Genomic DNA, 461,373 nt, shown 5'->3' on the forward strand with positions numbered 1-461,373 from the left:
TATAACAAGACCCATAACGATGCGTTATCTACATAAAAAATCAATACAAAAATACACTACTTCAGAAATGAACGACAAGGGGTCAATTTGAATAGGAACTAGGGGACTAGTTTGATGGGAATTTGCAATCAATACGTATATTGTCGTAAATCTTTCGTGTTAGCGATTTCTCAACTTTGGCCTTTCAGCGTTTTTCGTCAAAATTCATACTAATATTTTGTTTAAATTCTATTCGGTCAATAATGAGACTTGCTACATATCTCTAACGATAATACCATCCTTAAAAACTTCGTAGCCCAATATCCAATCTTTTTCAAAAATGGCACATCTACATCCTAATGGGCACCATTTTTTTAACGACAGTAGCATAAGGCTACATTTTAAGATATTCAACTAAATACTTTGCTTGTGGACAGTTCTCTTCAATAATAATTGTTATCATAAACCTGAAGAAAAAGAAGAGGTAGAATCTGAGGAAGAGACTATGGCTATTGAATTACCTAATATTAAAGGTTTAAAGGTTTGTTTAGGTTATTCTTCTAAAGAATTTGCATTTTTAACAGAAGCAAGAGAAAGAGGTTCTAGAGGATTTAGGAGTATAAAAAAAATAACTCTTAAAATTCAAGATTTAAAAACAAACACTCATGATACGAGTAACGATTTACTCGAGAAAATATCTAATTCTCTTTTTTTAATATTGATTTAGCTTTTGAGGTGCCAATTAAACTTCAAAATCAATATAAAAGTTTTACAGAAAGAAGAAAGAAACAACAAAGGAAACGAATGTTTGTAGACAAGTCTGCAACTATAACTGAACCACAATATGAATACGCCTCTGCCCCTATATCATTATATTGGTATGCAAAAGAATCCATTAATATGCCTATTTTTCAATATCTAGCATTTTATCAAACATTAGAATTTTATTTTCCTATATACTCTAGCTATGAGGCAAAACAAAAGATTCAGAATATAATAAAAGATCCTAGATTCAACCCTAATAATGATGTAGATATTTCAAAAATTATTTCGACAATTAAAAATACGTCAGTTGGAAAATCGTTCGGTAGTGAACGTGATCAGATCAAAGCTACAATAAAAGTATGCATTGATAATTTAGAATTAATGTCTTTCTTTAGAGCAGAAGAAAACCGTTTCAATTTCTTCGCTGAAAATAAAGGAAAAAGCATTGCGAACCAGAAGATATCAGTAAAAAACACTTCTTCAGATCTCATATCAGAAGTAGCAGAACGTATATATGAGATTAGGTGTAGAATTGTACATTCAAAATCAAATGATGATAACTTTGAAGTTTTACTACCTTATTCAACCGAAGTACAAAAATTAAATTATGCCCTAAAGTTAATTGAATATATTTCGCGTAAAGTATTAATAACAAGTAGTCGCCCTTTAAATATATAGACTCTAAGTGTATATATACAATAAAAGGGGTGTAGAGATATCGTCTCTACACCCCTTTATGTAAATCTTATAACTACATGATTATCAACAACACCTTCATAGCAAAACAAAGCAAATATGATTGTTTTGTTCCAATTTAGTTCCGTTTGATTTTTCTCTATGGCATAAAAAAAGAAATAAGTCACTAATTATTAGTGACTTATTAACTCATTCTTAATTCTTGGCGGAGAGAGAGGTCGATGAACCAACACCTCCACCCTATTGTAGTTCAATATTTTATTTCTATTTTAAGGTCTATGGGGTACGATTAGGAGCGCTCAAAAAAGTGTTGCTCCTGACTTCTCTTAGTCTGCTGTTGTCGCCATAAAACTCAGGTTCAAATTTACAATATATTTTTCAATATGCAACTATACTGGAATACAATCTTTTAATGTTAGTGCAAGGTGCAAGATTATCTATATATAGAAACTTGCACCTTGCACTAAACCTAACAATATTACACCTTTATAAAATCAGCCTTGATGCTGTCAATCAGTTTTTCATCAAGATCCAGTTCCTTCGCATAAACCTCGAAATGAGTAACTGCATTAGCGACCTTGTTAATAAGTGTTTTATAATCCTGTATATCATTCTTTAATCCGATTGTTTCTAAATCTTCACGAGTAATATCCTCATCCTTGCCATTTACTGTTAATGAGTGCCTGTTGGAATATACCGGGGCAGTTAAGTCAACACTATACGTTAAATCATAGGCCGGTGACAGTCGCCAAGCCCCATCCCGATTCATGCAAAAGGAGAAATTCTTGGAATGGTCATCTACATTACGGGCTATTACATTAAATGCCATTCGCAGATATTGTTGCCTGCTATCTTCATAGGGAAGGTTAAGCCGTCGGATTACGGCGAAGATCTCTTCATAACTATTACTCAGCGGCGACATGGCAGCCAATGTTTGCGTATGGATCTTATCGTTTCCGTTGCGATCAAAACGCTGTGTAAGAAAATGCGTTACGCCTCCGTATGTTTTTAGTTTAGATGGCATCATTCTGATTCCGGCATCTAACGCCATTTGATAATAGACATATTCCAGTTTGGCAAAAGGATAAGCTGAATGATCATCATACTTGAGAATATAATATTGAAATCCTTCGGGTATTATTCCTTGCCCTGAAATAACATCTCCTGTAATTTCATTCAAGGCAACAATTGCTTTCGGGCGTTTTCCACCCGGCGATGAGCTTATCTTTACCAGATCCTGCCATAGAATAGAGTTTTCTTGATTTAGCACAGTGGCTTCTCGCTCATTCAATACCTGTTTAGCAAAATCATATAATCTTTGCACATCGACAGAAAAAGCAGAATGGCCACCCAGTTTTTGTGCCGGCTCATACTCCAATGCACCCATTGCCCGACTACCGATAAATGAGAGATGATCAACAGGTGTTGCTTTCTTTGTAGAAATATGATTATCCCGCAACCAAGCCTTAAAAAGAGAATTACCCCATTTGTCAGGTAAAGAATCAGCAATCATAGGCGGTAGCCCCTGATAGAGTTTATCTGTATCCCCCGTCCAAGGTATTTGTTTTCGGCTGCGTGGAGAATGTATGGACATAGTTAAGGGTGCGATATCCAATCCCTGCTCAAGAAATAAAGGCTCGTATTCAAAAACAGCTAATCGTGCCGCACTATCCCAAGAAAGATAACCCACATCCATTCCCCATAGTTTTACTTTTACCACATTGGTTTCCATAGGCTATTTTTTACTTCGTTTCTTAAATAATGCTCGTGGGCTTACGGGTAACTCAGGTAATAATTTTTCTATTTCATCCAAACTATCAATGGCCCGAAGTAATTTGATCAATGAAGCTAACGTTATTCCAGTAGAAGCTCCATTTTCAAAGGAACTAATCGTAAATATACTTAAACCGGATTTTTCGGCCACTTCTTTTTGAGTATATCCCATTCGCTTTCGGTAGTCACTATACCGTTTTCCTAACTCTCGGATGATTTCACTTCCGGGTTTCTCATATAGCTCACTATACATAACATCAATCTATTAAATACACAAATATAGATATAACTATAATAATATGCAATTAAAATAATAAATTATAGTTATATCAATATTATATTATACTGAATAAGCATTTTTAATTTGCAGTACAAATGCTGCCTTATAAAAACAAGTAGGTCTGGTAATCGGACGATCATCAGACCTTATTTTGTTGTGTGTTAAAAGTTTGCATATTATCTCTAGATGATAAATAAGGACGAACAGTTGAGCAAGCAATTGAAAAGGATTGGTGGTGATACGTGCAGCAAATAGGATATTATGTATCGGAATCTTTGTATATCAATAGTATTTGAATTATTTTTAAATTCCATTCTATCTCTATAGTTGAAAAATATTCGCATTCAATGTTTTTCTCAAACAAAATCGCTATTTTTATTGATTAAACATCATTTCTTGACAATTCCATCAAGTATAACCGATAAAAGGAAATAAATCGAATCAAAGCTGTTTTTAGCGGAACAAGACAAAACAAATAGCAGGCTAGCAGAACAACTGAAAAAGAATGAAACAATTGTTTCAAGATGATGATTCAATAAGTCGTAGCTACGACATACTTCGGAAGAGTGTTATCGTATCCTCGAACGGAGCCGTTTTCGAGCATTAATGGTTTCTTATTCTTTTGATTTTAAGCTGATATTTATCCATAGTGAGCAAGAGAGCTGTGCTAAGAAACACTTCGCCGCCATTTAAACTGGTATAAAATTAGAATTAGCAGATACATTTGATACATTGCAGGGGAAAATCACCTCTTAACTGAGGTTTATATACAGACATAAGAAAGACTTTGTATGTCTATTACATAACGTCTAACATTAAATAATTATGTCTATGAAAGATTTAAAAAACAAGAAGTTTTTCAGACTATTGTCTGAACCTTCGCAAGTGTCTATGCAAGAGCTTCAAGCTGCTTATGAAGCTTTTGTTGAACAAATTACAGAAATAAGCAGTATTGACTCAGATTACTCGAAAGTGTTTCGGCTATTGAATCACTCTCGCACAGAGATTAACTCAATTGCTGTATCCCCACTTTTCGAGTTGGGGGGGGGATATAGTTAAGACATTCTACATGCAGAAAGCTGTAGAATTCTTAAAATTTGAATTAGAATTGTTAAATCTAAAAATACAATTCCCCAATTCATTCTCAGTAACAGACAACATACCTTTTAAGCCAGAACTTTATATAACTCCCAAGTCAAAAGGATTGGGAGTTATTGGCATAGCCGAAATAATTATCAGCATTTTCCTGTCCAAAGAAATAAAAGACAGGAATGGAAAACCTGCTTCGCTCATACAACTAGCAAAGGCTTTTGAATATGTTTTCAATTTCAACTTTGGAAGTATATATGACAAACAGGCAGAAATATATAATCGTAAAGCCTGCAATCTAACAAAGGCTTTAGATTTTCTTAGGAACACACTTGAGCAAATCCGAAAAAGTGCCCTTCAAGATAAAAATAGAAAATAATGCTTTTTCAATCATCTGTTTACTAGCAATATACAATTGAATCATCAGGGAGTAGTTAACTACTCCCTCTGTTTTTGCAAGCTCTTTTCATAGACCTTTGTAGCGTATCAATAAGTTACAAATATGGAAGTCATAACAATCGACAGTCAAGCATATAAAGAATTGGTTACAAAAATCAATGCGATAGCCAAGTTCGTTATAGACCATCTGAATGATGACACTTCCAAGCTTGACGACATGTGGGTGGATAGTTACGAAGTATGCACCTTTCTCAAAATCAGTGAACGTACTCTTCAACGCTTACGCAGCAAACGGTTGATTTCCTACTCAATTATTTCCGGAAAATCCTATTATACCATTGCAGAAATTAAAAGGATGCTCACAGAGAAGAAAATTCGCAGTAGCGATGAATGTATGAATGACCTTATTAAAAACCATCAACTCCATGCTCAACAAAGACGAACTATTAAAACGAACAAATAGTGGTCTGGGTGTATTTAAACACTACATACCAGTACAATGGAAAATCGGGCGTAATTTTCTGAATCCATTGTATGAAGACCGTAAGGCTTCGTGTAATGTGTATTTTGACCGTCGTAACAATATCTATCGCATAAAAGATTTCGGCAATGATAATTACAGCGGAGATTGCTTCTTTTTCGTTGGGCAGTTGAAAGGTTTGGATTGCAACAATGGTGCTGACTTCGTTGAAATACTGAAAACCATAAACAGGGATATGTCTTTAGGATTGGATAGTTCGGACTATGCAACTCATATTCCGCAGTCAGTTCCACAAAAGAATAATTCGACGATCCCGGAACTACCCAAAATCAAACCCTATAATATCACACAACAGAAGTTTACTCAAAAGGAACTAGATTTTTGGTTAAGGTCAGGTATCACTCCCGAAATACTGAAACTATACAGAGCCGTATCCCTAAAAGAGTTTAGAAGCGAAAATAAGGACGGAAAATCGTTCTCTTACACTTCATCGGAGAATGAGCCGCTATTTGGGTACATAGGTAAACGACATATAAAAATCTACCGACCATTTTCGGAAGTACGTTTCTTGTATGGCGGGAATATCGGAGATAGTTATTGTTTCGGACTGGAACAGTTACCTGCCAAAGGAGATACGTTGTTCATTACAGGCGGAGAAAAAGATGTGATGACACTTGCTACACATGGATTTCATGCTATATGTTTCAATAGCGAAACATCTACCATTCCGACAGGAATAATCTATAAACTTACTTTCCGATTTAAGCATATCGTGTTGTTGTACGACGCAGATAAAACAGGAATAGATGCAGCAATAAAGCATGAAAAAGCATTGGTGGAGTATGGAGTCAAACGACTTGTATTGCCACTTTCTGGACATAAAAAAGACAAAGATATAACCGACTATTTCAGCAAAGGAAATAGCCGTAAAGATTTCCGGCAACTATTTCTCGACTTTCTTGATAACCTATATAATGAAACAATGACCATGCTTAAATCCTGTGAAATTGATTTCAACAATCCTCCGGCAAAAGCTGAAGAAGTTATATCTGCCGGCGAAGTACCTCTGGGAACACAGGGAAACATCCTTTGCATTACGGGCGGGGAAGGTACGGGGAAAAGCAACTATGTTGCCGCCCTGATTGCAGGTTCAATCATAAAAGATAACCGCACTATTGATACGTTAGGTGTAAATGTCCGTGATAATTCAGATAATAAAGCGGTTTTGCTTTACGATACCGAACAATCCGAAGTACAGCTTTTCAAAAACGTTTCCAACCTTTTGAAACGAGCCAAACTGAACGAAAAACCGGAAGAACTGCGGGCTTTCTCCCTTACGGGAATGTCCCGAAAAGAACGATTGCAAGCCATAGTTCAGAGTATGGATAAATATCATTACGAATACGAAGGCATCCGCTTGGTTGTTATTGACGGCATTGCCGATTTAGTATCATCGGCCAATGATGAAGTAGAAAGCATCCGCATTATGGACGAACTATACCGTTTGGCGGGAATATACCGCACTTGTATTGTTTGTGTGCTTCATTATGTACCGAATGGATTGAAATTAAGAGGGCATCTCGGTTCGGAATTACAGCGTAAAGCGGCTGCTATACTAAGTATAGAACTTGATACAGAGCCGTCCATATCTGTTGTTAAGGCTCTCAAAGTAAGGGACGGAAGCCCTCTCGATGTTCCCTTAATGCAGTTCTCATGGGACAAGGAATTAGGAATGCACATTTACATAGGGGAAAAGACCAGGGAGGAAAAAGAAAAACGTAAAGAAAAGGAACTGGCGAATGTTGCCCGTGAGATTTTCAACATTCAAAAGCACCTGACCTATATCGACTTGTGCGACAGGATTCAGCAAATAATGGACGTAAAGGAACGTACAGCCAAAAGCTATATCAAGTATATGCGGGAAAAAGAAATAATCATAAAAGATCCGTCCAATCAGAATTACTTTATGATAGGGCATATCATCTAAAAACAGAATAGCCATGTATATAGATAAAGAAAACTTTGAAGCGTGGATGGAACGAATCATGGATCGCTTCGACAAACAGGATAAAACCCTAAATAAAATGAGTAAACACAGGAATATGTTAGATGGAGAGCTGTTGCTCGACAATCAGGATTTATGTATGCTGCTGAATGTCAGCAAACGGACTTTGCAACGCTACCGCAGTTCAGGCGAGTTACCATTTCAGACGCTTTATCAAAAGACTTTCTATAAAGAAAGCGATGTGCATAAGTTTATTAGAGAGAATTTCAATAAGAAAGAAAATGACGATAATCAGGAAAACCCGTGAGGGCTATTTTTAATTTGATATTTTTCATTATTATTATTTTTATGTTTGAACAAAGAAGCCCGTACCGTCGTGATGACAGGCACGGGTTTTGTTTCTCAAATTATCGACACTATTTTTGCGTTAGTGTCGATAATTTGATTATATTTGTGATATGAAAATTTAGAAAGATGCGTATAATAAACGATATAAATTCAATTAAGGAGCATTTTGCTGATCATGAAACGTTTAGCACGAATGATATTTTCCAATTTTACAAAATCAAAGAACCACAAATTCCACGAGCTACTGTAAATTGGAGAATTTATAATCTTGTTCACAGCGGTCAACTACAACGTGTTGGTCGGGGCATATATAAAATTGGCAAATCGACTACATTTAAGCCGATGTTATCTAATAAGACGAAGAAGGTTGCAAACCAAGTAAAGAAGAATTTTCCGTATATCAACTTCTGTGTATGGGAACTTTCCGTAGTAAATCAGTTTAGCCAACATCTCATAAACTATAACGTGCATTTTGTAGATGTGGAACGAGATGTAGTTGATTCAGTATATTATAATTTAAGAGAAACCAATTCAAAGGTAATGCACATTAAAAACCTCTATGACGGCTTGTCTGACTGGTCTGATTATATTATTGTCCGCTCTTTGGTTTCCCATGCTCCTTTACAGGAAATGCACAAAATACCGGTTGCCACTTTGGAGAAAATTCTTGTCGATTTATTTTCTGACAAAGAGTTTATATCATTTCAAGGCAGCGAAATATATACAATCTTTGAAAATGCCCTTGACGCATATACCGTTAATGAAAGCGCAATGCTTCGCTATGCGGACAGGAAGAAAAAGAAAGAGAAAATACAAAGTTTATTAAAAACTATAAATGCATAACCTTAGCATATCAAGAGAAGTAATATTGTTGATATATATATATATATACTTTTTATCCGACAAACATTCCTCTCATAGAAAGGGCTAATAAGTCAACACTTTTGAGGAGAATATAACCCAAAGCGTATAGAGGTGTGGAGGTTGGCAGTTTTATATAAAATCTATTTTAGAATAAGACATAGATTTATCTTCCTCTCATCATCTCCTTAAAAAAAAATCGTGATAAGAATTACCAATCACAATCTTATATTTCTTTAATAAACAAATCATTATTACCAAAAGAGTAAATCTGATGCTTATTTATAATGTAAGAGTAATTTACACGCAGGAACGTTTTTAAGGGAGTAGCTAAATAATTTTTCATATCCAAGTTTGCAATAACCTCTGCTGATGAACTCTCTTCTGCCTTGATTATTTTCTACAGTTTCATCATGACTCACTAATATATTAATTTCATTCACCTCTTCTTTTATATAGAAAGTGTTTCCACGTCTCTTCTTTATCTCCTGAGTCAAATAGATCATATCTGGCCATCGTGAACAACAAATCAGACAAACGATTGATAAACTTTAAAATAATCTCAGGGAGCGGATCTGATTTGTGTAAAGTCCATAGTCGGCGTTCACTTCGTCGTGCTATTGTCCGTACCAAATGTAGATGTGCTGAAATAACACTACCTCCAGGCAAAATAAAATATTCACTTTTCCCCATTTGCGCGGTCAATCGATCTATCCATCCTTCACAGAACTGGATAATATTATCGTCTACTTTATTGGGATTATCTTCTCTGATTGCATTGGGTGTGGCAACTTGCGACATGATCATCATCATTTGATATTGTATGTGATACAGTGGCTCATGCCAATCATGATTTGTAGGTAAAAAAGAACGAACTACACCTATCCCGCTATTCAGTTCGTCTAAACATCCATTTGCTTCGATACGAATATCGTCCTTATCGACCCGTTGCCCACCACGAATACCTGTTTTCCCTTTATCTCCGCCCTTTGTATATATTTTCATAGCTCCTTATTTGAATAAATCCAGTATGTTTTTATTTTCAGCCCAGTAAATGTGTGTATAGCCTGCAATAACATTCTTGTATCTCAGTAGTTTAGTATTAACTTCTGCATTTTTAGCATTCATCATTGACACTATACTCTTAGCTTCGCTTCTTATATCAGAATAATGAAATTCGTGTCCTTTGAATTTTATACCATTATAGCAAAATTGTCTATAGCCAAGTTTCAGCTTCATTTGTTCCATCGAAGCTATTTGCTTAAGAACGTTTACCATAGGATATTCAGTTCCGTCATCACTGATAATAGAAGATGATAAATACATCATTCCACCACATTCGGCAAGAATCTTACCTCCCGATTCAGCATATTGCTTTAGGCTGTTTATCATTCCTGTATTTTCACTAAGTTGTTTTACGTATAATTCAGGATATCCTCCAGGTAGGTAAATAAAGTCTGCATCAGGCGATTTATTGTCTCGTAACGGACTAAAGAAAGACACTAAGCCTAATTCTTTCAGACTCTCAATATTCTCGTGATAGACAAAATTAAAGGCTTCGTCTTTTGCTACTGCTATTTTTAGTAAATTGTCAGATATTATTTTGGTTGTTGTATACTGAGGGAGTGAAGCTTCAGTTTTTGTTATTTCCAGTAATCTGTCGATGTCGATATGTTGCTCTATAGTCGTAGCAACTTTGTTGGCAAAATCGTCAAAGTCATATTTTCCATCCAATGTTAATCCAAGATGACGTGAAGGAATTTCTATATCCGATTTTTTCGGTAAATACCCCAAAGGTTCAACATCAATATCTTCGCAAGCTTCTTTCAAAAAATTATAATGACTCTCCGAGCTGACAAAATTGAAAATGACTCCTACTAAATTGATGTTTTTACAATAGTTTTTGAATCCATAAATCAAAGGTGCAACAGAATATGCTACTGATTTAGCATTGACAACTAATACTACCGGAATTTTTAACATTTCCGCTATTTCAGCACTGCTACCCTTCATTTTATCATAGCCATCGAATAGACCCATTACTCCTTCTATGATGCCAACATCGGACTTCTGAATATATTTGTTATACAAACTTTCAACGTGTTGCTTCGATGATAAAAAAAGATCTAAATTTATTGAATTATTCCCTGATGCCATCGTATGAAACTTTGTATCAATATAATCCGGCCCACATTTAAACGGCTGTACATTCATTCCTCTGTTTTTCAAAGCCCTTAGTAAGCCTAAAGTTAGAGTCGTTTTCCCTGTACCTGATGATGGAGCTGCTATTATAAAATTGGAAATCGTTGGCATAGTATATATATTTTGAGAACAAATATATGAAAGATATTTAGTAGTGAATCTTTAAATGAAATTTTCGTACTTCAAATAATCTTATTAATTTTTGAGCTAATATTATTAATTAGTATTAACTTTGCGCCGCTTAGGTGATGTATATCAACATTCGTTGGATACATAAAAGGGAATTCGGTTAAAATCCGAGACAGTGCCCGCTACTGTAAGCTCAATAGATATCTGAAAACTACTATCGCCACTGTTCAATGAAGAATGGGAAGGCATTTCAGATAGAGCAAGTCAGGAAACCTGCCTAGTAATAATTAATACACTCCCGGGGTCAGGAAGTGATTTATTAACTTTTGTCTTTTTCATCTAATGAAATTTTATTTTAGGACATCGCTGCCTTGTGTAGCAGTCAGATTAACTGATGTATGCTTTATTGATTGTTGTTTAGAAACACCTTGTGAAGAACCACTCAATACTTTAAAGCTATGATAAGACGTTTATTTTATTCGCTCCATCGTTTTTTCGGATTTATTATTTGCTTGCTGTTATCTATGTGGTTTATTACAGGACTAGTGATTATTTATCATCCTTTTCCAAACGTAATTAATGAGCAAAAGTATGCAAATCTAGAAACTATTCATCTAAAAGATCAGTCGGTTAATATTATTGATAGTATATCAATAATTACTGCAAACGAGAAGATTAAAAAAATAACATTAGAGCAATTCCAAGGTCAAGCTAGATACAATATAAAAACAGATAAAAAACTATATCAGCTATCGCCTGATGTAACTAGCTCAAATGAGTGTGTTGATATACAGAGTATTCAAAATATAGCTAGCAAATGGAGTCAAGGCTCGATATCTAAAATAGACACTTTAATTGAAAGAGATATCTGGATTATGTATAACAGATATATGAAAGAGTTGCCTATCTATAAGGTACATTTTGATGATGATGAAAAACACCAACTCTATATATCATCTAGAACTGGAGAAGTACAGCAATTCACTTCTTTTTCTCAAAGGGCATGGGCTTATATGGGAGCTATACCTCATAAATTTTATATTCCAGCTCTTAGAAAAAACACTCGTGTATGGGCTGATACTGTAACTGTTCTATCTCTAATAAGCTTATTTGTGGGGCTAACCGGACTTTTTGTCGGAATAGATGCGTATGTACGGAGATATAGGAATAATAAAAGAATTCAATCTCCGTATAAAAGAAAAGCATATCGATGGCATCATGTACTAGGAATCATCTTTAGCTTTTTTATCATAACATGGTCAATAAGTGGTGCACTATCTTTAAGGAAAGTACCACAATGGATGGCAAAAACACATAACCCTATCCCTATGGGTATAAAAGGCAAAGCAATAAGTTTTGACAGATATATACTTGATCACAAGGATATACTAAAACAATATGATGAAGTAAAACAAATTGAATGGTCTTATTTCCAAGGCAGGCCTGTTTATAATGTTGTCATAGGGAATCAACAGATGTCATTTGATGCTTCAACCTCTGTAGTACAAGAATTAAATCTGACAGAAGCTGATATTAAAAAAGTCATTTATAACAATCATGGAGAAGTTGACTTCGTTATAGAGACCATTTCGGATTACGAAAATTATTATATGCCATGGACAAGAAGTTTAGCTCTGCCAGTCTATAAAGTGACCGTTGCAGATCCTGATAATAGTATTTATTACATCAATCCAAAGAATGGCGATTATAAATATATAAATGATAATCGTAAAGTGAGAAAATGGCTATTCTATGGCCTTCATTATTTCCATATCAAATGGTTAATTGATCGACCTGTACTTTGGACAATTGTAGTATGGACACTGGCTTTAGGATGTACATGTGTGTCATTGACCGGAGTTTGGCTTGGAATTCGATATTATAAGCGAAAACTTAGAAAAATAAAAAGATTAATTTGTTCTTCAAATAAAAACAGAAAATGTCAAAAGGTAAAATAATAGTAGCGGGCATAGGCCCTGGATCGGGTGATGATATAACCCCTGCTGTACTTAATGCAATAAAAATTGCTGATGTAATAGTTGGATATAAATATTATTTCCAATTTATAGAATCGGAAGTAAGGTCAGATGCTCAATGTGTTGATACTGGAATGAAAAAAGAGCGGGAACGAGCAGAGGAAGCTTTCAATTTTGCAGAAAAAGAGAAGACAGTTTGCGTTATCAGTTCGGGCGACTCGGGCATTTATGGTATGGCTCCTTTGATCTACGAAATGAAAAAAGAAAGGGGCAGTGATATTGAAGTTGAGGTGCTTCCGGGTATCAGTGCTTTCCAGAAAGCAGCCGCATTGTTGGGAGCTCCTATCGGACACGATTTTTGTATTATTTCTCTTTCCGATTTAATGACTCCTTGGGATAAAATTGAGAAGCGAATTATTGCTGCGGCATCCGCCGATTTCGTGACAGCTATTTATAATCCCAAAAGCAACGGACGCTATTGGCAATTATATCGTTTGATTGAATTGTTTTTAGAAGAACGTTCTCCAGATACTCCCGTGGGTTATATTCGTCAGGCAGGGCGTGAGGAGCAAAAAATAAAAGTGACCACATTGGCCGAATTCAATCCCGAAGAAATAGATATGTTTACTATTGTTCTGATTGGTAACTCTCAATCTTATATCTACGATGATATGCACATTGTAACTCCTCGCGGATATTATCGTGAAATACGGGATGAGGAGATCAAGATCGGTCAGGATATAATGATCCGAAGTTTCAGAACAATAGAAAATGAATTGAAAAACAAATATATTCCTCTCGATAAAAAATGGGCGTTGTTGCATGCCATACATACAACAGCCGATTTTGATATGGAAGATATTCTATATACGGATGATAAGGCTGTTGAAAATATTTATAAAGAGTTTACTAAAGGGAGAGTAAGAACAATAATTACGGATGTAACAATGGCTGCTTCTGGTATTCGTAAAGGAGCATTAGAGCGCTTGGGTATTGAGGTTAAGTGTTATTTACACGACGAACGTGTTACTGACTTGGCAAAGACTAAAGACATCACTCGTACTCAGGCAGGAATTCGCCTTGCTGTAGAAGAATCCCCCAATGCTTTATACGTTTTCGGCAATGCACCAACGGCATTGATCGAATTATGTGGATTGATCCGCAAAGGAAAAGCACAACCAATAGGTATTGTTGCAGCACCTGTCGGATTTGTCAATGTAAGAGAATCAAAACATATGACCAAGCCATTCAAAAGTATTCCGAAATTAATAGTAGAGGGAAGAAAAGGAGGAAGTAATCTGGCTGCAACGTTGGTAAATTCTATTCTGACATATGATGATGCTATGCAATTAAAACCAGGTAGAGATCTTTAAAATGACAAAAAGGAAATTAAAACCTATTATGTTTGCCGGTACGGGAAGCGATGTCGGAAAAAGTGTCATTGCTGCTGCATTTTGTCGCATATTCTTACAAGATGGCTATACTCCAGCACCTTTCAAAGCACAAAATATGTCGCTCAACTCCTATGCTACTCCCGAAGGTTTTGAAATAGGGAGGGCGCAAGCCGTTCAAGCGGAAGCTGCAGGAATTGCATGTCATACCGATATGAACCCTTTGTTATTAAAACCATCGGGCGAAAAGATTTGTCAGGTAGTGCTGAATGGGAAGCCGTCAGGAAATCAGAGTGCTTATGAGTATTTTCGTAAAGAAGGTAGAGATGAACTACGAAAAGCTGTGAATGATGCTTTCGACAGATTAGATAAACAATATAACCCCATTATTTTAGAAGGAGCTGGCAGTATCTCAGAAATTAATTTACGGGATGTTGACTTAGTTAATATTCCGATGGCTATACATGCGAATGCCAATGTGATTCTTGTGGCTGATATAGATCGTGGAGGTGTCTTTGCATCTGTCTATGGTTCAATAATGCTTCTTCCTCCCGAAGAAAGGAAATACATAAAAGGCATTTTAATTAACAAATTCAGAGGTGATATACGATTATTCGAATCGGGTATAAAAATATTAGAAGACCTATGCCATATCCCGGTGATTGGCGTTGTTCCATACTATAAGGACATTCATATCGAAGAAGAAGATTCGGTTGCTCTGCAATCTAAAAACATACAAGCCTCTCAAGGCAAAGTAAATATTGCAGTTGTATTACTTCGACATATGTCCAATTTTACGGACTTCAATATTCTCGAACGTGATCCTCGAGTTCATCTTTATTATACGAACAATATAGAAGAAATTGAGCGAGCTGATATTGTACTTATACCGGGAAGTAAAAGTACGATCTCTGATTTATATGAATTACGACGCAATGGAGTAGCGCAGAGCATTATCAAGGCTCACAAAGAAGGAGCTACCGTAGTTGGTATATGTGGTGGTTATCAGATAATGGGAGAAGAAGTTTGCGACCCGATGCAGATTGAAGGGGATATTGAACGACTGCCAGGCTTAGGTTTATTGCCAACAACAACCAACATCGAGGGAGAAAAAAGAACCTGCCAAGTACAATTTTCATTTCTCAAATCAGATATTGTATGTACAGGATATGAAATTCATATGGGAGTGACTGTACCCGTAAAAGGAGCAAAAGATTCTCCAGTTAATCTTCTGGAAGATGGCAGGCTAGATGGATACTTTGCAAACAATAAATGTTTTGGGACATACATTCATGGGGTATTGGATAATCAAACTGTGATAGATTATTTGTTGGCTCCTTATTCGGATAAACTTCAGAATAAATCATTTGATTATAAAGCTTTCAAAGAAGAACAGTATGATACGCTTGCTGATCATGTTAGAAAGCATGTAGATATGGATTTGATATACAAGATAATGAGCAGCAATGATTAACGGACACGGAGACGATATTTATAAATATAAGGATCAGATTGCGATCAATTTCAGTTCGAATATCTATGCAAAACAGGATATGTTAGCCCTGCATACTTTTCTGTGTTTACAACTCCGCAAAGTACACTCTTATCCCGAGCCAGACGCATCTTCTCTGAATGCTTTACTTGCAGAGAAACATCAGATAAAAGTTGAAAATATTCAGGTTACGAACGGTGCGACCGAAGCAATCTATTTATTGGCTCAAACTTATCAAAATAGCCGTTCCGCTATTATCATTCCGACATTTAGCGAATACGAAGATGCTTGCAGAATCAATAGACATCAGCTAAGATATTACAAAGACCTGAATCAAATTGAAGATAATATAGACATCGTTTGGCTTTGCAATCCCAATAATCCAGATGGTAGAATCTATGATGTCGATTATTTGATACAAGTGATCGAAGACCATCCTAATATTTTATTTGTGATTGACCAATCCTATGCTTCTTTTTCGAATTTGCCAGTATTAAGTGTTCAAAAAACAATCGCTTATAAAAATGTAATTCTACTACACTCAATGACAAAGCAGTATGCAATTCCAGGCTTGCGTTTGGGATACATTACGGCTCATAGTTCAGTTATTGAAAAAGTAAACATATACCGTATGCCTTGGTCGGTAAACACTTTGGCCATCGAGGGCGGAAAATATCTGATTGATAATGATTCGGAACAGATCAATATTGAAGAATATTTATCTGAATCGAAAAGATTGCAGTGTAAGTTAGCGAATATCCAAGGTTTAGAAGTAGTGCCTAGTCCGACACACTATTTCTTATGCAGACTTAAAGACAAAAAGGCTTCTGATTTGAAGCAATGGTTGATTGAAAAATACGGTATATTAATTCGTGATGCTTCTAATTTCAGAGGACTCAATGAGCATTATTTCCGTATTGCTACACAATCGCCAGACGAGAATGAACAACTAATTAAAGCCCTCAAAGGATGGATATAACTGTATTATACGTACTTGTTCCATTGATTTTGGGCTGGGTTGCCGATCTGATTTTGGGTGATCCGGCATCTTTACCTCATCCGATCGTTGGTTTTGGAAAAATAATATCATGGGGTGAAAAGATATTAAACAAAGGTAAATATAGGTTACTGAAAGGAGCATTGTTTGCTGTAATACTCATTATTTGCAGCTTTTCAATTATCTATTTTCTATTACAATGGACATCCTGGATTCATCCTTACATAACGATTGTCTTATCTGCAATTATTGTATTCTATTGTTTAGCCGGCAAAACTTTAATAAACGAGGTGCGACAGGTTTTTGTAGCTTTAGATTCTTCGGTAGAGGAAGGAAGAGAACAGGTTGGGCGTATAGTTGGGCGTAATACAACTGAATTATCTCCACAACAGATTCGTACAGCCGCACTCGAAACTCTTTCAGAGAATTTGAGCGATGGAGTCATTGCTCCATTGTTTTGGTTTATGATATTGGGCGCTCCTGGAATGTTTGCCTATAAAATGATTAATACACTTGATTCGATGATCGGCTACAGGAGCGAACGATACAAATATTTTGGTTGTTGGGCTGCTCGGATTGATGATGTGGCAAATTATATTCCGGCGCGATTAACGGCCTTTTTAATGATCTTAGTCAGTGGTCAGATCCATCTTTTAACCTTTGTGAAAAAATATGCGACTCAACATTTAAGCCCCAATTCGGGCTATCCCGAAGCAGCATTAGCCGGAATACTGAATTGTCGATTTGGCGGTACTCATACTTATTTGGATAAAATCGTAGTGAAGCCATATATTGGAGAGCAAGACAAGATACTTGACTCAAGCGATATGGAAACTGCTATTATGATAAATAAAAGAACCGAATTACTTATGTTTTTGGTTGTGGTATGTTATTGTTTAACCTTAAATATAATTATCAAATGAAGTTTTATGTAATAGGGATAGATGATAATAAGGAACAATATTTTACAGAAAAGATTAATGAAGTTATATCGACACATCATATTTTTTCGGGAGGGGCACGCCATCATGAAATTGTAAAAGATCTGCTTCCTGAAGATTATAGATGGATTGAAATAAAAGTACCGCTTGATGAGGTTTTCGTATTATACAAAGAGTATGATGAGGTAGTTGTATTTGCATCGGGCGATCCTTTATTTTTTGGATTTGCAAATACTATACAACGCAAAATGCCGAAAGCTGAATTAATAGTTTATCCGTATTTCAATTCCCTGCAACTACTTGCTCATCGTTTAGTATTACCCTATCAGGACATGCACATCGTATCGCTTACGGGACGTCCTTGGCATAAATTCGACGAAGCTCTTATTCTAGGTTATAACATGATTGGTGTATTGACTGACAATAAACTACATATACCATCTTTGATAGCACAACGCATGCTCGATTATGGTTATGATAATTATACGATGTCGGTAGGAGAACTGCTGGGGAATAATGAAGAGGAAAAGGTGTCAACCTTAAAGCTTGCTGATGTTGTAAATCGAGAGTTTGCTTTCCCTAATAATATTATTCTATGTAAGACTTACAGTCGAAAACGTCCTTTTGGCATTCCGGAATCTGAGTTCAATTTACTGAATGGCAGAGCAAAGATGATCACCAAGATGCCCATAAGATTGCTATCATTGAGCATGCTCGATCTTAGAGAGAAGCATACACTGTGGGATATTGGATTTTGCACCGGCTCGGTATCAATCGAAGCGAAATTACAATTTCCGCATCTCAATATTATTGCTTTCGAGATAAGGGAAGAAGGTAAAGAGCTGATAGAAATAAATTCTCGAAAAATCGGAACACCAGGAATAGATTTTCATATAGGAGACTTCACTACTGCAGATATTTCATCTTATCCTCAACCAGATGCCATTTTTATTGGCGGTCATGGAGGAAAGATGAAAGAGATAATAAAGAAAGTTGAGGATATTTTGTTACCCAATGGAATAATTGTTTTCAATTCCGTCTCGGATGAAAGTTTTGAGCTTTTCCATTCATCTATTGAGAAAAGCTGTATGACTTTGAATGAAATAACATCTATTAAAATAAATGATCACAATACAATTAAGATAATGAAAGCCATAAAATAGATATGAAAGAAATAGCAATAATATTAACATCGGAGTTAGGTATTAACATAGCCAGTATTATTAAACGCGAGTTTGTTGGAACTGACATTTATTCCCGAATTGACAGTCCCGAGGTTATACGTATAACATCAATTAGAGAGTGCGTGAAGGATATTTTCAGTCAGTATCAATCCATTGTGTTTATTGGTGCTATGGGTATTTGTGTCCGTTCGATAGCATCCCTTATCAAAGATAAATATACTGATCCAGCTGTAATAAATATTGATACGACGGGGCAATATGTTATTTCGGTACTATCAGGGCATGTTGGTGGAGCAAATGAATTGACTGAAAAAATTGCACGTACAATTGGTGCAGAAGCTGTTATTACTACTCAGAGCGACAATACAAATTTGTGGGCATTGGATACATTAGGTCAAAAGTTTAATTGGCATACGGAGACAAATGCCGAGCTCTTTAATAAACCGCTCATTGCTTTCGTTAATTGTGTGCCAACGGCATTACTTTTAGATATAAAAGATCAAGGAACAGCTTATTTAGAAAGAACTAAGCCTGAACATGTGGATGTATTTTACAAATTCAAAGATATAGATCAGAGTAAATATGAATTACTGATTGCTGTAACACCTAATATCTATATTGAAAACAAGTTAGAAGCTATTTACTATCGTCCCAAAGTTTTACATTTAGGAATCGGATGCCGGAAAGACTGTAATCCGTCAGATATCAGCGATTATATAAAAACAGAGTTGAAAAAGAATAATATTGATTGGCATTCAATCAAGGATGTATCAACCATTGATCTCAAGAAAGATGAAGATTTGTTGATTGATATTCAGGCGAGTTTTGGAGATATTCCAGCCAATATCTATATAGCAGATGATCTGAAAAATATCGAGATACCTAACCCTTCTGAGAAAGTAGAATCAGTAACATCTGTCGGAGGTATTTCTGAGTCCTCGGCAATAAGAAGTGCAAATTATGGGAGTCTAATTATCGAAAAGCAAAAAGGCAAACTGAGTGAAGGTAATGATTTCACTTTTGCTGTAGCTATCAATCGAGATTATATCAGACAAGGGCATATCGAAATTGTTGGAGCCGGACCCGGCGATCCGGATCTTGTCTCAGTCAGAGGACGAAATTTCCTTGAAGCTGCCGATTTGATCTTATATGCAGGAAGTTTAGTGCCAATAGAGCTGACTTATTGCGCTAAACAAGGAGCTGTTGTGCGCAGTTCAGCCTCTATGAATTTGGAAGAGCAGTTCGAAATAATGAAAGAGTTCTATGATCAAGGCAAGTTAGTTGTACGTCTTCACACAGGCGATCCTTGTATCTATGGTGCTATACAAGAACAAATGTCCTTTTTCGATCAATACAATATGTCATATCATATAACTCCCGGTATCTCATCGTTTCAAGCAGCAGCAGCAGCATTACGCTCTCAATTTACGATACCCGAAAAAGTACAGACGATAATTCTTACACGGGGTGAAGGACGTACAGCAATGCCCGAAAAAGAAAAGTTACATCTTTTAGCTAGATCACAGAGTACGATGTGTATTTTTCTGAGTGCATCAATAGTTGATGATGTACAAAGGGATCTGTTGGAGCATTATCCTCCCGAAACACCTGTAGCTGCATGCTATAAGTTGACTTGGAAAGACGAGCGAATTTTTCGTGGAGAATTGAAAGATTTAGCCAAGATAGTTAAAGAGAATAAGCTAACTTTGACAACCATGATAGTGGTAGGAGATGCTATTGACAATCGTCACGGCTTATCGCGATTATATGCACATGAATTTAAACATCTGTTTCGTAAATGAATAAAATTATATTAATCACAGGAGGCCAACGTTCTGGGAAAAGCCGATTTGCCGAACAAATGGCTTTGTCATTGGATTCCAATCCTGTTTATTTGGCTACTTCCCGAGTATGGGATGAGGAACATCGGAAACGTATTGAGAAACATAAAGTCAACAGAGGATCAGAATGGATAAATATTGAAGAAGATAAACATATTAGCAAGTATAATCTTGAAGAGAAAATAATTCTTATTGATTGTATAACCCTTTGGGCTACGAATTTCTTTTTCGACCTTAATTCTAATGTCGAGGAAGCTCTATCTGAGTTAAAAAAGGAGTTTGACGCATTCACATCACAGAATTCACATTTCATTTTTGTCACGAATGAGATTGGTATGGGAGAAATGTCTCAGAACGAACTTCAACGTAAATTTGCCGATTTGCAAGGATGGTTTAACCAATACGTGGCATCTCGTGCCGATGAAGTATATCTGATGGTTTCGGGAATCGCAATGAAAATAAAATAACAAATAATGATACACTTTAATATAGAAAGACCTAACGACGAAATACGTCAGTACTTACAAGAAAAAATAGATAATCTTACTAAACCTAAAGGCTCACTGGGAATGTTAGAAGATTTAGCCTTACAAATTGGCTGGATACAACAAACACTAAGCCCCCAATTGACTAATCCTTGCCATATTGTATTTGCAGGAGATCATGGCATTGCAGCCGAAGGAGTAAGTCCATCTCCACAAGAAGTTACATATCAAATGATTGCTAATTTTTGGAATGGTGGAGCAGGCATCAATTTTTTAGCTCGTCAACATAAATTTGACCTTAAAATTGTAGATTCGGGGGTAAATTTTGATTTCAAGCCTGAAGATCCTATTATCCACATGAAGATAAACAAAAGCACACGTAACTATCTGTATGAAGCCGCTATGACAGAAGAAGAAATGAATCTTGCCATAGAGCGTGGAGCAGAATGTGTACAACGTTGTTTTGACGAAGGCTGCAATGTTATTGGTTTCGGAGAGATGGGTATTACTAATACATCTTCGTCTTCTCTATGGATGACTTATTTAACAGATATTCTTTTAGATAAGTGTATAGGTGCTGGGTGTGACCATACAGGAAGTATTATCAACCATAAATATAATGTTTTGAAAGCTTGTATAGAAAACTATAAAGGAGATTCATCTGTTGTTGATATAATGCGTTATTTTGGTGGTTATGAAATGGTAATGGCTGTCGGCGGAATGTTGAAGGCTGCTGAATTGAAGATGATTATTCTGGTAGATGGATTTATTATGACAAACTGCATGTTAGTTGCATCGAGATTGAATAAGGCAGTGTTAAATTACGCTATCTTTGGACATCAAGGTGATGAAGCAGGACACAAATTATTACTCGATTATCTGAATGCTAAACCAATTTTAAATCTAGGGTTGAGATTAGGTGAGGGAACAGGTGCATTGTGTGCTTATCCAATAATTAAGTCTGCTATTCACATGATCAATGAAATGAATACATTCAAAGAAATAGAGGTTACAAAATATTTCTAGTCGATGAAGAATATTGCAGCAGCTTTGGTATTTTTCACCCGTTTACCCTTTTGGCGACTAAAAGCTTTTCAAGTAGCTCCCGAATATTTTAGTCAAGTGATTAATTATTGGGCAGTAGTAGGATGGCTGACAGGGGGAGTGATGGCAACAAGTTTATGGCTAGCTTCTCAGGTTTTCCCTTATTTTGTCGCTATAATTATTGCTTTGTTGAGTAGATTACTAATTACAGGGGCACTCCATGAAGATGGCTTAGCTGATTTTTTCGATGGCTTTGGCGGTGGAAATACAAAAGAACGAATATTGGCTATCATGAAAGACTCGCATATTGGCACATATGGAGTTATCAGCCTTATTTTTTATTTTCTTTTGTTTTATTCATTATTGCTACAACTTCCTTTGCATTGGGCTTGTTTATCAATACTAATAGCAGACCCATTTTGTAAATATATAAGTTCGCAGATGACGCGTTTTCTCTCTTATGCACGTACTGCTGAAACAAGTAAGTCGAAAACGGTATATCAGAAAATGTCTTTAAAGGCATTATTTGTGTCTTCGATCTTTGGTCTTGTACCTTTATTCCTTGTACCGGATATGAAGTGGATGTTGGCAATCATATTTCCGATTCTTACATTCATTGGATTAATCATACTAATGAAAAAGAAAATACAAGGATATACGGGTGATTGTTGCGGAGCTATGTTTTTATTATGTGAGCTGTCGTTATATCTTGGAATTGTTATCGTTTATCAAAATCTAGTTATATGAAAATATATTTAGTTCGCCATACCGCTGTCGATGTGCCTCAAGGTATGTGTTATGGACAGACAGATGTTCCTTTAAAAGCCAACTTCGAAGATGAAGCAAGGATTGTGAAAGCAAATATAGGAAGCATAGAAACAGATGTTTCATTTAGCAGTCCTCTTTCTCGTTGTCGAGAATTAGCTCATTTTTGTAATTTTAAAGATGCCGTATTGGATGACAGGTTGAAAGAACTGCATTTCGGTGATTGGGAAACCCGAATGTGGGATCATATAGATATGTCTATCTGGGACGAAGATTGGATAAATCCGCCTGCACCAAACGGAGAGTCGTTTATGCAGATGTATAATCGGGTATCTAAGTTTTTTGATGAGTTAAAATCAAAGCAATATAAGTCGGTCTTAGTTTTTACGCACGGAGGTGTTATCAGTTGTGCCCGTGTATATTTCAATCAGGCTGATATAAAAAAGACTTTTGATCTGATGCCTCGTTATGGCGAAATGGTTCAGTTTGAATTTTAAATAGTTGTTCTAAATTGGTGAAAATAGTTGAAACTGCGGCTGATAAAATATTTTTTACTTCTGATATCCACTTCGGTCATAAATGGCTTCTTGATTTCAATAAGCGTCCATTCAATAGTGTTGAAGAGATGGATAATATTATAATCAAAAATTGGAATGATACTGTTCCAATAGATGCATTAATATTTGTATTAGGAGATATTGGAGAAACTGATGACAAACGTATTCTTAAAATATTTAGCCAGCTAAATGGAACAAAAATTTTGATAAGAGGTAATCATGATACGATTTTTAAGCACGGAACTTTACAAGATATATTTACGGAAATACATGATCTGCTTGAAATAGAAATTTTTGATGCAATAGAATACCAATATCAAAAGATTGTTTTGTGTCATTACCCCATGTTTGACTGGAATAATTTCCACGAAGGATCCTGGCAATTATTTGGACATATCCACACCCGGGAACTTCCAGAATTTAAAACTTTGAATACAAAATTATTTGCACAGCAGTATGATGTAGGCGTTGATGGTAATAACTTCCGTCCAATATCTTATTATGAAGTAAAAAACATCATCAATAAGCAGATGCAGCAAAATTGTTTCAAACAGACTAACTATTATTGAATAATATTCCCTTTTTCATCAATCAATAATATTTCCAATTCTCCTTTTGTAAATAGAGGAGAACAAACTGCATGACACTTTTTCAAAATTAAAGAGAAATATCGGCGTTCTCTTTGAGGGATAATATCCCAAAGTTGACGTGCCATGGTAATACCGTCAATAGCATTGATTGTTGAGGCATTGCAATTTGCTTCTTGAGCTATAGTTTTTAAGAAATCTTTATTCATTACGACTTTCTTACTATGAGTATCCAGTGATCCTTCCGCCAATTTTACTGCTTTGCCAAGCATAATACCCATCGTAAGCTTTTTTATACCCAATTCGGATGCTATTTTGATCGTCTCGCCGATAAAATTACCATAATGAATAAAAGCCTGAGTTGATAGATTGGGGTATAGTTGTTTAACAAAGCGTTCACTTTTAGCACCCGAATTGATAACTATATGTTCACAGTGTAAAGCTTTAGCTACCTGCATTTCCCTTCGGATTGATGCAATGAAAGCATCCGACGAGAAAGGCTTGACAATTCCCGAAGTTCCTATAATAGATATTCCGTCAACAATACCAAGCTTTGGATTAAAGGTTTTAAGAGCGAGTTTATTGCCATCAGGGACAGATATTGTCACATCAATTCCCGTCTTAAAGCCCAAAGGTAGTTTGTTCTGATAGTGACGCATCACTTTGTATAGTTCACGCTTCATCATCATTCTGGGGGTTCTATTGATTGCTGGATCTCCTATGGGAAGCCCTAATCCGGGTAAGGTTACTTTGCCAACTCCTTCGCCTTGTAAAAAACGTATTCCTTTATGATCAAGATTTAATGTTACGGTAGATACTATTTCATGTCCGTTCGTTATATCAGGGTCGTCTCCCGATACTTTTATAACCGAGCATGTTACCCTTTCATTCTCTTTAGTAGTTTTATGAATTGGTAACTTTACCATTTCACCGTTTGGTAAAGTAATGTTTATGTAAGATTGTACTTCACCTGTTAATAAAGTTGTAAAAGCAGCCTTTGTTGCAGAAGTAGCACATGTTCCTGTTGTATATCCCGTTTTTAGATCAAAGAAATCAGGTACTAAATTTTCGATAGATTTTCGAAGTCCATTTTCGCCATAAACAGAAATAAATTGAGAAGATAAAATCGGTCGTTTAACTACTAGAACCGGAATATTCAATTGCTGAGCCGCTTTGACTTTAGCATCGAATCCTCCGGATTCTCCACTTTCTTTTGTAATTATAGCTTGTGGATTTAAGCATTCGAACAAAGCCTTTTCGTTTTCTTCGTCCTTATAGAATAATAACTTCTTATAGGGAAAACCTTCCTGCTTAGCTATAGCTCTTGATTCCTCTCTATCTAAGATTCGAAACCAGCAATTGTGCTCTTTCCAATAAGGCCTCAGTTTAGCTATCGTATTTACTCCGGTGAGTGCCAGCAGGTTATTTATCTTTTGATCTACTAAATAATCAATAGCTTCCTGATAAGTGTCGAACCAAAGTGATTTTTTGTCATGAACAGGATAGTTACGTTCTAATCGGACAACAGGAATATTTAATACTTCAGAGGCAAAAGCAATATTATGATGAAGATTTTCAGCAAAAGGATGAGCTGCATCTATAATTAGGCGGATATTTTTTTCCTCACAGAAAGATGTTATTTTATCCTGATCCATCGCTCCTGTTATGCGTATACCATGAGCTGTTTCAACCATCTGTAAATAGCCTTTAGTTGAATAGTAAAATGGTTTTGCTGCTTCTTCGCACACAGCCAAAGCTCTTTTCCCTTCGGTTGTTCCTCCAAATATTAGTATCATAGTTCAATTTGCCTTAATAACTCTTCAATGGTATCTAATACCTTAACCTGCCCATTAGAATAATGAAGGTTGATTCGCTGCTCTTTTATCTCAATGTACGGATCTGATTCAACTTCGCGTGAAACCATTATCCCTTCTCTCAGCAGAGCCTTTCTTACCATTGCATATATTTGCCCGTGCCCCTTCATTCGAATTGTTTTTTCACATTCGTTCGAGACACGGAATAATCCGGTATCAGTGTCGAAAATAATCCCTTTCCTTGCGAAAAAATGACTTAGACTACCATCTATAGATAAATCTTCGGGAGTGCCAATTTTTATTCCGTTATCTTTATCCATCAACCATATTCTATCTGCTATTTGTAATGCCAATTCCAGGTCATGAGTTGAAAGAAAAATTGTTTTGTTTGTTGTTCGCGATAATTGATGGAGCAATTGCATCATCTCAACTTTACTCGGAAAATCAAGAAACGCCGTAGGTTCATCTAATAAAATAATTGGAGTCTCTTGTGCTAAGGCTTTTGCAATCATCACTTTTTGACGTTCACCATCGCTCAGAGTATGAATCATTCGTGAAGCTAGATTGTCAATCTTGACTAAGGAAATAGCTTTATCGACAATTTTATGATCATTATCCGAAAGTTTTCCCCAGAACCCGGTATATGGACTACGCCCTAAGCCAATCAATTCCCGAGCTGTCATATTTTTTATATCGAATTTTTCAGTCAAAACGACACTTACCAAAGTTGCAAGTTCCTTTTCAGCATAATCTTCTATCTCTTTTCCCAAGATATAGATTTTACCTCCTAGTTTTGGCTGAAATGCTGTTATAGTTCTCATCAGTGTAGACTTTCCGATACCATTAGCTCCAAGTAGACAAGTCAGTTCACCACTATATATTGTCGAACTGATTTTTTCTGCAACAGTTTTTTTGTTCTTCTTATCTATATAGCCTATTGAAAGGTCTTTAATTTCTATCGTTTTTTGCCTTTCAATCATTACATCAACTCATTTTTGCGTTTACCAAACAATACTGAAATTACAATTGGTGCACCAATCAATGCTGTCACAGAATTTATTGGTAGAGCTCCTTCGAAACCAGGCATACGCGCTATAAGGTTACAGAATAAAGCCAACGATGCACCCGTAAGTGTTACTGCCGGCATAAGTATTCGATGATCAGAAGTTACGAATACCATTCGACATAGATGGGGAACTGCCAAACCGAGAAAGACTATTGGTCCACAATAAGCTGTAATTATAGCAGTTATAACACAAGAACTAGCTATAACAGCTAAACGTGATCGTCTAATATTCAAGCCTAAATTACGAGCATATCTTTCGCCCAGAAGCATTAAGTTCAGAGTCTTTATCAATAGAAAAGATAGAGGAATCAGTACCGCCATTATACAAGCAAATGTATAAACCTGATTGCCGGACACTTTGGCAAAGCTCCCTAATCCCCAAATGACATAAGCACGGACATCTTCGTCATTGCTAAAAAACTTCAGAACACCTATTATTGCTGTAGCAATATACCCGATCATTACACCCATAATTAGTAGTATGACGTTTCCTTGTATTCGTTGCGAAATAGCCATAATAATTGTCATAACAAACATTGCTCCAACAATTGCAGCAACAGATACAGCAATTTCCCCGAAAAAGCCAAGACTACTCAGTGCCGTACCTCCAAAACTACCTGATAGTAAAATGACCAATGCTACGCCTAGACTAGCTCCTGAACTAATTCCCAGTTCGGATGGCCCTGCCAAAGGATTTCTAAAAACAGTCTGCATCTGCAATCCGCTGATTGCTAAGCCAGATCCGGCTACTAATGCTGTCAGTGTTTGAGGAAATCTGGATTTCCAGATTATATTTTCCCAAATAACAGGTTCATTCCCTATGCCGAATAATATATTCCAGGTTGAAATAAATGGTACAGCTACTGTTCCTAAAACCAAGTTCAGAATGAAGAGACAGAATATAGATCCGAGTATGATCAAAAATGCAATATCGTGACGTTTCATTTATTTCAATAATTCATAGTAAACTGAGGTGTGATCCGATAATAAGTTGGGATGGAAAATCTTTATAAGATCGGCCAAGACTACTTCTGGTTCTACGGGAGTATTTTCATAAAAGGGTTTTTCACGTAGATTACAGTAGATTACTTTCTTTTCTTTGTAAGCTTTGAAATCTGTATAGCGAGCATCAGTCTGTTTAAGTACATCATAGTTATATTCACCATTATAGCTATTTACAATTCGCCAATAATTGGCGTCGGCTCCTTGTGAGTAAACAGTTTCGTAGTCTACATAAAATCCGCCTGACTCATTATCATTCTGCATAAAATAGTTAGCTCCTGCATCTTTAAAAAGCTGGGCTAAATAGCTTTTTCCTCCTACTACATACCAATTCCCCGAATGTAATTCGCCACTCAGTACAGTAGGCTTGTTTGCTATATCTTTTGTTAATGCTTGTAATTCAATGTATCTTTTTTCTATTTCTTCGAATTGTTTTTCAGCTTGCTTTTCCATTCCAAGGAGCATTGCTGTAAACTTTATCCATTCGGCTTGCCCTAATGGCGTCGTTTCTTTGTAACCAAGAAAGCTAACTAGAGGAATATCCAAGTTCCGAATAGCATCATATCCTCCTTTTTTGAAAGGCGAAACAAGAATCAGATCAGGATTAAGAGCCATGACTATTTCGCTATCAAACTCACCCTCGATACCAATCTTTCGAGTCTTGCCATCTTTGATCTGTTGATTGATTTGTTTGTTCGACAGAAAACGTGTACTTGTTATACCAACAACTTTATCCAATGCATTTAATTTAATAAAATTAGATAATTGTAGGTTTGTCATACAGATAACACTTTTTACAGGAGCTTCTATGATTGTATAATCCGACGGTATACCTTCTTTCGAACTACCTCTTTTTAATAAGGCGTATTTGTACGTAATATCACTTTCTTTGCTCGGATCGGTTATGTCGATCAATCTAAAATTACCGTGATCGGATACTTGAAATCCTTTGGCATATTTAACTTCAAACAGATTTCCATTATTTTCTATTTTTTCTCCAGTTCCTTTTTTGTTTGGATTACATGAAATTAATAGAGTAATACCTAAGAATAGAATAATATAGTATTTCATATAGAAAATTTATTTTGAATGATTAGTAACGAGAAATAAGGAAACTTCTTACTTATAATTGTTTTTTTATCAGTTGTGTAGTACTCTTTTCCTATAATACCAACATTCTCAAAATAGTGATGGTCAATATTGTTTTTCGAATAGATGAGCTCTTTAATTACACTTTCGCTTAATGAAGGTTTCATTATAATAATGGATTTACCGGAATTCAAATAGGAGATTAATTCATTTGAATCTGTTTTTCCTGGAATAACAACCAGTTGTTCTTCTTGTTTTGCTATATGGATATTTGCAAGAGCAGCACAAGATATAAACGCAGGAATACCTCCAATCCGTTGTGTAGGAATACCAATTTTCATCAATTCCTCATTGATATACTGACTTGATGAATAGAATCCAGAATCGCCTTCAGCTACAATAGCGACTTTTAAACCTTCTGAATAATATTTTGCAGCTAGTATAGCTACTGCTTCATAGTATCTTAATGCATTTGTTCGATCTTTACTCATCGGAACATGAAAAAGCTCTATTTTATTTTCATCAATATGTAATTCAGTTAAAATACTCTTCGAGCGAGATACTACTTCATTTCCAATTCTATTCGTAGAAGGAGTTAAGATTACATCTGCATCTTGCAATTTTTTTAGTCCTTTTAAAGTTATTAATTCAGGATCTCCAGATCCCAAGGACACGAACGATATTCTGTTTATATTCATCTTATAATCAATCGCAGAACATCATATTTAAGCTAAACAATATGGTGTCCTGCGATTCTGTTATTTGGGTATTATTTAGTTTTCTATCATAACCAATCGTTGGAAATAGAATCCATCTTGGATTGTTAGACCTTTTTTCAGATTCCCTGTTTTTATGTCATATATATATATAGCTTGCTTCTCTTTTTCAGGATTAACTCCAATATATACTTTATCCTTGAGTACGATTGTCCGCTGAGAAATTGTTCCTTCACTGTAAGGTAAATCTAGCTCAGTCAGATTATCAGTTTTCAAATCTAGCACAGCATAGTAACAATTATAATTCGCTCCCCATCCAGGTGCACCTGTGTGTGTTGGGTCTTGAATATAGAGGAGAACTTTGTCAGAAGAAAGGTTGTCAATCGTAATTATTTTTCCACGAGAATAATCCTTCCCTTGAAACCCTAAATACGATTTGTCAAAATCTTTACTGCCTCGGTTAATACGAAGAATAGAGCCATACTGTTGAGTGCTATATTCATTATCACTACCCTTTAATCTGCTTGCACATACCAAATAATAGTTGCCATTAGAATCGAAAAAAGATTTTGACATAGCCATTTCTCCATATGCAGTAGCCCCCATTTGTTCGGCACGATCCTCTGTTATCACTGTTTCTACTGACATATCATCAGCGTTAACAAATGCTGCATAAAAATGAGTTTTATCGTTGTTATTACAGTAAGTATAAATGATCTTATTATCTTCTTTACGATAAGCAGCGATTCCAGATGTACTAAATTTTCCACCTTCAGCTAAAGCCGGCAAATTAAGTTCACCTTCACTTAGAATGACCATCCTTTCAGTATCTACTTTAATCCAAATAACTTTACTAGCATCCCCGTTAGCTGCCATTAGAGCCAATACTTTATCATTTATCCATGCATGGGCAAACCTTCTGTCCTTTAAAGTGTTTTTTTCAAAAGGAATTTCGGCTATCACTTCTATTCCCTTAGCTGTGATTTTATATTTACCAAAACGATCTTTTTCTTGTGGAACTTGATAATAATATTGTCCCTTAATAATATTTTCCATAAATAGTTTAGCCGTAACATCAACGCCTTCTCCTTTAAAAGATATTTCGTCTTCGTTCTCTATAGATTCTACACTTTGTACAACTCGAGCTACATGACCTCCTCCTCCATATGAGTCGGTTGTCATCCAAATATCGAAATGAGTTGTTGCTACAGGGGTTATTGGATCAATAGGATCAGTATCATCATCAGAACATGATATAAAAAAAGAACTGATGAATAGTAACACTAGAAAAGGAAAATAGAATTTCATTGTTTTCATTGATTATTTGTATATTTAATTAAAAAAGAATCTCATTTTACAAAAGAATGCTCTTCCAGGCTTTTGGAGTTTCAGATTATCATAGGTCAGCCGATCGAAAATATTAGTACATTCTAGAGATATATTATATTTTTCATTTTTTAATGAATATGTTAATGATAAATCACTTATGTTTTGTGTCGGTATTCTTGATTTAGCATCTCCTCCTCCAGCACTTTTCCAAGTATAATAATACCAATGAACGTATTGGAAATAGTAGGCTAACTTGATCTGGTTATCTTTTGCCCCAAATAAGTTTTGTTTTTTCACATTTAACTCTACATTGCTATACAACCAAGGAGTATTAGGAATCTGATCGTTATAAGTAGCTGAAGGTTTACCATTTTCTAAGTACTTATTCTTATTTTTCTCCTCCAAGTATGTACAATTTACTATTGCTTGAAATAAACTGCTATAACTGTATCTTAGTTCTCCTTCTATTCCTTTAACTGTAGCATTATTTAGATTTTCATACTGTCCAAGCCTGTCTTCTACTGGGCTAGGTTTGTAGCGTATGTAATCCTTAACTGTTCGCATAAAACTTCCTACTTCATAATATAAATGATGTTTATTATTACAGTCAATTTCGCCAAACATGCCTATATTTACATTATTACTACTTTCAGGTTTCAATGTAAGGTTAGGGTATACTGTTGTTCCATTTCCAAGAAGTTCTCTTGCTATTGGTAAACGAATCGCATGTTCATAAGATGCTTTTATGGCAAAATTGCTATTGAAACGATATCGTGATGCTATTCCATAACCAATGTTGTAATTAGTTGATGAGTTAGGTATATCTTTCGATCCTGTTATATGAGATAAATCTTGTTGTCCTATTCTCAAATTATTAATATAATCTTTTAAGAATAAAATATTTGTTAGCTTGTTGTCAAATAGATTAAGAGAGTATGATAAACCAAAAACATGCTTTGTTACAACATCATTAGATGGTTTAAAATCCATATCTATTTCATCATAACGTTTATTCCCTGTACGATCTAATGTGTAATTCAGATTAAAAGATTGATTGTTAGATAGTCTGTAGTTTATGCTTGCACGTCCAATTGTTGTAGGGCGTTTATAATGCTTTTTAGATTTTCCGCTCCTCATTATTTCATTCATCTTAGAATCTATTCTATTATCAAAGGAACCATCCCACCAATATTTCTGATATGCAGTATCAATAACAATAGAGTGATCCCAAGTGTGAGAAACAAAAATATTAGTTGATAAATTCTTGATGAGTAAATCATTTTTTATGTAGTTCGCAGAAATACCAAACGATCTATTTTCTTTTTCAGCTTTACCATATACAATGTTTTGAATTGCTCCTGTTTGCAATTCCTTGTTTATAGCAGAATATGAAGTCGAAAAGAAAAATGAATCTGCCCACTTCTTATTTATAACACCTACTTCTAAATGTCCAATTAAAGAAAGGTAATCATCGTGAAAGCGTTTAGCGTCTGTTGTTTTAAATCTACTTCGCTCAATTCCATCCTCATCAATAAATTTTTCTTTCACTTGTATATCCTTCATTTTATAATTATTCTTTGAATAATTGATCCCAAAAGAAGGACGTATTACTATTCCAGTTTTTCTTTCAGTATATTGAGCTCTAAAATCAGCTTTATGAGTGCTAAATGAACCAATGCCATAAGAAGTGTCTATGTAGTCTTTTATATTTATATTTGTTATTATATTTATAGCACCTCCTAATGCATCGGCTCCTAATTCAGATGGAACAAATCCCTTATATATTTCGATCCGATCAACAAGATTAATAGGCAGGTTGGATAAATTAACCTCAGAGCCCAAATATGCTAATGGAATTCCATTAACAAAGTACCTAATGGCATTTCCAGATAATCCATTGATAGATAGTTCAAAATCTGAACCAACTCCTCCTTTTTCTCTAACTCTTATACCTGAACTTCTTCCTACCATCGTATTCAAGTTATTAAGGTCATTAGTTCTCGACTTCACGGACAAGGCGTTGACCGAATAAGCACTTTCACGGAGTTGTTGATGTTTAGATTTACCCTTGACCTCTACGGTTGATAACTCATGTGTCTTTGGAGTTAATTCGAAGTTGCATTCCTTGTTGTTACTTATCTCAATATCAACTACTTTTGTTTCATAACCAAAACAAACAATTGTGACTGTATAAGATCCAGAGGCAATCTTACCATTAAAAGAGCCTTTATCATCAGTAACAGATAGTAAGTATTCGTCAACTATTATACTCGCCCCTGAAATAGGTTTGTTATTGATGTCAGAAACTTTGCCATGCAATACAATATTCCTATTCTGGGCATAGAATGATACATTTACTAATAAGTAAAATAAAATAATAAAGATTTTTTTCACCATTGTTTTATTTAAAATACGACTTGAAATCTTTTAAATAAAACTAACGTGTATTCGAAATAACCTTGGTTAAATACTTAGTGGCTGAATTGCATCAATAATATTGATTTCGCAAGAAATGGATTGAATCCTAAAGTCTTGTTGTCAGCTCTATTCCACGAAAGCTTTATAACTAATATTCTGGCAGGTCTTCTGACTTACTCTATCTTTGAACGCCCTTCCCATTCACAAGTGAACAGTGGTTTTGAGTATTGTTCAAAGACTTTGGCGGAGCTTACAGCAGCGGGTCTGTTCAGGACTTTCACCTGATTCCCTTTTCATCACAATCTGTGAATACAGAATGTGACACCAAAATCATATGCAAAGATAATCGTTTAGTCGATATAAACTAAAAATTGATCAAAAGTAATTGATATAATATTGAGTTTATTTTTACTCTGGCACATAAATAATTTCACCATTTTCCAGTTCATAAGCGATACCTACCTTGCGACCCTTTTGTTGAGATTTAGACTGATCCTGAGATGGGGTATATTTATTGATTTGTTTCCCTTCTTTTTGTATAATCTCCATATTATCTTTACCTGGATTTTTGACAATCGTAAAATCTTCTTCAGTGAATACCTCAGCCATATTCATGTGCATAACCATAGATACCATTAGTGCTACAGCAAATACCATTGCAACATCAAACAAGTTAACAACAACCGATAAGGGGTCGTGATCTTCTTCTTTTGCAAACTTGTTAACTCTTTTAGTTTTTTTTCTGAGTGGCATAATCAATTTTGCTTTTCGGTTAAGAGATTAGCCACAAAGTCTAGATTATTCACATCTCTGGCATACCACCTTTGCTTGAATTGCTGTGTCAACAAACCAACAGCACTCACCACAAGACCGATAACCGTAGCTGCAAATACAACTTGCATATTATGAGCCATTCCGGCAATATCACCCGTAGACAGACCTACAAGCGCAGGACTCATGGCTATCAATGTCCCAATCAAACCAAGTACAGGTCCCATCTTAGCTAATATTTTAGACAAGGATAGGTCTTTATCAGCTTCGTTCTCGAAGTTGGAAATCAGGAAATCGGCATAAGCCTCACTGGGTTTGGTATTGAGTAATTCTCGCAAGTATTTTATATATAAAGAGTTATCTTTTTCGGGTAATAGCTGATTGAGTTCACTTACTGATGTTGCAGTTGATTCTTTAATCTTATTATTCAGTATCTTGTCATTTTTTCGCTTTGTCATAAACTGATTATAGAAGCTACCCAATAGGATTAATGATCTGAAAAACAAACACAATAAAATAATGACATCGGGTATCAAGAGACTATTTGCAACCCAGAATAATGCTTTAAAAATTAATTCCATTTTATACGTTTAATTATTTATTTGAATATTTTATCTCTAAATAGATTATTTATTTCTTTTTCTAAAAGTCCACTTCAGCTTATACCAGACATAGCCTATCAAAAATAGACCGATAAACAGACCTGAAGCAAAAGCAAAAGCTTTCCAGTTCATAGGTTCATCAGTTGCTGCATAAGTTACTTTGCCATCGGCCGTACATATCAGACCAATTACACAGATAAAGAGTGATACTAAAAAGTGGACTTCAAGTCTAAAATCTTTTTTCGGAAATAAATACTTTATTCCATACGACAACAGAGGTAATGACACAAGAATACCTACCGCCATTACATAGGAAATCAGATTAAAATCCATTCCGGGCGATGAGAATACAACCTGTGTTTGTAGGTAAAATAGTGCCGGAAAAACAAGAAGTCCAGGATAGTAAAAGAAAAAGACTCCCCAGGATTTTACCTTCTTACCGAAAATCACTTTCAGAGCTATGAAACAATATCCTATACAGAGAGCTGACTCTAAAGTAACCAATACAGCAAGGTCTTGCATTACCTGATTGCTGCCCATCAATTCTACTAATTGAGTTTTAGACTGACTAGCCGTATATGGGCATATCCAAACTGTAAAAGCAGCACAGATGGCGGCAAATATAATAGTTTGCCACCAGCGCCAAAAGCTCAATTTTAGGAGTGTATTTATAAAGATGAAAAGGAGTAGAACCTGAATTATAAGTATCATAACTAACTATTTATCGCCTTTCCATTTTTTCTTCAAAACAATTATTAGAACTACAAATACAAGTAAGATTGCTCCAACTACAAACAGTCCATTCAAACCGTTGGATTCACTCACTTCCTTATCTACAGATGTAGTCTTTTTCAAAACCATACCATTGGCTTCTGATTTTGATGCCTCTAAAGCAGCACTCATACCTTTCATATACTCTACAGCTTGTTCTGAGGACAATTGATTCGTTACAAAACTCTGCAACTTAGGGTTATCACAAATAACCTCCGTACAGCCTGCACCATTCTTCTCTATACTTTCCACGTGGATAGATACAACCCTTTGCAATTGTTCTTTGGTTGGCTGCCAATAACCCTTACGGGCACTTTCGAGCATAACTGAAGTCATCGTTTGAAAAGCAGCTGAATTTACATTATCAAAATAATCATGTATCCCCAACTGATGTTCATCTTGTATATACATCTTGTATAAGTCATTATAGAGTTCTTTATCCATAGATGAAGGCCGCATTACCTGCCAACCATAAATATTCCGGAATATTTTACCAAACATCTCTGCTGTAGTAGCATCGCCTTTCATTCGTTCTTCAACGAAGGTCGGATTTAGAATCGTTGCCCGAGTTTCTACTGCTATAGCTTCCTTTAGATTCTGTATTCGTTTATTATTCCTGTTTCGATAATCAGCCATCAAGGCATCAGGTTCTTTCCCTGTAATGTTTTTTACAGCCATGGACATGGCTCCTGTAAATTCGAATACATGGTCTAAAGATATTGGCCCCCACGTATTACTCTGTCGTGGTTGTATAATAATATCCGTTTCGGTTAAAGCTGAGGCAAATAAATCTTTATGAAATGTGCCCCAATTATCATCATCACCGTAAATTGCTCCCATATTGTTCAAATAGCCATTTACCAGCTCATTCTGATCATCCCAACTTCCGCTATTGTCAGTATATGCTATCATACCTGTGCTATAACCGCTATTAAGTGGTCCAAATACTCGCATTGTGGACATCTCGCGTGCCCTAACGGGAGGCATTCCTTTGTCGATCATTATTTTCTCCTGAAGAATGGTTCCCGATGATACGTAATTGGGATATTGTTCTTTGGTAGCTGCAGAGGCCAGTCGTACTGCATTTGTAATAAGTTTCAGTCTGGAACCCGCAATGTCACGTAATTGGCCTGAAACTTGGATGAGTACATTGATTCTTGGACGTCCCAATTCTTGGGAAGGTATTAGCTTCAAGTCTACGATTCGTCCTTGATTGTCACGAACAGGCTCAACTCCAAGCATCCAAAGAGCTTGGGCTACGGTTGCCCCTTCTGAATTGATAAACTCACCGGCCCAAAATGTATAACTGACTTTACGAGGATATTCACCATGTTTTTCTTTGTACGTATCTAACGTAATTTCAGCCAAGCGTTTGCCTTCTTCCCATGATTTTTTTGTAGGAGTGGTTTCTACATTTATACTATACATATTACGTCCTGTAGGGAGTACATTCGGATTTAGGATAGGGTCTCCTCCCGGTGCCGGGAATATACTCCCTCCGTTTAGACCTCGTGTCATTGACCTGAATTCATTTTCAGTCGATTGGGCCAATAATTCTCGATATCTAATCGCATCCTTTAAATCTGGAGATATGGAATTTGTATCATTCGGAGTATTTCGTAATATATTCGTTATTTGTTTTTTTGCGGTAGATAGATAGCGATGATTTACAAATCCTAAATTCTGGAGTTGCTCAGTCGTTATTTTACCGGCATCTCTATCCCGCTTTGCCAGTTCATATGCAAGAGGGTCTGCACTCACGGCAAGAGTTGTAGTCAACAAATCTCTCGGAGAATAAGGTTCTCCCATAGTATAGAATGCTCCTAGTGTCTTTTCATTTGCAATTTCTTCTATGAACATGTCCAACTTTTCGAGTTCTTGCTCAGTAAACGGTTCGTTGGATAATGAGTCTAATTCTAAATCACGATGTAATCCTAATTTTATTATTTCTTGTTTTGTTTGCAATGCCAAATGTTTATTCTTTTCGTTTCCTTCATGCAGTAGATGGTGAATATTATCCAAAATAGTACTATATCGTTGACGCATACCACTTTCTACATATGGAGGCGTAAGATGGGTTACAAGTACGGCATGAGTACGTCTCTTTGCAATAATTCCTTCACCGACATTACCTGTAGTATAAAAATAAAAATGAGGTAAATCTCCGACAAGGACATCCGCCCAATCATTTTTGGAAAGGGCTATATTTTTCCCGGGAGTAAATTCCAGACTACCATGTGTTCCGAAGTGGATTAATGCATCTGCTTCAAAACCTTTCTGCATATAAAGGTAAGGAGCTAGATAACTATGAGGAGGAGCTACGGGCATTCCATGTACCAATTTAAAATCATCTTCTCCAAGAGCTGGACGAGGTTGAGGAAAAAGAATAACATTCCCGAATTGTAAACAAGCTATGGCTATTTCTTTATTGCCATTATCGTCATCTTTAACTAACAATTCCCCTGGAGCTTCTCCGTATCGGGCTACCACTTCTCTATATTTTTCAGGGTTCAATACTTCCTGTACCCATTTCTCATATTCATTTTTAGTAAGCCAGACAGGTTTTGCATTCTTCAAGAAATTATCCTGGGCTCCTTTAGCATACGAGCCAAGAACCAAGCCATCAGTATTGATCCGCCTTTTAAACTCATCTAAAGATGTAGGCAATCCTTTTAAATCATAGCCTTCGGAACGAAGATGCTTCAAAAAATTATACAGAGATGGTATTACTTCCATTCCGCTGGCCAGCAAAGCATCCTTCCCATGTGAACGAAAATAACATATCGCTACTTTTTTATCTTTGTTTGGCAGGTTGGCTAGTCCTAAATATTTTTTCAGATGTTGAATAAAATTATTCATCCGCTCTTCTTCCACTGTATAGAAGTAATAACCATTCTCATGAGTATTCTGAGTAGCTATAGCTAAGGGCATCATTGCCCCATCTATCTCGGGAATTAGTACACGTCCATTCAATACACCTCCACTAACAGGAATCATAGGATTGAGCCATTCTTCTGTAGATTGGATTAATGGATAAGGACAGAAAAGAGGAATATTCTCAGTATTCAACCAATCAATAAAATCATCATCGCCAAGACGCCCCATAGGGTAATAGATGACGGCATCCGGATGTAGATCTTTTATCATTTCAGATCTATGTTGAGGACTTGCAATCGGGAATACATTAAAACCCTCACGAGTCAGGCGTAATATTAGTGTATCGACATGTGCTCGATTGCCTTCCATTGGGAATCTGGCACCTGCAATAAAAGCTATATTTTTACCTTTATCATTATATATTCCTTTATGCTTCAGATAGTCTATTAAACCTTCCTTAGTATTGAAGTATTCTCCATATTCTCGATGATAAAAATGATTGTCGGGCAATATTATAGGCTCATCATAGCTTTCTTGAAAAAAACGCTTCGGATTTGCAACCTGACGTATATAACATAATCCGTTCCGATAATTCTTCAGATTAGGATTATTGAAATAGCTTAATAGTCTACTTTGTTGTTTTCTTGTAAGGTTATAATTTAATCCAGAGAAAGCTGCATTCGAAGATATTGTTAGTATTGGAATTCCATCCTCTGCTACCTTTTCCAGTGCGGCAATATGTTCTTCAGACAAATGTAAGCCTCTTCCAAACAGAATAACTGCATCATATCCTTCAAAACGAGCAACTTCTTCCGTTGACATACATGTAATCTTTATATAACGACTATCGTTATTGAGGGTAATATCAGCCGCCTGAGCTTCAGGAATGTTTACAAAAAGAATTTGGGTCGGAGCAAACCAGTATTTATAACTAAAGAAAAAAATTGTTAGGAGGATAATTCCTCCTAACAAAGATTTAATAAAAATGAATCGTTTCATTATCAATAAGTCTTAATGAGCAGCAGCACCTGCTGCATAATTTTTCTTTTTGTCAACTATATCTATCATCTTATGATGTATAAGGAAGCGAATTTTATCAACAAACATATCTTGGATATTTGTATTTTCACCCAAGCCTTTCATATCTACATCGGTTTTGAAGTCTTCTATCTCCAATGAGTCTTTCCATTCGCCTGCAATATCGTTATTGGCATGATCTCCAGCTACAAACATAAAAGGAACAAGAGTTACTTGTTTTGCTTTATTGACTTTCAATTGTTTTACGACCTCACAAAACGAAGGGTATCCCTCTACTGTGCCTACATGAAAATTATTAGCTCCTTTATCTTTAAACATATAATCAAGCATAGCATAACTAGCTGTACTTGGAGTATATGTGCCATGACCAACCAATACTATCTCTCCTTTAGATGGACATTCTTTTTTCAGTATATCCACAACCTTTTCAAAATCTGAAACATGATATAGTAATGGTGTACCGATTCGGACTTCTTTGAAAAACGGTTCGACTGAAGCTACATCTTTACGTAGTGCTTCCATCTCCACACCATCAATAATATTCGAACTTTGAATCAGGATATGAGTATAACCTTCTGCTTTTAGTTTTAAAAGTGCATCTATGGGATTGTGTTTTTCAATACCACGTTCTTTAAGTCTACGAATAACGATTCTTGCAGTGTACGCCTCTCTTACCTCTAATTCAGTAAATGTTTTTTTTACTTTATCATTAATTACATCAATTGTTAGAGCACGAGTGTCATCATAAGTCGTCCCAAAATGGACCATTAGTATAGCTGCTTTATCGCCATCTTTCATATTTTCCAGTATGTTGGAGGCTATAAAGTTTCCACCTTCGTGTGCTTGACATGTAATGGACATGATAGTCATAATTATAAATAATAACTTTTTCATACAACTATTTATTTGAATTGAAGATTTAAACTAACAAAGACTGTCCTACCAGGCGATAATAATCCATAATTTACTCCGTAAGGGCGAGAGTCTACTTTATCAAGAATATTATTAATACCAATGCCAGGCTCTAGTATAAAATGTTTAAAATGAGAGAAAGTATGCTTACTATATATATTCCATACTCCGTATCCGGGAGCATCTCCATAAGTGTCATTCGGATGAAGTCTCTTGCTTTGTAATCTTGTGTTCAAATTCACATTTAAACGATATTTTCCCCACTCATTGAGATAATTTGTAGCTATAGTTGCTGTATGTCTGACAGATCTTTCAATAGCACCCCATTCTCCATCTTTATCTTTACCTTGGGCTGAAGCATATGCATAATTTGCATCAATCCTGAAACCATATCCTAAATATGCGGAAGATCTTATATTAAATCCTTTAACTTGTCCTTTCTGAAGGTTCTGATATTCTTTGTAATTAGCCAATTTACTTACCTGCTGAGGTGTCATATTAAAATCTTTTTGAACCTTATCTTTTATTGCCTGTGCTTGATCTACTGGCATATCCGAAAATTTGGTTGTTTTGGATGAAATCATATCATCTACATAGTTTAGATATCCTGTTATAGAAAATGAAAATCTACTTGTGCTATATTCTGCATTTAAAGAATAGTAATTACTTTTTTCCGGTTTTAGATTTTCATCTCCAATAGTAATCGTTGATCCCATAGAACTTCTCCATAAATAATAGTACAATTCGTCTAATCCAGGTGCTCTATAACCTGCCGAATAAGTTCCTCTGAAATTGAAATTATTGACAGAGTACATCAGAGCTATTTTTGGAGTTATTCGCCCCTTTGCCGTTTCATGATAATCGTAGCGCAAGCCTGCAATACCCGTGAAATGATTCCACAATTTTATTTCATGCTGTCCATATATTGATGTCGTATATACAGATTTGTCAACATTTGCACTTGGGCGATCTAGACTTTCAGATCGATAATCTACACCAAATACAGAGGTACTGTTTTCTGTAAACTTGAATATACTTTTCAGTTCTGCATTATAGAACTTTTGTTTTTTAGTCTTATCGTAATCTCCGACCTTGAAATCTTTATCATCCCTGATATATTTATAATTCTGATTGTAATTATCATTAATCAAGTCTAATGTAATTGTAGCTTTTTTATTAGGCTTAAACCGTCCACCTAATCCGTATTTGAAAGATTCATAATGAATATCGTAGGTAAATCCACCATCAATATCATCTTGTACACCTGGACGATCTGTCAGCTTCCAATAATACCCGCCATCAGCATAAAAAGATAACTTATCTGACGGGGTATATGTGAATCTTTGATTAATTATATTGGAATGAAATCCGTTTGAAGATTGACTAAGAGTTGGTATTGTAGTCAATGTACCATCTTTTGCCTTTTTATAACTATCTTTACTTTGTTGCCAACCACTTGACTGGTCGTGCTTAAATGAAGTGTAAGATCCAATTTTACTGTTCGATAAGTCAAGGTTCACTGATTGTGTGAACATTCCGTATTCTTCATACTTAGTATTGCTTGATGCTTGTATTATATTTTTAGGCTCATCTGTAATAATATTAATGACTCCCGCAATAGCATCAGAACCATATAAGGAAGAAGCTGCACCATCAAGTATCTCAATTCGTTTTACACGATTTAAATCGATTCTGGATAAATCAATATTATTGGTTATATCTCCCGTAAGTTTTCTCCCATTAATCAAGATAAGTACATATTTATTTGATAAACCATTCATCATCAAATATGTTCCCATTGCACCTCCTCCTGAGAAGGACAGTGATGGAACTAGTACAGTCATAGCTTGTTGAAAATCTGTTATGCCAGTTTTTTTAATGTCAAATCCAGTGATAACTTCTACGGGTGCAGGAGTATTTTTTAGTCTCTGGTGAGTACCCGTACCCGTTACAACAACTTGATCTAAATTTACCGATTTTTCATTTTCAGAATTATTTGCATGTTGAGCAAAAGAATTAAGGGTCATACAACTACCCAATAGAAAAGCGAAAACAAATTTCTTTTTCATTTTAATTTGTTAGAATTTAATAAATTACACTCTGTCCCCGGAGTGTTTCGATTTATTTTAATATGGCAGGTTTCCTGGCTTACTCTATTCTAGAATACCTTCCCATTCCCAAAAGAACAGTGGTGATTATTATCTAGAACTTTTTAGAGTCTACAGTAGCGGGCACTGCTTCGGACTTAGACCGAATTCCCTTTTATGGAATTAAGCGAAGGCTTATCCATCACCAATATTTTATTTTACTAACATATTTCCCCTCGATAAAATACGATCAAGGAGTAGCAAAGCTCTTAATGAACTTCGTAACTAAAGATTAAATATGAAACAGATAATTTGATTCCTGAAACAGGAAATGAATGATTTGTTTTGACATATCAACTTTTACGCGAAGTATTGTCATCCATATACAGGCAGGTTTCCTGGCTTACACCATTTTCTATTTCCCTTCCCATTCTTTCGAGTTAGAACAGTGGTAATAAATAGAAAACTTCGCGGTGATTACAGTTGCGCGACAGCTCACGATTTAGACGTGATTCCCTATTATCTCTTAATTAGAGCACCTTAACGGCTTGAAAAAATATAAAGAACTTTTACAGGCACAAAGATATCTAAAAAATTAATATAACATAGAATATATTTATTTGGGTTTAGTTTTTTTTGTGAATGATACCAAATTAGAAATTGCTAAAAAGAGATAAAATTTCTTTTGAGGATCTTCTTTTTTTAGTAACCAGAAGGGTATATTTGCCGAAATATTTCGACCTCTTTCATCCAGCAATGTTGAACACTTTTCGACATCGAGCAATAAAGCTACAGCCCACAAAATTTCTTTACTTTGTGTCCGTTAAGACTCTTAAAAGCAGAAAGTTTAAACAATTCTTCGATAATTATCTGAGTCTGTATAGCAATATTTTAAGATACCTAAAAGATGTAAGTTTCATAGAATTGCGAACCTTCTTTTACGTTATTCTATCAAGCTAATTGACTAAGATGATGACTAGATATTCTTAATCAATAGGACTTAAATGGTCTTAATAGGACTTAAGCGGACGGCTTATAAAAAAATGGTTGTTTTTTAATTTTTTTGTAAATCTTCAGCATAAAGTTTACCGATTGCTAGTTTAATTGCTTAAGTGTTTTGATAGGAAAAAAGATTATATTTACCCGTAGTGCATTTGAATAATAAGAAAATAAGTTACTCAATATCAAATAAATGACTATATTTAATTGTATCTCACGCAATTAAATAATATGAGCAACTTCCTTCGAAATTACAGAAAAATATTGGAAACATTACAACTGGTAGAGTCTAAAATGAACTTTTTGAATCAAATACGTAAACCTAAACTTTCAGATATTGAGTTGATTGCTATTGATTTAACTTCAGAATACATGAGTATTGATTCAAAGTATCAATTGTTTAGAACTTTACCTTTAGATTTGTCCGCCAAAATAGAACGCAGTGTTTATAATCGTAGAAAAAGAAAGTTATTTTTCTATCGAGATTCATTACGTAAGAAATTAGCAAATCAAATAGCAACACAGGACTATTTTATTGTAGACAGTATGCCTTTAGAAGTATGTAAGCTAAGTAGAAGTTCTCGCTCCTGTGTTTGCAAGGAAGATTACCAAACTTCTCCAGATAAAGGCTATTGCGCCTCGCAAGATAATAACTATTATGGTTACAAACTACATGCAGTTTGTACTGTGGATGGAGTTTTCACTGATTTTGATTTGACTCAGGCTTCGATACATGACATTCATTATCTCAAAAATATAAAACAACTGTATCAAAACTGTACTATACTAGGAGATAAAGGATACCTAAGTGTTGATTATCAGAGGGATTTATTCTCTTCAAATCAAATTAGACTTGAAGTTCCCATGCGTAGAAATCAGCATGGATATAAACCTCAAGCCTATATCTTTCGAAAAGCAAGAAAACGCATCGAAACCCTGTTCTCTCAACTGTGTGACCAATTTATGATTCGTAGAAACTATGCCAAATCTTTTGATGGATTCAAGAATAGAATATTATCCAAAATAATGGCTCTAACAGTTATACAACTCATTAACAAGTTAAACAACCGAAATATTAACAACTTAAAAATACGCATTGCCTAAATGCACTACGGGTTATATTTATTCACTTTCAAAACCAACGATTATGGCAAAGAAAACAACAAGCAGTGGGGCAACTCAAGCACGTAGTACCACCGGTCAATTCATCAAAGAGATTCGTCGTAACACGTCAAAAGTCTATAGCTCTGAGCAAAAGATCCTAATTGTGATGGAAGGTATGCGTGCAGAGCTATCCGTAGCAGAACTGTGTCGTAAGTATGGGATCTCTGCCCCTACTTATTATAAATGGAATAAAGAGTTCATAGAAGCCGGTAAGAAGCGCTTATCGGGAGACGAGCTGCGAGAAGCTACCTCTGATGAAGTGAAGGAACTTAGGAAGGAAAATAGCCTGCTCAAGGAATCTCTGGCTGACTTGGTTATCCGCTACGATATCGTAAAAAAAAGCTTGGATCTGTTGGATTAAGCACTAAATGGAAGAGATATATGAGACTAACAGCAGAGGAAAAAGAGGAAGTGATCCGTTTAGTAATCAATAGTCCTGAAGGAGTGAATAAGTCTTTACGTTCTATGGGTATCCATAAGCGCACCTTCTACAAAACAACTTCATAACCGCATTTATAATCAAAAAATGATGTTTTTGAAGTTGCAAAGTAAAATTTCAATTCTCCAATAAGCAGCAGAATTTCTCCAATAATACCAAATCAAATCAGAAAACCAACTAATAATAAAAAAATAACAATCGCCCTAATTCTCCCAAAAAGAAAAGAAAAAAGCAATTCAATTTTGCCACAAATTTATCACATTATTGTGGCAAAATTGAATTGAACTATAAAGGAGATTATCAGATCTTAAAGCCTTTTGAGCCCTCTTTCTTCTCCACTTTCGGCGGACTACTGCCTACCGATGCAATAACAAGCCTGTCGCCCATAATTTCTTTTACGTCCTTTAGTGTACCCGGTATTTGTGCATTATTATTGCCGACCGTTTCTTTTTTTGCAGGAATACCACCTACACCATTATCAAGGGTTGCGTTCTCCTGTCCCTCGCTTTCTTCAATGGGTTTAAGCGAGAGTTGGATTTCACGATCTAACTTTATCAGGTCGTCTTTTAGGATTTTCAAGTCCGGCTCTTTTCGCCAATTGCTTTCGACTACTTCTTTGAGTACCGGAATATCCTTTTCCAACTTCTGATTATCGGATTGGTATCTCTCCAATAATTTAGGCATGGTATCGAGCGCATTAAGGAAATTCTGTGCCGCCGTCTTCGGATCGGAAGCCATTACCCCGTGATTGTAGTTATACAGAATGTCGCCCTCGCCTTTCACGAAGAAACGGTTTTGAATGACATCGAACCCGTCTTTGTTGGTGGTTTCGGACTTTACCATTAAGTCAAAACCATACAGCGAGCCGATTTTCTCGTGCAATCCATAAGTACGGGCTTTCTCCGAAATTTCATTCAGCTTCAGCCCGACTTCTTTTGGGTTACTGCCCTGCAATCCGTCCAACTGAACTGGATTTAGGCGGGTAACTCCGTCCGGCTGATATTGGACACGGGAATTGAACGCTTCCACATCTTTGGATATACGACTGATAAATCCGTTATTCTTCTCCACGTCCGAGATAATGTTCTCCAATTTATAGCGTGATGAAGATTTGCCACGCATAAACGCCTGTCGTTCCGATTCGAGCGAAGCAATCTTCTTTTCCAAACGTGCCTTTTCCAATAATTCGGTATTTCCGGATAGAATGGCCACGTATTCGGAAAAGTTCATACCATTCTTTTCGTCCATGCTTCCCTCGTCAATGGTGCGGCTACCCAATGAGTTGTTTTTCAGTTGACGAATGAAAAGCTGTTTGTTATGGAGTAACCCGAATTTATAAGCATCCAATGATTTCTCAACGGCATAGATAATCACATCGACTTTATTATCGGCATATAATTTTGCTACATCATTGCCTTTACGAATCCCTCTTCCGTCCCGCTGCTCCAAATCCGAAGGTCGCCACGGTGCGTCTAAATGATGAATGGCGACGCACCGTTTTTGAGCGTTTACACCCGTCCCTAACATTTCGGTAGAGCCAAACAGGACACGGATTTTGCCCTCATTCATATCCTTAATCATCGTTTTACGTGCTTTATCCGTTTTGGCTTCCTGAATAAAACGTATTTCGTGAGCAGGGATTCCGTAGTCATCCATCAGTTTACGTTTTATTTCGGAGCAAGGATTCCATTCGCCCGGCTTGTAAGTGCCTAAATCGGAGAAAACAAACTGTGTAGCTTTATGATTGTCAAACTTCTTGTAATAGTCTGATACCATTTTAGCCACATGGGAAGCCTTGTTATCCACATGGTCGCCGTATTTGACCGGATCAATCAAGCGCATATCGAGCGACATTTTACGGGCATAGTCGGTAGCAATAAGCATCTTTGCCTTTTCTTCCTTTTCATTTAACGGCGCACGTCCCAATACTTCGCCTTTTCCTGTTTTGGCAAACTCTACCAGTTTTTTAATAAACTCCTGTTGGTCGGGCGTGGGCGGAATATTGTGCAGGATTTCATTTTTTACAGGTCGGTCGATACCAATATCTTCCGCAGAACGATAGTCGGTTATTTCGGCATAAAATGCCGCTAATTCGGGTACTTTGATGAAATACCGGAAGCGTTCTTTTTGTACAATTTCATTCGTTACCGAAAATTCATAGTCTATCGACTTTTTGGCGAAAATAGCTGCCCATGCGTCAAAGGTGGTAATACCCTGCCTCTCCAGTTCGTTTGGCCGGAGATACTTGAATAGCAAGTATAATTCCGTCAAACTGTTGGATATGGTTGTACCCGATAGAAAAGTCGCTCCCAAATCTTTTCCTGTCCTGTCCTGAATAGTTCGCAGGGCAAAAAGCATATTTAATGCCCGTTGCGAACCTTCGGCGTTACCCAGACCTGCAACACGGTCGTGTCGTGTTGTAAAGGTCAGGTTCTTAAATCGGTGCGATTCATCCACATAGATATGGTCGATACCCATTAGTTTGAAATCTACCGTATCATCTTTGCGGTTCTCAATCTGATAGGCAACGTTTTCCAATTTGGCTTCCAGATTTTGTTGCCTTTTGACTAAGCCTTTCTCCATTGCACGGGAAATTTCCTTTCCCGATGCTCGCAACACTTCCAAATTTTCTTCAACGCTATCAAGTTCCGCCTGTAATATCCGCTGCTGTATTTCGGGCGACTGGGGTATCATGCCGAACTGCTCGTGTGTCAGGATAATGGCATCCCAGTTGTTGTTCTTCATTTCGTTGAAGATCTTCGCCCGTTTTGCAGGGGTAAAATCTTCTTTGCCCGGATACAATACTTTCGCATTGGGGTAAGCCGTGCAGAAAGTTTGTGCAATTTCGTGTACATTGGCTTTCAGGGCAATGATAAGCGGTTTGTTTACCAGTCCCAATCGTTTTTTTTCATAGGCACTTACGCATATTATCAGCGTTTTACCGCTACCCACCTCGTGGTCGATTATGCCCCCGCCGTTCAACTTATCAAGCCAAACAGCATCTTTTTGGCTCTTATAAAGGTCAGGAATACCCAACCCTTTCAAGTCCAGTCCGGGAAACTCTTGGTGGCTTCCGTCATAGTCGGGACGGACGAAACAGTTGAATGTACGGTTGTACTTATTTGCCAATCGGTCTTTGAACTCCGGCGATTGTTCATTGAGCCATTCAGTAAAGCCGTTGCGTATCTCGTCAATCTTAGAGTTGGCAAGCTGTATGGATTCCGCATCACGTATCTTGACCTCTTTAATTTCTCCGTCAATCAGCTTATTGACCTTCTTGGTAATATCGGGAGAGGTATTATGCAAGGCGTGTTTCATCAGGGCGATACCGTCAAACGTCCTGCTTTGGGATTTTACGGCATACTGATCCCATATCTTGACATTTTTACTATCGGCTTTGAGGGTATATTCATCACGGCTTTGAGCATAATGTATCGACACATTCGTGTCAAATAAATGGGAAGCATATTTGCTGTACATACCTGATGGAATCCACCGTTCGCCAAAATTGAAATCCAAATCTTCAAAAGGTATCGGACGGGGCGTTGCTTCCTGAAGTGCTGTAAGCGATTCCTTTGCCGCTTCGTGATCGGGGTGGTTCTCTAAGTACCGTTCGACGTGTTCCGCTTTGGAGATTACATTGCCGCTTATGAATTTGTCTTTAATCTCATAAGAACCTATCATCGGATTGAAGAATACCTGCCCTTTCAGTTCATCGACAATTTCTTCTGCCGTATTTCCCGTGAGCTGCTCCATGTAATTGAGGTTTACCTGAGCATATTTATTCAGAGAAGCGACAAGGGCTTCCCGTGCGTTATCGGCATAGGTTATCTCGTTCGGATTGAAAGCAACCGGTTGTTGGAATATATCTGCTTTGACCGCTTTGCCATTTACATAGCGTTCGAGGGACAGTATTTCAGTTCCTCCGGCATCCATTTTAATAAGGCTTAGATTTTTTGCATCGTTTATGTTTCCGAAACGACGGGTAAAATCGTCATAGAGCCTGTTAAGCATTTCACGAAGTGCGGGGTTTGCTTCCAACCTTGTCGCTTCGTTGCTATACAGGTGGTGATAAGTGTCCCGTATCTCAATATAAAGGGATGCTTTCGCCTGCTGTGTTCCTGTGAGCTGAAGCGGATGGAACATCGGCTGAAATCCGTCCAAATCACGCAAATATCCGATGCGATTATTTTCGTCCGTAACGAGTGAGCCTTCCCGATAGTGGGAGGGCATATCTTCCGCTTTATAATAAGGAACAGGTTTCATGCGCTGCTGCTGTTCCCGCTCAGCTTCTTCCCTTAGTCGTTCCAGTTGTTCCTCCCGACGGGCATCGAATACGGGATAGGCTTCGGTAGTTTCCTGTTGCAGCTTTTCCCGTTCTTGGGCGTTGTTGTGTGCCATTTCTTCCCGCCAGTCCATGAACGGCAACTCTTTGGATTGTTTAGCCTGTGCAGACTTACGTCCTCGTTTTTTAGGCTTTTTCACTTGGCTACGTTCTTCCTGTGTGAAGCCGAACAAGTCGTAGAGTGTAATTAACGGCTCCTGCGTTACAGACTGGGGTTTCGCCTCCGTAGTCGGCGTTTTCTTAATGGCAGGATCGTCCATATCGAAAAGAGTACCTCTAAAAGTATTTGGAACAGCCTGCTGTTGTGGAGTGGATTGTTTTTCTTCTTTTTCATCCTCTTTCCTTTCTGATTGTAAATCGGTAGCAGTTTCTTCCTTATTCTCCCAAAAGTTTTTATCGTCGGGAAACCAATGTTCTTCGACAGCTTGCCAAAAGGGATTAAGGTCGTCGGGATAGCGGGATTCTTCCTGCTGAATACTTTGTTCGGTATTTATGGTTTGAGAGTGTATTTGTTGTGGTGCATTTAACCAATAGTGTTCCAAATCCAAATGTTGGTGAAAATCTTCTTTCAACATTTGCCGCAGGTCTTTGGCAATTCCTTCAACTCCGTCTTTATGGGTAAATACAATCGCAGGTTTACCGTAAGGGTCGGTGTCAATCTTTGAACTTGTTTGCACCACTCTCGAAAAATCACGAAACAGGTTATTGATAGAAATACCATTCGATAATTTCCTCGACTCGATAAAATCCTGCTGTCGCTGGCTCGGAGCAATATTTTTATTATTCCGTTGCAATACGATTAAATCGCTTCCGACTTCCGTTCCCGCATGGTCGGAAAACAGGTTATTGGGCAGGCGGATAGCAGAAACAATATCACAGGTGTTCATCAGGTATTCCCGTATCGGCTTGTTCTGTTCCGAGTTGAGAACTCCTTGTGAAGTAATAAAGGCGATTATCCCTCCCTCTCTGGCCGACATAACGCTTTTCACAAAGAAATAGTTGTGAATAGCTTGTGTAGACTGCTTGACGGCGGGTATTTCGTGATTGGAAAGTAAGGGATCGAACACGGAAACATCGCCAAAAGGGATATTGGATGCAATCACATCGAAATGCTGTGAGTAGCGTCCAGTTGGGGTGTGAGTGCTATTTTCTTAGTTTTTTTGACTGGCTGTGTCATTTTCCTATATGCTTCGTCCTGTGCTTTCTGTATGGCATCTTGGCGAGCCTGTTCCTTTTCTTCCTCTGTCAGTTCTACAAAATGGTTTACAACTACATGAGCGTTACTCATTGGCATACCGATTTCGATATTATCTTTATCGTAAAAATGAACCGCCATGTTGTAAATTTCATCATCTGCAAAACCGTTGCAACCGCTTTTCTTTACTTCATTGAAAATGTAAGTAATACAATCGTCAATGTTTTTTTCGGGTTTTGAGTATTGGAGTAAAAACAATACATCTGTCTCGGCTCGTTGGTCTAAGTATGCCTTTATCGTGTTTTTGAAGTGATTTGATGCTTTCATATCTGTTGATTTTATTTGTCTTCAATAATTTTATCTATTCTGCCGTATATCATGGCTCGTAAGCTTGTACGGTCTATTGCCTTGTATTCTTGATATTGTCCGTATTGCTTAACCACATACGTTTTTAGTATATCTGAGAAGTCGAAACGATAACCTTGTAATGGAATAGCACTTTTGAAATAAGTGTTATGATTTACTTTTTCGGTTATCCAATTCTTTTCTTCTCTGGTCAGTTTCTCTCCTATATTCAATTTTTCACGAAGTAGATATGCTTTGGAGTTCTTCAACGTGTTTAATTCGGGCACATCCCATTTAACAAATTTGGTTGCTATCGCTGTTGTATTCATTTTCTTGCTGTATTTTTGGGGCAGATAGGTTTCTGCCCCTTGTGAAATATTAATCTACCCCGAAATAATACGCTAATCGCTGTTCTTGTGATTTCGGGAATATCCACCCCGCTAATTTCTGTCCGTTAAAAGTCAGTCGGGCGTTAAATCTTCCACCCATTGCCCGAAGTTCATCTTTGATTGACTTAGTATCTCCAAATACGGCTACTGCTTTGGCTGAGTATTCAACCATTGTACAAGCATCTTTACCTGATCCTGTCGGGTTGTTTGGTGGAGTTGTATTTGGTCTATTGATGTGTATATTGTCTTCACCCCCTGCGGTGTAGGAAAATTCTTCTATTGTACTTTCACGCTTATAAACAGGGCATTTTTCAATTATCCAACCGTGATACTTGCTTTCTCCTAAATAATAACCGTCCCCCATAGAGTATTTTTCTCTATGCTCGTAATCTTCGTTATACTCTTCTAAATAGGCGGTTTCTTCAAAGTTTGAAGCGTGTTTCCGCATTTCGGAAAAGATGTCTCTTTTGTGTTTGGAAAAGCCTAAAATAACAGTGCGTTGCGTACTGCTTGCGAAGTAATCCGTTTGGCTGTCGCTCTCGTCTTGTTTCAGCCGTGCCACAATAACGGCTTGTGCATCATCGGGAAATATCTCGGCAAAACGTTTACGACCTATTGTTTTTACTTCTTCAACTCTTATCTTTTCCTTGTCTGCTTCATCCTGCTCTGCTTTCTTCTTTTGCTGTGCTTCCTGAAGAAGTATTGCTACCTCAAAAGCATCTATAAACTGAGGATTTTCGCTATCGTAATAGAATCCAATTCCGAATTTTTCTTTTAATGGTCTGATAATATCGGCTGTGTGAAAATCTTTTGTGGTAAGGTTTATCAGTTTGTAGGTAATTCCCCACTGATTTTTTGTAATGTCGTACACTACATATTTATGATAACTGTAACCTTCCATTTGGATAACCTGATTGACTTCTACCACTTGTTTGGCTCTGTCAATTTCCTTATTTGCACCTAATAAAAATACTTTGCTCATAACTCTAAATTTTAATGGATTACAAAAAGGTCAGAAGAATGAAAAGAAAGAGGATTATAGCACCTAAACCCACTATAACAGAGAGAATGCCCCGAAGAATGGGAAGAAATAAATACAAGCCAACCAATGCCCCTAAAAAACCAGTTCCCCACGCACAGAAGCCCAAAACCACTAAAGCGATTTTTACAACCAATTTTATGCTAATTGGAAGGTAGGCTGTCGGTCGTTGTTTCCTATTTTTTTCTATGCTTCTCATAATTTCTGACTTTTTTTTTATGCCGTATCGGAGCCGGTAAGGTGTGATCGAGTTTCAGATGCAAGGAGAAAGTAGTGTTTAGCCGAAGTCAAGTTTTTTGAGAACAAATACGCTCGCCTGAAGAATGAGGGAAAGAGGAAGATTTTTCACAAAACCGAAGGCTTGAACTTGCAAGCGGCGTTAAGAACACGGAAATACTTTCGCAACTGAACCGATTACTCCTTATCGCTTTCCGCATCGGTCAGGCGGAATGAGGAAGAAATTATAGTAAGAGAAGTATAGAGAAAAGGATATTTGATTGATATGCTTTGCGTTTATCATCATAATACGCAAGACTTTCCATATGAAAGGGAAAGTGATAAATACAATCAAGCCTGTATCCAATTAAGACACAGGCTTGATTTTGAGTTTGGTATTATTCTTTACTTTGCTCTTGTTTTGTGGAAGCATTTAGTGCCGTCCGGCGATAAATAGAAGTCAAATATTTCTTCAACCGTTTTTCTTCCAAGTTGAACCGAATATTTACATCGTATAATTTTGGCAAGTACATCCTCTGCATTTCTGCTATCATATCCTTGTAAATTATAGGGAGTGAGGTTTTTAAGCGAATCTATTCGATTGTTCATCAGTTCAATATCATCTAAATATTTATCTAACTCGCTTTTTTTCTTAGTTTTAGCTTTCAGATCTATACTCATTTCTTTTGCAAGTTCAATACGATTGATAATAAGCTGCTTGTCCTTTCTAAATTCATCGGTAAGATAGGCAATGCTATCGGCAACCGTTACTTTGCCTTGTTCCGTTAATTCCACGATATTGAAATTAAGGTCATCGGATTTACCTTTAATTAGATACTCACGAATAGTTTTCTCATAAACACTACTCGTATTTGAGCTTCCACAAGCTACCAAGAAAACCGCAATTAATAAATAGGCTACATTTTTCATAATTGAACTATTTATACTGTTATACGTTGAATTAATTAATTGATATTTCTGGGAGTTTTGACGATAGGTTATACACAATCAAAACTTCTGTTTCCCTTTTGGGTTTTATTCGGATATATTCGGTTAATGCTCTCATTACCCATTCCCGGAAAGCCTTTGCTTCAAACGATGCCACACGGTAACTAGCAAAAATCAGTGCTTCCAGATTATATAAACTCATTTCGCACTGGCGACCATTGTTCTCGTATTTGTATATGCGGGTTACGCTTTCTTCTCGCAATATCCCTGATTTAAATATGGCTCTAAGATTATTACCGATAGAACTTACAAACACATTAAATAGATCAGCTATTTCATGCTTTGTCATCCACAGTGTGCAATTTACGAGTTTAGCTTCAACAATCAGCTGATTCTCAATATTCTTTTCGATTTTGATATATCCTCGTTCCATAACTTTATTTTTTTTCATCTTGTTGAACATTAAACCCGATACGTTTACGAGGTTTGTTTTCTTCTTCTTTTTGGGAAGCAAGTTCTGTAAGGGCTTGATAAATATCGCTGAACTGCATATTTGTTTCTATCATAAATTCCTCTAATTTGCGATTTAACTCGGCATAGCCCAGTGCATATTGGCGTAGTGCAACAAATGCTCTCATTATCGATATATTCACTTCAATAGCTTTCTGACTTCTCAACACAGAAGAAAGCATTGCCACTCCTTGTTCGGTAAAAGCAAAAGGTAGGGCAGGACTAAATTTAACTGTTTGAGGGAGGTTGTCACAAATTGTGATAACCTCTTGCCATTCGCTTTTTGTCAGTTCAAACATGAAGTCTTCAGGGAAACGGCTCATATTACGTTTTACAGCCTGTTTCAATGCTCTGGTTTCGACTTCGTACATTACGGCGAGGTCAAAATCCAATATAACCCGCTGTCCTCTAATGTTGAATATTTTATTTTGAATGATTTGTAGTTGCATAATTTTAAGATTTATTGATTAATGGCAAGTTTATCACTCATACTCTTGACTTTCCCTGCAAAAGCATTCATGTCATGACTGATTTTTGAATCAGTTATTCTCGCATAGATTTGAGTTGTTCTTATATTGGTATGACCTAACATTTTGCTGACACTCTCAATAGATACTCCCTTGCTAAGTGTCAGGGTAGCAAACGTATGGCGTGCTAAATGGAATGAGATTTCCTTATCAATTCCACATAACGCACCAATCTCCTTGAGGTACGCATTCATCTTTTGGTTACTGGGCACAGGCAGTATTCGATTTTCAGGTAAAGTACCTTCGTACTTCTCTAATATCTTTTTAGGTACATCAAGTAACGGAATAGAAAATGACACATCCGTTTTCTCTCGTTTTCCAATAATCCATAGGTTACCATCAAAAGAAGTGCGGATATTCTCTTTTCTCAATTTCTTAACATCTATATATGCTAAACCGCTGAAACAAGAAAAAATAAATATATCGCGTACCTGTTCCAATCTTTTTGTGGAAAATTCTTTCGCCATTATTGCTTCAACCTCTTCTTGCGACAAGTAGCCACGATCTACCTTTTTTATGCGGATTTTGTAATTAGCAAATGGATCAATTTTTATCCAACCATTATTTTTGGCTATAATAACAATACGTTTGAAAAATTGCATAAATTTCGCTGTAGTATTCGAGTTGCAGCCACAGCTTGTCAACAGGTAAACCTCAAAATCGGTAAGAAAAAGATGGTTGATTTCCTTAAAAGAAATATCGGTCAGGTTATATTTCTCTTTGATAAAATTAGTTAGATGCTTTCGTGTAACCTCATATTTTTGATAGGTCGCTTTTGATTTACTTATACCTATCAATTTCTTAACATCTTCATTATGCCTCACAAAATGTTCGAGTAGATTGTGTTCTTTTGTAGATATTCCAAGAAAACGATTCTTTACTTTTTCTGCAGTTACGTTTACTTCACTTAAAAGGATGTCATTATAGATATTAAATAATGCGGTTTTGGTTTGGTCAATGATGGAGTTTAGTTCGACAACTTCACTAGTCCGACCAATAGCTCGTCCAGCTTTAACACTCCAAGTAGCAGGATTTACATCGAACTTCATTCCAAACCTCGCCTCTTTCTTATCGATTGTGATTCTACAAAAAAGGGGTACGTTTCCATTGTTTTTTTGCTTGTCTCTCTTCAGGAAGAAGAGCACTCTAAATGTACTTCTCATAACTCAAATTTTTACGTTACAAACTTAGTTTAACTTATTCTATTTGAGTATTATGCAACAACGCCAAATCCGGACGTCACACAGCCAATTTCGGACAAATCGTACCCCTTTTTCAGAATTACCCCAAGGGGTACGATTTAGGGTGAAAGATGTGTCTTATTTTGGCATTTTGATGTCTTTACATCCCAGACAAAATAGAAACAAAAAACCCTACAAGTTATTGAACTTGTAGGGTTTGTCTTGTTTTTGGCTTCTTTTGTCTTAGCCTTTCCGCGGAGAGAGAGGGATTCGAACCCCCGGAACCTCGCAGTTCAACGGTTTTCAAGACCGCCGCAATCGACCACTCTGCCATCTCTCCAGTGTTTTTAAACACTGCGCTTTTCCTTAAAAGCGTTGCAAATGTAGACGTTTTTTTTGTATTCACAAACAATTTCAAAGAAAATATTTGCACTTTTTCATAAACGACTATTAATCAACATCTATTTATTTCAAAAAGAATCAAACAATATATCTTCCTAAATCACTATCTGGATCCAAAACAGTAAAATCAAGACCATATTCAATCATGCGACCCAATAATTTATTGTAATCTTCTACTGTTTCTAATTCTATACCAACAAGCGCCGGTCCACTTTCCTTTTGATTCTTTTTCATATATTCGAATCTAACAATATCATCTCTCTCTCCCAGCACAATATTAACAAAATCTTTCAAAGCATTTGCTCTCTGAGGAAAACGAATTATGAAATAGTGCTTAAGTCTCTCGAAAATTAAAGAACGCTCCTTAATTTCTTGCATTCGATCAATATCATTATTACTCCCACTAAGAATACATACAACATTTTTACCTCTAATTTCATTTGCAAAATGATTTAGTGCAGCAATACTCAATACACCTGCAGGTTCGGCAACTATTGCATTTTCGTTGTACAACTTCAATATTGAACTACAAGCTTCTCCCTCAGGAACAAGACAAATATCATCAACAACATCCCTACATATAGGATATGTCATATCTCCTACCCTTTTTACTGCAGCACCATCTATAAATTTCTCAATTTGAGGTAATGTTACAGGATGCCCTCCTCTAAAAGCAGACTTTAAACTTGCAGCTCCTTCTGGCTCCACTGCAATAATCTTCGTCTTAGGAGAAAAGTCTTTTATATAAGCTCCTACACCTGAACATAAACCTCCTCCACCGACAGGAATAAAGATATAATCAAGTGGTACACATCCAAGTTGTTCTAGTATTTCTATACCGATAGTACCTTGTCCTTCGATAATACGAGTATCATCGAAAGGAGGAATAAAAGTCATATTATTCTTCGTTGTATATTCTTTTGCTGCTTGTGCACAATCGTCGAATGTATCACCTTCCAATATTATTTCAATATAGCCATTCCCAAACATTTTAGTTTGCTTAATTTTTTGTTTGGGGGTTATTTTAGGCATAAAAACAACTCCTTTAATTTGGAGTTTATTACAACTATGAGCTACCCCTTGAGCATGATTACCTGCACTTGCACATACAACCCCATTATCCAGGACTGCCTGCTCAAGCTGACTAATCATATTATAAGCTCCTCTTAATTTATAAGAACGGACTATCTGTAAATCCTCTCTCTTTATATAAATATTTGCTTCAAACAGCTGAGACAGTGAATGAATATAATCTAAAGGCGTATATCTAACTATTCCCTCTAGCCTCTTTTGAGCTTCACCTATATGTAGATTGTACTTGGCTATTATATTTTCTGACATCTTTTTTCTTATTTATATAGTTTTAACAAAAGTAAAAAATAAACCATCAAAAGTCCTTTTTATTTAGATTAAATAACAGAGAGTTTTAGTGTTTGTTATCGAATCTCTTAAAATCTCAAGATCTTGTACTGCTCAATATTTAGAGATATTTTTTATTGTAATATTTCAAATAAAAATCTTTGATATCTTTTTCGTATATTTGCACTTTAATTTGGAGTGGTGTGTCTACTCCTTTTTAAATCATAACAATAGAACTTAGATTAAAGAATGAATAAAATACGAAATTTCTGCATTATAGCACATATTGACCATGGTAAAAGTACCCTTGCCGACAGGTTGTTAGAATATACCAATACTGTTGCAGGTAAAGATCTGCAAGCTCAAGTTTTGGATAATATGGATCTGGAACGCGAACGTGGTATTACAATAAAAAGCCATGCCATACAGATGGAATATGTCTATAAGAATGAAAAATATATTTTAAATCTTATTGACACTCCCGGACACGTCGATTTTTCTTACGAAGTATCTCGCTCCATCGCAGCATGTGAGGGTGCTTTGCTTATTGTAGATGCGGCACAAGGCATACAAGCTCAGACTATTTCGAATCTATATATGGCAATAGAGAATGATTTGGAAATCATCCCTATCCTTAATAAAATAGACCTCCCTAACGCAATGCCTGATGAAGTAGAGGATCAAATTATCGAATTATTAGGCGTTGACAGAAGCGAAATAATCAGAGCTAGTGGAAAAACAGGAGATGGAGTTTACGATATTCTTGATGCAATTATAGAGCGTATTCCTGCGCCTAAGGGTGATCCGGAAGCACCGCTTCAAGCCTTGATCTTCGATTCTGTATTCAACTCATTCAGAGGAATTATAGCCTACTTCAAGGTTGTCAATGGTTCAATTAAGAAAGGCGATTTAGTAAAATTCTTCAATACTGGTAAAGAATATGATGCTGATGAAATTGGAGTATTAAAATTAACAATGTCTCCTCGCGATGAAGTCACATGTGGAGATGTTGGATATATTATCTCAGGAATTAAAACTTCGAAAGAAGTAAAAGTAGGAGATACTATTACGCATGTTAAAAGACCTTGCGACAAAGCTATTGATGGATTTGAAGAAGTTAAGCCAATGGTTTTTGCCGGCGTATATCCTATCGAGAGTGAGGATTTTGAAGACTTGCGTGCATCTCTAGAAAAGCTACAGCTTAATGATGCTTCTTTGACATTCCAACCTGAATCGTCGGTTGCCCTAGGATTTGGTTTCCGTTGTGGATTCTTGGGATTATTACACATGGAAATTATCCAAGAAAGATTGGATAGAGAGTTCAATATGGATGTAATAACAACTGTCCCCAATGTATCTTATATTGTTCACGACAAGAAAGGAAACGTTAAAGAGGTGCATAATCCGGCAGGACTCCCCGACCCTACTCTGATTGATTATATTGAAGAGCCATTTATCCGCTCTTCTATTATAACCAGCACAACATATATTGGTCCTATCATGACACTTTGTTTAGGAAAAAGAGGTGTTCTTATCAAACAGGATTATATTTCGGGTGACCGCGTAGAAATCATATTCGATATACCTTTAGGCGAAATTGTAATTGACTTTTACGATAAACTGAAAAGTATCTCTAAAGGATATGCTTCGTTTGATTATCATATGCATGACTATAGAGAGTCCCGATTGGTGAAATTAGATATACTATTGAATGGAGAACCTGTAGATGCTCTATCTACTCTTACTCATATGGACAATGCCGTTAACTTTGGTCGTCGCATGTGTGAAAAGCTAAAGGAGCTAATTCCTCGACAACAATTTGACATTGCTATACAAGCCGCTATTGGAGCAAAGATTATTGCCCGTGAAACAATTAAAGCTGTACGTAAGGATGTAACTGCAAAATGTTATGGTGGTGATATTTCCAGAAAGCGTAAGCTGTTAGAAAAACAAAAAGAAGGTAAGAAGCGAATGAAACAAGTGGGTAATGTAGAAGTTCCTCAAAAAGCATTCTTAGCTGTATTGAAGCTAGATTAAGCGTTTCGGCAAAAGTTTATCTATATTCTCTAATGAATAGGTTTAATGAAACCTATTGCTATAAATGAAAGATCTGTTACTTTTGTCACCTTTTAGTTAAAATAATCTTTAAAAGCATAGATAAAATGAGCTTTAAAGAAGTCGACATAAAAAACTTTACTCCAGACTCTTTTGGTCTAAAGAATAAGTGGATGCTTATTACAGCAGCCAAACCTGATGGAACAGTTAATACAATGACTGCTTCGTGGGGAGGATTTGGCGTGATGTGGAACAAAGAGGTTGCCTTTGTTGTTATTCGTCCACAGCGATATACAAAAGAATTTGTGGATAGTTCAGGCTCTCTCTCGCTAACTTTTTTTGACGCTTCACACAAAAAGGCTTTATCCTATTTAGGCGCTACTTCGGGAAGAGATGAAGATAAAGTGAAAATATCCGGATTGACTGTCGAATTTGACAATGCAATACCTTATTTCAAAGAAGCCGAAGAAGCTATCTTTGCTAAAAAACTATTCGTACAGAAAATAACGGAAGACTCTTTCCTCGACAAGTCCATAATAGATAGATGGTATCCTGAGAAAGATTTTCACTACCTTTATATTGTAGAGATTACTAAGATATTAAAGAAATAGATTAGAACATTTTTATCCATTAAATAAATACACTTACAAAGAAAGAATGAGAAAATGGCGCATCGAAGACTCGTCCGAGTTATATAATATTCCAGGATGGGGAATTAATTACTTTTCCGTTAACGAGAAAGGTAACGTTGTTGTAACTCCTCGTAAAGATGGAGTGGCTGTTGATTTAAAAGAGTTGATTGACGAATTACAGCTTCGTGATGTATCAGCTCCGGTTCTTATTCGTTTTCCAGATATTTTGGACAATCGAATTGAAAAGATTTCGACTTGTTTCAAACAAGCCGCAGAAGAGTATGAATACAAAGCTCAGAATCATATAATTTACCCTATCAAGGTAAATCAGATGCGTCCGGTCGTAGAAGAATTGGTTAGTCATGGTAAAAAATTCAATATCGGACTTGAGGCTGGCTCTAAACCGGAACTACATGCAGTTCTTGCCATCAATACAGACTCTGATTCTTTGATTATTTGTAACGGATACAAAGATGAAAGCTATATAGAACTTGCCCTATTGGCTCAGAAGATGGGTAAGCATATCTTTATCGTAGTAGAGAAATTAAATGAAATTCCTCTTATTGCCAAAATAGCAAAAAGACTGAAGATTACTCCCAACATCGGAATTCGTATTAAACTAGCTAGTTCAGGTAGTGGTAAATGGGAAGAATCTGGTGGCGATGGCAGTAAATTCGGACTAAACTCAAGTGAGTTACTTGAAGCATTAGCCTATCTTGATAAATGCAATATGAGAGATTCGCTTCGCTTGATTCACTTCCATATAGGTAGTCAAATTACAAAAATTCGTCGTATAAAAACAGCTTTACGCGAAGCAGCACAATTCTACGTACAATTACATGCAATGGGCTACAAAGTTGAGTTTGTTGATATTGGCGGAGGATTAGGTGTAGATTATGACGGTACCCGCTCATCATATAACGAAAGTAGCGTTAACTATTCTATACAAGAATATGTAAATGACTCTATTGCGACTATGGTAGATGCTGCCGACAAGAATAACATCCCCCACCCTAATATTATAACAGAGTCGGGGCGTTCGTTAACTGCTCATCACTCTATATTGGTTTTTGAAGTATTAGAAACCGCTACTCTTCCAGAGTGGGATGAAGATGCAGAAATATCAGAAGATGACCATGAATTAGTTCGTGAATTATATGATATTTGGGATAATCTTAGTCAAAGTCGTATGCTAGAGGCGTGGCACGATGCTCAGCAGATTAGAGAAGAATCATTAGATTTGTTTAGTCTAGGGATGTTAACCCTTAAAAGTAGAGCTCAAGTAGAGCGACTTTATTTTTCTATTGCGAGAGAAATATATCAGATGGCAGGACGTGCGAAACATTCTCCTGAGGAATTGAAACAATTGTCGAAGCTTTTACCGGATAAATACTTCTGTAATTTCTCATTATTTCAATCATTACCAGACTCTTGGGCTATAGACCAAGTATTTCCTATTATTCCTATTCACAGACTGGATGAACAACCTAATAAAACAGCAACCTTACAAGATGTGACCTGTGATTCGGATGGAAAGATTGACAACTTCATTGCAAATGGAATACAATCGGCTTATCTACCAGTTCATACCAAGAAGAAGAATGAGCCTTATTATCTTGGGGTATTCCTTGTTGGTGCCTATCAAGAAATTTTGGGAGACCTTCACAATCTTTTTGGAGACACCAATGCTGTACACATTGCTGTAGATAAGGATGGTTACAAGATTGAGCAAATGATCGATGGAGAAACAGTGGCTGAGGTACTTGACTATGCACAATATAATGCTAAAAAGCTAGTGCGTACTGTTGAAACTTGGGTAACAAGCTCTGTTAAGAAAGGTTCGATAACCGTTGAGGAGGGTAAAGAATTCCTTTCTAATTATCGATCAGGACTATACGGATATACATATTTGGAATAATAATTCATACATAAATAAAGCCTCCTGTCTGCAAAAGATGGAGGCTTTATTTATTTCTGCAAACTTTATCTATTTAAATAATTCGATTAACTTAGGTTTTTATTAAATCTGTAAATATGAAACAAACTATTTTTATAACTACACTTTGCACATTATTTTCACTCCTTTTCAATAGTTGTGCTGTAACTGAAGATATTACTTTCAAGAAGAACAAAGAGGTGGAATACAATATGACTATTGACCTTTCTCAACTGATGGCTTTGGCTGGTTCTGGGGCTCCTAATAGTCCTGCCTTTGGAGCAAGTTTTGCTAAATTCGAAGGAGACAGTACAAGAAGTTTTATTGAAATATTAGGAGATGAGATAGATATAACCAATCCCGAGATAATGGAGGATATAAATAATATCAAACCTCTATATATGAAGTTTGAAAATGATACTGAAAACGAAAAATTTGCACTTAGCATATTTGGCAAATTCAAGAATGCAGAAGCTTTTAATAAAGCATTTGTTTCTTTTGTCCGTATAGACCAATATCAGAAAGCACTAAAAAATGCAGATGCCGAAATGGGAGATTCTCCTGTAGGTGATTTTTCGCCAAACGACTTATTTAAAAACAATTCTATTTCCTGGGATGGAAAAGTAATGAAACGCTTGACAAACCAAACATCCGACATAAAAGCACCTGAAAGCTCAAATAATAATGAAGAGGAATCTGTTGATCAATTAATGGATAAGATGACAAACTCTTTAGCCCCTATCCTTAATAAGACAAAAATTACAACTAATTATCACTTCGAAAAGAAAGTAAAAGATGTAAACAGGACAGATGCTACTTATTCAAAAGATGGCAAAACTGTTATTATTAGTTACACTGGAGAAGAATCTTTAGATCCTGAAAAGAATACACCTATTGAAATCAAAGTAAAATAATTTATTGCCCCAGCTTAAAATATTCTAAAGCATCGGCAATAACAAAATTACTGCCTCCGATAAATATAAAATCATTTGGTCTAGCCCAATCTTTAGCAGCTCGTATAGCTTCTTTTACAGTTGCATAAGAATAGCCGGTTAGACCATATTTTTGCCCCATTTGTTGAAGTTGTCGCTCATTCATTGCACGTGGTATATTCGCACGTGTAAAGTAGAACACTGCTTTGCGTGGTAACAAAGAGAGAACTGTTGAAATATCTTTATCATCGACCATACCTAAAACGATATGCAAAGTCTTATAACGCTCATTTTCGAGTTGTTCAACAATGTATTTAATACCTGCAACATTATGTCCTGTATCGCAAACTATTTTGGGGTTTAATTCTTGAATAACTTGCCAACGCCCCATCAAGCCTGTCAGTTCGCTAACATATGCAAACCCACTATAAACAGCCTTGGATGGAATAGTATAACCAATCTTCATTAATTCGCGAATAGAAGCGACAACTGTTACAGCATTTTTGATCTGAGCATAACCTGATAGTTCACCTCTTAGATGCATGTAGTATTTCATATCGAACAACCAACCGCTAGCTGTCTTAAGGTGAGAGATCATTAAACTCTCATCTTCAGCAAAAATAATTGGAGCACCAACTTCCGCAGCTTTTTCTTCGAAAACTTTTCTTACCTCTCCCTCTGCTTCCCCTATAACAATAGGAACACTATGCTTGATAATACCTGCTTTTTCTTTAGCTATTTTTTCGGCTGTATTACCTAAAAACTGCATATGATCGAGGCTTATATTAGTAATAATACTCAGGTCGGGAGTAATTATATTTGTGCTATCCAACCTCCCACCTAGTCCTACTTCGACAACTGCAACATCTATTTTCTCTTCTGCGAAATATTGAAATGCCATCATCATTGTCAGCTCGAAGAAAGAAGGCTGAATAGGTTCAAATGATTCTTTGTGATTTGCTACAAAATTAACGACATAATCCTTAGAAATCTTCTCTCCATTTATACGAATACGCTCTCTGAAATCAATTAAATGGGGTGAAGTGTACAAACCCACTTTATATCCTGCTTCTTGCAAAATAGCAGCAATCAGATGAGAGGTTGATCCTTTCCCATTTGTACCTGCTACATGAATAGTCTTATATTTAGTATGAGGATGAGAAAAATAAGCATCCAATGCCAGACTATTATCTAAACCTTCTTTATAAGCGATCCCCCCTATTTTCTGATAAACAGGTAACTGACTATATAGATATTCTAATGTTTCTTCGTAATTCATCGTTAATATAAAATATTTACCCAAATAATTGTCTGAAAGCCTCTTCTACTTTTCTTACTTGTACAATCTCAATATTCACTTTCGATGTAAAACCTTTCAGATTGTTTTGAGGTATGAGTATTTTTGAAAAGCCTAGTTTTTCAGCTTCAAGAATCCGCTGCTCTATTCTATTTACAGGGCGAATTTCGCCGGACAAACCAACTTCTCCTGTCATACAAACATGTTTCTCTATTGAGATATCTAAGCTGGATGATAAAACAGCACTGATCACAGCTAAGTCCATAGCCGGATCATTCACTTTCAATCCCCCTGCAATATTAAGAAAGACATCTTTCTGAATCAACTTAAAGCCTGCACGTTTTTCCAAGACAGCGAGCAACATATTCATACGCCTCAGATCAAACCCCGTGGCTGAACGTTGAGGAGTTCCATATGCGGCTGTACTTACCAAGGCTTGTGTCTCTATCAAAAAAGGACGTACCCCTTCAATAGCAGCCGAAATAGATACACCACTTAGTCCTTCATGGTTTTGTGTAAGCAGAAGTTCCGAAGGATTGCTTATTTCCCTCAGTCCATTCTGGCGCATTTCGTAAATACCAAGTTCGGCTGTACTACCAAAACGATTTTTTATACTCCGCAAAATGCGGTACATATAATGTTGATCACCTTCGAACTGCAAGACTGTATCTACAATGTGTTCCAACACTTTCGGACCTGCAATACTCCCTTCTTTATTTATATGTCCGATCAAGACAACAGGAGTATTGGTTTCTTTGGCAAATTTCAAAACACGGGCAGAACACTCTCGCACCTGTGAAACACTTCCGGGCGATGATTCTACATTCTCTGTAAAAATGGTCTGAATAGAGTCAATTATAACAAAATCGGGTTTTAGATTTTGAATATGAACAAAAATCTGTTCTAGATTAGTTTCGCAGACAATAAAGCAATTTTCGCTATTCGAGTTGATCCGATCTGCACGAAGCTTTAGCTGTCTGGCACTTTCTTCACCTGAAATATAAAGTGTTTTAACTTCATTCAAGCCCAATACTGTTTGTAGGATCAAAGTAGATTTCCCTATACCGGGTTCTCCTCCAATAAGGACTAATGACCCTGGGACTAAACCTCCTCCTAGTACACGATTCAATTCTTCGTCATGCAAATTTATTCTAGGCTCTTCTCCTGTTTCAACATCTTTCAGAAGAAGAGGCTTTGCCTTTGTTGTCTCAAATATACTGGAACTGTTTTTCGCATTACTGCTCTTACTTATAATTTCTTCTACATAAGTATTCCACTCACCACAGACTGGACATTTCCCTAACCATTTTGGTGAGTCGTTTCCACAGTTGCTGCAAACATATACGGTTTTGGTCTTTACCATATGATTTTCTCCGTTCTTTTTATACCATTATGAGTTTTTATCTGCAAAATATAAACACCTCGTCTTAGTATATTTAGATTCAAAATGTGACTTTTCTCTTTAAGGTCATTTTCTGCTAAAAAGACATCTCCATCCAAGTCTACTAATCGTACTTCTTTCAGTGTATCATCTTCCTTGTACACGTTAATGCTAAGTATTTTATCATTCACATCTACAAAAATAAAATCAACAGGCTCATTTATTGAAACATTAATCTCTCTCTGATTTCCTTTTCGATCTGTCACTTGAACAGTAGCCTTTCCTAGTTTATGAGCAGTAATAGAAATTACATTACTCTCGAGTGTAACACTTGCAATGCTTTCATCTGTAGATGTTACAGAATAGCCACCATTTCCTGCCAATATTTTTATTGTAGACTGGTCATCAACAGTCATATCAACCTTATATCTTTCTAAGATGATTTCTTTTGTTGCATTCTCATTGTTATACAAACCACTAATCCTTTCCGGATTAACACCTTTAGGATCTAGGTATTTATTCATATGTGCATTAGCATCTTGATATTGGTCCCAATGATACCAGAATTTACCATAATAATCAGGCAAGTATGGTGTTGTACAATTACCGTCACCTCCACTTAAAGTACCAACAATCAAACCATTTTGATTGAAAATAGGACTACCCGAAGAACCTCCTTCTGTAGCTCCTTCAGAATAATAGACAAGCCAGTGAGTCTTTTTTGTTGTATTATTATACCACGGAGAGGCGACAAGTGGTTTATCATAAAATGTAATTTTCTTTACATCTCCCAATGGATGATGTATAATCGAACCTGTTTGAATATTATTCCCTATATTTTCTCTATCCCATCCATTAAAATATACATCCCAATCTTCCGGAATATTTTCTGAGAGCTTCAACAAAGCGCCATCACTTCCATCTTTTAAGGGATTAAGGATAAGAAGTTCCGATCCTTTATGATATTTATAGATTGGTAGAGTTGTTGTCTCACAGGTAGGAGATTCATATTCAAAGAAAAACTCAGTCTCTTCAACCTGCTCTTTTGTCATATTCTCAAAACAATGTTCTGCTGTAAGAACATATGGTGTTTTATCATTAGCTGTGTTATTTACTAATGAGCCCGAACATAGAAAAGTTCTTCCATTGCTTTTTCTCATTCGAAGCTGTATAACTCCTTTTTTTTGCGCTTCCCAAAAATCAGCTTCAGGGCAATTGACATTAGTCATACAAGAATTAGCATCTGTATCAAATCCGGATAATTCTTTATCTTGACTATCTGTATATTTATATCCTATTTCTTTTATATGTAGTTTGGGTTGTTCTCCTTTTAAATGGGAGACATACTCTAAAACGACATTATCTCCTTTCAAACCTTCTAAAGAATAAGTTCCTCCTTTAGGATTGTCATGATGAGTAAAAACAATTTTTTGGGGTAAATTCTGGTTATAAGCGTATAATTTTGCTTCAACAGGTAGTTGAAAATCTTCGAAGCTTACAAAAAAGCCTTTTGCGTCAGGAACTTTTATCGAAAACATCCATGTATCTTCATTTTCATCTGATAAAATCCATGTTCCTACAGTATCTGCATTAATATTTAATTCGTAAAGTTTTGCTTCGGGCAATGGTCTACCTTTTTTCCAATCTTCAAGATCAGAAACAGAATATTTCGTTTTTTTCTTATCTATAAGAAGCTTAACTTCTGTTTTATCATCATTTAAAACATATGATTTTGTTTGAGAAATCAGATTTCCTGTTATAAAAAAAACAGTACATACTAGAAACAACCTAAAGTGATTATACTTCATATTTTTTTTATTAATTGCTGTACCAATTGATCAATATCCTCTTTTGTTTCAACTGTTCCCGTTTCGAAAACAACTATTGCCTGAGAGTAAAATGGCTCTCTTTTACACAAAGAATCTATAATAAAAGCATTTAACTCTTCTTCATTTTTATCCTTGATCAAAGGACGCTTATCTTTATTAATATTTAATCTGGCAGATAATATATCGGCCGAAGCTTTCAAATATACAGTTGTCCCCGATTGATTCATGTATTCCATATTATCAAAAAAACAAGGAGTACCTCCACCTGCTGAAATAATTACGTTTTCAAACTCACCTACTTCTCGCAGCATCTTCTTTTCAATATTACGAAACTCTGACTCTCCTGCATCTTGAAACAATTGATTAACTGTTTTCTGAAAACGAGCCTGAATAAAATGATCCAAATCTATAAAATCAAGATTCAGCTCTTTAGCCAATTCTCGACCTATAGTTGTCTTTCCGGCCCCCATGTATCCAATAAGAAAAATTCTCTTCATCTCAAAACATTCCTAATTTACAAAAATAAGAATAAAATATATAGAATATGAATGAATGAATCTAAAGATTTAGAATTGATAAAGAAATGAGACAAAATAAAAAGATAGACATCAGTAAATATAAAAACAAAAAGGGCATCACAATCGCAATACCCTTTAGTTATATTATTTAAGAGAGCAATACTATTCCTCGTCTTTTAGTATTTTCGAATCTCTCAATTCAACAGGATCAGCTTTCTTTCTTAACTTCATATTTAAGAACTCCACCAATAACGAGAATGCAATAGCGAAATAAATATAGCCTTTCGGTATTTCTCCGACAACTGAACCGAATACGGATATTTGGGACAAATGAGCCGATTCGACAAGTAGCATCACCCCTATCAGTATCAAGAATGACAAACCTAACATCTGAATAGTCGGATGTTCGTTTACAAAACGACTAACAGGTTCTGCAAACAAAAGCATTACTAATACTGCCATAACAACTGCTGTAACCATTATTGTCATTGCTCCTATATATCCGAATTCCGAAAAACTTACTAACCCAACAGCAGTAAGAACACTATCGAACGAGAAAACTATATCTAATGCTACGATCTGTAAAATAACGCCAATAAGACCACTCTTTGTTTTTCCTTGTACTGCAACATTGCTCTCGCCTTCTAGTTTGTGATGTATTTCTGTTACGCTCTTATACAACAAAAATAAACCTCCAAGACCTATAATTATACTCTGACCCGACAGAGAGCCATCGAACCAAGCAGTATCGAAAGAAAAGATAGGTTTTGTCAATTTCATAAGCCATGAGATACAGAACAAAAGAAGAATACGAAAAAGCATAGCCAAGATCAAGCCTATTCTTCGGGCTTTAGGTTGTTCGTTTGCAGGTAGCTTCGACGACACTATCGATAAAAAAACAATATTATCGATCCCTAATACAATCTCAAGAAAAGCTAATGTTAATAAAGCAATCCAGGCACTAGGTAGAAGAAAAGTTTCTAGTATTTCCATATGTGTAACTGTGTTAATTATTTGCACACAAAAGTATAAAGATTTTATATTAAAAGACTTTTTTATTTAATATTTTACTCCTATATAAATTTTTATCCGGCGTTTTTCAGATATAGATGTTCACTTTTTCTATGTATCTTTGATTTTAAAATAAATTACAAAAGAGAATTATCTCCTTATGAGTAATAAAAGAAAGATTATCAACGATCCTGTCTTTGGGTTCATCACTATACCAAATGATTTTTTATATGATATAATCCAGCACCCCTATTTGCAACGGTTGAATCGAATCAAACAAATGGGACTTGCATCGATGGTTTACCCTGGTGCTCAACATACACGGATGCATCATTCAATCGGAGCAATGTACCTGATGAATGAGGCTATTAATATTTTACGATCGAAAGGACAAGATATTACCGAAGAAGAGGCCAATGGTGCTATGGCTGCTATTCTTCTGCACGACGTAGGACATGGACCTTTTTCACATGCACTTGAATACACGCTAACCGAAGGCATTCATCATGAAGAATTTTCTCTCTTGTTGATGGAACATTTAAATAGAGAAATGAATGGACAATTGGAGACATGTATTTCTATCTTTAAAAATGAATATCCAAAAAAATTCTTGCATCAATTAGTCAGCGGACAATTAGATGTTGATCGTCTGGATTATCTACGTAGAGATAGCTTCTTTACCGGGGTGACAGAAGGAAATATAGGTTCGGCTCGTATTATCAAAATGCTGGACGTTAGAAATGACAAACTTGTGGTAGAAGCAAAGGGAATATATTCTATTGAAAACTTTCTTACTTCCAGACGTTTGATGTATTGGCAAGTATATTTACATAAGACTGCTGTTGCTGCCGAAAAGATGCTCATCAAAGTATTAACCAGAGCTAAGGAGCTTGTATCACAAGGAACTAAATTATTTGCATCACCAGCCTTATCTTTTTTCTTAGAGAATGAGGTTAATGATAATTTCTTAAGACAGGACAAAGATATAGTTTTACATCACTTCGTAAACCTGGACGACAATGATATTTGGTGTGCGCTGAAAGTATGGGCTTCGCATTCAGATATTGTACTTTCCAAGCTTAGTTTATCGCTTATTGATAGAATTTTATTTAAAATAGAAATTACAGATACACCTGCTTCTGAAGACCAGAAACAAGAATATATTTGTAAATATGCTTCTTTATTTGCTATTAGCAAACACGAAGCATCATACTTTTATTCTTCTGATGTAATTTATACCAATATGTATAACGAAGCTGACGACAGTATTGATATTCTGTATAATGATGGAACTATTAAGGACATTTCGGAAGCCTCTGATATGTTAAACATACAACTGTTGTCGAAAAAAGTTGAGAAATATTATTTCTCGTATCTAAAACTATAAAGCTAAAGACTATGAATGTATCTCTGGTTGAACAATATATTCTAGAAAACGGGCTGCTCCAAGGAGGAGAAAAAGTTATCGTTGGGGTCAGCGGAGGAGCCGATTCTGTAGCTTTATTAGATATTCTTCATAGTTTTAAAATAGAGTGTGTTATAGCCCACTGTAATTTTCACCTCAGAGGAGAAGAATCAAATAGAGACGCCTTTTTCGTTGAAGAACTTTGTAAAAAATACAATTTAAAGTTTGAACGAATAGACTTCGATACAGAAGCTTATGCTGAAATAAACTCCATTTCGATTGAAATGGCTGCCCGAGAATTAAGATACGAATGGTTTGAAAAACTGAGGGTAATACATCTTGCTGATAAAATAGCCGTAGCTCATCACAGAGACGATTCTGTAGAAACTATTTTACTAAATCTTATTCGAGGAACGGGGATAAAAGGTCTGACCGGAATTGCTCCGATGAATGGTAATGTTATTCGCCCTCTACTTTGTGTAAGTCGTGATGAGATATTAGAATACCTGAAGGAGAGAAATCTCAACTATGTTGATGACAGCACAAATAGTGAAGATTTATACAGCAGGAATAAAATAAGATTAAATATCTTACCTATGATGGAAACTATCAATCCATCGGTAAAGGGTGCAATTATAAGAACATCTGAAAACCTTAAGCAGGTAGCAAACATATATTACATGTATATGACGCAAGTAAAAAACGAGATTTTCAAAGAAAATAAAATAAATATAGGCATGCTTATACAGTATGCCGAACCGGAAGCCATACTATACGAATTATTATCACCATTTGGCTTTAACCCTGCTACAATTGGACAAATATTTGAATCTTTCATAAGCCAATCTGGAAAAATATTCCATTCTCCTACTCATGAACTATTAAAAGATCGAGGATTCTTTATATTAAAGAAGAAAGAAACACTTCTAGTTGATAGATTCACTATACATGAGGATGACATTACTATTTCTTATCCCATAAGGTTGCAAATAGAAAAATTCCCTATGACCAATGATTTTGCTATAGAAAAAAATCCAAATATACTTTATATTGATTCCGGCAAAATTGAATACCCTTTAACCCTTAGACACTGGAAAAATGGAGATTGTTTTATTCCTTTTGGAATGAAAGGGAAGAAAAAAGTAAGTGACTACTTTACCGATCAAAAATTCAGTCTGTTTGACAAAGAAAACACATGGTTGTTATGTTCGGGCGAAGATATTATATGGATTGTAGGTAAACGTTCGGATAACCGATATCGCATAGACTCCAGCACAGCTGAAGTCACTAAAATAATAGTTATCCCATAGCTTATTTTGTGTTTTTAAAAAGCTTTTAAACTCAAATCTATATTAGGGGCATCATAAATAATGGCTCCGGATGAAATATAATCTACTCCAGTCTCAGCAATAGCTCTTACTGTCTCTTTTATGATCCCTCCCGATGCTTCTATTTTTACACGGCCATCGATCAATTTTACAGCCTCTGTCATTTCTGCAATAGACATATTATCAAGCATGATAACATCAACTGCATTAGTAGCTAAAGCCTCCTTTACTTCATCCAAATTACGAGTTTCAACTTCTATCTTCAGGTCTTTACCTTTCTCTTTCAAATATCTGACTGTGGATGCAACAGACTCTGTAATACCTCCTGCATAATCATTATGGTTATCTTTCAACATAATCATATCGAACAAGCCATAGCGATGATTTTTACCACCACCTATATAAACAGCCCATTTTTCACACATACGGAAAATAGGTGATGTCTTGCGAGTATCCAATATACGGGTATTTGTATCAGCCAAAAGAGATACCATTTCATTCGTATAGGTTGCAATACCACTCATTCGTTGCATACAATTAAGAACGATTCGTTCCATTGTTAATATGGATTGAGCCGAACCTGATACGATGAAAGCAATATCGCCCTCTTTCACTTCATCTCCGTCATTTTTCAAGACTTCAATCTGAAGATCTTTATCATAATAATGAAATATTTCTTGAGCTAAATCTACACCGGCCAAGATACAATCATGCTTGATCAAAAGTCGGGCTCTTCTTTGTAATCCAGATGGAACACTAGCCAATGTTGAGTGATCCCCATCGCCAATATCTTCCTTTATTGCTGCTGCTATAAAGCTATATAGTCTATCATTGGTTACGTACGAAGGTCTATTTTTTTTCATCCAGATCTTTATTATAAAATGTTCCTCTATTTTCTTCTTGCTCTATGCTTTGAGTTATGATAAGATAGGCTATGCTTGCCAAATTCCTCAGTTCAGACAATTGAGGTGATAATACAGAAAAGTTATATATCTCTTTTACAGAACGATATATTTCTTCTTCTTTTTGTTTTGCGAGTTTAAGACGGGCATTGCTACGGACAATCCCAACAAGGTCACTCATCAAAGTTTGAAGCTCTTTTCTCAGATAATTAAGTAACACCATTTCTTCATTCACTTTCATTCCTTCCTGATTCCATTCTGGAATTTTATGAAGCTGCGTATAATTGAAATTATCTTCACTCAAGCGTTCTACAGTTTTTAATGCCGCTCTATGTCCAAAAACTAATGCTTCCAGTAAAGAATTAGATGCTAATCTGTTTGCTCCATGAAGTCCTGTATTAGAACACTCTCCTACTGCAAACATATTTTTAATTGTACTCTGACCAAATAAATCGACATCAATACCTCCACATAGATAGTGGCTGGCGGGAACAACTGGAATAAGATCTTTGAACATATCCAATCCCGCATCTTGACACTGTTTGTATATATTGGGGAAATGCTCTAAAAATTTCTTCTGGTCGAGGTGGCGACAATCTAAACAAACATAATCGTCTCCTCTCAATTTCATTTCACTATCGATTGCACGAGCTACAATATCTCTCGAAGCCAACTCTTCCCGATCATCATATTTGTGCATAAATGGTTCACCCGAAGCCGTCCTTAATTTTGCTCCAAAACCTCTGACAGCCTCTGAGATCAAGGGTAACTGACCAGCTATAGGACTATAAAATGCAGTAGGATGAAATTGTATATATTGCATACCACTTACTTTAGCCTTAGCACGGTGGGCAAGTCCAATTCCATCGCCTGTAGCAATAGTAGGATTAGTCGTATTCTTATAAACATGTCCACAACCACCAGTTGCCATCAATGTTATCTTTGCCGACATTTTTATGATGCGCTCATGCTCCATATCGAGCACATAAGCACCGTAACAATTTAAGTGATATTTATCGAAAGATTCTCCCGGAATATGATGCTCTGTTATTAGGTCAATAACATAATGGTGATTTAACAGCGTTATATTTTCTTTATCCTTTACTGCCTGCAATAGAGCCCTTTCAATTTCTGCTCCGGTTATGTCTTTATAATGTACAACACGATTTTCGGTATGCCCTCCTTCTCGTCCTAAATCATAATTTGAATCTCCGTTCTTATCAAAGTTTGCACCCCATTCGGCGATCTCTCTGATACGCTCGGGACCTTCTTTTACCACGACTTCTACAGCTTCAAGTTTGCACACTCCATCACCCGCTCGTAAAGTGTCTGCGATATGTTTTTCGAAACTATCTTTCGTGAAGTCTGTTACCACAGCGACACCTCCTTGGGCATACTTTGTATTCGACTCTTCTTCGTCCGATTTGGTTATGATGGTAATACGAGCATCGGGTTGTCTTTGAGCTATCTTCAATGCATAAGATAAGCCAGAGATACCTGAACCTATGACCAATACATCAGTATATATCATTAGTGTTTTATTTAGTCCTCTTATTTGATCGTTTGAGATAATTCAAGCATCTTGTTGATTGGCTTCAATGCTTTTAGTCGGATGTCCTCATCCATTGTTATTTCTGGCAATTCATATTTCATACACAGGTACAATTTCTCCATTGTATTCAGTTTCATAAAATGACATTCGCTGCAGTTACATGAATTATCTGTAGTTAAAGCCGGGATTAGTTTCTTATGAGGTGCACGTTTACGCATTTCGTGTAAAATACCTTCTTCTGTTGCCACAATAAATTCCTGACAATCGTCATTTACGACATAATTCAGCAGATTAGCTGTAGAACCTATATGGTTAGCAACTTGCAATACTGGCTTTTGGGCCTCTGGATGTGCAATCAACTTTGCCTTCGGATTGTCTATCATTTGTTGAGCTATTCGCTCTAAGGAAAATGCTTCGTGAACAATACAAGCACCATCCCAAAGAATCATATTTCGGTTAGTTACCTGATTAATATATCTCCCTAAATTCCTGTCTGGAGCAAAAATAATTTCTTGCTCTTCTGGTAAGGAATTTATGATATGTTCTGCATTAGAAGATGTAACAATAATATCACTTTCTGCTTTCACTGAAGAATCGCAATTGATATAGCTTACAACTATTGCATTCGGATGTTTCTTTTTCAATTCTCTTATACCTTCTCCTGAAGCAGAATCGGCCAAAGAACAACCGGCTAATAAATCTGGGAGTACAACTTTTTTTGTAGGATTTAATATTTTTGCCGTTTCGGCCATAAAATGTACTCCACAAAAAACAATCATATCTGCATCCGTTTTTTCTGCGGCACGTGCTAATTGTAAACTATCACCTAAGAAGTCTGCAATATCTTGAACATCTCCTGTTTGGTAATAGTGGGCAAGAATTATAGCATTCTTTTCCTTACGCAAACGGTTAATTTCTTCCAACAGATTGATACCCTGAGGAATTTCTATATTCAAATAGCCTTTTGTAGGCAGTGCGGCTACTGCTTTTTCATACATCGTCATATCTTCTGATAAAATAAAACTATATCCGTCGTTAAGAACACAAAAATACTTATAAAAAGTGATTTTATAACCATCCTAGATTATATTTTGGCACTCCTCTTTTTCACAGTTTAGATTAAAAATAGCCTCTTCTAAAAGAAAAAGAGTAGAATCAAAGAAAGATCCTACTCTTTTATATTTCTTAATATTTCATTTACGACAATGCTGCTATTGCAGAACCGATAAGGTTAGCATTATCCATTTTTCCTACATGTACAGATACTTCGCTATGTCCAAATTCAGTCAACAGTTTTTGAACTTCATTCATCACTAGCACCTTGTAGTTTTTACCTTTTCTAGATTCACTCCAGAAAAGACTTCCCTCTGCTACTAGTTTAACTCTCTTGATTGATGGATCATGAGATATTAAAACCATAACTAGCCCTACGATTGATGCAGCTACAAGCTTAGCTGATCTCTCATAAATACAGTTAGCAACATCCACATATTTTTTCTTATGAATATCAGGGTAGTTCATTATGCTTGTTAGTTTCTGAGCATCAAATCTATCTTCAACTTCATCGCAAGGGAAAACAGATTTCAAAATTTCTCCCAGATACATACCTGAAACTGCTTTTTCGAAGCGTTGAGCTCCTTTATTATCAGAACAAGCATCTACTTTATCATCAATTGATGTCAAGTGAGGAGGATTAAAGTTTCCAGACTCTAGATTCACTGGAATCAAACCACTTAATTTATAATCAGGATTTAATTTCTTGATTTTATCAGCATTGATAAATGTAGCCATATTAGTTCCTGTCCCTACAATCAGACCAATATAAGCATCATAATTACTTTCTGTAAGTCCTGCAAATAAACTAGCTACAGTATCATTGATCACTTTAACATCAGTAAATCGATCTCCGTTCTCTTTATTCAGATAGTCTAATAGAGGTTTTCCTACAGGCTTTCCAACCATTTCGGGGATATCTACACCTTTTGTCCAACGTAATTGATTTGCATCTCCATTAAGTAAAGACTCTGCTGGATAAGAGAAACAATAACCAATAGGCATTTTTGAATCTATCTTAATTTCTTTAATAGGATCTGCTTGTTCTTTATATAATTGTTCGCTTGTATACCCTGGAGTTTTCATCACTGATAAATCCTTTTTCCATCCATTTTCTGGATGAATAGTAGGTGTTCCATTAGCAAAACTCACAGTAGCTACTCTGTAGTTTGTTCCACCTAAATCAAGAACTAAAGCCTTTCCATCAATACCTGTAGTCTTAGGGTTGATAAATGTAGGAATACATTGGATCTCTGTATTTTCTTTACTAAGTCCAGTTTCTACTTTCGATTGAAGAGATAAAGCTATATCTTTTAGCTGTTTAGTTTTCAGTTTAAATACATTTTTTTTCATAATGCTTGTATGGTATTAATGAGTTTAGTTCATTTTGGTTTACAAATATATAAATCTATTGTTAAAAACTAAATTTATAGTGAAAAGAAATATAGTTTAAGAACATTTTACATATTATGAAATCAAAACATGTAGCTTTTTTGTATTACCTACCAATTAAGATTTTCTCTATAAAAGAAACTATTCTATTCAAAGTAAATTAACCTCTTTAGAAATTTAAGCAATAACCAAATGTAAATTTTACTTAAAAAATAGCATTCAAATTAAACCTTTCAGGGAAACTATTGATCGAATTAGAAATATACATTTAAGCCCATAATTATAATTCAAACCATGAACAAGAAAACCCGAATAATTCTCATTATTATTATTGTTATTTTTATTTTAGGTATGGCTCTTTATCCTAAAATTAAGACCTATATATCCTCTGATGAAAGTATTGATTCGTCTCCTACTCCTCTTAGTAGCGCAAGTGTCAGTCGGAATAGACCTTTAAATGTTAATGCAATGATATTGCAATATCAAAATCTTGATGATATTGTAACTGGAAAAGGACGACTCTTGCCTGACGAAGAAGTTGATTTGTCCTTTGAAACATCAGGTAAAATAACAGAAATTTTCTTTAAAGAAGGAACGAATGTCAAGAAAGGGCAGCTATTGGCTAAGATCAATGATAAACCTTTGCAGGCTGAACTAAAAAAGCTAGAAGCACAAGTTCCACTTGCACAAGATAGGGTTTTTCGCCAAAAGGCTCTCCTGGCAAAAGACGCTGTTAGCCAGGAAGCTTATGAGTCTGTCAATACTGAATTAGAAAAATTGAGGGCAGATATAGAATTAGTAGAATCTCGTATTGCTCAGACTGAGCTAAGAGCTCCGTTTGATGGAATAATTGGTCTACGCCAGGTCAGCGAAGGAACATATGCATCCCCGACCACAATAGTAGCTAAATTAACTAAAATAAGTCCTCTGAAAGTCGAGTTTTCAATTTCGGAACAATATGCTGATATAATAAAGGTAGGCACAACTCTAAATTTCACATTAGATAATAATCTTACTGAATATAAAGGACAAGCCAAGGTATATGCTCTTGAATCTAATTTAGATGTAGAAACATATACATTGGGGATGAGAGCTTTATTTCCAAATACTGGCGGACATATACAACCAGGTCGTTCGGTTAATGTGGAAGTAAAACTAAGAGAAATAAAAAACACATTGGTTGTTCCCAGTATTTCTATTCTGGCTGAAATGGGACGTGACATAGCTTATGTATACAAAGACGGTAGAGCTCAGCAAGTAACCCTAAAGAAAGGAATGAGAACAGCATCATCTATACAGATAATAGAAGGACTTAATGTTGGAGACACTTTACTGGTAACAGGTGTTATGCAATTACGAGATGGACTACCTGTTGTTATTGACAGATTCGTTGATAATGAACAAAAATAATTTCGATGTTAATTAATTACTAATTCTACTTTTATAGAATATACAAAATGACTATATCCGAATTAAGCATAAAGCGACCTGTTTTGTCAACCGTATTTGTTCTTATCATATTCTTATTAGGTATGATTGGGTACACCTATTTGGGGGTTAGAGAATATCCTAATATAGACAATCCAATTATATCTGTTAACGTATCATATCCTGGAGCAAATGCTGAAATTATCGAAAACCAGATAACGGAACCCTTAGAACAGAATATCAATGGTATTCCAGGGATCAGATCCCTTACGAGTAGCAGTAGTCAAGGTTCGTGTAGGATAACAATTGAATTTGAGTTAACTGTCGATCTCGAAACTGCAGCGAATGATGTTAGAGACAAGGTTTCCAGAGCCCAACGTTATTTACCAAGAGATTGTGACCCTCCTACCGTATCGAAAGCCGATGCTGATGCAACACCTATTATTCAAATAAGTATTCAAAGTGAGAAACGCTCATTACTTGAATTGAGTGAAATTGCAGAACTAACAGTAAAGGAAAGACTTCAGACAATACCTAATGTTAGTGCTGTTGAGATCTGGGGGCAAAATCGTTACTCGATGCGCCTATGGCTTGACCCTACCAAAATGGCTTCTTATGGAATTACGCCTATGGATATAAAGAGTGCTGTTGATAGAGAAAATGTAGAGCTTCCATCCGGTAGCATAGAAGGAGACAATATGGAGCTATCTATCAGAACCCTAGGTCTGATGCAGACTCCTGAAGAATTTAACAGTATGATTATCAAAGAAGATAATCAGAATGTAGTCCGTTTTAAGGATGTAGGTACTGCCGAACTAGGTACAGAAAATCATAGAAATATTATGAGAAGAAACGGTGTGCCTGCCGTTACCACAGTAATTATACCACAACCCGGAGCTAATCAGATAGAAATATCAGACGAAGCAATGATAAGGTTGGAACAATTAAAGAAAGACCTTCCCGAAGATGTTTATATTGATGTTGCTTTTGATAACACTAAATTTATCAGAGCATCAATAGCCGAAGTTGAAGAAACTATCTATATTGCATTTGTCCTTGTTGTTATCATTATATTCTTATTCTTACGTGATTGGCGCGTAACACTAGTTCCTTGTGTTGTGATTCCGGTTTCGTTGGTTGGAGCATTCTTCGTTATGTATGTGGCTGGTTTCTCTATCAATGTACTGTCAATGCTTGCTATTGTATTAGCTGTAGGACTTGTGGTGGACGATGCCATTGTAGTCACCGAGAATATATATCTGAAAATTGAAGGAGGAATGAGTCCTCGTCAAGCCGGGATAGAAGGGTCTAAAGAAATATTCTTTGCTGTAATATCTACCACCATTACACTTATAGCAGTATTTTTCCCTATCGTATTCTTGGAGGGAATGACAGGTAGATTATTCCGTGAATTTAGTATTGTTGTAGCCGGTGCTGTCTTAATATCAGCCTTTGTTGCTTTGACATTCACCCCAATGCTTGCAACCAAGCTTCTAAAGAAACAAGATAAGCCTAATTGGTTTTACAGAAAAACCGATCCGTTTTTTCAATGGTTAACACATAGTTATCAAAAAGGCTTACAGCATTTCTTAAACTATAAGATAATTATCTGGCCACTGATAATATTGACTCTTTTTGGAATGTATTATCTTAATTCTATTATACCTTCAGAAATGGCACCGCTAGAAGACCGTTCTCAAATTACAATCAGAACTAGTGGACCTGAAGGCGCTACCTACGAATATAATAGAAACTATACTGAAAAAATAGCTCAGATAGCCGACTCTGTTGCCCCCGAAAGATTGATCAATACCATGCGGGTATGGACAGGTGGAGGAAATATCAACTTGATGCTGCCCGATATAAAAGACCGCAGAAGAAGCCAAATGGAAATAGCGGACGAGTTAGCTAAAGCTGTTAGACCTCAGACAGGAGCTCGTGCCTTTGTTCAACAGCAATCAACATTCGGAGGAAGACGATCTAGTATGCCAATACAATATGTACTACAAGCAACTAACCTGGAGAAACTACAGGAGTTCATTCCTGAATTTATGAAAAGAGTTTCAGAAAGTCCATTATTCCAAATGTCTGACGTAAATCTTAAATTTACAAAGCCTGAAACCAGAATTATCATAGATAGAGACAAAGCTGCTCTTCTTGGAGTAAGTACACGGGACATTGGGCAAACGCTACAATACGCTCTAAGTGGTCAGCGCATGGGTTATTTTTATATGAATGGGAAACAGTATCAAATCTTAGGTGAAATAAATCGTCAACAAAGAAATACTCCTCTAGATTTAAAATCTATTTATTTGAAAAATATGTCGGGAAGCATGATTCAGATGAATAACTTAGTAAAACTAGAAGAAAGTGTTGCTCCTCCACAACTATATCGTTACAATCGCTTTACTTCTGCCACTATTTCCGCAGGATTATCTCCAGGCATAACTATTGGTGCTGGTCTGGACGAAATGGATAGAATAGCTAAAGATGTATTGGATGATACCTTTAGAACGGCACTATCCGGCGATTCAAAAGATTTTAGAGAAAGCTCATCTAGTTTGATGTTTGCATTCGTGTTAGCAATTCTACTTATTTTCTTGATACTTGCAGCACAGTTTGAAAGTTTCAAAGATCCTTTTGTTGTTATGCTAACAGTACCTCTTGCCATTTTCGGAGCATTAGTATTCATGCATTTTAGTGGTGTCACAATGAATATTTTCAGCCAGATTGGTATCATTATGCTTATTGGACTTGTTGCTAAAAATGGTATCTTAATCGTAGAATTTGCGAACCAACGACAAGAGTCTGGCATGAGTAAGCTTGAAGCTATTCAAGGTGCTTCAGTACAACGTTTACGCCCTATTTTAATGACAAGCTTCTCTACAGTCTTAGGTTTATTACCTCTTGCTCTAGCCAGTGCCGAAGGGGCCAATGGACGAATAGCAATGGGAGTTGCTGTAATTGGAGGAATGGTGGTTTCTACCCTTCTTACAATATTTGTTGTACCTGCTATGTATTTATACATATCTACAGACAGAAAGAAAAAGGAAGAAGCTAATACTAATATACAAGAAGCCTTGTAAATTTATTTTTGAATTATATTCTTATGAAAAAGACTATTTCTATTATATTATTTTTCACTTTACCTCTGATTGCTTCAGCACAGGTTATGTATGATCTTAAAAGTTGTATTGAAGTCGGATTGCAACAAAATTATGACATTCGAATAACTCGGAACAATCAGGAAGTATCAGACAATAACCTTACAATAGGAAATGCCGGATATTTACCTACACTCGATTTAACAGCTGGCTATTCGGGAACATCAAACAATACGACTCAGAATTTAACTAACGGCGAACAAAATAAAAACAATGGAGTAAACAATCAATTACTAAATGCTGGTGTTAACCTAAATTGGACAGTATTTGATGGCTTTAACATACAGACAAATCATAAAAGATTGAAACAGCTTCAGCAGATGGGAGAATTGAATACCCGGTTGGAGATAGAGAATTTTATAGCCAATCTCGCTGCTGAATATTATAATTATATACAGCAAAATATTCGGCTTAATAACCTTCAGTATGCCGTTAAATTGTCAAAAGAGCGTCTGCGTATCGTAGAGGCTCGTTATCAAATAGGAGATGGATCTAGACTCGAAATGCAACAGGCTAGAGTTGACTTCAATAGTGATAGTTCTCAGCTCATAAAGCAATACGAAATTTTACATACTTCCCGTGTTGCTCTGAACGAAATGATGGCTATTAGCGATGTTAGCCAACAGATACAAACAAAAGACGCTAAGATCACATTTAATGAGCAGTTAAAACAGAATGAAATTTGGGAAAATACTTTAAGTTCAAACTCTTTCTTATTATTAGCCGAAAAGAATAAAAATCTCAGCATACTTGATCTCAAATCGGCACAAAGCGAAAATTATCCATACCTTAGGTTGAATGCCGGATATGGAATATCAAAAAACATTTATAATACAGGTACAATAGATAATCAGCGCACTTTAGGTTTCAATTATGGATTAACTCTTGGTTTCAATATCTTTAGTGGAGGTAATCGTAAACGTAAACAAAAGAATGCCAGAATCGAAATAGAGAATAAACAACTTCAATACGATCAGATGTTGCTGTCTATAAAAGCTGATTTCACTAATATCTGGATGGCTTATCGTAACAATATTGAGTTAACAAATCTAGAACGAGAGAATGTAGAAACAGCCAGAGAAAATCATGACATAGCGGTAGAACGTTATAAACTTGGTGATCTGGCGGGAATTGAATTACGTGAAGCTCAAAATAGTTTGCTTGCAGCAGAAGAAAGGCTTGTAAAAGCTGAGTATGACACTAAGTTGTGTGAAATTTCACTTATGCAGATTAGTGGTCAGGCAATGACTTATTATGAATAACATAATACTTTGAGTGGAATCAGAAGTTTTTACTCCTTTAATTTTCTATAGAGTACACAGAAATGTATCTTTGTGCATTCACTTTTGAATTCACATATAGATGGAAAGGATTAAAAAACCAGATTGGTTAAAAATTAAGATAGGAGGAGAACGTTATTCCGATACACAAGGGATAGTAGATTCTCACGGATTGCACACAATTTGTTCAAGTGGCAAATGTCCTAACATTGGAGAATGCTGGGGACGAGGAACCGCTACTTTTATGATTGGAGGCGATATCTGTACTCGTTCATGCAAGTTTTGTAACACAAAAACAGGACGTCCCCTACCCTTAAATTCGAATGAACCTGCAAATATAGCTAATTCTATTCAGCTGATGGGGCTTAAACACGCTGTTATTACATCCGTTGACAGAGATGACCTCCCTGACTTAGGAGCACAACATTGGGTAGATACAATCAATAAGATACGAGAAGTAAACCCTTCAACTACTATAGAAGTTCTTGTTCCCGATTTTCAAGGGAAACTTGATCTTGTTGACTTAGTGTGTAATGCCCAACCAGACGTAATATCTCACAATATAGAAACTGTTCGCCGCTTAACACCTGAAGTTAGAAGTGCTGCAAAATATGATGTAAGCTTAACTGTATTGAAACGAATTGCAGAAAATGGATTAAAAGCCAAATCGGGCTTAATGGTTGGATTAGGCGAGACTGTCGATGAGATTATTCAAGTAATGGATGATCTAAGAGCTGTAAATTGTTCTGTCCTAACAATAGGACAATATTTACAACCAACCAGAAAACATCTACCCGTTAAATCGTACATGCATCCTGACGAATTTAAACGCTTGAAAGATATAGCTATTGAGAAAGGTTTTAATCATGTAGAAAGTGGTCCTTTGGTACGCTCTTCTTATCATGCAGAAAATTGTTTATAATTCTTTTCTTTATAATATTGACCTCTTAATAAAATTGAGAGGTCTTTTTCTTGCACACACTGCGAACATCACAAAAACACATATAAATCTATAGTATTCTCAGTGAGTTTTTACGACTAATATTACTTAGGCTTTTTCAAACAGAAAACTTCTATCAAAAGAAATCTAAGGGAAATAAGTAAAGCGAACACATTCTACGCATATAGATATATAATACATTCGCAAACAAACAATAAACACGTTATATTATTGTTTTTCTGTCAGATACTTCCAGAATCGCTTAGGCATGTGCTGACGCTGCAGTTTGAGATTCATTCGTTCCTTTATAGTCATTGATTTGAAGTAACCTTTCCACAATTCTTGGAAAAGTTTTTCATCTTCTGCCATCAGTTTCTCATCCAACTTACCACTTAATAGATGATCATCGCTTTCAAGGATAATTTCTTGCGTTGTAGTCAAATCATAATAATATCCATACTTCCTTTTGACATCATAGATCACCCATTTTTGGTCTGAAAATCGATCTCTGAAATGAGAAAGAGCTAAAGGCAAGGCATTATGTCTAGGCGAAACTGTAGCAAAAAAGATATCATCAGCAGCTTTCTGAAATCGCACAAACTGTTTTAAATAAAGTTCTTCATGCGATACTTTGCGGGCTATTTTATGCATTTGCAACACATCATCATCCGAAAAGTCAGTCTCGATAGATATTTTGGAATCAATCACTTTCTTTATATATCGAAATAACAAGTCATCACTTTCCTCTTCTTCCGATAGCCAGACATAGGATAACATGTTCAATGCTCCTTTTGTCATTTTTTTCTCCAAAGCACTCCACACTCTATCGGCCCTGTCTTGCTGAGTTACTACAGTATATTCTTCCTCTGTAAACATTGGTACCACATCTCCTACCTCCAAAAGATGATCCGGAAATATTTTTCTGCTATATGCATCAAAAATAGCAGTAAGCAGTCCCTCGAACGTTTTATCGTAGAAAAAAACAATCATACTTTACTCTTCACACTTTATAAGAGTAATTCTAGTTTCGTAACCAATCCAGTAGATTATTTCTTCTCCTTTCTTGTTATATCTAGTTTTCTCTCGTAGATAACATATAACATCGTCATTTTCCCAATAAAAACTATTCGCAGCCCCCCCTATCATAGGACCTTCACACAGTTGGTATTCTCCATTTACTTTTCTCTCCAAATAAAACTTCATTCCATCTGCATCCAAATAACTAAAACGGTATTTTCCTGATGGAGAATATATATATGTCGCTGGATCTCCATAGCCTTCTTTTATATTTTTCAAGTCAAACACACTGACACTTATGACTGGATTTTCGAATAATGCTACATCTACCTCAGGATAATACGATATAATATCTTGCTCTAAAAGATAGCCTCCGACAAAGTCAATCAAAATCTCGTTACCTTCTATTCGTTTCTCCACAGCCAGTCTAGCTTCCTCACCTGTCAGTATTTTAAATTTACTTTTCTTCAACTTATTATAATCGTACACCCCTATATCCAATGCTTTAGTATTTATCTTGTAGCAGCATTTTTCTTGAGAAAACAAAGAAACTATTCCCAAGTGAAGAAGAAAGGGTATAAATAATATTCTTACCCTAGTCCGGGAAAATAATAGACAACTGTCCTTCATCTTTTTTTCTTTTTTTAGGTTCTATCAAAATTTTACGTACATAGTCCGGAGTTAGTTCATTTACTGTATTCATAGCTAACTCGTTACAAGTTATAAAATACTGTGCTTTCTTCATCACAACACCTATTTTCTTTAAATGTAAAGCATTTAATCGTCTGTACCGTCGCGATGTTACAATAAACTGAGCTGACTTCACTCCTATACCGGGCACTCGTAAAATCACAGCATAGTCTGCCTTATTGATATCCACCGGGAAAAACTCGGGATGTCGTAAGGCCCATGCTAACTTAGGATCTATCTCCAAATCCAGATCAGGAAAACTATCATCTACTATTTCGTCGGCTCTATATTGATAAAAACGCATCAGCCAATCCGCTTGATACAGTCTATTTTCTCGTACCAAAGGAGCCTGCTTCAATACAGGTAAACGAGAGTCATAACTATTGACAGGGATAAAACCTGAATAGTAAACCCGTCTCATTTGTGTCTGTTGATAAAGGACAGAAGACACACGTAAAATATCTTTATCTCTCTCGTTTGTTGCACCTACAATCATTTGAGTGCTTTGTCCTGCGGGTACAAAACGAGGTGCTGATCTAAATTTACGCCTATCTTCGATACTTTGCATCATACCTTGCTGTATGTAGCGCATCGGTTTGTAAACACTTTGGTAATCTTTCTCTGGGGCAAGTAATTTGAGATTTGTTTCAGTCGGTATCTCTAGATTAACACTCATACGATCGGCATACATTCCTGCCTCATTCACCAACTCCTGGCTTGCTCCAGGAATACTCTTCATGTGAATATATCCATTGAAACGGTGTGTCATACGCAGTTCTTTTATAACACGCACCATTCGTTCCATCGTATAGTCTGGATTATTTATCACTCCCGAACTCAGAAATAAGCCTTCGATGTAATTCCTTCTGTAAAACTGGATGGTAAGGTCAACCAATTCACTCACAGTAAAAGTGGCTCTTGGTATGTCATTACTCCTTCTATTAATACAATAAGCACAATCGTATATACAAAAGTTGGTTAGCATTATCTTCAATAACGAAACACACCTCCCATCTTCGGTAAAGCTATGACAAATACCCATTCCTCCTACAGTATTTCCAAGCCCACCAGCTTTATTCTTACGGACTGTCCCACTGGAAGAGCACGAAACGTCATACTTAGCCGATTCGGCCAAAACTTTCAGTTTTTCGAGTACATTATCGTTCACCATCTCTACAAAGAAAAAGAATATAATTTAGAGTCTGCAACAAATCACATTAAAACAAGTTTGATTGTTGAAAAGAATTCCTACAAACACATAAACAATTAGTTTCCAGCCCTTAACCATATTCAAAAATATAACATCTGATAAATACCTACATTAGAAATCACTTCTTTTATGTACATTTGTATTCATGCCAATTTTAGAATAAAACAATGAAAAAACTAAGCCTACTCATAATCATTCTTTCGATCACGACTTTTCTTTTCAGCCAAGAAGATAAGCCAATCTACAAACACACTGAATTGGAAATAGCTATACAAAGAGTACAAAAAGAATACAACCCTGACAAACGGGTAAACATATTCGACATTAAAGTTTCTAACGAAGATAAACACCCAACGATTATAGGGAAGACATCAAATACGGCTGCATATAAGACATTGCTTAAAGATGCCAGAGAAATTTATGGAGACCAATTGGTTGATAAAGTAGAATTACTACCTGCATCCGAATTAGGAGAGAAGACATATGGTGTCATAAACTTGTCAGTTGCTGACATACGTGAAGAACCCGACTTTACGAAAGGAATGGCAACTCAATCTATATTGGGTACACCAATACGCATTTATGAAAAAAAAGATTGGTATAGAATACAGACTCCTGATGGATATATAGGATGGTCTCAATTGGCTAATTTTCATCCAATGAATAAAGATGAGTTCAATGAATGGATCTCAGCCGAAAAAGTGATCTTCACTGATTTCTTCGGATTTTCTTATTCCAAAGCGGATAAAAACAGCCAAACAGTTACCGACCTAGTAAATGGCAATATGCTCCGTTTAGAAGGAACTAAAGGTGATTTTTATAAAGTATCATATCCAGATGGAAAAACAGCCTATGTTCTGAAATCACAAGCAAAACCATATACAGAATGGAAAAGTTCGATAGAGTTGACTCAAAAAAGCATCATAGACAAAGCATTCACCCTGATGGGAATTCCTTATGTATGGGGAGGAACTTCTGTTAAAGGAATGGATTGTAGTGGCTACACTAAGACCGTTTTATTCATGCACGGTATCATTCTTATGCGTGATGCGTCACAGCAAGTAAACACCGGAATCCCAGTGGATATTTCTCGTAATTATGATAATCTGGAGATTGGAGATCTTATGTTCTTTGGCAAGAAAGGTGAAGATGGAAGAGAACGAATTCGCCATGTAGGTTTTTATATAGGCAATCAGAAATTCATTCATGCATCGGGAAGTATCCGCGTTAGTAGTATTGATCCAAATGCTGCAGATTATGATGAAATAAATGCAAAAGAATTCATCAGAGCGACACGCATTATTGGAGCTGTGGATACGAATGGTATATGGACAATAGACAACAATCCGATGTATGGAATTCAAGAATAAAAACAGACTCACATGATATTGATAGCAGACGGAGGCTCTACAAAAACAGACTGGCGAATTGCCAAAAGTGGGCAAGAAATAAAGCGAATCCAAACAAAGGGGATAAATCCATATTTTTGTTCATCTGAGGAGATAGAGATAGAAATAACAGATTATTTATTACCTGAAATAAAAGACTGTGATATTTCTGATATTTACTTCCTTGGAGCTGGCTGTAATACCTTAGAAAAGCAAAATATCATCAAAGATATTTTATTAAAAAAGATTTGTAATACAAGAACAATCTTAATCGAATCAGATCTTATTGGCGCTGCTATAGGGCTTTGTGAAAACAAAAAAGGCATTGTATGCATACTTGGAACAGGCTCCAATTCGTGTCTTTATAATGGAAAAGAAATAGTAGAACAAGTGTCACCCTTAGGTTATATATTGGGTGATGAAGGAAGTGGAGCTGTATTAGGGCGTCTGTTTATTAATGCTTGTCTCAAAAATCAATTATCTGAAAATATAAAAAAACGATTCCTTGATGAATATAAATTGACGCCAGCCATTATTCTAGACAAAGTATATAGAGAAGCTGCTCCTAATCGTTTTTTAGCAAGTATTTCTCCATTTATACTAGAAAATATTCAAGATGAGAAAGTGTATAACCTAGTATATGATTCGTTTAAAGACTTTTTCGTGAAGAATGTAATGCAATATAATGATTGGAAGACCTTACCAATACACCTAACTGGATCCGTTGCCTATCATTATAGAGACATACTTAAGCCTGTAGGAAAAGATCTTGGTTTACATATAGAAACTATTACTCAATCTCCTCTGGAAAATTTAATTAAATATTTCTCTAAAGAACAATACTAAAATGACATTCATAAAAATAACAGAACAACCATCTTTATACGACAATCTGGAGGAAAAATCCGTACACGAACTACTTGTCGGCATTAATAACGAGGATCAGAAAGTAGCTTTGGCTGTACAAGAAGTTATACCCCAGATAGAACAACTTGTAGAACAGATTATTTCTCGTATGCAACAAGGTGGGCGTATTTTTTATATTGGTGCAGGAACGAGTGGACGACTTGGAGTATTGGATGCATCAGAAATACCCCCTACTTTTGGTATGCCCAATACGCTTGTTGTAGGAATCATTGCAGGAGGTGATACAGCTTTGCGAAATCCTGTAGAAGGTGCAGAAGACAATATGGAAGCAGGATGGAAAGAACTTCAAGAACATAACATAAATACAAACGATACGGTGATAGGTATAGCAGCATCGGGTACAACCCCTTTTGTCATAGGAGCTTTACACGAAGCGCGTAAAAATAATATATTGACAGCTTCTATATCGAGTAATCCCAATTCACCTATTTCGAAAGAGGCAGATATAGCAATAGAAATGATAGTCGGGTCTGAGTTTGTGACTGGTAGCTCTCGAATGAAATCGGGAACAGGACAAAAAATGATTCTAAATATGATAACTACCTCTACCATGATAAAACTAGGAAGAGTGAAAGGGAATAAGATGGTAAATATGCAACTATCGAATGCTAAATTGGTAGATAGAGGCACAAAAATGATAGTTGACGAACTTGGATTAAACTATGAGCAAGCTAAAAGACTCCTTTTGCTGCATGGGTCTGTAAAGAAAGCAATTAACTCTTACCTAGAAACCAAGTGATTTTAAAGGGCATACACTCATATGTTAAATTTAACATTCAATTACGCTTTTTTGAAATATATACTTACCTTTAAAGCCTTAATAGTCTATTTTTTAAATTAAAATCAACATAATGAAATCAACAAAAAGAATGATTAGTTTTAAAGGATTGTTAGCATCGTGTGCCATTGCTGCAATTCTATTTACTTCTTGTACTGAGAGTAAGCCCAATACGCTTACCGAGCAAGAAAAAGCAGATGGTTGGCAATTGTTGTTTGATGGAGAAACAATGAATGGTTGGCGCGATTATAATGGAACTTCTCTTACTCAGCCATGGCATGTAGTAGATGGATGTATTCAAGCTAAAGGTGACGGAAGTGACTCTGATGGCTACATTGTAAGTGATAAGGAATATGAAAATTTCGAATTGTATTGGGAATGGAAATTAACTAAAGGAGGAAATAGCGGTATGATCTATCATGTGGTAGAACGTCCTCAATTTAAGGTTCCTTATGTTACAGGTCCTGAATATCAACTTATAGATGAACCTAACTTTGACGGCGTATTAGAACCATGGCAACGTCTTGGAGTAGACTATGCTATGTATCTGCCTGATACTACAAAAATGAAAGTAAATCCTTATGGTGAGTGGAATAATTCGAAAATAGTATTCGACAATGGTCATGTAGAGCATTGGCTGAACGGCGTAAAAATTCTTGAATTCGAAGCTTGGACTGATGATTGGTATGCTCGTAAGAATAGTGGAAAATGGGAGAATGCTCCTGAATATGGCTTAGCTAAAAAAGGAGTACTTTGCTTGCAAGACCATGGTTCTCCGGCATCTTTCCGAAATGTAAAAATAAAAGAACTTCCTCGTAAAACTCAAGAAGTTGATTTATTCAACGGAAAAGATTTAAACGGGTGGGAAGCATACGGAACAGAGAAATGGTATGTACAAGATGGTCTTCTTGTGTGTGAAAGTGGTCCGGAAAAACAATATGGATATCTAGCTACACGTGAATACTATGACGATTTTGATTTGACAGTTGAGTTCAAGCAAGAAGCTGATGGAAATTCGGGTGTATTTATCCGCTCTTTTGTAGAAGAAGGTGCTAAGGTTAACGGATGGCAAGTAGAAGTAGCTCCTAAAGGAAATGGAACTGGAGGTATCTACGAATCTTATGGTCGTGGCTGGTTAATTCAAGTTCCAAAAGAAAAAGAAGAATTCCTGAAAGTTGGAGATTGGAATACAATGCGTATTCTTGTTCAAGGCAACAAGGTTACAACTTGGCTAAATGGCGAGCAAATGATTGAGCTTGATGATGAACAAATAGGCAAAGGAAAAGGTCGTATTGCCTTACAGATTCATGATGGAGGCGGCATTAAAGTTTTATGGCGCAACTTGAAATTGAAAACTCTGTAAATAATACAATCGCAATAAACACAAAAAGGAGATCCTAAATAGGATCTCCTTTTTCATTATATATTTCTGATATTAATCTAATTTCCTAAATGGAGGTTTTACAACTTCAGCCTTCAAGCTCTTATCTCTTACTTTTATAAAGATAGTAGATCCTAATGTTGCATATTCAGGTTTTACATATCCCAAGCCTACACCTATTTTCGTTGTAGGGGACATAGTTCCTGATGTAACAACTCCTATTTTTTCTCCCGTTTCGTTCACAATATCATATCCATGACGAGGGATTCCTCTCTCTGTCAAACGGAAGCCACATAGTTTGCGAGAAACGCCTTCTGCCTTTTGCTTTTCTAAGATAGCTCGAGTTGTAAAATTTTTACCTTCAACGAACTTAGTGATCCAACCTAAACCCGCTTCTAAAGGAGTAGTTGTATCATCTAAATCATTTCCATATAGGCAAAAGCCCATTTCTAAACGCAAAGTGTCACGTGCTCCTAAACCTATTGGTTTGATACCAAATTCTTCTCCAGCTTCGAATATTGCATCCCAAATACCTTTTGCATATTCTGGATGAAAATACAATTCAAAACCTCCTGCACCTGTATATCCGGTATTGGATATTATTATATTATTCATTTCAGAGCCTTCAAAATTACCAATTGCAAACGAATAATATGGGATCTTTGTCAAATCTATTTTTGTTAGTTTTTGCAATGTAGCTAGGGCTTTAGGTCCCTGTATAGCTAATTGAGCCATATTGTCCGAAGCATTTTCTAAATCAGCATTTTCTTCGTTATGACTAACAAACCAGTTCCAGTCTTTTTCTACATTAGAAGCATTAACTACAACCATATATTTTTCAGGCTCGTAATAATAGATGATCACATCATCTACAATCCCACCTTCTTCGTTAAGAATACAAGAATATTGAGCTTTCCCTATCTCTAGTGTTTCAAGATTATTACTCATCATTCGTTGAAGAAAGGCTAAGGCACGTGGGCCTTTTACCCATATCTCACCCATATGAGAAACATCGAATACCCCTACTCCATTGCAAACTGTCATGTGTTCGTCAAGAATACCCGAATATTCTATTGGCATATTATATCCTGCAAACTCATGCATCTTTGCTCCTAGGGCAATATGGATATCTGTAAATGGCGTTTTTTTCATGATTTATTTTTTTATTCTTTAAGGATTAATTTTCTATTATTTATTTGCTACTAGCTCTGCTATTTTTACTATAACATTCACAGCCTTCTCCATAGATTGTACAGGAACAAATTCATAACGTCCATGGAAGTTATGACCACCGGCAAAAATATTAGGACAAGGAAGCCCTTTGAATGATAATTGAGCCCCATCTGTTCCTCCACGAATTGGTTTCACTATTGGAGTAATCCCTAGTTGAGTCATAGCTTCAAATGCGATATCTACAATGTGTTTTACAGGCTCTACTTTTTCACGCATATTGTAATACTGATCTTTCATTTCCAGCGTCACACTTTCCGGATACAATTTATTTATATAATCAACTGCATCTTGCATCTGCTTTTTTCTAGCCTCGAACAATTCGCGATTATGATCACGAATAATGTAACCTACAGTAGCAGCATCAACTGTTCCCGACACATTTGTCAAATGAAAGAACCCTTCATAACCTGTAGTGTGCTCTGGTCTTTCGTTTGCAGGCAATAAGGAGATTAATTTATTAGCAACAACCAATGCATTTATCATCTTATCTTTAGCATATCCAGGATGTACACTTCTTCCTTGAATGTTGATTTTTACTCCTGCAGCATTAAAGTTTTCATATTCTAATTCGCCTACAGGACCACCATCCATGGTATATGCCCACTCACAACCAAACTTTTGCACATCAAAATTGTGAGCACCCTCTCCTATTTCTTCATCCGGGTTGAATGCTATACGTATCTTGCCATGCTTAATTTCAGGATGATCTTGCAAATATTTGATTGCAGTAACAATCTCTGCGATACCAGCTTTGTCATCTGCGCCTAACAGTGTATTACCATCTGTTACAATCAGGTCTTGTCCTTTATAATCCACCATTTCGGGAAACATAGAAGGAGATAATACTACATCTTTATTTAATTGTATATCTCCGCCATCATAATTAGATACAATGCGAGGGTTTACGTTCTTGCCTGTAAGGTCTGGACTGGTATCTAAGTGAGCAATAAACCCTATTGTAGGCACCTGTTTATCTATATTGGCAGGAAGTGTAGCCATTAAATATGCTTTCTCATCTAATGTAATATCTTCTAACCCCATTGCCTCAAGTTCTTTTTTTAATTCTTGAGCAAAAATCATCTGTCCCGGAGTGCTTGGGGTTATACCTGTTTCGGTACTTGCCTCTGTGTCAAATTTTACATATTTAATAAAACGATCTACTAAAGTCATACTTTTCTATTTTTTCTTTATTTTTTTATTATAAATTACTTTTTCAATAACTCTCTGATTGCTAACTTCTTTTTCCCAGAAAGGAGTTTAGTACAAATGTAGTAAAAGGAAATCAAAGGAAAAAATCGATTTCATATTTTGTATATATCAAAAATTTATCTACTTTTGTCACGGGTAAGTCCTATACGGTCAGCTCCCGATTAATCCCCCAGGGCTTGATCGCAGCAAGGGCCGTCGGTCGTAGCGACGCGATATAGTAAGCTTGCCCACCTGCCTCTTTAGCTCAGTTGGCCAGAGCACGTGATTTGTAATCTCGGGGTCGTTGGTTCGAATCCGACAAGAGGCTCAAAAATGAAAGCTACTAGAATTATCTAGTAGCTTTTTTATTATAGCTCTCTCTAATAAATCTATTCTTTTATTAATAAAATACCACTCAAAATAGAACTTACAATATTAGCTTTCTTCATCACCATTAAGTGATCTCCATTTTCGACAGGGAAGGCATCTCTTATTAGTTCATAAGGAAATACCTGATCCAAAGTACCATGTATATGATATAAGTGTTTATACTTATTCTCGGGAATCCATTCTGTAATTTGCTTTACAGCCCATTTTATATACACAGGATCGGTGTAAGTCATAATATCAGTCAGTTCACTTGTAGGCACATTATATACAAAACGATTAAATGCATTTGTAATAAAATCTGTAGATGAATACAATCGTTTAGGAACTTTCTCTGTCAAGTTAGCCATTTTAATAGCTTTAAAAAAAGTAGGGATTTCTCGCTCACTCTTGAATGATGATATAATAATCGTCTTCATAGGACTTAAAAATCTATTCATTTCTTGAATGATAACTGCACCGAAAGAATAGCCGACCAAAACAAAAGGACGTGTAGTATCAATTTTTTTAGCCATTTCATGTGCATACTCTTCCAACGTTTCATCTTCACGAGGTATATGCCATTCTATATAAACTTTCTTGAAACCTTTTGGCAATTTTAATCCATCAAAGACACTACAATTATAGCACATTCCAGATATAAAGTAAACTTTTATATCCGGATTCCATATTTGTTTAATTTTAGTCCATATATTCTTCATAAAATTCAGGTTCATTTTTTAGTGCTCTTAGAACAAAGTGCCTCTGATATTGATTCAGTTATAAAGATAAGATTATTTTTTTACTCTCTAAATAATATATACTTTTACTGATATCTACATGTTTTAACTACAAAAAAACTAACACGAGTAAATTTATAGACTAACAAACTATGAAACAATTGATACGATTTATCATTATTGCTATATCCTCATTCTTTTTTCTCTCCTGTGTAAACAGTGAATACAATTGGGATAACCTAGACAAAACCGGAGTATTAAACATCCCTCCTGTCATGTTTGGGAATATAGACACAATATATTTAGAAGGGTTATCGGAGGCTATAATTCCCGAAGGAATACCTGTTCCAGATGCGGCTATAACTAAAAGTGATACAATTAAAGGACTATTCGATGGAGATGTTATTGAAGACTTTTTCTTTGATGGTGCCGGAAATATAGAAATATCAGCCAAAGCAGACATAGATGTTGCTACAACCGGTGTAACAATAGACATCTACTGTTTTCCTGTAGATTATCAAGGAAAGTATATCGAAGAAGTTAAGATAGATAAGCAAACCTTGACTACAGGAAAAGAGATCAACTTCTCTATTACCATTGCTTCCAAAGATATGAAATATATGGAAAATGCCAAAGACCTAGGATTGATTATAGTCCTCCAGTCGAAAAATGCATATATATGGATAGGTGAAGACGATTATATATTTATAAAAAATGTAATAGTAAAAACCGGCGGATACCACATTGATTTATAAAAAAATGAAATCATTTAAGCACCTATATATAATAACAATTGTTCTATTTGCTAATTTAGCTGTAATAGAATCTTGTTTAGCGCAAATCACAAAGACAGATTATTTTATGGAATCATCATTCCTAAGAAATAATCTCAATCCAGCTCTACGCCCTAATCAAGGTTACCTAGTTGTACCTATAATACCTAATATAGGAGCCAATATACAAACAAACAACCTCAATCTGGACGCTCTTACTTTTAATGGGCCTCAAAATGGACGTGTTACCTTTATGCATCAAAGTATCAACGCAGATGATTTCTTATCAAATCTAGGCAATGACAACTATATTAATATTGATGCAAACATCAAATTATTGGGGTTAGGCTTCTTTAAAAATGATAGTTACTGGAATATTGATCTAGGTATAAGAACCCATCTGGATGCTAACATTCCAAAATCATTTTTTGCCCTATTTAAGAAAGGTTTTGATCAGAATCAGCAAACAAAATATGACCTATCAGACCTATCCTCTACAGGGTATTCCTTTGTTGAATTAGGTGTTTCAAATTCAAGAATATTTCTTGATAACACTTTAACATTGGGTGCTCGCGCAAAATTACTCGGAGGATTAGCTGATTACAACTTACATGCTAAAAGCCTGAATATTGATGCAGGTCCCGAATACTGGAGTGCAAAATCAGAGGTTGAATTAAAAGGGTCTGCTCCCGGAGTCATTCCGACCTATGATGAGAAAGGAAATCTGGATGGTTTTGATTTCGGAAATTTTAATATTTCCGGCTACGGTTTAGGACTAGACCTAGGGGCTGTTTTTGATACAAAAAAAATATTCCCTGAAATAGGAGGATTGAAACTATCTCTTGCCCTTAATGATATAGGTTTCATCTCTTGGTCGAGGAACAATTCCATTAATCTGAGATCACCAAAAACTGAAGTAATAATTGTACCTAGCGATTATACAATATATAAAGACAATGGTACTTCGTTGAGTGAGGTTCTGGAGGATACCTTCGATGACTTAAAAGAAGCTGTCAATCTGAAGGGAGAAGGTGAAAATGCGCGTACTAGCATGTTAAGAATGAACATGAATATAGGAGCTGAATATGAAATAATGGAAGATAAAATATCATTAGGAGCCTTGTATTCTGCACGTTTTGGCAACTATTATACTACCTCTGAACTTACTATTTCAGCAAATGCACATTTCACATCGTGGTTATACACTTCCTTAAGCTATTCGTTTATACATAGCAAATTTGACACATTTGGTCTTGCCTTACATCTAGCTCCATCCAAAGGAATTAATCTTTTTTTAGCTAGTGATTATACCATTCCGCATGTTTCGTCTGAATTTATTCCGACAACAAGTAAGGCTCTCAATCTTCAATTTGGAATTAGCATACCATTAGGAGATAAAAAGAAATAGTCCACTCTAAAAAAGAGCAGACTATCTATCTTATACAGAATAGATCTTCTAGATCGATTTAGAATATCTATTTTCTTTTGTATTGATTAGTTTATCAAATGAAGCTGCAACATTACGGACAAAAGGAGTAGCATCAGGAAGGATAGTAAGATGGTTTTCATCATATTCAATAATACCATCATCTGCAAACCCTGAAAGGACTGTCTTATTATAGTTTATTGCATTTTTTATTCTATCTAAGGATACTGATAACTCATTAGATACGGCATTCCAGTCGATTGTATAATTACACATTAACTCCGAAATAACGGTGCGTGTAATCTGTTCTTCTTCGTTCAGAATATAACCTTTGGCAATAGGGAATATCCCTTTATTGACTTGCTCTATATACAAATCAATATCTTTCGTGTTTTGACTATATGCATTCGCTAATTGACTAATACCAGTAATACCAAAGGCATAAACCTGTCCTGTAGTTCTACGGGTACAATACCCCTGGAAATTTCGATGTAGCTTGTTAGACTTCAGTGCTGCGTAAAGCTCATCTTCGGGTTTTACAAAATGATCAAGCCCTATTGTTTTATAGCCAGCATCTGACAATAAATTTTTAGCTACCTCATACATGCCATTTTTTACAGAAACTGTTGGTAAACCAATTTCTTCAAGTTTAGTTTGAAGTTTATTAACCCAAGGAACATGAGCATACGAAAAAGTAACGAGTCTGTCAGGTTGTAAAGAGATAGCTTTCTCTATTGTTTCTGCAAAAGAGTCAGCAGTCTGCAAAGGTAATCCATAGATAAAATCCATATTATAGGATAAACCCTTTGATTTTACTATATCCACAATTTGCTCTATAGAAATTAGCGCTTTTCTTCTGTTTACAGCCTTTAATACATTTTCGTTGAAATCTTGTATCCCAATACTCACTCTATTAAAACCTGCATCTGTAAGACTTTCCCAATACGATTCATCCATAAATCCGGGATGACATTCGATTGCTATTTCTGGATTCTCAATACAATCGAACTCTGATAAGATTAAATGATTCAATTCTTTAAGGACAGCTACCGGCTGTGAAGTCGGAGTTCCTCCTCCATAATGTATTTGAGAGATCTTCCTATTTTTATTCAACAATGGAAGAACCATTTTTATTTCTTTCTTAAGAGCGTCTATATATGCATTAACGGTTTCTTTTTCTCTGAATTTTTGAGAATTACATCCGCAATAATAACACAACTGATGACAAAATGGTATATGTATATAGACTGAAATATGTTGAGGGTCTTGATTATTAGACTCAACAATAGCTTTTTTATATGATTCTGCTGTAAACGAATCATTAAAAAAGTTTGCAGGAGGATAACTCGTATATCGAGGTACAGGAACACTATATTTATTCAATAACTCTTGCTTCATTTTCTTTTTTTGAATCTTTCAGTTTAAAGACAAATAATATGAATATCAAAGATAAGGCAGCAATACCCATTTCAATAAAAAACAATCCTTTATAAGTAATCATTGCTGCTATTTTACCGGAGCATACACCAACTATTATACCACTCAGGTGCGTTATTACTGTTTGTATCGTAAAGTCGGTACCTTCATATCCTGGTCGCACACAATCCATTGCTGTTGTATAAACTACCATTACCGCTACACCATAACTACCCCATAATAGCGATATCCCTAAATGCAGTGTTGCAATATTAACAGGTAAAACAGTAACCAACAAACAGAAGTAAATTGTGGTGAACAGTGTACATACTGCGAACAAGATACGAGAAGCATGCAAACCTATCTTTCGTACTAAGAATCCTCCTCCTAAAGACGCAACACAGCCTATCGATGTTCCGACAATCCCGGACATTACACCGATCTCCTTCATATTGTACCCATAGTCAACAAGCATAGGTTTCAACATAGCCAACACTCCTATCAGTCCGGCATAGTACAAAAATAAGAATACAACTTGTTTCCAAATTCCTTTTTGCCTGAAAAAACCAACAATATCATTATATGTCGGCTTCTCTTTTTGTTTAGGTTTTATTATTTCATCCTTTCCTGTCTTAAAAAACAGAAGAGGAATAACAGCTATCAGTACAAATATGGCTAGATAAGGCAACAGACTACCCCACCCCATTTTATTATACAACAGCAGTAGCAATCCGCTCCCAATCATTGTTCCGGCAAACCCTCCCATCGATTGCATACTATTAACCAAACTTTTATCTTTTTTACTAAAAGAAAGAACAGCCAAAGCATCGGTGGCTATATCTTGCGTAGCCGAAGCAATAAAGGCAACAACTACCAGACCGATAATCAGTTCAGGAGTAACACTTAAATCAAGGAATGCAATCGAAAAAATAATACATGCATAAATTAATTCCGAAGAAAAAATCCATGCCTTAAAGTCTTTCAATCGATAAGTTGTTCTGTCAACAGCCGGAGACCATAAGAATTTCAATACCCATGGGAGTTTTAAGAGTTGAAGTAAACCAATAGTTTCCAGAGAGAAGTTCTGCTGCCGCATAATGACAGGAATCACTGTTGAGAAGAAACTCATTGGTATCTTTTGCGCTATATATAAGCAAAAGAACGTAAATAATTTTCCACCTTTTTGGGTATCTATCATATTTAAAATTTCAAATTCATATTAACCCCACAAGTAAAAGGTTTTCCTGTTTGGACATAGTTCTGGGTTGTTGTCTCAAAATAAAAAGCGATATAATCTTTATCACCAATATTTTTAGCCCACAAATCTATGGAAAAATTTTTCTTTTCTAACGTTATTTTACCATTAAACATTCCATAATACGGCTGCACTACATCATTTTCATTATTCCAGTATATTTTGCCTACTCCTGTATATTGTGCATTAAAGGCTATGTTGTCAAACCAACAATTTTTCAAGTCTACAATATAATTACCTACCAGAGACAACGTGTTTTGAGGCACCATAATCAAGAAATTGTTATCGTAAACAATATCACCCTTTTTATAATCTTTATACTTAGCATTCGTATAACCATACGAAGCATTAAAGCTTAAATTTTTGAGAGGATTTATCTGAGCAGAAAACTCAACTCCTTTACTTGCTGATTTTCCTGCATTTCTTAATATAAACCCATTGGTTAGTGTTTTAGGTTGAGAAATCTGCTGGTTTTTCCAATCTATATAGAAAAGTGTTAAGTCCAGATGCAACAGATTACCAAAGAAACTTGATTTTGCTCCCAATTCATAGCTCCAACTATGTTCTGGATCATAAGACCAATCCTCTTTTACTTCATTATCTGCTGTATTATTAAAGCCTCCAGTTTTATATCCTTTCGTTACCGAGAAATAGGTCAATCCATTATTTGGCAAAGTATACTGAACAGAAGCTTTAGGAGTGAACTGGGAAAAAGACATATCATTGATACGAGGATCCGCTGCTCCTTTGGGTGTTATAACTTCATAAGTAGATTTTGTTTTTTCCCAATCGTAACGAGCACCCAAAACTAGAGATAATCCATCTGTAAATATTTTATTAATTTTGGACTGATGATAAAGAGCAAAACCTCCACTGGGATTTCTCACATTTTGAATAGAGAACCCTCCCGTCTTTCTTATATCTACATTATTTGTCTGAAAATAATTCTGATGAAAGCCAAATGCCCCAAATTGCCATTCGTAACGGCTATCTTCTTTTAATGACTTAATATTAAATTCCTGAGAGTACATTTGTTGACGTTGATAAAAGTCTACATAATATTCATCCCGAGGAGAAAAGTCTTGGTCTAAGCCTTGTGTTCCATCAAAAAACTGAAATGATGACTGAGATGCCAATTTGAAATTATCTGTTACATATTCTAGATTCAGACCATTTGTAGACATGTTACGTCTAAAGAAACTAGGTGAATTATAATTAATACTTTCTATTTCACCAGTCTCATTATGATAGTTTCTGTAAGGATATCCATCTTGATCTGAATATTCATAAGCTAATACAAGGTGAGCTGTAAAATGAGGCTTTATACGCCAGCTAAGGCGTGCGCGTGTTGAGACAGCATCTATTCCATCTGGTCTTTTTCCATTATATATATTCTTGAAATACCCGCCGGAGGTCATATAATTAACAGAGCCTGAATAACCAAATTTGTTATCTATGTTTCCATAATGAGATATTCCAGCCTGATAGCTATTATAGTTCCCTGCCGATAAATTTAGATTAGTTCCTTTATAATTGAATGGAGATCTTGTATATACATTAATAATTCCCCCCATTGTATTTCGACCATACAGTGTACCTTGAGGACCTCTCAACACCTCTATATGCTCTACATCATTTATATTAAAGTCAAAAGTGGATCTATCAAAATAAGGTACTCCATCTACATACAATCCTACCGATGGAGCATCTTTTTCGGAACCAATTCCTCTGATAAAAACCGGAGATTTTAATTTAGAGCCATATTCTGGCATATAGAAATTGGGCAACATGCCTGTTATTTCTTTTACGCTCATTATATTATTTTCACGTAATTCTTTTTCTGTGACTAACGATGCTGCTATGGGTTGCATATCCAGATTCCGATTCTGCTTAAAAGATTCTATCACAACTTCTTTTGCTGTATATCGCATTATAGTAGAATCTCCATAGATAGGATCATCATCTGAGGCAAATACATTAATTGGAACAATAACATAGTATAAGAGTGTTAACAGAAGAATATTTCTAAAATTCATCTTCATCATTTTTTAAGATAGTGTTGTAATATTTAGTTGAATGACAAAAATAGATAAAGCCTTTGATGCTATCAATCACTAGATGTAGTGAGATTTAATTAACAGAATATTCTAAAACAGAAAAAGAGCCTATTAAATATGATTTAATAGGCTCTTTATAGTATTATTTGTTGCTATTATTTCAACAGGTTCTCTATCTTACCTTGCAATACAGATTTCTGAGCAGCTCCTACTTGTTTATCAACAACTTCTCCGTTCTTAATAAAAAGGATTGTAGGAATGTTACGAATACCATATTTTGATGTTATCTCATCATTATTGTCAACATCTACTTTACCTATAGTTACTTTATCAGCAAATTCTTCTGCCAATTCATCTACAATAGGACCAACCATGCGACAAGGACCGCACCATTCTGCCCAAAAATCGATAACAAGAGGTTTCTCTGAATTTAATATTTCTTCGAAACTTGCATCTGTAATTTCTAAAGCCATAATTTTTATCTATTATTAAATTTATATTATCTATAAGATCTATATCTTTTAACGATATGCAAATGTAAAAAATCTATTTTACAAATAAAAATATTTTAATTAATCTTGAATAGGATATTTTCATTATCTACTAAATAATCAACGAGTTCTTGCCTTACATTTATTTTCATACTTCTAGAAAACAGATCTACCTTCAAGTTCTTTTCTCCATCTACTACTTGGAAATATAACAAAGAATTACCCGGATTGTTTTTTGTCAAAGTAGAGAGTTCATCAACCATCTGATTGTTCATATCGTGCAAGGGTAATGTTATCGTAATTTTTTCTATCAGGCTATCTTTCACATCAGGTAATAGTTGGATTGAATTTATTTTCAGTTCCATTTGATTTTCATCATATCTTCTACCCTGAATGCGTCCTTTTATATAAACATACAATCCAACATGTCCATATTTACCAAAATTGATATAATCATCTCCAAACAAAGGAATCTCTCCACTACCGGTGAAGTCTTCTATTCGAATAATCATATATGGCTTCCCTCGCTTAGTCATACCTTCGCGAATAGCAGAAACTAACCCTCCAAAAGAGACTTCCTTGTTTTTAAAGGCTTCTTTATCCTCAATATCTGCCATTCCCAGATTACATACATAATTAAGAATAAGTTTATATTCATCCAATGGGTGAGCTGAAAGGTAGATACCAATAAGCTCACGCTCTTTATTCAGGCGTTCTAAATCCGACCATTTTTCAACTTTCGGAATTTCAGGTCGAGCAATATCGAAAGATGCATCACCTCCAAAAAGTGAATTTGTTGCCTGATATTTATCTGTTTGATATTTATTTCCGTAACGGATCAAAAGATCTATAAAAGGCTCTCCCTTTCCATTTTCAGCAAGAAACTGTTCTCTTCCTACTTCAGGGAAGTTATCAAAGGCACCAGCCAGAGCTAATGATTCAATATTCTTCTTATTACAAGAACTAAGATTGACACGCTCCACAAAGTCAAAAACATTTTTGAAGGGTCCATTCTTTGTTCTCTCTTCTATGATATTCATTACAGCGCCTTCTCCTACCCCTTTGATAGCAGCAAGTCCAAAACGAATATCGCCTTCTTTATTCACTGAAAACTTGAGGAATGACTCATTTACATCAGGACCAAGAACATTCATATTCATGGCTTTGCATTCATCCATAAACTTAGTGATCTCCGTTATATTGGATAAGTTTCGGGAAAGTACGGCAGCCATATACTCGGATGGATAGTTAGCTTTTAACCATGCAGTCTGATAAGCAACCCACGAATAACATGTAGCATGAGATTTATTGAATGCATAAGACGCAAATTTCTCCCAGTCGGCCCATATTTTTTCTAATGTTTTCTTTTCATGTCCATTTTTCTTTCCCCCTGCAAGAAATTTTTCTTTCAGCGCATTCATTTTATCAATCAGTTTCTTACCCATTGCCTTACGCAGCTCATCCGACTGACCTCGTGTGAAATCTGCCAACAAACGAGATAGTAACATGACCTGTTCCTGATATACTGTAATACCATATGTATCGTTCAGATAACGCTCCATGATGGGAATATCGTAGGAAATCTCTTCTTGACCATGTTTACGGGCAATAAAAGAAGGAATATAATCCATTGGCCCCGGACGATATAGAGCATTCATTGCAATAAGGTCTTCAAACTTGGATGGTTGAAGTTCTTTCAAATACTTCTGCATACCAGCAGACTCAAATTGGAAAGTTCCTGTAGTTCGCCCCTGGCTGTAAAGTTCATAAGTCTTAGGATCTTCTAATGAAATATTATTTATATCAATTACTTCTCCTGTTGTCCGCTTTATATTTTCTAATGCTTCTTTTATTATCGACAGCGTTTTAAGACCCAAGAAGTCCATCTTAATAAGTCCGGTTTCTTCAATAACCGTTCCCTCATATTGAGTGACAAGCATATTTTCTCCGGTCTCTTTATCCTCAGCTGTACTTACAGGCACAATATCTGAAATTGCTTGTTGTCCAATGATAATACCACAAGCATGCACACCTGTATTTCGCACATTACCTTCTAGCATTTGAGCATACTTAAGAGTATCTCGCATCACTGGATCATGGCTAGCAGCTGCTTCTTTCAGCTCAGGCACATACTCTATTGCATCGCGCAATGTCACTTTCTTTTTATCAGGAATACGATCCGGCACAAATTTAGCAAGTCTATTCGACTCTGCTAATGGTAGCTTTTGTACACGGGCAACATCTTTTATTGCAGACTTAGTAGCCATCGTACCATACGTAATAATATGAGCAACACGCTCTTGTCCGTACTTATCTGTAACCCATTTCAGTACTTTACCACGACCATCATCGTCAAAGTCAATATCGATATCGGGCATTGAGATACGATCCGGATTTAAGAAACGCTCAAATAGTAAGTCGTATTTGATAGGGTCTATATCCGTAATTCCAAGACAGTAAGCCACAGCCGAACCCGCTGCTGATCCACGACCAGGACCTACAGCAACCCCCATCTCTCTTGCCGCAGTAATAAAGTCTTGTACAATGAGGAAATACCCTGGAAATCCCATCGTCTTCATTGTAGTTAACTCAAATTCGAGCCGCTCAGAAATTTCTTCTGTTAAGTTTTTACCATAACGTTTTTCGGCACCAATCATTGTCAAATGGCGCAAATAATCAGATTCGAGCTTAATACGGATTACTTTATCATAACCTCCTAAACGTTTGTATTCTTTTTCTCCAAACTCTTTGATCAGATCATCTTCCGAATACATTAGTTTATATCCTTCTTCTGTACCAAAAGAGACATCGATAGGGAAAAAAGGCATTAATGCATCCGAATCGATTGAATAATACTCTACCTTATCTAATATGTCCAACGTATTACTCAAAACATGAGGTATATCGCTGTATATTTGATTCATTTCGGCAGTAGTCTTCAACCATTCTTGTTTGGTATATCGCATACGTTTAGGGTCATCAAAATCCCTGCCTGTACTCAGACAGATCAAACGATCGTGAGCTTCTGCATCTTCTTCGTTCACAAAGTGTACATCGTTGGTTGCAATAACCTTAACATCATATTTTTCTCCTAATCGAAGTAGTTCTTTATTAACTTTTTCTTGTAAAGGATAAGCCTCGGTATTGGCATCTGGACGATTTGTTTTATGACGTTGAAGTTCAAGGTAGAAATCATCTCCAAAAAGATTTTTGAACCATTCGATAGACTTTTCGGCTTCTTCTATATCACCGGACATTATTTTTTTAGGAACTTCTCCTCCAAGGCATGCAGTAGACACAATCAGTCCTTCATGATATTTTTCCAGCAATTCTTTATCGATACGCGGACGCATATAAAAACCTTCAGTCCACCCATAAGAAACCATTTTGATAAGGTTCTTATAACCCTGATAATTTTTTGCGAGTACAACTAAATGCCAGCCACTCATATCAGGTTTTCCCTCTTTCAATTTTCTTCCACGACGTGCAACATAGCATTCACAACCTATTATAGGCTTGAATTTCTTGGCTGTTTCTTCGTGTATCTTATTTTTGATTTCTCCTATTTTTTGAGAATTTTCGGTAGAAGGATCTTCTTTTTCTAAAGCTTTTAGTTCTGCTTTCAATTCCTTTATAGCTCCATCGAATTTAGAGTTTTTCTTTTTCACATAGTTAAAAAACTCCTTCACACCAAACATGGCACCATGGTCTGTTAATGCTATTCCTTTCATTCCATCGGCAATAGCCTTCTCCACCAAATTAGGAATACTTGCCTGACCATCAAGCAAGGAATATTGAGAGTGAACGTGTAAATGGACAAAATTATTCATATAGTTTTTAGCTTTTCAGAACTCGTAAAGTTACAACAAAAAACATCGCAATGGAAATAATTCAAAAATCACTTTTCAACAGTAGCGACATCCTGTTTTAGCAAAAAAATACGGATAACTATAGATGTTATCCGTATCACTTACTTTTATTTTTATAAGTTTACAAAATCTCAAATTTTGCTTCAATTTCATATATTAATTTTATTTTTCTCATCTGAGTATCCCCTCCTGTCATCACCATGGATTCTGATTTTCTTTCAGCCTCTTGCATTACTACGTTACTTAATGCACCGAAAGCCTGAACATCATATCCATTATCAAAAACCTCTTTCACATAAATAGGCTTACCTGCTTTAGCTCCAACACTCTCTAGCAAATAAGAAGCTTTATCTTTAGCGGCTTTCATAGCCATCTTTTTCGTTTCTTTACGATGTTCTTGAATATTCTTATTTTTCAATTCAGTAATATTGACACTGATTACACCATCCTTAGGACCAGGAAGTTCGGATAAGAGATTATTCAGCTGTGTTACACCATCCAAAATAATATTATATCTTTTTTCTAGTCGTACATTATCTACATAACGACCGTACCTTAGATACCAATAATTTGCCGTAACTGCATCATTCAGAATTACCTGATCTTTATTCACTCCTACTTTTGCAAGCGTTTCCATTAGTTTTTTATCTGCAGCATCTAAGGTGAGTAATTCTCTGACACTCCCCGATTGAGATTTTTCCGATACATTCCCTACTACGACAGACAAATGGATTTCATCAGGATCGACTTCCATTTCAGCACTTCCCATTACATCAATATATGCCTCTGGATGCTCATCTTTTGAATACCTATTACAAGAAGCAAACATGAAGCTACTAATAACCAGAAAAAATAATATTTTTTTCATATTTTATATATTTAGGGGTTGTTATTATAACATATAGAGCAAATTAGAGATAGTTTTCCACACAAAGAAACTATTTTTAATAAAAAAACTAAAAGGAAATACTTAGACATCATTATTTTATCGTCAAAAACTTTAAAAGCCTAATTAGTTTGCTGACACAAAATATATCCATAAATTTGCCAAAACTAGAAAACCAGAAAACAAGATAACATGATATTGAGATACAGCTTCCTTATACTAACTTTTCTACTTGCGGGACAAGCCTTTGCTCAGAAAATAAAAGTAACAGGGAGAATCACCGACAAGGGCAATATCCCTCTCGAACATGTTACTGTTTCGCAGGAAAACACAACTAATGGAACATATTCTGACAGAGATGGCAGGTATGAACTTCAGTTAATAAAACAAGATTCAATAAAACTTTCTTTTTCGCTTCTTGGATACCAGAGTCAACAACATATCTTTTTGAGTGCACCTCAATCTATTGAAGTAGATATAACACTCAGCAAAACGGATCATGATCTTTCGGAAGTCTCCGTATCAGGATCGAGAAGTTCTATTTTTATAAGGAACTACGAATTTCTTAATTCAAACAGACCATCCAATCCTTGGAATAGTCTGGAAGCCATGCTTTCTACTGTTGGCGGCGTAAGTTCTACGAACGAGTTAAGTTCTCAATATTCCGTTCGGGGAGGAAATTTTGACGAAAACATTGTGTACATCAACGGAATAGAAATATACAGGCCCCTTCTTGTACGTTCTGCTCAACAAGAAGGACTTAGTTTTATCAATCCTAATATGGTAGAAAACGTTGGTTTTTCAGCAGGAGGATTTAGCTCCGAATATGGAGATAAAATGTCATCGGTACTTGATATCACTTACAAGAAGCCTAAAAAGTTTGAAGGAGCTGTTTCTGCCAGCATGATGGGTGGAGATTTATACGTTGGCAGTTCTAATGACAAGTATTCACAAACTACAGGTATTCGCTACAAAACAACCCGTTCCTTATTAAATACGACGGATACTAAAGCTGAATTTGATCCCTCTTTTATCGATGCTCAGACTTTTATTACTTATAACTTTTCTCCAAAATGGGAGTTAAACCTGCTTGGCAACTATTCTCATAATAGTTACGAGTTTACACCAGCATCAAGAGAAACGACCTTTGGTACATATATGAATCCTAAGACTTTCTTAGTTCATTTCAATGGATGGGAAAAAGACTTATTTAAGACCTATCAATTTGCCATGACTCTAAAAGGAAAAGTTACGGACCAATTAACCTTAGGATTATCAGGCTCAACTTTTCATTCCGATGAGCAAGAAAAATATGATATTGAGGGCAGATATGAATTAAAAGAAGCCTTTGCCGGTGAAACATTAAACAACAGCTTTCCTTTAGGTATCGGGACATATCATGAACATGCCCGTAACAGACTAGATGCAGATGTATATACTCTTTCTCATTTTGGAAATTACAGACTAAATAAGCATCTTATAAAATGGGGCATTAGTATCCAGAACGAGAAAGTAAAAGACCATATAAAAGAATGGGAAATGAGAGACTCTACCGGTTATTCCATTCCGAGTAATGGTATTGAAGTAAACCTATTCTCAAGTCTAAAATCGGACAATAAAATATCTTCTAATCGTTTTTCGGGATTTATTCAAGATTCTTATAACTTCGAGATTGATAAAGGAACATTCATCCTAAACGCAGGAGTGAGAGCAAGTTACTGGGATTTAAACAAAGAAACAATTATTAGTCCTCGTGGAGCTTTAATCTTCTTTCCTAATGCTATACCTGACCTATCATTCAAAATATCAGGAGGAATCTATTATCAAGCACCATTCTACAAGGAATTACAATATATAATCAAAGATCAAAGCAGTGATAAAATCACTCTAAATAAAGATATCAAGTCTCAAAAATCAATACATTTAGTAGTAGGCAGTGATTATTATTTTGGAGGTAACACAGAAACACAGACCTCGCCTTTTAAATTATCTGGAGAAATATTTTATAAAAAGCTATCTGATCTTATTCCCTACACTGTAAATAATGTGAAAATACGCTATACCGGACAAAATATAGCTGATGGACATATTGTAGGAATAGATGCTACTCTGTATGGAGAATTTATTCCTAATGCTGATAGTTGGATTAGTTTATCGTTTATGAAATCGGAACAAGATATTAATGGTATAAAACTTCCATTGCCAACCGATCAACGGTTCAACCTTGCACTGTTTTATCAAGATTATTTCCCTGGTTACGAGCGACTAAGAATGAGTTTGAGAGGTGTATGGTCACAAGGATTACCTGTTTCTCCACCATATTCGGGTTATGAAAATGGCTATTTCAGAACACTCGCTTATAAAAGAGTTGATCTTGGTTTTGCCTGGCAAATACTAGGAGAAGATTTTAAAATCAGAAATACAAATTCATTTTGTGCTGCATTCAAAAACATATGGCTAGGATTAGACCTGTTCAACCTTTTTGATATGCAAAACACGAATACTTATTATTGGGTGGCAGATGTACATAATATGCAACATGCTGTACCAAATTATCTGACAGGCAGACAAATAAACATTAAACTTCTTGCAGATTTTTAAATCAAATATTTAGACTAAAAAGATATGGAAAACTTCTCATTTGTCAATCCCGTTAAAATTATCTTTGGAAAAGATACCATAAAGAAAATCAGCACAGAGATTCCTTCCGGTAGTAAAGTTCTTATTACATACGGAGGAGGAAGCATTAAAGCGAATGGAGTTTATCAACAGGTATCAGAAGCACTCTCAGGTTTTGATACTTTTGAGTTCTCGGGTATAGAGCCAAACCCTCATTACGAGACATGTATGAAAGCTGTAGAGTTGATTAAGCAGAAAGGTATAAACTTTATACTTGCTGTTGGCGGCGGATCTGTTATTGATGCAACTAAATTTATTGCGGCAGCGGCATGTTCAACACAAGGTGACCCTTGGGAAATTTTATCCAAAGGTAGAAAGATTACCAATGCACTCCCTTTCGGAACCGTATTAACTTTACCTGCTACCGGGTCTGAAATGAATGCAGGAGCTGTTATCACAAGGGTTGAAACTCAGGAAAAACTATCATTTTCTTCTTCTCGCACTTATCCTAAATTTTCAGTTCTAGATCCTACTACAACATACTCACTACCAATAAAACAAATAGGCAATGGAGTTGTTGATGCTTTTGTCCATGTTATAGAGCAATATCTTACATACTACGATGGAGATTCATTATTGCAAGATATGATGGCTGAAGCAATATTAAAAACCTTAGTTATAGAAGGACCAAAAGCTTTAACAGAACCTACTAATTACGATGTCAGAGCCAACCTGATGTGGGCATCTACATGGGCATTGAACGGATGGATTGCACAAGGTGTACCCGAAGACTGGGCTACACATATGATAGGTCATGAACTTACTGCTTTTTATGGGTTGGATCACGGACAGACTTTAGCAATCATTCTTCCCGGGCTTATAAATGAACTAAAAGAACAAAAAGCTAAAAAGATAACCAGACTAGGAAAAGAAGTCTTTGGAATTGAAGAAGACCATGCTATTGAACAAACTATAAAAGCAGTAGAATCTTTCTTTGAGCAAATGGGTGTAAAAACTCACCTTTCTGACTACAATCTTGACGAAGAAGCCATAAATAAGATAGTAGAAAGAATGAATCAACGCGGTTGGAAACTTGGAGAGTGTCGTAATATAACACCTGATACAATAAAAAGAATTTTAATCTCTAGAAAATAGTAAATGTATTTTTACAAAATCCGCTTAAGTTAAATTCTAAGCGGATTATTATTTGTAGTAAACAAATTTCGTCAATCTAAATTCTTATATATCTTTGCAATAAACGGACAACGACGATATTCAATTAATAAACTTTATAAAACATGAAAAGATATTTTCTTATACCTGCAACAATATGTCTATTTGGTGCTCTATTATTCAGTTCTTGTGAAGGATGCGTAAAGAAAGTTACAAAAAAAGCGACTGCTACAGGAATGGCTGCCGTGGAAGGTATATCTGAAGCTGTAAATGAAAATGGAGACAGAGTAAGTGAGAAAGCAACTGATGCGCTTGGCAAAGTAGCTGAAGGTGTAGGTCGTAGCTTAGACCGTCAACTCGAAAAACATGCAGAAGACGTAGCAGCTACAGTAGGACGCACGCTTGTTCAAACTGTAGATGGCTTAGACAAAGGGCTAAACGCTCAATACTATGATGAAATATCTTATGAAAGTGATTTCAGTTCTGAGGTTGCTCTTGAATATTTCGGAAAAATAAAGAATAAATCAGTCATTGATGCTTATTTTATTATTACCCAAGAAGGGACTTATGCTTGCAAGTTTGAATTCACTGATAAAAATGGAAAGACTTTCTTAACAAAAGAATCTGATATCCAAAAACTAAATGATAATAAAAGGTATTCGCGCGTAAGTTTTGCGCTAAATCCTGAAGAAGAAACAGGCTACTCAAACTTAGAAAAAGTAAAAATATCAGTAAAGAAAAAATAAAACTTAAGAAAGGATATCAATATTGATATCCTTTCTTCTTTATGTATCGGTAAGTATTCATATTTTCTTTACTTTTGTTACCGAAAATATTTTTTAATTTTTACACATGAAAACGATACTAACTCTTTTAATCTTCTTAAGCTGTAGTTTTTCAAACATCTACGCCAAAGAAAAACCAACAGACCAACCTGAATTAACAGACAACAACCTTGAGACTTATTATATAGGGAAGAAAAAGAAAAACCAACTTATATTTAATACAGACTATACTACCCCTGTTCTCAGTTACAGAATCTATTCTTCAGGAGAGCTTCCTAAGCACGATCCTGCAAATTGGGTATTGAAAGGATCCAATGATGGTAAAAAGTGGACAGTAGTAGATGAACGAAAAGATCAAACATTCTGTTCTCGTTTTCAAGAGAATTTATATGTTGTTCAAAAGCCCGCTTCGTATAAAATATATATGCTAGAAGCCTCTACAAAAGATAAAGGAGTATTAATTTTGGCTGATGTTTGTCTATACGATAAGAATTTAGAAGCAGAATGGAGCAGCTTCATTTACCCTAATATCGATTTTCAGGTACTAGACCCTGAAACAGAAGGAGCCAAATTCTACAATAAGCTCGTACAAAATCCTGACGAATATATAAAATATCATGCTAAGAAAGTTGCTGAAATATTATATTTTTCTGCCGACGATCCAATGACTGAAGTAAAAAATATAAAATATACACTTGAAGATAAAAAAGGAGTATCAGCAAAAGGAGGAAGTTCTCCCAACATACATATTTTTTACAGCACCCAACACATAGAAAAGTCTACAAAAGAGTCCTTATTTAAACTGGATTTTGAAACCAGAGGTGTACTCTATCATGAATTAACACATGGATACCAATACGAACCTAAAGGATGTGGAAATTACAGTAATAATAAAACATTTTGGGCATGTATAGAAGGTATTGCAGATGCAGTTAGAGCCGAAGCAGGTCTGTTTGATATGAGTACTCGTCGTCCTGGTGGTAACTGGATGGATGGATACCGCACAACCGGCTTCTTTATTCAATGGATGAAAACAAAAGACCCTGATGCTATTCGTAAATTTCATCGCACGGCAAAAGATCTTGATGTATGGAGTTTCGATGCTGCTATCAAGAGCGTATTTGGCGAGAATGAAAGTATAGAAGGTATGTGGAATGAATATCAGGAATTCTTGCTAAAAGAAGCAGCTTCTAAATAAATTCAACAAAACTAAATAAAATAAGAAAGAGCAGGAAAATTTCCTGCTCTTTCTTGTTAAAGTATTTCTGTTGTTATTCTTTATATTCTTTTCTAAGACTAACCGTTGTTTCTGAAGGAAAATCATTTGGCACTACTTGTGTTACTTTTCCTGTTGCAGCCCATTCGCTTCCTCTTAATAAAAGAGTTTGAAATCCGGCACACTGCATCGCTATGTTATCTTCCAAATTACTTCCTGCATGCCCTAACATTGTATGAAAGATACGTCCTTTCCCATATTTCACAGTAAACAGAAGAGGTTCTTCCCGTCCTGAACCATTTGTTAAAGTATCGGAATAGGCCGTATACAATAATGTCTCAATATCTCCGGGACCACGCATACAATCATAAAGTTCATCTTTAGAGTGTTTCCATTGCTTAGGTAGTCCTTTTATTATTGGATGATCTTCATCCCTTGCTGTTAAAATATATTCATGTTGATCACCATGAGAACCGCCAACACCTGCTGAAGTATCTTTTATCAACTCTCCATCTTTCCAGTAAACCCAAGGACCTGACTTTTCATTTCTGTCATTCCACCCTCCAAGGGCAATTATCTTATTGTATTCATCCCAATCTGTAAAGGCATTATTAGCTGCATGAAAAACCACAACTCCTCCACCCTTCTTTACAAAATTCAGAAATCTATCGCGCATTGTTTCCGGCCAGTCATCCCCAACATAATCCAAAACGACCAATTTATATGGTGAAAAATCAATAACAAATTCACTCATATCACTTCCCTCCGACGGGCTTATTAAACTTTCGACAGAAAAGATATCTGATTTTTCTAAAATCTGCTTAAGTGCAACATGACTCACTTCCCAATTATGGTTATTCTGACCTGTAATAATAAGTGTTTTAATTTTTGTGTCATCTTCTGAAGAACACGACAACAAAAACAGAAAGCTAAAACAGAGTAATCCGAAGTATTTCATTATTTTCAGGGTTTTAGATATAAAAGATAAAACAAAGCAAATAGCTTTGATAGCTTTAATTCACAATCTTTAAAACTATCAAAAACAGCACAAATAAAAGAATTAAACATCAGTATTCTGCATTTATTCTCCATTTGATATTATAAAGGTATAAAGATATCTTTTAAAATTTCATTTCTAAACGATTTTTCGCTATATTCTTTTATTCGCAATAAAGAATTCTGTGCTTTTTTACCGAAAATTAAACGATAAAAACTTTACTAAGCGAACAAAATAGCTTATTTTTGTATGGTTTTTAAAACTAGATAACTATTTGAAAATAAGCGCATATAAATATTATTTATAAGAGTATAAAAATAGTATATACAATCAACTGCAAATCAATAAAATAACCTATATATTAAACAATTAAATTAAATCATGGCTAATCAAAAAGAAAAGCTTTTCTCAGATTTTCCACCAGTTTCTACCGAAGAGTGGATGGCAAAAATTACGGCTGACTTGAAAGGCGCCGACTTTGAGAAAAAACTTGTTTGGAGAACAAACGAAGGATTTAATGTAAATCCGTTCTACAGAAGTGAAAACATCGAAGGCATGAAAGCTACAGATGCTCTGCCAGGTGAATTCCCGTACATTCGCGGTACTAAAAAAGACAACGAATGGTACACACGTCAAGATATTTGCGTGAAGGATTTCAAGGCTGCTAATGCTAAAGCACTTGATGTGTTAAACAAAGGTGTAACATCGTTAGGTTTTAATATCGATGGTGACGACGTAAATGTAGAAAACGTTAAAACTTTATTAAACGGCATTTGTCCGGAAGCAGTAGAGTTAAACTTCAGTACTTGCTACCGCAAATCGCTTGAATTAACAAACATCCTTGCTGACTGGTACAAAGCATCAGGAGCAGACTTGCTAAAATGTTTTGGTTCTATAAACTTTGATCCATTCAAACCTCTTTTGAAAAAAGGACGTGATGCTGAAGGATGGGCAGAAAAAGCTGCTGAAATAGTAAAAGCGTCTGCTACTCTTCCACGCTTCCGCGTACTAGCCGTTAATGGTTATTCACTAAACGATGGAGGAGCTTACATCTATCAAGAGTTAGGCTATGCTTTAGCTAACGGAAACCAATTACTAAGCGCTCTTGTAGAAGCAGGATTAGATGCTGGCTTAGTTGCTAAAAAGATCAAGTTCAATCTCGGTATCGGAAGCAACTACTTCATGGAAATAGCTAAATTCCGTGCAGCACGCTGGTTATGGGCTGAAATCGTAAATGCATACAAACCAATGTGCAAAAACGAATGTCCTAACAAATCTCCTGAAGGTATTTGTCTATGTGCATCAAAAATATATGTACATGCTCAAACTTCAACATTTAATACAACAGTTTATGATGCTCACGTGAATCTACTTCGTACACAAACAGAAGCTATGTCTGCTACTATTGCAGGAGTAAACTCTCTTACCGTACGTCCGTTCGATGAGTCATACAAAACTGCGGATGATTTCTCTGAACGTATTGCACGTAACCAACAATTAATATTGAAAGAAGAGTGCCATTTCGATAAGATTACTGACGCTTCGGCTGGTTCATATTATATAGAAAACCTTACTAAATCTATCGCTGAGCAAGCTTGGGCATTGTTCCTTGAAGTAGACGAAAAAGGATTCTACGAAGCATTGAAAGCCGGTACTGTACAAGCAGCTGTAAAAGTTTCTGCTGACAACCGCTTCAAAGCACTTGCTACTCGTCGCGAAGTATTGTTAGGAACTAACCAATTCCCTAACTTCACAGAAAAAGCTAGCGATAAGATAGTAGAAAAAGAAGCTTGTGGATGTGGATGCAGCAAGGATGCACCTTACATACCTCTACCAACAAGCCGTCTGGCTACTGCATTCGAGGAACTTCGTCTTGCTACAGAAAAACACGGTGCACCAACTGTATTTATGCTTACTATCGGTAACTTAGGTATGCGTTTGGCTCGTGCTCAGTTCTCTAGCAACTTCTTTGCTTGTGCAGGTTATAAAATAATCGACAACCTAGGATTCGAGACTGTAGAAGAAGGCGTTAAAGCTGCATTCGACAAGAAAGCAGATATTATCGTTCTTTGCTCTAGTGATGATGAATATGCAACATTTGCACCTGAAGCACACAAACTGATAGCTAGCAAAGCTCATTTTGTAGTGGCAGGAGCTCCGGCATCTATGGATGAATTGAAAGCTCAAGGTATCGAACACTTCGTTAATGTGAAAACTAACGTTCTAGATACTTTAAGAACATTCAACGCAAAATTAGGAATCGAATAATTTGTAACTAAAATCATTAGCAAATTAGCAAGCTTATTCGCTAACAGCTAAAACAAGAAAATATGAAACCAAATTTTAAAGATATAGATATTAACAAAGCCGGTTTTGCTGCAACAGATGCAAAAAAATGGGCGGCTGATAATGGTATCGAGGCTAACTGGACAACTCCAGAGTTGATCGACGTTAAGCCTGTTTATACCAAAGAAGATCTTGAAGGTATGGAGCATTTAAATTATGCTTCTGGTATACCTCCATTCTTACGCGGACCATACTCTGGTATGTACGCTATGCGTCCTTGGACAATTCGTCAGTATGCAGGATTCTCTACTGCGGCTGAATCAAATGCATTCTATCGTCGTAACCTAGCTTCGGGACAAAAAGGTCTTTCTGTAGCGTTTGACCTTGCTACTCACCGCGGATACGATGCCGACCATCCTCGTGTTGTGGGTGATGTTGGTAAAGCAGGGGTATCTATCTGCTCGGTAGAAGACATGAAAGTATTATTTGAAGGAATTCCGTTGAACCAAATGTCTGTTTCGATGACAATGAACGGTGCTGTACTTCCTATTCTTGCATTCTATATCAATGCAGGTTTGGAACAAGGTGCTAAATTGGAAGAAATGGCAGGAACAATTCAAAATGATATCCTTAAAGAATTCATGGTGCGTAATACATACATCTACCCACCTGCATTCTCTATGAAGATTATTGCTGACATCTTTGAGTACACATCTCAAAAGATGCCTAAATTCAACTCTATCTCTATCTCAGGATACCACATGCAAGAAGCAGGTGCTACTGCTGATATCGAGTTGGCTTATACGCTTGCAGATGGTATGGAATACCTGAAAGCAGGTATCGATGCAGGTATCGATGTTGATGCATTTGCTCCACGTTTATCATTCTTCTGGGCTATCGGAATGAATCACTTCATGGAAATAGCTAAGATGCGTGCCGGACGTTTATTGTGGGCTAAGATTGTGAAGAGCTTCGGTGCTAAAAACCCTAAATCTCTTGCACTTCGTACTCACTCTCAAACATCTGGATGGTCACTTACTGAGCAAGATCCGTTCAACAATGTTGGTCGTACTTGTATCGAAGCTATGGCTTCTGCTCTAGGTCATACTCAATCGCTTCACACGAATGCGTTGGATGAAGCTATTGCATTACCTACAGACTTCTCTGCTCGTATTGCTCGTAATACTCAGATATATATTCAAGAAGAAACTTATATCACTAAAGAAATTGACCCTTGGGCTGGTTCTTACTATGTAGAAACTCTTACTAACGAGCTTGTACATAAAGCATGGGCACACATCCAAGAAATTCAAAAACTTGGAGGTATGGCTGCTGCTATCGAAACTGGTCTTCCTAAGATGCGTATCGAAGAAGCTGCTGCTCGTACTCAAGCTAAAATCGACTCGGGAGCTCAAACAATTATCGGTGTTAACAAATATCGTCTTGAAAAAGAAGATCCAATCGATATTCTTGATGTTGACAATACTGAAGTTCGTCGTCAACAAATCGAGCGCTTAAATGAATTGAAAGCTAATCGTGACAACGAGGCTGTGAAAAAAGCACTAGCTGCTATTACTGAGTGTGTAAAAACTAAGAAAGGGAACCTACTTGAACTTGCTGTTGAAGCTGCACGTGTACGTGCTACATTGGGAGAAATCTCTGACGCTTGCGAAGAAGTAGTAGGACGTTATAAAGCAGTAATTAGAACAATTTCAGGCGTGTATTCATCAGAAACTAAAAAAGATCCAACATTCCAAAAAGCTCAGGAGCTTGTTGAAACATTTGCGAAGAAAGAAGGTCGTCAACCTCGTATCATGATCGCAAAAATGGGACAAGACGGTCACGACCGTGGTGCAAAAGTAGTAGCAACAGGGTATGCTGACTGCGGATTCGACGTAGATATGGGACCATTGTTCCAAACTCCGGAAGAAGCAGCTCGTCAAGCTGTTGAAAACGACGTAAATGTACTGGGAGTTTCTTCTCTTGCTGCAGGTCACAAAACTCTTGTACCTCAGGTAATGGAAGAGTTGAAAAAACTTGGACGTGAAGATATCATCGTAATTGCCGGTGGTGTAATTCCTGCTCAAGACTACGACTTCTTGTATAAAGCTGGTGTTGCAGCAATCTTTGGACCTGGTACTTCAGTGACTAAGGCTGCTGTACAAATCATGGAAATCTTGTTAGCTGAATAATTCAGTTATACAATATATCTTTTAGAAAAGACCGCTCATTGTAGCGGTCTTTTTTTGTTGATTGAAGATTATTTATTAATATTACATAAACCGTATTAAACTAATTATATGAAAAACGCAATTTATATTATTTTACTATTAGTTTTTTCCTCTAGTTGTACCAATAAAAACGAATATATTATCAATGGCACAGCTATTGACGACTATGAAGGAAAAACAATTTATTTGTTAGCAAATAAAAATGACAGCTCTATTATAGATTCTACAATAATAGCGAATAATAAATTTACTTTTAAAGGAATAGCTCCTGATTCCATACAAATTGCATTTATATCGTATGATAAGCGATTCTACCCTGCCATATTTATTTTAGAAAAGGGTAATATCTCTCTTGATATAGATACGGCTTATAATCAACACATCAAAAGAGGAGGAACCGCATTAAATGAAGAACTTCAGCTATACAAAGATCAGCTTTTGAATCTGAAAAACAACCAGATGGCAGTTGTACAACAAGGATATTTCATTAACCGTTCAGATATGACAAAAGAAGAACGACTTAGTTGGGATAATAAAAACGAAACAATTTTGAATGAGATAGAAGATCATGTCTACAACTATATTGCTAAATATTCTCAAAGCTCATTAGGAAAGCAAATTTTCATTGATGATACTGACCTCCTCAGGCCTCATAAAATAGGAGAACTTATTAAAATGTTCGGACCTAATTCAAATATTGTTACTCCAGACAGGAAAGCTTATTATATAGCTCAGGCTGAAACATCTCCAGGCAAAAGATACACTGATGTAAAAGGATATGATATAGATGGTAAAGAAATCGCTTTTTCTGATTTTGTAGAAAAAGGGAACATCGTTCTTATTGAATACTGGGCTTCATGGTGTCGTCCATGTATTGCGGCTCTACCCGAATTAAAAGAGTTTTACAAAAAAAACAAGGATAAAGATTTGGTCGTTATAAGTGTTTCTTTAGATCATGATAAAGAGAAGTGGTTAGCCGCAACAAAAAAACATAATATAGAGTGGCCTCAATTGTCGAATCTTAAGAAGTGGGAAGATCCAGCTGCAATGTCATATGGAATAAAGGGAATCCCTCAATTATTGTTGATAGATAAGAATGGAATTATCGCCGAACGAAACTTTGATTTAGAAGTAATAGAGCAAAAATTTAATGAAATCACAAAATGAACTACAACCCACTCTAGGACAATAAAAGGCTCTCAATAACTGAGAGCCTTTCTATATCTATTCTGAGGTTACGCACTTTACTCATTTATCAAGTTGAACAACTCTTCTGCAGCTTCCAGAGGGCCATCTTTGGTTCTACCTTCTATAGCTAAAGAAGTATGCATCTCTCCTATCTTTGTTCCCGCATCTTTCATATCTTTAAAATATTCGCGAACGAGCACTTCGGTCGCTTCTCTCTCCTGTACAGGTCCAAATGGGTTGGCAAAGTAAGATTTCACTAAGCCTTTTTCGGTAGTAGTACCTTTCGCCTTACGAGCCCCATCTTCAAAAACTGTAATCATTTTATCCAAATCATCATACAACAAAATCTTCTTATCAGACTCATTATAATTATTCGCATATAGGAAATAATCAATTGGATAGCCTCGTGATATAATTTCATATGTAGAAATAGGAATTGTTACGCGTGCATTTACTTTATCCATGTTCATATATACACCTTTATCCAACTGCTCGAAAGCATACGCAGGATCTAGGTCATCTACGCGAACAAATGCACCGATTTCTGTACCATATGCTTTTATCGTACCATTTTCTTCTTTTTTCAGATAACCCATATCGTCAAATATAACACGCATATGACGGATATATTTTTTGTTCAAGGTACGGAATGCTTCTAAGCTTTCAGACTTACCAGCTCCACTATCTCCCATGATAATGATATTAGATTCTCTACCATTGCGAAGGACAATATTCACCATGGCTCCATGGATAGGCAAACGTCTTTGCTCTATTTGCTTTACATTATGTAATGTCAAGAGCATTTTTTTCATGTATCCGAAGTAGTCAATCTCGTCACAATAGTTTGCATAACCTATTAAGATATCATTTTTAGTATCTTTATAGTAGAATGTACGTTTTTCTTCATATCCATCAGGATAGCCGAAAACATAGATCATATCCGGTTTTTTGCCAACATACTCTGTTTCTGTTGCTATTTCGAAAAGATTGGCAAGGCCAATACCATGAGCCATAAAGTCTTTATGGAAATAAACAAAAGTCAACATGTTACCAACTTTCGCTGGGAAAACAAACCAATCATCCTCATTCAATACAATATTTAAAAGAGGGTTTTGTTTATGTTCCTGAAAAACACCATCTCTGGTATTACGTTTGGTGTAAGTTATATATGGAGGTTGGAATAAAACTGTGCTGATAAAAGGAATAGATGCTAAACCTTTATATTCGATCGGACAATTCCAGTTTACATCGTTCAATGTTAATCCGGCATTTCCTCCTGCAACTGACTGACGGAAGATTCGTGTTGAGTAACCATTTACTGTTGCTTGTACTCTTCTACCTGTAGAAAGCAGCAAATCGTTAAACATTTCATTTGCCTGAATAAAACGTGCGTTTTGAAGGCCATTTCCTAATCTGTTGTTACGTACTATTGTATAGCGTTCAAGGCGTTTCCAATAAGTAAATAACAGTTCTGTAACTTCTATGAAGAGGTCTTTATCTTCGAAATATCTCGAATATTTGCTATCTACAGCAACAATCTCTTCCATATTGAATACTGTCAACAATTTTAATACTTCAATGAAAGAGTCTACAACTTTATCCTCGTCACCAAAATGATCAACATAGTAATCATATATAACACCCTCGTCTTTTTCCAAAACTTGTTTAACAAAAGACTCTACAACCCGGCGGAATCCATAACTATTTAGTAGTTTCTGTGTTGTATCACAATATTTCAGGGTGAAGTTTATCATAGCCCTTTCACGGGAAAGTGTAAATTCGTGCAGCATAATCTTATATATGGTTTATATTAATACAAAAGAACAATGCCTTTATGACATTTTGAACAAAGATAAAGAAATAAATTATTTTTTTGGTTATTTTAAGATCCTATAAACAGCAGATATGTGTTAATTTTTCTTTTCATTTTACCTTAAGTAATGGTCTTTATTACAGTTTAAGAAGTTTCCTTAACACAGAGTAAGATAGTAAATAGCTAATTAGCAGATGTATATTTTATAATTCATTCTTTTATCCCATTTACTCCTATACTTATATGTATCGTTCAATCTTTAATTCTAAATTATTTATAAATGTTTGCTTTACCCATAAATATACCATACCTTTGTTGAACAATCATTCAAAATGAACACAAAAGAGATCATATTAAAAAAGACTTTCAATCTACTATTATTGAAAGGTTTTGATAACGTTTCTATCACTGACATAAAAAACTATACAGGAATGTCAAGGGGTATTCTATACCATTATTTCAAGAACAAAGAGGAATTGTTCATTGAAGTGACTGAGCGATATTTTGTACATATTTTTGATTTCGATATCCGTAAGATTAAAGATTTCACAGTCTATGAATTTTGTGATTTCTTAAATAAACGCTTCAAAAAGATAGCAAAAACAATTTCTACTATAGAGCAAGAAATAAATGGCTCTTCTGATGCTTCATTGCTAAATTACCACTTTCTATTTTATCAGGTGATGCAAAGGGATGCTATTTTCAGGAACAAATACAAAACGACCACAGAAAAAGAACTTATTGGCTGGGAGTATGCACTACAAAACAGTATCGATAAAAATGAAATACGACAAGACATAGATATAAAATCATCAGCCAGACAGCTATTTACCCTTACTGATGGAATCTGGTTTCAAAGCATATTCAGTAACGATGGAAGAATTATCATAAATAATATAAAAGAATCATTACTACATTATATTAGACTTTTAGAGTAATTTTTTACGCAGAAATTGAACAATCATTCAATAATATATAATATTATAAAATAAAAAAATAGAATTATGAGTTGGGTTTATTTATTATTAGCAAGTGTATTTGAAGTAGGTTTTACTTTTTCTTTATCAAAGGCCAAAGGAGTAATAGCACCACATTCTTACTATTGGTATATCAGCTTCCTTATCTGCTTAGCATTAGGAATGGGCTTGCTTATAAAAGCAACACAAACAATCCCTATGGGAACTGCTTACGCTGTATTCACCGGAATAGGTGCGGCAGGTACAGTATTGCTAGGAATATTTGTTTTTAAAGAGCCGGTAAGCGTTATGCGCATTGTTTTCATTACAACATTGATTCTATCGGTTGTCGGACTTAAGGCTGTATCTCACTAGGCAAACTTTGTAATAGGTTTAATAAAATATGTTAACTTTTCACAAGATTACTTTTTTATTTACCCAAAGAGTTCCTTAAAATTATGTTTGAGGTATTTTTGCAACAGTTGAAATTTGCAATACAAGAGTGAATGGCTAGATTTTTTATTTTAATCGTCTTATTATGTAGCATACTATCTAGTGTAGATGCACAAATACCGATACGCCATCAAGTAGCAAATCCAAAACCTGCCGACTCTCTTGACATAGATTATTACACAAAAACGAAATGGCTTCAAGCAGGTACAACAGCCTTTGGCATCAATATGGGTGTATGGGCTTTTGACAGATATGTACAACGTGGACATTTCGCTTATATTAATACAAATACAATCAAAGAGAACTTTCGGAAAGGTTTTATATGGGATAATGATTACATGTCGACCAACATGTTCTTACACCCTTACCACGGAAGTTTGTACTTCAACGCCGGACGATCGAACGGGCTGAATTATTGGCAATCAAGCACTCTTGCCCTTGCAGGAAGTGCCATGTGGGAGCTATTTATGGAAAGTGAATACCCATCCACAAACGATATTATAGTCACTCCAATAGGGGGAATGGCATTGGGTGAAGTATTGTTTCGTGCCTCCGATTTAATTATTGATGATAGACGTAAGGGATGGTCTCGTTTTGGACACGAAGCTGCAACATTCCTCATCTCCCCTTCGCGTGGACTGACAAGAATAATCAATGGAGATGCATGGAAAAAGAGATCAACCTCGGGAAAGCAATTTGGAATTCCAGATGTAAGTATAGATATATCTATGGGAGTAAGAGCGTTAGAATTTGAAGACCCTATAATAGATAAAGGGGTTGGTTTTGCTACAACCATAAGTGTTGAATATGGAGACAGATTTGAAGCTGAAACAAATAAACCTTACGACTACTTTACATTCAAAGCGAATATAAATGGTCAGGGCTCTCAGCCTATAATCAGCCAGCTTAATATTACCGGAAGGCTATATTCTACCGAATTGATAGATAACTCAAAAGACTTTCTCAGTTTGGGAGTATATCAGCATTATGATTTCTATGATTCTGATACAATATCAGAAGTTTCATCCAGAGTTCCGTACAAATTTAGCGCTCCGGCTTCGTTTGGGATTGGCTTAATACACAAAAGTAAACGTTTTAAGAATTGGAACTTCAATTCACATTTTCACCTAAATACAATTATATTAGGTGCTTCTCAAAGCGACCATTATGTAGTTAAAGACAGAAATTACAATTGGGGAAGCGGATTTAGTTGGCAGCTAGGAGCCAGCTTATCTTATAAAGATATTTTTAGCATTTCAGGAAATTACGAAGCATATAAAATCTTCACTTGGAAAGGATATGATAAAAATATAGATTGGGAGACAGTAGACCCCAGAACTCTGAATGCTCAGGGTGATCATTCTCAGGCTGTTTTGCATGCGATATCCTTGCGTGCTGATCTCAAGCTCAGAAAACAATGGTACCTCACCGCAATTGGGTACAACTACACAAGGGATACAAACTATCGGTACTTTGACAATGTATTTTCCACCACTTCCGAAGGAAGGCTTATGCTAACCTATAAGTTCTAAAAAAGAAAGGGGACAACAAAAGTCATCCCCACATTTATAAGCTATCGATTTTCTACTCCTGTTCTTGAATCTCAGCGAGAATTTCTTTTGTTCTGGCAAGAGCAATATTGATATTGTCACAAATATTCTTCTCTCCAATCATTTCCGGAATAGATGATTTTTCTATCATTGCATGAACTTTAGGTCTTACTCCCGAAAGAATTACATGTATCTTATCTTTCGTAGATTTTTTACAAAGACTTTCCAAGTTATGTAAGCCGGTAGAATCAATAAAAGGCACCTTGCGAAGGCGGATAATACGAACAATAGATTTATCCCCTATTTCACGCATACTCTCATCAAATTTATTCGCTATCCCGAAGAAGAATGGCCCATCTATCTCATATACCTCAACACCATCCGGAAGTTCCAACACTTCATCATCTTGTGTATATTCACTCTCATCGGTCAGGTCTAATCTATTTTTGATGATTGACACATGGGTTACTTCATTTATACGTTTCATAAATAACACCACAGCAAGCAAGATTCCTACCTCGATTGCAATCGTCAGATCGAATATGACAGTCAAAAAAAAGGTTATCAACAAAACAGCTACATCCGATTTGTCATTATTCAGCAAAGACTTGAATGTACGCCATTCACTCATATTGTATGCTACAATAACAAGTACACCGGCAAGACAAGCCATCGGTATATATTGAGCCAAAGGCATAAACAGTAAAAGGATCAGAAGTAATACTACTGCGTGAATAATTCCGGCAACAGGCGTACGTCCTCCGTTATTAATATTCGTCATTGTACGCGCAATTGCACCCGTAGCAGGTATTCCTCCAAACAAAGGAGTTATAATATTTGCTACACCTTGAGCAATCAGCTCTGTATTTGAATTATGCTTTTCTCCTCCTATCACACCATCTGCCACTGTCGCCGAAAGCAGAGACTCTATAGCTCCCAACATTGCTATTGTTATAGCCACTGGCATTAAATCTATTATTGCGGCCATATTTATATCAGGAATCTCAGCATCTGGAAGCGCCGCATTTATTCTAAAACGATCTCCGATGGTATCAATAACAGTTATTCCCAGATAAGTCTTCATAAGATAAACAATAACAGTCACCAAAAGAATAGCAACAAGCGATCCGGGTATCTTCTTAACAAATCGAGGAGTTATGACGATAATAAATATACTCAGAAAACTCATCAAGGTATTCCACCAATTGACAGTATCGAAATGTTTGAAATAAAGCATCCACTTACCAATAAAATCGCCCGGAACTTTTTCTCCGCCGAAATTCAAGCCAAAAACATCAGCTATCTGTGTCGTAAAGATCGTCACAGCTATACCACTAGTGAAACCAACAATAATGGGATATGGGATAAAGGTTATTATTTTACCTAATTTGAAAACACCAAGCAGGACAAGCAATATTCCGGCTATGATTGTAGCAATCAGCAGTCCTTTGATTCCGTGTGTTTGCACTACACCATATACAATAACGATAAAAGCTCCTGTAGGCCCACCAATCTGAACGCGGCTACCTCCTAAAAAAGAAATTATAAAACCTGCAATTATAGCAGTTATAATACCCTGCTCAGGGGTAACCCCTGAAGCAATACCAAAAGCTAAAGCAAGAGGAAGAGCAACAATACCAACAATAAGACCCGACATAAGGTCATTCATAAACTTATCCTTGGTATATGTTCGCAATGAAATAAATAATTGAGGAGTAAAATCCTTCAATAACTCTCTTTTCATAATAAATAAAAACTATAAGAATAAAAGGGAATAAACTTTGTTTCGAATAAAATATATAGGTAGTATCTATATACTTTAAATATTATCTATATCACAAATACCTAAGATACAACTATGTAACGAAAATAAGGCTTTTCATTGTTATATATTTTTAAGACTACAAATGTAGTAAATGATTTGATATCTATTCTTTTTATGAGGAATAAACACTAAATTTGTACAAAATGAAATAAATAAACTATCATTAACGCGGTTGGCTATATTTTTAAGGAAAAAAGAATTGTATATGAATTTGCTTTATTCATACCTATCAATATGATCTGTAGAGAAGTTCTTATATAATCATTTTACTTTAATTGTATGAGTCAACCAATAAACAAAACATCATCATGGAAAAAAGTATTAAAGGAACTGAAACAGAAAAATGCCTTTTAAAGTCATTTGCTGGTGAATCTCAAGCTAGAATGCGTTACACAATGTTTGCTAGCACTGCAAAAAAAGAAGGCTACGAACAAATTGCAGCAATCTTTCTGGAAACTGCTGATCAAGAAAAAGAACACGCAAAACGTATGTTCAAATTCTTAGAAGGCGGAATGGTTGAAATTACAGCTTCTTACCCAGCTGGCAAAATAGGTACTACAGAAGAGAACCTGATTGAAGCAGCTGCTGGTGAGCACGAAGAATGGGCAGTTGACTACCCTATGTTTGCTGAAATTGCAGAAAAAGAAGGTTTCAAAGAAATCGCAGTAATGTATCGCATGATTGCTAAAGTAGAAAACATGCACGAAGATCGTTACAAAGCTTTATTAGCTCGTGTACAAAGCAATGGTGTATTCTCTCGCGAAGAAGCTATCGACTGGCAATGTCGTAACTGTGGATTCGTTATTAGCAGCAAAACAGCTCCTAAAACATGTCCTGCTTGTTTACACCCACAAGCATACTTCGAACCACTAAAATGGAACTTCTAATAAGAAGATATCGAAACAAAAAAGACCACTAAAATAGTGGTCTTTTTTTATATACTCTTGCAAAGATCAAATACAGGATCCTCATCAGGATATAGTAACTCTGTAGGAATACCATGAAAATCTTTCCCCCAAAAAGATTCTTTATTAGGAATTTCAAATTTTGCAATCAACCTATTGTTAAAATCCAATTCACTTTTAGCATCATAATTATCAGTTATACCGTCAGTCCCCACAAGATAGCCTTCCTGAAAATACGGACGTAATGCTGTAGGAGGGCATATACTCAATAGTCGTACATTAACCAGATCATGTTCCGAATTTATACTGATACGATTGGTCAAGTAAGGTAGTCCGAAAATAAATACATAACCTTTGTCGGATGTGTTTTTATAAAAAGAAAAAGAACAAGCTACGCGGAGTGAATGCGTAAAGTCGATAAAAGGAGTTGGGCAAACTTCGTAGTGCTGAAGAATACTCCATTGAATATACTCTCTTTTTTTTACTTCTTTATATCCTTCGATTCGAAGTTCTTCAAATTTCTTTACAAGAATTTTACTTTTCTCTTTTAATACAGTAAATCTAGCAGTTAACTCTTTCTTCGAAAGATGGTCGCCCCTATACATAGTAGGATAAAAAGAAGACACTCCTGCTTTGTTTCTATAATCTTGCATCTGCCCTCTATAAAATAGCAGGTAGTCTTTATTCAAGAACGAAAGACGTGCAACATGCTCCACTAATTCACTGAAAGTAACTACTTTGAAAGCATCACTCTCTCCTACCCTTTTCTCTCTGGGATTACCATAATAGTTAAATAATTCGGTAGTTAAAGCAGGTGTTATACGTCTCATAGTGATTTAGTTTTTATTTCCGACCAAAATCGGCAGGAATTTCTCCCCATTTATCAGTCTCCCATTTTATTATCTGAGTTGTATAAGTATTTTCACGAAGCCACTTTTCGGCACGTTCGATCATATAGAACAACGATTCGTTTTCAGGTACACGTTCAAGCTTGGTCTTGCATTTTTTATCTTTCACCCATTTTATAGCATTTGCACTATCAGAATAAATCGGGATATTATAATTCTTTTGTTTCAACAGTGCTAATCCATGAACCAGAGCCAGAAACTCTCCTATATTATTTGTCCCTTGCTCATAAGGACCTTGATGAAAGATCTGTTCTCCTGTTTTGACATAAACTCCTCGATATTCCATCAAACCCGGATTACCGCTACATGCAGCATCTACAGAGAGACTATCTTTTATTATTTCTGGTATAGTATGATAGGATATTTTCTTTTTCTCTGCATTTTTTCCTACATATAGCCAAGGACTTTCATTATAGGCCTTCTCTGCAGCTTCCTTCGACGGAAATGACTTGTATATAGCTCCTTCATAGCCTTCAACTTGTGCTTTAGCTTCGTTCCACGAAGAATAAACACCAGGTTTTACCCCATTCCATATTGTATAAAAATTCTTTTTTGCCACTTTTGTATCTTTATTCAACTACAAATTAACTAATAAAGTGAGAATATTGAAAGTAAATAGAATCTATTATCTCACTCTTTAATTTATAAAAGATTTTAACTTGAAAATTCCCTGTCTTACTTAAATGTTATTTAACAAAAAAAACATTGTTTATTAAATAATAAAATGCAATTTTGCATCACAGATGAACGATCGTTCACTTTTTTATAAAATAATAGAAAATGAAATTCAGCAGAGAGTATATTCTAAAACGCGCTTTTGATGTATTTATGACTAAAGGCTATGACAGTACATCTATATCTGTATTACAAGCAGAAATAGGGATGTCAAGAGGTGCTATGTATAGGTACTTCGAAAATAAAGATGATTTATTCAAAGCCGTTATTGACGAATACTTCTTTAAATCTTTCAATAAGATTCTCTCAACAATAGATAAGGAACTTACAACATTAGAGCTAATTGAATTAGTAAGCAAGAAACAAAAAATTCTATTCAGAGCTTTTGCTAAAGCCGGTGTCACTCATACTTTTTTCTTAAATTATACGGCATTGATGATTCAAGCTGCTAAACATTATCCTAATTTTGTATATCGTTATCGAATTATATACAACAAACTACTAGATAGCTGGAGAAAAGCATTAATACGCAGTATTGAGCTAGGAGAAGTAAGAAAAGATGTCAATATAGAAATAATGAGTATCCTCTTCAATAATGTAAGTGTTAAAGAATCTTCGGAAAGGAATGAAGAGGAAATACATTTTCCTATTAAAATAAAACGAGATTTAGATAAGAGAGAGGAAGTTATGAGATACTTGTACGAATTAATAAAAGTTTAGTTATAAAATAATATACTTAAAATTCTAAAAGTATAGCATCAGAAGAACAATATATTAATAACATTGTTTGTTATTAATGAGGTTTAAGTCTTCATCACACCAGAAGTAGTAAATATTCAAATCAAATTAGATGAAAAGAACAATCTTTGCACTCCTACTCATTATTAGCTCTTCTCTTTTATTTGCTCAAGAAGATATCTTGTCTGTAGCTAGTGACAGCATGAAGCAAGAATATCAAAAGATGATGCAAGACCCTAATATATTCAAGCCAAGACAGTTTGAAATATCAGAAGATGAATTATTAAGAATGGCGGATAAATTACCATCTTTTGCTGTGTACAAAGACACTTACTTTGTTTCGGGTATTCCTTTAAACGAAGAAATCACCAACGAATCGGCCGATGCTACATTCCAAATTAGCATCAGACAAAGATTAACAAAGAGTGTACTACCATTCAAGACTTTTGCTTATCTTACTTATACGCAAAAATCGTTTTGGGACATATATGCAGAATCAAGCCCTTTTAGGGATACAAACTATAACCCAGGTATAGGTTTAGGGAAGTACCTATTCTACAATAATAAGCTGGTAGGTGCAGCTTTTGCACAAATAAGACATGAATCTAATGGTCGTGATGGCGATGATTCTCGTAGTTGGAACTATTTAAGTCTGTCAATGAAGTATTATTTCAACACAAAGCTTAATATAGCAACTGAATTATGGGTTCCATATGTAGATGGGGGGAATAACAAAGACCTATTAGACTACAAAGGGTTGGGATATATTTCTTTTAACTATATGAGTGACAAAAGCAAATGGTGGTTATCTGCTGATATAAATCCAAGAAGAGGCTTTTTTAATATAAATACGACACTTACTGCAGGGTTCAGGATATCGGAAAGATCTAACCAATACTTATTCGCCCGTTTCTATCAAGGGTATGGAGAGAGTTTACTGGATTACAACAAGTATACAATGAATGTACGTGTTGGTATCTGTATCAAGCCTGACTTTTATAACGTATTCTAAAACACCAAATTAAGATAATATATTCAAGCACATTATCCAGATGAATAATGTGTTTTATTTTTTACATATATTAGTAAATATACACCATCGGCAAGCCTCACCCGTAGCTGTTTGTACAAAAGGCTCCGACTCATTAAAAATTTCATCGAGACATTCATCGAAATATTCTTTAAACTCGTCTCTATAAAGAGAAAAATCAACAATACGCGTCTCGTCCCGTCCTTCTTTATGAATCACATCTGCATCAAATTTCTTAGAAAACAGATTACGCAAATAGTAGATACCCGGCTCTATAATTTTCCCCGGATTTTCTAATAGATAAAGATGTGAATACATAAATACCTGCATCACAGCTTTTGGACGATCCTTTAACTCCTTGTCGAAAAGATCTGTGATTTTATTAAATTGCAAGTCACCCCGTCCTGTTTTGTAATCGATAACGCGCGTATGCCCTTTAACCTCATCTACCCTATCGATGAATCCTTTCAGTGATACCCTTTTTCCAGAAGGAAGCTGATAGTCGGTCTTCAACCTTTTCTCTGAGTCTACATAGATAAACGGAGTCTGTTTTCTATCCGTCTGCAACACTTGCTTGACATATTTACGTACAACCTCACTTGCCAAGTAATTCTGACCTGTAAGTCTCTTTACCTTATCAGTCTTGAAATAGTTCTCTGCAAAAGATCGTTCAATAGTCGTTGTCAACAATTTCTCATCATTCGCTATCGTGTGTAAAAGATCGGCCGTGACCAGTTTCCCTTTCAGTGGCTCATATAACCATTCCATTACAGCATGAAAAATAGTTCCGAAAGTGCTTGCCTCAATAGATTCGGCTATCTCATCTTCCTCGCTCATTCCCTCCACTACGGAGAAATAAAATTGCAGAGGACAATTGAGATAGGTATTTATAGCACTTGCTGACAAGCTTTTCTCTCCACTTGCCAAGAAAGCAGACAACTTTTGCATTATCTGCGGTGTCTTATTTACGGTGATAGACATACTCTCCGATGACGATATCTTATATGTAGTCAGTTTTTCCGAAACATCAAAAGTATCTGGATACAGATGTTTAATCTGGTTATAATAACGGCTCACTTCTCCCGACTGTAGTCCTTCGGTACGTGTATCATACAAGAGATAGATACGTTTAGCCCGATTTATCATCCGATAGAAGTGATAAGCGAATATACTATCCTGATGTTCGTATGTAGGCAATTCAAACCCTTTACGCAAGTTGTAAGGGATGAAGGAGCTTGTTGCACGCTTCATAGGGAAGATGCCTTCGTTCATAGATAAGATTATCAGATTCTCGAAATCCAAGGCACGTGTTTCCAATACTCCCATAATCTGCAAACCGGATAAGGGTTCGCCATGAAAAGGGACACTTATACCTACTATCAGCTTTTTCAAAAGCTTGAAATAAGTCTCTATCGACATATCGGGTGCATAAGAGGTAAAAGCCTCTTCCATCTTATTCATCGTTTTATAATATTCAACAATGAACTCGCCTTCTATGTCTATTGATCTTACATTATCTTCTTTCTCCTCGTCCTCATTTTTCTCTTTACTTATCAGAAGCGACCTCAGACCTGACAATATATTTCGGATATAATCGGGCACTTGTGTCCAGTCATTCAACGGGATAAAAATCAGTTTAAAAATATCGTTCGTCTGAAGTTCTGATGCAGAAACAGTTGTCTTGTTATATTGCAAAATCATCTGCTTCAGCCGTTTTGCATCCTCTCCGACAGTGGATGTTATATACCGATGGTTCAGAATAGCCATAACTGGTTTGTAGTAAAACCCTGCATAATTTTCAGACTTTCTTACATTTCGCTGCAACTCGAAAACATGCTCCATCAATCCCGCAATAGAACTATTCGACAGATTGTAACCCATTGTTACATTGATCTTATCTATCTCCTCCGGAATAGAGTACAATGTCGGCAGAAGCAGATTCTCGTCAGGAAGTACCAATGCAGTATTCATTGCCTGAGACGATGACTGTATCTGTTTGTCAGCTACAAGAGACTGTAAGATAGTATAAGCATATTTCGCCTGACCAACTGCTGACGGAATGCCTATAATCTCCAGTTTTGGTTTCTCCATACTTAACTCTTCAGGTTGTAGAGACAGTTGTGAAGGAAATTGCACTTTATTTTTATCGATGAAGAACGAAGCCTTATTCTGAGGATCTTTCACTAGAGGAGATGAATAATCCCAATAGAAATCAGCTATCTTTCTTTTATGTAAATATTTCAACAAAGTTTCTTCCGACTTAGTATGCCCATTTAGCCCTACAAAAACAATCTTTTCGAAAGGTAATTTATAGTCAACATCTTTAGATACTCTATCTATCACATCCCTGAATATCATTCCCTCGTATGCTTTCCCTTGGGTACTGAGTTTCTCTCTTAACAAAGAATAAAGCTGAAAAAGAACTTCCCACATTTCGAGGAAATCTTTCTTTTTTTCATTTTCCCCTATTGGTAAAAAGCTACTCCAGAATCGTCTGATAGCCTCAATCTGCGTTTCGGTGAAATAGCTGAACCCTGCATCTATTTCTTTCAGGTCGTGTATATTACGAAATAGCTGTTGTGCATCAACTAAGTATTTATCCACATCATCGAAGTCGTTCAGTAGCATTTCTCCCCAATACAAGAACTCATCGAAAGACTCAGTTGTACCGCTGATTTTCTTATAAATATCAAACAATAAAAACAGCATCTCGATGCGATCCGCTTTTTTATATGGGCTCAATCGTTCGAAAAGATCTGTAACAGTCAGTATTTCGGGCGAGAATATCGGTTTATTGGCTATTTGCGACAGATAGTGCTGAAAGAAGATACCTGCTCTCCTATTCGGAAAAACAAATGTATAATTACTAACTTCTTGCCCGTATGCCTTATAATAAGCCTGAGCCACATTGTACAAAAAAGGAATCATCTTCGATTGAGCTATTTTAAGTGATGCTTGATGCAAATTTAGTAATTAAAAATTCTTTCTCTCTCAAATTATATACGAACTTAAATCTGTATCAGGATTAGCAAAACAAATTTTACTTATATCTTTGTAGATTATGCAAAATAAAAATATCATGGAAGAAATCGTATATGACTGTATAGTCGTAGGAGGAGGAATTAGTGGCATTTCATTCGCTCATAATCTGAAAAAGTCAGGTAAGAAAGTTTTGATTCTTGAAGAAAAAGAAAAGATTGGCGGACAAATTAAGAGTGAATTTTCGGACCATAACCCTACATATTGGCGTGAGCTAGGCGCTCATACTTGCTACAATTCATATACTCATCTTTTATCCATGCTGAAAGATATAGACTGTACAGATATTATTCAACCACTTGGGAAAGGAAGTTATGTCGTCTACTCAGATGGTAAGATAAAGAAGATGTTTGCAGAACTATCATTCATTCCTTTGATGTTTAACGGACCACGCATATTTTTTACATCAAAAGAGAATAGAACTGTAAAAGAATATTTCAGCAAAATAGTAGGTAAATCAAACTACGAAAAGTTATTCTCTTGTCTGTTCAGAGCCGTTATATCTCAAAGCGCAGATAACTATCCTGCCGAATTGTTTCTAAAAAGAAGAAAAGACCGATTCGAAGATTTCCCTCGCAAATATACTTTCCGAGAAGGAATAGCCTCGCTATTAAACACGATCGGAGAAAAGGATAATCTCACAGTTCTTACCAACTCTAAAGTTGACAAGATAGAAAGAACAGAGGAAGGGAAATTATATAAAGTGACTACCTCCGAAGGGAATAGTTATACAACTCACTCTCTAGGTTTGGCTAGTGACACTCAAAATTCAGCAAAACTATTAAGCGAACTAGAGCCTAAAACAGCAAGCCTCTTATCAACTGTCCCGCTTTTCCATTCCGAATCGTTAAGTGTAGTGGTACCGAAAGAGAAGATTGATTTGCAAGCTGTGGCCGGTATTATTTCTCTGTCAGAAGATTTTCATTCTGCCGTATCTCGTGACTTGATAGAAGACCCTAAACTAAGAAGCTTTACTTTCCATTTCGAAAAAGGAGAAAAAAGCGATCAGGAAAAGATGGAAGTAGTATGCAAAGTTTTGAAGATAGCGAAAGAAGATGTTCTCGATTCGAAACTCGTAAATCATGTGCTTCCTTCTCTGAGAATTGAGCATTTAAATATGGCTGACAAAGTAGCTTCGTTAAGAACAGATAAAAATATATACATTCTCGGCAATTACTTCTACGGACTGTCTCTCGAAGACTGTGTAAACCGATCGGTAGATGAATTTGCCCGTTACGAGCAAAATAATGCATAGATATAAGCTCGGTTAAATAGAATCAAACTACTTTGTTATAGACCGAATAAAATATATTTTGTACTTTTGACAGACTTTTTTGGAATAATATAAAACATCATATAATGAATATTTCATACAATTGGCTAAAAGACTATTTAGACTTCGATTTATCTCCGGTAGAAACTGGTGACGCCCTTACTTCTCTGGGACTTGAAACAGGAGGTGTAGAAGAAGTAGAAACCATCAAAGGCGGATTGGAAGGTATCGTGATTGGCGAAGTATTGACTTGCGTAGATCACCCCGATTCGGATCACTTGCACATCACAACTGTAAATGTAGGTCAGGAAGAACCGTTACAAATAGTATGCGGTGCTGCTAATGTTGCTGCCGGACAAAAAGTTGTAGTAGCATTGGTAGGTACTAAACTCTATTCGGGAGAAGAGACTTTCGCCATTAAGAAATCGAAAATCAGAGGAGTTGAGTCATTTGGTATGATCTGTGCCGAAGATGAAATAGGCATTGGAGCAAGCCACGATGGTATCATCGTTCTGCCCGCCGATGCAAAAGTTGGTACTCCGGCAAAAGAATACTACAATATCAAGAGTGAGTATGTACTTGAAGTAGATATTACTCCTAACCGTATAGACGGAGCTTCACACTACGGTGTAGCACGAGATCTGGCTGCTTATTTGAAACAAAATAAGCTAAAAGGAACACTAAACTTGCCTAAAGTAGACGGTTTCAAAATTGATGTTCCAAGTGGAGAGATAACAGTAAAAGTAGAAAATACAGAAGCTTGTCCTCGCTACTCGGGTCTTACTATAAAAGGCGTAAAAGTAACGGAAAGCCCTGAGTGGTTGAAGAATAAATTGACGCTGATTGGTCAACGCCCTATCAACAATATTGTTGACATCACCAATTATGTGATGCTTAGTTTAGGACATCCTCTACATGCTTTCGATGTGGCATATATTACCGGAGGAAAAGTTATCGTTAAACCTCTATCCGAAGGTACCAAATTCACAACTCTTGATGGTGAGGAACGCACATTGAGCGAAAGAGACCTAATGATATGTAACGAAAACGAAGGAATGTGTATCGGTGGCGTATTCGGAGGGTTAAAATCAGGTGTAACTGAAACAACAACCGACGTATTCCTCGAATGTGCTTATTTCAACCCTACATGGATACGCAAGACTGCTCGTCGTCACGGACTAAGTACTGACTCTTCGTTCCGTTTCGAACGTGGATGTGATCCTAACGACACAATCTTTGTATTGAAATATGCTGCTATGCTGATTAAAGAATTGGCTGGCGGTGAATTTGTGGGAGAAATACAAGACGTATACCCTACCCCTATCGCGAAACCTATTGTTGAAGTTTCGTATCAAAAAATCAATTCGTTGATTGGGAAAGATATCGACAAAGAAACGGTAAAATCTATATTAGACAGTTTAGAGATTGTTGTAGAGAAGGAAACCGAAGAGGGTCTTACATTGTCTATCCCTACATACAGAGTAGATGTACTACGCGATGTGGATGTGATCGAAGACATCTTGCGTGTATATGGTTACAATAACATTGAAATGGGAGAAAGTGTAAAATCAAACCTTTCGTACCAATCGCCTACAGATAAGAGCTACGATCTTCAAAATCTGATTTCGGAGCAATTGACAGGTAGCGGTTTCAGAGAGATTATGAATAATTCGCTTACGAAAGAAGCTTATTATACAAACTCAGAAGTTTTTCCTGCGTCAAGATCGGTATATTTGATCAATCCATTGAGTACTGACCTAAACGTAATGAGACAAACATTGCTATATGGAGGTTTGGAAAGTATTGCTTACAACAGAAACCGTCAGAATCCAAACATCAGATTCTATGAGTTTGGTAATTGCTACTTCTACGATGCAGATCGCAAATCGGAAGAAGATGTTCTGAGAGAATATAGCGAAGAATTTCACCTTGGTATCTGGTTGAGCGGAAACAGTGTAGATACAAACTGGGCTGCCCCTGACGAAAAATCAACAGTATATCAGCTAAAAGCTCATGTAGAGAATATATTCACACGTTTGGGTATCACAACCAACAGATATGAATACAAGCAATTCTCAAATGAACTATTCAGCACAGCAATCGACATACAAGCCAAAGGAAAAGGAAAATCGTTAGGTGTTATAGGTATTGTTAGCAAAAAAGTGCTGAAAGCACAAGATATTAATTCGGATGTTTTCTTTGCAGAACTAAATTGGGGGGCTTTGATGAAAGAGATTAAGAAACATAGTGTACTATCTTCTGACATTTCTAAATTCCCAGCTGTAAAAAGAGACTTAGCTTTATTGTTAGACAAGAATGTATTATTTGACGACATAGAGAAGATTGCCTATAAAGCAGAACGTAAACTTCTGAAAGACGTTACTCTGTTTGACGTATACGAAGGCAAGAACTTACCGGAAGGCAAGAAATCATATGCTGTCAACTTCGTGTTGCAAGATGATGAAAAGACACTAAGCGACAAGCAAATTGACGCCATCATGCAAAAAATACAGAAATCGCTGGAAAATGAGCTTGGTGCTCAGTTGAGATAAAAGATATTAATATCGCTTATATACAAAGGATTCTCTTTTAGGGAATCCTTTTGTTTTATTATAATTGTTTACCTTTGGGTAATCAAACTAAATCATACAGAAAGACATGAAAAAGATTCTAACCTTATTTTTCTACTTATTATTGACAGGAGGGCTTCTTTTTGCCCAAAACACACAAGAAAATGTTCTACAAATAATTAGTATCCCGATCGATGGGAATACTTATATTACTGGCGAACAACGAGATCGAAATGCGCTGAGTGAAGCAGGTATCACAAATTGGAATAATCCTGTACTCAAATTTTCTTCTTGGTTTAAAGTTTCTAATCCGGGATCGTTAAATGTGTCTCTTCGTACCAAGACTGTTGGAGAAGGTTCTACGATTAAGGTCTCAATAAATAATACTTCGCAAGAAATAGTTCTTAAAAATAATAGCTGGTCAATAATTCCTGTGGGTCAGATAAATGTGGACAAAGCCGGATATGTACGTATCGACCTTGAAGCAATCGACAAGAAAGGTGATGTGTATGCCGACATATCGGATATTATAGTGAGTGGCTCTGCTGCAGAAAAAACGATATACTTTGTCAAAGAATTCGGAACCTATTGGGCAAGACGTGGCCCTTCCGTTCATATGAAATACACACTCCCTCAAGGTGAAGATATAGAATGGTTCTACAATGAAGTAACTGTGCCCGAAGGACAAGATGTTATTGGTTCGTACTACATGTCAAACGGATTCAATGGCGGTTACTTTGGGATGCAGGTAAACAGTCCGAACGAAAGACGCGTTCTTTTCTCAGTATGGAGTCCTTTCACCACTGACGATCCGAATGAAATACCGGAAGAAGATAGGATAAAAACATTAGCTCGTGGAGAAGATGTACATATCGGAGAATTCGGGAATGAAGGTTCAGGAGGACAAAGCTACCTGAAATACTCTTGGAAAGCGGGTACTACCTATAAATTTCTAACCCGCATACGTCCTGATGGCAAAGGCAATACCGTTTTCACGTCTTACTTTTATGCTACAGACGAAAATCGCTGGAGATTAATAGCTAGCTTCTCTCGTCCTAAAACGGATACTTGGTATCAAGGAGCGCATTCTTTCCTCGAAAATTTTATACCTGAGCAGGGCTATATAACAAGAGAAGTACTATTTGGCAATCAGTGGGCTGTAACCAACAAAGGAAAGTGGATGCAAGTATCTGAAGGAACATTTACATATGATGCAACTGCCAATTCCGGAGTTAGACAAGACTATCAAGGAGGAATAAAAGGGAACTGCTTCTACTTGAAAAATTGCGGTTTCTTTGATGATAACACAATCTATAAAAGTGTTTTCGAAAGAAATACTATTAATGATAAGAAACCAAAGATAAATCTAAAGAAGTTACCTACTAAATAGAATAAAAGAGAAGCGAGCCGTAAAAAATTTACGACTCGCTTTTTATATCCGCTTACTATTCTTTTCAACTAAGCCTTGGTCAACTCTGCCGACTGAGTTCTTATTTCTTCTAACGAATATTGCTCTAATACAGTGTTTCGGAAATCAACGTTTTCTTCGAAAATTGTATTCTGAAAATCTACGTTCTTGAACTTCGCTTTATTAAATGAAGTATCAGCAATAATGGTATCCCAAAGATCGCACTGATCGAATTGACTTTCTTCGAAAGTGGAATTGTGAATATGTGAGTTATCGAAAACAACTTTTTCGAATCGAGTATTCGAAAAATCAGTCTGTTCCACAAAGGCATTATCCATATAACAAGAAATAAAACTACACTCTTTAGCTGATGTTCGTATGAATTTTGTTTTTGTAAAGTCTACATTCTCTATATGTGCCTGATCAAGATCGATATCTTCGAAAATACAATGCGAAAGATCTGTCATAAGGTCACTATAAACGAATTCATTATTCTTAAATAAAACTGTCATAATAGTTTGAATCACTATCGTTGGCTTCTTGTTTATCAGCCACTCTGTACCTTCTTCCTTATTGACTATTTTCTCCGTATTCTCACGTACAAAAGCACTTAGAATTTCATGAATAATCTTTACATATCCTCTCTGCCGTTCATCGCCTACCGATGATTCGAGAGCAATTTGATGAAGTGCATATACACCCGACAACATAGAACTCACACTCCCACTATCCAAAAGTGTTGCAGCATCCTTGAAGCGACTGTTAATCTGCCCTTTTTCGTTAATATTGTTCTGTCGGGTTTGTTCTGCAACACGTCTGTTATTAATCCACAAACCAAGCACAACAAGACCGCCTCCCATTACAGTTGCAACAGTTTTCACATACTCTCCTAAGGCAGAAGGAGTATCGCCAAACAATAATATATGAGCATCTAGCTTATAGAACAAAATTCCTATAAAAAGACTACCCAATATTATTATTAAAAATATGTATTTGTAATAGATTTTCGAAAGTTCTTCTTTATTCTTCTTCAGTACGTATGATAAAGTTTTACGTTTTTTTGACATATATCCTCCTTTTTGATCATACAAAGATAACACTTTAAGATTAAACGAGTTTTTAAAAACTATTGTACGACTAATACCCCATTCTAAACTGATCGATTCGAAACAAACCAATCTTTCGTATCTTTGCCATCTGGAAATAAAACGAAAAAACGATGATTAAACTAGAGATAGATAAAGACACTTGTATCCGTTGCGGACAATGTGTTTCCGTTTGTCCGGTTCGTATATTGACTCAGACTGAAGATAAAGGCGAAATAGGTGTTATCAACTTACAAACATGCTTAGAATGTACACAGTGTGTATCGATCTGTCCTACCGATTCGGTTCATCACTCCTCCTTCTATAAAGTATATAATGTAAAGAAAGAGATATTGCCTTCAGCCGAATCATTACTTGAACTGATGCATAAGAGAAGATCAAACAGAGCATTTTCTCAAAAGCCAATTCCGATGGAATATCTGGATATGATACTTGAAGCGGCTAACCTTGCACCTACAGCGAAAAACAAACGTCCTTTGAAATATACACTCATAACCAATCCGTCGACATTACAAGCTGTACACAAAGCATGTATAGATGTTTGCAATAATCTATATATACAGTTTAGCAAGTCTGATGATGCAGAAATAAGAAAGAAAGGTCTATATTTTCAACGTTTAAGTCAGGTTTATAATAATGGATATGAGGTTATTCTTCGGGGAGCTACTGCTTTAATCCTTATCCATTGCGAAGATATCGAGTTTACTCCCGATGCAAATCTTTCGTATCAGAATGCCTCCTTGATGGCCGAAGCTTTGGATGTCGCTCATTTCTATACCGGATATCTGAGGCGATTGTCCATGATGGATACAGAAGATATTATCCGTAATACAATAGGAATCAAAGGACAACACATTTTAGCAGGAATGGCTTTGGCTATGCCAAAATATACATTTAGCAAATATGTAAAAAAAGAAGATCTGAAAGTAACAAAACTGCTTTAAAGTCGAAAAAGAGGCTTAGAATTCAATAAAATAATGAGCTTAGATTTATTCCGATTAAAGCTTTTATACTTAGCTTATATGTAATATTTTTTATACTTTTGCATAGCAAAATAAAACAACATTAGAAATTTTAAATACCCATGGGAAGAGCGTTTGAATATCGCAAAGCAACAAAAATGAAACGTTGGGGCAATATGGCCCGAGTGTTCACTAAGCTTGGTAAACAAATTACCATAGCCGTAAAAGAAGGTGGACCTGACCCGGATACAAACCCACGTCTTCGTGTGTTGGAGCAACAAGCGAAGAAAGAAAACATGCCGAAAGAAAATGTTGAACGTGCGATAAAAAAAGCAATATCGAAAGATGAGGCTGACTATAAAGAAGTAAACTACGAAGGATACGGACCTTTTGGTATCGCAATATTTGTTGAAACTGCAACGGACAATCCTACTCGTACAGTAGCAAATGTACGCAGCTATTTCAATAAGTTCGGAGGTTCTCTCGGAACATCGGGAAGCTTGGAGTTTCTTTTCGATCACAAATGTGTATTTAAGATATCAGCCAAAGAAGGTGTTTCGTTGGAAGATCTTGAACTTGAGTTAATCGACTATGGTGTAGACGAAGTAGAACAAGATGGAGACGATATTATATTGTATGGTGAGTTTAAATCATACTCTGATATTCAAAAATATCTGGAGGAAAATGGCTTTGAAATTCACAGTGCAGAGTTCGAACGTATTCCTAACGACTTAAAAGAGTTGTCGAAGGAGCAACAAGAACAGATCCAAAAACTATTGGATAAATTCGAGGATGACGAAGACGTTCAAAACGTATTCCACAATATGAAAGAAGACTTTGAAGAATAAAATATATACGTTATATATTCCGTTAAGAAACTGTAAGATAGAATGTCTTACAGTTTTTTTATTACATTTGCTTTACTGATAAAGTATTCAAACGAGATTAATGATGAAATATAAAGCGACCTTCATTCTATTATTTTTTTGCAATTTATTATTGGCGCAGCCCTACAGAACACAGGCTTTGTCTCCCGAAATACATACGATAGAAGTAAGCAAAAATGGGAATTCGAATTTCAAACCAATTATAGAACTGAATAAAGGAGACTTTGTGAAGATCGACTTCGACCGTATTTCCGAGGATTCCTTCAATAGATTAAGATATAGAGTATTGCATTGCGACGCTTATTGGAAAGTAAGTTCTTCAATATCAGAGATCGACTACATGTCGGGATTCAACGATAATTATATAGACACTTACGATCCATCAATCAACACCACTGTCGAATACACGCACTTTAGCCTGCGAATACCAAACAATGAGATACAACTAAAATTGTCGGGTAATTATGTAGTTGAAATATACGAAGAAGATGATCCGGAAACAGTACTATTGACAGCATGCTTCTCTGTTGTAGATAATCAGCTGAGCATAGCATCCTCCGTATCGTCAAATACAGATATCGATACAAACAGAAACCACCAGCAGCTATCTTTTACGCTACATCATCAAGGAATGAATATAAGAGACCCTCATACCGAACTTATTATTTTTGCTCAACAGAATAACAGGCTTGATAATGAAAAGGCAAAGTTGAAACCTACATATGTTAACCCCGGAAAATTGATATTTGAACACAACAGAGATCTCATATTTGAAGCCGGTAATGAATACAGACGTTTCGAGACATCCAGTTATCGCTCAAATGGGATGAATGTAGCTCACATTGAATACAGACGTCCGACCTATATCATGGATATTGCAGCCGATAAGGTTCGGGCAAATCGCGGCTACAGCTACGATCAGGATCAGAACGGAAAATTCTTTATCCGTACCAATGAGGGAGAAGATAATAATATAGAAGCCGATTACTTTGTTACCAATTTTACGATACCAATGGAAGAACCTATTTCTGATGATATTTATATAAATGGTGATTTTACAAACAATACGTTTTCGGAAAAATATAAAATGCTATATGATGAAGGTAATAAGGTCTATTATCTTTCATTACTCCTTAAACAAGGGATGTATAACTATCAATATTTAACAAAGTCAGGAAATCGTTTTTCTACTTCAAAAATAGAAGGGAATTACCACGAGACAGAGAATGAATATATCATCTATGTATATTACCGACCTTCGGGGCAACGTTACGATAGTCTTATAGGTGTACAAACAATATATTCAAGAGAAAAATAATCACTTTATCTTCTCGCAAACCAGCAAAACCTTCTTTTCATCTGTCATAGTGGTAGCGAAAATATAAATATCTCCACCTTCTTTTATCTTGGTCTTTTTTCTGATTTCCTGAACCGAAAGAGGAAAATTTCGGACAGTTATATTAGCCTGCCCTATTTTAGAGAGGTGATCTTTAATATCTTTTTTACTAAAACTTAAAATATTGTTTATCAGTAAGATACGCCCATCGAAATCTTTCATAAGCACATCACTACTATATAAATGACTGTTAACGTGCAATTTATCAATCCCATAAGACTGAACAATAGACTTATAGGCTCCCGCTTTTAGTATTGATGCATTGGGTTCATATAGATATTTTCCTGCATTTGACCTGTAATTAATCTTCGCAGACTCTTCTTGCTCTTTAGTAAAAATGTATGTATCCGTTTTATCGTTTCTAATATTGATGCAGTGAAATTGAACAGGCTGCTCCCCTACTCTCTTATCCTTAACAAACAACAACTCTTTACATTCGTTGTTTACACTAACAATATGTACATCTGTAATCCCTTCCAGAGTGTTCAATGCCAATGTAATATCAAGCATAGGCGACAGCTTGATGATCACCTTTTCTTTGGCTTTCTCTTCCAGAAGATCTTCTATCTCTATAAGGTTTGGAGTACAATCTTCGATCAAAACTGTTTTCTTCCCCACATTATTGCGACGAGCCGGATCTATAAATATAGTATCTACTTTAGGCATTGTTCGCAAATAAGATACACTATCCTGATTTATTACCTCTGCGTTGCTTAAACCCAGTGTCTGAAAATTCTCGGTTGCAATCTCAGTCAACTCCTCTTGTTGCTCTACATAGATCGCTTTAGAAAATGACTTTGACATAAAAGAAAAATCAACACCTAAACCTCCGGTCAAATCAACTAAGGAATCTCCACTACATAACGAAGCTTTATATAAGGCTGTTTGCTCTGAAGAACTCTGTTCGAGCGAAAGGTGTTTCGGATAGATTATCTGCTCATAGCCATACCATGTTGGCAACTTATCTTTAGCTATTTTCCTTCCCTGTATCTGACGTATAGCCAACTCCATGTCAATATGGGCATATTTCTTAGCTTGTAAAGCCAAAGCACGAATATCATCTTTTTCATGCTCTTTCACAAAGTCTAATAATTCCGGAGTTAGCATTATTTCTTGATCTTAACAAAAGGGCTCAATTCACTTCCTTTTTGCAAGGAGTCAGGAAGCAAAGGCATAAGATATTCAGATAAAGTCTTCTTACGTTTTTGGGGTCTAACAAAAAGTTCCTTAAAGTTATCAAAGTCCTTTTTATATATAATACCTATTCCTTGAGTCTGTGTGGCTCTTAATGTGTAATAATATTTCTCGTTGTAGTGATTGTAAGCCTTAATACGCCAGGTTCCAGCATTGTTAAGCAAATACTCAATATCTACATCTGCTACCATTGCTTCTCTATCGGCATTAATATCGTTGCGATATCCGAAGTTTCCATTGATAAGAAGTCTATCATTCAATAGCTGGCTAGACAGTAATAATTCAGCCTCAGTATAGGTCATGTCTCTGTCACTATAGCGTAAGTTTGTTCCCAACTGCCATCTATCATCTATCTGACTTACAATATTGGTTAACTGATTCGATAGCGTAGCTGACGCTAAGGCAGCAAAGTCTGAAGTAGGACTATCCACTTCGGCTCCTCGTGGAGCTCTAAACTTAGACAGAATCAACAGATAGGCAACCTGTTTATTGATTTCATCTTCAGTATTAATAATGTTTTTAACCTGACGTTCGATCTCTGCATCAGTAGAAGGAAATTTCAAGTCTAAGCCGATGGTAGGGCGTTGTAATTGACCTGTCAATTTAAGAATACAATTAACCGGAATTGTAGTCTGACCAGTAAATTGTGCCAGATTCTTATCCAAATCGCCCAAACTGGCATTAACCTTATACATTGCCTCTACGTCCAGATTAGCTTCGAATGGATCGCCTCGGAACTGTACACTACTTCCATCAAGTATAGTGAACCGACGTTCCATAATACGCTGGAAAGTGAAGTTATAACTACCTCTGTTTATATTATATGTTCCGAAAAGACGTGGAGAAGATTTTGTGTTCCATTGAAACTGCATCGCTCCACTTCCCGATCCTCTAAGAATATCACCTCCTACCGGATCCATTACTAGTTCTACTACAGCATCAGGGGTTGCATCAACATAAAAGTTCATATTAATAGCCATTTCCGAATCTGTTTTTATAGGAGTTAACATCTTCGACTTTGGAACTTTTACTGAATCTTCCTCTTGCTGACTTTTATAAGTAATGAAAGAGTATTCGTTGATTGTTTCATCCATGAAATTCATACGAATAACTGTTTGATCCTCAGTTTTCATCCTTATGTCCAAATCAACAATCTTCTCATCCCCACTAATCGTACCACTTCCGCTGCCCAATACCTTACCATAGAAAATAGGATTCTGAACCTGAGTCGCATTATATAAAAGGAAATTGTCAGCCGATAAGTTAACCAAATAATTAAAATCGCGGAAATAGTCATGTGAGACTTTTCCACTTGCAATGGCCCTATTATTGTTCTGATCCAATAAAGTCAGATTGTCAAAATAGATCAAATCCTTCTTCATGTAGACTGTATCAGTGAATATGTAATATGTATTCAGAAATTTGATACCTAAACCTCCATCCTGTATAAAAGCTTTACCCTCGACTGTCACATTAGAGAAGTCTCCGAACAGATGTACATTTCCAGAGCCACGTCCGGTTATATTATCAAATAATGTTGCCGCATATTTGTTCAAGAAACTAACATCGACACTATCTGCATCAAAATTAATAGATAGTCGTTGCTTTATTGGGTCAATAGAGCCTTCTACCTTTGTCAGTTTATTCTCCTTACTAGTTATCAAACCATCCATAGCGACCTGATTTGTTTCCTTGTCCAGTTCACTAAATAGGCTTAAATGTCCTAATTCTGTCCCATTAAATTTAAAATCAGTAACATTCAGATTCGTAGTTGCATAAGGTTTCGATTCCACTGTCGACACATTTAAACTACCTGTCGTATATCCACCAAATTGAAGAGCATCTATTGCAAGTGTCTGAAATATATACTCCAAGTCAATATTTTTCAATTCGGACTTCAACACATCATCCTGATCATTTGAATATCTTCCATTTATTTTTATTTCTTGCTCTCCATTCTCATTATAAACCAAGAAATTATTCACCGAATAAGATTTATTTTGTATATATACATCCGATTGCTCCATCTTCCAGGATGCATTATTGAGGAACAATTCACTTGGTAAGATATTAATATCAACAGCTAATGGTATATCCTCTTCTTTTATAAACTCTGTATTAATATGAAATGCTCCTTCAGCTTTTTGCTGAGCCTCATTTGTTAAATAGATATTTGTATTAATCTTATTATTATTCAACATGGAAGCTATAGTAACATTATTCTCTACATCCTTCTTCCCTAAAACAATAGTGTTGATAGTTGCCGTCAAAGTATCGTTTGGGTTTTCTACAAGTATGTGACTTTCCCTAATCTTCATTCCTCCGGCTTTTATAGAAGGTGAGCTGACTTCAAGATTAAATCGATCCGTTATGTTGTTATAAGAGCCTTTTATATCAGCATATTCATGTATTGTTACCGGTAAGTTAAGAATATCACTTAGACTATCAGTACGATTTAGATGAAAATCGAATGTGAATATATTATCCTTGTCATCCGGTTTTTTCTTTGTATTTACTTTAACCAAAGCTGACAAATAAGGTTGTAAACTTTGCTGAATATTTGTTGCTATAGAAGAGAAAGAATAAGCGCCTTTTATATTCCCATTGATTATGTCTGATTCTACAGTTAATTCCCTATTATCAGCTAAACCTGAGATATTCAACAAGAATTTATCTAGTTGGAATAGTTTATCTTTCCGTATAAAATCGACTGAGTCTATCTTAATATATCCCTCAGCATTATCTATATCCTTCCCTCTAAAGTCAGCATCGATCTTAAATGAGAGGTGAGATTGTTCCATATTCTTCATAATATTCAACTCTCCCAATTGAATATTATGAGCTTGGGCTTTAAAGTTTAAGTCTGGATTCTCTTTATCCGACAAGTCAAACAAACCATCTATATTAAGATATCCATTTTTATCATTTAGGGCTAAATTTCCATCTATTTTTAAACCGTCATAACCACCGTTGAATAATATTTCATCATAAGTGTATCCTTTATAGTCAAAGTCCCGCACCATACCTTCTGCTGTTCCTTTCATTTTCCCATAGGTATTTTGAACAAGATCAACCGCTATGTTTAGGGATATATCTCCTAAATCCTTATTGTTAGCCAATTTTCCTAAATTGAAATCTGTAGTATAAACTTTTCCTTCAAAATAAGAACGAACACCATTTCTAGGGTTAAATCCGAACAAGAGGTCTGTTTTAACTATACCTAAATCAGTATCTAGACTACCAAAGGCTGTAAGCTGTTTTAGATATCCCGATATATCTCCCACAAAAGATATTGTACCTATATTTTTCAATACAGAAGGTAGTTTCTTCTTATTCTTGGAAAAATTATTTACAATATTTTCTAAAGATCTGTTAGCTATAAAAAGCTCATCAATACTACCAAGCAGATAAGTTTTATCAGGAAATCGAAGATCTTTAATTTCAGCATTAGCTATCAAACGAAGTTTATCACTTTCTGATATGGATAAATCTTGGACTAGAAGATCATCCATACTTCCCTTTATATGCCCTTCTAAACGAATATCGTCTTCAAAATATTGAAAAAATGGCACTAATGATGATATATCTTTAGGTGTAATAATCGAAGAACCTATCTTTAAATCCAGTTTCGCATAGTCCAAAACTTTAGCTGTATCACTAATGGGAGTCAGATCCAAAGCACATTTATCGAACACCAGGTTTGACCCCGGAAGATCTAATTTAAAACCTCGAACAGAATATTTTTTCTCCTGAGAAACTAATCTAAAGACCAAATTTGATAGCTCAAATCCACTCTTTTCTTTTAGGCTTATTTTTCGCACTTGAATATTCAGGGAGTCTGATTCTAAAGATTTCAAAGCAAACTTCCCCTCAAAATCAGTAATTGCAATATGATTTACATCAAATTTGTCATTTTTTTCCGGAGCACTTTTCAAATCATAATTCAATTTACCATTCGAAACATTAAGCGCATTAAGCACAAAGTTTATTTTCGATTTCGGACGTTCATCTTTAGACTTAAAAGCATCTATAACATACTGAATATTTAAAGGACTCTCAGGTGTTTCTTTAGACAAATACACTTCAAAATCGGTAAGCCATGCAGAAGTTATGACTAACTCTCCTTTCAACAGAGAGAACAGATCGACCCCTGCAGAAACCCGATCTGCCACTAATATTTTTTCCTTAGATAAATCGTATAAATAAAGGCTATCTAATTCGATCGTATTAAATGGCTGAAAATGTAAACGTCCGACTCCAAGATCAGACCCTATTTTCTTTTTCAATTCTTCTACAATCAAATCTTTGGCATACTCTTGCACCTTTGATGTGTTCAAAAGTCCAAAAGAAAGCATAATCACTCCGATAATTATGCCTAAAACAGATAAAAATATTTGCTTAAACCGTCTAATAACACTACACTTTAAGTATGCAAAAGTATTAAAAAAAACAAGACCACACCCCAACCTTCAAAAGGTATATTCTAGTCTTAAGATTATTTATTGAAATAATATCTAAAAACGATGCTAAACAAGATTAGAAACAACTGGCTTTAATAAACAATTCGACTTTAACCTATTGTTATTTATCAACAAAGAGACTCTTAAATAAATACTATCCAGATTATCTCTTATAAATAACATTAATTCCGAGCTAATACTTATTTATAGAATCCATGAAATATTCATATCTTTACATCTCTAAATTAGGTAAAAATAAAAATGATTCAAAAATATCCTTCTGTATTGCTCGAAAATGCAGTAAACGAGTTTGCCAAGCTTCCGGGAATAGGTAGAAAAACAGCCTTAAGGTTGATATTATACCTACTTCGGCAAGATGATGCTATGGTAAACAATTTCTCTCATTCTCTTATTAAGCTAAAACAAGAAGTAAAATACTGCAGTGTGTGTCACAATATTTCTGATGGAAATATATGCCCTATCTGTTCCGACAAATCAAGAGATGCGTCAACGATATGTGTTGTTGAAAACATTAAGGAAGTGATGGCTATAGAAAACACAATGCAGTATAAAGGTTTATACCACGTATTAGGCGGTATCATATCCCCTATTGATGGCATTGGACCTGCAGACTTAGAAATAGATAGCTTAATAGAGCGTGCAGGAAGGGGCAATATAAAAGAAATTATATTAGCTTTGAGTACAACAATGGAAGGAGATACAACGAACTTTTATATATACAAAAAATTAGCGCCGCTAAATATAAAAGTATCTATGATAGCCAGAGGAATTTCGATAGGTGATGAAATTGAGTATGCCGATGAAGTTACTCTTGGACGCTCCATTTTAAACCGAACCTTGTTTAATGAGTCTTACAGAATGTAAACTATAACACACTATAATTATGATTATTGCTGTTGATTTTGATGGAACAATTGTAGAACATAAATATCCTAAAATAGGACGTCCTATTCCATTTGCGATAGAAACTTTATTAAAACTCCAAAAAGACGGACACGTTTTACTCATGTGGTCTGTAAGAACTGATGAGCTCTTACAAGAGGCTGTTGACTACTGCGAAAGTAAAGGACTTAAGTTTTTTGCAGCGAATAAGAACTATCCGGAAGAAGATGTAAGCACCGCATCGCGCAAACTCAATGCTGATTTATTCATCGATGACAGAAATTTAGGAGGGCTACCTGATTGGGGTGTTATTTACCATGCTATCAGAGCAATGGAAAGAGGTGAAACTTCTTTCGAGCGAATAATGATGTCATCGGGCGAAAACCAACGGGTTAGAAGAAAGAAAAACTTCTTCATTCGCTTAGGTGAAATGTTTGAAAGAGATGGGTATTAACCCCCGTTAGATAAAGAAAAGAGATGTTGCTAGAAAACCCTATCATAAAACTTAGAGCTTTAGAGCCCGAAGATTTGGATATTCTCTACAAATGGGAAAACTCCAGTACATTGTGGCTTCATGGAAATACTCTAGCTCCATATTCAAAATTGGCACTTCGTCAATATATCAAAGATGCATTGGAGATGGATTTGTATCAAAGTAAGCAGTTGCGACTGATGATATGCTTAACCGAAGGAGGACATACAATTGGCACAATTGATTTGTATGATATTGATGCTCACAATCGCAGAGCTGGTGTTGGCATCTTGATAGATAAGGAATACAGACAGAAAGGATATGCAAAGCTAGCTTTAGATTTGATTAATGAGTATGCTTTCGATTTCTTATTCTTCAATCAACTATATGCATATATATCAATCAATAATAAAAAAAGTATCACTCTTTTCAAAAAGTCCGGATATGAAGAAACCGGCATATTAAAAGAATGGATACAACGCACCGATACATTCGAAGATGTATGTATTTATCAATTACTCAATAATAAACAAAAAGAATGAATAACGATATAAAAAAGGCTTTTGATGTATTAGTAGCCGGAGGCTTAATATTGTACCCTACCGATACTATTTGGGGCATAGGATGTGATGCAACAAACGAAGAGGCTGTAAAAAAAGTATACGAGCTAAAAAAACGCGTAGACAGCAAAGCTTTGATTACTTTATTAGACAATTCTGTTAAACTGGACTATTATATACAAGACGTGCCTGATATAGCTTTAGACCTAATTGAGCTCTCAGACAAACCTTTGACGATAATTTACGACAATGCTCGCAACGTAGCAACAAATCTAGTAGCAGAAGACGGAAGTTTAGCTATACGCATTACAAAAGAAAAGTTTTCTTATGAGCTATGTAAACGATTCCGTAAGGCATTAGTCTCTACATCTGCTAATATCAGCGGAGAACCCGCTCCTGCCAATTTTGACGAAATTAGTGAGGAAATAAAAAATGGAGTAGATTATATAGTCAAATATAGACAAGACGACCTGAGCAAAGCAAAAGCTTCTAGCATCATTAAGCTTGGCAAAAATGGAGAAGTTAAGATTATCAGAGAATAAAATTAAAAAGCTGACAGATATTCTGTCAGCTTTTTAATTTACTGGAGCGATCGATTTATTTCAACTCTTTGATCATTATATTTTTAATCTGAGCTTTAGAGTCTCTACTCAATTCTTGAAAACCAATATGACCGCGAAGAGGTCTTTTGTTTATAGGCACAGCTTCTTCTCCGTTATGTCTCATTACTGTCATATCATAATCTCCCATATTAAAGTCCTGAATTAAGACACCATTCAGCTCAACTTTAATATGAGGTCCATCACAAACAATCCAATAACTATTCCACTCGTTCGGTTTATACACTTGTTCTTTAGGAGCTATTGCCCTATAAATACCACCTGTCAACTCTGAGTCTGTAGCCTCTTGATTATACCTAAAATCTGCCATTTGAAGTTCAATACCATCAAAAGCAGGATCTCCTTTGGCTGGCACACGTAGAGCACACCCGCTATTTCCTCTATCACCTAACAAGAAATCAAATTTAAGCTCAAAGTTTGCATATTCTTTTTCACTAAGTAGCCAACCTCCCCTTACACCTTCATTTGTTAATACTCCATCTTTAACTTGCCAGTCAGTTCCTTCGGGTGCAGGGTTAGCAACATCTGCCCAATGTCCGGAAAACCATCCTTGTGGTGTACCATCATTAGGAAAAAGAGGTTCCCATTTAGAAGTTTCAGTACAACCTAAGTTTAGAAATAATATGCTTAATAATAATACATAGAATAAATTTCTCATAGTAGATTTCTTTATTATTTACATTTTAATTGATTTCATTCTGGCAAAGATAGATAAATTTGCTACAAAGTAAAATAGCCGATAGAACCTGTTGTAATTCTATCGGCTATTCTGAAATATTATTAAAAAAGAACTAATCAATAGTTATAAATAAATTATTCATTTACACTATCCATATTTCTTTTTATAAAGTTATTCAAGGCTTCCCCTTTTAGCATACCATTAGAAAGCAATGCTAAGTCAATTAATTGACGAACCTTTGAGTTATCTTTTGCATATGCATCTACCTCTTCTTTTTCTTTTCCCTCTACATCTGCTACAATTTTTTTGATCAAAGGATGCTCTACATTAAGAACTAAATTGTAGCTATTTGGCATATCTCCGTAAAAACTCATACCTGCCTGCATAGCAGACATTTCTTTCATTCGACGCATGAATTCATTTTGGGTTATTTGAAGCGGCTGAGAAGTTTCACTCAATGCCTTATAGTCAACAATAAATTCGGTCTTATCTATGCTTGGCAATTGAGACTTGAATACTTCACTTAGATTTTCTTTTTCTTTGTCAGATAGTTTGACCTCCTTCATATCTTCTTTTTGTATCAGATTGTCAATCGTATCACTATCTACTCGTACAAAGCGGCTTTTCTCAAATTTTTGCTCTAAGAAACCAGCCATATGCACATCAAGCTGCCCATCAAATAAAATAACATCGTACCCCTTATCCTTAGCTGTACTTATATATGCATATTGTTCTTCTTTATTACTTGCATACAAATAGATAACATTACCTCCTTTATCTGTTTGATTTGTTGATATCAGAGTTTTATATTCTTCAAAAGTGAATGCTTTTCCATCTGTATTTTTCAACAAACAGAATTTTTGAGCCCTGTCATAAAACTTCTCGTCTGTTAATATACCATATTCAATAAACAACTTCAAGCTATCCCATTTTTCTTCAAACTGGGCTCGGTCATTCTTAAATATATCTTCTAGTCTATCTGCAACCTTCTTAGTAATGTGATTCGATATTTTCTTCACATTCTGATCGCTTTGAAGATATGAACGCGACACATTCAAAGGAATATCAGGAGAATCAATTACACCATGCATCAAGGTAAGAAATTCAGGAACAATACCTTCTACCGAGTCTGTAACAAACACTTGATTACTGTATAGTTGAATCTTATTTTTATTCAGATCTATATTACTCTTTACCTGAGGGAAATAAAGAATTCCTGTCAATTTGAATGGATAATCCACATTCAGGTGTATCCAGAACATTGGTTCATCTGAAAATGGATACAATTCCTGATAGAATTTTTTATAGTCTTCATCTTTTAAATCCGCAGGCTTACGTGTCCATAAAGGATTTGTATCATTGATCACATTGTCTTCCTCTGTCTCTACAGACTTACCATCTTTCCATTCTGTTTTCTTTCCAAAAACAATAGGAACCGGTAAGAAGCGACAATATTTCTTCAATAATCTATCTATTTCAGACTTTTCTAAGAAGTTTTTATTTTCATCATCAATATATAAGATAATATCAGTGCCTCGTTCTTCCTTTTCCGCTTTCTCTATTGTATATTCCGGCGACCCATCACAACTCCACTTAACAGCTTCCGCACCATCTTTATATGACTTAGTTATTATTTCCACTTTCTTCGAAACCATGAAAGAAGAGTAGAAACCTAATCCAAAGTGTCCGATAATAGAATTTGCATCATTCTTATATTTATCAAGAAACTCATTTGCTGAAGAAAAGGCAATTTGATTAATGTATTTGTCTATTTCTTCATTAGTCATACCAATACCTTTATCGGAAATTGTCAAGGTACCCTTGTCCTTATCGACAATTACATTTACCGAAAGACTTCCTAAATCTCCTTTATATTCACCTATAGATGAATAAGTTTTAAGCTTTTGAGTAGCATCTACAGCATTAGAAACTAATTCTCTTAAAAATATTTCATGATCGCTATACAAAAACTTTTTAATAATAGGGAAAATATTTTCCGTTGTTACACCTATTTTTCCTTTTTGTTCCATAATATCTTGTTTATTATATAAATAATGTTATCTTTGTTTAAGATGGAGACAAAATAAATGCCAAAATGAGCCAACGTGACATTTTGTCGGATCAGAAAAGCATCTATTTATAGCGTTCTTTACTTAATAAAAATTATCTATAAGATATACTATAGTTTGTTTAAAAACACAAAGCAATGATTACAAACACATTAAGCGTAATGTTTTTCTTTTTTAACATTCTATTTTATTCTTTAAATCGTTTTTTTATCCAAGTAAAAAAAAACTGTGTAAATTTGTTTTAACGAATGAGTAGCCAAAATGGACCAATGGTTATCTTTTTTATAAACATTAATATAATCAACCACTGCTTTTCTTCGTTTTATAATTGTTGAATGTACTAAATTCTTTACGGTATGAAGAAAACAATATTAGGCAGCAGCCACCAGTTTGAAGACAAACTTATTGATTTACAGAACAATATGATGAACTTCGCACTTACTTTAACATCTAACAGAGAAGAAGCGAAAGACCTATTACAAGAAACGACTCTACGAGCATTAGATAATAAAGAAAAATATTACGAAAACGTAAACTTCAAAGGTTGGGTATTTACCATAATGCACAACATTTTTGTAAACAATTATAGACGTGTTGTACGCAGCCAAACGATAATTGACCAAACTGAAAATCTTTATCATCTCAACATGCCTCAGAACTCAGGTTTTGACACTCCAGAAGGTGCATATACAATCTCTGAGATAACAAAAGTTATTAATAGCTTTGCCGATGAATACAAAGTTCCATTCTCGATGCATGTATCAGGATATAAATACGAAGAGATAGCTCAACAGCTTAAACTTCCTATTGGAACTGTAAAAAGCCGTATTTTCTTCGCAAGAAAACGTCTACAAGAAATGTTGGCCGACTACAAATTTCAGGACAGAGAATAATCTGATCATATAAGAAAATAAACAATATAGGGTTTGCAATTAATTTTGCAGACCCTTTATTTTAAGCATCAGAGATAAGCTTTTTTTATCAAGTGATAGACATTCTTAATTAAATTTGCTAAATTTGTGTCCAATAATTATAGATTAAATTAATTAAGAATAAATTTATATGCACAATTGGTTCGAATGCAAAGTTTCCTACGAAAAGATGTTGGAAAATGGAATGCAAAAGAAGGTTACAGAACCTTACTTAGTTGACGCTTTATCTTTTACAGAAGCCGAAGCTCGCATAATAGAAGAAATAAGACCATATATAACAGGAGAATTTACGATAACCGATATAAAAAGAGCAAAATTATCAGAGCTCTTTTTTAATGACAACGGCGATCGTTTCTTCAAAGCCAAAGTAATGTATGTTACTCTTGACGAAAAGAGTGGTACCGAAAAGAAAACTGCAACACAAATGTTAGCTCAGGCATCTGATATCAAAGAAGCATTGAAAGTTGTAGAAAAAGGAATGGAAGGCACTCTTGCAGACTATGTAATAGCATCATTAGCTGAAACAACTATTATGGATGTATTTCCATACTCTGAAGACGATAAAAAGAAAATAATTATTTCTTAAACACTTACTAATGGGATTTGTTTTTGACACAATAAAAGCTATAAAAAAAGACTTACCTACACAGGTTAAACTTGTTGCCGTTTCTAAGTTTCATCCTATAGAAGCTATACAAGAAGCCTATGATGCAGGACAACGTATTTTCGGAGAAAGCAGAATGCAAGAAATAGACAAGAAGCATACTGCCCTACCCCAAGATATAGAATGGCATTTTATTGGACATTTGCAAACCAACAAAGTAAAATCTATTGTTCCGTATATACACACTGTTCAGAGTCTCGACAGTTGGAAATTAATGGATGAAATAGAAAAACATGCTTCAAGAATAGATAAGCGTATACGCTGCTTGCTTGAAGTTCATATAGCCGAAGAAGATGCTAAATACGGCTTTTCTTTTGAAAAATGTAAGCAATTTTTAGAAGAAGGGCTTTGGAAAGATTGCAAATATGCTTATCTTGGTGGTGTAATGGGAATGGCCACAAACACTGATAACCATGAAAAAATAAAAGAAGAATTTCGCAGCCTAAAGATTTTCTTCGAAGAAATAAAAGAAAATTACTTTTCTGACAATGACGAGTTCTCTGAGATCTCGATGGGAATGTCTGATGATTATAAATTAGCAATCGAAGAAGGCTCGACAATGGTAAGAATTGGCTCTTCCATATTTGGCAATCGCGAATATTAACCAAACACCAAAATTGTAGGATATGAACATACAACAACTGGAATATATCATAGCAGTAGACAATCATCGTCACTTTGCTAAGGCTGCAGAAGCCTCTTTTGTTACTCAACCAACCCTCAGTATGATGATTCAAAAACTAGAGGACGAGTTAGGTGTTAAAATATTTGATAGAAGCCAGCTACCTGTTCAACCAACAGTTATTGGTACTCAAATCATAAACCAAGCTAGAGTTATAATATCTCAGGTAAAGCAAATAAAAGAGATTATACAAGAAGAAAAAGGAATTGTACAAGGAGTTTTTAAACTTGGTATCATTCCAACTATTGCTCCATATTTGCTTCCTAAACTCATGAAGGTGCATGACCATAATGGTTACGACATTGTTCTTGTTATAGAAGAAACCACAACCGTTCAGATCATAGAAAAATTATTGAATGGCTCTCTGGATGGTGCTATACTGGCCACACCTCTGAAAAATGAGAAAATAGCTGAACATCCTATATACTATGAGCGCTTCTATGCATACGTTTCTCCCAGAGAAACATCCCTATATGCCAAGAAAGAATTAGAAGAAGATGATATAAACATCAATCGCTTATGGCTATTAGAAGAAGTGCACTGCTTCCGGGGGCAGATATTACGAATTTGTAATATGAGAAAACGCAAGAGTTCTCACTCTCTTTTCTCCTATGAGGCGGGTAGCATCAATACTCTTATTAATATAGTAGATAATAATAGTGGACTAACTATTATTCCCGAAATGGCTATCGATGAGCTTACAGAAAAGCAAAAACGTAATGTACGCCCTTTGAAAGGAATTTCTCCGGTAAGAGAAGTTAGCTTAGTAACGCGTCGCGAATTTCTTAGAGAGAGAGTTCTAGATATCATCATATCCGAAATAAAAGAAGCTGTTCCTCAAGCTCTATTAAACCCAGAACTCAAAAAGCAAATTATTGATTTATAATAATCTTTTTACATGAAAAAAGCTTTCTTTTTTATTATATTCATTTCAATTCTATTTTCCGCATGCGGAGATAATTCTTCGAAAAAAGTTGAATTAACTAGCGACATCCAACATACGGTGATGTTTAACCTTAAGCATGAAGCGAACTCTGCAGAAGAAAAGCTATTTTTAGAAGATGGGCAACGTATATTAAGCACTTTACCTACTGTCAAAAACTTTGAAGTAAAAAGACAGATTAGCAGTAAAAATGAATATAAGTTCTATTTTACAATGCTCTTCGAAGATGAAAAGGCGTACGAAGCCTACAATTCACACCCAGAACATGTGAAATTTGTAAAAGAAAGATGGGAAACTGAAGTTATTGACTTTTTAGAAGCTGATTTCATCAATTATTCCACTACTAAGGATAAAAACTAGTAATATTTTTATAGATTTGCATAAAATCTATTTGGGGCATTAGCTCATCTGGCTAGAGCGTTAGACTGGCAGTCTAAAGGTGATCGGTTCGAGTCCGATATGCTCCACTACATCGGACAAACTTGATAAAAAGGGTTTGTCCGATTTATTTATCCCCTCGTAAGTACTTGATATTTCACCGAATAATTCAAATACTTTGTTCTCTCCATCGGTTCGATACTCCTGATTTTCCTTATCATAAAAGATGCCATTTGGATAAGCTAATTTCTGTATTTTCTTACGAATATTATAATCTCCTTTCTTCCACAAACTCCCTATATTAGAAGCCATTTCAATAGTTTTATCAACATATTCTACCGAGTTCGAGACAGTCTGATGAAGTCTGTTTACTTCCTTGCTTAAAATCTCTTTATCTTCTTTCAAAGTTGATATAGTAATGTTATAGACTTCACCATTAATTTTACTCAAACCATATTTTAAACTAACTTCATTGATTTGATTTTCTATCTCTGTTAATTTTTTAGATAGTTCTCTATGCTGTTGTAGATTTGATTTGTTTTGCTCTTTAAATAGCTTGGTCAGAACTTTACTAAATATAGGTTTTACTTCATTTGGCAATGAGTATGAATATAATCTATTTGCAAACTTGTCATGCATACTTTCAAGATTGGTATTACACTTACATCCTTTGGTATTGCATTTATAATAGTAATATGTTTTTCCTGATTTTTTCTTTATTCGTTCATAGCCTGAGAAATGATTGATAGAAGTGTTTTTACTACATTGTGGACATTTTATAAAATTATTGAGGGGATATAATGCATTTCCCTTATCTTGGGTATAACCACTATTTGTTTCTATGCCATTTACTATCTTGAAAATAGTTTCAGATACTAATTTTTCATGTTTACCTTCTTTGGGTTCATAATCTGTATATGCATGGATGATATAGCCACAATAAAATGGATTCTTGAATATATCACTAAGAGTTTGCTTGGCTAATATCAAGCCACGAGCTTTTAGGCGGTCTAAGATTTCCTCATTGGTAATATTTTCATATGCCTTCCACATAAAAGCTTCTCTCTGTAATTCTCCTTCTTTATTGACTGTTATTATATGAGCTTTACCTACCTTTTTTCTATCATATCCTTTAGGTAGTATATTGTACCAATAGCCATTTCCGATACATTCTTTCATGCCTTTAATGATTTCCTTTGCCCTAACATTATTCTCATACTTAGCAAATAATAAACGAAAATCCTGAATCATTTCGCCACTCTCACTATCAGGGTCAACTTCGTCACTCGCTGAAATTATATATTTTCCATTCTTCTTTAATAGCTCTTTGGTTACTATCCCTTGTGCTCCTGTACGAGAAAATCGGTCGAATCTATCTATCAATATTACATTTATATCAGGGTTATTCAAAGCTCTATCAACCATTTGCTGATATAGTTTGCCTTCCTCTTGTGCAGATTCAAATTCCCCACCAAGATAATCCACTATTTGAATATTGTGTCGTTCAGCATATTCTTTACATATGCGTTTTTGATAATCTAAACTATGACCTTCTTTCTCTTGTTCTCGTGTGCTAACTCTTGTCCAGACAAAAGCCTTTTTATTGGTTAAGTCTTTATATTCTACCTTCTTCTTTATATAGTTTTTTTTCTTATTTACTTTATCTATCATCGCAAGCAAACTTATTTTCATTATTAAGGTATTCATAAGCTATCAAACCAAACGAATACATATAATCAAGAATAGTTCGTATTTCTTCTTGATTTAACTTTATATTTAACTCTTTAAAATCTTTTTCATATTCAAATAATTCTTCTTCGTTAAACATTCACATAAAGATTTTACCATCTTTATTTTTCCCACAATAGCAATGCGGTCGGTACTCTTTTTAAGAAAAAAGATACCAACTAACATATATTAGTAAGCTACTGGGTGACCAATACTTATGTTTGTGTTTTCACTAATATTAACAAATATACCTTTTTTATTTTTTTTAAACAAGGACCATATGAAATTTTTTCTGGTTTTTTTTCAGCAAGGTCATTTACAGGATAATATACTCGATTTTGGGGGTATACCATTTTGAGATTTTCACTTTTGAGGATACGTAGGTAGGGGGCAGGTAAGGGATACCCCTCCCTCTATCAGATTAAACTTCTAACCTTTCGCAACGTATTGACGGATGTACCCGTAATCTTCTGTATGTTACGTAAGCTATACCCTTTTCTAAGCAACTTCATATCCTCTAATATTGCACTTTCATCGCTTCATCGTCTTTCCTGTAACCAACCTTCCGACCGACACGACCGCCATTCAATAAATGGTTCTTATATCCCGATTCTACACGCTCACGAATAGTTTTTCTTTCCATCCTTGCGACTTCTGCAAGTATAGTGATAAGGAACTGAGACATTGGGTTTACATTACCATTTGGTAATAATGTTTCTATGTTGTAGTTCTGTATATATAATGAAATCTTGTTTTGGTTCAATAGCTCTATTGCTTGCAGCACTTGCAATGTATCTCTTCCCAATCGACTAAGTTCAGTAACAAAGACTTTGTCTATACGATTTGAGTTGACAAACTCTATCAACTCCGTCAATGCAGGGCGTTCCGAGTTCTTTTTAGCTCCTGAGATTTGTTCGGCGAAGACTTTTGCCACCTCGCAGTTATTTTGACTTGCAAAGGCTGTCAAATCGTTTATCTGTCTATTGTAGTCTTGCGTCCCGTTCGTTGAACTTACTCGTGCATATATTACAACTCTTTTCATCGTTTTCGTGTTTAAGAATGGTGGGGAACTCAGTCCTGTTACTGCATTGCAGAAATTTACCAGATTTCAGGGAGAACAAGATTTTGGTATCCCCACCAAATTTGTTTACAACACAAATATAGTTGCTATATACGATATATCAACTATGCAAATAGTTAAAAATAGTTGTTTTAGCAGATATATCAAATATTTATATATAATTTTATACTTTTGTCTGTTACTGACAGACTGTAAACATATAGATAATATGATTGAGAAGAAAGAAAAGAAACCGATTACATTGTATCATGTCCATTTCTTTGAAGCTCCAAGAGAAGGGCTTACTGAAAAGGACTTCTATTTCGGTAGTATTAGTGCTATATATGAACACTTTGAAGTTGCAGAAATAGGCATACAGGCATCAAGTATATACAACTTCAAAATGGATGAGGTGAGCAATCCTGTGTACGAAAATAAGAAATGCAGGATTCGGAAAAGTATATTACTCACAAAATCAAAAACAAATAGTTGATATACGCAAAATATGTGTATTTTTGTATTGAGCAAATGAACAAAGCGTTGTTCTTGTTCGACTTATTGATATATAAAAGAGACATTTAAAATCCTTCACCCTGAAATCTGGTAAATTTCTACAATGCAGTAAGGATAGCAAGAATGTCCCATTTCTCTATATGAAAATATGGGGGATGTGGGATTGTTGGCTATTACTGCATACGTTTACCAGAGCGTCAGGAGAATAGTTTTACAATTTCCATGTCCCTTTCTTTATTTTAAACCGTTCATTTGGGAAGTTGATGAACAACAAAATTTTTTAAGTATGAAAAAGACTTATTTCAAGTTTTTGAACGCTCTGGTAATTTTATGCGTTAGTCTATCACTTGCATCGTGTTCTGATGACGATGATGGGAATGGTAGCAGAACTGAGAATTTATTAGTTGGTAAATGGCAACCTGTCAGTGTCTCAGAAGAATCTGTCAATGATAGGAATAGTATGTTTTACTCGTTGCGAGATGATATTATTGAGTTTTTAGGAGATAAGACTGTCACTTATGATGAAAGTGATACATATTATTTCAGCAGTAAACCTGACCCTAATACAAAAAGCACTTAGTCTTTCAGGGTTGAAGAATTTGGGAATGAACAATTTCCAACATTAAATATTGCAGGGGAAGGAGTTTTTTTCTTTAAAGAGGATTTCTTTATCGTTTCAATTAGTGATACTAAATTGATTATTAGTAATGGTATTGAGTACGAATTTAAACGAATAAAATAATCAATCTAACCTTTTAGATTAGATTCATACAAACAAGAATGTATCAATATGTCTATTTATAGATTATATTGATACATTTTTATTTTCACACACTCGATGAACGAGATAATCCAAAACAAGCATTTTACACACTATGTCTATGATTTGGGAAAAAGGGGATTAATGGACTTGTCAAATTATTCTATCTTTGCCCAATACTCTAAAAGAGACTGACTAATCTTCTTCCTATGGCTGGACGAAAGAGTTTTTCCAAAGTTGGGATTTCTGTCGCCCTTTAACGATTCACTTATCTTCTGTTTATGCTCGTTGCTTAATTTTCTTATTGTTCTCATATCTATGTTTTTGATATATATTCATTATTCTACCTAAATTTGATAATTCATATTTAAGTATTTCATATCTAATACTTCTCTCATTATAAATATCTCTATTATAAGATAAAATATAATATTTGTTTTCTTTATCATATTTATATTTGAATATATCATTATTAACGTTGTATGCTTCGGCAATTTCTTCCTGTAATATAGGTTCTGACAGTGTAGGTTGTAATATACCCTTTGATTGTAAATTTTGAGGCTTTTCGACTAACTGTATTTTTACCTTCTTGCGTCCTTGTCCTTTATAAATTGTAATAATTCTATCCAAGTAATCTGAGAACATCTCGAACAGGAATTCATTATTGAGTATATCTTCAATCGCTATTTGTCTTTTTATCTTCTTACCATATCGCCTTATTTCTTCATAGCTATTTCTGACTTCTATGCGAAATATTTTCTTCGATTTGGGATTTTGTCTCAGGTGGAATTCAGAAATATACTCTTTCTTGGATATTTCCTCTATCTCTTCTGCTTTGTCATAACAGGCGACCTCTTTTCTTTTGTCTTTTCCCTTGATTAGGATTGAACGAAGTTCATAAGGATTATTTAGACTTCCACTATTGTAGTAAGTAATCTCTTTCAGAACCTCATCTCGATTTTTGATAATATTTCCAAAGAGCTTTACCGTATTATCTTTTGCTTTTAGATTTCGTCTGATAACCTGTTCAGGGTTGAACTTATAGCAATCAACTGCTATGTCGATTTGTTTGAAGTTGTTTATTTTCAGGTTGAGGTCTTCCAATATCGTTGGAATGTTTTTCAATGTGTCATTATAGAATACCTGATTGTCTACACTAAAACGAAGCATATTGGTATATATATTCCCATAATATAAAGCGAAATCAATAATACCCATTAGTGTATCCTTGTGATAAACCTTGTAAGAATATTTATACCTGTTTGATGGGTCTGTGGTACGAACTAATTTTGTTTCCCCAAATTGAAAATCCGAATGGAGATATTCGAGGGAATGGGTGACTGCATAATCAAAATTATCTTCTACTATTGAAGTGCAACTTATAATAAGTTTGTCTAGTACAATTACTGAGCTTGGATGTGTTTTTCTTTTTTCATCTTTCATAATTTATTAAATGTTTATACTTTTTATTGTTAGTACACCTGAGTATACTTTACTGTACTTTATTAATAAATATATCTTTGAAGATGAATTTGTAAATAGTTAATAAAAATATTTTTATATGAAAAGAAGAAAGTTGCACTTCGGCAACTTTCAATTATAATATTCAAATTTGATATTGTTGCGCGCGATCGCGCGCTTATATAATAATTAAATTATATCTATTATAATTTTATAAATGTACCTCTATCTTTCGTTAAAAATTTGAGTGTACCACTTGTTGTTTCTATTATATAGCAACGAATATCAATTTCCGTTTTAAAGAACTCAACAAATGATTTATATAGGTAATCTTCTGTCGATATATCGGCAACTATAATAGCATTTCCTGTGTGATTTAAAAATATATCCGATTGTACCCGTTGAATATTATTGAAAAAACATTCCCATTTATTATCTTCTGTATCAGTTAGCACAAATGACAAATCAGAAATGCCATTATATGTAATATTAATTTTCAACTCATTTAATTCTGTGTCGTGGTAAACAACATCAAAAAAGGAAGTGCTATCCATATTAATATTTTAAAGTTTCTATAAAGCTAACAATTTTCTGCCAATCCACACAAAAAGAGTTCGAGACTTTGGTGCTATACTCCACTACATCGGACAAACTTGATAAAAAGGGTTTGTCCGATTTGTTTATCTCCTCGTAAGTACTTGATATTTCACTGAATAATTCAAATACTTTGTCCTCTCCATCGGTTCGATACTCCTGATTTTTCCTTATCATAAAAGATGCCATTTGGATAAGCTAATTTCTGTATTTTCTTACGAATATTATAATCTCCATTCTTCTACAAATTCCCTATATTAGAAGCCATTTCAATAGTTTTATCAATCATATTAATAACTAACAAAATTGTTTCTAGTTTCTGTTCATTACTATACTTTACATGAAATACCCTCAAAAGTTATATCTAACTTTTGAGGGTATTTCATTATGATAATATTTCATCTTGCTCTATTCCAACACAGCAGCGAAACCTCCGTTTCTAACCATTTCTATTTTAATCTTATCTCCTTTTTTTGCCGAAGATTTATTCATACGATAATCCATAGCCTGATGTTCAGCATTGATACCATCAACGAAAGACGTCATATTGTAAGTCTTTCCATCAGATAAGAAATTCAGGTCTATTTCAAAGGTTCTGTTTTTTTCTTTATTATTAGTTATTCCACCGATAAACCATTTATCTCCTTTTCGTTTTGCTACAATTGTATATTCCCCAACTTTAGCTTTCAGAGATACAGTTTCATCCCATGTCACCGGGACTTTAGTCATAAAGTCAGTGCAGTCTTGATTCTTATAATATGCAGTAGGACTATCTGCCAACATTTGCAGTCCGCTCTCAAAAATAACAAAGAGAGCCAACTGGTAGGTGCGTGTACCAATACTTGCCGAATTTGGACGCCTAGATAGATAAAGTTCAGGCTGCATACTGGTCATTGCACCCGGAGTATAATCCATTGCTCCCACAGCGTTGCGCATATATGGGAAATAAAGACTATTATCTGGGTAACACCCCCCATTTGCTCCATACCTCTCACACCTTCATAGGTCAACACATTTGGATATCGGTACTCCAAACCTGCAGGTTTGAACGAACCATGGAAAGAAATGAATAGTTTATTTGCAGCTGCTTCTTTAGCAACTCTTTCGTAATAGTCAACCATCCACTGGTCGCTACGATCCATGAAGTCTATCTTCACTCCTTTGATACCCCACTCTGCAAAAGTCTTGAACAGGTCAAAGTTATTTTCTACAGTCAACCAGGTCAACCAAAGAATGATATCTACATTTTTTGATTTACCGTAACGAATCAACTCTGGTAGATTTACTTTATCGTTAGGTGTATACGGGTCGCGAGTAGATTTAGCCCACCCCTCATCCATAATAATATAGGAAATTCCTTGCTTAGATGCGAAGTCTATAAAATACTTATAAGTTTCAAGATTGTAACCCGAAACAAAGTTCACATCAGGACCATATACTGATGCTCCATTCCACCATTCCCAACTCACTTGTCCGGGTTTAATCCACGATGGATCTTCAATTTCACTTTTTCTCGATAATTTGTATACCATCATGTTCTCTATCAACTGTCCATCCTCTTTAGCGATTACAAAAAATCGCCAAGGAAAATCTCGCTTTCCGCTTGTTTTAGCTATGTAGTTAGCTTCTTTAAGTATTTTTTGGCTTCGGTCTCCATCTTCTCCAAATTCGAGAGGTACTTTCGGGAAAACAGAAATAGTTCCCTGATTGTCTGTACTCTTCAAAAACATACAAGGATAATCGAAAAGGTCAGCTTCACTGATAAGGATTTTATAATCATTGATAGCATCTATCAACAGAGGAAGTGTCACCATTTCATCTGCGGCTTTCCATTTCGAACTCTCTAGATGTTTATAAGGATTCTCGTATGAAGTCTTGAAGTTTTTAGTCGGCTGTATATGCAGTTTGTAGTCAGCAGGAAAGTTCAAGGCAAGCAATTCATCTTCAACCTCTATATCGCCTTTTATATCCGTTATAAAACGATATGCAATTCCGTCATCAAAAGCCCTAAACTCGACAGAATAGTTTCCTTTAAACTTCATTAATAACTGATTATATTCGCTTGACACGGATGAAAACTTAATGGGAATGACAGGATTGGAAAGTTCCTTGTGTTTAGTTATCTTTTTCTTAGACAAAGAAGGTTTTTCTCCTAATACCTTACTATCTTTCAGCTTCATTTGAAGCACATTATCCTTAAGTAAAAGGTCTTGTCCATAAGATACATCGTAATATATCTTGTCTGCAAGACGTATTTTAACTAATATTTCTCCATTCGGAGATTTCAACTCTAATTTGGTTTGGGAGTACATTCCAACTGCACAGAGGAATGCCAACACTGGAATTAGTAATGTTTTTTTTCATATTCAACAATTTGGTGTTAATTAGGGATTAGTTAGATACTATTTGTTAACAATGAAATAAAGATAGTCATTATTTAACCAAAGAGCAGAAGTAAATCCCAGTGTTTTGTCATTTATCTAACAGATGGCATCTATTTCAAACATTTAACTTCCTATCAGACAAGAGTCTTTATTAAAGTTAAACTTTCATAGAAAGACAACCAATTAAATTTTAATCTATCATTAACAAATAAAAGAAGCACCTATAACTATCGTTATAAGTGCTTCTTCGTGACCACGGCAGGATTCAAACCTGCAACCTTCTGATCCGTAGTCAGATGCTCTATTCAGTTGAGCTACGTAGCCATTTCCTTAATTGCGTTGCAAAGGTAAAATAGTTTTATATATAATCCAAATTTACAGCTGTAAAAATTTGATATTTTTTCACTTCAGAACATCAACATTTGATATTCAGTTCAATAAGTACATTCCTTATCTGTTCATATGTTTTGATGCAGGTTGGCACTAAAGGCAAACGAAGTTTGTTTTCAATATACCCCATCATATTTAGCATACATTTTACACCTGCAGGATTACCATCGACAAATAACAACTCGAACAATTCATTAAAGCTATGGTGAATTGTTAAAGCACTGTTATAATCACCTTCCAATGCCAAGCGAGTCATACGGCTAAATTCTTTAGGAAAAGCATTCCCTATAACAGAAATAACCCCGATAGCTCCAAGCGTAATTAATGGAAATGTAACACCATCATCACCTGATATAACATCGAAATGAGCTGGCTTACGCTTTATTATTTCATCCATTTGACTCATATTACCCGAAGCCTCCTTAACTGCCACGATATTAGGGAAGTCATTTGCTATTCGCAAAGTAGTATCAGGAGTCATATTAACACCCGTTCTACCCGGAACATTATAAGAAATAATAGGCAATGGTGAAGCTTCCGAAATCGCTTTATAGTGTTGGTAAATACCTTCTTGAGATGGTTTATTGTAATATGGAACAACAGAAAGAATTCCATCTATCCCTGCATAGTCGTTTTTAGAGAGTTTTTGTACAATTGCACGTGTATTATTTCCTCCTTCTCCCAGAATAATAGGAATCCGACCACCAACTTTGCTAACAACAAGTTCTACAATATCTTTCTTTTCTTCTTCTGTAAGAGTTGGAGTCTCGGCTGTCGTGCCTAAGACTACTAGATAATCAGTGCTATTTTGCAATTGGTAGTCAACAAGTCTGGATAAAGCATCAAAGTCAACACTTTCATCCTCCTTAAAGGGCGTTATCAGAGCAACCCCCATCCCTCTTAAATTTATTCTAGACATAAAATATTCAAGCTAAATAACTTCTCTATCGAAAGAAGTCCTTATATCATATTGTACAAAATTAAGAATTAATTTGAGAAGATTTTCACGAATAGAGATATTTATAGTGACTATTTAATTTAAATATAGACTTCCTAAAGAATCAAGTAGTTACATTATCTAAATACGACGTCAATTGTTTGTAAGTTTCTGTTAAATCCATAGACTCATCTTTTAATAAGACAAAATCGTACAATCTATAATTATGTTCTTTAATCCCTATACAAAACTTGGATTTATTTTCAGCCAACAAGCTCATCAATACAATATTATCTTCTGTAGTAAGATCTATCAGTGTATCATACTGTAAATTACCAAAGTCTTTATTTAGGTTATTATAACCTTTTAAGGAAGAACTTTCCTTTCTAGAGATAACTCTTACTTTTTCAGGCAATGTTTGACCTGCTATCTTATTTTTAGAAGATTCTATAGTCCATAAAATAACATTCTTCCCTTTCCTTTCTAAATCAGCAGTTATAAGACTTACCTTATCCCAGTCCCCATAGGTAAATAAGATAAGAATATCATCCATTTCATTCAGATTAAGAAACGAACGAATTCTTTTATTTCGTTTCAAGATAGAGTCTATACTCTTTTTCAATTTTAATTCAAACAAACCAAAAAACATAATCTAATATTTAAATTTAGACATATATACAAACTCTATCTTGATCCGAATTGTTTAATGATAATTACAGTTTTCTTGCACCATCTTTAATTACAACATCGTAAACTTTCGCTTTTATATTGAATTTTTGCTCATAAGCCTCAGTTGCACGTTTGATAAAGTCATCATGTAATTCATTCTTCACAAGATTGATTGTACAACCTCCAAAACCACCACCCATTACACGTGATCCGGCTACTCCGCATTCGCGAGCCATATCATTTAAGAAATCCAACTCAGGGCAACTAACTTCATATTTACGACTTAAGCCAATATGAGTTTCATACATTTTCTTTCCTACTGTTTCATAATCTCCAGCTTTCAAAGCATTACAAGCCTCATCCATACGTTGAATTTCTTCAATAACGAACTCTGCACGAATATAGTCTTCAGCACTTACTTCATTTGCAACTTCTCTCAACATAGCTAAGTCTGCATCACGAAGAAGTTTTACTTCAGGATGACGTTTAGCAATTGCTGCAGCCACATTTTCACACGATTGACGACGTTTGTTATATGCACCTTCTGCCAAGTTGTGAGAAACACAAGTATTAATCAATACTAAACGATATCCTTCAGGGTTGAATGGAACATATTCATATTCTAATGAACGACAATCTAAACGAATCAAAGAACCTTCTTTGCCAAAGCAAGAAGCAAATTGATCCATGATACCACACATAACACCTACATAGTTATGTTCTGTTGCTTGTCCGATCAAAGCTAGTTCAAAACGATCGAAACCTAAGTTATATGTATCATTGATAGCAAAACCGAAACAACTTTCCAATGCTGCAGACGAAGACATACCTGCACCTAAAGGAACATCGCCAGCAAACACACAATCAAATCCCGGAATTGACTTTCCTTTTTTGATCATTTCGCGGCAAACGCCATAAATATATCTAGCCCATTGTTTTTCAGGAAGATCATTTTCTCCAAGACCAAACTCTGCAGATTCACCCAAATCTAATGCAAAAGCTCTTACTTTATCTGTACCATTTGGTTTGATTTCACAGTACATGGCTTTATCTATTGCACCTGGCAATACAAAACCTCCGTTATAGTCTGTATGTTCCCCAATAAGGTTAATCCGTCCCGGAGAAGTATACATCACACCTTCTGTACCATAAAGAGCTTTAAATTTTTCTTGAATTGCTTTTAATTCCATGGTTAATTTTCAATTTAAGTTTATAATTAATAAGATTTTATTCAATCATTTTAAGGAATTCCTCCTCATTAATAATAGGAACGCCCAGTTTTTCTGCTTTTTCTAATTTTGCCGGTCCCATATTATCTCCTGCAAGTACATAACTTGTCTTGGATGATATAGAACCACTATTTTTACCTCCGTTTTGTTCTATAAGAGCTTTGTATTCATCTCTGGAATGAATCTCAAAAGTACCACTAATTACTATATTCAGACCTGCCAACTTATCTGTCCGCTGCGAAATGACCTCTTCACTCAAAGAGAATTGAAGCCCATATTCTTTCAATCGTTCTACAACTGCAACATTCTCCGGATCAGAGAAATACTTAACTATACTTTGAGCTATCCTATCTCCTATTTCATCCACTTCTGTCAGTTGATGTATTGATGCATTCATTAATTCATCTATAGAGTGAAAAGCCATTGCTAACTTCTTTGCTACGGTCTCTCCTACATATCTAATACCTAAAGCAAAAAGAACCCTTGGATATGGTACCAATACCGAGCTTTTTATACTCTCCACAAGATTTTTTGCACTCTTTTCTGCCCATCGTTCTAGTCGAGATACATCTTGCCATTTCAGTGTGTACAGATCAGCTATATTGTGAATTAACCCAGCATTATACAAATGCTCTATAGTCTCTGTTCCCCCCGCTATATTCATAGCTTTCCTAGTAATAAAATGCTCAATACGACCTTTTATTTGTGGAGGACAAGAACTTTCGTTAGGGCAATAATATATTGCTTCACCTTCGTCTTTCGTCAACGGGGTACCACATTCTGGACAATTCTTAATAAAGAATACTTTTTCGTCGAACATTCCTCGTTTAGACGTGTCTACTGCCGTTATTTTAGGAATAATTTCTCCTCCTTTTTCAACATAAACCTGATCATTGAGATGTAAGTCTAAAGAATTTATATAATCCTCATTATATAAAGAAGCCCGTTTTACGATCGTCCCTGACAATTTTACAGGTTTTAAGTTGGCAACAGGAGTTATCGCTCCGGTACGTCCTACTTGATATGACACAGACTCTAAAGTAGTCAATTCTTTCTCAGCCTGAAACTTAAAAGCAATTGCCCAACGAGGAAACTTTGAAGTATATCCTAAATTCTTTTGTTGAGTCAGAGAATTCACTTTCAAAACTATTCCATCGGTAGCTACCGGAAGATTCTTACGTTCTACATCCCAATAACGTATATATTCGAATATTTCGTCCAGCGTTTTACACTTTTTGGTTGCTGTAGAAATTTTAAAACCCCAATCACGAGCTTTCATCAGATTTTCATAATGTCTATCTGTTGGAAGATTATCTCCTAGTAAGTAGTATAGAAACGAGTCGAGCTTTCTTGCTGCTACTATTTTAGGGTCTTGCTGTTTCAACGTTCCCGATCCTGCATTACGAGGGTTGGCAAACAAGGCTTCTTCTTGTTCTGCTCTTTCCTTATTCAGGGCATCAAAAACAGACCAGGGCATCAAGATTTCGCCTCTTATCTCAAACTCTGCAGGGTAATCATTCCCTCTAAGCTTTAAAGGAATACTGCGTATAGTACGCACATTAGCAGTAACATCATCCCCCTCTACCCCATCGCCACGCGTCACAGCTTGCGTTAGTTCTCCATTTACATATGTCAACGAAATTGATGTTCCATCATATTTTAGTTCACAGACGATTTCAAATTCATCATTCAATCCTTTCTGAACTCTATTATAGAAATCAGTAACCTCTGCCTCACTATAGGTATTTCCTAACGAAAGCATCGGGTATTTATGTTTTACTTGTTTAAATGATTTATTAATATCGCTCCCCACTCGTTGTGTTGGCGAATTAGGATCATTAAATTCCGGATATTGTTCTTCCAAATCGGTCAGCTCTCTTAACTTCTTATCAAATTCGAAATCTGATATAGTTGGAGCAGAAAGAACATAGTAATTATAGTTGTGAGTATTAAGCTCTTCTCTGAGCGCCTCTATCTGTTGTTTTATATGGTCCATTATCATCCTTAAAGCTTAACTACAAATATAGAAAGAAATAAGATTAGTTTGAGTAATCGTTATTCATTTTTCAGAAATCCTTATTCAAAATAAAGATTTGTAAACAAAACCCTGAATATTATAAATTCAGGGTTCTATGCATTTATAATTTTTTCTATCGAATAAATTTATTTAAGGCCAGTTGCTCACTGATACAGATGGAGAATTACTAACTCTAACATCAATACTTGAAGAACTACTTTCGATTCTTATAGGAATTCGTTCAGTAAAGTCATAATTCTTCACTTGCACAGGTATTTTCGATTTTTCAATACTCTTTCCATCTATCTGCACTATATTCACATCAACAACTCCATCCGTTTTTATGGCTGTTGGCGTAGGAAGAGGAAGGTCGGCAGCGTATGCTTTTTCTACAAGCGTAATATCCTTTACTAAATGTCCGATTAAAGCAACAGCGATAACTGTCAATACAATTTTTGTGTATAAATCTGCACTTGTTTTCATAATTATATTTTTTATATATTATTTAATTCTTTTATTTTTCACCAATTGAAAAAGAAGATCGCCCCTTACGAATATAACCATCCGACATATTAAAACTAACTGTTTCTTCGCTACGTCCTTTATACAGATACGGAGTGCGAACAGTGAATAAAATCGCCCCATTAGGAGAACTACCCAATCGAATAACATCCCCATCTATATGAAAAGCTATAGAACCTCTTGTCCCTTCCCCTTGATGAAAAGTATTTCCATTGCGCGTAAACATTATTTTTCCATCAGATTTCCTGCCTTGTCGTAAATAATCACCATCTATATTAAATACAACCTCTCCTGCGTAATGAGAAATAGGAGGAGAAACTGGACCCCATGCCGGAAAGAAATAATTATCATCTATCCTATACACTTTATAATAGGTAATAAAATTGCAGATATTATTCGATTCAATATAGTAAAGAGGTTTGCCTTTCACCTCCGATCCGCTATAAATAAAATTTCCGTCTATCCTAAACAGTATATCTCCATCTAAGCGACTCCCTTTTCTAACTACAGTGTCGTTAAAATTGTAAAGTGTATCTTTTGAATATGCACCTTTGAGAAGATAAGTTTTTGTTTCATCAAATCTAAAACTTACATTTGCCAACGGATCGGGTTTTTCTTTATCCTCATCAGGAGGTCTTATAGGTTTATACTGATCATAATCCTGACAAGCATAAAATAAAGAGAAGCTAATTAAGAAAAATAGAATATATAATTTCTTCATAGTAGATATAGTTTGTGCTTTATCAGTAGGACTCTGTTCTCTTACAAAGGTTTAATTATAAATATGAAGATAATACAAATATTGAATCAAAACACAAATTAAACAACAGGGTAACAAAAATTTATCACCAAGTCCTAAATTATATTAAACAAATTATCTTAATTTGCGTTTTAAAAGGAAATAATAGATTATTAATTTATAAATTACTAAACAATGTCTGTAGTAAAAGAACTGAAAGAATTTATGATGCGCGGCAATGTCGTTGATATGGCAGTCGGTGTTATCGTAGGTGGAGCCTTTGGAAAAATTGTAACGTCTTTGGTTAACGATGTAATTATGCCTCCTATTGGAGCTTTACTTGGGAATGTGAATTTTTCCGAATTGAAGGTAGTAATAAAAGAAGCTGTGGGTGAGACAGCTGCCGTTACTATAAATTACGGAGCATTCATCCAAACAATCATAGATTTCATTATAATAGCAACAGCTATTTTCTTTGCTATTAAAGCAATCAATAGTCTAAAAAAGAAAAAAGAGGAAGCACCTGCTGCACCTCCAGCTCCTACCAAAGAAGAAGTTTTGCTTACTGAAATTAGAGATTTGCTAAAAGAACAAAACAGTAAATAACTTTACATAGAATAAAATTCACTTAACCTTAACATAGTTATGACAAAAAGAATTTCTACTTCGTTAGCTATAATAGCAATATGCTTATTATATAGCGGTTGTGGTAGCGTACCTATTACAGGACGTAAGCAGTTATCTTTGGTCTCGAACCAGGAGGTACTATCCTTAAGTTTGCAGCAATATGGAGATTTCATGAAATCTGCTCCTATCTCTACAGATAAGGTTAATACAGCGATGGTACAACGAGTAGGAAGAAATATTGCAAATGCTGTTGAGACATATTTAAACAATAATGGATATGCCGATCAGGTAAAAGAGTATGCATGGGAATTTAACCTTGTGAAAAGTTCTGATGTAAACGCTTTCTGTATGCCTGGTGGAAAGATTGTTGTATATGAAGGAATACTGCCTTATACTCAAGACGAAACAGGTCTGGCTGTTGTATTGGGACACGAGGTAGCTCACGCAGTAGCAAAACATGCTAATGAAAGAATGAGCAACCAACTTGCAACTCAATACGGAACTGCTGCTGTAGGAGCTGCACTAGGAGGCTCTTCTGCTGCTGTACAGCAAGCTGCTTCTATTGCATTAGGGCTAGGAACTCAATATGGGATTCTTCTCCCTTATTCTCGTAAGCAAGAATTAGAAGCTGATAAATTAGGACTTATATTTATGGCAATGGCCGGATACGATCCTAGTCATGCTGCTGCATTTTGGACGCGAATGTCGCAGCAAGGAGGAAGCACTCCCGAGTTCATGAGCACCCACCCTTCTGATAATACGAGAATACAGCAAATTCAAAAAGATTTACCTGAAGCGTTAAAATATTACAGAGGAGGAACATCTAAAAGCAGTAATGCTAAAACCTCTAATCAATGGACCTTTTAATGTATAAATAAAAAAATACCTGATAAAATTTTATCAGGTATTTTTTTATTCCTCTCAAATATCCATATTAATTAAGATTTTTAACTAATACTTTATCGATTCTAACGCCATCCATATCCATTATTTCAAAAGAGAACTGATTCCATTCCACCTCTTCTCCAGCAATGGGAATATGCCCTAATAAGTCCAGTATCAGTCCACTGATGGTATTATATTCATATTGTGTATATAACTCTCCTTTGTCAAAATAATTAAGGAAATCATAAAAAGACCACTGTCCGTCGACTAAATAACTTCCATCTTTTCTCAAAACAAGATCCGGCTCTTCGTGAGGATCTAATATTGTACCGACTAATGCTTCAAGAATATCCTTAAGAGTGATTACTCCATTTACAGTACCAAATTCATCACACACCAAAGCATATTGTACTTGTGCTGCTTTCATCTCAGCCAAAGCATTATACACTTCCATATTTTCATAAAAGAATTGAACAGGACGGATAAATTCCCGAATATTAAAATCATTCTTTTCTGTACATCCAAACATGTCTTTAAGATATACAATTCCTTCTATATGATCCAAATCTTTAGTCCCAACCGGATATTTATCAAATGGATTGTTGCGAATAACATCTAGAATTTCGTCGTTAGACATTTCTGTATCTATCCATACAATATCTGCTCGGTGTGTCATAATAGATTCCAGATTTCTATCTCCTAGGTTGAATACACGCTCTACAATATCTTGCTCCACTTCCTGAACAGCACCATCTTCTTTTCCCTCTCTAACGATGGATCTAATTTCTTCCTCTGTTACTTTAGACCCACCATCTTTTATATTTAAAATATTAAAGACTAAAGATGTACTCTTTGACAATACCCAAACAAAAGGTGATGCAATAAGGGATAAATAATGCATGGGATAAGCAATAACCTTTGCAATCTTTTCTGAAGCACTCAAACCAATTCTTTTAGGGACAAGCTCTCCAAATATAATTGTAAAGTAAGTTACAACAACAACTATAATCAACTGAGCTACTCTATGAACATAAGTCTCAGACATCCCTATATGTTTTAATATAACAGCAAAATCGTCAGCTAAGACATCGCCGGAGTACAATCCGGTAACAATTCCAATAAGTGTTATTCCTACTTGTACTGTTGACAGAAAATTATCTGGATTATTTGCTAAATTCAAGGCTTTCTGAGCGGCATTACTCCCTTGTTTAGCTTCACTTTTAAGGCTGGATTTACGTGCTGAAATAACTGCTATCTCTGACATGGAAAAGATTCCATTCAAAAGTATCAGTCCAATAATGATTCCAATTTCCATATATCTATATTCTAAGAAGCGAATGTAGATATATTCATCGAACTGAACAATTTTACTTTATGAATATAGAATAAGGCTTGTTAAATTTACCAAAGTTTGGGAAATAGCTTTATCTGTATGCCAAAGGAATTTATTTATTCAAAATATTTTTAACTATATGTATTATATCTTCATGTGTGCTATTATTTGTATCAACAGCAACACTTGAATCTCTATACGGTCTATACACATCTAGATTTGTGACTGAAAATAATCCAACAACTGGTGTTGCACTTGCACTTGCCAGATGCATAATTCCACAATCGGCACTAATAAATATTGATAAATTATGGATAACACCTGCTATTTCTCTTATATCTTTACTATAATATGAAGGTGCCTCGAAATCAATCTGAGAAGAATTTTCGACAGGTAAAACTTCCAAAATATTAAATTCATAAGCAAATTCCTGCTTCAACAATCCATATAGATTCTTCCACCATTCTTCTGAATAACATTTATCCCCTGTTGCAAATGTATATATTCCAATAGTTTTTTTAGAATTATTAAAGATCGAAGAAATTATCTTTCCCCCCTCTAGCTTTTCTTCAACAGAAAGTTTTATATCTAATGGAGCTATTTCCCTATTATTTATTAAAATATTATCACTCAATAGAGTTCTCAAATTATACACAGTTCTTTTAGCTATATGATTATAATCCCCATATGCCTCCTCTAACTCTGGGATAATGTCATTAAAAAATTTAAAATGCCCCTTTGAGATTTTAGTAGACAAACGTCCTGAAGACGAATTTTCAACAGTGTTGATAACTAAATCATATTTATACTTTCTCAGCCTTAACCATATCTGAATATATTCCCACAAATTATCAAAAGGCTTTTTAGGTAAAGAAATAATACGATCTATGCACTCGTAGTTTCGAAATAAGATAGAAGCTATCCCTCCTCTTACAAATAAATCTATTTTAGCTTGAGGAAATAAATATTCTAATTCTTGAATTAAAGGAGTTATTAATAATTGATTTCCAAGCCTACTATTTGGTCTTGACACTAATATCTTTTTCACTACAAAAGAACTATTTAGCGTAAGAAATAAATCCTTACTATGCTTCTTCTTTTGTCCTATATTCTTGGTTAAAGAGCGTAATAGAGAAGCTCTTATTTTATTAATACGCTTACTTACTTTCATATTAAATATGACCAATTCTCTGTCTATCCTGCAATTTAGCTCTGAACATGTCGTCATGCAGTGATGACATGATTTATATATTATCTCCTATTGTCCTCGCAAAAGTAGAATAAAAACCAATATATCCAATCGAATCTTCATATTTATACGCGAAATGAAAAATATATAATTGTGGCAACTCTATAAAAAAATGTCTATATTATCCAATACATTGTTTTAATGCATTGGATAGTATAGACAATCTATTTATAACAAAAGACTTTTTACCTTTTAGCAGCTAATATACGGGCTGCAAGGATATGCTCACAAGGGCCTTTTTTCAATTTATTACCTTTATAAAAATCGCACTCACATGTCCCATCCACTAGTCGTTGATCTTTATCAATGAGTGCTGACACATTATATCTATTATTACTTTCTTTCACCGATCCGTTGATAGAAAGATGATCTTTTGCTATTTCAGTTTTCACCTTAACATTATCTCCGTCAATAAGTTCATTAGCAATCCGTTCTTTATCGCTACCAAAACGTAAGGTTTTCATATCTAATGGTTCACCCGAAAGTTCACGAACTCTATAAACGTTCAAACTAGGATCGTAAATAACCTTTCCTGCCTGAGCAAATGAAGTTAAGGATGAAGCAATGACAGAAGAATCCAGATCTAGTTTTTTAGCCAAATTATCAGAAGATTCGTACCATGCTTCTTTCAGCGTATCAAATATGGTTTGTTGTGTAGCGAAATCTACATTTCCACGAGGAGCCATCAAGTCAAAATTACCGGCCCTACTCCAATCATTAGCTGTCCAACCCGATAACCCGAGCGTAAAGGTCATATCGCCTAAGTCGGCTAAGAGAAATGAAGGAAGTCCTGAACCAAGAAGCATTACTTTAAAGGACTTGGTTATAGGTAGTAATCTTTCTAAAATCAACAACCTCCTACGTCCCCAGATTCGTATTGTTTTCGCTTCATTACCCGTATAAACCGAACGATGGAATGTCACAGTTTCATACCAAGGTTCGAAAAGAACTTTTATAGGTTGCCCCGGTTCTAAAATGAAACGTAGCGCACGAGGCCCTTCTTTTTCTTTAAATCGTCTTAGATATTGACAAATAGTATAAACATCCATAGGATGAAGATTGAAAACCGTTGCAGGAAGAGTCATAGCACTACTCACTTGCAAGAATCCTCTTACCCACGAATCAGGCAAATCAATTTTCAGTTCTTTATAATCATTCTCATTGGATGTTTGAACCTCAAAACCGGAGGGGTCTATTTTGAAATCAGTATCCTTATAATCTCTTATCTTTTGAAATTCTCCATACAAAGTTGCCGAATAATCTATATTGGTCGTTCCGCACTCAAATTCATTGATTTCTTTGAATACATTATAATTACAGCTTAACTTACCATAAGTAGATTCATCTTGACTAAAACATTCAAAGAATAATTCGTCGGGATGTACTGTTATTACAGGATCTAACACAAACCAAGCATCACGATCATTGTCATACAAGTATTTATAATACTTAGATCGAGCGTTATAAAAAGGAGCTAAAACTCTATTCTTCTCTTTGTGTATATTATCTAATTCGTCTTTCAAGTCTGTAATCCGCCTTCTGACATCTTCTATCTGAGATTGAGCAACATATTCGCTGAGCCATATTTTTTCTTGTTCGGCTACCCATGCCAAATACTCGGTTCTATCTTTAGGCTTGAAGCGCAAGTCGGATACTACAACATCATGCAATGCAGATATTGCTTCTCTGAAATTTATCTTTCTATTTAACTTACCCACAAAAAAAGTAGGATGGCGCAATGTATCCGGAGCAAAACTCATCGATGTGCTTCCGGAGGAACTATTGATAGATGTACTACCTTTATATTTATAATCGAATAACATGCTGATTAGTTTTTAATGGATAAATGCATATCCAAGTGTGGATAAGTTCTCTTTATACTAGTTAGAATATGGATGCAAGTACTCTTATCTTGTACAGTAGACTGTGCCGATATATCATCCAGAATAGGAAGAATAATAGATGCAGACTCTACTGATGATAATGCCTCGGTTTCTAAGAATCTAAATACTCTATTCTTGGCTACTCTAGCCTTATTAACCCTCGTTAGTACCGACCTGAAGTAATATTCTAATCCAGCTATAACTTCAGGTTTACCTCCCGCATATTTTGTTAAATAATTGGTTACAAGAGATTGAATATTCATACTTGGATGTTGGCTCAGTTTGGTCAAATATTCCAATCCATTTTCGTCATTGAAGTATTTCGAGATTAACTCTCTACCAAAATTTTCCACATCATTACGGATAGAGTCTGTTATGCTAATCAAGGTTTCCGGATCCCAGTCTTGTTCTTCGAACTGAGAACTGAAGTAATGGAATGCAAATTCGCGAGTATCATCCCATTTAGAATCAAGGATAGCTAAAGATTTATCCCTTTCATATTTCACTCGGGCTAGGTTTTCCTTATAATAATTCCAACACCATTGACGCACAGCAAGTAGATCATGGCTCGCCAATGCTACAATCTGTGGTATCGTAAATTGAGCAGATTGTGCATAATTTCTAAGTATTTCATATCCTAACAACTGACAGTCTCTATATTGAGAGAATAATAATTTAGTAAGATTTCTTGGAGTCAGTCCACTATTCCAAAATGGTTTTAGTTTTTCCTCAACGAAAGTAATAATCAAAGCATGCGATCCTTCGAAAGTCTCTTTGCGTATAAGAGGATAAACCACACGTTCTACCGCATCATTCCCTGTCGAAGGTTTGCTTTCTATCACTTGGCTTATAATAGAAATCACTTTCTCTACTATGTCCTGATATGGATTCTCTGATAATATACCAACTAGCAAAGGAATATTCGTCTCAAAATAATCAATTGAATAAAGATCGAGTAGACGAATGCCGTTTTGTCTAACTTCTGTTATATTACTTTGTAAATACAATTGAATCAGAGAAAAAGGAATAGATGAGATTGTCTTATCATTTGTCTTTTGTACCGTAATATAACTAGCTAATAAGACATTAGCCTCTAACGGAGACAATACCAATTGCTCTATTACTTCCCAGCTTATATTTTGCAGATGATTTTGTGCTATGATCACGATATCTAATGTAGAGGATGACATAAAGGCGTGGATAGCTTAGTCTTTCGTAGCAGTAATTACGCCAAGCCTTGATGGAAAAGCTACAAGGGCTTATAAATAATTCGATAAAATTTAGGCTGGACATATAAACTAACACTCTTCCTTTTATTTAACTAAATAGTGGAAGAGTGTTTTTATTTATCCTCATTATCAAGTATTCGATCAATTATATCTTTTAATACAAGAAGATAATTCTTTTCAGGGTCTTTTGTAGCAGTTAAAAGTGTAACAATATCACAATCTTTTATTTCTTCAATAAAGGCTGTAACTGCTCTGGACTGCTCTAGCTCTTGAGTATAATACAAAACGAATTGTTCCCATCGATCTGTTTTATTGCTATGCATCCATTGTCTGAGTTTCCGGGAAGGAGCAATATCTTTTTTCCATAAATCTAGTTTTAGGTTTTCTTTTCTTATACCTCTGGGCCAAAGACGATCTGTCAAGACTCGGAATCCATCATTTTCATCGAATGCTTCATAAACTCTCTTGATCTTTATTTGTTGTTTCATTTTTTCTTTTTTTTCTATACCGCTTTCTGTAGATTATATAGCCAAAGATGAAAACAATTAAGGATGCAATACCGGAAAACAAGATAAAATAACTTTCCCCCATAATATTATTGACCAAAGGGGTGTATATACGACCTACATGCGCCTCTAAACTTACATGCCATAGAGACATATTCACATCCTTTATCTTATCAGGAATTTGAGCAAAAGCCTCAGGTTTTCCGATAGTTAAAGCTCCTTTTGAATAGCTGAAGACTATCTCTTTATTGGGAAAGTCTTTGGAGTAGCCGCTTACATCAATTCCACCCATAACACCTCTTTGAGGTTCTATAAGATTTCCTTCAACACGACTCTCGGTCAAAAATACAGGACGCATTTGAGTTATATCTACAGACATGCCACTCTTTCGCTCCCAATAATACAATCCATTAAAAGACCCTACAACCCACAGATTAGGAGCCAACTCTTCTAAAACGGTCACCCCCATAACACTTATAAGTGGTACCTTAGGTATAGCAGCTGGTTTTGAATCTAGCTCCTGCAATGAATAGAAGCCTCCAGAGGTATATATAAACCATTCTTTAGAATACTTATCATATCTAATATTTCTTAGTTTCTCGAACCAAGGGTTGGAAGTGTCGTGGACGGAACCGGGTATCGGTTTTATTTTATCTCTGATGATAAAAATCATAGCCGGGGGACGTAGAAAAATACCTGATAAAATAACAATGATAGAGAATATTAAAAACCATGATCCCAACTTATTATGCCACCTTAAATTACCTCTTATAAAACTGGAGAACTTACGTCTCTTCTCTCTGAGCTTAATCCTTTTTATAACCTTAGGGAAGAATAATACAACAATACCGCTTAGCGATAGAATAATGAAAACAAGCCCAATGAAATCAACAAACAGCTTTCCAATACTACCGAACATCTCACCACTGTGTAATGTCCATATTGCTCTAAATAGAGGAATTTCTTTTCGATAGTCAGAAGGAGCCAGAAGCTCAATCTTGTGAAAGTTTTGGTGAGGATAAGTAGATATATAAGCATGTGATCTGGTTATGATAACCAAAGAATCTCCTTTGCTGGTAATATCAGCTATTCTTTCATCTAAGCCCAAGATATGGGTTTGTCTATCCCATTTGTTAGCGGTTGTATTTAGCTGATACAAATCAAAGGTAGTAATGGCAAAAATATCGTTATTTTCAGTTCTAAGGATATTAGTAGTATTACGATTGTCTGCACCATTTAACATCCCTTCCATAAACGATGAAAACCCGGAGTGTAAGGAATCTGTTAGCCAAACGCCACTCCCTCCATAAAGGAGAATAGAATCAGGTCCTAATTTGAAAGTCCCTTTAACTGCAGAATTATTCCAGTTTTCGTATTTATAACTGTCCGGTAAAACTGAACGAGGTATGTCTAGTTTAGCAATACCTTGTCTATGGTTCAAAAAAATACCGGATAGTGAAAATACAATCAAAAAGAAAGCGAGGAGCAAGCCTAGCCACTTATGGACTTTCAGAAAAAACTTCATTAATAATTTGTAATTTATTCAATTCGTACTCAAGGAAAATGAGGCTCTAAAATAATTATATCTTTAGAGAGATTGCGTAATATGGATTACACCTAATAAAGAAAAATCATTCAAGATTTAAAATGAATGTCTCATCCTCCTTTGTCCATATTTTAAACCCTTTTTGTTTTAAAATATCAATAATAGGAACAGGTTTAAAAGATGTAATAAGTTGAAGTATTTCAACCCTATTCAACCCTGAAGAAAGTTTTAAGATTTCCTGCATTGGACTTTTACCTGATTCGATAATAGGGCGTACATCAAAAATGGTTTTAATACTTTCTCTATCAAACCATGCCGGAGGTTCTTTCTGATCATCTTCGTCGCCTCCTTTACTTTCTAAATTGTAAGTAGATAAACCTGCAGCAAACCTTAACTCTTGTATTAGCTTTGCAGGTGAAATACCTGCTACTCCGGCAGCCTGCTGCAAGGATGTAACTCTAGCAACAGTCCGACGAAGTACGGGGTTCTTAAGTTTAGAAAAAACAGGTGATAACTCAAGAAGTTTCGTTTCTACTTCGGGGTAGTACTTGAGTAAATCAGCTACTTTTGTTTCCAACGTAATATCCATCAGCCTTTATTTTTCAGTATATGATAATAAGCGTTGGTCTCCTTCCAGCTTCTTTATATCGGTAATATCCTGAGTAACTTCCATAACTCCTAGATATTCATTATCGCTATCGCGTAAGGCTGTATATTCGATAAGAGCGAAACGTCCCATAAAAGATGAAATCCAGAATGTTGCCTTATTTTCTTTTCCACTCTTGAAGTCACTGATTATCTGCTCTACAATATGTACACTACCCGGAGGATGACATAGGCGGACATCACGACCAATAATAGAGCGATTACGGTCGAAAAGTTTTTTAGTTCCGTGAGAAAAGAACTTTACTTTATCATTTTTGTCTACAAAAGTTATATCTACCGGTAGATATTTAAATATAGCTTCCAGTTCTTTCGGATTAAAGCTACCGGTAGATAGCTGTATTGCCTCTCCTGCCTGATAAACAACCTCTCTTTCTGTGACATTATCAGGAACCCACTCTGTTTGTGGATCATACAGGGTGAATCCGAATTGAGTAGTTTCCTTATAGATCTGAAACCAATCTTGCTCTGCCAATACATCTAAGCTCATAGGTAGCAGTATTTCCTCTTCTTTTAGAATCATGCCTTCAATAGCATCTATTGCCGGTAAAAACACCATAAGTATTAGTGTCGGAATTTCTTCAACAGAGGTTGATTCTCTGGCTGATAATGCTTCGTGTGCAGCATCTAATAATGCACGGGTTTCATCATGTTTACCCCACATCACTTTAGGTGGTCCTGTTATTCCTGCTTTTTCGAGGAATGGGAATAATAGATACTCTTTCCTTTTGTAATGCTTATCTACATCCGAAAGAGCATTGAATACACTTTTCATCTGTAGCAGATATTCATTTACTTCGCCAGCATTAAGTTTATTCCCCTTATCAAACAATTGCTTAGCCTTGCTGATATACTCTTCCAAGGCTCTGTTCTCTTGCTTGAAAGTATCTACCGGATGACCTGCCGGAACTGTTTTTGCTGCCGATACATCAATGCTACCGTCCAACACCATCGTGTGAATATCGCAAAGACGTAATATTTCTTCCTCGGGCAGCCCTTCAGCAATCAGTTCCTGCTCCACTTCTACCACCTCATTGTAGGGCACAGAGTGAAGCACCTCTATCAAGCGTTGCTTTACCACTTCGGGAGCTTCATTATTATGAAGCTGGAGAATAAGATGTTTTAGCAACTCTTTTCTCTTTTGTGAGTTATTGATTAGCTCGCTCATACTATTTAACCTCTAATCATTGTTAATAACATCTTGAATTTTTCTACGGCATGTAAGGCGTGTGAAATATTTGCAGGCATGATGATACACTCGCCTTGTTTTACAAGAACAGGTACTCCGCCTATCTTGATTTCAACTTCGCCATCCAAGACTTGCACCATTGCATCGAAAGGTGCAGTGTGTTCACTCAATCCCTGCCCTTTGTCGAAAGAGAACAAAGTGATGTTCCCTGCTTTGCTTTTTAGAATTTGTTTACTGATAACACCCCCTTCAGAGTAGTCAATCAGAGTGGATAGATTCAAAACACTGCCTTTTTTAAATATCTCGTTCATAATATGTTGTTTTTTAATTTGACAATGTAAAATTGATAATTATAAAACCAATAAATCGTCACATTTGTTCCACTTCGAGAGAAATAAAGTTAATTTATGTTATTGCACAAGTGAAAAATAAACGGATATAGATTTAAAGATGTTTTTTACTTAGAGTCTATTTAGATTTAATATTCTAGAAATACTATTGTCCTAATACTAAATATCTTTAGCTCTAAAAGACACCTTTTTATGCGATAAAAGACACTTTCCCTAATTAAATAGTCTATAGCATTGTAAATGAGTCTCAGACTAAGAGGACTTTTTTACCTAGTTTGATATCTTCAGCTTAATTATACTAGTTAAATACTAAATGAAGAGGCTATCCTTAACAGGACAGCCTCTTTAAATCATAATCATCATTTTCGGAAGTCATTCAGCCATTCAAGTAGGTTCTGATTCCTTTCCCATTGACAGTTTTCATCAGATTTAGGAATTAAATCTGTATAGCTTTTTTCAAGAGCTTCCCTTTTTTGTTTTGAGTCAGCTCTGGCATAAATATCAGTGGTCTGTATAGAACAATGTCCTAAAATATCACGGATATATACCAGGTTTACTCCAGCCTGAAGCAGATGCATCGCTTTTGAATGTCGCAAGGAATGACAACTTACTGTTTCAGGAATTAATTCGGGATTAATAATTCTAGCCATCTCTGTATAGGTCTTGAGTACATATGCAACACCTGATCTGGTAAGTTTTTCCCTACGGTTATTAAAGAACAAGGGATGTCTTAGTCGATATTCTTCCATGAGGTTATTTTCTTCCAGATATTTTCTGAGCAGATTTACCTGTTCTTCCATTAACGGTACAATCCTATACTTCCGACCTTTACCGAAGAGCCGGATGGTATATGGCGTACCGGCAATATTGATCGATCCGGGAGTTAAGTCTATGATTTCCTGCACTCGCGCTCCGGTATCATACATCAGTGCCAGTAATGCCAGGTTTCTCCTTCCTTTTGCGGTTGTGGTATCCGGTTGCTCCAGCAGTAGCTTAATTGCATCTACGGTAAGATAGTTTATACTTTTCTTTTCAGCTTTCATGGCTTTGACCGATAATATCTTTTGCCATTGTTCCAGATGTACAATATCCTCGTATTGCAGATATTGAACGAATGAATGTATCGCTGCCAATCGATAGTTACGAGTTGAAACACAACAATTACGCTTATCCTGTATCCAAGCAAGAAACTCAAGAACAATCTGTCGGGTTAGCTTTTCCAATGTTAGCTTTTCTATACGCATCTTCTGGACATCTCTCATATAAGTGATGAACTGCACAAATGTATCCCTGTAAGAAAGAATAGTGTTGGGACTCATGTTCCTTTCGTGAGGTAGGTATTCAGATAAAAACCTGCTCAAAAACTTGGCAAAATCAGTATTTGTTTTCATATTATTCTATAATCTGGGATATACAAAAGCCGTAATAGCGGAGCATTGCTCAGCCAGTTCAGGATACATTTCATAGGTCAACCTCACATACTGTTCGGTAGCAGAAATAGTTTTGTGTCCCAGACATGTAGCGATTATAGGCATAGATGCATACAGATCTATACCTTTACGTGTCATTTGCTCCAATGCATGGACGGCCATTGTGTGACGGATGTCATGGATGCGTGGCCCTTGCCGATTGCCGGAATAGGCTATGCCGCACTGCTGAAAAATCCTTCGAAACCATCTGTATATTGCCTGATAAGTACAATGAGTACCGTCAGGTCTGATAAAAAACAGATTGTCGGGCTTAAAGGTGTTCTTTATCGGCATCTTATCCCGATAGAACAGATACTGCTGTAATACTGATTCCAGTTCTTTATTTACAGGTACAATCCGTTCACATCCGTTCTTTGTTTTACGAATATCAATATATCCCTTGTCCATTCTTACATCTGAATTTCGTATTGATAAAGCCTCCGATATACGAAGCCCTGTACTATATAGCAAACGGAGTATAGCTGGAACACAAAACATAACATAAGAATTACCTCGCTTATCCAGTTTTAACTCGGCACTTCTATCTAATATCGCTGCCATTTGCTGACGGGTGAATATATAAGGTGCATATCCCGGTCTGATACTCCGCCTGTAACGAGGCTGTTTCGGTACATAACACTCGTATCCATGTCGGCACATAAACCGGGACAGCTGGGACCAAACAGAGTATTTGCCTTGTAAAGTTCCGTCACTGTCATTCTCCCTGGTCTTACGCCACTGCCCGATAAGCTCTCTGGTAATTATTGGTTCCATTATATTATTAGCTAGAATAAATCTATCAATTTCCAGTAAAATCCACTTATTTCCACGAGTGTTTATGCCGATAGTCTCTTTTAAGGCTATAAATTCTTTAATGAATGGAGCCAGAACACTTTTATATTCAATATTACTATTCATAAAAAGCTCCTCCTTTCTGCGTGTAAAAGTTATCGTTTACTGGTGGAACCGGAAGTACACACTTCTGTAATGATACTAGATCAATACGCAAATAGCCCATTGTGGTCTCTGTCTTTTCATGCCCTAAGACACCGGATATTACAGACATAGGAGTATTACATTCCAACAAACGGCTGCCTAAACTATGGCGCAACGAATGTGGACCACGCCGGCATCCTGCCGTTGAGACACCGGAGTCCCCTATAAGTTTTCTTATTATTCCGCATACTATTGCTGCGGTTGCCGGCACATACGGAGCTCTATGGGCAAGGAAAATATACCGGGAATCGGACTTAGCACGACCATACTTCAAATAATCGATAATTGAATGACCTATTTCCGTTAATAAAGGCAACTTAATCGGATCATTTGTTTTACATTGGGTTAATGATATTTCATTCTTATCCCAGTTTACATTTGAGAATTGCAGATTAGCAATGTCGCATGCCCGAAGACCCAACCGGCTGGCAAGAAGTAGTATCACATAGTTTCGCTTTCCTAATCCGCTATTTCTGTCGACAGCGGATTCTATGACTTGAACTTCGTCTGCATGATAATATGACGGGATCTTCTCTCTTTGTGTCCATTTATAATTTTTTAAAATATTTTCATAGTTCTCATCAGATATGTGATTCTCATGCCAATAACGAAAAAGTACCCGGAAACAACTTATAACATTACTTTTATTATTCGATGTAGTTGAGATAAATTTTAGTATATGGCGTTCACTTATCTCATGTACCGAGGTAACTCCTTCATTACAGAGATAAATGGAGAAACGGCTCAGATTAAGTATATAACGATCTATTGTAATAGTACTTCTTCGCATTGATTGCAGGTAGTTTATAGCCTTTTGCATTTGAGTTCCTATATCTCCATGTAGAGGATGTTTTACAGGCACGATCAATCGTCGTTGTTTTATATCGCCATGATTCAGGGCATCATCTAATATTCGAATACTCCTGATCATTTCTTTTGCAACAGTACGAAGATCATCTTCAGGAAAGCAATCTTTGATAAATATTCGTCCAATTTCAGATGTGTACATGATAATATTCTTTTCTTTCATATATCGGAGAATTCCACGATGCCACAAAGATCTGTAGTTTTCAATACTACGTTCAACATAATGGTGTTCAATAAAGAACTGCATGCAGTTCTCTATGAGTTGGTTAATTTTTCTTTCCATAACTATAAGGTTTTAATGCTAGCTGAATTGCTATGCTTTATAAATATAATTATGGAAAGAGATAATGAAAAGTAGAATGATAAATATATTGATAATTAACAGTTTACTGCATCTGTAATACCATAACTTTACATAATGATTTACTCTCCATAAAAACTGTTATGTATAGCTATACATAACAGCTTCAATAACGACAACTCAAAAGAAGAGGAATAGTTATGATGACGATGATGGTTATCTCATATATTATCACTTGGATAAGTATAATTTATTCGTTAGTGACTGCTCCGAGTGATGTTGAATTGTATACATAGAATAACATTTAATCTCTCCAATAATTAGATCACTTTGTTATTTGAGAAGTCACAGATTTTTAATCTGGACTTCTCAAATATTTCATATAATTACTTTAACTTTAAACAACGTTTACATATAATGATATACTTTGATATGGATCAAACTGAATTTATGAATCGACAACGTAGTCGGTCACATCTAGTTATTTTAGGAGCAGGAGCTTCAATCGCTGCGATTCCTAATGGAGATAAAAATGGTAGGAAATTATCATGTATGGACAATTTCTTTACTGAATTAAATATTGAAGGGCTATTGTCTCATTGTAAACTAAATCAAATAGTAAGAATCTAGAGGATATTTATTCTGAACTTGAGGAACGCCCAGAATGCGAAGAAATAAAAAATAATCTTGATGCTATAATTATAGAGAAGTTTCGTAAACTTTTACTTCCCGATCATATGACTGTTTATGATTATTTAATAATATCTCTCAGAAACAAGGACTTAATAGCCTCTTTTAATTGGGATCCTCTTCTGGTTCAAGCATATAATCGGATGTCTAAATTAACAAAAGATTTACCAGACCTAGTTTTTCTACATGGTAATATTTGTGCTGGTTTTTGTATTGACTGCAAAAGTTATGGACATATTAAAAATGTATGCCAAATATGCGGAAAGGCTTTATCTCCAACAAGATTATTATATCCAATTAAAAATAAAGACTATGAGAAAGATCCGTTTATTGCAGAACAATGGCGTCGTGTAAAAAAATGGGTAAAAGATTCTACTATAGTTACTTTTTTTGGCTATAGTGCACCAAAGACAGATGCAGCAGCAATTGAATTATTGAAAAATATTTATAATGATGGCCCTTTGCATAGATTCGATAGAATTGAGATTATAGACATTAAAGAAAAAAAGCTATTAGAAAATACATGGGAGGATTTTATTAATGTTGAAGGTGCATACAATCCTATATATTTAAAGTCTTTCTATGAAAGCATTTTAGCAGAATTTCCAAGGAGAAGTATTGAAGGATATTCTGAACGCTATTTTAATGGATGGTGGGGAAAGGGAAGTAATCGAATATTAGAGAAAAAGCAGACAATTAAAGAATTTCATCGACAAATCAAACCGATTCTTATTAAAGATCAGAAGGATGATTTTTCATTATAAAAAATTGGCTGATCTAAATTAAACAGTTTCTCTTCGGTCTTTTGCTTCTTTTCTTCCGTTCAGACTCATGAGAAAAGAAGACGGCGAGAATTTTCCCACCGTTCAATCTTTAGTCTTTTTCAAATTTATCAACTGTTGGAGCATAAAAAGATAATTCTCCCCAACAGTATGCCCAGAATCCATTATAAATGGACTGCCGATACATAGTCTGCATTGTTTTATAGCCCTATTTAGATTTGTTACATGAATAGGCTTTCCTGTAATATCTTTTATTTTCATGCTGCTAATCTCTGTTCAATAAGTGAAATATTCTGATTCACAAGATTGATAATTCGGTCATGGTATTGGGTATTCTTATTACATATACCTCTCGATTGGATAACCCGTAATTGAGAGAGCGACACTTCAATTGTTTCAATCCTTTTCCCATCAATGCAAGCAGATAGAATAAGTGAATCCGTTTTTGTGTGGTAACTACCTACACAATGGTGCATCAACTTACCTTCCAATATTATTTCTTTGACGCTTTCAAGTACACGCACGTTGATAAGTCCATCTGAAAACACAAGTCCGAAAAACTTTTCTTTAGCTTCTCTGTATTCGGATTCTTTCTCCAATTGCTTTTCGAATTCTTGCTGTGCATCAGCTTTTGCTTTCTTGATTACATAGCGGTCATGTTCGACTTTTAAGTCATTCGGACATACATATTTTGCATTATACAAGTCCTTTCCGAAGAAGCGAAGCAAATCAATATAGTCGCACCAAAGCGTAGCATCTTTAATTTTGTAGTTGTTACGAATACAAATTCGTATCGACTGCCAATAGTTGTCAATATTTTTCCAACCGCTATCCATGATTCGTTTGAACAACTTTGTATATCCTGCTTTTATAAGAGTTTCGGCTCTACTATCACTTAATAATGTTCGGAATAATTCTAATGGTTTCTGACTGTAAAAAGTCTTTTTCAGTCCTGTCCTTTTAAGTTCGGGTATCAGCTTTTGACGTGGATAGACTACATCCGTAAAAATACGATTATAAACATCATTCTCTTGACGTAATTCCAAAGGAGTGTAGTATATCCATGCGTCATAATACATTGTACCCATTGTTTGACGAAGTTTGGCAAAAGTGCAATATTTCCCATTCGGTGCAATCCATCGTTGCATTACTTCCGAATGTTCGTATTCGGGGAGTTTCCCAACTCGTGCCGTACATTTAACCATGATTGATCGCACTACTTGGTATCCCTCACAAGTGGTTATTACGGTCATGTAATAGCTTGTCCTAAATACTCGTTTATTTGTAGCTTTCACTACTAATTTGGCTTTACAGTTCGGACAAACACAGTCCGTAAGGGTATCAACCAACGGACCTAGACCTTGCCACGAATGAGAACATTTGGTACAAGTAATTTTTCCTTTGTCATTCCTTCGTGCAATGTGTTCAATAACGTTATTTTTACTCCATTCTATTTGCTCTTGGGTGAGAGCTGGAAGCTTTTTAGCTGCTTCAACTACTTGTTGTTGGAATCTATTTCTTGGTTTCATAGTTTTAATTTTAAAAGTCAAATAAACTTGGTTGGGTATTCAATACTACTTTTTTAGCTTTTCGAATCGGCTGTTTCATTCGGCTGTAAGTCTCATTATGGACTTTCTCTAGTGCTTCTTTTTTAGCTTGTTCTTTCTCTTCTTCCGTTAATTCAACAATGTGATTGACAGCGATATGGCAATTGACAGGCTTACCTATGTCAATATTATCTTCGTCCCAATAGTGAACAGCCATTGAGAATATTTCCTCATCGGCAAAACCATTGCAACCACTTTCCTTGACTTGATTGAGTATATAGGAACAACAATCATCAATGTTTTTATTTTCTTTGGTGCTGTATGACCATTCGAACATAGCATCGGTTTGGGCACGTTGTTCCAAATAGTTTTGAATGGTATTTTTGAAATGTGTTGTTGCTTTCATCGTTATTCTGCTTTTAGTTTTAATATTGTCTCTAATTCTTCTCTCTTTGAGGTCTGAAATATCCATCCTGCACGTTTATCGGCTTTATAGATTAATCTTGGGTTGAATCTTCCTCCCATAGCTTTCAGTAGGTCTTTGATAGGTTTAGTATCTCCAAATAGGGCGATTGATTTCTCTGAATAATCGACTATTTCAAATAGAGTGTAATGTTCTCCGATACAAGTTCTTTTATATGAATGTGTATCTTTTATCTTTTTGAGGTAAATACCATCAGAACAGCCAGCCACATAAGAAAATTCTTTAATTGTATTTTCTCGATTATATATTGGTGCTTTTTTAATTATCCAACCACTGTAATAGCTTTCGCCCAAATAGTAGCCATGCCCCATCGAATACTTTTCCCGATGTTCGTAATCTTCGTTATATTTCGCTAAATGTGCTGTTTCTTCAAAATTGGATGCATGTTTTCGCATTTCGGAAAAGATGTCTTTTTTATGTTTGGAGAAGCCTAAAATAACTGTTCGGGTAGTTCTTGATGCGTAATAATCGGTTTGGCTGTCGCTCTCATCTTGCTTCAAACAAGCTATAATTATTGCTTGTGCATCTTCGGGCAGGTTTTCTTCTAACCATTTTCGACCAATAACCCGAATAGCTTCCCGTTGTTTTTCATCTTCTCTTTCTTTTTCTATACGATTGATTTTCTTTTCTTGTGCTTTGGCTAAAAGTTCTGCTACTTCTTCATAGGTTTTAAATTCAATATTGTTTTCATCGTAATACATACCAATACCGAATTTTTGACTCAGAGGTTTGATGATTTCAGACTGTTGCATATCGAGCGTACGCAGGTTGATTAAATGGTAATGATAACCGTACTTTTCATCATGGGTAATCTTGTACACCACATAGCGGTCATAGCTGTAGCCTTCCATCTGAATCACTTGGTTTAGTTCTACTGCTTTTACTTCTGTGTCTGTGGTTGTTCCACCAAAAAGGGAATATAATTTTGTCATGGTTGTTGGATTTAAAAGATTAGGAATAAGAAAATTGTGATAAGGATGATAAAGGAGAGGATGGATAAGACTATTTTTATAAATAGTTTTACCATTTTGAACACACAGCAGATTATCATATAGCAGATAACAAATGCAGCTAAAACCAAAGTATTTATACTCACTTGTGTAACTATCCATGCACATAGACCAAATACAGCTACCCAGAAACCCAATTTTATGATGATTCCAGAGGGGAGGGAGTTTTGTTTCATTATTTTTCTTTCGTTTCTCATAACTAGCGACATTTTTTTTCATGCGTCATCCGCCGTGTCGGTCGTTTTATGTTTCAAGGGCGACAAAAGGGTATAGGAGTTTTAGGCAGGCATATTTTTTCATAATAAATACGCTCGCCTGAAAGGAAAGAGGAAGATTTGTTCTGAAAACCGCAAGGCTAGAATATGCAGCCTAAAACCCGTTCATACCTTTGCCCGATGAACAGAAAGACCGACACGGCGGATGACTTCAAATAGAATGTGGAGCAGTTATAAAATGAGAAATGAAAAAGGAAAATTCATTCTCAAACTCTATTAATACTTATCTTTGATGCAAATGGAATATTTTAAGATTATTCGATGCCCCTAAATGCTATTATCAAACCATCTAAAATGTGGAATCCTTGGCATGGCTGCCATAAGCTAAGCGAAGGTTGCAAACATTGCTATGTTTATCGTGGCGATGCTAAGCGAGGAATTGATAGTTCGATTATTACTCAAACTAAAAATTTCAACTTGCCTATACAGAAAAAATGGAATGGAGAATATAAAATACCTTCTGGAACAATGGTATACACCTGTTTCACTTCCGATTTTCTGGTAGCAGATGCAGATGAATGGCGTACTGAAGCATGGGAAATGATGAGAATTCGAAGCGACCTGGATTTTATGTTTATTACTAAACGTATTGATCGCTTATTGGAGGTATTACCCGATGATTGGGGAGAAGGATATAATAATGTTACAATCTGTTGTACAATTGAGAATCAGGATAGAGCAGATTATCGTTTACCAATCTATAAAAGAGCTCCAATCAAGCATAAGATTATTATTTGCGAACCACTTTTAGAACAAATAGATTTGCGTTACTACGACATCGGATCTTGGGTAGAACAAGTAGTGGTAGGTGGAGAATCTGGGTTTGAAGCCCGTCCTTGTAACTTTGATTGGGTTATGAAATTGCACAATTTGTGCGTTGAAGAAAAAGTAATGTTCTGGTTTAAACAAACAGGAGCAAAGTTTATTAAGGATGGAAAACTTTATCCGATCAAACGACAGCTACAACATCCACAAGCCAGAAAAGCCGGAATAAATTTGTGGTAAACGATATAGAGGTAAAATAATGAAAGAGATTTTAGCATTATCAGAAAAAAATCAAAAGCGTGCATGGGAGATTATCCAAGAAACCAATGTTATTGGTATTTGGGAATCTATTGGAGCAACCGTAAACCTAATCGGTTCATTAAAATTGGGATTGATGGGGAAGTATTGTGATATTGATTTGCATATCTATACTTCGCCTTTCAATCTATCCGATAGTTTTAAGGCTATCGCACAACTTGCAGAACATCCGTCAATCAAGCGTATTGAATATTATAATTTTCTTGAAGAGGAAGATGCCTGCATCAGTTGGCACGCATGGTTAGAGGACATAGATGGTGCAATCTGGCACATCGATATGATTCACATTGTACGAGACTCTCGCTATGATGGCTATTTTGAGAAAGTTGCAGAGCGTATAGCTGCTGTACTGACAGATGAAATGAGAAATACAATTCTACAACTTAAATTTGATACACCCGATAGTGAGAAAATTATGGGAATCGAATATTATCGTGCAGTCATTGAAGGGAATGTACGCACCTTTGAAGGATTTGAAAATTGGCGTAGAACAAATCCAGTGGAAGGTATATTAGAGTGGATGCCTTAATGCTATAACAACTGTAAAGCTATTTCCGCACACGCTTCTGCATCAGCTAGAGCATGGTGATGATTGGTCAGAATATAGCCACAATCTTCTGCAACGGTGTGTAGTTGGTGGTTAGGTAAATGTTTCAACTGGCGACGAGATTCTGCCAGAGTACAATAAAATATATAATCGGGATAATCCATGCTATATGTTCTAAATACAGCTTTTAGGCATGATTCGTCAAAACCTTTATTGTGAGCGACAAAAGGCAATCCTGTTATAAGAGTTTCAACGTTTAGCCATACCTTTGAGAAAACTTTCTCGTTTTCTGTATCCTCTTGAGTCAGCCCGTGTATCGAACTATTTACATGCTTGTAGTAATTCGGTTCAGGTTGTACAAGGCTATAGAAACGGTCTGTAATGACTCCATTTCTGACAATCACAAGTCCAATACTACAAATACTGGAGAGTTGTTCGTTGGCTGTTTCAAAATCTATAGCTGCAAAATCACGTAACATCTTATCAAATTTACTGTGAAGATAAAAAGATTTTAACTGAAACAAAGTAAGGAAAAAGTAGTATCTTCTTTACCTTTGTAACAATGAAAGAAAAGAATCTCGAAATATATAAAGCTGATACCGATACTCAATTGGTATTACCTATTGCCGACGGAGGAATAAAAGCTGGTTTTCCGAGTCCGGCACAGGACTTTATGGACTTATCCATTGACCTGAATAAAGAATTAGTCAAACATCCTTCAAGTACTTTTTATGGAAGGGTTAGTGGAGATAGCATGATAGATGCAGGTATCTATGATGGAGATATTCTGATTATAGATAAATCATTGGAGCCTAAAGACGGGGATATGGCAGTCTGTTTTATTGATGGAGAATTTACAATCAAATATATCAAAATAGAAGAAAAAGTGATTTGGTTAGTTCCTGCCAATGAAAACTATAAACCAATAAAAGCAACCGAAGACAATGATTTTCTGATTTGGGGGATTGTTACATATTCAATAAAGAAGCAACGATGATATATATTGAAATGGTAAGACTAATCCTTAGAGATTGGAAGGAAGTGAAATAAAATATTAAATTCATCAAGAAAAGAATAAAAGCAAAATAAAATACTATCTTTGCTCTCAGTATTCACCTAACACCGTAATAATGTACAGATAAGAGACCTCACTACAACTATTGGGTTTCATTTTAATAAGCAATTATTAAAGTATCGATATCTTTCTTTCAGATATTGTTCTGTTACATTTTCAAAAATCTAAAACATAATTGTAGGAGTAGCGCTGTGCATTGTTGAGGGCAATGTTAGTTACTACTGTTATATGAATGAAACTCTGAAAGATTATTGTTTTCACCATAAGAGTTTCAGCTATGAGTATAATCAACATACAAAATTTTAGCTATCAGCATCCTGATAGAACAGAATTGTTTAACAATATTAACCTGCAAATTAATCAAGGTCAAAAGGCAGCCTTGGTTGGTAAGAATGGTACAGGCAAGACAACCTTGCTTCAAGCAATCAGTAACCACCAATCATTCGCTCCAATTCAAGTTTCCGAAAGTGTCTATACAGTGCCTCAGCATACCGAAAAGTATGATAATCAGACAATAGCCGACATCTTACAAGTTTCAGCAAAGTTGCAAGCACTTCAAGCCATACTCAAAGGCGATAGTAATCCGGAGTATTTTGATGTCTTAAACGATGACTGGGAAGTAGAAACGAATACCTCCATTGCTTTGGAGTATTGGGGACTGGTGGATGTTCCGTTAGATACACCTTTGCGTCAATTAAGTGGAGGAGAAAAAGTAAAAGTCTTTTTAGCAGGTATCCATTTAAATAAACCTCGGTTAGTTATTATGGACGAGCCAACCAATCATCTGGACTACTCCTCACGTGATAAATTGTATGATTGGATTCAGGAAACAACAGTAACTTTGCTTATTGTGAGCCACGATAGGCACTTGTTAAACTTGTTGACTGACATTTATGAGCTATCTAGAGAAGAAATTAAATATTATAAAGGTAACTACGATAGTTACGTTGAGCAAAAAGAAATAGAAAAACAAGCCCTAATCCGTCAGCTGGAAAGCAGGCAGCAAGAGATCAAAAAAGCAGAAAAAGTAAAACAACAAGTAGTAGAACGTCGTCAACGTCAGGAGTCCAGAAGTGAAGCACACGCTGCTAAAAAATCTCTTCCTCGTATTGTAGCAGGCAATCGCAAGAGAGATGCTGAACGTACTAGTGGAAAGCTTGCCGATAAGCATGAAATAAAATTAACAAATCTGAATGAATCGTTGGAAGAACTTCAACAAAAGGTAGATAGCTCTAAGAATTTAAAGTTGAAACTGAAAAGTTCGGACTTGCATATAGGTAAGATACTCGCAGAAGCTAAGAATATTAACTATGCTTATGATGAACAAAAACTATGGGTTGAAGATTTAAATTTTATGATTTATAGTGGAGATCGGTTGTTGATCAAAGGAAAAAACGGATCGGGTAAGACTACACTAATCAAACTGCTAACCAAACAAATAATACCCACTACTGGTGTCCTGAAAATAGCAGATTTTGAATACTTGTATCTTGATCAGAATTATTCACTCATAGATAATAATAAAACGGTTTACGAACAGGCACAAAGCTACAATATTGATATGCCCGAACATGAAGTAAAAATGAATCTAGCTCGTTCCCAGTTCACACCAGATTCATGGGACAAAATATGTAATATGTTAAGTGGAGGTGAAAGGATGAAACTATCTCTCTGTTCTTTGATTATTTCTAATAAAATACCTGATATGCTGATATTAGATGAACCTACAAATAATTTAGATATTGATAGTATGCAGGTTCTGACATCTACTATCAGGCAATATACAGGAAGTCTACTTGTTGTTTCACATGATAAATATTTTATTAAAGAGTTACAATTAGATAAGGAAATAGATTTAAATTTGTAAGAAGTGAATTTGTACAATGTACGCCCTGATAGACTGTAATAATTTCTATGTTTCGTGCGAGCGGGTTTTCAATCCTTCGATGAGCAACCGTCCCGTTATTGTATTGAGCAATAACGATGGTTGCGTTATATCCCGAAGCAATGAAGCCAAAGCTTTGGGTATTAAAATGGGAGTGCCATTTTTTCAGATACAGGATGCGATAAGGAAATACAATATAGCAGTCTATTCTACCAACTTTACCCTTTATGGTGATATGTCGGAAAGAGTAATGTCTACTTTGTCAGAACAAGTTCCTGATATGGAAATCTATTCTGTTGATGAAGCTTTCCTTCATCTGGACGGTATAAACGATTTGAATGAGTATTGCAAACAAATTGTCCATAAGACAAGAAAATCCACAGGTATTCCTGTCTCTATCGGAGTTGCTCCGACTAAAACACTGGCAAAAATAGCCAATCACTTTGCGAAAAAATATAAAGGCTATAAAGATGTTTGTTTAATTGATACAGAAAATAAACGCATCAAAGCACTTCAGCAAACACCTATAGGTGAAGTCTGGGGTATCGGGCGACGTTCTCAAAAGAAATTGTCTTATTACGGAGTTCATACGGCTTTTGATTTTACCCAGAAAAGTCGATCATGGGTACGCAGTAAGATGACCGTTGTAGGAGAAAGAACCTGGCTCGAATTGCAAGGGATTTCTTGCATAGAGAAAGACGATCTATCGGATGATAAAAAGCAGATTTGTACTTCCCGTAGCTTCGGGCAACCAATAAAGGATTATGATACGTTAATAAGTGCAGTAGCTGAACTGGCAGCACATTGTGCATCAAAGCTCCGTAAGCAAAAATCAGTAACAAAAGCTATTTATGTTTTTGTACAAACCAGTCGCTTTGCCGAGGACAGTTATATGCCATCCAAGATGATTCCTCTATCATTTTACACAGCAGATACCGCAGAGATAATCGGTCATTGTCGTAGAGCTTTGGATTTAGTTTTCCTCCCTGATGTTCCCTATAAACGTGCAGGAGTTATTCTGATGGATATTTTCAATGATAATTATATACAACGTGATATGTTTGATCCGGTAGATCGGGATAAGCAACAACGTTTATCTAAAGTCATGGATACTATTACTAAAAAGAATGGACGGGAAAGCATCAAACTGGCTATTCAAGGGACAGGGTATCGCGATTATATCCGTCAGGAACATTTGTCAAAATGCTACACAACGAATTTGAATGACATTATTCAAATAAAGGTATAACTTATAATAAGGAACAATGGCGATTATTTATTTATCGATCGCCATTGTTTGATAAAAGCTTTCCTAATTCAGAAATCATCTCTTCTGATTTTACCTTATTGACTTTGTCGTCTGTTCATTTTCTGAGCCAGCATATCCATATCCTGACTAATCTTTCGGTCTGTAATTTTCGCATATATCTGTGTTGTTCGGATGCTGGTATGACCAAGCATTTTAGAAACACTTTCTATCGGAACTCCGTTCGATAAAGCGATTGAAGTGGCAAACGAGTGCCTAGCAACGTGGCAGGTGACCGTCTTTGTAATGCCACATATTGTTGCAATTTCCTTCAAATATTCATTCATCTTTTGATTCGATACAACAGGCAGGCATTTGCCGTTTTTCTGCTTCCCTTTGTATTTCTCTAATATGGCTTTAGGAATATCCAACAAGCGGATGTTTGAATTCACATTGGTTTTTTGCCGCTTGGTCATTATCCACAGATTTCCATCAAAAGCTTCTTTAATATCTTCATCTGTCAGATTAGCCATGTCGATATAACTGAGTCCTGTGAAGCAGCTGAAAATAAAAATATCTCTAACCTGCTCCAATCTTCCGCTAATGAACTCTTTATGGTATATCATATGAATTTCTTCTTCTGTCAGAACCTCTCTGTCAACAGATTCGAAATGTACCCGAAAACTTTGAAAAGGATCAGCCATAGCTTCACCCATGTTTTTAGCGAAATAAACAATTTTCCGCAAACGTTGCATGGTCTTCATCGATGAATTATTCTCGCAATTACATTCTTTTCGCAAATACAAATAAAAATTCTCTAATACAACGGGAGTTAAATCACGCAAAGGAATATCCGATAGATTGTATTTCAATTTTAGAAAGTCCTGTACTCGTTGTTTCATTAACTGATAGCGAACAAAAGTGGTACGGGTGGTATTGATGCCGATTCTATTTGCATATTGCTCGTTATGCAAATCAATAAATTCGATTAAAGTTTTTGCTCCTTTTTCAAGTCCTAAAACCTGATTACGAATTTTCTCAGGAATGACGTAGCCATATTCTTCCAATTGCTTATCATAGGATTTAAGAATCGCTACTCTTAGTTTATCCAGAGAAGCATTGCTGTCCATTACCTCTTTAGAGCGTCCAATGGCTTTACCCACTCTTGAATCCCAATTGGTAGGATGAATATTGACCTTGCTGTTAAATTGGACAGATTTTCCATTTACGGTAACTTTTACCATAATAGGGGCTGTGCCATCTCTTCTAGGTTGATTCTTTCTTAGATAGAAAAGTGTTCGGAATGTTGATTTCATAATCTTCAATTTTTTAATTACAAATTTTTGTTTTTTTGTTTTGAAGAATACGAGACAACTCTGTGACAAGATGCAGTAAATGAGCGTTTTTAGTCTAAAACAACTACTGAATTTGTGAAAAATCAAAGTAGTAGTCAAACAGTAGTAAATTATGACTTTTAGTAGTCCTTTTTTCGACTTAAACTTGTCATAAGTTTTGAGGTCATACAATGAAAAAAGCCTTCTAAAACATTAGTTTAGAAGACTTTGTCTTTTTATTGGCTTTGAACTGTCTGTTAAGTTCTGACCTAAAAGTGATCCGACTAGGATTCGAACCTAGGACCCTCAGCTTAGAAGGCTGATGCTCTATCCAGCTGAGCTACCGGACCTCACTTTTGCTTAATTGCGAGTGCAAAGATAATGAATTTTATAAAAAGAAAAAGCTTTTAATGTAAAATTTTAGAACAAAGAAAGGTTCAACTATGCATTAACACTCATTACAAAGTAATTATAAAGAAATATCATATATATTTTCTTAGTTGAGCGGCATCTAAGATATAGACGATTTTCCCTTTTATAGATATTACATTTTCTTTTATCATCTTATTTATCTCTTTTGTCAACGCAGGACGTGTAACACAAAGATAGCCGGCCAACTGAACTTGATTATGTTCTATCTCCACGATGTCACTATCACATGATTTTTGTTCGAAAAGATATGCAATAAAACGACTTCTTACAGTCTTATGAGACAATGCTCTTAAACGTAAGACTGTGCATTTATTACAATTACCAGATACAGATAAAAAACTCTTCAATAGTTCCGGATTCTCACTGATTAGTTTAAAAACTGAGTCTTTCGTAGCCATCATCAATACACCATCTTCTAGAACCGTAAAAGTAGCAGGAAGAGTTGTATCTTTCTTAAACAAATGAGGTGTAGCAAAAGCGCGAGGAGCTACAATATATTCAATAAAAACATCATTTCCTAAAGCATCAATAATATTTACATCTAGCTTTCCTTCAAGTAAAACAAACAGATGCCTACACTCTGAATCCTGCCTGGCAACAACCTCTCCTTTTCGTATACTGAAAAGAGTATAATCTAGTTTATCTAGTAAAGTTTGTTTTATATTTAAAGACAAATCTTTAAATAAAGGTATCTGAAATAATAGTTTTTCGTGATGTTCTGTCAATACAATTTGCTCCATAATTTATATTTGAACTCTCCTTTACAAAGAGTTATTCTTGACCTAAAAGTTTATTTCTATTCAATATAGTTATAGATTTACCTTTCACCAAAATCAATCCTTCTTCTTCCAATTCGGATAATGAACGGCTAAGAGCTGGCCTAGCTATGGCAAATTTATCGGCTAGTTCTTGCTTTGTTAATGTTAAAGTTATTGTTCTATTGCCACCAATTCTATCCGACTGTTGTAATATATATTCGGACAATTTACCTTTGATCGTTTTCAAGGATAAAGAATGAATTTTTGTACTTAAAAAACGATTAATATCTGATACAATCTGTATAAAATTATACAATAATATTTCATTCTGAAGCATCGCTTTCAAAAAGACATTTTTATTCATAAAAAGGACAAACACATTATTGTCTGGTATAACGTTTACGGGAAATACATTATTTGAAGCAAATAGCATAGCCGGTGCAACAACTCTCCCCTCTCCTATTTTGTCAATCTGAATATACTTCCCTGAATCGGAAACCATTCGGGCAATTAACTCTCCCTCAAGAACAATCATAAGATAATTTACTTTGTCTCCGGCAAGAGCAAATACATCATTCTTGGTATAGCTTTCTATTCTATACTCGTTTTTGTCCAGAAAAGAGAATATTTCGTCATAAGATATACCCTTAAACAAATCTGAATGTGATAAAATATCTATATGATTATCTTTCATAACCTAACAAAGATACAAAGGTTATAAAAATAACTTTAATAAATAGATATTTTAAATTTGTTAATTACTTAATCTATTATATTATAACAGTTAATCTAAATTACACTTTCACTCTATCACCATTATCTTATCCTGAAGACTAACCTTTTCATTATCTCCAACAAAGATTTCTTTTACAATCCCATCAGATGTTGCTTTAATCTCATTTTCCATTTTCATTGCAACCAATACACAGAGAGGATCCCCTATTTTAACCTCATCCCCTTCTTTAACATATACCTTCAATATTACACCAGGCATAGGAGATGTTATTATTTGCACTCCTGCATGAACCGATTTTTCATGTTGAGCTCTAGTTCTTTCTAATTCGTTTACAAGGTCTACACGATATAAGTCCCCTCTGTTAATCACTTCATAAGAAGCGTTTTCTACTCGTGTTAATTGAACGCCATTAGATCGATTATTAATAATCACAGAATAAATAGAATCTCCTCCTACATTATAGTCGACTTCATATTCAACACCATCTACAAGCACTCTCTTTATAGGACCATCTTCAATGATTTCAACCTTAAATTCTTTATCAGGAAAGTCATCTACCTGAGCATAATATGTTGCTAAAACTTTTTTTACTTCTTCCATTTCGAGATCTTGATTTAGTAATTATTGACTGTCATTTTCAGTTTACCATAATGTTTCCATAACGATTCCCCAACAACAGGAAGCGTTGTTGCTCTAGCTGCAGCTTCTTTCTCCAATTCGTAATGACGTAACGATGCTGTAATAATTGCAATAGTAGGGTCACTACTCCGTCTTTTCTTCAGATCTTCTTTATCGAAGCGAGTGTCTATAAAGGTTGTATCATAGTCTCCTTCTTCAAAAGCTTCGTTCATCAGTACGCGTTGATGAAAAGGGATAGTCGTCTTTATACCAAGCATTTTGTATTCACGCAATGCACGACGCATAGTTGCAATAGCAGATTGTCGTGTACGCCCCCAAGAACATAATTTAGCAATCATCGAGTCATAATGTAAAGACACTTCAAAACCTGCATAAACTGAGCTATCAAGACGTATATTTCGACCTTCAGGAACTTCTCTCACTTTTATAATACCGGGAGAAGGCATAAAATTATTTACAGGATCTTCTGCATATATCCGGCACTCTATAGCTGCCCCATGAAACATAATATCAGATTGCTTATATGGTAAGACACCACCTCCTGCTACAAGGATCATATCTTTTACAATATCAACCCCCGTACATAACTCGGTCACGGGATGTTCTACCTGTAAGCGAGTATTCATTTCCAGAAAATAGAAATTCTGATCTTTATCAACCATAAACTCTAAAGTTCCGGCACTATAATACCCTATATTCTTAGCCGCTTTGACTGCTAAATCCAACATTTTCTCGCGGACTTCAGACTTCAAAAACGGAGAAGGACATTCTTCAATAAGTTTTTGATTCCTTCTTTGAATTGAACATTCTCTTTCTCCAAGATGAACCACATTCCCGTACCGATCTCCTAATATCTGAACCTCTATATGATGAGGTTTATCAATATACTTTTCGATATAAACAGCATCATTCCCAAAAGCGTTTGCCGCTTCGGATTTAGACATACGGATAGCAGCTTCCAGCTCCTCAGCAGAATGTACTAACCGCATCCCTTTACCTCCTCCACCAGCCAAGGCCTTGAGCATAATAGGGTAACCGATTTCTTCGGCGACTCCCCTAGCCTCTTCGATAGAGGATATAGGAGATTCTATTCCGGGAACAATGGGCAAACCTGCTCCTTTCATCACCTTTCTGGCCTCTGTTTTTATTCCCATACGTTCGATTATATCGGCACTAGGTCCGATAAATATCACACCTTCTTTTTCACATTGACGGGCAAAATCTGCATTCTCTGACAAGAAACCATATCCAGGGTGTATTGCTGCTCCTGTCTTCTTCGCTATTTCTAAGATAACATCAGGTTTCAAATATGATGTATCATCGGGAGAGTCTGAAATACAATAAGCTTCTTCTGCATAACGAACATGCAAAGCTCCTCTGTCGGCATGTGTATAAATAGCGACAGTTCCTAATTCCATTACCCGACATGTACGGAAGATACGCAAAGCGATTTCTCCTCTATTGGCTACTAATATTTTCTTTATCATCATGTCGCTAGATTTTTAAAGTGGAAGATTAGAATGTTTCTTAGGCGGATTGGATTGGCGTTTGTTAGCCAACATCTCAAAACTACGTATCAAACGGATACGAGTTACGGATGGATCTATAACTTCATCCATATAACCCAATTCTGCAGCTCTATAAGGATTTGCAAATTTATCTCTGTATTCGTCTTGCAATTCCTTACGTCTTATCTCAGAATCTTCAGCCTGATCAATTTCTTTTTTGAATAGTATATTTACAGCTCCATCCGGTCCCATCACCGCTATTTCAGCTGTAGGATAAGCAAAGTTTATATCCCCTCTGATATGCTTAGAACTCATCACACAATAAGCACCTCCATACGATTTTCGTACAACGATTGTCACCTTAGGAACCGTAGCTTCACAATAAGCATAAAGTAATTTAGCCCCATGTCGTATAATCCCGTCATGTTCCTGATCCACTCCTGGTAAGAATCCTGGTACATCTACCAATGTTAGTAAAGGAATATTGAAAGCATCACAAAAGCGAACAAAGCGAGCCGCTTTAACAGAAGCATTGATATCCAGTGTTCCGGCAAGTACAGCCGGCTGGTTTGCAACAACACCTATTGTTTTTCCATTCAGACACATAAACCCAATGACTATATTAGCTGCAAATTCTTCCTGTATTTCGTAGAATCGATAGTCATCTGCAATTTCCTTAATCATTTTCTTTATATCATATGGCTGATTAGGATTTGTAGGAATAAGATCAACTAAATCAGTTGTCAAACGCGTTGGAGAATCCATCGTTGGCACAAATGGAGGTTCTTCCATATTATTGCCGGGAAGATAAGTTATCAGTTCACGTATACGATTTATACAATCAATATCGTTATCTGCGGCAAAATGAGCTACTCCAGACTTTGTCATATGAATATCTGTTCCACCAAGGTCTTCTTTAGTCACCTCTTCTTGTGTTACACTTTTCACCACGTCGGGACCAGTAATAAACATATAACTGCTTTTCTTCACCATAAAGATAAAGTCAGTCAGAGCAGGTGAATATACAGAGCCTCCTGCACAAGGTCCCATGATTGCGCTAATCTGAGGGACAACGCCCGAAGCCATAGAATTCTTCAGAAAAATATCGGCATAGCCACCTAAAGATCTTACCCCTTCTTGAATACGAGCTCCCCCCGAATCATTTAAGCCGATAATAGGTGCCCCCATTTTCATGGCCATATCCATTACTTTACATATTTTCTGAGAATAGGTTTCGGAAAGAGATCCACCAAACACTGTAAAGTCTTGGGCAAAAACAAAAACCAATCGTTCTCCGATCATTCCATAACCTGTAACAACCCCATCTCCCAATATTTTAGATTTCTCCATCCCGAAATCGGTAGTGCGATGTGTAACAAATTTATCTAGCTCTATAAAAGATCCTTTTTCAAGAAGGAGTTCAATACGTTCGCGAGCAGTCAACTTCCCCATCTGATGTTGCTTCTCTATTCGCTTTACTCCTCCCCCTAATTCAGCCTCATGATTTAGGTCTTCTAGTTTTTTAAGAAGTTCTTTCATTGTGTAATATATTAAAGGTTAGACCAATCCTACATCAGTAAAAAACAAACAGGATTGCTTTTAAATTTGGTATTATCTCAAGTATAACCACTAATAATAAATCTATTATTAGTGTCAATTTTCGGTTCTCTATTATGATATTGTAACAGCTATTCTCTATAAAGATATTAAAAAAAGTCTGCAACTATGCGTATTTACTATTTTTTTGGTTAAATCTTCCCAGTGTCACAAATGTGACGAATTATAAAATTCCACATTCTTTACTTTGTAATACAATACAAAGAATACTAATTAAAGAATAAATAGATATGGAAAAAATGTTTTGTTATCAATGCCAAGAAACAGCCAAAGGTGAAGGTTGTATACTTAAAGGGGTATGCGGTAAAGATTTTATCACATCAAATTCGATGGATTTGCTGATCTATTCGGTACAAGGAATTTCTGTACTTACGACTAAGATAAGAGAAAGAAAATCGGTCTATAATTTAGATGCTATCAACACATTTGTTCGCGATGCCTTATTTTGCACCATTACAAATGCTAATTTTGACGACTCTTCTATTAAAGAAAGAATTACCGAAAGCCTTAAAATCAGAAAAGATCTGATAGACTTCTGCACATCTAATAATATCTCTTTCCCTCAAGTTTCTCAGATTACATGGAATGGAGAAGAAAAAGACTATGATAAAATAGCTACAACTGTAGGAATACTAAGCGAAGAGAATGAAGATGTACGTTCATTAACTCAACTTACAATATATGGTCTGAAAGGAATGGCTGCTTATGCTGAACATGCTGCACGATTAGGCTATAAGGATGAAGATATTGATCAATTTATGCAACGAGCAATGCACGATATAACATTGGGTACACTATCCATAAATGAACTTATCGCATTGGTACTAGAGACTGGTTCTGTAGGTGTTAAAACTATGGCTTTATTGGATAAAGCAAATACCGAAAGTTATGGTAATCCTGAATTGACTGAGGTAAATATCGGTGTTAGAAATAATCCGGCTATCCTCATCAGCGGGCACGATCTTAAAGATATGGAAGAGCTTCTGGCTCAAACCGAAGGTACAGGGGTGGATGTATATACTCATAGTGAAATGCTTCCGGCTAATTACTATCCTAAGTTCAAAAAATATAAACATTTTGTTGGTAACTATGGAAATGCTTGGTGGCAACAGAGAGAAGAATTTTCCAGCTTCAACGGACCTATTTTATTTACAACAAACTGTATCGTACCTCCATTAAACAATGCCAGCTATAAGGATAAGGTATTTACAACAAATTCGACTGGTTATCCCGGATTTAAATACATTAATGAGGATGCAAATGGCAAAAAAGATTTTTCGGAAATCATCAAATTAGCTAAAAAATGTCCTGCACCAACTCAGATAGAAGAAGGAAATATTGTCGGAGGTTTTGCTCACCATCAAGTTCTTCAATTAGCAGACAAGGTTGTTGATGCTGTTAAAAGTGGAGCTATCAAGAAATTTGTTGTGATGGCGGGTTGCGATGGGCGTGTGAAAGGCAGAAGCTATTATACCGAATTTGCAGAAATGTTGCCTAACGATACTGTTATTCTTACTGCCGGATGTGCAAAATATAGATATAACAAACTACCTCTTGGCGATATAGGCGGTATCCCTCGCGTGTTAGATGCCGGTCAGTGTAACGATAGCTACTCGTTAGCCGTTATTGCTATGAAACTACAGGAGGTCTTTGGCTTGCAAGATATAAATGAACTCCCTATAGTGTACAACATTGCATGGTATGAACAAAAAGCTGTCATAGTCCTTCTGGCTCTACTCAGTTTAGGAGTTAAAAATATTCATTTAGGACCATCTTTACCTGCTTTTATCTCACCTAATGTACTTAAGGTATTGGTCGAAAACTTTGGTATTGGAGGTATTTCTGAAGTAGAAGAAGATATGAAGGCTTGGATTGCTTAATAGAAAGAATAAAATGGAAAATTTAAAAGATAAAACTGTTGGTGAAATTGTAGCCCTTAATATAGGCTATGCAAAAGTATTTCAAAATTACGGAATTGACTTTTGCTGTGGAGGTGATATTTTGTTAGCAGATGCCGTAAGTAAAATAGATGTATCGCTAGATGATGTATTAAATGAGATTGAGATGACTCCTCATTATAATATTCCACAAGCTCTGAACTTCAATGCTTGGTCGCTAGACTTACTTATTGATTATATAGTTAAATTTCATCATAACTATATTAGAACTGAAGGTCCTAAAATTTACACCTTACTAGAAAAAGTTTGTAAAGCACATGGAGACACAGATAAACATTTGTACGAAGTTTTAGAGTTATTCAAAGAGTCACTTATAGATCTGCATAACCATTTGGACAAAGAAGAAAATGTTTTATTCCCTTTTGTTTATGAGGTAATGAATGCTCTTAGCAAAGGTAAAGAAGCTCCCGAATTTCATTGTGGAAGTGTTGTAAACCCTATACGAGTAATGATGCAAGAACACGAAGATGAAGGTATTAGATTCAGAAAAATCTCAGCACTAACAAATTCCTATAAAGCTCCTGAATATGCATGTAATTCATATAGGTTAGTATTGGAAGAGTTGAAGAATTTTGAAGAAAATCTTCATATTCATATTCACAGTGAAAATAATATTCTTTTTCCTAAAGCGATAAAAATAGAAGATAGCCTGATAAGATTCAACTAAAAACTAAAAAGGAAAGAGCTCGTAATTTAAATTACGAGCTCTTTTTGCTTTTATACTATTTCGTTTTTCTTCTCCGATGTCTTTTCCAATAAATTATATATCCTGACACAAATACGAGTAATGACATAATTCCGGATAATAAGATGAAATAACTTTCACCCATTACACCATTTACAATGAAAGTATAAATTCTGCCTACATGTGCTTCGAGGCTTACATGCCAAAGAGACATTTTTGCATCTTTTACCTCATCCGGCATTGGAGCAAAAGATTCAGGTTTACCGACAGATAAAGCTCCGACAGAATAACTGAATATTATTTCTTTATTAGAAAAATCTTTCGAATATCCACTTACATCCACGCCACCAATAACACCTCTCTGTGGCTCAACAATATTTTGAAGCATTTTTTGCTCACCTGAAAACAGAGGTCGCATTTGAGAAATATCTACAGACATTCCGCTTTGTTTCTCCCAATAATACAATCCACTAAACGAGCCTACAACCCAAAGATTTGGTGCTATTTCTTCCATCACATTCACGCCCATCACACTCACACGAGGAGCTTTTCGTATAATCTCTGGTTGTTCCGATAAGCTTTTCATTTTAAAGAAGCCATTCGAAGTATACATAAACCATTCGTCCGAGTAACGGTCATATCTGATATTTCTCAGTTTCTCGAACCAAGGATTATCCGTATCGTGCATAGTGCCCGGTATTGGTTTCATTTTATCTTTTATAATAAAAATCATTGCCGGAGGTCTAAGAAATGTGCCGGAAACAATAACAATGATTGAGAATAGCAGAAACCATGCACCTAGCTTATTATGCCATTTAAGATTACTTTTAAAGAACTGCGAATATTTTTGCTTCTTGTCCTTTTCTCTTACTTTCTTTATTATTTTAGGGAAAAACAAAAGAATTATACCTGTTATCGAAAGTATTATAAATACAACTCCAATAAAGTCCACAAAAAGTTTACCTATAAGACCAAACATCTCGCCACTATGTAATGTCCAAAACGCTCTGAACATAGATACTTCTTTCTGATAACCTTCTGGTGCTTTCAGTTCTATTTCCTCAAAAGATGTATATGGATATGTTGATATATGTGCATGAGATCGGGAAATGACGACAATAGAATCTCCTTTGAAGCTGATATCAGCTAATCTTTCTTCACCTACATCTAACAAATCAGTTTTAAGATTCCACTTCTGTTGACTTTCATCAAACTGATAAAGGTCGAATGTGGTTATAGCAAAGATCTCATTACGTCCAGTTTTAATTATATTTATTGTGTTTCTATTATCAGCTCCTTCATGCATTCCTTTTATATACGGAGTAAATTCAGTATGCAGTGAATCAGTAAGCCAAATACCACTCCCACCATAAAGAAGAATAGAGTCTGGTGCTATTTTTAAACTCCCCTTTACCGCCGAATTATTCCAGTTCTTATATTCATAAGTATCTGGCAAAATCGAACGAGAAATATCAAGTCCAGCTATAGCATGCCTGTGATTAAGAAAAATTCCGGATAAAGAAAATACAATCATAAATAAGGCTATAAGTACCCCCAGCCATTTATGAATTTTAATAAAAGTCTTCATTTACTAGTTTTAGTTCTATATTATTCAATTCTGCCCCACTTCATTTCTTCTCCCGAAGAATCAAACTTTTTACGTTTTGAGGTTATTTCTTCAATATCGATACGATATATATTTGTTTTAGGCAGCCCTTCCTTTACAGCCAGATCGAAATAGGGCATTTTGGAAGGTGTATACTTTTCGCACAGCAAACGAAGGGCGTTGATAGATTCTGTTTCTTCTTTTACCAAATATATTTTACCCAATATCATCGCTGATTCATATTCCGTAGTAAAGACCTTACTAGAAAGAGTGGAAGCTTTAGATTCATTTGTTAAAAAACTCTGTAATTCTTCTTCTGAGAATAAATCTGGCACATCCACTGTCCCTACAAATGTTACCCAAACCGATTGACCATTAGAAAGAGAATCTGCTTTTTTGCCTCCTTTAGCGGAATGGAAGTAGAGAAACTTATCATCTCTTACAAGAGACAAAGGAATTCCGTATGGCTGACCATCCATGTCAATGATTGACAATACGCCAAAAGGAGATTTATCAATCAAACCAATTGCAAATTCCTGATTCATTTCTCTATCTTTCCGCCTCATACCACTTCTTATTATGAATAAACATGTATACTACTTTGAGCTGCCGGAAGATAATTTACGCCTATCCAAGTAATCATCAACATGATAAATGCTACCGGCAACATCCACAATGTAAATTTAGGATGCTTATTTTGTAATCGCATATGGATATATATCAGATAAGCTGCACATGTGATAAATGCCCAAGTTTCTTTTGGATCCCATGACCAATAATGTCCCCAAGCTTCTTTAGCCCACAAAGCACCCATCAATAACCCCAGCATCAGGAAACCAAAGCCAACATATACAATGTTATCCATAAAGTTATACAACTGCTCATCGGCCTTATTCTTATTTAATTTCACCAACTGTACTATTGAAGCAATAGTTGCAGCACCTAGCATTGAATAAGATAAGATATAAACAGTCACATGCGGTACAAACCAATAACTCTGCAATGCAGGCATTAAATTTGTTGAATGTATCTCAGGTTTAACGATATTGATGATAACAAATACAATGGCCACTAAGGAAGAAAAGCCCAGTATCCAATTGTATTTCCAATGCTTATAAGTAATATAACCAATCAGAGCCAAAAAGAATGAGTACCATAAACGAGTTTCTCCCATTGTACGCAATGGCGGACGTTCCTGACCTATCCATAATCCGACAATAAAAGCCCCAAAAATTACAATACCTAATATGGTAAGTACATCTACAATCAGATGTTTTTTTGTCTTAAATGCAAGTATTCCAGCCAGAAGCCAACATATAATAGATGGTATTGCAAACCACAAATATTCGTTCCAAGTCATAATTATTCTTTTTTCCTATTTCTGTTACCAAGCCACAACATACATATAGAGCCCATAGCAATCATAAATATACCAACATAAACAGCATATAACCATGGGTCATAAACTAATTCGAAACCACTCATACGTGACGCTTTACCCAAAGCATGATCATAATCATATTGATAAATCATCCAATCTCCCATTCTCAAGGGACTATTAACTTCCAGTGTTGTACGAATAGGGTCTTTTCCATCCTTTGTCATAACAGTGACATCAGAAGCGAAACGTTTAGCTTCGGGTTTTGTCATAACTAACGAATAGGTAGAATCTAGATCGAGAGGCATTACAAATTGGTCTACACTTCCACAAGTCAACCAACCCGAAACGGTTTGCTTTGTTTCTATATTAGTCACCTTCACTCTTGCAGCAGGCATCGATCCCGCCATTGGAATAGCCTGAAAGCTGGTATCTGTTTGACGAACTGCTTCGTGAATATATTCTTGCAATTCTAATTCCCAACCCGCAAGAATTTCTTTACGATTTTTCTCATCGATTTGATAGTATGCTGGTTTATTTTCAGGTTGTACATCTCCTGAAAATTTATTCACAACCGCGAGTTTTGGCTCATATTCTTCCATTACAAAATCATGTAATTGTATTGCAATATCCAGTTCCAAAACATTTTCGTGATTGTCGTATACACGCCATTCCACATTTCCTTCTTCTACATACATCACATACCTTAACATGTCTGCTGAACCAAATCCTGCCGCGAAAAGGAATAGCCATAAACCAAAATGATTTAAGTAGAAACCATAATCTCTCCACTTGAAACGGTGTAGCCTTTTTGCTATAACAAGACCTAGTACAAGCAGGTTGAAAATATAAACAAAGACAAAAGGCCATGATGTAGTCACTTGTTTCAATCCCAGCTTGGTTATTGCATAATCTACGATCTCGTAAAAAGATGCGTGATCCATATGAATATGAAGATCTGTGTTTACCCTCGCAAATTGTGGTATTAATCCCATAAAGATGGTAAGGATAAAAAGCCCTCCAATAAGGGTCACCGATAGAGGTACACTAGAAAGCCAATTGACAATAGGATTATCTTTGACAAAAGACAACACTGCTATCAATACGATCAGACATGCTCCTATTATAAGATTGACTGGGAAATGCAGCAGATAAAAATCAAAACTGCCTAACGTTAGTTGGAGAAGAGTGCTTACAAGCAAAATTCCCAAAAGAAAGGCTATACTCTCCTTGTATAGCCATGGGAATTGCCACATATTCCTTTTATTATTAGTATCCACTAGTAATTATCTTTTTGTTGAAAATAAGTTTGGAGTAATATTTATAGATACCCAACCCCAATCTTGCCATCTTTTATGATTGCCACCTTTTACGGCATCCATTGTTTTTGTTCCGAACATAACTGAATATCCAGCCATAAGTTTCACATCCGGCATTATAGACCAGTTTATTTGGAAATCTAGCTCAGAGCCTAAACCTTTATCTAATTTAGCATTTTCTATTTCGAGTTCTTTAGCTGTCATGAAATAGTGATAGTTCAGAGACATATCTACCTTTGGAGAAGTCTTATAATAAAGTCCTAATTGATTGTCCCATAAACCAGGGTTGAATCCGGAAACAAAAGAAGATGCATAGAAATAATCCATTGTACCATAAAATTTATGGTGAGTACCATACAGAGGATCAAATGCTTTATATTTTCCTTCACTCGAGTTAGATCCGCTCAGATAATCACTCCCTACTCCAACAGCCCATTGATTGCTTAAATTAGCTTTAGCAAACACATTAGCCATATAAGCTGAAACTGATCTATCAAATTCATTCTTACCTGTCTGGTAATATACAGCACCACTCAAGTCCAAGATATCTTTTTTATATGTTAGATATGTTCCAAATGTTTGCATATATGCATCTTTCGGTTTTTCTGGTATACCTATTTCCCTTCCTAAGTTCATCACTAACAGAGATATTCCGAATGGACGTTTGTTGTTTCCATAATGGTACCATAATGTTTGCATATTCTTGTATGGCTGTGCCCCTGCTGCATAATAATTTCCTCCATGAACTTTTTCATCATTCTGATTGAAGGCTAAAGATAAATGTAATGTATTTACATCATTAGCATACCCCAGTTTCAACAAGTCATGATAGCGACCTGCCACATTCCAATCCAAACCTCCTAAAATACGCTCGTCATCATAACTTAATACCTGACGACCTATTTGAGCAAAGAAACCTTCATTAAAATTAATCTTAGCCCATGCTTCATTTAGTATAAAATCACTTTTCTTGTTGATTTGCGGTTGTTGTCCCCAAACACCGACATGTTGTCCGGCTAGTTTAAATTCTAAATTAGAACGTTTGTAGTCCATCGTTAAACGTGTGCGGTTGTTGATAAAGGTTGCTGCTTTATCACCCTCCTCTCTTGGAGTTAAAGAACCGTTTCTATATTCACCTCTTGCTCTTATTTGAGCCGAAATTGAGAAATCTCCATCTTTGAAATCTTGTGCTGATAGAATTAATGGGGTTAAAAATAACCCCATTAATATGATATTTTTTATTATTTTCATTTTGCTAGTTTTTAGTAAAAAATAAGGAGTCGATATTGATATAGACTGCACTATATTACTTTTCTGCTACTAATCGTCCTTTTTGTTTAGCTTCTTCCAACCATTTAGGGACAACTGTTTTTATCCAATTTTCTTTCTTCTCTTTTTCTTTCTTTATATCCAATCCTATATATTCCTGAGCTTTTTCTTTAGTTGAGATATCAGGCATAGGAACTTCTGTTACACCATGAGCATATAATACTTTTTGAACTTCTAACTGAGCTTTGTATGCTCTATCTAAGCTATGAGCCAAGATGCGTTGAATTTCTACCGGAGCATGGAAAGATCCTCCATGAGTAGCTACTGCAAAATCCCAGCGCCATTGAGCTTGACGAAGCAATTGAAGAGTATTCTTCATTTCTTCATCAGAAGCACCACTATCCCATGCTTTTTTTGCCATAACATGAGCTTTAGGAAGCTCTACTTCGATGCGGTTACGTATTTCATTTGCTTTATCTTGAATATCGTAAACATATTTCAGTAGGTTTTCTTCACTGTCTCTATGACATACCTGACAAGTATTTGCTACATTTTTTAGAGGACTCATAATTTGGTGATCAGAATATTTGATCCCGCCTTCCGACTTGTATGGCATATGACAATCGGCACAAGAAATATCTCTTTGCGCGTGTGTACCTAATAAGAAAACCTCATAGTCTGGATGCTGAGCCTTCAACATTGGAGCTTTACTCAATCCATGTGTCCAGTCTGTAAATTGTACACTATCATAATAATTTTCCATATCTTCTACTGTCATACCATCTTTCCAAGGGAAAGTAACAACCTTACTGTCTCCTTTGAAATAATATTCAACATGACATTGAGCACAAACCAAAGAACGCATTTCCTGAGGTGTTGCATCTTCGATACGTTTGCCTCTAGCTTCGAAAGCTTCTATCAGTGCAGGTTGAGATATCTGTAAGTTCATAGTTTCACTGTTGTGACAAGTAGCACAACCCACTGGATTTACTATCTCACTTCCCAAATCGCCCCATTTGTTTGAATAAAATTCATCTATACCATGTTCATGCATATAGCGTGGCACATCCGGACTCTTACAAACCCAACAGGCTGCAGGCTGAGGACCATCTCCTTCATTTTCAGGAGTTCCTGTACGTAGTGTATTCCTGTTATCTTCCAAAGCATACATATGACCACGAGGCGCATTATAGTCTTTAGAGAAAGCATATCCAGCCCATAGAATAACCATAGCAGGACGATCTTCCAAAGCATCTTGCATTTCGTTTCCGTTATATTTACTACGAAAATCCATGTCCTGGGTTTTTCTCCATGTATCATACTCTCGTCTAAAATTATTCTTATAATTTTCACTTCGAGCATCACCTAACTCAATTTTGTCAATTCTATTTGCAACAATAGTAGCAATTTCAGCTCTTCTCTCCGTTATCGATGCGGCTAATAGGCCCAGTAAAAAAACGATAACCATAGAAGCTAAAAATATACCCCAACCAATTATAGGTTTCTTTCTAATTGCTTCAGCTAATTTCTTTAACATAACTCTTCAATATTTTAGTTGTTTTTCTTCATTTTATCTTTTAACCAAGCTGGTACCGGAGACTCCGGAAGTGGAGCATATGCATTAGGTGCTCCTGATATATTACTCACTTTTGTATGAGGTACTTCCTGATGACAATCCCAACATGCTTTACCTTTACCTTCCTTTACCTCGCAGTAAGAGACCATTCCTGTTTCCACAACAGCTGTATTGAGATGCTCATGGCAACGAATACAATTATTCATTATAACTTCATAACTGGCATCTCTGGGTCTGATTGCCTGAGGCTCTCCTTTTACTGTAAATACTGCAGCATGATACAATCCATCCATCGCTTTAAATGCATATCCTTCCACAATACTCGTTTGAGGAACATGACAGTCGTTACAGGTTGCCCATTGTGCATGGGAACTGTGTTGCCACGAAGCATAGTAAGGAGTCATGATATGGCAGTTAATACAAGCTTCAGGACTGTCGGATAGATAAGAATGTACCCTTGACATATATGCAGCATATACACCAAGTCCCACCAATATTCCTCCTACCAAAAATAAAGGGAATACAAATTGATGTGGAATAATTCTTAAAAATTTCTTCATATTATTAGCTAATAAATTAAATGCTTCTACTCTCAATAATATTGAGTTTGGTCATTAATATACAAATTTAAGGTTAAAGAATCTGAAAAGGTGTAATAAATATTACATCCAATTTGATTATTTAGTTAAAATAAAAGATATGACAAATTTTGTTCAGTATAAAAAAGTTAAGTGTATCTTCGCACCAGAAACATTATATAAAATAAACAGATGTGTGAACAATGTTGTTCATTTATCTGTTTTAACAGATGAAAACTAACAATAAAACGACAAACTTAATTTATGAACAAAATGAAAAAAACAATTTTAGGCCTTGCTGCGATTGCTTTAGTTTCTACTTCAACATTCGCTCAAGAAAAAGCTTTTACTCCGACTAAATTTACTGACAATTGGTTCATCCAACTACAGGCAGGTGCATCATATACATTTAGTGAAAACCATAGAGATGCTTCATTTGGCGATCTTGTATCTCCTCACGCAGCTTTATCTATTGGTAAATATTTTACTCCTGCAATCGGTGGACGTTTGCAACTTAGTGGATGGGAATCTAAGAACTATTATCAAGATTATAGTTTACTACCAGGAAAAGGAACTTTTAAGGTAAAATACCTGCAAACAAATGTTGACGGATTATTCAACTTTACTAATTTCTTTATGCCTTACGAACCAGAAAGACTATTTACACTGACAGGAATAGCCGGACTAGGTTACTTACATGGATTTAAAGACACTAAAAATGGTCTGACAACAACAAACATGATTGTTCCTCGTGTAGGACTACAAGCTGATTTCCGTCTAAGCGACATGGCCAGTATCAACCTTGAAGTTGTTGGAAACCTTTTACGTGATGACTTTAATGGTCGTAGAGAAGGAAAAAGCTATGATGGAACTTTGAATGCTCTTCTAGGAGTGACATTCCAATTATCTAAAGGAGGTTTCAAAACTGTAGATGCTTTAGACCCGTCTCAAATAGATGCACTAAACAAACAAATTAATGATCACAAAGCAGCTCTAGACAGAAAAGAAGCTGAAATTAACAAATTGAGACAAGATTTGGCTAACAAACCAGAGCCTGAAGTTATCATTCAAGAAACTAAGGTTGAACAAAAAGCTGAAGAAGTAATGAATGCTGTTGTAGTGTTCCGTATTGGTAGCGCTAAACTAGAGCAAAATCAAGATATCAACATTTACAATGCAGCTCGTTTCCTTATCGACAACCCTAATGTAAATGTTATTGTAACAGGTTATGCTGATAACACTACAGGAAGTGCAACCGTTAATCAAAGAATTTCTGAGCAACGTGCAGAGGCTGTAGCTAAAGTATTAATCGACAAATACAATATTTCTCCAAATCGTATTACTACTAAAGCTGCTGGCGATACTATACAATTATTCCCAACTCCTCAATGGAATCGTGTAGTTGTATTTACTGCTGTTAGCAAATAAGACAATAATATATAAATAAAAAGGGTCGCTAAATTTAGCGACCCTTTTTATTTTCAAAAATACCCCTAATTATTTTACAACAGGAAATTGAGATATTCTCAACGTTGTACATCCATAAGGAATTAAAGTTATTTCCTCAACCGGTTCTACTCCCGATCCACTTACAGAGAAAGGCATTGGTCCTGCCATTTCATTATAAAGGCTCCAAGTTGGAATTTCCTTCGCTTTAACCTTCAATTCAATAGGCGCATTTTCGATATTCCAAGGATAAGAAGACTTCATTTTACCTTCATCAATCACTACAGAGAAATTGTCATTAGCCTTGTTCTTATCAAAATTAACTATACCATAGTTCCATTTAGTAGTAGGATGAACTTCCCAATAAACCTCTCCAAATCTCTTTCTTTCGGCTCCGTCAAATTCTTTTTTCTGCCAATCTTCGCCAATCTTCAAAGCATATACAAGAGGACCTCGCTCTACTGTCATTGACTTTTCATGCCAGCTATCATCTACCTTTATCTCCATTGGCATTTCCAGTTCTACATAATCTCCGCTCTTCCATTCCCGATTGATTATTTCTACTTTATTTCCATCTGCGGTTTTATACTCAGTTCCGTTTATTTTTATTACAGCAGCCTTTGTCCAGCTCGGAATTCTCAGATGAAGAGGAAAATAAGCATACTTAGTCTTTTTATCTACTATATTTACTGTAAACTTAACTTTATTGTCCATCGGATAATATGTATCCTCCTTTATCTTTACTTCAGTACCATTAGCTACTTTTGCTGTCACTTCTGACGGAGAATAAACCAAAGCGGCAAGACCACCGTCCGGAGTTGCGTACCATAAATTTTGAGTAAACTTAGGCCAACCTTGATGCATATTTGAAAAACAACAAGGGAATCCGCTCAATGTTCCATATATATTATCAGTCTGTCCATGATGTGAGTCTTCATAAAAGTTACGGGAATGACGAGAAATCATTACTTGATTTGCTTGCTGAAAATACTGCTTATACATAAAATCATCAGTAACCTGAGTAGGCAAAGCATTGAAAGCAATTTTTTCAAGATGATCGACATAAGACATATCTCCCGTTATAGCCGCAATATTTTCTAAAGAATACATTAATTCGACAACAGAACAAAGTTCTACCCCCTGAGTCGGATTATTACCATGTAACCCCTCATCTGCTCCATACATTCCTTGAGCCTGACCATTAAAATACCTGATATCAGAAAAACCTTTTTTCAAAGCCTCTAAATATTTCGAATCTCCACTTTGTTGATAATAGATTATGGGTTCCTTCAACCCTTGAGCTAAATTCACACAATGTATACTGTTCAAACGACACATATCATTTGTATGTAAAAACATATGTGTAAAATCATGACCTTGCTTATGTAGTAATTCCCCAAGTTCAAGCAAAGAAGGATTTCCTGTTATATTATAAAGCCATTGTACTACCTGAAGATTATCACAAACTCTGTAATTTGACCAAAAAGTCCAATTATCTAAAGGTATTGTTGGTAAAGTCTCTAATTGGTATTTAAAATAACTCTGCATAAATGCCAGAACTCGAATATCACCCGTCGCAGAATAGTATTGCTGTAATATCTTTAAAACCACCATACGAGGCCACCAGTCTGCAGAATTATTTCGTTGTAAACCATCCTCATGAGGATAATCGGTATCAGGACCAAAATAGCCATTACTTTTCTGACTATTCAAAGCCCACTCTATCCAAGGTTGCACTTTGTCTTTTAGTTCTTTATCATCCAAAATATAAGCAAGCGGCAAAAGACCATCAATCCAGTAAGGACCTCTCTCCCACTGATCACCGTCGCCACCTAGCCAACCATTTCGTTCACCCATTACATGCGGATACAAGGAATCCATATGCCCGGTAGCTCCACTCTTCTGGCGCTCCAGCATTTCTAAAAGCCAGCCATCTGCTTTTATTGCCCCTAGAGGCAATTCCATATAAGGCTTACGAACCAGGGGATGCCTATTATTCATGTAATTGATATTATCCACACTTTGCGCTTTTGTTACCAATATGCAAGAACTGCAAAAAAGTAAACTAAAAACAAAAGTTACAAGTTTCTTGTTTTTCATAAAAAAGATGAATTTGTATAATATTTTAATTGTGTTTTTCTGATATTCTTTCAAAAATACAATTAATTATGTCTATTCAAAAAATGAATAAACATCTTTTATTGACTCTAATTCATAAAAACGATTAGAAAGCATAAATAATACATTTGTAAGATATCTCCGATTGAGGAAATAAAAAAATAAGTATATTTGGAGAAATAATATTAACTCAAAAGACTAATAAATTATGGGGCTTTTTGATAAACTAAGAGGTGAATTAATAGATATTATTGAATTTCTGGATAATACCCAAGATACAATAGTATATCGTTTCGAAAGATACAATAATCAGATAAAGAACAAAGCTAAACTGATTGTTCGTGAAGGACAAATGGCTGTCTTTGTTAACGAAGGACAGATAGCGGATATGTTCACACCGGGAACTTATACCTTAAGTACACAGAATCTTCCTATCTTGAGTACACTACAAGGATGGAAATATGGTTTTAACAGTCCGTTTAAAGCTGAAGTATATTTTGTCAGTACAAAAAACTTTATCGATCAGAAGTGGGGAACAAAAAATGCAATTATACTGAATGACAACCGCTTTGGCATGGTCGAAATTCGTGCTTTTGGTATTTATTCATTTAAAGTAACTGCTGCCGACACTTTTATAAAAGAGATTGTTGGTACAAATCAGACTTTTACGACCGAACATATACAGGAACAGCTAAAGAGTATAATTGTTACCAGATTTACAGATGCTACCGGAGAATCTCATTTACCAGTAGAATCATATGCGGCCAATCTGAATGAGCTTTCGGAAGCTATATTTGGCTACATGAAAGATGATTTTGCTGCTTATGGTATGGAGGTTACAAAATTCCTGATAGAGAATGTATCCATGCCTGACGAAGTCAAGAAAGAGATATTTGAACTTAGCCGCCTAGACAAAATAGATTTAGATAAATTGACTAAGCTGAAAACAGCTAAAGCTATGGAGGCTGCCGCTGAAAATCCATCAGGAACAGCAGGAATGGGAATCGGACTTGGAGCCGGTATGGCAATGGCTAATCAAATGACTCAGGCAATGGCTAATCAAGCTCAAAATCAAGGTAGTCAAAATAATACTCAAGCCACCCCTCCCCCAATACCCGGAGCCTTGTCATATTATGTTGCTGTAGACGGCAAACAAGCTGGACCTTTCAATAAAGATTCTTTAACAGAGCTTGTTTCTAAAGGAATCTTGACAAAAGAAACATTAGTCTGGAAACAAGGTTTATCAGAGTGGGTAATTGCAGGTAATCAAGCTGATCTAAATGGCTTGTGGAGCGAAACACCTCCACCACTACCAAAGCTATAATAAGATAATGTCGGATAATACAGAAAATAACATACCATTAAGCAGCGACACATATCAGTGCATGAATTGTGGCGCTGCTTTAAAATACAAACCGGGAACAACTTTTCTTCATTGCGACTATTGTGGCACTGATACTCCTATAGAAGCCAAAGTAGTTGATATAGTAGAAGAGTTGGATTTTGAAGAATATTCCCTGAGTTTTGAGAAGCTCAACACCAAAGCAACCAAAGTGATTGGTTGTAGAAAGTGTGGAGCTGAATCTACTTTTGACGAAAGCTTAAAATCTGTTACATGTCCGTATTGCACCACACCTCTCATTGAAGCAGATGTTCACGAAGAGCGGCTAATACAGCCATCCTACCTATTACCTTTCAAAGTAAAGGAAAGTGATACTCAAAACCATATGTCTACTTGGCTAAAAAGCTTATGGTTTGCTCCCAATAAATTAAGAAAACAAGCCACATATTCCAACAAACTGCAAGGTATATATATTCCGTGTTGGACTTATGATGCTCAGACAAATACTGACTATAAAGGACAACGGGGAGATAATTATACGGTCACCGTAGGTAGTGGCAAGAATAGACAAACCATAGTTAAAACAAGATGGTCATATTGCAGTGGTCATGTATCTTTATTCTTCGACGATGTTATGGTTCCCGCTTCTAAAATGATATCCTCTCCAGTTATGAATAAAATTCACAATTGGGACACGATGAACATGGTTGAAACAGACAATCGCTTCTTGAGCGGATTTATTACAGAAAAATATGTTCTGAATATGACCGATGGGTTCCAGTATGCAAAACAACAAATGGAATCTGAGATACATCAAGCTATCCGAAGTCAGATAGGAGGAGATGATCAACGTGTAAACTCTAAAAGCACAAAATTTAGTGATATAAAATTCAAGCTCATTCTATTGCCTGTATATATGTCTTCCTATACATATAGAAACAAGCTATATCATTTTTTCGTAAATGGAAGAACAGGCCGCGTAACCGGAGATCGGCCTTATAGTGCAATCAAGATAGCAATAGCTATTATAGTAGGATTAATTCTACTTGCTCTGTTTGCTATATTTGTCAACAACCAACAATAATTCAGCATATTTTAGCACCTTCAAATAATTGCTTTTTTTATTTTCACCCTGATTAAAAGATTTAGGAGTGAAAAGGAAAATATTAGGATAAAATCGTGAATAAAGAAAGAAAAGTGTACTTTTGTATCTGTTTCGTAGAAATTTTAGGAATTAACATATGATAGACAAGATAAACGGACTTTTGTCTGAAATAGAAAACTTAAAAGCGAGTAAAGTTGAAGACATTGAAGCTTTACGTATAAAGTACCTAAGTAAAAAAGGTGAGATTTCGACACTAATGAACGATTTCAGAAATGTAGCTGCTGATCAGAAGAGAGAAGTAGGTATGAAACTGAATGAACTGAAAGAAAAAGCTCAAAACCAAATCAACCTATTGAAGGAGTCTCTTGAAAATTCTCAAGAAGGAGATCAAAGTATCGACCTAACTCGTACTGCAGCTCCTATTGTTTTAGGAACTCGTCATCCGATATCTATTGTCAGAAAAGAAATCTGCGATATATTCCGTCGTTTAGGATTTTCAATTGCTGAAGGTCCTGAGATCGAAGACGATTGGCATGTTTTCTCTTCCCTGAACTTTGCAGAAGACCATCCGGCTCGCGATATGCAAGATACATTTTTCATTGCTCGCAGTCCCGAAATTGTTTTACGTACACATACTTCTTCGGTACAAACCAGAGTAATGGAAAAACAAGAGCCACCAATACGCATTATATGTCCTGGACGCGTATATCGTAACGAGGCAATTTCGTATCGTGCACACTGTTTCTTCCACCAAGTAGAAGCTTTGTATATTGACAAAAACGTATCCTTTGCCGACTTAAAACAAGCTTTATTGTTTGTAGCTAAAGAGCTTTTTGGTGCAGAAACAAAAATACGTCTACGTCCTTCTTATTTCCCTTTTACTGAGCCTAGTGCCGAAATGGATATCTCTTGCAACATTTGTGGTGGCAAGGGTTGCCCTTTCTGTAAACATACAGGATGGGTAGAAATTCTTGGATGTGGAATGGTTGATCCTAATGTCTTAGAAAATTGTGGCATAGACAGTAAAGTTTATACGGGATATGCTCTGGGAATGGGAATAGAACGTATTACCAACCTAAAATATAGAGTTAAAGACTTGAGAATGTTCTCTGAAAACGATATACGTTTCCTTGATCAATTCGAAAGTGCTTATTAACAGATTAAAATAACAAAATAAAGGCGAGATATATTATTTATATCTCGCCTTTGTCTTTATCCAAGTACACTTCTAATCTAAGAAATTACCTGTACATTATATCCTATAAACAATCCACTTTCTATAACTCCAGTAATTGCCTTTATTCTTTCTTCCAAATTATTATCTATTCTAAGAAAACGAGCATCAAGTAGTAAATTACCATTTTCAGTAAAAACAGGACCATCTTTTCCTTTTGCCATCCTTAACTCTACATTTTCAGCTCCCAAAATACTCAACTCATTTTCTACATAAGACAGAGCTGAAGGAAATACCTCAACTGGTACAGGAAATTTTTCACCTAGGCGATTCACATATTTTGAGCTATCAACAAGGATATAGGTTTCAGCACTATTACGAATCAATAATTTCTCCTTAAACAGCGCCCCTCCTCTACCCTTTATCAAATTACATTCCTTATCCACCTCATCTGCCCCATCAAAGGTCCAATCAGGCTTTTTATTTAATAGTGATGTTTGTGGTATACCTAGCTGAATACAAGCCAACGATATTTCCATTGATGAAGGAATGACTTCTATTGTTAAGTACTCAGCCTTTATCTTATCAGCAATAGCAAATAATGTTACATAAACAGTCGATCCAGAGCCGACACCTATTACATCACCATCTTTCACTTTAGCTGCAATCTGTTTAGCTACACTCTCTTTCTCGCTTCTATTAACAATAGAATCCGACCATTTCAGCCGACCAACAATATTATTATTCCATTCCATAAACCAAATCCTTAGCTTTCTCAAATTTACATTATTATTCTCAAATTTAATCAAAAATAAAAAGCAGAGTTTAGTATAAAACCCTGCTTTTCACACCTTCGAAAGGTTAAAATATTCATCAAGCACTAACATCATCGTAATTTATTACATTTAATAATATATGTCTGTTAGAACCGATTTTAAAGAAACCTCTAATACTCCATCTCTGTCCGAAAAAGTAATCTTATTTTCTCTGGACAGCCAACCTAGAGCCAAAAGGATTAAAGACTCTTTAAAGTTAGTCAACTCACTTATTTCTCTAATAGTAATACTCCCTTTTTCTGAAAGGAGGTTCCAAATAGCATTAGCATTGATTCTGATATCACGCGTTATCATATCGTTTATTATTAAAGTTTATAACACAAGAATAGTCTGGGCAAATGAGAGAGTTATAGGAACATTTATTTTGTCAAGAGAAATCTTAAACAAAATCACACAAAACATATTACATATATGTCTGATAGTAAATATAACAATTTAAAACACAGCGCAAAAGATTTTAGTTGTTTTTTTAACATAAGAAATAACACTTTTACTAAAATGTTGAAATTTTAACACTATTTATCAAATTCTATAAAATAGATTTCTTGTCCTTAATTAGCTCAATCTTATTTCTTATCTTTATAAGAAACATAGTGACCCGTATAAGTAAAAACAAAAAATAAATTCAATTTAAACAATTATATTATGTTTTCATTTCTAGAAACCTATCCTTGGCTATTACCTATAATGATATTTTTCGGTCGTATTTGCGATGTCACTTTAGGAACATTACGCATTATATTTGTCTCAAAAGGGGAACGCTACAAGGCTCCTATCGTTGGATTCTTCGAAGTATTTATCTGGGTTGTCATTATTTCACAAATTTTCTCTCATGCCAATAGTATAATTGCCTATTTATCATATGCGGCAGGATATGCGGCAGGTAACTATGTGGGAATATTAGTTGAGAATAAAATAGCTTTCGGCTATCAATTAATCCGTGCATATACTCAGGAAGAGGTTTCAGAACTTATAAAACTACTGAACAAAAAAGATATAGGTGCTACTTTTATTCGTGGAGAAGGAGCTATTTCTCAGGTGCATATTGTTGAAATAGTTATAGACAGAAAGTCTCTAAACCAAGCAATAGATGTAATTGCCGAGTTTGATAACAATATATTCTATCTAGTAGAAGATATAAGGTATAAACGAAAAGGTATTTTCTCTTCTGATAATATAAGTAAAAGCTCCAGACTACAGCAGGCACTAAGAAAATAATAATACGAAAAAAACAGACAGATTGTATTCTCACAATCTGTCTGTTTTTTATATGGATATCTTACACAATTTGGGAATAAACAGCCCTTAATACCCAATATTGAGCCAGTGAGTTTATATTAAAAGGATATTCAACCCATTCATTTAGCGCTAATGTTATATTATCTTCTTTTTCTTTATACATACCTGCTTTAATTTCTTTTCCATCTATCATTATGCCTAGCTTATTACTTATTCGATGGATATTTTCCTTAACAACGTTTTCCATTATCAAAATATCTCCCGAATGATAATTATATTCGGCAGGTAAAGCATCCGGATTTTCAACTTCGAATGCTAATTGTTTGAATTTCGAATTTGTTGGCACAATTATCTGAGGAAGTCTTGCGATAAATTCTTCATCTGAATATTGTCTGATATAATCATCTATATATAATATAGGTATGTAAGGAATCTTAAGTAACTGCTGACCGACTTTCAACCGTTCCGTTTCAAGAACTAACCCAGCATTATAATGTAGTAATTCGTTAACAGAAAGGTCTTTTTGAATCAGATCGGACAACGGAATGCTAAAATAATTAGCAATCCTAATTATCACCTCAATTCGAGGATCAGCTCTTCCTTCTTCATATGACGAAATATTGCCTCTAGTAAGCTCAAACAGATCAGCAAAGGCTTGTTGGCTCAACCCCATTACATTTCTTATTTTTTTAATATTTTTTCCTATTTGCGTCATTTTATTGCTAAAAATATTTGCATTGTAAAGTTATTCAACTACCTTAGCTAAAAATATTAGCAAACTTAAGATTTTATTTCTTGAAAAACAAACTTTAGATTTAAAATCATGCTGCAACACTAACAAACAACTTTAAACTATATAGCCTATGTATTTCAAAAAGATCGAATCATTCATCACGAAGCTTGGCTACTCGGTTTCGTATCAAAACGAACAACAGGGCATATTCCTTATCGAAAACGAATCAGACGGAATAAAGAACTTGATTATTGGCGTAGCACCTCCTATCCTAATTATGGAGCAATTTATCTTTGAACTCAAAAGCGATGATAAAGAGATTTACAAAGCCCTATTAAAAAAGAACAGAGATATTGTACATGGAGCTTTTGTATTGGACGAAGCTGGAAAGAAAGTCATTTTCAGATACACAATGCAAATTGAACATTTGGATATAAATGAATTTGAAGGTGCATTAAACTCTTTAGGCTTATTATTAAGCGAATATTACGAACAAATTATTGAATTTTCTAAAAAATAGAAGCTATGAACATTTTCAAAAGACTTTTAAGAATCGGACAGGCAGAAATACATTCTGCAGTGGACAAAATGGAAGACCCTATCCGTATGACAGAACAGGGGATCAGAGAAATGAGAGAAGATCTAGACAAAGCTCTTGAAGCATTGGCTCAAATAAAAGCATTAGCAATACGCACAAAAAACGATAAAACCAAGAAACAAACGAGTGCCGAGGATTATCAAAATAAGGCAATACTACTAATGACCAAAGCTCAAAAGGGAGAACTAGAACTAGATCAGACAGAACGATTGGCTAAAGAAGCTTTGGCTCTGAAAGAAAACTTATTAGTGGAAGTAAACGCTTTAGGTGAGCAACAATTGATACACGAAAATTCGGCTGACGAAATTCAAAAGAACATAGACATTCTCCGATTCAACATCACAAAATGGGAGAATGAATTAAAAACACTCAAATCGAGAGTTAAAGTTAGCCGTGCAACGAAAGAAGTCAACAAACAGATGGCTCAAATTGACAGCAATAGCACCATCAGTATGCTCGAAAGGATGAAAGAAAAAGTAGAAGAAGAGGAAGCTCTTGCTCAAGCCTATGGCGATATAGCCAACAAGAAGACTTCTGTCGACGATGAAATAGACAAAGCAATAGGCGATGATACTGGCAAGGTCAACCAAGATCTGGACGAAATAAAAAAACAACTAGGAATGTTATAAGTTAGTGAATCAGGCGCCGATATGTCATAAACAGAAAGGTTATTGTCACTTGTCAAACTTGACATATCGGTTCGCTTTATTTATTACCGAAAGACACTTGTACTGATAAAGAAAATAATTACTTTTGATTTTAAATGCTATGACTGATTTCTTATACAACTTAATGCATCCTCTTCCAAATGCTATTATGACGGTAATAGTTGGAGTGACTGCTCTATATTGGCTCTTTGCCTTTATCAGTGGTGTTGGTGTTGATGCGCTCGATATTGACCTTGATTTTGACTTCGACACAGATATCGATACAGATGTAGACATAGATACTGATATTGATTCTGACATAGGCAAAAACATAGATATTGACACAGACTCAAACATAGATGTACATCCCGAGCCAAGTGTATTTATGAAGTTTCTCAACTTTATGAATGTAGGGAAAGTTCCTTTTATGTTATTGCTCTCCACGCTAAAATTCTTCATGTGGATAATCACGTTGTTCACCACATCCATGGTCAATGTTACAGGTTGGGGACTATTTTCATTGCTTATATTATTACCAATAGGTATTATTGGCTTATTCTTTACTAAATTAGCAACCAATCCATTAGTTAAACTTTTCAAAGAGATGGGATATAAAGGAGAAGCAGAAATAGATTTTTTGGGGCGTTCGGGTAAAATGTTATCTAATATAAAAGATCAGAAGATAGGCACAGCCGAGTTCTTAGTAGACAAAAATCCGATAAAGCTCAATGTCGTCAGCATCGATGGTCAGGAGTTGAAATATGGAGATTATGTCATTGTAGCCGATGAATCAGATGACAGAAGAATATATTATGTAAGTAAGGAAATCAGTATAAGGAACATGGACATATAAATGCTATTAAAAACTTTAAAAACTAACAAAATATAATTTTCATATTAGGTGCATGTATTTTAGGATTATACTTCCGTTTTTTATGACCTAAAATATAAATAAAACGACACAAATCATTTGATCTAAAATCAATTTAAATAACATATTAAATCTTTAAAACTTATTATGGAAGGAATAAATCTTATTGTAATTATTGTAGGAGCCATACTCTTCTTCATCTTCGTTATAGGAGGAGTTTTAGCCTCGTTCTACAAAAAAATTCCTCAGGGAAAAGCCATTGTACGTACAGGTGTAGGAGGTACAAAAGTAGCATTCAACAAAGGGATGATTGTTGTTCCTATTCTTCACAAAATGGAGATTATGGATATTTCTCTCAAGAAAGTGCAGATAGAGCGTATGGAACACGATGGACTTATCTGTAAAGATAATATCCGTGCTGACATCAAAGTCGCATTCTTCGTGCGAGTAAATAAATCCGTAAACGATGTTATCAACGTAGCTCAATCTATCGGAACATCTCGTGCCAGCGATATATCTACTTTGAATGACATATTCGAAGCTAAGTTTTCTGAAGCTCTTAAAACTGTTGGTAAGAAATTCGATTTCATCGAGCTATACGAAGCGCGTAGAGAATTCCGTGACGAAATTATCAACATCATCGGTACAGACCTTAACGGATACGTACTTGATGACTGTGCGATTGACTATTTGGAGCAAACTGAATTACAATATCTAAGTACAGATAACATTCTTGACTCAGAAGGGATCAAGAAGATTACAGACCTCACTACTGCTCAAAACATAAAATCGAATCTTATCCGTAGAGAAGAAGAAAAGGTAATCAAAAAGCAAAATGTAGAAGCTCGTGAAGCTATTCTCGAATTAGAAAGACAACTTGCAGAGAAAGAAGAGAAGCAAAGAAGAGAAATAGATAACATCAAGGCTCGTGAAGAGGCTGAAATTCAGAAAGTAAGAGAAGAAGAACGTCTAAAAGCCGAAACAGTAAGAATCACTACAGAAGAGAGCCTTGCCGTTCAGGAAGAGAATAAACTTCGTCAGATTATTATTGCTGCAAAAAACAAGCAACGTACAGATGCAGTTGAAACAGAGCGTGTAGAAAAAGACAGAGCTTTGGAGCAAACTGAAAGAGAAAGAATCGTTACACTATCGCAGATTGAGAAAGAACGTGTTATCGAAATTGAGAAAAAGAATATTCAGGATGTTATTCGCGAACGTGTACAGCTAGAAAAAGGCGTTGTAGAAGAAAAGCAAAACATGCAAGACATTGAAGCTTTCAGAACTATCGACCGTCAAAAACAAGTTGGTATTACAGAAGCAAGTCAGCTTGCTGAACAACGACTAATAGAAACAGTAAAAGATGCTGAAGCCAGAAAGTTAGCAGCAGAAGAAAAAGCAAAAGAATTACTTATCGAAGCAGAAGCTCAGAAAGAAGCTTCTGCAAAACAAGCCGAGGCACGCAAAATACTTGCTGATGCTAAAGCTCGCGAAGATGCTACATTTGGCCTTGCAGAAGCAGAAGTAATCAAAGCCAAAGCTGATGCATTGGAACAACAAGGATTGATGGAAGCTACCATCATCGAGAAAAAGGCCAAAGCCGAAGCCGTTGGAATAGAAGCCAAGGCTGATGCGAAGAAAAAAGATGGTCTTGTTGAAGCCGAAGTTACTCGCGAAAAAGCACTTGCTGAAGCAACCGGTATAGAAGAGAAAGCTGAGGCTATGAAGAAACTTGACGGAGTGGGTAAAGAACACGAAGAATTCAAGCTTGCTCTTCAGAAAGAAAAAGATGTCGAGTTGGCTCAAATCAATATTCAAAAAGATATTGCAGATGCACAAGCTCGTGTATTGGCTGAAGCGCTTAAGAATGCGGATATTGATATCGTTGGTGGTGAAACAATGTTCTTTGAAAATATTGTTAAACAAATATCTAATGCAAAAGGATTCGATCGCTTGGTTAACGAAAGTTCAAATGCTACTCAGATCAAAGAAGCATTACTTGGTGACGGAGAATCTAGTGGTGATTTAATGGATCGTATCAGATACTTCGCCGAAAAATCAGGCATTACAACTGATGATATTAAGAACCTAAGCATTGCAGCTCTTATTCTAAAAATGCAAAGCGAAACTACCGACAAGGAAGATAAAGGCTTCCTTAGCAACCTTCTTAGTATGGCAAAAGCTGCCGGAATTTCGAATAAAAAACTAGGATAACATCCTTCACTTTCAATATTGAGTGGGCGGGTATCCCCGCCCTATTCTAAAAACAAATCAAATTATCCTATTCAAAAGGATACAAACATAATTAGGAATAAAATTGCTATTCCTTGTAAAATCAGTTTGATTTATATAAATCAAACAACACATAAAACTGACTAAAACTAAAAATCTCACATATATTATGCAAGATTTGAATCAAAATAAAACTGTTGAAACTTTAGAAGCCGGCACTTACGAACTAATAAGGAAACGTCTCCACACTCAGAAAGATGAATTATCTTCCCGACTAAATTCATTGAATGAAGCGAGAAAAGAAGTCTTCTCTTCAACAGACCTCTCATTATTGGCTAATCAACGAATCACGACAGAGAACAACTGTGTTTCGAGAGGAATATTAGCCTTAGGAAATCTTTGTATTTTTGGTTACAATGTTCATTTCGGGCTACGTACTGATATACAACTGAGTGATGTTTTCAGTATCTATCTATTCGAGAACAATCAGTTTATTCCTCAACCGTTAGATTTAGTTAATGATCCTGCATTTATAACAGATTACAAGAATCTATACAAGTATTATAGAGATTCTATTTTTTCCAGATTCAGAAAGACTGAGAATTATTTATACATGATTTTTCAGACTAGTAAAAATGCAGATGATCTGAAAGCCTTCAAATGGTTGATAAAGAACAATAAACTTATATACCAAGATGACAGAAGCATACATGAAGTAGTCAATGCAACCCAACACGAATTCAAGTGGATAAAAACAACATTGGAGGATCGTCGTTTAGGAACCCACCCGCATGTTTCTATTTTAGATAAAGTATTTATCGAAGCTGTAGGCGGAGATATTACTTTCAAGATAGAAGACAACACTCATACTGGAAAAGGAATTTATTCTGAAAAAGTTGAAAATAAAGACCAGCAGCTAGATGATGCAGATTATTACTATGCTGACCTAGGAAATCTTATTCTTGTCAGAATCAAACCTTATCAAGAAGATTTCAGATCGTTTGTATTTAATACCCGAACAAAGGAAGTCAAGAATATTGAAACCTTAAATAATTCAGGAATACTCCTACCTGATAATCATGGAATTATATTCCCTAATGGATATTATTTACAAAACGGGGATTACAAAATATTCGATAGCGAGTTAAGCAATCTAAAATTCTTTCGGAAAGTAGCTTCGCCCAATGGCGAAGACTTCTTGTATATGTTCTACCAATACGAACGAAATGTATATGTAATAATGTCTTACAACATTATTAAACAACAGGTAGAAACTCCAATCATCTGTAATGGGCATACACTTTTCGGAGATGGGACATTAATTTTCTTCCGTTCCGAATTGGAAGCCACTCGCCATCATCAGGTTCAGATATGGAGAACTCCCTACTCTACCGAACTGATAGAAAATAAAGATAAAAAAGACAATATATTATATAAGATTGGCAATAAAGACATTGTCAAAGCGATGGCCGAATCTCAAGAGGTCATACACTTAATTAATAAAGAAGATACTTACGAGGGACTTTATGAAGATATCGTAAAGAAATCGAACGACATAATAGATGCTTATTTTTGGATATCCGACAATGCAACTTACAAATTGGCAGAACCTTTATCTGAAATAAAAGATATTGCCAACACAGCAATAGACGAATTTGAAAAAGTAAAAGCACAGAAAAAACATGCGACTGAAACTCTTGAATCAACAGAGAATAAAGTAGAAGCTTTACTGTTCGCCATCAAGAACACAAAATTCGATACACTAGATAAGTTAGTCAAGCTTCTTGCCGAAACGCGCAAAATGCAAGGAGAAGTCATCGAATTGAACAATGTAAGATACATTGATACAGTTCAAACAGAAGAATTAAAAAAGACTTTAATTTCGACCGGTACTAAGCTGTCGGAGAAAACTGTAGAATTTCTATTAAGACCCGAAGCACTTATCCCTTATCAGGAAAAGGTAGAAACAGAGCGAAAAGCAATTGAACAAGTAGAGAAAGTTATAGATGCCAACAAGATAGAGGATAACTGTAAACTTATTTCTTCTGAATTAGAGTTATTGATTGATATTCTGAATAGTCTTAAGATTGAAGACACTACTCAAACGACAAAAATCATAGAGAAAATATCTTTAATTTTTGCTTCGCTGAATGAAGTTAGAGCTCAATTGAAAAAGAAAATAGACTCTCTTAAGAATAAAGAAGCAATAGGAGAATTCAGGGCGCAACTAACACTGCTAGAACAGAGTATTGTAAACTATCTGGAACTAGCTACGTCACCCGAAAAGTGTGATGAATACTTCACCAAAGTTAGCGTTCAGGTAGAAGAACTGGAAAGTAAATTTGCGGACTTTGACGATTTTATTGTTGTTATAGCTGACAAACGGAATGAGGTTGTAAAAGCTTTTGATAGCCGAAAGGCTCAATTGATAGAGCAGATCAATAGACGAACATCTTCTCTTGAACAAATAGGTCTAAGAGTCCTCAAAAACGTAGAAAACAAAGCTCAATCTTTCAAATCGAAAGAGGAGATTCAAGCCTTCTATTCTACCGACTTGATGGTGGATAAAGTTCGCAAGCTGGTTGAAGACTTGAAGAATCTTGGTGATATCTCAAAGGCTGAAAATTTGGAAAACAGCCTAAAAACTTCACTCGAAGATGCCCTTCGTATCTTAAAAGATAAATCTGAATTGTTTGCTGATGGAGAAAATATTATTGCATTAGGAAATTATAAGTTTGCAGTAAACAAACAATCTCTAGATCTGACAGTTGTTAGACGCGACAATCGTCTCCTCTATCACCTCACAGGAACCAGTTTTTATCAAGAACTACAAGACCCTAAAATAAATACATACCAAGATATCTGGGAACAGGAAGTGGTTTCTGAGAACAAAGATGTATATCGTGGCGAATATTTAGCATATCTGGCTATTGAAGAAAGGCTAAAGTCAGACAGTTTCGATGCAAAAGAATTTATTACAAATAAGGTAGAACAAAGCTATTCCGAATCTTACCTTAAAGGTGTACACGATTTTGATGCGCTGAATATATATAACGCTATATGGTCTGTGTATGAGCAGCTGGGAGTTCTATCGTTCCGTCCACAGATACGTGTTGCTGCACAATTGTTCTGGAATAGCGTAGAAGCTGAAGAGAAAAGATTACTAAAAGGACTTATAGTTTCTGCCAATAATGTGCTAAAAGCTTTTCCTGCTTCAAATAATTATGAGTATGTAATCAAGCAGATTGAAGAGCGATTCACGCAGTGGAATACACATTTTAGTTTCTCTAAAATGAAAGCGAAACATATCGCATTGTATCTCTTCAAAGAGTATTCCAATTCTTCGGCATTTACTGTTACAGAACAATCTCAGGAGTTGGAGAAAGAGTTTTATGCTTATTTGAAAAAACAAAAATTATCGGAAAGATTTGAAGCTGACCTTGCTGAGGAATCATTCAGTATAGTTGAGAGATTCTACCTTACACGCAACTGGCTATTGTCTTTTATCGACTTGTCCGACAAGTACAATAAATACATAAAATATGTAGGAGAAACATCTTGTCAACTTCTACTCAAAGAGCATCAGTTCGAAATGAGAAGAAGCCCTGATAGTGTCAAAATTGAAGATTTAAGAGGTAGCCATCCTGTTATTATAAATAACATTTACGAGGTTGATTTTCATGAATTTATTCTGAAACTGACTAATTTCACTGATGTAAGTGTCCCTACGTTCAATGAATTTACCCAACTGAAAGATCAGCTCGTTTCTTCGTACAAGAAATCATTAAAAATTAATGAATTAAAGCCTAGAGTATTAACATCCTTTGTAAGGAATAAGTTAATCAATGAGACTTATCTCCCGCTTATCGGAGCCAATCTAGCTAAGCAGCTTGGTGTAGCAGGTGATAATAAACGTACAGCCCGTATGGGAATGCTATTACTAATATCTCCTCCGGGATATGGTAAAACAACATTGATGGAATATCTGGCAAATGTTATGGGACTAAACTTTGTAAAAATAAATGGCCCAACAATAGGTCATTCAATCACATCAATAGACCCTGCCGAAGCTAAAACTTCTGGAGCAAGAGAAGAATTGAAAAAGATAAATCTTGCTTTCGAAATGGCAGATAATGTGATGTTATATGTAGACGATATTCAACACTGTAGTTCAGAATTCCTGCAAAAGTTCATTTCTCTTGCCGACGGACAGCGCAAAATGGATGGAATATTCGAAGGAGAAAGTAAGACATACGACCTAAGGGGAAAACGCTTCTGTGTAGTAATGGCAGGTAACCCCTACACCGAGAGTGGCGACAAATTTCAGATACCCGACATGTTGGCCAATCGTGCCGATGTGTACAATCTTGGTGATGTTATCGGTGGCTCTGATCGTTTGTTTAAATTAAGCTTACTTGAAAACTCGATCATAGAAAATCCATATTTGCAAAAGATAGCCAGCAAAAGTTTCAACGACTTCTACAATCTGGTAAACTATATTGAAACGAAGAGTGAAATGATGCCCGACCTAGAAGGAAATCATACTCAGCAAGAGGTTGACGACTTTATTGCTGTCGTTAAAAATTCTTTGATAATAAGAGATATTGTTCTTAAGGTTAATCAAAATTATATTGCCAGTGCAGCTACCCAAGATTCTTATCGCATAGAGCCGGCATTTAAGTTGCAAGGTTCGTACAGAAATATGAATAAATTGATAAGTCAAATCGTACCTTTAATGAATAAGAAAGAGATAGATGAGCTTATCCTTACTCATTACGAAAGTGAGTCGCAAACCCTAACCTCTGACAGTGAAGCAAATTTATTGAAATTAAAAGAAATTGCAGGATTGTTAAGCAATGAGGAAAAATCCCGTTGGAAACATATTAAAGAAGTATTTAATAAGAATAATAAATTTGCAGGCATCGATCAAAACAATCAGGCAGGGCAGGTTATTGCCCAATTGGCTGAATTCAATGATAACTTAGCTGGAATAAAAAAAGCTATAAGTAAAGAGTAAAAAATACAGATAGCCAAGAGGCAATGAACTTTACTATTATGAAAAAAATTGAATTAATATTGTTCTTATCTTTTTTATTATTATACAGTTACAATGTTGATTCTCAAAATAAAGATTGGTCTCTTTCAACTGTAACTCATTTAGAGGACAAAATAACTAAAACAGATGGAAGTATCAGATATTTCATTGATCCTAAATCAAGCACAACTGCAAGGGATAGTATAATTGAAATAACGAAAGGATATATAGAGCATAATTTGAAATTGATAGGTGAGTCTGATCTCAATGATTCTATTTATATAGTATTAGTTTGTAACAAGGATGATATGATCAAATATGCAGGAGGACGAATCTCGGGTATTTCCATATTGAAAGACGAATATGTTCCCCAAAATATGATATGTTGTATCCCTAAAGTACTGAAGCATGAACTCATGCATATGATAATTAGCCTAAAATGGAATCCTTTGATAAAAAACTATATTGGGCATCCTGATTGGTTGGCGGAGGGTCTGGCCGTATACGCAGATCCTGAAGCTGAAGACCTCTATGACGGAACCCTTGAGAAGGCATTTGCTAACTTTTATCAAAACAATAAACTATTAGAATTGGATTCGTTAACTAAATTTCCAAGTATTAAATCTAAAGAAATTGAAATAGCATATATTCAATCTGGTTATCTTGTACAATACCTAATTGAAAGATATGGAGTTCAAAAGTTTAAAGAACTGTGGTTAGGGATTGATGATTTTGAAAAAATATATGGAATGAGTATGAAATGTATGATTCAAAAAATAAATAAAGAACTAGATAAAAAATATAACGATTGATAGCACTAAAAGAGGGTGTATTTATACTTATGACACATCCTCTTTTTATAGGTATTCTATAGAATGCTACTTTTTTCGGTTATCTTTTTTCTTAAAATCTTCTATAATAGAAATCAGCGTATTCAAGGGTTGAATATCATAACGCAAGTCATTTCTAATACGGTTAAAATCCAGACGATTTACCACTCTGGTGGTCATATTATAACGTTTAGTATACGACTTCCCTACAAGCTTATAAATATTATCTAAATCTCTGGCAGGATGTACCCTATCCTGAGCATTGATTAAATATGGATCAAATCCTAGTTTCTCCTTTATAAAACGTCCTGTCAGACGTTTATCTATCTTTTTCAGATGATTAGTCTCTGCCAAGAACCAAGCTTCTATCTCGTGTATTGCAATAATTATATCAAAATACTGACGCTCATTCTTCAACCTATTGGGTAAAAATTTTAATCCTTTTTCTAATCGTTCCAAGTCTTCAATAGAAAGAGGATATAGATCTCGAAGTCCGACAATCATTTCACAACCTCTTTTTCTTAGGCTCTCAATATTGTCTAGTATTTCTGATTTTACTCTATTATCTGAACCACAATCGAAAAGGAAAATTTCATATTTGGGATTTCGGGAGTATGAAGAATTTCTCACAATTTCTTGTTTAGGAATATTTACTCCTCCACGAAATTGTTTCTGGATTATATTAATTTGTGTAGTACCCAGAATATCCTTTATCAAGCGATTTACAAAAATCTGCTCAGTTTGCCCTTCTACAAAAAAAGCAATTCTTCTCATATACCTCCATTATCATCATCTTCTTCATCCATCAGACCAAACCCTTTACGATAAAAGTCTGTGGTGAGAAAATCGAAATTATTCAACCCTGTATATCTAAAGTCTTCGAATGTCTCTTTCGAGTTTGTGTAATCATAAAAGACCGATTTACAGCCTTCTCTCTCTATTACAGACCAAAATCGAATAGGAATATGATTCATCACCTGCCGATCGTTAGAAGACATAAAAAATTGCATGTTAGACCTGTTTACTTTTTTTACAACCATATCTATCACACTTCTCGATCTTTCGAAGTCTAGCCCCTCTCCCATATCATCGATCAAAATGCAGACTGATAAATTGCTCATTTTAGCATATGTCAATATTATAAATAAAGAAAGAGCTCTAAACATACCTTGTGACATATCCCTTTGAGAAACGGCATATTTGCCATCCTCTTCAATAGACAATCCATATCTCCCGTTATACTCTTGGATACAGACATCGGTAATATAATACCCTAATTCTTCCATATTGGAGATAACTTCTTTTATAAAAGGTTCTCCAAACTGTGTACATCCTTGATGAAAAGTATAAATTAACAAGTCAGCACCTTCGTCACCCGGATCTTCATCATCGAGCTGTGTATACGTCTTTACCAGACTATTTTTTTCTATTTGATTTGCAAACAGATAATTACGCAAGGTATTCCCCCATAAAACAAATTTTTCATAATACGGTTTTTCATCCTCATCCAATTTCGATATGCATAATTCATAATCCTCCACTTCAAAATGAAGTTCTTCTCCGCTTATTGATTTTAATATTTGTTTTTCTCTATCAATTATCTTCTTATTATCTACATATAGAATTTCCGAAACCACCTTCTGGTCTATATATTCTAATACATATCTATACTTTCCCTTTTCATTTTTGAATATCAGATCAAAACTTTCAGTGGGACTTATTGTACCCTTAAGATTTATTCTTCCGGAGAATAAATTCCCAATTTCTCGCATAACACTTAATGTGCGACTTTTACCTGAGGCATTCTTGCCTACCAGCAAATTTATATTGTCAAAATATGCGTAATCATTATTTGGTCCTTCAATACTCCATTTGCGAGGAGCACCTTTATAACGAGTATATTTTAAAGCTTTAAGTATCATGTATGTAATTTATTTATTCTATATAAATAATAATATTTTTGTCCATCAAATGCATTAAATCTATTTTCAAATATACATATTAAAGTCAAAACATGAATCTTTTAGATTGTCGTTATCTTTCTTTTTAGTTATATATTTGCATTAGAAATAAGAATTATGCTATGAGCATGTCTTTAAGTGTATGAAGAAATATAAAAATATAACATTTTATATAACAATTATAAGTTTTTTCTCGTTACTGGTTTACTTAATTATCAAACAAGGTAAATCTGATTTTACGGAGAACATTAATGTATATGGATTAGCTACAGAAGCCACTCCGTGGAAAGATTTTCTCTTACACCTGAGTAATGATGTAGCTGGACCTCTAGCAATATTGCTATTACAAATAGTAGTCATACTACTTGCAGTCAGAGTCTTTGGCTGGATCTGTCAAAAGATAGGACAGCCAACTGTTATTGGAGAAATATTTGCAGGAGTAGTATTAGGTCCTTCAATTTTAGGTTTGTATTTCCCTGATGTATCATCTTTTCTTTTTCCCGAATCATCCCTAGAGAACATAAAATTTCTAAGCCAAATAGGATTATTGCTATTTATGTTTATTGTTGGCCTAGAGCTGAACATAAAAACGATAAAACATAAAGCGAATAGTGCCCTTGTGATAAGCCATACAAGTATTGCTGTGGCTTTTACTATAGGAGTAGCTGTGGCCTATTATTTATATAGTGAGTTTACTCACACAAATACAGATTTTCTGCCCTTTGCCCTTTTCATGGGGATAGCAATGAGTATAGCTGCTTTTCCCGTGATGGCTCGAATTATTCATGAGAGAGGAATAAATAAAACGCCTTTAGGAAGCACAATCATTACATGTGCAGCTATTGATGATATTACGGCATGGTGTTTACTTGCAACTGTCGTTGCCATTGTAAATGCAGGCTCTGTAGCCAGTGCTTTATTTATTATACTGCTGGCTATTATCTATATAATATTCATGTTCAAAGTTGTTCGCCCTTTTTTAAAGCGAATAGTTGAATTACAAGCTTCCAGCCGTTTCTTAAGTAGATCCCTTATCAGCATCATATTTTTGGTCCTTTTTCTTTCAGCTTATGCATCTGAGGTTATCGGGATACATGCCTTATTTGGCGCCTTCCTTGCCGGAGTTATAATGCCAACAAATATCAGCTTCAGAAATCTATTTACAGAGAAAATAGAGGATGTATCACTTGTATTATTACTCCCTCTGTTCTTTGTTTATACCGGACTCAGAACTCAAATTGGGTTACTGAATGAACCTAGACTGTGGTATGCCTGTTTAGCTATTATAGGTCTTGCTGTTGTAGGGAAAATGATGGGTAGTGCCTTTGCAGCTAGATTTGTTGGTCAAAATTGGAAAAACAGCTTAACTATAGGCGCATTGATGAACACAAGAGGCTTGATGGAACTTGTTGTTCTAAATATAGGGTTAGATTTAGGTATATTAACTCCTGAAATTTTTGCGATGATGGTGGTTATGGCTTTGGTTACAACATTTATGACGTCTCCAATTCTCAACCTCATCGATAAAATATTCAAATCTAAAATAAACCAATCGACAGAAGAAGATAAGAAATATAAACTACTGGTTTATTTTGGTACTGCCGAAATGGGGCGAAAACTTCTACTACTAGCCAATAGTTTTATTAGAAAACGTCAGGCTACATCTGAGCTGACAATGCTACATATTTCTGAGGGAAATCTTCTTTATCAGTATGCCATTGAGGAAGAAGAAGAAGATATGTTCAGACCTGTAATGGCAGAAGCTCATTCTTTACACCAGAATATTATCGCCGATTTTAAAGTTGCTGGAGATACAAGTACAAGTGTTGCAAAAATTGCAAATAAAGGAGAATTTGACTTCTTACTTGTAGGTTATAAAGGATCTATCTTTTCTGATAATTTACTAGGAAAGATTCTTCAATTCTCAAATAGAGTTATACATATACCCAATTTTCTTTTATCAAAACTTGGCAATCAGAAAAAATGGCGTAGAATGTTGACTGCTCCGCTTGATGAGAACACAAGAACTATTGTTTACAAAAGCGATATGCCTGTTGGCATATTTATTGATAAAGGATTAGTAGACATTAAAAATATTTTTGTCCCTATATTGAATGAGAACGACCTATTTGTTGGAGATTTTATGCAACGCTTAGCAGAAAACTCATATGTTCGGATAACTCTATGGGATGCTATTGGACTGGTTGATAACTCGATGGAGTTTACAAAATCGGTCAGAGCAATAAAATCTGTTAACCCTTATTTGTTTCAGCTTTGGAATAATAACATACCGGTTGACAGTGATATATTGAAAAAACAAGATTTAATTATGATTAGTCTCAACAGTTGGGAGGAACTTGATTCTCGGAATCCAAAACTAATGAAAGAAGCCCCTTCCACACTAATACTAACTAACTAATCTATAGATTATAAGAAAGATGAATAGTCAAGAAATACTTTCAATAAAAAAAGAGATATTCCTAAATCTGTCAAAAAGGCAGCTAAAAGATGTTTTTACTTTATTAATTAAATTAACTGTAAATCTGCAGGATTGGAAATTCACGAATATCGTTAATGAGCATGAAACAAACTATAAGTTTATGCTTCATTATTTATTTGAAGGAGTTAATGACCCTGAGCGCGAAAAAGTTTACAACAATTTACTAAGATCTCTATATGAGTTGACAGATGATATAACTAATGAGTTATTGAAAACTGATTCTTCCAATATTTTTTATCAAAAATATCGTATCAATTCTATCAAAAATAACTCACTAAACGAATACACAAGCCAAATAAAAGATATAGTTGGAACTATTTCTCTACTAGATCTGACCGAAGAAGGCGAAGAGAAGAAAGCTAAAATAAGAGATTTATCTGTAAAAAGAGAACGTATAGCTTCTGATATCTTTTATTTTGTATATGCGTCTCTTCGAATTTCTCAAAAGGATTATGAAGATTATTTATCTTTCTTGAATGATCCGGAAATTCCATTGAGAGAAAAAAGTTTATTACTTTCAGCAATTACATTGAGTTTATCTCACTACTTTGACTCGTTAAAGGTTCAAGTCTTAATGCAGATGACACAATCCGAAACCATGCAACTGAGAACCAGAGCTATAGTCGGACTAGTAGTTACGTTGCAAATGTATGACAATAGATGGGAACTATATCCAGAGCTTCAAAGTCAGCTTTTAATCATGTCTGAAAACCCAGAGTTCAGAAAAGCAGTATCTCGAGTTGTTATACAATTGATACGTTCGAGAGAAACTGAACAGATAAGCAGAAAAATCAAGGAAGAAATTTTCCCCGAAATGATGAAACTTAACAATCTGGCAGGGCGAAAATTAAATATGGAAGAATTGATGGGTGACTCCGATTTCTCCGAAAAGAATCCTGAATGGCAAAAAGAATTGGAAGAATCAGGATTAGGTAAAAAACTCCAAGAATACTCTAACCTTCAGATGGAAGGTGCAGATGTATTTCATTCTACTTTTTCCAGTTTAAAACATTTCCCTTTTTTCTCAGAAATCAGTAATTGGTTCTTACCTTTCGATCCTTCCTACTCTGAGATAGCATCTCTTTTTCCTGAGGGCAAAGAGAATAACTTACTAAAAATGGCTGTTTTAGATTCAGGTCACATGTGCAACTCCGATAAATATTCTTTCTGTTTGAGCCTTTCTCAGATACCTCAAGCACAACGTGATATGATGATGGGACGTATGGGTGAAGAATCTGAACAGATAAAGCAACTGCAAAAAGAAGCTCAGGCTTTGAATCCTACAATTGATGATGAAATTGTATCAAACCAATATATTCAAGATTTATACCGTTTTTTCAAATTAAATCCGTACAAGCAACACTTCTTGGATATCTTCAAACTTGGAATAGATTTTTATGATAATAAAGCAATAAATCCTCTTATTTCAGACATTGATAATATCAAAAAAATAGCCCTATTCTGTTTCAATAAGAATTTTTTCAAAGAAGCACTCAATTTATTTGAAGTATTAATCAATATAGATAAAAACAGCGAAGACATCTGGCAAAAAATAGGATATAGCAAACAGATGCTCGAAGATATTGATGGAGCCCTTGAAGCCTACCTTCAAGCCAATTTATTAAATCCTAACAATTCCTGGATCATCAGACGTATAGCTCAACTTTACAGAGTAAAGAAAGAAACTCAACTATCTCTTGATTATTATAAAAAAGCAGCGAAACTAACTCCCGATAACATTAATATAGAATTAAATATTGGACATTGCCTCCTTGAGCTCAATGATTATGAACAAGCATTAAATACTTATTTCAAAGTTGAGCTTCTTGACTCAAAAGGAACTAAAGCATTTCGTCCTATTGCTTGGACAGCCTTCTTACTCAAGAAATATGAATTAGCGCAAAAATATTATGAACAAATAATAGCTAAAAAGCCAACCGTGCATGATTATCTTAATGCAGGACATGTAGAGCTATGTCTAACGAATAACAAAAAAGCTATTACATTTTATCAGCAAGCATTCTATCTTGAAAATAACTTTAACCAATTCAAGGCCTTATACAACTCTGATAAGGACATACTAATTCAACATGGAGTAGATAAGGATATATTTCCATTCCTATTCGATCAGATTAGATACAAAACAGATTAATCATAAAATGAATCTAAGGAAAAAGGGAGAAATTAATTTCTCCCTTTTTATTGAATGTCTTTTAATTTTGTTTATTAAAACATATAGGGGACAATCTAAAAAAAAAGACTATTTTTGTTTTTACGATAAAACAGAATATGTTAACATAATAATATAAAGCAAAATAGAATGGAAAATAATGATTTGCTAATGCAAGTAACGGCTAAGGCACAAAACTGGCTCTCAGACCGCTATGACGTAGAAACCAGAAAAGAGGTACAAGCATTATTGGATAATGAGGATAAAACACCTTTAATAGAAGCTTTTTATAAAGATCTTGAATTTGGAACAGGAGGCCTTCGTGGCATCATGGGAGTTGGAACAAATCGTGTTAACATTTACACGATAGGTGCTGCTACACAAGGATTAGCAAACTATTTATTGAAAGAATTTTCATCTTTAAAACAAATTAAAGTAGTTATCGGACACGACTGTAGAAACAATAGTCGTAAATATGCAGAAATATCTGCCGAGATTCTTTCAGCTAATGGTATCAAAGCATATTTATTTGAAGACTTACGTCCTACACCTGAAGTTTCATACGCAATTCGCAAATTAGGATGCCAAAGTGGTATTATGATTACTGCTTCACATAACCCGAAAGCGTACAATGGTTATAAAGTTTATTGGGAAGATGGTGCACAGGTTATTCCCCCTCATGACAAGAATATTATTGCGGAAGTTAACCGTGTGAATGTAGAGAACATCAAATTTAAAGGAGGTTCTAAAGATCTTATCGAAATCTTAGGCAAGGATATGGACAATGCCTATATCGAAGATCTTAAGACTATTCTTTTATCTCCCGATTCTATCAAGAGACATAACGAAATAGGTATTGTATACACACCTCTTCATGGTACAGGTTCTACAATTATACCTAAAGCTTTAAAAGCTTGTGGTTTTACAAACATCATCCATGTACCGGAACAAGATGTATTAAGTGGCGATTTCCCTACGGTAATATCTCCAAACCCGGAAGATCCAGCTGCTATGAAGATGGCTTTAGAAAAAGCAGTAGCAACAAATGCAGATCTGGCTTTTGCAACAGACCCCGATGCTGACCGCTTTGGAGCAGCTATCCGTAACAACGAAGGCGAGTTTATCCTTCTGAACGGAAATCAAACAATGCTCATCCTTATATATTATATCATTACTCGCAAGAGAGAACTTGGACAACTAACAGGTAAAGAATACACAGTTCGTACAATTGTTACCAGCGAATTAACACAAGTTGTTTCAGAGAAAAACGGTGTAGAGATGTTTGAGTGTTATACCGGATTCAAATGGATTGCAGCCGTTATGCGCGAACTTGAAGGCAAACGTCAATACATAGGAGGTGGAGAAGAAAGTTACGGATTCCTTGCCGAAGATTTTGTTCGTGACAAAGACTCTGTTTCAGCAGCTATTCTATTCGGAGAGATCGCAGCATGGGCTAAAGATAATGGAAAGACTCTTTACGAAATGTTGCAAGACATTTATGTAGAGTACGGTTTCTCTAAAGAAAAAGGAATTTCTGTTACTAAAGAAGGCCGTAGCGGTGCTGAAGAAATTGAACGAATGATGAAAAACTTTAGAGAAAACCCAATTAAAGAAATAGCTGGTTCTAAAGTAACTTTGATTAAAGATTATGTAACCCTCAAAGCCCAAGATCTGGAACTTAATGAGGAATATACATTAGAAATGCCTACAACATCTAATGTTCTACAATATTTTACAAAAGATAAAACTAAAATTTCAATTCGTCCATCAGGAACAGAACCCAAAATTAAGTTTTATATAGAAGTTCACACTAAATTAAAAAACAGGGAAGACTTTGATTCTGTAGATGCTGCAACTGAAGAAAAAATTAAACTTATCTGCAAAGATTTAGGAATATAAAAAAAGTAAAAGAAGCCGAAAAATTTCGGCTTCTTTTCTTTTATATACTATTCATACTTTTTTATCTATATTCAGGAAACTACACACTTAAGAAAAGCAAACTTAAAATAAGTGAACGATTGTTCATTAGTTTACATAAAAATTGTTAATAAGACAGATTTAGCCAAAAGTAAACATCACTTATTATAAGTACACTTAGTATATTTGCAGCTAAATTAATTCTACTTAGCAAAATGAACGATAATTGTAGCCTAACAGAAACATCAAATGAAGATATTGGATATTTGATATGGAGGATCTCTAAAATATGGCAAAGAGGTAAACTTAAAATTCTTGATGAATTTGGTCTGACAGGACCTCAACTAGAATTACTGGGAGCTATTTATCATCTAAAAAAGCTAAATATAGAAACAACACAAATAGTTCTCTCTCAGGTTACGGACATTGATCCCATGACTACATCAACAATATTGAGAAACTTGCAAAAAAAAGGGTTGATAGACAGAAAGGAAAGTAAAACCGACACAAGAGCTCGCATAGTTGAAATCACTCAACAAGGAACAGATATATCAACAAGAGCTATATTGAAAGTAAAAGAAGCTCAAGAAATATTTATGAAGAATATAGATAAAGAAGCTTTAAAAGCCCAATTACAAAATTTACTGAAAGAGATTGATAAAATAGACAAAACAAAATAAAATATTCAAAATAATTAATTAGGTATGAACGTGAAAAAGATTGTTTTAGGAGCAATAGCTCTATCACTGGTTATGGTTTCTTGCGGGAGCAAGAGTTCCAACCCTTTTGGGGAGACTGACAATACGCCCAAAGAATATCCGACGAAGGTATTAACTGGTCAGAATGCACAGTTAGAAACTGTTATTCCTGTTACAGTAAAAGGACAGGAAGATACTGAAATAAGACCTCGTATAGACGGATTCATCGAAAAGATATATGTGGACGAAGGATCTGTAGTAAAAAAAGGACAGGCATTGTTCCAAATCAATTCTCCTCAAACAGCACAAGCTGTTAAAACAGCTGAAGCTGCCGTAAAAAGCGCAGATGCTCAAGTGGCTACTGCAAAATTAAATGTCGACAGAATAAGACCTCTTGCCGAAAAAGGAATTGTTAGTAATGTCCAATTAGAAACTGCCGAGAATACATACCAAACTGCCCTTGCTCAAAAAGCTCAAGCTGATGCGGCATTATACAATGCAAAAGAAACTAGAAGTTGGGCAACAGTGACCAGCCCTGTTGATGGAGTAGTAGGTACTATCACCTATCGTACAGGAAGCTTAGTAAACTCTGCAAACTTACTGACTACTGTTTCTAGTATAGGCAATGTATTTGCTTACTTCTCTTTAAATGAAAAAGAATTTCTCAAACTACTAGAAGGCCTTGAAGGAAATACACAAGCTGAAAAAATAAATAATCTTCCTGAAGTTTCTTTAATTATGGCAGACAGAAGTGTTTATTCTGAAAAAGGAAAAATTAAAACAATTTCAGGACAAGTTAATGTTACTACAGGTAGTGTTAATTTAAGAGCAGAATTCCCTAATCCTAATGGAGTGTTAAGAAGTGGGTTTAGTGGAAATATATCAATTCCTGAATATTATGAGAATGCATTGGTTATTCCTCAAAAATCAACATTTACACAACAAGATAAATATCTAGTATATAAAGTAGTAGGAGATTCTGTAGTACAAACAATGATTTCAGTTCTTCCTACACCTGATGGGAAAGAATATGTTGTTACCAAAGGTCTTAACAGCGGTGATCGCATAGTAGAAGATGGTATCATCACATTATCAAACGGTAAAAAAATTATTGCTAAATAATTATTGGATATATAAATATAAAAGAAGAAAACAATGTTAAAAACATTTATAGAAAGACCGGTATTATCGACCGTTATATCCATTATTATTGTAGTATTGGGTATAATCGGATTGGCTACCTTACCGGTAGAGCAATATCCGGATATTGCACCTCCTACCGTACAGGTTTCAGCTACATATCCGGGAGCGAATGCGGATGTAGTACAAAATAGTGTAGTAATCCCATTAGAAGAGCAAATCAATGGTGTGGAAGGTATGACATATATGACCTCTACAGCGATGAATAATGGTATGGCAACTATACGTATATTCTTTAAACAAGGAATCAATCCGGATATTGCTGCCGTAAACGTACAAAATCTAGTTGCACGCGCTACACCTATTCTTCCTGCAGAAGTAAGTCAAATCGGAGTTACTGTTGCAAAACAACAGAACAGTACAATTTTAGGATTTACTTTGACTACAAATAATCCTGACTACGATGGACAATATCTTCAGAATTACGCCAACATCAACATCTTACCTCAGATCAAACGTGTTTATGGTGTAGGTAGTGCCAGTGTATTTGGATCACAAGATTACTCAATGCGCATCTGGCTGAAACCGGATGTAATGGCATCTTATAAAATATCAGCTCAAGAAATTATTGGAGCTTTAACAGATCAGAATATAGAAGCTGCTCCTGGTGAAATTGGACAAAATGCAGATCAATCCTTTCAGTACAATCTTAAGTATACAGGAAAGTTAGAAACTGCTGAAGAATTTTCAAACATTATAGTTCGCTCTCAAAATGGGCAAATCTTAAGAGTAAAAGATGTTGCTGAAGTAGAATTAGGTTCACTTAACTATAGTGTAATATCTCAAACGAATGGTAACGATGCAGTCTTCATGCAGATCAGCCAAACAGCAGGATCAAATGCAAGTGAAGTTATTGATGATGTAAAAGCTGTATTAGCTGAAGCTGAAAAGTCTTTCCCTGAAGGGGTTAAGATTTCTTACATGATGGACTCTAGTGAATTCCTGGATGCATCTATAGATAAGGTTATTTCAACTTTGATCGAAGCATTTATCTTAGTATTTATCGTTGTTTTCGTATTCTTACAAGACATCAGAGCAACTGTTATTCCTGCTATTGCTGTACCTGTCGCAATTATAGGTACATTCTTTTTCTTGCAAATGTTTGGTTTCTCAATAAACCTACTTACATTATTTGCTCTTGTACTCGCCATTGGTATTGTGGTCGATGACGCGATTGTGGTCGTCGAGGCCGTCCATGCCCAACTCGATGCGGGAGAAAAAGATCCAAAAGCAGCAACAATCATAGCAATGAAAGAAATTGCACCTGCTATTGTATCTATTACATTAGTTATGTCTGCAGTGTTTGTGCCTGTTAGCTTTATTGGAGGAACATCCGGAATTTTCTTCAAACAATTCGGGTTAACTCTAGCTATCTCGATCTTAATATCTGCAGTAAACGCATTGACTCTGAGTCCGGCTCTTTGTGCTTTATTCTTAAAAGCTCACAGTGAAGAAGATAAGAAAAAAAGCTTTATACAACGCTTTTACTACTACTTCAATGTGATGTTCAATAGTGCAACTCGTAAGTATAAAAACACACTGCACTTCTTAGGTAAAAAAGGACATCGCTGGATCACTGTTGCAATTATAATTATTTCTTCTGTTATTTTATTTGGACTGATGAAAATGATCCCAACAGGGTTCGTTCCGAATGAGGATAGTGGAGGTGTACTTGGTTTTATCACACTGCCTGCTGGAGCATCTCTAGAAAGAACAGATTCTATCGTTGCACAAGTTGTTGATATAGCAAGCGAAATAGAAGGTGTGGAAACCGTTACTAACATTACGGGAGTTAACTTCATGAGTGGCCTAGGTAGTTCATATGGAACTGTCATCATTAGAATGAAGCCATGGAGTGAACGTGAATTATCAACTGGCGAAGTTTCTGCTATATTGAAAGAGAAAACAAGCCATATTAGAAATGCTACATTCTTCTATGTAGCAACTCCTACCCTACAAGGTTTCGGTCTTGGAGCTGGAGTTGAGATGCAATTACAAGATCGTATGGGTGGAGATATTAATAAGTTCTACGAGATAACAACAAACTTGGTGAACAAGCTGAATGGAAGAGATGAAGTAATGATGGCGATGACCAACTTTAACCCTAACTTCCCTCAGAAATTGATTGAAGCCGATATACCAAAAATTAAAGCAGCAGGTCTAACCCTTAGTCAGGTAATGCAAACATTGCAGATAAACATTGGTAGCTCTTATATATCTACATTCAACCTATATGGTAAGCAATTCCGAGTTATGGCACAAGCGGCTCCTGAATATAGACGTACGATGGATGACCTAAATGGTATTTTTGTACAAACAGCATCAGGAGAGATGGCTCCTATTACCGAGTTCATACATTTTACAGATGTTACTGCTCCCCCTACACTAAACCGCTTTAACATGTACCAGTCTATGGACGTAACGATAGTACCTAACATGCTAGAAGGAAAAAGTACCGGGGATGTTATTAAAGTTATTGAGGAGATGTACCAAGATAAATCAATCTTCCCTGATGGCTATAGTTACGAATTTGCAGGTATGACGCGTGAAGAGGCTGGCGGTAGTAGCCAAATGATACTGATATTTGGTATCTGTTTGATATTTGTATATTTACTACTATGTGCTCTATACGAAAGTTACATTCTACCACTTGCTGTTATTTTCTCTCTACCTGTTGGTTTGGCCGGAGTATTTATATTCTTGATAATTTTTGGACTATCTCAAGGTATAGTAAATAATATTTACGTTCAAATATCAATGATTATGCTTATTGGGCTATTAGCAAAGAATGCTATTTTGATTGTGGAATATGCAATACAACGTCGTCAACAGGGTATGAGTATTGTAGAGTCTGCTGTCAATGGAGCTGTAGCTCGTTTACGTCCAATTTTAATGACATCATTTGCATTCATTATGGGTATCACACCTCTATTCCTTGCTTCTGGAGCTGGTGCCATAGGTAACCGCTCTATTGGTATTAGTGCTATTGGAGGTATGTTCATTGGTACTATGATTGGAGTATTAGTTATACCATCATTGTATATTATATTCCAAACTATTCAGGATAAATTTAGCAAATCAGGTATGATCAACTCTAATGATGAGTTTATAAACAAAAGCAAATAAATATGATAAATAAATATATAAAAGGTGCAATTCTATTGGGAGCAATGCTCTCAATAGGATTCTCATCCTGTCAGATTGTGAATAAGTATCAAACTCCGGAAGTTGACACAGCTGACTTATTCAGAGATGAGACTCCTTCAGATACAACTACAATTGCAAATATTCCTTGGAGGGATTATTTTAATGATCCTGCTCTTCAAGCTCTTATAGATGAAGCATTAGTAAATAACTACGATATGCGCATTGTACAAGAGCGTGTTAAACAAGCTGAAGCTGCATTAGGAATGGCAAGAGCTGCATATTTCCCTAATATTGCATTAGCAGGTTCTGCAACACACAACAGAAGCAGTGTAGACAAAAGCGGCACAAAAGATGTCTTAGGATACCACAATACGACTTACTCTCTTGGTATTGCGGCTTCATGGGAATTAGATGTATGGGGAAAGCTTAATCGTCAATCACGCTCTAAATATGCAGATGTTCTAAATAGCTACGAAGGACGTAATTTGCTTCAGACTTCATTGATTGCAAATATTGCAAATACTTATTATGCATTGTTGGCTTTAGACGAACAGTTGAAAGTCACATATGAAATGATAGATTTGATGCAAGAAAGCGTTGTTACAATGGAGGCTATGATGAGCTCAGGTCTGTTAAACAGAGCTTCTATTGAACAGATGAAAGCTAGTGTATATTCAGCTCAAGTTTCTATCCCTGATCTGGAAAGTAATATCAGACAATTAGAAAATACAATTTGTTTGATGTTGGGTAGAAAGCCAGGAAGTATTACAAGAACTACGCTTGAGGGGCAAAATGTACCTCAGGATCTGGCTCATGGAATACCTTTCCAAATGTTATCTAAACGTCCTGATGTAAAACAAGCTGAGCTATCATTCAGATCTGCATTTGAATTAACGAATGCCGCACGTGCTAGTTTCTATCCTTCAATAAACTTAAACACGGGTTCTTTTGTTGGTTATGGAGCTGCTAGCTTAAGCAACTTCTTTAAACCTGAGAATCTGGCTGCCAGCATCATTGGAGGTATTACTCAACCTATTTTTGCTAGAAAACAATTAATTACTCAATTGAAAGTAGCGAAAGCTGAAGAGCAAGCAACATTACTTAACTTTGAGAAAACTGTTTTAAGTGCAGGAAAAGAAGTTTCTGACATACTTTACACATACCAGTCTTCTCTTAGTAAAAATGAAATTAGAGCAAAACAAGTAGAGTCTTTGTCTCAAGCAGTTTCTGATACTAAAGAATTGCTTACTCATGGAGAAATAAGCAGCTATTTGGAAGTAATAAATGCTCAACAAAGTCTATTGCAAGCTAAATTAAATCAAGTGAGTGATAAACTTCAACAACTTCAAGCTACCTCAGACCTGTATAGAGCTCTGGGTGGAGGTGTAGAATAAGACAATCTTTTCTAAGTATACTAGTTTGGATAAGGGTGTTCTCTGATAGCAGGACATCCTTATTCTTTTTTGTTTTATTATATCCGTATTTATTCATTACCTTTATGCGCAGAAATGAATATGGATAATGACTCAAAAAAAGTATGATTACTTGATAGTCGGTACTGGTATTTTCGGTGCTGTTTTTGCTTACCTTGCTAAACAAAAAGGGAAATCTTGTTTACTTATTGATAAGCGTAAACATATCGGAGGGAATATTTATTGTGACAATATCAACTCCATCAATATACATAAATATGGTGCACACATCTTTCATACTAGCAATAAGGAAGTATGGAAATTTGTTAACTCTTTTGTAGAGTTCAATCATTATATAAACTCACCTCTAGCTCATTATAAAGGAAAAGTATATAACCTTCCCTTCAATATGAATACCTTTAGTAAACTATGGGGAGTAAATACTCCTAGCGAGGCTAAAGCTAAAATTGAAGAACAGAGAAGTCAATATAACAATATAATAGAACCTGCAAACCTTGAAGAGCAAGCTCTAAAACTATGCGGTGATGATATATATTATACGTTTATAAAAGAATATACCGAGAAACAATGGGGTCGGCCAGCAACCGAACTCCCTGCTTTTATTATTAAGCGAATTCCGTTTCGTTTTACTTATGACAATAATTATTTCAACGACATTTATCAGGGAATACCAATTGGAGGATACAATAGACTTATAGAAGGTTTGCTTTCTGGTATAGAGGTTAAGCTAAATACCAATTATTTGGGAAATAGAGAATATTTTGATTCTATAGCTAATAAAGTAATTTTCACAGGCTGCATTGATGAATTCTTCGGATATGAATTTGGTAAATTAGAATATAGAGGTCTTCACTTTGAACATGAACATTTAGAGATTGATAACTTCCAAGGGAACGCTGTTGTTAATTACAATGAACGACAAGTGCCGTACACCAGAATTCTTGAACATAAACACTTTGAATTCGGGACACAACCTACAACTGTAATTACCCGAGAATACCCTGGAGAATACGCTAAAGACGACGAACCATATTATCCTATCAATAATGCTAAAAACACTCTGATATACAATAAATACAAAGAGAAATCGCAGCAATATCCTCACTTACTTTTTGGGGGACGTTTAGGGCAATATGCTTATTTTGATATGGATGACTCAATAGAAGCCGCAATGAAACTTGCTGAAAAAGAATTGAACTGATATGAGTAAATGCTACTTATCTAAAAATTATAAAGGGCTGAATAGTGCCGGAAATAAAGCAAAAACAGACATTGAAACTATTCTAGCAAAGCTTGGTTATAAAAATATAGGTCTAAGACAGACTACATACAATAATAAAATAGCTGGTTTTATAGTAACCCTATTAGGCGTCTTAAAAGTCCCTTTTTGCTTACATAAAGGCGACGTTTTGGTACTTCAATATCCACTAAAAAAATATTATGCATTTGTCTGTAGAATGGCTCATCTTAGAGGAGCTAAGGTCATAACTACCATCCATGACTTGGGATCCTTTAGGCGTAAGAAACTCACTATTCAGCAAGAAATAGCCCGTTTAAATCATTCTGATTATATAATAGCTCATAATAATTCTATGAAAAATTGGCTATTAGAAAACGGTTCTAAAGCTAAAGTTGGTACTCTTCAGATATTTGACTATTTATCTGCAAAAAAGGCAGAATTGAAAAGTATTCCTCACCCACCCTATTCTGTCGTTTATGCAGGAGCATTAGGAAAAAGAAAAAATGCATTTTTATACGAGTTAGATGATTTTATAAACTCTTATTATTTCAATTTATACGGAGGAGGATTTAATCTGGATGAGATTAAAAATAAAGAAGCTTTTTCCTATAAAGGGTTTGTACCTTCCGATGAACTAATTACAAGTGCAGAAGGGCACTTTGGACTAGTATGGGATGGAGACTCTATCTCTGAGTGCAGTGGTGTAAATGGAGAATATCTGAAATATAACAATCCTCATAAGACATCGTTATACATTAGATGTTTGCTACCTATTATTATATGGGATAAGGCTGCTTTAGCTCCATTCATCACAGCGAATAAAATTGGAATAACCGTCGATTCACTGAAGAACTTGGGAGATATATTATCTAGAATATCGCCAGAGGAGTATGATGAGATGAAACAAAATATTGTAGAAATAAGTGATAGATTAGCTGAAGGTTGGTATATAGAACAAGCTCTTAACAAAGCAAGTAAAGAATTAGCTATTGACTAGCTGTGATCAGTCTACCCACATCATGTCGCTCATTATTCCGTCAGAGATAAATATACCTTCTCGGGTTAATTTAAGCTTTGAATTTTGAATAGTTGAATAACCTTCGTCAATATATTTTCGTACATTTTCCAGAGCATACTCTTTTAAATCAGCTCCAAACTTTCGTTCGAGTTCATCTAGATCTACCCCCCATGTAGTACGCATCCCAATCAGAATAAAGTCATTATATTGAGAACGTTTGTCTAATTGCTCTATTTCTATACTTGGAGTTCCATTATTGATTCCTTCAACATATTTGGAAATAGATGCTATATTCCATGCTCTATCTGTTCCATCATAAGAATGAGCTGCTGGTCCTAATCCTAAATATTTTTCGCCAGTCCAGTACGAAGTATTATGCTTGGAGTATTGTTTATTTTTAGCAAAGTTTGAAATCTCATAGTGTTCAAATCCAGCTTCCGAAAGTCTATCTATCATTGTTGAAAACATACCTACACTCAAATCCTCTCCTACTGGCATGATCTCTCCGTATTTAAACATTCGATAAAGCCTTGTGCCTTGCTCGTAAATCAGATGATAGGACGATATATGCTGGACATTAAGCGAAATTGCCTTGTCCAGATTTCGCTCCCAGATTTCCATAGTTTGATTTGGAAGCCCATACATCAGATCGATACTCATATTATCGAATCCTAATGATTGGGCATGAGCAATTACCTCTAAGGCTCTCTCTGCATTATGTCTACGTTTGAGGAACTTCAACTCATCATCATCAAAGCTCTGGACACCTATACTCATCCTATTAAATGGCAGTTGGCCCAGCTCTTCAAGGTATTTTATAGACAAATCATCAGGATTAGCCTCTAATGTAATCTCTGCATCCTTCTCTACTTCAAACGTTTTGTAGATTTGAGCAAAGATTGCTGTATAATCATTCTGTGACAATAAAGAAGGAGTACCTCCTCCAAAATAAATTGTCTTAAGAGATTCTCCTTTAATATAATCTTTTCGTAATTCTATTTCTTTGCAAATGGCTATAACATAATCACTCTTTTTAGATGTATCAGTTCGCGTATAAAAATCGCAATAGATACACCGAGTCTTACAAAAAGGAACGTGAAGATATAATCCAGCCATACATCAATGATTAGTCTTGATACATTGAATCAATAAGATCTTTATATTTTTCCGCAACAAATTTGCGTTTTATTTTCAACGTATTTGTAAGTTCACCACCCTCCATGGTAAATGGTTCTGCTAACAAGCGATATCTTTTTACCTTTTCGTATGGAGCAAAGTTTGCTTGCAATATTTCTATTCTTGCATCTATCATACGACGAATAGTATCATTAGATAATAGGTCTTCCATTCTATCAAATTCAATATTATGCTCTGTTGCATATTCTATCAAGGAAGGGTAATCCGGTACAATCAAAGCACTCACAAACTTGCGTTCGTCTGCAATTATAGAGATCATGTCAATATACTTATCTCCTAACAAGACAGTTTCTATAGCCTGAGGAGCAATGTATTTACCATTAGCTGTTTTGAACAAGTCTTTAATACGATCTGTCAAGTATAGGATATCACCTTCTAGTCGACCAGCATCACCTGTACGAAAAAACCCGTCTTCAGTAAACACTTTAGCTGTCTCTTCCGGCTTATTATAATACTCCTTCATTACAGTTTTACTTCTTATCAGAATCTCACTATTCTCTTCATCAATTTTTACTTCAACTTCCGGCATCAACTTCCCTACAGATTCTATAATAAATTCTCCTGAGGGATAACAACATACAGTAGCAGTTGTTTCAGTCAATCCATACCCCACAACTATCGGAATATTTACAGATTGTAAAAATTCATTTATCGACAAAGCCAGTGGTGCTCCAGCGCATGGGAATATGTTCCCATTATGAATACCAATAACCATTTTCAGCACACGAAATATCGTATTATTGTATATAGCGAATTTAATACGCGTACCTAAAGGTGCTTTTAAGTTTTTGTTCTTATAGTCAAGGTTATATTTTTTTCCGGTCTTAATAGCATCTGTATAGAGCCATTTCATTGCACCTTTAGAAGATGATATTTTTTCGTTAACACCCGCATATACTTTTTCCCAAAAACGAGGTACACTACACATGATGGTTGGTTTTACCTGCTTTATCGATTTTTGGATCTCTTTTGCATCCTGATTGATAGCAATAGTCATCCCTTTATGTATAGCATAATAAGTCCAAGCCCTTTCAAAAATATGTGCTAAAGGTAAGAAATTCATCGATAAATCTTTATCAGAAGTCATCGGTAAACGTTCGTCATGTATCTTAAATGCTTGCAAGAAGCATGAGTGAGGCAACACAACTCCTTTAGGCTCACCTGTAGTACCCGATGTATATATAATACATGCTGTATCATCATCTCTACGAGCTTTTGTCCTCACTCGTACAATAACCTCAGCGTGGGAATTTTCTCCGGTTGCTATAAAATCATCAAAATAAATAGAAGTTTTATCTTCTGGATGAAATTTCACTTTTTTATCATACACAATAATCTTTTTTAAGACAGAAGATTTTTGTTGTACTTTAAAAGCATTATTATATTGAAACTGCTCACCAGCAAAAAGTAATTCTATATTTGCATCGTTTACAATATATTCCACCTGAGAAGGTGATGAAGTTGCATAAATAGGAACAGAAACACAACGATTTGCATACGTTCCAAAGTCAGTAAACAAATACTGAGGCATATTCTGAGAATATACTGCTATTTTATCCCCCTCATTAACACCCAATTCGGCCATTGACCAAGCCGTTTTCATAACAGAATCTGAAAAACGTCTCCATGAGATATTCTTCCACTTTTTTTCACAAGTATTTCTATATTTTAAGGCTGTCTTTTTTCCATATTTCAAGGCCTGACGATGAACCAGGGTTGATAGATGATAATAATTCATGGGATACTTTTTTTGATTTATTTATTTTTTACAAAGTTAGTCTTAAATATCAAAAAAGTGTTATCTGAACACGTTTTTTATAGTTGTGCAAACATTCGTTGCCTTGTCAATCAAGAACTTTCGTTTTATAAAAGAAGCTGTAAAAAGAGTCTTCTCTATAAATTATATATATTACTTTTGTAGGCAAATATTTTGGTATGGCCGGAAGTGGAATAAAAAGTTTAGCAAAAGATACAGCAATCTATGGATTGAGTAGCATTATTGGTCGTTTTCTCAATTGGTGCTTATTCCCCCTATATATTGCAGTATTCAATCCTATCGAATATGGGCAGATAAATAGAATTTATGGGTATGTTGCACTATTCATGGTACTATTAACCTATGGTATGGAAAGTGGCTTCTTCCGCTTTATGAATAAAAAAGATGAAGATGCATCCAAAGTATATTCTACTTCGCTTATAGCCCTAGCAACCACCTCATCTTTATTCATTTTACTTTGCTTTTCGTTTATAACTCCCATATCCGAATTTATAAAATATGTTCACAAAGGACATATCATGATGATGGCTATGACTGTTGCCATTGACGCTTTTATGTCTATACCTTTTGCTTACTTGAGACACCAAAAACGACCGATGCGTTTCATGGCAATCAAAATGGCATTTGTTTGTTCAAATATTCTTTTCAACTTATTCTTCCTATTGTTATGCCCTTGGCTATACAAAACTTATCCCGATATAGGATTAATGAAATTTTATCACCCTGACTTTGGTGTAGGGTATGTTTTCTTAGCCAATCTACTTTCTTCTCTTGTTGTTCTATTATTGCTCATTCCAAACACGATGAAAGGCTTCAAACTCCAATTTGACAATACATTGCTCAATAGGATGTTGAAGTATTCTTTTCCTCTGTTAATACTAGGAATAGCAGGAGTTGTTAGCCAAGCCGTAGCTGCATTAACATATCCGTATCTCTTTGGCGGAGATATTGAAGAAGCCGACAGACAGCTCGGAATTTACAATGCCAGCTTAAAAATAACAGTGATTATCACTATGTTTATACAAGCCTTTAGATACGCATACGAACCATTCTTCTTTAGTAAAAATAAGGACAAGGGCAGCACAAAAGCATATGCTGATGCAATGAAATTCTTTATTATATTTTCATTAATCATATTTCTGGGGATGATATTTTATATAGATATCATCAAATTCCTTATGAATAAGATAGGTAAAGATTTCGTTGCCGGACTCGACATACTTCCTTATGCGATGATGGGTGAAATATTCTTTGGAATATACTTCAACCTGTCTGTTTGGTATAAGTTAACAGATAAGACAAAATATGGAGCCTACTTTTCCATATTAGGATGTATATTGCAAGTAGCGATGAATATACTCCTTGTTCCTATGTATGGATATATTGCCAGTGCTTGGGCTACATTTGCCTGCAACCTTATTATAATGATCATATCTTATTCTGTAGGACAGAAGTATTTCCCTATTAAATATGACTTAAAAAGCATCTTCACATACTTTGCTATAGCTACTATATTCTATGTAGCTGCAATGTATCCAGAAATAAACAATGATGTATTACGAATAATATATAGGTCTGCATATCTAGTCCTATTTATCGTATTTGTTATCAAGAAAGATTTGCCTTTGAAAGAAATTCCTATAATTAATAAATATATCAAAAAGAATAAATAAATTTTTAGAACAAACTTAGAATGAGAAAATTATTTTTATTGATTTCTATTTTCCTATCGGTAGCTATAGCTAAAGCCGACGAAGGAATGTGGTTACTTAAAGAGCTCAACAAACAAAGTTTAGCTCGTATGAAAGAGCTAGGGTTTAAATTCCCTGCTGACAAGATTTATAGTGAGTCCAATCCATCTCTTAAAGATGCCGTTGTTATATTCGGTGGCGGATGTACCGGTGTTGCAGTTTCAAATCAAGGACTGATTTTCACGAATCACCATTGTGGTTATGGTGATATTCAAAAATTAAGCTCTGTAGAACATGACTATCTAAAAGATGGCTTTGTCAGCCATTCTTTCTCTGAGGAATTGCCTGCAGCTGGTCTTAAAGTACAATTTTTACTAGAGACTAAAGATATTACAGATTTCGTAACATCTACACTACTCCCTGATGACAGCGAAAACACTCGCTACGACAAAATAGATTCATTATCTAATGTATATTTAGAGAGATACAAAGACAATGAGTTTCTAAATGCAGAAGTAGTACCTTTTTATTCTGAAAACAAATACTATGTTGTAGTATACGAAGTATTCCAAGACGTTAGACTTGTATTTACTCCACCTTCTTCTGTAGGTAAATTTGGAGGAGAGACTGATAACTGGATGTGGCCTCGCCACACAGGTGACTTTTCTGTATTTAGAGTATATGCAAACAAGGATAACAAAGCTGCTTACTATAATGCAGATAATGTACCTTACAAACCTAAATATACAATACCGGTATCACTAAAGGGATTTAAGGACAAAGACTATGCTATGACTATAGGCTATCCGGGAAGCACAGAACGATACATGTCATCATGGGGAATTACTCAGATGGTAGAGTCTGAACACAAACCTCGCATCGAGGTTCGTGGTGTAAAGCAAGCTATTTGGCGCGAAGCAATGAATGCAAGTGATGCGATCCGTATTAAGTATGCAAACAAATACGCCGGAAGTTCTAACTATTGGAAAAATGCAATGGGAATGAACGAAGCTATTGCCAAGCTAAATGTAATTGCAGACAAAGAAGTTCTTGAATCAAAATTCAACCAATGGGCTTCTTCATCTAAAAACCAATCTAAATACGGAGAGGTTCTTTCTATGCTAAAAGAAGGCTATACTTCAACTATGGATATAGCTAAAATCAGAACATACTTATTCGAAACTTTCTACAATGGTTTTGAAATTACCAGAATAGCCAATACTGCTCTATTTGCTACAAAAGTAGATCAGGACAGCAAGGAAAAAGAATTAAAAGGTCGCTTAACCAATATATTCAAAGATTACGAGCCAAACCTTGACAGAAAAGTAATGCCTGCTTTATTGAAAGTATATGGAGATAATGTTCCGGCTGAATACTTACCTGCAATATATGAAACTATAAATAATGAATTTGCAGGAGACTATGATAAGTATGCTGAATGGTTTTACAATAATACGAAGTTCACATCTTTAGATAGCCTTGTTGATTTAGTTGTTAACGGACAACAAGAGGATATTGATAAAGACCCTGCGATTGTATTGGCTAAATCATTAGAAGCCCCATTGAAACTAATTCAAGAAAGCAGTGCTCCATACATACCTACAATTCAAAAGGGAGAAAGACTTTTCATGGCTGGATTGATGGAAATGGAACCTAACAAGACTTTCTCTCCTGATGCTAACTTCACTCAACGATTGAGTTATGGATCTATCGGAGGATACAAACCTGCTGATGCTGTTTCGTATGACTATTATTCTACATCACAAGGAGTATTGGATAAATTTGTTGCGAATGATCCGGAATTTCATGTACAGGACTATATACTTGAACACATCAAGAGCGGTGATTTTGGTCAATATGCTGACAAGGATGGTAAAATGCATGTGAATTTCTTATCGAACAACGATATTACAGGAGGTAATTCCGGTAGCCCTGTATTCAATGGAAATGCAGAACTTATAGGGCTGGCTTTCGATGGTAACTGGGAAGCTTTGAGTGGCGACATCGTGTTCGAACCAGAGCTGCAACGTACTATCAGTGTAGATATTCGCTACGTACTTTACATTATAGACAAAGTGATGAAATGTCCTCGACTTATAGACGAACTAACAATTATAAAAAAATAACAATAGTATGATATAATTAAAGCCCAGTGGTATAATGCTACTGGGCTTTTTTGTTATTTAAGTTTGAAGAAAGACAAAGGGATTTTCGCTAAATAAATAGCGGCATTCGAAGTCTCGTGAGATGAATAATAAGACATCCACAATTCGTCGCCTTCTATCATCAATGCTGGATAACTAGTATCTCCGCCCGAAGGCAATGTATAAACTTCCTGGAATTTACCTTTTATATCACCTGTCAATAATATGGTTTTAGGTGCAGAAGGAATAAAGTATGAACGAGTACCGGCTACAAATATATTATCGTCTAATTGAATAAAATCAGGACCACCCAACTGCAGTTCCATTTCTTTCCATTCCCATTCTTTATAAGGAGGAGAGCTAATACCCCAATAACCTTTTCTATTTCCACTATCTCGTCTTACCATCATTATCATTTGTTTGTTTGGCAAGATTCTTATAGTAGCTTCGTTAGGGAAACCTTCAATATCCAATACTGTCACCAAATCATAGCTTAAACCATTGGTAGTTTCAACTAAAGAAATCTTACTCTTTCCATCAAAATCTTTATAATAATTGGCACAATACCCTATTCCATCATCCCATGTTGTGCGCCACAGCCAATCTCTTCCAGCTGTTTCATAAGTGAACTTAACCGCAACGGGTTCCGTAAAATGAATGCCATCATTACTAAAGGATACCTGAGGGTGCAAGCTTACTAATTTCTTATCTTTATATACTGATCCTCCCATCAAAACCATCAATCTACCATCTGGCATTATAGATAATTTGGGATCACGAAGATCATAATCGCTTTTCGATAATAGAGCTATAGATTGCCAAGTTTTACCATCTTCAGAAACTAATATCTGAGACTTACCTTCGGCTTTCCCATTTGCATCAAATATATGCGTTTCCCCTTCACGAAATGAGCAATAATATTTTCCTTTAAATTTAATCAAAGAGGTAAAAGCACAATGTTTACCATTATCCCATATTTTTTCAATCGAAACACATTGATTCTGGGATGACACACAAAGAGTACATAAAAACAAAAGAACAATTTGGCTAAAAGTAGTTTTCATTATTAGATTTTTTTAGAAGTGACCGAAAGGCATTAATTACAAATATAGAAAAACCATTGATACCTGAGTTCATGATATTTAATAAATAACAAAGGGCTGCCAGAATTTATCTCGCAGCCCTTTGGGTTTCTATTTACAGTTGCACTATTATTTCACTTCTTCGAAATCTACATCAGTTACATTATCACCTCCGTTAGATTGCTGTCCTCCTGCATTACCTCCAGCTTGCTGATTCGGGTCAGCTTGTTGTTGGTTATACATTTCTTGGCTCATAGCATGGAATAGTTTGTTTAACTCTTCCATCGAAGTATCTATTGCTGCAATATCCTGAGCTTTGTGAGCATCTTTCAATTTAGTCAATGCTTCTTCGATAGGCGCTTTCTTATCAGCAGGAATCTTATCTCCAAGCTCGTTTAATTGTTTTTCTGTTTGGAAAATCAAAGAGTCCGCTTGATTTAGCTTGTCGATTCTTTCTTTTTCTTTTTGGTCAGCTTCAGCATTTGCAGCTGCTTCATCTTTCATCCTTTGAATTTCAGCATCGCTAAGACCAGAAGAAGCTTCGATGCGAATCGATTGTTCTTTACCTGTTGCTTTATCCTTAGCAGAAACATTCAAGATACCATTTGCATCAATATCGAATGTTACTTCAATTTGAGGAACTCCACGAGGAGCAGCAGGAATACCATCTAGATTGAATACTCCGATTTGCTTATTATCTCTAGCCATCGGACGCTCTCCTTGCAATACATTGATTTGTACCGATGGTTGATTATCAGCAGCAGTAGAGAATGTTTCACTCTTCTTAGTAGGAATAGTTGTATTTGACTCAATCAGCTTAGTCATAACACCACCCATAGTCTCAATACCAAGAGAAAGCGGAGTAACATCTAGAAGCAATACATCTTTCACCTCTCCTGTCAACACACCACCTTGAATAGCTGCACCAACAGCTACTACTTCGTCAGGGTTAACACCCTTAGATGGAGCCTTACCAAAGAATTTTTCTACTTCAGCTTGGATAGCAGGAATACGAGTAGAACCTCCTACAAGGATCACTTCATCAATATCAGAAGCTGAATATCCTGCATCACTTAAAGCCTGACGACATGGAGCGATACAATTACGGATTAATTGATCTGCCAACTGTTCAAATTTTGCACGTGTCAATGTTTTAACCAAGTGTTTTGGAATTCCATTAACAGGCATAATATATGGTAGATTGATCTCTGTAGACGTTGTACTAGATAATTCAATCTTCGCTTTTTCAGCAGCTTCTTTCAAACGTTGAAGAGCCATAGGATCTTTACGCAAGTCAAGACCTTCTTCGTTTTGGAATTCTTCTGCTAGCCAATTGATAATAACATTATCGAAGTCGTCACCACCTAAGTGAGTATCACCATTTGTAGATTTTACTTCAAATACACCATCACCTAATTCAAGAATTGAAATATCGAATGTACCACCACCAAGGTCGAATACTGCGATTTTCATATCTTTGTTTGTCTTATCCAGACCATAAGCTAAAGCTGCTGCTGTAGGTTCGTTCACAATACGTTGAACTTTAAGACCTGCAATTTCACCGGCCTCTTTTGTAGCCTGACGTTGAGCATCGTTAAAGTAAGCTGGAACTGTAATTACAGCGTCAGTTACTTCTTGTCCTAGATAATCTTCTGCTGTTTTCTTCATTTTTTGAAGAATCATAGCAGATATTTCTTGTGCTGTATATAATCTTCCATCTATGTCTACGCGAGGTGTATTGTTATCACCTTTTACTACTTTATAAGGTACGCGTGGAACTTCATTTTTTACCTGATCCCAAGTTTCTCCCATAAATCTCTTTATAGAGTAAATTGTTTTTTCAGGGTTTGTGATAGCTTGACGTTTTGCAGGGTCTCCTACTTTACGCTCGTTACCTTCAATAAAAGCAACTACCGAAGGAGTAGTTCTTTTACCTTCATTATTATTGATAACTATTGGTTCGTTACCTTCCAATACGGCAACACAAGAGTTTGTGGTACCTAAGTCAATTCCGATAATTTTTCCCATTTTATTAAATATTTTGTTTTGTTATTTTATTCTTAATTATTTTTCGTTTTTCAACGACACTATTGAATAATCAAATGCTGTGCCAAAATGATAAATCTGAAAATAAAAAATGAAAATTTCTATAATATGACGATTTGGCAGAATATGATTTTAACTAAAAAGTGACAAAGGTTACACTTTTCAATATCCTTTTTAAGTATTCCTTGCTTTCTACGCATATTACGTTTCCAAGTATACACTATCTTTATATAGATAAAATAGACGCAATGTCCTATCTATTTTGTATTTTTGAATAACAAATAAGTTTTATTTTCTATGAGTCAACCTTTAGCAGAACGTTTACGTCCGCGTAACTTGGATGAATATATCGGACAAAAACATTTGGTCGGAGAAGGAGCTATTCTCCGCAAGATGATCGAATCGGGAAGAGTTCCGTCCTTTCTGCTTTGGGGTCCTCCGGGTGTTGGCAAAACCACTCTTGCCCAGATTATAGCAAATACTCTGGATACTCCATTCTATACACTGAGTGCTATTAATTCAGGTGTTAAAGATGTACGTGAGGTGATAGAACAAGCTAAGAAAAGTCAGTTCTTCAATACAAAAAGTCCAATTTTGTTTATTGATGAGATTCACCGTTTTTCTAAATCGCAGCAAGACTCATTGTTAAATGCAGTAGAAACGGGTGTCATTACTTTAATAGGAGCCACTACCGAAAACCCTTCATTCGAAGTGATTCGTCCACTGTTATCTCGTTGTCAAGTCTATGTATTGCAATCATTAGATAAAGATGATTTGATTAAATTGGCAAACAGAGCTATTACAGAAGATATATTTCTGAAAGAACGTGATATAGAACTAAAAGAGACCAATGCCCTCCTTAAATATTCGGGAGGCGATGCCCGTAAGCTATTAAATATCCTCGATCTTATTATCAATGCTGACACTGGCGAAAAAGTAGTCATCACAGATAAGATGGTGACCGAACGCTTGCAAGAGAACCCTGCTGCATACGATAAAGGCGGAGAAATGCATTATGACATTATTTCTGCTTTCATCAAATCTATCCGAGGAAGTGACCCCGATGCTGCTATCTATTGGTTGGCTCGCATGGTTGCAGGCGGCGAAGACCCTAAATTTATAGCTCGTCGTTTGGTCATCTCTGCCGCCGAAGATATTGGTCTGGCTAATCCTAATGCATTGCTTCTGGCAAATGCCTGCTTCGATACATTACACAAAATTGGGTGGCCTGAAGGCCGTATTGTTCTTGCTGAAACAACGATATACTTAGCTACTTCAGCTAAAAGTAATTCTGCCTACTTAGCGATAGACGAAGCCATTGCTGCTGTCAACGAAACAGGAAATTTACCAGTTCCGTTGCACCTCCGTAATGCACCTACCAAACTAATGAAAGAGCTGAATTACGGAAAGGAATATAAATATGCGCATAGCTTTGAAAACAACTTTGTGGAACAAGATTATGTACCTCAAGAGATAAAAGGAAAACGTTTTTGGGAACCTCAGCAAAATGCTTCTGAAAACAAAATTGTAGAATGGCTAAGAAAACTATGGAAAAATAGATATTAAAAAAATAAAGATCTTTACACTACCTTAAAACTACATACTAACAGCTATGAAAAGAATACTTATAAGAATACTTATTGCCTTAGTTTCGCTACATATTATATTATGTGTAGGTTTTTACTTCTTTCAAGAGAAAGCTATCTTCCATCCTACAAAATTAGAAGCAGGCTATCAATTCAAATTTGATGGACCATACAAAGAAATAGATATTGAAACAGAAGATGCTATAAGGCTGAATGGACTTCTTTTCGAAACAGATAGTATTTGTAAAGGTCTTATTTTTTATTTACATGGGAATGCAGGAGCATTAAACGCATGGGGACAATTAGCTCCTATATACACAGAGTTAGGATATGACATCTTTTTTCTTGATTATAGAGGGTACGGAAAGAGCGAAGGAGAAATAGATACTGAGTATCAACTATTAAGGGATGTACAGTCAGCATATAATGAGTTATTAAAACATTACAAAGAAGAAAGCATTGTCGTTCTTGGATATTCTATAGGTACAGGACCAACGGCTTATCTGGCATCGGTAAACACTCCATCTAAGTTAATTCTTCAAGCTCCTTACTATACATTAAGCAATGTGATAAAAAATATATGCCCACTAATTCCCAACTTCGCTATAAAATATAAACTAGAAACATATAAATATATAACAGACTGTAAAGCTCCTGTTTTCATATTCCATGGAGATAATGATAAAGTCATTGATTACGAAAACTCGATCAAACTAAGCTATGTCCTTAAAGAGGGTGATGAACTTATCACTCTGAAAGGAGGAGGACATGACGGCTTTACTGAAAACAAGATTTACAGACAAAAACTAAACGAAATTCTGAGATAGTGGGAAAATCATTATTAGATATGACAAACGAAGAGCTATGGCAATTGTTTCCGATTGAGATTAGCGAGCATAAGAAGTATTGGAAAGATTATTACAAAGAAGAACGTAGTACTTTAAAGAAGATTTTAGGCAAAGATCTTCTTCAAATACATCATATTGGCAGCACAGCTATCCCTAATATTCCGGCAAAACCGACAATAGATATATTAATAGAAATAAAAGATGAGACAGATATAGAACGGTTTATCCAAAAAATGCAATCTGCTGGTTATATCTATAGTCCTCAACCCAAAAATCCGGCACCACATATGATGTTTATGAAAGGTTATACGCAGCAAGGGTTTGCAGAGAAAGTCTTTCATGTACACATCAGGTATTCGGGCAATTGGGATGAAATATATTTCAGAGATTATTTGTTGTCACATCCTCAGACAGCCAAAGAATATGGAGAGTTAAAATTAAAACTTGCTAAACAGTTTAGACACAATAGAGATGGATATACTGCTGCTAAAACAGGATTTATTACTAAGATTACAAACTTGGCTAAAAGTAGAATTTAATCTTCCTTGCAACAATCGCAGCCATCATGTTTTTCTAATACCCGATGAGGGAAATCTCCATGACCGACAATCTCTATAGGGCAAGATGAATATGTTTCTTCAAGCCAATTTGTTGTAATATTACTACCCAAATGATAATGTAGACCTTCGTTTACGCAAGCTATATTTTTCACCAAAGAGATAACAGTACCCACATCGTGAGAAACCATTATTATAGCTGTATCCTTATTTATCTCTTCTAATATTTTATAGAAATTAGTCTCGAAACGTTTATCTACATATGAATTCGGCTCGTCCAATATCAATAGTTCAGGATTATCAATTATTGCACGCCCCAGCAATGCCCTTTGTAGTTGTCCTCCCGACAAAGCACCTATAGGTCTATCAAGCAAATCTTCCAGTCCCATTTTTTTAGCGATAGCTCCTACCCTATTTTTTTGTTCTTTAGTATAGGGTGAAAATATCTTTCGTTGAATTGTCATCCCTGACAGAATAACATCATGTACCGATATGGGGAATTTTTTATCTATCTGATTTATCTGAGGCAGATACCCAACATTTATTTTGTCTGTTTTTATTCCATTTTTGAAAAAAGAAATCTCACCTGCTGCAGGTTTAACTAAGCCTAATATTGTTTTCAGTAAAGTTGTTTTACCTCCGCCATTAGGTCCTATGATACCTAAAAAATCGTTCTGAAGAACATCCAAATTGACATCCTTCAAAACAAAAGGTTTATCTTCGTAACCGACAGTTATATTTCTTATTTCAAGAATCTTTTTCATTTGTTTTCGAGAGCCATTGCTTTGGCTATTTTTATCATTTCTTCACTCCAGTTGTAAGACATTAAATTGATTGGAACAGCAATCCCATTTATTGCTTTTGATACCGTTTCAGCATTCTTTGTATCAAACTCTTGTTGAATAAAGACAACCTTTACCCCCTCTTGATTCGATTTATCGATCAATTCTTTCAATTGAGAAGGAGATGGATTTTTACCTTCATGTTCGATAGAATATTGAGTTAAACCGTATTCCTCAGCAAAATAGCTCAATGCCGGATGATAGATAATGAATGATTTGCTTGGAGCTTTATCTAAATAAGACTTGACAATACTATCTGTTTGATTTATCTCAGCAAGCAAAGTATTGTAGTTAACTGTATATTCAGCTTCGTTTTCTTTGTCCAAATCAATTATGGCATCATACATATTTTCCACGATAATCTTAGCAGATTGCACCGAACTCCATGTGTGTGGATCTCCTCCAATATGTCCATGACCATGTTCATCTTCATGATGATGTGCATGATCGTGGGTAGGATCATCACAATGAATGTGAGCGTCTCCTACCAACTCTATTCCTTCAGAAGTATTTACTACTTTTAGATTTGGATTCGTTTTAGCTACTTTGTCTACAAGCATATTTTCTATTCCGAGGAAACCAATTGTAAAGTATGCTCGACTCTTATCCAAATTCATCATTTGGGTAGGTGTAAAATCTGCACTTTCAGGATTTCCTCCTGACGGCACAATACATTCTACTTGAAAACGATCGCCAACAATTGCCTCTAAAAAATATTTCTGAGGTTCTATTGTTACTGTCAAAATATTTTTTTCGCCACTCTTTACTGATCTTTTACAACCAAATGCAAAAAAAGCAGTTCCTATTAAAAGGTATATAAGTATCTTTTTCATTTATAATTTTGAGGATTATTCTTCTTTTGTCAAATCGTAAATCTTTTGCACACGATTCAACTCTTTTTTAAAATCAATTTGCAGGTCATGCAAGATACCATCTTTCAGACCATATACCCATCCTGCTACTCGCGGATAGCCTTTCTCTAGATACGACTTTTGAACTTCTGCTATTTTAATCACATTAAGACACTGTTCATACACATTCAGTTCTACCAGACGGTCGTATCGACTTTCCATATCAGTTATGGCATCCAGTTCATCTTCGTGCAACCTATATACATCACGTACATTTCTTAGCCATGGATTCAATATACCTAAATTCCGAGGTTTCATTGCCGCTTTCACTCCCCCACAACCATAATGGCCACATACAATAATGTATTTCACATGAAGATGTTCTACTGCATAATTAATGACAGATAATATATTCAGGTCACTATTTACGACCATATTAGCTATATTTCTGTGAACAAAGACCTCACCCGGAGCCAAACCCATTATTTCATTTGCATGTACCCTGCTATCAGAGCATCCGATATATAGATAGTCTGGATTCTGTTCCTCTGCCAGATGAGCAAAAAAATAGGGATTCTCATCCTTCTTTTTCTCAACCCATTTTTTATTTTCTTCAAAAATCTTTTTATATGAGTTTTCTATCTGCATATTTATTCTTTAGCTAACTCTTTCAGTTTATTTATTATTTCTAAAACTTGTTCTATCAACGATAGCATACCATCATTAACAATTACAAAATCTGAAAGTTCAACTTTTTTTTCATCAGACATCTGATTTTCTATTCGCTCTAATACCTTTTCGCGAGATACTCCATCTCGTTGCATTGTTCGACTAATCCTCATTTCAAGAGGAGTATAAACAACAACAACTTTATCAACAAGCTTATCAAATCCCGATTCGAAAAGAATTGCAGCTTCTTGAGCGACTATTTCTGAGGTTTTATTTAATTCTATCCACTCATTAAAATCGTTACCAACGACCGGATGAATTATCCTATTAACTTTTTCAAGTTTTTCTTTATCACTAAAGATATAAGATGCTAGAAGAGCTTTATTCAAAATTCCATCTTGATACAAATCTTCTCCAAACAAAGCTATCAATTGTTCTTTTATTACAACAGAAGTTTCTGTCAGCCTTTTACTCTCTTTATCTGCAATATAAACAGGTATATCTAAAAGAGTAAACAGTTCTGATACAGTTGATTTACCACTACCAATTCCTCCTGTAATTCCTAACTTTATCATAATTGAGTTATTTCTGTTCAAGTACAAACTCTACTTCAGAAGGGATTGGTGGTTTTGTCTGTACATAATCGGGACTTGCAGCTATTCTGACAGGAATAGAAGGATCTTTCAAATCTTTTAAGTCATCATAATTAACAATAACTTTAAAATCTTCTTTTTTTATTGCATTAGACCTTTTCAATCCCACAAATAATGGAATTTTAACTGAAGATGGAAAGAATTTAATATTAAGGTTGGAAGGTAAGTTAACACAGACAACAGGAACCTCTACTTCTTTTTGCATAAACTCATCAACCGGAATAGTCAAAGATATTTGATTTGGAATATATTTTATACCTTTTATATCTTTCATCGACACCTTTAGCTCTTTAGTAGATGTTATATTATTTAGCGTATCATTCTTAGTAAGTGCATATCTAAGCGTATCTAAAGCGGCACGACTACCATATACCATAACAGAGTCCGGTGAAATCAACAAATCTCCATCCAACAGATAACCAGGTGCTAAATTAACATAACCATCGTATATAACGGGTAATTTCTTCTGATGCAACACATCATATGTGTATGTCAACTTAGAAGGAAAATAGCTCACCAATGTAGACGAAAAGAACAGTTTTGTATGTATCAGCTGTTCGTAAGTTGCTCCTTGTATAACATTCTCTTTAGATCCTTTAATCTGATTTCTTACATCTATGATTAAAGAGTCATTTCTTCTTGTAAAAAAATACCGAAGTATAGCAGCTCCGTCATCTTTTATTTTGACCTCTATATCATCTATAAGATCCCTCTCAAAGATAATACTATCCGGCACATTTACATATTTGATAGGGATACGGAGAGTAGTCTCAAAGCTTTGCCTCCATATTTGCATTAGCCAGAAGATAGTAGCTAAAAGTACAAAAAGCAGGAAAGTCAGTATCTTTTTCCATGATAATGTCTTGAAAAATGATCTGACCCCCTTATTTATATCTCTAGTATCGCTCATATCAGCTATACCTTAAATTACATCCCATCTTTGATGGAATAAACTATTTATTTGCTATTTGCTTGAGTATCTTCTGCAGAAACATATACAGAAGCTTTTTCTATTTTTATCTTAGTTCCTTCTGCAATCTCTACGATGAAGTATGTTTCTCCAATCTCACGAACTTTACCGTGAATACCACCTGCTGTAACTACTTTATCTCCTACTTTGATAGCATTACGTGCTTCTTGTATTTGTTTTTGTTTCTTTTGTTGTGGTCTAATCATAAAGAAGTACATGATAGCAAACAACAGTACCATCATCACGATCATTCCTCCACTCGAAGCCATGAAACCGCCACCTCCGGCAGCTTGTAATAAAACATTTAATAAGGTCATAAATTCTTTATTTTTTTATATTATTTCTCTTAAAATTTAATCTATTTACAAATATAAGGGAATATTTTAAAATAGAATTAATAGAAAATCATATTATCACTTCTTGAAGATTTTCTTTTCTTCTTTTAACTCTTTTACGATAGAATCTAGTACTCCATTAATGAAAGAGGCACTTTTTGCTGTACTATATGATTTTGCAATATCTATATATTCATTCAACGTTACGTTTACTGGAATAGAAGGGAATATTAGTAATTCTCCAATCGCGATTTGCATAATCACCATATCCATCAATGCTATACGTTCACTCTCCCAGTTGTGTGTATATTTATCAATAAGCTCACGATACTCCTTCCCATTCAGCAATGATTCTCTAAATAGCTTAACAGCAAACTCTCTATCTGTTTCATCTCTAAACATCGGAAGCAATTCTTGTAATGCTCCTTTAGATTCATCAAATCGTTTTATTGTTTTCAGCACAAACGACTCAATTATCTCTATATCGTCATTCCAATAAAGACTTTCATCTTCAAGAATAGTACACAATTCCTCATTTGCCGAAAGCATTTGCTTAAAAACTTTACGCCAAAACTCACGATCTTCAGCATATCCATCTTCTTTATTTGAAAGATAGTCTGCATAAATTTCAGAGTTCAATATATCATCCAGCAATTTTCTTAAAAACGTTTCGTTTTGATCTAACCAAGAAAAAGGTCTTTCAGATAAATACTTCTGTAACGATTCGTTTTGGGCAAGTTGCTTAATAAACTTATTTTCTAACAATTTTGTATTAGGACGCATGTCCTCTTGAGAAGGGAGTAGTTTGGACTTACGAGCATCTACTTTTTGTTCATACACTTCGGTAAGCTCAACCATAAGAGATAAGAGATAAAAGTACAAATCATATGATTTTTGTAAACTAAAAAGCAATTCTGTTTCTGCTTTTTTCAAATCTATCTTCTCTTCTTGACTATAAGAGAATAATATCTGTACTACTCTGATACGAATAAGAACGCGGTTTATCATTTTTCTTTTAAAATGTTTTCGACTGCAAAAGTAATCTTTTTTTCTAACAATAAAACATATTTTCATCTTATAATTTCAACAATAAGTTGCAGGAATTGCTTACACGATAGCAGAAGAGTATGTTTTATTTAAGTTATCTTTGCCTTCTTAATTACAGTAATATAAATTTTAACCAATTATTCCTAAACATTTGTTCTTATAAAATGTTTTTAATGTAAATATGAAAAAAATAGTTATCGCAATAGACGGTTTTTCCTCAAACGGAAAAAGTACAATGGCTAAAAGCTTGGCAAAAGAAATAGGTTACATATACATAGATAGTGGAGCTATGTACCGGGCTATAACTTTATATTGTATTCAAGAAGGGTTCTTCGAAAATGATACTCTTAATGAAGACAAATTGCAAAACCAGATCGATAACATAAAAATAGAATTTAAACTCAACAAAACATCAGGACTACCCGAAACATACTTAAATGGTGTAAATGTAGAAGCAAACATCAGAAGCATGGAAGTTTCATCCAAAGTAAGTATTGTAAGTGCAATCCCTTTTGTAAGACGTGCTATAGTAGCCCTGCTTGAGAAAATGGGTAAAGAAAAGGGTATTGTCATGGATGGTAGAGATATAGGAACCGTTGTTTTTCCTAATGCAGAAATGAAAGTATTTGTTACTGCTAAAGCTGAAATCAGAGCCCAAAGACGTTTTGACGAATTACGCTCTAAAGGAGACAACAAAACCACATATGAAGAGGTTTTAGAAAATTTAAAATCCAGAGATTACATGGATCAGACGCGAAAAGAGAGCCCTCTTGTACAAGCCGAAGATGCAATTCTCTTGGATAATTCATATATGACCATTGACGAACAAATGCAATGGTTGATAGACAAGTTCAAACAAATAACTACAAATTAATGAGTAACATAGAGATAGATACTAAGTCCGGTTTTTGTTTTGGCGTTGTTAACGCTATAAAAAAAGCCGAAGAAGAATTAGCCAAAGGTGGCATCTTATACTGCCTTGGTGATATTGTTCACAATAATCTGGAAGTAGACAGATTAGAAAGATTAGGTTTGAAAACAATCGATCACGAAGAATTTGCACAATTAAAGAATGCCAGAGTCCTGCTAAGGGCACATGGCGAGCCACCTTCAACTTACCAGATAGCCAAAGAAAATAATATTGAGATAATAGATGCTTCATGCCCTGTTGTATTGCGACTACAAAAGAAAATACACGACAAATACGACAAGGAAAAAGACAACAATACTCAGATTGTCATTTATGGTAAAAACGGACATGCTGAAGTTAATGGACTGATGGGACAAACAGAAGCAAACGCCATCGTTATTGAGAAGAAAGAAGATTTAGACAAGTTGGACTTTACTAGGAATATTTGCTTATTTTCTCAGACAACAAAACCTTTGGATGGCTTTCAAGAAGTTATTGACATCATTCAAAGCCGTATGATTGGCGATGCCAAATTTGAATTCTTCGACACCATCTGTCGACAAGTTTCAAATAGAATCCCTAATATTAAAGAATTTGCCCAAAAACATGACATGATATTCTTTGTTGCGGGAGAAAAAAGTTCGAACGGAAAAGTTCTGTTCGCTGAATGTAAAAGATACAATCCAAATTCTTATTTTATTACGACTCCTGATGATATAGACCCTACTGTAATTAAGCCTACTGCATCTATTGGGATTTGCGGTGCAACATCTACTCCTAAATGGCAAATGGAGGATGTAGAAACTAAAATAAATGAACTAAGAGCCTCCTCTCTTAATTAAAAGTAATAATATCTTTATTTAATAGGATTGATACGATTTAGTAGCTTTTTCGTGAAATTTATTTTATATTTTTGCATCAGCAAATTTTGAGGAAAATCATTAAGGTAAATATATAAAGTTATGTCTAACATTAAGTGTATTGGTATTTTAACATCTGGAGGTGATGCTCCTGGTATGAATGCTGCTATTAGAGCCGTAACCCGCTCTGCTATCTACAACGGCATTGAAGTAAAGGGGATTATGCGTGGATACAGAGGTTTGATCTACGACGAAATAGAAACCTTCAAAAGCAACAGTGTAAGTAACATCATACAACAAGGAGGGACTATACTTAGGACAGCTCGTAGCGAAGAATTCAGAACTCCTGAAGGACGAAAAATAGCTTACGAAGCTCTTGTAAGAGAAGGGATCGATGCATTAGTTGTCATAGGTGGTGATGGCTCTCTAACTGGTGCACGAATTTTAGCTCAGGAATTTAACTATCCTATAGTAGGGCTACCAGGGACTATCGACAACGACTTGTTTGGGACAGATTCGACAATAGGGTATGATACTGCCTTAAATACCATTATGCAAGCTGTAGACAAAATAAGAGATACAGCGAGTTCACACGAACGCCTATTCTTTATCGAAGTTATGGGACGTGAATGTGGTTTCCTTGCACTAAACGGAGCTATTGCTTCGGGTGCTGAAGCTGCTATTATCCCAGAGATGTCCGAACTAAAAGACCAATTGGCAGACCTTATCTCTAATGGTTTTCGTAAAAGTAAAAACAGTAGCTTAGTGTTAGTAACAGAGGGAAACATTACTGGAGGAGCAATGGCTATGGCCGAGCGTGTCAAAAAAGAATATCCTCAATATGATGTTCGTGTATCAATACTAGGGCACGTACAACGAGGAGGATCTCCTACTGCTAATGATAGAATCTTAGCTAGTAGAATGGGCGCAGCAGCTATAGATGCACTACTTGACGATCAACGAAATGTTATGATAGGTATTCAAAACGATAAGATAGTATATGTTCCTTTTTCTAAAGCAATAAAGAAGAATAAACCTGTACAAGAAGACTTATTGAGAACATTGAAAATTCTTTCTATTTAAAGAACAAACATAATAGCCAAAAAAGCCCGAGGAATTCCTCGGGCTTTTTTGGCTATTATAAATATTATCGTTTACATCTTACATTAGTTAACACAAATCGACCATATGGCATACGGGCGACTTGTTGAGGCTGCCCATCCCCTGCTGTAATCATACGAGCCCATGCAGAATCACTTTCGGCAACGCTACTGGTCCAGAAAGCAGCTAAAACACCATACCCATCATTCATCCCATCCATCGCTCCTCCAGAAAGAATAACATCAAAACCTCCTTGTAATGCAGATAAACTTCTTCCTTCTGTTTCTTGAAGAGCCCCACCTATCGGAGGACATTGACTCATCATTGCATATCCATGTCCGGGACGAGGATTACCATTTTCATCCTCTAACACCCCTCTTGGTCCATCAGTATGGAGTTCCCAATCCGAACCATCTTCTGTATTTACATTCCATTCTTCAGGGATAAAAGGCAAACCATCTCCTAATTTATATTGGCTATATTTATTCGCATTATTATAAATTTCTTTTTCTAATGCGCTCCATTCCTTATCATTCGGAATATGCCATCCTGGAGGACAGATTCCTTGTATAGGTTGAAGAGGTCCTTCTGCATCAGGATCATAAGGAGTACGTCCTTGATTATCCTCAACATCATCTTGTGCTCCTAAAGTTGCAGCAGAATAAGTATATAATATACCTTGATTTGGTCTCCATGTAATTGGATTAGGAATTCCAGGCGTACTCAAATCTGAATTAGGGTAATAATACAATTTACGAGTTGGATCATTTTCCGCATCAGTTCCAGCCTCAATGTCCGGGAAAGGGCTAATACTGGAGTAGTCTTCCGCCTTAGGAATATACTTCAAATGTTCCAACATCCATTCCCCAGCATCCCCAAAACGTCTATAGAGATATTTTTCTCCGTCACGAGCATCTACATATTCTTTTACCTCAGGATTCTTTTTTATATCAATCAAGTATTGCCATTTATCTCCATCCCAAGCATAAGGTCCTGGGCGAAACGTATAAGAATCACATTCATCGTACACGCTAACATTATAGACCATTAACCCTATATGCTCATCTTTATTCCATTCTCCTGTAGCATCCCTGACAGTAACTGATAGACTCGTTTCATTTTCGGGAATTTTCAATGATTTAAGTATTACACGTGGCAACGCCAAACCTTTTAAAGATGTTCCATCTGCATTTTGCTTAAGATCAAGCAAGCTACCTGAATTAGCTTTTTGATCACTACCAATAGTTACTTGAGCCTGCAAATCATTAAAGAGAAAAAAACTAAAAACTAAAAAACAGTATAATGCTATTTTATGTTTTTGTTGAACACAATTATTTTTCACCATCTTATTTGAAAAGTTTGTTATTTATCTGAAGAACGCATAGCAAAATCTCCACAATTCTACATTTGAATACTTTACAATTGATAATAAATATTCTTCTATATGTATACTTTTTACTATATCGTAAACAATAATCGAAAATATACATTTTTTTTATAAAAAATATATTATTCATCTTTTTTCTAGCGTTAAAAACACTAAATTTATTATCAGACCCTAAGTAATATTGCCATATTTAAACCAAATCTCAATTTTTAATATAAAAATGAAGAGGCTAAAAAAGGTCTACTCTAAAAAGAAAAGAGATAAATATACTTATATTGGGTATTTTAGGTATTTTTGCGAAAGATATAATCATAAATAATATCATTATTCATTCAAACGATACATGAACTCTATATTACACGGAATTACGAAGATCTTCAGTTATGAACTTTATAAAGGTGAACACATCAACATAACAGTAGGCACTATTATATTCGCCATCATTACATTTCTCATTACCTACTTTATTATTAAATTAATAAAGAAAGCTGTTATTCGTATCTTTGCTATTAATGACAATGGGAGAATAGAAACTGTTTTCAACTTCCTTAGCTATTTTATATACGTTATTGTGTTCTTCTCTATACTGAGTGCCATAGGAGTAAACATAAGTATGTTTTTAACAGCAACGGCTGCTATATTTGTTGGATTAGGGTTTGCCCTGCAACAGATATTTCAAGATTTGATTGCCGGTATCTACATTCTACTTGATAGAACTTTGAATATTGGAGATATTATAGATGTAAATGGGAAAGTAGCCAAAGTAAATGAAATAAATCTTCGATCTACAATCGTAAAAACAAGAGACAGACGGATATTAGTTATTCCTAATCGCATATTCATTAATGAAATTATCAATAACTGGACACAAGATGATGTGGTAACCAGAGCAAAGATCGAAGTTGGCGTATACATAGGCACTGATGTACAATTGGTAAAAGAAGTATTGCTTAAAAGCGTAGAAAACATAGAATCAGTTTTGAAATCACCTGAACCAACTGTAATATTAGATCATTTTGGAGAATCATCTCTTCGTTTTCACCTTCGCTATTTTATCAATGACTCTTACAACAATGATATTATAGCTAGTGATATTCGTTTTGAGATAGATCGTCTTTTCAAAGAATACGGAATACAATTACCTGTACCGGTTCTTAAAGTGGAAAATAAGATTGGTGTATAAAAAGAACTAATAAATATATAAGCCTTCACAAGCCCACTTAAGTGGGCTTTTTATATTGACAATACTATATAAAACAAAAAAGCCGCTAGTAAATAACTAACGGCTTTTGTCTGGGTGGAAGACGGGGCTCGAACCCGCGACCTTCGGAACCACAATCCGACGCTCTAACCAACTGAGCTACGACCACCATATCTGCAATTGCGGTGCAAATATATGCATATTTATTATAATAACAAGGGTTATCAACGTTTTTTTACTGATTTTTTATGAAGTTTTTCTCAATAATAAGACAATCAATATACTAGGAAACATTAGGAAAAAGCAAAGAATTAGCTTCGTTTTCTTTTATTTCAATATTTTGTGTTTAGTTGAATAGATTTTCAATAATTTTGTTCAATCACAATTTGATCAAAAAAAAAATGAGCGTTCTAAAAAATTATAGATTTACTATATTCTTACTCGGAGGCATTTTACTTGGTGGGCTTTCCGGTATTCTTTTTGGAGAACAAGCTTCTGTAGTAAAACCGATTGGAGACATATTTCTTAATCTAATGTTTGTGCTTATCGTACCGTTAGTATTTTTCAGCATTTCGTCTTCCATTTGTAATATGAAGCAGTCTAATACAGTAAAGAAAGTTATTGTCAATATTATATTAGTCTTTCTGTTTACGGCTGTTATTTCTGCTTTTGTAGCCTATTTTCTCACCCTCATTTATAACCCTCTCGAAAACATAAATAAAGAAGATATTATATCTTCACTCCCTGAGCAATCTATCAGACAAATATCGTCAGCAGATATTATAGTAAACACCTTGACTGTTTCCGACTTTCAGTTACTATTTACAAAATCGAACTTACTTCCCCTTATTATATTTTCTGTTTTTTTAGGACTAGCTACCGCTTTCTCAGGAGAAAAAGGGAAACTCATAGCCGATTTTCTTAATGCAGGTACCAATGTTATTATGAAAATGATGCAAATTATTATGAAAGCAGCACCTATAGGCTTAGGCTGTTATTTTGCAGATACCGTAGGACAATTAGGAAACCAAATATTAGCAGGATATATGCATGTATTCTTCCTCTACCTGCTACTCACCATTGTTAGCTATTTCGGACTAAATTCGCTTTACATTTATTTATCCGGAGGAAGAAAGGCATTAGGTATTTTTTGGAAAAATATGATAAATCCATCCTTGATGGCCATAGCAACTTCCTCCAGTGCTGCTTGTATACCTGTTAATATAGAAGCCTCAAAAAGAATGGGCGTACCAGATAATATTGCAGAGACAGTGATTCCTCTGGGAACAAATATACACAAAGACGGCTCTGTTATGGCTGGAATAATAAAAGTTACATTTCTACTGACTATCTTTGGACAAGAACTGACTTCCTCATCCGATATATTTATGATAATAGGTGTTGCATTACTGGTGGGGGCAGTAATGGGAGCAATCCCTAGTGGAGGAATGACTGGCGAACTTCTTATTTGTTCAATATTCGGATTCTCACCTCAGTTAGCAGGAACTTTAATGATTATCAGTACTATTATTGATATACCTGCTACTCTTATAAATTCTACCGGAAATGTCACATGCTCCGTTATGGTAACACGTCTAACGATCGGCAAAGACTGGATCAAAAAACAATTATATACTTAACTCTTCAACAGACAACATTATAGATATATTATTATGCAAAAGATATCAACAATTATACTATTCTTCCTATTACTTATCAGCAGTCTAAATGCACAGCAAAGCATTTCCCCTGAACTAACAAAATTATATAAGGATATAGACATTGGGACAGCTCACCAAAATCAGTACAAACGAATGCCACTTATTGGTATATCTGCATCCAGAGGAACTCATGGAGGTTCTATAGTTTCGGGTACATACGTAGAGTCTATATTGAAAGCCGGTGGCATCCCTATAATTGTTCCGTCAATAACAGATAATAATACCTTAAGAGAAATCGTTAAAGATCTGGACGGATTAGTTCTGATTGGCGGTGACGATATTAACCCTATCTATTATAACGAGACTCCCCTACCCGACATAAACATCGTAGATTCTATACGCGATATTTACGACCAAACATTGCTAAAACTTGCCTCTGACAGAAATATCCCCATGTTAGGCATATGCAGAGGAGAGCAACTCATTAATGTAGCATTTGCAGGCTCATTATATCAAGATATCCCCAAACAATTTGCGAATAAAAGTATTGAACATAAACAAACTCAGCCTAGAGAGGAGGGCACACACTTGGTTACTATAGAAAAAAAATCGAAACTAGCTGAAATATTAGGTCAAACAGAAGTACTAACCAACACTTATCATCATCAGGCTGTAAAGAAGATAGCACCTCATTTCATTATTTCAGCTAAAACATCAGATGGAATAACAGAAGCTATTGAAGCCTACCCAAATCGTTCAATTCTTGGTATACAATGGCATCCGGAAAGTCATGCAGCAAAAGGAGACACAACAATGCAAAAAATCTTTGACTTTATCATCAACGAAGCTAAAACTTTCGGAAAGGCAAAAGAGCTTCACAAAAAAATATTGTCAGTAGATACCCATTGTGACACCCCTTTAGAGTTTAAGAAGTCAGGTTTCAATATCGGGAATAGAGAAGAAAACCAGGTAAATATTCCAAAGATAGAAGAAGGTATGCTTGATGCTATATTCTTCGCAGCATATACTGCACAAGGACCGCGAGACGCTGCTTCTTCTCAAAAGACTGTAGAAAAGATAGAAGGATTGATAAAAGGGATACACAAGCAAGTAGAAATGAATCAAGACGTATGCGGTATTGCATACACTACCAAAGACTTGATTAGATTAAAAAAGGAAGGAAAAAAAGCTATTTTTATTGGAATAGAAAATGGATATGGTATTGGGAAGGACATCAAAAATATAGAATATTTCAAAAACATGGGGGTAAATTATATAACCTTATGCCATACAAAGGATAATGATATTTGCGACACTTCAAGCAAAAGTAACAATGAGTGGAATGGATTAAGTCCTTTTGGCCGTGAGGTTATAAAAGAAATGAACCGATTAGGAATAATGATCGATGTATCTCATGCCGGAGAAAAAACGTTTTGGGATGTTATCGAATTATCTACTCAACCCATTATAGCTTCACATTCATCAGCTCAGGCTCTTTGCTACCACGATAGAAACCTTACCGATAAACAAATGAAAGCTATTGCTAAAAATGGAGGAGTAGTACAAATCTGCCTTGTTGATTTATTCATTAATAAAGAAACGAAGAAAGCGAGTATTATGGATGCCATAGACCATATCGACTATGCTGTGAAGATAGCAGGAATAGACCACGTTGGTATAGCTTCCGACTTTGATGGAGGTGGAGGGCTTATTGGATGCACAGGAAGCAATGACATGATAAACATCACAGTTAAACTTATTGAAAGAGGTTATACTGACGAGGAGATAGAAAAAATATGGGGAAGTAATTTCCTTCGTGTAATGGATGAGGTACAGAAAGGAGCAAAAGAATAAGCCTCCCATAAATGGCTAGCCACATATAATAAAAGTCCGATTGAATTTCAATCGGACTTTTATTATTTTATATTCTAATTACCCCTATTTCAACTTTGCTAACGTTTCTTTTACACGTCTCATCGCTTCTACAATGTTCTCATCCGATGTAGCGTATGAAAAACGAATATAGTTAGGAGCAGAGAATGCCAATCCACCAACACTAGCCACATGTCCTTCTTCAAGTAAAAACATAGCTAAATCTGCCGATGTGTTTATAGTTCTACCATTATACGATTTTCCGAAATAATAGCTACACTCGGGGAATAGGTAGAATGCTCCTTCAGGCTTGTTTACTTTGAAACCTTCTATTTCTGAAGCTAATTTTACAATTAAATCTCTACGGCGTGCGAATGCCTGACGCATATCTTCAATACATTGCTGATCGCCAAGATATGCTGCCTCTGCTGCTTTTTGTGCAATAGAAGAAGGTCCTGAAGTATATTGTCCTTGTAGTTTATTGCAAGCCGAAGCTAACCACTGAGGAGCAGCCATCCAACCTAAACGCCATCCTGTCATCGCATATGCTTTGGATACCCCATTTATAATAGCGACTCTATCTCTTACATTTTCAAACTGAGCAATACTTTCATGCTTCCCTACATAATTGATATGCTCATAAATCTCGTCTGCGATAATAATAATATTAGGATATTTCGCCAATACATCAGCCAAAGCTTTTAATTCATTTTTTGTGTACACACTTCCTGTTGGATTGGAAGGAGAGCAAAGAATAATTGCTCTTGACTTTGGAGTAATCGCCGCCTCCAATTGAGCAGGCGTTACTTTAAAATCCTGATCTATTTCTGTTTCTATAATTACACTTGTCCCTTCTGCCAATTTTACCATTTCGATATAGCTAACCCAACATGGAGCAGGAATAATCACTTCATCTCCTGGATTAACAATACTTAGAACCGCATTACAAACCGACTGCTTAGCTCCATTGGAACAGATAATCTGCTCTGGTTTAAAAGACAATCCGTTTTCTTTCTCTAGTTTCTGACATATAGCTTGTCTTAAAGACAAATAACCCGGGACAGGTGTATAGAATGAGAAATTGTCATCAATTGCTTTTTTCGCAGCGTTTTTTATATGTTCTGGTGTAAAAAAATCAGGTTCACCCACGCTCAGATTTATAACATTGATCCCCTGAGCCTTTAGTTCATTACTTTTTTGAGACATAGCCAGCGTTTCTGAAACTGCAAGACTGGCTATACGTTGCGATGCTTGTGACATGTTTATAAAGATTTAGATTTATTTTTATCTGATACGACTATCAATCTACATTATGCAGATCGTGTCCCATACGTTCTTTTTTAGTCTGCATATAAAATGCATTGTATTTATTTGGGCTCACCTCAATTGGCACATTATCTACGACTGTCAGGCCAAATGATTCTAAGCCTCTTCTTTTTACTGGATTATTGGTCAGTAGTCTCATTTGGCTAACCTCCAACTCCCTTAAGATAGCAGCTCCTACCCCATAATCACGTTCATCGGCTCTATATCCCAAATGCAGATTTGCATCTACTGTATCAAAACCTTCTTCCTGTAATTTATAAGCCTCCATTTTAGCCATCAAACCAATACCTCGTCCTTCCTGATTTAGATATATAATAACTCCTTTACCTGCTTTCTCTATCATTTGCATCGATTTGTGAAGCTGCTCTCCACATTCGCAGCGATAAGAGCCAAAGATATCCCCTGTCACACATGAAGAATGCACACGGACCAAAACTTGTTCATCTTTATCCCATGTTCCTTTTATAAGAGCAACATGCTCTAAACCATTGGATTTTTGTTTGAAAGGTATTAAACGGAAGTTTCCATAAGCTGTAGGCATTTGCACTTCTGCACCTCGTTCGATAAGAGATTCGCGCTCGAGTCTGTAACGAATTAGGTCTGCAACAGAAATAAGCTTCAAATTAAATTTGTCTGCCATTTCTCTCAACTCTGGCAAACGAGCCATTTCGCCATCCTCTTTCTTAATTTCGATTAGTACGCCCGCTGGGTACAATCCCGCTAAGCGTGCTAGATCTACTGCAGCCTCGGTATGACCTACTCTACTTAGCACTCCTTTCTCTTTCGCTTTCAGAGGGAATATATGTCCAGGACGTCCAAAATCTTCGGGTTTTGTTTCCGGTTTAGTTAGTGCTAAAATCGTTTGCGCTCTGTCATATGCTGAAATACCGGTAGTAACTCCGTTTTTCAACAAGTCAATTGATACAGTAAACGGTGTAGAGTGTGTTGCTGTATTATGTGTTACCATCATTGGTAAATCAAGCTCTTCACACCTACTTGGCGTAAGAGGAGTACAAATCAGCCCCCTTGCATGAGTCTCCATAAAGTTTATTTTCTCTGGAGTAATTGCTTCTGCTGCAATAATTAGATCTCCTTCATTTTCACGATCTTCATCATCTACAACAATAACAAAATTACCTTTTCTTATTTCTTCTATGGCTTCCTCTACTGTATCTAATTTTATCTTATTCATAATTAATGCATATTAATCTATAATTTCAACACCCATTTTATCTTTATCCATTTGTTTTTTTACATACAGATAATTCGTTATTGGGTAAAAAGCTATCAACAAAACTATAACAATTACATGATACATTGCATTTCTAGTATGTATATTTCTATAAAATGCCTGATAATAAATCATTGAACGAATAAACAGCACAAAATATGCAGCATATACGATCCACGAAAGATCTTCAATTTTCACTACAAACAAAGCTAAAACTGAGAGCAAGTATGCTATGCTTGTATATATAGAGTTGATATTGTAAAAATACTGAATTTTATCTATATTTTTTCTATCCTGCTGATCAATTATATCACCAAGTTCAGCTCCTCGCTGTTTAAGAATACTTAGTGCTGCCAATCTAGCTTCCTTATCAAGATTATATTTTTCATGATCACGAACAACTTGTCTCAATTTATCGCTATCCATATCTTCCAAGCTAGATAATAGTTCTGGATAAACATCTATTTCGGATACATCCGGTATTCTATTTATTATATTTTGACGCTCTTCGGATGTCAAAGCTGGAGGAGTTTTTATAAATAATATTTTTCTTATAAATCGGCTATAGGCTTCCGGATTAAACAAAGCTGAATCATTCATGGCTTTATATGTTAGGAATACCCCTAATGGGAATAATACAGCCGAGCTCAGCCACATTCCCTGCCAAACTTCCCAGACTCCATCTCGTGCAAATTTATATCCGATATTGTTTATAATATAATAGAATATGAAAAGACATACCGAAACAACAACAGGCATGCCGAGTCCCCCTTTACGAATAATTGCACCCAAAGGTGCCCCAATAAAGAAGAATATAAGGCAGGCAAACGATAGCGTAAACTTTTGATGCCACTCGATCAAGTGATATCGTATATTTTTCTGGACAAACTCTTTTTGTGGAATCTCTATCATATAAGAGTTTACCCTATTGTTCCGAGCTTCTGAAGATGCAGATTCCAGATATTGAGATAACCTTTCCTGAGAAAATGTGCTTATTAAAGAGTCAAAATCTAGCGGAGGAATCTTTGCTTCTGCGAATTGCATATCGGGAAAACTATCTTTTTTTTGCTCTAAGGCAATTTTCTTTTCCTTATAGAAGTCTGTATTTCTGTATGTTAAGTAAATTTGTTTTCCAACAACTTCCCTATCCCGAATATTCAAACTATCCAAATGGTGGTTCATCGAATCAATAGACTCTTCCAGTTGGAGTATATTTTTAGAGACATAGGTACCTTCTAGATTGGCTTCATCCATTCGTTCAAAGCCTGTATTAAATGGAATTATAACATCTTTCTGCTTAAAATTCTCCCTAAAATAAGAGATGAATTTATTTTTCTGGCTTGAGACACGTCTTGTATCACTTTCCTGTCCATTGCTGAACTGCTGACCATCATACAGAGAAAACAAAAGAAATGTTTTATCTTCAGAGACATGCATTATCCCTGAGTCACAAACTATAATAGACATGTTATCAAATCCTTTAGACAGATCATAGATCTTTAAATCATGCAACATCCTTGTCTTAGGATCCTTCTTTTTTATATAAAGACTATATCCTTTTATCCCATCATAAAAAGCACCTTCAGGTATTTCCAACTCAGGCTTCTTGCCTTTTACTGACATAAATAGAGAACGGAATTTAACATTAATCTCAGGCATTGCATAGTTCTGAAAGAAGAAAGCTCCAATAGCAATCATCCCGACCAATATGATCAAGGGTCTCATAACCTTCAACAATGACACTCCCGCAGCCTTAATAGCAAGTAATTCTAACCGCTCTCCCAAATTTCCAAATGTCATCAAAGAGGCCAGCAGCAGAGATAAAGGCAATGCCATGGGAATTAGTTGCAATGCTGCATAAAAGAAGAGTTCTCCCAAGACAAGTACATCAAGTCCTTTTCCGACCATCTCCTCGACATACCTCCACAAGAACTGCATTAAGACTATAAAAAGACAAATTCCGAAAGTCATAAAAAAGACCGGAACAAATGTCTGTATAATAAATAAATATAGTCGTTTTATTCTAAGCATTGATAATAATCCAAAAATCGACTACAAAAGTAGTAAAAAGTAGAATGTTAAAGGCTATTTATATTGCTAAAGATTATATTCTTAATTTTTATTAGCTATTTCTAACTGGGTATGAGCATATTCCTTTTAACAAACTAAAATATTTAAATTATTTTCGCCTTCAACTCTTGTTTTATAAAAAATAATCTCCTATTTTTGCACCCGCTAAGAAGATGATGGCGGGATAGCTCAGCTGGTTAGAGCGCATGATTCATAATCATGAGGTCCCGGGTTCAAGTCCCGGTCCCGCTACAAAAAGAAAAGACTTACAAGTTTGTAAGTCTTTTTTTCTATTAGAATAGAACCTATTGAAATATCTCTGGATATTTTCGAATAAAGTAAACAGGAGTACAACTCCATGCATGACAATAACTATTCAATGGATGAAAGTTGTAAGGACTTATATAATCATCAAAAGGATCATATGCCTCCCAAAACGTATCTGCTCCTTTTTTCACCATTCCTCCCCAAAAATCAATTAAAGCATTCTTAGCTTCAGCTTTTAAACCAGAATCAATTAAAGCCTGAATATAATAATGATATAAATACGGAGTACCCGGGCGACAAACATCCGGCAATTCCTGCAAAGCCTTTAATGCTTGTTGAGCTTCTTTTTGTGTAGGTACACCAGCCAATATCATCCACACCTGAGAAGCATAAGACACTTGCTTATCCCCCATACCCACAAAGACTCCAGTTTTCTTATCATACATATATTTTTTAGCTGCTTTAGCCATTTTCTTGGTAAGAGAAGGGATATCCGACACTTCTGATTCTTTCCCAAATAACTTAGCCAATTCATACGCATTATTTAGAGCAAAAATACTGAACCCCTGAAATGCAGCTTCCTTATACAAACCATCCTTCCAGTCGAAAAATATCCACCATTCCTTATTAGCTCTTTCAAAATCCATCAAGCCATCCTCTTTGATATATTTACGTACTATATCTAACTGTTTCTTGGCTACAGGCCATAAGTCTTCAACCGTTTCCCTGTCATCACTTGCTAAATAATAATCTTTAAGAGTTACCCCAAACAGCAATCCATATTCGAATAAAAACAAATTTTGAATAGATTTTAGATCTAGATTCTCATACACACATCCCATCAAATATCCCTCTTCGCTACTCAATCCGGCAAGAAGATATAAGCAACGACGAGTCAAGTCAAATTGTTTAAATGAATAATTATTCCCTAAAGACTCCAAATACAAGTCACCTATCCATAGTCGCTGATCTCTTTTAGGTCCATCTTCATAGACTGTTTGCATACACTCTTTCAGTGTATTATGCGCCACCTTATCTATATCTCTTATTATAGGATCAACCGATTCGGGCAAAGATTCGGCAGGAGTAGATACTGCAGATACAGCTTCACAAGACATATCCGACATGGAGAACTCATAGTTAGGAGCTCCTATCAACTCTATTTTCACATACCTAAAAGATAATCGACGAGGTATAGTTATACTTCCTGGAACTACCATTGCCGTAACCGTTTCATCTTGCAACCAAGCACGGCTCAAAGTTCCTTTATAAGGGTCGAAAGGAGTCACTACTTCTGATGGGACTTCACCAAAAGTAAACTTAAAGCGAGCAGGAGCATCAGGAACACCTCTGAAAGGCGATAAGGTAAATGTATAATACCCTGTCATATGCTCTCCGAAATCCACAATAACTCCTGAATTTTCTTTAAAAGAAGATGTGTACAAGGACTCAACATTACCAGCAGAGACAGCTTTCCAACCCTGATAAGCATCAGTTGATTTTTCAATCTTAACTATTTGAATTGGTTTCTTTACTGTAGAGATTAACTTAGGCTTATTCAACTCCGCCTTTCTCATCCATTCCGCACGTTTGTCTGCATAAAAATCTTGTCCAAACGCAGACAGACAACATAGCACACAAACAATGCCACTTAATAGTTTTTTCATCGTATTTATTATTTAGATTAATATATTCAGATTTAAGGACTATCTTATTTAGCCTGGGCATGTAACTAAATAAAAAGGCTCTATTTACAATAGTAACAAACATCGTAGATAGATTTATTTCACAGAAACTATTTAACTTTTTTTCTATAAAAAGAGATCCTTCTCTAAAAGAAAAACATCAGAAGTAACTGTGTAAATACTATTCTGGCAAACATGGAGATAGGATATACTGTAGCATAAGCTACAGCCGGCTCATCGCCATCAACAGTCGAATTTACATAACTCAACGCCATTGGGTTAGCCATACTACCACACAACATTCCTACATTTTTAGCATAATCTACTTTGTAGAGTTTCATTGCTACTAATGCCATAATCAGCACAGGAAGAACTGTTAATACAAAGCCAAATCCTACCCAAATAAGACCTTCTGTCTGGAATACCGTCTCAAAGAAATGCTCTCCTGAACTAATCCCCAGACATGCCAGATACACCGTCAAGCCAAACTGACGCATCAATAGATTAGCACTTTGAGTAGTATATGTTGTTATATGAAAACGCGGACCAAAGGCTCCCATCAGTATTCCTACAATTATAGGGCCTCCAGCTATACCGAGTTTTACAGGAAAATCCATACCCGGAAATGGTATAGGAAGCACACCCAAAACGACCCCTAAAGCTATACCTAAAAATATAGCGATAAGATTCGGTTTATCTAAACGCTTCTCTTCATTTCCTAATATTTTAGAAACATTATCAATAGAAGCCTTCTCTCCTACGACTGTCATTCTATCTCCTATCAACAGCGTCAGATTGGGCGATGGCAACAAATCCATCCCGGCTCTGTTTACCCTGGTGATATTTATACCGTAAGTATTTCTAAGTCTTAAAGCACCTAGTTTCACACCATTTACCTTGCTATTGGTAACAATTATACGACGAGAAACGAGCTGACTGTTATCAATATGATTCCAGTCTATATCTTCTTTATTCCAATCCACATTCTCCTGCTCTCCGAAGAGCACTTTAACATGCTCTACATCTGATTTTTGGGAAATTATCAAAAGGTGATCATTATGCCGAAGAATGCATTCTGAGGTAGGAATAGTTACAACTCCATCATGCCAGATACGAGAAATAACAAAATGTTTCGGAGTCAATTTCATTATCTCTTTGATAGTTTTGCCTTCTATTGCCGGATTTGTCACCTGAAATTCTCCTACATACATTGTTTTCTCTCTTTTCTCGTAGTTATTTTCAAGCTCATTTTTAGGCACAAAGAAATGACGTAAGAATATAATAGCTAAGATTACTCCTACAACACCTAAAGGATAGGCAACCGCTGTAGCAAGCGCCATCTCTGCTACCTCCTTCGAATCTCCGGTCAACTGCATCAATGTTTGCTGAGCCGCTCCCAATGCTGGCGTATTGGTCGTTGCACCACATAGAACCCCAACCATATTTGGCAAAGAAACATTACTAACAAAGCTGAATATGACTGTAAAGATAAGGCCTAAGAATATAACACCTAAGGCTAAAGCATTTAAACGAAGCCCCCCTTTCTTCAGAGATGAAAAAAAGCCGGGACCCACCTGCAGTCCCAAGGCATATATAAACAAAATAAGCCCAAAATTTTGGGCGAAGTGCAACATTTCTTCGTTTAAGTTCAGGTCAAAGTGACCTAAAAATATTCCGACAAAAAAGACGAAAGTAATCCCCAGAGAGATATTAAGCAATTTCAGCTTTCCTAATTGCAAGCCTAGAGCCGAAACAAGGGATATTATAATGATAGACTGAACCGATGAAGGTTCTATAAAAGCCTCTTTTAACCAATCCATAATACGTGTTACACAATACGAGGGCAAAGGTAAATAATATAAGCGAATCTGCTAATATCACCCCTATGAAAAAATATTTTCATCAAAAGGTTTAGCTCTGATCTAACTCCGATTATTTCACTCTACAGAATCGCCATACTTATGATCATAATCCTCTTTAGCTCTAAGAATTATATCATGTGCTGTCTCTACCCCATAAATATCAGTCAATATACATCGAGGAGATTTATCCCCCGGTAAATCTTTGTAAGTAGTAAAATAATGTTTCAAGCGATCAATCACCATAGCCGGAACATCACTTATATCTCTGAAAGATCCATAGATAGCATCATTCTCTAAAACTGCAATCAACTTATCATCAGCCATATCATGATCCAGCAAACGGAATCCTCCAATAGGTCTGGCTTTCACAATTATATCTCCATGCGTTATATCCTTCTCTGTCAGAACACAGATATCAACAGGGTCGCTATCTCCTTTTATATCATCACGTCCTAATGCACGATTAGTTACTTCTGCAACCCTATCTGAGCTGTAAGTACGAGGAATAAAACCATATAAGGCAGGGATTATATTCGAGTATTTCTGCGGGCGATCTATACTTAAATAACCAGTTTCTTTATCCACCTCATATTTTACTGTATCCGTTGGCACTATTTCTATAAAACAAGTCACTACCTCAGGCACTTTGTCGCCGATCTTAACCCCATGCCAAGGATGAGCCTTAAATCTATTTCCTCTCATTATGTCTAATTCTGTTATTATTGAGTAATTCTTTAAAAGTTAAATTTGGGTGCAAAGTTATGGTAATATTTTGGTATCTTTATAGCCATTGATAAAAAACAGCTTCGCAGATTATTACTAGTGAACTTTTCATTATCTTTGTCATGCTAAAAATTAATATTTTATGACCGAAGATAAACAGCGTCTATTGGACGAGCGATATATGCGCATGGCTAAGATCTGGGCTGAAAATTCATATTGCATTCGCCGAAAAGTAGGAGCCCTTATAGTCAAAGATAAAATGATAATATCTGATGGCTACAATGGAACTCCTTCCGGATTCGAAAATGTTTGCGAAGACGAAAATAATGAAACAAAACCCTATGTACTACATGCTGAAGCAAATGCTATAACAAAAGTTGCATGCTCACACAATAGTAGCATGGGAGCTACGATGTACGTAACAACGTCTCCTTGCATTGAATGTGCTAAACTCATTATTCAAGCAGGAATTAAAAGAGTTGTTTACAGTCAGAAATACAGACGTACTGATGGAGCATCATTATTAGTCCGTGCTGGCATTGAAGTTTGCTACATCGAAATAGACGAAACTGAAGAATAATATAGACAAGAAAACAAAATGAAAAAAGTATACATTTGGTTACCTCTATGTATAGCGATAAGTATTGCTGCAGGAATCTTGATAGGAAACGCTTTTTCTTCTTTTTCAAGCAATTCTTCGCTATTCTCTCCCGTAAAGAGATTTATAAAAGGAGGCTCCAATGATAAGATTGAGACAATTTTCGACTACATCAACAAAGCGTATGTTGACACTGTCAATGTCGATGATTTGGTTGAAAGTGCCATCCCTACTATAATTGCAGGACTTGACCCCCACTCTACCTATATTTCGGCTGAAAACATGGCTTTGAGCGGAGACGAACTGGATGGTCATTTCAGCGGAATCGGGGTGGAATTTATTATTCAAAACGATACAGTTGCAATCGTTAACGTAATACCGGGAGGACCTTCTGAAGCAATAGGTATAATACCGGGAGATAGACTGGTATACGTAAATGACAGTCTTTTTGCAGGTAATGGTATCAGCGAAGAGAAAATATTTAAGAATCTTAGAGGAAAAAAAGACACCAAAGTAAAACTTGGAATCAAAAGAGGTAATAGTAAAGAGATACTTACTTTTGATGTTACCCGTGCCGACGTTCCTGTAAAAACAGTCCCTGCATCATATGTTTTGGACAAGAATATTGGCTATATAAAGATCACTAAATTTGGAGGAACAACATACAACGAGTTCATTTCTGCCATTGCAAAACTTCAAAAACAAGGCTGCAAATCTTTCATTATAGATTTACAGCAGAACACTGGCGGATACCTTGAAATAGCGAGAGCCCTTTCGAATGAGTTTTTGTCGGCAGGAGATCTGATTGTATATACCGAAGGGCGTGCATACCCTAGAGAAGATATTGTTGCTGATGGAAATGGCTCTTGTAAGGATATTCCTCTCGTTGTTCTTATAGATGAAGGGAGTGCCTCGGCAAGTGAAATTTTCGCAGGCGCTATGCAAGATCATGACAGAGGTTTAATTGTTGGCCGACGTTCTTTCGGAAAAGGATTAGTTCAGAGCCGCCATGTCTTCAAAGATGGTTCTGCCTTACAATTGACGATAGCCCGCTACCATACACCTTCGGGCAGATGCATTCAAAAAGCATATACTAAAGGCGACAGAACAGATTATGATATGGATATCATCAACAGATACAACCGTGGAGAGTTTGATTACAGAGATAGTATAAAAGTAGATAATCTTCCTTTGTTCCATACTAAAGCGGGAAGACCTGTATATGGAGACGATGGAGTTCTGGCTGATGTATTTATTCCTCGCGATACTGTAGGTGTTAACTCATACTACTTAAGAGTAGCAAATAGTGGAACACTTCGCGAATATGCATTTACATACACTGACAATAATAGAGAAAAAATAGAAAGCTTCAAGTCTTGGCAAGAAGCAGCTAAATATTTAGAACAGCAACCATTAGTTGATCTATTGGCTGATTATGCAAATACAAAAGGAATACGTAAACGTCCTTATCTGATTGAAGAATCAAGAAGTCTTTTGCAAAGTCAACTGGTTTCTTTTATCATCAGAAACATCTATGGAGATGAGGGCTTCTATCCTTTATTCCAAAAAGACGATTTAATGATCAAAGAGGCTGTGAAACTGATCAAAGAGGGTAAAGTAACCCCTCAAGCAATAAGAGAAGAGAAATACAAATAAATTAATGACGCTAGATATTCTATTTAGCGTCATTATTATTTATCAAGCATGAGTAAAATACAAGAAGAAAAGAAACTATTACGCAAAAAAGTAGAAGCACTAAAGAAAAGCTATACCAATGAAGAACTTGTAATCCGATCTACAGAAGTACAATCTGTTATCGAAATAACAGGAATATTCCAAAGTGCAAAAAACATACTTATATACAACGGAATGAATGATGAGGTTCAAACACTGGATTTCATTGATCGTTGGAAGAATGAAAAAAACTTCTATCTACCAGTAGTTTCTGGCGATGATCTTTTCTTTAAAAAATATATATCTTCTTCTTTATTAGAGAAATCTGATTACGGAGTATGGGAACCAACAGGAGATAATTTCACTGATTATAAGTCAATCGATCTTATAATTATTCCTGGAGTAGCCTTCGACCGCAACAAGAACAGACTAGGGAGAGGCAAAGGATTCTATGACCGATTCTTAAAAGATGTAGACGCTCCTAAAATGGGGATTTGTTTTGAGTTCCAATTATTAGATAAAATTCCAGTAGAAGCAAATGATATAAAAATGGATTATATAGTGTCTGAAAATGATTTTATTTGGTAATATGACCTATCATAAAATTCAGATTCCACATATAATCTACAACAGATAATAAGAAATAAAAATTATTATCTTTGCAATTTAACTTATATATAAACGATAGTATTTATTTCAACCTAGTATGGCTGTAATCATCAAAGAAGTAAAAGATACAGATAAATCTTTAAAAAAGGCATTCGTCAAATTCCCTATAGAATTATATAAAGACAATCCTTATTATGTCCCTTCACTAATTCTTGACGAGTTAGACACGTTGGATACTAAAAAAAATCCAGCTTTTGATTTTTGCGAAATGCAACTATTCCTTGCCTATAGAGACAATAAAATAGTTGGTAGGATTGCCGCAATAATCAACAAGAATGCAAACAAGACATGGGATAAACAAGAAGCCCGATTCAGTTTTGTTGATTTTATTGATGACAATGAGGTCGTAGATGCCTTATTTGATGCAGCACATAAATGGGCCAAAGCAAAAGGCATGTTCTCTATCATAGGACCAATGGGTTTTACAGATTTGGATCCTGAGGGTTTACTGATTAAAGGATTCGATAAGGTTTCAACAATGGCTACAAAATACAGTTACCCATATTATGAAACCCAGATAGAACGTTTAGGTTATACCAAAGATGCTGACTGGAAAGAGTTCATCATTCCCGTTCCAAGCGAGGTACCTGAAAGACACCAACGTATTGCTAATATAGTTGCAAATCGTTTTGGTTTGAAAGTACTGAAATTCGAAGGATATAGCCAAGTTAAACCATATGTTAGTAAACTATTCCAATGCCTAAATGAAGCTTATAAACCCTTATATGGTTTTTCACCACTAACCCAAAGACAAATAGACCATTATGTAAAGATGTATGTCCCTTTGCTACGTTGGGATATAGTGCAAATTATAATTAAAGAGGAGACAGACGAAGTTGTAGGATTTGGGATAGGAATCCCTAGCCTCTCAGCTGCGCTGCAAAAATCAAGAGGGAAATTATTCCCTTTCGGATGGTTTCATCTATTAAAGGCTTTAAGAAACAAAGGAAATCCCACACTGGATTTAATGCTCATGGGTGTTGCTCCTGAATATCAAGGAAAAGGAGTGAACGCCCTTATATTTAGCAACTTTATTCCTGCTGCATATAAGTCTGGCTTTAAGTACGCAGAGAGTAATCCTGAATTAGAAATGAACAACAAAATGGTTTCCCTTTGGGATGGCTTTGATGCCGAAAATCATAAAATACGTAGAGCATACAGAAAACATTTATAATATAAAAGATAGGAGTTTTAAACGAATACATGGAAGAGAATATTAAGTTACCTGAAGTCAATTACTCTGATGATGATATAAAAACCCTCGACTGGCAAGAGCATATCCGTCGTCGTCCCGGTATGTATATTGGGAAATTGGGCAATGGAACTTCGGCAGATGATGGTATTTACGTTTTACTTAAAGAAGTCTTGGACAACTCAATTGATGAGTACATGATGGGTTTTGGTAAAACGATTGATATTACTATTCAAGATGGATCTGTCTCTGTACGCGACCATGGTCGTGGTGTTCCACTGGGAAAAGTGAAGGATATATCTTCCAAAATGAATACGGGTGCTAAATATGACTCCAAAGCATTTAAAAAGTCTGTTGGTCTGAATGGAGTTGGTATCAAAGCTGTTAATGCCTTATCTAAATTATTCTACATACAAAGTTTCAGAGAAGGACAAACTACTGCTGTTGAATATAGTAAAGCTATTGTTACGAGAGAAGAACCGATCACCGGTGCAACCGAAGATAATGGTACTTTAATCAAATTCATCCCTGACGAAACAGTGTTTGGGGAATATGCTTTTCGCGACGACTATGTAGAAAGCCTTCTAAAAAACTATGTTTTCCTAAACACTGGATTAACTATAGTATATAATGGTAAAAAATTCTTCTCCAAAAATGGATTGGTAGATCTATTAAATGAGAATATGACCACCGAAGCTCTGTATCCTATCATTCATCTAAAGGACACAGATATAGAAGTTGTTATTACTCATTCCGATCAATATGGAGAAGAATATTACTCTTTTGTAAATGGTCAACATACCACACAAGGCGGTACACACCAATCAGCGTTCAGAGAATCTCTTTCTCGTGTTATAAAAGAATTTTATAATAAGAACTTCGATTATGCAGATATACGTAGTGGAATTGTAGCTGCAGTCAGTATCAAAGTTGAAGAACCTGTATTCGAATCTCAAACTAAAACAAAATTAGGTTCAAAAGATATGGGTCCAGAAGGCCCTTCTGTACAAAAATTTATAGGGGACTTCTTAAAGAAAGAATTAGATAATTATCTACATAAACATACTGATACAGCTGAGATCTTACTAAAAAAGATTCTTGAATCTGAAAAAGAACGCAAGGCTATTGCCGGAGTAACGAAACTTGCTCGTGAACGTGCAAAAAAAGCAAATCTTCATAATAAAAAGCTTCGTGATTGCCGTATCCATTATAACGACAGCAAAGGTGACAATCTGGATGAGACATCTATTTTCATAACGGAGGGAGACTCTGCAAGTGGTTCTATAACAAAAAGTAGAAATCCTAATTTACAGGCAGTATTCAGTCTTAGAGGTAAACCTCTCAACAGTTTTGGATTGACCAAAAAGATTGTATATGAAAACGAAGAGTTTAATTTGCTCCAAGCTGCTCTAAACATCGAAGACGGATTAGATGGATTACGATATAATAAAATAATTATAGCAACCGATGCCGATACTGATGGTATGCACATTCGCTTGCTGTTACTTACATTTTTCTTACAATACTTCCCTGACCTGATAAAGAAGAATCATGTTTACATTCTTCAAACCCCTTTATTCCGCGTAAGAAATAAAAAGGAGACTATATACTGTTACACGGAAGAGGAACGTATTAATGCCATTGAGAAGTTAAAACCTAATCCGGAAATTACTCGTTTCAAAGGGTTGGGTGAAATCTCTCCTGACGAATTCCGTCACTTCATAGGAAAAGATATTAGACTCGACAGAGTTACAATGAAGAAAGAGGATTCTGTGAGTAATATGCTAAACTTCTATATGGGAAAAAACACGCCGGAAAGACAAGAGTTTATTATTGACAATCTTGTCATAGAAGAAGACGAAGTATAAATAAAATTTCACATAAAAATAAATAGTACAGTAATTTATATGTTCTTTAATATATCTAAATAGAGCTATTTATTACTGTATTTTCTTATTTTTGTATGCTTTGAATTTAACGATCATAAAATAAACAAATTAATAATAATCTTAAATTAAATTTCATGTTTAAAAATCATCCAAAAGGCTTACTAGCAGCCTCATTATCAAACATGGGGGAACGATTCGGCTTCTATGTAATGATGGCTATACTAACCTTATTCCTTATGTCTAAGTATGGGTTAGACAAAGAAGGAGCAGGAAGTATATTTACGACTTTCTACTTTTTCATATACCTATTAGCATTAGTCGGAGGTATTATTGCAGATGCTACAAAGAAGTACAAAGGTGTTATTATGATAGGAATTATCATGATGGCATTAGGTTACGTTGTATTGGCATTCCCTACCCCAACACCAGTTCCGAATAAAGATCTTTACATCAAGCTGACCTACCTGGCATTAGGTTTAATTGCTTTTGGCAATGGTTTATTTAAAGGTAATTTACAAGCTTTGGTTGGACAAATGTATGATAATGAGAAATACAGTAAAATGCGTGATTCCGGTTTCTCTTTATTCTACATGTTTATCAATATAGGCGCTATATTCGCTCCAATCTTTGCTGTTGCAGCTCGCAATTTATGGCTAAAGACAAATAACTTTGCTTATGAAGCTGACCTTCCTGCTTTATGTCATGGATATCTAGAAAACAGCCTTTCCCCTGAGGCTTCTGCTAGATTAAGTGAATTGGCGGCTAAAGTAAGTCTTGGGGGTGTACCAGCTGACATGGCTACTTTTGTGAATAGTTATCTAGATGTATTCAATAGAGGTTATCAATATGCTTTTGCTATTGCTGTAGTAGCAATGCTTATTTCTCTAACTGTATATATAATCAATAAAAAGACTTTTCCAGACCCTGCGAAAAAACAAGCTATTGATGCAAATTCTACAGATAGAAAGGAAGAAATCGAAATGTCTGCAAACGAAGTTAAACAACGCCTTTATGCATTATTTGCTGTTTTTGCTGTTGTTATCTTCTTTTGGTTCTCATTCCATCAAAATGGACTCACTCTTACCTACTTTGCACAACAATATACAGACCTTAGCGCATTAAAGATTAATATCTTTGGTTTAGTCTCAATAGAAGGTGCTGAATTATTTCAAACCATAAATCCTCTTTTTGTAGTTCTACTTACACCTGTCATGCTTGGTATTTTAGGTTGGTTGAAAACAAAAAATATAGAGCTTAGCGCTCCACGAAAAATTGCAATCGGTATGGGAGTTGCAGCTATTGCTTATGTAGTTATGACTTTAGGATCAATGGGACTACCTAACTCAAGTGAAGTTGAAGCAATGGGTGGACTGGAAGATGCACAGAGGGTAACACCTCTTTTATTATTTGGCACATACTTTATCCTAACAGTGGCTGAATTGTTTATCAGTCCTCTAGGCTTATCTTTCGTATCTAAAGTTGCACCGCCAAAACTACAAGGTTTGATGCAAGGTTGTTGGTTAGGAGCTACAGCTCTAGGTAACAAATTATGTCAAGTGGGTGTTATTTTGTATGTAAGCACATCATTAACTATCACATGGTCTGTATTTATTGGAGCATGTGTAGCTTCTATGTTTATGATGCTATTCATGATAAAATGGTTGGAAAGAGTAGCTAAATAAACAGAGCAGCTATCCGACAAAACAAACATAAAACAATAAAGACTTCAATTGTATATTGAAGTCTTTATTGTTTTATAGAATATACGAGACTGTTTGTATATTTATTTCTATAAAAAGAATAATTACCAAAAGTATTCTTAGAATATTTTCACAACGGATACAAAGAAAAGAGAGACGACCAATTGATCATCTCTCTTTTTATATAAACTTTATTTAGTTTACTGTTTTAAACTCTAATTAAAGAGCTTTTCCTTCACTACCAAGCACTTCTTGAATTTTGTGTTTGTATAGTTTTTTTGCACTTTCACGAGCTGGGCCTAAATATTTACGAGGGTCGAATTCAGCTGGTTTTGTAGCAAATACTTCACGAATTGCAGCAGTCATAGCTAGACGGCTATCAGAGTCAATATTGATTTTGCAAACAGCTGATTTAGCTGCTCTACGAAGTTGCTCTTCAGGAATACCGATAGCATCCTTCAAGGCACCGCCATATTTATTGATAGTAGCTACTTCTTCTTGAGGAACAGAAGATGCTCCGTGAAGAACGATAGGGAATCCAGGAAGTTCTTTTTCAATTGCTTCTAGGATATCAAAACGTAATGGAGGAGGAACTAACATGCCGTTAGCGTCTCTTGTACATTGTTCTGGAGTAAATTTATTAGCTCCATGAGATGTACCTATTGAAATAGCTAGAGAATCACAACCAGTTCTTGTAGCAAAGTCTACCACTTCTTCTGGTCTTGTATATGTATGGTGTTCTGCAACAACATCATCTTCAACACCTGCTAATACTCCTAGTTCGCCTTCTACTGTTACATCAAATTGATGTGCATATTCAACAACTTTCTTAGTAAGAGCTATGTTTTCTTCGTATGGAAGGTGAGAACCGTCAATCATAACAGAAGAGAAACCTGAATCGATACAAGATTTACAAGTTTCGAAAGAGTCACCATGGTCTAGGTGAAGTACGATTTGTGGTTTTTCCCAACCAAGACTTTTTGCATATTCTACTGCTCCTTGAGCCATATAACGCAACAAAATAGGATTTGCATATTCACGAGCTCCTTTAGATACTTGAAGAATAACTGGAGATTTTGTTTCAGAAGCTGCAGAAATAATAGCCTGAAGTTGCTCCATATTATTAAAGTTAAAAGCAGGAATAGCGTATCCGCCTTCAACAGCCTTAGCAAACATATCTCTTGTGTTTACCAAACCTAAGTCTTTGTAATTAACCATTGTTTTTTTGAGTTTATATTTAATATTTAAATTTGTGAATAGATAACCATTCTTTAGTACACAAAAGTAGCAATTTTATATGATATAAGCTTGTAAAATAAATAGAAAATCAGTCCTATAGATTATTTCCATAGAGGTGATGGATATTCTCCTTTTTCTACCAAGTTTTTCAATTTATCGACTACTCCCGCTCTATCTTCGGCATAAGTTACTCCAAACCATTTTGAAGGAGTATCCAGAACTTTAACATCAGCTATATTATTAATAATAAGGTGGTCAACCATCAAAGGAATAAAATATTCAGCCTTATGATTACCAACATTAGCCTCTAAGAATTTAACAAAATACTTCTCGGAATGTTCAAAATAATCAGGTGTAAATCCCCACATATTCATCGACACCGGAGCTGTTTCAGGTAACTCGTACCAATAGTTTTCAGCATCTTTGTATTGTATTTTTCCATCCTTACGCTCGATATGTGTACGTTCAACCACACTCTTCAAAAAGCTTTTTTCATCTGTCTCACAAACACCACGAGCTACAGCTCCACTTTCTGACAAAGTGTTATTCAAACGATATCCTACCATACAATAATGATTTTCGGTACCGTTCATCTCCATCAATTGTTTTGCTAAGATATCATAGCTTTCGCGACCATAGAAGTCATCTGCATTTATAACCGCAAAAGGCTCATTAATAACATCTTTTGCCATCATTACTGCATGATTTGTTCCCCAAGGTTTTTGCCTCTCAGGGTCTAAGGCAAAGCCTTCTGGCAGATTATCTAACTCTTGGTATACTACTTCTACCGGAATATGTTTTTCGTATTTAGAAATAATTTTCTCACGAAATTCTTTATCAAAAGACTTTCTGATAACAAATACTATTTTCCCGAATCCGGCTCTAAGTGCATCATAGATCGAATAATCCATAATCGTTTCGCCATTCGGTCCAAGTCCATCAATTTGCTTCAAACTACCATAACGGCTTCCCATTCCGGCAGCTAACACATACAAGGTTGGTTTCATAATACAAATTTTAGTTTAATTTTAAGATACAAATATAACTCTTTAAGTCTTAATTATCCCTTTTTCAGCAGTATATCTTATGTAATATTTGGTCATATTTTAACAAAAAAAGACCACCTTATAAATCAAAGTGGTCTTTTCATATATAATAATTCACTTATTCTATTTTTAGATTCATTATATAGTCTTCCATCAGAAATCCGTCGCCAATATCAATATCTTCACTCCCTACAATATTGAAACCTACGCGAGTGTAAAATTCGATTGCTTTATTATATCGGTTAACATTCAAAGAAAGCCCTGCATTATTATTCTGTATCGCAACTTCCTTTACTGCATTGATAAAGAGACGTCCTAACCCTTTACCCTGAAGTGAAGGTAGGATATATATTTTATGAATTTTTGTCAGATTTGAGTTTTTATAATTCAGTTCGTAAGATAAATAACCAAGATATTCATCATTTTCTCGTAACAACAGATAATGATGCCCATTATCCATCTGTTGTTCTAAAAAACTAATGCTATACATCATATCCATCATGTAAGCAATCTGCTTTTCACTCAAGATATCACGAAAGGTATGAGGCCAAATTCTATCTGCGAGAGACCTTATTACAAAAATATAATCTTTGGGAGCTTCTACGATCTGCATTAGTCTTCCATCGTGAATGATTTCATTCCAATACGATTACCATCAGCAAATATATCAACACGATATTCTCCTGGCATTAAGTATTCCTCTACAATCCAATACATTGTAACAGGCATTTCCTCCCCTCCATACTCAATAATCTTTTTCATCGAATAATTTATATCCTTATTCTCGAAAGGGAAAACATTCGTCCGACTTTTGGTCAACACATCATTATCCGGCTTCATTATACGCACATAGATAGTACGTTCTCCCGGTTCTGCCGTTATATTTTTAGTAATCGTAAAATTAAGAACAAGTTGTTCTACTTTTTTAATCTTTTTCTGAACTTTACCTTTACTATTAGTTGCCTGTATACTAATACCTGAAGCATCGAGCTTAGAGGCTAACGTTACTTTTTCCGTCAAGTTTTCTTTTTCTTGCGAAACTTGATTTAAAGTATGAGTAGCTTGTTCGTATTTAGTGGTAATTTCCTTTTTCTCTTTTTTCAACTGTTCATTAGCTCTGTTCAATGAGTCTATTTGAACAATATATGATTTCAGTATCTTACGCAAGCTTGCTAGTTCCTTATTCAGACGAGATATTTCGCTCTGATTATCAGCTTTTACTGTTTTCAATTCTTCTAATAGTCGTTGAACTTTTGTTTGCTCATTAGTCAATCTCTGCAACAAAGAGTCATTCTTTATATTTAATTTAAAACCTTCATACTGAACAGCAAGATTTTCATACTCGTCTTCAAGCTGTTTTTTATTCAAATTGGTCTCTTCTTGTAAAACATCAATCTGACTTTTCTGGCTGAAAATAAAATACCCCGCTACGGCTATTCCAATTAGGAGAATTCCGATAACAACAATAAATATCTTAGTATTATTCTTTTGCTCTGTACTCATTTTTATCAAAAAATTATGCGACTACAAATATAAATGTTTTTAGGCATTTAAAGCAAAGAGCAGGAAGGCTTTCGCTTTTTTTAATAATTACATTCAAATTTGCTCATATTAATCTTCTTTTTCTCGGAATAAGCATGTACATTTGTTAGAGTTTTAACAGTTGCAAGCTATGTTTTGATCTTATTGGTTACAAACTGTTTATTATAATGCCAAATAACGCTGAATTTTAAATTATTAATCTAAATAAAGAAAATATTATGTCTAAAGTAACAGTTGTAGGTGCCGGAAACGTTGGTGCTACATGTGCAAATGTTCTTGCATTTAAAGAAATCGCCGATGAAGTAATAATGTTAGATGTGAAAGAAGGCGTTTCGGAAGGAAAAGCAATTGATATGAATCAAACTGCTCAACTATTGGGCTTCGATTCTCGTATCAAAGGGGTGACTAATGATTATGCTGCTACTGCTGATTCTGATGTGGTTGTTATTACTTCTGGTATTCCTCGCAAACCTGGCATGACCAGAGAAGAACTAATCGGTGTTAATGCCGGCATTGTAAAAAGCGTTGCTGAAAATGTTCTTAAATATTCACCTAATGCTATCCTTGTGATTATTTCAAATCCTATGGATACAATGACTTATCTTGCGTCTAAAGTTACTGGTCTTCCTAAAAATCGTGTTATCGGTATGGGAGGTGCTCTAGACAGTTCTCGTTTCAAATATTATTTGAGCCAAGCTCTAGGATGCAACCCTAACGAAGTAGAGGGTATGGTGATCGGTGGACACGGAGATACTACTATGATTCCTGTTATTCGTTTAGCTACATACAAAGGTATTCCTGTATCAGAATTACTTTCTAAAGAAGCTCAAGACAAAGTAGTGGCTGACACTATGGTAGGTGGTGCTACACTAACAGGTCTATTAGGTACTTCTGCTTGGTACGCTCCGGGTGCTGCTGGTGCTGCGGTAGTTGAATCTATCTTGCACGATCAGAAGAAAGTTATTCCTTGTTGTGTGTCTCTAGAAGGAGAATATGGACAAAATGACATTTGCATCGGTGTACCTGTTGTATTAGGTAAAAATGGATGGGAAAGAATTATCGACCTTAAATTAACTGCTGAAGAAAAAGAGAAATTCGAAGCTTCTGCAGCTGCTGTACATAAGACCAATGCTGTTCTTAAAGAAAACGGAGCAATCTAATATTCGTCTAAAAAAGAACTTTTGATATAAAAGAGTAGTCCTTTATTGGACTACTCTTTTTTGTTGATAAATATTGATTCCATCAGAGACATATTGGCAGAAATCTATTTCTCTCTTTTCATTAATCAGATTCTTCCTTACTGAATATTTATCCTACTTTCATCAATATTGAATCCTTTTTTAACCTTTATTAAACTGACAACTAGGCACTTTTGCACACTATTTGCAATTCTACATATAGAAAACAAATTAGAAATAATAGAATAAACAAACCGAACAAAATTAAATTTAAGGAGGAAAGAGTTATGAAAAATCAACTTAGAAAATTTGACAGAAGCGGAAGATTTTTCCCTACTTTTTTTAATCATTATTTTAATGATGATTTGTTCAACAATTTCTTTGAAGGGGATCTTCCTGCGACAAATGTAACTGAAACAGACAAAGCCTTTAACATCGAAGTATCTATACCTGGATTCAATAAAGAAGATATTAAGATTGCAATAGAGAAAAACATATTAAACATTTCTGCTCATACCGAAGTAGAAAATGAAGAAAAAGGCGAAAATGAAAAAATATTACGCCGCGAATTCAAGAAATCTTCATTCGAACGTATATTTACTATTCCGGATAATATAGATACAGAAAATATAGAGGCTGCTCAAAAAGATGGTATTTTATCAATCTCATTACCTAAGAAAGATAAAGCTATAGAAGATAAGGTAAAAACCATCGAAATTAAATAAGTTTTGAGTTTTGTTATTAGGATAGGTTTTTAAGGATAAAAGGTTGTCTGATGATCAGACAACCTTTTATTTTTATGAATTATTTTATTTACAATCAAAGAACTAGTTCAGTATATAGCTTTTCAAAAGTAGCATCAAGGTCACTTGACAACCCGGCATGTGGGCGAGATGTCTGTATAGAAGTGCTACGTACAGCTGTTAACCAACGAAAGCGCTCTGCAACATCTAAACTAGCTATATAGCCACCTTTCTTATTACCAGAACAGATCGTATCAAAGACCTCTAAGTTTTCGAGGATAGAGTCTGCATCAAGTTCTGAAGTAAATAGTTTCAGTTTTTCTAAATTTAAGTAATACCTTGATTTCAGATATCTACTTCTTTTGGAAAAAAGAATAATTCCAACATTAAAAAATTCTTCGCGTTCAACCTTTGGCACAACACGAATAACAGCATATTCATATAAGTGATTCTCTTGCATGTTGTGCTTCTTTTATAAATATATCTGAGTGTTTTAATCTTTCTTTCAGAAAGTTAATGTAAACTTGCCGTATATCGGAAGGAGTTTCATCTTCACTGCTCCAAAGCAACCAGTCGTCAGGTAAAAGATTTACGATTTCTTCAATTCTCTCGTCTGTCAATATTTTCTTAAACTCTTTGTCTACTTCATCTAACTTTGTAGCATAAGATAACAAGACATGATCTTTTACTTGAGGGAAAGGACTTAATGCGTATTTCTCCCAGTTGACCCATGAATGATGAAAATAAAGAGACGCTCCATGATCGATCAGCCATAGTTCTTTATGCCATATTAGCATATTTGTATTTTTAGTGGTACGATCTACATTGGTCAACAGTGCATCCATCCATAATATCTGAGACGCAGTCTTTTCATCTAGGACAGTAACTACCGGATCGAACGTTAATGCCCCAGACAAAAAATGCAGTCCTAGATTGAGACCTTTACTTGCCTGCAAAAGATCTTGTATTTCTTCATCACCTTCGGTACGTCCAAAGGCTTCATCTAAGTAGACAAAAACCATTTCCGCCACTCTGAAACCTAAAGTCTGAGCAACGAGTCCTCCTATAAGTTCACTTACCAACATTTTAGTTCCATGACCGGCTCCTCTAAACTTTACAACATACTTAAAGCCATCATCAGCCTCAGCTAAGGCGGGTAATGAACCTCCTTCTCGCAAAGGGGTTATATATCGCATTACATTTACTGTTCTTAATTCCATTTCGTAATCATTCTTTGATTTAGTAAAGATATAAAGAAATATCTCACTACATTACTTAAAATATAGTGAGATACTTTTTTACTGTATGAATAGAGAGTCCTATTATTCTATCGAATTACAGAAGGTTAAACTTTTATTCATCTATATCTCCCCAGTTTTTTGTATGACGAGCATCACAAAATGGTTTATTCTGAGATTTACCGCATCGGCACAATGTTACTCTGTTCCGGACAGGATAAGGACGTCCCTGAGCATCCTCAATAGGGATTCCTCCTTTTATCCATATAGGTCCATGTACACAAGCTGCTGGATCTTCGAGGACACTAATCTCTTGAGGCAAGTCCGGTTCTATCTTTCTACCATCTTTTGTAACAGCAGTCAAACGCCCACTTGGACAATCGCAACATTGCTGAATTACAATTTCGTCAGTCTTATCGCTATCACCTTCTTCAACAAGATTCCATGTAGAATTGTGTGTATCACAAAAACGAGCAACGGCACATAGTTTTTCTGCATCGAGAAGATCAATATGTTTCCCCTTGATAAACTCAGCCATTTGTTCATAAGTTTGCTTGCTCGCAGTTTCTTTACCCGAAAAACCGTCTAAATGTGATCCGTCGCAGAAAGGTTTATTCTTAGACCTTCCACATCGACACAAATGATAAGTTTCTTGCAGGGGATACTTCTCTACTTCTGCATATTTCAACGATGCTCCAACATCATTTGAAATGAATTTAACCTTATTCAATGGAATATTGCCTGATACTTCATATGGTCCGTTTTCCAAGACCTTAATCTTTTTGAGTTTGTCTGTGTTCATAGATATTATGTTTAGTTGTTCTTATAAATAGAACAGCTTCCGCATGCAATAGTTCAAAGATAAATAAAAAGTCCGCGACATCACATCGCAGACTTCCCAAACTTTAACACAAACTTTTTACAAAACTACACCCCGTTATAACCAGTAAACAATATTTTTGTTCATTCTATTAATGTTAAAAAATCATTTGACGTTATTTTTTAAGTTTTTTATTCAATTCCATATTATCTAGTAGCTACCTATTTTGACATACATTATTTTATTATCTGAAATTTTCCCAAAAAAAAGTAGGCTGAATATATTTCAGCCTACACTAATACCAAACAATCTTTTCTACCAATTTAACCTATTACTTACGAGGTCTGTTTCCTCTCGGCTTTTTATTTTGTCTATCTTTCTGATATTTTTCGAACTTAGCCTTCTGATCATCAGTTAAAAGTGCATTTATACTTTCTGTTTTATCCTGATGACGTTTCTTAAATTCTTCTATACGTTTATCTCTTTCTGCTCTCTCAGCTTTTTCTTGTTCTGTTGGCTGAGCAAACTTTAGATTTATCTCATAAATTTTCTCTTTTTGGTCTTCTGTCAACCCCAGTTCCTTTGTCAAAAGTTCTGTTTGTCTTTTCGCTAAATCTTCCGGTTTCAATCTCTCTCTTTTTGGTCTTTGTTGTGCAAAAATACCACTTACTGTGAATAGAGAAACAAATAATACTATTACAATCTTTTTCATACTCTTCTTTGTTTTTAATGTTACTAACTGTTTTATAAGACTAATGTTTTGGAAGAAAGTTAAAAGCCAGATTTGATTTTTGAGTTAAAAAAAGTTATTGGCAATGAAGTATTTGAAAATACTCCATCTTATTTTAAAAGCCTAGTCCAAGATTAAAGCTAAAACGAAAACTATCTCCAGAAACGAAAAAAGAATATTTTGTCGTTACCTTATTTAAGATCGTAACCCATCCCCCTCCTCCATAAGAGATATGCCATTTTTTTGAAGCTTCGGCAGGATACCAAACTCGTCCGTAGTCTGATCCGATAAAAAGTCCGTACTTTAAAGGAGCAAATGGATTTTTAAGCTTCCCCATATCTAACCTCAAATCGGAATATTGATAAAAAGAATATTGTCCTATAAAGCGGCTATCGCGATAACCTCTCAACTCAGTCGAAGCCGAATGATAGAAATCGTATCTGTTATTAAACAATGCTTTCCCTTTTATATTTGTAGCTAGTGTAAGTCTATCAGTTAATGCAAAATCAGCTTGAATATCTGCTAACATATAAGGGAAATTTCGTTCAGATTCTTTTAGATTCATTTTCCATCCAGCCGAAAGTGTTGAAGCAAAACGTGGCATGAAAGACGATACTATTTTTTCTAATTCATAAGCTATATTCAAATCCAGAAAATATTTAGTCCGAAATATTGGATCATCATCGCCATATAGCAGACTAAGATAACGTCCTTCTTCTTTTTTTACTCTAAAAATTTCTAATCCTGAAGAAAATATCATCTTCTGATCGGGAGATATAGTTTGTTGCAAAGACGGAGTTAAAGAATATTGCCCAACACTTACCCTATTGTAATTCTTTTTCTCGTCTTTAAAATCACTTGTATTGTTACCATATCCAAAGAAATTAGAAAAGTTCTGAGGGGAACCAATAAATGCATCAATATACCAGGTCGTCTTTCCATTATAGTTAGGGAAAACTCCTTTATACATAAAACCTTTCAAGTAATTGTATCCAATTCTGTGCTGATACGAAAAAGGAGATTGATTGAGTCCATATTGAGTAAAAGAAACAAAGCTTCCAAGACTTAATCCCCAGTCTGAATCATATACACCCCACGGACTAAAAGAGACAGTATGATATTTTGTTTTTTGATAATTATAGTCGAGAATACCCTCGTTAGAGGTGAATATCACTTTTGCATTCTTTGTTTTGTTGGTTTGCAGCTTATTTGACTTATAGTCATAGATTCGGATTTTGGATTTATCTTTTATATCAAACTTACTTTCACCTTTACCTGCTATAAAAAATACTGGAATATTGTTTTCTGCTTCGCCCGTCACTGAGAAATAGTCATCTCCATCCAGTCCATAAAGCCAGATTTCTTTTGTATTCCTTTTTGTGTATGTATGAGAAAAAATATTCTCTTTATCATCCTTATTATATATCGTTATTTCAAGACTATCTTTTTGTAACTTTTTTACAAATACAGAATCATTTCCGGATGTAGCTCTGATATGAGGATTATATTGTAATTCCTTGTAATAACGGCTTGCTATATTATCTATTGCGTTTCGTCTTTCTTTCAGGCTAGCTTTAAACTGGTCAATAATTTTGGCATGCCTTATCTCTTCTGGCAAACAGTTGAAAGCATCGTCTATCACACTATCAGTCAATTTATTTTTAATCAAAATAGATTCTTCTTGCCACAGAGACTCTTCTGTTCCGGAGGTTAGAGCTACATCCATAAAAAAGCCTAATTTATTGAATTGCTTCACATTCTTTATCTCCCCTTCGTAATTTGAGATAAAGCCCAAAGACAAAACATCCAACATTTGTTTAAACATGAAACCTTCAACCCTTGTAAAAGCATGGCTTCTATCTATCACGATTGGTTCAAACAAATCTCCGTATTTTTCACCCCTAAGTTGCCAGCGCCAATTTTCCGGTATTTTATTCCAATCTCCTATCAGCATATCGAAAAGCCGTTCTCTGATATATAATCGCTGATCTACAAGATTTTTACCCGAAGATTCTATAAGACTTAATAAGCTATCTGTAGATATTGTAGGCCTGCTAAATTCTTCGTATTGAATTTCAGCGACACTCGCTATCCGACCTTGATCCTTAATCCCATCTACAATAGTATCTAAGAATGAGCATGAGGATAAATAATACAACTCAGGATTATTCACATATAAATCAATCTCTTTGGCCAGATGATTTGAGACTAGAAAAGTATAAGGATTTATTATCGTATACGCATCTGCTATGAATTTATCCATATATGTATCTTTGAAATCAGCCTTGTGATACATCTCTTGAAAAAAATCAGATTGCAAAAAAACAGAAGAACCTCCTAATGGCTTAATCAAAAAACTTTTACCTTTCTCTTCCCTCACATATATTCCTCCTAATTCTTTGATATGTGAGACAATAGTGATATTTTCTAATCTAGTAGTAGGAAGAATAGGAACTGTTACAGGTGTATAATACAAGTCCCTGCAATGTTTTCCCCATATACTATTATAAATATCACTTCTTTCTTTAGAGGAAGTTGGATAAACAGATACTTTTATAATTGAGTCCGACGGAATAGAATCTTTATTACTTCCTCCCGCCTCAGCCGTCTTTACATTCAATAAGGCGCAAAGAAAAACAAAGAGAAAGAGTATTTTATAAATATGTCTTTTGTCTGATAAGTTCATGTTTATGCTTTTACTGAAAATATCTTGTAATTGTTTCCAGTACTTATATTCCAAAATTAATATAATTTGGATATAGTCTATAAAATTACAAGAAATATTTCATTTTATATTGAACAATTATTCAATCATTTTTGTTAAAAGAACAAAGAATTATAAGAGATTCCTCTTATAGTTCTGTGGAAACTCCCCGTAGTAAAACTCGAACTTTCTTTTTAACTTTACAAGACTACACTTCTTTTATGTCTTAAAGTTATCCTTAAGAAAGAAAGCTCTTCGCTTTTAAAATGTTATATTTGTTCAGTATAAACCTTAAATATACTATTATGGCAAACTGTCCAAATTGTAATTCTCCGATAATAGAAGATTCAAATATATGTATCAAGTGCGGATGGCGTCCTTATCATGGCGTTATTGAAGGAAATAAAAATGCCTTTTCTTTAGTTAGTCAGAATTTTAAAGCAATAAGTATTATATCTGTATTATTATCCGTCGTTTCTATAGGATTCTGTTTTCTTCCTCTATGGATAAATATAAAATCTCCATCAGCTGAAGCTATATCAACAACTATTATTTTCTTCTCAACTACAATTCTGCTTTTATACGTATGGGTATTAATAAATTTCTATAAATACCTCAACAATTTTTACCATCCGCTAGATAATATTTTTTCCAATTTACGATGGTATATAGTTAGTATGATATCTGTTCCTATACTGATCTCAATTGGAACAAGCTTTCAATTAGGTCGTGATCTTGATGGGCTTTTTACGTTTCTACTAATCGGACTATATGTATTATGGGCGTTCATGCAAATTCTGATAGGTTCTAGCCTCATCAAAGCTGAAAAATACGATTATATCGGAGGGTTATCTATTCTAGGATATGTAATGTTAGCCTCAGGTATTATTCCGTTATTCTTCTTTTTGACACCTATTTTCTTTTCAAACATTTTTATCAAAGCAAGCAAGTATGACAACAAATTGCACTCTTAAAAATTCATCTATCGGATAAGGTCGTCTCTCTCCTATTGTCGAAGCTTATTAATACATGTTTAAATCCCATACTATTCAAGATTGGGGTAAGAAGATTTACTGCGTTATCTCTACTTTTAGGCTTAATATCTAACTCTTGAGCTCTCTCTTTTAGTTGTTTTTCTGCTGATTTATATGCCTCGTCAACAATCTCGATAGATTCCCATAAACCATACTTTACATCATATACTCTAGACTTAGAGTGATCTATTTTCACATGACATATCTCAGGCGAAGCCAGGTTTAATCTGATCGAATCTCCGGAAGTATATATGTCTTCGGGACTGATCTTAGATAAATCAACACAAGAAATAATCTCTCCTGATATTAATATAGCGGCCTTAGCATTCGGAAACCATTGACGTATCTTTTTATATTCAACAATATCTTGAATACTATATTTCAAAACTTCCAGATTGCCTAGACTCTCTATTTTTTCAATAATCATTGTATGAGAAATCTCAGCTTCTGCTTCTTTCTTATTACCACCTCTAAACATCAAAGTCAATAGAAATCCGATAAGAACTCCTAAGATCAACACTGTTATATTCCCACGTCTTTGCATTCTTTTAATTTTCAGATTTTATTACGAATAATTAAAGCTAGCATTATTATGCTTAAATAAGTTTGATTACAGAAAGTTTAACTCTTAGTGCAAAGATAACTCATATGAAAGAAAAAAGGTTCTGGATTAATACCCAAAACCTCTCTCCTATAGATGTAATATTATTTACTTCACAGCAGCAAGAGCTGCTTCGAAATTAGGATCTGTAGTTATTTCAGGAACTAATTCAGTGTACACAACTTTTCCTTCTTCGTCAACAACAACGATAGAACGAGCTAGAAGTCCTTTAAGCGGACCATCTACCATTAATACACCATATTTGTCTGCAAATTCAGGGTTTCTGTAAACCGATGCAGGATGTACGTTATCAATACCCTCTGTTGTACAGAAACGTCCTGCAGCAAAAGGAAGGTCAGCAGATACTGCTAATATTACTGTATTAGATAAACCTGCTGCTTCTTTGTTGAATCGGCGAACTGATGCAGCACATACGCCAGTATCTAAGCTTGGGAAAATATTTAGAATTAGTTTTTTTCCTTTTAGGTCTTTCAATGAAACTTCTGATAAATCAGATTTAACCAATGTAAAGTCTGGTGCAACAGAACCTTTTGCAGGTAATTCACCATTTGTATTTACAGCTGATCCTTTGAATGTAATTTTTGCCATAATGTTTTTGATTTAATAAGTTATTATATTTTTAATAAGAATTCTTTTTTAGGATGACGTACTTTCTTTTGATTAACTAACCAATCATTATCCTCATCTCTATATCCTAATGGAAGCAACAAGACGCTTCTTAGTCCTTCTTTATTCAGATCCAATAATTTATCTAACTCTTCCGTATCAAACCCCTCCATAGGAGTAGAGTCTATTTTTAGTTCTGCTGCCATTGCTATAGCAAATCCAAAAGCAAGATAAATTTGATGTGCTATATGCTTAAAATTCTCTTCCTCGGATTGTGATGTATATGTTTTCTTTAATCTTGTGGTATAGCTATTGTAGAAATCAGGATTCTGTCCTCTTTCCAAAGCAATACATTTATATATATTATCAATCCTATCTTCCGAATAATTATCCCATCCAGCAAAGAGCAATAAGTGGGAACAGTCTGCTACTTGTTGTTGATTGTATGCAATCGTAACTATTTTCTTTTTCAAATTTTCATCAGTTATCTCAATTATTCGAAAAGGTTGTAACCCTGACGAAGTTGGAGCTAACCATGCTGCTTCAATTATTTGATCTACCAATGGCTGTTCTATCTTCTTTGTAGAATCAAACTTCTTAGTTGCATATCGCCATTCAAAATCTTTCAATAAACCCATATACTTTATAAACAGATTTTTCTATTATTTGTTTTTACTAATTGTAGATAGTATATATTTTAGGTGTTCTCTCAACTCTTCAACCTCACTATCAGTCATCTTTAATTCTTTTTTAATTTCCGATGGAATCGCTTTTGCATCTTTCTCCAAAGCCTGACCCTTAGTAGTTATAGACACATTCACAACTCTTTCATCATCTTCCGATCTTTTCCTAATCAGCAATTTACTAGCCTCCATTCTTTTCAGCAACGGAGTTAATGTCCCTGTATCGAGCCACAATAATTCACCTAAACATTTTATTGTTACTTGTTTGTATTCCCACAATACCATCAACACCAGATATTGAGGATATGTCAGCCCTAATTTTTCCAGATGGGGTCTGTACATATTCGTTATTTGCCTTGACAAAGCGTAAGTAGGAAAACAAAGCTGATTATTTAGTTTTAGTTCATCAAACATTTTCGATCAATTATATTTCACAAAATTATATTTCACAAAATATAATAGCAAATTTTAATAGTTAATTAATTAAAATAAACTCAAGAAAGACTCATTTTTACAAAGCTCAATTCAAACTAGACTAACAGATGATTAGTACTACTTTAAATGTGAACGTAAAAACAACTTCAATACGGCTTTAAATTGTTCATTCTTTTCTTTGTCAATAAAAAAATAATCACTTAATTTGCTCGAGAATTATTTAACATTAAGCTACTCCAAAACAAAAGTGGCTACACAATAAAAAACCAATAAATAAAACCTTATTTTCTCTTTTGAGAATTAAAAGCATTTGAAGCACTAATATATCGAAGAATAAAAATAACAGAAAAATAATAACGAAGCCTGCGGATATATGTACTTATTACATCAACCGTTAATAGCTCAATATATATTGTCTCCACATATCTCTGCTTGTTTGGGAAAATAGGTAGTGATAACTATCAGCCAATTACGGTTTCTGCGAGGCTTCGTTCATTATTATTTAAAACAAATACCTCAAAATTCCATTTCTTATCCTACAACATATATGATCTGTGTTTTTAAAAATTAAAAAGCAGTATCAAAAGATTAAGTTATATTAAAAAATCATTTTAAAAAGTAGGTAAATCATTATTCTAAACAGAAATAAGCTATGATGTAATAACTTTGATTCAATCTAAAAATTGAAGAAAAACACTAATACTGTAAGAGAAGTATAAAAAACCGATCCTTCGTTGTTAATTTAACACATTAGAATTAAAATAAAAAAAACATAACAAACACCTTTAAATAAAATCTAAAAGCATCATGAAAGAACTAAAAATGTTTATTGACGGGAAGTTCGTCGAGAATAAGTCAGGAAAATGGATCAATGTCTTAAATCCTGCAACAGAAGAAGTTGTTTCACGTCAACCAGAGGGAACTATAGAAGATACTAAGGCTGCTATTGATGCAGCAGAAAAAGCACAAGATCAATGGAGTAAGCTTCCTGCAGTAGAGCGCGCTAGCTATCTAATAAAAATTGCCGCCGGTATCAGAAAAAGAGAACAAGAATTGACCGACATCATTATAAAAGAAGGGGGTAAGACATACGGATTGGCAAATACAGAAGTAAATTTCACTGCCGACTATCTAGAATACATGGCTGGATGGGCTCGCCGATACGAGGGTGAAATTATACAAAGCGATCGTCCTCACGAAAATATATTCTTATTCAAAAAACCAATAGGTGTCACTACAGGAATCTTACCTTGGAATTTCCCTTTTTTCTTAGTTGCTCGTAAAGCTGCACCTGCTCTTGTTACAGGGAATACAATTGTTGTAAAACCAAGTCAATTAACTCCTGAAAATGCATATGTATTTGCTCAAATTGTAGAAGAAGTAGGTCTACCTAAAGGAGTTTTCAATCTGATTAATGGTAGAGGATCTGTAATAGGACATGAACTATCCTCTAACCCTAAAGTAGGAATGGTAAGTTTAACAGGTAGTGTCGGAGCTGGTATTCAAACAATGGAGGCGGCTGCTAAAAATGTCATAAAAGTATCTTTAGAGTTGGGAGGAAAAGCTCCTGCAATCGTTATGGAAGATGCGGATCTTGATCTGGCAGTAAAGAGTATTGTAGCATCAAGAGTTATTAATACAGGACAAGTTTGCAACTGTGCAGAGAGAGTATATGTCCATAAGAATATTAAAGATGCTTTCATTAAGAAAGTAGTTGAAGCAATGAAAGCTGTAACTTTCGGGGATACAGCCAAAACAAAAGATTTAGACATGGGGCCTCTAATTGAAGCCAACTCATTAAAATCTATGGAAGAGAAAGTAGCCAATGCAATTCAACAAGGTGCTAAACTAGAATGTGGAGGTAAACGTGTTGGAGATAAAGGATATTTCTTTGAACCAACTGTTCTTTCTGAGGTTACCCAAAAGATGGATATTATCCAAGAAGAAACATTCGGCCCGATATTACCTATAGTTGAATTCTCGGATGTAGACCAAGCTATAGAGTGGGCAAATGACTGTGAATATGGACTAACATCATCGATATACACTCAAAATTTAGATATGACTTTCAAATTAGTGAGAGCACTGAAATTTGGAGAGACTTATGTTAACCGTGAGAACTTCGAAGCAATGCAAGGATTCCACGCCGGATGGCGCAAATCGGGTATTGGCGGAGCTGACGGAAAACATGGTCTTGAGGAATACTTACAAACCCATGTGGTGTATTTAGAAACCAAAGGTTAAGTTTTTCAATCGTGAAAGGGCTTAAGAGAGAAATCCTTAAGCCTTTTTTTCATGTTTATTTGCTTAAAATAAAGTATCTTTATACATCCATTCAGACTAAAAAGAAATCTAAAATATGAAAATCGGACTTTTCATTCCATGTTATATTAATGCTATTTATCCTGAGGTAGGAGTAGCGGCATATAAACTGTTATCTAGTTATGGAATAGACGTAGACTACCCTCTGAATCAAACTTGCTGTGGTCAGCCAATGGCTAATGCCGGATTTGAAGATAAGGCTGTTCCTTTGGCAAATCAATTTGATAAGCTTTTCAACGAGTACGAATATGTTGTATCTCCATCGCCAAGCTGTGCTGTTTTTGTTAAAGAGAATTATCCTCCACTACTAAAAAAGCATGGACATGTATGTCAGACTAGTGAGAAAATATATGACATCTGCGAGTTTCTTCACGACATTCTGAAAGTTAATACTATTCCAGGCACATTTCCTCACAAAGTGAGTATACACAATAGCTGTCATGGAGTAAGAGAATTGCATCTAAGCTCCGCTAGTGAGTTGAATATACCCCGATTTTCTAAAATAAAAGATCTACTTCATTTAGTCAAAGGAATAGAAGTTTTAGAACCTGAAAAGGTTGATGAATGCTGTGGTTTTGGGGGAATGTTTTCAATAGAAGAACCGGAAACTTCTGTCTGTATGGGACAAGATAAAGTGAAAAACCATATGAATACAGGAGCCGAATACATAACGGGAGCCGACAGCTCGTGCCTTATGCATATGCAAGGCATTGTAGAAAGGGAAAAACTTCCGATTAAATTTATTCATGTTGTTCAAATTTTAGCAGCCGGACTATGAGTACAAAACATGCAGAAGCAGCAAAGCGTTTCATTCAAAATAAAGACCAAGAGCAATGGCATAATGAAACTTTATGGATGGTTCGGGAAAAACGTGACCGTCAGGCAATGGCTCTACCCGAATGGGAAGAACTGAGAGAGTTATCTAGTAAGATTAAAATGCATACAATTTCGCATTTGGACAAATACCTAGATATGTTTAGCCAAAAAGCTGAAGAAAATGGTGTTATTGTACATTGGGCAAAGGATGCGAATGAACATAACCAAATAGTATATGACATACTACAGAAGCATAAAGCGAAAAAGCTTGTAAAGAGTAAATCGATGCTTACCGAAGAATGTCATCTCAATCCTTTCTTAATAGACAAAGGTATAGATGTGGTAGAAAGTGACTTAGGTGAACGTATTTTACAGTTACTAAACGAACCTCCGAGCCACATTGTTATGCCTGCTATACATCTAAAAAGACAGGAGGTAGGCACTCTCTTTGAAGAAAAATTACATACAGAAAAAGACAATAGCGATCCCACCTATTTAACTCGTGCGGCTCGCATGCATTTGAGGAATGAATTTCTTACAGCAGATGTAGCTATGACAGGATGTAACTTTGGTGTTGCAGAAACGGGCGATGTTGTTGTTTGCACGAATGAAGGAAATGCCGATATGGGGACTTCACTAGCAAAGGTACATATCGTATCGATGGGAATAGAGAAAGTAATCCCCGACCTGAAATCTTTAAGTGTATTTACACGCCTGCTAGCTCGTTCTGCTACTGGTCAACCCGTAACAAGTTATACTTCTCATTATAGAAAACCTAAGCAAGACGGAGAAATGCACTTTATCATTGTAGATAATGGGCGTAGTGATATCATCAGCAATCCCGATCATATACAAACCCTTAAATGTATACGATGCGGTGCATGTATGAATACCTGCCCTGTATACCGCAGAACAGGAGGATACTCTTATACGTATTTCATACCAGGACCAATCGGAATAAATCTAGGTATGCTAAAATCGCCTAAAGAATATTACGACAATGTTTCTGCATGTTCGTTATGCTACTCTTGCAACAATGTATGCCCTGCCAAGATTGATCTAGCTAATCAAATATATAAATGGAGACAGGATTTAGATTCGCTAGGGAAAGCTGATAAAGTAAAAAAGAGCATGTCTGTAGGACTTAAACTAGTATTCTCCTCACCATCTCTTTTCAAAACGGCATTAAGGTTTGCTCCTGTAGTTAACGTTCTACCTCGTTTTTTGCTTTACAACGGATTAAATGACTGGGGTAAGGGAAGAGAATTACCAAAATTTGCATCAGAATCATTTACTGACATGTGGAAAAAGGGGAAAGTCAAATATGATAAAAATTAAGTTCGATGAGCAATAAAAATAGCATCTTGGAAAATACAGCAAATCATATTCAGGAAAAATATGAAATGCCAGATATTGATCTAAAAGGGATACAATATAATGATAAGATAAGTCAATTTATAGAAGTTAGTCGTACCGTTGGAGGCGAAGCCATTGAGTTAAAACAAGGGCAATCTATCAATGATGTCATCAAGGAAAAATACCCTGAAGCTACATCTATTGCATCTAATTTAGCAGAAATAGAAATAGCTACTTTAAACCCTGATTTGATAGAAGATGCTAAACAATTGAATGGGATAGAACTAGGAATTGTAAAAGGAGAAATAGGCGTTGCCGAAAATGGCTGTGTATGGATTCCTCAAAACACCATAAACAGAGCTTTATATTTTATCTCTGAGTTCCTTGTTATTATTTTAGATAAAGATAAGCTTGTTAACAATATGCATGAAGCTTACGCTAAACTCGAATTTAGTGACAAAGGATATGGCGTATTCATCTCCGGTCCATCAAAGACTGCCGATATAGAACAGGCTCTGGTGGTTGGAGCACATGGAGCAAGAGGCGTTACAGTTATTCTGACATAACACTTGATTGATATAAAAGAAAATGTGTAATTAGTTTCGTAGCTCTAATTACACGTTTCGTCGTATGTACAAAGATCTCGACCTTCTATCTGTATTGTAGCATGCCTGATACCGAAATTCTTAAAAATCTCGCTTTTAGATTTTTCTAAGACATAGTCTCTATCTGTATTTGCTTTCACTCTCAAATGAACAGTCATTACAGAAAAATCAGATGTTAACATCCAGATATGCAAATCGTGTACGTCTTCTACCCCATCAATCGATTTTAAGATCTCAATCATTTTAGCTGAATCTATATTAGCCGGTTTTGCTTCCATCAATATATTCACCGACTCTTTCAGTACATTCCATCCGCTAAATAGTACCAAAAGAGAGACAATCATACTGGCTATAGAGTCAGCAATATACCAATCGAACAGCAAAATTAAGACAGCAGCGATAATAGCACCGACAGAGCCCAATAGGTCTCCTATAACATGCAAAAAAGCACTTCGAACATTTAAATTCTCTTCTGTTGAGCCTTGGGAATGCAAAACCCAAGCTACAATTAGATTGATGATCAACCCTATAACGGAAATAATCATCATCCCTTGCCCCATCACCATAGAAGGAGCTGAAAGTCTTTCTATCGCTTCCTTGAAGATAAATACAGCTAAAACAATTAGTACAATACCATTGAGCAAAGCTGCTAATATTTCGAATCGCTTATATCCGTATGTTTTTGAAGAAGTTGCTGCCTTTGCCCCAAAAATAATTGCACTCAGACTAAGACCTAAAGCTACAGCATCGCTTAACATATGCCCTGCATCTGAGATCAAAGCCAGACTCTGAGTTATATATCCACCTATAAACTCAACAAACATAAACCCTGCAATCAGAGCAAAACTGATAGTTAAAGCTTTCTTGTTAGCCTTATCTGCATGAGTGTATCCGTGAGCATGATCATGATTGTGTCCCATAAATTTTTATTTATATAACAATAAAAGCAAGAGTAAAGTTAAACTTTTACTCTTGCTTTTGAATGTATATTATGATAAATTCTACCTATCTAGTCATTCATAGAAATTAAGAACTCCTCATTATTTATCGTTTTACGCAATCTGCTTTCTAAGAATTGCATTGCCTCTACCGAGTTCATATCTGAAAGGAAATTACGTAGCACCCACATGCGGCTAAGTGTATCCTGATCAAGTAACAGATCATCACGACGTGTACTTGAAGAGATAATATCCACAGCCGGGAATATGCGTTTATTTGATAATTTACGATCAAGCTGAAGTTCCATATTACCTGTTCCTTTAAATTCTTCGAAGATCACGTCATCCATCTTAGAACCTGTTTCGGTAAGTGCTGTAGCTATAATGGTAAGCGAGCCTCCGTTCTCGATATTACGAGCAGCACCAAAGAAACGTTTTGGTTTATGAAGGGCATTTGCATCTACCCCTCCTGTTAACACTTTACCAGATGCAGGCTGCACTGTATTATAAGCACGAGCCAAACGAGTGATAGAGTCTAATAGAATAACTACATCATGACCACACTCAACCATTCTTTTCGCTTTGTTCAAAACGATCTCTGCTATTTTCACATGGCGATCGGCAGGTTCATCGAATGTAGAAGCTATGACCTCGGCATTAACACTTCTTTCCATATCTGTCACCTCCTCAGGGCGCTCATCGATCAACAGTACGATCATATACACTTCCGGATGGTTGTCAGCTATAGCATTTGCTACATCTTTCAATAAAGTCGTTTTACCTGTCTTTGGCTGTGCAACGATCAGTCCACGTTGTCCTTTCCCTATAGGAGAGAAAAGATCAACCACACGGCTAGAAAGATTATCATTTCTTCCTTTTGTCAGTTTGAATTTTTCATTCGGAAACAAAGGCTTTAAATGATCAAATGGTACTCTATCTCTCACCTCCTCAGGTGTACGACCATTTATTCTATCCACTTTTACAAGAGGAAAGAATTTTTCTGATTCTTTAGGAGGACGTATAGGTCCTTCTACAATATCTCCGGTTTTTAAACCGAACAAACGGATTTGAGATTGAGATATATAAACATCATCAGGAGATGACATATAGTTATAATCTGAAGAACGTAAAAAGCCGTAACCCTCTTGCATTATCTCTAGTACTCCAGTAGCTGTAAGTATTCCTTCGAAATCAAAAGCTTTTTCTTGCGGCTGATTATTTTTCTGATTATTCTGATTCTGTGGTTTATTTGTTTTTGGTTGAGACTGAGATACTTCTACCATTTCTATTGGTTTCACATCAGAATCAACTTCTAGAGGAGTAAGTAAAGGTAAGCTAGGAACGGGTTCTTCCTCTTTTTGCTCTCTTACTTTGGTTGATTTAAATACTAATTGAGTCGGTTTTGCTACAGGCTGTTGCTGCTTAGGAACATCTTTTTTGGATATATCTTGCTTTGGTTGATTTTCTTCCGGCTGATTTTTCTTAATAAAGATTTCTTTCGGTTGAGAAACAGGAGTAGCAACTTTTTCAGTTACTTCTGTTTTTGTTACAACAGCAGGTTTATTCTCTTTTTGAGGCTCTATAGCTTTAGGTTTTTCCACCTGTAGAGGACGCTGAGGTTCCTTTTTCTCTATTTTTTTTTCTGCAGCTACTTCTTCCGACTGATTTTTTTTATCCTCTACTGCTATTGGTTTAGCCTTCTCCTTTACTGGTTTATTTTTACTTTGAGCTCTTTTTTGTTTTTGTTCAATTCTATCTTCACTCTGATAGCTTTCCGAATTTTTATTTTTAGCTTCCAGTATAGCCTGCTCATCTAGTATTTTATAGATAAGCTCATCTTTTTTATATGCATCGGGTCTTCTTATCCCCAACTCTTTTGCTATAGTTCGTAATTCTATAGTAAGTTTTTCGTTTAGTTCTAAAATATTGTATATACGCATCGTATATTTATTTTAATATTTAATTTTGATATAATACTTCAATTGAAAGTGGTTGAAAGTGGTCTTTGAGTATCTTAGCGTAACATTTTACAGAAAGCGACATAGTCTATTTAAGGTCCTGTTATTACCCAAGTAAATCATTTATAAATTAACCATATACGTAGACAGAGAATCTAATTTACATTTTCTATACCTCTTATTTTTGAATCTCCTTATTTATTGAATACTGTATGATCCACACAATTTCTCCTCCATTATATTTTCCAAAACAGACATTAACTTAATAAGTTAATATTAGAACGAGTAGTAAAATCTTGGATTATAAAGATACTAAAGTCGTATCGCAGTGTGTCAAAAGCATTGCAAAGATATATATATTTTTGAAAAAACAAATAACTATTAGAAAAAAGGTAGTTAATCGAAAAAAGTTTTAACTTTCTATGCTATAGATTAATAATCTTCGCCCTCTCCATTATAACAATAAGTACAAATACTCTCTTTAGGTAATCCTATTGATTCAACCAGATCTTCGACAGAATTATACTTGAGTGTAGTAATTTTCAATTTCTTTCTAATACACTCAACCATGTTTGTATATTGTTCTGAATCGGTGGTTGCATATTTCTTCAGATCCTTATTTTCATCACCTTCCAATTCTTTTACTGTACGGCGAGCAATTAGCTCTAATGGAGAACGAGATGTGGTAAACCCAATAAAAGGACAAGAATATAAAATAGGGGGACAACCAATACGTATATGCACCTCTTTGGCTCCGTAACCATAAAGAATTTCCACATTGTCCTTAAGTTGAGTTCCTCTAACAATAGAATCGTCGCAGAATATTATCTTTTTATCTTTGAGCAATTGATGATTCGGAATCAGTTTCATTTTTGCGACCAACTCCCTTATTTTTTGGTTAGCAGGAGTAAAGCTTCTTGGCCAAGTTGGAGTATATTTAATTAGTGCTCTACGGTAAGGGATGCCTTTACCTTCTGAGTAACCCAATCCCATCCCAATACCCGACTCTGGAATTGCAGCCACATAATCCGCTTCAACAGTATCTTTTTTTGCCATCGCCATACCACAAGCATGACGCACTGTGTCTACATTTATACCTTCGTAATCTGATGTTGGATAACCATAATAGGCCCATAAGAATGAACATATTTGCATTTTGTCATTAGGCTTGTGCAACTGGGTCATACTATCCGAAGTCAATTTTACAATTTCGCCCGGACCAATATTATATACTAGTTCATATTCCAAGTTTGGAAAACTGCAAGGTTCACTAGATACAGCATATGCCCCATCTTTCTTGCCTACCAAAACCGGTGTTCTTCCCCATCTGTCTCTGGCTGCGATAATTCCATCTTCGGTAAGAATAAGCATAGAACACGAGCCTTTGATCTTGCTAAAGACATACTCTATTCCCTCTATAAAAGATTTTTTCTCAGAGAGCAATAAAGCAATAAGTTCAGTTTGATTAATCTGTCCCGAATTAAACTCTGTAAAGTGACCACCATTATCTAATATTTCCTTTTCCAGTTCACTTATATTGTTCACTTTCGCGACTGTTGCAACAGCATATTTTCCCAAATGTGAACTTAAAAAGATGGGTTGGGGATCTGTATCGCTGATAACTCCTATTCCCGAATTCCCCTGAAACTTATCTAAATCAGCTTCAAAACGCAATCTGAAATATGAATTTTCCAGATTATGGATCGCGCGATTAAAGACTCCTTCATGTAAAGTTACCATTCCTCCTCGACGTGTACCTAAGTGAGAATTGTAATCTATACCATAAAAAAGGTCTGTTGCACATGCTGTATTAGAGATCGTTCCAAAAAATCCACCCATTGTTCTAGTTTTTTAGTGTTTTTAAGGCGCAAAGATAAAATATTTGACCCTAAAATTTCTATACAGAAGGTATAATTTTAACGAATAATTCTTACTTTACTATAATAAAGATCAATTTTATTCAAGACAAGGTTTTGAGCATTAAAATTGTTATTATTTTATATAACTTTGTTTTCATCTAACAATAGATCCTCAATATACTACACATGAATAAATCATTTTTTATAATTATATTAGGCTTCTTTTTAATAACATCTTGTAAGAAAGAATCAGTACAAAAAGCAGAATATTCAGGTATGGATATATCAAAAGACGTAAATATTATACGTGACAAAACAACGAAGTCTGCCTCTATGCAGATTTATACTCAAGGCGAGTGGAGTATCTATGGAGGTCCATCTATAGATCAAATCAACTTAGAGAGTCCTATTGCTCAAGGCACAAATAGTGGAACATTCCCTATCGATGTACCTAGTCAAGCCAGATCTTACTTTCAGGTGGTAACTGAGCATGGAAAAGCTATTGCAGCAGACAGGCACCTGCCTATGACAGGTGGATATAATTTCAGGGATTTAGGAGGCTATCGTACTCAAGAAGGGAAATATGTAAAATGGGGGAAAATATTCCGCTCCGATGATTTGCATAACCTAACAAAAGATGATTTACAATATTTAGCAGAGATACCAATTGTATCCATCGTGGATTTCCGCTCAGAGGAAGAATGCACTCAATTACCTGATAAAAACCCATCATCGGTAAAAGAGAACTATAAACTATCTATATCTCCTGGAAACTTAATGAATGCTTTTTCTCTAAGCAAAGAGGATATAACTTCCGAAAAGATTGATTCGCTAATGAAAGAAATGAACATCTTACTCGTTACAGACCCAGACTGTATAGATCGTTATAAAAAGTTTTTTGAATTATTGCAAAGTGATTCCGATACACCTCTAATGTTTCATTGTTCGGCGGGAAAAGACAGAACAGGTATGGGAGCAGCATTGATCTTATCGGCTCTGGGAGTAGACGAGCAAACTATAATGAAAGATTATTTATTATCGAATGTATATTTAGCAAACAAATACAGTAAAATAAAAGCAGAAAACCCGAATTTATCTTCATTATTCGAGGTTAAATCCGAATTCTTACAAGCTGGATTAGACAGAATAAAGAAAGATCATGGTACTGTAGAAAACTATCTGACCAAAGTTCTGAATGTGGATATAGCTAAGATGAGAGAAATATATTTGTATTAAATATTTCCATATAAATAAAAATAAATAAAGCACTGAAAATTCAGTGCTTTATTTATTTTATTTCTTTTAAGAACTCAAAGCCTTTTTCTTTGCCAAGAAATCTTTTATACCGCCTATATGTTCACGAACTTTTTTATCGGAAAACTCATACACTTTGGTTACAAGTCCATCAAGAAAATCTCTATCATGCGAGACAAGAATAACTGTACCATCGTAATCCAAAAGAGCATTCTTGAGCACTTCTTTAGTCTTCAGGTCAAGGTGGTTGGTAGGCTCATCGAGAATAAGCAGGTTAACAGGCTCCAGTAATAACTTTATCATAGCCAGACGAGTTCTTTCTCCTCCTGATAATACTTTCACCTTTTTATCAGAATCGTCTTTATTAAACATAAATGCGCCTAATATATTGCGTATCTGAGTACGGATATCTCCCTCTGCTACTCTATCAATCGTTTCAAAAACAGTTAGGTCTTCATCCAAAAGGTCTGCTTGGTTTTGAGCAAAATAGCCAATTTCGACATTGTGCCCAAGCATAATATCTCCCTCGTAAGGAGTCTCGCCCATCACACATTTTACAAATGTAGATTTACCTTCTCCATTCTTTCCGGCCAATGCTATCTTCTCTCCTCTTTCTACCATCAGGTTTACATTACTAAAAATCAGATTGTCATCGTATTTTTTGGTAAGCATGTCTACTGTAAGAGGATATGTTCCCGAACGCGTAGCTGGTTGGAAACGAATACGAATTTGAGATTTATCTTCCTCATCTATCTCCACTCGTTCCATCTTTTCTAGTTGACGAACACGGCTCTGAACCAACACTGCTTTTGCCGCCTGAGCCCTGAAGCGTTCGATAAACTCCTCCATTTCTGCTATTTGCTTTTGCTGCGCCTCCCAAGCATGAATTTGCTGTTGGCGACGTTCCTGACGAAGTTCCAAATATTTAGTATAGTTTACCTTGTAATCATATATACGTCCCATAGTCAACTCTATGGTACGGGTAGTAACTGCATCGATAAAAGCTCTGTCGTGCGAAATTAAAACGACCGCTTTAGCCTGAGTAGTGATAAATTCTTCTAGCCAACCGATAGACTCAATATCAAGGTGATTGGTAGGCTCATCTAACAATAACACATCGGGATTACGCAGCAAAAGTTTAGCCAATTCTATTCTCATTCGCCAACCTCCACTAAATTCGCTTGTTGGACGATCCAGGTCGGTACGTTTGAAACCTAAGCCAAGCAAAGCTTTCTCAACCTCTCCTTCAAAATTGATTCCCTCTACCATCGCCAGACGTTCGTGTGCATGGCTAAAATCATCGATCAGTTTTGCATAATCATCTGATTCGTAGTCGGTACGAGTTTCCAACTGCTTATTCATATCTTCTATCTTAGCCTGTAGCTCGAAGATATGCTCGAAAGCCAAAGATGCTTCTTCTCTGACAGTACGTTCGTCCGAGATTTTCATCACCTGAGGCAGATAACCTACAGTAGAACCATCGGGGCTGGTGATTGTTCCCTTATAATGTGTATTCACTCCGGCCAACATTTTCAACATGGTACTTTTCCCCGCACCATTTTTACCCACCAAAGCAATTTTATCTTTTTCGTTAATTATGTAGCTTATATTATCAAATAATATTCTGTCGCCTAATTCAACTTTTAAACTGTCAACTATTAGCATTAAAAATTCTTTTATTTTTTAGAAGGTGCAAAGGTAGATTAAAAATTAAATATAATAAAATAGGCATTCGATTTAACGAATGCCTATTTACTATATATTATTGTAATACATCTATTCCTATTGAGCATCTGACTTAGCGGAATGTACGACCTCTTTTATCATTCTGAGATGTTCTCCATCCTCATCCCCCTTGCTAGGAACTAAATAGCCTCCTTCGCCAAATTCATTCCATGCATAAATCATTACCATTTTTTCTTTTACTGTTGCCTCTGGATAAGCTTCGATCCATTCTGCTGCTCTGAGTAAACTACTTTTAAATTTCTCCGGAGTATTATTCACAAAATACCAACCATTGGTATCTGCTTTCTCCCCATTTCGCCACTCCTTCCATGGTCTGGGATCCCACCCCACTGATACGGATGGAATATAAGGCTGGCTTGTTACCACCCACTCCCTTTCGGTTACCTCAAGCAGATCATCGTAATCTCGTTCCGGATTACCTTTATTATCCCCAACAGGAATAGCATTATAGTGTGTCCTATACTGATATTCTTTAGCATTTGGAGCACTTCCGCACGCAACAATGCTCAAGCTATCGATATTTAAAGCGAGTGCTGTTTTTTGCATCGTATCCCGTTCTTTTTGATTCAAACCATTCGGATTGAATATAGACAAACAGGGCTTTCCGTCAATAGTTATATATTGCTCATCTTTGAAATATTGACTAAGACACCTTACAGCCTCCACCCAATTCTCTTCACCCACTATTTCTGCGCCTTCATGGTTTGCTATTAATATCCCAAATTTGAGGCGATGCTTGTTCTTTGCCTTCAAATAGAGATCTATACACTTGTGAGCAGAGAAATTATCAATTCGTTCGTTATTAATGCTTCCTTTATCATTGCTCCAGTACCAACAAAACATAAAAAAATCAATTCCATTATCAGCAGCTAGATCTATTTGCTCTTCCATTATTTCAAGAGAATCATCTCTCCAACCCCATATAGGCTGGCGATCACTATATTCGTAGAATAAGCTCTTTGTAAGGTGTGTTGGTGCATCTTTTGCCCACTCTTGTTCTTCGGGTACTTCAGACAAGGCATTAACTCCTGCCCATCCTCCAAAATAATAAACTCCTACTTTTATTCTCTTGGGTAGTATACTTCCCCTTTCCGAAGGATTATCGTCATTTGAGCAAGAACAAAACAAGATACAAGTTATGAAAATTAACTTGAATAGTTTATGCATAAGTTTGTGTAATATAAGTATCCTTTTTAAGGGAAAAGGATAATAAGATTTGCTCACCTATAGCATATTATAAACAACTACAGATGAGCAAAATATATTTTATATAATTTCTTCTACTTGTTTCAAGAAATTGACACGATTGTCATTACCTCCATGTGTAGTTCCCTGACAGTTTAGCCATGTTCCATTTTGAAAACCTAGAGAGTATAAGTTTTTCAAGAAGACATCTTCTATAAATACCTTCCAGTTTTCTGTAGGGCTTTCACTTGTTGTTAATATTGTTGTTTTCTTTATATTGGTCATTAATGGAGTCCAACCATTCTCATATGAATGAGAGAATCCGACAAGCAATACTTTATCCAAAAATCCTTTCAGGTCGGCAGGCATCATACCCCACCATATAGGAAAGATAAAGATAACTTCTTCTGACTCTTTCAGCATATTTTGATATTTGCCTACAAGAGGATCGTCAAATTTACCTGCACTGTATAGTTTAAGGTCAGCTTCCTTCATCAATGGATTGAAATTATCTTTCGGCAAATCTATTACCTGATAAGGTCTACCCTCTTTTTCTAGTTTCGCAGTAACTGTGTCTAAGATAGCATGATTGAAGCTCCCATGCCAAGGATGTGTGAATAGTATTGTAACCATAATTATTAATTTATTTTTTCGGAGGCTAAAGTTAACAATTTACCCCCGAACAAAAAACTCAGTTTACAAGATTATTCTTTTTTATAAAACAAACTTCAGACAAACAGGCATATCTACTATTATATCCTGACGGGTATCTTCCAGCAATCCTGTTTTAGAATCAATTAGGAATACTTGAATTGTATTATCATCGCGGCTGGCGACAAGCAAGAATTTTCCATTCGGAGTAATTACAAAATTACGAGGATGTTTGTTGGTCGGTTGATAACCCACTTTTGTTAGTGATCCATCAAGCTGATTGATAGAAAAGACAGCAATTCCATCTCCTTCCAGACGATGCGATGTATACAGAAACCTTCCATCGGGAGACACATGTATATCTGCACTACCTCCGGCATTCAAGGTATCTGCCTGTATCGCTTGAAACTCGCTAAAATCGCCAGTCTCTTTACTATAATTGAAAGCGATAACTGAACCAGATAGTTCATTCAGCAAATAAACATATTTACCATTAGGATGAAAACCGAAATGCCTTGGTCCCGAGCCATCTGCCACTTTAAAATAGGCTGGCTCTCCCGGCATCAAATAATTTGCTGAATCATTTGACACCTTGAATTTATAAATTCTATCTGTACCTAAATCTGTAGCAAATAAATAATTTCCATCGGGCGAATATTGTACGCAGTGAATATGAGGAGCATTTTGTCTTTCTGCATTAACTCCTTTTCCAGAGAAGTTTATAACCTGAGAAGCAACATCCAATACACCTTTTTCTTTTACATTGAACAATGTCATACTGCCCCCTGAATAGTTTGCTGTAACAACATGTTTTCCTCCCTCGTCAAGTGTAATGTAACAAGGATCTGCACCTCCGGTCAATTGCGTATTAATTGGAGAAATAGAACCATCCTCTTTATTAAATTCGAAAGCGTTAGCTGCCGCTGTATTATTATTATTTTCAGCTACAGAGTAAATAAACTTCCCATCCTTACTAATCGTCAGGTATGAAGGATTATCCACCTTCTGAGAGCTACAAAACTGAGCATTTCCTGAGATTGTATCAAATTTATAAACATACACTCCTTCACTATCCCCCATCGTATATGTACCTACAAAAAGGTATAATTTCGAACTTTCTGACATGGCTTTTTCATTTATAGTATCATTCGGATCAATCGTTGATCCCGACAACTGGGCTCTATTATTATTGCAACTGATCAGGGTCGCGAATGATATGATTAAAGAGTATAAATATAGATTTTTCATAGCTGTTTTAGTTTTGATTATCTATAGCAATTAGTTATAACAACAAATGAAATCAAAAAATACCGATTTCAAGCATTCTTTATTTAGAAAATTAAAAAGAAAAATTTTGTTTTAGTTGGATAAATAAACTATCTTTGTCGGCTGAAAAAGAAGAAATAAATTTAAACTAACTATAAAATGAAGAAAGATATTCATCCAGAAAGCTATCGTCCAGTTGTTTTCAAAGATATGTCAAATGATGAGATATTTATCTCTCGTTCTACTATCAACGCTAAAGAAACAATTGAAGTTGACGGTGTAACGTACCCATTAGTGAAACTTGAAATCACTAGCGCATCACATCCATTCTATACAGGTAAACAAAAACTTGTGGATACTGCTGGACGTGTTGACAAGTTCATGAGCCGTTACGCTAAACGTACACAACCTAAAAAATAATTAGTGTAGAAATACATTATTAGGATATATAAAAAACGCTGAATTTATAAATTCAGCGTTTTTTTATTCTTATACAGCCTTGGATAGTTTAGATATCATATCTTCACCCAATTTTGTTTTGGTTTCGATATGCTTCAAGACAATTTGCACAAAAGCATTTTCTTCAAAAATACCGCGTACTTGTTCAAAGTCTTCTTTCTGCTGATGTCTGTCACCATCCACACCAAAGCCAGTACGAGAGGATAAAGAAAATTCCTTCTTTGCACCTTCATATATCATCTCATCTAGCTCAATTACAGCTTTACGCCATCGATTGACTATATCTATTACATCCTTAGCCGTTATAGTATCTAAAGACAAGCCATAGTATTCCTGAATCTTTTCCCAAGCCCAAGTCCATTCAATTGTATAATAATTTTCATGGAGAACTCTGAATCTATCACTTATTTCTTCTATTCTAGTAATTACCCCTGCCTCTATATCATCAATCAGTCTATCTATTTCGGAACGGGGAACTAATACTCCTCCGATATCACTCCATTCTTTCAACCCGACATCTGTATTCGGCTTTAGGCACGCTCTTATTTCCTCATCATTGCGACAAGGACAATTAGACAGTCTTGATATAATAGAGTTACCCAAGAACTTATTTATAGCCATATCATACAATTTCAATCCTCGCCGAAGAGAAATTCCTTTGATTTGACAGTTTTGATAGGTGTATAAACTAGAGACTTCTCCACACGTTTTTTGCAATCCTTTTAAAATATCAACAGCCTTAAACATCTTTTGTACCGTATAAGGACTTAGCAGGTTAAAGTTTATCTGATCTAATTTATTGGGATCTTTACGTCTGTCGCGTTTAGGAAACTTCTGTGCATCACGTATTGTACCTACACTCCGCAAATTTATCCCCGGTACTAAAACAGTTTCGTTATTATCTTCAATCAGGTATGAGAATGGCATATCAGAAGTATCTGAGTTATGGTTATGCCTTCCCATGATCAAAGAAAATGCACCTATACGCGAAGGCCAAAGTATATATGAATTACTGGTTGTTTTACCTCCCCGTTCAACAATGCCTTGATGTATAGGTCCCAGTTTATACATATGATTACTCTGATTGGAACCTGAACCTGCATTCATAAAAGAGAACATTCCGGCTATCAACAGAGTTGATTTATGATGTGTTACCGTATAGGGCCCTGCAAACAGAGAACATGCCTCTCCGTTTTCTCCCTGACAATTACTAAAGAACAGTGAGTCACTTGCCGAATAAGTATGTCCTAATTGACAGGCTTGACCAACAAAACAACGAGTTAGCATTGTTCCATCTTCTACTTTTGAGCCCGAACATATAATAAAATCGTTGGCAATAACACTATAACCTATATGAACTGGATCATATTCGTTACTGTTGATACTTCCATTTTCCAGATAACGAGCACCTTCTATAGCAGCAAAATCCCCGATTCGAACATTTTTTACAGCTCCGGTATTTACAATTACAACATTATTTCCTACTGTCCCCATTATTGAAGCTTGCTGCTCCGAATAATCAATGATCATCTCCTGTAGTTTCTTTATTAATACAGGACGGTGACGATAGAAAGATAAAATATAGGCTACATGAGCTGTTAAATTATCATACATCATAACCTCACGTCCTCCTGTCTCGTTCAGTACAGAGACTTCTACTCCATTACCAAAAGTAGATTTTTCATCTACATACAGATGATGTATATTCTGAATACGAACCTTACTTCCTATACGATAGTTAGCAATATAATTTTGAACATGCTCAATCAATACATTATCCCCTAGTTCGCAGTTATGAAGGCATACACCATTCAAGCCAGAATGTTTCTTCAATCCACCCGGTAAAACGAACTCTTCTTCAAAAAGACCTAACTTAATTTTCCCGGAAAAAGTTGTATTGTTTATATAATCAGGGGTAAAAAGAGGGTGAACTTTTATATTCTCCCAACAATCGGCCTTACAACCCTGAGCCTCTAAAGTCTCAATTTCTAATGTGGATAAATTACGATATTTCATTTGTATAGTGATAAATAAAATTTAAAGATAGGACAAAAACAGCATTTTAGATGATGCTTTTAAAGCAAACAAAAAACCATAATTTTAACACATAATACTGTATAAAAAAAGGTTGCTGATTAAAAACACTTTAACCTGCAACCTTTTTATTGTGTAATAAAATTATTAACTATTAGTCTTCTCCCGAAGCTTTTGCAGCCTCTACATATTCGTCAGAAAAAGTTACACCTGCATTTTCATCGATTAAACCAGCATCAACTGCTGATGATGCAATTTTCTCTAATCTATCCTGTAGATTATTCTTCTTCACTAACTCTATTATTTCCGGATCTAACTGAGTACGATACACTTTAGTAGGATCTAATTCACAGGATTTTAATAAGTGATTAACCGCATCCGCTTCATTTTTAGAACGAACATTTAATATCGCTAACAAATACTCTGTATTGCTAGTTTGAGGTAACTCATTAAGCAACTCGTAAGCCTTAACATTATAACCCATACAAGCTAAACAAAGCGCTGTATTATAGTCCGGATAGTTAGATAGTATCTCTATTGCTTCCCAATATTTTCTATCTTGCAACAACTGGATACCCTTTTGATAATCTGGTCTTTCATCCACCTGAACTTCAACTTTATCCGACATGTTAGGACGAGTCATATTGAATTCAATACTAGCTTTATTTAGTAAAGGATAGATTTCTTCTTTTATTATCTTGTAATCCTGAGGATACATTTTCTTGATCGTTTCTTCTGTCCTATCTGGGAATACTGCACTTCTTAACGTATCTAAAATAGCTTCTTTATTCATCAGGTCTGATCTTTTATTTACCTGAGCAGCCAATGTATTCCAGTCTTCTCCACTAAAACGTACTTTGAATATATTATCACCACCATCTACCAGTTTAGCAAAATGCTTTTGTAAAGCTTCTGCACGTTTCATTGATAGTTCTGAATTCTTATCATAAGTTCCATCCAATGAAGTAGACACATTGATAATAACACTATCCATAGTTAACTTACCTTTTTCTGTAAATGTTTTGTAAGTTTCCATTACCTTATCAATTTCTGCTTTATTATCTCCGGTCTTGATATTAAAGGTAGCTCTTCCTGTTTGAAATTTAGGGTATATCACCATACTATTGAATAAATCCCTATACAGAGTTGTTCTTTTTACAATCAGCGATGTATCAACTAATTGAGACAAAGAAGATATATAATAAGCAAGTGTATCTGACATCGGTTGCACAAATCGACTTCTGTCAACAGCATCAACAGTCGTATTTAGAGCAAGACGCACACTCTTCAATCCCGGAGTTGCAGGATAATCTTGCTTATAATAGTAATAAAAATCTTTATCAGATTCGATGATTGTATCAACACGTAGGTTTGTCTCATATGGGAAAACAATCAGTTCCTTGCGTTTTTCTTCTTTCATCGCATCTCTCATTTCATTCAATGCGATCTCATCATATTTATAATGACTCTCTGCGATCTGAATAGAATCTTGAACTGAAAGGTATTGATTCATAATTTCATCCATACTTCTTCCCGACTTATACAATTCTCTGAATCGTTCAGGAATATTGCTCAAATCCTCTCCATCAAGAACAATAGTTTGGAAGTTCTTATCAAAGTTCTTCATATAACGAGCATATGCACCTATTGTATCTTTACCATTTGCCCAATCACGAACCACCCATTCACGGGCTTTTTGTGAATATTTTTTATAAAAATCCACGCGATATTCGTTACGTTGCTCTACAGCAATCATACCCTTATCGATATTCTTAGGCTTTAGGTGTTTATTCATATAGTTTGCAAAGAAGCCAGTAGTATCTTTTCCTTTTGCCACTTCTTTCATAGCTTGAATTCTGGCTTTTCGCACATGTTCATGATAAAGTTTTTTGTCGTAGCCTAACTTTTGAGCTTCCCTCAAAGCCTCAAGACGATCTTTCTCCTTTTTCCAAGCTTCATAATCTGATTGATTACTCCACTCTTTGTGATACTGATTGTAATAGAATTCTTGTTGAAAAGCAATATCTTGTTTTACTCCGTCATAATCTACAAAAACACTATCATACGCATTCTTGTCAACTATTGAATTTAAATAGGCATCATAATCCGCATATGATTGCTTTTGTAAGGCAGCAAAAGTATTCCCTTTAAGGACCACTTCCTTAAGAGGTACTATAGAGTCATTATGAAATAATTTCGGAGCTAAAGTAACCCTAAAATTAGTAGATAATAATTCTTTAGGTACTCGAAGCACAAAATCTACATTTATTTTACCATCCTGCTCTGGAGTAAAACGAGATTTTGCAGTTACTGTTACTTCTCCAAGTTGCTGTACTTCACTAAGATTTATATCTTTATTATTCTCAGAGTTATTGAAAGTAATAACCTCTTCATTTTTAAACGTAACTTGCTCCGACACAACTCGTCCGGCTGTTCCACCTGTTCCTTCTACAATAGGCAAAGCAATGCCTGGACGTTTTGACTGCATAAACAAGTCTTTCACCATTGCATCCCCTGTTGTTTTAGGGATTTTCACTCTTACTTCTTGAGGTTTAAAACCCGCATTGGGGTCACGAGATGCCTTTATATCTCTCACTGAATGTGAGGTTGAGCATGACATAAAAATAAATAAAAACAAACACGTATTTAGAAAAACGTGCACAGAAAATGATCTAGGAAATTTTTTGTGAGTTTGATTTCTCATACCTAATATTGTCTAGTAATTGTAATGTAAAGCTTTGATTAATTCCGGTGCAAAGATAATTATATATCTGTAAATTAGAGTTAATAATATGTTATTTTTTATTTGCCCCCTTTTTATCGTGTTTATTTAACACCATTTTGCAAAGAAATAAGAAAAAACCTAAACTACCAATTAGTTTAGGTTTTCTTATTCAATTATTTTATTTTTCCTTCTTATATCACCCTGCTTTCCGAAAAGCCTGATCTAAAAGATATTGTATTTGTGCATTGGTACTGCGAAACTCATCTGCAGCCCATTTTCTATTGCTTCCATCATTTCCTGATCCACACGCAACACAAAACTCTTGACAGATGTTTCTTTCTTTTGCCACAATAATCAAATTTTCATTAAGATATTTTACAATTGACTGAGATTACCATCATTGCTAATATTCGACTCTGTCCATAATCATTATCAATGATGTAATGTCCCTGCATTTACAATAGGTTGAGCCGACTCATCCGCACATAATACCACCAGAAGATTGCTCACCATTGCAGCTTTACGCTCTTCATCCAATTCTACGATCTGATCTCTTTGCAGTTTCTCTAAAGCTAACTGGACCATACTCACCGCTCCTTCTACAATTTTTTCGCGAGCAGCAATAATAGCATCTGCTTGCTGACGACGTAACATCACACTTGCAATTTCAGCAGCATATGCCAAATAATTGATACGAGCTTCAATCACCTCAATGCCTGCAATAGCCAAGCGACTATTCAATTCGTCCTCGAGACGTTGACTTACTTCATCACCATCCGAGCGCAATGTAATTTCATCTTCCTTACTATTATTATTGTCATAAGCATACATACCTGCAACCTGACGCAAAGCTGCATCACTCTGTATTTGCACAAAATTAGAAGCCGCCGTCATCACTCCACGACCTGCCGAATCGATATCAAATGTCGCCTTATAGGTATCTTTTACTTTCCAGACTAACACCGCCCCGATCATAATAGGATTACCTACTTTATCATTCACCTTTACCGGTTCGATATCTAAGTTACGAGCTCTGATAGGAATTCTTCGTGTTGTATAAAATGGATTTACCCAGAAAAATCCATTATCAGTAAGGGTTCCTTTATATTTTCCAAAAAATATCATAACACGTGTCTCATTGGGTTCTATCATAACCAAGCCATAGAATAAGGCAGGAAGTGTAATAACCAGTCCAACTACACCTATTGTCACTAGTATCTGATCTTGACTTACGATCATTGCGACACATACAGCGACCAAAACAACAGCTACAAAGACCGCTAAAAAACCAGAGATTTTAGCACCCTCAAATTTTCTTTCTTGTGTTCCCATATTCTATATTTATAATATTAAAATGATATCATAATATTAGTCATTTTTATTCTATAAAACAAGCCATAAAAAACAAGAAAGCATCAGAAATTTCTGATGCTTTCATATATAACTCGTATCGGCTTGCAAAAGTCTTACATTTCGAATTCTAAAACTTCTCCGTAAGGGACTAATTTATCAAAAGCTCCTTGTAAGTCCGTTTCTTTAAAGTAGGTTCTGAAGCAATTTATAACTCCCCCATGAGCAAAGATTATCACCGTCTGGTAATCAGTTTCTTTTAGTTCTTCAATAAAGGAACTTACACGTGCATACATATGCTGAAAAGATTCTCCATTAGGAGCAGGATTATTTACCCAATCTTTTTCCCATGCTGTCATATCAATCTTATCCCATTCGTGCATTTCCCAATCGCCGAAATGTAATTCTTTTAATCGGTCATAGAGCTGAATATCCGTATAACCACAATATTCTGCCAGCTTTTTAGCACGGCTCAAAGGACTGGAGAAAACAGCATCGTAGTTTACATCTTTCAGTTTTTGCTTTACTACTTCAGCCTCAGCCTCGAATGTTTCTTTCAGTGGCACATCTGTTTGCCCGTAACAGATTCCTGAAACAGCTACAGATGTGTGTCGAACTATATATATTTTCATAAGTTATTAACTCTTTTCGAGAAGATTTTCTCTTTTTGGTTTAGGCAAAAATAACAAAATTACTTTTGCTCCATCCATTTCTTCACGGCATTTATTAAAGTATTATTTTCTTTAACAGATTGAGCTGCTATTCGAAAATAAGATTCATCTAAACCGTAAAAATTAGCAGCATCGCGTATAAGAATACCATAATTGTCGATCAAATATCTTTTTAGTTCTGATGCCTTTCCTTCATTCAATTTACAAAGAAAGAAGTGAGTATCAGTTTGCAAAACCGACAGTCCATCAATAAGACTTAACTCTTCCCGCAATCTTTGGGTTTCTTCCAAGTATAAAGAGATATCTACAACCTTAATTTTATTCTGTAGTAGAAACTTGCCAGCCTCCAAAGCCAAAGCGTTTACAGACCATGGCATACAATATTCTTTAACTCGGCTTATTATCTCATCATGAGCAGTAATATATCCTAATCGCAGTCCGGGTATTACATAATGCTTGGTCATCGAATGAAGCAATACCACATTCTTATACTTTATCACTTCCTCGGAACGAAAAAGAGATTTAGTGGTGAAAAATTCGTACGACTGATCTATGATAAGCAACTGTTCGGGATGCGTTTCAATATATTTCGTAATCTCTGACTTATCGGTTACCGTTCCGGTAGGGTTATTCGGATTGCACATCCATACCAAATCAGCTTCAGACGAGACTTTGGACAGAGAAGATGCCCATAGAACGGCATGCTTATTGACCATGCACGCATCTGCATATTCACTGAAGGTTGGGTAAATTACGGCAGACTTAGAGCCACTAAAAATCTGAGCGATAAGATATATCGCTTCGGTAGCACCATTGGTCACCAATACATTCTCATGCGAAACACTATTTTCTTCTGCTAATAATTTTACTAAAGAAGATGCATCCGGCTCAGGGTAAGAATGAATCAACTGTATATTAGCACGAAGATGTTCGTCCAAAGCTTTCATATTTTGCAAGCCATACATATTGGAACTAAAATTGCTTACAATTTTAGTGGTTTGGCTGTATATATCGTCTCCGTGTCCGTTAATCATTTACTTGCATCATTATTTCATAAACCAGATCCATATCTACATGAGCACGCACATGATCGGCAAGTTTGTTATATTGCTCTTCTTTAAATTTCTTATAATCGAACGTTTCTTCCGAAATCTTATCAATATATGGTGCTAAAAGAAAGTCAACAACAGGTTTGTTATCCAATATACCATGAATATAGGTACCAAAGCATCGTTCGTTTACAAAACAACCATCAAAGAGTCCTCCTTCAATTTCATTCAACGAAGAAGCTTGGGTACCTTGTACAAAAGTTGTAGCGCCCATATGAATTTCATAGCCTTCGCAAATATCTTTTTTATCCAGAAATGCAAATTTTACCTGACGTGTCACTTTCTCGCCCTCCATCTTTGTGCTTACAGGTAGCAAACCTAGACCCGGCAAGCGCTCTATACTACTTTCTACATGATTAGGGTCGCACACTTCCATCCCCATTATCTGATAACCTCCACAGATACCGACAACAGTTGCCCCTTTTTTATGCGCTTTTACTATGCTTTGAGCAACACCATTTCGGCGAAGTTCATATAAATCAGACAAAGTACTCTTTGTGCCGGGAACCAGAACGATATCGGCTTTTTCTATTTCATCCGTATTGTTTGTATAATAAAGATGTACTCGCGGATCGCGCTCAAGTACATTGAAGTCCGTAAAATTAGAAAGATGACGCAAAAGCACAACAGCAACATTTACCTTACCGTAAGTGGCTTGGAGATTTTTCGTCTGCAACATTACTGAGTCTTCCTCTTCTATATAAATATCCTTATAATAAGGTACTACTCCAATAACCGGAATTCCACAAAGCTCTTCTATCATTTTCACCCCTGACTCGAACAAACGGATATCTCCTCTGAATTTATTGATAAGTATGCCTTTCACATACTTCCGTTCTTCTTCTGTCAGCAACATAATTGAACCGTAAACTGATGCAAACACCCCTCCCCGATCTATATCTGCAACCAAAATCACATTTGCTTTGGCGTGAATAGCCATTGGCATATTTACCAAATCAACAGCACGAAGATTAATTTCCGATATACTTCCGGCACCTTCCATAACAATCGGATTATAGCGAGAATTTAATCTATCGAAAGCCTGATTAACCGCCTTGCGAAGCTCATCCCGTCCTTCGGTCTTGAAATATTCATAAGCTTCCTGATTTCCTTTTGCTCTTCCATTCAGAACAACCTGACACACTTTGTCCGTAGTAGGTTTTAGCAACAACGGATTCATATCTGTATGACAAGGAACTCCGGCCGCTTCTGCCTGAACAGCTTGCGCACGACCTATTTCCAAGCCTTCGGGGGTGGCATAAGAATTCAGAGCCATATTCTGCGCCTTGAATGGAGCTGGCGAATAACCATCTTGTAAAAAGATACGACAAAAAGCGGCAGAAATAATACTTTTACCCACATCGCTTCCTGTACCTGCAAACATAATAGGAGCTAAACGAACACTATCTTTTTTAGGATGAGTCATCTTATTTTCATATTTATCTATTTAGAAGAAAACAAAGGTAGAGCTTTTTGTTAAATCTGATTCTTTAAAATCGTACCTTTGATCTGATCTTTTTTATTATTATTTTTCTTTTCTAAAAAAACGAACGAAACAGAATGAATTTCATCGTATCCGAAAAAATAAAATCAGTTTGTCCTCAGTTTGCCGGAGCCGCTATATACGGCAGGGTTACCAATAGCGCACATAATGCTGCATTATGGGAGCAAATCAATTCTTTCACAGAAGAATACAAACAAAATCACAAACTGGAAGATATTAAAAAAAATCCTGCAATCTTAGCTACCCGAAAAGCTTATAAGGCTTTAGGCAAAGATCCTAACAGATACAGACCTTCGGCAGAAGCCTTATGCAGGCGAATATTAAGGGATATCCCCCTATATCAAATAGACACGCTTGTAGACCTTATCAACCTAGTATCCTTAAAAACCGGCTATTCGATAGGTGGTTTTGATGCAGAGAAGATAGACGGGGGTAAACTAATTCTTGGTGTAGGTGAAGCCGATGAACCCTTTGATGCAATAGGTAGAGGAATTTTAAATATAGAAGGATTGCCTGTCTATCGAGACAATATGGGCGGTATAGGAACTCCTACCAGCGATGAAGAACGTACTAAAATTGGACTTTCGACAAGCAGACTACTTACTATTATAAACGGATACAACGGAAAAGAGGGATTGGAAGAGGCTGTAGCATACATGAAAACGCTACTTGAAGAATATGCAGAACTAAGTGACTGTAAGATTTATTATTTCTAAAATCTGAACAAAATGAAAATACTCACAGACCTTCAAATAAAAGAAGCGGACAGATATACGATCCAAAACGAACCCATAAGCTCTATAGACCTCATGGAAAGAGCCTCCATGAATATTGCTCTGTGGATAGACAAACATATAGCTAAAGAACACCCTTTACTTTTTCTTATAGGTAAAGGAAATAACGGAGGTGACGGATTTGCTGTTGCCCGAATATTATATGAGAAAGGCTTTAAGTGCAGTATTTTCCTAGCATTTACTGAAGAATATTTAAGCGAAGAGAGCAAGTTTAACTTTAAGCGTCTGCCGGCAGACATCAAAATATTAGATACTATATCCGTCGCTCAAGAAACTATCATCATCGATGCCCTGCTCGGTACAGGGGTTAAAGGTGCTGTAAAAGATCCTATATTATCTATTATCAAAGAAGTAAACTCGCTACCAAACGAGATTATCTCTATCGACTTACCTTCCGGAATGATATCTGAATTTGGAAACGAAGATCAGGTAATAATAAAAGCATCAACAACACTGACGCTGGAATTCCCTAAACTAGCTATGCTTTTACCCGAAGCCGGAAATTTCTGTGGAAATATAGAGATAATCCCTATACAGCTACATAAGGAGTTTATAAATGATAGTGATTCCCCCTTCTATTATACGACCGAAGAGCTAGCTAAAACATTGATCCTAAAACGGGATAAATTTGCGCATAAAGGTACATACGGACATGCTTTACTTATATGCGGATCGACAGGGATGATGGGAGCAGCTGTATTAGCCACAGGAGCAGCTTTACACTCAGGATGCGGACTCGTTACAGTTCACACACCTAAGGGAGAGAGAGCGATCATTCATACAACACATCCATCTGCTATAGTAAGTCTGGACGAAGAAGAATATTTTTCATCATTTCCTGAAGATTTATCAAAATACACAACAATTGGAATAGGTCCAGGATTAGGACAGAATACTGAAACAGCAAAAGCTTTTGAATCTTTACTAAAAAGATATAGTAAACCTATGGTCATTGATGCCGATGCTTTAAATATACTTGCAAACAATTACCGATTCAGACATCATATACCCGAAGGCTCTATCTTAACTCCTCATTTAGGAGAACTAGAACGATTGGTAGGGAAATGGGATAACGAACAACACAAACTAGAGTTAGCGAGAAGGTTAGCTTCTAACACAAAAAGTATTGTAATAGTAAAAGGTGCACATACGATGATCTGTACGCCTGATGGCAAATATTATTTTAACTCAACCGGAAATAGCGGAATGGCTAAGGGAGGTAGCGGAGATATACTTACAGGTTTCATCACAGGGCTATTGGCTAGAGGATACTCAAGTCTGCACGCAGCGATACTCGGTACATATCTGCACGGTATAGCTGGAGACAAGGCTGCCATCAAGTTAAGCGAAGAAAGTATGAATAGCAGCGATATAATCAATGAGCTGAAAATTCAAGCATAAGATTTCCTAATACTTAAACTCATATTCATAGCTCGCCTGATTGCCGCAAGCATCTGTCACAGTAAAGACTAGTTTATGAGTTTGTCCTTTTTTGACCCTTTGCGGATCGAAGCGATAAATATATAATGGTTTCTTTACATCATGTTCGAATAGAGCGAATTCTCCATTGATTGTTCCTCTATAAGATGCAATACCACTCTTATTATCTGTTACTTTAATAACGATTTTCCCCTCTGCAATCCATTTAGCTGGCTGTATAGGTGTAATCTCAGGTGCTTCAACATCATAACTAACGGCGTAACTACCTCCTAATTCGCTTATTTTAGTTGTCATAGCTCCATTATAATAAGTTCCTCCTACCCACGATTCTTTATTATTCGTCACTTTTACAATTCCATACTGGAACTTATTTTGCAAACTATCTTTCGTCAATTTAATTGTCATCTCTCCACTTTTATCCAGAGGGACATAACTATCATTCACTTTATACAGAGACGACATGTATCTCTTATTGCTGAAATTTTTATTCAACGTAAAACAGTGATCTTTGTATAAGGCATTCTTAGGTACAGTTATAGAGAATAAGTCTCCTTCGTAAAAGTTATCTTCGTTTCTTCTCATCATTACTGTACATTCTTTAGGTTTTGGAAAATCCTGACGCACACCATTTATATGGAACGAATAAGATGTCAGATTTCCGTACAAATCCTCTAATTCGTAGCGAAGTTTATAAACCTTCTCCTCTTCTACATCTATATAACCATTATTACGAGCCGTATATATAGGTAAAGTGTTGCCGGGTTCGATAAAAGATTTTTCATAAAACACACGTTTGTTTACCCAATAGTCATAGTCAGTCATTGTATTTATCATTCGGGTATCAGCAAAATCTACAGCTGTAATATCGGACTTAAAGATTTCTTCATCATTGCAAAACAAACGGACAGTCTTTACACCATATATATTATTCGTTCCCGTCATACGATCAATCGTATTCACACCGACACCTACTCTACCCCATACCTTTATAGTATCTTTTATAGGTAAGTATTCTCCTTTTTTATCTTTCTTGATAGAAGTCCGATAAACCTTTTCACTGTTACCATTCACAATCCCCACATTCTCTATAGGGTAAACAGCAATACCTCTTAACTGTGGTGGTGTTATATCTTCTATTGACTCCTTATAATATACTAGAGGGTCTAGAGCTACCTGATCAGCAGTATTTCTTATTTCGAAATGAACATGCGGACCTCCCGAAGAACCTGTATTTCCACTATAAGCAATAAATTCGCCTTTCGTTACAGGTAATTCACCCGCTCTTAAAACCAAATCAACTTTATAAGATTCCTGCTCGTATTGTTTGGCCTTTACATAATCTGCGATACGAGGGATAAAAGATTCTATATGCGCATAAACACTTGTTTGCCCATTAGGATGATCAATATATAGAGCCAATCCATAGCCTGAAGGAGATACTGATATACGAGAAATGAATCCTTCTTCTATTGCATACACCTTTTTATTAATAACACCTTGAGTTTTGAAATCAATACCCGAATGAAAGTGATTAGGACGAAGTTCTCCAAAATTGGCACTCAGTACAAGAGGAATATCCAAAGGTGAACGATATGTATTTTGAGCCGAAACAGCAGTTATATATAATAATAGGAGAAAAATGAGATTCTTTTTCATAGCATATTTGTATTATCAATAGGGACAAAAGTAAAAATTTTGTTTGTCCCAGACAAAATAAAAGGAATAGTCAGCACTCCGGTAAAAGAATAATTCGACCTTATCAAACCTAATTTTCATTATTTCTTCCAATCTACCTTCAAAAAAACGCAATAAATACAGATTAAATTTTACTGAAAATCAATACCATAAACCAATACAAACAAAATAGTCATAAAAAATATATCGGAAACATTTGCAAATAACCAAAATTGCATTACCTTTGCATCCGCAATCGAGAGAGAAACAAACTCTGACAAACAGAGAAACCTCCAAGATGGCCCATTCGTCTATCGGTTAGGACGCCAGATTTTCATTCTGGAAAGAGGGGTTCGATTCCCCTATGGGCTACAATTAAACAACGAATTTATTTCAAAAAAAAAGGATTAGTCAAAATGGCAAATCACAAATCAGCAGAAAAGAGAATCAGACAAGCGGAAGCAAAACGCTTAAGAAACAGATATGTAGCCAAAACTACTCGTAACGCAGTTAGAAAGTTCCGCGCTTTGACTGAAAAAGAGGAAGCTCAAAAGCAATATCCATCTGTATGCTCTATGCTAGACAAATTAGCAAAAAGAAACATCATCCACAAAAACAAAGCTGGTAACTTAAAATCAAAGTTAGCTGCTCACGTTAACGCACTATAAGGAAAAGAATAATACAAGATAATAGATAAAAGGTCAAGTTTTAAACTTGACCTTTTTCTTTTTAACAAGAAAAATATTATTAAAAAAAACATCTTTTTCCTATTGTTATTTAAGAAGATGTTCTTATATTTGCACCCGCAAAACGCAAGTAATTGCAACAGCCTTTACTAAAGACTGACTCTAACTAACTTAGAGTTTCTTTGCAAGAAGGCCCATTCGTCTATCGGTTAGGACGCCAGATTTTCATTCTGGAAAGAGGGGTTCGACTCCCCTATGGGCTACAGAAAAAAATTAATTAAGAACAAAAAAGGATTAGTCAAAATGGCAAATCACAAATCAGCAGAAAAGAGAATCAGACAAGCGGAAGCAAAACGCTTAAGAAACAGATATGTAGCTAAAACTACTCGTAACGCAGTTAGAAAGTTCCGCGCTTTGACTGAAAAAGAGGAAGCTCAAAAGCAATATCCATCTGTATGTTCTATGTTAGACAAACTAGCAAAAAGAAACATTATTCACAAGAACAAAGCAGGCAACTTAAAATCGAAGTTAGCTGCTCACGTTAATTCTCTATAAGATATAGAACTAATATAAACGTTTAGATACAAAAGGCTAAGCTTAATAGTTTAGCCTTTCTTTTTTTATGTTTATCCGATGCAAAGAATCAAGATTTTTTATTGTTATTAAACAAGTTATTCTTATATTTGCACCCGCTAATAACAATTATGTATAATTAAAATTAACTAAGAAAGAAATGGCTACAAAGATCCGTTTACAAAGACGAGGCCGTAAAGGTTATCCTTTTTACCACATCGTCATTGCTGATAGCAGAGCTCCACGTGATGGAAAATTTATTGAAAAGGTGGGTACATACAACCCAAACACAAATCCTGCTACAATATCTTTAAATTTCGACAGGGCTTTGTACTGGTTACAAGTTGGTGCTCAACCTACTGACACTACACGTAACATCCTTTCTGAAGAAGGAGTACTTTTAAAGAAACACCTTCTTGGTGGTGTTGCTAAAGGAGCTTTCGACGAAGCTACTGCTGACAAGAAATTCGAAGCATGGAAAGCTGACAAAGAAAAAGGCCTTCTAGCTGTCATCAACAAAAATGAAACAAAAGCTAAAGCGGAAGCAAAAGCACGTTTAGAAGCTGAACAAGCTGCTAACAAAGCTAAAGCAGAAGCCGTAGCACAAAAGAAAGCTGAAGAGAATGCAGCTCAAGCAGAAGCAGCAGCTGAAGAAGCTACTGAAACTCCTGAAGAAGCAGCTCCAGCAGCAGAAGAGCAAAGTGCTGAATAAGAAATCAACTAATACAGCATATAAAAAGCACCGAATAACTTCGGTGCTTTTTTATTTTACATATTCTCCATCTCTAAATTGGTTGAAACAAAAAAAAAGAGAAGCTTAAAAAAGCTTCTCTCTTTATATATAATAGGTATGATTATTTACCTTGCTCTAATTTTAGAGTTACTGTAGTTTGATCACATACTTCTGATGGTCCGAAATATTGAATTGGTCCAGGATAAACAAACTCAGTACCTACTGCCCAAGCCTCACGATTAGCTGCGAAGTATTTGTAAGGTGCACCATCCAACTCAACAAGAGCTTTACGAATAACAGGTTTCATCTCTCCATGACGACGTTCCATGTTCATCATCATAGTTACAGGAACACCTCCTGCAATCCATTCTGAAGCCGGAGCCGTTGTATTGCGAACAGAAGACATATAACCAGTTTTACCTGCACCAATAAGAGATGCTGCAGTATATCCCAGTGAATAGCAATAGTCTGCATCGAAGTTAGAAGGAGCTGCACAACGACCTTCGTATCCGAAGAAGTGAACTTGTGCTGCAAATTTACCTGTATAGCTTCCAACAGCTTTCATCTCTGTAAGTTTATTACCTACCATCTCTGCAAGAAGTTTTTCAGTCTCAATCAAAGAAACTTGCACGTTACCATGAGGGTCGCGATCAAGAGTCAACTGACGAGCTACGCCATCAGGTAAGCTAGTAAATACTTTCGCGTTATCTGCTGATAGGTTTTTCTTGATATAAGCTAATTGCTCTTCTTTAGCAACTGCATTAAACTCTTCTTGGTGATGAGCTAAGAAATCATTCAGCTCGGCAATAAGCGTTTTCATTGCAGGAATAAATTCGATCAATCCTTCAGGAATAAGAACTGTTCCAAAATTGTTACCAGCAGCCGCACGTTTTGCTACAACATTTGCGATATCTGTTACGATATCATCCAATGAAAGTTTTTTAGTTTCAACTTCTTCAGAAACAATACAAACATTTGGTTGCACTTGTAAAGCACACTCCAAAGCAATGTGAGAAGCTGAACGTCCCATCAATTTGATGAAGTGCCAGTATTTACGAGCAGAATTACAGTCGCGTTGGATATTTCCGATAACCTCAGAATACACTTTACATGCAGTATCGAAACCGAAAGATGTCTCAATCATTTCGTTTTTCAAGTCACCATCAATTGTTTTAGGACAACCAATTACTTGAACACCTGCATTTATTTCTTTGTAATATTCAGCAAGAACACAAGCATTTGTATTAGAGTCGTCTCCTCCGATAATAACAAGCGCTTTGATATCTAATTTCTTTAAAATCTCAAGACCTTTGTCAAATTGTTCTTTTGTTTCCAGTTTAGTACGTCCGGAACCAATAATATCAAAACCTCCAGTATTACGATAATCATCAATAATATCAGAAGTCAATTCTTTATAATCATGATCTACCAAGCCACCAGGTCCCATCAAGAAACCATATAGGCGACTACCTGAGTTCATGTTTTTGATTCCATCAAATATACCGGCAATCACATTGTGTCCTCCAGGAGCTTGTCCTCCAGAAAGAATAACCCCCACATTGATAGCAGGATATTCTACTTTCTCTGAAGATTCAACAAACTTAAGAGTTGGCATTCCATAAGTATTAGGGAATAGCTTCTTAACCTCTTCTTGGTCTGCCACAGACTGTGTTGCTGCACCTTCTTCAATTTTTACAGAGCCATACAATGCTTTAGGCATCTTTGGTTTATAAGCAGCTCTTGCTACTTGCAACGCACTTTTTTTCATTGATCTTTATTGATTTATAGTAATTAAATAATATTCGTTTAAGCGACGGCAAATTTCGTCATTTTTTTTGAATAAAAAAAGGAATAGCAAACATGCCTCAACCTAATTTTTGCACAATTAACGTTATTCTGCATTTTCAGTCTAAAAGATGATGGTATTTCTTTCTTTTTTCTACAAAAAAGCGGTTTTTGCAATACAAACAAGAGCCCCTCTAAATATCATATTGACGCTAATTGAGGACAAATCAGCTATCAAAATGTCAGAAACAAACATATTTAACTTTTATTAACTATGATTATATATCATTTTGTCAAATTTACATTTGCAATGGTCATAACTTATATATACATTTGTATTAGAAATTAAACACTCCAAAAATTTATAGTCATGAAAACAAAAAATCTTCTATCGTTATTTGTTGCTTTTTTCTTCACAGTAGGAATTTATGCAAATAGCCCCGAAACTATTACTCTTAGTAATATAGAAAAAACTGAGGCCGGATGCGTGAAAGAATTTTTATCTTGCGATAAGGAAACAAATGCTCCTTTGACTAAAACTGTCTATGAATATGATTCCGAAAACAGATTATTAGGAAAAGCAATTTACAATTGGGACAATGCCGAGGGATGGGTTGGTTCGAAGAAATACTTATATGCATATGATGAGAACAATCAACCAATTACTCCATTTATGGTAAAATGGGATAAAAAGACAAAAAACTGGTCTGATCAATAAGATATTTATATAACTTTTACATTTATCTACACAACTCAAAAAGTCCTGTCAATTATTTGGCAGGATTTTTTTTTGTGATATTATGTAACACTTTCAACATCGATCTCGTCATATATAATGAAAGCGCTTACTAAATTATGTTACTCTATCAAACAAATAAAGATTATGAAAACAAAAGCCTTAATTATATTCTGCTTATTAAGTTTCAGCACTATATTATATTCTCAGGATTCAGACAATAAGATAATAGAGAAAACAGGTGAGTATATCTCTTATGGGATCAACAATATACAGAAACGTCTGAAAGTTGTTTATAAATTCAATTCGGAGGGACAAAAAACAGAGCGGATCTCATATGCTCGTGATAATACTTTCAATTGGACTCCAGTACAGAAATACGACTTCAAATACAATCAGCAAGGAAAAATAGCTGATGTCATTTACACAAAATGGAATAAAGTAAATAATTCCTGGAGTGGAGTATCTGAGCATTTAATACATATCTACAATAAGAAAGGAGAATTACTCTCCGTGAAGAAAAGCAGAACAGACTCTGATATTAATCTAGCTTATAATTAGTGTATCATACTAAAAAAATGCATAAAAGGACCTGTTGCTATAATTAGCTGCAGGTTCTTTTTTTAAACAGCCCCTCTTGTTAAAACTCGTTAAATTAAGAGAGTAGGTATTCCGAATAGGAACTCTCCAGACAAACTACGCTAGATCTATTGAGTATCTTTGCAGCTGCACAAATAAATCAGATTGAAGATGAAACTAAAACTCTTATTTTTAATTAGTACTCTACTATTATCTCTATCATCATGCATTCAAGACGAACCTCTAGGCCGAGAGGCTGACATCGTCGACATGAAAGTTGAAGGCGAACATTTTGTTACCAGAGCAATATCGGACAATAGCATACAGTTGATAGTATCGGATAAAGCAGACTATACACAACTTGTCCCTATTATTACAGTATCGCCCGGAGCTATTATAACTCCTGCATCAGGCATAGCTCAAGATTTTTCGAATGATAAAAGAGTAACTTATGTGGTAACATCCGAAAATGGAGAATACTCTAAAACATATTCAGTCACTGCCACTCCCAAGATCAGTTTAAAACATAGTTTCGAAGACTGGTCCACAAGTGGAAATGGAAAAGGAACATACCCTATCCTCGACGACTTACTATGGAGCAATGCCAATTCGGCTATATCTATACTTGTAGCTACCGAAGCTATCAAAGTAGATAACTACCCTACCGACAAAACTTCAGACTGCGTAGAAGGAGAGTGGGCTGCAGCATTGGAAACTGTAAAAGGGACAACCGTTATAGGTAAATACTATCCTATTTTTGCCGGATCTTTATTCCGTGGTGGTTTTATTGTAGACATGGACTATCCTACAAAATCGCTTCGATTGGGACAATCACACCCGAAAGAAAACGGAAAGCCCATATACTTTAACGGGTATTACAAATACACACCAGGAAAAGAATTCACTGACAGAGATGGTAAAATAGTTGCAAATAGAACAGACTCTATGTCTATTTATGCCACTTTATTTAAAGTATCGAAAGGTGCTGCTCCTACTGAGCAATACTTGGATGGAGAAACAATAATGAATTCTTCTCGTGTGGTTGGTCGTGCCACTTGGTCGGCAAATTCTGAGAACATCCTAGAAACTGATGCTGAAAACGGATTTACTCGTTTTGTTATTCCGTTCGAATATACAGAGGATTTAAACTTTGAGGAAAATGACTACAGGCTTACAATCGTCAGCTCTTCTAGCAAGGGAGGGGATTTCTATGAGGGTGCAGTAGGCAGTAGATTGATTATTGATGAGTTTGAAATAATATGTGACCCTATTAAATAATAATATGATGAAATTAAGATATATAATACCTACTTTACTTCTGCTTGCTTTCAGTCTGAATCTATCATCACAAATAGTTGATGACAAAAAGAAGTTCGACATTGACATTGTTTTAGGAATGAATATAGGAGCCACAGCCCCAATGCCAATACCTGCTGAAGTAAGAAAAATAAATAGCTATAGTCCAAAATTCAACCCAAAACTGGGAGTAGATTTAATCTACAAGATAAACGACCGTTGGGGCGCAGGAGCCGGAGTCTCTCTGGACTGGAAAGGAATGCGCGTTACCGACGAGGTAAAATATATGTACACAAGTGTGACTTTGTCCGAAGGTAGTGAAAAACTTACCGGATACTTCGTCGGAAAAAACATGACAAATGTGGATATGACTTATCTTACTGTACCTTTCTACGGAACTTACAGTTTCAACGAAAGATGGAGAGTCAAATTAGGAATGTATGCAGCCAAAGCATTATCTTCTAAATTTAATGGAAGCGTATCGGATGGATATATCAGGATTGACACGCCTGTGGGACAAAAGCAAGAAATAACTGAAAGTGGAGCAACATTTGATTTCAGCGAAGATATACGCGATTACGATCTAGGCCTTTTAGCCGGAGGAGAGTTTCGATTAACCAAAAGAATCGGAGTATTCGGGAGTTTGCAATGGGGTCTCCTTCCTTTCTTTTATTCAGGAGCAAATCCCATCGAATTCAAGATGCATAACATGTATGGCACTATTGGAATCACCTACAAATACAAATAATAAGATTATAAGGAAATAATATGATAAAGAAAACGACAATTCTATTCGACTTTGATGGCGTTATAGCCGATACAGAACCTCAATATGACTTATATATGGATACTGTGGGAAGTCGTTATAATTCAGGAATCGAAAATTTTGCAAGTGCAATAAAAGGTACGATTATGCCTGATATTATGGAAAAATATTTTTCACATCTCTCGGATGAAGAAAAACAGAAGCTAGAAAAAGAAGTTAAAGATTTTGAGTTGGTCATGGATTTTCCTTTGGTCGATGGTGTTGTTGACTTTATAGATTATCTGAAGAAGAACAATTTCAAAATAGGACTTGTTACTAGCTCTCCTGATTACAAAATGGAAAGAGCTCTAAGAGTTCTTAATATGGAAGACACTTTCGGCACCAAGGTTACTGCATCTGATATAACAATAGGAAAACCCAATCCTATGTGCTATCTGCTTGCTGCAAAAAATTTAAACTCTGACCCTAAAGAATGTATTGTTTTTGAAGATTCTTTTCACGGAATACAAGCAGGAAAAAGTGCAGGAATGAAAGTTGTCGGGCTCTCTACTACTATCCCGACCGAACAGCTAAAAGAAAAAGTAGAGTACGTTATGCCTGATTTTTCAGACAAAGGATTCTTGATCAAAGTTCTTGAGGAATAAGGGCAATCCCTTTGCTTAAAAATCTAATAAAATCCAGTTCAAAATTTACGGTGAATATACCTTTGTCTAAATTGGACTGGATTTCTTCTATATCCCAGAATCGCCCTCCTTCAAGTTCTTCTTTGTTCAAGATGAACGGACCATCATATATTGCATAATAGCAATAACTCAATTCTCGTTCCAAATCTGTTTCTATTACATACTTAGTTATAAATTGAGGTGAGATATTAAACAAACCCAACTCCTCCCCTGCTTCGCGAATTGCAGCCTCATCTGGAGATTCATCCAGGTCGATATGACCTGCTACGGAAGAATCCCATTTACCGGGTTGCACATCTTTAGTTAGCGATCGTTGTTGTAAATACAGTTTTCCTTCGGAATTGAATACATGTAAATGAATTACAGGGTGTAGGAGCTTCGACCCGTCGTGGCATTTGCTTCGCGAAGCTTGTCCAAGTATGTTTCCATCCTCATCTACCACTGGGAATATTTCTTCTGGCATATCTATTATCTAAATTTATAGTATAGGTATTGAAACAGACAAATATCGTGATTATTCTGTCAATACATGTATTAACACAAAAAACGCCTATAAGTTTTGAGCTTACAGACGTTTTTTTGAAGAATTTATGTGTTGTTGTTACCCTTGGGGTCTAATATAAAGATGTACTATTTTTCATATCCAGTAGCCAGATAGTTATTATTCTCATCGTAAACATTCACCAAAAGATCCGACTCGCTAGACCAATCCTTAGCGGCTTTATTCCATTTTGTGTAGGCTATCAGACTTATTAAATCAGAGTCAGCATCGGTGTAAGTGTATTCATATTTACTTACATTTACCCAACCATTATCTATACCATCCCAGCGGCTTATCACTTTCTCTATCATTTTACCATCTGCATCAAAAGAATAATTTTGTTTAATCAGAGGTGTTAATGTTTTACTGTCAACCGAAATACATTCTTTCTCAGTTCCAAATTCAGTTGCTTTAACATTACTATACCTATTTACATTTTGAGCATTTACGCTGATTGATAAAACTAATGCTGCGAATACTGTAGTTAAAATAGTTGCTTTCATGATAGTATGTTTTATAAGTTTTCAATCCTATTGACTTGGCGTATTAATCAACTAATACACTACGAACGTAGAACATCTTTTTATATCTTCCAAATAATTTAGCAACTTTTTTAGATAAAAAAACACACAAACTCTATAACAATCTAATTAAAAGACTATTACAAATATTTTAAAATAATAAAAAGGGGCTATTGACCTGAAAAATATCTTCGCAGGAGTATTTATTAGAATTTTGTATTAAGAATATTCTTTAAGGCATTCTCACTCGAGTCATCTCCCATCTCTTCGAATGTAATACGAAAAGGGCAGCCATTCTTCCATTCGGAACACCCATATGCAGACTTTCCTCTCAGGATGGTTCCTTTTTTACATAAGGGACAAAGCAGCACTTTCGACTCAGTTGATTTTTCCTTTGCGATCGCCTTCTCTGTTACTGGCTTTTCTTTCTTTGTTCTTGGTTTCTTTTCTTTAGCAGCTTTCTTCTTGGGCTTCTCAGCTTCTTCTTTTACTGCTTCTTCTATAGTGATTCGTGTCCCCCAATCGTTTTTCACATTGGTAACGATCTCCGTCAACATTTGCTTTAACTCTTCGATGAACTGACGAGGATCATATTCACTTTTCTCTATCTGACGTAGTTTCTTTTCCCATATCCCCGTAAGCTCAGCCGACTTTAGTAGTTCTTCTTTTATAGTACCAATCAGTTCTACTCCCGTTTGGGTTGCATACAGATTCTTTCGCTCTTTACGTATATAGTTCCGTTTAAACAGTGTCTCAATTACAGCTGCTCGCGTAGATGGGCGACCAATACCATTCTCTTTCAAAGCATCACGTAGTTCGTCATCATCGACAAATTTACCAGCAGTCTCCATTGCCCGCAGCAAAGTCGCCTCTGTATAATACTTAGGCGGCTGTGTCCACTTTTCGGTCAATGCCGGAACGTGAGGACCTCTCTCCCCTATCTCGAACGAAGGCAAAATTCCATCATTGTCCTTCTCTGCTTCATCTTCTTTCTCTTCCTGCGTGTTTACTTGCTTTTCAAATACTACACGCCATCCCGGATCTAAGATTTGCTTACCGGTGACCTTAAACTCCACTTTATTTACCTCTCCAAGTACAGTCGTTGTAGCAATCTTACAATTGGGATAAAAAACAGCGATGAAGCGTCGGGTGATAAGGTCATATACTTTACGTTCGTTCTCTGATATATTATTAGCTCTAACACCTGTAGGTATGATAGCATGGTGATCCGTAACCTTTGCATTATCAAAAACCTTTTTGGACTTTGGTATCTTTGTTGTCAAAACAGGTTTTACCAACTCTTCGTAACCAGCCAAGCCTCTTAGTATAGCAGGTACTTTGGGATACATATCATCACTCAGATAAGTAGTATCCACACGAGGATAAGTCGTCAATTTCTTTTCATACAGCGATTGGATAGTCTTCAGCGTATCTTCGGCTGAAAAGGCAAACTTCTTATTGCATTCAACCTGCAATGCAGTAAGGTCGAACAAGCGCGGAGAAGATTCTTCTCCTTTCTTTGTTGTTACATCTGTTACCTCAAAATCAGCTTGCTTAATTTCTTCGAGGAATTTTTCTCCTTCTTCTTGCGTAGTAAAACGACCTTTCGTTACCGAAAAAGTAACATTTCTATATACTGTCTTAAGCTCCCAATAGGGTTCGGGCTGAAAATTTTCTATTTCCAGTTGGCGAGTGACAATCAAGGCTAAAGTTGGGGTTTGTACACGTCCGATAGATAAGACCGACCGATTCTGACCATATTTCACAGTATACAATCGGGTGGCATTCATTCCCAATAACCAATCACCTATTGCGCGAGACAAGCCGGCTTCATATAGCTTATCAAAGTTAGATTGGTCTTTCAGCTTAGAGAATCCTTCCCGAATAGAGTCTTCTGTCAATGATGATATCCACAATCGCTTTACAGGAACCTTGCATTGTGCTTTTTGCATCACCCATCGTTGGATAAGTTCGCCCTCTTGGCCGGCATCACCGCAATTTATAACCTCTTCGGCTTCTGCCAATAGCTTCTCGATAACAGCAAACTGTTTCTTTACGCCATCATTCTCTATCAGCTTAATACCAAAGCGAAGCGGAATCATTGGCAATACCTGAAGAGACCACTGCTTCCATTGAGGTGAATATTCATGAGGTTCTTTCAGTGTACAGAAGTGACCAAAAGTCCATGTCACCTGATAACCGTTTCCTTCAAAATAACCGTCTTTTCGGGCATTAGCGCCTAATATACTAGCTATTTCGCGTGCTACACTTGGTTTTTCGGCAATGCAAACTTTCATCAAAACTCCCTCTACTCTAATTTATGAATCTTATTTATATACTTTTATATCAATCAATAGCTTTCGTCTTCGTTTGGGAAGTCCATTGTTTTCACGTCCTTAATATACCCTTGTACTGCTTCTGTGATTACAGAATACAGGTCAGCATAGCGGCGTAAGAACTTTGGTGAAAAATCTTTATTAATACCCAACATATCATGCATTACCAGCACTTGTCCATCAGCATGAGGTCCTGCACCAATACCTATTATCGGAATATTCAACTGTGAAGCTACTTCTTTTGTTAGTTCTGATGGAATTTTTTCTAATACAATAGCGAAACATCCTATTTCCTGAAGTAAAAGGGCATCCTTAATCAGCTTCTCAGCCTCATCTTTGTCTTTTGCTCTTACATTATAGGTTCCGTATTTATTGATAGACTGCGGCATAAGTCCAAGATGCCCCATCACCGGGATACCTGCATCTATAATCTTTTTTATATCAGATGATATTTCCTCTCCTCCTTCGATCTTAATAGCATCGGCTCCTGTCTCTTTCATCATGCGTATAGCCGCTTCAAGCGATTTCAAAGAATCTCCCGACACTGTTCCAAAAGGCATATCTACAACAACTAAAGACCTTTTGACAGCATTCATCACCGAACGACCATGATAAATCATTTGATCTAGTGTCATTGGCAAAGTTGTAATATTTCCCACCATGACATTAGAGGCTGAATCTCCAACTAAAATAATATCCATTCCTGCCTGATCGATGATGGTAGCCATAGAAAAATCATAGGCTGTAAGCATTGATATCTTCTCCCCGCGTTGCTTCATTTCAATCAAGCGTCGGGTAGTAACTTTGCGTTTATCTTCTGTATATGTTGACATAATATTGCTTTTTTATTAATAAAAACTAAGCAAAGGTATAAAATAATTATAGGATCAATTCGAAATTATTCTTCTTAATCGTCTTTTATCTTTTAAGAAATAGGAGAAGAATCTTACTCTCAACCACTTTCGAAGACTTTTATAAAGATAGCTATTCTGCCTCCTTCGTTCTTATAACATATTTCTACACATCAGTTAAAAGATTATTTATTAATTTTGCAGTCCTAAATAAAACATTTCACCATTGGAATTATCTGCATTACAGGAGATTTTTGAATCTCATAAAAATATTGCGGCTATTGCCGAAAGCCTAACCAAGCATAAAAACATATACGTTAAGGGGCTACAAGGATCTGCTGGAAGCATGTTTTCAGCTGCTCTATATCACAAAACTAACGATTGTTTTGTGTATGTATTGAATGATCAAGAAAGTGCGGCTTACTTTTATCACGACCTGACTCAAATATTAGGGAATAAAGAAGTACTGTTCTTCCCTTCTGCCTATAAACGTGCTATAAAATATGGACAAGTTGATGCTGCCAGCGAGATACTCAGAACGGAGGTTATGGGTAAAATGCAAACAAACAACAAGCATTTGATCATCGTCACATATCCTGAAGCAATGGCAGAAAAGGTGGTATCTAAAAGCATATTGGAAAAGAATACTATACACCTGAAAGTGGATGAGGAAGTAGACAGAAACTTCGTTTCCGAGATGCTCGACTCGTTTGGGTTTGAATATGTTGATTATGTATATGAACCAGGACAATACGCCATAAGGGGTAGTATTCTGGATGTATTCTCTTTTTCTTATGAATTCCCTTATCGTATCGATTTCTTCGGAGATGAAGTAAGTACAATACGAACTTTTGATATTGAAACCCAATTATCAAAAGAACGTTTGCAAGAGATACAGATTATTCCGGATATGCAGAAATCGGATTTGGATCGTGAATCATTTTTTAAACTAATACCTCAAAATACGATTGTAGGGTTTAAGGATTATACATGGGCGAAAGAAAAAGTTGAGGCACTGTATACCGATTCAACAATCCTCGACAATCCCGAATATGAGCAGGATATACAAAACAAACTAATAACAGTAGAGGAATATACTGAACTCATTGGGCAATTTACTCATCTTCACTTTGGCTCTCGGATGCAGGGAGTAGCAGATGCTACAATTGAATTTAAGACAGATATACAACCTCCTTTTCATAAAAACTTTGATCTTATCAGCGAAACATTTCATCGCTTTTTAGATCAACACTTCAAGATTTATATCCTTAGCGATAGTAGTAAGCAACATGCACGCCTTCAGTCTATATTCGAAGATCGTGAAGATAACATTGAATTTACTCCTGTAGAAAAAACGCTATCGGAAGGTTTCATTGATGAGACGCTTAAAATATGCTGTTTTACCGACCATCAGCTATTCGACCGCTACCATAAGTACAATCTGAAATCGGACAGAGTTCGATCAGGTAAATTTGCTTTATCACTTAAAGAACTTCAGCAGTTTCAGATCGGTGATTATATTGTACATATAGATCATGGTGTCGGACAATTCGGAGGATTGGTACGCTCAGATATGAATGGTAAAATGCAAGAGTTGATTAAGTTGATATACCTGAATAACGATGCTATTTTCGTCTCTCTTCATTCTTTGCATAAAATCTCAAAATACAGAGGAAAAGAGGGAGAGCCTCCCCGAATCAATAAGCTTGGGACGGGAGCCTGGAACAAGATTAAAGAAAAGACCAAAAGTAAAGTTAAAGATATTGCTCGCGACTTGATACAACTGTATGCAAGACGTAGGCAAGAAGAAGGGTTTCAATTTTCGCCAGATTCATTCTTACAGCATGAATTAGAGGCCTCTTTTATATACGAAGACACCCCCGATCAGGTTAAGGCAACTGCTGAAGTAAAGCAGGATATGGAAGGCATTAAGCCTATGGACAGACTTATATGCGGTGATGTAGGCTTTGGAAAAACAGAAGTTGCTATCCGTTCGGCATTTAAGGCTGTAGCTGACAACAAACAGGTAGCAGTATTAGTGCCGACGACTGTACTTGCATACCAGCATTATCAAACTTTTAAAGGCAGATTGAAAAACTTTCCTTGTAGAGTAGAATACATTAGCAGAGCCCGTAGTACAAGTGCAATAAAAGAAGTTCTGAATGATGTAAAAGAAGGAAAGGTAGATGTACTTATAGGTACACACCGTATTATAAGTAAAGATGTTCAATTTAAAGATCTTGGGTTACTGATTATAGACGAAGAACAAAAGTTTGGTGTTGCAGTAAAAGAGAAACTAAAACAAATGAAATCGAATGTGGATACACTAACGATGACAGCCACTCCAATTCCGCGTACATTACAGTTCTCGCTGATGGGTGCGCGAGATTTATCGACAATAACAACTCCTCCACCTAACCGATACCCTATACAGACAGAAGTCCACACTTTCGATTCCCAAATTATTAAAGAGGCTATCGAATTTGAGATGAGTAGAAACGGGCAGATTTTCTTTATCAATAACCGTATAAAAAACATCTACGAATTAGAAGATCTTATCAAACGAGAAATACCCGATGCTCGTGTGGTGGTTGGTCATGGTCAAATGGATCCTGCAAAACTGGAGTCTATCATTGTTGATTTTATTAACCACGAATATGACGTCTTACTGGCTACAACCATTGTGGAATCGGGGATAGACATTCCTAATGCAAATACAATCATTGTCAACAATGCACAGAACTTCGGACTAAGTGATCTTCACCAACTTAGAGGACGTGTAGGGCGTAGCAACAAAAAGGCTTTTGCTTACCTGCTTGCTCCACCTCTACATACACTTACTCCTGAGGCTAGAAGAAGATTGCAGGCAATAGAGAATTTCTCCGAACTGGGACATGGGTTTCATATAGCCATGCAGGATTTGGATATTCGGGGTGCTGGGAATATGCTTGGTGCTGAACAAAGTGGTTTTATCGCAGACCTAGGCTATGAGGTATATCAAAAAATATTAACTGAGGCTGTCAATGAATTGAAGAACGATGAATTTGCCGATCTCTATCATGCATCAGAAAATGATGAAAAGATTTCCGGTGATAATTTTGTGGATGATGTCCAAATAGAAAGTGATTTGGAACTATTATTTCCTGCAACATATATTCCTAACGATTCGGAACGAATAACTCTGTATCGCGAACTGGATAGCATGGAACGAGAAACTGATGTTTTAAGTTTCATCGAAAGATTGGAAGATAGATTCGGTAAAATACCACAAGAAGGGCGCGAATTGATTCTGGTTGTACGTCTCCGCTATTTAGCTAAGTCTCTGGGAATAGAAAAAGTTGTTTTGAAAAGTGGTAGAATGAGCTTATTCTTAATATCAAATATTGAGTCTCCATACTACCAATCAATAGCTTTTGACAAGCTATTGAGTTATGTACAAAAGTATCCACGAAATTGCGAATTAAAAGAGAATAATAATCGCCGATCGGTAAGTATAAAGAATGTACCAAACGTGGAAACAGCATGTATGATACTTAATGAAATAAAGGAATAAGATTTAATCTTTACATATTAATTACTATAGCAAAACAGAAAAGGCTGCAATCTTAGATTGCAGCCTTTTCTGTTTTGAAACTTTTATTTATTGCTTAGGAAATTCTTTCATATACACATCAAAGATATCTGTACCAGAAGACTCTTCATAAATAGTTAGTCCAAAGAATGGAACAACACTGATTAGATGATTCACTATTTCTGATAAAATCACTTCATATTCTGCCCAAATAGTCGTATTCGTAAATGTATATATCTCAATAGGCAAGCCCTGAGAAGTCGGAGCCAATTGTCTTACCAACAAAGTCAAGCTTTTATCAATCTTAGGATGATGCTTCAAGAAGTAAATACCATATTGCAAAAACAGATCACAATTCGTTATACTGAACATATTGAAAGGTGCTGCACCATTTGATAGTTTATTCAGTTCTGCATATTCTTTTTCTTTATCTGCAATATAGCCTTTCAGACTATCCATTTGTTTATATTTTTCCAACTCCTCTTCAGGTATTGGGCGAATTGTCTGATACTTTATATTTATGGCACGCTTAAAACGTCTGCCACCCGCATCTTTCATACCTCTCCAGTTTTGGAATGAATCAGATATAAGAGAATACGTCGGGATAGTAGTTATCGTTTTATCAAAGTTTCGAATCTTAACGGTCGTCAGGTTTATTTCCATAACATCACCATCTGCCCCATACTTATTCATTGTTATCCAGTCTCCTATTTGTACCATATTATTAGCACTCACTTGGATACTTCCCACAAACCCTTTTATCGAATCTTGGAAAACAAGCATCAAGACTGCTGATATTGCACCCAATCCGGCAAAGAAAGCCGTAGCCGATTTACCAGTCAGAATGGTATATATTACAACAGCTCCGCAAATGAAGAAAATTATATAAATAACCTGAATGTAACTCTTCAATGGTTTATTGTGGAATGCAGGCTTTTCTTCCAATACATTTGCCAGAGATTTAACAACAGCCATAATAGTCCATATAACAATAAAGACCATGCATATTTCAGCCAACTTAATCAAAGGAGAAATAAAGGCTGGAAAATCGCCAAAAACGACAGGGATAGAAGCTTTTATGAATGAATAAGGAATGACTAACGCCAAATAGTGCGGTAGTCTATTGTTAATAAGATAATCCAAGAACGAAAGCTTTGTTATCTTATGTGCTTTCTTCAAAATATATGAGAGTGCAAATCTTGTTATATATTGCAACACATACACAATTATGACAACCAATGCCACTAATACAAAGAACTTCGTGTAATTTATCCACTCCTCAGAAATACCAAAACTGGAAAGCATTTTTTGCATCCATTCCGAAACTACTGATGTTAAAGGATCTTTTTCTATTACAGGATCTTTAGCCAAATCTACCATACTTTTTATTTTTCTTTATTACCTATTCTTATAAATGTTTTACTCTTATTGAAATAACAATCTAAAGTATCGTCAATATTGAATATTCGCTGACTATTATAATATGCCCATGTACCTCTTACATACACTTTACATAAATAAATCTCATTCTCTTCTTCTCTCTCATCTTCCGGTATTTCATCATACGAAAGAGCCTTTATATACGATATATTAGTAACAGTACCTTCCTCAACATCTTTATATTTGAAGTGTTGCTTTACAGATGCCCCCATTTTTTCTAAATCATTCCCATAAAAAGTACAAGATTCCAATAGAACTGAGGCCATAAAAACTAGTAAGAATGAATACTTTTTCATAAGTTACAATTTTTTAGAATATTCAAAAATAATGATTCTATTACTTTTTAACAAATAAGGACGACTATTGTCTCTCAATATTCTCTTAAAAAATCATTAATTTCCACTTTTCTTGATTTCATTTTGATGCTTTTTGTTACTTTAGCTTCTAGAACAGACAAGCAATTACAAAATGAATAGCGACAGTAAAAATAAATTTTCAATAGTTGAAAGACTTCGCTCTTTTAAATATGCCATCAACGGTCTGAAGATACTTTTCAAAAAAGAACATAATGCACGCATTCATTTGGTAATATCTTTACTCGTCGTTATTTCTGGTTTTGTTTTCAATATAAGCAATATAGAGTGGCTTGCCATATTAATACTCATCGGATTCGTTATATCCTTAGAAGCAATAAATTCAGCCATCGAAACTCTTTCCGATTTTGTATCACCACACAAGAACAATATGATAAAAGCGGTAAAAGATTTATCTGCAGGGGCAGTTCTAATAGCCTCTATCATAGCCGTTATCTGCGGATGTATTATTTTTCTTCCCAAAATCTGTGATTTTTTCACTACTTTGGTAGACTAATATGATTATTCGATTTACTTAACAACAATAATGTTTTATTAATTAAATATTTTCACAATGAGGAAATCAATTATCCTAACAGCTTTATTACTACTTACCGGTATAATAAACGCTCAGGCTCCACAACCTCTACCGATCGACCCTAAAGTCAGATTTGGAACCTTAGAGAATGGACTTACATACTACATCAGACAAAATGCTTATCCCGAAAATCGCGCCGATTTTTACATCGCTCAGAAAGTAGGTTCAATGCAAGAAGAAGATAACCAAGCAGGCTTAGCTCACTTTCTTGAACACATGGCTTTCAATGGAACGAAAAACTTCCCGGGCAAAAAAACAATGCTAAACTATCTGGAAACAATTGGTGTTAAATTCGGAGCAAATGTAAATGCCTATACATCATTTGACGAAACAGTATACAATCTTAGCAATGTTCCTTTGGTTAGAGAAACTGTTATTGATTCTTGTTTGTTGGTTCTTCACGATTGGTCTAGCCTTATAGCTTTAGAGAACGAACAAATAGACGAAGAACGCCTTGTTATAAAAGAAGAATGGCGTACTCGCAATAATGCTCAGACGCGTATATGGGACAAACAGCTACCAGTTATATTTGCAGGAAGTAAATATGCCGACAGAATGCCAATTGGCAAGATGGAAGTAGTAGAACATTTCCCTTATCAGGTATTAAAAGACTACTACCACAAATGGTACAGACCCGATTTACAAGGTATAATCATTGTAGGAGATGTTGACGTAGACCAGATTGAAGCAAAGATTAAAACAATGTTTGCAGACGTTCCTAAACCTACAGATCCTGCAGAGCGAGTATATTTCCCTGTACCTGATAACGAAGAACCTATTGTTTCTATTGTAACAGATCCAGAGACTACAAATACACGTGTTACAGTTTATATGAAACATGATATTCTCCCTGATGAATTAAAGAAAACGCAAGCAGAATTAATGATCAATATAGTAAAAGGTCTAGCTACAACAATGCTTTCGGATCGTTTGAATGAGATTTCTCAGAAAGCTGATGCTCCTTTTGCTGCATCTATAATATACGACGGTGATTTTTTTGTTTCTAAAACAAAAGATGCTTGGACATCAATAGCTATAAGCAAGGAAGGTAAAATCACCGAAACATTTGCTACACTTATAAGAGAAAATGAACGTGCGAAGAAATTCGGTTTCACCGACTCTGAAGTAGAAAGAGCAAAAGCCAATCTGTTGAAAAACTATGAAAATATGTATAACAACAGAAACAAAGAACTAAATGACAGATATGTACAAGAATACGTTCGTAGCTTCGTCGATAATGAGGGAATACCCGGAGTAGAATTCGAATATGAATTTGTGAAACAAATAGCTCCGGTGATCAATGCTCAAATGATCAATGCTATGCTTCAGCAAATGAACATCATTAATGATAAAAATGTAGCTATTACGATTACAGGTCCTGAAAAAGAAGGTTTAAAATACCCAACGGAAGAAGAAATACTAAGCACATTTAAGGCTGTAGTAGCGGAAGATATTACTGCATATGAAGAGACTGTATCAAACGAACCTCTAATTACAGAATTACCAAAAGCCGGATCTGTGGTAAAAGTAGATACTGACACTAAACTAGATGCTACTATATGGACTTTATCGAATGGGATCAAAGTAGTAATCAAGAAAACTGATTACAAAGATGACCAAATATTAATGTCATCTATCGCTTACGGTGGTACTTCTATCGTTCCTGATGCTGACTATCACAATGCAAGCATGACTTCTATGGTTCCATATGTAGGCGGTATTGGCAACTTCAGTGCAACTGATCTTAAGAAAGTTCTTGCCGGAAAATCAGCGAGTGTAAATGCATCTATCGGAACATATACACAAGGATTCCATGGGTCTTCTACAATAAAAGACATTGAGACTCTATTACAACTTACTTACTTGCACTTTACAGCACCAAGAAAAGATGTTGAGGCATATACAAGCATCATGGATATGATTAAGAATCAACTTAAGAACTTAAGCTCTGATCCTGATTTTATCATGGGAGAAAAACGCAAACAAGTAGCTTACGGAGATAACATCCGCATGAAGGAAATGACTCTTGAAGATGCAGAAAAACTGGATTATGATCGCATAATTGAGATTTACAAAGAATTGTACGCTAATCCTGGAACATTCACTTTCACTTTCGTAGGTACTGTGGACGAATCAGCTTTAAAACCTCTTGTTGAGCAATACATAGCATCTCTTCCTACTGGGGACAAAAATGCGAGCTACAAGGATATCAATCTAAACATCAAGAAAGGTAAGATTGTAGAAGTATTTGAACAAGAAATGAAAACTCCTAAAACTACTGCATACGAACTATATAGCGGAAAATTAGATCGCACTTTGAAAAATCAGATTGCGGTATCTGCTCTCAAACAAATACTTGATATTGTTTATGTTCGTACAGTCAGAGAAGAAGCCGGAGGAACATACGGTGTAGGAGTGGGTGCATCAATAAGCAGAATTCCGGAAGGACAAACCATGCTACAAATGCAATTTGACACAGACCCTGAAAGAGTATCTACTATCACTCCTATCATCGATCGTGAGGTGAGAAATATTGCAGAAAATGGTCCAGAGGAAGAAGATTTCCAAAAAGTGAGAGAATATATGCTTAAGAAATTCCAAGAAGATGAAAAGACTAATAATTACTGGTTAGGAACTTTAGTCTCTAATTCATTCTATGGAGAAGATACGCATAGCGACTATTACAATACGGTTAAAAATCTGACAGGAAAAGATATACAAGCTCTGACAAAAGAACTTTTATCTCAAGGTAATTTTATCGAAGTTATCATGAATCCTAAGAAATAAAAAATAACATTTTTTCAGTAAAAGGGGTGTATAATTGTTTTATACACCCCTTTCTGTATTCAAATTATATCATTCTATTTTGTATCTTTACGCCCTTACTCAGTTAAGAGACAAGCAGTATGAAACAATTCTTTATCCTTTTTTTTCTTTTTACAAGTCTAAGTTTAGTAGCTCAAAACCGTTGGTCAATTACTGACGATGGAGGCATAGAATGGTCGATAAAAAAGGGAGATATACATACCGATCATGTTGAGATGAGTGGGAAACAAGTTTCTCTTATACTGACATATGGAACAGATAGCGAAGGCTTACTAATCTGCAATAAACTTCTCGTATTCCCCATGCTGAGAACAATTCCGAATGATACTCATGCTAGTTTATTACATTCTTTTGGTTCAGAAGCTGTACCTTCCATAAAGATAAACGGTAAAGAAGTTAAAGAACACGTTAAGTCTATATATCAAAAAGGAATATGGAAATCAACATCAGATATTGGCAACAATGCTACGTTGGAAAGAGAAATTAGTCCATCCGTAAATTTTCCTTTTGTGATAGAAAAATTCACAATAATAAACAATGGAGATAGAAGTCTAAAGATAGATATTGAAGACCTTGAAATAAACTCTCGCACCCACAAAGAGCAAGGAGTTTATGGTGCATATGAAATAAGTAGCTATACACAAAACAGTGGTCTTTACACTTTACACCCTACTGAAAGTGTATCATTTTCGGTAATATATACCGCTCAAAAATTGACAACACCACAGTTTACATATATAAATACAGATGAAGAAATAGACAAGCGTCAGCAATTTGTAGATTTAATGTTCAATAACATCCAATTTGTCTCTCCTGACTCTACTCTTAATACAATGTTCAATTTTGCTAAAACAAGAGCAATGGAGAGTATCTATGATACGAAAAACGGATTAGTCCATAGTCCTGGTGGAGGTAGATACTACGCTGCCATCTGGGCAAACGATCAGGCCGAATACGCCAATCCTCTCTTCTCATATTCTGGATATAATACCGCAATAGAAAGTGCGATGACTTCATGGCAATGGTTTTCAAAATATATGAACCCCGAATATAAGCCAATCCCCAGCTCTATTATTGCAGAAGGAGACAGTTTTTGGAATGGCGCAGGTGACAGAGGAGATCAGGCTATGATAGCTTATGGTGCCGCTCGCTTTGCTCTTGCACTGGGAGATAAGGAAACCGCAAAAAGAATCTGGCCCTTAATAGAATGGTGTATCGAATATTCGAAGCGTAAGATTAACGAGAATGGTGTTGTTGCATCAGATAGCGATGAACTTGAAGGCAGATTCCCTGCGGGAGATGCTAATCTTTGTACTTCATCTTTACTATACGACGCTCTTATTTCGGCAATATATCTAGGCAAAGACATTGATATCCCTAAAAATAAGATAGAAGAATACAAAAAACTGGCTGAAGAATTACATCGAAATATTAATAAATTCTTTGGAGCAAATGTACAAGGGTATAATACCTATCGTTATTATGAAGGAAACGATATATTAAGATCATGGATATGTATTCCTTTAACTGTAGATATTATGGAGCGCTCCGCAGGAACCATCGATGCTTTATTCTCTCCTCAGCTATGGACGAAAGATGGCTTGCTTACAGCAACGGGAGATAAAACATTTTGGGATCGTTCTACACTATATGGCTTAAGAGGTGCATTTGCTGCTGGAGCAAGAGAAAAAGCTCTTTCTTATCTGATAGGCTATTCCAATAGAAGATTATTAGGCGAACATGTACCATATGCAGTAGAGGCCTGGCCTGAAGGCAATCAAAGGCATCTATCTGCCGAAAGTGCCTTGTATTGCAGGGTTATTACAGAGGGGGTATTTGGATTCAGACCAACAGGATTGAATAGTTTTAGCATAACTCCTCAGCTACCAGAAGGATGGAATAAAATGGAATTAAGAAAAATAATAGCTTTCGACAATAAAACAATAGACATAGAAGTTCTAAGAATTGGAAAAGAAGTAAAAACGAATATCTTTGTCGACGGTAAATTATTTAAATCAATAAAAAATAAAAACGGAGAAAAGATTAATTGCAAATTAAAATGATTAGCTGGTTACAGATTTTACAATATAAATATCAAACTAGCCGTAACCTCTTCTTAACAGAAGCTTAATGAAACATCTGAGCTATTTTCAACAATTCCTTTTTATTTTGCACAAAAAATAAAGTGTACAGAATGAATATACAAAAACAGATTCACTTACTTTTTATCCTAATTCTCACTTTAGGAGTATTTAATATACAGGCACAAGACTCTACGGAGTTTAAACCCTCAGGAAAACCGATACTAAGAGGTTTCATCAATTACAATACAGGCTTTGGGGAGGTCAACGACAAAAGAGGTTTTGACATAGAAAGAGCTTTCTTGGGTTATGAATATAATTTTGCTAAAAACTTTTCAGCAAGAGTTGTCATAGATGGAGCTTCGGGAAAGAGTTCGTCGGGAGCACTTGAAGTATATCTTCGTAATGTCCTCGTAACATGGAAAGACAAAGGCTTTACGGTTAATCTTGGACTCACTGGTCTTATGCAATATAGCCTCCAAGAAAAATACTGGATGCATCGTTATATATTAAGATCATTCCAAGATGAATACCGAATGGCTCCAAGTGTGGACATGGGTACCACAATATCCTATACTTTCAATCCGTACATTTCAGCAGACATTAGTTTAACCAACGGAGAAGGCTACAAAAAAGTAAAACAAGATAATAGTATGCGTTATGCTGCTGGTATAAGTGTTTACCCGATCAAAAATCTACTTTTACGCGTATATGCTGATATATACAATGACGATGGAAACCAACGCGATGCATTACCAGATGAGGCATCTGAAGCAAATTATAAAGATCAACAAACACTTGCTCTATTTGTCGGATACCAAGATAAAAACGTTTCCATAGGAGCTGAATACAATAAAGTATATAACAAGGGATTTATTGATAAAAAAGATTATTTCGGATACTCATTCTACTCCTCAGTCAAGGTTGCACCTAAATGGAGAGCATTTGGACGTTATGACTTAATGGATTCTACCAGACCTGACAATTTTACTAGTCCTTGGAATAAATACGATGGGCAATTCTTTATGATTGGCGCCGAATTCCAACCTTTCAAGCACGTTAAAATAGCCCCCAACTTCCGCAACATTAATAGAGATAGAGAGAAATCGGAACAATATTTATTTCTCAATCTCGAAATAAACTTATAAAACAGATTTTAAATATTAGAAAGGATGTACTCAGGTACATCCTTTTTTTATGAACAGCACATAATCTATTGATATAAAGCCCTATTGTAAATCTTAACAATTTCGTAACATTGCCTTAGTAGCATTGTTACATTAGCTAAATAATATTGCACTATAATTAAAATGGAAATTAGAAATGAGAAAAACATTATTATTATCTGTTGCAATAGTAGCTATACTTTTTAGTTCTTGCGGAAACAACAAAGATTCACTTTCAGGCGCCGGAGCCACCTTCCCTGCACCTTTCTACAATATTGTATTTAAAGAGTTTGCTAAAAGCGGAACAAACGTAACCTACGGAGCTATTGGTAGTGGTGGCGGAATTCGTAGCCTCCAAGACAAAACCGTAGACTTTGGCGCTACAGATGTATATCTTTCTAATGAAGATCTGAAAGAAATGCCGGGCGATATAGTACACATACCAACTGCTATAGGTGGAGTGGTATTATCTTATAACCTAAAAGAAATAAGTGGACTCAAGCTTACAGCAGAAGTAATTTCGGATATATATCTTGGTAAAATAAAAAATTGGAACGATCAGAAACTAAAGGATCTAAATCCAGAGTTAAACCTTCCAGACAAAGCTATTATACCTGTATATCGTTCAGATGGCAGTGGTACTACATCTGTTTTCTCTGAATACATGTCTAAAGTGAATGAAGCATGGAGTAAAGATTTAGGAGAAGGAAAATCTCTAAACTTCCCTACGGGTATTGCAGCAAAAGGCAATCCGGGAGTAGCAGGTATCATCGTCGAGACAGACGGAGCTATAGGTTACATCGGATCAGAATACGCCTTAGCTTTGAATATGCCTACAGCTCTACTCCAAAACAAAGCCGGAAATTTTATCGAAGCAAACAACAAAAGCATATCAATTTCTGCAGAAATAGAGATGCCAAATGATACAAGAATTTCAATCACTAACTCTCCTGACCCCAATGCATATCCAATCAGCACTTTCACTTGGCTTATCACTTATAAAGAACAGAATTATAACGATAGACCTAAAGAACGTGCGATTGCTTTAACAAACCTGCTTAACTACATTATCAGTGAGGAAGGACAAGAGATTGCAAACAAGACACATTATGCTCCTCTATCAGCTACAGCCATTGAAAAAACCAAGGCTTTAATCAATTCAATGACATATAACGGAGAGGCGATCGCAACTAACAACTAATTGAACATTCTTGGCTAAAAGCTAAATCACAAGATGAAAGATAAAATTTTTAAAGCTATACTATTAACTGCATCGTGCTTGATTATATTACTGACTGCAGGTATTGTATACGGATTAGTAAGCAAGAGTATTGGAGCTTTTTCAGAATTTGGTTTCTTCAATTTCATCACATCTTCTGAATGGGATTCAAGAAACAATAACTATGGAGCTCTTCCTTTCATTGCAGGAACAATGCTCACTTCTATATTAGCTTTACTGTTTTGTATTCCTTTTTCACTATCTGTTGCATTATTCAATGGAGAGTATTTTAGAAACAAGAAAATTTCAACATTCGTTAGTTCCATTGTAGACCTGCTTGCAGGAATACCATCTATCGTATATGGGTTATGGGGTTTTTACACCCTGCGACCTATCTTAATTGATATGGGAGTAAATGATCAGGGCTTCGGAGTATTACTTTCAGCTATCGTATTAGCTATAATGATCATCCCTTATGCATCATCTCTAAGCACTGAATTTATTGCAATGGTACCAAACGAGTTGAAAGAAGGAGCATATAGCCTTGGTGCTACAAATTTGGAGGTAATAACATCTGTAAACCTTCCGGTAGCCGGATCAGGTATATTTGCTTCTTACATATTAGCATTTGGGCGTGCATTGGGAGAAACGATGGCGGTAACGATGTTAATAGGTAATACGAATAATATCCCAAGCAGTCTTGCCGATACGGGTAACTCTATGGCAAGTATCATCGCCAACCAGTTTGGTGAAGCGAGTGGATTAAAACTTAGTTCATTAATGGCTATAGGTCTATTGCTGTTCTTAATTACAGCATGCATCAACTTTATAGCTAAGTATATTATGAAAATGGTGAACAAATGATAAAGCGATTCAGATCAAGTTCTAAATTCAGACTAACGAAAAGTAAACTTTTCTTTTACATTGTTTGTCTATTCTCTGCCCTTACAATGATTCCACTGTTTGTCATACTATGGGAACTGGTAAAGAAAGGGTATAAACAATTCAATTTAAGTTTATTTACAGAGGTAGCACCAACCTCAATGGAGGCTATGCTTGCCCGCATCAGCGACAGCCCTATTCCCGGAGGTATCCTAAACGGTATTACCGGAACTATATTAATTCTTTCTATAGCCATCGTTATTGCTATTCCGATAGGAATAATGACCGGAGTATATCTTGCTGAGAATCCTAAGAAACGATTAGCAAATATAGTCCGCAATCTGAGTGATTTATTACAGGGTATTCCTTCTATCGTAATAGGGGTAATCGTTTACATATGGGTTGTCATTCCAATGTCTGGATATTCAGCCATAGCCGGTAGTATAGCTCTAGCCATCATGATGCTACCTATGATTATACGATCTACCGAAGAAAGTTTAAAAATGCTTCCTACAACTCTAAAAGAAGCTGGGCTGGCCTTAGGAGGATCGTACACAACTGTTGTATTACGAGTCTTGATTCCTTCTGCCTTTAGTGGATTATTTACCGGATCATTACTCGCTATATCGCGTGTAATGGGAGAAACAGCTCCTCTACTAGTAACAGCACTAGGTGCTTCATCTGTCAACTGGGATCCATCAAACCCAACGAGTGCCATATCTTTATTGATTTGGGAGTTCTATAATGACCCGAATCTTGCCAACTTAGTATGGTCCTCTTCATTACTACTTTTACTCTTTGTTTTAGGAATTAATCTACTAGCTAAAAGCATTGCTAAAAAATGGAAAATTCAATAAATATGAACGAACAAAATATATTAGAACTAAAAGATGTTTGTGTATCCTACACGCCCGGCAAAAATGCTGTTAATAATGTTAATGCTATAATAAAAGAACATACAGTAACAGCCATTATGGGGCCTTCGGGATGCGGTAAGAGTACACTTCTGCGTGCTATCAACCGTATGCATGAACTCTATCCCGACATTAAAACAACAGGAGAAATCTTACTGAAAGGGAAGAATATATTTGACATGAACCCGATGAAAGTTCGTCGACTGGCAGGAATGGTATTTCAAAGACCTAATCCCTTCCCTACGATGAGCATATACGATAATGTGATCGCAGGATACAAGCTAAATAATATAAAGCTAAACAAAGCGGAGAAAGACGAAATTGTAGAGAGTAGCTTACGCAGTGTTGCACTTTGGGACGAGGTAAAAGATTCTATGACTAAGAAAGGTACTTTTCTGTCAGGTGGACAACAACAACGTCTTTGTATTGCCAGAGCCTTAGCTTTAAAGCCGGAATTACTGCTGATGGATGAGCCTACATCTGCACTAGACCCTATTTCGACAAACAGAGTAGAAGAACTTATCTTCGAATTGAAGAAACAATATACGATCGTTATTGTTACACATAATATGTCGCAGGCTGCTCGTTTATCGGATAATTCGATGTTTATGTATATGGGAGAACTGGTAGAATATGGAACTACAAAACAAATGTTTACCAAGCCTAAGCATAAACGTACAGAAGATTACCTGACTGGTGTATTTAGCTAAATTTTCAACTATAAAAAAAAGTCTACAAAAATGACAACCAATATAAAGAATAAACAATTAGAACTCTTACTGAACGATTTTGAGCTATTATCTAAAACAGCTCTAACACAGATGCAAATTGCAACAAAGTTGTTACAAGATAATACAATCGAATCTCTTTACGAGGAAGCTGAATCGAATGAAGTTATTATAGACCGTTTAGAGATAAAGGTCAGAGAAGAAGCTGTTTTTACAATTTTTCAATTCAATCCGATTGCTGCAGACTTGAGAAAGATTATCACCTACCAAGATATCACAACAAATTTGGAACGAGTTGGAGACATGCTGTTAAATATTATCCATTCATTCAGAGAAACTGACTTAAATTCAATACAGTGGGTTAAGATCAAAAAACAGATAGAAAAAATGGTAGAATATAGCAGTGAGATGCTTCGCAATGCTATTTTCTCTTTCTCTAATGAAGACACCCGTATGGCATATCATGTAATAAAAGAAGATGATAAAGTTGATGAAATTTTTCACAAGATAAGTGTATCTTTACAAGAGACTTTTGCCAATAAAAGCCTAAGCAAAGAAGAAATAGAAACTATAATACAGGTAAATACTATTTCGCACAACTTGGAACGAATTGGTGATAGTGCGACTAACATAGCCGAGGCAACAATATATCTAACCGAAGGAGTAGACATTAGGCATGGAAATAAATAACAAAATATCGATTTTAGTAGTCGACGACGAGCCCGACATCCGGGAAATTCTCCAATTTAACCTTGAAAACGAAGGTTATCAGATAGACACAGCCGAGTCTTCAGAAGAAGCAATGGACAAGCTTTCATCTAGTCATAATCTTATATTGCTGGATGTGATGATGGGGGGAATATCCGGATTTAAGTTTGCCGACCATCTAAGAAAAGAAGTTAAAAATAATATTCCTATTATCTTCCTCACAGCCAAAGATACCGAAAATGATATGCTCACAGCCTTCTCCATTGGTGGAGATGATTATATATCAAAGCCTTTCTCTATCAAAGAAGTTATTGCCAGAGTAAAAAGTGTACTGAAAAGGGCAATGCTGGAAGAAAAAAGAGATAATCAGGAATTGCTGCAAATAGAAAATCTCATCATCAATTTTGAGACAAAGAATGTTACCATCGATAATGAGATTATAGACTTGACAAAGACCGAATTCAATATTCTTATCTTATTAGCTCAAAATCCAAATAGGGTATTTTCAAGAACCGAAATACTGGAAAAAGCGTGGAAAGATGATGGAATTGTATTGGAAAGAACTGTCGATGTTCACATTGCCAGACTAAGAAAAAAGATCGGCAGTTATGGAGACTATATTGTCAACCGTACCGGATATGGATACACATTTAATATAAAATAGATACAAACAGCAGGTATTTCTGCATATAAGATAACAAGCATATGAAGCTATCGTATAAACAACAACTATTTACATATTTCTTTATCATTTTTGCGTTGTTTACTGTTGGTATTATTATAGTAGAGCAGCACGAAGAAGTAAAACAACGTACCGAAAGCTTGGAAAGCAGGCTTGACAGCTATGCCGAGATGATATATGCATATATCAATAAGCATCAGTTAAATGATAGCTCAATGCTTCAAATACACGATCTTGCCGCTGCTATGCCTATGGACATACGTGCCACAATCATAGATAATGACGGGAATGTTATTTTCGACAAAGATATATCTAACCCTTCAGCATTAGAGAATCACCTTAGCCGTCCAGAAATCATGAGTGCTTTATATCAGGAGAAAGGTTCAGATATACGCATGTCTGCTTCTACAAAACAAGAATATCTATATTATGCCAAGCACTACAAAGACTACTATGTGCGTGTTGCATTACCTTACAACATAGAAACACAAAGCTTACTCAAGGCAGACAATATGTTTATATATATTGTGTTGATCTTATTCGTAGTTGTTCTACTACTGTTGAACTATGTCGCTGACCGTTTTACAACTTCAATATCCCAATTGAAAGATTTGGCTATAAAGATAAAAGAAGGCAAGCCTTTACCAGAGAATATAACATTCCCTCATGACGAACTTGGAGATATAGGGAATCAACTAGTTGCTTTACTGAAACAAAAAGACAAGAGCCAATCTCAGTTGGAAATGGAAAAAGAAAAACTGATACAGCACTTCCATTTTGCACATGAGGGTATCTGTATCTTTAATCAAGATTTTAAAAAGATCTATGCAAATACAAACTTCTTCCAATACTTTAACTTTATAACAGACGAACCAGCCTTCGACTTAGAAGCTATTGTTAAGGAGGAAATTTTCAGACCTGTCATAGAGTTTATAAACAACAGAACAGATGACGAAATATACCATACATATCAAATCAATAAAAGCGGAAAAACATTTTCTATACAAACTGTAGTATTTGAAGATGACAACTTTGAAATCACGATTAAGGATATTTCAAAAGCTGAAAAAAATCGCTTATTGAAACAAGAAATGACTAGTAATATTGCCCACGAGCTAAGAACTCCTGTAACAAGCTTACGTGCATATCTGGAAACTTTAACTAGCCAGGAACTACCTGTAGAGAAGAAAGAGCTGTTCATCGATCGTGCCTATCAGCAAAGTGTCCGTCTTTCAAACTTGATAGAAGACATTACTCTTATAAGCAAGATAGAGGAAACATCAAATCAGTTCCAGCTAGAAAAAATTTATGTAGCCCAACTGATTGAAGAATTACGAATCAATCTCACAGATAAATTAGAGCAGAATGATATACAATTCAATTATAAGGTCAGAGATGACCTTGCTATAAAAGGGAATTATACCCTACTCTATTCTATATTCAGAAATCTGATTGATAATACAATTAGTTATGCCGGAAAACATATAGAAATAAATATCAACAACTATATGGAAGATGAGACTTATGTTTATTTCTCATATTATGATACTGGTTGCGGTGTAGACGAGCAATATCTTCCTCGCCTTTTCGAACGTTTCTATCGTGTTAACGAAGGACGTACTCGCGATACGGGAGGTTCAGGACTTGGGTTATCAATTGTAAAGAATGCTGTCTTATTCCATAAAGGAAAAATTCAGGTAAAAAACAGAAAAGGAGGAGGACTAGAATTCTTCTTTACATTGAGAAAGTAATAGATATCTATTAGTGTAAAGGCAATTTTTAGTTGTTAAACTAATCCAATCTAGGTATAACCTCTTCGAGGAACTGAAAGGATCAGACCATGAAATTACTAAAAGATTTTAATAGGCACAGCAGATATATAGAGTTTACCAGTAAAGAACAATATTTTGATTCTTCAAGGCTATCTCCTATAATTGGATGGTTCTGCAAATTTGAAAATAACTTTTCAGCTTTATACATTGAAAATGATATCCTCTATTTTTTATTTAATAACAATAAAGCTCATATATCTCCAAATATAAAAGTAGAACTTTCTCAACCATTATTGATTGATACATCTTCACCTTTAAAATTGTATCAAAGAGAATTCAATATGTATGAAAGAAAGAGCTTATTTCGAAAAAAACTATTATTCTCGTTTAGATATATTGTTGAGGAGTTTTATCAGTTGACAATGGAAAATGAAGAAGATTTCGATTGGGGTTTATTTGTGGCCAATATAGTTAACAACCATAAAAGGCAAAAAACAATAATTGAGCTTTTAAATAAGAAAAAAGATTGACTTAATAAATTAAAAACAAAAAAGGAAGCTCGTTGAGCTTCCTTTTGTATTCTTTATTACCCGAGTAGTTATGCTGGGTGGATTGCCTCTGTTGGACAAGCATCAGCACAAGTACCACAATCTGTACAAGTATCTGCATCTATCACGTAGATATCTCCTTCCGAAATTGCACTTACAGGACACTCGTCGATACAAGTACCACAAGCGATACAATCTTCATTAATTACGTAAGCCATGATTCTAGTTTTTTAATATTATTACTAACTTTGATACGCAAATATAGATAGTTTTTTGATTCATCCAAAATTCACTTTATTAGATAATATAGATTACGATATTACTTTTATCTATAACCCTATAAACATAGAATTATAAACAGATATAGAACAGCTTGTTAGGATGAAAGTAGAGGTGAGCAAAAAAAATAGACAATACGCTATTTTATATTCGATCTAAGTAATATCAACGTAAAACAAAATAAAAAAACGATTGTAACGTTTTATAAATAACCTAAATAAACATTTACAGCATTGAAAAAAGGAACAAAACATATTATATATTTCTTCTTGACTTTTTTTATTTTCTCGACATATACAAATGCTCAATATAAAAAGCCCAAGAATCAACCTTTTGCAGATCAAAAACTGTATCATCTAGGGTTTTCGGTAGGATTGAATGCTCAGGATTTAATTTTATCTCATTCCGGCTTTGTAGGAGAAAACAAAGAGGCATGGTTTACCGAGATACCTTCTTATTCTGTAGGGTTTAATGTAGGTATCGTAGGAGACCGATATATAAACGAATACCTCAACCTCAGACTGGCTCCTACCCTTTATTTCGGAGAAAGACGATTTATATTTAAAGAACAAAAGACAAAGGAAGAATATAGCTTCAATATGCGAAGCAATTATATGACAATCCCCTTACTACTTAAAATAAGCGCTCCTAGATCTGGCAACTACAGACCATACCTATTGGCTGGAGGATATACAGCAATTGATATCAGCACAAAGAAAGATCAAGCTTTACGATTCAATAGCGTTGATTATGGGTTGGAATTTGGCATCGGATGTAACTTCTATTTTCCTCTGTTTAAATTATGCCCCGAATTAAAGTTCTCTTTAGGGTTAGTTGACCTTGTAAAAAAAGACAGATCTGACCTTACGGACAAAGACCTGCTAAAATATACTCAAGCAATATCTTCTGGAAAATCCAGAATGATATCTTTAGTTTTCAATTTCGAATAATAAAATTATTATCGCTTACAATAAAAAGGCTCTATCTTTCTTGCTCATCAGATAGTAGTCCAGTATTGTCATCGCAGCCATAGCCTCTACAATCGGCACCGCTCTAGGCAAGACACATGCATCGTGACGACCTCTAGCTTTTAAGTCTACATACTCACCGTTTTTATCCACAGTATCTTGATGCATTAGGATAGTTGCAACAGGCTTAAAAGCTACTCTAAAATAGATATCTTGCCCGTTAGAGATTCCGCCTTGTATTCCTCCTGAATGGTTTGTTCGAGTAGAAATTTTACCATTATCGTTATAGAATACATCATTCACCTCCGATCCCCGATGATTGACATCGAATCCATCTCCATACTCAAAACCTTTCACAGCATTGATGCTTAACATCGCACCGCCTAATGCTGCATGTAGTTTTCCAAAAACAGGTTCACCCAGTCCTACAGGAGCTCCTTTTATTATACATGTAATAACACCTCCGATAGTATCTCCCTTCGACTTAACTTCTTGAATAAGTTCTATCATTTCGTTGGCTTTCTCCATATCAGGGCATCTCACAGGAGTAGTTTCAATCAGAGAAAGGTCATAGTCAGTATAGGATTTCTCCAGTTTTATCCCTCCCACTTGCGAAGTATAAGCAACAATATCCACACCAATTTGTCTCAGCGCTAACTTAGCCAATGCTCCGGCTACACAACGAGCTATAGTCTCTCTTGCCGACGAGCGTCCTCCACCTCTATGGTCGCGGACTCCATATTTTTGAGTATAAGTAAAATCAGCATGAGAAGGTCTGTACACCTCTCTCAAATTATCATAGTCTGACGAATGCTGATTGTTATTTCTAATCACGAATCCAATTGGGACTCCGGTTGTTTCACCTTCAAAAACACCGGATAGAAATTCTACTTCATCAGCTTCTTTCCTTGGTGTTGTTATTTTAGATTGTCCGGGACGACGGCGATTCAACTCATTTTGTATAAAATCCATATCTACAGCTATGCCTGCTGGGCAACCATCTATTACTCCACCGATAGCTACACCATGAGATTCTCCGTATGAGGTCAGTCTGAAAATATTTCCAAAAGTATTCATTTGTTTCAAGCTTTATGTTTTACAAATTTACATCAAAATATTGGATCTATACTTATTTTGATATTTTTTACAGTTTTATCTTACCCTTCTGCGATTAAACCATCAATTAGATTGCAACCTCTATTTCTATTTAATACAATTTAAAATGTTTTTTTAGATTTTATTGCTAAATTTGTATTTCAGAATAAAAGACTGACTCGTGTTTTTTCACATAAAACAAGGTTAAACGGAATGAGAATAATAAAATCCTATTTCAGCCTTTTTGTACTTTTCACTATATGCATCATATCCCTGAATGCCCAAGAGATAGATACTACAAGGGCTAAAGGAGACAGCTTGTTAAATAAGATAACAAACATTGATGCTAAACTGAAGAAAATATCTACAAAAGATACAACTAAAGGTTTTTCTGCTCCATTGGTAATTGATACAGCTTACCTCAACGATATACTAGAAGAGAGTATGAAACCCCTTCGTGATGAAAATGGCTTATTGCTTTTTGATCACGAGTGGACTCCATTTGATGCGAATGTATCTTTCAGAGATACAGTTATACTTGAGCCAGCTTTCCTTCCCGTAGTATTTGATGGTAAGATCATCCCTTCTGATCTTAAATTTGAAAAGAAAGATAGTGTTAAGCGCAATAATGAATTCCGTTTAATATCTCCCGACCAAACTTTTGAAAAAGATTTAGAAAAAGTCGATCAGATCCAAAATATACGACGCAAATATTACATGGCCAATCCGCAGAAAGTAAAACTTAATGCGCTTGAATTTGGAGAAGGTCCTGTTATAAAACAAGATATTGTTAAAAAGAAAAGTCCTTTCGAAGAATTGCTTTCGGCCGATAATACCATTGATATTGCGGCTCCTAACATCGAGAAAACAAGCATAAAATCAATCTATTGGATAAAAAATGGATCGCATAGATTAGACTTGAGTCAACATAATTTTTCGGAACATTGGCCTGGAGATAATAATTTCAATCTCTACAGTGAACATAAGATCAATTTAAATTATAAAAAACAAAAAGTATATTGGAACAATCTTATCGAATGGCGTTTAAGTCTTCAACGAATGAAGCCTAAAGAAGAAGATGACTCCAAAAGAAAAGATATTAATGTTTTAGATGATCTTTTGAGAACATATAGCACATTTGGTATAGAAGCTTTCAAGAACTGGTCGTATTCATCCAACTTGGAACTAAAGACTCCTCTTTTTAATAAATTTAGTGGGGATACACGTCAAAGAGCTTTTCTTTCTCCTTTTGAGTTAAATCTCGGAGTAGGTATGACATATAATAAAGAAATCGTTTCTAAAATAGACAAATATAGAAAGTTTAATATAAGTATCAATCTTCCTGTATTATCTTTGAATTATAAGAATGTTAGAAGTGACGAAGTTAATGTAGGGCAATTTGGTATAGAAGAAGGTTACAGTTCTAAACTTGATTATGGTTCTACCTTCAATATAAATATGTCTTATAGCCGTAATAGATATACTAATTTCACATCTAGAGTACACTATTTCACCAATTATGACAGAGTATATATGGAATGGGAAAACTCTTTAAACTTCAAGTTAAATAGTTATTTTACGACTTCTCTATATTTTTATTTAAAATTTGATGATGCTGTAGGAGGAAGAAATCAATCTACAGATAGATGGGCAAGATATCTTTCATATTACCAACGGCTAGGTTTTGGCTTGTATTATAATTGGTAACCCCACTACCGACAACAATCTACTAATCAATCTATAATAAAAAGAGGATAAAATAAATACTAATTTTATCCTCTTTTTATTTGGATTGTAATATTAAATTTCATACTTTTGCACTCGTTATATCGCGGGATGGAGCAGTGGTAGCTCGCCAGGCTCATAACCTGGAGGTCGTCGGTTCGAATCCGGCTTCCGCAACTAGAAAGAAAAGCAATCTCAAATGAGGTTGCTTTTTTGTTTATCAATTGATTCATTTATTTTTGCTAGATGCTTTCTTTTTCAATATTTTCATATAAAAATTCGCATCTCGCAGGAATTTAGACCAATAATAGATAACTGCATCATATCCTCCATTTTGGGACTTCTGCTCTTCATTGAATAAAACAATGTTTGCAGAAGTATTTGATTCGTTTCTTGAAAATCGGCCTTTTTCACTCTCAAAATAATCTTTCTTGCTTTCCATATGCCCAGAAGATATAAAAAAGGCAACCTTCTTATTTGTAAAATCAAAGTTTCCGCGCTCTCTTCCAAATAATATATTGAAGTATTCTGCTTCATATTTGTTGAGGAGATAACTGTCATTGATTCCCATGCTGTCCAACTTACTAATCAAATATTTATTTTGTACAGAATCCTTAGTTAGCTCATATTGAGCATAAGAGTATAAGTTTACAAAAATTAGAATAGAGGTGATAAATATTCTTTTCATAAGTGATATTTTTTGAAAATCTACTAAAAAAATAAATGACTTTATAATTCTTCCCATCCATTATTTTGAGGGTCATACTTAGCAAATCCCCCTGTATCAGTAAATTCTGAAGCAGTCATGTTTATTTCAAATATACCTTCTCCTGTTGATGAGAAATATAGAGCATAGTCAGAGAGCAATACATTGATGCCCTCATCTTCGCTGAATTTGAAATGAATCCCATACTCACCTTCTCTATCGATAATATATTTGTACTTCAAAAGACGAGAAATTAAATATTCTTTTTGTTTATCTGTGAAAGGAAGCAAATTTTCTTTTTTCTCAAAAAAATCTCTATCTACTGACAGTTGCTCCATTTCCTTAACTTCTTTTCTATATACATGAATATCGTAGCTCATGATTTCAACTTTTGTAAGTCACTGTATTTATTACCAAATCACAATAAATTATTCTAAATCACCATCCCCTTATACTATTGAGGAATATAAAGCTCAGCTTTCCAGCATTTTGGACAAATATAAATATCAAAACTCTCTCGGTTAACAAAAGCTTCTAACAGGTTTCCTAAAAGACCGTATTTAGTACCCTCATGAAACTTATAATTACCAGAATATATTAGTTTAATATCACATCTAAGACAGTTGATATTTCGCTCTATTTCTGACATCTCGCTGATCTCTATAATTTCATTTTGGGCAAAACTCAAAACCTTCTTCAATACCAGCATTACAATTTGGACAATTTTTCATTATATGTATTTTTTTTAAATTCATGTTTCAAAGACAACAGTTATCATAGTCATTTCTCCAACTATAAATAAAAACAGCAACTAAAAAGATTATTCTAGTCTTGTTAATTTATCTAGTTCTTTTAATAAAGCAGGAAACCGATAAGCGCCACTCATACGCTCAATATTCCTTGTTGCGACATCCAGATCTAACCCAACAGTCGTAATATATAGAGGATTGGAGCTTTTACCTCGCAATAAGGATCTTTTATTTTCGACAATAGATGCAAAATTTGTTTTAGCAACCCCTATTATAGGAATTTTCTCTCCCAATGCTTTGTAGAGATGCCCTCCTAATCCTAACCTATTATTATCATCCAAAAACACATATCCGTCTACTATAATACATTCGATATCACTTTGATTCAGATTCATTTTTTGCAAGAGACTCAAAATACAAGGCAACTCCCTCCGATAAAATTCTCCTGGCGGATATTCTTCTACATTTTCTTTGATTTCTGAAAAGAAATCAGAAATTGAGTCATCGCTCCAGTCTGCAAATATAACACAAACTGTCTTCGCTCTATTTTCTGTATAGTAAGTATCAAAAGCGAGTATCATATTATTTCGACAAATTATCTATAACGATTCTTCTACTTAAGCAGAGGCATAAATATAATCCACAAACAGTCTATTTACTTGCCTTTCCTGTAATATTGTATGTCTTTTTAATTTTCTTTAGTTCTCCTTCAAAATCAATACGGAGATCATGCAGCTGAGCATCATTTATATCAAATACCCATCCTGCAACTCTTGGATAGCCATTCTCGTGAAAAGACCGTTGAACTTCTGTCGTCTTTATCACATTGAGACATTGTTCATAAGTGTTTATTTCCACAAGACGACGAAGTCTGGCTTCTTCATCCTCAATAATGTCTAATTCATCTTGATGGAGACGATACACATCACGAATAGAGCGCAACCAGGGGTTAAGTATACCATAATCTAAATGCTCCATAGCTGCTTTTACACCGCCACAACCATAGTGTCCGCAAACTATTATAAATTTAACCTTCAGATATTCTACGGCATAATTGATTACAGAAAGAGCGTTCAAATCTGTAGCTATCACCATATTGGCAATGTTACGATGAATAAAAACCTCCCCAGGTTTCAAACCCATTACTTGATTAGGATGCACTCTACTATCCGAGCATCCAATATATAGAAAATCAGGATGTTGATCAGCAACCAATAATTTAAACAGTCCTGGATTATCTACTTTATTTTTCTCAATCCACTGTTTATTGGCTTCGAATATCTTGTCATATTTTTCTTGATCTGTCATCTTTATAAACTTTTAATGAACAGGTAAAGATAATATTTGTTGGATAAATTACTAGTTATTCTATCCAATCCTAAGATCAAAGTGATAGAAAATCAACATAGCAATTAAGATATCTTCTGTTTTTCATATCCTTATATATTCAAAATTCATTACTTTTGAAAAAACATCAGAAAACTGAATAAAAATACCTTATCTATGAAAAAGCACAGAAAAAAATCAATCAACACCTTATTATTGAGCTTATTACTATTTACCACTCCAATCCTTAAAGCTCAACACAGAGCTGATCAGCAAAAATTAGATAATGAGAGCTCCTTTTCGATGATACTCTTAGGTGACCCTCAAGGATATGTAAAATACGATATAAATCAGGCAATATTTGATTTATGCACATCTTGGATAGCCGATAATATTGAAAATCTAAATATTAAAGCCGTCCTATGTACAGGAGACCTCGTTGAGCAAAATGAAAACATTGTACTTAACAGAGCAATGCTAAATCAGACCAGTAAAGAAATGTGGGAAGCAAGTTCTCAGGCATTCAAACGTTTAGACAATAAAGTGCCATATATAATTTCTTGCGGAAACCACGACTATGGCTACAAACACTCAGAGAATGGAATAACAAACTTTCCTGACTATTTCCCTTTCGAAAGAAACTCTACTTGGCGCAATACCTGCATATCTAATTACCCAAACCGCAACCAAAAATCCTCTATAGAGAATGCTGCTTTTGAATTTGAAGATCCAAATTGGGGGAAATTATTAGTTATTACATCCGAATTTCACCCTCGAGACGAAGTTCTACAATGGGCTTTGGATCTTGTTTCTTCAGACAAGTATATAAACCATAAAGTTATATTTATGACTCACGGCTATCTAACTAACGGCCCTGAGGCAAAATGGATAGAAAAAGACAACTACCCTCTAAGCCCCGGAAATGCAGGAAAAGACATCTGGGAAAAGCTTATAAATAAATCTCCTAATATAGAATTGGTTATATGTGGGCACACTGGTGATGGCAATCAAAAGTTTGAAGACAATGTTTCTTTCCGAACAGACGAGAAGGCAAACCGAAAGAAAGCTTATCAAATGATGTTTAATGTTCAAACTCTAGGTGGAGGATGGGAAGGAAATGGTGGTGATGGCTGGTTACGCATCCTAGAATTTATGCCGGATGGAAAAACAATAAAAGTAAGAACTTACTCCCCTCTTTTCGGTATTTCACCATCAACAAAGCATTTAGCTAAGCGCACCGAAGCATTTGATCAATTCGACATTGTATTTTAATAAATATCTTTATTAACTAAACAAACGAAAGGGCTAAGGTATGTATGGACCAACACCAGACTCGATTTATCCAAATGAAAAGATAAAGCAGGTTTGCTTTATTAAAAATGTTATTAAAAACCCCAATATCATCATTGGCGAATATACTTATTATGATGATGAAGATGGAGCCGAAAACTTTGAGGAACATGTAACTCATCATTACGATTTTATAGAAGATAAGCTTATCATTGGTAAATTTTGTGCAATAGGACGAGGCATTGAATTCATTATGAATGGAGCTAATCATAAGATGAATGCAATAACAACATATCCATTCAATATAATGGGACATGGATGGGAAAAGACTACACCATCTATAGAAGATTTACCAATAAAAGGCGATACTATTGTCGGAAATGATGTATGGATAGGCCAAAATGTTACAATCATGCCTGGTATTAAAATAGGAAACGGAGCAATTATCGCGGCAAATTCAACAGTATCAAAAGATATTCCGGCATACCATATTGCCGGAGGAAACCCTATAAGAATTATAAAGAAACGTTTTGAAGATGATCTTATAGACTATCTACAAAAACTTAAATGGTGGGACTGGTCTGCAGAGAAAATAACGGAAAATTTAGAGATTTTACTCAGTTCCGATTTAGATAAAATAAAACAGATAAGCTAAAGTTATATACTCAAATATACATCAAAGGGAATAACATCAGAACAAAGTCTTTCTATTTTTAGCATTCTGAGCATTTTTTACTGTTTATTGAATAGTATTTTCCCTAGTATGTTATTAAAATAGCCGAATTTTACAGATAATAAAACTAAGTCAAATAGGCTTGGGATGTAAGATTATGTCCATATATTATACCAGAAAGCAACAACTAGAGAGTAGTAATTCTAATATAAATACTAATTAAACAATTAAACGAATGATGAAAAAATCAATGCTTCTTTTCTTCTGCTTAGTATTATTGGCTGGCTGTAAGAGTGGAAAACAAAATCATGAAGTAATTAAAAGTGATTTACGGGCACCAGCATACCCTCTAATCACAATTGATCCCTACACTAGTGGTTGGTCCTTTACCGACAAGCTATATGATGAATCAGTAAAGCATTGGACAGGTAAAAATTTCCCTCTCATCGGGGCTGTAAAGGTAGATAATCAAGTGTATCGCTTCATGGGGACAGAAGACATACCTATGATTGCTGTTGCTCCAACTTCTGAACAAGGAGGATGGACAGGCAAGTTTACTACAACCAAACCGTCAGGAGACTGGTTTAGCAAAGACTTTAACGACAGCAACTGGCAAGAAGGTTCTGCTTCATTTGGTTCAATACCTGAAGAACCTACAGCAAAAACGACATGGAATACCGAATTTATCTGGGTAAGACGTACAATTAACTTAGAAGAAGATTTAGTTGGTAAAAAAGTTTTCTTAGAATATTCACATGACGATGATGCTATCATATACATCAATGGAATAGAAGTTGTGAACACAGGAAATGCTTGCAAAAAGAATGCTCTCCTACCTCTATCGGATGAGGTGTTAGCTACATTGAAGAAAGGAGAGAATATCATCTCAGGATTCTGTCACGACCGTGGAGGAATTGCTTTATTCGACTTTGGCATCGTAAGAGAAACTGAACATAAAGAACTCTTAGTAAATACAGCTGTACAAAATCAGTAGATGTGCAAGCAACTCAAACTCATTATGTATTTACATGCGGAGAGGTAGATTTGAAAGTCACTTTTTCTGCGCCATTATTTATGGATGACTTAGACCTTATTTCACGCCCAGTAAACTATATAAGCTATGAAGTTACATCTAACGATGCAAAGAATCATGATGTAGATCTATATTTTGAAGCTTCTCCGGCTTGGGCTTTGGATAAGCCATTGCAAGAAGCTGTTCTTGAAGGCTTCCAAGATGATGATATGGTATTCTTAAAGACAGGTAGCAAAGAACAAACAATTTTAGGTAAAAGTGGGGATAATGTTCGTATAGACTGGGGTTATTTTTATTTAGCAGCTGAAAAAGAGAACACATATTGCAGCATTGGACAAAGCGAAGCATTAAGAACAGACTTTGTTGAAGGAACTAAAACTGAATCTTTAAACAAAAGTGAAAATAGTGGAGACAAACTGGCTCTAACACGTTCTCTCGGAAATGTGAACAATGCCTCAGGTAAAATCATGTTAGGATATGATGATATCTATTCTATTCAGTACTTTGGAGAAAATCTGCGCCCTTATTGGAACAGAAAAGGGGATCAAAATATTGTTGACATTTTCAAAAAAGCAAATCAAGAATATGACCAACTCATAGAAAGATGTTATCAGTTTGATAAAAACTTGATGGAAATTGCTATTCAATCGGGAGGCAAGAACTATGCAGAACTTTGTGCTTTAGCATACCGTCAAGCTATTTCTGCTCACAAGTTGGTAGAAACCCCTAACGGCGATCTTGCTTTTTTATCGAAAGAGAATTTCAGTAATGGGTCTATTGGGACTGTAGATGTTACATATCCTTCAGCCCCACTATTTTTGTACTATAATCCGGAATTAGCCAAAGGTCTATTAAATCACATATTCTATTATAGTGAAAGTGGTAAATGGGTAAAACCATTCCCTGCTCATGACGTAGGTACTTACCCTCTGGCTAACGGACAAACATACGGAGGAGATATGCCTGTAGAAGAGGCTGGAAACATGCTAGCCTTAACTGCTGCTATTGCTAGGATAGAGGGAAATGCTAACTATGCAAAAAAGCACTGGAAAACATTAACTACTTGGGCTGATTATCTTGTAGAAAAAGGACTTGATCCTGAAAATCAACTTTGCACTGATGACTTTGCAGGACATTTTGCTCACAATGTGAACCTATCAGTAAAAGCGATTATGGGTGTAGCATCTTATGGATACTTAGCCGACATGTTAGGTCAAAAAGATATTGCAGAGAAATATACTGCAAAGGCTAAAGAGATGGCACAAGAGTGGATGAAAATGGCTGATGATGGGGATCATTACCGCTTAACCTTTGACAAACTGGGAACATGGAGTCAAAAATACAATCTGATATGGAACAAGGTACTAAATCTAGGCATCTTCCCTGCTGAAGTAGCACAAAAAGAACTAGCTTATTACTTGACTAAGCAAAACAAATATGGTCTTCCTCTCGACAATCGTGAGACTTATACTAAAACTGACTGGATCATATGGACTGCAACATTAGCTGATGATAAAGCTACTTTTGAGAAATTCATCGACCCTGTGCATTTATTTATGAACGAAACTGTCGATCGTGTTCCTATGTCTGACTGGGTATTCACAGATAAGCCTAACCAAAGAGGATTTCAAGCGAGATCTGTTGTTGGTGGTTATTACATCAAAATGCTAGAAGATAAACTAAACCCGAATAGAAAGTAAAACGTCTATTGATATTACAAAAAAGAGAGAAGCAAATTGCTTCTTTCTTTTTCTATCTAAGAATTTGAACCATTCAAAATATCAATTTCTTCTTCAATTACATCTAATTCTTCAGGAAGTATCTCCTCTACTTTCTTCTTTCGCCTAAAAATTATTATAGAATAAATAATAATAACAATTGTCGTTGCAGCCAGAAGATAAACACCTTTTCCTGCCTTTGGCAATTTATAGAACAGGTTAACGGTTACGATTGCGCTAAATACTCCTGTTATCATTAACAATATTCTAGCAAAACGAACTCTTAGGAAAAGCCAGAAAAGAATAACAAGGGAACTTAACACTGGAATTAGATAAACAACATGTGTTGAATATATCCAATCCTTCTTAGAGAAAAACTTAAAGAAGTTAGTCACTTTTGTCATCTTTTTCTGTAGTTCCGGTATATCCCACCCGGACACTTTGATTCCCCACATATCTAACCAAGGAAGAAAGAACGCAACAATAAGCAGTACTGCTAATAATAACTCGAAAGAGAGAAAACGATTTTTCTTAATCATTTTATATCTATAAATCTTTTATAACTCAACCTCATCGGCTGAAATGTAACCATGTGTCATACAATAAAATATAAGCCCCGAAACAGTCTTAATACCGAGTTTAGCTGTAATATTTTTCCGATGCGAAAGGACTGTATTCAAACTGATATTAAGCTTATCAGCAACCTCCTTATTCAAAAAGCCGAGAGCGACCAAACGAAGAACATCAAGCTCTCTTTGGGACAAATCTTTGTTTTTATTTGTTTTCAAAGTATTACTTGCTGCTATAAGCTCTTGTAAATCGGCCATTTCATACTCACCCAAGGCTTCAATCATTGGCTTAAGAATCTTGCCTCTAATTCTATTATTTTTTTCAAGATCTTTTTGAAAACTATCTATTGTAAATATTACAGCATAACACATATTCTCATTAAAGTTTCCTGAGATATGTTTAATTATTATGCTTTTCAAATCGGCAAGGAGAGCCAAAGGAGTATCTCCATCTACCATCCCTTGCTCAATCTGCCCTGTCAACTCATCTTTAAATTCGGTAAACAGACGTCTTATCAATTTCAATTGCGTATTATTCGGATCACTCATCGAGAGAAATGCATTTAAGTGTTTCTCCAGATTATACAATTGCCCATGTACGAGATAAGCATCTGTTTGCTTAAGATATTTAACGACAAGTTCTATATCAAATTTCTGAAGTTTCTTTTCAGGAAAATAGTCTTCGTTCAGAAAAGTGTTCAGTATTGCCAAAAAAAACTCCGTATTAACATCTACAGATTTACATATATCACCAATACTTCTATCTCCCAAACCCAGCTTAATACCAAAACGATTTATTACAGGGATTAATTGATGGTTTTCTTCTACAACTTCGGATAATATGGATGATGAATCTAAAAAAATCATATATCAATCTATTATATGAAACAAATATAGTTATTAATTTCGAAAGTTTTTTTGTCATCCACATCTTTATAATTACGTCTATAGCGTCCTTCTTTCTACTTAGCTATCAATAGTTATAGATAAGGACAATATGGAATTAAAAATAATTTATGACAATAAAGACAAAAATGTTAAACAAATTCTTCGCAAGGATTGTTAAATTCATAGTTGATAAGAAAGACAAAAAAAATGAGAAAACTAATTATTGCTTATACAATGCTTTCAGTATTCTTGATAGGTACTGTAAATGCTCAAAATACAAATATTAACAACAAAAAAACAGAAACTATGAAATTTGAATTACCAAAGTTGCCTTATGCAACAAACGCATTAGAACCAGTTATCGGACAACAAACAATTGAATTGCATTACGGTAAACACCTTCAAACTTATATCACTAACTTGAATAACCTTATTCAAGGAACTAAATTTGAAAATGCAGATCTAGAAACTATCGTAAAAGAAAGCGATGGTCCTATTTTCAACAATGCAGGTCAAACATTGAATCACAATATTTACTTCCTTTCTTTCAGCCCCAATGGTGGTGGTGAACCTAAAGGAAAACTTGCTGATGCAATTAATGCAGAATGGGGTTCTTTCGAAAACTTCAAAAAAGAGTTTAATGCAGCAGGAACAGCTGTTTTCGGTTCGGGTTGGGTATGGCTTTCTAAAGATAGCGAAGGTAAACTTCACATCACTAAAGAAGCTAATGCAGGAAACCCTATCACAAAAGGATATACTCCGCTTCTAGGTTTTGACGTTTGGGAACATGCGTACTACTTAGATTATCAAAACCGTCGTGCAGACCACCTTGTTGAACTATGGAAGATCATAGACTGGGAAGCTGTTGGTGCACGTTACTAATTGGAAGTATTTAATTTATAATACATAAATAAAAAGAAGCAATCTGAAATCAGATTGCTTCTTTTGTATCTATATAAAGCAAGTTTACTCTTCTAACGATTCTCCTTTATCAAAAACTTCTTCGGCATAAAAGGAGTTTCCCGCACCTCCTTTTTCGATAAAGATCTTTTTAGCCACCTTACCCACAATCCTTGTTGTAATAGCATCAAAGGAACCGCCAACCACACCTCCAACTACAGGAACAGCCTTCCCCAAAGAAACAGCTCCCTTCTCTCCTACTTTGCTAGCAAGTTTAACGCTTACCTTCTCCACTATTCTCGAGAGCAGCTTTTCTCCTGCTTTTACACTTACTTCTTTTAATAGTTCTTTAGCTCCATTTCCGGCCATACTTATATAGACCAACGATTTCACGCGATCGTCTTGAACATCGTGCCCACCCATATAAGCAATTGCCGTAATCATCCTAATCTGTATATAAATAACACTGGCAATATTAGCTGGCACAGTCAAAGGCATAACAGCCAGACCTCCGAGGCCTGTTACAAACCCGCTTGTCGCAGCCTTAGCTACCTGCCATTTAATCAGCGAATCTACTTGCTGCTCTAGACTGCCTTTTTGTTTCAAGAAATTATTACCTAAATCATAGGCCGAATCAACACCGGCTAAACCACCTAGTGCCTTTTCATAAGCCCAATCCAATGTTTTAGCTATAATCCCTTTATTATCTTGTTTTACATTTCTTTGTGTTGCCATATATGTATTGTAACATTCCAAATATACGAAACAATAATGATGCCAATATATAAAAGAGAAAAAAGCGTCTCATCCATTATAGATAAAACGCTTTTAATAATTGATTAAATCTTTCAAATCTCATTTAAAACTTGATCTAATTCTTTTGGGCTTAAGTTCATGGCGATAATAACGCCATTCTCATCAATTAAATAATTTTTAAAGCCACTTTCCAATCGGTATTTTTTAAATACTTCTAAAGCATTGTCTTTTAGCAAAAACTGATATTCTGTATCAATTTTGTCCATTGCTAATGTTCTTTCAAAAACCGATTCATTCTTGTCAAAGGATATGGATAACATTTGAACTGCGTAACCTTCTTTCTCTATTAAATTCGAAAAAAGGACATTATTCTTATGAGAATTAGCATCATAAGCTGCCCAAAAATTCACCAATACCTTACGACCTCTTAGATCTGATAAATTAACTTTTATTCCTGATTCTTTTTCTAAATTTTTAATATCAGGAATTAGGTTTCCCGGATAAATACCTTCCGAAAGCCTAGAAGTTCTTGACGTATTAGAAGATAAACTTATAAAGATTACCCCTACGATCAAGAGATACTTCAAATACTTCATAAAATAATCATTAGGTTACCACTAAGATTTCATTTTCTATTCCTCACAGATAAAAACAAAACCCTCCCAACTTTTGGGAACAAATAAGAAAACTTACGCTTAAGTCTTATTTATTTGTATATCGGGCACAAATATAATGCTTTAAATCAACAAAAAAGCCTTTTTAGAGTATTTTTATGCTAAAAAACACAAATAAATAATTGCACATCTAAACAAAAACTCTATTTTATAGTACAAAATTAAAGACTAAAATCGTTTACCAGAAACACATTAAGTCACGCTGAAACCTATAAGAAAAAAAATAAAAACATTTACAACTTTTCCATCTCACATTTTCTATTTTTCTCATTAAATGCTACATCTAAGGATAATGTCAAACTTTTTTATTTACTTTGTTTATTAGTGAACGATTGACACAATAATTTAATAAATGACAAGGTACATTTTAATAGGGTTAGGATTAATAACATTAAGCTTAGGACTGATGGGTATTGTCACACCAGGACTCCCCACCACTCCTTTTATCCTTCTTACTGCTGCTCTATTTGCAAAAAGCTCCCCTCGTTTACATCAAAAATTACTCAACAATAGAGTAACCGGACCATACTTAAACAGAGTAAACAACGGGCTAGGGGTAAAAGGACTATTGATATCAATAAGCATTATGTGGTTTATGATTACTCTTAGCGTATTTTTTGTATTCAGAAACAGTGTAATGTTCTACATAATGCCATGTTTAGGAATAATTGGCACTATTGCCCAAATTATAGTTCTCAGCAAAAACAGAAGACGCAACAAAGTCAACGTACCATTATCTGAAAGCCATATCATTGCACAAGAAGCAGAACAACCTAAATCTTACAATATTAAAAAAAATGTATAATTGTGTTATATAATATACAAAACTCGCTTTGAGTTTAACTTTTAATTATGTTTCTTTGTATAAAGGCTAACTAAATTCTTAGAGAAACTATCTATTATATGGAAGATAAAGAGACAATAAATAATCAAATACAAATAGAATTACCTGAAGACATTGCACAAGGAACATATTCAAACCTTGCCATCATAGCTCATTCTTCATCAGAGTTTGTGATCGACTTTGTACGTATATTACCAGGCTTACCTAAAGCCAAAGTACAATCTCGAATCATATTAACACCTGAGCATGCCAAACGTTTACTATTTGCCTTAAACGATAATATCAAAAGATTTGAGTCTCAAAGCGGAACTATCTCGGTGGACAACTCAGAAGGCTTTCTTCCTCCCATTAATGGAGCAATAGGAGAAGCTTAAAAAACACACAGCAACAAAAAAAACAAAATATAAGCTAGTTAGATACTGATACAATAAAACATATTAATGTAAAAACTTATTTATATTAATTTTTAGATTTCTCTAACATTTTACATCGACAATATGAAAGATAAATGCCAACATTCAATTTCATCGTTAATGAAAAGTTAGTCAACAATCTATTATAGAAAAGTATAATTTTTAATCCTCATATATTTACTAATATAAAAACTATTATTTATGGAATTACTAAGTACATCGTTAATTGACTGGTCTAGGGCCCAGTTTGCAATGACAGCAATGTATCACTGGTTGTTCGTACCATTAACCTTAGGGTTGGGTATTGTTATGGCAATCATGGAAACAATGTATGTCCGTACAGGTGATGAGCAGTGGAAAAAAACTGCAAAATTCTGGATGAATATCTTTGGTATCAACTTTGCGATCGGTATTGCAACAGGGCTTATCATGGAATTTCAATTCGGAACAAACTGGTCTAACTACAGCTGGTTTGTTGGTGATATCTTCGGAGCACCTTTAGCTATCGAAGCTACGGTTGCATTCTTTATGGAAGCAACATTTATTTCTATCATGTTCTTTGGTTGGAAACGTGTAGGCAAAAAAGCCCACTTAGCTGCAACATGGCTTACAATAGCCGGAGCAACTATTTCTGCCCTATGGATCCTGATAGCTAATGCTTGGATGCAATATCCTGTAGGAATGGAATTCAACCCTGACACTACACGTAACGAGATGATCAACTTTTGGGATGTAGCACTATCTCCTATGGCCATCAATAAATTTACACATACGGTTCTTTCCGGATGGGTATTAGGTGGAGTTTTTGTAGTTGGTGTGGCTGCATGGTACCTACTAAAAAAGCGAAACCATGCTTTTGCTATACAAAGTTTGAAAGTAGGTGTTGCTTTTGGACTTGTAGCATCTATCCTTATTGCATGGACAGGACATGGTTCGGCTCAACAAGTAGCTGATAAGCAACCTATGAAGTTAGCTGTAATGGAAGGGTTATACGAAGGAGGTGAAGGTGTTGATCTCATAGCATTTGCAATACCAAATCCGGCAAAAGAATCATATAATGATGATGTAGATCCTTTCTTATTCCCTCCTATCTCAATACCTAAAGGTCTTTCGTGGTTAAGCTTCGGAGAACTTGACGCATACGTTCCTGGTATAAAAGATATTATTGATGGAGGATATAAAGAACCGGATGGTTCGATCGCATTATCCTTTGCTCAAAAACAAGCAAATGGTAAAATAGCCATACAAGCTTTAGCTGACTACAAGAAAGCTAAAAAAGATGGTAACGAAACAGCAGCTGCTGAATATAAGAAAACACTAATGGATAACTATGCTTATTTCGGGTATGGTTACCTTGAAACTCCTGATCAATTAATACCTAGTATAGGTCTTGTATATTGGCCATTCCACATTATGGTATATCTTGGAGGTTATTTTATTCTTCTGTTCCTTGTTTTAGCATTCTTCGTTTACAAGAAGAAAGATTTAGAAAACAAGAAATGGTTACTATGGGTATGTATATGGACTATTCCACTAGCTTATATCGCAGGACAAGCAGGATGGATGGTTGCTGAAATAGGTCGTCAACCATGGGCTATCCAAGATGTTTTACCTCTTCAGGCCGCAGTTTCTGCATTATCTGCAAAATCTGTTATTATTACCTTCTGCCTATTCTTAGCTCTATTTACAGCTCTACTTATTGCAGAGATTCGTATTATGCTAAATCAAATAAAGAAAGGTCCGGAGGACTCACACTAATACATGATTTTTTAACTAAAAAAAGATATAACTATGGATTATTCATTTTTACAACATTATTGGTGGTTCCTTATTTGCTTGATCGGTGGAATATTTGCATTCCTGCTATTCGTTCAAGGAGGACAATCAATGCTTTTCTCTTTAGCTAAAGACGAAAAAGAGCGCATGATATTAGTAAATGCTTTAGGCCGCAAATGGGAATATACATTTACTACTCTTGTTACATTTGGTGGAGCTTTCTTTGCTTCATTCCCCTTATTCTATTCTACTAGCTTTGGTGGAGCTTATTGGGTTTGGATGGCTATACTTTTCTGTTTTGTACTACAAGCAGTATCGTACGAATACCAATCAAAACCAGGGAATCTATATGGAAAGAAAACTTACCAATCATTCTTGTTTATAAATGGTTTACTAGGAACATTCCTTGTAGGTGCTGCTCTAGCTACATTCTTTACTGGTTCTGACTTTACAGTAGGAAAAGAAAACATGACTGATGTTTTAAATCCTGTTATTAGCCGTTGGGGTAGTGAATGGCATGGACTAGAAGCATTAGCAGAACCTCGTTGTTGGCTACTTGGCTTAGCTGTATTCTTCCTTGCAAGAACTTTGGCATGCCTATTCTTCATCAACCGTTTACAAGATGAAACTCTGGTAAATCGTTCTCGCAAATTCTTACTATACAACGCTGCTCCTTTCCTAGTATTCTTCCTTGCGTTTGTTATCTGGACATTCCTAGCGGAAGGGTTTGCAGTAAACCCTGATACAAAAGAAGTATACATGGAGGCAAATAAATATTTCTTCAACTTGATCGAAATGCCTATTGTCGGAATTGTATTCCTTGTTGGAGTTGTTCTTGTATTATTCGGAATTGGCAAATCGCTACTAGACTCTAAGTTTGGTAAAGGTATATGGTTTACTGGTGTCGGAACAGTTTTGACTGTATGTATGCTCCTTTTGATTACAGGATATAACAATACAGCATACTATCCTTCTTTCGATTTACAAAGTTCATTAACTATCGAAAATTCTTCATCTAGTGAGTTTACTCTTACAGTGATGTCTATCGTTTCTCTTCTTATTCCATTTGTTCTTGCATATATTTTCTATGCATGGAACTCTCTTGAAAAGAAACGCTTCGATATTAAAGATCTGAAAGATGATGGCCATGTATATTAATTGATATAAAAAAACAGGGTGTTTAATATTAAACACCTTGTTTTTTTTATATATCCTATCTAGCATTTGTCTTTTTTATAAAATCAATTGCTTTGTCAAATTTATTTACAACTATAGGCCAACTATAGTTACTTTCTACATACTCCCTCCCTTTTTCTGCTATAATCTCTTTATCTCTCTCAGATAAATTTTGAATTTCATTTACTTGGTATACAAAATCATCTTTTTCCTTATAGAGGAGTCCAGCCTGGCTTATTTCTATATGACTCTTTAATACCGCACTGTATCCTGTTGCCAAAACAGGTTTTCCCATAGCCATTGCTTCTAAAGTTACCATGGATAAACTTTCGAAACGAGATGGAATAACGAGTGCTTCACAATTATTCAAATAAGCATATTTATCTTGTTCATCTATAAATCCAGTAAAAATAATATCATCAGAAACCGGAGTATTCTTCAATATATTATTTCCTATCATTACTAATTTAAGATCAGATGTGGATAGGCTTTTCCAATGAAAGAAAAAGTTTAAGAGCTCTTCACAGCCTTTACTAGCATCTATACGACCAATATAGAGCAAATATCTATAATCTGGTTTAAAATGATCTGCCACGAAATTAACCTTATCAAATCCAACTCCGGCAACATCAGTTTCAATCTCATCTATCTGAGGATATTCTTTTGAAACCAACTCCTTTTCAGCTATACTGTTAAACATTATAAACTTAGGGGCATAAAAAAGATTTAGCATCCCCTTATAATAGAAAAAAGGTTCGTCATGAGCCGTTGGAATAAAAATACTTTTATGTCCTACTTTAGGCATACCTGCATAAGTTGGATAATATAAATAAGTAAAAAAGATAAAAGCGTCATATTTATCTTTGCTAGACTCAATATATTCTATCATTTCCGGCACATAAGGTCCTTGAGCAATTATCCACTCATCGAGAAGACGAGGATTTCTCTTCATCTTTCTGTAAAATATATTTTGAATCAAGCCATGATAAAGTTCTTTAAATCTTGACTTCGATTTAGTCGAGTTAATATCTTTCTCTAATATTCGTCCAAGATAGCTCTTCCTTCTGCGTTTTTTTCTTATTGTTTTGAAACGTTTTACTTTTACTCCTTCAATAACATCATCCCCTATATTATAGTATTCTTCCCACTTTGTATAATCTTTTGCTGTCGTAGTCAATACCTCAACATCATATTTCCCATTTAAATGATTTGCCAATAGACGGGCATGAGCTTCTGCCCCTCCGTTCACTTCAAGTCCATAACGCTGAACAACAATCGCTATTTTATCCATATATCTGATCCTATCTTTTATTTTCTTAGAGGCTAAAGATAAATATTTATTTAGATGTTCTCCTTATAAGAATAAAAAAGTCTACTATTCATTGAATAGCAGACTTTCTTTAATATATATAATGATTCTTTAATTTCTCTTGTAAGGAGTACAATATGTATCTGTATCAACTTTGTCTCCATTCTCCAATACGACTTTTAAATGATATCTACCTTCTGCAAGATTTGAGTTAGTACTTATATTCACATAATAGCTTCCTTCTGGCTTCTGAACAGTTCCTCCCAATGTACAAGGATATACTTGTTTTGTATCCACACTAGTAAGGCTCGCCTCTTTTATTTTACTTATTGCATCATAATAGATAATAAAATTCCCATTCTCGATAGGTGTACTTGATCTATAATCTTGATCATTGACAATTATTATTTTCTTTGCAACGACTTTAACTTTCTTTTGTACAGAATAACCAGATTCTGATGTTATTTCAAAAGGCACAATATTTCTAAAGTCTACGGACTCTCCTGATGAAGGTTTTATTGTTGCATTCTTAGAACATACTAAAGATGGTTTTACATTTGACAAATCCTGTCCCTCAAGCACAAAGTATACTAAATCTCTATCTTCTAATCCTTCTCTGTATTTTTCATAAGTTGTGATTGCTGAAATATAAGATATACCATAACTTCTTAATGGTAAATCAATCTTTATCAGTTCAGCCTCTGTATTTCTTACAATCAGTTTATAGTCTGTTTTTTTAGAATAATCTTCATTGAAAAGAGAGACTTTATCATATAATATTGTTTGTCCTTCTCCATCTATAGCATCTCCAGTCTTAGGTACTGAAGTAGAATACGAATCTCCCTGAAATGAAATATAGAAAAAGCTTTCTGATCCTAATGAACCATAAGGCATATCAATGGTTATAGTCTTAGCCTGTTCATCAACAACTCCTTCGCAGGTTATAGTCTGTCCGTATTTTGATTTATAATTAACACCTACGGAACGTATACCTTCAAGTCTATTGATTACAACATCATACGATTTTTCGCTATTATCTTCAGCATACACTGTATAGTTAGTAATTTCCTCTAAGTTAACTTCTGTTCCTGACTCCGGATATACACTAGCTTTATCTGAAACAACAATGGTCGGAGTATATAAAGCATTATTTCTACTTGCAGGAAGTGTAACAATTATTTGATTGTTTTCTATTTTAGTTTCTATACCCTCAATAGAGAAACTAATTATATCTTTCTCTGAACTTGGAACATTTTCATCCTCTTTTGAACATGAGCTTAACAATACAATACTTAGAAGAAGTAAAAGTTGTAGTTTTTTTAAAATTTGCATAGTTGTATAAGTTTGGTTTTATAATATTTTAACTTGGAGGCAAATGCAATAATAAAAGACTAAGTATAAAAAATTTAAACTCAACTTTTCACCTAACAAAAAACCTACTCTCGCTTGAAAGTAGGTTTTAATATTTTCAAAAAATAGCCTTATTAGTTATTTTCTGGTCTTAGTTTACGAACAACTTCTCCTGTACGCCACATTTCGCTTTCGCGAAGCGCTTTTAGTTCTTCTTCTAGTTTCTCGCGATAATCAGGCTGAGAGTTTGTATCAATTGAGCGTTGAGCTTCATTACCACATGCCACTTCTTTATAAAGCTTTTCGAATACAGGTTTTGTTGCATCATGGAAAGGTCCCATCCAATCTAAAGCTCCTCGTTGAGCTGTAGTAGAACAGTTTGCATACATCCAGTCCATACCATTCTCTGCAAACAAAGGCATCAAAGACTGAGTCAATTCTTCTACTGTTTCGTTAAACGCTTCAGATGGAGTATGTCCATTTTCACGCAATACTTCATATTGAGCAAGAAGTAGTCCTTGTATAGCTCCCATCAATGTCCCACGCTCACCAGTCAAGTCTGAGTATACTTCACGTTTGAAGTCTGTCTCGAATAAATAACCCGATCCTACTCCAATACCCAAAGCAACAACTCTATCTTTAGCACGACCTGTTGCATCTTGGAATATCGCATAACTTGAATTCAATCCTCTACCTTCTAAGAACATGCGACGAAGACTAGTACCAGATCCTTTAGGTGCAACTAGAATTACATCTACATCTGCCGGAGGAATAATACCTGTACGTTCTTTGTAAGTAATACCAAATCCATGAGAGAAGTAAAGAGCTTTACCCGCAGTTAAATAAGGCTTAATGCGAGGCCATACTTCTATTTGAGCAGCATCAGATAGCAAATACTGAATAATTGTACCTTTTTCTGCAGCTTCTTCTATTTCAAACAATGTTTCTCCCGGTACCCAACCATCAGCTATGGCTTTTTCCCAAGTTTTACCACCTTTACGTTGACCAACGATTACATTAAACCCATTATCTCTCAAGTTCAATGCTTGTCCAGGTCCTTGCACCCCATAGCCAATAACAGCTATAGTTTCGTTCTTCAAAACTTCTCTTGCTTTCTCTAAAGGGAATTCTTCACGTGTAGCTACTTGTTCCACTACACCACCAAAGTTCATTTCTGCCATTTCTGTCTAATTTTTAGTAAGTTTTAATTATTGTAATATTCTTGTTTCAATCTTAAAATGTTATTTCCAAGTTATTCTGGAAGAACAAACTGTTGTATCTCCGTCTTTCATCTCCAAGATAAATACATCTTTACTTTCTTCCCGTTCTAATATATCCAGTTTTGAACCATAAAGCCCTTCAGAAATATAGTTAATCTCAATTCGTCTAATTTCTTTCTCTATAAACATCTCTATATCGAATACATCAACAAAATGCTCTATATATTTCATACTATTCAGATGCTTGTTTATATCCACATCGCTATAATTGACTACAAATTCTGTAGCTTTCTTATAGTTATCTTTCAATAAAGGAATTTTCCCCATACCCGCAATAGGATTTTCTTTTTCAAAAATATAGTCGGATAGTCCTTCCAATTCTAAAACATTTGTAGGTTTTCTGTTTGTAAGATCTATCGATGCCCAAAGCGATTTGGCATATCCAATAGAGTTACCTTCTTCATCTTCGAAAGCAAAATAACGCTCTGTTAAGATTCTGTTTACAGAAGCTACCCAAGTCTTAATAACCATTATTGTATCATTCTTGGGATATTCAAACACTTCTATAGCCATACGGGACAACACCCACACACGCTGCTTTGAGGTCATTGAAGAATAGCCAAAGCCACGTTCTTCTGCATGTTTCGTTGCAGCTTGCAACATAAATCCTCCTATCATAGGAAGTGTTGCCTTCCCTCTAAAGTCTGTTAAATATGCATCTATACCAAATTCGTATTTACCTACAGGTTCAAACATTTATCTTTTATTTTTTGTGTAATTATTCTAAGTTTATATTTTCTTTCAATTATTTACAGCCTTACGCTTGGCGTCTATTTCTTCAAGCATATCACTCAATCGTTCAATTTTGGACTTTGTTATAGCCACACGTCCCGAACGTATAAATTGCAATACACCTATTGTCTTACTCAATTCTTCAAATAGTTCCTGAGTTTCCTGATAGTGTCCTGTTTTCTCTAAAACAACACTATTTTCGTTTATATCCAGGATACGAGCATTATGCTTGCGAATAAGCTCTTCAACAGATTCTATCTTCAAAAATTCTTGAGTAGAAAGCTTATACAATGCGATTTCCTGATGTATCAATTCCTCATTTGTATTAAAATAAGATTTCAGAACATCTACTCGCTTATCTATCTGTAAGACTACTTTCTTTACAGTCTCTTCATCACAGAATACTGTCACCGTAAATTTGTGAATTCCCTCTAAAGCAGAAGCTGACACTGATAACGTTTCAATATTCAACTGACGACGTGTAAAAACACTTGTAACCTGACTCAAAAGTCCAACTGTATTTTCGGAAAATATAGTTATTGTATATAATGTTTTATCTTGCATAATATTGGGTTTTAATATCAATCTGTTTTTATTAGGTAAACTATCCTGAGATATCTGAAGTTTCTGATTCTATCAAAGTCCATTTTTCTCCATCAAATTTATATGTCTGCTCATAAAGATTGCCATGCCAAGAAGTGTAGGTAGTGGTAGTACTGTCAGTATAATTAATATCCGGCAATGTGTATACATCATCTAATATATCTGTAGGAGAATACATTTCTTCGTCAGGATTATATAGCCAAAACATGAATTTATTGGGTGGATATGATGGGATAAATTCCATCATCGCTATATCGGGATAACCATCAAAGTTAAAGTCTTCCTGATAAACTGCATAAGCTGACTCTACGGGATGTATATCTAGTGTAAAACTCGCATTTATCTCCTTATTCTGTATATACAATTCTGTAATATTTAGCGATACATACCCCGATTCATATGTTTCTTTCTTGAGATCTACCCTAAACTCGAATTGAGGATAGCCCTTTTCATAATAATTCACTATCTCAAATGGCAGAATACGAATACTATCTACCGAATGCCATGTACCTGTTATTTTACCACTTTCATAGTTAAACGTCCCTTCAAAATAAGCCCCATTAGAAACATATACACTTTCTTGTTCATTATAAATAGTTTCTTCCAACCTTACATTACTATCATCTATTTTTCCTTTTAGTAATATTTCGTCTTTTTTTCCTTTGTAACGATAAAAGCCATCGACTTTACCACTATCGACTGTAAAATTCATTGTAAATGCATATTTCCCATCAATCTCTCCTTTCATGTAATAAGAAGATATTACTGGGATATGCGTTTTTTGTAAATATTCCACTTTTTCTTCCTCCATAGGAGCAGCTACTAACTCCTCATTACCAAAGTCACTACTAGCTGCTTCTTTCTTTAGCTTCCCTCCATTGCAAGAATACTGAAAAATTAATAAGAACAGAGAGATTAAAAAGATATATTTTCTACAACGTCTATTCATTTCCCAGCATTATATTTGTCACACAAGTTCCAGCAGGAACCATAGGATAAACCATACCTTTTGTTTCTACTTGCACATCTAACAAATACGACCCTTTGTAAGAAATCATTTCTTCAATAGCTTTATCTAGTTCTGCTCTATCCGACACTTTCTTTCCGGGTATATTATATGCTTCTGCAATCTTTACAAAATCAGGATTATTCATCACTGTTTCAGAATACCTTTCATCAAAGAAGAGTTCCTGCCATTGACGTACCATTCCTAAGAAGTGATTATTCAGCAAGATTATTTTCACGTCAATTCCGTATTGCATAATCGTACCCAGTTCTTGAATCGTCATCTGAATACCTCCATCACCTACAAAAAGGCAAACAGTACGATCCGGAGCACCGTATTTAGCTCCAATAGCAGCAGGCAAGCCAAACCCCATAGTTCCTAATCCGCCTGAAGTAACAACACTACGGCTTTGTGTATATTTAAAATAACGAACTGCCATCATCTGATGCTGACCAACATCGGTTACCAAAACAGCTTTATTATCAGTAGCTTCAGAAACTTTATTTATGACTTCTCCCATTTTTAGCTGACCTGAAGTAGGATACAATTCACTATCAATGACAGCATTATATTCCTTATCATAACATGCATTAAACTCTTTCAACCACTCTGGATAAGTTTTCTCTTGCAATTGAGCTGTTATCAAAGGTAAAGTTTCTTTTACATCACCCAACACTCGTGCAGCTACAGGAACGTTTTTTCCTATTTCCGATTTATCTATATCTAGGTGAATTACCTTTGCTTGCTTCGCATAGGTATTCAAATCTCCTGTAACTCGGTCGTCGAAACGCATACCAATAGCAATCAGCACATCACATTCATTGGTTTTCTGATTAGGGCCTACATTCCCGTGCATTCCTAACATTCCTACATTCTGCGAATGATTTGAAGGTACTGCCGAAAGGCCTAATACTGTAGAGGCAATTGGCATCCCTGATTTCTCAACGAAAGCTAACAATTCTTTTTCAGCATTACCTAAGATAACACCTTGTCCGACTAAGGTCATCGGCTTCTTAGCTTCATTTATAATTTGAGCCGCTACTTCTATTTCAGATTCTTTCACGTCCGGTTTAGGTTGGTAACTACGGATAAAATTGGTTTTCTTATATTCGTAATTATCTACTATCCCAAATTGTGCATCTTTCGTTATATCCAGAACCACCGGACCTGGACGCCCTGTAGAGGCAATATAAAAAGCTCTGGATACAGCCCATGCAATATCCTCGGGGCGACGTATCTGGTAAGCCCATTTTGTAACAGGTTGCATTATGCCAACAACATCTGCCTCCTGAAACGCATCGCTACCGAGCAAAGACGATGCAACCTGACCTGAGATTACAACGATAGGTGTACTATCTATCATCGCGTCGGCAATACCTGTCACTGTATTTGTTGCTCCGGGTCCGGATGTTACTAGAGCAACTCCTACTCTACCCGATGTGCGGGCATATCCTTCAGCTGCATGGGTAGCCCCTTGTTCGTGACGAACCAAAATATGTTTCAATTTATCCTTGTAATCATAAAGACTATCAAAGACTGGCATTATCGCTCCTCCCGGATACCCAAATATGGTATCTACTCCCTCACTTAAAAGAGATTCTATAAGAGCTCTACTTCCTGTTATTTTGTTATCCATTATTATTTAGTTTTAATGTGATAGCAGATTATTTATTTTTATATTGAGTTGTTACAACTCACTTATCTAAAAGTGTACTTTCCTGTTGCAACATCTTTTTTTATCTTATAATATCTAGGTCTTCTTAATCCTAAACTCATTAAGATTTTCTTTTCATAATACTTATATTTTTCTTGGAATGTATTCTTCTTCCAGATCAAAGGTGCATCTTTCCATAAAGACAAAGATTTGTATTTCAAATACTCTTCCTTCATAGGGTGCATACAAGTTTTCATCCAAGGTTTATCAGCACCTGAGTAATGTATTATAGCCGGATCTTCTATCGCTTCAGCAATCTCTTCTCTATTTCCTAACCTTTTTGTTCTACGTCTATAATAATACTCATGTACATTATATTTTACAGGCAAAAGTAATTTTGTATCATACAAAGTGCCATTCAGGATATCTTGATCGTAGAAAAACAATTTACCTTCTATCTTTTTAAAATAATCTAGAAAAACAGTTACCAGATCATGTTTCCTCCAATATTCAATATTTATAAAAACTATTCCGGCATTGAAATATTTGTAACTCTCATCGTATCCTAAAAATTTAAATATTGAAAACTTTTGGCTGCTTGCATACAAATCTTCTATTCCTGCAATTGAATAATTTTCAATATCTATTTGCCATAAATCAGATAAATCCTTCCGAACTATAACATCACAATCGAGATAAATAACTTTCGTCACATCTTCAGGCAAGATATCTCCTAAGAAGAGTCTCATATAAGTAGCTACACTCATATATTGAGAATCAAACACCGAAAAATTATAGGACTCTATAAAATCTTTCTTTAACTCATAGAATTTAAACGTAGCATTATCATAGATGGAAGAAATTGAGCGCAACTTATCTTTTACACTCTCAGCTAAGTCCATACTTACAATATGGAATACGAGTGAGCTTTTTTTATTATTCTCCAATATAGAGGTTATTGTTACCCCGCATGGCATTGCATAATTATTATCTGTACAAAGGACAATATCCATTTCTATCTCAACTCTATTTATTCTATAATTCTAACTCCACCTAAATCTGCAGAACTCACCATGCTTGCATAAGCTCTTAATGCCTTAGAAACAGTACGGTTTCGATTTGGTTTGAATGCATCTTTACCTTTAGCCAATTCTTCTTGACGACGCTTTTCAAGTTCATTGTCGGATAATCTAACATTTATAGAGCGGTTAGGAATATCAATATCTATAATGTCTCCATCACGCACCAAACCAATAGCCCCGCCCGAAGCTGCCTCCGGAGAAACATGCCCGATAGAGAGACCTGATGTACCACCCGAAAAACGTCCGTCCGTAATTAAAGCACATTCTTTTCCTAAGTGTCTGGATTTGATATATGAAGTAGGATAAAGCATTTCTTGCATACCCGGTCCACCTTTAGGCCCTTCGTATGTAATAATAACTACATCTCCAGCCACAACCTTTCCTTTAAGGATTCCTTCACAAGCATCATCCTGAGAATGGAAAACTTTTGCTGTACCCGAAAACTTGAATATGCTTTCGTCCACACCGGCTGTTTTTACAACACAACCATTTAGAGCAATATTCCCTTTCAGTATAGCTAATCCTCCATCTTGAGTATAGGCATGCTCAATATCTCGGATACAGCCTTCTGTGCGGTCAGCATCTAAAGTTGGATAATAGTTATCCTGAGATCCCATAACCAGGTTAAAGCGATTTCCCGGTGCTGACTTATATAGAATTTCTGCATCTTTAGAGACACTAGAAGATGTTATATTATATTTTTCTATCGCTTGAGCCAAAGTTAAACCATCAACCCTTGATACAGAAGTATCTATCAGCTTGGCTTTTTCCAATTCTGCCATTATAGCAAGAATACCTCCTGCTCTGTTTACATCTTGAATATGATATTTCTGCGTATTTGGAGCAACCTTACAGAAGCAAGGAGTTTTGCGCGAAAGTCTATCAATATCATCCATCGTAAAGTCGACCTCTGCTTCCTGAGCGATAGCTAACAAGTGAAGGATTGTATTCGTAGATCCCCCCATAGCAATATCAAGAGTCATCGCATTTAAGAAGGCTTGTTTTGTTCCTATATTCCGAGGAAGGACTGACTCATCCCCATCTCTATAATATCGATAGGCATTTTCTACAATTTGTTTTGCTGCATCTTTGAATAGCTTTGATCGATTAGCATGTGTAGCTACAACCGTTCCGTTACCAGGCAAAGCCAATCCTATAGCCTCATTCAGACAGTTCATCGAATTTGCCGTAAACATTCCCGAACAAGATCCACATGTAGGGCAAGCTGCACGCTCGATCGCATTTACCTCTCTGTCAGAAACCGTATCATCTGCAGCTTTTATCATTGCATCGATAAGATCCAGATGTTTATTATCTAACTCTCCGGCCTCCATAGGACCTCCAGAGACAAATATTGCAGGAATGTTCAGACGCATAGCAGCCATCAACATACCCGGGGTGATTTTATCACAATTGCTAATACAAATCATAGCATCAGCCTTATGTGCATTTACCATATATTCTACGCTATCGGCAATCAGATCTCTAGAGGGCAAAGAATATAACATGCCATCATGCCCCATTGCAATTCCATCGTCAATAGCGATTGTATTAAATTCAGCTGCGAAGCATCCTAAAGCCTCTATCTCGGCTTTTACTTTCTGACCTATTTCATGCAAATGGACATGCCCCGGAACAAATTGTGTGAAAGAATTCACTATAGCGATCAATGGTTTTCCCATTTGTTCTTCTTTCATCCCGTTGGCTCTCCATAGAGCTCTTGCTCCGGCCATACGGCGTCCTTGTGTGCTAGTAGAGCTTCTTAGTTCAAATTTCATACTCAAATGTTGTTATAAAAAAATAGCCTTTCCCACAACGAGAAAGGCTTATATTTCATTTAGTCCTTATAATTTATTCATTATAATACATACCTTCCTCATCTATTCTGCTCGACGAGGAGAATATCAAGAATAAGAATATGTAAAAAACAATTTGTCATATTTTTGTTGTCAATGATATCACAAAGTTATAAACTTTTTTTTATTATCAAATTTTATCATTCTTTTTTTAGCTACAGCTTATAAAAAAAGTAACAAGGCGTAACAAATTAGGACATTTTCTCTTAGAGAAGAGAGATTACCAAACTTAGAATCAAGCAACCTCTCTTTTCTTTATTTATTCTTTTCTTCAATCTTTTTTATTTATCCTCATCGAATAGAATGAACGATAAACAAAGACCAAAGCTACAACTAAGAACCCGACTCCTATCCAAGAGCTATAATCGCTCAACCCATCAGAAATAGCAATCTCTACTGCTAATAGTCCAAACAATGTTGAGAACTTTATTATTGGATTAAGTGCTACCGAAGAAGTATCTTTATAAGGGTCTCCGACCGTATCCCCCACTACTGTTGCCTCGTGGAGTGGTGTATTGCGTTCTTTTAGTTCTACCTCCACAATCTTCTTCGCATTATCCCACGCCCCTCCGGCATTAGCCATATAGATAGCCTGAAATAAACCAAACACGGCTATAGAAATAAGATAGGCCACAAAGAAGTTAGGATCGATAAAGGCAAAAGCCAAGGTTATAAACAATAGAGCCAAAAAGATATTCCACATGCCTATTTGAGCATATTGTGTACATATTTTCACAACAGCTTTGGAATCTTCTATATCAGCCTCATCCTTATTCAGATTTATGTTCTGTTTTATATATTCAACAGCACGATATGCACCTGTTGTAACCGCTTGCATAGATGCTCCCGAGAACCAATAAACCACAGCTCCACCACAGATAAAACCGAGAAGAACCGGAGCTGCTATCAGGTCGATATTCAATATTCCTAGTTTCTCCAACACCAAAATAATAGAGAAAATCATGGTTGTTGCTCCAATTACCGCAGTCCCAATCAACACTGGTTTTGCTGTAGCCTTAAAAGTATTACCTGCTGAGTCATTCTCTTCCAGATATTCTTTTCCTGCTTCGAAGTCGGGGGTAAAACCAAAATCTTTTTCTATTTCTTTATCTATACCAGGTAGATCTTCTATCCGGGAAAGCTCAAATACCGATTGAGCGTTATCCGTCACCGGACCATAACTATCTACCGCAATTGTTACCGGTCCCATACCCAATAGTCCGAAAGCGACCAGCCCAAAAGCAAAGATAGATGGATGTAGCATCAACTCCCCTAAATCCTGTATGGATATAAAATAAGCTAAAGCCATAAGGAAAGCAATTGTTAATCCTTTCCAGAAAGCGCTGAAATTACCGGCAACCATGCCCGACAAAATATTCAACGAAGCTCCACCTTCGCGTGATGCGATTACAACCTCTTTCACATGACGGGACGACGAACTGGTAAAAGCCTTGGTCAGCTCTGGAATAACAGCAGCAGCCAATGTTCCGCAACTAATAATAGAAGCTAGTTTCCACCAGACACCATTATCCATATCTTTCAGCATAAAATAGCTAGCTACAAAAGTGGCACAGATAGACACAACAGATGTAATCCATATTAATGAAGTCAATGGAATTTCAAAATCAAATTTCAGAACATTCTTATATTTAGATGTAGCAATACCTTGATTGATGTAGTAAGATAATATTGAAGTAAATAACATTATCAGACGCATCACAAATATCCATACTATAAATAGTGCCTGATATTCTACATTCAATACAGCTAATATAATGAATGAAATAAGTGCAACACCTGTTACTCCATATGTTTCAAACCCATCAGCTGTTGGCCCGACACTATCCCCTGCGTTATCTCCCGTACAGTCGGCAATAACACCCGGATTGCGAGGATCATCTTCTTTTATATTGAAAACAATCTTCATCAGGTCGGCACCGATATCTGCAATCTTCGTAAAGATACCTCCGGCAATACGCAAAGCCGATGCACCTAACGATTCCCCTATGGCAAACCCTAGTAAACAAGCTCCCGCCATATCACCGGGAACGAACAAAAGAATCACCAACATCATTATCAACTCTACAGTAATCAGCATCACCCCTACACTCATACCCGCCTTAAGCGGAATATTCACTACATCCCAAGGACGCTTGCGCAAGGATGCAAATGCTGTTCGAGAATTAGCAAGTGTATTGATACGAATACCATACCAAGCCACTCCGTACGATCCTAGGATACCCAAGACTGTCCAGAAAAGAACAAATGCAAGGAACGTAGATCGGCCAACTTCACCTTCAACTACAATATCAGGATTAGAAAGAAACCCGAAATAAATAAGCATGACTGCTGATATAATCAACAACAGATAAAAGAGAAACCTTCCTTGCTGCAACAAGTAGGTTTTACAGGTCTCAAAAATAGTTTTTGACACATTAAGCATCGATTGATGCGCTGGCAACCTTTTTATATCAAAATACTGAACCAGACCGAATGCTATACCAAGCAACAGAATTAAAAGCCCCCACAACAAGGTATAATATCCTTCTCCGAGGTCAGGAACTTTTAAATCTGCTTCACTTGCCATAAGGCCTAGAGGAGCCATAATAAAAACAAGAAGCAATAATTTTTTCATAGATATAATTTAAATGGTTAATACTTTCAAGGCTTTACAGTTAACAACAATCGTAAATATAGAAGAAAAATAATAAAATTTGCCATACACACTTGACAATTTTACTTTGTTTTTTGATCGTATTGCCTTTTTATTAGAACAAATCAGTACCCTAGTACAATATATAAAACAGGATTACAGCGTAAAAAAGAGGCACCCTTTGTCTATCTTAGACACAAAGGGTACCTCATAAACTTATAGATAACAGATAGCAAGTACGAGGTCTGAAACCTCAGCACATAAATACATTACAATATATCAGGCAATTCTTCTTTAGGAATTTTATCTTTCACCGCCTTTAGCCAAGATTCTTTATTTTCACCCCAAATTGCATATTGATCTTCGGTCAATATTCCTTTTACGTTAGTGTCTAACGAAGCATCAATAGTTTCAATATCTTCATCTGTCAATGCGACTGTAGTAAAAAGAGACAGAGCGTAGGCTTGATTAAAGTCGGCTATCGAATCACTTTGCTCTTCTGTCAATTCTAGAGCTTTTATCATTTCTGTTGTCAACTTATCTGCAGCTTCTTTTGCAGCTTTCTTCTTGCTATCATCCTGAGCTAATAGCACCATTGTTGTTGAGAATAACATTGTAAATAACAATATAATTCCTCTCTTGATTGCGTTTGTTTTCATAACCTAAAATTTTTAATTAATAAACTTTCGCCCATCGGAATTAAGTTCCATGGTTTATTATTAAAACACGAAACAAACGCAAAGTATTATTTTCATCACGAAGATTTAATTTTTATTGATTTCTGCGCATTGCAAATATTATTCTTTCATAAACAAAAAAAATAAGTCGTAACCAATAATAACAAAAATCAATTTTCACACTTTAAAAGAGAATTTAAGGGAAGAGCGTCTAAGCAAGGCTATACAATAATCCTTATTTTCAAATCACGTTTTGTTATAGTCCTCTTCCTAACCTCCACTCTTGCTAAGTCTTTAATCTGTTTTACGACATCACTGTAATTTACTCCAAGAGCTTTACATATTACATACCCTGAAAGCTCTGAGGATTTGCTTAATCCATTAGTATCTTTAGAGTTCTTAATGTGCATCCTTGCTGTATTTACGGATATATGCATTTCATCCGCTATTTCATCCGCCTGCTTCCCTACTGCTGTAAACATTAATGCTAAAGATTCTTGGCGCGTATATCCATCCTCTTTTAATGAAGTTAAAAGTCCCTCTAAGTTTATTCCTATTTCTGTTTTCATAATTTTTGATTTATTTGTTTTCATTTTAATTTTATTAATACAATATAATTTTCATAATAACCATTAATGATATATTTTTACTCAAACAATTAATATATATTTGTTCTATAAATCCATAATGAATATTTATTACAACAAATATAGGGCACATTTTCATAATAAGGCTAAAACAGAAGTTAAATATTTATAAATGAACATATATATTTATTAATTTTAAAATACAGAATATGAACAAGCAAGAAGAACTTAACAAACTAAAAGAAGTTACATTTAATTTAATAGACGAAATGAAAGGACAGTTATCCGAGAGACGTATTTCTATAGATGCTGGAGTTTCCCCTACAACTCTTTTCAATTGGCGAAATGGTATCACTACACCTACTTACACTTCCTTAAAGAAAATATACGATTATTTAAGCATTTTTAAGGCTAACATGCAAAGGATAGAGGGCGGATTTTCAGAGACATCACTAAGTAGTGCAATAAAAGAAACAATTTCAACAGAGTACTCACTAATACCCATGGTAACTATACGGGCAAAAACAGGATATTCAACAGACTATTCAAATAATATCTATTTAGATTCTTTACCCAAAATACCTGTCAGAATAGACAGAGAATATAAAGGGAAATACTTAATCTTTGAAATAGAGGGAGATAGTATGAATGACGGGTCTGCTGATTCTTTATTCAGTGGAGATCATGTATTATGTAAGAATATAGGTAAAGAGCATTGGAGATACCCACTACCAATAAGAGACTGCTTTTTTATTATAGTCCATAAAACAGAAGGAATTATTGCGAAAGAAATAATAAAGCATGATGTAGAAAAAGGGATTATCACATGCCATTCTTTAAATATGCTATATGGCGAAGATTTTGAAATACACCTGCGTGATGTTGTAGAATTATACAGTATAACGGAACTAATCAAAAGACCTTTAAGAAAGTAACATAATAAAAAAAGAGGCCTTAAGCAGCAAAGCCTCTTTTTCATTATTTGTGCACACGGCGAGACTCGAACTCGCACGGGATAACTCCCACTACCCCCTCAAAGTAGCACGTCTACCAATTTCGCCACGTGTGCATACCCATAAACAAAAAAATGTGACATTTGCCACATTTGAGCGAAAGACGGGGCTCGAACCCGCGACCCCGACCTTGGCAAGGTCGTGCTCTACCAACTGAGCTACTTTCGCAATTGAGACTGCAAATATATAGGCTATTTTTAATTTTTCAAAATTTTTCTTTTGATAATTTTCGATTCTGCATTCACTTATTTCTTTTAGATAGCCAATTGAAAGAATTACACCATTTTTCATTGGAATAAAAACTTTTATTCATAACTTGTGTTATTAATTAAAAGTATTCAAATCACTAACAAACAAAATCAAAACTTAAAAAACTTAGAAAGATGGGAAAATTTGAAGTTAAAACGAGAAAAAACGGAGAATTCCAGTTCAACCTTAAAGCTAGTAATGGACAAGTAATTCTTAGCAGCGAGGGATATACAACAAAAGCTAATTGCATGAATGGCATCGAGTCTGTAAAAAGGAACAGCCAAGTAGAAGCTAGATTCGACAAACTAGAAGCTAAAAACGGAAAATTCTATTTCAACCTTAAGGCTACAAACGGTCAAATCATTGGCACTAGCGAAATGTATGAAACTGCTGCTAGCAGAGACAATGGTATAGCTTCGGTTCAAAAAAATGCTCCTGATGCAGAAGTTGTAGAAATCTAATAGCTTATTATGCTCCATAGATAAAATAAAAAAGACCTCAAGTTGAGGTCTTTTTTATTATTTAGAATTATGTCTATTTTACTTCCCATACATCCTTAGTCATCAAATAATCGGTAAGCTTGCGAATAGGATTTTTCGCTTGCACCTCCTTTATTTGTTCCTCAACACAAGTGTCATAATTCGGAGCTTTCACATCTCTGATAACTCCCAGTGCTACAGGTAGCCCTGCTTCGTGCGACATCAGTCCTAATTTTGTATGCAGTGTATTATCTTCGAGAGTAACATCATGTACCAACACATCATCTATTGTGTATCCATCCTCTCCGATTGTTACAGCCTTAAGACTCCAACCATCCATCACAAGACCTTTCTCCTGATTTGCGCCGAAAAGCATTTTTTCGCCATGCTTCAACAAAATTGTACGGTCGGCACGCCATGCTTTATCAACAATATTCTTATGAATATCATCATTGAAGATAACACAGTTTTGCAACACCTCTACAACTGAAGTTCCTTTATGCTTAGCGGCTTCTGTCAAAATATTTGTTGTATTGGCCAAATCAACATCTATGCAACGTGCAAAAAATGTACCTCTAGCACCTAAAGCCAATTCTGATGGATTGAAAGGATCTTCTACTGTACCGTAAGGAGATGATTTGGTGACAAAACCTCGATCAGACGTAGGAGAAAACTGCCCTTTAGTCAGACCATATATTTTATTATTTAACAGCAATATATTAATATCTACGTTACGACGCACTGCATGAATAAAGTGATTTCCTCCAATTGCCAAGCAATCTCCATCGCCCGTCGCCAACCAGACACTCAGTTCGGGTTTAGCAGTCTTCACACCTGTAGCTACAGCAGCTCCTCGTCCGTGTATTGTATGAAAACCATAAGTGTTCATATAATAAGGTAAACGCGAAGAACATCCGATTCCTGATATTACAGCAGTCATATGTGGTTCGATACCTAAGTCAGCCATTGCTTTGTGCAAACAGTTTAGCAATGCATGGTCGCCACATCCCGGACACCAACGCACATATTGATCACTCTTATATTCTTTAGCCTGACGAGCAGAAGCTATTTTCAAATTTGTATCCATTGCTTATTCTCCTATTTGATTTGTGAACGCCTCTATTAATTCCGAAACATTGAAAGGCTGACCTTCAACTTTATTGTAACGAGACACTTGCAATCCCAGATTTTTTTCCATTAAGTAGCCGGCAAATTGACCATTATTCTGTTCGGCAACGATAATATTATCAAACTTATTTAATATCTCATTTGTATTTGATGGCAAAGGACTGATAAAGCGGAAATGAGCCAAAGCCACTTTTTGTCCGGCATCATTCATTTTTTCTACAGCCTCGCGCAGATGTCCGTAAGTGCCACCCCAACCAACAACTAACAAATCTGCATCTTCTGCTCCTAATAGTTCTAACTTTGGAATATGATTTGCAATCTCATCAACTTTAGCCTGACGGGCATCTACCATTTTTTGGTGATTTCCCGGATGAGTAGATATTGCCCCAGTATTATAGTCTTTTTCGAGTCCACCTATACGATGCATATAACCTTTCTGACCAGCAGCTGCCCAATAACGTGCTTTATTCCTCTCATCTCTAAGGGCAGGAGTCCAGCTAGCCTCATCGACTAAAGTCTCATCGTGAGGAACAATAGTAGGATATTTATCTAAATCCGGAATTCTCCATGCAGAAGAGCCATTAGCAATATAACCATCCGTTAACAATATTACAGGAGTAATATGCTCCAATGCTACTTTGGATGCCCAATACGCCATATCGAAACAATCGGTAGGACTTGCCGCTGCCATCACCACAATTGGACTTTCACCGTTTCGTCCATACAAAGCCTGACGCAAATCGGTCTGTTCTGTCTTTGTAGGCAATCCGGTAGAAGGACCTCCACGCTGTACATCAATAATAACTAAAGGTAATTCAGCCATTACTGCAAGACCTATAGCCTCACCTTTCAGCGCGAGCCCCGGACCTGAAGTTGATGTTGCAGCCAAATTCCCAGCAAAGCTAGCTCCTATAGAGGTACAAATACCGGCAATTTCATCCTCTGCCTGTACTGTTTTAACTCCAAGCTGATTGAATTTTGCCAATTCGTGTAATATATCTGTTGCCGGAGTAATAGGATATGACCCTAGAAACAATGGTCTGCCCGATTTTTCAGAGGCAGCGATCAAACCGTAAGCCGTAGCTGTATTCCCATTTACATCCAGATAAAAGCCTTTCTCCACATCTACAGTTTCAACACGGTACGATGATATTGTCATATCGGTATTTTGCCCATAGTTGAAGCCATCAGCCAACACTTTCAAGTTTGCTTGTACCAATAAAGGTTTTTTAGCAAACTTAGCCGACAACATATGATTGGCTACATCTAGGGGACGATTAAATAACCAGCAAACCAATCCTAGAGCAAACATATTCTTACAGCGAACTTTTGATTTCGCATCTAAATCCATTTCAGCCAAACTATCTTTGGTTAAGGATGTTATTGGCACAGAAATCACTTGCTGTGTCGTTAAGCCTAACTCTGCAAATGGATTATCTGTAGCAAAAAGAGCTTTCTCCAGATCTCTTTTTGAGAAAGAGTCCTGATCTACAACTATTACTGAGTCTTTTTTCAGATGATTTACATTCACCTTCAGTGCAGCAGGATTCATTGCTACCAATACATCTGACTGATCGCCAGAGTTATAAATTTTATTTCCTAAGTGAACCTGAAAACCCGACACTCCGGATAGAGTTCCTTGAGGAGCTCTGATTTCAGCCGGATAATCCGGGAACGTAGCTATTTGGTTTCCAAAAATGGCTGACAGATTAGAGAAAATTGTTCCCGTTAACTGCATACCATCACCGGAATCACCCGAAAATCGAATAACTACATCCTTGACGTCTTTTACTTTTACCGTGTTTCTCATTATATAATAATATTTATATCATACATTCATCAATGAACAAAGTAAAAAAGTATTCATTAATAAACCAATATATTCGAGGCAAAAAACAAGTATGGTAATTTTTATTACCATATAATTAAAACTACTAGAATTTAGTCTCTCAATAAGATTTAGTTCCCTTAGAATAATAACTCCAGATCACATCACCGACAAAGACCTCTAGGCTTCTATTCTCTTATAAATTTTGAGCAAAAAGCTATTGTTTTTTTCACCCCCTCAATGTTATCCCAATCAAGTTTCTCAGCCTTTATAAAATCTTCAATTTCAACTTCATGCCCCTTAAACAATTTAGTCAGACTCGATTTTTTAGTCACATTCTTCAATTTACCTTTAATCTTTATATAATAAAAATTATTTGGTTTGACCACATAAGACTCATTTACACTTAACCCTGTAAAGCCTGACGGAGTATATATTGAAGTCTTACTATCTATAGACGAGGAAGGATTCTTCATACCATAAGCACCTACCTTTCCTTCTGAGAACATATCTGAGTGCCACCTTATATATAAGTAAACATTATTATCAACAGGAACCCTCTCATAAAATGATCCATTTTTGATATGTTCAAAAATGCGTTCATTGATCTTTAAAATTAAAATAGCAGAAGGATTAGCTACCTCCATCACTGTAGAATCTCTTGCTACAAAAACCAGTTTTTCATTAACTGTATTATAGTTAAATAAACCTTCACTCTTACCTCCATCTTTATATATCAGCACTCCTTCCTCAAAAACATCCAATAAAAATGGAGTCTCTCTATGCTGAGCACAAACTATATTAACAAAAGTGACTGTTATAATTAACAAAACCATTTTTAATCTCATAACATTCCCTTATTTAGTAAAACAAATACTTACATAACAAATATAGCTAAATTAGAAAAGCAAACATCACTAGGTATCTTTTATATAAAGATTATAATATTAGAGTATTATCTATCTCTAAAAAGCCAAGTCTCTTAATTGCTAAACCTACTATTTATTTTTATAACTTTGTATGTTATTAAAAATGATTTGAAATGCCAGTTAATATACCAAACAATCTTCCGGCAATAGAAATATTAAAGAAAGAGAATATCTTCGTTATGAGTGAACTAAGGGCTAATATGCAAGACATACGCCCCCTTCGTGTACTCATTCTCAACTTAATGCCTATAAAGATTACTACCGAAACGGATCTGATCCGTTTATTATCGAATAATCCGTTGCAGGTTGAGATCGATTTCTTAAAACTGGAAACTCATATTTCAAAAAATACATCTGAAGAACATCTACTTATGTTTTACAAAAACTTCAGTGAGATTAAAGAGGATTACTACGATGGAATGATTATTACCGGCGCACCTGTAGAACTATTAAAATATGAAGAAGTTAACTACTGGCCTGAGATCTCATCTATTTTTGACTGGGCAAGAACGCATGTTACTTCTACCCTATACATCTGCTGGGCTGCACAAGCTGCTTTATATCATTTCTATGGAGTAGACAAGCACGTTCTTTCCGAAAAAATGTTTGGCGTATTCAAGCACTCTATTCACAATAAGAAGTTTCCTTTATTTAGAGGTTTCGATGATGAGTTTTATATTCCTCACAGCAGACATACCGAAGTTACCAGAGAAGACATCCTTAAGGCTAAGGATTTAACAATATTATCAGAATCGGATGATTCTGGTGTTGGCATAGTTATGTCAAGAGGTGGACGTGAATTTTACCTGACAGGGCATTCCGAATACGCTCCATATACACTACATAATGAATATGCCAGAGATGTAGAGAAAGGACTTCCCATAAAGGTTCCTATCAACTATTACAAAAATGACAATCCGAATAATGCTCCCGTCATGAGGTGGGCTGGTCATGGAAACCTATTATTCAACAACTGGTTAAACTACTTTGTTTATCAGGAAACGCCATACGATAAAACTCAAATTAAAAATTTGGGGAACATACAACCTATAACAGAATAGATCTTGTTAAAAACTAGAAAGATAGAACTTTTAGCCCCTGCCAAGAATCTTGAATGCGGAATAGAGGCTATTAATCATGGTGCCGATGCTGTATACATTGGCGCTCCAAAATTCAGCGCGCGTGCTGCTGCAGGAAACACACTGGAAGATATCACCTTACTGGCAGAACATGCACATTTATACAATGCGAAAGTCTATGTCGCACTTAATACAATATTAAACGACAAAGAGCTGAAAGATGCCGAGCGCCTCATCTGGCAACTTTATAACGATGCGAAAGCTGATGCTCTTATCATCCAAGATATGGGTATTACTAAACTATCACTTCCTCCAATTCCTCTGCATGCAAGTACACAAATGGACAACAGAGGTATTGAGAAAGTAAAGTTTCTTGAAGAAGCAGGTTTCAGTCAAATTGTTTTAGCCCGCGAATTGACAGTAGATGAAATACATGACATTGCTGCTCAGACAAAAACTCCATTGGAAGTATTTGTGCATGGTGCATTATGTGTCTCGTATAGTGGACAATGCTTTTTGAGTCAGGTTTTATCAGGACGCAGCGCAAATAAGGGAGCTTGTGCCCAATATTGCCGTCTGCCATACGACCTTTCTGATGCTGAGGGTGAAGAAATATTAAATAAAAAGCATCTTTTATCAATGAAAGACCTTAATCTTTCCGAGAATTTAGAAGAATTGTTAGATGCCGGAGCCTCGTCCTTAAAAATAGAAGGGCGTCTTAAAGATATTTCATACGTAAAAAATACTGTCGCTTATTATCGCAAAAAGCTAGATGAAATTATTGCCCGAAGACCTGAGTACATAAGAGCTTCTTCGGGGACATCCTCTTATATCTTTGAACCTAGCCTGAGCAAAAGCTTCAATAGAGGCTTTACTAACTATTTCTTTCACAACCGTTCGAAAGAGATATGGTCTATCGACTCTCCCAAAGCCATAGGCGAACCTATCGGAAAAATAACAGAGGTCACGACGAAATACATAAAGATAAATACAACTAAAAAGCTCAACAATGGCGATGGTCTTTGTTTCTTTAACTATAAAAGAGAGCTTGAAGGTATGCAGGTTAATCGCGTAGAGGGTGACATTATTTATCCAGCAACTGTACCCAATGTAAAGAAGGGAACATTTATATATAGAAACTTTGACCATGAGTTTGAAAAAAACTTATCAAAGAAAACAGCAGAGCGAAAAATTTCGGCAACAATAGAAATCTCCGAGATTCCTTTTGGTTACTCTCTGAGAATAACTGACGAAGATGACAATTATGCTATACTAAACTTCGAATACGAGAAGCAGGTTGCCCAAAAGGATCAGAGTGAAAACATAAAGAACAATCTGAGCAAAACAGGAGGAACAATCTTCCTTATCGATCAAGTTCTCATCGATTTTCAGTCTAGTTGGTTTATCCCTGCATCTGTCCTGTCCGAATGGAGAAGACAACTTGTGGACAAACTTCTATCCGTTCGAAAAATACGATACAGACAAGACATTGTTCATTTTAAGCAGACATCACATCCATATCCGGTTAAGAATATAACTTACCTTGGCAATGTGATGAACGAAATGAGCAAGCAGTTTTATGAGCAACATCAATCTACAGTTTCACAGCCTGCAATAGAGAGACAAGTACAGGAAGGAGTTCCATTGATGTTCACTCGTCATTGTATCAAACAATCGTTAGGCTGGTGCCCTAAAGAACAAACGGAAAAACGCCCTTACATAGAGCCTTTCTTTTTGACATATAACAACACCAAACTGCGACTATCGTTCGACTGCAAGGCTTGCGAAATGAAAGTTTTCAATGAAAACAGCAGCAGGCAATAGACATATTGATATTTTACGTATCTTTGAAAGATATTATTGAGGCTATAAGTGTATGCTAAAAAAGATTTTCAAATATAGCTGGCCTCCAGCTATTGTAGCAATAATTATATTTTATTTGTGTTGCTTACTTCCAAGTAAGGATATTCCCGATGTTGGATTCGACTTTTTTATTCCGGCTGACAAAATCGTTCATTTTTTGATGTATTTCGGACTGTCATTAGTCGCCTCTTTCAACTATATTTACGATAAAAACGGAAATATTATTATCCTTAAACTGATCATTTTTGCTATTTGCATTCCGATTCTGTACGGAGGGGTAATAGAAATTATACAGGACAATTATTTTCAAGGAAGAAGTGGTGACTGGTACGACTTTTTAGCCGATACACTAGGGGCTATTGCTTCCATTCCTTTTTCCTTATGGTTTAGACGTTTTTTATTAAACAGACAAGAATTAGAACAAGAAGTATGAAAAAACTATTAATTTGCTTAATCAGCCTATTATTTATATCGTATAACACATACGGACAAAATGGGTACGAATATCAATACAAAGTAAAAGTGGGAGAAATAGCTCCCGATTTTGAAATGGAACTCCCTTCCGGAGAAAAAGTTAAGCTATCTTCACTGAGGGGAAAAGTTGTAATGTTACAATTTACTGCAAGCTGGTGCGGCGTATGTCGCAAGGAGATGCCACATATAGAAAAAGAAATCTGGCTAAAACATAAAGACAATCCGAACTTTGCTCTCTACGGAATTGACAGGGAAGAACCTGCCGAGACGGTTGAAAAATTTGCCAAGGCAACAAAGGTTACCTACCCTATCGGTCTTGATCCTACAGCTGACATTTTCGGATTATATGCAGAGAAGACAGCCGGAATCACAAGAAATATTATCATCGACAAGGACGGAAAAATAGTTATGCTCACCAGACTGTTTAAAATGGAAGAGTTTAACGAAATGGTAGAACTTATAGACTCTCTATTAGCTGAGAAATAAACAATGAATGTAGTAATAATCAGATACAATGCAGGTAATATTTTTTCTGTAAAGAATGCTCTAAAGCGTGTAGGGATAGAGCCTGTCATCACATCCGACAAGGAGCTTATACGGAAGGCAGACAAAATTATATTTCCCGGAGTTGGAGAAGCCAGCTCAACAATGCTACATTTAAAAAAATCGGGATTAGATCAATTAATCCCTGAGTTAAAACAGCCTGTTCTCGGTATCTGTCTGGGTATGCAAGTAATGTGCTCTCATTCAGAAGAAGGCAATGTTGATTGTCTTGGCATATTCGACGCGGAAGTGAAACGCTTCATCCCACAAAGTAAGGAGGACAAAGTTCCTCACATGGGTTGGAATAATCTAATGAATACGAAAAGTGCTATTTTTGACACTTCCATTGAAGATCAATTCGTTTATTTTGTACATAGTTATTATGTACCATTGAACGAACATACTGCTGCAACAACGGACTACATACTTCCATTCAGTGCAGCATTAAACAAAGACAATTTTTATGCGACACAATTCCATCCAGAGAAAAGCGGTGTAGTTGGAGAAGGAATTTTAAATAACTTTTTATCAAATACTAAATAAGAATACTATGAGTAAATATGATGATTTAAGCAAACTAGAAGAGCTTAGAGCCCAAGGTGCTATTACAGAAGAAGAACTTCAACGAGAAAAACAAAATATACTCAACAGCTCTAACCAAGACACTGTTGGCGGGATGGATGAGAAAACATACATTACATTAATGCATCTTTCTCAATTTGCTGGCCTTATTATTCCTGGTCTAGGTTTTATTGCTCCTATCGTTATGTGGTTGATAAAATCGAAAGAAAATACTAACATAGACAAGCATGGTAAGAACATTGCAAATTTCTTGCTCAGCATGATAATCTACGCAGTAGTTTCAGGTATTCTCGTCATCGTACTTATAGGCATACCTATGCTTATAGCATTGGGCTTAATCGAAATAGTGTTCATCATTATTGCTGCAGTAAAAGCATCTAACGGCGAGTATTGGAAATACCCTCTTGCTATTCCGTTCTTCAAATAAAAGAAAATATGATAGAAATAATTCCGGCAATTGATATTATCGACGGCAAATGTGTTCGGCTTTCGCAAGGTGACTACAACGAAAAGAAAGTTTACAATGAAGATCCATTAGAGGTAGCCAAGATGTTCGAAGATGCAGGTATAAAGCGCCTACATCTTGTTGACTTGGATGGAGCAAAAGCCAAACATATTGTCAACACCTCTGTCCTTGAAAAAATAGCGACAAACACCAAGCTCATTATCGACTTTGGAGGAGGTGTGCAAAGCGACAAGGATATAGAGATTGCCTTCAATGCCGGAGCTTCTATGGTTACCGGAGGGAGTATCGCTGTTCGCAACAGAGAATTATTCTCCGGCTGGATAGATAAATTTGGCAACGACCGTATTATATTAGGCGCCGATTGTAAAGACCACAAGATAGCTGTATCGGGTTGGCAAGAAGCAACCTCTCTGGACATACTTGACTTTATACAAGATTATACCCAGAAAGGAATTACTAAAGTTGTTTGTACCGATATTAGTAAAGATGGGATGTTGCAAGGTCCATCTATCGATCTTTACAAAGAGATTCTATCTTCTTTTCCTGAACTATACCTAATAGCAAGCGGGGGAGTCAGTTGTTTCCAAGATATTCTTGATCTGGAATCAGCCGGTGTACCTGCCGTTATTTTAGGAAAAGCGATATATGAAAATAGAGTGACACTTAAAGAATTAAGCAGAAGCTAATCTGATTAGAAATTAAACATTTATCTATATATACAGATAGATGTAAGAAGAACAAGGAAGCTCTAAACAAGATAAAGAAAACTGTAACCTTTGTTACTTTTTAGTTAAAATAGAAACACATAATATGTTAGCAAAAAGAATTATTCCATGCCTTGATGTAAAAGATGGCAAAACTGTAAAAGGAACAAACTTTGTTAACCTGCGAGAAGCTGGCGACCCTGTCGAATTGGCTATCCAATATAGCGAACAAGGAGCAGATGAGCTTGTTTTCCTCGATATTACAGCATCTTTCGAAGAACGCAAAACATTTATTGATTTAGTCAAACGCATTGCTGAAAACATAAGTATTCCGTTTACTATAGGAGGTGGAATAAATGAGGTTTCGGATGTAGACCGCTTGCTGAATGCCGGAGCTGATAAAGTTTCTTTAAATTCCATTGCTGTCAGAAACCCTCAAATAATAACAGATATTGCAAAAAACTTTGGTTCTCAGGTATGTGTTTGTGCAATAGATGCTAACTTTGAAGATGATAAATGGATCTGCTATACAAGTGGCGGACGAAACAGGACTGATAAAGAATTATTCTCTTGGGCCAAGGAAGCTGAAAATCTTGGTGCAGGCGAAATTCTCTTTACCAGCATGAGCCATGATGGCGTAAAAACCGGATATCCGAATGAAGCTTTACGACATCTGCACGATACGCTAAATATTCCGGTTATTGCTTCCGGAGGAGCAGGCAAAATGGAGCATTTCAAAGATGTTTTCATTGAAGGAAAAGCCGATGCTGCATTAGCTGCCAGTGTTTTTCATTTTGGCGAAATAAAGATTAAAGAGTTAAAAGATTATTTGAGACAAGAAAAAATAAATATACGATGACACTCGATTTTGAAAAAGTTGGAGGATTGATCCCTGCAATAATACAAGACAACGAAACCAGCAAAGTATTGATGCTGGGCTATATGAACGAAGATGCGCTGAAAAAGACACAGGAAACCGGCAAAGTGACATTCTTCAGCCGTACAAAACAACGTCTTTGGACAAAGGGCGAAGAAAGTGGAAATTTCTTGAATGTTGTAAGCATCAAGGATGACTGCGATCATGATACTCTTCTTATTAAGGTTAATCCAGTTGGTCCAGTTTGCCATACGGGAGCCGATACCTGCTTTGAGGAAGAAAATAAAGAAGACATTTTATTCTTCAAATACCTTCAACACTTTATAGAGAAAAGATATAAAGAAATGCCTGAAGGTTCGTATACAACATCGCTCTTCCAGTCGGGAGTAAATCGAATGGCTCAAAAAGTTGGAGAGGAAGCTATTGAGTCTGTTATAGAAGCATGTAATGGAACTGACGACCGCTTGATATACGAATCTGCTGATATGCTATATCACCTTATTGTATTACTTACATCAAAAGGACTTAGCATAGAAGACCTTTCTCGCGAATTGCAAAAAAGACACAAAAAGTAAAAAGGAGAAGAACTATAATTACTACTTTTCGTTATTAGAAATAGATATTTGCTTAAATAGGACTTAGTATGAATTCAGAAAAAGACATTATCATAAAATACCAAGGTGTAGAGTTAGACAGAGATGGCAATAACATACTGTCGGACATCAACATATCTATATGCGAAGGCGAATTTATATATCTAATAGGAAAAGTTGGTTCGGGAAAAAGTACTTTTTTGAAAAGTCTTTATTACGAAATACCCTTCAGCAAAGGAAGTGGTAGAATTCTTGATTACGAATTAACAAGCCTTAAGAAGAAAGACATTCCTTTTCTTCGACGAAAAGTTGGAATTGTTTTTCAGGACTTCCAACTGCTAATAGACCGTACAGCTGCAAAAAATCTTGAATTTGTATTGCGTGCTACCGGATGGAGCAACAAAGGTCTTATTGAGATGAGAATAGAAGAAGTTCTCACTAAAGTAGGAATGCAAAACAAAGGCTACAAAATGCCTCACGAACTTTCGGGTGGAGAGCAACAGCGTATAGCCATAGCTAGGGCATTACTAAATTCACCTGAAGTTATCCTTGCCGATGAGCCTACCGGAAATCTAGACCCTGAGACTGGGACACAGATCGTGAAGCTATTACATTCAATTGCAGAATCAGGGACTGCTGTTATTATGTCGACACATAACTATGCCGTAGTACAAAAATATCCGGGAAGAATTATCAGATGTGAAGACGGAGTGCTTAAAGATGTAAAATTAAATAATTAGGAATAGACGAATCATGGAAATAAGGAAACTAAACATTTCGAATGAGCAGGAAATAACATTTATAGAGAATCTTTATATAGAATCATTCCCTTTAAGTGAACGGCGTCCTGTTGACGAAATGCTGGATCTTTATAAAAATGATTCTTCTTTTATTATCTCTAATGCTATTAATGAAAATCAACCAGTCGGCTTTCTTACCCACTGGGATCTGAACAAATTCATTTTTGCCGAACACTTTGCGATCTCCCCTCAATTCAGAAATGGAGGTTTTGGACAGAAAGTTATGGATTTATTTATAGCCCAAACAAACAAACCTATCGTCTTGGAAGTAGAGCTGCCAACTACAATTTTGTCAGAACGACGAATTGGCTTTTATCAACGTATCGGATTCCGTTTGTGGGAAGAGGTACAGTACCAACAGCCATCTTATTATAAGGGAGGAAATGCCATCCCGATGAAACTAATGTCATACGGGAATATTAATATTGAAAAAGACATTAAGGACATACGAAACGATATATACTCAAGAGTATACAAATACTAATCTTTAATAAAAAGGGAGAAAAATCACTTCCACGAATTATAATTTCGGGCATAATTGATATCAATAGTACCTTCTTCTATCTGCAGAACGATTGCTTCAATAGCCGAATCTTTACCATCCGGATCATATTCAGCTTTCAAGCTGTTTCCAAACAAGCTGGCAAAGGCATTATAGAAAGTAGCTTTAAAACTGCCAAGTAAAGCTTTTACTATATTATATGACGATGTATTACATTCGCGGTCAACTAGTTTTATCAATATTTTCCCTTGTGTTTTGGTCATCTTCTTCATTTTGGGCTTATACTCTGCCATCAAGTATTTCTGTACATCTTCCAGATACTTTTGCTTTTCTTTTTCAGTAGGTAGTGTCTGCATATACTCATAAGTTTCGATGATAGAGTAAGCAATAACTTTTGCATATGGATAAGCTATTCTGACATCTCTTACCAGCTTCGAATAAGCTTGTCGTTCTTTCTCATTTTTGAATTTCATCGGAGCAAAGACATGAACCGGTCGCAAGGGAACAAGTGCAGCTGAATCTCCTTGATACATAAGCCATGTCTCCTGATAAGCATCAACTTCATCCTGAGACTTTACTGTCGCAGAGAGAAGGAATAATAGAGATAATATGGCTACAATACGCATCATTGTTAAATGTATATAGTTACTCAAATATACAAGAAAATAAGAAACGTAGATTTAATTTAGGATAAATTATAGGAAAAGGTCTTCTTTATCTCAACTTGGAATATTTTCTTATAAACTTAAGGTAGTATGCTGCAAGAATACTTTTTTGATATATTGTTTCTGGAGTAGAGACTTTAGCTTTACATAGATTTTCTTGACGCGACTCCCTATAGTCCCTCCTATTGTCATAGAAGTCTTTGTGCGCCCTGATTACCTCTTTTGCATTAACATAACTTCCTGTAAGAGTAAATTGTATTGCTGCCACATAATCCAAAATCAAGCGAATGACCATAACCCTTTTCAGATGCCTTTGAGGCAAGTTTTTATAAAGCATCAGTAAGTTATTCCTAAAGTTGAGATATGTTTTGCGCGGACTTTCTTTCTTCAGTGTTGCAGCGCCTACATGATAAACAGTCGACTGAGGAATACAAACAACCCTACGTCCTCTGCAATTCAGCCTCCAACACAGATCTATCTCCTCCATATGAGCAAAGAATGAAGCATCAAAACCTCCTGTTTCAAAAAAATCATTGGAGCGTATTACCAAACATGCACCTGTCGCCCAAAGCACATCTATTGGCATATCATATTGCCCAAGATCTTCCTCCACAGCTTTGAAAATACGCCCTCTGCAAAAAGGATATCCAAAGCGGTCTATAAATCCTCCGGAAGCCCCAGCATATTCAAAATACGATCTATTTCTTTGAGATAAAATTTTAGGTTGTGCAGCTGCTACATCCAAATTTGAGTCCAGATATGATGCTATTGGAGTAAGCCAGTCTTTCGTTACTTCTACATCTGAATTTAACAGCACAAAGTATTCTGCTTCAACCTGCTCTAAGCCTTTATTGTATCCACCGGCAAAACCATAGTTCTGAAACAATTGAACAATCCTTACCTGAGGATATGATGCGGACAAAAAGCCAATAGAATCATCCGTAGATCCATTATCAATAACAACTAACTCAATATCAGGTACGGTAGAATATTCTACAACAGAAGGAAGGAACTCTTCTAAAAGCTTCTTTCCATTCCAGTTAAGTATAACTACTGCTATTTTCTTCATTTACGTTGAGCTTGTTCTACTTCTTCTCTAGTTCTTTTCCATCTCTTGTGAGTCCATAACCAATAAGCTGGATTGCGAAGAATCGTTTTCTCCATCATCCGAATATAATCCTCTGTTATTTTAAACTCTGGTTCTTCTTTAGGCGAGTCTGTTACCAGATTAACTTTTGCATTATAACATCCTCTACCTACTTTTTCTATATCAAGATAGACGACAGCAAATCCTGTTTTCTTAGCAATTCGCTCTACACCTGTAAAGACAGGAGTATCCTGATTCAAAAAATCTGTCCAATAATGAATATTCATTATTGAAGGGGTTTGGTCGGCCATGAAGCCTATAATAATTTGCTTGTTTTCCCTGCGTAATTTTACGATTGTACGCAATGTGTCATTTTTGGGAATTGCTAACGAACCAAAACGACTACGTATTTTCAGGAAAATATCATCAATGGATTTATTCCTAAGAGGTTTATATATTTCACCTAAATTACGATTCTCCTCCCCTTTAAAAGATAAGGTTATAGAAGTAACCCATTCCCAATTGCAATAATGTCCCAAATACATAAGAACAGAATTGCCATCTTCCATAAGATCTTTAACTAGCTCAACATTTTCAAACTTCATTCGTCGGCTCATTTCTTCGTCCGAAATATGCAAAAGCTTGATTGTCTCTACGAAGTAGTCACAAAAATGATGATAAAACTCTTTTTCAATAATGCTTCTTTCCTCATCTGTTTTATCAGGGAAAGATGCTCTCAAATTCTGCCTTACAACTTTCAGGCGATATCTGATTATTTTATATACTAAAACATACAATATATCCGACAATACATACAATGCCCAAAAAGGAAGAAGAGCATGCAAGTACATCCAAGAATATACAATGTAGTAAAGTATCTTATTCATCATTTACCTACTAGAGCAGTTTTGTCATTATTAAATTCGCCTAATGTCACTAGTTCCACAACATTTGCTTTTGCTTGGTCAAAAGGAGCTTCTACTTTAACGTAATTTTCAGTAAATCCATACATTACGTCGCCATGTTGCGTATGCTCAAACAAGACTTTTCTTGTAGTTCCTTGTTGCGATTTATAAAATGCATGTAACTTAGCTTCAGACAAATCTAATAAAATTTTACTTCGTGCATGCTTTGTTTTGGTATCAACCTCATGTTCTATTTTAAGAGCCTGCGTATTTGGACGCTCCGAATATGTAAAGACATGCAATTGTGAAAAATCAAGACTTTCTAAAAACAGACGACTTTCTTCGAAGTACTCATCTGTTTCACCCCTCGTTCCCACAATAACATCCACTCCTATAAAAGCATCGGGAATAATCGATTTTATTTTTTCTATCTTATGTCTGAATAAGGCTGTATCATACCTGCGTCGCATCAATTTAAGCACTTCGTCCGAACCTGCCTGCAACGGAATATGAAAGTGAGGAGCAAATCGCTTAGATTTAGCTACAAAATCTATTATTTCGTCAGTCAGCAAATTAGGTTCTATTGATGATATACGGTAGCGCTCTATACCCTCTACCTCATCAAGAGCCTTCACCAGATCGAAGAATGTTTCACCTGTTGTCTTCCCAAAATCACCAATATTTACTCCGGTAAGAACAATTTCCTTACCTCCTTTGGCAACGACGTCTTTCGCTTGTTGAACCATCGAATCTATCGTACCATTACGACTTCTACCTCTGGCAAAAGGAATTGTACAAAAAGAACAGAAATAGTCACATCCGTCCTGTACTTTCAGAAAATAACGGGTTCTGTCATCCTGAGAACAAGAAGGAACAAACACTCTTATCTGATTTGTCTTAGTCGTATAAGCAGTACCCTTATCCTTCTTCTTCAGCTCATCCAGATAAGCGACTACATCTAGCTTCTGTTCAGAACCTAGTACAATATCAACTCCATCGATATTTGCTATTTCCTCCGGTTTTAATTGTGCATAACAACCTGTTACAATAATATAAGCTCCGGGATTTTCTTTTATCATCTTGCGTACTGCCTGCCTACACTTCTTATCAGCCAGTTCGGTTACAGAACAAGTATTTATTACACATATATCAGCACGCTCGCCATCTCTTGCTTTACGGACTCCTATTTGCGAGAGCTGTTTACCTATAGCTGAAGTCTCCGCAAAATTGAGTTTACATCCCAAAGTCAAATAAGCTGCGGTTTTATTCTCAAATATTGAATTATCTATCATTGTTTAGTGAAAAGCCTAAATAAGTTATTTTAAGTAATATAGTGTCTTATCTCCCAAAACACATTTTTAATAAGGCGTACAAAATTACACATTTGTATCAAATTAAGCTATAAAATACTTGCGGATTATAAGGAGACTCTCTATTTTTGCACAAAATCATTCAAAATGAGCAAAAATTATGATTAAAGAAAATTTTGTTGAATTATACGAAAATAGCTTCAAAAACAACTGGGATTTGCCCGCACTCTCTGATTATTCTGAAAAGAAAACTCTACATTATAAAGATTTAGCTAAAGAGATAGCTCGCATACACATCCTATTAGAAGCTGCTCAAATAAAAAAAGGAGATAAAATAGCCCTTATCGGAAAAAACAATATACCTTGGTGTGTAACATACCTTGCTGTGGTTACTTACGGTGCTGTAATCGTACCTATTCTACAAGATTTCCATACGGATAGCGTTCAGCACATCATCAACCATTCCGATTCGGTTCTTTTATTTACGAGCAACCAGATATGGGATGCGATAGATGAGGACTCTACCCCCGCCATCAGAGGAGCTTTTAGCATCAATAATCTTGATTTTAAATGCTTATATCAACAAAAGAGCGAAAGCCTATCAAATATCGTTGCTACTCTCGATGACAAAATGAACACAAAATATCCTGATGGATATACTATTGAAGATATAAAATATGCAAAGGTAGATAACTCTGAGCTTGTACTTATTAATTATACATCAGGTACAACGGGCTTTAGCAAAGGAGTTATGCTTACAGCGAATAACCTAGCAGGAAACGTTACTCATTCTCACAAGTTGGAATTGTTATTCAGAGGACAAAACATTGTATCATTCCTTCCTTTAGCACATGCTTATGGTTGTGCTTTCGAGTTTTTATATGCATTATCAACAGGAGCACATGTTACATTATTAGGCAAAGCTCCATCACCTAAGATTCTTTCCGAAGCTTTTGCTGAGATTAAGCCAAACCTTATTATATCTGTTCCTCTAGTAATAGAAAAAATATATAAGAAATCGATTTTACCTCAGATAGAAAAACCGGCTATCAAAATGGCTCTGAAAATTCCTATTATTCGAGACCAAATATATGCAAAAATAAGAAAAGGATTGATGGAAGGTTTAGGCGGAAATTTCACTGAGGTTATCATCGGAGGAGCTGCATTCAACAGTGAGGTAGAGGCATTCTTGTATAAAATAAAATTCCCATTCACAGTAGGCTATGGGATGACCGAATGTGCCCCCCTAATCTCTTATGCCCACAACTATGACTTCGTCCCAACTTCGTGCGGAAAGCCATTGGAGGGAATAATGGAAGTAAGAATTGATTCTCCAGATCCTCAGAATGTGGTTGGAGAAATACAAGTGAGAGGCGAAAATGTAATGATAGGATATTACAAGAACGAAGATGCAACCAAAGCTACTTTCACAGAAGACGGATGGTTAAAGACAGGTGATTTAGGAACACTTGGAAAAGACAATAGACTATATATCAGAGGTCGTAGCAAAACAATGTTGCTTGGACCGAATGGGCAGAATATATTTCCAGAAGAAATAGAAGCCAGACTTAACAATATGCCTTTTGTTTTAGAATGTCTTGTGGTAGAGAGAAATGGGAAATTAGTAGCCTTAGCTCATCCCGATTTTGAAGCAATGGATGCTGCACATGTTGACCATGATATGCTACCTGCAATAATGGAAGAGAATAGACAAAGCCTGAACAAAATGCTGGCTAGCTACGAACAGATTTCAGCGATACAGATATTCCCTAGCGAATTTGAGAAGACGCCAAAGAAAAGTATTAAGAGATATTTATACGAAAACTAATTAATAAACAGCACATTAGAACACAGGAAGTATTTTATATTAAATTTCCTAGAAAAATTTCAAAAAAAAACCTAAACATGCTATATAACATGTAAAGGTTTTTTTTACCTTTGCGCCGTGTTATGGGAAATAACACAAGTAAACATATACGTTTAAAGTATTAATTAGAAAAGAAAATGAAAAAATTAGTTTTATCTGCTGTTGCTATCTTAGCAATCTCTTTTGCATCATGTGGTGGTAACAAAGCTCAAGAAGAAGCAACTCAAGAAGTAGAAGCTGTACAAGAAGAAGTTATTACTGAAGTAAAAGCTGCTACTGACTCAGCTGTACAAGTTGTAGATTCTCTTGTAAACGAAACTGTTGCTCAATAATCCAGCAGACAGCAATAAAAGAAATTGTAGACCTATATGAGTATTCATATAGGTTTTTTGTTTTCTTTACAGTTTATAACAAGAACTGATTTACTCGTGATTGATGCAAAAAAGAAAAGACATATTTGACCTCAAGTCAATGCTTGATAGTAAAGTTGAGCAATACAATACAAGTGACTTTATCAAGGATGATCCTATCTGTATTCCTCATCTCTTCTCAAAAAAAGAAGATATTGAGATAATGGGTTTCTTTGCTGCCATTTTTGCATGGGGACAAAGAAAAACTATTATAAACAAGTGTAAAGAACTAGCCGAGCGGATGGACAATAGCCCTTATGATTTCATTAAAAACCACAAGGACACTGATCTCACTAAGCTATTAGGCTTCAAACATCGCACATTCAATGACTCTGATCTCCTCTATTGCATCGACTTCACGCAAAGACATTACTCAATGTTTGAAAGTCTGGAAGACGCCTTTTTCCCGACAGAAGATACAAACGTAGAGAAAGCTTTAAACCATTTTCAGGAATACTTTTTCGATTCGCCAAATACACTACAACGAACTAGAAAGCACATTCCATCTCCAAAACAAAAGTCTGCATGCAAAAGACTCAACTTGTATCTACGATGGATGGTACGAAAAGATAAGAATGGTGTAGACTTCGGTTTATGGGAAAAAGCCAAACCTAAAGATCTCATTATCCCTTTAGATCTGCATGTAGAGCGAACTGCACATAAGCTAGGATTATTAAAGAGAGACAAGCCTGATTGGAGTGCAACAATGGAGCTAACAGAGAACCTAAGATTACTGGATATCAACGATCCTGTAAAATACGATTATGCTTTATTCGGAATATCTGTAGAAGAAAAAAATATAATTAAGAAAACCTAACAAGCATTATTTATACATGCTCAGGTATTTTTTTTACTATATTTGCGACTATATACGATCATAAAACGACAAAAAGGATGGGGAAATTATACGTTGTACCAACACCTGTTGGCAACTTAGAGGATATGACTTTCAGGGCAATACGCATACTAAAAGAAGTAAGCCTGATCCTTGCTGAAGATACTCGTACAACTGGTATTTTGTTGAAACATTTCGATATACAAAATAAAATGCAGTCGTACCATAAATTCAACGAGCATAAAGTCGTAGCACAGATTGTAGATCGAATAAATGCAGGAGAAGACATAGCCCTTGTCTCCGATGCAGGTACTCCTGGTATATCCGACCCCGGTTTTTTAGTAATAAGAGAATGTACTAAAGCCAATATAGAGATTGTATGTTTACCCGGAGCAACAGCTTTCGTTCCCGCATTGGTAGCATCAGGTATTCCTTCCGATCATTTTTGCTTCGAAGGTTTTCTTCCTCAAAAGAAAGGAAGAATGACCCGATTAAAAACTTTAGCTGAGGAAACTCGCACTATAGTTTTTTATGAGTCCCCTCACAGAGTATTAAAAACTCTAACTCAACTATCTGAATATATGGGAGAAGAACGATATGCCGCTACTTGTCGCGAGATCTCGAAAGTATACGAAGAAATACGTAGAGGCACTCTTTCCGAACTCATTTCACACTTTTCCATGAACGAACCCCGAGGTGAATTTGTTATTATCTTATCGGGGAAGGATCTGGATAAAATTAACAATAAAGAAACTAACAAGTAAATTATTTGTATATGAAAAAATTATTTGTAGCAGGCCTATGCTTATTAGCCATGGCTTCATGTAACGTAAAAAACTCAGATGAATATAAGGCTGTACAAGCCGAAAAAGATTCATTATTGCAAATTGTAAATCAAAGCAACAGCGAATTAACTGAAACGAACGCTTTAATTAATGAGATAGAAGAAAATTTCAAACAAATTAGAGAGGCTGAAAAATATTTGACATTAGAATCAAAGAACAAAGGAGAAATGTCGAGAGATACAAAAGCTCGAGTAAAAGACAACTTCGAAATGATCAACGAAATTCTTAAAAAGAATAAGGCAGATATAGAAAAATTAAACAAAAAACTAGGCAGCAACACTGGGCAGATGTCTAGCCTTAAAGGCACTATCGATAGATTAAATAAAGAGTTAACAGAAAGAGCCAGTACAATAAACGAACTACAAACTTCTTTAGCTACACGTGATGCTCAAATAGCTTTACTGCAAACAAACGTAGATAGCCTGACTCAAAATGTAGTTATACTATCTGAACAAACATCTGATCAAGCTGCTAAAATAAAAGAGCAAGACAAAGAGTTGAATACAGCTTATTACATGTTTGGAACATCTAAAGAATTAAAAGAAGCAAAAGTAGTAACTGGCGGATTCTTAGTATCACCTAAAATATTAAATGAAGGAATAGAAAAGAGTAAATTCATCCGCATTGATATTAGAGATACCAAAAGTATTCCTATGTATGACAAGAAAGCAAAACTTCTTTCTGATCATCCTAAAGACAGTTATACACTAGACAAAAACGAAAAAGGAGAGATTGTAGTTAATATTACCGATTACAAACGCTTCTGGAGTCTATCTAAGTTTTTGATTGTAGAAGTAGGATAATTTCATTATCATTCATACAATAGAAGAGACCGGTATTTTAATATCGGTCTCTTCTATTATACGGTATAATTTAAATAGTCTTTCTTTTAGAAATAATAAATAGCCCGACAGCAGTCAGCAAACCATTAAACAACAAAATTTCATAGCCTACCTGATAAGAATACAGCTCGCGCAAAATAAATTCTAACAGATAACTAACTATAGGAGCTAAAACACAAATCAGAGGAACCATCTTATCTTTCACATTTATTTTAGTAAACAGCCCAAAGAAAAATAGTCCTAATAATGGTCCATAAGTATATGATGCTATAGTATAAATGGTATCCAGTATATTCTCTTGCTGCACAGCATTAATAATCAAAATAACAACCATAAATGCTAAACTAACCAATACATGCACCTTCTTTCTTATCGATTTAGCCTTATCTGCATCTTTCTTATTCACATCTAACAAGTCCACACAAACAGACGTTGTTAAAGCTGTCAATGCTGAATCAGCACTAGAAAATGCTGCGGCAATAATTCCAATCGTAAAAAATATTAAAACAGGTAATCCCAAATAGTTTGTTGCTAAAACAGGTAATATCTGATCCGAGTTTTCGGGTAGAATAATGTTATATTGAGCTGCAAATAGCAATAATAAAACACCTAGAGATAAAAATAAAAAGTTGATTGGTGCGAAGGAAAAGCCATAAGTAACCATATTTTTTTGTGCATCTTTCAAGGTTTTACAAGTCAGATTTTTTTGCATCATATCCTGATCCAATCCCGTCATTACAATTGTAATAAACATTCCACTAAAAAACTGTTTAAAAAAATTCTGACGAGAAGCCCAATCATCAAAAACAAACATTCGAAAATGCTCACTATCTGCAATCACATTTACCAACTGCAAAGCATCCATGTCCATTTTTGTCGCCACCTGCCAGATAATAAGGATCACTCCCAATATAAGACAAGTTGTCTGCAATGTATCAGTCCATATAATAGTTTTTATACCACTCCTATGTGTATATCCCCATATAAGTAATATTATCCCCAACACTGTAACCCAAAATGGGATATTCCACTGAGCAAACACCAATGTTTGCAAAATCATTGCTACCAGATATAACCTTGCTGCAGCCCCTATAATTTTAGATAGGATAAAGAAAGAAGCTCCCGTTTTATACGAAAAGAAACCAAATCGTTGTTCTAAATATCCATATATAGTTGTAAGATTTAACCTGTAGTAAAGAGGAAGCAATACATACGCTATGACAAAATAACCGACTACAAAGCCAAACACCATCTGCATATATGTCATATCAAACTTTCCGACCATCCCCGGTACCGAAACAAAGGTTACACCAGAGATAGATGTACCAACCATAGCTATTGCTACCAAAGGCCAAGGAGACTGCCTATTCCCTAAGAAGAAAGCATCATTATCGCTACTTTTCTTACTTACAAAATAAGAGATTAAATACAAGGCTCCGAAGTATATGGCTATTATGACAAGAATATATGCACCCATCTGAAAAGAGGTATTTTTTTGACAAACAAATATACATTAAATTACAATTCACTCATCTTCAATCTGACAAAAAGGCGGATCAAAATGTTAAAATTGCAATAAAGAATTTATACTCGGTTAAAAGTGTTAAAAAACGAGATTCTATGAGATCAAAAGTACACTTTTTGTGTTTACATTTGAGAAGACCAAAATTAGAAAACAAAATTTTAAAATATTTACGTATGAAAAAGTTTATAAAAAGCATTTCAACCTATGTTGCGGTTGCACTGGTAAGTATAGGAGCTACTTACGGTATGTATAGCTACATGGATAGCAAAAGAGATAACAGCTCCACTAATTACAACAACCATGGTGGTACATTTAAACAAGAGAATGTTCATTTTGCCAGCCTTACTTCCGATGGATACCCTGACTTTACCAAAGCAGCAGAAAGTTCGATTCACGCTGTTGTACATATCAAATCAACAGTCAAAGGTTCTCCTCAGAGCAGACGTCAGATAGATCCATTTGAATACTTCTTCGGTCCAGGTCAAGGCAGAGAATACCAATACGAGCCTCAGCCCAGAGTAGGTTTTGGTTCTGGAGTAATTATTTCAAAGGATGGCTACATCATTACAAACAATCACGTAATTGACAAAGCTACCGAAATTGAAGTTTCATTGAATGACAACAGAAAACTCAATGCTAAATTAGTAGGAACAGACCCACAAACAGATATAGCTCTATTAAAAGTTGAAGGAGATGATCTTCCTTATATTCCTTTTGGGAATTCTGACCAATTAAAAGTAGGTGAATGGGTTTTGGCTGTAGGTAACCCCTTCAACTTAACATCTACTGTCACCGCAGGTATCGTAAGTGCTAAAGGGCGTGGCGGTATTGGTAATGCACCTGAAGATATACAATCTTATATACAAACAGATGCTGCTATCAACCAAGGAAATAGTGGTGGAGCACTAGTCAACACAAACGGAGAACTAGTCGGTATCAACACAGCTATTTATTCCCGAACAGGAGATTTTGCTGGAGCCGGATTTGCTGTACCAATTTCTATAGCAGGAAAAGTTGTAGCTGATATAAAAGAATACGGAACCGTACAGCGTGCTATTTTGGGGGTATCGGTAATAGAACTCTCTAAAGCAAAAGAACTAGCCTCAAGTGGTGAAAAAGGATTTGAGGGAGCAGAAAAAATCAAGATAGAAGTAGGTGCATACATAGGCGGCCTATCTGAAGAAAGTGCAGCCAAACAAGCAGGACTAAAAGCAGGTGATGTAATCACAGCTGTCAATGGAGTAAAAATCAAAAACGGTAGTGAACTTCAAGAACAGATATCTAGATTCAACCCCGGAGATAAAGTTAAAGTTACCATCAATAGAGATAATAGTGAAAAGACTTTTGATATAACTCTCAAAAATACTTCTGGTAATACATCCATCGTAAAGAAAACAGATGTTATGTCTAACCTTGGAGTTGTCTTTAAGGAACTGACTGATGAGCAAAAGAAACAACATGGCATAAGCTCAGGTGTATATGTAGCAGGAGTAGAAAATGGTGGCGCCTTCGCTAAGAGCGGTCTTACAAAAGGATATATAATCCTTAGAATGAATGGAGAAAGTGTCTCAACCCCAGGACAAGCTGAAAGTATCATCCAATCAGCAGCAAAAAGTCCAGATAAGTCTTTGTTCTTATCTACTCTTACTCCTACAGGACAAAGAAAACTTTTCGCAATTGAATTAGAATAAAAGGGTTTTAACTTAATTAATACAAAATAGCGCTTAAGCCTAAACTATACACTGGGCTTAAGCGTTATCTATTTGTGCAAAACTTATAATCGTCTTTACACAACTATACGACAAGACAATAAATAAGTCAATAATTTAATAATAACGTGTTCAATTAAACGAAGACTATAGCCTATATATGGCTTTTTTTTCGTAAATTTGCAGACGTTTTGGTGTTTTTAGATATATATATCTGTATATGAGGCAGTTAAAGATTACAAAGTCAATTACGAATCGTGAAAGTGCGTCTTTAGACAAGTACTTGCAAGAAATTGGTCGTGAAGACTTAATTACAGTTGAAGAAGAGGTAGAGTTAGCTCAAGCCATCAAAAAAGGTGACAGAGCAGCATTAGAGAAACTAACCAGAGCCAATTTAAGGTTCGTTGTTTCCGTTGCAAAACAATACCAAAATCAAGGATTAAGTTTACCTGACCTTATCAACGAAGGAAATCTAGGACTAATCAAAGCTGCGGAAAAATTCGACGAAACCAGAGGTTTTAAATTTATCAGTTATGCAGTATGGTGGATACGCCAATCTATATTGCAAGCATTAGCAGAACAATCGCGTATCGTACGCCTTCCGCTAAACCAAGTAGGTTCGCTAAATAAGATTAGCAAAGCCTTCTCTAAGTTTGAGCAGGAAAACGAACGCAAGCCGTCGGCAGAAGAGCTAGCTGAGCAATTAGACATACCTGTAGAAAAAATTTCTGACTCTCTGAAAGTTTCGGGACGACACATTTCGATGGATGCTCCTTTTGTTGAAGGAGAAGACAACAGCTTACTCGACGTATTGGTAAACGATGACGCGCCTATTGCTGACCGCAAGTTGATTAATGAATCGCTACAACAAGAAATTGAGCGGGCATTATCAACATTGACTGAAAGAGAAAGTGAAATCATCAAGATGTTCTTCGGTATTGGTTACCAAGAAATGACATTAGAAGAAATTGGTGATAAATTTCAACTGACACGTGAGCGTGTACGTCAAATCAAGGAAAAAGCAATTAAGCGCTTAAGACAAAATTCACGTAGTAAATTACTAAAAAGTTACTTAGGATAAGGGATTTATCTCTAAGTATAAGAGTTATATAAAAGCGAAGATTATTTTAATCTTCGCTTTTTTATTTTTATATATAGAAGTTTATTTAACTAATAGTAAATGATAAAGGCGGAGAATAACTTCTCCGCCTTTATCATTTAAAATACTCTTTTCTATCTTTATTCTGAGATAATTTCTATATCATCTACATAAAGCACACTTCCAGGGGCTCCACTAAATGTATCTCCCCATTTGCTTGAAGAACAAATTATAGCTAGACGATAAGTTTTATTCGGATCGTAAGGCTTAATATATTCAAAATCGATATCAAAAAAAGAATACTCTTCTTTTTTTGTTCCATCCTTAAGCTTTGCAATAGCTGTTAATTTAGTTTCATCATAAGCATCTACACCTGTTAAATATGTACCTTTTTCATCTACTTCATAAAGGATGGCATTAATAGCACATTCATCTGTTGTTGTAGGTTCAGCAACCACTACATTGTAGCTTTTAGGATTAGGGCAACGGTAAAAAACTGAACCCGGAGTATATTTATAATAGCCTTTTACGCTAGTTGGCTTTTTATCATATATCATCCCAAATTTTGTACTTTTTAGTGTATTGATGATATCTGTTTTAAATGTACCTATGAATAAAGACCCTGTAGTTACCACAGGATAAGTAGCAGCTCCTGTACCATCTATTTTATTTGACTGAATTGTTTCAATTCGAGCAGCACCTGTACCACTATTCGCATCATCGGTTTTAGTTACTACAACTTTATCTACCTGACCAAGCAAAACCAGAAAGTTTGCTCCGCCATTACTTGAACTCCAATTTCCTAATGGTGCATAATAATCAATAGTCAGTTTATTGGCTGCATTTTTAGCTGTACCTTCAAGAGCCCAATGCTCAAAATTAAATTTATTCTGCCAAGGGATAATTTCATATGTTGCTTTTGTTTTCCCATCTCCTGATGTGACTGTATAAACAACAGGTCCTTTAGACAAATCGATCTCAGCCCCCAACTTAGGAGAAACTGTAGCGTATTTAGGTATTTCAAAAGTTGGTATAATTTTATTTAAGTCATCCAATGTAGCATCGTTTGATATTTCATAAAGGTAACTTGCCCCTTTTACAACTGGATCTTTTGTTATTACAGAACTTGTTAATGCAAAATTTGCAAGGTATGCTTCAGTACTCGTATTTTTCTTATAAGAAGCCGAATAGATCGTTTGAGTCACACCATCTTCCGCTGTCACCAAAAACCTCACTGGCTTATGTTCACTATTGCCTTCTTCTGCTTGTGAGAAGTCAATTTCAATCCCTTCTTCGCAAGCAACAATCTCATCTTGCTCTCCTACAAATATTCCAATAGTAGCATTATCTGATATTTCAATTGTAGGTATTAATTTCTTTAGTTTACTACTAGAAGAAGAAGTATTCCCTTTTATCGGAATAATTATATTAGTATCTTCAATTTCTGCATCTCCCACTACAATATCAGAATCAAGAAATTTCATACTTAATATTTTGGCTTCTGTATTGATACTTCTTTTACAACTTGCTGTATATTTTGTAGTAGAAACCCCATCCTCTGCTGTTACTACAAACTCTACAGTTTCTGCAGTAAAATCTACGGCCGTTCCTGATTCAGGATTAACAGTTGCCCCATTTGACACCTTTATTATTGGGACAAGCCCTTTTAACTGCTCCTCTGTTGCATTATGAGCCACTGCAAAATTAATATCTGTTCCTGCAACGACAGGCTGAACAGTTACAATTTCATTCTCGAAGGTCATCTCTAAAATAAGAGCCTCTGTACTTTTCTCGTCATCATCATTACAAGCAATAAACAGTCCACTAATAAGGAGAACCCCTAAAAGAGGGAATAGCTTAAAGATTTTTTTCATAATTATCTCTATTATTAATAATTTGGTGCAAAGGTAGCCAGACTTCTTAAAGAAATCGGATCATTTTAGTATGGTATGATAATTTATTTGTTAAAATTAAGCTTATTTTAACATTCTAATATAATAGACTACTTTTCTAATCTTATATCTATTATTTATATAGCAAAAAGATACACTGCTGTTTAGACATATTCGGTAATTGCTTTTTCCATTCTTTTACCGAACGGGTTTTTATATATTCATCTTCACAGGTGATATTCATTGCAATGCACAGCTTTGTAGAGGGGGCGCAATGCTTAATAATATCTTCAACTAGTTTTTGATTTCGGAATGGCGTTTCTATGAAAATTTGAGTCTGATTTTCATATTGAATCAGCTGCTCCAACTTCTTTATCTTTTTTACTCGCTCAGCTCCATCTACCGGAAGATATCCTTGGAAAGCAAACCCCTGACCATTAAAGCCCGACGCCATCAATGAAAGAAGAATAGATGATGGACCAATAAGGGGTACAACCTTATAATTCTTTCGCTGAGCAATGGCTACAATATCACTACCCGGATCTGCTATTGCAGGACAACCAGCTTCGGATATAATACCAACATGAAAGCCCTTTTCCAAAGGATGAAGATAGCTTTCTATCTGATTCAGGTTTGTATGCTTATTCAGTTCAAAAAAAGTTAGTTCATCGATATTGATAGATTGCTCGACCTTTTTCAAGAATCTTCGAGCCGAACGGATATTTTCGACAATGAAGTATTTTGTTTGTAGTATAACTTCTTTGTTGTAAGATGGCAAAACTTGTTCTATCGAAGTTTCTCCTAAAGTAACAGGTATTAAGAACAGTGTTCCTTGCATCATTATATTAGTTGTCTTTTCGTTTATATAGATATATTTTTTCTCCATCAGAAGATAATATGCTATCTGCTTTTAAGTAATTTTTATTCATTACAGATAACGAATTAAAGTATTCATAATCCTCCATCCTACTCGACATAATAATAAATTGAATACTCCCTTGTTCAATATATTTAGTTTGCTCGTTCCTCATTTCTGGATAAATATCATGTGACAGATTAGGCGAAACAAAATACTTTACATTAGGTACAATATCCAATTTAGTGAATATCGTTGTATATAAATTGAGATTTAGATTCATTAATGTTGGATTATCTTCTTGGCTTATAATATCTGTAAAAGCAACGAGAGAAGAACTCCCCTCTTTTTTTCCGAACAATTCATTAAATTGTAATCCAAAGAAATCTTTTTTACTGATTCCCCACCACAAAGCAAGAACGGCACACAAAGTATATACTTTCCAATTTGAATTGATTTTTAAATAATGAGCCAATACTATTAGACCTAACAGCCCATAAACATAATAAGGGATAGAATAGTAAAAGATAAACCTTGGAGTAACAAATATTGCTGTATATAAAGCTATGAAAGATAGAATCATCACTACTTTTCCTATCTTATTTTCCAAATATCGTACTGGAAAATAGATTGCGCCTAAAAGGATAAGTAAAAATGGAAATGTATCGAACCTCAAACGCAGATAAGCACTGCTAAAAAGCTTCGATATTATATCCGAGAAACTCCCTATATTAGCATAGCTTTTATTCAACACTATATATATGTCCCATGCTTCAACTAAGGCTCCGTTTACCCATAGATAAAGAACAATAGGTAATGCGATTATTAATAATCCAATGATAAAGGCTAAAATATTATGAATAAAATTTGTATACTCCTTCCTTAAAAATAAATATAGAAACACTCCTGCTAATGGAAAAACCCAAAACACAGTCAGATTTATTTTAGTAAAGAGTACAAGTGCGCACATAATACCATGCACCAACATATATTGAGGTTTATGCAGTAGAGGCTCTTTTTCTTTAAAAAATTTGATAAACAAGAATAAACTTACGACCTGAAAAATAGCAATAAACTCTTCGGCAGAACCACCATCATTTGTATGAGTCAGCATAAAAACAGGAAATACGACAGCAATAATAAATGCATAAATCTTCCCTAGATACATTCGAGCTGTTAAATATGTGGTAATCACCATACAGCACCACAACAAACATTGAATAATAAATACTCCGAAAAAAGACGCATTGGATATCAGACACCCAATACCATAAAGAACAAATATGACTGGTCCTTTATGATCAAACACCTCACTATACAAAGTTTTCCCATTCATCATAGCCTTTCCCATATTAAAATACAGATTCACATCCGCCCATTCTGTCAGAGGATACAATGGAGACAATTTAGAACAAAAAAGAATCAGCAGAAAAGTATAAATGAGAAGCCCAATATAGATGTTCTTATCTTGCGATATCCATTTACTTATCATTCGTTTATGTTTAATTCTTACAGAATGCAAAAATAGCCAAAATATTTAGATTTAACTTACTTATTCTCTTTAAGACGAATTGTTATTTTCTGGTATCAGCATGTATTTAATGGTTTGAAAATAATGCAATAAAACATATTTTACTCTAACTTTGCAGTGAATATTGACTATTGGACATGAATTTACCTTCGGATTTTAGAATACAAACAGAATCTCTTATTGGAGATGAAGCCAAATTTTTATTTCAAGCTATAGAGCCAGAATCGCCAACAAGCATTCGTATCAATAAGAGAAAAACAAGAAATACGAATAAACTGAATGATAAAATCATGTGGTGTGACAACGGATATTATCTATCTGAAAGACCTCAATTTACATTCGACCCACTATTTCATGCTGGCAACTATTATGTACAGGAAGCCTCGTCTATGTTTATTGGTGAAATAATAAACAAATTCAAAAAAGAGAATTCACGAATACTTGACCTATGTGCTGCTCCGGGTGGAAAATCGACATTAATTGCCGATTCTTTAGACAACAAGAGCTTGCTTGTTTCAAATGAGGTGATCAGATCCAGAGCAAACATTCTAGTAGAAAACATGACGAAATGGGGTAACCCGAATGTCATTGTTGCAAATAACGACCCTGCTAAAATAGGGAAAGTAAAGAACTTCTTTGATATTATATTAGTAGATGCTCCTTGCTCGGGTGAAGGTATGTTCAGAAAAGATGAAATGGCTATCAGCGAATGGTCTCTCGAAAACGTCAAACTGTGCAAAGAACGCCAACAGCGAATAATTGCAGATATTTGGTCATCTCTAAAGGGTGGAGGAATACTTATATATAGCACATGCACTTACAATCTGGAAGAGAATGAAAAGAACGTGCAATGGATGTGTGACGAATTCGGTGCAGAAAATATATCGATCGACATAAAAGAAGAGTGGAAAATAACACCATCCTTAATTGACAATATCACGGCTTATCGGTTTTTCCCTCACAAGACAAAAGGTGAAGGGTTCTTTTGCGCAATACTAAGAAAACCCGAAGAAGAAAATGCGACTTTCTCTCATTCCAAGAATAAAAAGAATAAGAAAAACAGCTCACCTAAAAATGATTTAGCAACTGGATACAAGAAATATCTACTGAACGATAACATGTTTAAGTTTTATAGTAGAGCTAATAACTGGCATGCCATAGCTGAACATCTATACGATGATATAGAGATATTGAACGAACATTTAAACATTCTATCGGAAGGTGTAAATTTGGGCGAATTCAAAGGAAAAGATTTTATTCCTAGTCAATCTTTAGCAATGAGTACGCTAATAAACAAAGATTCTTTCTTGACATATGAACTTACATGGGAACAAGCTATCGCGTACCTAAGAAAAGAGGCTCTACTCCTACCCGACCAACCGAAAGGTTATATCTTACTTACTTACGAAGAACACCCCCTCGGATTTGTAAAGAACATCGGTAACAGAGCGAATAACCTTTACCCTCAGGAGTGGAGAATACGCTCTGGCAATATACCTGATAAGGAAGTGAATGTATTGGAGTAGTGCTAGACTTAACCTTTTACAAAGCCCAACACACGACCAATCTTACAGAAAGCTCTGAAACCATTATATATCCAGTTCTTAGATTTCATTATATCGGTCACAAATCCGTTTTGTTCGAGGTAATAAAGTCGTTCTAACTTTTTCACGGCGTTCTCGTTCAATACCTCTCTGCAAACTTTCAGCTTTTCGGGATAAATAACCTCTCCCCCAACCTGAGTGCTGAAACCTTCCATATTGTAAACAACAATAAAGGTATCAACATAGCGAACAGGCAGACGATCTATTGCAATTCCCTGAAAAAACAGTTTCCAGTCGGCCACAACACGTAGGCTTTCATCATAAAGTCCATATTTTTCGAAATTACTACGATGAATAAAAAATGCTTGATGGCAAAGAAAGCCTGAGAACAATTCATATATTGCCATATGCCAATCACGGTCTTTGTATGATGTATCCGGCTCTAAGTCGCCTCCTCTTTCCATATAGAAGCTTCCACAAATAAAGGGATCATGCGGGTCTTCGGCAAATACTTTTTCCAACACATCATCAGCATATAGAGCATCACCAGCATTTAAGAAATACAGATATTCTCCCTTAGCTTGTTTTATTCCTTTATTTTGGGCATTGTATATTCCACTATCCTTCTCACTAACCCAATAGGAAATTTTATCTTCGTACTGGTGAATCAAATCTACGCTTCCATCCGTCGACTTACCGTCGATAATAATAAATTCGTAATCGGTAAAAGTCTGAGAGATGACACTATCTATCGTCTTTTTAAGACCTTTTTCGTCATTCAAATTAATCGTTATTATAGATAATTTCATATTATTTTCGGCGTGACTTTATCATAAAAGGATTTACAAATACAAGTTTCTGATACATCGTTAAAACGGCTGCTGCTTTTCGCAGACTATAGCCTTTTGCATAGTAAATCTGAATTTTATACATTCTTTTTATTCTCTCCACAATTGCTTTATGGAACCCTTTGGATGTATATTTATCAAATTCATGCAATAAGTATACCATCCATGCTGTTTGATTGAGAGGTTTCAATGTAGAAGACATTCCTCCTAAATGCTGTCTGTACACAGCCATATATTCGGGCAAAAACTTAATCTTACCTGACAATGAAACGATTAGTTGTAGAGCATAATCCCCGTTTTTGACCGTGTAATACCACTCCGGTACTTTATGAGCATCTTTCCTGAAAAAGATAGAAGCAGTAAGTAAGCCCCAATCTTTTTTAATAATATCTTCGGTGGTCAATACATCCCGTTCCATTTCTATATTCTCATCCATTACACCACACATCAGTGTATGTACCTTGTGAGAACACATGGCAAAATCGGGGTTTGCTTCCATAAAATCCACTTGTTTTTGGAGCTTGAAGGGATCTGTCCAATAGTCATCCCCATCGCAAAGAGCAATATATTTCCCTTGTCCGCTTTCTATGTTATTTATCCAGTTGAGCATCATCCCCTGATTAGGATTATTCAGTCTCAATCGGATAATATCCGGATATTTCTTTTGATATTCTACACAAATGGCTCGGGTGTTATCGGTACTCAGGTCTTCACCAATAACAAGCTCGAAAGGGAAGTTTGTCTTTTGCATTACTACCCCTTCTATTGCCTCAGCAATAAATTGTTCATGATTGTATGTAATCATGGAAACCGAAACCATTATATTTTTATTTTGTTCAGACATTTCTTTCAAAAAAGATTCTTAATAATTCATTTACCCCAATATGCTCTATCTTTGTAAGGGTTGGGATCTTTTTTCAAATGTTCACTAAATTCTTCTTGGCTACAATTATTACGACTTAGATATTGAGTCTTCTCGTTCCAATTCATTATCATTTGTTCCAAGTTTATTTTATCCTCAAAATTGAGACTTGATGCAATATCGAAACCATCTCTTTTGACTAGCTTAAAACTTTTCATATACGCATCTGACTCAGGAGTATAATAATCTTGTGCAACATATCCGGCATAGACATTATAGGCAAAAAAGTAGGCACTAGTATCATTTTCTGCAAAGATTACACTAGAAGCGCTCTCTTCGATTTTAGATGAATCACTTTTATAGCCCACTTCTAAAATAAAGTCATACATGCCCCCACCTTTCCCACATGCGGTAAATAAAAAAGATAAAAGAATGAGAATACATATATTTTTCACCATCTATATTATAAATATTATATTGTATAGAGTCTACAACCCTGTATACTTAAGCCTGAATCACCTCCACTATCCTTTTCATATCCTCCTCATCGTAGCGATGGTCGCAAGGAAGGGGAAGCAAGGAATTGACTATCTTGTATTCGGCTGAATCTTTTTCAACTAAACCTAGCGTTTCTTTCCAGTAGGTGGACACATAGATTTTATTTTCTATCAATTTCTTCCTTAGATTAGGATCCTCGGAATAGAACATATAGCTAAGCGGACAAGTATCTTCGGAAAAATCATCATACTTAAATTGATTGTGTTCCCCCAAGACAGAATGAAGATACCTAAAGTTACGAACTTGTCGTTGTTTCAGATTCTCATAATCGATATTCGCTAATAGAGCAGATGCGAGATTCGACATTCGTTTTATCGGCTGATTAACCAAGCTTGCACAATAATCGAGAAAATCTTGATAACCAACACTTGCACTTCCATACTCTATACGTTTCATCAAATGTGTCATATGAGGGATGGAATCGTCTTGCTCCAACTCCTCCGCCAATAGTGTATCTGTATATAAATAAGCACCATCAGGTAGTCCGAAAAATTTACGTGGCGAATATATTGTATCTATTCCTTCGTATGGACGAGAGAAGAAAGCATGTGTATTGTCTACAATCAGTTGCTTACCAAAACGTTTCACCAATTTTTCGACTGTACAGCATTTTACACCATAAGTGTCGGAAAAGAAAAACACTTCATCCTTATCTAATTCTTTATCAAAGATAGGGTCAAGATTAAAATCTACCGAATAAAATTCTCGTTCTATCCCCAATTTATTTATAGGCTCCCATATTACCTCTGAGTTTAAGTACGGGATATATATCTTTTTATATTTCTTTGCCCTTAAAATATATTCAAGGCAATTGCGTGCCGTATTTAACAGAACAGCACCTTTATGATAGTGTTCGCCTTTGCGAAGCTGAAGTTCAAAATATCCGCCTATTTCTTTCATACCAACTTATAATTTACCAACATCTCCCCTATTTCGCCAACCGAATTAAACATCATAACATCCAGAATAGATAACCAAGGTACAAATTCGTTTTTGAACTGCTTGTATTCTATTGGATTAGTTGAAAGGAAGTGTAAACCTATATTTTCTTTTTCGAAATCTTCTTTATTGTACAACTCCTGTCCACCTATTGCATTGATATAATCAGTTGCCTGCAATTCTTTACAGATAGCCAAAACTTTTTCCTGCCCTTTCAATGAATGATCGATAGACAACGAAGAAGAAATAACAATTTCTGTATTTATATTCAAGTATCTACAAATTCTCTGCATAGAATTGTAAATATACTGAAAAAGATTTTCGCCCTCGAAATTGATAATATCTTCCATCATAGGCATTACCTCTTCGAAATGAGGAGCCTTACGATACGATTCTCTTATCTGGTTTAATAGTTTCTTTTTATCAAAACTTTTAGACACATACCTATCCTTCACATCCAGATAGTCTGAATCCTTCTCTAGAGGAATGGATATAAGTAAATCTTTTCCGTTCTGAAGAATACGATTTCTGTTAATCCAACCTTTTTTAGTGTACTGTATATTGTCATATATCACATATTTATCAACCGCGTTAAGCAATTGGAAATACCCGATATAAGGCAGAAAATAAGGCTGCATTATTCCTATTTTCATTTCGTCCAAGGCTTATCTTTTATAAGTCCACAGATTTTCTCCACCTCGCTACGTTCAAGACTTGCATACATAGGCAAACAGATGATCTCTTTAGACACCTGTGTGGATATAGGCAGGTTGCTAGTATCTGCAGATGGTAGTCCCTTATAAGTAGGGAAATCACTAATTAGAGGGTAAAAGTAGCGACGCCCAAACACATCATATTCTTGCAGCTTGAAATACAAATCATCTCTGCTCATACCATACTCGGCTGTATTAACACGAATAGGGTAATACGGGTAAGTATGGTCAACACCTTCACCAACCTCCATAAAAGTCAGCCCGGGAATATCTTTTAGCAATGAATCATACAGCTTAGCCAGCTCTACGCGATTTGATATATATGTATCAACATGCTTTAGTTGCAAAGAGCCATAGGCAGCTTGCAATTCATTCATTTTAGCATTGATACCCGGCTCTATTACTGTAGTTTCATTTCTAAAACCAAAGTTTTTTAGTAAATCAACACGTTGTTTCGTTCTTTCGTCGGGACAAACAATCGCTCCACCTTCTATCGTATTGAAGACCTTTGTCGCATGAAAGCTTAGGATAGATAAATCCCCCCAATTTAGGACAGATTGGCCATCTTTCTTTACAGCAAAAGCATGAGCCGCATCATAAATCACCCTTAATCCATATATATCTGCTATACGTTGAATTTCTTCTACATCGCACGGATTTCCATATACGTGGACAGGCATAATCGCCGTTGTGCGTGGCGTGATGGCTGCCTCTAATTTCTTTGGGTCTATATTATAGTATTTATCATCAATATCTACGAATACGGGCTTTATATTATTCCACCACAAGGAGTGCGTAGTGGCGACAAAACTATACGGAGTAGTAATAACCTCTCCCGTAATCCTTAAGGCTTGAAGAGCTGTTATCAGAGCTAATGTACCATTCGAAAAAACGGAAATATATTTCACACCCAGATATTCGGCCAATTCTTTTTCAAATTGTTCGTGAAAAGGTCCATTATTGGTTAACCATTTATTATCCCATATTTTTTCTAAATAGGGAATAAATTCTTCCAACGGAGGAAGAGCCGGTTGGGTTACCATTATCTTTTTTGTCATATGCGTCTGTATATTTTTCTAATAAACTCGGGTGTAATACTTTTAATCTGTCCTCTTAGGCTTTTATCTCCGTAAAGTACTATCTCCAACCGTTTCTTATGTTTTGTAAAATCACTTGTATATTTATAATCAAAATACTTATCGTATTCATTAATCAGCTCGATAACTCTAAGAAATTGTTCACGTTCGGTCATTTTAGACCATTGTCCGTCATCATGGATACGATAGGCCGAAGTTACATCTTTTAAATATAATAATGGACCAAATTGTCCCATATACATTCCTAGCATCCAATCTGCAATTTCTACATCAAATAATTTAGAATCTAAATTCTGTATATGATTGCCACGAAAGACACAACAAGAAAGATTACCTATCTTATTACCCAATGCTAACTGCTCTGTGGTTATAAATTCATAATCCTTATCTGTCGCCCAGTCAAAAATTTCTTCTCTATCCTGATCTTCAAATAATCGTATGTGCCTATTGTAACTCATAGAAGCATTTGGATGTTGCTCTAAATGATCTACATGGTTTTGAAGATGATTCTCTTTTACCCAATAGTCGTCGCCTTCCATTATAGCTACATAATCGCCGGTACAAGCAGCAAAGGCTTGCTGATAATTTTTATTATATCCTACATTATGCTCCTTTTCAAGATAAGTAAATGTAAAGGTTGATTTCATATCATACTCTTTGATAATATCTAAGGTATTATCTGTAGAACAATCATCTGCTACAATAATCTCAACTTCGCAGGAAGTCTTTTGCATTAGTATGCTCTCCAATACTTGCCGGATATACTGTGCCTGATTATATGTAATGAGTATAATATTTATTTTCATTTTGAATATGCTTAAGAAAATAATTTTCTAAAAATTCTTTTACTCAATTTCACCGGCGAATATATAAATCTTCCAATCTTATATTCAATCGAATTTTGCAAAGAACTTGATTCCTTCTTATAATATTCAGCTTCTATTCTATCTCGCACCGGATTAAAATACTCTAAGAATAAAGGAGCATGATTTTTAAACATCTGCAACAACATTGCATCATTCTTCTGTTTATGTGTATTGATCCTAGCTGAACGAGAAACTGCCTTTATTCTATAATAGTAATGGAAAGCATTCAATTTTACGACCTTATCGGTAGGCTTTATCAGAGAGAGATAAAAATCCCAATCTTCGATACCATCCACCATATTGGTATTGTACCCTCCTACCTCAAGAAAATCGGCACGACGAAATATAGCTGAATTGAATATCTGATTCTCAGTCACCATATTTTCGAAGACAAATTCTTTATTTATAAGTTTCTCATTTCTATCTCCGAACAAAATGGTATCGCAATATATCAGCTTAACTTGAGGATTGGCTGTAAAAACATCTATTGCTTCTACAAAATAATGTGGTCCTAATTTATCATCCCCATCCAGAGGAACTATAAATTCTCCTTCAGCATGTTTCACTCCGAAGTTTCGAGTATCACAAACCCCAGTATTTTCTTTCTTAAAATATTTGATTCGGTTATCTTTATTTACCCATTGCAAAGCAACTTCTTCTGTATTATCAGGGGAGCCATCATTTACGATAATACATTCCCAGTTAGAATATTTTTGATCCAACAGAGATTGTAATGCATCTGGCAAATATGCAGCCTGATTATAACAAGGAATAATAACCGATATAAGAGGGTTCATATTATTTTATAGTTTTAACCATTTTAGGAAACCGAGTTTCTTTAAATATCTAACGCTAACCGACGATTTAAGTTTATACAGTTCATCTTTCTTCTCCATCCACTCTTTATACAAAGAATAATACAATGGATAGTGTGTTTTTGTATGCTCTCCTTTCTCTAGCCAAAGTAATTTATAGTTTTCGGGATCTGAACTGATACCATCCAAAAAATAGGTAGAAAAATATGTTGCAACATGTCTATAGCTATACCCTTTCAAACAAACTGCATCTACTGTAAAAGCCCAATCTGAAGCAATTCTCATCTGTTCATTGTAGCCTCCATATTCTAATAATATTTCGCGCTTTGTGAAAGTTGCTTGGTGAGGTAAGGATTGCTCTGCAAAAAACTTAAAATCAAGGTTATCGGGATAGGTATTAATATATGATTTATTAATATCCTCTAGTTCGATATCAAAATATATCATATCCTCTCCTGTTAGGAAGGATAATATATTAGTGAAATCTACATCTGTTTTAATTAGGTCTCCACTATTAATGAACAGGACATATTCACCTTTAGCCTTAACTAGACCTTTATTCATTGCATGAAAGACACCTTTATCAGATTCGCTGACCCAGTAATTTATATCCTTAGCATATTGCTTAATTACATCAACACTGCCATCTGTAGAGCCTCCATCGATAACAATATATTCTACTGTAGACGAAATGCAAGGAACAACACTACTTATTGTTCTTTTTAGTCCATCTGCATTATTATAGTTTATTGTTATGATTGATAGTTTCATTTATTTAATCCTCAGATATATGTTCAGCCAAAAATTTATCTATATCAAAAAAATTCCTTTCCACTTCTTTTAATCTCTCAGAGTCCCACTCCCACCATTTTAGTTTTAACAACTTCTCTATTTTATCGGATGAAAAACGATATTTTTTTATTTCTATAGGATTCCCGACAGCTATAGCATAAGCTGGAATATTTTTAGAGACAACAGCCCCTGCGCCTATAACAGCTCCATCACCTATTGTAATCCCATCAAGGATTGTTACATTCATCCCTATAAAAACGTCATTTCCTATATTTATATCCTTGCTTTCTTCTATTTTATCATATTGAGTCAATGTCATTCCGTTCTGTTTCTTTGTAGAATAGAACATGGGAGATGTTGATATGCCATTGGTCGGATGTATCCCCCAGCCACAAGTAAAGTTTGGACCAATAGAGCAGAATTTACCAATATAAGTTCTATTTATATTAGCCCCTTGTGATATATATGTATAATCTCCTATAGAAGTATCTTTTATTTTATGACAAATGCCTAAGTGTACATTTATTCCTTTTTGGGAATCGACAAACTGATTTTGATTAAAAAACAGATTATCTTCCTCTACACTATTTACTAAATAGTACAGAGAGTTTCTTTCTGTTCCATAAACTTTCTTTACAAAAAAACTTATAATCCTCCTTATCAGCTTATACATATTTCCTTATTTATTCATTGTGTCTGAATCTTGTATAGATCTTATATATCGGTAGTTTTCGTAAAAATATAAAAAAATGAGTTTTTCTTATACGAAAAGCTATTCTTCTCTCTATTGATGAATCTTTTCCATATTTGTAGAAACGTCGGAAATAATCCCAGCCGTACTTACTTGGATTAAGCTTTATTGGTTTAAGTAATATAGATTCACCCAAGTCCACGTCATATCGGCCATCAATACTAATGCAGTGTTCACCACTTCCATCGAATCCAATATTTGAAACTAATGATTTTTTAGGGAATAAAGACAAGCCTTGCTTTAAATAGATAGAAGAATACCACTTAACAAACCAAGTATTTAATTCTCCTGTATAATTTTTTTCAAGTTGTTCGTAAATATCATAGTTTCCATCGAGAGTAAATTCTTTCATATTTATCTTTTTAGAAACGTCTCTCAATAAGTCTTTTGTATTTGAATTAAAACAAGACCAACTATTTTTCCATGTAGCCCATCCCCAACAATTTGACAAATGTAAAAAAAATGTTTCGGGTAGTTTTCTCCCTCCCGTTGTCACAGGCACATAAGCTGAAATGTGCATAACTTTTTCTTCATTCTTATAAAGCTGTAATGCTTTATTCATATATGTCAAAAAAAATGGGGCTGTTACAATATCATCTTCTAAAACAATGACAGTCCCGTATTTATTAACAGTTTCACTTACTCCTTCAATTATAGAATCTGCCAACCCTTTATTTTGATTCGATTCTATAATATGAACTTTTCCACACCATTGCCGAAGCCTCAATATTCTTCGAGTTTCTTCTATATTAAGGATTGACTCTTCATCCACATTTGGTTTAGGCCCATCCGCGTATATGTACAAAACCGAGTTTTCAGCTAATTCATTTTTAGCTAAAGCCTCTAATGTCCGCAAAGTATGTTGCGGCCTATTATATACAAAAAGGACTATTGGGGCAAGCTCCATTTTATTATTTTCTTATATCAAGATTTATTATTTAACGAATCTTCTTTTAAAACCAAATCAAAGAAGTCAATATATTGTTTTCCTATCTTATATATATTACATTCATTCTTCACAAACTGAAAATTATTTTCAGCTATATCTGAATCAATCAACAAGATACTTTTTTCCATCATATCTCTCAATGAGTCCGTACTAACGGTAGAAAACTTAGGGTTATTCAATTTATCTAAAAATTCACCAATATTACCAGTATCGGGCCCGATAACTATTTTCTTGAAAGAGAACGCTAAAAAAATTATTCCTGAATTTAAATTATATAAACGAGGTGATATGATCACATCAGCTGCATTCATATAAATTTGAATATAATCATCTCCTATATATGGATTTTCTTCAATAATAATATTTCTCTTTGCTAACTTCTTCTTCCATAACTCATATTTAAATCTTGTGATAGGAAAAGCTTTACCCGTTCGTTTTGCTAAACTTAAAGCATTTACTATTATAAGTTTCTTTTTTTTAGATCTGTTATCTAACTTAGAAAATGCCTCTATTAGGAAATCCTCCTCTTCTTGATGGCGAATGTTGCCAAATGATATAAATACAATATCATTCATTTGAAGACCTAATCTTTTTCGAGCATCCTCTCTTGAGATAGAGTTTGGAATGTCTAAATAGTTGGGATGATATATAACGAGATGTTTTTTTTCTGATAATTTAGAAATCGAGCTCAATTCCTTCAAACTCACATCTCCTAAATGAATGAAGCCATCTGCATTTGTATATATTAAATCATAAATTTTTTGATCTAAATATTTTTGTTTATGGGGAAGTCTATTATGATAAGTTATAACTATTTTGGTACCTAAACCCTTCCAATATTTAAGCCTTGCCTCTAATAAACCTGGAAGATTATCTTTGTAATCCATTCCTGAGACCAATACCTCTGGCCAATGTATATTTATTATATCAAACTTCAGATTACTAGTCCAAAAAGATGAGGCCGAGGCTACAACTTCAGCATATTTACTCATTCCCTCTAAATAATTATTTATTATAGAGTTTAATGTAGTTAATGGATCTACGGTTATTAATACCCTCATTATAAAAAAATTATAATCACAATCCCATTTTTCGTCTATATACACCCAGATATTTCCGAATCAAGACCTTATTACTATATTTTTTTACATTTTCATCAAAGGTAAGAAAACGGATCAGATCAAAAACGGTTATTTTCTTTATCCCTTTCTCTTTATATAGTTTATAGTTAGTGAAAAACAAATCGAAATTTCTTTTCAAAAAATATTCTCGAATAGATTTACTCTTTGAATGATAATGTTTATCCAACTCTCCATAGCTATCTAAATCATATAATATCTTTTGCTCTTCATTCAACTTAGACCACTCACCTAAGTTATGTTTACGATAAACACTAAATATTTGATTAAAAACAAATCCTTTTCCTTGTTCAAGTAAAGCAGCAAATAAAATTACATCTTTTATTTTACTGAACCGATCAATACCATTTAAAGCTTTTCGTCTAAAACAAATAGTAGCAGTCCTCATTATATAAGGATACATAAAGTTGTCTAATGTAACATCTCTTCCTTTTGGATAAAGAGCCGCATCAGGCATTTCCAAAGCTTCAAAAGTCTTGCTTTCCTCATAATAGTGATTTATAAGCCCTCCACAAACAGAATACTCTTGATTTTCATCCAAAAAATCCACCTGTTTTTGTAATTTATTTATATCTGACCAATAGTCATCGCCTTCACACATTGCAATATATTCACCTTCACATGCATTAAGAACTCTCTCCCAATTTTTTATGAATCCCATATTTTTTTCAGAGGGCAAAAGCTTGATTTGAGAGTATTTATCTGCGTACATCTTGCAAATATCTAATGTTTTATCCGTGGAACAATCCTCTCCAATAACAACTTCATATTCGAAGTTTACTTTTTGGTTTACTATCCCATCCAAACATTCTTGGATATATTTTTCCTGATTATATGTTACAACAAAAACACTTACTTTTTTATTCATATTTGAAATGCAAAAGAGTTTTACAAAATCTCTTCGTTGTTAGTTAAATTTTCTATTAATAAAAGCTTTCGCTAAGAATAGGGCTTTTTCTACTCTCTTCTTCTTAATCGCAGGTATCGATGCAATACTCAAATAACTTGCAACACTTTGTCTTATATTTAAATGTTCTAATGCAAAATTTCTAAAAAAAACACCATCTTTTTCATTGTATTTTTTCAACTCTTCAATAAACAATTCTTTCGTAAAAGTTTTCTTAAGACCTCTTCCTGAACAGTTATACTTCAGTGATTCAATAATATTATTTGAGTTCAGATATCCATCTCCAAAATCTCGACTATAGTTTCTGTTATCATATGATAACACTGCACGTCCACAAGCCATTGCATCATATAAAGATCGCCCTATTCCAACAACAAGATCCGATTCATTTATATTTTTTTCAATATGCCATAAGTTATCAATATGCTTATTTAACTTTTTAAATTCAGCTCCTATATCCAAGCAACACTCTCTAACAAAATTATTAGCTTCTTCAGATTGACACAAAGACAAAACTGATTTTAATTCTTTATTTATTTTCGTCTCAGGAATGAAACGATCGCAATTTACTCCATTATTTATAACTATACTATTATACCCTTTACTTTTCAGGTACTGCTGTACCTCATAACTGACACTTACATAAAAATCGGCAAGAGAAGAAGGCTGTTCAAGTATAGGTGTTATCCCATGACAAGTTTGTATTATACACCCATATAGATGTAATTTTTCTACAGTAGTAGTGTGATTTGCTATAATCAAATCATACGATCTTTTGCTTCTGAATCTTACATTCAAAGCCTCTATTTTATCAGATATCTCTCCTTTTCTAAAGGTAAAGTATTCTACTGAATGCCCACATCTTAAGAATTCTTCTATTATAGCATAAGTATAGTTCTCGGTCCCCCCTGTTCTCTCCAATTGATTATTTGCTACTAGAATATTCATATACTATTCAATATGCCATTTACCATCAAAAAACACATAGCCTAGACTATAATTAACATTCTGAATCCCATCAATAACAGTTAATCTCAAAGCTTCTTCATAGTGATCTAACCTAGCAAGATTTTTCTTTACTAGAGCCAATTCTATAGAATACAAACCAGCAGTCAATCGAAATTTAGAAATTTTCAAATGCACTATTCTTTCATCTTTAAAAGCTTCACTTCCTTTATCAACTTCGCCAAAAAAAGAAGTAATCCCTGCAACTTTATCTCCATATCTATTTCTAAAGTAGATTCCTATACCAATAGAATCTTCAAATGTAGAATTTTGTATTCCTATTTTAATAGAAATAGACTCTCCTGTCATAACTTCTGTTGATTCTATATTTATAGAATTATAAACTTTAATAAAAGTAAATCTATTTTCTGCGTCAATAGGAGGATTAAAATTTCCTTCAAACTCTCCATTTTCTTGAGAAGTAAGATATCTACTTATCACATCCATTGCTTTACCCGTAAAATCCACAGTTCCATTTTTCAATAGAATTCCTGACCGACACAATTCTTTTACAGCTCCCATATTATGACTAACAAACAATACTGTCCGCCCCTCTCCTCTGGAAACATCCTGCATCTTACCTATTGCTTTCTTCTGGAATTCAGCATCTCCTACTGCTAAAACTTCATCTACAACCAATATTTCAGGCTCAAGATGTGCAGCAACAGCAAACCCTAGTCGTACAGTCATGCCCGAAGAATATCTTTTTGTTGGCGTATCAATATATTTCTCCACACCAGCAAAATCGATTATTTCATCAAGCTTTTTTGTAATCTCAGCTTTTGTCATACCCATAATCGAACCATTCATGTAGATATTCTCACGTCCTGTAAGCTCCGGATGAAATCCTGTACCCACCTCAAGTAGAGAACCAATACGTCCTTTAGCTTTTATTGTTCCAGTAGTTGGAGCTGTCACGCGGGATAAAAGTTTTAACAAGGTTGATTTACCCGCACCATTTCTACCTATTATACCGACTACATCTCCTTGCTTTACATCGAAAGAAATATCTTTCAAAGCCCAAACATATTCACTAGTAGCTTTACTTGATCGGTCATTAACCTCTCCTACTTTCAAATAAGGATCGTCTTTCCCTCTTACCAAATGCCACCATCTATTAAGGTCATGACTCAATGTACCAGTACCAACTACACCTAAACGATAATGCTTAGATACTTCTTCGAATTTTATAGCTATATCTGACATTCAACTTTTCTTTTAAACAGTATCAATAAAACGTCTCTCTATTTTATTAAAAGCCCAAATACCTATGATAGACGTAACCACAGCTATTATTGTACTATATAAAATTCCAGACCAAGAGAACACTCCCGCCCCAGTAAAAGCATACCGTGTAGCTTCTACAATTGGAGTCATGGGATTAAACTCTACGATCCATCCATATTTCCCAGCCTTTGCCGCAACTTCAGAAAGAGGATAAACTACTGGTGTTATATACATCCATAAAGAAACAATAAAACCAAAAAAATAGTTTAAGTCTCTATATTTTGTTGTCATTGAAGAAATGATTATACCAATTCCAAACCCCATGATTGCTGATAAGAATATGAGATAAGGGAAAAGAAGCAAAGTCATGTTTGGATGCAAAGAATCACTTGTTGCAAAGAAATAGAAATACACACAAAGAAACAATCCTATCTGAATAGCTAATTTAACTAAGCTTGAGATTAATCCTGATATGGGAACCACTAATCGAGGAAAGTAAACTTTACTAAATACCCCTGCATTTCCAGTAAAGGTACCTGAAGATCTGCCTAAGCATTCGCTAAAGTAGTTCCACATCATTATTCCTGACATATAAAAAACTGGATGAGGAATACCATCTGTAGGAATTCCAGCAATTCCACCAAACACAAACATCATCATCAGAGTACTAAATATAGGCTGTATTACATACCATAAAGGACCTAAAATAGTTTGTTTGTACATAGTCACGATATCTCGTCGAATATACATTACAACAAGGTCTCGGTACTTCCATACTTCACTAAGATTTAAAGAGAATTTTTCAGTTTTAGGTTTTATTACGATGTCCCAATACTCTTTTTCGGGTTCCATATATTTGTTTCTAATTTGTTTTTGTTTGTGTCCCACTTATTTTCGCACAAAGATAAGAAAAAAAAACTTTCATTTCACATTATTTAAATTGCGCTATTACAGATATTTTTTCGAATATTTGTAGCATATATTTTAGAACACGATTTTATCAATAAAAATAATTTATTTTTCATTCTCTAAAAACATTTTAACCTATGAAATACAAATAATAAGTAAAAAGCAAAGAACAACCTTTAACATACCCTTTAACAAGACATATCACACGAAACAGAATTTATAAAATAAAAATAAATTAATATATCTCTTATGTTATTTGACATTGATACTGAAGAAGCTATAAACAAATCTAATCTCACCAATATTGATCTTAACAATCTTTTTATTAGATTATTAGATCATGCAATAGATATAGGAATCAAACTCATCATTGTCGCTATAGTTTTTATAATTGGGAAATGGGCTATTAGGTGGATCAGAAAATTCGTAGATCGTTTTTTAGAAAGAAAAAAAATAGAGAATACAGTAAAAAGCTTTTTGGATAGTTTAATCAATATAACTCTCCAAGTGATACTATTTCTTATTATTATCAATATCCTGGGAATCCATATGGTCTCTTTTGCAGCAATCATCGGAGCTGCTGGTCTAGCGATTGGTATGGCAATGAAAGACAACTTGTCAAACTTTGCCGGAGGCGTTATGCTACTCATCAATAAACCGTTCAGAGTAGGAGACAGAATCTTGGCACAAAGCATGGATGGAACAATTAAATCTATGGGCATTTTATACACTGTCCTATCAACAGGAGATAATAGAACTATTTATATTCCTAATGGTCCTTTATCAACCGGCACAATTATAAACTACTCCGATCAGAAAGAAAGACGCATAGACATTACTTTGAATATAACTTTCGGAAACGACATTAGCACACTGAAAGAAATACTACAAAATATAATAGACAACGAACCTCTTATCAAGAAAAGTCCAGCGCCATTTATTGGCTTAACAACCTTAAATAATGGAACAATAGACCTTACAATTAGAGTATGGGTTAACAACACCGATTACAGCACAGTTAATATACACCTTAACGAGAAAATTTATTGTGATTTTCAAGAAAACAACATTTACACACCATCAATGCTTAGTGTGAAAATGATAAAAGATTAAAAATTATTAAATCCTTTATTAAAGCCAAAAATAAGACTTTTTCACTTTCTAAATGAGAGAAAAAAAAGTAGCTTTGTGTAAAGCAAAATAAGGTATTATAAACTAATTTAAATTATTAATCTATTGAAAGTTATGAAAAGACAGAAATTTCTCTTATTTCTCTCGACGATTGCTTTAGTTGCTATGTTAGCAACATCTTGTAGTAAGAAAAACTTTTCACCTTTATCTGGTTCTTTATTTACAGCGAACCCTTCTCCACTTGAGCTAGTAGCTACAAAAGTTCCTGTTACTGTGGATGGGCGTTTTCCTGCTAAATGGTTTGACAAAAATGCAGTTGTTAAGGTTACTCCTATTTTAAAATATGAAGGTGGTGAAGCACTTGGAACTTCCCACACTTATCAAGGAGAAAAAGTTGCAGGAAATGGTATTGTTGTTAATTATGAAAATGGTAGTGCAATAACTATCCGTTCGGAATTTGACTATACCCCGGCAATGAAGAAATCTGAACTATTCTTAAGATTCGAGATTTCGATGAAAGGAAAAACAATCAAAGGTATACCTGATGTAAAAGTTGCAGACGGTGTTGTTTCTACCTCAGGCCTAGCTAGTGCTGTTACTAGTTCTCCGGCAGTTGCCCCTGATGCTTTCCAACGCATCATTCAAGAAACATACGACGCTGATATCATGTTCCTTATCCAGCAAGCCGAACTACGTTCAAGCGAACTTAATTCAACGAATCTTGCTGCTTGGAAAAACCTCGTAAAAGAAGCAGACGAGAATACTCGCAAAAATCTAAATGTAGAAATAGCTGCTTATGCTTCTCCAGACGGTGGTCTTGAACTTAATGAAAAACTAGCAGAGAAACGTGAGAAAAACACGAATGCTTATCTTCAAAAAGAGTTCAAAAAACAAAATATCGACACAGAAGTTAACGCTAAATATACTGCTCAAGACTGGGAAGGTTTCCAAAAACTTGTTCAAGCATCAAGCCTACAAGACAAAGACATTATTTTAAGAGTTCTTTCAATGTACCCAGATACTGAAACAAGAGAAAAAGAAATTAAAAACATTTCTGCTGTATATTCAGATCTTGCGGAAACAATCTTGCCTAAACTTCGTCGCTCTCGCTTAATCGCGAACATTGAGGTTATAGGTAAAACAGATCAAGAACTAAAAGCTGCTGCCACTTCAGATCTAGGAAGCCTTTCTGTTGAAGAGTTACTTTTTGCTGCAAACCTTGATGGTGTATCAAAAGAAAAAGTTTACACTTTTGTTACTCAAAAATTTCCTAACGATTACCGCGGTTGGAATAATCTAGGTGCTCTTTACTATGCTAACGGAGAGACTGACAAAGCTGTTAAAGCATTCAATAAAGCAGCTCAAGTTTCATCTAAAGCTCCTGAAGCTAACATGAATCAAGCTTTATTATCTCTTGCTGAAGGCAATGTATCCAAAGCCGAGCAACTATTAGGAAACGCATCTGGTGCTAGCTCTTTAGGTGAGACTATGGGTTTACTTTACCTACAAAAAGGAGATTATAATCGTGCAGCTCAGTCTTTCGGAGATGTAAAATCTAACAATGCGGCTCTAGCTCAGATCTTAACTAAGAACTACAGCAAAGCCGGACAAATCATTGATGCTATCACTAAGAAAGATGCTACAACTTACTACTTAGCTGCAATTGTAGCTGCAAGAACAAACAATACTTCTGGTGTTGTAGGCAATCTTAAATCTGCTTTAGACAACGGTTTCTCAACTAAAGATATCCTTAACGATATCGAATTTGCGAAATTCCTAACTAATTCGGATGTTAAAAATATGCTTTTGAGATAAGATATATTTATACTAAACAAAAAAGAGACCCTGATATCAGTATCAGAGTCTCTTTTTTTATATACGATCGACTAAAAGCCTAATCTAAATAATTTGTTCTAGATAACCGGCCATTTCTTCTTGCAACTTCTTAGCTTCATCTGCTGCTGCAAAAGCAAAATTCCGAGAATTATCTGCATAAATAATAGCACGAGAAGAATTAGCTAACAAACCACATTCTGAATTCATTCCGTATTTAACAACATCTGCAAGGCTTCCTCCCTGAGCACCTACTCCAGGAACTAACAAGAAATGATTTGGCGCATACTTTCTGATATCAGCAAACATTTCGCCACGAGTTGCACCTACAACATACATCATTTGTTCATCTGTAGCCCATTCTTGCGATTTCTTTAAAACTTTCTCAAACAATCGATCCCCATCTTTCCCTTCTGTCAATTGAAAATCTAATGAACCCTTATTGGAAGTCAAAGCTAATAGAATAATCCATTTATTCGGGTATTTCAGGAAAGGCTTAACACTATCTTCCCCCATATATGGGGCCACTGTTATAGCCGAAGCTTTCATATGCTCAAAAGCTGAAGCAGCATACATTTCCGATGTATTACCTATATCTCCACGCTTTGCATCCAGAATAATAAATTGATCAGGGTACTTTAAACGAATATATTCGATTGTTTTCTCCAAAGCTATAATTCCTTTAACCCCCAGACTTTCGTAAAAAGCTGCATTTGGTTTATAAGCTACGCAATACTTGGCTGTAGCATCTATTATAGCTGTATTGAAAGCATATATAGGATCTTCCTCCTCAAGCAACTCTGATGGAATCTTACGTATATCCGTATCAAGACCTATACATAGGAAGGATTTCTTTCTCTTAATATTGTCAAATAGTTCTTGCTTAGTCATATCTGTATTATGTTTTTAGAATTCACCTTCTTTCATCCTCTCTGTATTTTCAGCAATTATCAGCTGATCTATAATCTGTTGAATTTCACCTCCCATTATGGCAGGAAGATTATGAGAAGTATAATTGATACGATGATCTGTCACACGTCCTTGAGGATAATTATATGTTCTAATTTTTGCAGAACGGTCTCCCGTAGACACCATCGTTTTTCTTTTCGAAGCTATTGCTTCTTGGTATTTAGAAAGTTCAATATCATATAATTTTGTCCTCAACATTTGCATAGCCAATTCCCTATTGGCCAACTGAGAACGTGATTGTTGACATACAACTACTATACCTGATGGTTTGTGTGTTAACTGAACTTTTGTTTCTACTTTATTCACGTTCTGACCACCAGCACCACTCGAACGAGCTGTTTGCATTTCTATGTCAGCAGGATTTATCTCTACATCTACCTCTTCAGCTTCGGGTAATACGGCAACAGTAGCTGCTGATGTATGCACACGACCTTGAGTTTCTGTAGCGGGTACACGCTGTACACGATGTACTCCTGATTCATATTTCAGTATTCCATACACCCCTTCACCAGTTACTGTGAATATAATTTCTTTATACCCACCTGAAGATCCTTCTGTTATATTAGTAACTTCAGTTCTCCAACCTTTCGACTCACAGTACTTTGTATACATACGGTATAAATCTCCAGCAAAGATAGCAGCCTCATCGCCTCCTGTACCTCCTCTAATCTCAACTATTGCATTTTTGCTATCTTGAGGGTCGGCAGGAATAAGTAATAATTTTATCTCTTCTTCTAACTCAGGCAAACGATTGTTCGCATGTTCAAGCTCCTCCTTTGCTATTTCTCTTAACTCTGCATCATCTTCCGAATCTAGAATATCTTTAGCCTCGTCAACAGTTGTCAACAATTGTTTGTATTCGTTGCGAGCTTTAACTATTTTCTCCAGATCACTGTATTCTTTATTCAATTTCACATATCGTTTCATATCTGAAATAACGGCAGGATCTGTTATGAGTTTACCTATTTCTTCGAAGCGGATAACTAATGCTTCTAATTTGTCCAGTAAGGATAATTGTGACATAAAATCTATCTATCTTTTTTTGATTCGGATACAAAGGTATGTAAAAAGAATTTACCAAAATATACAGTTTGTAGAATTCTAGAATATTTACACTATGGTTCTTAGTAATTCATTTGTTGGTAAAATCTAGAAAAAAGAAAGTCCGCGAAATCACCTTCGCAGACTCCCCAACCTTAACACAAACTTTACAAAACTACACTTAAGAGTTGATTGCGGTATAAGATTTGGACTAGCCTCTTCTTAGGAACCAACTCCGTGTTCAATACTATATTTTATAACGATATTAACATGTAAAAATTGTATATCGTTTTGTACTTTCTCATTGATATCACAAATATAGTAAAAAATACACAATACAATAGATCAAATCTATTTTTTTTTATTTTTTATACCTTTTATCTCACTTTTTAGGCAAATTCACTTTTCAAATATTTAGCAGTGAAGCTTTTTTTGTTTTTTATCACCTCTTCTGGTATTCCGCTTGTAACAAGAGTTCCACCATTCAGACCACCGTCAGGCCCCATATCGATAATATAGTCTGCGCTTTTTATTATATCTTGATTGTGTTCAATTACAATGATTGTATTACCTCTATCAACTAGCTTATTAAAAACACCCAACAGAACTCTTATATCTTCAAAATGCAATCCTGTTGTAGGCTCATCTAAAATATAAATAGTATTACCTGTATCATTTTTTGCAAGTTCTGCTGCTAGCTTAATTCGCTGAGATTCTCCTCCCGATAATGTAGTAGAAGGCTGCCCTAATTTTATATAACCTAGCCCAACTTCCTGCATCACTTTTATTTTATGTAAGATGGTTGGTACGTTTTCAAAAAACTCTACAGCCATATTAATTGTCATATCCAAAACATCAGCAATAGATTTCCCTTTAAATCTTACTTCTAAAGTTTCTCTATTGTAACGTTTTCCATGGCATTCTTCACATTGCACATATACGTCGGGCAAGAAATTCATTCCAATAGTTTTATACCCATTTCCTCCACAAACCTCACAACGTCCACCTTTCACATTAAAAGAAAAGCGTCCCGGCTTATACCCTCGTATTTTAGACTCAGGTAGATTTACAAAAAGACTTCTTATATCAGAAAACACACCTGTATAAGTAGCCGGATTAGATCGTGGTGTACGACCAATCGGAGATTGATCTACACTGATTACTTTATCTACATTATCTATCCCTATTATATTCTTATAAGGTAGAGGATCTGCCAACGAGCGATATAAATGCTGACTTAAAATCGGCTGCAATGTTCCATTGACCAAACTAGATTTTCCACTTCCCGAAACACCTGTAACACAAATAAACGTATTTAAAGGGAAGGTAACAGAGACATTCTTGAGATTATGTCCGGTTGCCCCTTTTATAGTTATCTCTTTTCCATTGCCTGTTCTTCGCTGCTTAGGAATTTCTATCTGCAATCTACCATTCAGATAATCCGCCGTCATGGTATCAGCCTGTATCATCTCT

The 461,373-nt window shown here is 35.5% G+C and carries 389 protein-coding genes, 12 tRNA genes, 7 pseudogenes and 4 riboswitches (1 of these 412 only partly in view); of the genes and pseudogenes, 188 read left to right on the plus strand and 220 right to left on the minus strand.

What is annotated here, in order from left to right; all coding sequences use genetic code 11:
* Window positions 1–406 precede the first annotated feature (406 nt).
* Window positions 407–706 carry a hypothetical protein gene (locus DHU68_RS06360; protein ID WP_108822153.1) on the plus strand — a complete coding sequence of 100 codons (300 nt, stop codon included), beginning with the start codon at window positions 407–409 and terminating at the stop codon, window positions 704–706.
* 77 nt (window positions 707–783) lie between these two features.
* Complete coding sequence (locus tag DHU68_RS06365) at window positions 784–1,422, plus strand: hypothetical protein (protein WP_108822154.1); 639 nt, start codon at window positions 784–786, stop codon at window positions 1,420–1,422.
* 496 nt (window positions 1,423–1,918) lie between these two features.
* On the opposite strand, the gene DHU68_RS06370 is transcribed toward DHU68_RS06365, so the two are convergent.
* Both DHU68_RS06370 and DHU68_RS06375 read right to left on the minus strand, forming a co-directional pair.
* Window positions 1,919–3,172 (minus strand): type II toxin-antitoxin system HipA family toxin, encoded by a 1,254-nt coding sequence (locus DHU68_RS06370; protein WP_108822155.1) that lies wholly within the window; start codon window positions 3,170–3,172, stop codon window positions 1,919–1,921.
* Window positions 3,173–3,175: 3 nt separating this feature from the next.
* Window positions 3,176–3,466, minus strand: coding sequence for a helix-turn-helix domain-containing protein (locus DHU68_RS06375; RefSeq protein ID WP_108822156.1), 291 nt, complete (start codon window positions 3,464–3,466; stop codon window positions 3,176–3,178).
* A gap of 858 nt (window positions 3,467–4,324) precedes the next feature.
* Here DHU68_RS06375 and DHU68_RS06380 point away from each other — a divergent pair.
* The 6 genes from DHU68_RS06380 to DHU68_RS06405 all read left to right on the plus strand — a co-directional run bounded on the left by DHU68_RS06380 (window position 4,325) and on the right by DHU68_RS06405 (window position 8,658).
* Window positions 4,325–4,552, plus strand: a complete 228-nt coding sequence (locus tag DHU68_RS06380) for a hypothetical protein (RefSeq protein WP_255412466.1) — start codon at window positions 4,325–4,327, stop codon at window positions 4,550–4,552.
* Between the two features lie 10 nt (window positions 4,553–4,562).
* Window positions 4,563–4,961 (plus strand): RteC domain-containing protein, encoded by a 399-nt coding sequence (locus DHU68_RS06385; protein WP_108822158.1) that lies wholly within the window; start codon window positions 4,563–4,565, stop codon window positions 4,959–4,961.
* A 123-nt stretch (window positions 4,962–5,084) separates the two neighbouring features.
* Window positions 5,085–5,444, plus strand: coding sequence for a helix-turn-helix domain-containing protein (locus DHU68_RS06390; RefSeq protein ID WP_108822159.1), 360 nt, complete (start codon window positions 5,085–5,087; stop codon window positions 5,442–5,444).
* The gene (locus tag DHU68_RS06395; protein WP_108822160.1) at window positions 5,407–7,449 is read left to right on the plus strand and encodes a bifunctional DNA primase/helicase; all 2,043 of its coding nucleotides are present in this window, start codon (window positions 5,407–5,409) and stop codon (window positions 7,447–7,449) included. Before DHU68_RS06390 ends, DHU68_RS06395 begins: the two co-directional genes overlap by 38 nt.
* Before the next feature lie 13 nt (window positions 7,450–7,462).
* Window positions 7,463–7,774 (plus strand): helix-turn-helix domain-containing protein, encoded by a 312-nt coding sequence (locus tag DHU68_RS06400; protein ID WP_108822161.1) that lies wholly within the window; start codon window positions 7,463–7,465, stop codon window positions 7,772–7,774.
* A 167-nt stretch (window positions 7,775–7,941) separates the two neighbouring features.
* The gene (locus DHU68_RS06405) at window positions 7,942–8,658 is read left to right on the plus strand and encodes a type IV toxin-antitoxin system AbiEi family antitoxin domain-containing protein (RefSeq protein WP_108822162.1); all 717 of its coding nucleotides are present in this window, start codon (window positions 7,942–7,944) and stop codon (window positions 8,656–8,658) included.
* Window positions 8,659–8,856: 198 nt separating this feature from the next.
* Here DHU68_RS06405 and DHU68_RS14370 read toward each other — a convergent pair.
* The 3 genes and pseudogenes from DHU68_RS14370 to DHU68_RS06415 all read right to left on the minus strand — a co-directional run.
* A pseudogene (locus tag DHU68_RS14370) lies at window positions 8,857–9,001 on the minus strand (DNA-binding response regulator); the annotation flags it as partial.
* Between the two features lie 110 nt (window positions 9,002–9,111).
* Window positions 9,112–9,681, minus strand: coding sequence for a cob(I)yrinic acid a,c-diamide adenosyltransferase (locus DHU68_RS06410; RefSeq protein WP_108822163.1), 570 nt, complete (start codon window positions 9,679–9,681; stop codon window positions 9,112–9,114).
* Window positions 9,682–9,687: 6 nt separating this feature from the next.
* Window positions 9,688–10,989, minus strand: coding sequence for a cobyrinate a,c-diamide synthase (locus tag DHU68_RS06415; protein WP_108822164.1), 1,302 nt, complete (start codon window positions 10,987–10,989; stop codon window positions 9,688–9,690).
* A gap of 115 nt (window positions 10,990–11,104) precedes the next feature.
* Window positions 11,105–11,303: riboswitch (cobalamin riboswitch) on the plus strand.
* 162 nt (window positions 11,304–11,465) lie between these two features.
* Between DHU68_RS06415 and DHU68_RS06420 the strand changes: the two genes are divergently transcribed.
* Genes DHU68_RS06420 through DHU68_RS06475 form a run of 12 tightly spaced genes read left to right on the plus strand, consistent with a single transcriptional unit; the run spans window position 11,466 to window position 24,249 of the window.
* Entirely contained in the window at window positions 11,466–12,965 is a 1,500-nt protein-coding gene (locus DHU68_RS06420; RefSeq protein ID WP_108822165.1) for a PepSY domain-containing protein, read from the plus strand.
* Window positions 12,947–14,356: a precorrin-3B C(17)-methyltransferase gene (cobJ, locus tag DHU68_RS06425; protein ID WP_108822166.1), complete on the plus strand. Its 1,410-nt coding sequence runs from the start codon at window positions 12,947–12,949 to the stop codon at window positions 14,354–14,356. Before DHU68_RS06420 ends, cobJ begins: the two co-directional genes overlap by 19 nt.
* Window position 14,357: 1 nt before the next feature.
* The gene (locus tag DHU68_RS06430) at window positions 14,358–15,848 is read left to right on the plus strand and encodes a cobyric acid synthase (protein WP_108822167.1); all 1,491 of its coding nucleotides are present in this window, start codon (window positions 14,358–14,360) and stop codon (window positions 15,846–15,848) included.
* A complete protein-coding gene (locus DHU68_RS06435; protein WP_108822168.1) occupies window positions 15,841–16,845 on the plus strand; it encodes a threonine-phosphate decarboxylase in 1,005 nt (334 codons plus the stop codon). Before DHU68_RS06430 ends, DHU68_RS06435 begins: the two co-directional genes overlap by 8 nt.
* A complete protein-coding gene (gene cbiB, locus DHU68_RS06440) occupies window positions 16,836–17,786 on the plus strand; it encodes an adenosylcobinamide-phosphate synthase CbiB (protein ID WP_108822169.1) in 951 nt (316 codons plus the stop codon). The genes DHU68_RS06435 and cbiB overlap by 10 nt, the downstream gene beginning before the upstream one ends.
* On the plus strand, window positions 17,783–18,967 hold the full coding sequence (gene cbiE, locus DHU68_RS06445; RefSeq protein WP_108822539.1) for a precorrin-6y C5,15-methyltransferase (decarboxylating) subunit CbiE: 1,185 nt from the start codon (window positions 17,783–17,785) through the stop codon (window positions 18,965–18,967). Before cbiB ends, cbiE begins: the two co-directional genes overlap by 4 nt.
* Window positions 18,968–18,969: 2 nt before the next feature.
* Entirely contained in the window at window positions 18,970–20,790 is a 1,821-nt protein-coding gene (gene cobM / locus DHU68_RS06450; RefSeq protein WP_108822170.1) for a precorrin-4 C(11)-methyltransferase, read from the plus strand.
* Window positions 20,787–21,296 (plus strand): bifunctional adenosylcobinamide kinase/adenosylcobinamide-phosphate guanylyltransferase, encoded by a 510-nt coding sequence (gene cobU, locus DHU68_RS06455; protein ID WP_108822171.1) that lies wholly within the window; start codon window positions 20,787–20,789, stop codon window positions 21,294–21,296. Before cobM ends, cobU begins: the two co-directional genes overlap by 4 nt.
* Before the next feature lie 6 nt (window positions 21,297–21,302).
* Window positions 21,303–22,340 (plus strand): nicotinate-nucleotide--dimethylbenzimidazole phosphoribosyltransferase, encoded by a 1,038-nt coding sequence (gene cobT, locus DHU68_RS06460; protein WP_108822172.1) that lies wholly within the window; start codon window positions 21,303–21,305, stop codon window positions 22,338–22,340.
* A 3-nt stretch (window positions 22,341–22,343) separates the two neighbouring features.
* Window positions 22,344–23,105 (plus strand): adenosylcobinamide-GDP ribazoletransferase, encoded by a 762-nt coding sequence (cobS, locus tag DHU68_RS06465; protein ID WP_108822173.1) that lies wholly within the window; start codon window positions 22,344–22,346, stop codon window positions 23,103–23,105.
* Window positions 23,102–23,620, plus strand: a complete 519-nt coding sequence (cobC, locus tag DHU68_RS06470) for an alpha-ribazole phosphatase (RefSeq protein ID WP_108822174.1) — start codon at window positions 23,102–23,104, stop codon at window positions 23,618–23,620. The genes cobS and cobC (DHU68_RS06470) overlap by 4 nt, the downstream gene beginning before the upstream one ends.
* 17 nt (window positions 23,621–23,637) lie before the next feature.
* Window positions 23,638–24,249 (plus strand): metallophosphoesterase, encoded by a 612-nt coding sequence (locus DHU68_RS06475; RefSeq protein WP_108822175.1) that lies wholly within the window; start codon window positions 23,638–23,640, stop codon window positions 24,247–24,249.
* Here the strand turns inward: DHU68_RS06475 and cbiD are convergent.
* From cbiD to DHU68_RS06540, 13 genes are all read right to left on the minus strand, one after another.
* Window positions 24,243–26,063: a cobalt-precorrin-5B (C(1))-methyltransferase CbiD gene (gene cbiD, locus DHU68_RS06480; protein ID WP_108822176.1), complete on the minus strand. Its 1,821-nt coding sequence runs from the start codon at window positions 26,061–26,063 to the stop codon at window positions 24,243–24,245. The genes DHU68_RS06475 and cbiD overlap by 7 nt on opposite strands.
* Complete coding sequence (locus DHU68_RS06485; RefSeq protein ID WP_108822177.1) at window positions 26,060–27,061, minus strand: ABC transporter ATP-binding protein; 1,002 nt, start codon at window positions 27,059–27,061, stop codon at window positions 26,060–26,062. The genes cbiD and DHU68_RS06485 overlap by 4 nt, the downstream gene beginning before the upstream one ends.
* Window positions 27,061–28,092 carry an iron ABC transporter permease gene (locus DHU68_RS06490; protein ID WP_108822178.1) on the minus strand — a complete coding sequence of 344 codons (1,032 nt, stop codon included), beginning with the start codon at window positions 28,090–28,092 and terminating at the stop codon, window positions 27,061–27,063. The genes DHU68_RS06485 and DHU68_RS06490 overlap by 1 nt, the downstream gene beginning before the upstream one ends.
* The gene (locus DHU68_RS06495) at window positions 28,093–29,220 is read right to left on the minus strand and encodes an ABC transporter substrate-binding protein (RefSeq protein WP_108822179.1); all 1,128 of its coding nucleotides are present in this window, start codon (window positions 29,218–29,220) and stop codon (window positions 28,093–28,095) included.
* Window positions 29,217–29,936 (minus strand): precorrin-2 C(20)-methyltransferase, encoded by a 720-nt coding sequence (locus tag DHU68_RS06500; RefSeq protein WP_108822180.1) that lies wholly within the window; start codon window positions 29,934–29,936, stop codon window positions 29,217–29,219. Before DHU68_RS06500 ends, DHU68_RS06495 begins: the two co-directional genes overlap by 4 nt.
* Window positions 29,937–30,011: 75 nt before the next feature.
* Window positions 30,012–31,271, minus strand: a complete 1,260-nt coding sequence (locus tag DHU68_RS06505) for a hypothetical protein (RefSeq protein ID WP_108822181.1) — start codon at window positions 31,269–31,271, stop codon at window positions 30,012–30,014.
* Window positions 31,272–31,286: 15 nt separating this feature from the next.
* The gene (locus DHU68_RS06510; protein WP_108822182.1) at window positions 31,287–33,680 is read right to left on the minus strand and encodes a TonB-dependent receptor domain-containing protein; all 2,394 of its coding nucleotides are present in this window, start codon (window positions 33,678–33,680) and stop codon (window positions 31,287–31,289) included.
* Between the two features lie 161 nt (window positions 33,681–33,841).
* Window positions 33,842–34,045, minus strand: a riboswitch (cobalamin riboswitch).
* Between the two features lie 64 nt (window positions 34,046–34,109).
* Window positions 34,110–34,454, minus strand: a complete 345-nt coding sequence (locus DHU68_RS06515) for a DUF2149 domain-containing protein (RefSeq protein WP_108822183.1) — start codon at window positions 34,452–34,454, stop codon at window positions 34,110–34,112.
* Between the two features lie 2 nt (window positions 34,455–34,456).
* Entirely contained in the window at window positions 34,457–35,053 is a 597-nt protein-coding gene (locus DHU68_RS06520; protein WP_108822184.1) for a MotA/TolQ/ExbB proton channel family protein, read from the minus strand.
* A 45-nt stretch (window positions 35,054–35,098) separates the two neighbouring features.
* Window positions 35,099–35,785 (minus strand): hypothetical protein, encoded by a 687-nt coding sequence (locus DHU68_RS06525; protein WP_108822185.1) that lies wholly within the window; start codon window positions 35,783–35,785, stop codon window positions 35,099–35,101.
* A gap of 6 nt (window positions 35,786–35,791) precedes the next feature.
* A complete protein-coding gene (locus DHU68_RS06530; protein ID WP_108822186.1) occupies window positions 35,792–39,721 on the minus strand; it encodes a cobaltochelatase subunit CobN in 3,930 nt (1,309 codons plus the stop codon).
* 12 nt (window positions 39,722–39,733) lie between these two features.
* On the minus strand, window positions 39,734–40,654 hold the full coding sequence (locus tag DHU68_RS06535) for a sirohydrochlorin cobaltochelatase (RefSeq protein ID WP_108822187.1): 921 nt from the start codon (window positions 40,652–40,654) through the stop codon (window positions 39,734–39,736).
* An 8-nt stretch (window positions 40,655–40,662) separates the two neighbouring features.
* Window positions 40,663–42,741, minus strand: coding sequence for a TonB-dependent siderophore receptor (locus DHU68_RS06540; RefSeq protein ID WP_108822188.1), 2,079 nt, complete (start codon window positions 42,739–42,741; stop codon window positions 40,663–40,665).
* A gap of 46 nt (window positions 42,742–42,787) precedes the next feature.
* Window positions 42,788–42,984: riboswitch (cobalamin riboswitch) on the minus strand.
* 145 nt (window positions 42,985–43,129) lie between these two features.
* A riboswitch (cobalamin riboswitch) is annotated at window positions 43,130–43,317 on the minus strand.
* Between the two features lie 672 nt (window positions 43,318–43,989).
* Between DHU68_RS06540 and DHU68_RS06550 the strand changes: the two genes are divergently transcribed.
* From DHU68_RS06550 to DHU68_RS14375, 3 genes are read left to right on the plus strand one after another with little or no spacing between them, the layout of a single operon-like run.
* Window positions 43,990–44,862 (plus strand): IS982 family transposase, encoded by an 873-nt coding sequence (locus tag DHU68_RS06550; protein ID WP_108822190.1) that lies wholly within the window; start codon window positions 43,990–43,992, stop codon window positions 44,860–44,862.
* A gap of 43 nt (window positions 44,863–44,905) precedes the next feature.
* Complete coding sequence (locus tag DHU68_RS06555) at window positions 44,906–45,283, plus strand: transposase (protein ID WP_108822191.1); 378 nt, start codon at window positions 44,906–44,908, stop codon at window positions 45,281–45,283.
* A gap of 20 nt (window positions 45,284–45,303) precedes the next feature.
* Window positions 45,304–45,429, plus strand: a complete 126-nt coding sequence (locus DHU68_RS14375; protein WP_255412467.1) for a hypothetical protein — start codon at window positions 45,304–45,306, stop codon at window positions 45,427–45,429.
* Between the two features lie 232 nt (window positions 45,430–45,661).
* On the opposite strand, the pseudogene DHU68_RS06560 reads toward DHU68_RS14375, so the two are convergent.
* The 11 genes and pseudogenes from DHU68_RS06560 to ilvA all read right to left on the minus strand — a co-directional run.
* Window positions 45,662–50,830: pseudogene (locus DHU68_RS06560) on the minus strand (N-6 DNA methylase); the annotation flags it as partial.
* Window positions 50,806–51,228 carry a PcfK-like family protein gene (locus DHU68_RS06565; protein WP_108822192.1) on the minus strand — a complete coding sequence of 141 codons (423 nt, stop codon included), beginning with the start codon at window positions 51,226–51,228 and terminating at the stop codon, window positions 50,806–50,808. The pseudogene DHU68_RS06560 and the gene DHU68_RS06565, both read right to left, overlap by 25 nt.
* 11 nt (window positions 51,229–51,239) lie before the next feature.
* Window positions 51,240–51,575 carry a molybdenum ABC transporter ATP-binding protein gene (locus DHU68_RS06570; protein WP_108822193.1) on the minus strand — a complete coding sequence of 112 codons (336 nt, stop codon included), beginning with the start codon at window positions 51,573–51,575 and terminating at the stop codon, window positions 51,240–51,242.
* 49 nt (window positions 51,576–51,624) lie between these two features.
* Window positions 51,625–52,617 (minus strand): fusion protein, encoded by a 993-nt coding sequence (locus tag DHU68_RS06575; protein WP_108822194.1) that lies wholly within the window; start codon window positions 52,615–52,617, stop codon window positions 51,625–51,627.
* A 19-nt stretch (window positions 52,618–52,636) separates the two neighbouring features.
* The gene (locus DHU68_RS06580) at window positions 52,637–52,873 is read right to left on the minus strand and encodes a hypothetical protein (protein WP_255412468.1); all 237 of its coding nucleotides are present in this window, start codon (window positions 52,871–52,873) and stop codon (window positions 52,637–52,639) included.
* A 422-nt stretch (window positions 52,874–53,295) separates the two neighbouring features.
* Window positions 53,296–53,820 (minus strand): hypothetical protein, encoded by a 525-nt coding sequence (locus DHU68_RS06585; protein WP_108822196.1) that lies wholly within the window; start codon window positions 53,818–53,820, stop codon window positions 53,296–53,298.
* A gap of 31 nt (window positions 53,821–53,851) precedes the next feature.
* On the minus strand, window positions 53,852–54,289 hold the full coding sequence (locus tag DHU68_RS06590; RefSeq protein WP_255412469.1) for a hypothetical protein: 438 nt from the start codon (window positions 54,287–54,289) through the stop codon (window positions 53,852–53,854).
* The gene (locus DHU68_RS06595; RefSeq protein WP_108822197.1) at window positions 54,276–54,797 is read right to left on the minus strand and encodes an ORF6N domain-containing protein; all 522 of its coding nucleotides are present in this window, start codon (window positions 54,795–54,797) and stop codon (window positions 54,276–54,278) included. The genes DHU68_RS06590 and DHU68_RS06595 overlap by 14 nt, the downstream gene beginning before the upstream one ends.
* An 11-nt stretch (window positions 54,798–54,808) precedes the next feature.
* Window positions 54,809–56,038: a site-specific integrase gene (locus DHU68_RS06600; RefSeq protein ID WP_108822198.1), complete on the minus strand. Its 1,230-nt coding sequence runs from the start codon at window positions 56,036–56,038 to the stop codon at window positions 54,809–54,811.
* 273 nt (window positions 56,039–56,311) lie between these two features.
* Window positions 56,312–56,396, minus strand: a tRNA-Ser gene (locus DHU68_RS06605).
* Window positions 56,397–56,536: 140 nt separating this feature from the next.
* Window positions 56,537–57,799: a threonine ammonia-lyase IlvA gene (gene ilvA, locus DHU68_RS06610; RefSeq protein WP_108822199.1), complete on the minus strand. Its 1,263-nt coding sequence runs from the start codon at window positions 57,797–57,799 to the stop codon at window positions 56,537–56,539.
* A 267-nt stretch (window positions 57,800–58,066) separates the two neighbouring features.
* Between ilvA and lepA the strand changes: the two genes are divergently transcribed.
* From lepA to DHU68_RS06630, 4 genes are all read left to right on the plus strand, one after another.
* Window positions 58,067–59,854 (plus strand): translation elongation factor 4, encoded by a 1,788-nt coding sequence (gene lepA / locus DHU68_RS06615; protein ID WP_108822200.1) that lies wholly within the window; start codon window positions 58,067–58,069, stop codon window positions 59,852–59,854.
* 125 nt (window positions 59,855–59,979) lie between these two features.
* Complete coding sequence (locus DHU68_RS06620; protein ID WP_108822201.1) at window positions 59,980–60,483, plus strand: flavin reductase; 504 nt, start codon at window positions 59,980–59,982, stop codon at window positions 60,481–60,483.
* A gap of 46 nt (window positions 60,484–60,529) precedes the next feature.
* Window positions 60,530–62,422, plus strand: a complete 1,893-nt coding sequence (gene speA, locus DHU68_RS06625) for a biosynthetic arginine decarboxylase (protein ID WP_108822202.1) — start codon at window positions 60,530–60,532, stop codon at window positions 62,420–62,422.
* A gap of 116 nt (window positions 62,423–62,538) precedes the next feature.
* Complete coding sequence (locus DHU68_RS06630; protein WP_108822203.1) at window positions 62,539–63,354, plus strand: hypothetical protein; 816 nt, start codon at window positions 62,539–62,541, stop codon at window positions 63,352–63,354.
* A gap of 1 nt (window position 63,355) precedes the next feature.
* Here the strand turns inward: DHU68_RS06630 and DHU68_RS06635 are convergent, their stop codons facing one another.
* The 5 genes from DHU68_RS06635 to DHU68_RS06655 form a co-directional block, all read right to left on the minus strand.
* Complete coding sequence (locus DHU68_RS06635; protein WP_108822204.1) at window positions 63,356–64,651, minus strand: folylpolyglutamate synthase/dihydrofolate synthase family protein; 1,296 nt, start codon at window positions 64,649–64,651, stop codon at window positions 63,356–63,358.
* 16 nt (window positions 64,652–64,667) lie between these two features.
* The gene (gene radA, locus DHU68_RS06640; RefSeq protein WP_108822205.1) at window positions 64,668–66,032 is read right to left on the minus strand and encodes a DNA repair protein RadA; all 1,365 of its coding nucleotides are present in this window, start codon (window positions 66,030–66,032) and stop codon (window positions 64,668–64,670) included.
* Entirely contained in the window at window positions 66,026–67,858 is a 1,833-nt protein-coding gene (locus DHU68_RS06645) for a trypsin-like serine protease (protein ID WP_108822206.1), read from the minus strand. The genes radA and DHU68_RS06645 overlap by 7 nt, the downstream gene beginning before the upstream one ends.
* Complete coding sequence (locus DHU68_RS06650; RefSeq protein ID WP_108822207.1) at window positions 67,855–68,376, minus strand: shikimate kinase; 522 nt, start codon at window positions 68,374–68,376, stop codon at window positions 67,855–67,857. Before DHU68_RS06650 ends, DHU68_RS06645 begins: the two co-directional genes overlap by 4 nt.
* 183 nt (window positions 68,377–68,559) lie before the next feature.
* Window positions 68,560–69,390 (minus strand): TerC family protein, encoded by an 831-nt coding sequence (locus DHU68_RS06655; protein WP_108822208.1) that lies wholly within the window; start codon window positions 69,388–69,390, stop codon window positions 68,560–68,562.
* A 178-nt stretch (window positions 69,391–69,568) separates the two neighbouring features.
* Here DHU68_RS06655 and DHU68_RS06660 point away from each other — a divergent pair, with 178 nt between their 5' ends.
* Both DHU68_RS06660 and tilS read left to right on the plus strand, forming a co-directional pair.
* A complete protein-coding gene (locus DHU68_RS06660) occupies window positions 69,569–70,795 on the plus strand; it encodes an HD domain-containing protein (protein WP_108822209.1) in 1,227 nt (408 codons plus the stop codon).
* 11 nt (window positions 70,796–70,806) lie between these two features.
* On the plus strand, window positions 70,807–72,123 hold the full coding sequence (tilS, locus tag DHU68_RS06665) for a tRNA lysidine(34) synthetase TilS (protein ID WP_108822210.1): 1,317 nt from the start codon (window positions 70,807–70,809) through the stop codon (window positions 72,121–72,123).
* Between the two features lie 14 nt (window positions 72,124–72,137).
* Here tilS and nadC read toward each other — a convergent pair whose 3' ends face one another.
* From nadC to DHU68_RS06685, 4 genes are all read right to left on the minus strand, one after another.
* Entirely contained in the window at window positions 72,138–73,004 is an 867-nt protein-coding gene (gene nadC, locus DHU68_RS06670) for a carboxylating nicotinate-nucleotide diphosphorylase (RefSeq protein ID WP_108822211.1), read from the minus strand.
* Window positions 72,991–74,574, minus strand: coding sequence for an L-aspartate oxidase (gene nadB, locus DHU68_RS06675; protein ID WP_108822212.1), 1,584 nt, complete (start codon window positions 74,572–74,574; stop codon window positions 72,991–72,993). Before nadB ends, nadC begins: the two co-directional genes overlap by 14 nt.
* 20 nt (window positions 74,575–74,594) lie before the next feature.
* Window positions 74,595–75,599, minus strand: coding sequence for a quinolinate synthase NadA (nadA, locus tag DHU68_RS06680; RefSeq protein WP_108822213.1), 1,005 nt, complete (start codon window positions 75,597–75,599; stop codon window positions 74,595–74,597).
* Window positions 75,600–75,792: 193 nt separating this feature from the next.
* Window positions 75,793–77,001, minus strand: a complete 1,209-nt coding sequence (locus DHU68_RS06685; RefSeq protein ID WP_108822214.1) for a hexokinase — start codon at window positions 76,999–77,001, stop codon at window positions 75,793–75,795.
* Between the two features lie 333 nt (window positions 77,002–77,334).
* Between DHU68_RS06685 and DHU68_RS06690 the strand changes: the two genes are divergently transcribed.
* From DHU68_RS06690 to lipA, 4 genes are all read left to right on the plus strand, one after another.
* A complete protein-coding gene (locus DHU68_RS06690; protein ID WP_108822215.1) occupies window positions 77,335–78,450 on the plus strand; it encodes an efflux RND transporter periplasmic adaptor subunit in 1,116 nt (371 codons plus the stop codon).
* Window positions 78,451–78,497: 47 nt separating this feature from the next.
* On the plus strand, window positions 78,498–81,554 hold the full coding sequence (locus tag DHU68_RS06695) for an efflux RND transporter permease subunit (protein WP_108822216.1): 3,057 nt from the start codon (window positions 78,498–78,500) through the stop codon (window positions 81,552–81,554).
* A 23-nt stretch (window positions 81,555–81,577) separates the two neighbouring features.
* Entirely contained in the window at window positions 81,578–82,894 is a 1,317-nt protein-coding gene (locus DHU68_RS06700; RefSeq protein WP_108822217.1) for a TolC family protein, read from the plus strand.
* Window positions 82,895–82,994: 100 nt separating this feature from the next.
* On the plus strand, window positions 82,995–83,834 hold the full coding sequence (lipA, locus tag DHU68_RS06705) for a lipoyl synthase (protein ID WP_108822218.1): 840 nt from the start codon (window positions 82,995–82,997) through the stop codon (window positions 83,832–83,834).
* Between the two features lie 246 nt (window positions 83,835–84,080).
* Here lipA and DHU68_RS06710 read toward each other — a convergent pair whose 3' ends face one another.
* Genes DHU68_RS06710 through DHU68_RS06720 form a run of 3 tightly spaced genes read right to left on the minus strand, consistent with a single transcriptional unit; the run spans window position 84,081 to window position 86,727 of the window.
* Complete coding sequence (locus DHU68_RS06710; protein WP_108822219.1) at window positions 84,081–84,842, minus strand: TIGR03915 family putative DNA repair protein; 762 nt, start codon at window positions 84,840–84,842, stop codon at window positions 84,081–84,083.
* 3 nt (window positions 84,843–84,845) lie between these two features.
* On the minus strand, window positions 84,846–85,499 hold the full coding sequence (locus DHU68_RS06715; RefSeq protein WP_160111091.1) for a hypothetical protein: 654 nt from the start codon (window positions 85,497–85,499) through the stop codon (window positions 84,846–84,848).
* Complete coding sequence (locus tag DHU68_RS06720; RefSeq protein WP_108822541.1) at window positions 85,465–86,727, minus strand: putative DNA modification/repair radical SAM protein; 1,263 nt, start codon at window positions 86,725–86,727, stop codon at window positions 85,465–85,467. The genes DHU68_RS06715 and DHU68_RS06720 overlap by 35 nt, the downstream gene beginning before the upstream one ends.
* Window positions 86,728–86,936: 209 nt before the next feature.
* On the opposite strand from DHU68_RS06720, the gene DHU68_RS06725 reads away from it, so the two are divergent.
* From DHU68_RS06725 to DHU68_RS06740, 4 genes are all read left to right on the plus strand, one after another.
* Window positions 86,937–88,139 carry an NlpC/P60 family protein gene (locus DHU68_RS06725; protein ID WP_108822221.1) on the plus strand — a complete coding sequence of 401 codons (1,203 nt, stop codon included), beginning with the start codon at window positions 86,937–86,939 and terminating at the stop codon, window positions 88,137–88,139.
* 12 nt (window positions 88,140–88,151) lie between these two features.
* A complete protein-coding gene (locus DHU68_RS06730; RefSeq protein WP_108822222.1) occupies window positions 88,152–89,003 on the plus strand; it encodes an ATPase in 852 nt (283 codons plus the stop codon).
* Between the two features lies 1 nt (window position 89,004).
* Complete coding sequence (gene murQ, locus DHU68_RS06735; RefSeq protein ID WP_108822223.1) at window positions 89,005–89,823, plus strand: N-acetylmuramic acid 6-phosphate etherase; 819 nt, start codon at window positions 89,005–89,007, stop codon at window positions 89,821–89,823.
* Window positions 89,824–89,953: 130 nt separating this feature from the next.
* Window positions 89,954–91,225 (plus strand): DUF1080 domain-containing protein, encoded by a 1,272-nt coding sequence (locus tag DHU68_RS06740; protein ID WP_369831334.1) that lies wholly within the window; start codon window positions 89,954–89,956, stop codon window positions 91,223–91,225.
* 72 nt (window positions 91,226–91,297) lie between these two features.
* On the opposite strand, the gene gcvT is transcribed toward DHU68_RS06740, so the two are convergent.
* A complete protein-coding gene (gene gcvT / locus DHU68_RS06745; RefSeq protein ID WP_108822225.1) occupies window positions 91,298–92,395 on the minus strand; it encodes a glycine cleavage system aminomethyltransferase GcvT in 1,098 nt (365 codons plus the stop codon).
* Window positions 92,396–92,431: 36 nt separating this feature from the next.
* On the minus strand, window positions 92,432–93,646 hold the full coding sequence (gene pepT, locus DHU68_RS06750) for a peptidase T (protein ID WP_108822226.1): 1,215 nt from the start codon (window positions 93,644–93,646) through the stop codon (window positions 92,432–92,434).
* Window positions 93,647–93,918: 272 nt separating this feature from the next.
* On the opposite strand from pepT, the gene DHU68_RS06760 reads away from it, so the two are divergent.
* A tRNA-Thr gene (locus tag DHU68_RS06760) sits at window positions 93,919–93,992 on the plus strand.
* 61 nt (window positions 93,993–94,053) lie between these two features.
* Here the strand turns inward: DHU68_RS06760 and DHU68_RS06765 are convergent.
* Window positions 94,054–94,767, minus strand: a complete 714-nt coding sequence (locus tag DHU68_RS06765; RefSeq protein ID WP_108822227.1) for an alpha/beta hydrolase — start codon at window positions 94,765–94,767, stop codon at window positions 94,054–94,056.
* Between the two features lie 155 nt (window positions 94,768–94,922).
* Between DHU68_RS06765 and DHU68_RS06770 the strand changes: the two genes are divergently transcribed.
* Window positions 94,923–95,525: a hypothetical protein gene (locus tag DHU68_RS06770; RefSeq protein ID WP_108822228.1), complete on the plus strand. Its 603-nt coding sequence runs from the start codon at window positions 94,923–94,925 to the stop codon at window positions 95,523–95,525.
* A 106-nt stretch (window positions 95,526–95,631) separates the two neighbouring features.
* Window positions 95,632–96,951 carry a DUF5723 family protein gene (locus DHU68_RS06775; protein WP_160111092.1) on the plus strand — a complete coding sequence of 440 codons (1,320 nt, stop codon included), beginning with the start codon at window positions 95,632–95,634 and terminating at the stop codon, window positions 96,949–96,951.
* 48 nt (window positions 96,952–96,999) lie between these two features.
* Here the strand turns inward: DHU68_RS06775 and hemN are convergent, their stop codons facing one another.
* The 6 genes from hemN to DHU68_RS06805 all read right to left on the minus strand — a co-directional run bounded on the left by hemN (window position 97,000) and on the right by DHU68_RS06805 (window position 106,925).
* Window positions 97,000–98,367, minus strand: coding sequence for an oxygen-independent coproporphyrinogen III oxidase (gene hemN / locus DHU68_RS06780; protein ID WP_108822230.1), 1,368 nt, complete (start codon window positions 98,365–98,367; stop codon window positions 97,000–97,002).
* The gene (locus tag DHU68_RS06785; protein ID WP_108822231.1) at window positions 98,345–99,583 is read right to left on the minus strand and encodes an MFS transporter; all 1,239 of its coding nucleotides are present in this window, start codon (window positions 99,581–99,583) and stop codon (window positions 98,345–98,347) included. The genes hemN and DHU68_RS06785 overlap by 23 nt, the downstream gene beginning before the upstream one ends.
* A gap of 2 nt (window positions 99,584–99,585) precedes the next feature.
* Window positions 99,586–101,676 carry a TonB-dependent receptor gene (locus tag DHU68_RS06790; RefSeq protein WP_108822542.1) on the minus strand — a complete coding sequence of 697 codons (2,091 nt, stop codon included), beginning with the start codon at window positions 101,674–101,676 and terminating at the stop codon, window positions 99,586–99,588.
* A gap of 176 nt (window positions 101,677–101,852) precedes the next feature.
* Complete coding sequence (gene trxA / locus DHU68_RS06795; RefSeq protein WP_108822232.1) at window positions 101,853–102,170, minus strand: thioredoxin; 318 nt, start codon at window positions 102,168–102,170, stop codon at window positions 101,853–101,855.
* A gap of 95 nt (window positions 102,171–102,265) precedes the next feature.
* Window positions 102,266–106,018, minus strand: coding sequence for a DNA polymerase III subunit alpha (gene dnaE, locus DHU68_RS06800; protein ID WP_108822233.1), 3,753 nt, complete (start codon window positions 106,016–106,018; stop codon window positions 102,266–102,268).
* Window positions 106,019–106,178: 160 nt separating this feature from the next.
* Window positions 106,179–106,925, minus strand: a complete 747-nt coding sequence (locus tag DHU68_RS06805; protein ID WP_108822234.1) for an SIMPL domain-containing protein — start codon at window positions 106,923–106,925, stop codon at window positions 106,179–106,181.
* Window positions 106,926–107,135: 210 nt separating this feature from the next.
* Here DHU68_RS06805 and DHU68_RS06810 point away from each other — a divergent pair, with 210 nt between their 5' ends.
* The 4 genes from DHU68_RS06810 (at window position 107,136) to DHU68_RS06825 (ending at window position 112,718) form a co-directional block, all read left to right on the plus strand.
* Complete coding sequence (locus DHU68_RS06810) at window positions 107,136–109,544, plus strand: TonB-dependent receptor (RefSeq protein WP_108822235.1); 2,409 nt, start codon at window positions 107,136–107,138, stop codon at window positions 109,542–109,544.
* A 24-nt stretch (window positions 109,545–109,568) separates the two neighbouring features.
* Window positions 109,569–110,717: an iron-containing alcohol dehydrogenase gene (locus DHU68_RS06815; RefSeq protein ID WP_108822236.1), complete on the plus strand. Its 1,149-nt coding sequence runs from the start codon at window positions 109,569–109,571 to the stop codon at window positions 110,715–110,717.
* A gap of 143 nt (window positions 110,718–110,860) precedes the next feature.
* Window positions 110,861–111,481 (plus strand): hypothetical protein, encoded by a 621-nt coding sequence (locus DHU68_RS06820; protein ID WP_108822237.1) that lies wholly within the window; start codon window positions 110,861–110,863, stop codon window positions 111,479–111,481.
* Window positions 111,482–111,587: 106 nt separating this feature from the next.
* Entirely contained in the window at window positions 111,588–112,718 is a 1,131-nt protein-coding gene (locus DHU68_RS06825; protein WP_108822238.1) for a basic secretory protein-like protein, read from the plus strand.
* 73 nt (window positions 112,719–112,791) lie between these two features.
* On the opposite strand, the gene DHU68_RS06830 is transcribed toward DHU68_RS06825, so the two are convergent.
* The gene (locus DHU68_RS06830) at window positions 112,792–113,694 is read right to left on the minus strand and encodes a ThuA domain-containing protein (protein WP_108822239.1); all 903 of its coding nucleotides are present in this window, start codon (window positions 113,692–113,694) and stop codon (window positions 112,792–112,794) included.
* Window positions 113,695–114,114: 420 nt separating this feature from the next.
* Between DHU68_RS06830 and mutA the strand changes: the two genes are divergently transcribed.
* The 3 genes from mutA (at window position 114,115) to DHU68_RS06845 (ending at window position 119,417) form a co-directional block, all read left to right on the plus strand.
* The gene (mutA, locus tag DHU68_RS06835; RefSeq protein WP_108822240.1) at window positions 114,115–116,001 is read left to right on the plus strand and encodes a methylmalonyl-CoA mutase small subunit; all 1,887 of its coding nucleotides are present in this window, start codon (window positions 114,115–114,117) and stop codon (window positions 115,999–116,001) included.
* Between the two features lie 62 nt (window positions 116,002–116,063).
* Window positions 116,064–118,211 carry a methylmalonyl-CoA mutase gene (gene scpA, locus DHU68_RS06840; RefSeq protein ID WP_108822241.1) on the plus strand — a complete coding sequence of 716 codons (2,148 nt, stop codon included), beginning with the start codon at window positions 116,064–116,066 and terminating at the stop codon, window positions 118,209–118,211.
* Window positions 118,212–118,319: 108 nt separating this feature from the next.
* The gene (locus DHU68_RS06845) at window positions 118,320–119,417 is read left to right on the plus strand and encodes a TlpA disulfide reductase family protein (RefSeq protein ID WP_108822242.1); all 1,098 of its coding nucleotides are present in this window, start codon (window positions 118,320–118,322) and stop codon (window positions 119,415–119,417) included.
* A gap of 77 nt (window positions 119,418–119,494) precedes the next feature.
* On the opposite strand, the gene DHU68_RS06850 is transcribed toward DHU68_RS06845, so the two are convergent.
* Entirely contained in the window at window positions 119,495–121,228 is a 1,734-nt protein-coding gene (locus DHU68_RS06850; protein WP_108822243.1) for a phosphoenolpyruvate carboxykinase, read from the minus strand.
* Between the two features lie 355 nt (window positions 121,229–121,583).
* On the opposite strand from DHU68_RS06850, the gene DHU68_RS06855 reads away from it, so the two are divergent.
* The 3 genes from DHU68_RS06855 to DHU68_RS06865 all read left to right on the plus strand — a co-directional run bounded on the left by DHU68_RS06855 (window position 121,584) and on the right by DHU68_RS06865 (window position 124,192).
* Window positions 121,584–122,189: a TetR/AcrR family transcriptional regulator gene (locus DHU68_RS06855; protein ID WP_108822244.1), complete on the plus strand. Its 606-nt coding sequence runs from the start codon at window positions 121,584–121,586 to the stop codon at window positions 122,187–122,189.
* 66 nt (window positions 122,190–122,255) lie between these two features.
* Window positions 122,256–122,582, plus strand: coding sequence for a multidrug efflux SMR transporter (locus DHU68_RS06860; RefSeq protein WP_108822245.1), 327 nt, complete (start codon window positions 122,256–122,258; stop codon window positions 122,580–122,582).
* A 131-nt stretch (window positions 122,583–122,713) separates the two neighbouring features.
* Window positions 122,714–124,192 (plus strand): DUF3943 domain-containing protein, encoded by a 1,479-nt coding sequence (locus DHU68_RS06865; protein WP_108822246.1) that lies wholly within the window; start codon window positions 122,714–122,716, stop codon window positions 124,190–124,192.
* A 52-nt stretch (window positions 124,193–124,244) separates the two neighbouring features.
* Here the strand turns inward: DHU68_RS06865 and DHU68_RS06870 are convergent, their stop codons facing one another.
* Window positions 124,245–125,954: a SulP family inorganic anion transporter gene (locus DHU68_RS06870; protein ID WP_108822247.1), complete on the minus strand. Its 1,710-nt coding sequence runs from the start codon at window positions 125,952–125,954 to the stop codon at window positions 124,245–124,247.
* Window positions 125,955–126,343: 389 nt separating this feature from the next.
* On the opposite strand from DHU68_RS06870, the gene rbr reads away from it, so the two are divergent.
* Complete coding sequence (gene rbr, locus DHU68_RS06875; protein WP_108822248.1) at window positions 126,344–126,922, plus strand: rubrerythrin; 579 nt, start codon at window positions 126,344–126,346, stop codon at window positions 126,920–126,922.
* 47 nt (window positions 126,923–126,969) lie between these two features.
* Here the strand turns inward: rbr and DHU68_RS06880 are convergent, their stop codons facing one another.
* Together DHU68_RS06880 and DHU68_RS06885 are read right to left on the minus strand one after the other, a co-directional pair.
* Window positions 126,970–127,770: an FRG domain-containing protein gene (locus tag DHU68_RS06880; protein WP_108822249.1), complete on the minus strand. Its 801-nt coding sequence runs from the start codon at window positions 127,768–127,770 to the stop codon at window positions 126,970–126,972.
* 13 nt (window positions 127,771–127,783) lie between these two features.
* Window positions 127,784–128,407 carry a viroplasmin family protein gene (locus tag DHU68_RS06885; protein WP_108822543.1) on the minus strand — a complete coding sequence of 208 codons (624 nt, stop codon included), beginning with the start codon at window positions 128,405–128,407 and terminating at the stop codon, window positions 127,784–127,786.
* Between the two features lie 221 nt (window positions 128,408–128,628).
* Here DHU68_RS06885 and DHU68_RS06890 point away from each other — a divergent pair, with 221 nt between their 5' ends.
* Window positions 128,629–129,243: a TetR/AcrR family transcriptional regulator gene (locus DHU68_RS06890; RefSeq protein WP_108822250.1), complete on the plus strand. Its 615-nt coding sequence runs from the start codon at window positions 128,629–128,631 to the stop codon at window positions 129,241–129,243.
* A 130-nt stretch (window positions 129,244–129,373) separates the two neighbouring features.
* On the plus strand, window positions 129,374–130,273 hold the full coding sequence (locus DHU68_RS06895) for a phospholipase A (RefSeq protein ID WP_108822251.1): 900 nt from the start codon (window positions 129,374–129,376) through the stop codon (window positions 130,271–130,273).
* Window positions 130,274–130,327: 54 nt separating this feature from the next.
* Here DHU68_RS06895 and DHU68_RS06900 read toward each other — a convergent pair whose 3' ends face one another.
* A complete protein-coding gene (locus DHU68_RS06900; protein ID WP_108822252.1) occupies window positions 130,328–133,219 on the minus strand; it encodes a PD-(D/E)XK nuclease family protein in 2,892 nt (963 codons plus the stop codon).
* Window positions 133,220–133,370: 151 nt separating this feature from the next.
* On the opposite strand from DHU68_RS06900, the gene DHU68_RS06905 reads away from it, so the two are divergent.
* The 3 genes from DHU68_RS06905 (at window position 133,371) to DHU68_RS06915 (ending at window position 138,563) form a co-directional block, all read left to right on the plus strand.
* Window positions 133,371–134,585, plus strand: coding sequence for an NAD(P)/FAD-dependent oxidoreductase (locus tag DHU68_RS06905; protein WP_108822544.1), 1,215 nt, complete (start codon window positions 133,371–133,373; stop codon window positions 134,583–134,585).
* Window positions 134,586–134,689: 104 nt separating this feature from the next.
* Window positions 134,690–137,155 (plus strand): phenylalanine--tRNA ligase subunit beta, encoded by a 2,466-nt coding sequence (pheT, locus tag DHU68_RS06910; RefSeq protein WP_108822253.1) that lies wholly within the window; start codon window positions 134,690–134,692, stop codon window positions 137,153–137,155.
* Window positions 137,156–137,261: 106 nt separating this feature from the next.
* Complete coding sequence (locus DHU68_RS06915) at window positions 137,262–138,563, plus strand: DUF3472 domain-containing protein (RefSeq protein WP_108822254.1); 1,302 nt, start codon at window positions 137,262–137,264, stop codon at window positions 138,561–138,563.
* Between the two features lie 68 nt (window positions 138,564–138,631).
* On the opposite strand, the gene DHU68_RS06920 is transcribed toward DHU68_RS06915, so the two are convergent.
* Entirely contained in the window at window positions 138,632–139,648 is a 1,017-nt protein-coding gene (locus tag DHU68_RS06920; protein ID WP_108822255.1) for a pentapeptide repeat-containing protein, read from the minus strand.
* A 152-nt stretch (window positions 139,649–139,800) separates the two neighbouring features.
* Here DHU68_RS06920 and DHU68_RS06925 point away from each other — a divergent pair, with 152 nt between their 5' ends.
* The 3 genes from DHU68_RS06925 (at window position 139,801) to DHU68_RS06935 (ending at window position 142,854) form a co-directional block, all read left to right on the plus strand.
* A complete protein-coding gene (locus DHU68_RS06925) occupies window positions 139,801–140,631 on the plus strand; it encodes a nitroreductase family protein (RefSeq protein WP_108822256.1) in 831 nt (276 codons plus the stop codon).
* A 140-nt stretch (window positions 140,632–140,771) separates the two neighbouring features.
* Window positions 140,772–141,497, plus strand: a complete 726-nt coding sequence (locus tag DHU68_RS06930; protein WP_108822257.1) for a YebC/PmpR family DNA-binding transcriptional regulator — start codon at window positions 140,772–140,774, stop codon at window positions 141,495–141,497.
* 100 nt (window positions 141,498–141,597) lie between these two features.
* The gene (locus DHU68_RS06935; RefSeq protein ID WP_108822258.1) at window positions 141,598–142,854 is read left to right on the plus strand and encodes a DUF5103 domain-containing protein; all 1,257 of its coding nucleotides are present in this window, start codon (window positions 141,598–141,600) and stop codon (window positions 142,852–142,854) included.
* On the opposite strand, the gene DHU68_RS06940 is transcribed toward DHU68_RS06935, so the two are convergent.
* Both DHU68_RS06940 and DHU68_RS06945 read right to left on the minus strand, forming a co-directional pair.
* On the minus strand, window positions 142,855–144,039 hold the full coding sequence (locus tag DHU68_RS06940; protein WP_108822259.1) for a class I SAM-dependent methyltransferase: 1,185 nt from the start codon (window positions 144,037–144,039) through the stop codon (window positions 142,855–142,857).
* Window positions 144,039–148,481 carry a translocation/assembly module TamB domain-containing protein gene (locus tag DHU68_RS06945; protein ID WP_108822260.1) on the minus strand — a complete coding sequence of 1,481 codons (4,443 nt, stop codon included), beginning with the start codon at window positions 148,479–148,481 and terminating at the stop codon, window positions 144,039–144,041. The genes DHU68_RS06940 and DHU68_RS06945 overlap by 1 nt, the downstream gene beginning before the upstream one ends.
* Window positions 148,482–148,847: 366 nt before the next feature.
* Between DHU68_RS06945 and recR the strand changes: the two genes are divergently transcribed.
* From recR to DHU68_RS06965, 4 genes are read left to right on the plus strand one after another with little or no spacing between them, the layout of a single operon-like run.
* Window positions 148,848–149,471 (plus strand): recombination mediator RecR, encoded by a 624-nt coding sequence (recR, locus tag DHU68_RS06950; RefSeq protein ID WP_108822261.1) that lies wholly within the window; start codon window positions 148,848–148,850, stop codon window positions 149,469–149,471.
* A gap of 19 nt (window positions 149,472–149,490) precedes the next feature.
* Window positions 149,491–149,943, plus strand: coding sequence for a BT0820 family HAD-type phosphatase (locus DHU68_RS06955; protein WP_108822262.1), 453 nt, complete (start codon window positions 149,491–149,493; stop codon window positions 149,941–149,943).
* A gap of 23 nt (window positions 149,944–149,966) precedes the next feature.
* The gene (locus DHU68_RS06960; RefSeq protein ID WP_108822263.1) at window positions 149,967–150,503 is read left to right on the plus strand and encodes a GNAT family N-acetyltransferase; all 537 of its coding nucleotides are present in this window, start codon (window positions 149,967–149,969) and stop codon (window positions 150,501–150,503) included.
* Window positions 150,500–151,063, plus strand: a complete 564-nt coding sequence (locus DHU68_RS06965) for an L-threonylcarbamoyladenylate synthase (RefSeq protein WP_108822264.1) — start codon at window positions 150,500–150,502, stop codon at window positions 151,061–151,063. Before DHU68_RS06960 ends, DHU68_RS06965 begins: the two co-directional genes overlap by 4 nt.
* Window positions 151,064–151,118: 55 nt before the next feature.
* On the opposite strand, the gene DHU68_RS06970 is transcribed toward DHU68_RS06965, so the two are convergent.
* Both DHU68_RS06970 and htpG read right to left on the minus strand, forming a co-directional pair.
* Window positions 151,119–151,799 carry a DUF1080 domain-containing protein gene (locus DHU68_RS06970; protein WP_108822265.1) on the minus strand — a complete coding sequence of 227 codons (681 nt, stop codon included), beginning with the start codon at window positions 151,797–151,799 and terminating at the stop codon, window positions 151,119–151,121.
* A gap of 155 nt (window positions 151,800–151,954) precedes the next feature.
* Window positions 151,955–153,850, minus strand: a complete 1,896-nt coding sequence (gene htpG / locus DHU68_RS06975) for a molecular chaperone HtpG (RefSeq protein ID WP_108822266.1) — start codon at window positions 153,848–153,850, stop codon at window positions 151,955–151,957.
* A gap of 395 nt (window positions 153,851–154,245) precedes the next feature.
* On the opposite strand from htpG, the gene DHU68_RS06980 reads away from it, so the two are divergent.
* The 6 genes from DHU68_RS06980 (at window position 154,246) to DHU68_RS07005 (ending at window position 157,577) form a co-directional block, all read left to right on the plus strand.
* Window positions 154,246–154,782: an RNA polymerase sigma factor gene (locus tag DHU68_RS06980; protein ID WP_108822267.1), complete on the plus strand. Its 537-nt coding sequence runs from the start codon at window positions 154,246–154,248 to the stop codon at window positions 154,780–154,782.
* A 169-nt stretch (window positions 154,783–154,951) separates the two neighbouring features.
* Window positions 154,952–155,407 carry a DUF4494 domain-containing protein gene (locus DHU68_RS06985; RefSeq protein WP_108822268.1) on the plus strand — a complete coding sequence of 152 codons (456 nt, stop codon included), beginning with the start codon at window positions 154,952–154,954 and terminating at the stop codon, window positions 155,405–155,407.
* Window positions 155,408–155,417: 10 nt separating this feature from the next.
* The gene (locus DHU68_RS06990) at window positions 155,418–156,089 is read left to right on the plus strand and encodes a YggS family pyridoxal phosphate-dependent enzyme (protein WP_108822269.1); all 672 of its coding nucleotides are present in this window, start codon (window positions 155,418–155,420) and stop codon (window positions 156,087–156,089) included.
* A 22-nt stretch (window positions 156,090–156,111) separates the two neighbouring features.
* Entirely contained in the window at window positions 156,112–157,053 is a 942-nt protein-coding gene (locus tag DHU68_RS06995; RefSeq protein ID WP_108822270.1) for a hydrogen peroxide-inducible genes activator, read from the plus strand.
* Window positions 157,054–157,065: 12 nt separating this feature from the next.
* Window positions 157,066–157,470, plus strand: coding sequence for a Dabb family protein (locus tag DHU68_RS07000; RefSeq protein WP_108822271.1), 405 nt, complete (start codon window positions 157,066–157,068; stop codon window positions 157,468–157,470).
* 33 nt (window positions 157,471–157,503) lie between these two features.
* A tRNA-Ala gene (locus tag DHU68_RS07005) sits at window positions 157,504–157,577 on the plus strand.
* Here the strand turns inward: DHU68_RS07005 and DHU68_RS14445 are convergent.
* The 3 genes and pseudogenes from DHU68_RS14445 to DHU68_RS07015 form a co-directional block, all read right to left on the minus strand.
* On the minus strand, window positions 157,531–159,195 hold the full coding sequence (locus tag DHU68_RS14445; RefSeq protein ID WP_369831335.1) for a recombinase family protein: 1,665 nt from the start codon (window positions 159,193–159,195) through the stop codon (window positions 157,531–157,533). The genes DHU68_RS07005 and DHU68_RS14445 overlap by 47 nt on opposite strands.
* A complete protein-coding gene (locus tag DHU68_RS14170; RefSeq protein WP_160111093.1) occupies window positions 159,149–159,316 on the minus strand; it encodes a hypothetical protein in 168 nt (55 codons plus the stop codon). The genes DHU68_RS14445 and DHU68_RS14170 overlap by 47 nt, the downstream gene beginning before the upstream one ends.
* A 316-nt stretch (window positions 159,317–159,632) precedes the next feature.
* Window positions 159,633–160,258, minus strand: a pseudogene (locus tag DHU68_RS07015) (recombinase family protein).
* Between the two features lie 247 nt (window positions 160,259–160,505).
* On the opposite strand from DHU68_RS07015, the gene DHU68_RS14175 reads away from it, so the two are divergent.
* Window positions 160,506–160,769, plus strand: coding sequence for a hypothetical protein (locus DHU68_RS14175; protein WP_160111094.1), 264 nt, complete (start codon window positions 160,506–160,508; stop codon window positions 160,767–160,769).
* A gap of 306 nt (window positions 160,770–161,075) precedes the next feature.
* A complete protein-coding gene (locus tag DHU68_RS07025; protein WP_160111095.1) occupies window positions 161,076–161,369 on the plus strand; it encodes a hypothetical protein in 294 nt (97 codons plus the stop codon).
* A 338-nt stretch (window positions 161,370–161,707) separates the two neighbouring features.
* Here DHU68_RS07025 and DHU68_RS14450 read toward each other — a convergent pair whose 3' ends face one another.
* The 12 genes and pseudogenes from DHU68_RS14450 to DHU68_RS07085 all read right to left on the minus strand — a co-directional run bounded on the left by DHU68_RS14450 (window position 161,708) and on the right by DHU68_RS07085 (window position 172,473).
* Entirely contained in the window at window positions 161,708–161,863 is a 156-nt protein-coding gene (locus tag DHU68_RS14450; RefSeq protein ID WP_108822274.1) for an NUMOD3 domain-containing DNA-binding protein, read from the minus strand.
* Window positions 161,829–162,992 carry a hypothetical protein gene (locus DHU68_RS07035; protein ID WP_108822275.1) on the minus strand — a complete coding sequence of 388 codons (1,164 nt, stop codon included), beginning with the start codon at window positions 162,990–162,992 and terminating at the stop codon, window positions 161,829–161,831. The genes DHU68_RS14450 and DHU68_RS07035 overlap by 35 nt, the downstream gene beginning before the upstream one ends.
* Before the next feature lie 221 nt (window positions 162,993–163,213).
* The gene (locus DHU68_RS07040; RefSeq protein WP_108822276.1) at window positions 163,214–163,564 is read right to left on the minus strand and encodes a hypothetical protein; all 351 of its coding nucleotides are present in this window, start codon (window positions 163,562–163,564) and stop codon (window positions 163,214–163,216) included.
* 1 nt (window position 163,565) lies between these two features.
* Window positions 163,566–163,781 (minus strand): hypothetical protein, encoded by a 216-nt coding sequence (locus DHU68_RS07045; RefSeq protein ID WP_160111096.1) that lies wholly within the window; start codon window positions 163,779–163,781, stop codon window positions 163,566–163,568.
* A gap of 231 nt (window positions 163,782–164,012) precedes the next feature.
* A pseudogene (locus tag DHU68_RS07050) lies at window positions 164,013–165,916 on the minus strand (glycoside hydrolase family 97 protein).
* A 322-nt stretch (window positions 165,917–166,238) separates the two neighbouring features.
* Window positions 166,239–166,312, minus strand: a tRNA-Arg gene (locus DHU68_RS07055).
* Window positions 166,313–166,403: 91 nt separating this feature from the next.
* The gene (gene dapA / locus DHU68_RS07060; RefSeq protein ID WP_108822278.1) at window positions 166,404–167,297 is read right to left on the minus strand and encodes a 4-hydroxy-tetrahydrodipicolinate synthase; all 894 of its coding nucleotides are present in this window, start codon (window positions 167,295–167,297) and stop codon (window positions 166,404–166,406) included.
* 142 nt (window positions 167,298–167,439) lie between these two features.
* The gene (locus DHU68_RS07065; RefSeq protein WP_221405555.1) at window positions 167,440–167,937 is read right to left on the minus strand and encodes a hypothetical protein; all 498 of its coding nucleotides are present in this window, start codon (window positions 167,935–167,937) and stop codon (window positions 167,440–167,442) included.
* A gap of 91 nt (window positions 167,938–168,028) precedes the next feature.
* Window positions 168,029–169,174 (minus strand): galactokinase, encoded by a 1,146-nt coding sequence (gene galK, locus DHU68_RS07070; RefSeq protein WP_108822280.1) that lies wholly within the window; start codon window positions 169,172–169,174, stop codon window positions 168,029–168,031.
* 37 nt (window positions 169,175–169,211) lie between these two features.
* Window positions 169,212–171,209 carry an NAD-dependent DNA ligase LigA gene (gene ligA, locus DHU68_RS07075; protein ID WP_108822281.1) on the minus strand — a complete coding sequence of 666 codons (1,998 nt, stop codon included), beginning with the start codon at window positions 171,207–171,209 and terminating at the stop codon, window positions 169,212–169,214.
* Window positions 171,210–171,380: 171 nt separating this feature from the next.
* Window positions 171,381–171,713 carry a hypothetical protein gene (locus DHU68_RS07080; protein ID WP_108822282.1) on the minus strand — a complete coding sequence of 111 codons (333 nt, stop codon included), beginning with the start codon at window positions 171,711–171,713 and terminating at the stop codon, window positions 171,381–171,383.
* A 31-nt stretch (window positions 171,714–171,744) separates the two neighbouring features.
* Window positions 171,745–172,473, minus strand: coding sequence for a hypothetical protein (locus DHU68_RS07085; RefSeq protein ID WP_108822283.1), 729 nt, complete (start codon window positions 172,471–172,473; stop codon window positions 171,745–171,747).
* 213 nt (window positions 172,474–172,686) lie between these two features.
* On the opposite strand from DHU68_RS07085, the gene mscL reads away from it, so the two are divergent.
* Both mscL and DHU68_RS07095 read left to right on the plus strand, forming a co-directional pair.
* Window positions 172,687–173,097 carry a large-conductance mechanosensitive channel protein MscL gene (mscL, locus tag DHU68_RS07090; protein WP_108822284.1) on the plus strand — a complete coding sequence of 137 codons (411 nt, stop codon included), beginning with the start codon at window positions 172,687–172,689 and terminating at the stop codon, window positions 173,095–173,097.
* Window positions 173,098–173,136: 39 nt separating this feature from the next.
* On the plus strand, window positions 173,137–173,985 hold the full coding sequence (locus tag DHU68_RS07095; protein ID WP_108822285.1) for a M48 family metallopeptidase: 849 nt from the start codon (window positions 173,137–173,139) through the stop codon (window positions 173,983–173,985).
* 67 nt (window positions 173,986–174,052) lie between these two features.
* On the opposite strand, the gene DHU68_RS07100 is transcribed toward DHU68_RS07095, so the two are convergent.
* From DHU68_RS07100 to DHU68_RS07155, 12 genes are all read right to left on the minus strand, one after another.
* Window positions 174,053–175,318, minus strand: a complete 1,266-nt coding sequence (locus tag DHU68_RS07100) for a hemolysin family protein (RefSeq protein ID WP_108822286.1) — start codon at window positions 175,316–175,318, stop codon at window positions 174,053–174,055.
* Between the two features lie 130 nt (window positions 175,319–175,448).
* On the minus strand, window positions 175,449–176,507 hold the full coding sequence (locus DHU68_RS07105; protein ID WP_108822287.1) for a glycosyltransferase family 9 protein: 1,059 nt from the start codon (window positions 176,505–176,507) through the stop codon (window positions 175,449–175,451).
* Window positions 176,508–176,770: 263 nt separating this feature from the next.
* Window positions 176,771–178,408: an SWIM zinc finger family protein gene (locus DHU68_RS07110; RefSeq protein WP_108822288.1), complete on the minus strand. Its 1,638-nt coding sequence runs from the start codon at window positions 178,406–178,408 to the stop codon at window positions 176,771–176,773.
* Between the two features lie 5 nt (window positions 178,409–178,413).
* Window positions 178,414–179,658, minus strand: a complete 1,245-nt coding sequence (locus DHU68_RS07115) for a hypothetical protein (RefSeq protein ID WP_160111097.1) — start codon at window positions 179,656–179,658, stop codon at window positions 178,414–178,416.
* A gap of 152 nt (window positions 179,659–179,810) precedes the next feature.
* Window positions 179,811–180,185 carry a DUF488 domain-containing protein gene (locus DHU68_RS07120; RefSeq protein ID WP_108822290.1) on the minus strand — a complete coding sequence of 125 codons (375 nt, stop codon included), beginning with the start codon at window positions 180,183–180,185 and terminating at the stop codon, window positions 179,811–179,813.
* Complete coding sequence (locus DHU68_RS07125; protein WP_108822291.1) at window positions 180,151–181,728, minus strand: PepSY-associated TM helix domain-containing protein; 1,578 nt, start codon at window positions 181,726–181,728, stop codon at window positions 180,151–180,153. The genes DHU68_RS07120 and DHU68_RS07125 overlap by 35 nt, the downstream gene beginning before the upstream one ends.
* A 106-nt stretch (window positions 181,729–181,834) precedes the next feature.
* The gene (locus DHU68_RS07130; protein WP_108822292.1) at window positions 181,835–182,338 is read right to left on the minus strand and encodes a DUF1858 domain-containing protein; all 504 of its coding nucleotides are present in this window, start codon (window positions 182,336–182,338) and stop codon (window positions 181,835–181,837) included.
* A 6-nt stretch (window positions 182,339–182,344) separates the two neighbouring features.
* Window positions 182,345–183,580, minus strand: a complete 1,236-nt coding sequence (locus DHU68_RS07135) for a DUF438 domain-containing protein (RefSeq protein WP_108822293.1) — start codon at window positions 183,578–183,580, stop codon at window positions 182,345–182,347.
* Window positions 183,581–183,585: 5 nt separating this feature from the next.
* Entirely contained in the window at window positions 183,586–183,912 is a 327-nt protein-coding gene (locus tag DHU68_RS07140; protein ID WP_108822294.1) for a cupin domain-containing protein, read from the minus strand.
* A 398-nt stretch (window positions 183,913–184,310) separates the two neighbouring features.
* The gene (locus tag DHU68_RS07145) at window positions 184,311–185,342 is read right to left on the minus strand and encodes a site-specific integrase (RefSeq protein ID WP_108822295.1); all 1,032 of its coding nucleotides are present in this window, start codon (window positions 185,340–185,342) and stop codon (window positions 184,311–184,313) included.
* Window positions 185,343–185,348: 6 nt separating this feature from the next.
* Window positions 185,349–186,338, minus strand: coding sequence for a tyrosine-type recombinase/integrase (locus DHU68_RS07150; protein ID WP_108822296.1), 990 nt, complete (start codon window positions 186,336–186,338; stop codon window positions 185,349–185,351).
* The gene (locus DHU68_RS07155; RefSeq protein ID WP_108822297.1) at window positions 186,331–187,566 is read right to left on the minus strand and encodes a site-specific integrase; all 1,236 of its coding nucleotides are present in this window, start codon (window positions 187,564–187,566) and stop codon (window positions 186,331–186,333) included. Before DHU68_RS07155 ends, DHU68_RS07150 begins: the two co-directional genes overlap by 8 nt.
* A gap of 468 nt (window positions 187,567–188,034) precedes the next feature.
* Between DHU68_RS07155 and DHU68_RS07160 the strand changes: the two genes are divergently transcribed.
* Both DHU68_RS07160 and DHU68_RS07165 read left to right on the plus strand, forming a co-directional pair.
* On the plus strand, window positions 188,035–188,214 hold the full coding sequence (locus DHU68_RS07160; RefSeq protein ID WP_160111098.1) for a hypothetical protein: 180 nt from the start codon (window positions 188,035–188,037) through the stop codon (window positions 188,212–188,214).
* 203 nt (window positions 188,215–188,417) lie between these two features.
* Window positions 188,418–189,038 carry a hypothetical protein gene (locus DHU68_RS07165; protein ID WP_160111099.1) on the plus strand — a complete coding sequence of 207 codons (621 nt, stop codon included), beginning with the start codon at window positions 188,418–188,420 and terminating at the stop codon, window positions 189,036–189,038.
* 275 nt (window positions 189,039–189,313) lie between these two features.
* On the opposite strand, the gene DHU68_RS07175 is transcribed toward DHU68_RS07165, so the two are convergent.
* The 3 genes from DHU68_RS07175 to DHU68_RS07185 are packed head-to-tail and all read right to left on the minus strand — an operon-like array spanning window position 189,314 to window position 192,019.
* Window positions 189,314–190,585: a PcfJ domain-containing protein gene (locus DHU68_RS07175; RefSeq protein ID WP_108822301.1), complete on the minus strand. Its 1,272-nt coding sequence runs from the start codon at window positions 190,583–190,585 to the stop codon at window positions 189,314–189,316.
* A 10-nt stretch (window positions 190,586–190,595) separates the two neighbouring features.
* Window positions 190,596–191,009, minus strand: coding sequence for a PcfK-like family protein (locus DHU68_RS07180; RefSeq protein ID WP_108822302.1), 414 nt, complete (start codon window positions 191,007–191,009; stop codon window positions 190,596–190,598).
* A 2-nt stretch (window positions 191,010–191,011) separates the two neighbouring features.
* Window positions 191,012–192,019: a fusion protein gene (locus DHU68_RS07185; protein WP_108822303.1), complete on the minus strand. Its 1,008-nt coding sequence runs from the start codon at window positions 192,017–192,019 to the stop codon at window positions 191,012–191,014.
* Between the two features lie 614 nt (window positions 192,020–192,633).
* On the opposite strand from DHU68_RS07185, the gene DHU68_RS07195 reads away from it, so the two are divergent.
* Window positions 192,634–193,377: a DUF5131 family protein gene (locus tag DHU68_RS07195; RefSeq protein WP_108822304.1), complete on the plus strand. Its 744-nt coding sequence runs from the start codon at window positions 192,634–192,636 to the stop codon at window positions 193,375–193,377.
* 19 nt (window positions 193,378–193,396) lie between these two features.
* Complete coding sequence (locus tag DHU68_RS07200; RefSeq protein WP_108822305.1) at window positions 193,397–193,984, plus strand: hypothetical protein; 588 nt, start codon at window positions 193,397–193,399, stop codon at window positions 193,982–193,984.
* A 2-nt stretch (window positions 193,985–193,986) separates the two neighbouring features.
* Here the strand turns inward: DHU68_RS07200 and DHU68_RS07205 are convergent, their stop codons facing one another.
* Window positions 193,987–194,481, minus strand: a complete 495-nt coding sequence (locus tag DHU68_RS07205; protein WP_108822306.1) for a 3'-5' exonuclease — start codon at window positions 194,479–194,481, stop codon at window positions 193,987–193,989.
* A gap of 83 nt (window positions 194,482–194,564) precedes the next feature.
* On the opposite strand from DHU68_RS07205, the gene DHU68_RS07210 reads away from it, so the two are divergent.
* The 3 genes from DHU68_RS07210 (at window position 194,565) to DHU68_RS07220 (ending at window position 198,211) form a co-directional block, all read left to right on the plus strand.
* Window positions 194,565–194,999, plus strand: coding sequence for a LexA family transcriptional regulator (locus DHU68_RS07210; protein ID WP_108822307.1), 435 nt, complete (start codon window positions 194,565–194,567; stop codon window positions 194,997–194,999).
* Between the two features lie 355 nt (window positions 195,000–195,354).
* Window positions 195,355–196,944 carry an ABC-F family ATP-binding cassette domain-containing protein gene (locus DHU68_RS07215; protein WP_108822308.1) on the plus strand — a complete coding sequence of 530 codons (1,590 nt, stop codon included), beginning with the start codon at window positions 195,355–195,357 and terminating at the stop codon, window positions 196,942–196,944.
* A gap of 16 nt (window positions 196,945–196,960) precedes the next feature.
* The gene (locus DHU68_RS07220; RefSeq protein ID WP_108822309.1) at window positions 196,961–198,211 is read left to right on the plus strand and encodes a Y-family DNA polymerase; all 1,251 of its coding nucleotides are present in this window, start codon (window positions 196,961–196,963) and stop codon (window positions 198,209–198,211) included.
* A 95-nt stretch (window positions 198,212–198,306) separates the two neighbouring features.
* On the opposite strand, the gene DHU68_RS07225 is transcribed toward DHU68_RS07220, so the two are convergent.
* From DHU68_RS07225 to DHU68_RS07255, 7 genes are all read right to left on the minus strand, one after another.
* Complete coding sequence (locus tag DHU68_RS07225) at window positions 198,307–199,524, minus strand: site-specific integrase (protein ID WP_108822310.1); 1,218 nt, start codon at window positions 199,522–199,524, stop codon at window positions 198,307–198,309.
* Window positions 199,525–199,818: 294 nt separating this feature from the next.
* Window positions 199,819–199,892: transfer RNA gene (locus DHU68_RS07230), tRNA-Arg, on the minus strand.
* Between the two features lie 132 nt (window positions 199,893–200,024).
* Entirely contained in the window at window positions 200,025–200,714 is a 690-nt protein-coding gene (locus tag DHU68_RS07235; RefSeq protein WP_108822311.1) for a Crp/Fnr family transcriptional regulator, read from the minus strand.
* A 31-nt stretch (window positions 200,715–200,745) separates the two neighbouring features.
* Window positions 200,746–201,426 carry a Crp/Fnr family transcriptional regulator gene (locus DHU68_RS07240; RefSeq protein ID WP_108822312.1) on the minus strand — a complete coding sequence of 227 codons (681 nt, stop codon included), beginning with the start codon at window positions 201,424–201,426 and terminating at the stop codon, window positions 200,746–200,748.
* Window positions 201,427–201,534: 108 nt separating this feature from the next.
* Entirely contained in the window at window positions 201,535–202,068 is a 534-nt protein-coding gene (locus DHU68_RS07245; RefSeq protein WP_108822313.1) for a biotin/lipoyl-containing protein, read from the minus strand.
* A gap of 14 nt (window positions 202,069–202,082) precedes the next feature.
* A complete protein-coding gene (gene accC / locus DHU68_RS07250) occupies window positions 202,083–203,594 on the minus strand; it encodes an acetyl-CoA carboxylase biotin carboxylase subunit (protein WP_108822547.1) in 1,512 nt (503 codons plus the stop codon).
* Window positions 203,595–203,609: 15 nt separating this feature from the next.
* Window positions 203,610–205,154 carry an acyl-CoA carboxylase subunit beta gene (locus DHU68_RS07255; RefSeq protein WP_108822314.1) on the minus strand — a complete coding sequence of 515 codons (1,545 nt, stop codon included), beginning with the start codon at window positions 205,152–205,154 and terminating at the stop codon, window positions 203,610–203,612.
* Window positions 205,155–205,462: 308 nt separating this feature from the next.
* Between DHU68_RS07255 and hcp the strand changes: the two genes are divergently transcribed.
* The gene (hcp, locus tag DHU68_RS07260) at window positions 205,463–207,112 is read left to right on the plus strand and encodes a hydroxylamine reductase (protein WP_108822315.1); all 1,650 of its coding nucleotides are present in this window, start codon (window positions 205,463–205,465) and stop codon (window positions 207,110–207,112) included.
* 13 nt (window positions 207,113–207,125) lie between these two features.
* Complete coding sequence (gene ric, locus DHU68_RS07265; RefSeq protein ID WP_108822316.1) at window positions 207,126–207,857, plus strand: iron-sulfur cluster repair di-iron protein; 732 nt, start codon at window positions 207,126–207,128, stop codon at window positions 207,855–207,857.
* Window positions 207,858–207,912: 55 nt separating this feature from the next.
* Here ric and DHU68_RS07270 read toward each other — a convergent pair whose 3' ends face one another.
* The 7 genes from DHU68_RS07270 to nrfH are packed head-to-tail and all read right to left on the minus strand — an operon-like array spanning window position 207,913 to window position 215,583.
* A complete protein-coding gene (locus DHU68_RS07270) occupies window positions 207,913–209,463 on the minus strand; it encodes a PepSY domain-containing protein (protein ID WP_108822317.1) in 1,551 nt (516 codons plus the stop codon).
* A 20-nt stretch (window positions 209,464–209,483) separates the two neighbouring features.
* Window positions 209,484–210,047 (minus strand): pyridoxamine 5'-phosphate oxidase family protein, encoded by a 564-nt coding sequence (locus DHU68_RS07275; RefSeq protein WP_108822318.1) that lies wholly within the window; start codon window positions 210,045–210,047, stop codon window positions 209,484–209,486.
* An 11-nt stretch (window positions 210,048–210,058) separates the two neighbouring features.
* On the minus strand, window positions 210,059–210,841 hold the full coding sequence (gene ccsA, locus DHU68_RS07280) for a cytochrome c biogenesis protein CcsA (RefSeq protein WP_108822319.1): 783 nt from the start codon (window positions 210,839–210,841) through the stop codon (window positions 210,059–210,061).
* Window positions 210,842–210,843: 2 nt separating this feature from the next.
* Window positions 210,844–212,139, minus strand: a complete 1,296-nt coding sequence (locus DHU68_RS07285) for a cytochrome c biogenesis protein ResB (protein ID WP_255412470.1) — start codon at window positions 212,137–212,139, stop codon at window positions 210,844–210,846.
* A 6-nt stretch (window positions 212,140–212,145) separates the two neighbouring features.
* Window positions 212,146–213,429: a hypothetical protein gene (locus tag DHU68_RS07290; protein ID WP_108822321.1), complete on the minus strand. Its 1,284-nt coding sequence runs from the start codon at window positions 213,427–213,429 to the stop codon at window positions 212,146–212,148.
* A gap of 55 nt (window positions 213,430–213,484) precedes the next feature.
* A complete protein-coding gene (gene nrfA, locus DHU68_RS07295; RefSeq protein ID WP_108822322.1) occupies window positions 213,485–214,984 on the minus strand; it encodes an ammonia-forming cytochrome c nitrite reductase in 1,500 nt (499 codons plus the stop codon).
* 14 nt (window positions 214,985–214,998) lie between these two features.
* On the minus strand, window positions 214,999–215,583 hold the full coding sequence (nrfH, locus tag DHU68_RS07300; RefSeq protein WP_108822548.1) for a cytochrome c nitrite reductase small subunit: 585 nt from the start codon (window positions 215,581–215,583) through the stop codon (window positions 214,999–215,001).
* Window positions 215,584–215,874: 291 nt separating this feature from the next.
* Between nrfH and DHU68_RS07305 the strand changes: the two genes are divergently transcribed.
* Window positions 215,875–217,029: an OmpA family protein gene (locus DHU68_RS07305; protein WP_108822549.1), complete on the plus strand. Its 1,155-nt coding sequence runs from the start codon at window positions 215,875–215,877 to the stop codon at window positions 217,027–217,029.
* Between the two features lie 582 nt (window positions 217,030–217,611).
* Here the strand turns inward: DHU68_RS07305 and DHU68_RS07310 are convergent.
* A pseudogene (locus tag DHU68_RS07310) lies at window positions 217,612–219,147 on the minus strand (beta-L-arabinofuranosidase domain-containing protein); the annotation flags it as partial.
* Window positions 219,148–219,373: 226 nt separating this feature from the next.
* Here DHU68_RS07310 and DHU68_RS07315 point away from each other — a divergent pair.
* The 3 genes from DHU68_RS07315 (at window position 219,374) to pheS (ending at window position 222,768) form a co-directional block, all read left to right on the plus strand.
* Window positions 219,374–220,489, plus strand: coding sequence for an SPFH domain-containing protein (locus tag DHU68_RS07315; protein WP_108822323.1), 1,116 nt, complete (start codon window positions 219,374–219,376; stop codon window positions 220,487–220,489).
* Between the two features lie 7 nt (window positions 220,490–220,496).
* A complete protein-coding gene (locus DHU68_RS07320) occupies window positions 220,497–221,591 on the plus strand; it encodes a hypothetical protein (protein WP_108822324.1) in 1,095 nt (364 codons plus the stop codon).
* Window positions 221,592–221,748: 157 nt separating this feature from the next.
* Window positions 221,749–222,768 carry a phenylalanine--tRNA ligase subunit alpha gene (gene pheS / locus DHU68_RS07325; protein ID WP_108822325.1) on the plus strand — a complete coding sequence of 340 codons (1,020 nt, stop codon included), beginning with the start codon at window positions 221,749–221,751 and terminating at the stop codon, window positions 222,766–222,768.
* Between the two features lie 77 nt (window positions 222,769–222,845).
* Here the strand turns inward: pheS and rpiA are convergent, their stop codons facing one another.
* Complete coding sequence (rpiA, locus tag DHU68_RS07330; RefSeq protein ID WP_108822326.1) at window positions 222,846–223,541, minus strand: ribose 5-phosphate isomerase A; 696 nt, start codon at window positions 223,539–223,541, stop codon at window positions 222,846–222,848.
* A gap of 150 nt (window positions 223,542–223,691) precedes the next feature.
* Window positions 223,692–223,916, minus strand: a complete 225-nt coding sequence (locus tag DHU68_RS07335; RefSeq protein ID WP_108822327.1) for a winged helix-turn-helix domain-containing protein — start codon at window positions 223,914–223,916, stop codon at window positions 223,692–223,694.
* 351 nt (window positions 223,917–224,267) lie between these two features.
* On the opposite strand from DHU68_RS07335, the gene DHU68_RS07340 reads away from it, so the two are divergent.
* Window positions 224,268–224,840: a DUF2179 domain-containing protein gene (locus tag DHU68_RS07340; protein ID WP_108822328.1), complete on the plus strand. Its 573-nt coding sequence runs from the start codon at window positions 224,268–224,270 to the stop codon at window positions 224,838–224,840.
* A gap of 61 nt (window positions 224,841–224,901) precedes the next feature.
* Here the strand turns inward: DHU68_RS07340 and DHU68_RS07345 are convergent, their stop codons facing one another.
* Window positions 224,902–225,576 carry a helix-turn-helix domain-containing protein gene (locus DHU68_RS07345; protein WP_108822329.1) on the minus strand — a complete coding sequence of 225 codons (675 nt, stop codon included), beginning with the start codon at window positions 225,574–225,576 and terminating at the stop codon, window positions 224,902–224,904.
* 148 nt (window positions 225,577–225,724) lie between these two features.
* On the opposite strand from DHU68_RS07345, the gene DHU68_RS07350 reads away from it, so the two are divergent.
* From DHU68_RS07350 to DHU68_RS07375, 6 genes are all read left to right on the plus strand, one after another.
* Window positions 225,725–226,114, plus strand: a complete 390-nt coding sequence (locus DHU68_RS07350) for a YbjN domain-containing protein (RefSeq protein WP_108822330.1) — start codon at window positions 225,725–225,727, stop codon at window positions 226,112–226,114.
* Between the two features lie 5 nt (window positions 226,115–226,119).
* Window positions 226,120–226,821, plus strand: a complete 702-nt coding sequence (locus DHU68_RS07355) for a PspA/IM30 family protein (RefSeq protein WP_108822331.1) — start codon at window positions 226,120–226,122, stop codon at window positions 226,819–226,821.
* A gap of 139 nt (window positions 226,822–226,960) precedes the next feature.
* A complete protein-coding gene (locus DHU68_RS07360) occupies window positions 226,961–227,692 on the plus strand; it encodes an OB-fold-containig protein (protein ID WP_108822332.1) in 732 nt (243 codons plus the stop codon).
* 165 nt (window positions 227,693–227,857) lie between these two features.
* A complete protein-coding gene (locus DHU68_RS07365) occupies window positions 227,858–229,921 on the plus strand; it encodes a flotillin family protein (RefSeq protein WP_108822333.1) in 2,064 nt (687 codons plus the stop codon).
* 187 nt (window positions 229,922–230,108) lie between these two features.
* A complete protein-coding gene (locus DHU68_RS07370; RefSeq protein ID WP_108822334.1) occupies window positions 230,109–234,956 on the plus strand; it encodes a DNA repair ATPase in 4,848 nt (1,615 codons plus the stop codon).
* Between the two features lie 38 nt (window positions 234,957–234,994).
* Window positions 234,995–235,786, plus strand: coding sequence for a peptidase MA family metallohydrolase (locus DHU68_RS07375; protein WP_160111100.1), 792 nt, complete (start codon window positions 234,995–234,997; stop codon window positions 235,784–235,786).
* A 66-nt stretch (window positions 235,787–235,852) separates the two neighbouring features.
* Here DHU68_RS07375 and DHU68_RS07380 read toward each other — a convergent pair whose 3' ends face one another.
* Window positions 235,853–236,578 carry a DUF4276 family protein gene (locus DHU68_RS07380; RefSeq protein ID WP_108822336.1) on the minus strand — a complete coding sequence of 242 codons (726 nt, stop codon included), beginning with the start codon at window positions 236,576–236,578 and terminating at the stop codon, window positions 235,853–235,855.
* A complete protein-coding gene (locus tag DHU68_RS07385) occupies window positions 236,575–237,726 on the minus strand; it encodes an AAA family ATPase (protein WP_108822337.1) in 1,152 nt (383 codons plus the stop codon). Before DHU68_RS07385 ends, DHU68_RS07380 begins: the two co-directional genes overlap by 4 nt.
* Window positions 237,727–237,907: 181 nt before the next feature.
* Between DHU68_RS07385 and DHU68_RS07390 the strand changes: the two genes are divergently transcribed.
* The 9 genes from DHU68_RS07390 to DHU68_RS07430 all read left to right on the plus strand — a co-directional run bounded on the left by DHU68_RS07390 (window position 237,908) and on the right by DHU68_RS07430 (window position 253,067).
* Entirely contained in the window at window positions 237,908–240,184 is a 2,277-nt protein-coding gene (locus DHU68_RS07390) for a cation:proton antiporter (protein ID WP_108822338.1), read from the plus strand.
* A gap of 19 nt (window positions 240,185–240,203) precedes the next feature.
* Window positions 240,204–242,417: a hypothetical protein gene (locus DHU68_RS07395; protein ID WP_108822339.1), complete on the plus strand. Its 2,214-nt coding sequence runs from the start codon at window positions 240,204–240,206 to the stop codon at window positions 242,415–242,417.
* A gap of 168 nt (window positions 242,418–242,585) precedes the next feature.
* Window positions 242,586–244,334, plus strand: coding sequence for a phospho-sugar mutase (locus tag DHU68_RS07400; protein WP_108822340.1), 1,749 nt, complete (start codon window positions 242,586–242,588; stop codon window positions 244,332–244,334).
* Window positions 244,335–244,567: 233 nt separating this feature from the next.
* Window positions 244,568–245,032, plus strand: a complete 465-nt coding sequence (locus tag DHU68_RS07405; RefSeq protein ID WP_108822341.1) for a MarR family winged helix-turn-helix transcriptional regulator — start codon at window positions 244,568–244,570, stop codon at window positions 245,030–245,032.
* Between the two features lie 24 nt (window positions 245,033–245,056).
* Window positions 245,057–246,172, plus strand: coding sequence for an efflux RND transporter periplasmic adaptor subunit (locus tag DHU68_RS07410; RefSeq protein WP_108822342.1), 1,116 nt, complete (start codon window positions 245,057–245,059; stop codon window positions 246,170–246,172).
* Window positions 246,173–246,205: 33 nt separating this feature from the next.
* Complete coding sequence (locus DHU68_RS07415) at window positions 246,206–249,376, plus strand: efflux RND transporter permease subunit (RefSeq protein WP_108822343.1); 3,171 nt, start codon at window positions 246,206–246,208, stop codon at window positions 249,374–249,376.
* A 2-nt stretch (window positions 249,377–249,378) separates the two neighbouring features.
* A complete protein-coding gene (locus DHU68_RS07420; protein ID WP_108822344.1) occupies window positions 249,379–250,791 on the plus strand; it encodes an efflux transporter outer membrane subunit in 1,413 nt (470 codons plus the stop codon).
* Between the two features lie 127 nt (window positions 250,792–250,918).
* Window positions 250,919–252,031 carry a UDP-galactopyranose mutase gene (gene glf, locus DHU68_RS07425; RefSeq protein WP_108822345.1) on the plus strand — a complete coding sequence of 371 codons (1,113 nt, stop codon included), beginning with the start codon at window positions 250,919–250,921 and terminating at the stop codon, window positions 252,029–252,031.
* A gap of 1 nt (window position 252,032) precedes the next feature.
* On the plus strand, window positions 252,033–253,067 hold the full coding sequence (locus tag DHU68_RS07430; RefSeq protein ID WP_108822346.1) for a galactofuranosyltransferase: 1,035 nt from the start codon (window positions 252,033–252,035) through the stop codon (window positions 253,065–253,067).
* Window positions 253,068–253,073: 6 nt separating this feature from the next.
* Here the strand turns inward: DHU68_RS07430 and hemW are convergent, their stop codons facing one another.
* Window positions 253,074–254,204, minus strand: a complete 1,131-nt coding sequence (gene hemW, locus DHU68_RS07435) for a radical SAM family heme chaperone HemW (RefSeq protein WP_108822347.1) — start codon at window positions 254,202–254,204, stop codon at window positions 253,074–253,076.
* Between the two features lie 10 nt (window positions 254,205–254,214).
* Window positions 254,215–256,023: a long-chain fatty acid--CoA ligase gene (locus tag DHU68_RS07440; RefSeq protein WP_108822348.1), complete on the minus strand. Its 1,809-nt coding sequence runs from the start codon at window positions 256,021–256,023 to the stop codon at window positions 254,215–254,217.
* Window positions 256,024–256,220: 197 nt separating this feature from the next.
* Here DHU68_RS07440 and DHU68_RS07445 point away from each other — a divergent pair, with 197 nt between their 5' ends.
* Window positions 256,221–257,735: a lipopolysaccharide biosynthesis protein gene (locus DHU68_RS07445; RefSeq protein ID WP_108822349.1), complete on the plus strand. Its 1,515-nt coding sequence runs from the start codon at window positions 256,221–256,223 to the stop codon at window positions 257,733–257,735.
* Between the two features lie 20 nt (window positions 257,736–257,755).
* Window positions 257,756–259,879, plus strand: coding sequence for a S46 family peptidase (locus DHU68_RS07450; RefSeq protein ID WP_108822350.1), 2,124 nt, complete (start codon window positions 257,756–257,758; stop codon window positions 259,877–259,879).
* A 53-nt stretch (window positions 259,880–259,932) separates the two neighbouring features.
* Here the strand turns inward: DHU68_RS07450 and DHU68_RS07455 are convergent, their stop codons facing one another.
* Window positions 259,933–260,961, minus strand: a complete 1,029-nt coding sequence (locus tag DHU68_RS07455) for a sialidase family protein (RefSeq protein ID WP_160111101.1) — start codon at window positions 260,959–260,961, stop codon at window positions 259,933–259,935.
* Between the two features lie 147 nt (window positions 260,962–261,108).
* A complete protein-coding gene (dnaK, locus tag DHU68_RS07460; RefSeq protein WP_108822352.1) occupies window positions 261,109–263,007 on the minus strand; it encodes a molecular chaperone DnaK in 1,899 nt (632 codons plus the stop codon).
* Window positions 263,008–263,322: 315 nt separating this feature from the next.
* On the opposite strand from dnaK, the gene DHU68_RS07465 reads away from it, so the two are divergent.
* Genes DHU68_RS07465 through DHU68_RS07475 form a run of 3 tightly spaced genes read left to right on the plus strand, consistent with a single transcriptional unit; the run spans window position 263,323 to window position 265,998 of the window.
* Window positions 263,323–264,591 (plus strand): replication-associated recombination protein A, encoded by a 1,269-nt coding sequence (locus tag DHU68_RS07465; RefSeq protein WP_108822353.1) that lies wholly within the window; start codon window positions 263,323–263,325, stop codon window positions 264,589–264,591.
* A gap of 46 nt (window positions 264,592–264,637) precedes the next feature.
* Window positions 264,638–265,438 (plus strand): alpha/beta hydrolase, encoded by an 801-nt coding sequence (locus DHU68_RS07470; RefSeq protein ID WP_108822354.1) that lies wholly within the window; start codon window positions 264,638–264,640, stop codon window positions 265,436–265,438.
* 20 nt (window positions 265,439–265,458) lie between these two features.
* Entirely contained in the window at window positions 265,459–265,998 is a 540-nt protein-coding gene (locus DHU68_RS07475) for a GrpB family protein (protein WP_108822551.1), read from the plus strand.
* On the opposite strand, the gene DHU68_RS07480 is transcribed toward DHU68_RS07475, so the two are convergent.
* The 7 genes from DHU68_RS07480 to nusB form a co-directional block, all read right to left on the minus strand.
* Window positions 265,995–266,780 carry a metal ABC transporter ATP-binding protein gene (locus DHU68_RS07480; protein ID WP_108822355.1) on the minus strand — a complete coding sequence of 262 codons (786 nt, stop codon included), beginning with the start codon at window positions 266,778–266,780 and terminating at the stop codon, window positions 265,995–265,997. The two genes, DHU68_RS07475 and DHU68_RS07480, sit on opposite strands and share 4 nt — an antisense overlap.
* On the minus strand, window positions 266,777–267,691 hold the full coding sequence (locus DHU68_RS07485) for a metal ABC transporter solute-binding protein, Zn/Mn family (protein ID WP_108822356.1): 915 nt from the start codon (window positions 267,689–267,691) through the stop codon (window positions 266,777–266,779). The genes DHU68_RS07480 and DHU68_RS07485 overlap by 4 nt, the downstream gene beginning before the upstream one ends.
* A 15-nt stretch (window positions 267,692–267,706) precedes the next feature.
* Complete coding sequence (locus tag DHU68_RS07490) at window positions 267,707–268,357, minus strand: carbonic anhydrase (RefSeq protein WP_108822357.1); 651 nt, start codon at window positions 268,355–268,357, stop codon at window positions 267,707–267,709.
* 2 nt (window positions 268,358–268,359) lie between these two features.
* A complete protein-coding gene (gene coaE / locus DHU68_RS07495; protein ID WP_108822358.1) occupies window positions 268,360–268,953 on the minus strand; it encodes a dephospho-CoA kinase in 594 nt (197 codons plus the stop codon).
* A gap of 7 nt (window positions 268,954–268,960) precedes the next feature.
* Window positions 268,961–269,941: a CdaR family protein gene (locus DHU68_RS07500; protein ID WP_108822359.1), complete on the minus strand. Its 981-nt coding sequence runs from the start codon at window positions 269,939–269,941 to the stop codon at window positions 268,961–268,963.
* A gap of 47 nt (window positions 269,942–269,988) precedes the next feature.
* Window positions 269,989–270,318, minus strand: a complete 330-nt coding sequence (gene yajC / locus DHU68_RS07505) for a preprotein translocase subunit YajC (RefSeq protein ID WP_108822360.1) — start codon at window positions 270,316–270,318, stop codon at window positions 269,989–269,991.
* Window positions 270,319–270,414: 96 nt separating this feature from the next.
* On the minus strand, window positions 270,415–271,344 hold the full coding sequence (gene nusB, locus DHU68_RS07510; protein WP_108822361.1) for a transcription antitermination factor NusB: 930 nt from the start codon (window positions 271,342–271,344) through the stop codon (window positions 270,415–270,417).
* A 220-nt stretch (window positions 271,345–271,564) separates the two neighbouring features.
* Here nusB and cmk point away from each other — a divergent pair, with 220 nt between their 5' ends.
* The 3 genes from cmk to pfkA all read left to right on the plus strand — a co-directional run bounded on the left by cmk (window position 271,565) and on the right by pfkA (window position 274,236).
* Complete coding sequence (gene cmk / locus DHU68_RS07515) at window positions 271,565–272,257, plus strand: (d)CMP kinase (protein WP_108822362.1); 693 nt, start codon at window positions 271,565–271,567, stop codon at window positions 272,255–272,257.
* Window positions 272,257–273,135: a 4-hydroxy-3-methylbut-2-enyl diphosphate reductase gene (locus DHU68_RS07520; protein WP_108822552.1), complete on the plus strand. Its 879-nt coding sequence runs from the start codon at window positions 272,257–272,259 to the stop codon at window positions 273,133–273,135. Before cmk ends, DHU68_RS07520 begins: the two co-directional genes overlap by 1 nt.
* Before the next feature lie 120 nt (window positions 273,136–273,255).
* Window positions 273,256–274,236 carry a 6-phosphofructokinase gene (pfkA, locus tag DHU68_RS07525; protein ID WP_108822363.1) on the plus strand — a complete coding sequence of 327 codons (981 nt, stop codon included), beginning with the start codon at window positions 273,256–273,258 and terminating at the stop codon, window positions 274,234–274,236.
* A gap of 64 nt (window positions 274,237–274,300) precedes the next feature.
* Here pfkA and DHU68_RS07530 read toward each other — a convergent pair whose 3' ends face one another.
* The gene (locus tag DHU68_RS07530; RefSeq protein ID WP_108822364.1) at window positions 274,301–275,599 is read right to left on the minus strand and encodes an FISUMP domain-containing protein; all 1,299 of its coding nucleotides are present in this window, start codon (window positions 275,597–275,599) and stop codon (window positions 274,301–274,303) included.
* A gap of 385 nt (window positions 275,600–275,984) precedes the next feature.
* Between DHU68_RS07530 and DHU68_RS07535 the strand changes: the two genes are divergently transcribed.
* Window positions 275,985–276,824, plus strand: coding sequence for a mechanosensitive ion channel family protein (locus tag DHU68_RS07535; protein WP_108822365.1), 840 nt, complete (start codon window positions 275,985–275,987; stop codon window positions 276,822–276,824).
* Between the two features lie 112 nt (window positions 276,825–276,936).
* Here the strand turns inward: DHU68_RS07535 and DHU68_RS07540 are convergent.
* A tRNA-His gene (locus DHU68_RS07540) sits at window positions 276,937–277,012 on the minus strand.
* A gap of 231 nt (window positions 277,013–277,243) precedes the next feature.
* Between DHU68_RS07540 and DHU68_RS07545 the strand changes: the two genes are divergently transcribed.
* Together DHU68_RS07545 and DHU68_RS07550 are read left to right on the plus strand one after the other, a co-directional pair.
* Window positions 277,244–278,482: a dicarboxylate/amino acid:cation symporter gene (locus DHU68_RS07545; protein WP_108822366.1), complete on the plus strand. Its 1,239-nt coding sequence runs from the start codon at window positions 277,244–277,246 to the stop codon at window positions 278,480–278,482.
* A gap of 33 nt (window positions 278,483–278,515) precedes the next feature.
* The gene (locus tag DHU68_RS07550) at window positions 278,516–280,357 is read left to right on the plus strand and encodes a gamma-glutamyl-gamma-aminobutyrate hydrolase family protein (RefSeq protein WP_108822367.1); all 1,842 of its coding nucleotides are present in this window, start codon (window positions 278,516–278,518) and stop codon (window positions 280,355–280,357) included.
* 84 nt (window positions 280,358–280,441) lie between these two features.
* Here DHU68_RS07550 and DHU68_RS07555 read toward each other — a convergent pair whose 3' ends face one another.
* From DHU68_RS07555 to DHU68_RS07565, 3 genes are read right to left on the minus strand one after another with little or no spacing between them, the layout of a single operon-like run.
* Entirely contained in the window at window positions 280,442–281,635 is a 1,194-nt protein-coding gene (locus DHU68_RS07555) for a pyridoxal phosphate-dependent aminotransferase (protein WP_108822368.1), read from the minus strand.
* Window positions 281,636–281,675: 40 nt separating this feature from the next.
* Window positions 281,676–282,893 carry a bifunctional 3,4-dihydroxy-2-butanone-4-phosphate synthase/GTP cyclohydrolase II gene (locus DHU68_RS07560; protein ID WP_108822369.1) on the minus strand — a complete coding sequence of 406 codons (1,218 nt, stop codon included), beginning with the start codon at window positions 282,891–282,893 and terminating at the stop codon, window positions 281,676–281,678.
* A gap of 12 nt (window positions 282,894–282,905) precedes the next feature.
* Window positions 282,906–284,963: an LptF/LptG family permease gene (locus DHU68_RS07565; RefSeq protein WP_108822370.1), complete on the minus strand. Its 2,058-nt coding sequence runs from the start codon at window positions 284,961–284,963 to the stop codon at window positions 282,906–282,908.
* A 217-nt stretch (window positions 284,964–285,180) separates the two neighbouring features.
* Here DHU68_RS07565 and DHU68_RS07570 point away from each other — a divergent pair.
* Window positions 285,181–285,254 (plus strand) — tRNA-Met (locus DHU68_RS07570).
* Window positions 285,255–285,307: 53 nt separating this feature from the next.
* Here the strand turns inward: DHU68_RS07570 and DHU68_RS07575 are convergent.
* From DHU68_RS07575 to DHU68_RS07585, 3 genes are all read right to left on the minus strand, one after another.
* Window positions 285,308–286,936, minus strand: a complete 1,629-nt coding sequence (locus DHU68_RS07575; RefSeq protein WP_108822371.1) for a family 78 glycoside hydrolase catalytic domain — start codon at window positions 286,934–286,936, stop codon at window positions 285,308–285,310.
* Window positions 286,937–287,100: 164 nt separating this feature from the next.
* The gene (locus DHU68_RS07580) at window positions 287,101–288,774 is read right to left on the minus strand and encodes a putative transporter (RefSeq protein WP_108822372.1); all 1,674 of its coding nucleotides are present in this window, start codon (window positions 288,772–288,774) and stop codon (window positions 287,101–287,103) included.
* 117 nt (window positions 288,775–288,891) lie between these two features.
* A complete protein-coding gene (locus tag DHU68_RS07585) occupies window positions 288,892–289,518 on the minus strand; it encodes an inorganic pyrophosphatase (protein WP_108822373.1) in 627 nt (208 codons plus the stop codon).
* Between the two features lie 163 nt (window positions 289,519–289,681).
* Between DHU68_RS07585 and DHU68_RS07590 the strand changes: the two genes are divergently transcribed.
* The 6 genes from DHU68_RS07590 (at window position 289,682) to DHU68_RS07615 (ending at window position 297,243) form a co-directional block, all read left to right on the plus strand.
* Window positions 289,682–290,119: a dCMP deaminase family protein gene (locus DHU68_RS07590; protein ID WP_108822374.1), complete on the plus strand. Its 438-nt coding sequence runs from the start codon at window positions 289,682–289,684 to the stop codon at window positions 290,117–290,119.
* 18 nt (window positions 290,120–290,137) lie between these two features.
* Window positions 290,138–291,793 (plus strand): S41 family peptidase, encoded by a 1,656-nt coding sequence (locus tag DHU68_RS07595; protein ID WP_108822375.1) that lies wholly within the window; start codon window positions 290,138–290,140, stop codon window positions 291,791–291,793.
* Between the two features lie 48 nt (window positions 291,794–291,841).
* Entirely contained in the window at window positions 291,842–292,399 is a 558-nt protein-coding gene (locus DHU68_RS07600; protein WP_108822376.1) for a 5-formyltetrahydrofolate cyclo-ligase, read from the plus strand.
* A gap of 118 nt (window positions 292,400–292,517) precedes the next feature.
* Window positions 292,518–293,654 (plus strand): hypothetical protein, encoded by a 1,137-nt coding sequence (locus tag DHU68_RS07605; protein WP_108822377.1) that lies wholly within the window; start codon window positions 292,518–292,520, stop codon window positions 293,652–293,654.
* 29 nt (window positions 293,655–293,683) lie between these two features.
* Window positions 293,684–295,540, plus strand: a complete 1,857-nt coding sequence (locus DHU68_RS07610; RefSeq protein ID WP_108822378.1) for a DNA topoisomerase IV subunit B — start codon at window positions 293,684–293,686, stop codon at window positions 295,538–295,540.
* Between the two features lie 155 nt (window positions 295,541–295,695).
* Window positions 295,696–297,243, plus strand: coding sequence for a peptide MFS transporter (locus DHU68_RS07615; protein WP_108822379.1), 1,548 nt, complete (start codon window positions 295,696–295,698; stop codon window positions 297,241–297,243).
* Between the two features lie 237 nt (window positions 297,244–297,480).
* Here the strand turns inward: DHU68_RS07615 and DHU68_RS07620 are convergent, their stop codons facing one another.
* From DHU68_RS07620 to DHU68_RS07635, 4 genes are all read right to left on the minus strand, one after another.
* Window positions 297,481–298,479 carry a class II fructose-bisphosphate aldolase gene (locus tag DHU68_RS07620; RefSeq protein WP_108822380.1) on the minus strand — a complete coding sequence of 333 codons (999 nt, stop codon included), beginning with the start codon at window positions 298,477–298,479 and terminating at the stop codon, window positions 297,481–297,483.
* A 122-nt stretch (window positions 298,480–298,601) separates the two neighbouring features.
* Window positions 298,602–299,507, minus strand: coding sequence for a sugar phosphate nucleotidyltransferase (locus DHU68_RS07625; RefSeq protein ID WP_108822381.1), 906 nt, complete (start codon window positions 299,505–299,507; stop codon window positions 298,602–298,604).
* A gap of 157 nt (window positions 299,508–299,664) precedes the next feature.
* Window positions 299,665–300,159, minus strand: coding sequence for a GNAT family N-acetyltransferase (locus DHU68_RS07630; RefSeq protein ID WP_108822382.1), 495 nt, complete (start codon window positions 300,157–300,159; stop codon window positions 299,665–299,667).
* Entirely contained in the window at window positions 300,159–301,049 is an 891-nt protein-coding gene (locus tag DHU68_RS07635) for a hypothetical protein (RefSeq protein WP_108822383.1), read from the minus strand. Before DHU68_RS07635 ends, DHU68_RS07630 begins: the two co-directional genes overlap by 1 nt.
* A gap of 257 nt (window positions 301,050–301,306) precedes the next feature.
* Between DHU68_RS07635 and mdh the strand changes: the two genes are divergently transcribed.
* On the plus strand, window positions 301,307–302,248 hold the full coding sequence (gene mdh / locus DHU68_RS07640) for a malate dehydrogenase (RefSeq protein WP_108822384.1): 942 nt from the start codon (window positions 301,307–301,309) through the stop codon (window positions 302,246–302,248).
* Window positions 302,249–302,553: 305 nt separating this feature from the next.
* Window positions 302,554–302,991 (plus strand): Hsp20/alpha crystallin family protein, encoded by a 438-nt coding sequence (locus tag DHU68_RS07645; RefSeq protein ID WP_108822385.1) that lies wholly within the window; start codon window positions 302,554–302,556, stop codon window positions 302,989–302,991.
* A gap of 94 nt (window positions 302,992–303,085) precedes the next feature.
* On the opposite strand, the gene DHU68_RS07650 is transcribed toward DHU68_RS07645, so the two are convergent.
* The 5 genes from DHU68_RS07650 to DHU68_RS07670 all read right to left on the minus strand — a co-directional run bounded on the left by DHU68_RS07650 (window position 303,086) and on the right by DHU68_RS07670 (window position 308,483).
* Complete coding sequence (locus tag DHU68_RS07650; protein WP_108822386.1) at window positions 303,086–303,469, minus strand: DUF3037 domain-containing protein; 384 nt, start codon at window positions 303,467–303,469, stop codon at window positions 303,086–303,088.
* Entirely contained in the window at window positions 303,447–304,229 is a 783-nt protein-coding gene (locus tag DHU68_RS07655) for a HipA family kinase (protein WP_108822387.1), read from the minus strand. The genes DHU68_RS07650 and DHU68_RS07655 overlap by 23 nt, the downstream gene beginning before the upstream one ends.
* Window positions 304,230–304,362: 133 nt before the next feature.
* Window positions 304,363–305,049 (minus strand): CDGSH iron-sulfur domain-containing protein, encoded by a 687-nt coding sequence (locus DHU68_RS07660; protein ID WP_108822388.1) that lies wholly within the window; start codon window positions 305,047–305,049, stop codon window positions 304,363–304,365.
* Between the two features lie 349 nt (window positions 305,050–305,398).
* Window positions 305,399–305,779, minus strand: a complete 381-nt coding sequence (locus DHU68_RS07665) for a DUF4890 domain-containing protein (protein WP_108822389.1) — start codon at window positions 305,777–305,779, stop codon at window positions 305,399–305,401.
* Window positions 305,780–305,912: 133 nt separating this feature from the next.
* The gene (locus DHU68_RS07670; protein ID WP_160111102.1) at window positions 305,913–308,483 is read right to left on the minus strand and encodes a hypothetical protein; all 2,571 of its coding nucleotides are present in this window, start codon (window positions 308,481–308,483) and stop codon (window positions 305,913–305,915) included.
* Between the two features lie 323 nt (window positions 308,484–308,806).
* Between DHU68_RS07670 and DHU68_RS07675 the strand changes: the two genes are divergently transcribed.
* Complete coding sequence (locus tag DHU68_RS07675) at window positions 308,807–309,475, plus strand: zinc ribbon domain-containing protein (protein WP_108822391.1); 669 nt, start codon at window positions 308,807–308,809, stop codon at window positions 309,473–309,475.
* Window positions 309,476–309,479: 4 nt separating this feature from the next.
* On the opposite strand, the gene DHU68_RS07680 is transcribed toward DHU68_RS07675, so the two are convergent.
* The 4 genes from DHU68_RS07680 to DHU68_RS07695 form a co-directional block, all read right to left on the minus strand.
* The gene (locus DHU68_RS07680) at window positions 309,480–310,079 is read right to left on the minus strand and encodes a DUF4230 domain-containing protein (protein ID WP_108822392.1); all 600 of its coding nucleotides are present in this window, start codon (window positions 310,077–310,079) and stop codon (window positions 309,480–309,482) included.
* A gap of 165 nt (window positions 310,080–310,244) precedes the next feature.
* The gene (gene tpx / locus DHU68_RS07685; protein WP_108822393.1) at window positions 310,245–310,745 is read right to left on the minus strand and encodes a thiol peroxidase; all 501 of its coding nucleotides are present in this window, start codon (window positions 310,743–310,745) and stop codon (window positions 310,245–310,247) included.
* 23 nt (window positions 310,746–310,768) lie between these two features.
* Window positions 310,769–311,401: an NAD(P)H-dependent oxidoreductase gene (locus tag DHU68_RS07690; RefSeq protein ID WP_108822394.1), complete on the minus strand. Its 633-nt coding sequence runs from the start codon at window positions 311,399–311,401 to the stop codon at window positions 310,769–310,771.
* A 24-nt stretch (window positions 311,402–311,425) separates the two neighbouring features.
* Window positions 311,426–311,860, minus strand: coding sequence for a MarR family winged helix-turn-helix transcriptional regulator (locus tag DHU68_RS07695; protein WP_108822395.1), 435 nt, complete (start codon window positions 311,858–311,860; stop codon window positions 311,426–311,428).
* An 828-nt stretch (window positions 311,861–312,688) separates the two neighbouring features.
* On the opposite strand from DHU68_RS07695, the gene aldA reads away from it, so the two are divergent.
* The 4 genes from aldA (at window position 312,689) to DHU68_RS07715 (ending at window position 316,941) form a co-directional block, all read left to right on the plus strand.
* A complete protein-coding gene (gene aldA, locus DHU68_RS07700; protein WP_108822396.1) occupies window positions 312,689–314,125 on the plus strand; it encodes an aldehyde dehydrogenase in 1,437 nt (478 codons plus the stop codon).
* Between the two features lie 115 nt (window positions 314,126–314,240).
* Complete coding sequence (locus DHU68_RS07705; RefSeq protein ID WP_108822397.1) at window positions 314,241–314,981, plus strand: (Fe-S)-binding protein; 741 nt, start codon at window positions 314,241–314,243, stop codon at window positions 314,979–314,981.
* Window positions 314,978–316,357, plus strand: a complete 1,380-nt coding sequence (locus DHU68_RS07710; protein ID WP_108822398.1) for a lactate utilization protein B — start codon at window positions 314,978–314,980, stop codon at window positions 316,355–316,357. The genes DHU68_RS07705 and DHU68_RS07710 overlap by 4 nt, the downstream gene beginning before the upstream one ends.
* 5 nt (window positions 316,358–316,362) lie before the next feature.
* A complete protein-coding gene (locus tag DHU68_RS07715; protein ID WP_108822399.1) occupies window positions 316,363–316,941 on the plus strand; it encodes an LUD domain-containing protein in 579 nt (192 codons plus the stop codon).
* A 44-nt stretch (window positions 316,942–316,985) separates the two neighbouring features.
* On the opposite strand, the gene DHU68_RS07720 is transcribed toward DHU68_RS07715, so the two are convergent.
* The 3 genes from DHU68_RS07720 to DHU68_RS07730 form a co-directional block, all read right to left on the minus strand.
* Window positions 316,986–317,900 carry a cation diffusion facilitator family transporter gene (locus DHU68_RS07720; RefSeq protein ID WP_108822400.1) on the minus strand — a complete coding sequence of 305 codons (915 nt, stop codon included), beginning with the start codon at window positions 317,898–317,900 and terminating at the stop codon, window positions 316,986–316,988.
* Window positions 317,901–317,989: 89 nt separating this feature from the next.
* On the minus strand, window positions 317,990–319,858 hold the full coding sequence (gene rho / locus DHU68_RS07725) for a transcription termination factor Rho (protein WP_108822401.1): 1,869 nt from the start codon (window positions 319,856–319,858) through the stop codon (window positions 317,990–317,992).
* Window positions 319,859–320,308: 450 nt separating this feature from the next.
* Window positions 320,309–321,715, minus strand: coding sequence for an amidophosphoribosyltransferase (locus DHU68_RS07730; protein ID WP_108822402.1), 1,407 nt, complete (start codon window positions 321,713–321,715; stop codon window positions 320,309–320,311).
* A 206-nt stretch (window positions 321,716–321,921) separates the two neighbouring features.
* On the opposite strand from DHU68_RS07730, the gene DHU68_RS07735 reads away from it, so the two are divergent.
* Window positions 321,922–322,971: a tyrosine-protein phosphatase gene (locus DHU68_RS07735; protein WP_108822403.1), complete on the plus strand. Its 1,050-nt coding sequence runs from the start codon at window positions 321,922–321,924 to the stop codon at window positions 322,969–322,971.
* A gap of 66 nt (window positions 322,972–323,037) precedes the next feature.
* Here DHU68_RS07735 and DHU68_RS07740 read toward each other — a convergent pair whose 3' ends face one another.
* The 4 genes from DHU68_RS07740 to DHU68_RS07755 form a co-directional block, all read right to left on the minus strand.
* Window positions 323,038–324,654: an ABC-F family ATP-binding cassette domain-containing protein gene (locus DHU68_RS07740; protein ID WP_108822404.1), complete on the minus strand. Its 1,617-nt coding sequence runs from the start codon at window positions 324,652–324,654 to the stop codon at window positions 323,038–323,040.
* A 117-nt stretch (window positions 324,655–324,771) separates the two neighbouring features.
* Complete coding sequence (locus DHU68_RS07745; RefSeq protein WP_108822405.1) at window positions 324,772–325,902, minus strand: glycoside hydrolase family 99-like domain-containing protein; 1,131 nt, start codon at window positions 325,900–325,902, stop codon at window positions 324,772–324,774.
* Window positions 325,903–326,001: 99 nt separating this feature from the next.
* Window positions 326,002–326,553, minus strand: coding sequence for an NAD(P)H-dependent oxidoreductase (locus DHU68_RS07750; protein WP_108822406.1), 552 nt, complete (start codon window positions 326,551–326,553; stop codon window positions 326,002–326,004).
* An 81-nt stretch (window positions 326,554–326,634) separates the two neighbouring features.
* On the minus strand, window positions 326,635–327,819 hold the full coding sequence (locus DHU68_RS07755) for a lactonase family protein (protein ID WP_108822407.1): 1,185 nt from the start codon (window positions 327,817–327,819) through the stop codon (window positions 326,635–326,637).
* Between the two features lie 177 nt (window positions 327,820–327,996).
* Between DHU68_RS07755 and DHU68_RS07760 the strand changes: the two genes are divergently transcribed.
* A complete protein-coding gene (locus DHU68_RS07760) occupies window positions 327,997–328,257 on the plus strand; it encodes a type B 50S ribosomal protein L31 (protein WP_108822408.1) in 261 nt (86 codons plus the stop codon).
* Between the two features lie 69 nt (window positions 328,258–328,326).
* On the opposite strand, the gene DHU68_RS07765 is transcribed toward DHU68_RS07760, so the two are convergent.
* The 7 genes and pseudogenes from DHU68_RS07765 to DHU68_RS07790 all read right to left on the minus strand — a co-directional run bounded on the left by DHU68_RS07765 (window position 328,327) and on the right by DHU68_RS07790 (window position 337,611).
* The gene (locus DHU68_RS07765) at window positions 328,327–330,312 is read right to left on the minus strand and encodes a DUF4954 family protein (RefSeq protein WP_108822409.1); all 1,986 of its coding nucleotides are present in this window, start codon (window positions 330,310–330,312) and stop codon (window positions 328,327–328,329) included.
* A 172-nt stretch (window positions 330,313–330,484) separates the two neighbouring features.
* The gene (locus tag DHU68_RS07770) at window positions 330,485–332,926 is read right to left on the minus strand and encodes a hypothetical protein (protein WP_108822410.1); all 2,442 of its coding nucleotides are present in this window, start codon (window positions 332,924–332,926) and stop codon (window positions 330,485–330,487) included.
* Window positions 332,927–333,251: 325 nt separating this feature from the next.
* Window positions 333,252–333,406, minus strand: a pseudogene (locus DHU68_RS14180) (Arc family DNA-binding protein).
* An 81-nt stretch (window positions 333,407–333,487) separates the two neighbouring features.
* Complete coding sequence (locus DHU68_RS07775; RefSeq protein WP_108822411.1) at window positions 333,488–334,387, minus strand: SPFH domain-containing protein; 900 nt, start codon at window positions 334,385–334,387, stop codon at window positions 333,488–333,490.
* Between the two features lie 134 nt (window positions 334,388–334,521).
* The gene (gene cobC, locus DHU68_RS07780) at window positions 334,522–335,037 is read right to left on the minus strand and encodes an alpha-ribazole phosphatase (RefSeq protein WP_108822412.1); all 516 of its coding nucleotides are present in this window, start codon (window positions 335,035–335,037) and stop codon (window positions 334,522–334,524) included.
* 59 nt (window positions 335,038–335,096) lie between these two features.
* On the minus strand, window positions 335,097–336,110 hold the full coding sequence (locus DHU68_RS07785; protein WP_108822413.1) for an aminotransferase class I/II-fold pyridoxal phosphate-dependent enzyme: 1,014 nt from the start codon (window positions 336,108–336,110) through the stop codon (window positions 335,097–335,099).
* Window positions 336,103–337,611: a cobyric acid synthase gene (locus DHU68_RS07790; protein ID WP_108822414.1), complete on the minus strand. Its 1,509-nt coding sequence runs from the start codon at window positions 337,609–337,611 to the stop codon at window positions 336,103–336,105. Before DHU68_RS07790 ends, DHU68_RS07785 begins: the two co-directional genes overlap by 8 nt.
* A gap of 134 nt (window positions 337,612–337,745) precedes the next feature.
* On the opposite strand from DHU68_RS07790, the gene DHU68_RS07795 reads away from it, so the two are divergent.
* Together DHU68_RS07795 and DHU68_RS07800 are read left to right on the plus strand one after the other, a co-directional pair.
* A complete protein-coding gene (locus DHU68_RS07795) occupies window positions 337,746–338,405 on the plus strand; it encodes a B3/4 domain-containing protein (protein WP_108822415.1) in 660 nt (219 codons plus the stop codon).
* Window positions 338,406–338,417: 12 nt separating this feature from the next.
* Window positions 338,418–339,884 carry an NAD(P)H-hydrate dehydratase gene (locus DHU68_RS07800; RefSeq protein WP_108822416.1) on the plus strand — a complete coding sequence of 489 codons (1,467 nt, stop codon included), beginning with the start codon at window positions 338,418–338,420 and terminating at the stop codon, window positions 339,882–339,884.
* A 6-nt stretch (window positions 339,885–339,890) separates the two neighbouring features.
* On the opposite strand, the gene DHU68_RS07805 is transcribed toward DHU68_RS07800, so the two are convergent.
* Window positions 339,891–341,579: a M23 family metallopeptidase gene (locus DHU68_RS07805; RefSeq protein WP_108822417.1), complete on the minus strand. Its 1,689-nt coding sequence runs from the start codon at window positions 341,577–341,579 to the stop codon at window positions 339,891–339,893.
* Window positions 341,580–341,897: 318 nt separating this feature from the next.
* Here DHU68_RS07805 and DHU68_RS07810 point away from each other — a divergent pair.
* From DHU68_RS07810 to DHU68_RS07830, 5 genes are all read left to right on the plus strand, one after another.
* Window positions 341,898–341,969: transfer RNA gene (locus DHU68_RS07810), tRNA-Glu, on the plus strand.
* Window positions 341,970–342,013: 44 nt separating this feature from the next.
* Complete coding sequence (gene rpsT, locus DHU68_RS07815; RefSeq protein ID WP_108822418.1) at window positions 342,014–342,265, plus strand: 30S ribosomal protein S20; 252 nt, start codon at window positions 342,014–342,016, stop codon at window positions 342,263–342,265.
* Window positions 342,266–342,474: 209 nt separating this feature from the next.
* Window positions 342,475–342,546 (plus strand) — tRNA-Glu (locus DHU68_RS07820).
* A gap of 40 nt (window positions 342,547–342,586) precedes the next feature.
* Window positions 342,587–342,838: a 30S ribosomal protein S20 gene (rpsT, locus tag DHU68_RS07825; protein ID WP_108822553.1), complete on the plus strand. Its 252-nt coding sequence runs from the start codon at window positions 342,587–342,589 to the stop codon at window positions 342,836–342,838.
* Window positions 342,839–343,016: 178 nt separating this feature from the next.
* Window positions 343,017–343,568, plus strand: coding sequence for a 30S ribosomal protein S16 (locus tag DHU68_RS07830; RefSeq protein ID WP_108822419.1), 552 nt, complete (start codon window positions 343,017–343,019; stop codon window positions 343,566–343,568).
* Window positions 343,569–343,710: 142 nt separating this feature from the next.
* On the opposite strand, the gene DHU68_RS07835 is transcribed toward DHU68_RS07830, so the two are convergent.
* On the minus strand, window positions 343,711–345,357 hold the full coding sequence (locus DHU68_RS07835) for a diphosphate--fructose-6-phosphate 1-phosphotransferase (protein ID WP_108822420.1): 1,647 nt from the start codon (window positions 345,355–345,357) through the stop codon (window positions 343,711–343,713).
* A gap of 387 nt (window positions 345,358–345,744) precedes the next feature.
* Between DHU68_RS07835 and DHU68_RS07840 the strand changes: the two genes are divergently transcribed.
* The 5 genes from DHU68_RS07840 to DHU68_RS07860 all read left to right on the plus strand — a co-directional run bounded on the left by DHU68_RS07840 (window position 345,745) and on the right by DHU68_RS07860 (window position 349,395).
* Window positions 345,745–346,092, plus strand: coding sequence for a hypothetical protein (locus DHU68_RS07840; RefSeq protein ID WP_108822421.1), 348 nt, complete (start codon window positions 345,745–345,747; stop codon window positions 346,090–346,092).
* Window positions 346,093–346,257: 165 nt separating this feature from the next.
* Window positions 346,258–346,671: a hypothetical protein gene (locus tag DHU68_RS07845; RefSeq protein ID WP_160111103.1), complete on the plus strand. Its 414-nt coding sequence runs from the start codon at window positions 346,258–346,260 to the stop codon at window positions 346,669–346,671.
* 189 nt (window positions 346,672–346,860) lie between these two features.
* Window positions 346,861–347,967 (plus strand): PCMD domain-containing protein, encoded by a 1,107-nt coding sequence (locus DHU68_RS07850; RefSeq protein WP_255412471.1) that lies wholly within the window; start codon window positions 346,861–346,863, stop codon window positions 347,965–347,967.
* A 4-nt stretch (window positions 347,968–347,971) separates the two neighbouring features.
* Window positions 347,972–348,733, plus strand: a complete 762-nt coding sequence (locus tag DHU68_RS07855) for a porin family protein (RefSeq protein ID WP_255412472.1) — start codon at window positions 347,972–347,974, stop codon at window positions 348,731–348,733.
* Between the two features lie 20 nt (window positions 348,734–348,753).
* Window positions 348,754–349,395 carry an HAD family phosphatase gene (locus DHU68_RS07860; protein ID WP_108822424.1) on the plus strand — a complete coding sequence of 214 codons (642 nt, stop codon included), beginning with the start codon at window positions 348,754–348,756 and terminating at the stop codon, window positions 349,393–349,395.
* Here DHU68_RS07860 and DHU68_RS07865 read toward each other — a convergent pair.
* The 4 genes from DHU68_RS07865 to panB all read right to left on the minus strand — a co-directional run bounded on the left by DHU68_RS07865 (window position 349,376) and on the right by panB (window position 353,665).
* Window positions 349,376–349,897: an NUDIX domain-containing protein gene (locus DHU68_RS07865; RefSeq protein ID WP_108822425.1), complete on the minus strand. Its 522-nt coding sequence runs from the start codon at window positions 349,895–349,897 to the stop codon at window positions 349,376–349,378. The genes DHU68_RS07860 and DHU68_RS07865 overlap by 20 nt on opposite strands.
* 167 nt (window positions 349,898–350,064) lie before the next feature.
* Complete coding sequence (locus DHU68_RS07870; protein WP_108822426.1) at window positions 350,065–350,478, minus strand: DUF3836 domain-containing protein; 414 nt, start codon at window positions 350,476–350,478, stop codon at window positions 350,065–350,067.
* A 224-nt stretch (window positions 350,479–350,702) separates the two neighbouring features.
* The gene (locus tag DHU68_RS07875; RefSeq protein ID WP_108822427.1) at window positions 350,703–352,793 is read right to left on the minus strand and encodes a DNA topoisomerase 3; all 2,091 of its coding nucleotides are present in this window, start codon (window positions 352,791–352,793) and stop codon (window positions 350,703–350,705) included.
* Window positions 352,794–352,846: 53 nt separating this feature from the next.
* Window positions 352,847–353,665: a 3-methyl-2-oxobutanoate hydroxymethyltransferase gene (gene panB / locus DHU68_RS07880; RefSeq protein WP_108822428.1), complete on the minus strand. Its 819-nt coding sequence runs from the start codon at window positions 353,663–353,665 to the stop codon at window positions 352,847–352,849.
* A gap of 244 nt (window positions 353,666–353,909) precedes the next feature.
* On the opposite strand from panB, the gene mfd reads away from it, so the two are divergent.
* A complete protein-coding gene (mfd, locus tag DHU68_RS07885; RefSeq protein WP_108822429.1) occupies window positions 353,910–357,236 on the plus strand; it encodes a transcription-repair coupling factor in 3,327 nt (1,108 codons plus the stop codon).
* Window positions 357,237–357,323: 87 nt separating this feature from the next.
* On the opposite strand, the gene DHU68_RS07890 is transcribed toward mfd, so the two are convergent.
* The gene (locus tag DHU68_RS07890) at window positions 357,324–358,634 is read right to left on the minus strand and encodes a mechanosensitive ion channel family protein (protein ID WP_108822430.1); all 1,311 of its coding nucleotides are present in this window, start codon (window positions 358,632–358,634) and stop codon (window positions 357,324–357,326) included.
* A gap of 5 nt (window positions 358,635–358,639) precedes the next feature.
* Window positions 358,640–358,990: a hypothetical protein gene (locus tag DHU68_RS07895; protein ID WP_108822431.1), complete on the minus strand. Its 351-nt coding sequence runs from the start codon at window positions 358,988–358,990 to the stop codon at window positions 358,640–358,642.
* Between the two features lie 172 nt (window positions 358,991–359,162).
* Between DHU68_RS07895 and DHU68_RS07900 the strand changes: the two genes are divergently transcribed.
* From DHU68_RS07900 to DHU68_RS07955, 12 genes are all read left to right on the plus strand, one after another.
* Complete coding sequence (locus DHU68_RS07900) at window positions 359,163–359,564, plus strand: diacylglycerol kinase family protein (protein WP_108822432.1); 402 nt, start codon at window positions 359,163–359,165, stop codon at window positions 359,562–359,564.
* Window positions 359,565–359,621: 57 nt separating this feature from the next.
* Window positions 359,622–362,432 carry a pitrilysin family protein gene (locus DHU68_RS07905; protein WP_108822433.1) on the plus strand — a complete coding sequence of 937 codons (2,811 nt, stop codon included), beginning with the start codon at window positions 359,622–359,624 and terminating at the stop codon, window positions 362,430–362,432.
* Window positions 362,433–362,551: 119 nt separating this feature from the next.
* Window positions 362,552–364,534: a hypothetical protein gene (locus tag DHU68_RS07910; RefSeq protein ID WP_108822434.1), complete on the plus strand. Its 1,983-nt coding sequence runs from the start codon at window positions 362,552–362,554 to the stop codon at window positions 364,532–364,534.
* A 131-nt stretch (window positions 364,535–364,665) separates the two neighbouring features.
* Entirely contained in the window at window positions 364,666–365,700 is a 1,035-nt protein-coding gene (locus DHU68_RS07915; protein ID WP_255412473.1) for an OprO/OprP family phosphate-selective porin, read from the plus strand.
* A 175-nt stretch (window positions 365,701–365,875) separates the two neighbouring features.
* Window positions 365,876–366,919 (plus strand): phosphate ABC transporter substrate-binding protein PstS, encoded by a 1,044-nt coding sequence (gene pstS, locus DHU68_RS07920; RefSeq protein WP_108822435.1) that lies wholly within the window; start codon window positions 365,876–365,878, stop codon window positions 366,917–366,919.
* A 33-nt stretch (window positions 366,920–366,952) separates the two neighbouring features.
* Complete coding sequence (pstC, locus tag DHU68_RS07925) at window positions 366,953–367,801, plus strand: phosphate ABC transporter permease subunit PstC (RefSeq protein WP_108822436.1); 849 nt, start codon at window positions 366,953–366,955, stop codon at window positions 367,799–367,801.
* On the plus strand, window positions 367,798–368,676 hold the full coding sequence (gene pstA / locus DHU68_RS07930) for a phosphate ABC transporter permease PstA (RefSeq protein WP_108822437.1): 879 nt from the start codon (window positions 367,798–367,800) through the stop codon (window positions 368,674–368,676). The genes pstC and pstA overlap by 4 nt, the downstream gene beginning before the upstream one ends.
* On the plus strand, window positions 368,661–369,443 hold the full coding sequence (pstB, locus tag DHU68_RS07935; protein WP_108822438.1) for a phosphate ABC transporter ATP-binding protein PstB: 783 nt from the start codon (window positions 368,661–368,663) through the stop codon (window positions 369,441–369,443). Before pstA ends, pstB begins: the two co-directional genes overlap by 16 nt.
* A gap of 30 nt (window positions 369,444–369,473) precedes the next feature.
* Window positions 369,474–370,151 (plus strand): phosphate signaling complex protein PhoU, encoded by a 678-nt coding sequence (gene phoU, locus DHU68_RS07940; RefSeq protein WP_108822439.1) that lies wholly within the window; start codon window positions 369,474–369,476, stop codon window positions 370,149–370,151.
* Complete coding sequence (locus tag DHU68_RS07945; protein WP_108822440.1) at window positions 370,138–370,833, plus strand: response regulator transcription factor; 696 nt, start codon at window positions 370,138–370,140, stop codon at window positions 370,831–370,833. Before phoU ends, DHU68_RS07945 begins: the two co-directional genes overlap by 14 nt.
* Before the next feature lie 41 nt (window positions 370,834–370,874).
* The gene (locus DHU68_RS07950) at window positions 370,875–372,602 is read left to right on the plus strand and encodes an ATP-binding protein (RefSeq protein ID WP_108822441.1); all 1,728 of its coding nucleotides are present in this window, start codon (window positions 370,875–370,877) and stop codon (window positions 372,600–372,602) included.
* Between the two features lie 89 nt (window positions 372,603–372,691).
* Window positions 372,692–373,153: a hypothetical protein gene (locus DHU68_RS07955; RefSeq protein ID WP_108822442.1), complete on the plus strand. Its 462-nt coding sequence runs from the start codon at window positions 372,692–372,694 to the stop codon at window positions 373,151–373,153.
* Window positions 373,154–373,221: 68 nt separating this feature from the next.
* Here DHU68_RS07955 and DHU68_RS07960 read toward each other — a convergent pair whose 3' ends face one another.
* Window positions 373,222–373,389: a DUF362 domain-containing protein gene (locus tag DHU68_RS07960; protein ID WP_108822443.1), complete on the minus strand. Its 168-nt coding sequence runs from the start codon at window positions 373,387–373,389 to the stop codon at window positions 373,222–373,224.
* Window positions 373,390–373,704: 315 nt separating this feature from the next.
* On the opposite strand from DHU68_RS07960, the gene DHU68_RS07965 reads away from it, so the two are divergent.
* The gene (locus tag DHU68_RS07965) at window positions 373,705–374,400 is read left to right on the plus strand and encodes a porin family protein (RefSeq protein ID WP_108822556.1); all 696 of its coding nucleotides are present in this window, start codon (window positions 373,705–373,707) and stop codon (window positions 374,398–374,400) included.
* 15 nt (window positions 374,401–374,415) lie between these two features.
* On the opposite strand, the gene aroC is transcribed toward DHU68_RS07965, so the two are convergent.
* Window positions 374,416–375,495 (minus strand): chorismate synthase, encoded by a 1,080-nt coding sequence (aroC, locus tag DHU68_RS07970; protein ID WP_108822444.1) that lies wholly within the window; start codon window positions 375,493–375,495, stop codon window positions 374,416–374,418.
* A 231-nt stretch (window positions 375,496–375,726) separates the two neighbouring features.
* On the opposite strand from aroC, the gene DHU68_RS07975 reads away from it, so the two are divergent.
* Window positions 375,727–377,220 (plus strand): DUF3078 domain-containing protein, encoded by a 1,494-nt coding sequence (locus tag DHU68_RS07975; protein ID WP_108822445.1) that lies wholly within the window; start codon window positions 375,727–375,729, stop codon window positions 377,218–377,220.
* Window positions 377,221–377,343: 123 nt separating this feature from the next.
* Window positions 377,344–377,415: transfer RNA gene (locus DHU68_RS07980), tRNA-Met, on the plus strand.
* 52 nt (window positions 377,416–377,467) lie between these two features.
* Here the strand turns inward: DHU68_RS07980 and DHU68_RS07985 are convergent.
* From DHU68_RS07985 to DHU68_RS08005, 4 genes are all read right to left on the minus strand, one after another.
* Window positions 377,468–377,926: a hypothetical protein gene (locus DHU68_RS07985; protein WP_160111104.1), complete on the minus strand. Its 459-nt coding sequence runs from the start codon at window positions 377,924–377,926 to the stop codon at window positions 377,468–377,470.
* Between the two features lie 41 nt (window positions 377,927–377,967).
* The gene (locus DHU68_RS07990) at window positions 377,968–378,324 is read right to left on the minus strand and encodes a hypothetical protein (RefSeq protein WP_108822447.1); all 357 of its coding nucleotides are present in this window, start codon (window positions 378,322–378,324) and stop codon (window positions 377,968–377,970) included.
* 440 nt (window positions 378,325–378,764) lie between these two features.
* Complete coding sequence (locus DHU68_RS08000; RefSeq protein WP_108822448.1) at window positions 378,765–379,274, minus strand: endonuclease V; 510 nt, start codon at window positions 379,272–379,274, stop codon at window positions 378,765–378,767.
* A 70-nt stretch (window positions 379,275–379,344) separates the two neighbouring features.
* Entirely contained in the window at window positions 379,345–380,001 is a 657-nt protein-coding gene (locus DHU68_RS08005; protein ID WP_108822449.1) for a carbonic anhydrase, read from the minus strand.
* 195 nt (window positions 380,002–380,196) lie between these two features.
* Between DHU68_RS08005 and DHU68_RS08010 the strand changes: the two genes are divergently transcribed.
* The 3 genes and pseudogenes from DHU68_RS08010 (at window position 380,197) to DHU68_RS08020 (ending at window position 384,715) form a co-directional block, all read left to right on the plus strand.
* Window positions 380,197–381,291 carry a metallophosphoesterase gene (locus DHU68_RS08010; protein WP_108822450.1) on the plus strand — a complete coding sequence of 365 codons (1,095 nt, stop codon included), beginning with the start codon at window positions 380,197–380,199 and terminating at the stop codon, window positions 381,289–381,291.
* 40 nt (window positions 381,292–381,331) lie between these two features.
* Window positions 381,332–381,964 carry a Vat family streptogramin A O-acetyltransferase gene (locus DHU68_RS08015; protein ID WP_108822451.1) on the plus strand — a complete coding sequence of 211 codons (633 nt, stop codon included), beginning with the start codon at window positions 381,332–381,334 and terminating at the stop codon, window positions 381,962–381,964.
* Between the two features lie 256 nt (window positions 381,965–382,220).
* Window positions 382,221–384,715: pseudogene (locus DHU68_RS08020) on the plus strand (glutaminase domain-containing protein).
* Window positions 384,716–384,771: 56 nt separating this feature from the next.
* On the opposite strand, the gene DHU68_RS08025 reads toward DHU68_RS08020, so the two are convergent.
* Both DHU68_RS08025 and DHU68_RS08030 read right to left on the minus strand, forming a co-directional pair.
* Window positions 384,772–385,272, minus strand: coding sequence for a hypothetical protein (locus DHU68_RS08025; protein ID WP_108822452.1), 501 nt, complete (start codon window positions 385,270–385,272; stop codon window positions 384,772–384,774).
* Between the two features lie 18 nt (window positions 385,273–385,290).
* A complete protein-coding gene (locus DHU68_RS08030) occupies window positions 385,291–386,169 on the minus strand; it encodes a LuxR C-terminal-related transcriptional regulator (RefSeq protein ID WP_108822453.1) in 879 nt (292 codons plus the stop codon).
* 327 nt (window positions 386,170–386,496) lie between these two features.
* Here DHU68_RS08030 and DHU68_RS08035 point away from each other — a divergent pair, with 327 nt between their 5' ends.
* Window positions 386,497–387,072 carry a superoxide dismutase gene (locus tag DHU68_RS08035; RefSeq protein WP_185117500.1) on the plus strand — a complete coding sequence of 192 codons (576 nt, stop codon included), beginning with the start codon at window positions 386,497–386,499 and terminating at the stop codon, window positions 387,070–387,072.
* 84 nt (window positions 387,073–387,156) lie between these two features.
* Here the strand turns inward: DHU68_RS08035 and DHU68_RS08040 are convergent, their stop codons facing one another.
* Both DHU68_RS08040 and DHU68_RS08045 read right to left on the minus strand, forming a co-directional pair.
* Complete coding sequence (locus tag DHU68_RS08040) at window positions 387,157–387,825, minus strand: EcsC family protein (protein WP_108822454.1); 669 nt, start codon at window positions 387,823–387,825, stop codon at window positions 387,157–387,159.
* 113 nt (window positions 387,826–387,938) lie between these two features.
* The gene (locus DHU68_RS08045; RefSeq protein WP_108822455.1) at window positions 387,939–388,442 is read right to left on the minus strand and encodes a peroxiredoxin; all 504 of its coding nucleotides are present in this window, start codon (window positions 388,440–388,442) and stop codon (window positions 387,939–387,941) included.
* A gap of 430 nt (window positions 388,443–388,872) precedes the next feature.
* Here DHU68_RS08045 and DHU68_RS08050 point away from each other — a divergent pair, with 430 nt between their 5' ends.
* The 4 genes from DHU68_RS08050 (at window position 388,873) to cydB (ending at window position 392,711) form a co-directional block, all read left to right on the plus strand.
* A complete protein-coding gene (locus DHU68_RS08050; RefSeq protein WP_108822456.1) occupies window positions 388,873–389,325 on the plus strand; it encodes a YbaN family protein in 453 nt (150 codons plus the stop codon).
* Window positions 389,326–389,423: 98 nt separating this feature from the next.
* Complete coding sequence (locus tag DHU68_RS08055) at window positions 389,424–389,738, plus strand: DUF3467 domain-containing protein (RefSeq protein ID WP_108822457.1); 315 nt, start codon at window positions 389,424–389,426, stop codon at window positions 389,736–389,738.
* Window positions 389,739–389,978: 240 nt separating this feature from the next.
* Window positions 389,979–391,535, plus strand: a complete 1,557-nt coding sequence (locus DHU68_RS08060; protein WP_108822458.1) for a cytochrome ubiquinol oxidase subunit I — start codon at window positions 389,979–389,981, stop codon at window positions 391,533–391,535.
* Between the two features lie 33 nt (window positions 391,536–391,568).
* Window positions 391,569–392,711 carry a cytochrome d ubiquinol oxidase subunit II gene (cydB, locus tag DHU68_RS08065; protein WP_108822459.1) on the plus strand — a complete coding sequence of 381 codons (1,143 nt, stop codon included), beginning with the start codon at window positions 391,569–391,571 and terminating at the stop codon, window positions 392,709–392,711.
* 55 nt (window positions 392,712–392,766) lie between these two features.
* Here the strand turns inward: cydB and DHU68_RS08070 are convergent, their stop codons facing one another.
* From DHU68_RS08070 to DHU68_RS08125, 12 genes are all read right to left on the minus strand, one after another.
* Window positions 392,767–394,020 (minus strand): glycosyltransferase family 4 protein, encoded by a 1,254-nt coding sequence (locus tag DHU68_RS08070; RefSeq protein WP_108822460.1) that lies wholly within the window; start codon window positions 394,018–394,020, stop codon window positions 392,767–392,769.
* Between the two features lie 129 nt (window positions 394,021–394,149).
* A complete protein-coding gene (locus tag DHU68_RS08075) occupies window positions 394,150–395,370 on the minus strand; it encodes a hypothetical protein (protein WP_108822461.1) in 1,221 nt (406 codons plus the stop codon).
* A gap of 152 nt (window positions 395,371–395,522) precedes the next feature.
* Window positions 395,523–396,569 (minus strand): ketol-acid reductoisomerase, encoded by a 1,047-nt coding sequence (ilvC, locus tag DHU68_RS08080; protein ID WP_108822462.1) that lies wholly within the window; start codon window positions 396,567–396,569, stop codon window positions 395,523–395,525.
* Between the two features lie 60 nt (window positions 396,570–396,629).
* Window positions 396,630–397,364 carry an acyl-[acyl-carrier-protein] thioesterase gene (locus DHU68_RS08085; RefSeq protein WP_108822463.1) on the minus strand — a complete coding sequence of 245 codons (735 nt, stop codon included), beginning with the start codon at window positions 397,362–397,364 and terminating at the stop codon, window positions 396,630–396,632.
* Window positions 397,365–397,409: 45 nt separating this feature from the next.
* Window positions 397,410–397,964 (minus strand): acetolactate synthase small subunit, encoded by a 555-nt coding sequence (ilvN, locus tag DHU68_RS08090; RefSeq protein ID WP_108822464.1) that lies wholly within the window; start codon window positions 397,962–397,964, stop codon window positions 397,410–397,412.
* A 40-nt stretch (window positions 397,965–398,004) separates the two neighbouring features.
* The gene (locus tag DHU68_RS08095) at window positions 398,005–398,952 is read right to left on the minus strand and encodes a hypothetical protein (protein WP_108822465.1); all 948 of its coding nucleotides are present in this window, start codon (window positions 398,950–398,952) and stop codon (window positions 398,005–398,007) included.
* Window positions 398,945–400,648 carry a biosynthetic-type acetolactate synthase large subunit gene (ilvB, locus tag DHU68_RS08100; RefSeq protein WP_108822466.1) on the minus strand — a complete coding sequence of 568 codons (1,704 nt, stop codon included), beginning with the start codon at window positions 400,646–400,648 and terminating at the stop codon, window positions 398,945–398,947. The genes DHU68_RS08095 and ilvB overlap by 8 nt, the downstream gene beginning before the upstream one ends.
* 59 nt (window positions 400,649–400,707) lie before the next feature.
* Complete coding sequence (locus tag DHU68_RS08105; RefSeq protein ID WP_108822467.1) at window positions 400,708–401,676, minus strand: glycosyltransferase family 8 protein; 969 nt, start codon at window positions 401,674–401,676, stop codon at window positions 400,708–400,710.
* Between the two features lie 17 nt (window positions 401,677–401,693).
* The gene (gene ilvD, locus DHU68_RS08110) at window positions 401,694–403,523 is read right to left on the minus strand and encodes a dihydroxy-acid dehydratase (protein ID WP_108822468.1); all 1,830 of its coding nucleotides are present in this window, start codon (window positions 403,521–403,523) and stop codon (window positions 401,694–401,696) included.
* A 349-nt stretch (window positions 403,524–403,872) separates the two neighbouring features.
* The gene (locus DHU68_RS08115) at window positions 403,873–406,236 is read right to left on the minus strand and encodes a sodium-translocating pyrophosphatase (protein WP_108822469.1); all 2,364 of its coding nucleotides are present in this window, start codon (window positions 406,234–406,236) and stop codon (window positions 403,873–403,875) included.
* Between the two features lie 287 nt (window positions 406,237–406,523).
* The gene (locus DHU68_RS08120; RefSeq protein ID WP_108822470.1) at window positions 406,524–406,913 is read right to left on the minus strand and encodes a hypothetical protein; all 390 of its coding nucleotides are present in this window, start codon (window positions 406,911–406,913) and stop codon (window positions 406,524–406,526) included.
* 239 nt (window positions 406,914–407,152) lie between these two features.
* The gene (locus tag DHU68_RS08125) at window positions 407,153–407,524 is read right to left on the minus strand and encodes a LuxR C-terminal-related transcriptional regulator (RefSeq protein ID WP_108822471.1); all 372 of its coding nucleotides are present in this window, start codon (window positions 407,522–407,524) and stop codon (window positions 407,153–407,155) included.
* 203 nt (window positions 407,525–407,727) lie between these two features.
* Here DHU68_RS08125 and DHU68_RS08130 point away from each other — a divergent pair, with 203 nt between their 5' ends.
* Window positions 407,728–408,453, plus strand: a complete 726-nt coding sequence (locus DHU68_RS08130; RefSeq protein WP_108822472.1) for a hypothetical protein — start codon at window positions 407,728–407,730, stop codon at window positions 408,451–408,453.
* A 50-nt stretch (window positions 408,454–408,503) separates the two neighbouring features.
* Here DHU68_RS08130 and DHU68_RS08135 read toward each other — a convergent pair.
* A tRNA-Leu gene (locus DHU68_RS08135) sits at window positions 408,504–408,587 on the minus strand.
* Between the two features lie 39 nt (window positions 408,588–408,626).
* Window positions 408,627–408,699, minus strand: a tRNA-Gly gene (locus tag DHU68_RS08140).
* A gap of 215 nt (window positions 408,700–408,914) precedes the next feature.
* Between DHU68_RS08140 and DHU68_RS08145 the strand changes: the two genes are divergently transcribed.
* Entirely contained in the window at window positions 408,915–409,241 is a 327-nt protein-coding gene (locus tag DHU68_RS08145; protein ID WP_108822473.1) for a YegP family protein, read from the plus strand.
* Window positions 409,242–409,314: 73 nt separating this feature from the next.
* Here DHU68_RS08145 and DHU68_RS08150 read toward each other — a convergent pair whose 3' ends face one another.
* The 3 genes from DHU68_RS08150 to DHU68_RS08160 form a co-directional block, all read right to left on the minus strand.
* Entirely contained in the window at window positions 409,315–410,346 is a 1,032-nt protein-coding gene (locus tag DHU68_RS08150) for a 2-oxoacid:ferredoxin oxidoreductase subunit beta (RefSeq protein ID WP_108822474.1), read from the minus strand.
* A 3-nt stretch (window positions 410,347–410,349) separates the two neighbouring features.
* On the minus strand, window positions 410,350–412,197 hold the full coding sequence (locus tag DHU68_RS08155) for a 2-oxoacid:acceptor oxidoreductase subunit alpha (protein WP_108822475.1): 1,848 nt from the start codon (window positions 412,195–412,197) through the stop codon (window positions 410,350–410,352).
* A 206-nt stretch (window positions 412,198–412,403) separates the two neighbouring features.
* On the minus strand, window positions 412,404–413,063 hold the full coding sequence (locus DHU68_RS08160) for a hypothetical protein (RefSeq protein ID WP_160111105.1): 660 nt from the start codon (window positions 413,061–413,063) through the stop codon (window positions 412,404–412,406).
* A 194-nt stretch (window positions 413,064–413,257) separates the two neighbouring features.
* Here DHU68_RS08160 and metA point away from each other — a divergent pair, with 194 nt between their 5' ends.
* From metA to DHU68_RS08215, 11 genes are all read left to right on the plus strand, one after another.
* Complete coding sequence (gene metA / locus DHU68_RS08165; RefSeq protein ID WP_108822477.1) at window positions 413,258–414,205, plus strand: homoserine O-succinyltransferase; 948 nt, start codon at window positions 413,258–413,260, stop codon at window positions 414,203–414,205.
* 3 nt (window positions 414,206–414,208) lie between these two features.
* Window positions 414,209–416,047: a U32 family peptidase gene (locus DHU68_RS08170; protein ID WP_108822478.1), complete on the plus strand. Its 1,839-nt coding sequence runs from the start codon at window positions 414,209–414,211 to the stop codon at window positions 416,045–416,047.
* Window positions 416,048–416,099: 52 nt separating this feature from the next.
* Window positions 416,100–416,519 carry a VanZ family protein gene (locus DHU68_RS08175; protein WP_108822479.1) on the plus strand — a complete coding sequence of 140 codons (420 nt, stop codon included), beginning with the start codon at window positions 416,100–416,102 and terminating at the stop codon, window positions 416,517–416,519.
* Window positions 416,516–417,046, plus strand: a complete 531-nt coding sequence (locus tag DHU68_RS08180; RefSeq protein ID WP_108822480.1) for a TlpA disulfide reductase family protein — start codon at window positions 416,516–416,518, stop codon at window positions 417,044–417,046. The genes DHU68_RS08175 and DHU68_RS08180 overlap by 4 nt, the downstream gene beginning before the upstream one ends.
* A gap of 3 nt (window positions 417,047–417,049) precedes the next feature.
* Window positions 417,050–417,646 (plus strand): imidazole glycerol phosphate synthase subunit HisH, encoded by a 597-nt coding sequence (gene hisH, locus DHU68_RS08185; protein WP_108822481.1) that lies wholly within the window; start codon window positions 417,050–417,052, stop codon window positions 417,644–417,646.
* Window positions 417,647–417,653: 7 nt separating this feature from the next.
* The gene (locus DHU68_RS08190; RefSeq protein WP_108822482.1) at window positions 417,654–418,112 is read left to right on the plus strand and encodes a DUF4870 domain-containing protein; all 459 of its coding nucleotides are present in this window, start codon (window positions 417,654–417,656) and stop codon (window positions 418,110–418,112) included.
* Window positions 418,113–418,120: 8 nt separating this feature from the next.
* The gene (gene hisA, locus DHU68_RS08195) at window positions 418,121–418,837 is read left to right on the plus strand and encodes a 1-(5-phosphoribosyl)-5-[(5-phosphoribosylamino)methylideneamino]imidazole-4-carboxamide isomerase (RefSeq protein ID WP_108822483.1); all 717 of its coding nucleotides are present in this window, start codon (window positions 418,121–418,123) and stop codon (window positions 418,835–418,837) included.
* Between the two features lie 124 nt (window positions 418,838–418,961).
* Complete coding sequence (gene hisF, locus DHU68_RS08200) at window positions 418,962–419,714, plus strand: imidazole glycerol phosphate synthase subunit HisF (protein ID WP_108822484.1); 753 nt, start codon at window positions 418,962–418,964, stop codon at window positions 419,712–419,714.
* Window positions 419,711–420,307, plus strand: coding sequence for a bifunctional phosphoribosyl-AMP cyclohydrolase/phosphoribosyl-ATP diphosphatase HisIE (hisIE, locus tag DHU68_RS08205; protein WP_108822485.1), 597 nt, complete (start codon window positions 419,711–419,713; stop codon window positions 420,305–420,307). The genes hisF and hisIE overlap by 4 nt, the downstream gene beginning before the upstream one ends.
* A 68-nt stretch (window positions 420,308–420,375) precedes the next feature.
* Window positions 420,376–421,065, plus strand: a complete 690-nt coding sequence (locus DHU68_RS08210) for a cell division ATP-binding protein FtsE (RefSeq protein ID WP_108822486.1) — start codon at window positions 420,376–420,378, stop codon at window positions 421,063–421,065.
* 13 nt (window positions 421,066–421,078) lie between these two features.
* Complete coding sequence (locus tag DHU68_RS08215; protein ID WP_108822487.1) at window positions 421,079–421,609, plus strand: GNAT family N-acetyltransferase; 531 nt, start codon at window positions 421,079–421,081, stop codon at window positions 421,607–421,609.
* A 23-nt stretch (window positions 421,610–421,632) separates the two neighbouring features.
* On the opposite strand, the gene DHU68_RS08220 is transcribed toward DHU68_RS08215, so the two are convergent.
* From DHU68_RS08220 to mtaB, 4 genes are all read right to left on the minus strand, one after another.
* Window positions 421,633–422,256 (minus strand): DUF4294 domain-containing protein, encoded by a 624-nt coding sequence (locus DHU68_RS08220; protein WP_108822488.1) that lies wholly within the window; start codon window positions 422,254–422,256, stop codon window positions 421,633–421,635.
* Window positions 422,257–422,341: 85 nt separating this feature from the next.
* Window positions 422,342–423,361 carry a glycosyltransferase family 2 protein gene (locus tag DHU68_RS08225; RefSeq protein WP_108822489.1) on the minus strand — a complete coding sequence of 340 codons (1,020 nt, stop codon included), beginning with the start codon at window positions 423,359–423,361 and terminating at the stop codon, window positions 422,342–422,344.
* A complete protein-coding gene (locus DHU68_RS08230) occupies window positions 423,358–424,269 on the minus strand; it encodes a lysophospholipid acyltransferase family protein (protein WP_185117497.1) in 912 nt (303 codons plus the stop codon). The genes DHU68_RS08225 and DHU68_RS08230 overlap by 4 nt, the downstream gene beginning before the upstream one ends.
* Window positions 424,266–425,576, minus strand: coding sequence for a tRNA (N(6)-L-threonylcarbamoyladenosine(37)-C(2))-methylthiotransferase MtaB (gene mtaB, locus DHU68_RS08235; protein ID WP_108822490.1), 1,311 nt, complete (start codon window positions 425,574–425,576; stop codon window positions 424,266–424,268). The genes DHU68_RS08230 and mtaB overlap by 4 nt, the downstream gene beginning before the upstream one ends.
* 178 nt (window positions 425,577–425,754) lie before the next feature.
* Here mtaB and DHU68_RS08240 point away from each other — a divergent pair, with 178 nt between their 5' ends.
* From DHU68_RS08240 to DHU68_RS08260, 5 genes are all read left to right on the plus strand, one after another.
* Window positions 425,755–427,422, plus strand: a complete 1,668-nt coding sequence (locus DHU68_RS08240; RefSeq protein WP_108822491.1) for an AMP-binding protein — start codon at window positions 425,755–425,757, stop codon at window positions 427,420–427,422.
* Between the two features lie 176 nt (window positions 427,423–427,598).
* Window positions 427,599–427,793, plus strand: a complete 195-nt coding sequence (locus DHU68_RS08245) for a hypothetical protein (RefSeq protein WP_108822492.1) — start codon at window positions 427,599–427,601, stop codon at window positions 427,791–427,793.
* Between the two features lie 103 nt (window positions 427,794–427,896).
* On the plus strand, window positions 427,897–428,688 hold the full coding sequence (locus tag DHU68_RS08250) for a TIGR02757 family protein (RefSeq protein ID WP_108822493.1): 792 nt from the start codon (window positions 427,897–427,899) through the stop codon (window positions 428,686–428,688).
* A gap of 77 nt (window positions 428,689–428,765) precedes the next feature.
* Window positions 428,766–429,470 carry a 16S rRNA (cytidine(1402)-2'-O)-methyltransferase gene (rsmI, locus tag DHU68_RS08255; RefSeq protein ID WP_108822494.1) on the plus strand — a complete coding sequence of 235 codons (705 nt, stop codon included), beginning with the start codon at window positions 428,766–428,768 and terminating at the stop codon, window positions 429,468–429,470.
* A gap of 11 nt (window positions 429,471–429,481) precedes the next feature.
* Window positions 429,482–430,354, plus strand: coding sequence for a hypothetical protein (locus DHU68_RS08260; RefSeq protein WP_108822495.1), 873 nt, complete (start codon window positions 429,482–429,484; stop codon window positions 430,352–430,354).
* Window positions 430,355–430,424: 70 nt separating this feature from the next.
* Here DHU68_RS08260 and DHU68_RS08265 read toward each other — a convergent pair whose 3' ends face one another.
* Entirely contained in the window at window positions 430,425–431,870 is a 1,446-nt protein-coding gene (locus DHU68_RS08265) for a sodium:solute symporter (RefSeq protein WP_108822496.1), read from the minus strand.
* Between the two features lie 221 nt (window positions 431,871–432,091).
* Between DHU68_RS08265 and DHU68_RS08270 the strand changes: the two genes are divergently transcribed.
* Both DHU68_RS08270 and DHU68_RS08275 read left to right on the plus strand, forming a co-directional pair.
* A complete protein-coding gene (locus tag DHU68_RS08270) occupies window positions 432,092–433,609 on the plus strand; it encodes a Do family serine endopeptidase (RefSeq protein ID WP_108822559.1) in 1,518 nt (505 codons plus the stop codon).
* Window positions 433,610–433,847: 238 nt separating this feature from the next.
* Window positions 433,848–434,708, plus strand: coding sequence for an RNA polymerase sigma factor RpoD/SigA (locus DHU68_RS08275; RefSeq protein ID WP_108822497.1), 861 nt, complete (start codon window positions 433,848–433,850; stop codon window positions 434,706–434,708).
* A gap of 158 nt (window positions 434,709–434,866) precedes the next feature.
* On the opposite strand, the gene DHU68_RS08280 is transcribed toward DHU68_RS08275, so the two are convergent.
* The 3 genes from DHU68_RS08280 to DHU68_RS08290 form a co-directional block, all read right to left on the minus strand.
* Window positions 434,867–436,600 carry a PCMD domain-containing protein gene (locus DHU68_RS08280; RefSeq protein ID WP_108822498.1) on the minus strand — a complete coding sequence of 578 codons (1,734 nt, stop codon included), beginning with the start codon at window positions 436,598–436,600 and terminating at the stop codon, window positions 434,867–434,869.
* A 151-nt stretch (window positions 436,601–436,751) separates the two neighbouring features.
* Window positions 436,752–437,456: an SAM-dependent methyltransferase gene (locus tag DHU68_RS08285; RefSeq protein WP_108822560.1), complete on the minus strand. Its 705-nt coding sequence runs from the start codon at window positions 437,454–437,456 to the stop codon at window positions 436,752–436,754.
* A gap of 7 nt (window positions 437,457–437,463) precedes the next feature.
* Window positions 437,464–438,966 carry a glycosyltransferase family 39 protein gene (locus DHU68_RS08290; protein WP_108822499.1) on the minus strand — a complete coding sequence of 501 codons (1,503 nt, stop codon included), beginning with the start codon at window positions 438,964–438,966 and terminating at the stop codon, window positions 437,464–437,466.
* A 176-nt stretch (window positions 438,967–439,142) separates the two neighbouring features.
* On the opposite strand from DHU68_RS08290, the gene DHU68_RS08295 reads away from it, so the two are divergent.
* Entirely contained in the window at window positions 439,143–440,531 is a 1,389-nt protein-coding gene (locus tag DHU68_RS08295) for an rRNA cytosine-C5-methyltransferase (protein ID WP_108822500.1), read from the plus strand.
* Between the two features lie 8 nt (window positions 440,532–440,539).
* Here DHU68_RS08295 and DHU68_RS08300 read toward each other — a convergent pair whose 3' ends face one another.
* Genes DHU68_RS08300 through DHU68_RS08375 form a run of 16 tightly spaced genes read right to left on the minus strand, consistent with a single transcriptional unit; the run spans window position 440,540 to window position 454,869 of the window.
* Window positions 440,540–441,358 carry a glycosyltransferase family 2 protein gene (locus tag DHU68_RS08300; RefSeq protein WP_108822501.1) on the minus strand — a complete coding sequence of 273 codons (819 nt, stop codon included), beginning with the start codon at window positions 441,356–441,358 and terminating at the stop codon, window positions 440,540–440,542.
* A gap of 1 nt (window position 441,359) precedes the next feature.
* Window positions 441,360–442,241: a glycosyltransferase gene (locus DHU68_RS08305; protein WP_255412474.1), complete on the minus strand. Its 882-nt coding sequence runs from the start codon at window positions 442,239–442,241 to the stop codon at window positions 441,360–441,362.
* Window positions 442,242–442,267: 26 nt separating this feature from the next.
* Complete coding sequence (locus tag DHU68_RS08310; protein ID WP_160111106.1) at window positions 442,268–442,717, minus strand: hypothetical protein; 450 nt, start codon at window positions 442,715–442,717, stop codon at window positions 442,268–442,270.
* A gap of 46 nt (window positions 442,718–442,763) precedes the next feature.
* A complete protein-coding gene (locus DHU68_RS08315; protein ID WP_108822503.1) occupies window positions 442,764–443,717 on the minus strand; it encodes a hypothetical protein in 954 nt (317 codons plus the stop codon).
* Window positions 443,714–444,409 carry a WbqC family protein gene (locus DHU68_RS08320; protein ID WP_108822504.1) on the minus strand — a complete coding sequence of 232 codons (696 nt, stop codon included), beginning with the start codon at window positions 444,407–444,409 and terminating at the stop codon, window positions 443,714–443,716. The genes DHU68_RS08315 and DHU68_RS08320 overlap by 4 nt, the downstream gene beginning before the upstream one ends.
* Window positions 444,406–445,527: a DegT/DnrJ/EryC1/StrS aminotransferase family protein gene (locus DHU68_RS08325; RefSeq protein ID WP_108822505.1), complete on the minus strand. Its 1,122-nt coding sequence runs from the start codon at window positions 445,525–445,527 to the stop codon at window positions 444,406–444,408. The genes DHU68_RS08320 and DHU68_RS08325 overlap by 4 nt, the downstream gene beginning before the upstream one ends.
* A complete protein-coding gene (locus tag DHU68_RS08330; RefSeq protein ID WP_108822506.1) occupies window positions 445,524–446,372 on the minus strand; it encodes a glycosyltransferase in 849 nt (282 codons plus the stop codon). The genes DHU68_RS08325 and DHU68_RS08330 overlap by 4 nt, the downstream gene beginning before the upstream one ends.
* A gap of 11 nt (window positions 446,373–446,383) precedes the next feature.
* Window positions 446,384–447,229: a glycosyltransferase family A protein gene (locus tag DHU68_RS08335; RefSeq protein WP_108822507.1), complete on the minus strand. Its 846-nt coding sequence runs from the start codon at window positions 447,227–447,229 to the stop codon at window positions 446,384–446,386.
* A 6-nt stretch (window positions 447,230–447,235) separates the two neighbouring features.
* On the minus strand, window positions 447,236–448,018 hold the full coding sequence (locus tag DHU68_RS08340) for a glycosyltransferase family 2 protein (RefSeq protein WP_108822508.1): 783 nt from the start codon (window positions 448,016–448,018) through the stop codon (window positions 447,236–447,238).
* A gap of 4 nt (window positions 448,019–448,022) precedes the next feature.
* On the minus strand, window positions 448,023–448,712 hold the full coding sequence (locus DHU68_RS08345; protein ID WP_108822509.1) for a CatB-related O-acetyltransferase: 690 nt from the start codon (window positions 448,710–448,712) through the stop codon (window positions 448,023–448,025).
* A gap of 10 nt (window positions 448,713–448,722) precedes the next feature.
* On the minus strand, window positions 448,723–449,697 hold the full coding sequence (locus DHU68_RS08350) for a glycosyltransferase (protein ID WP_108822510.1): 975 nt from the start codon (window positions 449,695–449,697) through the stop codon (window positions 448,723–448,725).
* 17 nt (window positions 449,698–449,714) lie between these two features.
* The gene (locus DHU68_RS08355; RefSeq protein ID WP_108822511.1) at window positions 449,715–450,800 is read right to left on the minus strand and encodes a hypothetical protein; all 1,086 of its coding nucleotides are present in this window, start codon (window positions 450,798–450,800) and stop codon (window positions 449,715–449,717) included.
* 16 nt (window positions 450,801–450,816) lie between these two features.
* Window positions 450,817–451,746: a glycosyltransferase family 2 protein gene (locus tag DHU68_RS08360; protein WP_108822512.1), complete on the minus strand. Its 930-nt coding sequence runs from the start codon at window positions 451,744–451,746 to the stop codon at window positions 450,817–450,819.
* A 39-nt stretch (window positions 451,747–451,785) separates the two neighbouring features.
* Window positions 451,786–452,733 (minus strand): UDP-glycosyltransferase, encoded by a 948-nt coding sequence (locus DHU68_RS08365; protein ID WP_108822513.1) that lies wholly within the window; start codon window positions 452,731–452,733, stop codon window positions 451,786–451,788.
* A gap of 3 nt (window positions 452,734–452,736) precedes the next feature.
* Complete coding sequence (locus DHU68_RS08370; RefSeq protein ID WP_108822514.1) at window positions 452,737–453,996, minus strand: ABC transporter ATP-binding protein; 1,260 nt, start codon at window positions 453,994–453,996, stop codon at window positions 452,737–452,739.
* Between the two features lie 12 nt (window positions 453,997–454,008).
* Window positions 454,009–454,869 carry an ABC transporter permease gene (locus DHU68_RS08375; protein ID WP_108822562.1) on the minus strand — a complete coding sequence of 287 codons (861 nt, stop codon included), beginning with the start codon at window positions 454,867–454,869 and terminating at the stop codon, window positions 454,009–454,011.
* 306 nt (window positions 454,870–455,175) lie between these two features.
* On the opposite strand from DHU68_RS08375, the gene DHU68_RS08380 reads away from it, so the two are divergent.
* Both DHU68_RS08380 and DHU68_RS08385 read left to right on the plus strand, forming a co-directional pair.
* Window positions 455,176–456,039 (plus strand): mechanosensitive ion channel family protein, encoded by an 864-nt coding sequence (locus DHU68_RS08380; RefSeq protein WP_108822515.1) that lies wholly within the window; start codon window positions 455,176–455,178, stop codon window positions 456,037–456,039.
* Between the two features lie 132 nt (window positions 456,040–456,171).
* Entirely contained in the window at window positions 456,172–457,872 is a 1,701-nt protein-coding gene (locus DHU68_RS08385) for a tetratricopeptide repeat protein (RefSeq protein ID WP_108822516.1), read from the plus strand.
* An 84-nt stretch (window positions 457,873–457,956) separates the two neighbouring features.
* Here DHU68_RS08385 and pyrF read toward each other — a convergent pair whose 3' ends face one another.
* The 3 genes from pyrF to uvrA form a co-directional block, all read right to left on the minus strand.
* A complete protein-coding gene (pyrF, locus tag DHU68_RS08390) occupies window positions 457,957–458,781 on the minus strand; it encodes an orotidine-5'-phosphate decarboxylase (protein WP_108822517.1) in 825 nt (274 codons plus the stop codon).
* A gap of 15 nt (window positions 458,782–458,796) precedes the next feature.
* The gene (gene prfA / locus DHU68_RS08395) at window positions 458,797–459,882 is read right to left on the minus strand and encodes a peptide chain release factor 1 (RefSeq protein ID WP_108822518.1); all 1,086 of its coding nucleotides are present in this window, start codon (window positions 459,880–459,882) and stop codon (window positions 458,797–458,799) included.
* A gap of 407 nt (window positions 459,883–460,289) precedes the next feature.
* Window positions 460,290–461,373, minus strand: partial view of an excinuclease ABC subunit UvrA gene (uvrA, locus tag DHU68_RS08400; RefSeq protein WP_108822519.1) — the 3' portion only. It continues 1,751 nt past the right edge of the window; 1,084 of the gene's 2,835 nt are visible here — the last part of the coding sequence; its start codon lies beyond the right edge, outside the window; it ends in the stop codon at window positions 460,290–460,292.

The sequence above is a fragment of the Dysgonomonas sp. Marseille-P4361 genome (genome assembly GCF_900343125.1).
Lineage (GTDB): Bacteria > Bacteroidota > Bacteroidia > Bacteroidales > Dysgonomonadaceae > Dysgonomonas.

What these genes read in the sequence shown, in the direction of transcription:
- nadA (WP_108822213.1), bottom strand. Translation starts at nt 75,599, where the DNA reads ATGACGATGTATGAAAAAGCAGTAGCCGCACTGCCTACAAAAGGCTAT.
- DHU68_RS07665 (WP_108822389.1), bottom strand. Translation starts at nt 305,779, where the DNA reads ATGAAAAAGATTGTAATAGTATTATTTGTTTCTCTATTCACAGTAAGT.
- DHU68_RS07175 (WP_108822301.1), bottom strand. Translation starts at nt 190,585, where the DNA reads ATGAAACCAAGAAATAGATTCCAACAACAAGTAGTTGAAGCAGCTAAA.
- DHU68_RS07955 (WP_108822442.1), top strand. Translation starts at nt 372,692, where the DNA reads ATGAAATTACTAAAAGATTTTAATAGGCACAGCAGATATATAGAGTTT.
- DHU68_RS08180 (WP_108822480.1), top strand. Translation starts at nt 416,516, where the DNA reads ATGAAAAAACTATTAATTTGCTTAATCAGCCTATTATTTATATCGTAT.
- pyrF (WP_108822517.1), bottom strand. Translation starts at nt 458,781, where the DNA reads ATGACTAAGCAAGAACTATTTGACAATATTAAGAGAAAGAAATCCTTC.
- DHU68_RS14375 (WP_255412467.1), top strand. Translation starts at nt 45,304, where the DNA reads ATGAGACTAACAGCAGAGGAAAAAGAGGAAGTGATCCGTTTAGTAATC.
- ilvC (WP_108822462.1), bottom strand. Translation starts at nt 396,569, where the DNA reads ATGGCAGAAATGAACTTTGGTGGTGTAGTGGAACAAGTAGCTACACGT.
- DHU68_RS07450 (WP_108822350.1), top strand. Translation starts at nt 257,756, where the DNA reads ATGAGAAAATTATTTTTATTGATTTCTATTTTCCTATCGGTAGCTATA.
- DHU68_RS06365 (WP_108822154.1), top strand. Translation starts at nt 784, where the DNA reads ATGTTTGTAGACAAGTCTGCAACTATAACTGAACCACAATATGAATAC.
- DHU68_RS06805 (WP_108822234.1), bottom strand. Translation starts at nt 106,925, where the DNA reads ATGAAAAAAATATTATTTTTTCTGGTTATTAGTAGCTTCATGTTTGCT.
- ilvA (WP_108822199.1), bottom strand. Translation starts at nt 57,799, where the DNA reads ATGTCAGAAAATATAATAGCCAAGTACAATCTACATATAGGTGAAGCT.
- speA (WP_108822202.1), top strand. Translation starts at nt 60,530, where the DNA reads ATGAGAAAATGGCGCATCGAAGACTCGTCCGAGTTATATAATATTCCA.
- DHU68_RS08175 (WP_108822479.1), top strand. Translation starts at nt 416,100, where the DNA reads ATGCTAAAAAAGATTTTCAAATATAGCTGGCCTCCAGCTATTGTAGCA.
- cbiD (WP_108822176.1), bottom strand. Translation starts at nt 26,063, where the DNA reads ATGATACTAATATTTGGAGGAACAACCGAAGGGAAAAGAGCTTTGGCT.
- DHU68_RS06410 (WP_108822163.1), bottom strand. Translation starts at nt 9,681, where the DNA reads ATGAAAATATATACAAAGGGCGGAGATAAAGGGAAAACAGGTATTCGT.
- DHU68_RS06505 (WP_108822181.1), bottom strand. Translation starts at nt 31,271, where the DNA reads ATGAAAACAATGAAATTCTATTTTCCTTTTCTAGTGTTACTATTCATC.
- DHU68_RS06860 (WP_108822245.1), top strand. Translation starts at nt 122,256, where the DNA reads ATGAGTTGGGTTTATTTATTATTAGCAAGTGTATTTGAAGTAGGTTTT.
- DHU68_RS06530 (WP_108822186.1), bottom strand. Translation starts at nt 39,721, where the DNA reads ATGAAACGATTCATTTTTATTAAATCTTTGTTAGGAGGAATTATCCTC.
- DHU68_RS06775 (WP_160111092.1), top strand. Translation starts at nt 95,632, where the DNA reads ATGGAATCATCATTCCTAAGAAATAATCTCAATCCAGCTCTACGCCCT.
- pheS (WP_108822325.1), top strand. Translation starts at nt 221,749, where the DNA reads ATGATAGACAAGATAAACGGACTTTTGTCTGAAATAGAAAACTTAAAA.
- DHU68_RS07610 (WP_108822378.1), top strand. Translation starts at nt 293,684, where the DNA reads ATGGAAGAGAATATTAAGTTACCTGAAGTCAATTACTCTGATGATGAT.
- metA (WP_108822477.1), top strand. Translation starts at nt 413,258, where the DNA reads ATGCCAGTTAATATACCAAACAATCTTCCGGCAATAGAAATATTAAAG.
- DHU68_RS07215 (WP_108822308.1), top strand. Translation starts at nt 195,355, where the DNA reads ATGAGTATAATCAACATACAAAATTTTAGCTATCAGCATCCTGATAGA.
- DHU68_RS07775 (WP_108822411.1), bottom strand. Translation starts at nt 334,387, where the DNA reads ATGGGAACACAAGAAAGAAAATTTGAGGGTGCTAAAATCTCTGGTTTT.
- DHU68_RS07760 (WP_108822408.1), top strand. Translation starts at nt 327,997, where the DNA reads ATGAAGAAAGATATTCATCCAGAAAGCTATCGTCCAGTTGTTTTCAAA.
- DHU68_RS06565 (WP_108822192.1), bottom strand. Translation starts at nt 51,228, where the DNA reads ATGAAAGCATCAAATCACTTCAAAAACACGATAAAGGCATACTTAGAC.
- DHU68_RS07915 (WP_255412473.1), top strand. Translation starts at nt 364,666, where the DNA reads ATGAATATACAAAAACAGATTCACTTACTTTTTATCCTAATTCTCACT.
- DHU68_RS07405 (WP_108822341.1), top strand. Translation starts at nt 244,568, where the DNA reads ATGAACGATAATTGTAGCCTAACAGAAACATCAAATGAAGATATTGGA.
- DHU68_RS07100 (WP_108822286.1), bottom strand. Translation starts at nt 175,318, where the DNA reads ATGGAAATTGGAATCATTATTGGACTGATACTTTTGAATGGAATCTTT.
- DHU68_RS06540 (WP_108822188.1), bottom strand. Translation starts at nt 42,741, where the DNA reads ATGAAAAAGAAATTTGTTTTCGCTTTTCTATTGGGTAGTTGTATGACC.
- DHU68_RS06700 (WP_108822217.1), top strand. Translation starts at nt 81,578, where the DNA reads ATGAAAAAGACTATTTCTATTATATTATTTTTCACTTTACCTCTGATT.
- DHU68_RS06370 (WP_108822155.1), bottom strand. Translation starts at nt 3,172, where the DNA reads ATGGAAACCAATGTGGTAAAAGTAAAACTATGGGGAATGGATGTGGGT.
- DHU68_RS07905 (WP_108822433.1), top strand. Translation starts at nt 359,622, where the DNA reads ATGAGGAAATCAATTATCCTAACAGCTTTATTACTACTTACCGGTATA.
- DHU68_RS07440 (WP_108822348.1), bottom strand. Translation starts at nt 256,023, where the DNA reads ATGAATTATTATCATCTATCAACCCTGGTTCATCGTCAGGCCTTGAAA.
- DHU68_RS06395 (WP_108822160.1), top strand. Translation starts at nt 5,407, where the DNA reads ATGCTCAACAAAGACGAACTATTAAAACGAACAAATAGTGGTCTGGGT.
- DHU68_RS07985 (WP_160111104.1), bottom strand. Translation starts at nt 377,926, where the DNA reads ATGAAAAGAATATTTATCACCTCTATTCTAATTTTTGTAAACTTATAC.
- DHU68_RS07620 (WP_108822380.1), bottom strand. Translation starts at nt 298,479, where the DNA reads ATGGTTAATTACAAAGACTTAGGTTTGGTAAACACAAGAGATATGTTT.
- DHU68_RS07900 (WP_108822432.1), top strand. Translation starts at nt 359,163, where the DNA reads ATGAATAGCGACAGTAAAAATAAATTTTCAATAGTTGAAAGACTTCGC.
- DHU68_RS07165 (WP_160111099.1), top strand. Translation starts at nt 188,418, where the DNA reads ATGTCTAAATTAACAAAAGATTTACCAGACCTAGTTTTTCTACATGGT.
- DHU68_RS07140 (WP_108822294.1), bottom strand. Translation starts at nt 183,912, where the DNA reads ATGAACGAGATATTTAAAAAAGGCAGTGTTTTGAATCTATCCACTCTG.
- DHU68_RS07355 (WP_108822331.1), top strand. Translation starts at nt 226,120, where the DNA reads ATGAACATTTTCAAAAGACTTTTAAGAATCGGACAGGCAGAAATACAT.
- DHU68_RS08190 (WP_108822482.1), top strand. Translation starts at nt 417,654, where the DNA reads ATGAGTAAATATGATGATTTAAGCAAACTAGAAGAGCTTAGAGCCCAA.
- DHU68_RS07045 (WP_160111096.1), bottom strand. Translation starts at nt 163,781, where the DNA reads ATGATAAGGAAAAATCAGGAGTATCGAACCGATGGAGAGGACAAAGTA.
- DHU68_RS07485 (WP_108822356.1), bottom strand. Translation starts at nt 267,691, where the DNA reads ATGAAAAAGATACTTATATACCTTTTAATAGGAACTGCTTTTTTTGCA.
- DHU68_RS07715 (WP_108822399.1), top strand. Translation starts at nt 316,363, where the DNA reads ATGAGCAATAAAAATAGCATCTTGGAAAATACAGCAAATCATATTCAG.
- DHU68_RS08150 (WP_108822474.1), bottom strand. Translation starts at nt 410,346, where the DNA reads ATGGATACAAATTTGAAAATAGCTTCTGCTCGTCAGGCTAAAGAATAT.
- DHU68_RS07240 (WP_108822312.1), bottom strand. Translation starts at nt 201,426, where the DNA reads ATGAAAGATAATCATATAGATATTTTATCACATTCAGATTTGTTTAAG.
- DHU68_RS06725 (WP_108822221.1), top strand. Translation starts at nt 86,937, where the DNA reads ATGAAAAAACTAAGCCTACTCATAATCATTCTTTCGATCACGACTTTT.
- DHU68_RS08000 (WP_108822448.1), bottom strand. Translation starts at nt 379,274, where the DNA reads ATGATACTCGCTTTTGATACTTACTATACAGAAAATAGAGCGAAGACA.
- DHU68_RS07035 (WP_108822275.1), bottom strand. Translation starts at nt 162,992, where the DNA reads ATGAAAGATGAAAAAAGAAAAACACATCCAAGCTCAGTAATTGTACTA.
- DHU68_RS07710 (WP_108822398.1), top strand. Translation starts at nt 314,978, where the DNA reads ATGAGTACAAAACATGCAGAAGCAGCAAAGCGTTTCATTCAAAATAAA.
- cbiB (WP_108822169.1), top strand. Translation starts at nt 16,836, where the DNA reads ATGGATATAACTGTATTATACGTACTTGTTCCATTGATTTTGGGCTGG.
- DHU68_RS07830 (WP_108822419.1), top strand. Translation starts at nt 343,017, where the DNA reads ATGGCTACAAAGATCCGTTTACAAAGACGAGGCCGTAAAGGTTATCCT.
- DHU68_RS06995 (WP_108822270.1), top strand. Translation starts at nt 156,112, where the DNA reads ATGAACATACAACAACTGGAATATATCATAGCAGTAGACAATCATCGT.
- DHU68_RS06375 (WP_108822156.1), bottom strand. Translation starts at nt 3,466, where the DNA reads ATGTATAGTGAGCTATATGAGAAACCCGGAAGTGAAATCATCCGAGAG.
- tilS (WP_108822210.1), top strand. Translation starts at nt 70,807, where the DNA reads ATGAATGTATCTCTGGTTGAACAATATATTCTAGAAAACGGGCTGCTC.
- DHU68_RS08375 (WP_108822562.1), bottom strand. Translation starts at nt 454,869, where the DNA reads ATGGAACCCGAAAAAGAGTATTGGGACATCGTAATAAAACCTAAAACT.
- DHU68_RS14175 (WP_160111094.1), top strand. Translation starts at nt 160,506, where the DNA reads ATGATTGAGAAGAAAGAAAAGAAACCGATTACATTGTATCATGTCCAT.
- DHU68_RS07205 (WP_108822306.1), bottom strand. Translation starts at nt 194,481, where the DNA reads ATGTTACGTGATTTTGCAGCTATAGATTTTGAAACAGCCAACGAACAA.
- DHU68_RS14450 (WP_108822274.1), bottom strand. Translation starts at nt 161,863, where the DNA reads ATGAGAACAATAAGAAAATTAAGCAACGAGCATAAACAGAAGATAAGT.
- DHU68_RS07670 (WP_160111102.1), bottom strand. Translation starts at nt 308,483, where the DNA reads ATGAACTTATCAGACAAAAGACATATTTATAAAATACTCTTTCTCTTT.
- DHU68_RS06990 (WP_108822269.1), top strand. Translation starts at nt 155,418, where the DNA reads ATGGGATTTGTTTTTGACACAATAAAAGCTATAAAAAAAGACTTACCT.
- cobC (WP_108822412.1), bottom strand. Translation starts at nt 335,037, where the DNA reads ATGAAAATATATATAGTTCGACACACATCTGTAGCTGTTTCAGGAATC.
- DHU68_RS08115 (WP_108822469.1), bottom strand. Translation starts at nt 406,236, where the DNA reads ATGAAAAAATTATTGCTTCTTGTTTTTATTATGGCTCCTCTAGGCCTT.
- DHU68_RS07520 (WP_108822552.1), top strand. Translation starts at nt 272,257, where the DNA reads ATGAGTAACATAGAGATAGATACTAAGTCCGGTTTTTGTTTTGGCGTT.
- DHU68_RS08130 (WP_108822472.1), top strand. Translation starts at nt 407,728, where the DNA reads ATGAACAAGCAAGAAGAACTTAACAAACTAAAAGAAGTTACATTTAAT.
- DHU68_RS07555 (WP_108822368.1), bottom strand. Translation starts at nt 281,635, where the DNA reads ATGTCACAAGCATCGCAACGTATAGCCAGTCTTGCAGTTTCAGAAACG.
- scpA (WP_108822241.1), top strand. Translation starts at nt 116,064, where the DNA reads ATGAAACCAAATTTTAAAGATATAGATATTAACAAAGCCGGTTTTGCT.
- DHU68_RS08335 (WP_108822507.1), bottom strand. Translation starts at nt 447,229, where the DNA reads ATGAACCCTCTTATATCGGTTATTATTCCTTGTTATAATCAGGCTGCA.
- DHU68_RS06690 (WP_108822215.1), top strand. Translation starts at nt 77,335, where the DNA reads ATGAACAAGAAAACCCGAATAATTCTCATTATTATTATTGTTATTTTT.
- ccsA (WP_108822319.1), bottom strand. Translation starts at nt 210,841, where the DNA reads ATGACTTGGAACGAATATTTGTGGTTTGCAATACCATCTATTATATGT.
- DHU68_RS08265 (WP_108822496.1), bottom strand. Translation starts at nt 431,870, where the DNA reads ATGGGTGCATATATTCTTGTCATAATAGCCATATACTTCGGAGCCTTG.
- DHU68_RS06710 (WP_108822219.1), bottom strand. Translation starts at nt 84,842, where the DNA reads ATGATTGTTTTTTTCTACGATAAAACGTTCGAGGGACTGCTTACTGCT.
- DHU68_RS06900 (WP_108822252.1), bottom strand. Translation starts at nt 133,219, where the DNA reads ATGATTCCTTTTTTGTACAATGTGGCTCAGGCTTATTATAAGGCATAC.
- DHU68_RS08005 (WP_108822449.1), bottom strand. Translation starts at nt 380,001, where the DNA reads ATGACAGATCAAGAAAAATATGACAAGATATTCGAAGCCAATAAACAG.
- gcvT (WP_108822225.1), bottom strand. Translation starts at nt 92,395, where the DNA reads ATGAAAAAAACGCCATTTACAGATATCCATATTGCCCTAGGAGCAAAG.
- cobU (WP_108822171.1), top strand. Translation starts at nt 20,787, where the DNA reads ATGAATAAAATTATATTAATCACAGGAGGCCAACGTTCTGGGAAAAGC.
- DHU68_RS06970 (WP_108822265.1), bottom strand. Translation starts at nt 151,799, where the DNA reads ATGAGAAATTTATTCTATGTATTATTATTAAGCATATTATTTCTAAAC.
- DHU68_RS07615 (WP_108822379.1), top strand. Translation starts at nt 295,696, where the DNA reads ATGTTTAAAAATCATCCAAAAGGCTTACTAGCAGCCTCATTATCAAAC.
- DHU68_RS08310 (WP_160111106.1), bottom strand. Translation starts at nt 442,717, where the DNA reads ATGGTGAAAAATATATGTATTCTCATTCTTTTATCTTTTTTATTTACC.
- pstB (WP_108822438.1), top strand. Translation starts at nt 368,661, where the DNA reads ATGGAAAATTCAATAAATATGAACGAACAAAATATATTAGAACTAAAA.
- DHU68_RS07730 (WP_108822402.1), bottom strand. Translation starts at nt 321,715, where the DNA reads ATGGGTGGATTTTTTGGAACGATCTCTAATACAGCATGTGCAACAGAC.
- DHU68_RS08270 (WP_108822559.1), top strand. Translation starts at nt 432,092, where the DNA reads ATGAAAAAGTTTATAAAAAGCATTTCAACCTATGTTGCGGTTGCACTG.
- DHU68_RS08075 (WP_108822461.1), bottom strand. Translation starts at nt 395,370, where the DNA reads ATGCAAATTTTAAAAAAACTACAACTTTTACTTCTTCTAAGTATTGTA.
- DHU68_RS07475 (WP_108822551.1), top strand. Translation starts at nt 265,459, where the DNA reads ATGACAAACGAAGAGCTATGGCAATTGTTTCCGATTGAGATTAGCGAG.
- galK (WP_108822280.1), bottom strand. Translation starts at nt 169,174, where the DNA reads ATGGAATTAAAAGCAATTCAAGAAAAATTTAAAGCTCTTTATGGTACA.
- DHU68_RS07960 (WP_108822443.1), bottom strand. Translation starts at nt 373,389, where the DNA reads ATGGCTTACGTAATTAATGAAGATTGTATCGCTTGTGGTACTTGTATC.
- DHU68_RS06400 (WP_108822161.1), top strand. Translation starts at nt 7,463, where the DNA reads ATGTATATAGATAAAGAAAACTTTGAAGCGTGGATGGAACGAATCATG.
- DHU68_RS08295 (WP_108822500.1), top strand. Translation starts at nt 439,143, where the DNA reads ATGAATTTACCTTCGGATTTTAGAATACAAACAGAATCTCTTATTGGA.
- DHU68_RS06890 (WP_108822250.1), top strand. Translation starts at nt 128,629, where the DNA reads ATGAAATTCAGCAGAGAGTATATTCTAAAACGCGCTTTTGATGTATTT.
- nrfA (WP_108822322.1), bottom strand. Translation starts at nt 214,984, where the DNA reads ATGTTAAAGAAATTAGCTGAAGCAATTAGAAAGAAACCTATAATTGGT.
- DHU68_RS08385 (WP_108822516.1), top strand. Translation starts at nt 456,172, where the DNA reads ATGAAAAGACAGAAATTTCTCTTATTTCTCTCGACGATTGCTTTAGTT.
- DHU68_RS07210 (WP_108822307.1), top strand. Translation starts at nt 194,565, where the DNA reads ATGAAAGAAAAGAATCTCGAAATATATAAAGCTGATACCGATACTCAA.
- DHU68_RS06940 (WP_108822259.1), bottom strand. Translation starts at nt 144,039, where the DNA reads ATGCTAACTCCGGAATTATTAGACTTTGTGAAAGAGCATGAAAAAGAT.
- DHU68_RS08155 (WP_108822475.1), bottom strand. Translation starts at nt 412,197, where the DNA reads ATGAGAAACACGGTAAAAGTAAAAGACGTCAAGGATGTAGTTATTCGA.
- DHU68_RS06830 (WP_108822239.1), bottom strand. Translation starts at nt 113,694, where the DNA reads ATGAAATACTTCGGATTACTCTGTTTTAGCTTTCTGTTTTTGTTGTCG.
- DHU68_RS06495 (WP_108822179.1), bottom strand. Translation starts at nt 29,220, where the DNA reads ATGAAATACTATATTATTCTATTCTTAGGTATTACTCTATTAATTTCA.
- DHU68_RS08220 (WP_108822488.1), bottom strand. Translation starts at nt 422,256, where the DNA reads ATGATGCGTATTGTAGCCATATTATCTCTATTATTCCTTCTCTCTGCG.
- DHU68_RS07320 (WP_108822324.1), top strand. Translation starts at nt 220,497, where the DNA reads ATGTCGGATAATACAGAAAATAACATACCATTAAGCAGCGACACATAT.
- DHU68_RS06435 (WP_108822168.1), top strand. Translation starts at nt 15,841, where the DNA reads ATGATTAACGGACACGGAGACGATATTTATAAATATAAGGATCAGATT.
- DHU68_RS06965 (WP_108822264.1), top strand. Translation starts at nt 150,500, where the DNA reads ATGAATAACGATATAAAAAAGGCTTTTGATGTATTAGTAGCCGGAGGC.
- DHU68_RS07025 (WP_160111095.1), top strand. Translation starts at nt 161,076, where the DNA reads ATGAAAAAGACTTATTTCAAGTTTTTGAACGCTCTGGTAATTTTATGC.
- DHU68_RS07890 (WP_108822430.1), bottom strand. Translation starts at nt 358,634, where the DNA reads ATGGTAGATTTGGCTAAAGATCCTGTAATAGAAAAAGATCCTTTAACA.
- DHU68_RS07590 (WP_108822374.1), top strand. Translation starts at nt 289,682, where the DNA reads ATGACCGAAGATAAACAGCGTCTATTGGACGAGCGATATATGCGCATG.
- DHU68_RS06810 (WP_108822235.1), top strand. Translation starts at nt 107,136, where the DNA reads ATGATATTGAGATACAGCTTCCTTATACTAACTTTTCTACTTGCGGGA.
- DHU68_RS07315 (WP_108822323.1), top strand. Translation starts at nt 219,374, where the DNA reads ATGGGGCTTTTTGATAAACTAAGAGGTGAATTAATAGATATTATTGAA.
- mscL (WP_108822284.1), top strand. Translation starts at nt 172,687, where the DNA reads ATGTCTGTAGTAAAAGAACTGAAAGAATTTATGATGCGCGGCAATGTC.
- DHU68_RS06420 (WP_108822165.1), top strand. Translation starts at nt 11,466, where the DNA reads ATGATAAGACGTTTATTTTATTCGCTCCATCGTTTTTTCGGATTTATT.
- DHU68_RS08125 (WP_108822471.1), bottom strand. Translation starts at nt 407,524, where the DNA reads ATGAAAACAAATAAATCAAAAATTATGAAAACAGAAATAGGAATAAAC.
- DHU68_RS06510 (WP_108822182.1), bottom strand. Translation starts at nt 33,680, where the DNA reads ATGGTGAAAAAAATCTTTATTATTTTATTTTACTTATTAGTAAATGTA.
- DHU68_RS06845 (WP_108822242.1), top strand. Translation starts at nt 118,320, where the DNA reads ATGAAAAACGCAATTTATATTATTTTACTATTAGTTTTTTCCTCTAGT.
- DHU68_RS07180 (WP_108822302.1), bottom strand. Translation starts at nt 191,009, where the DNA reads ATGAAAGCAACAACACATTTCAAAAATACCATTCAAAACTATTTGGAA.
- DHU68_RS06405 (WP_108822162.1), top strand. Translation starts at nt 7,942, where the DNA reads ATGCGTATAATAAACGATATAAATTCAATTAAGGAGCATTTTGCTGAT.
- DHU68_RS06580 (WP_255412468.1), bottom strand. Translation starts at nt 52,873, where the DNA reads ATGAGAAGCATAGAAAAAAATAGGAAACAACGACCGACAGCCTACCTT.
- DHU68_RS07645 (WP_108822385.1), top strand. Translation starts at nt 302,554, where the DNA reads ATGAAAAATCAACTTAGAAAATTTGACAGAAGCGGAAGATTTTTCCCT.
- DHU68_RS06825 (WP_108822238.1), top strand. Translation starts at nt 111,588, where the DNA reads ATGAAAACGATACTAACTCTTTTAATCTTCTTAAGCTGTAGTTTTTCA.
- DHU68_RS06575 (WP_108822194.1), bottom strand. Translation starts at nt 52,617, where the DNA reads ATGAGCAAAGTATTTTTATTAGGTGCAAATAAGGAAATTGACAGAGCC.
- DHU68_RS06945 (WP_108822260.1), bottom strand. Translation starts at nt 148,481, where the DNA reads ATGCTTTCTTTTGGACTTTTGAACACATCAAAGGTGCAAGAGTATGCC.
- DHU68_RS07095 (WP_108822285.1), top strand. Translation starts at nt 173,137, where the DNA reads ATGACAAAAAGAATTTCTACTTCGTTAGCTATAATAGCAATATGCTTA.
- cobM (WP_108822170.1), top strand. Translation starts at nt 18,970, where the DNA reads ATGAAAGAAATAGCAATAATATTAACATCGGAGTTAGGTATTAACATA.
- DHU68_RS07500 (WP_108822359.1), bottom strand. Translation starts at nt 269,941, where the DNA reads ATGAGCGATACTAGAGATATAAATAAGGGGGTCAGATCATTTTTCAAG.
- DHU68_RS08305 (WP_255412474.1), bottom strand. Translation starts at nt 442,241, where the DNA reads ATGTCTGAACAAAATAAAAATATAATGGTTTCGGTTTCCATGATTACA.
- DHU68_RS07745 (WP_108822405.1), bottom strand. Translation starts at nt 325,902, where the DNA reads ATGCATAAACTATTCAAGTTAATTTTCATAACTTGTATCTTGTTTTGT.
- lipA (WP_108822218.1), top strand. Translation starts at nt 82,995, where the DNA reads ATGGAAAGGATTAAAAAACCAGATTGGTTAAAAATTAAGATAGGAGGA.
- cobS (WP_108822173.1), top strand. Translation starts at nt 22,344, where the DNA reads ATGAAGAATATTGCAGCAGCTTTGGTATTTTTCACCCGTTTACCCTTT.
- DHU68_RS06650 (WP_108822207.1), bottom strand. Translation starts at nt 68,376, where the DNA reads ATGAAGAGAATTTTTCTTATTGGATACATGGGGGCCGGAAAGACAACT.
- DHU68_RS06765 (WP_108822227.1), bottom strand. Translation starts at nt 94,767, where the DNA reads ATGAACCTGAATTTTATGAAGAATATATGGACTAAAATTAAACAAATA.
- hcp (WP_108822315.1), top strand. Translation starts at nt 205,463, where the DNA reads ATGGAAAAAATGTTTTGTTATCAATGCCAAGAAACAGCCAAAGGTGAA.
- DHU68_RS08260 (WP_108822495.1), top strand. Translation starts at nt 429,482, where the DNA reads ATGAAAAAATTATTTGTAGCAGGCCTATGCTTATTAGCCATGGCTTCA.
- DHU68_RS07895 (WP_108822431.1), bottom strand. Translation starts at nt 358,990, where the DNA reads ATGAAAAAGTATTCATTCTTACTAGTTTTTATGGCCTCAGTTCTATTG.
- hemW (WP_108822347.1), bottom strand. Translation starts at nt 254,204, where the DNA reads ATGGCTGGATTATATCTTCACGTTCCTTTTTGTAAGACTCGGTGTATC.
- coaE (WP_108822358.1), bottom strand. Translation starts at nt 268,953, where the DNA reads ATGATAAAGTTAGGAATTACAGGAGGAATTGGTAGTGGTAAATCAACT.
- DHU68_RS06600 (WP_108822198.1), bottom strand. Translation starts at nt 56,038, where the DNA reads ATGAGAAGTACATTTAGAGTGCTCTTCTTCCTGAAGAGAGACAAGCAA.
- DHU68_RS06385 (WP_108822158.1), top strand. Translation starts at nt 4,563, where the DNA reads ATGCAGAAAGCTGTAGAATTCTTAAAATTTGAATTAGAATTGTTAAAT.
- DHU68_RS08380 (WP_108822515.1), top strand. Translation starts at nt 455,176, where the DNA reads ATGTTATTTGACATTGATACTGAAGAAGCTATAAACAAATCTAATCTC.
- DHU68_RS06865 (WP_108822246.1), top strand. Translation starts at nt 122,714, where the DNA reads ATGGCTAGATTTTTTATTTTAATCGTCTTATTATGTAGCATACTATCT.
- DHU68_RS06740 (WP_369831334.1), top strand. Translation starts at nt 89,954, where the DNA reads ATGATTAGTTTTAAAGGATTGTTAGCATCGTGTGCCATTGCTGCAATT.
- DHU68_RS07720 (WP_108822400.1), bottom strand. Translation starts at nt 317,900, where the DNA reads ATGGGACACAATCATGATCATGCTCACGGATACACTCATGCAGATAAG.
- DHU68_RS07445 (WP_108822349.1), top strand. Translation starts at nt 256,221, where the DNA reads ATGGCCGGAAGTGGAATAAAAAGTTTAGCAAAAGATACAGCAATCTAT.
- DHU68_RS06895 (WP_108822251.1), top strand. Translation starts at nt 129,374, where the DNA reads ATGAAAAGAACAATCTTTGCACTCCTACTCATTATTAGCTCTTCTCTT.
- DHU68_RS07805 (WP_108822417.1), bottom strand. Translation starts at nt 341,579, where the DNA reads ATGAAAAAGAATCTCATTTTTCTCCTATTATTATATATAACTGCTGTT.
- mdh (WP_108822384.1), top strand. Translation starts at nt 301,307, where the DNA reads ATGTCTAAAGTAACAGTTGTAGGTGCCGGAAACGTTGGTGCTACATGT.
- DHU68_RS14170 (WP_160111093.1), bottom strand. Translation starts at nt 159,316, where the DNA reads ATGTTTAACGAAGAAGAATTATTTGAATATGAAAAAGATTTTAAAGAG.
- DHU68_RS07410 (WP_108822342.1), top strand. Translation starts at nt 245,057, where the DNA reads ATGAACGTGAAAAAGATTGTTTTAGGAGCAATAGCTCTATCACTGGTT.
- DHU68_RS07630 (WP_108822382.1), bottom strand. Translation starts at nt 300,159, where the DNA reads ATGCAGATCGTAGAAGCTCCCAAAGATTATATTTTTGTAATAAGGTCT.
- DHU68_RS07115 (WP_160111097.1), bottom strand. Translation starts at nt 179,658, where the DNA reads ATGTCATCCTCTACATTAGATATCGTGATCATAGCACAAAATCATCTG.
- DHU68_RS06525 (WP_108822185.1), bottom strand. Translation starts at nt 35,785, where the DNA reads ATGATACTTATAATTCAGGTTCTACTCCTTTTCATCTTTATAAATACA.
- hisF (WP_108822484.1), top strand. Translation starts at nt 418,962, where the DNA reads ATGTTAGCAAAAAGAATTATTCCATGCCTTGATGTAAAAGATGGCAAA.
- DHU68_RS07245 (WP_108822313.1), bottom strand. Translation starts at nt 202,068, where the DNA reads ATGGAAGAAGTAAAAAAAGTTTTAGCAACATATTATGCTCAGGTAGAT.
- DHU68_RS06550 (WP_108822190.1), top strand. Translation starts at nt 43,990, where the DNA reads ATGAGCAACTTCCTTCGAAATTACAGAAAAATATTGGAAACATTACAA.
- DHU68_RS08355 (WP_108822511.1), bottom strand. Translation starts at nt 450,800, where the DNA reads ATGAGGGTATTAATAACCGTAGATCCATTAACTACATTAAACTCTATA.
- DHU68_RS08315 (WP_108822503.1), bottom strand. Translation starts at nt 443,717, where the DNA reads ATGAAAGAAATAGGCGGATATTTTGAACTTCAGCTTCGCAAAGGCGAA.
- DHU68_RS08010 (WP_108822450.1), top strand. Translation starts at nt 380,197, where the DNA reads ATGAAAAAGCACAGAAAAAAATCAATCAACACCTTATTATTGAGCTTA.
- DHU68_RS08300 (WP_108822501.1), bottom strand. Translation starts at nt 441,358, where the DNA reads ATGAAATTATCTATAATAACGATTAATTTGAATGACGAAAAAGGTCTT.
- pepT (WP_108822226.1), bottom strand. Translation starts at nt 93,646, where the DNA reads ATGACTTTAGTAGATCGTTTTATTAAATATGTAAAATTTGACACAGAG.
- DHU68_RS08225 (WP_108822489.1), bottom strand. Translation starts at nt 423,361, where the DNA reads ATGAAGAAAATAGCAGTAGTTATACTTAACTGGAATGGAAAGAAGCTT.
- DHU68_RS07415 (WP_108822343.1), top strand. Translation starts at nt 246,206, where the DNA reads ATGTTAAAAACATTTATAGAAAGACCGGTATTATCGACCGTTATATCC.
- DHU68_RS07945 (WP_108822440.1), top strand. Translation starts at nt 370,138, where the DNA reads ATGGAAATAAATAACAAAATATCGATTTTAGTAGTCGACGACGAGCCC.
- DHU68_RS07605 (WP_108822377.1), top strand. Translation starts at nt 292,518, where the DNA reads ATGGCTGTAATCATCAAAGAAGTAAAAGATACAGATAAATCTTTAAAA.
- DHU68_RS07335 (WP_108822327.1), bottom strand. Translation starts at nt 223,916, where the DNA reads ATGATAACGCGTGATATCAGAATCAATGCTAATGCTATTTGGAACCTC.
- DHU68_RS06590 (WP_255412469.1), bottom strand. Translation starts at nt 54,289, where the DNA reads ATGAAAAAAAATAAAGTTATGGAACGAGGATATATCAAAATCGAAAAG.
- DHU68_RS07530 (WP_108822364.1), bottom strand. Translation starts at nt 275,599, where the DNA reads ATGGTGAAAAATAATTGTGTTCAACAAAAACATAAAATAGCATTATAC.
- DHU68_RS07870 (WP_108822426.1), bottom strand. Translation starts at nt 350,478, where the DNA reads ATGAAAGCAACTATTTTAACTACAGTATTCGCAGCATTAGTTTTATCA.
- DHU68_RS07195 (WP_108822304.1), top strand. Translation starts at nt 192,634, where the DNA reads ATGCCCCTAAATGCTATTATCAAACCATCTAAAATGTGGAATCCTTGG.
- yajC (WP_108822360.1), bottom strand. Translation starts at nt 270,318, where the DNA reads ATGACCTTATTAAATGTTTTATTACAAGCTGCCGGAGGTGGCGGTTTC.
- pstA (WP_108822437.1), top strand. Translation starts at nt 367,798, where the DNA reads ATGATAAAGCGATTCAGATCAAGTTCTAAATTCAGACTAACGAAAAGT.
- DHU68_RS07365 (WP_108822333.1), top strand. Translation starts at nt 227,858, where the DNA reads ATGGAAGGAATAAATCTTATTGTAATTATTGTAGGAGCCATACTCTTC.
- DHU68_RS07740 (WP_108822404.1), bottom strand. Translation starts at nt 324,654, where the DNA reads ATGCTAATAGTTGACAGTTTAAAAGTTGAATTAGGCGACAGAATATTA.
- ilvD (WP_108822468.1), bottom strand. Translation starts at nt 403,523, where the DNA reads ATGAAATTTGAACTAAGAAGCTCTACTAGCACACAAGGACGCCGTATG.
- DHU68_RS06595 (WP_108822197.1), bottom strand. Translation starts at nt 54,797, where the DNA reads ATGCAACTACAAATCATTCAAAATAAAATATTCAACATTAGAGGACAG.
- pheT (WP_108822253.1), top strand. Translation starts at nt 134,690, where the DNA reads ATGAATATTTCATACAATTGGCTAAAAGACTATTTAGACTTCGATTTA.
- DHU68_RS07400 (WP_108822340.1), top strand. Translation starts at nt 242,586, where the DNA reads ATGGAAAATAATGATTTGCTAATGCAAGTAACGGCTAAGGCACAAAAC.
- DHU68_RS07490 (WP_108822357.1), bottom strand. Translation starts at nt 268,357, where the DNA reads ATGCAGATAGAAAACTCATATAAAAAGATTTTTGAAGAAAATAAAAAA.
- DHU68_RS07395 (WP_108822339.1), top strand. Translation starts at nt 240,204, where the DNA reads ATGAATAGTCAAGAAATACTTTCAATAAAAAAAGAGATATTCCTAAAT.
- DHU68_RS07975 (WP_108822445.1), top strand. Translation starts at nt 375,727, where the DNA reads ATGAGAATAATAAAATCCTATTTCAGCCTTTTTGTACTTTTCACTATA.
- DHU68_RS07160 (WP_160111098.1), top strand. Translation starts at nt 188,035, where the DNA reads ATGAATCGACAACGTAGTCGGTCACATCTAGTTATTTTAGGAGCAGGA.
- DHU68_RS06925 (WP_108822256.1), top strand. Translation starts at nt 139,801, where the DNA reads ATGATTAAACTAGAGATAGATAAAGACACTTGTATCCGTTGCGGACAA.
- DHU68_RS08210 (WP_108822486.1), top strand. Translation starts at nt 420,376, where the DNA reads ATGAATTCAGAAAAAGACATTATCATAAAATACCAAGGTGTAGAGTTA.
- DHU68_RS07950 (WP_108822441.1), top strand. Translation starts at nt 370,875, where the DNA reads ATGAAGCTATCGTATAAACAACAACTATTTACATATTTCTTTATCATT.
- DHU68_RS06815 (WP_108822236.1), top strand. Translation starts at nt 109,569, where the DNA reads ATGGAAAACTTCTCATTTGTCAATCCCGTTAAAATTATCTTTGGAAAA.
- DHU68_RS07565 (WP_108822370.1), bottom strand. Translation starts at nt 284,963, where the DNA reads ATGCTTAGAATAAAACGACTATATTTATTTATTATACAGACATTTGTT.
- DHU68_RS06660 (WP_108822209.1), top strand. Translation starts at nt 69,569, where the DNA reads ATGAGTAATAAAAGAAAGATTATCAACGATCCTGTCTTTGGGTTCATC.
- DHU68_RS07145 (WP_108822295.1), bottom strand. Translation starts at nt 185,342, where the DNA reads ATGAAAACAAATACTGATTTTGCCAAGTTTTTGAGCAGGTTTTTATCT.
- DHU68_RS08240 (WP_108822491.1), top strand. Translation starts at nt 425,755, where the DNA reads ATGATTAAAGAAAATTTTGTTGAATTATACGAAAATAGCTTCAAAAAC.
- DHU68_RS07290 (WP_108822321.1), bottom strand. Translation starts at nt 213,429, where the DNA reads ATGAAAATAATAAAAAATATCATATTAATGGGGTTATTTTTAACCCCA.
- DHU68_RS06905 (WP_108822544.1), top strand. Translation starts at nt 133,371, where the DNA reads ATGGAAGAAATCGTATATGACTGTATAGTCGTAGGAGGAGGAATTAGT.
- DHU68_RS07135 (WP_108822293.1), bottom strand. Translation starts at nt 183,580, where the DNA reads ATGAGCGAGCTAATCAATAACTCACAAAAGAGAAAAGAGTTGCTAAAA.
- DHU68_RS08085 (WP_108822463.1), bottom strand. Translation starts at nt 397,364, where the DNA reads ATGTTTGAACCTGTAGGTAAATACGAATTTGGTATAGATGCATATTTA.
- DHU68_RS07270 (WP_108822317.1), bottom strand. Translation starts at nt 209,463, where the DNA reads ATGAAGACTTTTATTAAAATTCATAAATGGCTGGGGGTACTTATAGCC.
- DHU68_RS06785 (WP_108822231.1), bottom strand. Translation starts at nt 99,583, where the DNA reads ATGATAGATACCCAAAAAGGTGGAAAATTATTTACGTTCTTTTGCTTA.
- DHU68_RS07455 (WP_160111101.1), bottom strand. Translation starts at nt 260,961, where the DNA reads ATGAAAACTACTTTTAGCCAAATTGTTCTTTTGTTTTTATGTACTCTT.
- DHU68_RS08040 (WP_108822454.1), bottom strand. Translation starts at nt 387,825, where the DNA reads ATGGCAACACAAAGAAATGTAAAACAAGATAATAAAGGGATTATAGCT.
- DHU68_RS07705 (WP_108822397.1), top strand. Translation starts at nt 314,241, where the DNA reads ATGAAAATCGGACTTTTCATTCCATGTTATATTAATGCTATTTATCCT.
- hemN (WP_108822230.1), bottom strand. Translation starts at nt 98,367, where the DNA reads ATGAAGCAAGAGTTATTGAATAAATATAGTGTTCCTGTACCTCGATAT.
- DHU68_RS07575 (WP_108822371.1), bottom strand. Translation starts at nt 286,936, where the DNA reads ATGAAAAAACTATTAAGTGGCATTGTTTGTGTGCTATGTTGTCTGTCT.
- recR (WP_108822261.1), top strand. Translation starts at nt 148,848, where the DNA reads ATGATTCAAAAATATCCTTCTGTATTGCTCGAAAATGCAGTAAACGAG.
- DHU68_RS07790 (WP_108822414.1), bottom strand. Translation starts at nt 337,611, where the DNA reads ATGACTCATCCTAAAAAAGATAGTGTTCGTTTAGCTCCTATTATGTTT.
- pstS (WP_108822435.1), top strand. Translation starts at nt 365,876, where the DNA reads ATGAGAAAAACATTATTATTATCTGTTGCAATAGTAGCTATACTTTTT.
- DHU68_RS06630 (WP_108822203.1), top strand. Translation starts at nt 62,539, where the DNA reads ATGAAACAAACTATTTTTATAACTACACTTTGCACATTATTTTCACTC.
- DHU68_RS07910 (WP_108822434.1), top strand. Translation starts at nt 362,552, where the DNA reads ATGAAACAATTCTTTATCCTTTTTTTTCTTTTTACAAGTCTAAGTTTA.
- DHU68_RS07085 (WP_108822283.1), bottom strand. Translation starts at nt 172,473, where the DNA reads ATGAAGAAATTATATATTCTATTTTTCTTAATTAGCTTCTCTTTATTT.
- pfkA (WP_108822363.1), top strand. Translation starts at nt 273,256, where the DNA reads ATGTCTAACATTAAGTGTATTGGTATTTTAACATCTGGAGGTGATGCT.
- DHU68_RS06980 (WP_108822267.1), top strand. Translation starts at nt 154,246, where the DNA reads ATGAAGAAAACAATATTAGGCAGCAGCCACCAGTTTGAAGACAAACTT.
- DHU68_RS06930 (WP_108822257.1), top strand. Translation starts at nt 140,772, where the DNA reads ATGGGAAGAGCGTTTGAATATCGCAAAGCAACAAAAATGAAACGTTGG.
- DHU68_RS07690 (WP_108822394.1), bottom strand. Translation starts at nt 311,401, where the DNA reads ATGGGTTTATTGAAAGATTTTGAATGGCGATATGCAACTAAGAAGTTT.
- DHU68_RS06790 (WP_108822542.1), bottom strand. Translation starts at nt 101,676, where the DNA reads ATGAATTTTAGAAATATTCTTCTGTTAACACTCTTATACTATGTTATT.
- DHU68_RS07585 (WP_108822373.1), bottom strand. Translation starts at nt 289,518, where the DNA reads ATGAGAGGAAATAGATTTAAGGCTCATCCTTGGCATGGGGTTAAGATC.
- cbiE (WP_108822539.1), top strand. Translation starts at nt 17,783, where the DNA reads ATGAAGTTTTATGTAATAGGGATAGATGATAATAAGGAACAATATTTT.
- cobJ (WP_108822166.1), top strand. Translation starts at nt 12,947, where the DNA reads ATGTCAAAAGGTAAAATAATAGTAGCGGGCATAGGCCCTGGATCGGGT.
- DHU68_RS07755 (WP_108822407.1), bottom strand. Translation starts at nt 327,819, where the DNA reads ATGAAAAATCTATATTTATACTCTTTAATCATATCATTCGCGACCCTG.
- DHU68_RS06870 (WP_108822247.1), bottom strand. Translation starts at nt 125,954, where the DNA reads ATGAAAAGAGAGTTATTGAAGGATTTTACTCCTCAATTATTTATTTCA.
- DHU68_RS07185 (WP_108822303.1), bottom strand. Translation starts at nt 192,019, where the DNA reads ATGACAAAATTATATTCCCTTTTTGGTGGAACAACCACAGACACAGAA.
- dnaE (WP_108822233.1), bottom strand. Translation starts at nt 106,018, where the DNA reads ATGAATAATTTTGTCCATTTACACGTTCACTCTCAATATTCCTTGCTT.
- DHU68_RS08055 (WP_108822457.1), top strand. Translation starts at nt 389,424, where the DNA reads ATGGAAGATAAAGAGACAATAAATAATCAAATACAAATAGAATTACCT.
- DHU68_RS08290 (WP_108822499.1), bottom strand. Translation starts at nt 438,966, where the DNA reads ATGATAAGTAAATGGATATCGCAAGATAAGAACATCTATATTGGGCTT.
- DHU68_RS07865 (WP_108822425.1), bottom strand. Translation starts at nt 349,897, where the DNA reads ATGCCAGAAGAAATATTCCCAGTGGTAGATGAGGATGGAAACATACTT.
- DHU68_RS06645 (WP_108822206.1), bottom strand. Translation starts at nt 67,858, where the DNA reads ATGAAGTATAATCACTTTAGGTTGTTTCTAGTATGTACTGTTTTTTTT.
- lepA (WP_108822200.1), top strand. Translation starts at nt 58,067, where the DNA reads ATGAATAAAATACGAAATTTCTGCATTATAGCACATATTGACCATGGT.
- DHU68_RS07155 (WP_108822297.1), bottom strand. Translation starts at nt 187,566, where the DNA reads ATGGAAAGAAAAATTAACCAACTCATAGAGAACTGCATGCAGTTCTTT.
- DHU68_RS07380 (WP_108822336.1), bottom strand. Translation starts at nt 236,578, where the DNA reads ATGAGAAGAATTGCTTTTTTTGTAGAAGGGCAAACTGAGCAGATTTTT.
- nadB (WP_108822212.1), bottom strand. Translation starts at nt 74,574, where the DNA reads ATGATATATACTGATGTATTGGTCATAGGTTCAGGTATCTCTGGCTTA.
- DHU68_RS07430 (WP_108822346.1), top strand. Translation starts at nt 252,033, where the DNA reads ATGAGTAAATGCTACTTATCTAAAAATTATAAAGGGCTGAATAGTGCC.
- DHU68_RS07000 (WP_108822271.1), top strand. Translation starts at nt 157,066, where the DNA reads ATGAAAAAAGCTTTCTTTTTTATTATATTCATTTCAATTCTATTTTCC.
- DHU68_RS06500 (WP_108822180.1), bottom strand. Translation starts at nt 29,936, where the DNA reads ATGAATATAAACAGAATATCGTTCGTGTCCTTGGGATCTGGAGATCCT.
- DHU68_RS07800 (WP_108822416.1), top strand. Translation starts at nt 338,418, where the DNA reads ATGAAAATACTCACAGACCTTCAAATAAAAGAAGCGGACAGATATACG.
- cydB (WP_108822459.1), top strand. Translation starts at nt 391,569, where the DNA reads ATGGATTATTCATTTTTACAACATTATTGGTGGTTCCTTATTTGCTTG.
- DHU68_RS06585 (WP_108822196.1), bottom strand. Translation starts at nt 53,820, where the DNA reads ATGAAAAATGTAGCCTATTTATTAATTGCGGTTTTCTTGGTAGCTTGT.
- DHU68_RS08035 (WP_185117500.1), top strand. Translation starts at nt 386,497, where the DNA reads ATGAAATTTGAATTACCAAAGTTGCCTTATGCAACAAACGCATTAGAA.
- DHU68_RS07545 (WP_108822366.1), top strand. Translation starts at nt 277,244, where the DNA reads ATGAGCGTTCTAAAAAATTATAGATTTACTATATTCTTACTCGGAGGC.
- DHU68_RS07360 (WP_108822332.1), top strand. Translation starts at nt 226,961, where the DNA reads ATGACTGATTTCTTATACAACTTAATGCATCCTCTTCCAAATGCTATT.
- DHU68_RS07550 (WP_108822367.1), top strand. Translation starts at nt 278,516, where the DNA reads ATGCAAAAGATATCAACAATTATACTATTCTTCCTATTACTTATCAGC.
- rsmI (WP_108822494.1), top strand. Translation starts at nt 428,766, where the DNA reads ATGGGGAAATTATACGTTGTACCAACACCTGTTGGCAACTTAGAGGAT.
- ligA (WP_108822281.1), bottom strand. Translation starts at nt 171,209, where the DNA reads ATGGACCATATAAAACAACAGATAGAGGCGCTCAGAGAAGAGCTTAAT.
- DHU68_RS06850 (WP_108822243.1), bottom strand. Translation starts at nt 121,228, where the DNA reads ATGCTGCACGAATTTACACTTTCCCGTGAAAGGGCTATGATAAACTTC.
- rpsT (WP_108822418.1), top strand. Translation starts at nt 342,014, where the DNA reads ATGGCAAATCACAAATCAGCAGAAAAGAGAATCAGACAAGCGGAAGCA.
- DHU68_RS07130 (WP_108822292.1), bottom strand. Translation starts at nt 182,338, where the DNA reads ATGGATATTACGTTGGAAACAAAAGTAGCTGATTTACTCAAGTACTAC.
- DHU68_RS06515 (WP_108822183.1), bottom strand. Translation starts at nt 34,454, where the DNA reads ATGCCACTCAGAAAAAAAACTAAAAGAGTTAACAAGTTTGCAAAAGAA.
- DHU68_RS07795 (WP_108822415.1), top strand. Translation starts at nt 337,746, where the DNA reads ATGAATTTCATCGTATCCGAAAAAATAAAATCAGTTTGTCCTCAGTTT.
- DHU68_RS07080 (WP_108822282.1), bottom strand. Translation starts at nt 171,713, where the DNA reads ATGAAAACAAGTGCAGATTTATACACAAAAATTGTATTGACAGTTATC.
- DHU68_RS08320 (WP_108822504.1), bottom strand. Translation starts at nt 444,409, where the DNA reads ATGAAAATAGGAATAATGCAGCCTTATTTTCTGCCTTATATCGGGTAT.
- DHU68_RS07225 (WP_108822310.1), bottom strand. Translation starts at nt 199,524, where the DNA reads ATGAAATCAACATTCCGAACACTTTTCTATCTAAGAAAGAATCAACCT.
- ric (WP_108822316.1), top strand. Translation starts at nt 207,126, where the DNA reads ATGGAAAATTTAAAAGATAAAACTGTTGGTGAAATTGTAGCCCTTAAT.
- DHU68_RS07345 (WP_108822329.1), bottom strand. Translation starts at nt 225,576, where the DNA reads ATGACGCAAATAGGAAAAAATATTAAAAAAATAAGAAATGTAATGGGG.
- rbr (WP_108822248.1), top strand. Translation starts at nt 126,344, where the DNA reads ATGGAAAAAAGTATTAAAGGAACTGAAACAGAAAAATGCCTTTTAAAG.
- DHU68_RS08095 (WP_108822465.1), bottom strand. Translation starts at nt 398,952, where the DNA reads ATGAATAGACGTTGTAGAAAATATATCTTTTTAATCTCTCTGTTCTTA.
- DHU68_RS07625 (WP_108822381.1), bottom strand. Translation starts at nt 299,507, where the DNA reads ATGAAACCAACCTTGTATGTGTTAGCTGCCGGAATGGGAAGCCGTTAT.
- DHU68_RS07600 (WP_108822376.1), top strand. Translation starts at nt 291,842, where the DNA reads ATGAGTAAAATACAAGAAGAAAAGAAACTATTACGCAAAAAAGTAGAA.
- DHU68_RS07750 (WP_108822406.1), bottom strand. Translation starts at nt 326,553, where the DNA reads ATGGTTACAATACTATTCACACATCCTTGGCATGGGAGCTTCAATCAT.
- DHU68_RS08030 (WP_108822453.1), bottom strand. Translation starts at nt 386,169, where the DNA reads ATGATTTTTTTAGATTCATCATCCATATTATCCGAAGTTGTAGAAGAA.
- DHU68_RS07580 (WP_108822372.1), bottom strand. Translation starts at nt 288,774, where the DNA reads ATGGATTGGTTAAAAGAGGCTTTTATAGAACCTTCATCGGTTCAGTCT.
- DHU68_RS06415 (WP_108822164.1), bottom strand. Translation starts at nt 10,989, where the DNA reads ATGCCAACGATTTCCAATTTTATAATAGCAGCTCCATCATCAGGTACA.
- DHU68_RS06635 (WP_108822204.1), bottom strand. Translation starts at nt 64,651, where the DNA reads ATGAATTACGAAGAAACATTAGAATATCTATATAGTCAGTTACCTGTT.
- DHU68_RS06935 (WP_108822258.1), top strand. Translation starts at nt 141,598, where the DNA reads ATGATGAAATATAAAGCGACCTTCATTCTATTATTTTTTTGCAATTTA.
- DHU68_RS06880 (WP_108822249.1), bottom strand. Translation starts at nt 127,770, where the DNA reads ATGAGACGTATAACACCTGCTTTAACTACCGAATTATTTAACTATTAT.
- htpG (WP_108822266.1), bottom strand. Translation starts at nt 153,850, where the DNA reads ATGGAACAAAAAGGAAAAATAGGTGTAACAACGGAAAATATTTTCCCT.
- DHU68_RS07695 (WP_108822395.1), bottom strand. Translation starts at nt 311,860, where the DNA reads ATGTTTGATGAACTAAAACTAAATAATCAGCTTTGTTTTCCTACTTAC.
- DHU68_RS07120 (WP_108822290.1), bottom strand. Translation starts at nt 180,185, where the DNA reads ATGAAACAACAAATAAAGATCAAGAGAGTTTATGAAGCATTCGATGAA.
- accC (WP_108822547.1), bottom strand. Translation starts at nt 203,594, where the DNA reads ATGATAAAGAAAATATTAGTAGCCAATAGAGGAGAAATCGCTTTGCGT.
- DHU68_RS08215 (WP_108822487.1), top strand. Translation starts at nt 421,079, where the DNA reads ATGGAAATAAGGAAACTAAACATTTCGAATGAGCAGGAAATAACATTT.
- cmk (WP_108822362.1), top strand. Translation starts at nt 271,565, where the DNA reads ATGAAAAAAATAGTTATCGCAATAGACGGTTTTTCCTCAAACGGAAAA.
- DHU68_RS07855 (WP_255412472.1), top strand. Translation starts at nt 347,972, where the DNA reads ATGATGAAATTAAGATATATAATACCTACTTTACTTCTGCTTGCTTTC.
- DHU68_RS06955 (WP_108822262.1), top strand. Translation starts at nt 149,491, where the DNA reads ATGATTATTGCTGTTGATTTTGATGGAACAATTGTAGAACATAAATAT.
- DHU68_RS08245 (WP_108822492.1), top strand. Translation starts at nt 427,599, where the DNA reads ATGAAAAAATTAGTTTTATCTGCTGTTGCTATCTTAGCAATCTCTTTT.
- DHU68_RS08050 (WP_108822456.1), top strand. Translation starts at nt 388,873, where the DNA reads ATGACAAGGTACATTTTAATAGGGTTAGGATTAATAACATTAAGCTTA.
- rho (WP_108822401.1), bottom strand. Translation starts at nt 319,858, where the DNA reads ATGCGTATATACAATATTTTAGAACTAAACGAAAAACTTACTATAGAA.
- DHU68_RS06380 (WP_255412466.1), top strand. Translation starts at nt 4,325, where the DNA reads ATGAAAGATTTAAAAAACAAGAAGTTTTTCAGACTATTGTCTGAACCT.
- rpsT (WP_108822553.1), top strand. Translation starts at nt 342,587, where the DNA reads ATGGCAAATCACAAATCAGCAGAAAAGAGAATCAGACAAGCGGAAGCA.
- nadC (WP_108822211.1), bottom strand. Translation starts at nt 73,004, where the DNA reads ATGAAAAAAAATAGACCTTCGTACGTAACCAATGATAGACTATATAGC.
- DHU68_RS08325 (WP_108822505.1), bottom strand. Translation starts at nt 445,527, where the DNA reads ATGACAAAAAAGATAATGGTAACCCAACCGGCTCTTCCTCCGTTGGAA.
- DHU68_RS07350 (WP_108822330.1), top strand. Translation starts at nt 225,725, where the DNA reads ATGTATTTCAAAAAGATCGAATCATTCATCACGAAGCTTGGCTACTCG.
- DHU68_RS06490 (WP_108822178.1), bottom strand. Translation starts at nt 28,092, where the DNA reads ATGAAACGTCACGATATTGCATTTTTGATCATACTCGGATCTATATTC.
- prfA (WP_108822518.1), bottom strand. Translation starts at nt 459,882, where the DNA reads ATGTCACAATTATCCTTACTGGACAAATTAGAAGCATTAGTTATCCGC.
- DHU68_RS06730 (WP_108822222.1), top strand. Translation starts at nt 88,152, where the DNA reads ATGATATTGATAGCAGACGGAGGCTCTACAAAAACAGACTGGCGAATT.
- DHU68_RS07275 (WP_108822318.1), bottom strand. Translation starts at nt 210,047, where the DNA reads ATGAGGCGGAAAGATAGAGAAATGAATCAGGAATTTGCAATTGGTTTG.
- hisH (WP_108822481.1), top strand. Translation starts at nt 417,050, where the DNA reads ATGAATGTAGTAATAATCAGATACAATGCAGGTAATATTTTTTCTGTA.
- DHU68_RS08350 (WP_108822510.1), bottom strand. Translation starts at nt 449,697, where the DNA reads ATGGAGCTTGCCCCAATAGTCCTTTTTGTATATAATAGGCCGCAACAT.
- DHU68_RS07990 (WP_108822447.1), bottom strand. Translation starts at nt 378,324, where the DNA reads ATGAGCTACGATATTCATGTATATAGAAAAGAAGTTAAGGAAATGGAG.
- cobC (WP_108822174.1), top strand. Translation starts at nt 23,102, where the DNA reads ATGAAAATATATTTAGTTCGCCATACCGCTGTCGATGTGCCTCAAGGT.
- DHU68_RS06520 (WP_108822184.1), bottom strand. Translation starts at nt 35,053, where the DNA reads ATGGAATTAATTTTTAAAGCATTATTCTGGGTTGCAAATAGTCTCTTG.
- DHU68_RS08330 (WP_108822506.1), bottom strand. Translation starts at nt 446,372, where the DNA reads ATGAAAATAAATATTATACTCATTACATATAATCAGGCACAGTATATC.
- DHU68_RS08340 (WP_108822508.1), bottom strand. Translation starts at nt 448,018, where the DNA reads ATGAAACTATCAATCATAACAATAAACTATAATAATGCAGATGGACTA.
- DHU68_RS07735 (WP_108822403.1), top strand. Translation starts at nt 321,922, where the DNA reads ATGAATAAATCATTTTTTATAATTATATTAGGCTTCTTTTTAATAACA.
- DHU68_RS08160 (WP_160111105.1), bottom strand. Translation starts at nt 413,063, where the DNA reads ATGAGATTAAAAATGGTTTTGTTAATTATAACAGTCACTTTTGTTAAT.
- DHU68_RS06485 (WP_108822177.1), bottom strand. Translation starts at nt 27,061, where the DNA reads ATGATTGAAAGGCAAAAAACGATAGAAATTAAAGACCTTTCAATAGGC.
- radA (WP_108822205.1), bottom strand. Translation starts at nt 66,032, where the DNA reads ATGGTAAAGACCAAAACCGTATATGTTTGCAGCAACTGTGGAAACGAC.
- DHU68_RS07385 (WP_108822337.1), bottom strand. Translation starts at nt 237,726, where the DNA reads ATGATACTTAAAGCTTTAAAATATACTCGTTATAAAGGTGCTCCTCGC.
- mutA (WP_108822240.1), top strand. Translation starts at nt 114,115, where the DNA reads ATGGCTAATCAAAAAGAAAAGCTTTTCTCAGATTTTCCACCAGTTTCT.
- DHU68_RS06555 (WP_108822191.1), top strand. Translation starts at nt 44,906, where the DNA reads ATGGCAAAGAAAACAACAAGCAGTGGGGCAACTCAAGCACGTAGTACC.
- DHU68_RS07595 (WP_108822375.1), top strand. Translation starts at nt 290,138, where the DNA reads ATGAAAAAAGTATACATTTGGTTACCTCTATGTATAGCGATAAGTATT.
- murQ (WP_108822223.1), top strand. Translation starts at nt 89,005, where the DNA reads ATGACATTCATAAAAATAACAGAACAACCATCTTTATACGACAATCTG.
- DHU68_RS08280 (WP_108822498.1), bottom strand. Translation starts at nt 436,600, where the DNA reads ATGAAAAAAATCTTTAAGCTATTCCCTCTTTTAGGGGTTCTCCTTATT.
- DHU68_RS07560 (WP_108822369.1), bottom strand. Translation starts at nt 282,893, where the DNA reads ATGAATAAGATAAAATTAGATACAGTAGAGGAAGCCATAGAAGAAATA.
- DHU68_RS08145 (WP_108822473.1), top strand. Translation starts at nt 408,915, where the DNA reads ATGGGAAAATTTGAAGTTAAAACGAGAAAAAACGGAGAATTCCAGTTC.
- DHU68_RS06535 (WP_108822187.1), bottom strand. Translation starts at nt 40,654, where the DNA reads ATGAAAAAGTTATTATTTATAATTATGACTATCATGTCCATTACATGT.
- nusB (WP_108822361.1), bottom strand. Translation starts at nt 271,344, where the DNA reads ATGATAAACCGCGTTCTTATTCGTATCAGAGTAGTACAGATATTATTC.
- DHU68_RS07675 (WP_108822391.1), top strand. Translation starts at nt 308,807, where the DNA reads ATGGCAAACTGTCCAAATTGTAATTCTCCGATAATAGAAGATTCAAAT.
- DHU68_RS07105 (WP_108822287.1), bottom strand. Translation starts at nt 176,507, where the DNA reads ATGAAAGTAAGTAAGCGTATTAATAAAATAAGAGCTTCTCTATTACGC.
- DHU68_RS14445 (WP_369831335.1), bottom strand. Translation starts at nt 159,195, where the DNA reads ATGAATACCTTAATAATGAAAATAAGTTTGCTTGCGATGATAGATAAA.
- DHU68_RS08120 (WP_108822470.1), bottom strand. Translation starts at nt 406,913, where the DNA reads ATGAAAACAAACGCAATCAAGAGAGGAATTATATTGTTATTTACAATG.
- DHU68_RS06770 (WP_108822228.1), top strand. Translation starts at nt 94,923, where the DNA reads ATGAAACAATTGATACGATTTATCATTATTGCTATATCCTCATTCTTT.
- DHU68_RS07875 (WP_108822427.1), bottom strand. Translation starts at nt 352,793, where the DNA reads ATGAAAGTTTGCATTGCCGAAAAACCAAGTGTAGCACGCGAAATAGCT.
- DHU68_RS07765 (WP_108822409.1), bottom strand. Translation starts at nt 330,312, where the DNA reads ATGAAATATCGTAATTTATCCACATTAGAAATTGAGACTTTAGAGGCT.
- DHU68_RS07200 (WP_108822305.1), top strand. Translation starts at nt 193,397, where the DNA reads ATGAAAGAGATTTTAGCATTATCAGAAAAAAATCAAAAGCGTGCATGG.
- hisA (WP_108822483.1), top strand. Translation starts at nt 418,121, where the DNA reads ATGATAGAAATAATTCCGGCAATTGATATTATCGACGGCAAATGTGTT.
- DHU68_RS06960 (WP_108822263.1), top strand. Translation starts at nt 149,967, where the DNA reads ATGTTGCTAGAAAACCCTATCATAAAACTTAGAGCTTTAGAGCCCGAA.
- nrfH (WP_108822548.1), bottom strand. Translation starts at nt 215,583, where the DNA reads ATGAAGAAATTTTTAAGAATTATTCCACATCAATTTGTATTCCCTTTA.
- DHU68_RS08365 (WP_108822513.1), bottom strand. Translation starts at nt 452,733, where the DNA reads ATGAATATTCTAGTAGCAAATAATCAATTGGAGAGAACAGGGGGGACC.
- glf (WP_108822345.1), top strand. Translation starts at nt 250,919, where the DNA reads ATGACTCAAAAAAAGTATGATTACTTGATAGTCGGTACTGGTATTTTC.
- DHU68_RS06820 (WP_108822237.1), top strand. Translation starts at nt 110,861, where the DNA reads ATGAAAAGATATTTTCTTATACCTGCAACAATATGTCTATTTGGTGCT.
- DHU68_RS08360 (WP_108822512.1), bottom strand. Translation starts at nt 451,746, where the DNA reads ATGAATAAAAAAGTAAGTGTTTTTGTTGTAACATATAATCAGGAAAAA.
- DHU68_RS07845 (WP_160111103.1), top strand. Translation starts at nt 346,258, where the DNA reads ATGAAAACAAAAGCCTTAATTATATTCTGCTTATTAAGTTTCAGCACT.
- DHU68_RS07305 (WP_108822549.1), top strand. Translation starts at nt 215,875, where the DNA reads ATGAAAAAAACAATTTTAGGCCTTGCTGCGATTGCTTTAGTTTCTACT.
- DHU68_RS08230 (WP_185117497.1), bottom strand. Translation starts at nt 424,269, where the DNA reads ATGATGAATAAGATACTTTACTACATTGTATATTCTTGGATGTACTTG.
- DHU68_RS06985 (WP_108822268.1), top strand. Translation starts at nt 154,952, where the DNA reads ATGCACAATTGGTTCGAATGCAAAGTTTCCTACGAAAAGATGTTGGAA.
- DHU68_RS06390 (WP_108822159.1), top strand. Translation starts at nt 5,085, where the DNA reads ATGGAAGTCATAACAATCGACAGTCAAGCATATAAAGAATTGGTTACA.
- DHU68_RS07835 (WP_108822420.1), bottom strand. Translation starts at nt 345,357, where the DNA reads ATGAAAAAAAGTGCGTTGCAAGTAGCAAGAGCTGCTTATAAACCAAAG.
- hisIE (WP_108822485.1), top strand. Translation starts at nt 419,711, where the DNA reads ATGACACTCGATTTTGAAAAAGTTGGAGGATTGATCCCTGCAATAATA.
- DHU68_RS07040 (WP_108822276.1), bottom strand. Translation starts at nt 163,564, where the DNA reads ATGGATAGCACTTCCTTTTTTGATGTTGTTTACCACGACACAGAATTA.
- DHU68_RS06430 (WP_108822167.1), top strand. Translation starts at nt 14,358, where the DNA reads ATGACAAAAAGGAAATTAAAACCTATTATGTTTGCCGGTACGGGAAGC.
- tpx (WP_108822393.1), bottom strand. Translation starts at nt 310,745, where the DNA reads ATGGCAAAAATTACATTCAAAGGATCAGCTGTAAATACAAATGGTGAA.
- DHU68_RS07660 (WP_108822388.1), bottom strand. Translation starts at nt 305,049, where the DNA reads ATGAACACAGACAAACTCAAAAAGATTAAGGTCTTGGAAAACGGACCA.
- DHU68_RS08370 (WP_108822514.1), bottom strand. Translation starts at nt 453,996, where the DNA reads ATGTCAGATATAGCTATAAAATTCGAAGAAGTATCTAAGCATTATCGT.
- DHU68_RS06570 (WP_108822193.1), bottom strand. Translation starts at nt 51,575, where the DNA reads ATGAATACAACAGCGATAGCAACCAAATTTGTTAAATGGGATGTGCCC.
- aldA (WP_108822396.1), top strand. Translation starts at nt 312,689, where the DNA reads ATGAAAGAACTAAAAATGTTTATTGACGGGAAGTTCGTCGAGAATAAG.
- DHU68_RS07850 (WP_255412471.1), top strand. Translation starts at nt 346,861, where the DNA reads ATGAAACTAAAACTCTTATTTTTAATTAGTACTCTACTATTATCTCTA.
- DHU68_RS07420 (WP_108822344.1), top strand. Translation starts at nt 249,379, where the DNA reads ATGATAAATAAATATATAAAAGGTGCAATTCTATTGGGAGCAATGCTC.
- DHU68_RS08025 (WP_108822452.1), bottom strand. Translation starts at nt 385,272, where the DNA reads ATGATTAAGAAAAATCGTTTTCTCTCTTTCGAGTTATTATTAGCAGTA.
- DHU68_RS08345 (WP_108822509.1), bottom strand. Translation starts at nt 448,712, where the DNA reads ATGTATAAGCTGATAAGGAGGATTATAAGTTTTTTTGTAAAGAAAGTT.
- DHU68_RS07465 (WP_108822353.1), top strand. Translation starts at nt 263,323, where the DNA reads ATGAGTCAACCTTTAGCAGAACGTTTACGTCCGCGTAACTTGGATGAA.
- DHU68_RS07235 (WP_108822311.1), bottom strand. Translation starts at nt 200,714, where the DNA reads ATGGAGCAAATTGTATTGACAGAACATCACGAAAAACTATTATTTCAG.
- DHU68_RS08250 (WP_108822493.1), top strand. Translation starts at nt 427,897, where the DNA reads ATGCAAAAAAGAAAAGACATATTTGACCTCAAGTCAATGCTTGATAGT.
- pstC (WP_108822436.1), top strand. Translation starts at nt 366,953, where the DNA reads ATGAAAGATAAAATTTTTAAAGCTATACTATTAACTGCATCGTGCTTG.
- mtaB (WP_108822490.1), bottom strand. Translation starts at nt 425,576, where the DNA reads ATGATAGATAATTCAATATTTGAGAATAAAACCGCAGCTTATTTGACT.
- DHU68_RS07125 (WP_108822291.1), bottom strand. Translation starts at nt 181,728, where the DNA reads ATGAAGTTTTTTCTGAAAGTCCATAAGTGGCTAGGCTTGCTCCTCGCT.
- DHU68_RS07650 (WP_108822386.1), bottom strand. Translation starts at nt 303,469, where the DNA reads ATGCAAGAGAATCACTTATATGAATATGCTGTTATTCGTGTTGTGCCA.
- cobT (WP_108822172.1), top strand. Translation starts at nt 21,303, where the DNA reads ATGATACACTTTAATATAGAAAGACCTAACGACGAAATACGTCAGTAC.
- rpiA (WP_108822326.1), bottom strand. Translation starts at nt 223,541, where the DNA reads ATGGAATGGAATAATAATATTGTTGGTCGGCTGAAATGGTCGGATTCT.
- DHU68_RS07375 (WP_160111100.1), top strand. Translation starts at nt 234,995, where the DNA reads ATGAAAAAAATTGAATTAATATTGTTCTTATCTTTTTTATTATTATAC.
- DHU68_RS08015 (WP_108822451.1), top strand. Translation starts at nt 381,332, where the DNA reads ATGTATGGACCAACACCAGACTCGATTTATCCAAATGAAAAGATAAAG.
- DHU68_RS07655 (WP_108822387.1), bottom strand. Translation starts at nt 304,229, where the DNA reads ATGGAATTAAGAACAGTAAATGTAATGCGATATATAACCCCTTTGCGA.
- DHU68_RS07480 (WP_108822355.1), bottom strand. Translation starts at nt 266,780, where the DNA reads ATGAAAAAGATTCTTGAAATAAGAAATATAACTGTCGGTTACGAAGAT.
- DHU68_RS06715 (WP_160111091.1), bottom strand. Translation starts at nt 85,499, where the DNA reads ATGAAGGACAGTTGTCTATTATTTTCCCGGACTAGGGTAAGAATATTA.
- DHU68_RS06920 (WP_108822255.1), bottom strand. Translation starts at nt 139,648, where the DNA reads ATGTCAAAAAAACGTAAAACTTTATCATACGTACTGAAGAAGAATAAA.
- DHU68_RS07860 (WP_108822424.1), top strand. Translation starts at nt 348,754, where the DNA reads ATGATAAAGAAAACGACAATTCTATTCGACTTTGATGGCGTTATAGCC.
- DHU68_RS07340 (WP_108822328.1), top strand. Translation starts at nt 224,268, where the DNA reads ATGTTTTCATTTCTAGAAACCTATCCTTGGCTATTACCTATAATGATA.
- DHU68_RS07390 (WP_108822338.1), top strand. Translation starts at nt 237,908, where the DNA reads ATGAAGAAATATAAAAATATAACATTTTATATAACAATTATAAGTTTT.
- DHU68_RS07370 (WP_108822334.1), top strand. Translation starts at nt 230,109, where the DNA reads ATGCAAGATTTGAATCAAAATAAAACTGTTGAAACTTTAGAAGCCGGC.
- DHU68_RS06685 (WP_108822214.1), bottom strand. Translation starts at nt 77,001, where the DNA reads ATGAAAAAAAATGTATTTAAACTGAAAACTAAACAGCTAAAAGATATA.
- DHU68_RS07680 (WP_108822392.1), bottom strand. Translation starts at nt 310,079, where the DNA reads ATGCAAAGACGTGGGAATATAACAGTGTTGATCTTAGGAGTTCTTATC.
- dnaK (WP_108822352.1), bottom strand. Translation starts at nt 263,007, where the DNA reads ATGGGAAAAATTATCGGAATTGACTTAGGTACCACAAACTCTTGTGTT.
- dapA (WP_108822278.1), bottom strand. Translation starts at nt 167,297, where the DNA reads ATGTCTAGAATAAATTTAAGAGGGATGGGGGTTGCTCTGATAACGCCC.
- panB (WP_108822428.1), bottom strand. Translation starts at nt 353,665, where the DNA reads ATGTCAACATATACAGAAGATAAACGCAAAGTTACTACCCGACGCTTG.
- DHU68_RS06915 (WP_108822254.1), top strand. Translation starts at nt 137,262, where the DNA reads ATGAAAAAGATTCTAACCTTATTTTTCTACTTATTATTGACAGGAGGG.
- DHU68_RS08045 (WP_108822455.1), bottom strand. Translation starts at nt 388,442, where the DNA reads ATGAAGTATTTGAAGTATCTCTTGATCGTAGGGGTAATCTTTATAAGT.
- DHU68_RS06695 (WP_108822216.1), top strand. Translation starts at nt 78,498, where the DNA reads ATGACTATATCCGAATTAAGCATAAAGCGACCTGTTTTGTCAACCGTA.
- DHU68_RS07785 (WP_108822413.1), bottom strand. Translation starts at nt 336,110, where the DNA reads ATGATTAACGGACACGGAGACGATATATACAGCCAAACCACTAAAATT.
- phoU (WP_108822439.1), top strand. Translation starts at nt 369,474, where the DNA reads ATGACAACCAATATAAAGAATAAACAATTAGAACTCTTACTGAACGAT.
- DHU68_RS08285 (WP_108822560.1), bottom strand. Translation starts at nt 437,456, where the DNA reads ATGCAAGGAACACTGTTCTTAATACCTGTTACTTTAGGAGAAACTTCG.
- aroC (WP_108822444.1), bottom strand. Translation starts at nt 375,495, where the DNA reads ATGAATACTTTTGGAAATATTTTCAGACTGACCTCATACGGAGAATCT.
- DHU68_RS07255 (WP_108822314.1), bottom strand. Translation starts at nt 205,154, where the DNA reads ATGAAAGAACTTCTTAAAAAACTAGAAGACCTAAATCATGAGGCTGAA.
- DHU68_RS07470 (WP_108822354.1), top strand. Translation starts at nt 264,638, where the DNA reads ATGAAAAGAATACTTATAAGAATACTTATTGCCTTAGTTTCGCTACAT.
- DHU68_RS07220 (WP_108822309.1), top strand. Translation starts at nt 196,961, where the DNA reads ATGTACGCCCTGATAGACTGTAATAATTTCTATGTTTCGTGCGAGCGG.
- DHU68_RS08070 (WP_108822460.1), bottom strand. Translation starts at nt 394,020, where the DNA reads ATGGATAAAATAGCGATTGTTGTTCAGCGTTATGGACTTGAAGTGAAC.
- trxA (WP_108822232.1), bottom strand. Translation starts at nt 102,170, where the DNA reads ATGGCTTTAGAAATTACAGATGCAAGTTTCGAAGAAATATTAAATTCA.
- DHU68_RS06655 (WP_108822208.1), bottom strand. Translation starts at nt 69,390, where the DNA reads ATGGAAATACTAGAAACTTTTCTTCTACCTAGTGCCTGGATTGCTTTA.
- DHU68_RS08275 (WP_108822497.1), top strand. Translation starts at nt 433,848, where the DNA reads ATGAGGCAGTTAAAGATTACAAAGTCAATTACGAATCGTGAAAGTGCG.
- DHU68_RS07110 (WP_108822288.1), bottom strand. Translation starts at nt 178,408, where the DNA reads ATGTTATTCGATTATAAATATAAAGGTAGTACATCTATCAATAGTTCC.
- DHU68_RS08105 (WP_108822467.1), bottom strand. Translation starts at nt 401,676, where the DNA reads ATGGATATTGTCCTTTGTACAGATAATAATTATGCAATGCCATGCGGG.
- DHU68_RS07840 (WP_108822421.1), top strand. Translation starts at nt 345,745, where the DNA reads ATGAAAACAAAAAATCTTCTATCGTTATTTGTTGCTTTTTTCTTCACA.
- DHU68_RS07535 (WP_108822365.1), top strand. Translation starts at nt 275,985, where the DNA reads ATGAACTCTATATTACACGGAATTACGAAGATCTTCAGTTATGAACTT.
- DHU68_RS06620 (WP_108822201.1), top strand. Translation starts at nt 59,980, where the DNA reads ATGAGCTTTAAAGAAGTCGACATAAAAAACTTTACTCCAGACTCTTTT.
- DHU68_RS07635 (WP_108822383.1), bottom strand. Translation starts at nt 301,049, where the DNA reads ATGAGTACAGAGCAAAAGAATAATACTAAGATATTTATTGTTGTTATC.
- ilvN (WP_108822464.1), bottom strand. Translation starts at nt 397,964, where the DNA reads ATGCAAGATAAAACATTATATACAATAACTATATTTTCCGAAAATACA.
- DHU68_RS08060 (WP_108822458.1), top strand. Translation starts at nt 389,979, where the DNA reads ATGGAATTACTAAGTACATCGTTAATTGACTGGTCTAGGGCCCAGTTT.
- DHU68_RS07150 (WP_108822296.1), bottom strand. Translation starts at nt 186,338, where the DNA reads ATGAATAGTAATATTGAATATAAAAGTGTTCTGGCTCCATTCATTAAA.
- DHU68_RS06855 (WP_108822244.1), top strand. Translation starts at nt 121,584, where the DNA reads ATGAACACAAAAGAGATCATATTAAAAAAGACTTTCAATCTACTATTA.